General features: G+C 61.4%; 316 protein-coding genes, 2 tRNA genes, 1 other RNA gene and 2 pseudogenes. 158 read left to right on the plus strand and 163 right to left on the minus strand.

Features of this window, described 5'->3' with window-relative positions; all coding sequences use genetic code 11:
• Positions 1 to 156, plus strand: a 156-nt coding sequence (locus AC1DZE_RS16185) for an ATP-binding protein (RefSeq protein ID WP_477700376.1), incomplete at its 5' end; no start/stop codon positions are given.
• A 588-nt stretch (positions 157 to 744) separates the two neighbouring features.
• Here AC1DZE_RS16185 and ffs read toward each other — a convergent pair.
• An RNA gene (ffs, locus tag AC1DZE_RS16190) (signal recognition particle sRNA small type) lies at positions 745 to 841 on the minus strand.
• A gap of 189 nt (positions 842 to 1,030) precedes the next feature.
• Between ffs and dnaX the strand changes: the two genes are divergently transcribed.
• From dnaX to AC1DZE_RS16230, 8 genes are all read left to right on the plus strand, one after another.
• Positions 1,031 to 2,890: a DNA polymerase III subunit gamma/tau gene (gene dnaX, locus AC1DZE_RS16195; RefSeq protein ID WP_477673556.1), complete on the plus strand. Its 1,860-nt coding sequence runs from the start codon at positions 1,031 to 1,033 to the stop codon at positions 2,888 to 2,890.
• 94 nt (positions 2,891 to 2,984) lie between these two features.
• Positions 2,985 to 3,317: a YbaB/EbfC family nucleoid-associated protein gene (locus AC1DZE_RS16200; RefSeq protein WP_457278639.1), complete on the plus strand. Its 333-nt coding sequence runs from the start codon at positions 2,985 to 2,987 to the stop codon at positions 3,315 to 3,317.
• 137 nt (positions 3,318 to 3,454) lie between these two features.
• The gene (gene recR / locus AC1DZE_RS16205; protein ID WP_457278638.1) at positions 3,455 to 4,081 is read left to right on the plus strand and encodes a recombination mediator RecR; all 627 of its coding nucleotides are present in this window, start codon (positions 3,455 to 3,457) and stop codon (positions 4,079 to 4,081) included.
• 71 nt (positions 4,082 to 4,152) lie between these two features.
• On the plus strand, positions 4,153 to 4,566 hold the full coding sequence (locus AC1DZE_RS16210; protein WP_457278637.1) for an MAPEG family protein: 414 nt from the start codon (positions 4,153 to 4,155) through the stop codon (positions 4,564 to 4,566).
• Between the two features lie 134 nt (positions 4,567 to 4,700).
• The gene (locus tag AC1DZE_RS16215) at positions 4,701 to 5,750 is read left to right on the plus strand and encodes an ABC transporter substrate-binding protein (protein WP_477670872.1); all 1,050 of its coding nucleotides are present in this window, start codon (positions 4,701 to 4,703) and stop codon (positions 5,748 to 5,750) included.
• A 140-nt stretch (positions 5,751 to 5,890) separates the two neighbouring features.
• Complete coding sequence (locus AC1DZE_RS16220) at positions 5,891 to 6,718, plus strand: ABC transporter ATP-binding protein (protein WP_477670871.1); 828 nt, start codon at positions 5,891 to 5,893, stop codon at positions 6,716 to 6,718.
• A gap of 2 nt (positions 6,719 to 6,720) precedes the next feature.
• Positions 6,721 to 7,560 (plus strand): ABC transporter permease, encoded by an 840-nt coding sequence (locus tag AC1DZE_RS16225; RefSeq protein ID WP_477674190.1) that lies wholly within the window; start codon positions 6,721 to 6,723, stop codon positions 7,558 to 7,560.
• A gap of 132 nt (positions 7,561 to 7,692) precedes the next feature.
• Positions 7,693 to 7,845, plus strand: coding sequence for a DUF3096 domain-containing protein (locus AC1DZE_RS16230; protein WP_348050368.1), 153 nt, complete (start codon positions 7,693 to 7,695; stop codon positions 7,843 to 7,845).
• Positions 7,846 to 7,891: 46 nt separating this feature from the next.
• On the opposite strand, the gene AC1DZE_RS16235 is transcribed toward AC1DZE_RS16230, so the two are convergent.
• Together AC1DZE_RS16235 and gloB are read right to left on the minus strand one after the other, a co-directional pair.
• Positions 7,892 to 9,451 carry a transglycosylase SLT domain-containing protein gene (locus tag AC1DZE_RS16235; protein WP_477700300.1) on the minus strand — a complete coding sequence of 520 codons (1,560 nt, stop codon included), beginning with the start codon at positions 9,449 to 9,451 and terminating at the stop codon, positions 7,892 to 7,894.
• Positions 9,448 to 10,299, minus strand: a complete 852-nt coding sequence (gene gloB / locus AC1DZE_RS16240; RefSeq protein WP_477674098.1) for a hydroxyacylglutathione hydrolase — start codon at positions 10,297 to 10,299, stop codon at positions 9,448 to 9,450. Before gloB ends, AC1DZE_RS16235 begins: the two co-directional genes overlap by 4 nt.
• A 12-nt stretch (positions 10,300 to 10,311) precedes the next feature.
• Between gloB and AC1DZE_RS16245 the strand changes: the two genes are divergently transcribed.
• The 5 genes from AC1DZE_RS16245 (at position 10,312) to AC1DZE_RS16265 (ending at position 17,864) form a co-directional block, all read left to right on the plus strand.
• Positions 10,312 to 11,151 (plus strand): class I SAM-dependent methyltransferase, encoded by an 840-nt coding sequence (locus AC1DZE_RS16245; protein ID WP_477674097.1) that lies wholly within the window; start codon positions 10,312 to 10,314, stop codon positions 11,149 to 11,151.
• 54 nt (positions 11,152 to 11,205) lie between these two features.
• On the plus strand, positions 11,206 to 11,688 hold the full coding sequence (gene rnhA / locus AC1DZE_RS16250) for a ribonuclease HI (protein WP_457278630.1): 483 nt from the start codon (positions 11,206 to 11,208) through the stop codon (positions 11,686 to 11,688).
• A gap of 269 nt (positions 11,689 to 11,957) precedes the next feature.
• Positions 11,958 to 13,352 (plus strand): efflux RND transporter periplasmic adaptor subunit, encoded by a 1,395-nt coding sequence (locus AC1DZE_RS16255; protein WP_477700301.1) that lies wholly within the window; start codon positions 11,958 to 11,960, stop codon positions 13,350 to 13,352.
• A gap of 33 nt (positions 13,353 to 13,385) precedes the next feature.
• Positions 13,386 to 16,565 (plus strand): efflux RND transporter permease subunit, encoded by a 3,180-nt coding sequence (locus tag AC1DZE_RS16260; RefSeq protein ID WP_477670866.1) that lies wholly within the window; start codon positions 13,386 to 13,388, stop codon positions 16,563 to 16,565.
• Positions 16,566 to 16,622: 57 nt separating this feature from the next.
• Complete coding sequence (locus tag AC1DZE_RS16265; protein ID WP_477700302.1) at positions 16,623 to 17,864, plus strand: hypothetical protein; 1,242 nt, start codon at positions 16,623 to 16,625, stop codon at positions 17,862 to 17,864.
• 192 nt (positions 17,865 to 18,056) lie between these two features.
• On the opposite strand, the gene moeA is transcribed toward AC1DZE_RS16265, so the two are convergent.
• From moeA to AC1DZE_RS16285, 4 genes are all read right to left on the minus strand, one after another.
• A complete protein-coding gene (gene moeA, locus AC1DZE_RS16270; protein WP_477700303.1) occupies positions 18,057 to 19,424 on the minus strand; it encodes a molybdopterin molybdotransferase MoeA in 1,368 nt (455 codons plus the stop codon).
• Complete coding sequence (mobA, locus tag AC1DZE_RS16275) at positions 19,421 to 20,053, minus strand: molybdenum cofactor guanylyltransferase MobA (RefSeq protein WP_477674307.1); 633 nt, start codon at positions 20,051 to 20,053, stop codon at positions 19,421 to 19,423. Before mobA ends, moeA begins: the two co-directional genes overlap by 4 nt.
• 171 nt (positions 20,054 to 20,224) lie before the next feature.
• Positions 20,225 to 21,352: a GTP 3',8-cyclase MoaA gene (gene moaA, locus AC1DZE_RS16280; RefSeq protein ID WP_477674306.1), complete on the minus strand. Its 1,128-nt coding sequence runs from the start codon at positions 21,350 to 21,352 to the stop codon at positions 20,225 to 20,227.
• Positions 21,353 to 21,749: 397 nt separating this feature from the next.
• Entirely contained in the window at positions 21,750 to 22,511 is a 762-nt protein-coding gene (locus AC1DZE_RS16285) for an SDR family oxidoreductase (RefSeq protein ID WP_477674746.1), read from the minus strand.
• A 181-nt stretch (positions 22,512 to 22,692) separates the two neighbouring features.
• Here AC1DZE_RS16285 and AC1DZE_RS16290 point away from each other — a divergent pair, with 181 nt between their 5' ends.
• The 3 genes from AC1DZE_RS16290 (at position 22,693) to AC1DZE_RS16300 (ending at position 25,195) form a co-directional block, all read left to right on the plus strand.
• Positions 22,693 to 23,409: a hypothetical protein gene (locus AC1DZE_RS16290; RefSeq protein ID WP_457278623.1), complete on the plus strand. Its 717-nt coding sequence runs from the start codon at positions 22,693 to 22,695 to the stop codon at positions 23,407 to 23,409.
• Positions 23,410 to 23,600: 191 nt separating this feature from the next.
• Entirely contained in the window at positions 23,601 to 24,608 is a 1,008-nt protein-coding gene (locus AC1DZE_RS16295) for a M48 family metalloprotease (RefSeq protein WP_477672694.1), read from the plus strand.
• Positions 24,605 to 25,195: a hypothetical protein gene (locus tag AC1DZE_RS16300; protein ID WP_477670860.1), complete on the plus strand. Its 591-nt coding sequence runs from the start codon at positions 24,605 to 24,607 to the stop codon at positions 25,193 to 25,195. Before AC1DZE_RS16295 ends, AC1DZE_RS16300 begins: the two co-directional genes overlap by 4 nt.
• Positions 25,196 to 25,251: 56 nt before the next feature.
• Here AC1DZE_RS16300 and AC1DZE_RS16305 read toward each other — a convergent pair whose 3' ends face one another.
• Entirely contained in the window at positions 25,252 to 26,685 is a 1,434-nt protein-coding gene (locus AC1DZE_RS16305) for an aldehyde dehydrogenase family protein (protein WP_477672695.1), read from the minus strand.
• Positions 26,686 to 27,006: 321 nt separating this feature from the next.
• On the opposite strand from AC1DZE_RS16305, the gene AC1DZE_RS16310 reads away from it, so the two are divergent.
• Positions 27,007 to 29,151: an AAA family ATPase gene (locus tag AC1DZE_RS16310; protein WP_477700304.1), complete on the plus strand. Its 2,145-nt coding sequence runs from the start codon at positions 27,007 to 27,009 to the stop codon at positions 29,149 to 29,151.
• Between the two features lie 91 nt (positions 29,152 to 29,242).
• On the opposite strand, the gene AC1DZE_RS16315 is transcribed toward AC1DZE_RS16310, so the two are convergent.
• On the minus strand, positions 29,243 to 31,465 hold the full coding sequence (locus AC1DZE_RS16315) for a sodium-translocating pyrophosphatase (RefSeq protein ID WP_477670857.1): 2,223 nt from the start codon (positions 31,463 to 31,465) through the stop codon (positions 29,243 to 29,245).
• 308 nt (positions 31,466 to 31,773) lie between these two features.
• Here AC1DZE_RS16315 and ppa point away from each other — a divergent pair, with 308 nt between their 5' ends.
• Positions 31,774 to 32,313, plus strand: coding sequence for an inorganic diphosphatase (gene ppa, locus AC1DZE_RS16320; protein WP_457278617.1), 540 nt, complete (start codon positions 31,774 to 31,776; stop codon positions 32,311 to 32,313).
• Between the two features lie 192 nt (positions 32,314 to 32,505).
• On the opposite strand, the gene AC1DZE_RS16325 is transcribed toward ppa, so the two are convergent.
• The 5 genes from AC1DZE_RS16325 to AC1DZE_RS16345 all read right to left on the minus strand — a co-directional run bounded on the left by AC1DZE_RS16325 (position 32,506) and on the right by AC1DZE_RS16345 (position 37,994).
• Positions 32,506 to 33,345 carry an alpha/beta hydrolase gene (locus tag AC1DZE_RS16325; RefSeq protein WP_477670856.1) on the minus strand — a complete coding sequence of 280 codons (840 nt, stop codon included), beginning with the start codon at positions 33,343 to 33,345 and terminating at the stop codon, positions 32,506 to 32,508.
• Positions 33,346 to 33,428: 83 nt separating this feature from the next.
• Positions 33,429 to 35,060: a wax ester/triacylglycerol synthase family O-acyltransferase gene (locus AC1DZE_RS16330; RefSeq protein ID WP_477700305.1), complete on the minus strand. Its 1,632-nt coding sequence runs from the start codon at positions 35,058 to 35,060 to the stop codon at positions 33,429 to 33,431.
• Positions 35,061 to 35,198: 138 nt separating this feature from the next.
• The gene (locus tag AC1DZE_RS16335; RefSeq protein WP_477700306.1) at positions 35,199 to 35,978 is read right to left on the minus strand and encodes a hypothetical protein; all 780 of its coding nucleotides are present in this window, start codon (positions 35,976 to 35,978) and stop codon (positions 35,199 to 35,201) included.
• A 240-nt stretch (positions 35,979 to 36,218) separates the two neighbouring features.
• Positions 36,219 to 36,551: a hypothetical protein gene (locus tag AC1DZE_RS16340; RefSeq protein WP_477673881.1), complete on the minus strand. Its 333-nt coding sequence runs from the start codon at positions 36,549 to 36,551 to the stop codon at positions 36,219 to 36,221.
• 201 nt (positions 36,552 to 36,752) lie between these two features.
• Positions 36,753 to 37,994, minus strand: coding sequence for a GNAT family N-acetyltransferase (locus tag AC1DZE_RS16345; protein WP_477673882.1), 1,242 nt, complete (start codon positions 37,992 to 37,994; stop codon positions 36,753 to 36,755).
• A 24-nt stretch (positions 37,995 to 38,018) separates the two neighbouring features.
• On the opposite strand from AC1DZE_RS16345, the gene AC1DZE_RS16350 reads away from it, so the two are divergent.
• On the plus strand, positions 38,019 to 39,707 hold the full coding sequence (locus AC1DZE_RS16350) for an NAD+ synthase (RefSeq protein WP_477700307.1): 1,689 nt from the start codon (positions 38,019 to 38,021) through the stop codon (positions 39,705 to 39,707).
• Between the two features lie 165 nt (positions 39,708 to 39,872).
• Positions 39,873 to 40,211 (plus strand): P-II family nitrogen regulator, encoded by a 339-nt coding sequence (locus tag AC1DZE_RS16355; RefSeq protein ID WP_007869659.1) that lies wholly within the window; start codon positions 39,873 to 39,875, stop codon positions 40,209 to 40,211.
• A gap of 154 nt (positions 40,212 to 40,365) precedes the next feature.
• Here the strand turns inward: AC1DZE_RS16355 and AC1DZE_RS16360 are convergent, their stop codons facing one another.
• The 6 genes from AC1DZE_RS16360 to AC1DZE_RS16385 all read right to left on the minus strand — a co-directional run bounded on the left by AC1DZE_RS16360 (position 40,366) and on the right by AC1DZE_RS16385 (position 43,865).
• Positions 40,366 to 40,998 carry an LOG family protein gene (locus tag AC1DZE_RS16360; RefSeq protein WP_477670850.1) on the minus strand — a complete coding sequence of 211 codons (633 nt, stop codon included), beginning with the start codon at positions 40,996 to 40,998 and terminating at the stop codon, positions 40,366 to 40,368.
• Positions 40,995 to 41,471: a diacylglycerol kinase gene (locus AC1DZE_RS16365; RefSeq protein WP_477670849.1), complete on the minus strand. Its 477-nt coding sequence runs from the start codon at positions 41,469 to 41,471 to the stop codon at positions 40,995 to 40,997. The genes AC1DZE_RS16360 and AC1DZE_RS16365 overlap by 4 nt, the downstream gene beginning before the upstream one ends.
• Before the next feature lie 36 nt (positions 41,472 to 41,507).
• Entirely contained in the window at positions 41,508 to 42,041 is a 534-nt protein-coding gene (locus AC1DZE_RS16370; RefSeq protein WP_477673866.1) for an RDD family protein, read from the minus strand.
• Between the two features lie 95 nt (positions 42,042 to 42,136).
• Positions 42,137 to 42,814, minus strand: coding sequence for a DUF3106 domain-containing protein (locus tag AC1DZE_RS16375; protein WP_477670847.1), 678 nt, complete (start codon positions 42,812 to 42,814; stop codon positions 42,137 to 42,139).
• A gap of 47 nt (positions 42,815 to 42,861) precedes the next feature.
• Positions 42,862 to 43,308, minus strand: a complete 447-nt coding sequence (locus AC1DZE_RS16380; protein WP_477670846.1) for a DUF3619 family protein — start codon at positions 43,306 to 43,308, stop codon at positions 42,862 to 42,864.
• Positions 43,305 to 43,865 carry an RNA polymerase sigma factor gene (locus AC1DZE_RS16385; protein ID WP_477672839.1) on the minus strand — a complete coding sequence of 187 codons (561 nt, stop codon included), beginning with the start codon at positions 43,863 to 43,865 and terminating at the stop codon, positions 43,305 to 43,307. Before AC1DZE_RS16385 ends, AC1DZE_RS16380 begins: the two co-directional genes overlap by 4 nt.
• 323 nt (positions 43,866 to 44,188) lie before the next feature.
• Between AC1DZE_RS16385 and AC1DZE_RS16390 the strand changes: the two genes are divergently transcribed.
• From AC1DZE_RS16390 to pbpG, 7 genes are all read left to right on the plus strand, one after another.
• Positions 44,189 to 45,967 carry an acetolactate synthase 3 catalytic subunit gene (locus AC1DZE_RS16390; RefSeq protein WP_457278606.1) on the plus strand — a complete coding sequence of 593 codons (1,779 nt, stop codon included), beginning with the start codon at positions 44,189 to 44,191 and terminating at the stop codon, positions 45,965 to 45,967.
• Between the two features lie 109 nt (positions 45,968 to 46,076).
• Positions 46,077 to 46,568, plus strand: a complete 492-nt coding sequence (ilvN, locus tag AC1DZE_RS16395) for an acetolactate synthase small subunit (RefSeq protein WP_011483239.1) — start codon at positions 46,077 to 46,079, stop codon at positions 46,566 to 46,568.
• 127 nt (positions 46,569 to 46,695) lie between these two features.
• Entirely contained in the window at positions 46,696 to 47,712 is a 1,017-nt protein-coding gene (ilvC, locus tag AC1DZE_RS16400; protein ID WP_477670845.1) for a ketol-acid reductoisomerase, read from the plus strand.
• A gap of 243 nt (positions 47,713 to 47,955) precedes the next feature.
• Positions 47,956 to 48,768: a CDP-diacylglycerol--serine O-phosphatidyltransferase gene (gene pssA, locus AC1DZE_RS16405; protein WP_457278605.1), complete on the plus strand. Its 813-nt coding sequence runs from the start codon at positions 47,956 to 47,958 to the stop codon at positions 48,766 to 48,768.
• 174 nt (positions 48,769 to 48,942) lie between these two features.
• A complete protein-coding gene (leuA, locus tag AC1DZE_RS16410; protein ID WP_477700377.1) occupies positions 48,943 to 50,637 on the plus strand; it encodes a 2-isopropylmalate synthase in 1,695 nt (564 codons plus the stop codon).
• A 52-nt stretch (positions 50,638 to 50,689) separates the two neighbouring features.
• Entirely contained in the window at positions 50,690 to 52,228 is a 1,539-nt protein-coding gene (locus tag AC1DZE_RS16415) for a 2-isopropylmalate synthase (RefSeq protein ID WP_457278603.1), read from the plus strand.
• Positions 52,229 to 52,432: 204 nt separating this feature from the next.
• A complete protein-coding gene (pbpG, locus tag AC1DZE_RS16420; protein WP_477670843.1) occupies positions 52,433 to 53,497 on the plus strand; it encodes a D-alanyl-D-alanine endopeptidase in 1,065 nt (354 codons plus the stop codon).
• 74 nt (positions 53,498 to 53,571) lie between these two features.
• Here pbpG and AC1DZE_RS16425 read toward each other — a convergent pair whose 3' ends face one another.
• The 3 genes from AC1DZE_RS16425 to aat all read right to left on the minus strand — a co-directional run bounded on the left by AC1DZE_RS16425 (position 53,572) and on the right by aat (position 55,979).
• Positions 53,572 to 54,351, minus strand: coding sequence for an IclR family transcriptional regulator (locus AC1DZE_RS16425; protein WP_477670842.1), 780 nt, complete (start codon positions 54,349 to 54,351; stop codon positions 53,572 to 53,574).
• A 75-nt stretch (positions 54,352 to 54,426) separates the two neighbouring features.
• A complete protein-coding gene (locus AC1DZE_RS16430; protein ID WP_477670841.1) occupies positions 54,427 to 55,206 on the minus strand; it encodes an arginyltransferase in 780 nt (259 codons plus the stop codon).
• Positions 55,203 to 55,979: a leucyl/phenylalanyl-tRNA--protein transferase gene (gene aat / locus AC1DZE_RS16435; RefSeq protein WP_477673923.1), complete on the minus strand. Its 777-nt coding sequence runs from the start codon at positions 55,977 to 55,979 to the stop codon at positions 55,203 to 55,205. Before aat ends, AC1DZE_RS16430 begins: the two co-directional genes overlap by 4 nt.
• A gap of 298 nt (positions 55,980 to 56,277) precedes the next feature.
• On the opposite strand from aat, the gene AC1DZE_RS16440 reads away from it, so the two are divergent.
• The 3 genes from AC1DZE_RS16440 (at position 56,278) to thiD (ending at position 57,953) form a co-directional block, all read left to right on the plus strand.
• Positions 56,278 to 56,353 (plus strand) — tRNA-Asn (locus AC1DZE_RS16440).
• 232 nt (positions 56,354 to 56,585) lie between these two features.
• Positions 56,586 to 57,044 (plus strand): DUF4124 domain-containing protein, encoded by a 459-nt coding sequence (locus tag AC1DZE_RS16445; protein WP_477670839.1) that lies wholly within the window; start codon positions 56,586 to 56,588, stop codon positions 57,042 to 57,044.
• A 63-nt stretch (positions 57,045 to 57,107) separates the two neighbouring features.
• Positions 57,108 to 57,953, plus strand: a complete 846-nt coding sequence (thiD, locus tag AC1DZE_RS16450) for a bifunctional hydroxymethylpyrimidine kinase/phosphomethylpyrimidine kinase (RefSeq protein WP_477673925.1) — start codon at positions 57,108 to 57,110, stop codon at positions 57,951 to 57,953.
• Here thiD and AC1DZE_RS16455 read toward each other — a convergent pair.
• From AC1DZE_RS16455 to AC1DZE_RS16495, 9 genes are all read right to left on the minus strand, one after another.
• Positions 57,937 to 59,235, minus strand: coding sequence for a purine-cytosine permease family protein (locus AC1DZE_RS16455; RefSeq protein WP_477670837.1), 1,299 nt, complete (start codon positions 59,233 to 59,235; stop codon positions 57,937 to 57,939). The two genes, thiD and AC1DZE_RS16455, sit on opposite strands and share 17 nt — an antisense overlap.
• A gap of 287 nt (positions 59,236 to 59,522) precedes the next feature.
• On the minus strand, positions 59,523 to 60,626 hold the full coding sequence (locus AC1DZE_RS16460; RefSeq protein WP_477670836.1) for an NAD(P)/FAD-dependent oxidoreductase: 1,104 nt from the start codon (positions 60,624 to 60,626) through the stop codon (positions 59,523 to 59,525).
• Between the two features lie 98 nt (positions 60,627 to 60,724).
• Positions 60,725 to 61,054: a ferredoxin FdxA gene (fdxA, locus tag AC1DZE_RS16465; RefSeq protein ID WP_457278594.1), complete on the minus strand. Its 330-nt coding sequence runs from the start codon at positions 61,052 to 61,054 to the stop codon at positions 60,725 to 60,727.
• A 90-nt stretch (positions 61,055 to 61,144) separates the two neighbouring features.
• Positions 61,145 to 62,470, minus strand: coding sequence for a sulfate adenylyltransferase subunit 1 (locus AC1DZE_RS16470; RefSeq protein WP_477700308.1), 1,326 nt, complete (start codon positions 62,468 to 62,470; stop codon positions 61,145 to 61,147).
• A 114-nt stretch (positions 62,471 to 62,584) separates the two neighbouring features.
• Positions 62,585 to 63,541, minus strand: a complete 957-nt coding sequence (gene cysD, locus AC1DZE_RS16475) for a sulfate adenylyltransferase subunit CysD (protein WP_477651623.1) — start codon at positions 63,539 to 63,541, stop codon at positions 62,585 to 62,587.
• A gap of 7 nt (positions 63,542 to 63,548) precedes the next feature.
• On the minus strand, positions 63,549 to 64,169 hold the full coding sequence (locus AC1DZE_RS16480) for a phosphoadenosine phosphosulfate reductase domain-containing protein (RefSeq protein ID WP_477670834.1): 621 nt from the start codon (positions 64,167 to 64,169) through the stop codon (positions 63,549 to 63,551).
• Positions 64,170 to 64,174: 5 nt separating this feature from the next.
• Positions 64,175 to 64,570 carry a DUF934 domain-containing protein gene (locus AC1DZE_RS16485; RefSeq protein ID WP_477670833.1) on the minus strand — a complete coding sequence of 132 codons (396 nt, stop codon included), beginning with the start codon at positions 64,568 to 64,570 and terminating at the stop codon, positions 64,175 to 64,177.
• 11 nt (positions 64,571 to 64,581) lie between these two features.
• Positions 64,582 to 66,393 carry a nitrite/sulfite reductase gene (locus AC1DZE_RS16490; protein ID WP_477700309.1) on the minus strand — a complete coding sequence of 604 codons (1,812 nt, stop codon included), beginning with the start codon at positions 66,391 to 66,393 and terminating at the stop codon, positions 64,582 to 64,584.
• A 44-nt stretch (positions 66,394 to 66,437) separates the two neighbouring features.
• Positions 66,438 to 67,229 (minus strand): sulfite exporter TauE/SafE family protein, encoded by a 792-nt coding sequence (locus AC1DZE_RS16495; protein WP_477667269.1) that lies wholly within the window; start codon positions 67,227 to 67,229, stop codon positions 66,438 to 66,440.
• Positions 67,230 to 67,495: 266 nt separating this feature from the next.
• On the opposite strand from AC1DZE_RS16495, the gene AC1DZE_RS16500 reads away from it, so the two are divergent.
• Both AC1DZE_RS16500 and AC1DZE_RS16505 read left to right on the plus strand, forming a co-directional pair.
• Positions 67,496 to 68,707 (plus strand): ABC transporter substrate-binding protein, encoded by a 1,212-nt coding sequence (locus tag AC1DZE_RS16500; protein WP_477671216.1) that lies wholly within the window; start codon positions 67,496 to 67,498, stop codon positions 68,705 to 68,707.
• 66 nt (positions 68,708 to 68,773) lie between these two features.
• Positions 68,774 to 69,634 carry a response regulator transcription factor gene (locus AC1DZE_RS16505; RefSeq protein WP_477700310.1) on the plus strand — a complete coding sequence of 287 codons (861 nt, stop codon included), beginning with the start codon at positions 68,774 to 68,776 and terminating at the stop codon, positions 69,632 to 69,634.
• 88 nt (positions 69,635 to 69,722) lie between these two features.
• On the opposite strand, the gene mnmC is transcribed toward AC1DZE_RS16505, so the two are convergent.
• Both mnmC and AC1DZE_RS16515 read right to left on the minus strand, forming a co-directional pair.
• Positions 69,723 to 71,636 carry a bifunctional tRNA (5-methylaminomethyl-2-thiouridine)(34)-methyltransferase MnmC2/FAD-dependent 5-carboxymethylaminomethyl-2-thiouridine(34) oxidoreductase MnmC1 gene (gene mnmC / locus AC1DZE_RS16510; protein WP_477700311.1) on the minus strand — a complete coding sequence of 638 codons (1,914 nt, stop codon included), beginning with the start codon at positions 71,634 to 71,636 and terminating at the stop codon, positions 69,723 to 69,725.
• Positions 71,637 to 71,645: 9 nt separating this feature from the next.
• Positions 71,646 to 71,927 carry an oxidative damage protection protein gene (locus tag AC1DZE_RS16515; protein ID WP_477670829.1) on the minus strand — a complete coding sequence of 94 codons (282 nt, stop codon included), beginning with the start codon at positions 71,925 to 71,927 and terminating at the stop codon, positions 71,646 to 71,648.
• A 156-nt stretch (positions 71,928 to 72,083) separates the two neighbouring features.
• Between AC1DZE_RS16515 and AC1DZE_RS16520 the strand changes: the two genes are divergently transcribed.
• From AC1DZE_RS16520 to AC1DZE_RS16530, 3 genes are all read left to right on the plus strand, one after another.
• On the plus strand, positions 72,084 to 73,124 hold the full coding sequence (locus tag AC1DZE_RS16520; RefSeq protein WP_477670828.1) for a sulfate ABC transporter substrate-binding protein: 1,041 nt from the start codon (positions 72,084 to 72,086) through the stop codon (positions 73,122 to 73,124).
• A gap of 144 nt (positions 73,125 to 73,268) precedes the next feature.
• The gene (gene ssuE / locus AC1DZE_RS16525) at positions 73,269 to 73,868 is read left to right on the plus strand and encodes an NADPH-dependent FMN reductase (protein WP_477672663.1); all 600 of its coding nucleotides are present in this window, start codon (positions 73,269 to 73,271) and stop codon (positions 73,866 to 73,868) included.
• Positions 73,869 to 73,956: 88 nt separating this feature from the next.
• Complete coding sequence (locus AC1DZE_RS16530; protein ID WP_477670826.1) at positions 73,957 to 74,172, plus strand: TOBE domain-containing protein; 216 nt, start codon at positions 73,957 to 73,959, stop codon at positions 74,170 to 74,172.
• Between the two features lie 52 nt (positions 74,173 to 74,224).
• Here AC1DZE_RS16530 and AC1DZE_RS16535 read toward each other — a convergent pair whose 3' ends face one another.
• Together AC1DZE_RS16535 and AC1DZE_RS16540 are read right to left on the minus strand one after the other, a co-directional pair.
• Positions 74,225 to 75,301, minus strand: a complete 1,077-nt coding sequence (locus AC1DZE_RS16535) for an alkene reductase (protein WP_477672662.1) — start codon at positions 75,299 to 75,301, stop codon at positions 74,225 to 74,227.
• Between the two features lie 96 nt (positions 75,302 to 75,397).
• Positions 75,398 to 76,198, minus strand: coding sequence for an SDR family NAD(P)-dependent oxidoreductase (locus AC1DZE_RS16540; protein ID WP_477672661.1), 801 nt, complete (start codon positions 76,196 to 76,198; stop codon positions 75,398 to 75,400).
• 68 nt (positions 76,199 to 76,266) lie between these two features.
• Here AC1DZE_RS16540 and AC1DZE_RS16545 point away from each other — a divergent pair, with 68 nt between their 5' ends.
• Positions 76,267 to 76,887 carry a MarR family winged helix-turn-helix transcriptional regulator gene (locus tag AC1DZE_RS16545; protein ID WP_477672660.1) on the plus strand — a complete coding sequence of 207 codons (621 nt, stop codon included), beginning with the start codon at positions 76,267 to 76,269 and terminating at the stop codon, positions 76,885 to 76,887.
• A gap of 142 nt (positions 76,888 to 77,029) precedes the next feature.
• Here AC1DZE_RS16545 and AC1DZE_RS16550 read toward each other — a convergent pair whose 3' ends face one another.
• From AC1DZE_RS16550 to AC1DZE_RS16560, 3 genes are read right to left on the minus strand one after another with little or no spacing between them, the layout of a single operon-like run.
• Positions 77,030 to 78,073: a Bug family tripartite tricarboxylate transporter substrate binding protein gene (locus tag AC1DZE_RS16550; RefSeq protein ID WP_477672659.1), complete on the minus strand. Its 1,044-nt coding sequence runs from the start codon at positions 78,071 to 78,073 to the stop codon at positions 77,030 to 77,032.
• A gap of 58 nt (positions 78,074 to 78,131) precedes the next feature.
• Positions 78,132 to 79,340: a CaiB/BaiF CoA transferase family protein gene (locus AC1DZE_RS16555; protein ID WP_477700312.1), complete on the minus strand. Its 1,209-nt coding sequence runs from the start codon at positions 79,338 to 79,340 to the stop codon at positions 78,132 to 78,134.
• Between the two features lie 25 nt (positions 79,341 to 79,365).
• Positions 79,366 to 80,349 carry a hydroxymethylglutaryl-CoA lyase gene (locus AC1DZE_RS16560; RefSeq protein ID WP_477700313.1) on the minus strand — a complete coding sequence of 328 codons (984 nt, stop codon included), beginning with the start codon at positions 80,347 to 80,349 and terminating at the stop codon, positions 79,366 to 79,368.
• Between the two features lie 125 nt (positions 80,350 to 80,474).
• Between AC1DZE_RS16560 and AC1DZE_RS16565 the strand changes: the two genes are divergently transcribed.
• The 4 genes from AC1DZE_RS16565 to AC1DZE_RS16580 all read left to right on the plus strand — a co-directional run bounded on the left by AC1DZE_RS16565 (position 80,475) and on the right by AC1DZE_RS16580 (position 83,061).
• A complete protein-coding gene (locus tag AC1DZE_RS16565) occupies positions 80,475 to 81,386 on the plus strand; it encodes a LysR family transcriptional regulator (protein WP_477673973.1) in 912 nt (303 codons plus the stop codon).
• 355 nt (positions 81,387 to 81,741) lie between these two features.
• Positions 81,742 to 82,107: a hypothetical protein gene (locus AC1DZE_RS16570; RefSeq protein ID WP_457278577.1), complete on the plus strand. Its 366-nt coding sequence runs from the start codon at positions 81,742 to 81,744 to the stop codon at positions 82,105 to 82,107.
• Positions 82,094 to 82,342, plus strand: coding sequence for a hypothetical protein (locus AC1DZE_RS16575; RefSeq protein WP_436154840.1), 249 nt, complete (start codon positions 82,094 to 82,096; stop codon positions 82,340 to 82,342). The genes AC1DZE_RS16570 and AC1DZE_RS16575 overlap by 14 nt, the downstream gene beginning before the upstream one ends.
• Before the next feature lie 173 nt (positions 82,343 to 82,515).
• Positions 82,516 to 83,061: a DsbA family protein gene (locus AC1DZE_RS16580; protein WP_477674174.1), complete on the plus strand. Its 546-nt coding sequence runs from the start codon at positions 82,516 to 82,518 to the stop codon at positions 83,059 to 83,061.
• 5 nt (positions 83,062 to 83,066) lie between these two features.
• Here the strand turns inward: AC1DZE_RS16580 and AC1DZE_RS16585 are convergent, their stop codons facing one another.
• Positions 83,067 to 83,588 (minus strand): N-acetyltransferase family protein, encoded by a 522-nt coding sequence (locus tag AC1DZE_RS16585; RefSeq protein WP_477674173.1) that lies wholly within the window; start codon positions 83,586 to 83,588, stop codon positions 83,067 to 83,069.
• A gap of 92 nt (positions 83,589 to 83,680) precedes the next feature.
• On the opposite strand from AC1DZE_RS16585, the gene AC1DZE_RS16590 reads away from it, so the two are divergent.
• Positions 83,681 to 84,241, plus strand: a complete 561-nt coding sequence (locus AC1DZE_RS16590) for a helix-turn-helix domain-containing protein (RefSeq protein ID WP_477670822.1) — start codon at positions 83,681 to 83,683, stop codon at positions 84,239 to 84,241.
• A gap of 19 nt (positions 84,242 to 84,260) precedes the next feature.
• Here AC1DZE_RS16590 and AC1DZE_RS16595 read toward each other — a convergent pair whose 3' ends face one another.
• A complete protein-coding gene (locus tag AC1DZE_RS16595) occupies positions 84,261 to 84,791 on the minus strand; it encodes a hypothetical protein (protein ID WP_477671214.1) in 531 nt (176 codons plus the stop codon).
• Between the two features lie 200 nt (positions 84,792 to 84,991).
• Between AC1DZE_RS16595 and AC1DZE_RS16600 the strand changes: the two genes are divergently transcribed.
• From AC1DZE_RS16600 to AC1DZE_RS16620, 5 genes and pseudogenes are all read left to right on the plus strand, one after another.
• Positions 84,992 to 85,315: a DUF6172 family protein gene (locus AC1DZE_RS16600; protein ID WP_477670821.1), complete on the plus strand. Its 324-nt coding sequence runs from the start codon at positions 84,992 to 84,994 to the stop codon at positions 85,313 to 85,315.
• A gap of 104 nt (positions 85,316 to 85,419) precedes the next feature.
• Positions 85,420 to 85,821, plus strand: a complete 402-nt coding sequence (locus AC1DZE_RS16605; RefSeq protein ID WP_477700314.1) for a hypothetical protein — start codon at positions 85,420 to 85,422, stop codon at positions 85,819 to 85,821.
• A gap of 27 nt (positions 85,822 to 85,848) precedes the next feature.
• Positions 85,849 to 86,319, plus strand: a complete 471-nt coding sequence (locus tag AC1DZE_RS16610) for a hypothetical protein (protein ID WP_477700315.1) — start codon at positions 85,849 to 85,851, stop codon at positions 86,317 to 86,319.
• A 38-nt stretch (positions 86,320 to 86,357) separates the two neighbouring features.
• A pseudogene (locus AC1DZE_RS16615) lies at positions 86,358 to 86,751 on the plus strand (type II toxin-antitoxin system PemK/MazF family toxin).
• 36 nt (positions 86,752 to 86,787) lie between these two features.
• Positions 86,788 to 87,366 (plus strand): CcdC protein domain-containing protein, encoded by a 579-nt coding sequence (locus tag AC1DZE_RS16620; RefSeq protein ID WP_477700316.1) that lies wholly within the window; start codon positions 86,788 to 86,790, stop codon positions 87,364 to 87,366.
• Between the two features lie 133 nt (positions 87,367 to 87,499).
• On the opposite strand, the gene AC1DZE_RS16625 is transcribed toward AC1DZE_RS16620, so the two are convergent.
• The 4 genes from AC1DZE_RS16625 to AC1DZE_RS16640 form a co-directional block, all read right to left on the minus strand.
• Positions 87,500 to 88,435, minus strand: coding sequence for a restriction endonuclease (locus tag AC1DZE_RS16625; protein WP_477700317.1), 936 nt, complete (start codon positions 88,433 to 88,435; stop codon positions 87,500 to 87,502).
• Between the two features lie 129 nt (positions 88,436 to 88,564).
• Positions 88,565 to 89,437, minus strand: a complete 873-nt coding sequence (locus AC1DZE_RS16630) for a hypothetical protein (protein WP_477674047.1) — start codon at positions 89,435 to 89,437, stop codon at positions 88,565 to 88,567.
• 96 nt (positions 89,438 to 89,533) lie between these two features.
• Positions 89,534 to 90,796 carry a DEAD/DEAH box helicase gene (locus AC1DZE_RS16635; protein ID WP_477700318.1) on the minus strand — a complete coding sequence of 421 codons (1,263 nt, stop codon included), beginning with the start codon at positions 90,794 to 90,796 and terminating at the stop codon, positions 89,534 to 89,536.
• Positions 90,797 to 91,025: 229 nt separating this feature from the next.
• Positions 91,026 to 92,501: an MFS transporter gene (locus AC1DZE_RS16640; RefSeq protein WP_477700319.1), complete on the minus strand. Its 1,476-nt coding sequence runs from the start codon at positions 92,499 to 92,501 to the stop codon at positions 91,026 to 91,028.
• Positions 92,502 to 92,604: 103 nt separating this feature from the next.
• Between AC1DZE_RS16640 and AC1DZE_RS16645 the strand changes: the two genes are divergently transcribed.
• Together AC1DZE_RS16645 and AC1DZE_RS16650 are read left to right on the plus strand one after the other, a co-directional pair.
• The gene (locus AC1DZE_RS16645; protein WP_477673895.1) at positions 92,605 to 93,612 is read left to right on the plus strand and encodes an ornithine cyclodeaminase family protein; all 1,008 of its coding nucleotides are present in this window, start codon (positions 92,605 to 92,607) and stop codon (positions 93,610 to 93,612) included.
• Between the two features lie 34 nt (positions 93,613 to 93,646).
• A complete protein-coding gene (locus AC1DZE_RS16650) occupies positions 93,647 to 94,795 on the plus strand; it encodes a DSD1 family PLP-dependent enzyme (protein ID WP_477700320.1) in 1,149 nt (382 codons plus the stop codon).
• 102 nt (positions 94,796 to 94,897) lie between these two features.
• Here the strand turns inward: AC1DZE_RS16650 and AC1DZE_RS16655 are convergent, their stop codons facing one another.
• Positions 94,898 to 95,692: an extensin-like domain-containing protein gene (locus AC1DZE_RS16655; RefSeq protein WP_477672986.1), complete on the minus strand. Its 795-nt coding sequence runs from the start codon at positions 95,690 to 95,692 to the stop codon at positions 94,898 to 94,900.
• A gap of 200 nt (positions 95,693 to 95,892) precedes the next feature.
• Here AC1DZE_RS16655 and AC1DZE_RS16660 point away from each other — a divergent pair, with 200 nt between their 5' ends.
• The 4 genes from AC1DZE_RS16660 (at position 95,893) to AC1DZE_RS16675 (ending at position 99,027) form a co-directional block, all read left to right on the plus strand.
• Positions 95,893 to 97,629: an FAD-dependent oxidoreductase gene (locus tag AC1DZE_RS16660; RefSeq protein WP_477689078.1), complete on the plus strand. Its 1,737-nt coding sequence runs from the start codon at positions 95,893 to 95,895 to the stop codon at positions 97,627 to 97,629.
• 12 nt (positions 97,630 to 97,641) lie between these two features.
• Positions 97,642 to 97,902, plus strand: a complete 261-nt coding sequence (locus AC1DZE_RS16665; protein ID WP_477672984.1) for a UBP-type zinc finger domain-containing protein — start codon at positions 97,642 to 97,644, stop codon at positions 97,900 to 97,902.
• 69 nt (positions 97,903 to 97,971) lie between these two features.
• Entirely contained in the window at positions 97,972 to 98,508 is a 537-nt protein-coding gene (locus AC1DZE_RS16670) for a hypothetical protein (protein WP_477672983.1), read from the plus strand.
• 105 nt (positions 98,509 to 98,613) lie between these two features.
• Positions 98,614 to 99,027 (plus strand): DUF4279 domain-containing protein, encoded by a 414-nt coding sequence (locus tag AC1DZE_RS16675; RefSeq protein WP_477700321.1) that lies wholly within the window; start codon positions 98,614 to 98,616, stop codon positions 99,025 to 99,027.
• A gap of 217 nt (positions 99,028 to 99,244) precedes the next feature.
• Here the strand turns inward: AC1DZE_RS16675 and AC1DZE_RS16680 are convergent, their stop codons facing one another.
• From AC1DZE_RS16680 to AC1DZE_RS16715, 8 genes are all read right to left on the minus strand, one after another.
• Positions 99,245 to 99,511 carry a hypothetical protein gene (locus tag AC1DZE_RS16680; RefSeq protein ID WP_477670805.1) on the minus strand — a complete coding sequence of 89 codons (267 nt, stop codon included), beginning with the start codon at positions 99,509 to 99,511 and terminating at the stop codon, positions 99,245 to 99,247.
• Between the two features lie 78 nt (positions 99,512 to 99,589).
• A complete protein-coding gene (locus tag AC1DZE_RS16685) occupies positions 99,590 to 100,210 on the minus strand; it encodes an HAD-IA family hydrolase (protein WP_477670804.1) in 621 nt (206 codons plus the stop codon).
• 11 nt (positions 100,211 to 100,221) lie between these two features.
• Positions 100,222 to 100,866 carry a glutathione S-transferase gene (locus tag AC1DZE_RS16690; protein WP_477670803.1) on the minus strand — a complete coding sequence of 215 codons (645 nt, stop codon included), beginning with the start codon at positions 100,864 to 100,866 and terminating at the stop codon, positions 100,222 to 100,224.
• 12 nt (positions 100,867 to 100,878) lie between these two features.
• The gene (locus AC1DZE_RS16695) at positions 100,879 to 101,547 is read right to left on the minus strand and encodes a LysE family transporter (RefSeq protein ID WP_477700322.1); all 669 of its coding nucleotides are present in this window, start codon (positions 101,545 to 101,547) and stop codon (positions 100,879 to 100,881) included.
• Between the two features lie 102 nt (positions 101,548 to 101,649).
• On the minus strand, positions 101,650 to 102,108 hold the full coding sequence (locus AC1DZE_RS16700) for a putative immunity protein (RefSeq protein WP_477674076.1): 459 nt from the start codon (positions 102,106 to 102,108) through the stop codon (positions 101,650 to 101,652).
• On the minus strand, positions 102,105 to 103,205 hold the full coding sequence (locus tag AC1DZE_RS16705; protein ID WP_477674075.1) for an acyltransferase family protein: 1,101 nt from the start codon (positions 103,203 to 103,205) through the stop codon (positions 102,105 to 102,107). Before AC1DZE_RS16705 ends, AC1DZE_RS16700 begins: the two co-directional genes overlap by 4 nt.
• A gap of 28 nt (positions 103,206 to 103,233) precedes the next feature.
• The gene (locus AC1DZE_RS16710) at positions 103,234 to 104,565 is read right to left on the minus strand and encodes an MATE family efflux transporter (RefSeq protein WP_477700378.1); all 1,332 of its coding nucleotides are present in this window, start codon (positions 104,563 to 104,565) and stop codon (positions 103,234 to 103,236) included.
• 188 nt (positions 104,566 to 104,753) lie between these two features.
• Entirely contained in the window at positions 104,754 to 105,353 is a 600-nt protein-coding gene (locus AC1DZE_RS16715) for a DUF2239 family protein (protein ID WP_477674636.1), read from the minus strand.
• Between the two features lie 252 nt (positions 105,354 to 105,605).
• Between AC1DZE_RS16715 and AC1DZE_RS16720 the strand changes: the two genes are divergently transcribed.
• The 5 genes from AC1DZE_RS16720 (at position 105,606) to AC1DZE_RS16740 (ending at position 110,598) form a co-directional block, all read left to right on the plus strand.
• Positions 105,606 to 106,667 carry a methionine ABC transporter ATP-binding protein gene (locus tag AC1DZE_RS16720; RefSeq protein WP_477700323.1) on the plus strand — a complete coding sequence of 354 codons (1,062 nt, stop codon included), beginning with the start codon at positions 105,606 to 105,608 and terminating at the stop codon, positions 106,665 to 106,667.
• Between the two features lie 3 nt (positions 106,668 to 106,670).
• Complete coding sequence (locus AC1DZE_RS16725) at positions 106,671 to 107,336, plus strand: methionine ABC transporter permease (protein ID WP_457278549.1); 666 nt, start codon at positions 106,671 to 106,673, stop codon at positions 107,334 to 107,336.
• Positions 107,337 to 107,506: 170 nt separating this feature from the next.
• Positions 107,507 to 108,301, plus strand: coding sequence for a MetQ/NlpA family ABC transporter substrate-binding protein (locus AC1DZE_RS16730; RefSeq protein WP_477700324.1), 795 nt, complete (start codon positions 107,507 to 107,509; stop codon positions 108,299 to 108,301).
• A 24-nt stretch (positions 108,302 to 108,325) separates the two neighbouring features.
• The gene (locus AC1DZE_RS16735; RefSeq protein ID WP_477672451.1) at positions 108,326 to 109,462 is read left to right on the plus strand and encodes a sigma-54 interaction domain-containing protein; all 1,137 of its coding nucleotides are present in this window, start codon (positions 108,326 to 108,328) and stop codon (positions 109,460 to 109,462) included.
• A gap of 197 nt (positions 109,463 to 109,659) precedes the next feature.
• Entirely contained in the window at positions 109,660 to 110,598 is a 939-nt protein-coding gene (locus AC1DZE_RS16740; RefSeq protein ID WP_477672452.1) for a TauD/TfdA dioxygenase family protein, read from the plus strand.
• Positions 110,599 to 110,799: 201 nt separating this feature from the next.
• Here AC1DZE_RS16740 and AC1DZE_RS16745 read toward each other — a convergent pair whose 3' ends face one another.
• The 6 genes from AC1DZE_RS16745 to AC1DZE_RS16770 are packed head-to-tail and all read right to left on the minus strand — an operon-like array spanning position 110,800 to position 116,807.
• Complete coding sequence (locus AC1DZE_RS16745) at positions 110,800 to 111,126, minus strand: 4Fe-4S binding protein (protein WP_477670794.1); 327 nt, start codon at positions 111,124 to 111,126, stop codon at positions 110,800 to 110,802.
• Positions 111,123 to 112,724: an FAD-binding protein gene (locus tag AC1DZE_RS16750; RefSeq protein WP_477672459.1), complete on the minus strand. Its 1,602-nt coding sequence runs from the start codon at positions 112,722 to 112,724 to the stop codon at positions 111,123 to 111,125. The genes AC1DZE_RS16745 and AC1DZE_RS16750 overlap by 4 nt, the downstream gene beginning before the upstream one ends.
• Positions 112,724 to 114,076: an LLM class flavin-dependent oxidoreductase gene (locus tag AC1DZE_RS16755; protein WP_477672453.1), complete on the minus strand. Its 1,353-nt coding sequence runs from the start codon at positions 114,074 to 114,076 to the stop codon at positions 112,724 to 112,726. The genes AC1DZE_RS16750 and AC1DZE_RS16755 overlap by 1 nt, the downstream gene beginning before the upstream one ends.
• Before the next feature lie 28 nt (positions 114,077 to 114,104).
• Positions 114,105 to 114,944: an ABC transporter permease gene (locus tag AC1DZE_RS16760; protein ID WP_477672454.1), complete on the minus strand. Its 840-nt coding sequence runs from the start codon at positions 114,942 to 114,944 to the stop codon at positions 114,105 to 114,107.
• Positions 114,937 to 115,791 carry an ABC transporter ATP-binding protein gene (locus AC1DZE_RS16765; protein WP_477700325.1) on the minus strand — a complete coding sequence of 285 codons (855 nt, stop codon included), beginning with the start codon at positions 115,789 to 115,791 and terminating at the stop codon, positions 114,937 to 114,939. Before AC1DZE_RS16765 ends, AC1DZE_RS16760 begins: the two co-directional genes overlap by 8 nt.
• A complete protein-coding gene (locus AC1DZE_RS16770) occupies positions 115,788 to 116,807 on the minus strand; it encodes an ABC transporter substrate-binding protein (protein ID WP_477672456.1) in 1,020 nt (339 codons plus the stop codon). Before AC1DZE_RS16770 ends, AC1DZE_RS16765 begins: the two co-directional genes overlap by 4 nt.
• A gap of 332 nt (positions 116,808 to 117,139) precedes the next feature.
• On the opposite strand from AC1DZE_RS16770, the gene AC1DZE_RS16775 reads away from it, so the two are divergent.
• Entirely contained in the window at positions 117,140 to 117,688 is a 549-nt protein-coding gene (locus AC1DZE_RS16775; protein ID WP_477672457.1) for an NADPH-dependent FMN reductase, read from the plus strand.
• Positions 117,689 to 118,035: 347 nt separating this feature from the next.
• Here AC1DZE_RS16775 and AC1DZE_RS16780 read toward each other — a convergent pair whose 3' ends face one another.
• Entirely contained in the window at positions 118,036 to 118,947 is a 912-nt protein-coding gene (locus tag AC1DZE_RS16780) for a TauD/TfdA dioxygenase family protein (RefSeq protein WP_477700326.1), read from the minus strand.
• Positions 118,948 to 119,089: 142 nt separating this feature from the next.
• Positions 119,090 to 119,992 carry a LysR family transcriptional regulator gene (locus AC1DZE_RS16785; protein WP_477674518.1) on the minus strand — a complete coding sequence of 301 codons (903 nt, stop codon included), beginning with the start codon at positions 119,990 to 119,992 and terminating at the stop codon, positions 119,090 to 119,092.
• Between the two features lie 186 nt (positions 119,993 to 120,178).
• On the opposite strand from AC1DZE_RS16785, the gene AC1DZE_RS16790 reads away from it, so the two are divergent.
• Positions 120,179 to 121,324, plus strand: coding sequence for an alpha/beta hydrolase (locus AC1DZE_RS16790; RefSeq protein WP_477700327.1), 1,146 nt, complete (start codon positions 120,179 to 120,181; stop codon positions 121,322 to 121,324).
• Positions 121,325 to 121,530: 206 nt separating this feature from the next.
• Positions 121,531 to 121,887 (plus strand): cyclophilin-like fold protein, encoded by a 357-nt coding sequence (locus AC1DZE_RS16795; RefSeq protein ID WP_477674253.1) that lies wholly within the window; start codon positions 121,531 to 121,533, stop codon positions 121,885 to 121,887.
• A gap of 125 nt (positions 121,888 to 122,012) precedes the next feature.
• On the opposite strand, the gene AC1DZE_RS16800 is transcribed toward AC1DZE_RS16795, so the two are convergent.
• A complete protein-coding gene (locus AC1DZE_RS16800; protein ID WP_477674251.1) occupies positions 122,013 to 122,663 on the minus strand; it encodes an FMN-dependent NADH-azoreductase in 651 nt (216 codons plus the stop codon).
• Between the two features lie 243 nt (positions 122,664 to 122,906).
• On the opposite strand from AC1DZE_RS16800, the gene AC1DZE_RS16805 reads away from it, so the two are divergent.
• The gene (locus tag AC1DZE_RS16805; RefSeq protein WP_477670782.1) at positions 122,907 to 123,812 is read left to right on the plus strand and encodes a LysR substrate-binding domain-containing protein; all 906 of its coding nucleotides are present in this window, start codon (positions 122,907 to 122,909) and stop codon (positions 123,810 to 123,812) included.
• Between the two features lie 242 nt (positions 123,813 to 124,054).
• Here the strand turns inward: AC1DZE_RS16805 and AC1DZE_RS16810 are convergent, their stop codons facing one another.
• The 3 genes from AC1DZE_RS16810 to AC1DZE_RS16820 all read right to left on the minus strand — a co-directional run bounded on the left by AC1DZE_RS16810 (position 124,055) and on the right by AC1DZE_RS16820 (position 125,341).
• Entirely contained in the window at positions 124,055 to 124,438 is a 384-nt protein-coding gene (locus AC1DZE_RS16810) for a hypothetical protein (protein WP_477674233.1), read from the minus strand.
• 67 nt (positions 124,439 to 124,505) lie between these two features.
• On the minus strand, positions 124,506 to 124,739 hold the full coding sequence (locus AC1DZE_RS16815; protein ID WP_477670780.1) for a hypothetical protein: 234 nt from the start codon (positions 124,737 to 124,739) through the stop codon (positions 124,506 to 124,508).
• A gap of 407 nt (positions 124,740 to 125,146) precedes the next feature.
• Positions 125,147 to 125,341: a hypothetical protein gene (locus tag AC1DZE_RS16820; protein WP_477670779.1), complete on the minus strand. Its 195-nt coding sequence runs from the start codon at positions 125,339 to 125,341 to the stop codon at positions 125,147 to 125,149.
• 719 nt (positions 125,342 to 126,060) lie between these two features.
• On the opposite strand from AC1DZE_RS16820, the gene AC1DZE_RS16825 reads away from it, so the two are divergent.
• The 6 genes from AC1DZE_RS16825 to AC1DZE_RS16850 are packed head-to-tail and all read left to right on the plus strand — an operon-like array spanning position 126,061 to position 136,281.
• The gene (locus AC1DZE_RS16825; protein ID WP_477700328.1) at positions 126,061 to 128,079 is read left to right on the plus strand and encodes a DUF6531 domain-containing protein; all 2,019 of its coding nucleotides are present in this window, start codon (positions 126,061 to 126,063) and stop codon (positions 128,077 to 128,079) included.
• The gene (locus AC1DZE_RS16830) at positions 128,076 to 131,327 is read left to right on the plus strand and encodes a LamG-like jellyroll fold domain-containing protein (RefSeq protein ID WP_477700329.1); all 3,252 of its coding nucleotides are present in this window, start codon (positions 128,076 to 128,078) and stop codon (positions 131,325 to 131,327) included. The genes AC1DZE_RS16825 and AC1DZE_RS16830 overlap by 4 nt, the downstream gene beginning before the upstream one ends.
• 35 nt (positions 131,328 to 131,362) lie before the next feature.
• Entirely contained in the window at positions 131,363 to 134,023 is a 2,661-nt protein-coding gene (locus tag AC1DZE_RS16835; RefSeq protein ID WP_477700330.1) for an Ig-like domain repeat protein, read from the plus strand.
• Complete coding sequence (locus AC1DZE_RS16840) at positions 133,977 to 134,954, plus strand: hypothetical protein (RefSeq protein ID WP_477670773.1); 978 nt, start codon at positions 133,977 to 133,979, stop codon at positions 134,952 to 134,954. The genes AC1DZE_RS16835 and AC1DZE_RS16840 overlap by 47 nt, the downstream gene beginning before the upstream one ends.
• Positions 134,891 to 135,601, plus strand: a complete 711-nt coding sequence (locus AC1DZE_RS16845; protein ID WP_477671211.1) for an RHS repeat-associated core domain-containing protein — start codon at positions 134,891 to 134,893, stop codon at positions 135,599 to 135,601. The genes AC1DZE_RS16840 and AC1DZE_RS16845 overlap by 64 nt, the downstream gene beginning before the upstream one ends.
• Positions 135,602 to 135,606: 5 nt before the next feature.
• On the plus strand, positions 135,607 to 136,281 hold the full coding sequence (locus AC1DZE_RS16850; protein ID WP_477670772.1) for a hypothetical protein: 675 nt from the start codon (positions 135,607 to 135,609) through the stop codon (positions 136,279 to 136,281).
• A 179-nt stretch (positions 136,282 to 136,460) separates the two neighbouring features.
• Here AC1DZE_RS16850 and AC1DZE_RS16855 read toward each other — a convergent pair whose 3' ends face one another.
• The 13 genes from AC1DZE_RS16855 to AC1DZE_RS16915 form a co-directional block, all read right to left on the minus strand.
• Positions 136,461 to 136,835, minus strand: a complete 375-nt coding sequence (locus tag AC1DZE_RS16855) for a hypothetical protein (protein WP_477670771.1) — start codon at positions 136,833 to 136,835, stop codon at positions 136,461 to 136,463.
• A 13-nt stretch (positions 136,836 to 136,848) separates the two neighbouring features.
• Positions 136,849 to 137,334 carry a type II secretion system protein gene (locus AC1DZE_RS16860; protein WP_477670770.1) on the minus strand — a complete coding sequence of 162 codons (486 nt, stop codon included), beginning with the start codon at positions 137,332 to 137,334 and terminating at the stop codon, positions 136,849 to 136,851.
• 16 nt (positions 137,335 to 137,350) lie between these two features.
• Positions 137,351 to 137,836, minus strand: coding sequence for a type II secretion system protein (locus AC1DZE_RS16865; protein WP_477670769.1), 486 nt, complete (start codon positions 137,834 to 137,836; stop codon positions 137,351 to 137,353).
• Positions 137,833 to 138,315: a type II secretion system protein gene (locus tag AC1DZE_RS16870; RefSeq protein ID WP_477700331.1), complete on the minus strand. Its 483-nt coding sequence runs from the start codon at positions 138,313 to 138,315 to the stop codon at positions 137,833 to 137,835. Before AC1DZE_RS16870 ends, AC1DZE_RS16865 begins: the two co-directional genes overlap by 4 nt.
• A gap of 11 nt (positions 138,316 to 138,326) precedes the next feature.
• On the minus strand, positions 138,327 to 140,393 hold the full coding sequence (locus tag AC1DZE_RS16875) for a secretin N-terminal domain-containing protein (protein ID WP_477700332.1): 2,067 nt from the start codon (positions 140,391 to 140,393) through the stop codon (positions 138,327 to 138,329).
• Entirely contained in the window at positions 140,390 to 141,052 is a 663-nt protein-coding gene (locus tag AC1DZE_RS16880; protein WP_477674297.1) for a hypothetical protein, read from the minus strand. The genes AC1DZE_RS16875 and AC1DZE_RS16880 overlap by 4 nt, the downstream gene beginning before the upstream one ends.
• A complete protein-coding gene (locus AC1DZE_RS16885; RefSeq protein WP_477674296.1) occupies positions 141,049 to 141,681 on the minus strand; it encodes a hypothetical protein in 633 nt (210 codons plus the stop codon). The genes AC1DZE_RS16880 and AC1DZE_RS16885 overlap by 4 nt, the downstream gene beginning before the upstream one ends.
• A complete protein-coding gene (locus AC1DZE_RS16890; protein ID WP_477700333.1) occupies positions 141,678 to 142,352 on the minus strand; it encodes a hypothetical protein in 675 nt (224 codons plus the stop codon). The genes AC1DZE_RS16885 and AC1DZE_RS16890 overlap by 4 nt, the downstream gene beginning before the upstream one ends.
• The gene (locus tag AC1DZE_RS16895; RefSeq protein WP_477700334.1) at positions 142,349 to 143,227 is read right to left on the minus strand and encodes a hypothetical protein; all 879 of its coding nucleotides are present in this window, start codon (positions 143,225 to 143,227) and stop codon (positions 142,349 to 142,351) included. The genes AC1DZE_RS16890 and AC1DZE_RS16895 overlap by 4 nt, the downstream gene beginning before the upstream one ends.
• Positions 143,228 to 143,236: 9 nt before the next feature.
• Entirely contained in the window at positions 143,237 to 145,042 is a 1,806-nt protein-coding gene (locus AC1DZE_RS16900; RefSeq protein WP_477700335.1) for a GspE/PulE family protein, read from the minus strand.
• 20 nt (positions 145,043 to 145,062) lie between these two features.
• Positions 145,063 to 146,292: a type II secretion system F family protein gene (locus AC1DZE_RS16905; protein ID WP_477673840.1), complete on the minus strand. Its 1,230-nt coding sequence runs from the start codon at positions 146,290 to 146,292 to the stop codon at positions 145,063 to 145,065.
• Positions 146,293 to 146,323: 31 nt separating this feature from the next.
• Complete coding sequence (gene gspG / locus AC1DZE_RS16910) at positions 146,324 to 146,788, minus strand: type II secretion system major pseudopilin GspG (protein ID WP_477673841.1); 465 nt, start codon at positions 146,786 to 146,788, stop codon at positions 146,324 to 146,326.
• A 177-nt stretch (positions 146,789 to 146,965) separates the two neighbouring features.
• Positions 146,966 to 147,685: a DsbC family protein gene (locus tag AC1DZE_RS16915; RefSeq protein WP_477700379.1), complete on the minus strand. Its 720-nt coding sequence runs from the start codon at positions 147,683 to 147,685 to the stop codon at positions 146,966 to 146,968.
• 955 nt (positions 147,686 to 148,640) lie between these two features.
• On the opposite strand from AC1DZE_RS16915, the gene AC1DZE_RS16920 reads away from it, so the two are divergent.
• The 7 genes from AC1DZE_RS16920 (at position 148,641) to AC1DZE_RS16950 (ending at position 159,123) form a co-directional block, all read left to right on the plus strand.
• Entirely contained in the window at positions 148,641 to 151,307 is a 2,667-nt protein-coding gene (locus tag AC1DZE_RS16920) for a LamG-like jellyroll fold domain-containing protein (RefSeq protein ID WP_477700336.1), read from the plus strand.
• A 614-nt stretch (positions 151,308 to 151,921) separates the two neighbouring features.
• Positions 151,922 to 154,522, plus strand: coding sequence for a LamG-like jellyroll fold domain-containing protein (locus AC1DZE_RS16925; protein ID WP_477670757.1), 2,601 nt, complete (start codon positions 151,922 to 151,924; stop codon positions 154,520 to 154,522).
• A gap of 35 nt (positions 154,523 to 154,557) precedes the next feature.
• Positions 154,558 to 157,188 (plus strand): Ig-like domain repeat protein, encoded by a 2,631-nt coding sequence (locus AC1DZE_RS16930; RefSeq protein WP_477700337.1) that lies wholly within the window; start codon positions 154,558 to 154,560, stop codon positions 157,186 to 157,188.
• Positions 157,185 to 157,721, plus strand: a complete 537-nt coding sequence (locus AC1DZE_RS16935; protein WP_477671728.1) for a hypothetical protein — start codon at positions 157,185 to 157,187, stop codon at positions 157,719 to 157,721. The genes AC1DZE_RS16930 and AC1DZE_RS16935 overlap by 4 nt, the downstream gene beginning before the upstream one ends.
• Before the next feature lie 285 nt (positions 157,722 to 158,006).
• Positions 158,007 to 158,363, plus strand: a complete 357-nt coding sequence (locus tag AC1DZE_RS16940; protein ID WP_477700338.1) for a hypothetical protein — start codon at positions 158,007 to 158,009, stop codon at positions 158,361 to 158,363.
• Between the two features lie 139 nt (positions 158,364 to 158,502).
• The gene (locus AC1DZE_RS16945; RefSeq protein ID WP_477671730.1) at positions 158,503 to 158,832 is read left to right on the plus strand and encodes a glutathione S-transferase family protein; all 330 of its coding nucleotides are present in this window, start codon (positions 158,503 to 158,505) and stop codon (positions 158,830 to 158,832) included.
• 213 nt (positions 158,833 to 159,045) lie between these two features.
• The gene (locus tag AC1DZE_RS16950) at positions 159,046 to 159,123 is read left to right on the plus strand and encodes a hypothetical protein (RefSeq protein WP_477671731.1); all 78 of its coding nucleotides are present in this window, start codon (positions 159,046 to 159,048) and stop codon (positions 159,121 to 159,123) included.
• 171 nt (positions 159,124 to 159,294) lie between these two features.
• Here the strand turns inward: AC1DZE_RS16950 and AC1DZE_RS16955 are convergent.
• From AC1DZE_RS16955 to AC1DZE_RS16985, 7 genes and pseudogenes are all read right to left on the minus strand, one after another.
• Positions 159,295 to 160,350 (minus strand): annotated as a pseudogene (locus AC1DZE_RS16955) (M20/M25/M40 family metallo-hydrolase); the annotation flags it as partial.
• On the minus strand, positions 160,341 to 161,744 hold the full coding sequence (locus tag AC1DZE_RS16960; RefSeq protein ID WP_477673227.1) for a M20 family metallopeptidase: 1,404 nt from the start codon (positions 161,742 to 161,744) through the stop codon (positions 160,341 to 160,343). The gene AC1DZE_RS16960 and the pseudogene AC1DZE_RS16955, both read right to left, overlap by 10 nt.
• Positions 161,745 to 161,799: 55 nt before the next feature.
• On the minus strand, positions 161,800 to 162,660 hold the full coding sequence (locus tag AC1DZE_RS16965) for an ATP-binding cassette domain-containing protein (RefSeq protein WP_477671706.1): 861 nt from the start codon (positions 162,658 to 162,660) through the stop codon (positions 161,800 to 161,802).
• Complete coding sequence (locus AC1DZE_RS16970; RefSeq protein ID WP_477673225.1) at positions 162,657 to 163,643, minus strand: ABC transporter ATP-binding protein; 987 nt, start codon at positions 163,641 to 163,643, stop codon at positions 162,657 to 162,659. The genes AC1DZE_RS16965 and AC1DZE_RS16970 overlap by 4 nt, the downstream gene beginning before the upstream one ends.
• A 12-nt stretch (positions 163,644 to 163,655) precedes the next feature.
• Positions 163,656 to 164,567 carry an ABC transporter permease gene (locus AC1DZE_RS16975; RefSeq protein WP_477673224.1) on the minus strand — a complete coding sequence of 304 codons (912 nt, stop codon included), beginning with the start codon at positions 164,565 to 164,567 and terminating at the stop codon, positions 163,656 to 163,658.
• 9 nt (positions 164,568 to 164,576) lie between these two features.
• Positions 164,577 to 165,494 carry an ABC transporter permease gene (locus AC1DZE_RS16980; protein ID WP_477671703.1) on the minus strand — a complete coding sequence of 306 codons (918 nt, stop codon included), beginning with the start codon at positions 165,492 to 165,494 and terminating at the stop codon, positions 164,577 to 164,579.
• Between the two features lie 76 nt (positions 165,495 to 165,570).
• Positions 165,571 to 167,082, minus strand: coding sequence for an ABC transporter substrate-binding protein (locus tag AC1DZE_RS16985; RefSeq protein ID WP_477700380.1), 1,512 nt, complete (start codon positions 167,080 to 167,082; stop codon positions 165,571 to 165,573).
• 183 nt (positions 167,083 to 167,265) lie between these two features.
• Between AC1DZE_RS16985 and AC1DZE_RS16990 the strand changes: the two genes are divergently transcribed.
• From AC1DZE_RS16990 to AC1DZE_RS17020, 7 genes are all read left to right on the plus strand, one after another.
• Entirely contained in the window at positions 167,266 to 168,198 is a 933-nt protein-coding gene (locus tag AC1DZE_RS16990; protein ID WP_477700339.1) for a LysR family transcriptional regulator, read from the plus strand.
• Between the two features lie 357 nt (positions 168,199 to 168,555).
• On the plus strand, positions 168,556 to 169,206 hold the full coding sequence (locus tag AC1DZE_RS16995; RefSeq protein WP_477674339.1) for a peroxiredoxin: 651 nt from the start codon (positions 168,556 to 168,558) through the stop codon (positions 169,204 to 169,206).
• 19 nt (positions 169,207 to 169,225) lie between these two features.
• Positions 169,226 to 169,825: an RBBP9/YdeN family alpha/beta hydrolase gene (locus AC1DZE_RS17000; RefSeq protein ID WP_477671700.1), complete on the plus strand. Its 600-nt coding sequence runs from the start codon at positions 169,226 to 169,228 to the stop codon at positions 169,823 to 169,825.
• Positions 169,822 to 170,829, plus strand: a complete 1,008-nt coding sequence (locus AC1DZE_RS17005; protein ID WP_477700340.1) for a sulfate ABC transporter substrate-binding protein — start codon at positions 169,822 to 169,824, stop codon at positions 170,827 to 170,829. The genes AC1DZE_RS17000 and AC1DZE_RS17005 overlap by 4 nt, the downstream gene beginning before the upstream one ends.
• Positions 170,830 to 170,840: 11 nt before the next feature.
• The gene (gene cysT, locus AC1DZE_RS17010; RefSeq protein WP_477674738.1) at positions 170,841 to 171,734 is read left to right on the plus strand and encodes a sulfate ABC transporter permease subunit CysT; all 894 of its coding nucleotides are present in this window, start codon (positions 170,841 to 170,843) and stop codon (positions 171,732 to 171,734) included.
• The gene (gene cysW, locus AC1DZE_RS17015) at positions 171,731 to 172,657 is read left to right on the plus strand and encodes a sulfate ABC transporter permease subunit CysW (protein WP_477700341.1); all 927 of its coding nucleotides are present in this window, start codon (positions 171,731 to 171,733) and stop codon (positions 172,655 to 172,657) included. Before cysT ends, cysW begins: the two co-directional genes overlap by 4 nt.
• Before the next feature lie 11 nt (positions 172,658 to 172,668).
• Positions 172,669 to 173,757, plus strand: coding sequence for a sulfate/molybdate ABC transporter ATP-binding protein (locus tag AC1DZE_RS17020; protein WP_477648612.1), 1,089 nt, complete (start codon positions 172,669 to 172,671; stop codon positions 173,755 to 173,757).
• 66 nt (positions 173,758 to 173,823) lie between these two features.
• Here AC1DZE_RS17020 and AC1DZE_RS17025 read toward each other — a convergent pair whose 3' ends face one another.
• The 4 genes from AC1DZE_RS17025 to AC1DZE_RS17040 all read right to left on the minus strand — a co-directional run bounded on the left by AC1DZE_RS17025 (position 173,824) and on the right by AC1DZE_RS17040 (position 176,318).
• Positions 173,824 to 174,312 (minus strand): hypothetical protein, encoded by a 489-nt coding sequence (locus tag AC1DZE_RS17025; RefSeq protein ID WP_477674199.1) that lies wholly within the window; start codon positions 174,310 to 174,312, stop codon positions 173,824 to 173,826.
• Positions 174,313 to 174,458: 146 nt separating this feature from the next.
• The gene (locus AC1DZE_RS17030) at positions 174,459 to 174,896 is read right to left on the minus strand and encodes a T6SS immunity protein Tdi1 domain-containing protein (protein WP_477671693.1); all 438 of its coding nucleotides are present in this window, start codon (positions 174,894 to 174,896) and stop codon (positions 174,459 to 174,461) included.
• Between the two features lie 6 nt (positions 174,897 to 174,902).
• Positions 174,903 to 175,388 carry a low molecular weight protein tyrosine phosphatase family protein gene (locus AC1DZE_RS17035; protein WP_477671692.1) on the minus strand — a complete coding sequence of 162 codons (486 nt, stop codon included), beginning with the start codon at positions 175,386 to 175,388 and terminating at the stop codon, positions 174,903 to 174,905.
• 42 nt (positions 175,389 to 175,430) lie between these two features.
• Positions 175,431 to 176,318 (minus strand): LysR family transcriptional regulator, encoded by an 888-nt coding sequence (locus tag AC1DZE_RS17040; protein ID WP_477700342.1) that lies wholly within the window; start codon positions 176,316 to 176,318, stop codon positions 175,431 to 175,433.
• A gap of 93 nt (positions 176,319 to 176,411) precedes the next feature.
• Between AC1DZE_RS17040 and AC1DZE_RS17045 the strand changes: the two genes are divergently transcribed.
• Positions 176,412 to 177,446 (plus strand): SDR family oxidoreductase, encoded by a 1,035-nt coding sequence (locus AC1DZE_RS17045; RefSeq protein WP_477700343.1) that lies wholly within the window; start codon positions 176,412 to 176,414, stop codon positions 177,444 to 177,446.
• A 72-nt stretch (positions 177,447 to 177,518) separates the two neighbouring features.
• On the opposite strand, the gene AC1DZE_RS17050 is transcribed toward AC1DZE_RS17045, so the two are convergent.
• The 4 genes from AC1DZE_RS17050 to AC1DZE_RS17065 form a co-directional block, all read right to left on the minus strand.
• Positions 177,519 to 177,794, minus strand: coding sequence for a DUF2277 domain-containing protein (locus AC1DZE_RS17050; RefSeq protein ID WP_477674314.1), 276 nt, complete (start codon positions 177,792 to 177,794; stop codon positions 177,519 to 177,521).
• 15 nt (positions 177,795 to 177,809) lie between these two features.
• Positions 177,810 to 178,289, minus strand: a complete 480-nt coding sequence (locus AC1DZE_RS17055; RefSeq protein WP_477671688.1) for a hypothetical protein — start codon at positions 178,287 to 178,289, stop codon at positions 177,810 to 177,812.
• Between the two features lie 72 nt (positions 178,290 to 178,361).
• The gene (locus AC1DZE_RS17060; protein WP_477671687.1) at positions 178,362 to 178,778 is read right to left on the minus strand and encodes a VOC family protein; all 417 of its coding nucleotides are present in this window, start codon (positions 178,776 to 178,778) and stop codon (positions 178,362 to 178,364) included.
• 34 nt (positions 178,779 to 178,812) lie between these two features.
• Positions 178,813 to 179,166: a VOC family protein gene (locus AC1DZE_RS17065; protein WP_477700344.1), complete on the minus strand. Its 354-nt coding sequence runs from the start codon at positions 179,164 to 179,166 to the stop codon at positions 178,813 to 178,815.
• 221 nt (positions 179,167 to 179,387) lie between these two features.
• On the opposite strand from AC1DZE_RS17065, the gene AC1DZE_RS17070 reads away from it, so the two are divergent.
• The 6 genes from AC1DZE_RS17070 to AC1DZE_RS17095 all read left to right on the plus strand — a co-directional run bounded on the left by AC1DZE_RS17070 (position 179,388) and on the right by AC1DZE_RS17095 (position 188,244).
• Entirely contained in the window at positions 179,388 to 179,894 is a 507-nt protein-coding gene (locus AC1DZE_RS17070) for a disulfide bond formation protein B (RefSeq protein ID WP_477671685.1), read from the plus strand.
• 127 nt (positions 179,895 to 180,021) lie between these two features.
• Positions 180,022 to 181,566, plus strand: coding sequence for an alkaline phosphatase D family protein (locus AC1DZE_RS17075; RefSeq protein ID WP_477700345.1), 1,545 nt, complete (start codon positions 180,022 to 180,024; stop codon positions 181,564 to 181,566).
• 212 nt (positions 181,567 to 181,778) lie between these two features.
• Positions 181,779 to 182,579, plus strand: a complete 801-nt coding sequence (locus tag AC1DZE_RS17080) for a hypothetical protein (RefSeq protein WP_477671683.1) — start codon at positions 181,779 to 181,781, stop codon at positions 182,577 to 182,579.
• A 194-nt stretch (positions 182,580 to 182,773) separates the two neighbouring features.
• Entirely contained in the window at positions 182,774 to 183,634 is an 861-nt protein-coding gene (gene imuA / locus AC1DZE_RS17085) for a translesion DNA synthesis-associated protein ImuA (RefSeq protein ID WP_477673981.1), read from the plus strand.
• On the plus strand, positions 183,594 to 185,048 hold the full coding sequence (locus AC1DZE_RS17090) for a Y-family DNA polymerase (RefSeq protein WP_477673980.1): 1,455 nt from the start codon (positions 183,594 to 183,596) through the stop codon (positions 185,046 to 185,048). The genes imuA and AC1DZE_RS17090 overlap by 41 nt, the downstream gene beginning before the upstream one ends.
• A gap of 7 nt (positions 185,049 to 185,055) precedes the next feature.
• Positions 185,056 to 188,244 (plus strand): error-prone DNA polymerase, encoded by a 3,189-nt coding sequence (locus AC1DZE_RS17095; RefSeq protein ID WP_477700346.1) that lies wholly within the window; start codon positions 185,056 to 185,058, stop codon positions 188,242 to 188,244.
• A gap of 76 nt (positions 188,245 to 188,320) precedes the next feature.
• Here the strand turns inward: AC1DZE_RS17095 and AC1DZE_RS17100 are convergent, their stop codons facing one another.
• Both AC1DZE_RS17100 and gstA read right to left on the minus strand, forming a co-directional pair.
• Complete coding sequence (locus AC1DZE_RS17100) at positions 188,321 to 189,418, minus strand: NAD(P)H-dependent flavin oxidoreductase (protein ID WP_477673105.1); 1,098 nt, start codon at positions 189,416 to 189,418, stop codon at positions 188,321 to 188,323.
• Positions 189,415 to 190,023 carry a glutathione transferase GstA gene (gstA, locus tag AC1DZE_RS17105; RefSeq protein ID WP_477671678.1) on the minus strand — a complete coding sequence of 203 codons (609 nt, stop codon included), beginning with the start codon at positions 190,021 to 190,023 and terminating at the stop codon, positions 189,415 to 189,417. Before gstA ends, AC1DZE_RS17100 begins: the two co-directional genes overlap by 4 nt.
• 125 nt (positions 190,024 to 190,148) lie before the next feature.
• Here gstA and AC1DZE_RS17110 point away from each other — a divergent pair, with 125 nt between their 5' ends.
• Positions 190,149 to 191,060 carry a LysR family transcriptional regulator gene (locus tag AC1DZE_RS17110; RefSeq protein WP_477673104.1) on the plus strand — a complete coding sequence of 304 codons (912 nt, stop codon included), beginning with the start codon at positions 190,149 to 190,151 and terminating at the stop codon, positions 191,058 to 191,060.
• A gap of 55 nt (positions 191,061 to 191,115) precedes the next feature.
• Here AC1DZE_RS17110 and AC1DZE_RS17115 read toward each other — a convergent pair whose 3' ends face one another.
• From AC1DZE_RS17115 to argA, 5 genes are all read right to left on the minus strand, one after another.
• Positions 191,116 to 191,595, minus strand: a complete 480-nt coding sequence (locus AC1DZE_RS17115) for a response regulator (protein WP_457282734.1) — start codon at positions 191,593 to 191,595, stop codon at positions 191,116 to 191,118.
• Positions 191,592 to 193,298, minus strand: a complete 1,707-nt coding sequence (locus AC1DZE_RS17120) for a PAS domain-containing hybrid sensor histidine kinase/response regulator (protein ID WP_477700347.1) — start codon at positions 193,296 to 193,298, stop codon at positions 191,592 to 191,594. The genes AC1DZE_RS17115 and AC1DZE_RS17120 overlap by 4 nt, the downstream gene beginning before the upstream one ends.
• A 177-nt stretch (positions 193,299 to 193,475) precedes the next feature.
• Positions 193,476 to 194,108: a LysE family translocator gene (locus AC1DZE_RS17125; protein ID WP_477674017.1), complete on the minus strand. Its 633-nt coding sequence runs from the start codon at positions 194,106 to 194,108 to the stop codon at positions 193,476 to 193,478.
• A complete protein-coding gene (locus AC1DZE_RS17130) occupies positions 194,105 to 194,353 on the minus strand; it encodes a DUF1272 domain-containing protein (protein ID WP_477674016.1) in 249 nt (82 codons plus the stop codon). The genes AC1DZE_RS17125 and AC1DZE_RS17130 overlap by 4 nt, the downstream gene beginning before the upstream one ends.
• 71 nt (positions 194,354 to 194,424) lie before the next feature.
• A complete protein-coding gene (argA, locus tag AC1DZE_RS17135) occupies positions 194,425 to 195,774 on the minus strand; it encodes an amino-acid N-acetyltransferase (RefSeq protein WP_457282738.1) in 1,350 nt (449 codons plus the stop codon).
• Positions 195,775 to 196,010: 236 nt separating this feature from the next.
• Here argA and AC1DZE_RS17140 point away from each other — a divergent pair, with 236 nt between their 5' ends.
• Together AC1DZE_RS17140 and hrpA are read left to right on the plus strand one after the other, a co-directional pair.
• Entirely contained in the window at positions 196,011 to 197,231 is a 1,221-nt protein-coding gene (locus tag AC1DZE_RS17140; protein ID WP_477689118.1) for a sensor domain-containing diguanylate cyclase, read from the plus strand.
• Between the two features lie 119 nt (positions 197,232 to 197,350).
• The gene (hrpA, locus tag AC1DZE_RS17145) at positions 197,351 to 201,250 is read left to right on the plus strand and encodes an ATP-dependent RNA helicase HrpA (protein WP_477700348.1); all 3,900 of its coding nucleotides are present in this window, start codon (positions 197,351 to 197,353) and stop codon (positions 201,248 to 201,250) included.
• Positions 201,251 to 201,420: 170 nt separating this feature from the next.
• Here hrpA and AC1DZE_RS17150 read toward each other — a convergent pair whose 3' ends face one another.
• The 6 genes from AC1DZE_RS17150 to lptF form a co-directional block, all read right to left on the minus strand.
• Positions 201,421 to 201,579: a DUF3309 family protein gene (locus AC1DZE_RS17150; protein WP_457282741.1), complete on the minus strand. Its 159-nt coding sequence runs from the start codon at positions 201,577 to 201,579 to the stop codon at positions 201,421 to 201,423.
• Between the two features lie 388 nt (positions 201,580 to 201,967).
• Positions 201,968 to 203,143 carry a pyridoxal phosphate-dependent aminotransferase gene (locus AC1DZE_RS17155; RefSeq protein ID WP_477674130.1) on the minus strand — a complete coding sequence of 392 codons (1,176 nt, stop codon included), beginning with the start codon at positions 203,141 to 203,143 and terminating at the stop codon, positions 201,968 to 201,970.
• 116 nt (positions 203,144 to 203,259) lie between these two features.
• Positions 203,260 to 204,204 carry a CysB family HTH-type transcriptional regulator gene (locus AC1DZE_RS17160; RefSeq protein ID WP_457282743.1) on the minus strand — a complete coding sequence of 315 codons (945 nt, stop codon included), beginning with the start codon at positions 204,202 to 204,204 and terminating at the stop codon, positions 203,260 to 203,262.
• 90 nt (positions 204,205 to 204,294) lie between these two features.
• On the minus strand, positions 204,295 to 204,672 hold the full coding sequence (locus AC1DZE_RS17165; protein WP_477674624.1) for a sirohydrochlorin chelatase: 378 nt from the start codon (positions 204,670 to 204,672) through the stop codon (positions 204,295 to 204,297).
• 15 nt (positions 204,673 to 204,687) lie between these two features.
• A complete protein-coding gene (gene lptG / locus AC1DZE_RS17170; protein WP_477671668.1) occupies positions 204,688 to 205,830 on the minus strand; it encodes an LPS export ABC transporter permease LptG in 1,143 nt (380 codons plus the stop codon).
• Entirely contained in the window at positions 205,827 to 206,951 is a 1,125-nt protein-coding gene (gene lptF, locus AC1DZE_RS17175) for an LPS export ABC transporter permease LptF (protein ID WP_477671667.1), read from the minus strand. Before lptF ends, lptG begins: the two co-directional genes overlap by 4 nt.
• A gap of 69 nt (positions 206,952 to 207,020) precedes the next feature.
• Between lptF and AC1DZE_RS17180 the strand changes: the two genes are divergently transcribed.
• The 4 genes from AC1DZE_RS17180 to AC1DZE_RS17195 all read left to right on the plus strand — a co-directional run bounded on the left by AC1DZE_RS17180 (position 207,021) and on the right by AC1DZE_RS17195 (position 210,707).
• On the plus strand, positions 207,021 to 208,580 hold the full coding sequence (locus tag AC1DZE_RS17180) for a leucyl aminopeptidase (RefSeq protein WP_477700349.1): 1,560 nt from the start codon (positions 207,021 to 207,023) through the stop codon (positions 208,578 to 208,580).
• On the plus strand, positions 208,577 to 209,014 hold the full coding sequence (locus AC1DZE_RS17185; RefSeq protein WP_477671665.1) for a DNA polymerase III subunit chi: 438 nt from the start codon (positions 208,577 to 208,579) through the stop codon (positions 209,012 to 209,014). Before AC1DZE_RS17180 ends, AC1DZE_RS17185 begins: the two co-directional genes overlap by 4 nt.
• Positions 209,011 to 209,355, plus strand: a complete 345-nt coding sequence (locus tag AC1DZE_RS17190; RefSeq protein ID WP_457282749.1) for a hypothetical protein — start codon at positions 209,011 to 209,013, stop codon at positions 209,353 to 209,355. Before AC1DZE_RS17185 ends, AC1DZE_RS17190 begins: the two co-directional genes overlap by 4 nt.
• Positions 209,356 to 209,576: 221 nt before the next feature.
• Positions 209,577 to 210,707: a branched-chain amino acid ABC transporter substrate-binding protein gene (locus tag AC1DZE_RS17195; protein WP_457282750.1), complete on the plus strand. Its 1,131-nt coding sequence runs from the start codon at positions 209,577 to 209,579 to the stop codon at positions 210,705 to 210,707.
• A 170-nt stretch (positions 210,708 to 210,877) separates the two neighbouring features.
• Here AC1DZE_RS17195 and AC1DZE_RS17200 read toward each other — a convergent pair.
• From AC1DZE_RS17200 to AC1DZE_RS17215, 4 genes are all read right to left on the minus strand, one after another.
• A tRNA-Ser gene (locus AC1DZE_RS17200) sits at positions 210,878 to 210,967 on the minus strand.
• A gap of 69 nt (positions 210,968 to 211,036) precedes the next feature.
• A complete protein-coding gene (locus AC1DZE_RS17205; protein WP_477671664.1) occupies positions 211,037 to 211,411 on the minus strand; it encodes a DUF2237 family protein in 375 nt (124 codons plus the stop codon).
• Between the two features lie 37 nt (positions 211,412 to 211,448).
• Complete coding sequence (locus tag AC1DZE_RS17210; RefSeq protein WP_477649893.1) at positions 211,449 to 212,366, minus strand: SPFH domain-containing protein; 918 nt, start codon at positions 212,364 to 212,366, stop codon at positions 211,449 to 211,451.
• Positions 212,367 to 212,376: 10 nt separating this feature from the next.
• Positions 212,377 to 212,802, minus strand: a complete 426-nt coding sequence (locus AC1DZE_RS17215) for an NfeD family protein (protein ID WP_477671663.1) — start codon at positions 212,800 to 212,802, stop codon at positions 212,377 to 212,379.
• Between the two features lie 199 nt (positions 212,803 to 213,001).
• Here AC1DZE_RS17215 and AC1DZE_RS17220 point away from each other — a divergent pair, with 199 nt between their 5' ends.
• Positions 213,002 to 215,290 carry an Orn/Lys/Arg family decarboxylase gene (locus tag AC1DZE_RS17220; RefSeq protein ID WP_477671662.1) on the plus strand — a complete coding sequence of 763 codons (2,289 nt, stop codon included), beginning with the start codon at positions 213,002 to 213,004 and terminating at the stop codon, positions 215,288 to 215,290.
• Between the two features lie 60 nt (positions 215,291 to 215,350).
• Positions 215,351 to 215,776, plus strand: a complete 426-nt coding sequence (locus tag AC1DZE_RS17225; RefSeq protein WP_477671661.1) for a DUF3592 domain-containing protein — start codon at positions 215,351 to 215,353, stop codon at positions 215,774 to 215,776.
• 148 nt (positions 215,777 to 215,924) lie between these two features.
• Here the strand turns inward: AC1DZE_RS17225 and AC1DZE_RS17230 are convergent, their stop codons facing one another.
• The gene (locus AC1DZE_RS17230; protein WP_477672060.1) at positions 215,925 to 216,854 is read right to left on the minus strand and encodes a DNA ligase; all 930 of its coding nucleotides are present in this window, start codon (positions 216,852 to 216,854) and stop codon (positions 215,925 to 215,927) included.
• Between the two features lie 162 nt (positions 216,855 to 217,016).
• Between AC1DZE_RS17230 and AC1DZE_RS17235 the strand changes: the two genes are divergently transcribed.
• Together AC1DZE_RS17235 and AC1DZE_RS17240 are read left to right on the plus strand one after the other, a co-directional pair.
• Positions 217,017 to 217,364, plus strand: a complete 348-nt coding sequence (locus tag AC1DZE_RS17235; protein WP_477672062.1) for a GFA family protein — start codon at positions 217,017 to 217,019, stop codon at positions 217,362 to 217,364.
• Between the two features lie 167 nt (positions 217,365 to 217,531).
• Positions 217,532 to 218,272 (plus strand): GNAT family N-acetyltransferase, encoded by a 741-nt coding sequence (locus tag AC1DZE_RS17240; RefSeq protein ID WP_477672059.1) that lies wholly within the window; start codon positions 217,532 to 217,534, stop codon positions 218,270 to 218,272.
• Between the two features lie 344 nt (positions 218,273 to 218,616).
• Here the strand turns inward: AC1DZE_RS17240 and fabI are convergent, their stop codons facing one another.
• Complete coding sequence (gene fabI / locus AC1DZE_RS17245; protein ID WP_477671657.1) at positions 218,617 to 219,426, minus strand: enoyl-ACP reductase FabI; 810 nt, start codon at positions 219,424 to 219,426, stop codon at positions 218,617 to 218,619.
• Positions 219,427 to 219,533: 107 nt separating this feature from the next.
• On the opposite strand from fabI, the gene AC1DZE_RS17250 reads away from it, so the two are divergent.
• The 12 genes from AC1DZE_RS17250 to AC1DZE_RS17305 all read left to right on the plus strand — a co-directional run bounded on the left by AC1DZE_RS17250 (position 219,534) and on the right by AC1DZE_RS17305 (position 236,440).
• Positions 219,534 to 221,333 carry an extracellular solute-binding protein gene (locus tag AC1DZE_RS17250; protein WP_477671656.1) on the plus strand — a complete coding sequence of 600 codons (1,800 nt, stop codon included), beginning with the start codon at positions 219,534 to 219,536 and terminating at the stop codon, positions 221,331 to 221,333.
• A gap of 119 nt (positions 221,334 to 221,452) precedes the next feature.
• Complete coding sequence (locus AC1DZE_RS17255) at positions 221,453 to 222,487, plus strand: microcin C ABC transporter permease YejB (protein ID WP_477649404.1); 1,035 nt, start codon at positions 221,453 to 221,455, stop codon at positions 222,485 to 222,487.
• Positions 222,453 to 223,607, plus strand: coding sequence for an ABC transporter permease (locus AC1DZE_RS17260; protein ID WP_477671655.1), 1,155 nt, complete (start codon positions 222,453 to 222,455; stop codon positions 223,605 to 223,607). Before AC1DZE_RS17255 ends, AC1DZE_RS17260 begins: the two co-directional genes overlap by 35 nt.
• Positions 223,607 to 225,250, plus strand: coding sequence for an ABC transporter ATP-binding protein (locus AC1DZE_RS17265; protein ID WP_477700350.1), 1,644 nt, complete (start codon positions 223,607 to 223,609; stop codon positions 225,248 to 225,250). Before AC1DZE_RS17260 ends, AC1DZE_RS17265 begins: the two co-directional genes overlap by 1 nt.
• Before the next feature lie 459 nt (positions 225,251 to 225,709).
• Positions 225,710 to 226,312: a ribosome maturation factor RimP gene (gene rimP, locus AC1DZE_RS17270; protein ID WP_477673327.1), complete on the plus strand. Its 603-nt coding sequence runs from the start codon at positions 225,710 to 225,712 to the stop codon at positions 226,310 to 226,312.
• A gap of 32 nt (positions 226,313 to 226,344) precedes the next feature.
• Positions 226,345 to 227,871 (plus strand): transcription termination factor NusA, encoded by a 1,527-nt coding sequence (gene nusA / locus AC1DZE_RS17275; protein ID WP_477671652.1) that lies wholly within the window; start codon positions 226,345 to 226,347, stop codon positions 227,869 to 227,871.
• Between the two features lie 27 nt (positions 227,872 to 227,898).
• The gene (gene infB / locus AC1DZE_RS17280; protein ID WP_477671651.1) at positions 227,899 to 230,796 is read left to right on the plus strand and encodes a translation initiation factor IF-2; all 2,898 of its coding nucleotides are present in this window, start codon (positions 227,899 to 227,901) and stop codon (positions 230,794 to 230,796) included.
• 60 nt (positions 230,797 to 230,856) lie between these two features.
• The gene (rbfA, locus tag AC1DZE_RS17285) at positions 230,857 to 231,225 is read left to right on the plus strand and encodes a 30S ribosome-binding factor RbfA (protein ID WP_457282766.1); all 369 of its coding nucleotides are present in this window, start codon (positions 230,857 to 230,859) and stop codon (positions 231,223 to 231,225) included.
• 90 nt (positions 231,226 to 231,315) lie between these two features.
• Positions 231,316 to 232,371 carry a tRNA pseudouridine(55) synthase TruB gene (truB, locus tag AC1DZE_RS17290; RefSeq protein ID WP_477671650.1) on the plus strand — a complete coding sequence of 352 codons (1,056 nt, stop codon included), beginning with the start codon at positions 231,316 to 231,318 and terminating at the stop codon, positions 232,369 to 232,371.
• Positions 232,372 to 232,405: 34 nt separating this feature from the next.
• Positions 232,406 to 234,232, plus strand: a complete 1,827-nt coding sequence (gene typA, locus AC1DZE_RS17295; RefSeq protein WP_477671649.1) for a translational GTPase TypA — start codon at positions 232,406 to 232,408, stop codon at positions 234,230 to 234,232.
• Between the two features lie 220 nt (positions 234,233 to 234,452).
• Entirely contained in the window at positions 234,453 to 235,328 is an 876-nt protein-coding gene (locus AC1DZE_RS17300; RefSeq protein WP_477671648.1) for a DMT family transporter, read from the plus strand.
• Positions 235,325 to 236,440: an enoyl-CoA hydratase/isomerase family protein gene (locus AC1DZE_RS17305; protein ID WP_477674348.1), complete on the plus strand. Its 1,116-nt coding sequence runs from the start codon at positions 235,325 to 235,327 to the stop codon at positions 236,438 to 236,440. The genes AC1DZE_RS17300 and AC1DZE_RS17305 overlap by 4 nt, the downstream gene beginning before the upstream one ends.
• Positions 236,441 to 236,449: 9 nt before the next feature.
• Here AC1DZE_RS17305 and AC1DZE_RS17310 read toward each other — a convergent pair whose 3' ends face one another.
• Positions 236,450 to 236,824 (minus strand): COG4315 family predicted lipoprotein, encoded by a 375-nt coding sequence (locus AC1DZE_RS17310; protein ID WP_477671646.1) that lies wholly within the window; start codon positions 236,822 to 236,824, stop codon positions 236,450 to 236,452.
• Between the two features lie 131 nt (positions 236,825 to 236,955).
• Complete coding sequence (smpB, locus tag AC1DZE_RS17315) at positions 236,956 to 237,489, minus strand: SsrA-binding protein SmpB (protein ID WP_457282772.1); 534 nt, start codon at positions 237,487 to 237,489, stop codon at positions 236,956 to 236,958.
• A gap of 79 nt (positions 237,490 to 237,568) precedes the next feature.
• Here smpB and AC1DZE_RS17320 point away from each other — a divergent pair, with 79 nt between their 5' ends.
• Both AC1DZE_RS17320 and AC1DZE_RS17325 read left to right on the plus strand, forming a co-directional pair.
• Complete coding sequence (locus tag AC1DZE_RS17320) at positions 237,569 to 238,015, plus strand: type II toxin-antitoxin system RatA family toxin (RefSeq protein WP_457282773.1); 447 nt, start codon at positions 237,569 to 237,571, stop codon at positions 238,013 to 238,015.
• On the plus strand, positions 238,002 to 238,361 hold the full coding sequence (locus tag AC1DZE_RS17325; RefSeq protein ID WP_477671645.1) for an RnfH family protein: 360 nt from the start codon (positions 238,002 to 238,004) through the stop codon (positions 238,359 to 238,361). Before AC1DZE_RS17320 ends, AC1DZE_RS17325 begins: the two co-directional genes overlap by 14 nt.
• 45 nt (positions 238,362 to 238,406) lie before the next feature.
• Here the strand turns inward: AC1DZE_RS17325 and AC1DZE_RS17330 are convergent, their stop codons facing one another.
• Positions 238,407 to 238,946, minus strand: a complete 540-nt coding sequence (locus AC1DZE_RS17330) for a DUF4124 domain-containing protein (RefSeq protein ID WP_477671644.1) — start codon at positions 238,944 to 238,946, stop codon at positions 238,407 to 238,409.
• A gap of 166 nt (positions 238,947 to 239,112) precedes the next feature.
• Here AC1DZE_RS17330 and guaB point away from each other — a divergent pair, with 166 nt between their 5' ends.
• From guaB to tadA, 6 genes are all read left to right on the plus strand, one after another.
• Positions 239,113 to 240,582 (plus strand): IMP dehydrogenase, encoded by a 1,470-nt coding sequence (gene guaB / locus AC1DZE_RS17335; protein ID WP_477649390.1) that lies wholly within the window; start codon positions 239,113 to 239,115, stop codon positions 240,580 to 240,582.
• A gap of 71 nt (positions 240,583 to 240,653) precedes the next feature.
• Positions 240,654 to 242,273 carry a glutamine-hydrolyzing GMP synthase gene (gene guaA / locus AC1DZE_RS17340; protein ID WP_477671643.1) on the plus strand — a complete coding sequence of 540 codons (1,620 nt, stop codon included), beginning with the start codon at positions 240,654 to 240,656 and terminating at the stop codon, positions 242,271 to 242,273.
• A gap of 20 nt (positions 242,274 to 242,293) precedes the next feature.
• Positions 242,294 to 242,878, plus strand: coding sequence for a 2'-5' RNA ligase family protein (locus AC1DZE_RS17345; protein WP_477673407.1), 585 nt, complete (start codon positions 242,294 to 242,296; stop codon positions 242,876 to 242,878).
• Positions 242,879 to 242,958: 80 nt separating this feature from the next.
• Positions 242,959 to 243,597: an FMN-binding negative transcriptional regulator gene (locus tag AC1DZE_RS17350; RefSeq protein ID WP_477673413.1), complete on the plus strand. Its 639-nt coding sequence runs from the start codon at positions 242,959 to 242,961 to the stop codon at positions 243,595 to 243,597.
• Position 243,598: 1 nt separating this feature from the next.
• Positions 243,599 to 243,826 carry a hypothetical protein gene (locus AC1DZE_RS17355; protein WP_477673408.1) on the plus strand — a complete coding sequence of 76 codons (228 nt, stop codon included), beginning with the start codon at positions 243,599 to 243,601 and terminating at the stop codon, positions 243,824 to 243,826.
• 64 nt (positions 243,827 to 243,890) lie between these two features.
• The gene (tadA, locus tag AC1DZE_RS17360) at positions 243,891 to 245,294 is read left to right on the plus strand and encodes a tRNA adenosine(34) deaminase TadA (protein WP_477673409.1); all 1,404 of its coding nucleotides are present in this window, start codon (positions 243,891 to 243,893) and stop codon (positions 245,292 to 245,294) included.
• Here the strand turns inward: tadA and AC1DZE_RS17365 are convergent.
• Entirely contained in the window at positions 245,278 to 245,886 is a 609-nt protein-coding gene (locus AC1DZE_RS17365) for a trimeric intracellular cation channel family protein (RefSeq protein WP_477673410.1), read from the minus strand. The two genes, tadA and AC1DZE_RS17365, sit on opposite strands and share 17 nt — an antisense overlap.
• Positions 245,887 to 245,963: 77 nt before the next feature.
• Between AC1DZE_RS17365 and AC1DZE_RS17370 the strand changes: the two genes are divergently transcribed.
• A complete protein-coding gene (locus tag AC1DZE_RS17370; protein WP_477673411.1) occupies positions 245,964 to 246,908 on the plus strand; it encodes an LD-carboxypeptidase in 945 nt (314 codons plus the stop codon).
• A 158-nt stretch (positions 246,909 to 247,066) separates the two neighbouring features.
• On the opposite strand, the gene AC1DZE_RS17375 is transcribed toward AC1DZE_RS17370, so the two are convergent.
• Complete coding sequence (locus AC1DZE_RS17375) at positions 247,067 to 247,408, minus strand: hypothetical protein (RefSeq protein ID WP_457282784.1); 342 nt, start codon at positions 247,406 to 247,408, stop codon at positions 247,067 to 247,069.
• A 282-nt stretch (positions 247,409 to 247,690) separates the two neighbouring features.
• Between AC1DZE_RS17375 and AC1DZE_RS17380 the strand changes: the two genes are divergently transcribed.
• The 3 genes from AC1DZE_RS17380 to AC1DZE_RS17390 all read left to right on the plus strand — a co-directional run bounded on the left by AC1DZE_RS17380 (position 247,691) and on the right by AC1DZE_RS17390 (position 252,875).
• A complete protein-coding gene (locus AC1DZE_RS17380) occupies positions 247,691 to 249,130 on the plus strand; it encodes an aldehyde dehydrogenase family protein (protein WP_477700351.1) in 1,440 nt (479 codons plus the stop codon).
• Between the two features lie 142 nt (positions 249,131 to 249,272).
• Positions 249,273 to 250,205: an FHA domain-containing protein gene (locus tag AC1DZE_RS17385; protein ID WP_457282786.1), complete on the plus strand. Its 933-nt coding sequence runs from the start codon at positions 249,273 to 249,275 to the stop codon at positions 250,203 to 250,205.
• A 99-nt stretch (positions 250,206 to 250,304) separates the two neighbouring features.
• The gene (locus tag AC1DZE_RS17390; protein WP_477700381.1) at positions 250,305 to 252,875 is read left to right on the plus strand and encodes a penicillin acylase family protein; all 2,571 of its coding nucleotides are present in this window, start codon (positions 250,305 to 250,307) and stop codon (positions 252,873 to 252,875) included.
• Positions 252,876 to 252,889: 14 nt separating this feature from the next.
• Here AC1DZE_RS17390 and katE read toward each other — a convergent pair whose 3' ends face one another.
• A complete protein-coding gene (gene katE, locus AC1DZE_RS17395; protein ID WP_477673323.1) occupies positions 252,890 to 255,064 on the minus strand; it encodes a catalase HPII in 2,175 nt (724 codons plus the stop codon).
• A gap of 108 nt (positions 255,065 to 255,172) precedes the next feature.
• Entirely contained in the window at positions 255,173 to 255,442 is a 270-nt protein-coding gene (locus tag AC1DZE_RS17400) for a hypothetical protein (protein WP_477671635.1), read from the minus strand.
• 328 nt (positions 255,443 to 255,770) lie between these two features.
• Between AC1DZE_RS17400 and AC1DZE_RS17405 the strand changes: the two genes are divergently transcribed.
• The 3 genes from AC1DZE_RS17405 to AC1DZE_RS17415 are packed head-to-tail and all read left to right on the plus strand — an operon-like array spanning position 255,771 to position 256,769.
• Positions 255,771 to 256,196, plus strand: coding sequence for a response regulator (locus AC1DZE_RS17405; RefSeq protein ID WP_477671634.1), 426 nt, complete (start codon positions 255,771 to 255,773; stop codon positions 256,194 to 256,196).
• 11 nt (positions 256,197 to 256,207) lie between these two features.
• On the plus strand, positions 256,208 to 256,561 hold the full coding sequence (locus AC1DZE_RS17410) for a hypothetical protein (protein WP_477673324.1): 354 nt from the start codon (positions 256,208 to 256,210) through the stop codon (positions 256,559 to 256,561).
• Between the two features lie 22 nt (positions 256,562 to 256,583).
• The gene (locus AC1DZE_RS17415; RefSeq protein ID WP_477671632.1) at positions 256,584 to 256,769 is read left to right on the plus strand and encodes a hypothetical protein; all 186 of its coding nucleotides are present in this window, start codon (positions 256,584 to 256,586) and stop codon (positions 256,767 to 256,769) included.
• Between the two features lie 37 nt (positions 256,770 to 256,806).
• Here AC1DZE_RS17415 and AC1DZE_RS17420 read toward each other — a convergent pair whose 3' ends face one another.
• On the minus strand, positions 256,807 to 257,712 hold the full coding sequence (locus tag AC1DZE_RS17420) for a hypothetical protein (protein ID WP_477671631.1): 906 nt from the start codon (positions 257,710 to 257,712) through the stop codon (positions 256,807 to 256,809).
• Positions 257,713 to 257,822: 110 nt separating this feature from the next.
• On the minus strand, positions 257,823 to 258,641 hold the full coding sequence (locus AC1DZE_RS17425; RefSeq protein WP_477671630.1) for a hypothetical protein: 819 nt from the start codon (positions 258,639 to 258,641) through the stop codon (positions 257,823 to 257,825).
• 200 nt (positions 258,642 to 258,841) lie between these two features.
• Here AC1DZE_RS17425 and AC1DZE_RS17430 point away from each other — a divergent pair, with 200 nt between their 5' ends.
• Complete coding sequence (locus AC1DZE_RS17430; protein ID WP_477700352.1) at positions 258,842 to 263,494, plus strand: response regulator; 4,653 nt, start codon at positions 258,842 to 258,844, stop codon at positions 263,492 to 263,494.
• Positions 263,495 to 263,526: 32 nt separating this feature from the next.
• Entirely contained in the window at positions 263,527 to 265,674 is a 2,148-nt protein-coding gene (locus AC1DZE_RS17435) for a response regulator (protein WP_477672645.1), read from the plus strand.
• Between the two features lie 251 nt (positions 265,675 to 265,925).
• Here AC1DZE_RS17435 and AC1DZE_RS17440 read toward each other — a convergent pair whose 3' ends face one another.
• The 7 genes from AC1DZE_RS17440 to mltG all read right to left on the minus strand — a co-directional run bounded on the left by AC1DZE_RS17440 (position 265,926) and on the right by mltG (position 271,483).
• Positions 265,926 to 266,264: a hypothetical protein gene (locus tag AC1DZE_RS17440; RefSeq protein WP_457280898.1), complete on the minus strand. Its 339-nt coding sequence runs from the start codon at positions 266,262 to 266,264 to the stop codon at positions 265,926 to 265,928.
• 146 nt (positions 266,265 to 266,410) lie between these two features.
• On the minus strand, positions 266,411 to 267,082 hold the full coding sequence (locus AC1DZE_RS17445; RefSeq protein WP_477672644.1) for an ankyrin repeat domain-containing protein: 672 nt from the start codon (positions 267,080 to 267,082) through the stop codon (positions 266,411 to 266,413).
• On the minus strand, positions 267,079 to 267,876 hold the full coding sequence (locus AC1DZE_RS17450) for a TatD family hydrolase (protein WP_457280896.1): 798 nt from the start codon (positions 267,874 to 267,876) through the stop codon (positions 267,079 to 267,081). Before AC1DZE_RS17450 ends, AC1DZE_RS17445 begins: the two co-directional genes overlap by 4 nt.
• Positions 267,877 to 267,994: 118 nt before the next feature.
• On the minus strand, positions 267,995 to 268,369 hold the full coding sequence (locus AC1DZE_RS17455) for a PilZ domain-containing protein (protein ID WP_457280895.1): 375 nt from the start codon (positions 268,367 to 268,369) through the stop codon (positions 267,995 to 267,997).
• A gap of 66 nt (positions 268,370 to 268,435) precedes the next feature.
• Entirely contained in the window at positions 268,436 to 269,554 is a 1,119-nt protein-coding gene (locus AC1DZE_RS17460; RefSeq protein WP_477700353.1) for a DNA polymerase III subunit delta', read from the minus strand.
• Positions 269,551 to 270,243 (minus strand): dTMP kinase, encoded by a 693-nt coding sequence (gene tmk, locus AC1DZE_RS17465; RefSeq protein WP_477672642.1) that lies wholly within the window; start codon positions 270,241 to 270,243, stop codon positions 269,551 to 269,553. The genes AC1DZE_RS17460 and tmk overlap by 4 nt, the downstream gene beginning before the upstream one ends.
• Positions 270,244 to 270,475: 232 nt before the next feature.
• Positions 270,476 to 271,483, minus strand: coding sequence for an endolytic transglycosylase MltG (gene mltG, locus AC1DZE_RS17470; RefSeq protein ID WP_477669553.1), 1,008 nt, complete (start codon positions 271,481 to 271,483; stop codon positions 270,476 to 270,478).
• Between the two features lie 84 nt (positions 271,484 to 271,567).
• Between mltG and ygfZ the strand changes: the two genes are divergently transcribed.
• Positions 271,568 to 272,521, plus strand: coding sequence for a CAF17-like 4Fe-4S cluster assembly/insertion protein YgfZ (ygfZ, locus tag AC1DZE_RS17475; RefSeq protein WP_477700354.1), 954 nt, complete (start codon positions 271,568 to 271,570; stop codon positions 272,519 to 272,521).
• A gap of 30 nt (positions 272,522 to 272,551) precedes the next feature.
• The gene (locus tag AC1DZE_RS17480) at positions 272,552 to 273,454 is read left to right on the plus strand and encodes an NRDE family protein (RefSeq protein WP_477673641.1); all 903 of its coding nucleotides are present in this window, start codon (positions 272,552 to 272,554) and stop codon (positions 273,452 to 273,454) included.
• Here AC1DZE_RS17480 and AC1DZE_RS17485 read toward each other — a convergent pair.
• From AC1DZE_RS17485 to AC1DZE_RS17500, 4 genes are all read right to left on the minus strand, one after another.
• Positions 273,436 to 275,673 (minus strand): O-antigen ligase family protein, encoded by a 2,238-nt coding sequence (locus tag AC1DZE_RS17485; RefSeq protein ID WP_477700355.1) that lies wholly within the window; start codon positions 275,671 to 275,673, stop codon positions 273,436 to 273,438. The genes AC1DZE_RS17480 and AC1DZE_RS17485 overlap by 19 nt on opposite strands.
• A gap of 71 nt (positions 275,674 to 275,744) precedes the next feature.
• Entirely contained in the window at positions 275,745 to 276,602 is an 858-nt protein-coding gene (locus tag AC1DZE_RS17490) for a YbgC/FadM family acyl-CoA thioesterase (protein ID WP_477669549.1), read from the minus strand.
• Positions 276,599 to 277,567, minus strand: coding sequence for an alpha/beta hydrolase (locus tag AC1DZE_RS17495; RefSeq protein WP_477700356.1), 969 nt, complete (start codon positions 277,565 to 277,567; stop codon positions 276,599 to 276,601). The genes AC1DZE_RS17490 and AC1DZE_RS17495 overlap by 4 nt, the downstream gene beginning before the upstream one ends.
• On the minus strand, positions 277,568 to 278,434 hold the full coding sequence (locus tag AC1DZE_RS17500; protein WP_477673571.1) for a 2-keto-4-pentenoate hydratase: 867 nt from the start codon (positions 278,432 to 278,434) through the stop codon (positions 277,568 to 277,570).
• Positions 278,435 to 278,547: 113 nt separating this feature from the next.
• Here AC1DZE_RS17500 and AC1DZE_RS17505 point away from each other — a divergent pair, with 113 nt between their 5' ends.
• The 4 genes from AC1DZE_RS17505 to AC1DZE_RS17520 all read left to right on the plus strand — a co-directional run bounded on the left by AC1DZE_RS17505 (position 278,548) and on the right by AC1DZE_RS17520 (position 282,817).
• Positions 278,548 to 279,684 carry an iron-containing alcohol dehydrogenase gene (locus AC1DZE_RS17505; protein WP_477669546.1) on the plus strand — a complete coding sequence of 379 codons (1,137 nt, stop codon included), beginning with the start codon at positions 278,548 to 278,550 and terminating at the stop codon, positions 279,682 to 279,684.
• Positions 279,685 to 279,725: 41 nt separating this feature from the next.
• The gene (locus tag AC1DZE_RS17510) at positions 279,726 to 280,100 is read left to right on the plus strand and encodes a GtrA family protein (protein WP_477669545.1); all 375 of its coding nucleotides are present in this window, start codon (positions 279,726 to 279,728) and stop codon (positions 280,098 to 280,100) included.
• Entirely contained in the window at positions 280,097 to 281,032 is a 936-nt protein-coding gene (locus AC1DZE_RS17515) for a glycosyltransferase family 2 protein (RefSeq protein ID WP_477700357.1), read from the plus strand. The genes AC1DZE_RS17510 and AC1DZE_RS17515 overlap by 4 nt, the downstream gene beginning before the upstream one ends.
• A 678-nt stretch (positions 281,033 to 281,710) precedes the next feature.
• Complete coding sequence (locus AC1DZE_RS17520; RefSeq protein WP_477700358.1) at positions 281,711 to 282,817, plus strand: porin; 1,107 nt, start codon at positions 281,711 to 281,713, stop codon at positions 282,815 to 282,817.
• A 143-nt stretch (positions 282,818 to 282,960) separates the two neighbouring features.
• Here AC1DZE_RS17520 and AC1DZE_RS17525 read toward each other — a convergent pair whose 3' ends face one another.
• The gene (locus AC1DZE_RS17525) at positions 282,961 to 284,058 is read right to left on the minus strand and encodes a patatin-like phospholipase family protein (RefSeq protein WP_477700359.1); all 1,098 of its coding nucleotides are present in this window, start codon (positions 284,056 to 284,058) and stop codon (positions 282,961 to 282,963) included.
• Between the two features lie 124 nt (positions 284,059 to 284,182).
• Positions 284,183 to 286,546: a Tex family protein gene (locus tag AC1DZE_RS17530; RefSeq protein ID WP_477700360.1), complete on the minus strand. Its 2,364-nt coding sequence runs from the start codon at positions 286,544 to 286,546 to the stop codon at positions 284,183 to 284,185.
• A 227-nt stretch (positions 286,547 to 286,773) separates the two neighbouring features.
• Between AC1DZE_RS17530 and AC1DZE_RS17535 the strand changes: the two genes are divergently transcribed.
• The 8 genes from AC1DZE_RS17535 (at position 286,774) to serA (ending at position 292,218) form a co-directional block, all read left to right on the plus strand.
• A complete protein-coding gene (locus tag AC1DZE_RS17535; protein ID WP_457280877.1) occupies positions 286,774 to 287,292 on the plus strand; it encodes a hypothetical protein in 519 nt (172 codons plus the stop codon).
• A 116-nt stretch (positions 287,293 to 287,408) separates the two neighbouring features.
• Positions 287,409 to 288,182 carry a DUF1223 domain-containing protein gene (locus tag AC1DZE_RS17540; RefSeq protein WP_477673670.1) on the plus strand — a complete coding sequence of 258 codons (774 nt, stop codon included), beginning with the start codon at positions 287,409 to 287,411 and terminating at the stop codon, positions 288,180 to 288,182.
• Positions 288,183 to 288,265: 83 nt separating this feature from the next.
• The gene (locus AC1DZE_RS17545) at positions 288,266 to 288,796 is read left to right on the plus strand and encodes a GNAT family N-acetyltransferase (protein WP_477669539.1); all 531 of its coding nucleotides are present in this window, start codon (positions 288,266 to 288,268) and stop codon (positions 288,794 to 288,796) included.
• A 69-nt stretch (positions 288,797 to 288,865) separates the two neighbouring features.
• Positions 288,866 to 289,216: a GlpM family protein gene (locus AC1DZE_RS17550; RefSeq protein ID WP_477700361.1), complete on the plus strand. Its 351-nt coding sequence runs from the start codon at positions 288,866 to 288,868 to the stop codon at positions 289,214 to 289,216.
• 11 nt (positions 289,217 to 289,227) lie between these two features.
• Positions 289,228 to 289,740 (plus strand): hypothetical protein, encoded by a 513-nt coding sequence (locus tag AC1DZE_RS17555; RefSeq protein WP_477669537.1) that lies wholly within the window; start codon positions 289,228 to 289,230, stop codon positions 289,738 to 289,740.
• Between the two features lie 37 nt (positions 289,741 to 289,777).
• Positions 289,778 to 290,263, plus strand: a complete 486-nt coding sequence (locus AC1DZE_RS17560; protein WP_477669536.1) for a rod shape-determining protein — start codon at positions 289,778 to 289,780, stop codon at positions 290,261 to 290,263.
• A complete protein-coding gene (locus AC1DZE_RS17565; RefSeq protein WP_477673672.1) occupies positions 290,260 to 290,841 on the plus strand; it encodes an MOSC domain-containing protein in 582 nt (193 codons plus the stop codon). The genes AC1DZE_RS17560 and AC1DZE_RS17565 overlap by 4 nt, the downstream gene beginning before the upstream one ends.
• A gap of 147 nt (positions 290,842 to 290,988) precedes the next feature.
• Positions 290,989 to 292,218 (plus strand): phosphoglycerate dehydrogenase, encoded by a 1,230-nt coding sequence (serA, locus tag AC1DZE_RS17570; protein WP_477669534.1) that lies wholly within the window; start codon positions 290,989 to 290,991, stop codon positions 292,216 to 292,218.
• A gap of 98 nt (positions 292,219 to 292,316) precedes the next feature.
• On the opposite strand, the gene AC1DZE_RS17575 is transcribed toward serA, so the two are convergent.
• The 19 genes from AC1DZE_RS17575 to AC1DZE_RS17665 form a co-directional block, all read right to left on the minus strand.
• Complete coding sequence (locus tag AC1DZE_RS17575) at positions 292,317 to 292,925, minus strand: thioredoxin domain-containing protein (protein ID WP_477700362.1); 609 nt, start codon at positions 292,923 to 292,925, stop codon at positions 292,317 to 292,319.
• 43 nt (positions 292,926 to 292,968) lie between these two features.
• Positions 292,969 to 293,808 (minus strand): alpha/beta hydrolase family protein, encoded by an 840-nt coding sequence (locus tag AC1DZE_RS17580; protein WP_477700363.1) that lies wholly within the window; start codon positions 293,806 to 293,808, stop codon positions 292,969 to 292,971.
• Entirely contained in the window at positions 293,808 to 294,713 is a 906-nt protein-coding gene (locus tag AC1DZE_RS17585) for an SDR family oxidoreductase (RefSeq protein ID WP_477669531.1), read from the minus strand. The genes AC1DZE_RS17580 and AC1DZE_RS17585 overlap by 1 nt, the downstream gene beginning before the upstream one ends.
• 92 nt (positions 294,714 to 294,805) lie before the next feature.
• Positions 294,806 to 295,273, minus strand: coding sequence for a GNAT family N-acetyltransferase (locus AC1DZE_RS17590; RefSeq protein WP_477669530.1), 468 nt, complete (start codon positions 295,271 to 295,273; stop codon positions 294,806 to 294,808).
• Complete coding sequence (locus AC1DZE_RS17595) at positions 295,270 to 296,208, minus strand: glutathione S-transferase family protein (protein WP_477700364.1); 939 nt, start codon at positions 296,206 to 296,208, stop codon at positions 295,270 to 295,272. Before AC1DZE_RS17595 ends, AC1DZE_RS17590 begins: the two co-directional genes overlap by 4 nt.
• A 33-nt stretch (positions 296,209 to 296,241) precedes the next feature.
• Positions 296,242 to 297,882, minus strand: a complete 1,641-nt coding sequence (locus AC1DZE_RS17600; protein ID WP_477700365.1) for an isovaleryl-CoA dehydrogenase — start codon at positions 297,880 to 297,882, stop codon at positions 296,242 to 296,244.
• Between the two features lie 26 nt (positions 297,883 to 297,908).
• Positions 297,909 to 298,925, minus strand: a complete 1,017-nt coding sequence (locus AC1DZE_RS17605; RefSeq protein ID WP_477700366.1) for an NADP-dependent oxidoreductase — start codon at positions 298,923 to 298,925, stop codon at positions 297,909 to 297,911.
• 109 nt (positions 298,926 to 299,034) lie between these two features.
• The gene (locus AC1DZE_RS17610) at positions 299,035 to 299,484 is read right to left on the minus strand and encodes a PaaI family thioesterase (protein WP_477700367.1); all 450 of its coding nucleotides are present in this window, start codon (positions 299,482 to 299,484) and stop codon (positions 299,035 to 299,037) included.
• A gap of 25 nt (positions 299,485 to 299,509) precedes the next feature.
• Positions 299,510 to 300,301, minus strand: coding sequence for an SDR family oxidoreductase (locus AC1DZE_RS17615; protein ID WP_477672349.1), 792 nt, complete (start codon positions 300,299 to 300,301; stop codon positions 299,510 to 299,512).
• A 193-nt stretch (positions 300,302 to 300,494) separates the two neighbouring features.
• Positions 300,495 to 300,725 carry a hypothetical protein gene (locus AC1DZE_RS17620; RefSeq protein ID WP_477669524.1) on the minus strand — a complete coding sequence of 77 codons (231 nt, stop codon included), beginning with the start codon at positions 300,723 to 300,725 and terminating at the stop codon, positions 300,495 to 300,497.
• Positions 300,725 to 302,587: an acyl-CoA dehydrogenase gene (locus AC1DZE_RS17625; RefSeq protein ID WP_477669523.1), complete on the minus strand. Its 1,863-nt coding sequence runs from the start codon at positions 302,585 to 302,587 to the stop codon at positions 300,725 to 300,727. The genes AC1DZE_RS17620 and AC1DZE_RS17625 overlap by 1 nt, the downstream gene beginning before the upstream one ends.
• An 87-nt stretch (positions 302,588 to 302,674) precedes the next feature.
• Positions 302,675 to 303,850 carry an acetyl-CoA C-acyltransferase gene (locus AC1DZE_RS17630; protein WP_477669522.1) on the minus strand — a complete coding sequence of 392 codons (1,176 nt, stop codon included), beginning with the start codon at positions 303,848 to 303,850 and terminating at the stop codon, positions 302,675 to 302,677.
• Between the two features lie 46 nt (positions 303,851 to 303,896).
• Positions 303,897 to 306,005 carry a 3-hydroxyacyl-CoA dehydrogenase NAD-binding domain-containing protein gene (locus tag AC1DZE_RS17635; protein WP_477700368.1) on the minus strand — a complete coding sequence of 703 codons (2,109 nt, stop codon included), beginning with the start codon at positions 306,003 to 306,005 and terminating at the stop codon, positions 303,897 to 303,899.
• 206 nt (positions 306,006 to 306,211) lie between these two features.
• Entirely contained in the window at positions 306,212 to 306,907 is a 696-nt protein-coding gene (locus AC1DZE_RS17640) for an ABC transporter ATP-binding protein (protein WP_074574254.1), read from the minus strand.
• Positions 306,907 to 307,683, minus strand: coding sequence for an ABC transporter ATP-binding protein (locus AC1DZE_RS17645; protein ID WP_477700369.1), 777 nt, complete (start codon positions 307,681 to 307,683; stop codon positions 306,907 to 306,909). The genes AC1DZE_RS17640 and AC1DZE_RS17645 overlap by 1 nt, the downstream gene beginning before the upstream one ends.
• A 105-nt stretch (positions 307,684 to 307,788) precedes the next feature.
• Entirely contained in the window at positions 307,789 to 309,081 is a 1,293-nt protein-coding gene (locus tag AC1DZE_RS17650; RefSeq protein ID WP_477700370.1) for a branched-chain amino acid ABC transporter permease, read from the minus strand.
• Between the two features lie 10 nt (positions 309,082 to 309,091).
• Positions 309,092 to 310,045, minus strand: a complete 954-nt coding sequence (locus AC1DZE_RS17655; protein WP_477700371.1) for a branched-chain amino acid ABC transporter permease — start codon at positions 310,043 to 310,045, stop codon at positions 309,092 to 309,094.
• A gap of 112 nt (positions 310,046 to 310,157) precedes the next feature.
• Positions 310,158 to 311,405, minus strand: coding sequence for a branched-chain amino acid ABC transporter substrate-binding protein (locus AC1DZE_RS17660; protein ID WP_477672657.1), 1,248 nt, complete (start codon positions 311,403 to 311,405; stop codon positions 310,158 to 310,160).
• Positions 311,406 to 311,671: 266 nt separating this feature from the next.
• Positions 311,672 to 313,300 (minus strand): 3-(methylthio)propionyl-CoA ligase, encoded by a 1,629-nt coding sequence (locus AC1DZE_RS17665; RefSeq protein ID WP_477700372.1) that lies wholly within the window; start codon positions 313,298 to 313,300, stop codon positions 311,672 to 311,674.
• A 123-nt stretch (positions 313,301 to 313,423) separates the two neighbouring features.
• Here AC1DZE_RS17665 and AC1DZE_RS17670 point away from each other — a divergent pair, with 123 nt between their 5' ends.
• From AC1DZE_RS17670 to AC1DZE_RS17695, 6 genes are all read left to right on the plus strand, one after another.
• Entirely contained in the window at positions 313,424 to 314,917 is a 1,494-nt protein-coding gene (locus tag AC1DZE_RS17670) for a protein adenylyltransferase SelO (RefSeq protein WP_477672653.1), read from the plus strand.
• A 31-nt stretch (positions 314,918 to 314,948) separates the two neighbouring features.
• The gene (msrB, locus tag AC1DZE_RS17675; RefSeq protein WP_477648405.1) at positions 314,949 to 315,359 is read left to right on the plus strand and encodes a peptide-methionine (R)-S-oxide reductase MsrB; all 411 of its coding nucleotides are present in this window, start codon (positions 314,949 to 314,951) and stop codon (positions 315,357 to 315,359) included.
• 156 nt (positions 315,360 to 315,515) lie between these two features.
• Positions 315,516 to 316,142 carry a septation protein A gene (locus tag AC1DZE_RS17680; protein ID WP_457280850.1) on the plus strand — a complete coding sequence of 209 codons (627 nt, stop codon included), beginning with the start codon at positions 315,516 to 315,518 and terminating at the stop codon, positions 316,140 to 316,142.
• Positions 316,139 to 316,432 carry a BolA family protein gene (locus AC1DZE_RS17685; protein ID WP_477669514.1) on the plus strand — a complete coding sequence of 98 codons (294 nt, stop codon included), beginning with the start codon at positions 316,139 to 316,141 and terminating at the stop codon, positions 316,430 to 316,432. The genes AC1DZE_RS17680 and AC1DZE_RS17685 overlap by 4 nt, the downstream gene beginning before the upstream one ends.
• 103 nt (positions 316,433 to 316,535) lie before the next feature.
• Entirely contained in the window at positions 316,536 to 317,321 is a 786-nt protein-coding gene (locus AC1DZE_RS17690) for a peptidylprolyl isomerase (RefSeq protein ID WP_477669513.1), read from the plus strand.
• Between the two features lie 677 nt (positions 317,322 to 317,998).
• Entirely contained in the window at positions 317,999 to 318,745 is a 747-nt protein-coding gene (locus AC1DZE_RS17695) for an ABC transporter substrate-binding protein (RefSeq protein ID WP_477674132.1), read from the plus strand.
• A 10-nt stretch (positions 318,746 to 318,755) separates the two neighbouring features.
• Here the strand turns inward: AC1DZE_RS17695 and purL are convergent, their stop codons facing one another.
• On the minus strand, positions 318,756 to 322,805 hold the full coding sequence (purL, locus tag AC1DZE_RS17700) for a phosphoribosylformylglycinamidine synthase (RefSeq protein WP_477700373.1): 4,050 nt from the start codon (positions 322,803 to 322,805) through the stop codon (positions 318,756 to 318,758).
• 225 nt (positions 322,806 to 323,030) lie between these two features.
• Here purL and map point away from each other — a divergent pair, with 225 nt between their 5' ends.
• Positions 323,031 to 323,873: a type I methionyl aminopeptidase gene (gene map / locus AC1DZE_RS17705; protein WP_457280845.1), complete on the plus strand. Its 843-nt coding sequence runs from the start codon at positions 323,031 to 323,033 to the stop codon at positions 323,871 to 323,873.
• A 51-nt stretch (positions 323,874 to 323,924) separates the two neighbouring features.
• Positions 323,925 to 326,516: a [protein-PII] uridylyltransferase gene (locus AC1DZE_RS17710; protein WP_477669511.1), complete on the plus strand. Its 2,592-nt coding sequence runs from the start codon at positions 323,925 to 323,927 to the stop codon at positions 326,514 to 326,516.
• 4 nt (positions 326,517 to 326,520) lie between these two features.
• On the opposite strand, the gene AC1DZE_RS17715 is transcribed toward AC1DZE_RS17710, so the two are convergent.
• From AC1DZE_RS17715 to smc, 7 genes are all read right to left on the minus strand, one after another.
• Entirely contained in the window at positions 326,521 to 327,231 is a 711-nt protein-coding gene (locus AC1DZE_RS17715; protein ID WP_477700374.1) for a class I SAM-dependent methyltransferase, read from the minus strand.
• Between the two features lie 86 nt (positions 327,232 to 327,317).
• Positions 327,318 to 327,857, minus strand: a complete 540-nt coding sequence (def, locus tag AC1DZE_RS17720) for a peptide deformylase (protein ID WP_457280842.1) — start codon at positions 327,855 to 327,857, stop codon at positions 327,318 to 327,320.
• A gap of 39 nt (positions 327,858 to 327,896) precedes the next feature.
• A complete protein-coding gene (locus AC1DZE_RS17725) occupies positions 327,897 to 328,094 on the minus strand; it encodes a hypothetical protein (RefSeq protein WP_477669509.1) in 198 nt (65 codons plus the stop codon).
• Between the two features lie 107 nt (positions 328,095 to 328,201).
• On the minus strand, positions 328,202 to 328,918 hold the full coding sequence (locus tag AC1DZE_RS17730; RefSeq protein ID WP_477674274.1) for an MgtC/SapB family protein: 717 nt from the start codon (positions 328,916 to 328,918) through the stop codon (positions 328,202 to 328,204).
• 28 nt (positions 328,919 to 328,946) lie between these two features.
• Positions 328,947 to 331,052 (minus strand): NAD-dependent DNA ligase LigA, encoded by a 2,106-nt coding sequence (ligA, locus tag AC1DZE_RS17735; protein ID WP_477700375.1) that lies wholly within the window; start codon positions 331,050 to 331,052, stop codon positions 328,947 to 328,949.
• 36 nt (positions 331,053 to 331,088) lie between these two features.
• Positions 331,089 to 332,162 carry a cell division protein ZipA C-terminal FtsZ-binding domain-containing protein gene (locus AC1DZE_RS17740; protein WP_477669506.1) on the minus strand — a complete coding sequence of 358 codons (1,074 nt, stop codon included), beginning with the start codon at positions 332,160 to 332,162 and terminating at the stop codon, positions 331,089 to 331,091.
• Between the two features lie 7 nt (positions 332,163 to 332,169).
• Positions 332,170 to 335,706, minus strand: coding sequence for a chromosome segregation protein SMC (gene smc / locus AC1DZE_RS17745; RefSeq protein WP_477672622.1), 3,537 nt, complete (start codon positions 335,704 to 335,706; stop codon positions 332,170 to 332,172).
• Positions 335,707 to 336,109: 403 nt separating this feature from the next.
• Here smc and dapC point away from each other — a divergent pair, with 403 nt between their 5' ends.
• The 7 genes from dapC to AC1DZE_RS17780 all read left to right on the plus strand — a co-directional run bounded on the left by dapC (position 336,110) and on the right by AC1DZE_RS17780 (position 344,347).
• Positions 336,110 to 337,315, plus strand: a complete 1,206-nt coding sequence (gene dapC / locus AC1DZE_RS17750; RefSeq protein WP_477672621.1) for a succinyldiaminopimelate transaminase — start codon at positions 336,110 to 336,112, stop codon at positions 337,313 to 337,315.
• 12 nt (positions 337,316 to 337,327) lie between these two features.
• Positions 337,328 to 338,164 (plus strand): 2,3,4,5-tetrahydropyridine-2,6-dicarboxylate N-succinyltransferase, encoded by an 837-nt coding sequence (dapD, locus tag AC1DZE_RS17755; protein WP_457280835.1) that lies wholly within the window; start codon positions 337,328 to 337,330, stop codon positions 338,162 to 338,164.
• A 157-nt stretch (positions 338,165 to 338,321) separates the two neighbouring features.
• Complete coding sequence (locus tag AC1DZE_RS17760) at positions 338,322 to 339,467, plus strand: PilT/PilU family type 4a pilus ATPase (protein ID WP_477669503.1); 1,146 nt, start codon at positions 338,322 to 338,324, stop codon at positions 339,465 to 339,467.
• Positions 339,468 to 339,516: 49 nt separating this feature from the next.
• Positions 339,517 to 340,743: a succinyl-diaminopimelate desuccinylase gene (gene dapE, locus AC1DZE_RS17765; RefSeq protein ID WP_477669502.1), complete on the plus strand. Its 1,227-nt coding sequence runs from the start codon at positions 339,517 to 339,519 to the stop codon at positions 340,741 to 340,743.
• Positions 340,740 to 341,654, plus strand: a complete 915-nt coding sequence (prmB, locus tag AC1DZE_RS17770) for a 50S ribosomal protein L3 N(5)-glutamine methyltransferase (protein ID WP_477669501.1) — start codon at positions 340,740 to 340,742, stop codon at positions 341,652 to 341,654. The genes dapE and prmB overlap by 4 nt, the downstream gene beginning before the upstream one ends.
• A gap of 109 nt (positions 341,655 to 341,763) precedes the next feature.
• Positions 341,764 to 343,776 (plus strand): ABC-F family ATP-binding cassette domain-containing protein, encoded by a 2,013-nt coding sequence (locus AC1DZE_RS17775; RefSeq protein WP_477669500.1) that lies wholly within the window; start codon positions 341,764 to 341,766, stop codon positions 343,774 to 343,776.
• A 67-nt stretch (positions 343,777 to 343,843) separates the two neighbouring features.
• Positions 343,844 to 344,347 carry a hypothetical protein gene (locus AC1DZE_RS17780; RefSeq protein WP_457280831.1) on the plus strand — a complete coding sequence of 168 codons (504 nt, stop codon included), beginning with the start codon at positions 343,844 to 343,846 and terminating at the stop codon, positions 344,345 to 344,347.
• A 252-nt stretch (positions 344,348 to 344,599) separates the two neighbouring features.
• Here AC1DZE_RS17780 and AC1DZE_RS17785 read toward each other — a convergent pair whose 3' ends face one another.
• The gene (locus AC1DZE_RS17785) at positions 344,600 to 345,427 is read right to left on the minus strand and encodes a hypothetical protein (protein ID WP_477673674.1); all 828 of its coding nucleotides are present in this window, start codon (positions 345,425 to 345,427) and stop codon (positions 344,600 to 344,602) included.
• Positions 345,428 to 345,791: the final 364 nt, after the last annotated feature.

A 345,791-nucleotide genomic window follows, 5' to 3' on the forward strand; every position in this document is an offset into this window, starting at 1 on the left:
GTCTTTGGTGATGCAAAAATGACGACCGCTCTTCTAGATCGACTCACCCACAGATGTCATATCCTTGAGACTGGAAACGACAGCTATCGATTCAAAAACAGCTCTGCAAAGACTCAGCCCAAAAAGGAGAAAACCAAGAACTTATCCACATCGTGAGCACCTTCTGCTCACAAAGAGTGTGGGTCAAAATTCGATGGAAAACTCGGGTCAGACTTCGGTGCAATTCAACATCGAGGGCACTATTTGTGTTCTTGGGATGGAATGCAGTATTTGGATTATTTTTCCAACTGTGTAGCTACGACTCTCTCAAAGTAAAGGCCAACGGCTCTATTGAGCGGTTTCCTGGCATCGCCTTAGCGTTGCAAAACGCATTTAACCCCTTAGCGCTGTTCTCCGAAAAAGGAATAGTGGAGCTGCACTCATTGCTGTTGTATGTTGCTTCCTTGGCGCAGGCGTTGGGGTCGCTTGGGATACTCGCGCTAATTTTTCTGACGATCCGAGGAAAGTTCAGAAAAGGCTCCTCGTCCGAGTCCAAGGATGACGAAGGTTATATGCATGGAAAAGTGTGCCTTGGTGCAGGCATGTTGCCGCGCCAACGGAGAGGCAGGTCTAAACACCCGACTTGAGCTAGCCACTCACCTGCTTCATCTGGGAATGAAGTGACACACTCAAGTGATACAAGACCGTAGCGGGAAGCCGCTCTAGGGATAAAACCCGCAAGAAACACGGATTTGAGATGAATAAGGTGACGAGCCTTGACCCCGGCACTGACTCCACAGTTAGGGCTGCTTGGTTCCCCACCTGACCCGGTTGGCCGCTTTACCATGCGGGAAGGCCCGTCACCCTCGATTGTAAGGGACTTGGGAATGACCCCTCTGCAATAGTCCCCATTCGGGCGGCGGACTCTTTAACCCAGCATGAGCCGCGGAACCGGCTTTGCCGGGCCGCAGGCGGGCGGCCCCCTCGGGGGGCAGGGAGTTACGCGAAGCGAACGACCGTGGGGGCCACATGCTTCTTCTAGAATGGGCGGATGTCCTATCTCGTTCTCGCCCGCAAATACCGCCCCAAAAATTTCTCGGAAATGGTGGGGCAGTCGCATGTGGTGCAGGCGCTGGGCAATGCGCTGGCCACCCAGCGTTTGCACCATGCTTACCTGTTCACCGGCACGCGGGGCGTGGGCAAGACAACCATTTCGCGCATTCTGGCCAAATCGCTCAATTGCCTGGGGCCGGACGGGCAGGGCGGCATCACGGCCACGCCGTGTGGCGTGTGCCAGGCCTGTACCGACATCGACAGCGGCCGTTTTGTGGATTACACGGAGCTGGACGCAGCGTCCAACCGGGGTGTCGATGAAATTGCCCAGCTGCTGGAGCAAGCCGTTTACAAACCTGTCGTCGGCCGTTTCAAGGTCTTCATGATCGACGAGGTGCACATGCTCACGAACACGGCGTTCAACGCCATGCTCAAGACGCTGGAAGAACCTCCCGAGTATTTGAAGTTCGTGCTGGCCACGACCGACCCGCAAAAAGTGCCGGCCACCGTGCTGTCGCGCTGCCTGCAGTTCAACCTGCGGCCCATGGCGCCCGAGACGGTGCTGGAGCATTTGACGCAGGTGCTGGGCGTTGAAAACGTTCCGGCCGAGCAGCAGGCGCTGCGCCTCTTGGCACGCGCGGCGCGCGGCTCTATGCGTGATGCGCTGTCGCTGACGGACCAGGCCATTGCCTTTGGCTCCGGCAAGCTTGAAGAAGCCAGTGTGCGCACCATGCTGGGCAGCGTGGACCGCAGCTATGTCTACCGCCTGCTGGACGCCCTGGCGCGCGGCGACGGCAAAACCGTGGTCGAAACCTCCGAAGCGTTGCGGCTGAACGGCTTGAGCGCGGCTTCCACCCTGGAGGAAATGACGACGGTGCTGCAACGCATGGCGGTGTTGCAGGCCGTACCCGAGATGGGGGCGGGCGACGACGGAGCCGACCCGGATATCGCGGAGACGGCGCGGCTGGCCCAGGCGCTGCCCGCCGATGAAACGCAGCTGCTTTACAGCCTGTGCCTGCATGGCCGCGGTGAATTGGGCCTGGCGCCCGATGAATATGCGGGCCTGACCATGGTGCTGCTGCGCTTGCTGGCCTTCAAACCCTCGGCTTCGGCTACCACCCATGCGGGGGGTGCCGCCGAGCCCGGAAAAAAGCCCCAGCCTGAGGTGGCGCGGGCCCATGCGCCCGTGGCTTTGCCTGAGCGGCGTTTGGCGCCGGCGCCTGCCGCCGCACCTGAACCCGCACATGATCAGCCTGCCCCTGCTGCAGCGCGCGTGTCACAAGAACCACCCGCGCCTCAAAATCTTGAACAAAAACAGCCTGTAGTCCAGGCGGAACGGGCGCAAGCAGCTATCAATTCAGTAGCGGCTCCCGTGGCGATGCCGGAGCGCCCATTGCCGCAGCAGCGCCCGCAGCAGGGCGCGCCAGCCGCTGCCGTTGCGCCTCTGGTGCCTGTTCCGCACGGCGAAGTCTGGAGCCAGACTGTCAACCAGCTGGTGGCCGCCGAGGCTGTGGCGGCACTGACGCGTGAGCTGGGCCTGCAGTCGGAGCTGCGCAGCCAGGCCGATGGGCTGTGGACGCTAAGGGTGGAGCGCGAGTCGCTGAACCAGGCGGCAGCGCGTGAAAAGCTGCAAGCCGCACTGCAGGCGCATCTTGGCGATGCGGCCCTGCGGCTCGCGGTGGAAGTGGGGCCCGTCACCGACACCCCGGCCCGCCGCAATGCGGCAGCACAGGCCGAGCGGCAGCGCGCTGCCGAAGAAATGATCCAGAACGACCCGTTTGTGCAGGACATGATTCGCGACTGGGGCGCCAAAATTGTCCCCGGCAGCATCCGGCCGCTGGCCGCGAAGTCGATATGATCAAAGGCAGGTTTTAAAACCAATTTCTGCCCCCAATTTCGACGAAATTTCAGACGCAAAGCACACCTCGATTTCAAGTTTTAAAGGAACTACCATGTTTAACAAAGGACAACTCGCGGGCCTCATGAAGCAGGCGCAGGCGATGCAGGACAACCTCAAGAAAGCCCAGGAAGAACTGGCATTTGTGGAAGTCACCGCTGAGGCCGGCGCCGGTCTGGTGAAGGTCACCATGACCTGCAAGCACGATGTCAAACGCGTTGAAATTGACCCCAGCCTGCTGACCGACGACAAGGACATGCTGGAAGACCTGGTAGCCGCTGCGTTCAACGCGGCCGTGCGCAAGGCCGAAGAAGTGAGCAACGAGAAAATGGGCAAGCTCACGGCCGGTATGCCCGGTCTGCCTGGCGGCATGAAGCTGCCCTTCTAAAGTTGTGAGCCCCCACGGTCGCTCACTGCGTGTAGCTCCCTGCCCCCCGAGGGGGCCGCTGCGCCTGCGGCCCGGCAAAGCCGGTTCCGCGGCCCCTGCTTGCGAAAGCGGGTACAACGCTCGGTCGCTGCTGCCACATGGCTGACTCCAACGCTCTCGAAGGCCTTACCCAGGCCTTGCGCAAGCTGCCGGGCGTGGGCGCCAAGTCGGCCGCGCGCATGGCTTTTCATTTGCTGCAGCACGACAAGCCCGGCGCGCTGCAGATTGCCCGTGCGCTGGAGCACGCCGTCAATAGCGTGCGGCATTGCACCTTGTGCAACACGCTGACGGAGCAGGAGGTTTGCACCACCTGCGCCAACCCGCAGCGTGACCGCAGCAAACTGTGCGTGGTCGAAACACCGGCCGACCAGGCTGCCCTTGAGCGCACGCTGGCCTACAAGGGCCTTTATTTTGTGCTCATGGGCAAGCTGAGTCCGCTTGACGGCATAGGCCCCAACGACATCGGCTTGCAAAAACTGTTTGACCGCGTGGTGCCCAAGAACGAGCGCGGCGAGGCATTGCCGCCTGCATCGCGCGAAGTGCAGGAAGTCATCCTGGCGACCAATTTCACGGCCGAAGGTGAAGCCACTGCACACGTGATTGCACAGGCGCTGAAAAGCCGCGGCGTCCAGGTGACGCGCCTGGCGCGCGGAGTGCCGGTGGGCAGCGAACTTGAATACGTAGACCTGGGCACCATTGCCCACGCGTTGGTGGACCGCAGGTGAGGGCGGTGTTTTTAGTTTTATCTTGACAGCTTCATGCCCGCAGCGGGCGACCATAACGAAAGGAACCCACCATGACATTCGCACGCTTCACCATTGCCTACTGGTGTGTTCTGATTGCGGCCCTGTTGCCCATTGTGTGTGCCGCCATTGCCAAATACGGCACGATGAGCACCCCGCGGCGTGATGGTGGATATGACAACCACAACCCGCGAGGCTGGCTGGCGCAGCAAACCGATTGGCGTGCCCGGGCCAACGCCGCGCAAGCCAACACATTCGAGGCGCTGCCCTTTTTCTTTGCAGCAGTCATCATTGCGCACGTCCTGCAGGCAGGGCAGACACGGCTGGACATCCTGGCATTGCTCTTTGTCGTGCTGCGCATTGCCTACATCATGATGTACATCGCTGACCTGGCCAAAGCCCGCTCTGCCATCTGGGCGTGTGCACTTTTTATCAATATCGTCATTCTTTTTTCCGGCTTTCGTTGACACATGCGTCGGGCGTGTGAAAGTTACCTCTGGTAACGCGATCACCTTCGGTAAAAACCCGCACGGGATGACCCCGATGCGGGTTTTTTTATGCCTCGATAAGCTTGTGACATCAAAAAAAGAGAGAGGCTTGCATGAATCGCCAACCCCTGATTTCCCGCCGGGCTTTTGCCGGTGGCACCGCACTGGCAGCAGCAACGCTGGCATTGCCGGCGCTTCGCGCGCAACCCAGGCTCGAGAAAACAAAAATTGCGTTGGCGGTCGGCGGCAAGGCGGCGTTCTATTACCTGCCTCTTACCATTTCAGAGCAACTGGGGTATTTCAAGGCCGAAGGCCTGGACATTGAAATCAGCGACTTTGCCGGTGGTGCACGCGCGCTGCAGGCCGTGGTGGGCGGTTCTGCCGACGTCTGTTCGGGTGCTTTCGAGCACACCATCAATCTTCAGTCCAAAAACCAGATGTTCCAGGCTTTTGTGCTGCAGGGCAGGGCGCCGCAAATTGCTTTTGGCGTGTCAACAAAAAACATGCCCAACTACAAAACGGTCGCAGACCTGAAGGGCAAGAGAATCGGTGTGTCTGCGCCGGGCTCGTCCACCAACATGATGGCCAACCTGGTACTTTCGCGCGCGGGGCTCAAGGCCGGCGACGTGAGCTTTATCGGAGTCGGCACTGCGGCGGGCGCGCTCACTGCGCTGCGTTCGGGGCAGATCGATGCCATGAGCAATACCGACCCGGTCATGACCATGCTCGAGCAAAAGGGCGAGGTGAAGATCATCAGCGATACGCGCACGCTCAAGGGCACGATCGAAGTTTTTGGCGGTTCCATGCCGGCGGCCTGCCTGTACGCCCCGATAGAGTTCGTCCAGAAAAATCCCAACACTTGCCAGGCACTGGCCAATGCGATCGTGCATGGGCTCAAATGGCTGCAGACTGCAGGCCCCGGTGACATCATCAAGACCGTGCCCGAGAGCTACCTGCTGGGTGACCGGGCGCTGTACCTTGCGTCATTCAACAAGGTGCGTGAGTCGATTTCGCTTGACGGCATCATTCCTGATGACGGCGCGCGCACGGCGCTCAAGGCACTGGCAAGCTTTGACCCCAGCATCAAGGCCGACAAGATCGACATCGCCAAGACCTATACCAACGAGTTTGCGCGCAAGGCCAAGGACCGATTCAAAGCTTGAGCCCCCACGCTTTTCACTTCGTGTAATGCGCTGCCCCCCCCGAGGGGGCCGCTGCGCCTGCGGTCTGGCAAAGCCAGTCCCGCGGCCCCGGCTGGTGAAGATAGAGGCCCTGCGCAAGCACCTTGCTGTAAGCTCCCGCCATGCCAGAACCCGACGACGCCTGTGCCCTGGAGCTGATCAACATCAGCTGCACCTTTCGCTCGCGCGACGATGCGGGCCAGCGTTATGCGGCGGTAAGCGACACCACCTTGCGCATACGGGCCGGTGAATTCGTTTCGGTTGTCGGGCCTACAGGTTGCGGTAAATCCACGTTACTCAATATTGGTGCCGGTTTGCTGGAGCCGTCTTCCGGTGAGGTTCGGGTGTTTGGCCAACCGCTGGGCGGCATCAACACCCGCGCCGGCTACATGTTCCAGACTGAAGCCTTAATGCCGTGGCGCAGCGCCATCGCCAATGTGATGATGGGCTTGCAATACCGTGGTGTTCCGGATACCGAGGCCCGCCGCCAGGCGCAGGACTGGCTTGAACGCGTGGGGCTGGGCGAGTTCGGCGACCGCTATCCGCACCAGCTTTCGGGCGGCATGCGCAAGCGCACCGCACTGGCCCAGGTGCTGGCGCTGGATCCCGACATCATCCTGATGGACGAACCTTTCAGTGCGCTTGACATTCAGACGCGCCAGCTCATGGAAAACGAGGTGCTGGACCTGTGGGCCGCAAAAAAGAAGGCCGTGCTGTTCATCACCCACGATCTTGACGAGGCCATTGCCATGAGCGACAGGGTGGTGGTGCTGTCGGCTGGACCCGGCACGCATCCCATCGGCGAATTTGCCATCGATCTGCCTCGTCCGCGCGATGTTGCCGAGGTACGCAGTCAGCCGCGGTTTGTCGAGCTGCATACGCAGATATGGAATGTGTTGCGCGATGAGGTCCTTAAAGGTTACGCGCAGCAACTGAAGAAAGCGGCTTGAGCATGTGGCGCCGCCTCAAACCTTCAGAAAACAACCTGCGCGCCTGGCAGCTGGGCTTGTTGGTACTCGTGCTGTTGGGCTGGCATCTGGCTTCGCGCGACCAGAAAATTGCTTTTTTCCTGGGCGAGCCCATCAAGGTCGCCGGCAGGGTGTGGAGCTGGTTCATGCCTTTCGGTTTTGGTGAAAGCCGCATGTTTCCCGATGGCTTGCCGGGCAACGCCGACATCTACCTTCACCTGGGCACCACCTTGCTGGAAACCGTGCTGGCCTTCGGCATAGGCACCGTGCTGGGCCTGGCGTGCGGCCTGTGGCTTGCCCTGGCCCCTACAGCCAGCGCCATCCTGGACCCCTACATCAAGGCGGCCAATTCCATGCCCCGTGTGATCCTGGCACCCATTTTTGCGCTGTGGTTCGGCCTTGGCATCTGGAGCAAGGTGGCGCTGGCGGTCACGCTGGTATTTTTCATCGTGTTCTTCAATGTTTACCAGGGCGTAAAAGAGGTCAGCCCGGTGGTGCTGGCCAATGCCCGTATGCTGGGTGCCAACCAGCGCCAGCTGCTGCGCACGGTGTACCTGCCAAGCGCGACCAGCTGGGTGTTTTCCAGCCTGCATACCTCTGTGGGCCTGGCGTTTGTCGGGGCCGTCGTGGGTGAATACCTGGGCTCTGCGCGCGGAGTGGGCTACCTGATTTTGCAGGCCGAGGGCACGTTTGACGTGAACACGGTGTTTGCCGGCATCGTGGTGCTGACGGCATTTGCCCTGGTGCTGGACGGCATTGTTGGCAAGCTGGAGAAGCGGCTCATGAAATGGCAGCCGCGCACCGGCGAGACGGAAAAACTTTGACGCTTTCTCTGCACTGCAATTCTTCCTGTCGTCCTACAGCCTGCGGCCGGGCTGCTCCTTAAAGTCGTGGCTGCCTTCACCGCTTCTGCCATGCGCAGCAGCGGCGAGCCGGCTTCACTCCAAGGACACACCATGAATCTTTCACTCAGCATCGGCCCCATCGTGTCGCTCATCGCGGGGATTCTTATCCTGCTGATACCGCGGCTGCTCAATTACATCGTGGCGATTTACCTGATCGTTATCGGCTTGATCGGTTTGTTCGGCAGCGGTTCGTTCAAGCTGTAGCAGCAGCCCCGCAGCTGGTGACTGCTGGAGCGCGTGCTCCGGAACGTCAACGTTTTTTGGACTTGACGACCGTCTTGGTATTGCTGCGTTTGGTCACTTTGGCGGAGCTGCCGCGACTGCGGCTGGAGGCTGAGGCCTGGCTTTTGGAGGCGTGGCTTTTGACCGGAAGAAAAACCACCACCTGATGGCCCAGCTTGAACGCGCTGGAAGTGCTGACATTGTTCCATTCGGCAACGCTGGCAACGCTCAGGCCGTAGCGCTTGGCAATGGTTGCAACCGACTCACCCTTGCGGGCCTTGACGGTGGTGCGGCGTGTCACGACTTCGGGAGAGAACGAGACCTGGGCGGTATCTGCAACGTGGCTGGTAACGTCGTTTTCCACCTTGGCGGAACGCGGCACCAGCAAGGTCGAGCCTGCCTTGATGAGCATGCGCGGCGGTATGTTGTTGACGCTGCGCAGATCGGCCTCACTCATGCCGGTGCGGCGTGCTGCTTCGGCCGGGTTCATGGTGCTGGGCGCCGACCAGGCGGTCCAGCTGGCATATTGCCCCTGGGTGTAGGCCTCGAAGTTGCGCTGAAACACCGTGGCGTTGTCCCAGGGAAGCAGTATCTGGGGCGTTCCTGCCGCAATGATGACGGGGCGATGTGCTGAAGGGTTCAGTGCCTTGAAGTCTTCAATCTTGACGTCCGCAAGGCGTGCGGCCAGGGCCACATCAATGTCGCGTGTGATCAGCACCTGCTGAAAATAAGGGTGGTTTTCGATCAGCGGCAATTCCGTGCGGAATGCCTGGGGATTGGCCACAATGTTTTTGACGGCCTGCAGCTTGGGCACGTAGAGCCTCGTTTCTGCCGGCATGTTCAGGTCGGTGTAGCTGGTGCCCAGCCCTGCTCTCTGGTTTTTGGCGATGGCGCGGCCCACGCTGCCCTCCCCCCAGTTGTAGGCCGCCAGCGCCAGATGCCAGTCGCCAAACATGCCATGCAGCTTTTGCAGGTAGTCCAGTGCCGCACGGGTGGAAGCCAGTACGTCGCGCCGGTCGTCGCGGAAAGCGTTTTGTTTCAGGTCGAAATATTTGCCGGTGGCCGGCATGAACTGCCACATGCCGGCGGCTTTGGCGCTGGAAACGGCCTGCGGGTTAAAAGCGCTTTCGATGAACGGCAGCAATGCCAGTTCCGTCGGCATCTGGCGGCGCTCGAGTTCTTCAACGATATGAAAAAGGTATTTGCTGGAGCGCTCGGTCATGCGCTGGATATAGTCCGGCCGGCTGGCATACCACTGCTCGCGATCCGTCACCAGTTCGTTTTGCAGGTCAGGCATGGCGAAGCCGCGGCGAATACGGTCCCATAGTTCCTTGGGAGGTTCCGTGGAGGCGATCTGGTAAGAGCCGATCTGACCTGGTGTGATGGCTTGAAGCGGGCCGCCCGGCACTTGCGGTTTGGCGGTGGGGCTTGTTCCTGTTGTGAGGACCGGGTCACCCGGCATGCCGGGTGGCTGTGTGGCGCAGCCCGCCAACAGTGTCGCCACAAGCAGAAACGCCAATGAAACAATACGGAAATTGATGAGTTTGGGAAGAGGAGCGGCTGCAGTGGTTCGGTCGTGTGGCGTCATTTGAATTGGTTTTTCCACTGCCGGATGGCGGCAAATACGGTGTTGTCGTCTCGGGCCGACGCATCAAAGTGCCGGGCAGCAGCCATGATAGTGGGTTGGCGGGTCCGCAAGAAGGGGTTGATCAGCAATTCCTGGGCCACAGAGGTCGGCAAGGTTGGCTTTCCCTGGGCGCGAAGTGCAACGCATTGCGCCTGATATGCCGCCAGGTCGGCATTTTCTGGCTCGACTGCCACGGCAAAGCGGAGATTGTTGAGTGTGTATTCATGGGTACAACAGACGACGGTGTTGCCAGGCAACGCAGCCAGCTTGTCGAGCGAGGCCAGCATTTGCGCCGGTGTACCCTCGAACAAACGTCCGCAGCCTCCCGAGAACAGTGTGTCGCCGCAAAACAGCAGCGGCCTGCCGTTCACGGCAAGGCCATCCGGCGCCGGGCCGCCCCAAGCCGGATGAGCCCCCTCGGGGGGCAGCGCATCACGCGAAGCGGAAAGCGTGGGGGCAAGGTAATAAGCAATGTGACCTGCGGTATGCCCGGGCACGTCGATCACCTGGAAATCCAGGCCGAGGGCCGTGAGGCTGTCACCTCCATTGAGATGTGTGTAAGGCTGCGGAATGCGTTCGGTGGCAGGGCCCCAGACTTGGGCGCCCGTCGCTTCGCGCAGGGCATCGACACCGCCCGTGTGGTCGGGATGGTGATGCGTGACTAGAATCGACTCCAGTTGCAATGCGTGCTGCTCCAGGGTGCGCTGCACCGGCCCGGCATCTCCCGGGTCCACGACCAGGGCACGCCTGCCGTCATGCAACAACCAGAGGTAGTTGTCGTCGAAGGCAGGAATGGGAATCAAATACATACAGTGGTCTCAATGAGCTCTGAAATTATAGGTTTGACGGACTGGCTGAAGACCCCTCCCGGCGGCTATCTTCTGGACTGGGAACGCACGCATTTTGACCAGGCCGTCAGCGACGTTTTTGGTTACCACGCACTGCAATTGGGCCTGCCGGAGCTCGACGCCCTGCAAGCCAATCGCATGCCGCACAAATGGCTGGCACTGGATTCCCTGCCGCCGTCGTCTGAACCCGGAAAGTCCCCGGCTACAGATACGAGCGGCCGCACGGCCGCAAGTTCCCGGCGCGCGGCGCTCCTGACCGATGCAGGAGCACTTCCCTTCCCGGAGAACAGCCTGGACCTGGTGGTATTGCCGCATACGCTCGAACTCAGCAGCGACCCGCATGCCAGCCTGCGCGAGGTGAGCCGGGTGCTTGTTCCGGAAGGTCGGGTGGTCATCAGCGGCTTCAACCCGACCAGCTTGTGGGGGCTGCGCCAGCGCCGCGGCCACATTTACCAGCGTTGGGGGTATGACAACCTGTTTCTTCCCAAAACAGGCGAGTTCATCGGCTACTGGCGCCTTCGCGACTGGCTGAGGCTGCTGGACTTTGAGGTAGAGTCGGGGCGCTTTGGCTGCTACCGGCCGGCGCTCACAAGTCAGGCCTGGCTGGACCGGTTCGAGTGGATGGATACGGCGGGCGAACGTTGGTGGCCTATTTTTGGCGCTGTGTATTTCCTCGCAGCGGTCAAGCGTGTACGTGGCGTCCGGTTGCTTGAGCCCGCCTGGAAGGCGCGAAGGGCGCCGGCAACGGCACCCGCCGCGATAGCCAACAAGGAGCCGCTCACCCGTTCATCCCGCTCACAGCCGCCTGCCTGATTTTTCTTTAACCACCGGCTGCTCTTTGGAGCTTCCCGGGAGCATTTGTAACGCATGACCGACACACCAACAGGCACAACGCCACAACCACAACACGTCGTGATCTATACCGACGGCGCATGCAAGGGAAACCCCGGCCCCGGAGGTTGGGGGGCGCTGCTGGCAATGGGCGGCACCGAAAAAGAGCTATTTGGCGGCGAACTTGGCACTACCAACAACCGCATGGAGATGACTGCCGTCATCGAGGCGCTGGCGGCGCTGAAGCGGCCCTGCAGCGTGACGCTTTACCTGGACAGCGAATACGTGCGCAAGGGCATTACCGAGTGGATTCACGGCTGGAAAGCCCGGGGCTGGCGTACAGCGGCCAAGGCGCCGGTCAAGAATGTGGATCTCTGGCAGCGCCTGGACGCCCTGGTCGTCTCCAGCGGCCACAAGATCGACTGGCGTTGGGTCAAGGGGCATGCCGGCGACCCGGGCAACGAGCGTGCCGACGCACTGGCCAACAAAGGTGTGGAACGCGCGCTCGGCCGCTTGTAACAAAGACCTGGCTGGGAGTCTGAAGCCGGGGCGGGAACATGCGCAAAAACACACACCAAGCAGCCAAGGCCCACGTAAAAATTGCAAGCCCCGGGCGCACCATAAGCGTACATAGCATCCGTGCCGTTTTGGTCGCCCAGGGCGTTTGGTAAAGCCGTTGTAAAGCTACCGCGCTTACCCTGTGCAAAGGCCAGAAAAAGGCTGCGCGCGCCATGGTGTCCTGCTACATTGGAAGTTTGTATCTCTTTGTATAACAAGTTTTCCTCCCCATGGCATCAAAAGCAATTTACACAGCGGTCGCGATAGCGGGCATTGCGGTCGCCTCGGGTGCTGCCTGGTGGGTGCAAAAACCCAAGGCGCAGGGCGGTGCGGCCGAGTCTTCGCCGGTTGCCTCGACGGGCCAGGGCGCCGGCAATGGCACCAACGGCGCCGCCGCCGGAAAACCGGTGACCGTGGAAGCCGCGAAGGTGGAACTCGCCAGATTGTCGGATGACACCTCGGCCGTGGGCAGCCTGCGTTCGCGCCGTGGCGTGGTCTTGCGGCCCGAGGTCAGCGGGCGCATCACCCAGCTCAATTTCACCGATGGCCAGCGTGTGCGCAAAGGCCAGGTGCTGGTGCAGTTCGACGACCAGTTGCCGTTGGCTCAGGTACAGCAAAGCCAGGCCGAACTGTCGATCGCGCGGGCCAACCAGAAGCGCAACCAGGAACTGGTGGCGCAAAACTTCATCAGCCAGCGCTCGCTCGATGAAAGCGCCGCCAACCTGCAGGTGGCCGAGGCCAAGCTGTCGCTGGCCAAGGCCACCGCCGCGCGGCTGAAGATTGTTGCGCCATTTGACGGTATCGCCGGCATCCGGCTCGTCAACGTGGGCGACTATTTGAAAGACGGTGCGGACATCGTCAACATCGAGGACATCGAGGCCATCTTTGTCGATTTCCGGCTGCCAGAGCGCTTCCAGAACAAGGTCAAGCGTGGCCAGACAGCCGTGCTCGACATCGATGCCTTGCCCGGACGCAAATACAGCGCGCAAATCCAGGCCATAGACCCGTTGATCGACGCCAATGGCCGCTCCATTGGGATCCGCGGTTGCATAGACAACCGCCAGCTGCAGCTGCGGCCCGGCATGTTCGCGCGGGTCAACACGTTGTTCGGCGTGCGCGAGAACGCGCGCGTGGTGCCCGAGGAAGCGATTGTTCCGCAGGGCGGCCGGCAGTTCGTCATCAAGCTGCTGGAAGGCCCGAACGAACAGACCCGCACGACCAAGCGCGTGGAAGTCAAGGTCGGCCTGCGCAGCCCCGGCAAGGTCGAGATCCTCGAAGGCCTGGAGTCCGGCGACGTGGTGGTTGCGACCGGCCAGCAGCGCGTACAGCGTGACGGCACTGTGGTGGCAGTGGTGGACCTGGCCGCAAATGCTTCTGCCCGCGCGGGCAACGCAAAAGCGCCTGCCGCTGCCGGTACTGCGCCCGCGGCAGCTGCCGCAACGGCCCCTGCGGCTGAGGCCGCGCCGGCCAAAGCTGTGGCCGCCGCCGCGCCGCAAGCACCACCGGCCGGCCCCAACCCCTGTGGCGTCGTGGTATCGGAGGTCCCGGGGGGCCTGGTGCCGGTGCGTAGCGTCGCCCCAGCCGAGCGCCGCCCGGCCGGCCCGCCAGCCCGCGATCCCACTTGAGCGGCAGCCGCGCCATAGCCCCCACAGGCCCTTATGCAACTCGCTGAAGTTTCCATACGCCGCCCGGTCTTTGCCACCGTGCTGTCCCTCCTCATCGTGCTGGTCGGTGCGGTGAGCTTCAACCGCCTTTCGGTGCGTGAATATCCCAAGATCGATGAACCCGTTGTGACCGTGAGCGTGCGCTATGCAGGCGCATCAGCGGAGGTCATTGAAACGCAGGTGACCAAGCCGCTGGAAGATTCCATCGCGGGCATTGATGCTGTCGACGTCATCACCTCCATCAGCCGTGCCGACCAGGCGCAGATCAGCGTGCGTTTCCGACTCGAAAAAGACGCCGACTCTGCCGCCGCCGAGGTGCGGGACCGCACGTCGCGGGTGCGCAACCGTTTGCCTCAGGCGATTGAAGAGCCGGTGATCGCCAAGGTTGAGGCCGATGCCTTTCCGGTCATCCAGGTGGCTTTTTCCAGCGATTCACTGACGCCGCTGCAGATCAACGACCTGGTCAACCGCATCGTCAAGCCGCGCCTGCAGACCGTGACCGGCGTGGCCGACGTGCGCGTCTTTGGCGAGCGCAAGTACGCCATGCGCGTCTGGCTGGACACCGACAAGCTCGCCTCCTACAAGCTGACCACGCAGGACGTGGAAGACGCCATCAGCCGCAGCAACCTCGAGCTGCCGGCCGGCCGCATTGAGTCGCAGCAGCGAGAATTCAGCGTGACCTCGCAGACTGACCTCGTCAGACCCGCGCAGTTTCGCGAGATCGTCATCAAGAATGTGAACGGCTTTTCCGTCAAGGTGCGCGACGTCGCGCGCGTGGAGGAGGGCGCGGCCGACGAGCGCACGGCGGTCAGGCTCAACGGCCGCTCCGCTGTGGCAGTCGGCGTCATCCGCCAGGCAACGGCCAACCCGCTGGACCTGTCCAGGGGTGTGCGGGAGGCCTTCCCCAAGCTGAAGGCTGACCTGCCGTCCGACATGCTGATTGACGTCGCCAACGACAACTCGGTGTTCATCGACCGTTCCGTGAACAACGTGTACCACACCATCGCCGAGGCGATCGTGCTGGTGGCCCTGGTGATCTTTGTGTTCCTTCGCACCCTGCGCGCCTCCATCATCCCCATCGTCACCATCCCGGTGAGCCTGATCGGCACCTTCGGCATGATGGCGCTGGCGGGCTTCACCATCAACACGCTGACCCTGCTGGCGCTGGTGCTGGCTATCGGCCTGGTGGTGGACGATGCCATCGTGATGCTGGAAAACATCTTCCGGCACATTGAGGAAGGCATGGACCCGTTCTCGGCCGGCATCAAGGGCGCGCGTGAGATCGGCTTTGCCGTGGTCACCATGACGGCCACGCTGGTAGCCGTGTATGCGCCGCTGGCGTTTACGCCGGGCCGCACCGGGCGGCTCTTCGTGGAGTTTGCCCTGGCGCTGGCCGGTGCGGTGGTGGTGTCGGGCTTTGTGGCGCTGACGCTCACGCCCATGATGTGCACCCAGCTGCTCAAGCACAATCCCAAGCCCAATCGTTTTGACCGGTTCATGGAGCGGGCGTTGACGTCGATTTCCGACCGTTACGGCTCGGTGCTGCGTTGGGTCGTCACCACACGTTACGTACCCGCGGCGGAGGAAGGCGCTGCCGGCCGGCCCTCGCTTGCCCAGCGACTCAAAGGCATGGCCTTGCAGGCCCGCTGGATTGTCATCGGCGTGATGGTGCTCAGTGCCCTGGCCATTGCGCTGGTGTTCCCGAGCATGAAGCAGGAGCTTTCGCCCATTGAAGACCGCGGGGTGATTCTGGCCAACGTCAATGCCCCTGACGGCGCCACGCTGGACTACACCAACCGCTATGCCAGGGCGCTGGAAAAAATGGGTGAGCCCTTTCCCGAGTTCGACCGCATTTTTGCCAACGTGGGCAACCCGACGGTGGCGCAGGCCAGCGTGGTGTACCGCACTGTTGACTGGGACAAGCGTACGCGCTCCACCATCGACATGGCACGCGAGCTGCAGCCCAAATTCAATGCGCTGCCCGGCGTTACCGCCTTTCCGATCACGCCGCCGTCCCTTGGGCAGGGCTTTCGCGAACGGCCGCTAAATTTTGTGATCCAGACCTCCGACAGCTACCAGAACCTGAACACCGTGGTGCGCCAGATGCTGGAGGAGATCGCCAAAAACCCTGGCATCGTCTCGCCCGACGTAGACCTGCGGCTGAACAAGCCAGAACTGCGCATTGAGGTGGAGCGGGACAAGGCGGCCGACCTCGGCGTCAGCATCCAGGTTGTCGCAAAGGCCATCGAGACTCTGCTGGGCGGGCGCAACGTGACGCGCTACAAGCGCGATGCCGAGCAGTACGACGTGATCGTGCAGACCGAAGCCAGCGGCCGCACAACGCCTGAAGACATCGACCGCATTTATGTGCGGGGCCGCAACGACGCAATGATTCCGCTGTCGGCATTGGTCAAGGTGCGTGAAAGTGTTTCCCCGCGCGAGTTGAACCATTTCGGCCAGCGCCGCTCGGTGTCGATCACGGCCAGCCTGGCGGGCGACTATTCGCTGGGCGAAGCGCTCAAGTTCATGGACCAGACCGCCGCCAAGGTGCTCAAGACCGGCTACAGCACCGACTTGAACGGCACCTCGCGTGAGTTCAGAAACTCGCAGGGCGCATTGGCCATTGTGTTTGTATTGGCACTGGTGTTTATTTTCCTGGTGCTGGCCGCGCAGTTTGAAAGTTTTATCGATCCGCTGGTCATCATGCTGTCGGTGCCTCTGTCCATGATCGGGGCCTTGCTGGCACTCAAATGGTCGGGCGGCTCTCTCAATGTGTATTCCCAAATTGGTCTGATCACGCTGGTTGGCCTGATCACCAAGCACGGCATCCTGATTGTGGAGTTCACCAACCAGTTGCGCGGGCAGGGCATGGAAATGATCGACGCGCTGGTCAAGGCGTCGTCGCAGCGCCTTCGCCCCATCATGATGACGACTGGTGCCATGGTGCTGGGAGCCTTGCCGCTGGCCCTGGCCAAGGGCGCGGGTGCCGAAAGCCGCACGCAGATCGGCTGGGTTATCGTGGGGGGCATGTCGCTGGGCACTTTGCTCACTGTGTTTGTGGTGCCCACGATGTACACGCTGTTTGCCCGCAAGGCGGTCCCAGGGGCCAACAAGGCCATTGCCAGGGAGCAACCCGATGAACACCTTGAACACCCGGAGTACGTGGCGAAATGATCGTGAGGAACCGCTTGCCCCAGGCCGGGTCCCTGGCATGCTGATGAGAAAACCGGTTTGACCGCAAACCCAGCGGGCCGAATCCGTACAGTTGCTTCTTTCTTCCTGATTCCGTTCCTGCTTGCGCTGGCCCATACGGCTTCTGCGCAAGCCCAGGAAGCGCCTGGAACGGGCGCATATGGCGTGCAGTTCTTCTGTTCACCGTCCCAGCTGGAGCGGCTCGGCCCCCACATGTTTCGATATCTCCAGCAGCTCGGCATTCCAGCCCGCCTGGTTCAGGAAACTGTCGACAAGCCGCGGGGCACCATGACGTATTCCCTGCTGGGCTCAGGCGCGGCCGTGAGCACCCTGTTTTTGGCGCAACGCCCGGAGCTGGCGATCAAGGACGAGGTAGTGCTGGTGCCGGTGAGAAACAACAAGACACGCAAGCTCAAGACGGTTTCCAAAAAAGAAATCCTGTTGGCCCTGTTGCACCCGGGCCGATTGACCGAATTCAGAGGAAAAGCCTGCGATGTGCAGGCTCTGGTCGACCATGTCGGTATTCGCCAGAACACCGTGATATGGGCAGAGGTGCTGGAATGGGGGTGGCCCGAGGGCGGCCCTGCCAGATGGAATGCCCGCTACTGGATCAATGGAACGCCCCGGCTGCGCATGCCCTTGCACAAGGCTCTCAACGACATGTTTTTTGAGCAGGGGAAATACGACATAGGCTGCTACGCCGCGACCAAGGTGGTGTTTGCCCAGGGTGCGCTGGATTACTTCCGCCGCGTCAAGAAGGACGTGGGCAGGGCGCAAGGCGTGGAGCGGCGATTACTGGCCGACGGTGAGCCACTGGTTGACCTGGAACCCGGCCGCATGTGGAGTTTTGAAACGGATTTTGATCCGCTGGAGCTTGAACGGCCAGGCAAGGTCCTGCGCATGGTGGGTGGTGTTGCCGCCGGCAACTTTATCCCGGGCGATTGGGCTTATTTTCTGAACACCGACCAGCGCACCAGCCAGAAAACGGGGTATGAAGGCTCCAATGCCATCTACCTAGGCGGCAACCGGTTTGACGACTATTACAACGACAACGACCACCACTACACCTACGAGGAGAAACTCAGTGAGGTCTATCAGTGGCGTCATGATGTTTTCAGCCGGCAACGCGATGCCGAAAAAATACAGCACCTGGCCGCGCAAGACTACGAACGCCTGAACGCAACGCCGGAAAACGGCGGCTTGCTGATGAGCTTTCGGGTTGTGCCCTATTTTTTCGGCTATGAGGACCTGCCCCCGCTACCGGCTCCCCGAAGCGACTAGTACTGCAACCCGCAAGTAGCGAAACAAAATGAAAGCGATGGATTCGCGCCCAGGGCAAGGCGCAAGCCGTAACGAAGGCTGAACGCCTTCGCAAGGATTGCAACGCAGCCATGGGTGCGAAGACGCGCTTTCATGTTTCGATATTTTCGGGTTGCAGTACCAGGGCCTGGCGGCGCCGAGGATTCAAGGGATTTACAGGGCACCCTCAAACATGAGGACGTCAACCATGTCCCCTGCAGCGACATTGCCTTGCGCATGGTGAAGCACCATCAGGCCGTTGGCCTCGGCCATGGAGCGCAGCACGCCCGAACCCTGGCTGCCGGTGGTCCGGACCTCCAGGGAGCCGTCGGACGCGGTGGATACCCAGCCGCGCTGGTATTCGGTGCGCCCCGGTTTCTTGCGAATGGGCTCCAGGCTGCGTGCCTTGAGCAACGGCGCCGGCGCGGCGCTGGCGCCCATCATCTGGAGCAGGGCGGGGCGCACAAAGGCCAGGAACGTCACCATCACCGCCACCGGATTGCCGGGCAATCCAAACAAAATGGCGCCCTCGGGGTTTGGGAACGTTTTTTGAGTGCTACTATTTTCATAGCTGCTTGCGCTTGTCCCTATTGGGATAGAGCCTGATTTCTCTATTGAAATCCGTCCCACGGCCATGGGCCGGCCGGGCCGCATCGCAATGCGCCAGAAGGCCACGTCGCCCAGCTTTTTCATCATGGCCTTGGTGAAATCCGCTTCACCCACGCTGACACCGCCAGACGTGATGACCGCGTCGGCCTCGGCTGCCGCTCGTTTGAATGCAGCCTCCAGAAGTGCCGGCTCATCGCGCACGACGCCCATGTCGAGCACCTGGATGCCCAGCCGGCTGAGCATGCCGAAGACGGTGTAGCGGTTGCTGTCGTACACAGCGCCTTCGCGCGGTGTTTCGCCCAGCGACAAAATCTCATCACCGGTGGAGAAGTAAGCCACCCGCAGCGGCCGCCAGGTTGACAAGGTTTTAAGACCCAAAGAGGCTGCCAGGCCAAGGCGGGCGGGCGTAATACGCTCACCTTTTAATAGCGCCGGCCGGCCCTGCATGAGGTCCTCGCCGCGCAGCCGGCGGTTGTCGCCGGGCTGGAGCAAACCCGACGGGATACTGATGCGTGTGCCCTGGCCATCCTGGTGCAGGGTGACAAACTCCTGTGGCACCACGGTGTCCAGGCCGGAGGGCATGATGGCGCCGGTCATGATCTTGACGCACTGGCCTGGCCCGGCGCTGCCTTGCCAGGCCTTGCCTGCCAGCGCTGTTCCGTCGGCCACCTGCAGCTCAAGCGCCTTGCCTGCAGCCAACTGCCCACCATCGAAGGCATATCCGTCCATGGCCGAGTTGTCGTGCGGCGGCACGTCAAACGGCGAGACCACATCCTGGGCCAGCACCCGCCCGAAAGCCTCCATCAAGGGCAGCTCGAGCTGCTCCTGCACCGGCATGACCAGCCGCGACAGGAAGTCCAGTACCTGGTCGGCAGACAGTGACTGTGGGTCGTAGCCTTGCAGCTCCGCGGCAATCTGGTCGAGTGTTTTCACGGCTGGCGGGATTCCAGCTGGTGCAGCTCGGCCAGCGTATTGGCATTGAAGAAACTGCGGCTGTCGTCACCGGGTTTGTCGAACGGCACGATCGCTGTTTTGTGCTGCGCCGTCCATGCGTCTATCTTGCGGCCGCCACTGTGGGTGAAGCGCACCAGGCTTTCCAGCATGTGGGTACCCATGAGGCAAAACACCGGTTGGGGCCTGAGCTGCCCATCTTCTTCGGGCGCCGCCGCCACGGCAAAGTCGGCGCCGTCCTGCGCAAGTGCTTCGGCAAGCCGTGCCACCAGGTCGTCGGGAAATAGCGGGGTGTCGCAGGGCACAGTCAACAGGTAAGGGGTTTCACAACGCTCCAGGCCCGTCAGGAATCCCGCCAGTGGCCCGGCAAACTCGCCCAGACCTGTGCTGTCGGGCCAGACCGGAACGCCGAATGATTCATAAGCGGACAGGTTGCGGTTGGCATTGATCATCACGTCACCGACCTGGGGCGACAGCCGCATCAGGGTGTGCAACGCCAGGGGAACGCCGTTGAAGTTCTGCAAGCCCTTGTCGACACCGCCCATGCGCGAGCCACGGCCACCGGCCAGGATCACGCCTGTAATGGCTTCGGCGTGGATTGGGGAGGGCATTGGGGCATCCTTCAAAACAAGCTCCAGCACTCGTCCTTGGATTGCACAGGGCGATTCCCAGGCCAGTCAGGGCCGCGGAACCGGCTTCGCCGGGCCGCAGGCGCAACGGCCCCATATGTAAGGAAAGGGGCAGCGCGCCGCAGGCTCGAAGTGAAAAGCGTGGGGGTCATGTCAGCCGCCTATGTAACTCATTTCGACGCGTTTGGCGCCATTGTCCGGAGCGCTTGTGTCGGCGGGCATCGCGGCGCGCAGCTCCGAATAGCGGTCATTGCGCCCCTGCCAGATATGGGCTACCGCAGCCGCAATCTGTTCATCGGCGTAGCCGCCGCGCAGCAAGGCGCGCAAGTCCTGGCCCTGGCTGGCGAACAGGCATAAAAACAGCTTGCCTTCAGTCGACAGCCGGGCGCGGTTGCAGTCGCTGCAAAAAGCCTGGGTCACGCTGCTGATCACGCCGATCTCGCCCGCGCCATCGACGTAGCGCCAGCGTTCGGCGGTCTCGCCAGCGTAGTTGGGGTCTATGACCGCCAGGGGAAATTCGGAGTTCAGGCGTTCCACCACCTGGGCAGAAGGCAGCACCTCGTCCATGCGCCAGCCGTTGGTGGCGCCCACGTCCATATATTCAATAAAGCGCAGCACGGCACCCGAATGGCGGAAATGCCGGGCCATGGGCACGATCTCCGCGTCATTGGTGCCGCGTTTGACCACCATGTTGACCTTGAGCGGCGCCAGGCCGACCTTCTGCGCCACTTCAATACCCTTGAGCACATCGGCTACCGGAAAATCCACATCGTTCATGCGGCGAAAGATGGTGTCGTCCAGTGCGTCCAGGCTCACCGTGACGCGCTGCAGGCCCGCGTCCTTGAGCGACTGGGCCTTTTTGGCGAGCAGGGATGCATTGGTGGTCAGCGTGATGTCCAGCGGCTTGCCCTGCGGCGTTTGCAGCTTGGCCAGCATTTCGACCAGCACTTCCAGGTGTTTGCGCAGCAGCGGTTCGCCTCCGGTCAGCCGGATTTTTTCGACGCCATGCGCCACAAAAATCTTCGCCAGGCGCGTGATTTCTTCAAAACTCAGCAGCGAGGTCTGCGGCAGGAAGGCGTAATCCTTGTCGAACACCTCGCGCGGCATGCAGTAGCTGCAGCGGAAATTGCAGCGGTCCGTCACGCTGATGCGCAAATCCCGCAGTGGCCGGCCCAGCGTGTCACTCAGCAGGCCTGTCGGCGCAGACAACCGGGCAGGAATATGCGGCACGCGGCTTGCGTAGCGGATATCTGCCAGCGGAATGATTTTGTCGGTCGTCATGGTGAGTTGCTCAAAGGGAGAATTTACCCCATTGGCCCGGCTGGGGCACTAAAACCAGGCCTTATCCCCAAAGAGAGATTGGCTCACCCCCGTCCAGGCTCACTTCGTGTAGCCCGTTCCCCCCTCGAGGGGGCGGCGCCTGGGGCCGGCGAAGCCGAAAAATTGGCACACCCCTATCGAGCTCACTTCGTGTAGCCCTTTTCCCCTTGCAGGGGACGGTGCCTGCGGCCCGGCAAAGCCGGTTCCGCGGCACCCATTGGTGAAATACCTCGCACTGGTTACGCACAGAACTCTTAAACCCAGCGTGAGCCGCGGGACTGGCTTTGCCAGACCGCAGGCGGGCGGCCCCCTCGGGGGGCAGGGAGCTACACGCAGTGAGCGACCGTGGGGGCTCTATTTAGACACACCGGGCGCCGTCTACTTCCAGGCATACACCGCTGATGAAGTCCGCTTCGTCGCTGGCCAGGTAAAGCACGGCATTGGCCACATCCAGCGCGGTGGAAAAACGTCCCAGCGGAATGCTCGCGCGAAACTTCGCCTTGCGTTCTTCATCCAGCGGACCACCCGCGAATTCGGCCGAGAGGCCTGTGTCCGGGTTGAATACCGGGTTGATGCAGTTGACCCGGATGTTGTCCGGGCCGAGCTCGGCGGCCAGCGACTTGGAGGTCGTGATGACCGCCCCCTTGGAGCCGTTGTACCAGGTCAGGCCCGGACGCGGGCGCACGCCGGCGGTCGATGCGATATTGATGAAGCTGCCCCCGCCTTGCTCGCGAAATACCGGTGTGGCATGAATGGTGGCGAGGTAAATGCTTTTGACGTTGATGGCGTAGCACTTGTCAAAATCGTCTTCGCTGACGTCAAGTGCAGGCTGGTTGCGGTGCGTCCAGCCAGCGTTGCTGACCATCACGTCGAGCCGGCCGTTGCGCTGCACGGCGGCGTCAACCAGCGCCTTGACCTCGGCAGACTTTGTGACGTCGGCGGCAAAGAACGAAGCTGTGCCGCCGGCCTTGACGATGGCAGCCACGACTTTCTCGCCCAGCGCCACATTGATGTCGTTGACGATGATCCTGGCGCCCTCGGCTGCCAGCCGCCGCGCGATGCCTTCACCGATACCGCCTCCGGAGCCGGTCACGATGATGGATTTGTCCTTGACCCGCATGATTTTGTCTTTCTCGTAAAGGTTGCTGCCGGCGCACGCTGCCGTACGGTGGCGTGCGGCTTCCATTGCTTATTGTTGCTGATCACGGTGGTGCGGGTTTTCCCTCTGTCTCTTTCGCTTGACGGGATTCGTGAAACATGAAGTTACATCTACAATGCGCTTTATAAAAGGGAGGGATTTCATGAGTTATCAATTTGCCCGCACCGGTGCGGGTGCAGCCTTGTGTGCGCTGGTGCTTTTCGCGGGGACAGCGCACGCGCAACAATCCAGCAAGAACCTGGCACCCGGATTCTCGGAACGCGCGGCGGCCTCGAAGCTGGTTGTCGTGCCCGCAGACCTCGAGCTCTTTTCCATCGGTGCCGGCGGCGTGCAGGAGCCCAGGGCCGACTGGACCATGGCTGCCCAGAAAAACGTCAAGTCCGGTCTGGCTTCGAGCAAGCTCAAGTTGGGTTCTGACGTGATCGGGCTTGAAGAAAAAGACATGGACGAACTCGCGGACATCAACTCCCTGCACGGAGCTGTCGCGCAATCTGTTTTTCTGCACCACATGATTGGTGGTGTACTCAAGCTGCCCACCAAGAACGATGCCCTGAACTGGTCACTCGGAGATGCCGTCAAGCCTCTCAAGGATAAAACGGGGGCTGATTACGCCCTGTTCATCTGGATGCGCGACAGCTATGCCAGCAGCGAGCGCAAGGCCGCGATGATCGCCATGGCTGTGCTGGGCGTGGGGATTGCCGGGGGCGCGCAGATTGGTTATGCCTCGCTGGTCGATTTGAATAACGGGCGGATTGTCTGGTTCAATGATTTGCGCCGGGCCTCAGGTGACCTGAGGGAACCCGAGCCAGCCAAAGAAACCATCGAAGCCCTTCTCAAGGGTTTTCCGGTCGCCAGATGATAGGCATACCGGCTGGCGGGCGCCGTGCTTTTTTGCGGACGGCCTGCAAGCACTGCCTGGGTATGGGCGCCCTGTTGCCAGGCTTGTCAGCCTTTGGCCAGGAGAACCCTGCAGCTGCCTCCATCTCGCCTTTGCCCGCAGAGCGCTTTGCCCGCCCTGCGCTGGAAACAGATGAAGGCGGCTTGTGGGGAATGATGGACCGTGAAGAAACGCGTCTGCGGCGCAGTCCATTTACCGTACGCGACCCGCAACTGAGCCAATATCTGCAAGACTTGGTATGCCGTCTCGCGGGAGACCACTGCCCTGACATTCGTGTACATGTGGTGCGCACGCCGCTCTTCAACGCCAGCATGGCGCCGAACGGCATGATGCAGGTCTGGACCGGATTGCTGCTGCGCGCGGAGAATGAAGCGCAACTCGCTGCGGTACTGGGCCATGAAATCGGTCACTACCTCGAACGGCACACGCTTGAGCGCCTGCGGGATCTGAGAAGCCGGGCCGCCTTTGCGCAGTTCATCGGCATGTTCGGCCTTGTCGGCGCCATTGGCCAGCTTGGTGCTCTGGCCGGTGCTTTCGCTTTTTCCCGGGACCATGAGACGCGGGCCGATCGTCTGGGCATGCGCCTTATGACCCGGGCGGGTTATGACGGCAGGCAGGCTGCACAAGTGTGGGACAACCTGCTGGGCGAACTCAAGATCACCGGCGGTGAAGACGTTGGCAAACGCAGTCCCATGATGGCGACGCATCCCCCGCTGGAGACGCGCCGTGATGATCTGCTCCGCCTGGCGGGCGACGGCGGCGGTAAAACGGGTGCAGTGGAATACCAGCAGGTGATGTCACGGCACCGCTTCGGGTGGCTGCAGGATGAAATCCGGCGTGGCCAGTTTGAAGAAAGTCTGGTGCTGTTCAATCGCCTGCTGTCGCGCAATCCGGAGGACGGCCAGGCGCTGTACGCGCGCGGTGAGGTGTATCGGTTGCGGGCAGGCAAGGAAGATCTTCAGGAGTCCCTGAACGACCTGACGCGCGTGACCGCTCTTGAACAGGCTCCGGCCGAGGCTTTCAGGGCGCTCGGCCTGGTGCAAAAGCAGCGGACCGACACCGCCTCGGCCGTACAGGCCTTCGAAAAATACCTCACCGCCGCGCCTGAGGCAGCGGATGCGGGTCTTATTAAAAATTACATTGCGGAACTTAAACCATGAAAAAACTCCTGATCCTTCTTGCCTTCGCTTTCCTGTCGGGCTGCATGTCCATCACCAAGGTTGAGGGTGAGCAACTGGTCAATAACCGGCTGGCCGTCAAGGTGACTGATGCCTGGAACAAGGTGGCCCCACCCGGCACCCAGCAGCCTTTTGACATGTGGACCCAGGAGGGATTGACGCTGGATCACCTGCGCCTCTGGGCGGCCGTCAAGCCAGGCCAGGCGCTGCTGGTCAGGCCTGCAGGCAGCGTGCCGTCCGGGCAGAAGGCAGCCCGTGTTCCAACTTACCAGGCAGGCATGCCGCTTGACCAATTGGTCAACCTTTTCGAGATCATGTATTCGGCAGACGGTTCCATCGTCAACATGACAAAGGTTGAACCTTCGGTATTTGCGGGTGAGAAAGGTGCGCGGTTCGAATTTACCGTGACGAGAAAGGGCGATGACGTCCAGCTCAACGGCGTAGGCTGGCTTAGCCAGCGAAATGGCGAATTGTTCGCTGCCACCTTCCTTGCTCCCAGGCTTTCATTTTTCCCGCGGCTTCTGCCAAAAGCTGAAAGCGTTGTGAAGACGGCGCAAATCAAGGGCTGACTGCAGGGCGGCCGTGGCGAGGGGCACGAACCCGAGACCTTGCGGCCGGGGTCGGCTTAACCGTGTCGTATGGCCACTGTTTTCAGCGTGGTGAAGCCATGCAAGGCCTCAAAGCCTTTTTCACGGCCGTAGCCCGATGACTTCACGCCGCCGAAAGGTAATTCCACACCACCGCCGGCGCCGTAGTTGTTGATGAACACCTGGCCGCTTTTCACTCGCCTGGCCATGCGGAACTGGCGTGCCCCATCGCGCGTCCAGATGCCGGCGACCAGGCCGAACTGCGTGGCATTGGCAAGTTCTACTGCGTGATCCTCGTTTTTGAAGCTCATGGCGCACAGCACCGGGCCGAACACTTCATCCTGCGCCAGCCTGTGCGTTACCGGCACGTCGCGCAGCAGGGTGGGGGCCTGGTAAAACCCGGTGTCGGGCGCCTCGTCGACGATCTGGCCCTGGGCCACCATGGGAATGTTGGCAACCTGCGCATCGCTTAAAAAGTCCCAGACGCGCTGCTGCTGGCTTTGCCGGATCAGCGGGCCCACGTCCAGGTCCATGGCGGCGGGGCCGACGCGCAGGTTTTCAAAGGCTTCGCCCAAGCGCAGCAGCAGGGGCTCGTAAATCGCCTGTTCTACCAGCAGGCGCGAGCCGGCCGAGCAGGTTTGCCCGGCGTTCTGCACGATGGCGTTGATGATGGCCGGTATGGCGACATCCAGGTCGGCATCGGCAAACACGATTTGCGGACTTTTCCCGCCCAGCTCCAGCGTGACGGGGCAGTGGCGCTCGGCGGCGACCTGCTGGATCAGCGTGCCCACGGCGGGGCTGCCGGTAAAGCTGATGTGGTCGATTTCTTTGTGGCGGGCCAGCGCGTCGCCGACCTCATGGCCGTAACCGGTCACGATGTTGATGGCGCCGGCCGGAAAACCCACTTCGGCCGCGAGTTGCGCCACGCGAATCAATGACAGGCAGGCATCCTCTGCCGGCTTGACCACGCAGACGTTGCCCGCGGCCAGCGCGCCGCCGACGCTGCGGCCGAAGATCTGCATCGGGTAGTTCCACGGAATCACGTGGCCCGTCACGCCGTGCGGCTCGCGCCAGGTCATCACACTGTAGCCGTCCAGATAGGGAATGGTGTCGCCGTGCAGCTTGTCGCAGGCGCCGGCATAAAACTCGAAGTAGCGCACCAGGGCCGCCGCGTCGGCGCGTGCCTGTTTGGTGGGCTTGCCGCAGTCGCGCTGCTCGATCATGGCCAGCTCTTCGGCATGCTCGGCCACCTTGGCGGAAAGCCGCATCAGCAGTCGCCCGCGCTCGGCGGCGCTGAAGCGGCTCCATACCAGTTCCAGACATTCGTGGGCACTTTTCACCGCGGTATCCATGTCGTGCGCGTTGCTGCGCTGAATCTCGTCAAACACCTGCCCGTCGGACGGATCGATCATTGGGATGGTTTTGCCTGAAGAAGATGCGACAGAGGTATTGGCGATGTAGTTGAGTTGCATGGCGCTATTGTGCTGAATTTGCCCCCGGCCGGAGGTTACCGCCTCCCACGGGCAGAAATGAGCCATGGGGGCAGGGCCTCCCGCGAGGTAACGCTCCCCAAAAGCGTGCGTTTGTCACAGCCACAGCGTTGTGTCTCGGCCAATTTACAAATCCTTTGCTGCGCCACGATTGGCATATATGTAGGATTGAACCTACACATGCACCTCGCCAATTCCTACAGGGAATGGTGCTCATGTTACGCAACGGCCCGGCCGTATTGGCGTGACGACAGCGGCAGGCAGCCGGCAACTGCGGGTCCGCATTTTTGACGCATTACCGCGATGACTGATCCCACCAAAAGCCCAGCCGATATTCCGCCCGGCGACGACGCGCCCACCACCAGCCTGCTGGCCTGGTTTAAAGCCTTTATGGCCCGTTTGCGCGACTGGTTGTCGATTCAGACCTTTGGCATGAAGTTCGCCGTACTGGCCGTGGCATTGATGATTCCGGCAAGCGCCTATTACGCCTGGTCGACCCTGGAGCGGCAGGAAAAAATGGCGCTGGAAGTCAAGGCCATGGCAGCGTCGGGGCCGGGTGTTGAAGCGGCCTGGACGTACAACACCGCATTGCCGGTCGTCTTCGGAAGCGGGTCGGTCCTGAGCTTTCTCGAAGCCCATCCGGTCACGCGCATCACCATCATTTACCGGCCCATTTTGTGGACCGTTTCCGAGCGCTTTGTGCTGATTGAATCGGAGGGCAGGCAGTACGCCTATTACCCCTCGGACATGGAAACCAAGATATTGGCCGACAAGGCCGTCACGGCACCGTGGGGTGGCAAGCTCACCTTCGTGCCCCGGGGCGCGCTTGATGACGCGAGCAAGGACATGCTGGCGCGCCTTGAACAGCGTTTCGGTGACGCCCGCCCGCAATCCGAACAGGACGCCTGGAAAGGCGGCGCCAGCGCGCTGGTATCAGCGACCTTGACGCTGGGGCTCATTGCCTTCCTCTGGTACCAGACGGGCGGGCAGCGCAAATCCCTCAAGTTCATTTCGCCGGCGCAAATCAGCGGTGATATGGAGGACCTGGTCGGCATGGACGATATCAAGGCCGAGGTTGCGCAAATCCGCGACCAGTACGAACGCCGCCTCGAATACGCCGCTTATGGCGTGAACAAGCCTTTCAACGTGATGTTCAGCGGCCCCGCGGGTACAGGCAAGACCAAGCTGGCCAGCTACCTCGCCAAAGAGCTGAACCTGCCAATTCTTTTCCATTCAGCCGCCAACCTCGAGACCGGCTATGTGGCCGGCGGCTCGAACACCTTGTCGCGCATTCTTGCGCTGGCCAAGCGGCGTAAACGCTGCATCGTCTTTCTTGATGAAGCGCAGGACCTTTTCATGCGGCGCGGTGGCAACCGCAAATATGACGATGACACGCAGAACATGTTGCTGGCCATCCTGGACGGTGTGCGGACCAAATCGGATACTGAAATCATCTGGATCGTGGCGTCCAACTTCAATTCGGCCAACCTGCAGATGGATGAGGCCATGCTGCGCCGCTTCCAGATGAAGGTCGACTTCCGCATGCCCAACCAGCAGGAGCGCCTGGCCATCACCGGCCACTACCTGCGCCAGCGTGCCGACAAGGTGTTGCCCGATATGGACCTGCGCCATTTTGTTGAACTGACGGAAGGCTGCAGCCCGGCAGACCTCGAAACCATGGTCAACCAGGCCGGCATCATCGCAGTGCAGGCGGGCCAGATGATAGGCGCGCACACCCTGATGCAGGCCGCCGAGCGTGTGCTGGTGGGCAATGTCAACGACAACACCACCAAAGAGCGCGAGCGCGACCGGCGCATCATCGCCGTACATGAGTGGGGCCACTTCCTGATGGATTTCCAGCACCGGCGCAAGCTGGCCGGCGACAACTGGAACGCGCTGCTGGCCGACATGACCACCATCAAAATTTCATTGAAGGCCAACCCCCGCAACAATGCCCTCGGCTTTGTACTGCACAAGCAGGACAGCAACCTGCTGCAGACCAAGGGTGACATGGAGCATGAGGTGCGGGTGCTGTTGGGTGGCATGGCGAACGAGGAAATCTTCTTCGGCGAAGACGGAACCACGGGCGGCGCCCACAATGACATCACCCGTGTCACGCGGCTGCTGCACCATGCGGTGGCTGAAATGGGCATGTACCGCAAGACCCGGCTGAATTACGCCGCGCTCCTCAAGGACGGCGGCACGGCACCGCCGGACGAGGAAACCCGCAGCATCATGGAAGCCCAGAGCGAGCGGCTTTACAGTGAGACGAAGGCCACGCTGGCCCAGTACACCGCCCTGACGGAGTATCTGACCGGCTGCCTGATGAATGCAGGCGAGATGACATTGAGCGAAGCACTCCGCGAAATCAGGTACTTTGAAAGCCTGACTGCCGCACCGGATCTGGCGCTGCCTGGGCCGGGTTCCAGCCGGTGGATGCCAGCCTGAGTCAACGAACCTTTTTTTGCAGCTTCGTCCTCACAGGACGCCCAAAGAAAAAGCCCTGCAACGCAGAGCTTTTTGCATGGGCCGGAGCGGTCTAGCGTGAGGCCGGTGCGGCTGGCGTTGGCGTTGCTGCGGCATTGGGCGCCTGCGTGGGCGCGGGCGCCGGCATGGCGGGTGCAGTCGGTGTGGCGGCCGGTGCACTCATGGCAGCAGGCGCGGCCATGGGTGCCACCGGGGCCGCTGCGGCTTCACCGCCGTGGAACTTCATCACCAGGGGCACGATCAGCAGCGCCACGATGTTGATGATCTTGATCAGCGGGTTCACGGCCGGGCCGGCTGTGTCCTTGTAGGGGTCGCCCACGGTGTCGCCGGTCACGGCGGCCTTGTGTGCCTCGGAACCCTTGCCGCCGTGGTGGCCGTCTTCAATGTACTTCTTGGCGTTGTCCCAAGCGCCGCCGCCGGTGCACATCGAGATGGCAACGAAGAGGCCGGTGACGATGGTGCCCATCAGCAGGCCGCCCAGTGCCTGGGGGCCGAGCGCCAGGCCGACCACGATGGGCACGACCACGGGCAGCAGCGAGGGGATCATCATTTCCTTGATGGCAGCTGTGGTCAGCATGTCGACAGCGGTGTCGTACTCGGGCTTGCCCGTGCCGTCCATGATGCCCTTGATGTCGCGGAACTGGCGGCGCACTTCAACCACCACGGCGCCGGCAGCGCGGCCCACGGCTTCCATCGCCATCGCGCCGAACAGGTAGGGAATCAGGCCGCCGATGAAGAGGCCGACGATGACCTTGGGATTGCTCAAGTCGAAGCTGATCACGTTGCCGTAGGCTTCGAGCTTGTGGGTGTAGTCGGCAAACAGCACCAGCGCGGCCAGGCCGGCGGAGCCGATGGCGTAGCCCTTGGTCACGGCCTTGGTGGTGTTGCCCACCGCGTCCAGCGGGTCGGTGATGTCACGCACGCTGCTGGGCAGTTCGGCCATTTCGGCAATGCCGCCGGCGTTGTCGGTGATGGGGCCGTAGGCGTCCAGCGCAACCACGATGCCCGCCATGCTCAGCATGGAAGTGGCGGCGATCGCGATGCCGTACAGGCCCGCCAGCGAGTAGGCCGTCAGGATGGCGATACAGACAAAAATCACCGGCCATGCGGTGGAGCGCATGGAGACACCCAGGCCGGCAATGATGTTGGTGCCGTGGCCGGTAGTCGATGCCTGTGCAATGTGCTGCACCGGCTTGTACTGCGTGCCGGTGTAGTACTCGGTGACCCAGCACAGCGCGCCGGTCAGGATCAGGCCGACCGCGCAGGCGCCGAAGAGGCGTATCTGCGTGCCGCTTGCCGTGACGGCGTTGTCGGGCATCAGCCACATCGTGACGAAATAAAACGCGATAAGCGACAGTACGCCGGCAATTGCCAGGCCCTTGTAGAGGGCCGGCATCACGTTCTTCATGCCGGGCGAGGCCTTGACGAAAAAGCAGCCGATGATGGAGGCGATGATGGACACGCCGCCCAGTGCCAGCGGGTAAACCGCAGCGGTGGCGCCTGCGCCCGAGAGCAGCAGGGCGCCCAGCACCATGGTGGCGATCAGCGTGACCGCGTAGGTTTCAAACAGGTCGGCGGCCATGCCGGCACAATCGCCCACGTTGTCGCCGACGTTGTCGGCAATCACGGCCGGGTTGCGCGGGTCGTCTTCGGGAATACCTGCTTCGACCTTGCCCACCAGGTCGGCACCGACGTCGGCGCCCTTGGTGAAAATGCCGCCGCCCAGCCGGGCGAAGATGGAAATCAGCGACGAGCCGAAGGCAAAACCAATCAGCGGGTTGAGCAGGTTGGCCAGCTTGAGGTCGGGTGTGTAGTTGCCATTGCCCACCAGAAACCAGTAAAAGCCGGTCACGCCCAGGAGGCCCAGGCCCACGACCAGCATGCCGGTGATGGCGCCGCCGCGAAAGGCAACGTCAAGCGCGGGGCCAATGCCTTTGGTGGCGGCTTGGGCGGTGCGCACATTGGCGCGAACCGACACGTTCATGCCGATAAAGCCGCAAGCGCCTGACAGCACGGCGCCAACGACGAAGCCGATGGCGGTTTTTCCGTCAAGGAAAAAGCCGATCAGTACCGTGAGGACGACGCCCACCATGGCGATGGTTTTGTATTGCCGTGCCAGGTAGGCGGCGGCGCCGGTCTGGATGGCGGCTGCAATTTCCTGCATGCGCGCATTGCCTGCATCCTGGGAAAGAATCCAGCTGCGAGCCCAGATGCCGTAACCCACGGCGACCAGCCCGCAGACGAGCGCAAGAATAAGCGCTGAGTTGCCTGTCATAGAAATCTCCTACGTTGTTTTTCGCTTGGAGGGGGTTTCAACGCTAGCAAATGGTGTCTTGACCCCCGCTGCGTTGCTTCCTCGTTGCTTGGTCTACGTAGAGACAAGACGATTGGCCAACTCGCGCAATTTACAGTGAAAACATGACAACTTTAAGAACCGTAAGGTGTGAATCAGTAAAATGAGGGTAAATACCGAGCAGTTGGCCTGTGCCACGGCTGCGCAGGTAGCCCATGTGTTTTAAGAATCTTCTTTTCGCCCTTCCTTCCCTTTCTTTCTTCTTCCTTCCATAAAGAACTCAAGCGACCATGTCCCTCGATAAAGTTTCCCCCGGCAAAAACGTTCCCGAATCCTTCAACGTCATCATCGAGATCCCGATGAATGCCGACCCGGTGAAATACGAGGTGGACAAGGAGTCCGGCGCGATTTTTGTGGACCGCTTCATGAGCACTTCCATGCACTACCCGACCAACTACGGTTATGTGCCCAAGACCATCAGCGGCGACGGCGACCCGGTCGACGTGCTGGTGATCACCCCGGTGCCCCTGATTCCCGGCGTGGTGGTGACCTGCCGCGCCATCGGCATCCTGAAAATGACGGACGAAGCCGGTGAAGACGGCAAGGTGCTGGCGGTGCCCATCGACAAGAAATGCTCGCTTTACACCCAGTGGCAAAAACCTGAAGACATGAATCCGCTGCGCCTGAAGACCATTGCGCATTTCTTTGAGCACTACAAGGACCTGGAAGAAGGCAAATGGGTCAAGGTGCTGGGCTGGGAAGGCCCGGATGCGGCCAAAAAAGAAATCACGGACGGCATTGCCAACTATGCAAAGGCCGGCAAGGCCTGAAACCTGGCCTCTGGCACGAAAACGTAAGCGTTTTTGTGCTGAAGGTGGCTCAGGCCGTGCGCAAGCAGCTATAAAAAATATAGCAAAGGCATTGAGGGAAACTTAAAAAAGCGCCTGCAGCGTGGTCTGCAGGCGCTTTTTTTATGCCTGGGTGGAATGGTGTGCACCGCCGCCCGGCGCTACATTGAAGCGTTACGCTTTTCGCGCAGGGTCCGGGAACACCAGGCCGTGCAGCTTGCCTTTATCTCCGCGCGAAAACGGCTTCCACTGGCCTTCGGCCTGCGCCAGCCGGTCGGCCACGGCCCACCAGGCGCTGGGGTTCACGCCCATGCCGATATGGCTGGCCAGCACTTCGATGTTTTCGGTTTGCGGATGGGCGGCGCTGGGCGCCTGGATGCTGGCTTGCCAGGCCACCACGCCATCGCTGCGCGAATAAATGCTGGTGGTCGGCACAGGCGGGGCGGCCGGCAGATCGTAGCTTTCGGATTCGCGCTCGACGTTGCGGCCGCTGGTGAGTTCATAGATGCGCCAGGCGTTGGTGGCCTTGTGCGAGCCCGCGAAGGGTGTGCCCAGCGTGATCACGCCGCGCACCATGTGCGGCAGCTCCTTGGCCAGCTCGCGCGCGTAGACGCCGCCCAGGCTCCAGCCGATCAGGCTGACCTTGCGGCCCGTGGTTTCGAAGGTGCGGGCGAGGCTGTCGCGGGCTTCTTCCAGCACGCCGGCGCGCGGGCCAAAGTTAAACCCCTGTTCCCAGCCCCAGGGCCTGTAATTGAGCGACTGCAGGTATTGGCGCAGCGGCACCGTGGTGGCGTCATTGGCCGACAGGCCTGGAAACACCATCACGGCATGGCCGTCGCCGCGTGGCGCGCGGGCCAGCAAGGGCCAGGCGGGAAGCAGGGCACCGAATTCCCAGAACGCACGCAGCTCAAGCGCCAGCAGCCAGGCGCTGGGCGGAACATCGTGTGGGGACGGTTTTGCTTGATCTTGGGGGGAGGATGAAGACGGATTTCGCCTGGATGACGGGCTTGCCATGGCTTGAAGCATTGATTGTCTTGTTGGAGTTCCGACTCAAAGAGTATGGAGGCGCTTACGGTTTTTTACAGAGAGAGGTCTCTCTAAGGTGAGCGCCTGGCGGCGGTTTTCGTCGCGTTCGTGACAGCGGTTTTGCGGGTTTTTACCGGGGTGGCCTTGACTGCGGCTTTGAGTGCGGTTTTTTTGGTAGCGACTTTAGCCGTCTTTTTCGACGCGGGCGGCGTGGCGGCGGGTGTAACAGGCGCCGTCACGGACATCAGTGCCTGCGCTTGCTGAAAGGCGTCTTCGATGGCCTTGGCCAGGTCCTTCGCATGCGGCAGCGCCTTTTTGTCGGCAACGATGCCGAAATCCACATGGCCGGCATAGGTCTGTATGGTGATATTGAGCGCCAGCCCGTGCATGACGATGGACAGCGGGTGGAAGGTCAGGAACTTCGCGCCGGCCAGGTACAGCGGCACCGGCGGGCCCGGCACGTTGGAGATGGCCAGGTTGGCCACCATGGGCAGGCGGCTGGCGATGCCGCTTTTGCCGTAGGCGTTCAGCGCCATCTTGGCTGCGCCGCCCACCAGCCACGGTGCCAGCAGCGAAGGGTAGTCGGTCGGCAGCAGGCCCTTCAGGCTTTGCATCGACGTTTTCACCTTGGCGGTCGATGCCATGATGGCGTTCATGCGCTTGAGCGGGTGGGCCAGCTGCGTGCCCAGTTCCACCAGGCTCATGCTCACCTGGTTGCCCAGGTTGCTGGCGTCGGTGGCGCCGGCTTCGCGCAGCGACACCGGCATGGCCGCCACCAGCGATTTTTTCGGCAGACTGTGGTGCTGCGTGAGGTAGCTGCGCAGTGCGGTCGAGCAGATCCACAAGACCACGTCGTTGAATGAGCCGCCCACCGCCTTGCCCATGGCCTTGCATTCGGCCAGCGGCAGGGTGGCCGTCACAAAGACGCGATCCGTGGTGATGCCGGTATTAAAGGGCGTTTGTGGCGCCAGCTTCATCGGCATCTTGGGCTTGATGCCGGTGGCCGAACTGGTGGTGGATTGTTTTGCCAGCGTGCTGCCAAAGGTGCTGGCCGCAGACGGCAGCGCCTTGGCCAGTTTGGCCAGCTGGCCCAGCGAACTCGAAAACACCGAGCCGATCATCTTGCCCAGCTTCAGGTCGGCCTCGGTTTTGCGGCGGCGGGCCGGGTCGGGCGGCGGCACCTCGCGCGGTACCGGGCTGAAATCGAGCAGGGCATTGGCCAGCATCACACCGCCTTTGCCGTCCAGCGCTGCATGGTGAATCTTCGAGAAAAACCCGGCCACCACCTTGCCGCCCTGCGATGCGGGCAGCTGGATGCGGTCAAAAATATAAAACTCCCAGAGCGGGAAATTGCGGTCGATGACCTCGCTGTGCAGTTGCGCGCAAAGCTTGTGCACCTCGGTCAGCGTCATAGGCGCGGCGCCTTTTTTGGCGGAGTCCGCGCGGCGGATGTGGAAGTCGATGTCGACCGAATCAGCCTCGACCCAGAGCGGGTGGCCCAGATCCAGCGGCATGAACACCAGCTTGCGGCTGAACACCGGCGCCAGGTGCATGCGTTTGGCGATGTGCGTTTTTACCGCCTTGTGAAAGCTGCCCTTGAAGCCCTCCGGCAGTTCGCACAGGTTGAGCGAGCCCACATGCATGGGCATCTCGGGGGTTTCAAGGTAAAGAAAGGTCGCGTCGAGTCCGGTCAGGGATTTCATTGTTGTTGTCTCCGTGAGAGAGACATTAACCGAGCAGGACGGGTTGCGGCACTAGGGTTTGCCGTAGCGGCCTGTCCCGTAAAGCGCAGCCCGGAACGCGTCAACACGGCAGGCCTGCGCGTGCTGGTGTCCACGCGCTCAGCATTCGCCGAGCATTCCCTGTTCGTCGTCGATGAGCCCGGCTACCGGCGTCGCCTTGGCCAATGCCATCCATACGCCCAGCGGCAGTTGCTGGCGCGTACGCCGCGGTGCGGCCCTCGCAACGGCCAGGCGCGTGTTCTCCAGCACCATCACACCGCACTCCAGCGGCACCTCGCTGGCATCGCCGATCGGCCGGCCCTTGGCGTCGAAACCGAGCACATACCAGCACTCACCGCCCAGGTCGAGGTAGGCGGCGCGTTTTTCGGGGCGGCGCAGGTCGCCCAGCAGGTCGGAGCGGTGCACCTTGATCTCGTGCACGATCGGCTCGACGTATTCCTGCACCGTGGTGTTGCGGATGGAAAACACATCGGGCCGGGCGATGCACCAGCGGGCCTTGCCGCCTTCTTCTTCGGGCGGCAGCTGGGCGCGCAGGCCCAGGCCGCGCCAGGTGATGCGGCCGGCACGCACCATTTCGCAGGCCACCTGCTCGACCAGTGCCTCATGCTTTGAAAGCGCCGAGCGGTTGCGCACGAGCACGGTCGCCAGGTAGGCCACGCCGGCATCGGTCACGCGCAGGGTTTCGTGGCCTGCAGGGCCGGCCACGCGCTGCAGCATGCCGGTGGCCAGCAGTTCGATTTCCAGCAGGTCCTGGCAGGGCCAGCCGGCGGAGCGGTAGACCTCACGCAGACGCCGGGCGTGGGGGCGGCCCAGCGGGGGCGCAGGGTCGGCAGTCTGCGTTGCGGGGTTTTCAGGTGTAGCAGTCACGAGAGCATTCATGGGGAAATAGCGGTTTGAGCCGGCTGCAGGGTGGCTGCCGGCGCCTTGAAAACCGTTCGGAAACAGGCGTGAAAGACAGAGCTTAAATCAAGCCGGGCCTTAAGGGAAATGAGCCGTTGGCGCAATACTGACGGGCGCAAGCAGCTATCAATACGATAGCGTTACAGCGTTTCCGCGTCCACCGCAGGCGGCGGTGGTTGTCCTGCGAAGCGGGTCGCCGGCCAAGCGGTCCAGGGGGAGTCAAAGCGGGAGGATCTCGAAGCGTGCGTTGTCCAGGTTGTCGCCCAGCGGCCGCATCGCCGCCAGAATCGCGTCGGTCTCGGCGTGTTGCCAGAGCGCGATGACCTGTTCCTCCGCTTCCGAGGCGTTCTCCAGCGGCAGGCCTTCGTGCAGCGTTTGCGTCAGCATGTAGGCCTGCAGCGAGGGAAGCACATATTCAGGGCCGCCCAATGCGAATTCAAGCGCCATGCGAAAACGCAGTTCGGCCGCTGCGCGCTCGTCGGCGGTCAGGGTTGGGCATTCGACGAGGTTGACGGTGTACGGGCGTTCGTTGGCGCGGTTTTGGTTGCTCATGGAAATTCCTTTGAACGGGCTTTATAGCAAATAACGTTTGCCCGTGTGATGACAGGTGCTACGTGGCTGCGGGTAAAAGCGGAAGCGCGGCCAGTGCATGCTTTGCACAAAATATTTATGAAAAAAGTCGATGAAACCCAATATGGACGAGCGCGAGCAGCTATGAAAAACGTAGCGCCTGCGGCCGCTGAAAGCAAGCACTCAAGCCGAAGTGCCCGGCGCAGCTTGCCTGAAAGGGCTGCGGCGTTCCAGGTCGTCCATGTAGTTGTCGATGCCGGCGCCTTCTCGCGCCAGGAAACGCTCGACCGCATCGGCAAACGAGGGGTGCGCCAGCCAGTGGGCGCTGGTGGTTTTGACGGGCAGCAGGGCGCGGGCCATTTTGTGCTCGCCCTGCGCGCCGCCTTCAAAGCGCTGGTAGCCGTGCTCAATGCACCACTGCAGCGGTTGGTAGTAGCAGGCTTCAAAGTGCAGGCAGTCGACACGGGCAAGAGCGCCCCAGTAGCGGCCGTAAGCAACCAGAGACTGGCTCTCAGCGTCTCCTGGGCCAGGATCTCTTTCTGGACGGGCACTGACGGCGATCAGGCTTGTCGCGATGGGCCGCCGCTTGCCGTCGGTGTTGTGCTCCGCCACAAACAGCAGCCAGTTCTCCGGCATGGTGTCCTGCATACGATGGAAGAAGTCGCGGCTGAGGTAGGGCGCGTTGCCGTGCTCGTAATAGGTGCGCTCGTAGCAGCGGTAGAAAAAGTCCCAGTCGGCGTTGCTGATGTCCTTGCCCAGCGACCAGCGGAAAGTGATGCCCGCGTCGGCGACCTTGCGGCGCTCCTGGCGGATCTTTTTGCGCTTTTCCTGGCTGAGCGACATCAGGAAGTCATCGAAGTCGCGGTAGCCTGCTGGCGGTCCTGTCCAGTGGAACTGCACCGTATGACGCAGCATGAGGCCCGCATCTTCACAGGCCGTGACATCTTCGTCGGCGGTAAATAGCAGGTGCAGGGACGAAAGGTCTTCCTCGGTGCACCAGGCCACCAGGGCCTTGATCAGCAGGCTGCGTTCTTCGGCCGTGCGGGCCAGCAGGCGGGCGCCGGGTACGGGGGTGAAGGGCACGGCGACCAGTGCCTTGGGATAGTACTCAAGCCCATGCTGCTGGTAGGCATTGGCCCAGGCGTGGTCGAACACGTATTCGCCGTAGGAATGCTCCTTGAGGTAAAGCGGAGAGGCGCCTGCCAGCACCTTGCCCTGCCAAAGGGTGACAAAACGCGGCGTCCATCCGGTTTCGGGCGTGGCGCTGCCGCTTTCGTGCAGCGCGGCCAGGTATTCGTGGCGCATGAAGGGGTTCGCGGGCTCGCCCGGGCTTTGTGCCGCCAGCAGGGCGTTCCACTCGGCCGCATTCACCTCCAGCGGTGAATTCAGCACGCGAATGACATAATCGTTTGAGTTCTTTTTCACGTGTTTTCGGGGTTCTACTTCAACATGCCACTCAAAATCTGCGTTGCCCAATTGAACTATTGCGTCGGCGATATGCCGGGTAATGCGCAAAAGATCATCGACGCTGCCCGCACGGCCTATGAGGGCGGCGCCCGGCTGCTGCTGACGCCTGAGCTGGCCATTTGCGGCTATGCGGCAGAAGACCTGTTCTTGCGCCCATCGTTCATCCAGGCCTGTGATGATGCCGTGAATCTGGTGGCCCGCGAGCTGGCCGGGTTAAAAGGCCTGACAGTGGTGGTGGGCACGCCCACCCACGGCGACAACGGCAAGGGGCTGCGCACCAAAAGCGTGGAAGTGCAGCAGCGCCACAACGCGGCCAGGGTGCTGCGCGAGGGCCGCGTCGTCGACACCCATGCCAAGCGCGAACTGCCGAATTACCAGGTGTTTGACGAACGCCGCTATTTCACGCCGGGGCAGGGCACTTGCGTCTTCCAGGCCGGGGAGGGCGATGACGCCGTCAGCGTCGGGCTGCTGATCTGCGAAGACGCCTGGTTTGAAGAGCCGGCACGCCTGGCCAGGGAAGCGGGGGCCGAACTGCTGGCGGTCATCAACGCGTCGCCGTTTCATGTCGGCAAAGGCGGCGAACGCGAGCAGATGATGCAGGTCCGGGCGCAGGCTACCGGGTTGCCGCTGATTTATGCGCACCTGGTAGGTGGGCAGGACGAAATCGTGTTTGAAGGGGCGTCTTTTGCGCTGCAGGCCGATGGCACGCTGGCCGGAAGGGCTGAAAGTTTCAAGGAAAATCTGTTTGTAATCGAGGCGGGACGTGCGCAAGCAGCTATTAAATTAATAGCAGGCACGGCGCCGGAACGCAGCCACGAGGCGGACTTGTGGGACGCGCTGGTGCTGGGCGTGCGCGACTACCTCGGTAAAAACGGTTTTCCGGGTGCCATTCTGGGGCTTTCGGGCGGCATTGACTCGGCCCTGGTGCTGGCGGTGGCGGTGGATGCGCTGGGCGCTGACAAGGTGCGCGCAGTGATGATGCCTTCGCCCTACACGGCAGACATCTCCTGGATCGATGCACGCGAAATGGCCGAGCGCGTGAAGGTGCGTTACGACGAGATTTCCATCGTGCCGGAGTTCGAAGCCTTCAAGGCGTCGCTGGCCGGTGAGTTCAAAGGCCTGAAGGAAGATACGACCGAGGAAAACATCCAGGCGCGTATCCGTGGCGTGTTTTTGATGGCGTTGTCGAACAAGTTCGGCTCCATCGTGCTGACCACCGGCAACAAGAGTGAAATGGCTACCGGCTATTGCACGCTCTACGGCGACATGGCCGGCGGCTTTGCGGTCATCAAGGACCTGCTGAAGACCACGGTGTTTCGCCTGGCGCGCTGGCGCAACGAAAACGACCCGTACGGCACGGGCAGCAACCCGATTCCCGAGCGCATCATCACGCGGCCGCCCAGCGCCGAGTTGCGGCCCGACCAGACCGACCAGGACAGCCTGCCGCCCTACGAGGTGCTGGATGCCATCCTGGAGCGCTACATGGAGAACGACCAGGGCGTGGATGCCATCGCCGCTGCCGGGTTTGACCGCGCGCTGGTCGTGCGCGTGGCCCAGCTGATCCGCATCAACGAGTACAAACGCCGCCAGGCGCCCGTGGGTATCAGGGTCACCCACAGGAGCTTTGGCAAGGATTGGCGCTATCCTATTACCAGCAGATTCCGGCAATGAGGCCCCCACGGTCGCTCGCTTCGCGTAGCTCCCTGCCCCCCGAGGGGGCCGCTGCGCCTGCGGCCCGGCAAAGCCGGTTCCGCGGCCCCTGCTGGTGAAGTCACTTGCACGTTGTACGCCGCTAAATGCCTTTTTGACGATATTTAGAATTAATGGAGATATTCAGTGAAACAAATTACCGCCGTCCTCAAGCCCTTCAAACTCGAAGAAGTCCGTGAGGCCTTGGCCGAATGCGGCGTGACTGGTCTGACCGTCACTGAAGTCAAGGGCTTTGGCCGCCAGAAGGGCCACACCGAGTTGTACCGTGGCGCCGAATACGTCGTCGATTTCCTGCCGAAGGTCAAGGTTGAGGTTGTGGTGAAGACCGAAGACGTGGAGCGTTGCGTGGATGCCATCGTTCGCGCTGCACGCACCGGCAAGATCGGTGACGGCAAGATTTTCATCACCAGCGTCGAGCGGGTGGTGCGTATCCGTACGGGTGAGGAAGACGAAGCGGCGGTCTAGATAGGCCCCCACGCTTAAATAGGCCCCCACGCTTTTCACTTCGAGCCTGCGGCGCGCTGCCCCTTTCCTCACGTAGTGGGGCCGCTGCGCCTGCGGTCTGGCAAAGCCAGTCCCGCGGCCCCTGCTGGTATGGGTGGAAATCCCCAGGGGCGTTTTAGATCTGGTCTAGGCGGGTGTTGCCTGGCGTCATGCCGGCTGCCTGTACCAGCGTTTCCAGCAGTGATTCGGCATCGCTGCTGGTTCGGATCAGGTCCATCAGCCAGTCATTCATGAAGCCGGTTTTTACCGAAGATGCCAGGAACGCGAGCAGGGCGTCGTAGTAGCCGTTCATGTTGAGCAGGCCGACCGGTTTGTCGTGGTAGCCGAGCTGGCGCCAGGTCCATACCTCAAAAAATTCCTCCAGCGTACCGATGCCGCCGGGCAATGCCAGGAACGCATCGGCATGCTCGGCCATCAGGTATTTGCGCTCATGCATGTTTTCCACGATGTGCAGCTCGGTGCATCCGGTGTGGGCCCATTCCTTCTCCACCAGTGCCTTGGGGATGATTCCCACGACACGCCCGCCGGCCGCCAGCGCAGCGTCGGCCATGATGCCCATCAGGCCATTGCGGCCACCGCCATAGACCAGCTGCCCGCCGCGCTTGCCAATCCAGGTGCCCACGAGGGCGGCAATGGCGGCGAATTCGGGCTGGTTGCCGGGACGGGATCCGCAGTAAACGCAGAGGGAAAAAGCAGGTTTGGAGGCAGGTTTGGAGATATCGGTCACTTTGTTGATGCTTGCGTTCATGCGGCAAATCGCTGGAACAGCGCCAGGGCCCAGGTACCTGCGCACAGCAGCAGGCTGAGCAGTACGGCGGCACTTCCCATGTCCTTGGCGCGCTTGGAAAGGTCATGCCATTCGGGGCCGATGCGGTCGATGGCGGTTTCAATGCCCGTGTTGAGCAGCTCCACGATCATGATGAGGATGACGGTGCCGGCCAGGAGCACCGTTTCGACCCAGCTACGGCCCAGCCAGAAAGCGGCGGGGATCAGCACAATCGACGCGATCGCCTCCTGACGGAAAGCGGTTTCATGCCAGCCGGCGCGCAGGCCGGCAACGGAATAGCCGGTGGCGTGCCAGACGCGGCTCAGGCCCTTGCGGTGTTTTTGGGGGTTGACGGGCTCATTGGAGCCCAGTCGGGAGGTGGCGCCAGCAGCAGCGACATCAACATCAGATGGCGGCGCTGGCACAGACATGGGAAACGGAACTTGTTCGGGCATGGTGCCATTGTCGCGCAGCTTTATGGCACATTGATGTTAGGGCTGATGGGTCGCAGTACCGGCGATACCGGCCTTGTTTTTCCCCTTGCGCCCGGGTTTTTCGGGTGCGACCCAGGTGATGAGCCGCGTGCCCGCCCAGGCGTCATGCCAAAACTGTTTTTGCGGATGAAAGCGCGCCAGGATGGCCCAGATGGCGACCCATCCCAGCGTCAGTACGGCGCCTTCTCGTCCTGGCAGCGCCATTGCCCAGCTCACGGCCAAGGGTGGCAGGAACCAGAGCCAGCTCAGCGCATAGCGCAGCAGCGCACGTTTCTGGGTGACGGGTGCACCGTTGAGGTCGACCACGCGGATGTTCCAGGTCTTCATGGCCAGGGTCTGGCCTTTGGCCCAGAACCAGACGAAGTAAATACCGAAAATCACAAACACGAACGCCTGCAGGGCATGGCGATTGTCCAGGGCATTTCGGGTCTGGCTCAATGTGCTGAAGAGGTAACCGGCCAGAAAAACCACGCCGAACATCAGCATGCCTTCGTACATCCAGCAGGCCATGCGGCGGGGAATAGACGGAATAGGGAGGGTGTCTGTGACTGTCAAAGATGTCGCGATAAAGGTTGGCCACAGTGACGGCAGCAGGCATGGGCCAAGCCCAGCCGCTGCGGTAGCGTTTAGCGTTGGGGCGTGGCGCTTGTTGCGGCACCGCTTGCGGACGGCGCGGCGGGCGTAGCAGCTGAGGCAGGTTGCAAAGCAGTGATTTTAGGGCCAGGTTTGCTGGCTGCCTTGACCGGGTGCGGTGTCACGGGCGCCAGCTTTTGCGGTGCCACCGGTCTCACCGCTGTTGCCGCTCCGGTAGGCTTTGGACTGGCCTTGGCGGCCAGCTTCTGCTTTTCTTCGGGGCTGAGAGCCTGGTAGGTTTCCCATTTGGCTTTTTTCTCTTCAGGCGTGAGCTGCTTGGAGAGTTCCTTGGTCTTGCCGAAGTTCAGCCGGGCTTGCGCGCGCTGCTGGGGGCTCAAGGTGACCCATTCATTCATGCGGCTGTGCAGGTTGGCCTGCCCTTCCGGTGCGAGTGAGGGGTAATTTTTGGAGATTTCCAGCCATTTGCGCTTTTGCGCCTCGCTGACGGTATCCCAGCTTGACGCCAGCGGTTTGAGCGCCTGCTGTTGCATGGGCGTGAGTTCAGCCCAGGTCGGCTTGGCCACGACGGGCTTGGCAGGGACGGCCGGGGGCTTCACAGCTGCACTGGCAGGGCCTACGGGTTTAGGCGCCTGTGCAAGGCCCAGCATGGGCCAGGCCAGCAGGGTAGCCGTCACAAGCCCGAACGACAGCCATTGCAGTCTCAACCGCATGGAGCGGCCATCGACAGATGGGGCGCGTCGGGAGATTGCGCGCGGGATCATTGGGCCGTGGGGGCTTGGCGTGTGGCTTTGAGGTACTGGACAAAACCCGGGTCGGCAAAAGCAGCGGGCGGGAGTTCGTCAGTAAGCAACGCCACATCGACTTCTGCCAGTTCCTGGGCGCGGTTGTCGTTCTGGATCGAATTGATGGCCAGCAGGCCTACAACCAGTGCAACAAGTGGAAGGACCGAACCAATCCGTGCCCACCAGCTCAGGCCGTCATCAGATCCCCATGAAAGGGCGGCACTTGTGCCAACGCCGACGACGCTGGTGGCGGTTTGTGTTTTGGCGACTTTACGTTTTGAAACAGCTTGAGCGCGTGCGGCGCGCAGGCGCTCGGAAATGTCGTAAGGCAGGTCGGCAGCTCCCGCGGACAGGTAGGACGCGGTCTTCAGGCCAAAGCGGTCCTGCAGGATTTCGGCTCTTTTTTGTAGTGAGTTAGTCATAGTTTTATACCTTTGGCACTCAGGGCTTTGCTGAGGGCGTGAACTGCGCGGGAACAATGTGTTTTGACACTGCCCTCCGAACAGCCCATGGCGGCTGCTGTTTCAGCGACATCCATTTCCTCCCAGTAACGCATCAGAAAGGCTTCCCGTTGACGGCCCGGCAATTCCTTTACCTGCAGTTCGATCTCATGCAATATTTGCGCCCGCTCAGTAGCATCCTGGGCGCTCTCTGTACCCTCTGAGTTGGTAAGGCTCTCTAAAGTTTCCAGAAGATCGAAATCTTCTCCCTGCGATTCAAAGTCGCTCATGTTGGAGAAAAGCGCGTTCCGGGTCTTGCGGCGCCGGAACCAGTCCAGCGTGGTGTTGGCCAGGATGCGCTGGAACAGCATGGGCAGCTCGGCCGCAGGCTTGTCGCCATAGTGCTGGGCCAGCTTCATCATGCTGTCCTGAACGATATCAAGGGCAGCTTCTTCATCTCGCACGTGGTAGATGCTGCGCTTGAAAGCCCGTTTTTCAACGCTTTTCAGGAAATCCGAGAGTTCTTGTTCAGTTGCCAACGGTGTGGGGTTCCGGTTCGTCCAGCGCTGCACAGGGTGGTCTGCGGGTACTCGCAGGGCCGATGCCGATAAGGCATGCATCCAAGGATACAGCTGGAAAATTATCGCATCCCGGCCGGTACCGGATGCGATTTTTCGCCGCTTGCAGCCATTGCGCAACGCGAAATGCCATAATACTGCCTGCAATTCAAAGGCAAACGGGTCACGACTCGGCGGTTTATGTTTCCGCTTATGGTTTTGGCCTCAAGTCTCGATGCCGCTTCACAAGAGTGGGCAAAGAGGCACCCAAGGTATTTCGTTAGAGAAATTCACAAAGGTTCATCATGGAAATCTCCAAAGCGGAAATCGCTTCCGCGGCAGCTGCGTCTGCACAAACAAATTCTCAAGAACTCCGCGGCGCGGAAATCCTCATGAAGTCCCTTCAGGCTGAAGGCGTCAAATACATGTGGGGTTATCCGGGCGGTGCAGTCCTGCATATTTACGACGCCGTCTACAAACAGGACTCGATCCAGCACATCCTGGTGCGTCATGAGCAGGCAGCTGTGCACGCAGCCGACGGTTATGCTCGCGCCACAGGCGAGGTGGGCGTGGCGCTGGTCACTTCCGGCCCAGGCGTGACCAACGCCGTGACCGGTATCGCGACAGCGTACATGGACAGTATCCCGATGGTCATCATCACGGGACAGGTCCCCACCCACGCCATCGGCCTGGACGCCTTCCAGGAGTGTGACACCGTCGGCATCACCCGGCCCATCGTGAAGCACAACTTCCTGGTCAAGGATGCGCGGCACATGGCCGAAACCCTGAAAAAGGCGTTTCATATCGCCCGCAGCGGCCGGCCCGGCCCCGTGGTCGTCGATATCCCCAAGGACGTGTCCTTCAACAAGGTGCCCTACAACGGCTATCCGCAAACCGTTGAGATGCGCTCCTACAACCCGGTGCGCAAAGGCCATGGCGGGCAGATCCGCAAGGCCCTGCAATTGCTGCTGGCGGCCAAACGGCCCTATATCTACACTGGCGGCGGCGTATTGCTCAGTAATGCCTCGCAAGAACTGCGCACTCTGGTCGACATGCTGGGCTACCCCTGCACCAATACCTTGATGGGCCTGGGCGCCTACCCGGCCAGCGACAAAAAATTCCTCGGCATGCTGGGTATGCACGGCACCATCGAAGCCAACAATGCGATGCAGCATTGCGACGTGTTGCTGGCTGTCGGTGCGCGTTTTGATGACCGCGTGATCGGTAACCCCAAGCATTTCGCGCAGAACGAACGCAAGATCATCCACATCGACATCGACCCTTCCAGTATTTCGAAGCGCGTGAAGGTTGATATTCCGATCGTGGGCGACGTGAAGGACGTGCTGACCGAACTGATTGCCATGATCAAGGAATCCGGCCTCAAGCCTGACGCGAACGCCCTGGGCGGCTGGTGGGACACGATTGAAGGCTGGCGCAAACGCGACTGCATGAAGTACAGCATGGGCAAAGGCGATGTCATCAAGCCCCAGCATGTGGTCGAAACGCTCTGGAAGCTGACCAAGGACGCGGACACCTACATCACGTCGGACGTGGGTCAACACCAGATGTGGGCTGCGCAGTACTACAAGTTCGACGAGCCGCGCCGCTGGATCAATTCAGGCGGCCTGGGCACCATGGGCGTCGGTATTCCCTATGCCATGGGCATCAAGCTGGCCAAGCCCGACTCGGAAGTGTTCTGCATCACCGGTGAAGGTTCGGTGCAGATGTGCATCCAGGAGCTTTCCACCTGCCTGCAATACAACACGCCGATCAAGATCGTGTCGCTGAACAACCGTTACCTGGGCATGGTGCGCCAGTGGCAGGAAATTGACTATGAAGGCCGCTACAGCAGCAGCTACATGGACGCACTGCCCAATTTCGTGAAGCTGGCCGAAGCCTACGGGCACGTTGGCATGTTGATCGAAAAGCCGCAGGACGTGGAGCCGGCGCTTCGCGAAGCCCGCAAGCTCAAGGACCGCACGGTGTTCATGGACTTCCGCACGGACCCGACCGAAAACGTGTTCCCGATGGTGCAGGCCGGCAAGGGCATTACCGAAATGCTGCTGGGGTCGGAAGACCTCTAGGCCTCACGCCACCACACCCATTCATTCACCGTCACCTGACGAATCTATTGTCTGCCGAGCCTGCGCATTACCGTGCGCAGGGGAGGGCAGCGAAAAGAGGAATCTTCTTATGAAACACATCATTGCAGTTTTGCTGGAAAACGAGCCGGGCGCTCTTTCCCGCGTGGTCGGCCTGTTCTCGGCACGCGGCTACAACATCGAAAGCCTGACCGTCGCCCCGACGGAGGACCCGAGCCTGTCGCGCATGACGATACAGACCACCGGTTCTGACGACGTCATTGAACAAATCACCAAGCACCTGAACCGACTGATTGAAGTCGTCAAGGTTGTCGATCTGACCGAAGGCTCCTACACCGAGCGTGAACTCATGATGGTCAAGGTGCGCGCAGTCGGCAAGGAGCGCGAAGAGATGAAGCGCATGGCTGATATATTCCGCGGGCGAATCATCGACGTGACGGAGAAAAGCTACACCATCGAGCTGACTGGGGACCAGTCCAAGAACGATGCATTTCTGGAAGCCATAGACCGCAGTGCGATCCTGGAGACGGTGCGAACCGGCTCCAGCGGCATCGGCCGTGGAGAGCGGATTTTGCGGGTTTGATTTAAGTCGTCCGTGCGCGCGTTTCGACAGGCTCAACGCGAACGGATTTTGAGTGGCGATATGCGTTTACCGTTCGCCCTGAGCCTGTCGAAGGGCATTTTCGCCAATACCTATTCTGGAGAGAAAAATGAAAGTTTTTTACGACAAAGATTGTGATTTGAGCCTGATCAAGGGCAAAACAGTCGCCATCATCGGCTACGGCAGCCAGGGCCACGCACACGCGCAAAACCTGAACGACAGCGGCGTGAAAGTGATCGTCGGCCTGCGCAAGGGCGGCGCTTCGTGGCCCAAGGTCGAAAAGGCCGGCCTGAAGGTCGCTGAAGTCGCGGACGCGGTCAAAGCCGCTGACGTGGTCATGATCCTGCTGCCCGACGAGCAAATCGGCGCGGTCTACAAAAACGACGTGGCTCCCCACATCAAGCAGGGCGCTTCCCTGGTTTTCGCCCACGGCTTCAACGTGCACTACGGCGCCGTGATTCCGCGCGCCGACCTCGACGTCTGGATGGTCGCCCCCAAGGCACCCGGTCACACGGTGCGCAATACCTACGCCCAGGGCGGCGGCGTACCTCACCTGGTTGCTGTGCACCAGGACAAGTCCGGCAAGGCCCGCGACCTGGCTCTCTCCTATGCCATGGCCAATGGCGGCGGCAAAGCCGGCATCATTGAAACCAACTTCCGCGAAGAAACCGAAACCGACCTGTTCGGCGAGCAGGCTGTTTTGTGCGGCGGTACCGTCGAGCTGATCAAGGCCGGCTTCGAAACGCTGGTGGAAGCTGGCTACGCCCCCGAAATGGCGTACTTTGAATGCCTGCACGAACTCAAGCTGATCGTTGACCTGATCTATGAAGGCGGCATCGCCAACATGAACTACTCGATCTCGAACAACGCTGAGTACGGCGAATACGTGACAGGCCCGAACATCGTGACCTCGGCCACGAAAGACGCGATGCGCAAGTGCCTGAAAGACATCCAGACGGGTGAATACGCCAAGAGCTTCCTGTTGGAAAACCAGGCTGGCGCGCCAACCCTGCTGAGCCGCCGCCGCCTGAATTCCGAGCACCAGATCGAGATCGTGGGCGAAAAGCTGCGCGCCATGATGCCCTGGATCGCAAAAAACAAGTTGGTCGACCAGACCCGCAACTGATCGAAGCCCGTCAGGGCTTTGTCCTGCAAAAAGCCGCGCAAAGGTCCTGCGCGGCTTTTTTTCTGACCAAGGCAGACTGGGCGGGGTGAGGTGAAAGTTTCTGCCGGGGCCGATCTTGGTATCCTTGGCGGCTTGAGTCGACGGCTTATTCCTTCAAGGAGGCCCGGCTTCTGGATGGCATCTACAGGTGCTATGAATTTGATAGCTGTTTGCGCGCACCAGTTGTGCCTCAGGAGTGTTTTTATGCATGATGGTGAAGATTCGGCGTTTCCTACCGAAGCGGTGGTGATACGCAAGCGACGCAAGGGCATTTACATATTGCCCAATTTATTCACGCTGGCCGCCCTGTTTGGCGGCTTTTACGCCATCGTCATGGCCATGAACGGGCGCTTCGACCAAGCCGCCATTGGTGTGTTTTGCGCCATGATTCTCGACAGCCTGGACGGCCGCGTCGCCCGGATGACCAACACGCAAAGCGCTTTCGGCGAGCAGATGGATTCGCTCTCGGACATGGTGTCTTTCGGCGCCGCACCGGCGTTGATCGCCTACGTCTGGGCCTTGACCAGCCTGGGGCGGTGGGGTTGGATAGGCGCTTTTGTGTATTGCGCCTGCGCTGCGCTGCGCCTGGCTCGCTTCAATGTGAACACGGCCGTGGTCGACAAGCGCTTCTTCCAGGGTCTGCCGTCGCCCGCCGCGGCGGCATTGGTGGCCGGCTTTATCTGGCTGATGACCGATGCGGGAGTCAGTGGGCTGGAAGTGCGCTGGGTGACCTTCGGCCTCACGCTCTATGCGGGCCTCACGATGGTCACAAATGTGCCGTTCTACAGCTTCAAGGACGTGCAGATGAAGCGCAGCGTGCCTTTCGCCGCCATTGTGTTGATTGCACTTGGGATCGCCGTTATCAATATTCATCCACCGACCGTGATGTTCGGCCTGTTTGTGCTGTACGGTTTTTCGGGCTATGTGCTATACGGCTGGCGCAAGGCCAAGGGCCAGCAGACCAGCGTGATCTCGACGTCCACCGACGAACCCGACGAGCGCGGCCTTCACAAATAATTGTGGTACATTGAGCAGATGAAACAAATTTCGCTAGCACTACTGCTATCTGCCAACGGGCGGAGACGGTAGCGCACGCGTACACCTGATTCAACGGCCCGTTTGCACCAGCAACGGGCCGTTTTTCTTTGGGTTGCTGGTTTTTTTGTAATCTTTGGGGTTGACGAAATGACCATGTTGAAAACACCTTCCAGCAAATACCAATCCTTCGCGCCAGTCCGACTGGCCGACCGCACATGGCCCGATGCCGTGCTGACGCAAGCGCCCATCTGGTGCAGCGTGGACCTGCGGGATGGCAACCAGGCGTTGATCGAGCCCATGGATATTCCTCGCAAACTGAGGATGTTCCACACCCTGGTGAAAATCGGCTTCAAGGAAATCGAGGTGGGCTTTCCGTCCGCGTCCCAGGTTGAATTCGACTTTCTCCGCCAGCTCATCGACGGCAATCTGATTCCCGACGACGTCACCATCCAGGTGTTGACGCAGGCGCGCGAGCCGCTGATCCGTCGCACTTTCGAATCGCTCAAGGGCGCCAAAAAAGCCATCGTCCACCTCTACAACGCCACCGCCCCGGTTATGCGCCGCGTGGTGCTGGGCATGAATGAGGACGAGATTGTCCAGCTCGCGACCGACAATGCGCGGCTCTTCCAGCAACTGGCAGCGGCACAGCCTGAAACGCAATGGACGTTCCAGTACTCACCCGAGATGTGGTCGGGCACTGAGCTCGCGTTTTCCAAGCGCGTGGTTGATGCCGTGACCGAGGTCTGGCAGCCGACGCCCAAGCGAAAATGCATCATCAACCTGCCGTCCACTGTGGAGCATTCCACGCCGAATATTTTTGCCGACATGATGGAGTGGATGCACCGCCACCTGGCCAGGCGCGACGCCATCGTGATCTCGGTTCATCCCCACAATGACCGCGGTACGGGCACTGCGGCCGGCGAGTTGGCCTTGATGGCTGGCGCCGACCGCATTGAAGGCTGCCTCTTCGGCAACGGCGAGCGCACCGGCAATGTGGACCTGGTGAACATCGCGCTCAATCTCTACACGCAAGGCGTGTCGCCTGGGCTGGACTTCTCGGAAATCGACGAAATTCGCCGCACGGTGGAGCATTGCAACCAGCTGCCCGTGCATCCCCGCCATCCTTATGCAGGCGACCTGGTCTACACCTCGTTCTCCGGCTCGCACCAGGACGCCATCAAGAAGGCTTTCGCTGCGCGCAAAGAAGGCGACGTGTGGGACATGCCTTATTTGCCCATCGATCCTAAGGACCTGGGCCGCAGCTATGAAGCCGTGATCCGCGTCAACAGCCAGTCCGGCAAGGGTGGCATCGCCTACTTGCTGGAAAGCGAGTTCGGCCTCGAGCTCCCGCGCCGATTGCAGATCGAGTTCAGCCAGGTGGTGCAATCGGTGATGGATGCGACCGGCAAGGAGTTGACCGGCAAAGACATCTTTGCGCTGTTTGAAAAGGAATATGGCGTGCAGACCATCGCCGCACCCCAGCGCCTGGTGATTGAAGAAACCGGAAAGACCGGTGGCGAGTCCTTCCACATTAAAGCCGAGGTCGAGTTTGCGGGCCGCCATCACGCCGTTGAAGGCACCGGGACGGGCCCCATCGATGCTTTCGTGGGTGGCCTGGCCGCAGCGACAGGCCACTCCGTTCGCGTGCTGGACTATCACGAGCATGCCATCGGAGCCGGGGCGAGCGCGCAGGCCGTGGCCTACTTGGAACTGCGGATCAACGACCAGACGCTGTTCGGCGTCGGTATGGATGGCAACATCATCTCCGCATCGCTCAAGGCCATAGTCTCGGGCCTGCAGCGCAGCAAGGCCAGCCAGCCTGCAGGCGTTGCTACCATTACGGGTTAACCGCTTCAGATACCTCAAAACACAGAGCGCCCAACGCATCAGGAATCCCACCATGACCGACAAACTCATTATTTTTGACACTACCTTGCGCGACGGCGAGCAATCGCCCGGCGCCTCCATGACCAAGGACGAAAAGCTGCGGATTGCCCGCCAGCTGGAGCGCCTGAAGGTCGATGTGATCGAAGCCGGGTTTGCTGCCAGCTCCAATGGCGATTTCGAATGCGTGAAGGCTATTGCGGAGGTGGTGAGGGACTCCACCATCTGCTCGCTGGCGCGTGCCAACGACAGGGATATCTCCCGCGCTGCAGAAGCCTTGAAACCTGCGGCATCGGGGCGTCTGCATCTGTTCCTTGCAACCAGCGCCCTGCACATGGAAAAGAAACTGCGCATGACACCCGATCAGGTGTTCGAGCAGGCCAAGCTCTCCGTGCGTTTTGCCAAAAATCTGATGGGCGATATCGAGTTCAGCCCTGAAGACGGTTATCGCTCCGACCCGGATTTCCTGTGCCGTGTGCTGGAGGCCGTGATCAAGGAAGGCGCGACCACCATCAACGTGCCCGACACGGTAGGCTACGCCATCCCCGAGCTCTACGGCAACTTCATCAAGAACCTGCGCGAGCGTATCCCCAACAGCGACAAGGCTGTCTGGTCCGTGCACTGCCACAACGACCTGGGGATGGCCGTGGCCAACTCTCTGGCCGGTGTGAAGATTGGCGGCGCGCGGCAGGTGGAATGCACCATCAACGGGCTGGGCGAGCGTGCCGGCAACTGCTCGCTTGAAGAGGTGGTGATGGCGGTCAAAACCCGCAAGGACTACTTCGGCCTCGAACTTGGAATCGACACGCAGCACATTCTGGCGGCCAGCCGCATGGTGAGCCAGACCACCGGTTTTGTGGTGCAACCGAATAAGGCCGTGGTCGGCGCCAATGCGTTTGCGCATGCCTCCGGCATTCACCAGGACGGTGTGCTCAAGGCGCGCGACACCTATGAAATCATGCGCGCCGAAGACGTGGGGTGGAGCGCCAACAAGATCGTGCTGGGCAAGCTGAGCGGGCGCAATGCGTTCAAGCAGCGTCTGCTGGAGCTCGGTGTCGCCATGGAAAGCGAAGCGGACATCAACAACGCCTTCGCCAAGTTCAAGGAACTCGCGGACCGCAAGAGCGAGATCTTTGACGAGGACATCCTGGCGTTGGCGAGCGATGAAAGCGCTTCGCATGACAACGAACAGTACGGCTTTGTGTCCCTGTCGCAACACAGCGAAACCGGCGAACGCCCTCAGGCCAGCGTCGTGTTCACTGTGGCCGGCAAGGAAGTCAAAGGCGAATCCGACGGCAACGGCCCTGTTGATGCCTCCCTCAAAGCCATCGAGTCACACGTCAAAAGCGGTGCGGAGATGGTGCTTTACTCTGTGAACGCCATCAGCGGATCAACAGAAAGCCAGGGAGAAGTCACGGTGCGTTTGCAAAACAGCGGGCGGGTGGTCAATGGCGTGGGCGCCGACCCCGACATCGTGGTGGCGTCGGCAAAAGCCTATTTGAGCGCGTTGAACAAACTCCAAAGTAAAGCTGACCGCGTGGCGGCACAGGGATGATGTAACAATTCGGAAAATAAAATCCTTTGTATTCAATGACTTAGCGTTGAATCTGGGTGCGAATGGGGCTTTGACCGTTAAAAACGTCACAAAGTGAGTGTGTTTTTAGGAAAGTCGCGCAAGTTTTTGATATTGCGTGACTTTTTCTATTTGTATACACTCCAGCCATCCCATTCATTGCAATCCCACGCAGGCAAGACCACCATGTCTCATCAGATTTTCAATCGCGCATTAAAAATCGTTGGATTCATGGCCCTGATCGCCGCCTTTGCAGTGCCAGCCGCGAATGCGGCAACCGCCAAAAAAACCATTGTCAAAAAGCAGCACGCCTCGTCCAAGGCGTCGGTTTCCCAAAAAGTTATTTCCACACGCAAGAGCGTACGTTTTGTTGCAGGTACAAAACGCAGAAGCATCATCCGCGTGTCCATTCCGGCCAAACCATCCTTCGGTCAGATTGCCGGTTTGCACGGTTCGCAAGATCCCCTTGAACTGAAGTCCAGCGTCGCGCTGGTGATCGACCAGGACACACGTGAAGTGCTGTTCAGCAAAAACGATCACGCTGTGTTGCCGATCGCATCCCTCACCAAATTGATGACCGGCGTCATCGTCAGCGGCGCCAAGCTGCCCATGGATGAGCTCATCACCATCACGCAAGACGACGTGGACACCGAAAAGGGCAGCAGTTCACGCCTGAAGGTCGGCACCACGCTCACGCGTGGTGAGCTGCTCCACCTGGCCCTGATGTCCAGCGAGAACCGCGCAGCGCACGCCCTGGGCCGTACCTATCCCGGTGGCATGGGCACGTTTGTCAACCTGATGAACGCCAAGGCAAAAATGCTGGGCATGACGGACACCAGCTATGTGGAGCCCACCGGCCTTTCAAGCCGCAACCAGTCCAGTGCGCAGGATCTGGCGACGCTGGTCAACGCAGCACATGGCGACCCCATGTTGCGTGAGCTCTCCACATCGACGGGTTATCAAGTTGCAGTCGGCACCCGCACGCTGCAGTACAACAATACAAATCGCCTGGTGAAAAACCCCGACTGGGATATCGGCCTGCAAAAAACCGGCTACATCTCTGAAGCTGGCCAGTGCCTGGTCATGCAGACCAAAATCGCGGGCCGCAAACTGATCATGGTGTTTCTGGATTCCGCCGGCAAGCTGAGCCGTCTGGGTGATGCCGAGCGCGTACGCCGCTGGGTGGAGTCGAATCCGGTGGCCGAACCCAAGGTGAATGTCAGCACCTCTATCAAGCAGGTGAACGGCTAAGCCTTCCCGAGGTGCGCAACCTGCTATCTTATTTATAGCTGCTCGCGTCCAATCTGATTGGGCTGTAGCCTCTTTTACCTGGGTTTGTAACCCAGCGCGGCTGAAATCTCATTCGCAGTCGCCTGCAACTTGGGCAGCCAGTGTTCGTCCAGCCGGTCAGCCGGGGCCGAAATCGACAAGCCCGCTACCAGCTGGTTCTGGTCATCGTAAATACCTGCAGCCATGCAGCGCACTCCCAACTCCAGTTCTTCGTTGTCGCGCGCGATGCCGTATTGGCGTGCTTTGGAAAGCTCGCGCTCCAGAATTGGCAGCTGCGTGATGCTGTTGCGTGTCTGCCCCGGCAGGCCGGTGCGTGTCGCGTAGGTGCGCAGGCGCTGCGGGTCGTCAAACGCGAGGAACAGTTTGCCCACAGACGTTAGATGCAGCGGCGCACGGCCCCCGATGGCCCGCACCACCTGCATGCCGGAGCGTTCACTGTAGGCGCGCTCCACGTACACGATTTCGTCGCCCTGGCGCATGCTCAGGTTGACCGGCTGCTGCGTGAGCTTGTGCAGTTCGCGCATGGGCAGCAGCGCAGCGTCACGGACGTCCAGGCGGGCCTTGACGAGGTTGCCCAGCTCCAGCAGTCGCATGCCCAGCCGGTAGCTGCCCGCTGCGGGGCGATCCACAAAACGGCCCGTGGCCAGATCGTTCAGGATGCGATGTGCGGTAGAGGGATGGAGCCCCGACTTCTCGCTGATTTCCTTGAGCGAAAGCGCTTCTTCGCGGTTCGCCAGGATTTCGAGCAGCGTGAACATCCTTTCAATGACCTGAACGGTCGGTGTCGCGGGAAGGGCTGAATCGGGCTTTTTCATGTGCAGGCTTTCTGCTGCAAATTTTACCCTGTGAAATCCTGATGCGCTGGATGATGCGCCTGGTGGGGCCGATGCCTATGCCTTGTCGGATGGCCTGCCTGTATTTTCTGCCGCAGGCTCTGCGGAAAGCACCCACTGCCCGTCGACCAGCACTTCGTTGGGCCTGAATCCGGCCTTGTAGTTCATTTTTGGGCTTTCCGCGATCCAGTAGCCCAGGTACACATAGGGCAAATCGAGGCGCCGGGCCTGCTCGATCTGCCACAGCACGCTGTAGTTGCCGTAGCTTGCGCGGCCATCCGGCTCGTAAAACGTATAGACCGCGGAAATGCCGTCCTCCAGCACATCAAGGATGGACACCATCTTCAGAGCGCCTGGCTCGCCGTCAGGCAGGCTTTCGCGAAACTCCACCAGGCGTGAATTCACGCGGCTTTGCAGCAGGAACTGGGTGTATTGGTCAATGCTGTCATGGTCCATGCCGCCGCCTGCGTGACGGCCGTTCTGGTAACGCAGGTAGAGCTGGTAATGCTCCGGCATGAAGCAAAGCTTGAGGATGCGGGCCTGTAGCGTCTGGTGCCGCTTCCAGGCGCGGCGCTGGCTGTTGTTGGGGCTGAAGCTGCCAACAGGCACCCGTAGCGGGACGCAGGCCTGGCACCCATCACAGTAGGGGCGGTAGGTAAACATGCCGCTGCGCCGGAAGCCGTTGGTCACAAGGTCCGAATAGGCGTCGTTGTGGATGAGGTGGCTGGGTGTGGCAACCTGCGAGCGGGCCTGCTTGCCCGGCAGATAACTGCACGGGTAGGGCGCCGTTGCGTAGAACTGCAAGGTTTGCAGGGGCAGGTCTTTGAGATGTGTCACGGTAGGTCCAGGGTTCCCTTCGTTCCCGTCGTCAATATCTGATTCCAGTATACGGGTTCAAAGTGCCAGTCGGGCCCCGTTTTACCCACGCTTTGTCCGAGGTGGGCAACAAATTCCGCCCGGCTGATTTCTCCCGCGCCCAGGGACGCCAGGTGATGGGTATTTTGCTGGCAATCAATCATGGTGATGTGCTGTTCACGGCAAAAAGCCACCAGTGCCGCCAGTGCGATTTTGGATGCATCGGTCTGGTGTGCAAACATCGATTCGCCAAACACCATGCGGCCCAGATTCACACAATACAAGCCGCCTGCCAGCGCGCCGTCGATCCAGGTCTCCACGCTGTGCGCATGGCCTGCCTTGTGAAGGGCGCTATAGGCCTGCACCATGTCAGGGACTATCCAGGTACCGGGTTGGCCGGAACGGGGCTTGCTGGCGCAGGCGTCGATGACGCGCTCAAAGGCGCTGTCGAATCTGATTTCGCAGCGATGCTGTTCCTGAAAACGAACTACCGTTTTGCGCAGCGACCGGTGCAGCTTGAAGTGCCGGGTCTGCAGCACCATGCGAGGGTCAGGGCTCCACCAGAGCACGGGCTGGCCTAGGCTGTACCAGGGGAAAATTCCCTGCGAATACGCATGAACCAAGGTCGGCACATCCAGGGCGGCACCAGCCGCGAGCAAACCGGGTGCCGGGTCATGGGGCCCCCATGCGGTATCCAGCGAGGGAAAGTTTTCGCCGGCGGCAAGCCAGGGCACGGGGCGCGGGAGTTTACCCATGTCTTAAAAATGGACAGTCATAAAGCCATTAAAACAGCGGGCCGTGAAGGACATGCGCAAATGGTAGCCGAGCAGGCTGCTGCGGCGTGGCCAAAGCGTTGTCGAGACCAGTTATCCATCGAGATGCTATTGATTTGATAGCTGCTTGCGCACATCAAACAAGGGCCGAGGGCCAATACGCCGCTGTGCTTTTTGCCCACGCAGAGCCGGCCGCTTGCCATTCAGCGGGAACAAGGCATTGACAGAATTCCGCAGGCTTAAAAAGCCAGAAAATTGACGCTATAATCTAAGGCTGTATTCCTCAATAGCTCAGTTGGTAGAGCGCCGGACTGTTAATCCGTAGGTCCCTGGTTCGAGCCCAGGTTGAGGAGCCAATAAATTCAAGGCCTGCACGCAAGTGCGGGCCTTTTGTCTTTCTTGGCGCCGCGAAACATGATGAGGCGCCACGTCTCATACCATTTCCCCGCGTCAGCTCGATCCTGGTGGTCTGCCGTTAAGTGCCCTATCGTCAGGCGGGGTACCTAGTACCATCGTCAGGAAAATCTTCGAATACCTTCGAATACACAAGGCGACGAGTAGTTGATGGCGCCCTCACAGACCGTAAACATGCAAAACCTAGAAATCAAGCTGCGGATATTCGGCACCCTCCTGGTGCTCTTGCTATTCGTGCCAGCCAGCCATGCGCAAGTCTATAAGTGGGTAGATGCGAAGGGGCAAACGCATTATTCTTCGCGAAAGGACGATGCCGGTGCGGCCAGGGCAGATGAAGTGAAACTGCCGCCTCAGCCAGCACCGTCTCCAATCGCCAAACCTTCAGCCGAATACTTGCGTGGACAAACCAGGCAACCGCAACCACGACTGGTGCCGGAGAAGGTGGCTGACAGTCCACCCACACCAAAACCGCCCAAATCGCTCTCGGGGGGAAAAGAAGATGGCACCGATGCGTCACGATGTGCTCTGGCCCGGGACGTTCTTAGCGGCGCTGTAAGGCACCGCAATGGGCAACCCACGGACAAATATGATCGTGACGTTGCCCAAAATGATGTCCGGGCATTTTGCCGCTAGTGGCACCTCTGCTTGAATTTGCAGGGTGTACCTGAGGGCTACGGAAAACGAATGACTGCACTCATGACTGCAACTGCTTTTGACCACGAATACCCCCGAGTGCTGAGCATTGCAGGGTCCGACAGCGGCGGCGGCGCCGGCATCCAGGCCGATCTCAAGACTTTCGCCGCGCTGGGCTGCTACGGCATGACCGCCATCACAGCGCTGACGGCCCAGAACACGCGCGGCGTTCGCGCCATCCACGGCGTGCCGCCGCAGATGCTGCGCGACCAGATCGATGCCGTGATCGAAGACATAGGCACGCATGCGGTGAAGATAGGCATGCTGCACGCGCCCGACATCGTGCGGACCGTGGCGGAGGCAATTGACCGGCATGCGCTGCAGAACGTGGTGCTGGATCCGGTCATGGTCGCCACCAGCGGCGCGGTGCTGATCGACAACCCGGCCATTGCGGTGCTGGTGCGGGAGCTCTTCCCACGTGCCATGGTGGTCACCCCAAATCTCGACGAAGCTTCGCTGTTGGTCGGCCGCCCTCTGGGCGATGAGCAGGCCATGCAGGCCGCCGCACAGGAGTTGCTGACGCAGGGCGCCCGCGCCGTGCTGCTCAAGGGCGGGCATTTGCCCGGCGACGTGGTCAGCGATTTACTGGTCACGCAAAATGGCGAACTGCACTGGATGCGCGGGCCGCGCATTCCCAGCCCCAACACCCACGGCACCGGTTGCACGTTGTCGTCTGCGATTGCCGCGCACCTGGCGTTGGGGCACCCTCTGCTGGAGGCCGTGCAGCTCGCACGTGCCTATGTGCGCGCAGCGCTGGAGGCCGGTGCGCGGGTGCGTACAGGTGCCGGTGGCGGGCCGCTGAACCACGGCCACGCGCCCATCGCGATGCGGCTCAAGCCGCTGCGGTAATACCGGAGCGGCCGCTGCGGGTGAGGCGTGCCAATGCAAAAGTCAGCACCAGCGTTGGTAGCGCTGCACCCCACTCGGGCGCAAATTTCGCGCACAGGTGATAACACGCAATGCCCAGCACCCAGATCGCGACGGCGCTGGGATTCACCTTGCGTTCGGCCACCAGCGAAGCGATATCGGACGTGCCGGCCAGCCGCGCCAGAATCACGCCGTACAAGGGCACAAAGACCGAACTGAGCATCAACAAAAAAGGCTCCAGGCTGTGCATGGGCAGCACCAGCGCCAGCGCAGTGCACAGCAGGGCCAGCCCCACGCCCCAGCGCCGCACGCTCCAGGCCGGTTTCAGGCTGTGGCCGGCCACCGAGCCCGAATAGAGATCGCCATACGCGTTGTCGACCTCATCGATCAGGATCAGCCCCAGCGCGATCAGGCCGCCTTGCGCCAGCAGCAGCGCGGCGACCAGGTCGGTACTGGGCGCCGTGATAGCGACGAGCACGCCCAGCGCATAGCACCAGATATTGGCGACGGCATAGCCCATCCAGGTGCCGCGCAGCGCGGCTTTGCCATCGCGTCCATGGCGCGCGAAATCGGCCACGAGGGGTAACCACGACACCGGCATTGCGATCACCAGGTCGAGTGCGGACAGCGTGCTCATGCCGCCTTCGCCGGGCCGCATCCACAGCGCGCTCAGTCCTTGGGCATTGGCCTTGGCCAGGAATTGCCAGCTCAACCACAGCAGCGAGGCGATGACCAGCGGCAGGCCATAACGGCCTATGAATTTGCGCACCAGTTTCACCATGGAGCCTGAGAGCAGCGTCAGCAGCACCGCACCCCACAGCAGGGTAGCGAGAAGGGGCCACAAGGCTCCGGTAAAGCCGCCCGACTGGCGCGCAATGGCCATGGTGCCGTCGCGCATCACCACAAGCTCAAACGTGGTCCAGCCGATGAGCTGCACGATGTTGAGCAGCACCGGCAGGCGCGCAAAGCTGCTGCCATAGGTGGCATGCATCAGCCCGGCGCTGGAAAGCCCGCTGTCGCAGCCGATCCTGGCCGTCCAGGCCAGCAAGCCGGCGCCAAGTACCGAGCCGCAAACGATCACCAGCAAGGCTGTCTGGGTGCCAACGGCCGGCACCAGGTAGGCGCCGATCTGCATGACCAGCAGGCCCACCCCGAGGCTGAGCCAGAGCGCAGCATGGTCGCTCCAGCCGAACAGGCGGTCACTGGAGGGCAATGGCGCAAGCGCGGTGTTGCCGGCGGCGGCAGAAGTAGAAGTCGTGGTCATCAGCAGTTCCGATCATCGATGCCAGGTCGGCCTGCTTGAAGCCCGAAAGAACAGCGGGCATCCGGAACATGCTTCCCTGCGCGAGGATTACCTCAAATCAGGTTCAAAGGGACTTTCTCAGCCACCGCAATTCGCGCGACGAATTGCAGCAACACCCCCAGCGAAAGCGCCTATGCAGACGCCAGCCAAATTGTAGGGTGATTCCGGGGCGGGCCTATTGCGTAAGCCGTACAGGCAACAAAAAGCCCGCACGCGGCGGGCTTTCAGGTGGAGCGAGCCAGTTCGGCTCAGTCGTCAAACACCGGCGATTCAACGCCCAGCACCTTGTGCAGTTTCGGGCTGGTCGTGGTGTATTGCAGGTGGATCTTCTTGTCCGGGAAGATCAAGGGAGCCGCGCCAAAAGCTGCCAGCGCGCACTCATGGAAGCCGCTGAGGATCAGCTTCTTCTTGCCGGGGTAGGTGTTGATGTCGCCGACTGCAAAAATGCCCGGAACATTGGTGGAAAACTTCTCGGTGTCTACCTTGAGCTGCTTGCGCTCGATGTCCAGGCCCCAGTTGGCGATCGGTCCGAGCTTGGGTGACAGGCCGAAGAACACCAGCAGCACGTCCAGCGGGACGACACGCGTCACGCCGTCGGAGCCGGTGACCTTGGCGCCGGTCAGCTTGCCGTCTTTTTCTTCGTAGCCGGTGATCTGGCCCACGATGAACTGCATCTCGTAGGCGTCGCAAAGCTCGCGCATTTTGGCCACGCTGGCAGGCGCCGCCTGGAAGCCGTCGCGGCGGTGGATCAGGATCACGCTCTCGGCCTTGTTCGGGCCCTCGGCGACAAAGTTCAGCGTCCAGTCAAGCGCGGAATCGCCGCCGCCCACAATCACCAGGTTCTTGCCGGCAAAGTCGGCGGGGCTCTTCACGCGGTAAAACAGCTGGCTTTCGTCAAATTTCTCCAGGCCGTCCACGCGCAGCAGCTTGGGCTGGAAGGCACCCACACCGGCTGCGATGAAAATGGTTTTGGTCAGGAAGCGCGTGCCTTTTGACGTTTCGACAAAGAAGCGGCCGTCCTGCTGCTTTTCAACCACGCTGACTTCCTGGCCGAAATGAAAGGTCGCGCCAAAGGGTTCGATCTGCTTGAGCAGGTTGTCGGTCAGCTCCTTGCCGGTGCACACGGGCACGGCCGGAATGTCGTAAATCGGCTTGTCGGGGTAAAGCTCAATGCACTGGCCGCCCGGGTAGGCCAGCGAGTCGATCACATGGGCCTTGATCTCAAGCAGGCCGAGCTCAAACACCTGAAACAGGCCTACGGGCCCGGCGCCCACAATCACCGCATCGGTTTCGATGGGGCCGTCGTGCTGCGCTGCGGTATTGATCACTTCTTGGTTCAGTTGAGGTTCCATGGTTCCTGGGGCGCTTTGCAACGCGCGTGGCGGCTCGGGGAGGGCGAGGTGCCGGTGGCTTCAGGCCGGATAAGCCGAATGAACCGGCTTAGTAGGGCTTAGCGGACCAATTCGGACAGTTTGCCCGTCTTGTCTTTCCATTCCTCGGCGTCGGGCAGGGCATCCTTGCGCTTGGTGATGCTTTTCCAGCCTGCAGCGCGGCTCAATTCCACATTGAGCTGAATGAATGCAACCTGGTCGGCCGGCACGTCTTCCTCGGCGTAGATGGCATTGACCGGGCACTCGGGGATGCAGACGGCGCAGTCGATGCATTCGTCCGGATCGATCACCAGCATGTTGGGGCCTTCCCGGAAGCAATCCACGGGGCAGACATCCACACAGTCGGTGTATTTGCAGCGGATGCACGATTCGGAGACGATGTGAGTCATGTTATTTGGGGCTAATCGGTGGAAACCCTCAATTTTAAGAGGATTCCGTGAGCAGGGTTAAGTCGTTGAGGGCGCGGGGCTTGATCCTGGTCAAAGGATCAGCACGGCACCTGAAGTCTTGTTCGAGGCGGTGTCCACCAGGACCAGCGAGCCCAGCATGCGCGACCGGGCATAGGGCAGGGTGGCCAGCGGCTCCTGCAGGCTCAGCTCGATGTGGCCGATGGCATTGGGCGGAAGCTCGCTGGCGTCTTCCTCGGCGAGGGTGTTGACGTCGAGCTTGTGAACGATGCGTTTGACCTTGGCCTTGACCCAGCGGTGGCCATGCAGCGCCCAGTAGACGCGTCCGGCGACCAGCGGCTCATCGTCCATCCAGGCCACGGTGGCCGAGATCTCCCGCGAGGGCTCAAAGGTATCAGTGGCCAGCAGCCAGTCGCCGCGCGACACATCGACTTCCCGGTCCAGCACGATGCCTGCACTGTGGCCGGCCAGGATGGCCTTGGGCTGGCGGGCATGGTCCAGCACCTGCGCCACCACGGCCGTCTTGCCGCTGGGGAGTATGGTCACGCTCTGGCCCGGCTGTACGCCGCCCGAGGCAACGCGGCCCCAGAAGACGCGCCGTCCTTGAGAGGTATCGGATGAAGATGAAAACTTTTCAACCCATTGCACCGGGAAGGCAAAGGCTTCGGTGGTCTCGGCGGGCGTAACGGGCAGGTGTTCCAGCAACTGCAGCAGCGACAAGCCTTCATAACCGCACCAGCCGGGTTGGGCATCCACCACGTTAAAGCCTTTGAGGGCGGACACGGGCACAGTCGCTTTCACCGGGATTTTCCCGGCCCGGGCGAATGCTGCCAGCGCTGCTTCAATGTTCCTGAAAGCCAGCGTCGGGTCTTTCACGGCGTCGAGCTTGTTCACGGCGAACACGATGGACGGCACACGCAGCAGGTTGACCAGCAGCGAATGGCGGCGGGTTTGCTGCAGCAGCTCCAGCGCAGGGTTTTTCCAGTCGAGCTTGGTCGCATCCACCAGCACGACGGCGGCGTCGGCACTGGAGGCGGCCGTCACCATGTTGCGGGTGTATTGCTCATGCCCTGGGGCATCGCCAATGATGAATTTGCGGCTTTCAGTGGCGAAATAGCGGTAGGCCACGTCAATGGTGATGCCCTGTTCGCGCTCGGCTGAAAGGCCGTCCGTCAGCAATGCCAGGTCGGTTTCACCCTGGCGCTGCACGCCGGCCAGATGGTCCTGCAGCACGGCCTTGCTGTCCACCAGCAGGCGGCCGATCAGGGTGCTTTTGCCGTCGTCGACCGAACCGCAGGTGATGAACTTCAACGCAGGTTTCAGGTCGTTTTGGCCTGCAACCATTTCTGGCTGTGCGCCACCAGCTATCAAATCAGTAGTGTGGGTACTTGTAGTCATCTCAGTCTCAAAAATGGTGGCAAGGTCTTTATCAGTGGGGGCTGCGGGTCCGGCTGTGCCGGTCCGCAGGCGCCGCCCCCTGGGGGGAGCAGGCGAAGCCTGCCCGGGGGAGAACTAAAAATACCCGTCTTTCTTGCGCTTTTCCATGGAGGCGTCGGAGGTCTTGTCGTCCATGCGCGTGGCGCCGCGCTCGCTCACGTCGGCGGCCAGCGTTTCAATCACGATCTCGGCGGCCGTGGCCGCGGGGCTGTCCACCGGGCAGGTGCAGGTGATGTCGCCGACGGTGCGAAAACGCACGGTCTTTTCCACCACCTGTTCGCCGTCGCGCGCGGGCGTGAGCTCCGTCACCGGCACCAGCAGGCCCTTGCGCTCAACCACCTTGCGCTGGTGCGCGTAGTAGAGCGATGGCAGGGCAATCTTTTCGCGCTCGATGTACTGCCACACGTCGAGTTCGGTCCAGTTGGAGATCGGGAAAACGCGAAAGTGCTCGCCAGGCTGCAGACGCGTGTTGAACAGCGTCCAGAGTTCGGGGCGCTGGGCTTTGGGCTGCCACTGGCCGAAGCTGTCGCGGTGCGAAAAGATGCGCTCTTTGGCGCGCGCTTTTTCCTCGTCGCGGCGCGCGCCGCCAATCAGCGCGTCAAAGCGGAATTCGTCAATCGCCTCCAGCAGCGTGACCGACTGGTGCACATTGCGCGATTCGCCCGGGTGTGCCAGCCGCACGGTGCCGCGTTTCATCGAGTCTTCGACATTGCGCACGATCAGTTCGGCGCCCAGCTCTTTTGCGCGCAGGTCGCGAAAGTCGGTCACTTCATGGAAGTTGTGACCGGTGTCGATCATCAGAAGCGGGTAGGGAATGCGACCCACGCCGAACGCTTTCTCGGCGCACTTGAGCATCACCAACGAATCCTTGCCGCCCGAAAACAGCAGGGCCGGGCGCTCAAAGGCGGCGGCGACTTCACGCAGGATGAAGATGGTTTCTTCTTCCAGCGCGTCGAGGTGGGAGTTGGACAGCCGCGCGATGGAGGTCGCCGGGTCGGCTGGCAGCAGGTGGGATGGGGTGCGGGCGTTCATAGGTCAGTCAGTGCGCAAGGTGCAGGCCGCATTCGCGGTTGTCTTCGCCCTTGGTGGGGTCCACATAGTCAAAGTTGTTGGGCAGGCCGTTGATCTCACAGTACTGGTAAAGGTCCTTGGACGACCAGTGCAGGAGCGGCGCGACCTTGATCAGGCCGTCGGGGTTGACGCTGACCGGATCCATCTGGGCGCGTACCGCGGTGTCGGTGGCGCGCAAGGCCGTGAACCAGACCTGGGGCGCGGTTTCACGCAGGGCGCGGGCAAAGGGCTCGAGTTTCACCTCCTCAGTGAAGGCCGCATGGCGTGGATCGTCCAGCGCCGGGGTCGGACCCTCCACCGCCTCGCGGTGTGCACGGGAGCGGCGCGGCAGGTAAATATGCAGGTCCAGCTTGAGCAGCCTGGTCACTTCGTCGGCAAAGCGGTAGGTGGCCTCGGTGTTGTAGCCGTTGTCCATCCAGACCACGGGAACGCGGGAATTGGCGCGCGTCACCATGTGCAGTATCACCGCCTCGAAGGGACGGAAATTGGTGGTGACGATGGCGGGCCGGCCCAGTCCCACGGCCCAGCCCACCAGGCCCTGTGCGTTGTGGCCGAGTTCTGCGTTGATCTTTGCAAGGTCGAGGCTCATGGTGTTCAGGCGCAAGCCGCCTCCTTGAAGTGGGGTTGCACGTCCACCGCGTCGCCCTGGTATTTGCCTGCGCTGTAACCGGGGTAGGACGCCAGCACGCGCTGGGCCACGGCCATGTCCTGGTCGGCGCGCAGCACGGCGGTGTCAAAACCGCTGCGCTCCATCTGCGCCAGCTGGTCCACCAGTACGTCGCCGGTGGCGCGGATTTCACCCTTGAATTCGCGGCGGCGGCGCAGCAGGAAGGCCTGGCTGTAGGCGCGGCCGTCGGTGAACTTCGGGAAGTTCAGGTCAATGCGAGAGATGCCGTCGAGTGAGACCTCGAAGGGATCGGCGTCGTTCGCAAGGACCAGGGTACCAGGCTGTTCCGCGCCGCTTTGTTCGCTGAAAGGCAGTAATTTCATGGTCAGTCCTTTCAGTGCGCGACGGTGTTGGGGGCAAAGCGCGCAGCCTTGGCGGCGGCCTTGTACGGTTCAATGCCGACGCGACGGAAAGTCGCAATGAACGTTTCGCCGTCCTCGCGCAGCTGGCGATAGGTGTCCAGCACCGCTTCAATGACTTCGGGCACTTCGGCGCCGGTAAACGAAGGGCCGACCACCTTGCCGGACACCGAGGCACCGCTCAGCGTGGAACCATCGGAGCCGCCCAGCGAGACCTGGTACCACTCCAGGCCATCCTTGTCCACACCCAGGATGCCGATGTGGCCGCTGTGATGATGGCCGCAGGAGTTGATGCAGCCGCTGATGTGCAGGTCAATCTCGCCCAGGTCGTGCAGCTCGTCCATGTCCTGGTAGCGCTCGGTGATGGCTTCGGCGATCGGGATGGAGCGCGCATTGGCCAGCGAGCAGAAGTCGCCACCGGGGCAGGCGATCATGTCGGTCAGCAGGTGGATGTTGGGCTTGGCAAAACCGGCCTTGCGGGCGGCACGCCAGAGCTCGGGCAGCTCGTCGCAGCGAACCCAGGGCAGCAGCAGGTTCTGGTCGTGCGTCACACGCACTTCACCGGCGCTGAACTGGTCGGCCAGGTCAGCCGCGATGTCCAACTGGTCGGCCGTCGCGTCGCCGGGCGCCTGGCCCAGGCGCTTGAACGACAGCGTCACGGCGCGCAGGTCGGGGTTCTGGTGCGGGGCCACATTGCGCTGCAGCCAGCGGCCGAACTCCACGTCGTCTTCGGCGGCGGCGCGCAGGATGTTGGCAATTTTTGTATCGGCGCTCTTGCGGTCGCAATTGAGCGCGGGCGGCACAAAGCAGGCTGTCACCCGGTCGAGTTCTTCCTGCGTGATGGTGTGCGGCGCGCCGTCGTGTTCCAGAATCTGCTTGTATTCGGCCTCGACGTCGTCGATGTAGCGCTGGCCTTCGGCCTTCACCAGAATCTTGATACGGGCCTTGTAGATGTTGTCGCGGCGGCCATAGCGGTTGTACACACGTACCACGGCTTCCAGGTAATTCATGATCTGGTTCCAGGGCAGGAACTCGCGGATCACGGTGCCGATCACCGGCGTGCGGCCCATACCGCCACCCACCAGCACCTTGAAGCCCAGTTCGCCTTCGGCATTGCGGATCAAATGGAGGCCGACATCGTGCCAGGCCGTGGCGGCGCGGTCTTCGCGGGCGCCGCTGATCGCGATCTTGAACTTGCGCGGCAGGAAGGCGAACTCGGGGTGCAGCGTGCTCCACTGGCGCAGGATTTCGCCGAAGGGACGCGGGTCGGCGATCTCGTCAACGGCGATGCCGGCGCGTTCGTCGCTGGTGATGTTGCGGATGCAATTACCGCTGGTCTGGATGCCGTGCATGGCGACGCTGGCCAGCAGGTCCATCACCTCGGCCGACTTGTCGAGCGGAATCCAGTTGTATTGCACGTTCTGGCGCGTCGTGAAGTGGGCGTAGCCGGTGGTCAGCTTGGAGCTGACCGACAGGCCGTTTTTCAGATTGACGGGGCCGAGCTTGTCCTGCTTGGCTTGGGCTTCATTGAACAGCGCGGCGTTGGGCTGGTCGTATTCGCGGGCGATTTTGGCCAGCACGCGCATCTGCGCGCTCGACAGCTCGCCATAAGGCACGGCCACGCGCAGCATGGGCGCATAGCGCTGTACATACCAGCCGTTTTGCAGGCGCAGCGGGCGAAATTCGTCTTCAGGCAACTGGCCTGCCTGCCAGCGGGTCAGCTGGTCACGGTACTGGTTGGCGCGGGCCTTGACAAACTCGCGGTCAAATTCTGTGTATTGGTACATGGCTGTCGGGATCCAAACGTCGTGGGATTTTTATAAGGAGAGGGTCAGATCGAAATCAGCTTCACGCCGGCATAGGCCAGCAGCACGGACAAAAGCGAACGGATCACGCGGTCAGGCGTTTTGTGCACCAGGTGCGAACCCAGCCAGATGCCGGGCAGCGAGCCGGCGAGCAGCTTGATGAGCAGCGGCCAGTCGACCGAACCGATGGAGGCATGACCCAGGCCCGCCACCAGCGTCAGGGGCACGGCGTGGGCAATGTCGGCCGCCACGATGCGCGGCAGCGGCAGGGTGGGGTAGAGCAGCATCAGCACGATCACGCCGATGGCACCCGCGCCGACTGACGTCAAAGTGACCAGCGTGCCGATGACCGCGCCAAACAGCAGCGGCAGCGACCAGTGGCGCGCACGCGTGGCCTGGCCTATGAGTTCGGGCGCGATGGTGGTAGGGGCGGCCTTGCCGCGCAGCACCTTGTAGGCCGTGGCGCCAGCCGTCAGCAGTAACGCCAGGCCGAGGGTGGTGGTCATGATGGCTTGCGTAGCCGGGTTGGCCGGGCCCATGCGCTGCAACATATAAAGGGTGGCCAGGGCCGCCGGAATGCTGCCGGCTGCTGTTTGCCCGACGATTTTCCAGTCCACCACCCGGGCGCGGGCCAGGCTGACGGTCCCGCCCATCTTGGTAAAGGCCGCAAACAGCAGGTCGGTGCCGATGGCAAGGTGCGGTTTGATGCCGAAAAAGAAGATCAGCAGCGGCGTCATCAGCGAGCCGCCGCCCACCCCTGTCAAACCCACAACCAGGCCGACGGCAAAACCAGCAAATACAAAGGCAAATTCATGCATAGCGGGAAAATGTAAGTGCCCGACTTATAAAAACAAACTACACATTTGTTCTGCCGTTATGCAGATAAGCTTATTCGCCAATAAATATGCGGGTTTCGGGCGGTTTTTTCGTGCCAGCGGCATAAGGCTTGCGTTGAGGCTGACCATTCACCAACCGACCCGTCACAAAGCGCTGGTACAGTCCCTGCTCTTTCGGATGAGCCGCCCTGTTTTGGGCTTGCCAAATTAACCGAATTGCCCATTTTTGGAGAAAACCCGTGAAATTGATGAAGTCCGTCCTGATGGGTGGTTTGTTTCTGGCCTGCGCCACGGCGGTGACGCTCGCCCAGGGCAGCCCGAAACCTCCCATCAAGATCGGCGAAATCAACAGCTACTCCGCCATTCCCCAGTTCGCCCAGCCTTACCGGCAAGGCTGGCAGCTTGCGGTCGAGGAAATCAATGTGGCCGGCGGCCTGCTGGGCCGCAAGATCGAAGTCATCTCGCGCGATGACGCCGGCAAACCCGAGGAAGCCCTGCGACAGGCCGTCGAGCTGACCTCAAAAGAAAGGGTGGATGTGCTGGCGGGCGGGTTTTACTCCAGCGTCGGGCTGGCGCTGGCCGGCCATGCCCAGGCCAGCCGGCGGGTGTTCATCGCCAGCGAATCGCTGGCCGACGCCATCGTCTGGGAACAGGGCAACCGCTACACCTTCCGCCTGCGGCCCAGTACTTATATGCAGGCAGCCATGCTGGTCGAAGAGGCATCCAGGTTGCCGGCCAAACGCTGGGCCACGATTGCCCCCAATTACGAATACGGCCAGAGCGCGGTCACTGTGTTCAAGGAGCTGCTGAAAGCCAGGCGACCGGACGTCGAGTTTGTGAGTTACCAGTGGCCGGCGCTGGGCAAGATAGAAGCCGGCCCGACGCTGCAGACGGCCATGCAGGCAAAACCTGAGGCGATTTTCAACGCGACTTTCGGGGCCGACCTGACCCGGCTGGTTCGCGAGGGCAACCAGCGTGGCATTTTTCCCCGCATACCAGTGGTGTCCATGCTTTCGGGGGAGCCCGAGTACCTGGAGACGCTGAAAGACGACACGCCGAAAGGCTGGATCGTCACCGGCTACCCCTGGGACCAGATCGACTCCCGGGAACACGCCAGCTTCGCCGCCAACTATTACCGCCGCTTCAATGAATATCCCAAGGTCGGTTCGGCGGTGGGTTACGCCACCATGCAGGCGATTTTTGCCGCCATCCGCAGGGCCAACTCCACCGACAACGAAAAGCTGGTGGTGGCGCTGCGCGGACTGAAGTTCTCCACGCCTTTCGGCCCCGCCGAGTTCCGCGCCATCGACCACCAGTCCACCATGGGCGCCTATGTGGGCAGGCTGGACCTGCGCGGCCACAAGGGCACCATGGTGCAATGGCGCTACGCCGACGGCAAGGCCTATTTGCCAAGCGATGCGTATGTCAAGGCCCGCCGGCCTGCCGCGGCCATGAAGTGACGTTTTGACAACGCAGGTGCTGAATTCCTTGAAGCCTCCCCGGCGATCCCCCCATAATCGGGCGCAATGACGAATACGGGTGGTGAGGCTGTCAAGCGGGTTTTTGTAAAAGTGTTCGGGTTTGATGACGTTGAGCGTCACGCCCTGAACGCGGTGTTTCGCATTTCCGAAACACGATCTATCGCTTACACCCCCTGGACGCCCGACGCGCCCGAAGAAGCCTTGATGGCGCTGATTGACGGCGACAGCTGGGAAGCTGCGCTGGAGCTGGCCAACCCCGCGAATGACGACTTCACCCTGATCTGGATCGGCGACAACCCGCCGGCCAGGGCGCGCCTGGTGATTCCACGCCCGCTGCAGTGGACCGCGGTGATTGACGGCATGGACGAATTGCTGGCCGCTGAACAGCGGCAGGCCGCGCAGGCTCTGCGCCCGGGCAATGCACCGGAGAAAGCCCTTGGCCTCGACCTTCAGCCCGAATCTTCCGCGCTGGATCTCGATCTCGACTTTGATTCGCAGGCGCCTACCGCGCCGGCGCCGCTGGAAACCCCGGAACCCCTGCCGGAGCGCCCCCAGGTGCTGGTGGTGGATGCTGACCGCGACGCGCGTCTTTACCTGCGTGCCAGGCTGGCCATGGCCGGTTTCGTGAAGATAGACGAGGCGACCACCGGCACCGAAGCGCTCAAGCTGATTGACACGCATCTTTACAAGCTGGTGATTCTCGACATGGAGCTCCCTGACATCGAGCCCTGGGAAATGGTCAAGCGGGTGGAGGCCTCGCGCCCTGCCATCGCCTATCTGATCCTGACCGGCAACCGTCTCTCCCCGCTGGACACCGTGCGCGGATGGTTCGGCGGCGCGCGCGGCAGCCTGCGCAAACCGCTGCACCCCGGAAAGCTCAAACGCCTGCTGCGCAGCGTGGAGTGAAGGTGCTTATTACGCCTTGAATGCTATCTATTTGATAGCTGCTTGCGCTTTTCCCTTATGGGTTTCAGCCTTGTTTGGCATGAGAATCTCAGGTATTGACGATCGGTGCGGGCGCCGCATGCTGCGGCATCAGCGCTTCAGCCAGCCGCTGCTCAATCGGCAAAGGCTCGGCGTGCAGTTTCGCCGCCAGCAATTCCCCGCAAAGCGCGGCAAACGTCAGCCCGCGCGAGCCCATGCCGCTGCACACCCACAGGCCGGGGCTTCCTTCCAACGGGCCCAAAGCGGGTAAACGGGTGGGTGTAGCGCAGCGCACGCCGGCCCAGGACTGAACCTTCCCTGGCTCAAACTGCGCGGCCAGTGCACGGGCGGTTTGCGGCAGTAGGGTTTGCAGCCGGCTGAAATTGTGCTGGTCGTCCTCGGGCCGTGTTTCGGCCTGGGTGTTGTCGCGTTCAAAGCTGGAGCCCATGACCCAGGCCAGGCCGCCGGCCTTGCCTGGCAGGGGCACGGCAGGCACCAGGCTGCCATGGCCGTTCACGGGAAAGGGTGGCAGCGCATCGGCTGTGCCGGACTCGTGCAAGCCCCAGCTCACCTGGCCCCGGATGGCCTGCAATGCCAGTTCGCCAGCCTTGTTCGTACCGGCGCCGGCTGCCAGTTCCAGGCTGGCATAACCGGCAGCTAGCACCACGAGTTCGGCGCGAGCCAACTCCCGGCCCTGCGCATCCAAAACCTGCCATTGGCCCGAGGCCTGGTTCAGGCGGTTCACTATTGATCGGCCGTGCGACAGCACACCCGGCCCCGCCAGCCAGGCGTCGACCAGGGCGGCCGGCCGGATCCAGCCGGCCCGCGCATGCCACAGCGCGGGCGTATCCGGCGGCAGGCCGCATTGCCTGAGCTTGTCGGCGTCGGCTGGCCCTGTCCAGTCGCTAGCGGCGTCGACCCAGTCTGTTTGCCACGCCTCGGGCCGTTTGCGCGGGTGCTCCACCGCGTGCTCCAGCACGCCGGTGCGGCCCCAGTCACCGGCCTGCAGCAAGGCCTCAGCTTGCTGTAGCGTGGCACGAATGCCATGGCGCGACAGGCGCGAGAGCGGGTTGTCGTCGGGCGAGACATGCGGCGCCAGCAAGCCGGCGGGCAGGCCGGACGCCCCGGTGGCGGGCTCTTCGGCCGCGTCCAGCACCACGACCTGCCAGCCGCGACGCGCCAGGCTGGCCGCCACAGCCGCGCCGGCCAGGCCGGCGCCAATCACCACGCAGCGCCCGGGCAGCCGGCGAGCGGGCGAGGGCTGCGCTTTTTTAGGTTCCCACGCCGGGTTGAACTCGCCCTGCAGGTTGTCGCGTTTGGGCGGTATGCCCGGCACCTTGCCCACCACAAATCCGCATTGCGCCAGCGCATCGCGCACGCTGCGCGCAATCGTCCAGGTGGCAACACGCGTGCCGCGCCGGCAGCAGCGCGCTACCGCCTTGAAAGTATGGATGTCCCAGATGTCCGGATTGCGCTGCGGGCTGAAACCGTCCAGGTAGACCGAATCGGCTTCAAACAACTGCTCGCGCAGCATGGCCTTGGCGTCACCGATGCACAGCGTCAGCAAGACCTGGCCGCCTTCAAACACCAGCCGGTGAAAGCCCGGCAGCAGCCCCCATAGCTGGCGCTGCAACTGTTCGGCGAAAGGCAGCAATTCAGGATGGGTCCTGGCGCTGCGCAGCACATCTTCGGCGCTCGCCGGAAAGGCTTCAGTCGAGACGAAATGCAGCAGGCCAGGGCGCTTCGGGTCGGCCTTCCAGGCGGCCCAGGTCACCAGGAAATTCAGGCCCAGGCCGAAGCCGGTTTCAAGAACAGTCCATTGCGGCTGACCGGCCCAGGCCCCAGGCAGGCCGCAGCCCTTGAGGAAGACTTCTTTAGCCTGATCCAGCCCGCCCAGCTCGCTACGGTAGCGGTCGCCAAAGCGCGGGCTGTAGGGGCTGCCGCCGGCGGTGCCGTCGTCCAGCCACTCAATGCGCTCGGGCATGCGGTCAGGTCAGGGCGTGGGTGTCGTGGGTGGGACGTAGCCTTGCACTGCGTCGGCGCCGTCGCCGAAGAAATGTTTTTCCATCTGCCGTGCCAGGTACTGGCGGGCGCGGGCGTCGGCCAGGTTCAGGCGGTTTTCATTGACCAGCATGGTTTGCTGCTTCATCCACTCCGCCCAGGCTTCCTTGCTGACTTCTTCCCAAAGGCGCTTTCCTAGCGGGCCGGGGTAGGGCGGGAAGTCCAGGCCTTCGGCTTCTTTGCCGAGTTTGATGCATTTGACGAGGCGTGCCATGGGGTAGTTCTTTCGTAGGGCTAAGTTGTAGCTGAGATGTCTAAGGATGTTTGTGGAATAAAGAACTGATTTTTTATTCGTTCCAGTTTCTAAGGTCTGCTTCCAGAATCCATTTTGTTCGCATTTACACGCAATTTTTTGGAAAAGAGAGCAACCATGACTTCACGCCGCAACTTTATCAATGTTTCCGCCCGCACTGCCGTGGCGGCCGGTTTGGGTTTGACGCTGGCAGGGTCACTGCTGACCGCCCAGGCCCAGCAAGCGCCCGTCACGCTGCTCAACGTCTCGTATGACCCAACCCGTGAGCTTTATGTCGAATACAACGCGGCCTTCAGCAAATACTGGAAAGCCAAGACCGGCCAGGATGTGACGATCAAGCAGTCGCACGGCGGCTCCGGCAAGCAGGCCCGCTCCATCATTGACGGCCTGGACGCCGACGTGGCCACGCTGGCCCTGGCCGGCGACACCGACGCGTTGGTCAAAAACGGCGGCTGGTTGTCGGCCGACTGGCAAAAGAAGCTGCCGCACAACTCGTCGCCCTACACCTCCACCATCGTGCTGGCCGTGCGCCAGGGCAATCCCAAAGGCATCAAGGACTGGGATGACCTGATCAAGCCCGGCATCAACGTGATCACGCCCAACCCTAAAACCTCGGGCGGCGCCCGCTGGAACTACCTGGCCGCCTGGGAATTCGCCAAGCGCAAATACGGCAGCGACGCCAAGGCCAAGGAGTTTGTCGCCAAGCTCTATGGCAACGTTTCGGTGCTGGACACCGGCGCCCGCGGCTCCACCATCACCTTCGCCCAGCGTGCCCAGGGCGACGTGCTGATCGCCTGGGAAAACGAAGCGTATTTGCTCGAAAAAGAATTCGGCGCCAAGTTTGACGTGGTCGCGCCTTCCCTGAGCATCCTGGCCGAGCCCGCCGTTGCCGTGGTCGACAAGAACGTCGACAAGAAGGGCACCCGTGCTGTGGCCGAGGAATACCTGAAGTACCTCTACTCTGAAGAAGGCCAGGACATTGCCGGCAAGAACTTCTACCGCCCGGCCGTTTCGCAAAGAGCCATTGCCAAGTACGCCAAGCAGTTTCCCAAGCTGAACCTGTTCACCATCGACCAGGCCTTCGGCGGCTGGGCCAAGGCTGATAAAGAGCATTTCGCCGACGGCGGCTCGTTCGACCAGATCTATACCAGGAAATAGGCCCCCCCGAAGCGGCCTCTGGCCGCCTCCCCCCAAGGGGGCGCCCGCTGCGGCCCGGCTGAGCCGGTTCCGCGCCGGCACTGGAATGGGAGAGCTGGCACACGCCGCTTGGTAATCAATGCAACTCAGAGAGCTCCACAAATAATGTCCTCGCAACAATCCGTATTGCTGATTGCCGGCAGTCCTTCCGAACAGTCCCGCTCGGCGGCGCTGCTTGACTCCGTCAGCGACAGGCTGGCCCTGCGGGGCGGCGTGGTGGTCGACCGGTTGAACATCCGCGAGCTGCCGGCCCAGGCCTTGCTGCTGGCTGAGTGGGGGCATCCGGCGATCGTGAAAGCCATTGACCAGATTGCCCGCGCGCGTGCGATCGTGGTGGCCACGCCGGTCTACAAGGCGGCTTACAGCGGCCTGCTCAAGGTGCTGCTTGATTTGCTGCCGCAAACGGCGCTGAAGGAAAAAACCGTGCTGCCACTGGCCACCGGCGGTAGCCCCCACCACATGCTGGCGCTGGACTACGCCCTGCGCCCGGTGCTGCAGGCGCTGGCGGCCCGCCACATCCTGCCGGGCGTATATGCCACCGATTCGCAGGTGCCGAAGTCGGCCGACAAGCGCTATGAAGTGGGGCCCGAGATCACCGTGCGTCTGGACGATGCGGTGCTGACGCTGTTGGCGGAAAGCTTCCGGATGCCGGCCACCACGGGCTTTGAGCCTGTGCATTTTTCGCGGGTGCGATGTAGCGTCTGAGCTGAGCCGCCCGCCGGTGCTGAATTCAGGCCACTGAATTCATCGATTTTCAGTTCAACGTTTTTACCCAAGTTCCAGGAGAACCTTTATGTCCATCCAAGCCATCAACGTCCGCAACCAGTTCCGCGGCCGCGTGAAAGAAATCATCCGCGGTGACGTGGTGTCTGAACTCGACGTCGAAACGCCCTGGGGCATCGTCACCTCCGTCATCACCACGCGGTCGGTCGACCAGCTCGAGCTGGCCGTCGGCAGTGAGGTGGTGGCACTGGTCAAGTCGACCGAAGTGTCCATCGCCAAGCTGTAGATTCGAGGCCCCAGCGTGTCCCGGTTGGGTACCCATCTGGGACGTTTGATGCTCACCCTGCCAGCGTCGGATAGTCCGTGTAGCCCTTGGCGCCGGGTGTGTAGAACGTGTCCGGGGCAGGAGCGTTCAAGGGCGCGTCCTGGCGCAAGCGCTCGACCAGGTCAGGGTTGGCGATGAAAGGCCTGCCTATGGCAATCAGGTCCGCGCGGCCTTCGCTCAGCGCCTGTTGTGCGCTGGCTTTGTCCTGTCCGCCGGCGAGAATGAAGGGGCCGTTGAACGCAGCCCTCAAATCTGTCTTCAACTTCGCCGGGACGGGAGGGGCGCCCATGGCCGAATGGTCCAGGACGTGAACGTACATGAGGGCGAGCGCAGAGAGTTGCTTCACCAGCGCCAGGTACTGTTCGTCCACGCCTTCGAACGCGCCGGTGCTATTGACCACGCCGTGGGGCGACAGGCGGATGCCGACTCGCTCAGCGCCGATCTCTTTTACGGCAGCACGGGCGACCTCCAGTACCAGCCGGTTGCGCCCTTCGGCCGTGCCGCCGTAGCCATCGGTGCGGCGATTGACGTTGGCGTTCAGGAATTGCTCAAGCAAGTAACCGTTGGCCGCGTGCAGCTCGATGCCGTCAAAGCCGGCCTGGATGGCAAGACGCGCGGCGGTGGTGTATTCGCCGATCACGGCCTGGATGTCGGCCTCGGTCATGGCGCGCGGCGGTGAGTGCGGCTGGCTGCCTTGCGTATCGGTCCACATCTCGCCGGGGCAGGTCTCGGGTGAAGGCCCAAGCACTTCGGCGCCGGCCGGCAGGTTGGCCTGGTGGGTCACGCGGCCGGTATGCATCAGCTGCACGACGATCTTGCCGCCTTTGGCATGGACGGCGTCGGTCACCAGCTTCCAGCCTTGCACCTGGGCGTCATTGAAGAGGCCCGGGATGCGGGCGTAACCCAGGCCGTTGGGCGACGGCGAGGTTCCTTCCGTGATGATGAGGCCGGCGCTCGCGCGTTGGGCGTAGTAGGTGGCCATCAGGCTGTTGGGCGTGTTGTTGTCGACTGCGCGACTGCGCGTAAGCGGTGACATCACGGCACGGTTTTTGAGTGAGATCGCGCGCAGGGGGAATGCATCGAAAAGCATGGGCTGTCCTTGGGGAAATAGAGAAGGGGAGAGAACGGAGAAAGAAGAGAGAGAGAAGAGAGAAAAGGAAAAGCAGTAACGTTCAGTTCGCTGGACTCAGCGAATCTTGTAACGAGGGGCCGGCGTTCCAACCTGGGTGCCCGCGAACAGTTCGGTGCGGGCCGCATCGTACTTTTCCCACAGACTCGCATCAGCGACTGACGGCCAGGTGATCGTTTCGCCCTGGTCCAGGCCCGCGAGCGCTGCATCGACCATGTTTTCGGTCGTCATCAAGGCCTCCTTGTTGAGGGCTGCCAGCGGAACGCCTGACAGATCCCAGATCTCGGTGGCCGTCGATGCGGGCAGTACCAGCTGAACCTTCACCCCGGTTTCGGCGAGTTCTTGCTGCAGACTGCGGCTGTATTGCAGTACGAAGGCCTTGGTGCCGCTGTAGATGGCGCTGATTGGCAGCGAGTGAACGGCCAGGGCGGATGCGATATTGATGATCAGGCCCTGCTTCCTCGCCACGAAGGCTGGCACCGCAGCTTGCGTCAGGCGCGTCAGTGCTGTGATGTTGAGGGCAATCTGGGACAGCACGTCATTTGCCGCCATCTGGGCAGCCGGTGCCAGGCGCGCAATACCGGCGTTGTTCACCAGAACGTGCACATCCCCATCGGTGGCCAGAATCGTTTCGATCCGCGCCACATCCTCGTCTTTTGTCAGGTCGGCCGAGATCGGCTCAGCTTTGATACCGTGCGCCTTTGAGACCGATGCGCAGAGCGCTTCCAGGCGGTCAGCGCGCCGGGCGACAAGGATAAGATCGTATCCACGTGCGGCGAAGCGGTCCGCATAGACGGCTCCGATGCCGGAGGAAGCCCCTGTGACAAGAGCGACTTTCCTGGAACTGTTGTTTGTCATTGCTGTTTTTCCAATAAAATTGAGGGCTCAACTAAATAAGTTGAGGGCTCAAATGTATGATTGATTGCATGAAATCAATCGATGGTGCAGTACTCAACCATTTTGATAGTATGGGAATTACCACAAACCTTGTCGATGCGAAAAGCAGCCTGGATATGCCCGCCGCAGATGAGCAGGACATCCTGGGCGGACGGGCTTGCACGATCACACCACTGCGCCTTGCGACTCGCAGACTTGAGCAGCTTTATGACGAAGCGCTGGCACCGTTGGGCCTCAAAGCCACGCAGCTCGCGCTTATCGCAGGAATACACAGGCTCACGGGCGCCGATCAACAAGGACCGGCGCTACAGAACCTGGCGACCCTGCTTGCCATTCAACTTTCTGCGCTTACCCATGCGCTAAGGCCTCTGGTGCGTGACGGAATTGTTGAGTTGCGTCAGGACGCCCAGGACCGCCGGACCAAGCACAGCGTTCTCACTTCGCTTGGCAAGACCCGGCTTTCAGAAGGCATAGTGCACTGGGCAGCAGTCAACGACCAAGTGGAGGTCGTTCTGGGTTCTGCCTCGGCTGCGAACTTGAGGGCCCTGGCCGATCAGGTGGCATCCGACGAGTTTCTGGTTGCCTACAAGACGGAGAACCCAGCCCCGTTGGCTACCCTCGGCTCCAGGCAAGCTGAAAAGAACGCCTGATTACAACGGTTTTCGGGGTCTCGCCGTCGGTTTACTTAACAGTGACGTGCGCAAGCAGCTACTAAAAAGATAGCAACCATAAGGTTGCTCTGCCACGTTGGCGTTGCAAAAAGAGGTGCGAAGGCGCGCCTGCGCGCAGGCCTTACTGCAGTTCGACGCCCGCCTTTTTCACCAGCTGCGCGTACTTCACCAATTCACTGCGAAAGTACTGCGCGGCGGCTTCCGGGCTGCCGGGGTTGATGGTGTTGCCCTGCTTGAGCATGGCTTCCTTCACCTCGGGCGTGGCGTAGGCGGCAGCCACCGCGGCGTGGATGCGCTTGACGTCGGCTGCCGGCAGCTTCGCGGGGCCTATCACCGCGAACCAGCCTTCCATGTTGTAGTTGGGCAGGCCTTGTTCCGCAATGGTCGGGATGTCGGGCGCCGCGGGTGAACGGGCGCTGCCGCCCACACCGATGGCGCGCAGGGCGCCGCTTTTCAGGTGCGCCTGCACCGCGGGGAGCGCCAGCACGCCCATGTCCACCTGCCCGCCGATCATGTCGGCAACCATGGGGCCTACGCCCTTGTAGGGAATGTGTTTGGCCTTGACCTGTGCTTCGTCCAGAAACATCTGCGCGGCCAGGTGCAGGATGGTGCCGTTGCCCGACGACGCATAGTTGTAGGCATCGGGTTTAGCCTTGAGCAGGGCGACCAGTTCTTTCACATTGATGGCTGGCAGTTTGGCGGGGTTCACCACCAGCACCATCGGCGTGGTGCCGATGACAGTGATGGGCGTGATGTCCGCCACCGGGTCGAACGGCAGCGACTTGTACACGCTGGGGTAGATCACGTGGTTGTTGGACACCACGCTCAGCGTCATGCCGTCGGGGGCAGCCTTCACAAGCGCGGACGTGCCGACAATGCCGCCTGCGCCGGGCTGGTTTTCAATCACCACCGGGTTGCCCAGCGCCTTGCCCAGCGCAACACTGGCCGCTCGCACGATGGTGTCCACGCCCGAGCCGGCGCCCACCGGCAGGATGAAGCGCACCACCTTGTCGGTAGTCTGGGCCAGCAATCTGCGTGGCGATGCCAGGAAGGCGCCGCCGGCAAAAAGGGCGCCGAGTCCCCAGAGGGCCTGGCGCCGGGTTGCGGGTTTGTTGCTCAAGGCTGAGGTATCGGTACTGCGGATCATCTTCATCTTGGGGGTCATTTTGTCTCCTTCGTTGTCGTGAGTCGCGCAAATCGGCCGGCAGGTTCAACTCACTGCCTCAACTGACTGCCGCTTGCCGGTGCAGGTCATCCATTTCACCCGCGCTGTAGCCCAGGCCTGCCAGCAGCTCGCGGGTGTGCTCGCCCAGCGTGGGCGGGTGCAGGCGAACCCCCAGCCGCTCCCCTTGCATGGTGATGGGGAACAGCGTGGTTTTTACCATCTGGCCGGCCTTGGGGCCATCGGGCAGGCGCACATCGGCCAGGCCGCCGGTGGCCAGCAGGTGCTCGTCGTCGAACAGGTCTTCGGGCCTGCGGATGGGGGCAAACGGCAGGCCGGCTTTTTCCATCATGGCTGAAAGCTCGCCGGCGCTGCGCGGGGCCAGCCGCGCCGCAAGGTCCTTGAGCAGGGCGGGGCGCACCGCCACGCGCTGGTTGTTGGTGGCCAGCGCCGGGTCGGCCTTGAGGTCGGGAAAGCCCAGCACGGTGCAAAAGGTTTGCCACTGCGCGTCGCTCACGGCCGCCAGGAAGATTTGTTCACCGTCCCGTACCGTGAACACGTCGTACACCGCCCAGGGGTTGTCGCGCGCGGGCATGGGGGCCGGGTGTTTGCCCGTCATGGCGTACTGCAGCATGTGCTGGCCCATCAGGAAGACATTGTTTTCATACAGCGCCGACTGTACTTCCATGCCCTTGCCGCTAATACCGCGCTGGATCAGCGCGCCCAGCGCGCCGATGGCGCCGAAGAGGCCGCCCATGATGTCGTTCACGCTGGTGCCGGCGCGCAGCGGGTCGCCGGGCCGGCCCGTCATGTAGGCCAGGCCCCCCATCATCTGCACCACTTCGTCAAGCGCTGTACGGTGGTCATACGGGCCGGGCAAAAAGCCTTTGTGGCTGATGTAAATGATGCGCGGGTTGACGGCGCTGAGCGCGGCGTAGTCCAGGCCGTACTTGGCCATGGTGCCGGGCTTGAAGTTTTCGGCCACCACGTCGGCGCTGGCGCAGAGCTTGCGCGCCACTTCGGCGCCCACCGGGTCGTGCAGGTCAATGCCGATGCTTTTCTTGTTGCGGTTGAAGAGCGGGAAGAAGCCCGAGCCGGCGCCCAGCAGGCGGCGGGTCCGGTCGCCGTCGATGGGTTCGACCTTGATGACTTCGGCGCCCATGTCGGCCAGCACCATGCCGCAGGTGGGGCCCATGACCATGTGGGTGAACTCCACCACGCGCAAGCCGGCCAGCGGCTGTGGGGTGGTGGATTCGGGGATGGGTTGCATGCAGTGTTCCGGAAGAAAAAATAGTTCAGGCCGCAGCGGCAGCGGAGGCAGCAGATAGGCGCATGGTTTTGGGCAGGCCCGCACGCCACAGTGTGCCGTGCAGGGTTTCGCCTTCAAGCCAGCCCGCCACGCGGGTGCGCAGCGCCATCAGCTTGTCAAAGTCAATGCCGGTTTCAATGCCCATGCTGGCCAGCATATAGGCCAGGTCTTCAGTGGCCACATTGCCGCTGGCGCCGGGCGCATGCGGGCAGCCGCCTATGCCGGCAAGGCAGGCGTCAAAGCGCGTTACGCCGGTCTGCAGCGCGGCATACACATTGGCCATGCCGAGTCCGCGGGTGTCATGAAAGTGGCCGCAGTTGAGCCGTTCACCGGCCACCTCAAAAGCCCGCTCAAACAGCAGGCGAACCATTTCCGGGTCGGCATAACCCACGGTGTCTGCCAGGCCTACGCGGTCGGCGCCGGCGTCCAGCACGGCGCGCAGCAGCCGCAGCACCTCGGACGGCTCGACCCGGCCCTGCAGCGTGCAGCCAAAGGCCGTGCTCATGCCGACTTCGATCACGATGGGTGAGCCCGACGCATCACGCAGTTCGCGGATGCGGGCGATTTCTTCGACCACCTCGTCGGGCGTCTTGCGCAGGTTGGCCAGGCTGTGGGCGTGGCTGGCTGAAATCGGCAGCAGCATCAGGTCGGCGCCGGATTCGATGGCGCGTTCGGCACCCTTGAGGTTGGGCACCAGCACCGATGTGACCAGGCCAGGCAGTGTTTTGGAAAAGGCCACCAGTTCGGCGGTGTCGGCCAGCTGCGGCAGCAGGCGCGCTGGCACAAAAGAGCCGACCTCGATCTCGCGCTGGCCGGCGTCGTAGGCCGCCTGGATCCATTGCAGCTTGTGTGCGGTCGGCATCACGGCGGCAATGCTTTGCAGGCCGTCACGCAGGCCGACTTCACGAATCGTTGCCTGCCGGGGGAGGGCAGGCCTTGAAGGCAGGTTCACTGTGGTCTCCGTTGTCATTCTGTCCATTCTCAGGGCGTGGCTGCAGTTTAGAATTTCCCAAAAGGTTTGGTTGATCAATTCTGGAAGCGCTAACGTTCCTGATGGGAATATCAAATCTAGCCATTGACCGCCAGGAGTCGCCCATGAGAGACCTCGACATGACCACGCTGCGGCTGTTCGCGGCGGTATGTGATGCACGCAGCATTGCCCGCGCGGCCGAGCAGGCCAACATCGTCGGCTCGGCCATCAGCAAGCGGCTGGCCCAGCTCGAAGACACCGTCGGCACGCCGCTGCTGGTGCGGCGGCGCCGCGGCGTCGAACCAACGCCCGCCGGCGAAAGCCTGTTGGAACACGCGCGCACCATGCTGGCCAGCGCCGAGCGCATCGAGCGCGACATGGCCGCTTATGCCCAGGGCGTGCGCGGCCAGGTGCGCATCCTGGCCACGGCTTCTGTCATGGCCGAGTCCCTGGCCGACGATGTGGCGGCTTTTTTGCAGGAGCCGGCGCACCACGACATCCAGGTCGACATGGAAGAGCGCGTCAGCCCCGATGTGATTCGCGGCATCAAGGAGGGCGTGGCCTCGGTCGGCATCTGCTGGGACGCCGCCGACCTGAGCGGCCTGCAGTCGCGCAGCTACCGCACCGATCACCTGGCCATCGTGACCCACCCGTCGCACCCGCTGACAGGCGAGAAAACCCTGCACTTTGAGCAGACGCTGGATTTCGAGCATGTCAGCCTTCCCGCGCACAGTGCTGTGCAGGTGCTGCTCCTGCGGGCTGCGGCGCTCAAGGGCAAGGTCGTGGTTCACCGCGTCATCGTGTCCAACTTCGAGGCCGCCTTGCGTGTGGTCCGCGCCAACCTGGCCATCAGCGTGGTGCCGCGCGAGGTGGCCGAGCCTTATGCCGCCACCTATGGGCTGCGTGTGATGCCGCTCGCCGACCCCTGGGCCCGCCGGCGCTTTGCCATCTGCTTTCGGGATGAGTCGGGTTTGTCGGCGGCGGCCAGGTTGCTGGTGGCCCATCTGGCGGCAAAAGGGTTGCCCGATGGAGGGTAAAAAGTACCGTAGACGCTCTGCGCGGTATTTCGGGTGCTATCAAATCAGGAGCTACTTGCGCTTACCAGCATTGGTCTGTAGCTACTTTTCATCCATTAAACGGCGTTCAAAAGACGTTTGGTAACACCTGCAGGCACGCCAAATGGCCTCTGGAAGCCGGGGGAAAGCTTCCGGGCCTGCCGTTTAGAGGTAAAATAGGCCTCCAACCCACAGCAGACAAGCGCGAGCAGCTATAAAAAATATAGCGCGCAGGGCTGATCCAGGCTAGCCCAAAAGGGGGCCAGCAACCGCCGAAGGGCGGTTACCTGGTCCGCAAAGTGCTTGATTTAGGGGAAGGAAGCCCCAAATTCACTGCATGAACGCCACCCAACCCCATCCCCACAAAACCGACCTCACGGTCACCCACGTACTGGCCGAGCTGCTGGAACGGCTTGAGCACAGCGCGGTGCCGGTGGGTGCCGAGCAGTACCGCTCCGTGGTGCTGCACCTGGTCAACGAACTGGGCGATGTGGAACCCGGCATGGCGCTGGGCGCGCTGCTCGACACGCACCCGGCTGCGGCCGAGCTGTATGAAAACGTCAATTACCAGTATGCGGGCCTGTGCCGGTCTGCGCTGGACGCCTCGCTCGCTGCCGAGCTGAAGGCCAAAGAGGCCATTGAAAAGGCCATGAAACCCATCAACCCCCAACTGAAGGAAGACCCCAACCATGGCAAGAGCTGACGCCAAAACCGCCGTACTCGCTGACGGCCTGCGCTACAAGTCCAAGGTGTCGGGCTCACCGTTTGCTGCCACCACGTCATTTGGCGCTGCCACGATGTCGTGTTTCATGTGCGGCAAGCACCGCGCCCGCTCCCTGATGGGCACCCGTAAAGTGCTGGGCAAGTCCCAGGCCGTGTGCTCGCCCTCGTGCAAGGCACTCGACGAAGCCCTCGAAAACGCCGCCAACCAGGCCTGAAGCTGAACCACGAGGCCGGCGTCGCCGGCCTCTACCTGGCTATTCACGGCCATCCACGGCTACCCATCGACGCCGATGGGGCCGTACGGCTCCTTGATCACCGCGCACACCCGGGCGCATACTGTGCTGAAGACGTTTTTAACGTCTGAACACACAGCTAAAAGGTGATTCTCATGGCCGATTCGTCCCAACCCGACCCGTTTCTTGAACCCGACGACGCCATCGACCATATCCATGGCCCGGCGTCGGCCCCGGTCACTGTCGTGGAATACGGCGACTTCGAATGCCCGTCCTGCTTTCAGGCCTACGGCGCCCTGAAGGTGATGCTTCCGCACTTCGGGCGCCAGCTGCGTTTTGTCTTCCGGCACTTTCCGTTGCGCGAAGTGCACCCCCATGCCGAACTGGCCGCCGAAGCGGCGGAAGCCGCCGGCGCACAACACAAGTTCTGGCCCATGTACGAGTTGCTGTTTACCAACCAGCATCACCTCAAGGACAAGCACCTGCTCGACTATGCCGCCCAGGCCGGCCTGGACATGGCCCGCTACCAGAACGAAATGAACGACCATGTCTACCTGCAGCGCGTGCAGGAGCACATGCAAAGCGGCCGCCACCTGGGCGTGCGCTCAACGCCGGCGTTTTATGTCAACGGCGTGTTTTGTGATGTGTCGTTTGGCCTGCAGCATTTGCATGAGGCCATCGACAAAGTGTTGACCAGCTAACAGACCTAACCGTCCACCGGTTGCAGCGGCGTCGCCAGCGTCTTCTGCAAAAACGCCAGGTCCAGCCAGCGGCCAAACTTGAAAGCCGCCTGTTTGATCGTGCCGCTGTGCTCAAAGCCCAGGCGCTTGTGAAGTGCAATGCTCACAGCGTTGTCCAGGTCAATCGCGCCGACCAGAACGTGCATGCCTTGCACTTCAGCCCTGGCCACAATCGCCTCCAGCAGCTTGCGCCCCAGGCCCAGGCCGCGGCTGTCTTTCTCCACATAGACCGAATGCTCGACCGTGTACTTGTACGCCGGAAATGCGCGGAAGGTGCCGTAGCTCGCAAAACCCAGCAGCTTGCCGCTGTCGTCTTCCATCCCGACTACCGGAAAACCGTTGGCACGTTTGGTGGCAAACCAGGTCACCATGCTTTCGGGTGCGCGTGGTTTGTAGTCGTACAGCGCCGTCGAGTTGACGATCGCCTCGTTAAAAATGGCCAGGATCTGGCCGGCATGGCGCTCTTCGGTGCATTCGACGAGGTGCATGGGGATTCCTTTTGAAAGGGAGAATGATTTGTCTACTATAAGAGATTATTTGTCCCTTATGATAGACGAATGCTTTTTCTGAAGGACACCCCATGACGATTGATGCCCTGATCGCGTCGCGGCTGCTGGCATTGCGCCAGGCCCAGGGCCTGAGCCTGGCGCAACTGGCCGAGGTGTCGGGCGTCAGCAAAGCCATGATCTCCAGGGTGGAGCGCGTCGAAAGCAGCCCGACCGCCATGATCCTCGGCCGGCTCGCAGCCGGCCTGGGTGTGCCGCTGGCGCAGCTGCTCACCGAAGACAAGGAAGAAGAGGCAGGCCGCAGGCTGCGGAAGAAGGCAGGGCAGGCGGTGTGGCGCGACCCGGAAGCCGGCTACCTGCGGCGCCAGGTGGCAGAGCGCGGGCCCGACCAGGGCGTCGAGATGGTGGAAGTCGAGCTGCCGCGGTCGGCCAGGGTGGCTTACCCGCGATGGAGCGGCCAGCCGTATCGGCAGCGCCTCTGGCTGGTCGAAGGCGGCTTGCGCGTGGAATATGGCGACGAAGTTTTCAAGCTTGAGCCCGGCGACTGCCTGGACTTCGGCGTTGACCGCCCCGTGGCCTTTAAAACCCTGGGGCGCAGCGCCTGCCGCTATTTGCTGGTCGTCTGGCCCGGCTGAATTTGTCGCCCCTTACCCATTAACTGGCAGCAGCAGACCCCGGCACAGCCGCGACGTCAAGCGCCGCATGGCGCGCGCGTATGCGCCGCACCTGCAGCGCCGCCCCAATGATGTACAGCAGCAAAAGCACACCCGTGGCGGCCTTGAGTTCGGGCGCATCGGCGTTGGGCAGCAGTGGCGCACCCAATGGCAGGCGCGTCGAAGTCTCGGTGATGGCCGGAATCATGTGGAATAAAAAGGTCATCGAATAGCCCAGCGTCTCCACATACGGCGAGGCACGGCCCAGCACCTTGGTGGTGCCCGCCACCCAGGCAATGCCCAGCACCAGCAAGGTGATGATGCCCAGCGCATGCGGTTTGCCGAAACCGCCATGCTGGAAGATGCCAAAGCCCGTGAGGCAGGTGAGCACCGTGGTCCAGATATAGACCTTGCCCAGTGTGGACGCGGCAATGATTTCCTTGTCGCGAAAGAAGGCGATCACGGCAGCCGCAACGGCCACCAGGCTGATGGCGGTGTGGATCACACCGAGGTAGGTCAAACCATAGATCATCGGAATCTCCTTGTGCCCCTGCCAGGTGAGGGACGTGGGGTTGAACAAGCTGACATGGGTACCCATGCAAACGCCGTGCCGCGCAGATTGTTGCTGGTGACGCCGCTTTTGCCCATGACTTTTCGGCTTGCGCGGCCACGGCCCGATAATCGGTAGTACACCGTGGCCGCAATGCGCCGCTCCTTAGACCAGAAGTACTCATGAAAAAAACCTACCAACTCAATATCGAAGGCAAAAACCGCGACCGCCTGCTCGATGCCGCCAAACACGACATTCGCAAATACCTCAAACGCGAACGCGCCAAAGCCTTGCCCAAGGGCGTGGACTACTGGGACTTTGACTGCAAGTCTGGCGCGAGTGATGCCGCTGCTTCGGAGGTGCCGGTGGCAGACCTCATCAAGTCGATTGACGAGATCGTGAAAGACGGCGCGCCGCAGTTCTATGTGGAAGTGGTGGCCAAGGGCGGTGTCAAGGTGCCCCGTGCGCGCAATGAGGGTGACGACGATTTCGCCGACGTCGAATAAGCATGCGCAGACTCTTTGTGCTCCTGCTGATGGCCGCAGTTGCCGCGTCAGCGTATGCGGACCCGAATCTTGTCGGCCAGTGGAGGTCTGACTCCGAAATCAGCATGCGCTTCAATAACGAGCGCGCAAAGCTTGACAGCAAGACGGCCCTGTTTCTTTCGCAGCTGATGGGTCATATGACCCTGACCTTTACGGCAGATGCCATGACTTCCGAACTGCCGGATCTGGAGACGAAAACGCAGGAGGGCCGAAAGAGGCCACTGACAGGTTTTCGCGAAACCCATCCCTACCGTGTCCTGGGCGTTGCTTCGGATTCGGTTGCCGTCAAAACCGTTGCGCCAGTGACTGGCAGGGACGCCATCGTTGTCTATAACTTCATAAGCCCAGACATGCTGTGGATTTATGCAGGCGGCGAAGACAACTCGGAGAGTCTTCATCTTCGTGAATACTATGTGCGGGTGAAGGATGTGCCCAAGCCCGATGTGCCTAAAAGCGCTCAACCCTAGGGACGTCAACCCGTAGGGCAATAGTGCATGCACAAACTCTTAGCATTAATTCTGATGTCGCTCTCCATGAACCTTCACGCCGGAAATTTCTTTCCACCCGACTACAAGACCTTTCCCTTTGAAGAAGGTGATCTTCTGGCAAGCCAGCGGGGCGATGGAAAATTTTCAGTAAACAAGGTTTTGAAGATTGATCGCGTTGCATTGAAGAAGGGTGAATCCATCAACATACAGGGAAAGTCTTTTGCGGCCACCGAAGATGACTTCCTCCTTGTTATCGGTTGCTCTTATGGGGCGGCGGAATTCAAGACGATCGAAGAGGCCCGAGCGGCAGCGGTAAACGGGAAATGGACCGTTCAGCTCGGACATGCGCCAAATCGCTCGCCAGGAGCGGCAGCAGGTCAAACCCGCATCGGACATGCAGCAGTGACAGAAAGCGAACTGGCGGGTTACAGGGAGTGGCGAGCCGCGTTTGACAAAGGTCAGGCAGGTGTTTTCTAAAGCCCTTTCGCCGGGCTGCCTATTGCTATAGACAACTCATGGACAGAGACCCAGAAGCCCCACAAGGCCCTTTCCCCGACACCATCAAGCAGGGCGATGTGTTCTGGATTGAAGCGGACCCCTCACGCGGCTCCATCCCGGGCTCCCCGCATCCCCATGTCGTTGTGCAAGACGACCTGTTCAACCGCTCCCGCATCAGCACCGTTGTTGTCTGTGTTGACCTCCAATCTGAACCGCGCTGCGGAGCCCGGCAATGTCCTGCTGGAGCCTGGTGAGGGGAATCTCGAGAAGCAAAGCGTGGTGGTTGTGTCGCAGGTGTCTTCCGTGTACAAAACACGCTTGGGTGCGCACATCGGGACGCTGTCAGGTGAGCGGGTTCAGCAGATACTGGCGGGAATGCGGTTTCTGCAGGCATCGTTTCTCCATCGATAGTCCCGGGAGCACCGTGTCAGGCAATTTCTGTCGTCTGTGCCCATTGTTCGCTACCTGAAGGCCAACACCATGCAAGCGCCGAGTTCTTCCACCATCACACTGCTTGTGCTTCTTCCGTTGGTCGCGTGGCGTGTTTACGCGCGCTTTCGCCGCATGGTCGGGCGTCAGCGCCTGTCGAGGATCCGCCCTTGGGTAACTTTGGCCATCTTTCCCGTCCTGCTTGTTTTGCTTGGCTTCGCCGCCCGTGAGCATCCCGAACGGCTTTGGTGGCTCGCCGGTGGCCTGGGCCTCGGCGCGTTGCTCGGTGTCTTCGGGTTGAGCAAGACGCGCTTTGAACCCACACCCCAAGGCCTGTTCTATACGCCCAATGCCCATCTGGGCATTGCGCTTTCACTGCTGTTCGTCGGGCGTATCGCCTATCGTCTGTTCGAGATCTACACCGCAGAGCCGACGGTGCAGCACGGAATGGGCGACTTCGCCCGCAGTCCGCTTACGCTCGCTGTCTTTGGGCTGCTTGCGGGGTATTACATCAGCTACGCGATCGGTCTTGTGCGTTGGCGATTTCGTGTTCTGCGGGCCAAGAGGGAGCGTGAGGCGTTGGGGCGAGAGGCTTAAGACTTCGCTAACTTGGTAGATTGACCCGGACATCACTTTTAAGAGTCGTCGCAATTCGTCCCTTGAAATCCCAGACCACCGTGCTATCGAAAGCGTGTTCGTGATCGACTTGAGGAGGGTGAGGTTTGCCGCCTCAACTTCTCTCCGAGACATTCCAGTTCACGTGGATTTCGTCCTTTTCATTCAATTTTTTAAATTCAAAGGTCACAATTTCTCCCGTGGGAAGAGGAACGTGAGAGTGTGCTGTCTGTGCTATTGCATCAGGCTTTCCTACTTCACGATATTCTGAATGGCCCTCGATCGGGTGTCTAGTGAGCGCCGCTTCAATGTGCCCCGAATACTTGATGCGTTTGATTCGAATATTCCCGGCCGGAGTCTGAAGCAATAGCTTGTCAGTAGGACTCTCGTAAGAAACCTCCATTTCAACGGGTATCGATGGGCCATTCGGCTCCAGAGCATTGAAGGCACCTGCCACTTCAAGCGCTTCCCGAAAGGCCTTAATCACGCTACCGCGCTCTCCCGTCACGGAGTTGACGAGAACTGTGTTTTTTCGCGCTTTCGAGGTCGCGAATATTTCATCCACTGCCGTACGTATCTCGGGGTTGATTTCGCTATTGTCGAGGACAATTGCAATGTCACCAAGCCTGACGTTGTTCTGAACAAGTTCGACCTCGCTGGTGCGCAGCCAAGAGAGGAGATCGGTGGCCGTTGTAGCGGTAACCTCGCGTAGTTCAACGTCGAGTTTCTTAGCCGCCTCGATCGCAGCGGGTGAGAAACCTGTGGTCGAGACAGCTGTGATTTTATTGAAATTGAAGAGCGCCTGCCGACCCGCCAGTTGCTGCACCCACTCACTTGGCGCTGCACCTGCGCTAGGTCGATTTCGGCACTCGATTAGCCAGGAAATATTGGTGCTGCCGAATTTCCCTTTGACGACAACATCGAACTCGGCAAGTTGTGCACCGCGTTCATCGAACAATTTCTTGTTCACCTGTACATCAAATCCGTCTTGAGCAAGGGATTGTTCGACGAATTCGACTAGTTTCTCCAGAGATCTCCCATCGTTGCGCATGTCCGCCCTCCTGAGTAAGGAGACTCAGTGTACTTTCCGTCGCGTAACGCAGGATGACGTTTGCTTCGATCTCAAGCAGACATTCGCTAGTGACCTAATCTGAGCGTACGGCAATCGTCAATGTGAACGTCAATGTCGATCGAGGATTGTTTTGATCTGGTTGACCTCGAGCAACGATTCAGCAGCGAGGTCCATAGCGGTGCAATTTCTAACGATTCGGGGAGTGAAATCAAGCGCTGGACAGTAAATGACGCCGAAGGATCCTGTGTGGCAGTAGGCTGTGAGAACACCGAATCTATCTCCCGGTGACGAGCCGATGGCCCATTCGTTCGCGCCTGCTGGCGCACCACCGAAAGTCACAGGCGCCATGGGACCGGGTTGGACGGGTGTTGGTCGTCCTTCGATCGTGAGTCGTTGAACATAAATAAAACCATCGTTCTCGCTGTGCCGCAGTGCGACCGTGAATCCATCCACGATTTGGAGTGCTGAGTCTGGGCTGCGGATCACTGCATCAAGTGCCTGCATCGCAACAACGAGGGGTGGGAACGTTGGCACCGTGATGGCAAGTTGATGCTCGTGATGCAGAAAGTTGTTGTATGCGACGTTGCTTCCAACGTACCCGGCATCCACGCACATGATTTCTCCATGCTTGACCGTGAAAAGCTCCGAGTCCCGGGTGTCCAGTTCAAATGCGGCGATGAACTCTACCATCGTATCGTCGTCCCGTTGCAGTGAGCGCCGGTGGTGATCCAGGAGGTAGTTAAGGACGGCGGTTTTGTTAAAAAGGTCAACTCCGCGCGTGTGGATACCCTCAATTGCCTTCTTGGCACTCCCGATGTCGTGGGCGAATGCGATGGTGACACCAGGATGAAGCAAAACAATTTTCAGTCCGCCGATGAAATTTTTTTGCCCAACCCGACCGTCTGCGATGTCCGGCGTGAATTTCGTGTCGCCGACCATGTAGATGCGACCCTCACTTCGTCGCGCTACTACCAGCGTCATACAAGGCCGATATGTTGGTTCATGAGCTATTTTGGCTACAAGTTCGGAAGTGAAAGATTCAAATGTGTCCTCTTTCAAAAAGAGGCACTCTGAATGTTATTTTTCGGCCGCCGCAGCCCGCAACTTATCCTTCTTGCTAGGCCGCTTCCCCTTGACCCCGCCGGTCCCCGCAGGGTCTGCCGGATTCACCGCCGCCACCTCCACCGGCTCAAACCCCACGACCTGCTCACGCGCCACCTTAATGCCCAGGCGCTTTTCGATCAGCTTAAAGTGAGCCTCGGTCGCCGCGCTCACAAAACTCACGGCAATACCCGATTCGCCGGCGCGGCCGGTACGGCCTATGCGGTGGGTGTAGTCCGTCACTGAGCGCGGCAAGTCGTAGTTCACCACCACGGGCATCTGCGCAATGTCGATGCCGCGTGCGGCGACATCTGTGGCCACCACCACCTGCACGGCCTTGATCTTGAAGTCCTGCAGCACCTGGGTGCGTTTGCCCTGGCTGAGTTCGCCGTGGAAGGGTTCGGCTTCTATGTCTACTTTTCGCAGTTTGTCGGCCACGATCTCGGCGGCGTGTTTGGTGGCGACGAAGACCAGCACGCGTTCCCATTTTTCGGTCTGCACCAGGTGGCGCAGCAGCTGGGTGCGGCGGGGGGCGTCGACTTCAATCGCGCGTTGGGTGATGTCGGGCACGGCTTGCACCACAGCCTCTACCTCGATGCGCTGCGGGTTGTGCAGCAGGCTGGCCGCCAGCGCTTCAATTGCGGGCGGGAAGGTGGCTGAAAAAAACAATGTCTGGCGTTTGGCCGGCAGCAGGGCGAGGATGCGGTTCAGCTCTTCGCCAAAGCCCAGGTCCAGCAGCCGGTCGGCTTCGTCGAGCACCAGGGTGCCGGTGTTGCCCAGCGTCAAGGCATTGTGGTCAATCAGATCGAGCAGGCGGCCGGGTGTTGCGACGACGATGTCGGCGCCGCCGCGCAAATTCATCATCTGTGGGTTGATCGACACGCCACCAAACACGATGGCCACTTTGATCCGTTTGGGCAGGTATTTGGCAAAGCTGACGATGGCCTCACCGACCTGCGCGGCCAGCTCGCGTGTGGGCACGAGGATGAGGGCGCGCACGGGCCGATGCTGACCGGTAGCTGAGGTTTGTGAGTTGGCTAGCTGCTGCAGCAGCGGCAGCGAAAAAGCCGCCGTCTTGCCCGAACCCGTCTGGGCCGAGCCGAGCACGTCGCGCCCTTCAAGAATGGCCGGAATGGCGGCGGACTGGATGGGGGTGGGCGCGGTGTAGCCTTTTTCCTCCAGGGCGCGCAGCAGCAGCGGCAAAAGCGAGGGCGTAAAACCGAGTGAGCTAAAGGGCATGGGGAAAGTGTGAAGGAGAGAAGAAGGGGAGGGCCGCGCGCAGGGTGCGTGCGGTGAGGCGGTGCGCTGCCGTCTGAAGCCCCAAGTTTAAGCCTCGGGCCTTCTTCAAGGCTGTATTTGGCGGGTGGGTGGTGGCTGCATTGCCTTGTGCATCTACCTGCCCCACGAGGCTGCTATGAAAAATATAGCTGCTCGCGCACGTTCTTATTGGGCTGCAGCCACTATTTGCTTAAGAACTTGGCCTTGATTGCTGCGCAGGCGCCAGAAACAGCAGCGCACAGGCCGATGCCCCCAGCGCGCACAGCACGCAGCCCAGCACCACCCAGCGAAACGCGGCCACCAGCACCTCGGGTGAAGCCGCCTGCAGCGGCCCGCCCAGGCTGGCGGCAAACACCACGCCCAGCACCGCCACAGCCAGCAGGCCGGCCACGCGCGCCACGGCGTTGTTGATGCCGGAGGCAATGCCCGCGTGGGTAGAAGGCACGGCGTTCATCACCGTGGTGGTGAGCGGAGCCACGGCAATCGTCATGCCCAGGCCCAGCACCACCATGGCCGGAAAGAAACCGGCCCAGTAAGACCAGCCCACGCCGGGCAAGGCCAGCAGTGCAAAGCCCGCAGCGGCCACCGCTGGCCCGGCCATCAGCATGCGCCGCGCGCCGAAGCGTTCTGTGAATTTGGCGGTAGCGGGCGACAGGAAACCCAGCAGCAGCGATAGCGGCAGCAGCGTGGCGCCTGCAGCCGTGGCGGAGTATTTAAAGGCACCAATCAGCACAAAAGGCAAAAAGAACAGCGCACCACTGAGCGCAAAGTACAAGAGCAGCGTCAGCAAATTGGTGCCCACAAAGTCGCGCGACTTGAAAAGGCCCAGCGGCATCATGGGCGCACGCGTGCGCGCCTGCGCGTAGACAAACGCCACCAACAGGGCTACGCCCGCTGCAAACGGGCCCAGCACGCTGATGGCCTGCCAGCCGCGCTCGGGCGCCAGCGTGAGGCCGTACGTCAGCGCGCCCAGGCCGCCGGCCACCAGCAGCACGCCCAGCCAGTCGAGCTGCTGCGGCGCCTCGGGGTCGCGGCTGTCAGGCACGGCATACAGCGCCAGCCACACGGTGGCCACTGCCATGGGCACGTTCAAAAAGAAGATGGACCGCCACGACACGGCATCGACCAGCCAGCCGCCCAGCACCGGCCCTGCCGCGCCGGTGATGGCCGCCCACGCGGCCCAGGTGCCAATCGCCTTGCCGCGCGCTTCGCCCTCAAACACATTCCCGATGATGGCCAGGCTGGCCGGCACCAGCAGCGCCGCGCCTACACCCTGCACGGCGCGTACCGCAATCAACGCGAGCGGGCCGGGCGCCAGGCCGCAGGCCACCGAGGCGGCCGTGAAAATGGCGATGCCAAGAATGAAAATCTTGCGACGGCCAAACCTGTCGCCCAGCGAGCCGCCCACCAGCACCAGCGAGCCCAGCGCCAGCAGGTAGGCGTTGATGACCCACTGCATGGCGGCCAGCCCGCTGGCCGAGTCACCAGCCAGGTCACGCTGGATGGCGGGCAGGGCGATGTTGACGACCGAGCCGTCGATAAACGCCATGGAAGAGCCCAGCACCGTGGCCGCCAGCGCCAGCTTGGGGTGCGCCGTTTTGCCGCAGTCGCCACCCTGGGCGCGGATGATGCCTTCGTCACAAGGGGCGTGCGGGTTGGCGGGCATGGGGTCTCCTGCAATAACTGATGGGGAGGTGAATCGTTGATTTGACAAATTGTCTGACAATAGATAATATTTCCAGATGACGACACACCTCGCGCAGCCACCCATGCCCCATCCTGCCAGTTCCCTGCCGTCAAAGGCAAGCAGGCCGGCTGATGCCCAACTCCTGCTGCTGGACAAACATGCGGTCGAGTCCCTGCTGCTGCCCGCCGATGTCCTTGCGGCCACGCGCGAAGCCTTTGTGCTCCACAGCCAGGGGGAGGGCCGCGTGTTCTCCCTGGTGCGTGAAAGGCTGGCCACCGGTGGCGTGTTCGGCATCAAGTCGGGTGACGTGGGCGCGCAGTCGCTGCTGGGCTTCAAGGCGGCCGGTTTCTGGCCCGGCAACCTCGCGCGGGGCGCCGATGCCCACCAGGCCACCATCATGCTGCTTGACCCCGCCACCGGCCGGCCGACCTGCCTGATTGACGGCAACGCCGTTACCACCGAGCGCACCGGTGCCGCTGGCGGCCTGGGCCTGCAACTGGCGCGGCAGGACAGCCGCACGGCGTGTGTCTTCGGCACCGGCGTGCAGGCGCAGGCGCAACTGCGCTTTGCCCTTCGCCAGCTGACCGGGTTGCGCCAGGTGTTTTACGCCACGGCCAGTGGTGGCCCGAAGCCCGCGTTTGAAGCGATGTTTGCCGGCCAGTGCGCCATCTCGCATGCGGCAGACGTGAATGCCGCCGTGGCCCAAAGCGATGTGGTGATCACGGCCACCACCGGCAAGGGCCCGCTGTTCGAGCTGGCTGCTCTTCAGCCCGGCACCCACATCAATGCGGTGGGCAGCGACACCAAAGGCAAACGCGAGCTGCCTGAAGGCTTGCTCGCCAGGGCGCGCGTGTTTGTGGACGATGCCGCCCAGTCGCGCAGCATCGGCGAGCTGCAATGGGCGCCCGAAACCGCCTGCACTGAAATCGGCGATGTGCTGTCGGGCAAGGCTTCCTTTGTGCGCGGCGCCGGCGACATCACCTTGTTCGACATGACCGGCATCGCCCTGCAGGACCTCACGGTCGCCCGCCTGCTGGAGCAGCGCGCGCGCCTTGCCGGCAAGGGTCAAAGCATTGCCTGGCCCTGGTGAATTGTTTGATGCCCTTACCGTTTTGGAGACTCCCTTGACTGCCAACCAGCCCAATCCCCTGGCCACCCTCGACACGCCCGCCGCGCTGATTGACCTGCCGCGCATGCAGCGCAACATCGCGCGCATGCAGCAGCGCATGAATGTGCTCGGCGTGCGTTTCCGGCCGCACGTCAAAACCAGCAAATGCACACCAGTGGCGCGTGCGCAGGTGGCCGCGGGTGCGCAGGGCATTACCGTCTCCACACTCAAGGAGGCCGCGCAATTCCACGCCGACGGCTTCACCGACATCCTCTACGCAGTGGGCATGGTCGCTACCAAGCTGCCGCAGGCGCTGGCCCTGCGGCGCCAGGGCTGCGATTTGAAAATCATCACCGACAGTGTGGCGTCGGCGGCCGCCATTGCCGCATTCGGCCATGAGCACGGTGAAAAGTTTGAAGTCTGGATAGAAATCGACAGCGACGGCCATCGCTCCGGCATCAAACCCGGCGAGGCCGCCTTGCTGGACGTTGCCCGCACGTTGCACGAAGGCGGTATGCAGCTGGGCGGCGTGATGACGCATGCCGGTTCGAGCTATGACCTCAACACCCCCGAAACGCTGGTGGCGATGGCCGAGCAGGAGCGCGCCGCCTGTGTGGAAGCTGCCGAACGTGTGCGCGCCGCGGGCTTTCCGTGCGCTGTTGTCAGCGTGGGCTCCACACCGACGGCGCTGTCAGCCGCGCAGCTCAAGGGCGTCACGGAAGTGCGCGCCGGTGTGTATGTGTTTTTTGACCTGGTGATGCACAACATCGGCGTGTGCGGGGCAGACGACATCGCCCTCAGCGTGCTGACCACCGTGATAGGCCACCAGCCCGAAAAAGGCTGGGCAATTGTGGACGCTGGCTGGATGGCCATGAGCCGAGACCGCGGCACGCAAAAGCAGCAGCATGACTTCGGCTACGGCCAGGTGTGCCGTACGGATGGCACGGTATTGCCGGGCTATGTCCTCAGCGGCGCCAACCAGGAGCACGGCATCCTGTCGCGCGAGGGCGCACCCGACACCGACATTGCCGCGCGCTTTCCCATCGGCACACAGCTGCGCATCTTGCCCAACCACGCCTGCGCTACCGGCGCGCAGTATCCGGAATATCACGCGCTGGCTGAAAACGGTGAACTGGCAACCTGGAGCCGCCTGCACGGCTGGTGACCTCTGGCTTCCATGCGGCCGGATGCTATTAAAAGCATAGCTGCTCGCGCAATCGTCTATTGGGCTTCAGGACTTTTTTTCTTGAGAATTCCTTGAGCTGACTCACTTGCACATGCTGTAGCCGCCGGTCTCCAGGTGGAAATGGTCCTTGTGCGCGGTGTTGTAGTCAGGGCCCAGCACGCCCTTGAAGTACTTGCAGGCCCCTTTGTGGGCGTCGCGCAGCAGCAGCGCCTCGGGGCCGGGCGGTGTGGTGTCGTCTTCGTCGGGCCAGTGTTTCAGCACCGTGACGCGCTTGCCGCTGGCCAGTGTGAAGGCGGAAATGTCCAGCGCATTGGCAGTGGCATGGCGGCTGCGGGAACGGGCCGGTGCATTGGGCGGCGCGCCTTCGCCGCTGTTGATGTTGCGGCAGGCATAACTGCCCAGGTGGTCAATGCCCGCCACGCGCTGGCCAAAATGCAGCTGCGCCGCCGGCTGCAGCGCATTTCTTTCCCACATGAAGAACGACAGCGCCATGGGGCAACTGAGCGGCAGGGCCGTGCCTATGCGTACGGGCGCCGTGCGCAGCCGCACCGCATTGCTGAACCCGCAGCCGTCGCCTGTGCTGCGGTCGGGCAATTCGTCGTACTGCATGCCGCTGCTTGCCAGCGCGGCCAGGCAGCGCGCCGGGTCGTTGCGGGCGCGTGACAGTTTGTAAAAGGTCAGCATGTTGGGCGGTGCCGTTACTTCCAGCGGTGCCCACGGGTTGATGTGCGTGGGAATCTGCAGGGCGCCGCTGTAAACCCCGTACGCCACCGTGACCAGGCCGCTCCATGCGGCCAGCCATAACCAGCGGCCCCAGCGCAGCCGCCTGTCAGGCGGCTCATCGGGCGGAAGGCCGGAGTCTGGGGGAAGGGGCATGGTGTTCGTTGATAAGCGAGGGGTGCAGCCATGAGCGTACAGGCCTGCTAGCCCAAGATGGCCGGATTTGTTCTCTTGCGCCGAAATCCCGACTGCTGCAGGAGGATTCGACATCCAATTCGTCGTTTAATGGCATCGTCTGACTGATGCCAAAACCCGCGCGCACAAGCCGCTGGCAACAGGCTTAACGGAGTATTTTGATGGCCGACAACGCAACCCACACCCCAGCCCAATCCCCGCTGGCCGCTGACACCAGCCGGCACCACCAGATGTTTCCGGTGCTCAGCGCCGCTGAAATTGCACGCATCCAGCGCTTCGGCAAGGTGTTGCAGTTCAAGAAGGGAGAGAGGCTGTTTGCCGCCGGTGAGCCCGGTCCCGGCATGTTTGTGATGCTCAAGGGGTCGGTCACCATCACCCAGCGCGACGGCCTCGGCCATGTCGTGCCCATCGTCAACCAGGGGCCGGGCCAGTTTCTGGCTGAGGTCGGCCAGCTGTCGGGCCAGAACGCGCTGGTCGACGGCCATGCCGAAGAAGATGTCGAAGCCCTGCTGGTGCCGCCAGGCCAGTTGCGCGCGCTCATCATTGCCGAAGCCGACCTGGGCGAGCGGCTGGTGCGCGCGCTGATTTTGCGGCGCGTGGCATTGATCGAGGCCGGCGCCAGCGGCCCGGTGCTGATCGGCCAGCCCAACTCGGCCGGTGTGGTGCGTCTGCAAAGCTTTTTGAACCGCAACGGCGAGCCCAACCATGTGGTGGACATCGCCCAGGACGCGGGCGCCGCCGCGTTGATGGAGCAATACGGCGTGGCCGCCGGTGACGTGCTGGCGGTGTGCCCGGATGGCTCGGTGCTGGTGAACCCCGACGAAAACCAGCTGGCGCGCTGCATCGGCATGGTCGACACGGAAGAACACGACGAGCTGTTTGACGTGATCGTGGTGGGCGCCGGGCCCGCCGGGCTCGCCACGGCGGTGTACGCCGCATCGGAAGGCCTGCATGTGCTGGTGCTGGACTGCCGTGCTTACGGCGGGCAGGCCGGCGCCAGTGCGCGCATTGAGAACTACCTGGGTTTCCCTACCGGCATATCCGGCCAGGCGCTGGCCGGCCGCGCATACGTGCAAGCGCAAAAGTTTGGTGTGGAAATGCTGATCCCCGCGCAGGCCCAGTCGCTGGACTGCGCCCACAAGGCCATCAAGGGCGAGCTGCAGGTGAAGCTGACTGACGGCCGCAAGCTGCGCGCCAAGACCGTGGTGGTGGCCAGCGGCGCCCGCTACCGCCGCCCCGAAGTCCCGCGCCTTGAAGAATTTGAAGGCCGCGGCGTCTGGTATTGGGCCTCTGCGCTGGAAGCCAAAATGTGCAGCCAGACCGACGTGGTGCTGGTGGGCGGCGGCAATTCGGCGGGCCAGGCGGCCGTGTTTTTGTCGCAGCATGCGGCCAAGGTCAACATGCTGGTGCGCGGCCCCAGCCTGGCCGCCAGCATGTCGCGCTACCTCATAGACCGCATTGAAGCCGCACCCAACATCGAGCTGCTGCCGCACACCGAGGTGGTGAAGCTGCACGGCGATGATGATGGCGACGGCAATGGCGGAACAGGCCTTTCCGGTGTGACCTGGCGCAACCGCAAGAGCGGCACCGAACACGCGGCGGATGTGCGCAACGTGTTCCTGTTTGTCGGCGCCGACCCGGAAACCAGCTGGCTGACCAGCTGCGGCGCAGCCATTGATGCACACGGTTTTGTCCGTACGGGGGAGGCCGTCACCTGCAAGCATTCCGACTACAAACCCGCTCCGCTGGAAACAAACATTCCGGGCCTTTTTGCCATTGGCGATGTGCGCAGCGGCTCTGTCAAGCGCGTGGGCGGTGCAATAGGCGAGGGCGCCGCGGTGGTGGCCATGATCCACCAGCACCTGGCGGCGATGGAACGTACGGCTGTTGCTGCCTGACTGGAGTTTTGTATGCGTATCAAACCTTGCACCCATGTTCCTGCCGAGATTCACTCACCCAATGCAAGGGGCTGCGAAGAATGCCTGAAGATGGGCGACACCTGGATGCATTTACGGCTGTGCGTGCACTGCGGTCATATCGGCTGTTGCGACGATTCAAAAAACCAGCATGCCAGTAAACACCATGCAGCGACGGGGCACGCGGTGATCCAGTCGTTTGAGCCGGGGGAAAGCTGGATGTGGTGTTATGAGCACGAGCTGCAGGTGGGCTAGGGTGCAGCTATTTCGCGTAGCTAAAGTCGTAAACAAGAGTTCTAATGAGCGCTGCGACAGGTATATTTAATGGAGCAGGAAGGTCATATGGAGCGGGCAATGGAAGCTGGTTTTGTGGGTGGATTTGCCACCTTATATTGCACCCATATGCGGTATAAATTACGTTATACAGTGCGCGACGTCGTGCTCATTTCCGCGATCGTCCTCTCGAGCTCATTTCTGCTGTCGCATGCTTGGGCGAACAGCACACCGCCCCCTGCGGGAACTGCGGGAGCGCGACTGGTGTTCGAAAAATCGACTGTTTCGATCTCAAACGAACAAAGGTCGGCGCTCGACCATGCAGCCGAGGAAATGGTGGCGAAGTGCGGGCCGGACTGGGCCGCAAAGTCTTGGGTACGCATCGAATACTCGGTTGCCCCTATGTCGCTTCCTCGGCGAGATTATCAACTCATTGGAACGCGGGCAGAGCGCGTTCGCGAGTACATGAAGCGGTTCAATCCCAAGCTCACGCGGGTGTTGATTGATATATCGGAGAGTCCATTTGACGACACTGCTGGTAGTAAGTTTGATCACTCGATCGTTGTGTCCATGATGTGCAGCCTGTGAATGCCCTGCATAACATGTCAATCGACGCGGACCCACAACAGCAGGAGGCGGCTCCGCCGCAAAGGGTGATGGTCCGGTCATTTTTACGTTAGGCAGCAGAAAAAAATGCGCGCACCTGGTCCTTCGAGCAACATTACTCAGTTGGTTTTTTGTCGCGAGAACGTTGATCCCGACGTCGTGACAAATCGGCTCGGGTTGGATCCATCGGAAGCTGTGAGGCTTGGTGAGTGCACAACGACGGGCGTTAGAGCGGGATCCGCGTCGCCGGTTGGTCTGTGGAAACTGGATCTACCAGAGGCTGGCGAAGATCTCACGGTGGAGCAGCAGTTGGCCAAGTGGATTGGACTCCTTCAGCCGAGGTCTGCGGCGCTAAGCAGCCTGCGGCGTGAGGGTTACTCGCCTTATCTGGACTGCCGGGCAGAGCAAGGCTCGTTGTCGCTTTGTATCGCGCCTGATGTACTCGCGTCACTTGGCGAACTGAATGTCTCACTTAGCATCTGGCTTTATGAGCAATCGTGATCGCCAACTGACTAACATGACAATCGACACGTACCCACAACATCAGAAGGCGGCTTCGCCGCAAGTTGTTGTGGTCCGGTCATCTTCACGTGAGGCCGTAAAAAAATACTCTCTGTCTGCCAATTTCCGTCAGCCGCAGCGTGACCAGTCCTAACCGGTTGCTGGTGTCTTTGCTTCGCGTTCACCAAGCCGCATGCAGATCGGTATGTTTACGACTTTAATTGCTCGGAATAGCAGCGGGCGGGGGCGCCGCCTTGGTGGTCTTGGTGAACTCCGTCGAGGCCACCATCACCGGGCTTGATTTCGGGCTGCGCTGCCAATGCTCGTCGGCTGCTTTTTCAATCGCGTCCTTGTCGTAAACGCCTTTTGAGAGGTCAGCCCATACATGCACATAGGCCCGGCACCAGGCGTTCCTGGCCTCATTGACCTTTTCTTCGGAAAGTTCCGGAGTGGCGCCAGGGTTGGGATCGGATTCGGTGGCCATGCAGCCATCGTAGCTGCCGATGGCTGGCGAGTCTACTGCTGTGAGGGCGCAAAGAGCCGGCCCGTGGCAGACGTTACCTTACCTCACGCAACCTATCCCCTCAAGCGCAACCCTGACATCCGCCGGCCCCCGCACCTGAACCGCCTGAAGCCCGGCGGCCCTGGCGCCTTCGACGTTGTCGGGGTGGTCGTCAAAGAACAGGATGGCGTTGAGCGGAACGCCCATCGCGTCAGCGACGTATTCAAAAGAGCGGCGCTCAGGCTTGCGGTAACCGATCTCGGACGACACAAAAATTCGCTCGAATGACTGCGCCAGGCGGGGGTAAAGCGCGGTCCATACCGCCTGATGTGTGGCGTTGGTGTTGGAAAAAACATAGCACGGGAGATGGTTACGCGCTTCCTGCACCAGGTCGAGCGTCTCGGTGATCTCGTCGCCGAAAATGGCGTTCCAGCCTGCGGTGATGTGTGCCGGATTGTCTTGAAGCTGCAAGGCCTCGGCCAGATGGGCGAAGTAATGCGCCGCCGTGATTTCGCCGCGCTCATGCTGCTGGTAGGGCAGATCGGCGCTGAAGGTGGCTTTCAGCTCTTCGAGCGATAGCCGGGAGATTGGCTGCCAGTGCTCAAGCACGCGGTTGAAATCAACATCGATCAACACGCCGCCTAGATCGAACAGCAGTGCCTGGACTTTGGTGGTTTGCATGTTGCTGGGTTTTATGGGTTTTTGTAGGTCTTGTCGCTGTGCGGCGCAGCCAGGAATTCAGGCAACTGTTCAGCCCGGGCAGAGAACTCACACAGGGCTGGGTAGTCAGCCGCGTTCACTACCTCTGGAATCATGGCCTGCGTGAAGTGCCATGTGATGCCCGTGGTCACGCCGTCCTGGCCCATGGTGCCGCTGGTCGCCGCCAGCGGTTTGCGCCGAAGTTCTGATTCCAGTTCACCATAGGCCGCCAGCAACTGGCCCGTCACACGAGACACCCAGGGCTGGTGCAGCTTTTCAGCGGGGCGCAGGTTGCGCTCATAGATGATCTGCACGCTTTTTTCACAGGCGGCCATGGCCAGGCCAATCACGCGCAGTGCCTGCTGGCGTTCGGCAATGGCCGCCGGCATCAGGCTTCTGGGCGGCGCCTGCTGCACGGCCAGCGCCTCGGCGTAGTCGATGATCAGGGTGGAGTCCATGAGCACCGTGCCGTCGTCACACACAAGTGAGGGCGCTTTGACAACCGGGTTGATCTGCCGGAATTTCTCAAAGGTGCTGAAGACCGAGACCGATTGGTGTTCAAAGCGCAGGCCGAGGAGTTGCAGGGAAATGGCTACGCGGCGAACGTAGGGCGAGTCGAGCATTCCTATGAGTTGCATGGCAGTTCCTGTTCAGGGTTTACCGGTCACGACGGATTTGTCTTGATGGGGAAGAGGCGGCGACTGGACCATGAGGTCGCGCACCGAGCCAATGGCCAGCGCCAGAAAAGCGGCGGCGCAAAGCTTGTAGGTCACCTTGGCCCACCGCGTGCCGGCCCGGCGAAAGATCCGGTCAACCACTGCCGCGCAGAAGAATGCCCATACCACCGACGACACCATGAAGCCCACAAAAAAGATGCCGTAGTCGGCAGCCGTTGGTTCATGGATTCCAACGCCGCCCAAGGCGCTGCCGAGCGCGGCCCAGTAGGCAATGTTTTGCGGGTTGGTGATGGACAGGAGAACCCCCGCGCGCATGGCCTTTTGGGGTTCGGCCGTTGCCGGGTCCGTTAAAGTGAATTCCTGGCTGGCACAAAGCCATGAGTCGCGCGCAAGCCAGAAGAGATACAGCGCCCCGGCGATGCCGACGGGCCAGCGAATCCACTCCAGTTGAAGCAGCAGCCCGATGCCGACCAGCCCGAGCAGGGCCCACAGCGCGTCGCCGGCCAGTGAGCCGATTTGTACCGCCAGGGCAGGCCGGAAACCACCGCGCACGCCTTGGCGCACCGTTTCGGCAAAAACGGCACCGGGGGCGGCGTTGAACAATAGCCCGAGCAGGAAAGCGGAGATGAAAAGCGTGGTCATGGACGCGAAGGGAATAGAGACGACCTGACGTTTATACCGCGCATGCGGCACACGCGCAGGCCTTGTGCGGGCGCCGGACTTGGTGCCGCCATGCCGGCCGCCTCAGCGCACCGGGAAGGTCGGGGCCAGTTCCCGGAGTTTTTCGACCTGCCACGCGAACTCTCCCTCGAAAGCCGACGGGTCGTTGACCGCGTAGCCGCCGTAGCCATAGACGGCGGCATAAGCCGCGTAGCCGGCCGCATCCAGGGCCCGGCCAGCCAGCGCATTGGCCACGGCGTAGGTGGCAGAGACGGCTGCGTGGGCCGCACCGTCAATGGAATTGGATCCCCTGTGGCTGTTGGCCACCGCGGCGACTTCCTGCGCCGCCTGCGCCAGGGCGGACCTTTCCAGTTTGCCGTCGACGAAAGCCTGAAGCTGTGCCAGGCAATCAACGGCCCTGGGGTCTTCCAGCAAATGCTGTACGCGGCCGGCGCACGCCAGGCCAAAGGCCAGCCGGAGGGCTTCCTGACCCGGTTCATCAAGATGGATGCTGGCCGCCAGGCGCGAGAGCTCGTGGTTCATGGCAATTGTTTCGAGGTACGGGTATTTTGCGCGACTGCCGGACTGAATTTTCGGGGCAAGAGCAGGGCCGCCAGGTATTGCTGGCGTTTCGCAATTTCCAGCAGGAGCAGCGGCAATGCGACACCCGCAGCCAGGCTTGCCGCTCCAACGAGGTAGTCGTTGTGGCTGAAGCGGGAAAGCAGCAGGAAGGCCCGCCCCTGCGCGACGGGATGAAACACCAGGATGAGCAGGCTGCCGGAGCCGATGTAGGTCAATGGGCGCTGCAGCCGCGGATACCGCGCCAGCAGTGCAGAGATGCAAAGCACCATATAAATGCCCAGCGCGGCCTGCAGTGTCGCAATGAGCGGCTCGCCGTAGATGCGCAGGTTCAGGTCCATGGTCTCGTTGAAGTGGTAGTGCAGCGCCGCAAAGGCAATGGCCGCGGCAAGCAGCCTGATGGCGTTGAATTTCACGGCCATGACCTGTTCGCGCAGCAGAAACCCGAACAGCAGGCAGGCTGAGCTGATGAGGGTCAAATCGAGGCTCCAGGGCAGCCCTGGCAAGCGGGCGAGGCCCATGAAATGCAGGCTGGCCGTGTCGATTTGCCAGAAGCTCCCAATCCAGCGGATGCCCGCGGCCAGCAGCATCGAGGCGGCCAGAAAAACCCAGCGTGCGCGGTGTTCAACGGCCCTGGTGGCGCGCAGGATGGCCATGGCCACCACCGACGCCACAAAGAGGTGCGGCAAAAACCAGAGCGGTGCCCACGCAATGGTGGGTGCGGTGGCATACAACACGCCGAAAAAATACTCAGAGGCGCTTGTGTCGGCGGTGGGAACCATGTCGGAATCAAGCGCCATCAGGATGCCGACCAGCGCCAGCACGACAAAGTAGGGCTTGAGAAGCGCGTCGGCCCGCGACAGCGCAAACTTGCGCAGGGAATCGGAATCTTTCAGGAACAGGCCGGAGAGGAAAAAGAACAGCGGCAGGTGAAACGCGTAAATCACCCGGAAAAGCTCGCCCTTGTTTTCCAGTACCAGGCTGTTGTGCCCGAGCACCACCAGGATGATTCCGATGCCCCTGGCGATGTCGACGGTGGCGTTGCGGTGCGTGTGTGCCATGGTGTGGATCAATCAGGAAATGACGGACTCAGACCAGGCGCCTGATCGACTTCTTCTTCCAGACCAGCCGGTAGTAAGCCGTCTGCAGACCCAGCATGGCGATGAAGGTGACCGGATAGGCCACCCAGATGCCGTTGATGCCGATGCGGTGGCTCATGAGCCAGGCGACGGGCACCTCCACCAGCGCGATGCAGAAGATGGCGATGCCGGTGGGCACCAGCACCGACCCGCTGGCGCGCATGATGCCCGAGAGAACCGAGGCCATGCCGAAGATGACGCTGCTCCACAGCATGATGTGCAGCAGCGTCTGCGCCACCTCAATCACCGGTTCGCTGGTGATGAAAAAGCCCATCAGGTGGCGCGAGAACAAATAGCCCAGCAGCACGAGTGAGCCGGTCAGCGCCAGGTTCATCAGCAAACCGGTGCGCACGATGGTGCCCAGTTTGTCGGTGCGGCCCGCGCCGATCGCCTGCGCACCCAGGATGGAAGCGGTGATGGCAATCGAAATCGCCGGGAACTGTACATACGCCACCACCTGGTTGACGGCGCCGTAGGCCGCCGTGGCGTTGGATCCATAGCTGTTGACCAGCGAGAGCAGGGCGACTTCAGCCAGCGCGATGACGATCATCTGCACGCCGGTGGGTACGCCGATCTTGAGCACGGTCTTGAGGATGCTGCCGTTGATGCGCATGTGGCGTACAAATTCCGCATCAGGTGCCAGCGGGCTGTGGATGCGGCGTAGCCTGAAGGCCAGCCAGGCCGTGGCCGTCACCATTGACAGCACCGAAGCCACCGCACCGCTGGCCACACCGAGCTGCGGCAGGCCGAACCAGCCGCGGATCAGCGCCGGTGTGACGGCGAGGCCCACCAGGGTCGAAATGCCCAGCGTGTAGAGCGGGTTGACCGTATCGCCCACGCCGCGCAGCATGGCGGTGGCCAGCAGGTAGACGAAGAGGCCTGGCCCCGCAATCATCATGATGCGGGCATAGAGCGTGGCGTCGGGCAGGATGTCGGCCGGTGTGCCCAGCGCCCTGAGCAAGGGCCCGGTAAAGATGCCGCCGAACAGCGCGACGAGCAGGCCAAAAATCAGGCCGACGCTGAGGGTGGTTCTCGCAATTGCCTTGACCTTTCCGGTGTCGCGCGCTCCCCAGGCCTGGCCAATCAGCACGGAGGCGCCAGCGCCCAGGCCGATGGTGAAGGCAATGAAGAAAAACAGGATGGGGAAGAAACTGGACACCGCCGCCAGTGCGCCGACGCCGATCATCTGGCCGACATACACGTTGTTCAGCGTGCCCGACAGCGACTGCAGGATGTTGCTGAGCAGCATGGGGCCGAGGAAGGCGGCAAAGGTCTTCCACATCGGCACACCGTCGTTCAATGCGGGCCGGGTGTGCGAAGCGGGTTTCGCCGCCGCGGGCTGTGTTGCCAGGGGCGGGACCGGATCTGCCACGGAAATCGGTGGCGCCGCGATTTCGCCCGCTGCACGCACGTCGCCCTCATGCATTTCGGTTTCAAGCCGGTGATCGAGGGCGGAAAGATCCGGCGGCTTCATGCGGCGCTCCAGCTGGCTGCGGCCAGTGCCGCCAGGTAGGTTCGCACATCTTCAGGCCAGGGCTCGACCAGGGTGTCAAAACGCAGCCGGTCGCCGGCAAACAGGGCGCGGGTGGCTTCTTCGAAGCCGGGCAGGTCGCCCGCGATTTCCGCCATGAAGCGGTAAGCGGCTTCGCGGGAGGCCCGTACCACGTCGCGTGCCTCGTTGGCCCTGCTCGCTTCTTCCACCAGCTTGCGCAGCGCAACCGAAGCACCGCCTGATTGGCGGCTGAGCCATTCCCAGTGCCGCGGCAGCAAGGTGACTTCACGCGCAACCACCCCCAGCCTGGGGCGCCCGACAGAACGCGTCACCGGTGCTTCGGGTTCGGCGGCGGGAAGGTCGGGCGGCGTGTCGTCGGGCGCATCCACGGCGTCGGGCCGCAGGTCAAGGTCCAGGCGTTCCCCGTTGGCATCGTTGAATATGCGAAGCAGTATGTCGGCCTGCTGGGGCGTGGCGCGCAACTGCGCGAGCAGCTCACGGCGCGGCCCGGAGGCAATGCGCTGGAACCCGGCGAAGGCGGTCAGGGTGCGGGGCGTGGCGATCAAAGTAGAGGTCATAAAGTCATTACGGTTAATTTTGTCCGGGTCAAATTAGGAGTTTATATCATCCGGGTATAAATGATCAAGTTTTGGCTGAAAAATGCGTAAAAGGCTGTAAATCGGGTTCTATAGCTGATTAATCATCTAACTAGTCTATTTAATATTCTTTTGAGTTTGGGAGAAGCTAGGCTAAATTCGCGTCCTGTTCAAAAAAGAGCCTCACACGTTTTCACAAGAACCGTGAGGGGTGACAAGGTTTAGCGAATTTTCATGATCGAGCTCAAAGGCATTTTTCAAACCTACAAGGGCTCCACGGGCCCGGTCGAAGCGCTGCGGGGCGTCGACCTTCACATCAACCCGGGCGAGGTCTACGGCATCATCGGCCGCAGCGGTGCGGGCAAAAGCTCGCTGGTGCGCGTGGTCAACCTGCTGAACCGGCCGACGGCTGGCCAGGTTTTGGTGGGCGGCCGGGAACTGACTTCGCTGAACGGCGAAGCACTGCGCGTAGCCCGGCGCGATATCGGCATCATCTTTCAGCACTTCAACCTGCTGTCGTCGCGCACCGTGTACGGCAACGTGGCCTTGCCGCTGGAGATTGCGGGTCTATCGGCAGCGGACATCAAGGCGCGTGTTGAGCCCTTGCTGGACCTCGTCGGCCTGAGCGTCCTGGCGGATCGCTACCCGGCACAGATCAGCGGCGGGCAAAAGCAGCGTGTGGGCATTGCGCGCGCGCTGGCCAACCGGCCCAAGGTGTTGCTGTCGGATGAAGCTACTTCGGCGCTGGACCCGGAAACCACGCGCTCCATCCTCGGCCTGCTGCGCCAGATCAACAAGGAATTCGGCCTCACCATCGTGTTGATCACGCACCAGATGCAGGTGATCAAGCAGGTGGCCGATCGCGTGGCGGTGATCGACGCCGGCCGCATTGTTGAAAGCGGCCCGGTGATCGATGTCTTCACGCGTCCGCAACACGAAACCACACGCAGCCTGATCGCCGAGATCGTGCCGCAGGATTTGCCCGACAGCGTGCTGGCGCGCATACGCACCCTGATGAGTGCCGAGCACCCGGAAGAAGGGCAGCTGCTCAGACTGGCCTTTGCGGGGGATGAGTCGGATCGGCCCTTGCTGTCAGACGTGATCCGCCGCTTTGGCATTGACTTGTCCATCGTGCACGGGCAGGTCGATGAAATCCAGGGCAAGCCCTTCGGTTCGCTGGCAGTGTTTGCGCGCGGCGCACGCGAACAGCTCAACGCAGCGGTGGCGCATTTGCGCGGCGCCGGTGTGCATGTAGACCAGGTCGGCGGTGAGCTGGCCGTGGGCGGGAGGGTTTAAGCCGTGTTCAGTAATTTCTCACAAGCCCTGCTCGAGCTCTTTGTCAGCTCGCTATGGGAAACCATCGTCATGGTGGGCATTTCGGGCGCGGTCGGTGCGCTCATCGGTATTCCACTCGGGGTGTTTTTGCGCCTGACAGACGAGGGCGGTGTGCTGCAAAACGCTGGCGTGAACCGCGTCGTCGGCGGCCTTGTCAATGCGGTGCGTTCCACGCCGTTCATCATTTTGCTGGTGGCCATCATTCCGCTGACGCGCTTCATCACCGGGTCTTCCATCGGCACGGCGGCGGCGGTGGTGCCGCTCACCATCGCGGCCGCGCCGTTCATTGCGCGGCTGGTGGAAACCTCGCTGCGCGAAGTCGACCACGGGCTGATCGAAGCCGCGCTGGCCATGGGTGCGACCACACGGCAGATCGTCTTCAAGGTGCTGCTGCCCGAGGCTCTTCCCGGCATCGTCGCGGGCCTGACCATCACCTTCGTGAGCCTTACGGGTTATTCGGCCATGGCCGGCGCCATTGGCGGCGGCGGGTTGGGCGACCTGGGCATCCGCTACGGCTACCAGCGTTTTTTGCCTGAAGTCATGCTGGCCGTGGTGCTGGTGCTCATTTTGTTTGTGCAGGCGGTGCAAAGCCTGGGCGACTGGGCTGTGCGCAGGTTGAGCCACAGATGACCCCGTCCATCCATGACAGCCATGCGCGGCGATGTTGATTGCTACGCTTTTGATAGCTGCTCGCGCACGTTCCCATTGGGTTAGAGCCCGATTTGCCTCTTAAAAATGGCCTTGAAATTGACCTTCAGGGCAAAAAAACAGATTCATTCATCTTCAAAAAAGGAAACACCATGAAAAAACGCACCCTCATCCAGTCCGCCGTCGCACTCGCGCTGGCCACCTCGTTCAGCGGCGCTGTGCTGGCACAAGACAAGCCGCTGAAGATCGGCGTCACCGCCGGCCCGCACGCGCAGATTTTTGAGCAGGTCAAAAAGATCGCCGAAAAAGACGGCCTGAAGATCCAGATCGTCGAGTTCAGTGACTACATCCAGCCCAACGCCGCACTGGCCGCCGGCGACCTGGACGGCAACAGCTACCAGCACAAGCCCTTCCTCGACCAGCAGGTCAAGGACCGCGGCTACAAGATCGTCAACGTGGGCTACACCGTCAACTTCCCGATCGGCCTCTATTCCAAAAAAGTCAAAAGCCTGGCCGAGCTGAAAGAAGGCGCGCGCTTTGGCATCCCGAACGACCCGACCAACGGCGGCCGTGTGCTGCTGGTGCTGCAAGACAAGGGCCTGATCAAGCTCAAGCCCGAAGCAGGCCTGAAGGCCACGCCGCTCGACGTGATCGAGAACCCGAAGAAGCTGAAGTTTGTGGAGCTCGACGCCGCACAGCTGCCACGCTCGCTGGACGACCTGGACGCCTCGGCCGTCAACACCAACTACGCGCTCTCCGCCGGGCTGAACCCCAAGGACGCGATTGCCCAGGAAGCCGCCAAGTCACCGTATGTGAATCTGCTCGCCGTGCGTGAGCAAGACAAGGACAAGCCCTGGGTGGCCAAGCTGGTCAAGGCCTACCACTCGGAAGAAATCCGCAAGTACGTGCAGGCCGAGTTCAAGGGCGCTGTGCTGCCCGGGTTCTGAGCGTAGCCAGGCGGAGCGCAAGGCATGAGCCGGTTGCTGACCCTTCCCAATGCCGGCGCCTTGTCGATTCGCGCCAAGGCGCTGGTGTTCGAAGACCCCGGCTCGCTGGCCCTGCTGGAGCGCGTCGACCAGGTAGCGCCCACCGAAGCCACGGTCCTGATCATTGGTGAAACCGGCACCGGCAAGGAGTTGCTGGCGCGCCGCATCCACCAGGGCAGCGGACGCAGCGGGCCTTTTGTGGCGGTGAACTGCGGCGCTTTCAGCGAGTCGCTGATCGATGCCGAACTGTTTGGCCATGAAACCGGCGCTTTCACCGGCGCTGCGCACGCCCGCGCGGGCTGGTTTGAGGCGGCCGACGGCGGCACGCTGTTCCTTGACGAAATTGGTGACTTGTCGCTGAGCCTGCAAGTCAAACTGCTGCGCGTGCTGCAGGAGCGCCAGGTGGTGCGCATCGGTTCGCGCAAGCCGATTGCGTTGGACGTGCGCCTGATTGCGGCAACCAACGTCGACCTGCGTGATGCGGTGAACGCCAGCCACTTTCGCGCCGACCTTTACTACCGCCTGAGCGTTGCCACGCTGGAGCTTCGCCCGCTGTTTGAGCGGCCCGGCGACATCCTGCCGCTGGCGCGACATTTCCTGGCGAGCTATGCCGCGCGCCTGGGCATCAAGGATGCAAGCCTTTCGCCCGAGGCAGAGCAGGCCCTGCTGGCCCATGACTGGCCCGGCAATATCCGCGAGCTGGAAAACGTCATCCACTACGCGCTCATCGTGGCGCCGGCGGCAACGCTGCATGTGGCGGACCTGCAGGGCATTCACCGCTCTGCACGCATGGCGTCCCGCGCGGCCCCTGCCGCATTGCCGGCACCTGCTTCCGTAGAACAGGTTTCAACCCACGCGGTGCAGGGCGCTGCACCAGTCAGTTTGCGCGAGGTGCTGCTGCAGCGCATGAACGAGGCCGAACCTGAACTGTTTGACACCGTCGAGGCCACGCTGGTGAAGACGGCCTTTGAGTTCTGCCATGGCAACCAGGTGCAGACAGCGCATCTGCTGGGCCTTTCGCGCAACGTGCTGCGAACCTTGCTCAAGCGCCATGGTTTGCTCGACCGACCTGCGCAGGCTGATGACGTGGCAGAAGATCAAACCGCTTCGTTGTCACAGTAACTGCAGGTGGGTGCTGTATTCACAGCAGCCGTTGAACACTTTCCCTCACCCAGTCCTGCCCGGCTGCTTCGATTGCAGCAAGAGATTGAAAAAAAGCCGTACGGTGCCCGGTTTTCACTGGCACAGGTCATGCGTAGAAGCTTGTCAGCAGCGTCATTTCTGCCGCCTGTTTTATCAACGACACAAGGAGCTTCTTCATGACAACATTGCCCGTGGATATTCACCCGGTCGCAGGCCGCATCGGCGCCGAAGTGCGCGGCCTGCGCCTGTCTGCCGACCTGCCAGGCGCCACCATCACCGCGCTGAACCAGGCGCTGCTCAAGCACAAGGTGCTGTTCTTTCGCGGCCAGCAGCATCTGGACGACGCATCGCAGGAGGCCTTTGCCAAGCGCCTGGGCGAGCCGGTGCCGCACCCCACGGTACCGGTGCGCCAGGGCACGGGCTTTATCCTTGAGCTGGATTCGGAACACGGCGGGCGTGCCAACTCCTGGCACACCGACGTGACCTTCGCCGTGGCCCCGCCCAAGATCTCGGTGCTGCGCGGCGTGGTGATCCCGCCCGCCGGCGGCGATACGGTGTGGGCCAACACGGCATTGGCTTACCAGGGCCTGCCGCCCGCGCTGCGCGAGCTGGCTGAAAAGCTCTGGGTGATTCACGGCAACGATTACGACTACGCCGCTTCACGCAGCGAAGACGAAGTGTCGAGCGAAGGCCTGCGGCATTACCGCGAGGTTTTCACCCGCACCTTGCATGAAGCCGAGCACCCGGTGGTGCGCGTGCACCCCGAAACCCGCGAGCGCACGCTGGTGCTCGGGCACTTCGCGAAAAAGCTGGTCGGTTATTCCAGCACCGATTCACAGCACCTGCTGTCGGTGCTGCAAAGCCACGTAACGCGCCTTGAAAACACCGTACGCTGGCGCTGGATCCAGGGTGACGTGGTGATCTGGGACAACCGCGCTACGCAGCACTACGCCATCAATGACTACGGCGACCAGAAGCGCATCGTGCGCCGCGTCACACTGGCCGGCGACGTGCCGATCAGCGTGGACGGCCGCCGCTCACGCGTGCATGGCGGCCAGGCGCAGCCACCGAAGGTCGCCCAACCGGTAGTGCCTGCCGAGGCCGTGGCTGCCTGATGGATTGATCTTTCGTGTGGCATGGCCGTGCTGCCAGTGCGGCCGGCCATTTTTGCCGGCTTCGCGCCGGCTTTTTTGTGCTTTTGAGCAAAAAAATGGCCGTCTTGATGCATTTTGAGCAATCAAAACGGCCGCTAGGCCAATGAAAATGGGCGCCACCAGCTATCAAATAGATAGCATATGGTGGCGATGGGTTGAGGCTCAGGCTCTCTGCAGCAGGTGGTAGCTGTGGTCGTCCGAAGCGGTCGACTTGCGGCCACCGCCCCAGCCGACGGCTTTGCGGTAGCTGCCGAGCAGGGCGCCGTGGCGCAAGGCTTCTTCATTCACCTGCACGGACTCATCGGCGCTGGGAGCGACAAACAGCGCGTCTTCCGGGCAGTACAGCTCGCACATGAAACAGGTCTGGCAGTCACCCTGGCGCGCGATGACCGGTGGGCCGCCGGGCACGGCGTCGAACACGTTGGTGGGGCAGGCCGTCACGCAGATGTTGCAGCCGGTGCATTGCGAAGCGCTGATGAGCTCGATCATGCGACCACTTCCTGGCTGACCCGGATTTCGTCGAGCCCGTTGCTGATGAGGCGGTGCCGCTGCGTGGGGTCGGGTGCGGCGTGCTCCTGGCGCCGGTGCATGCCCCGCGTTTCGTTGCGGGCCAGGGCGCTGCGGTACATCCATCGTGAATGGGCCAGCAGCGCGGCGGCTTCGCGTGTGCGAACCGCCTGTTGCCTGTCGGCCGGTGCGGCCTGGCGCAGGCGCAGCCACAACGCGTCGAGCCGCGACAGAGAATCTTCCAGCACGCCGCCGCTGCGGAACCAGTTGCGCTCATAAGGAAACACTTCGGCCTGCACGGCCCGGATCAGGACTTCGCTGTCGGTGTGTTCGCTGCCCGTGCCCTGCAGGCCCACGCCGCCGGCGCGCAGCACCGCGCGTGCGGCGCTGTGCCCGTTGGAGCGTGCGAAGCCCGCTGCGCCCGCACCGGCCCAGAACCCGGACGACAGGGCCCAGGCCGCGTTGTGGCTGCCGCCGCCGGTAAAGGCGCCGCAGATCAGCTCACGCGTGGCGGCGTCACCCGCGGCATACAGGCCGGGCACTGAAGTCGCGCAGTCGCGGCCCGTAATGCGCAGGCCGCCGGTTCCGCGCACGGTGCCTTCCAGCCGCAAGGTCACGGGAAAGCGCTGGGTGAAAGGGTCTATGCCTGCGCGGTCGAAGGGCAAAAAGAAGTTGGGCTGGGCGGTGCGCATCCAGGCTTTCACCTGGTCGTCGGCTTTATCCAAACGGCCGAACACACGCTGGGTCTGCAATGTTTTGGCAATCAGGCTGCGGCCAAAAGCCGAGCCGGCGCCTTCAATCACGCTGCCGTCTTCGTAGTAGAAGGTGGCCCACTGGTAGAACAGCGACTTGGTGACCGAGGCAAATGCTGCACCCAGGCCGTAGGCGTTGGAAAACTCCATGCCTGAAAAATCAGCGCCCACCTCGGCGGCCATCAGGTGGCCGTCGCCGGTCAGCACGTTGCAGCCCAGCGCGCGGCTTAAGAAAGCGCAGCCGCCGGTGGCGATCACGGCAGCACCAGCGCGCACCACCCAGGGCTCGAGCGTCTGGCGTTGCTGGCCGGTGGCGCCGCACACGGTGCCTTGTTCGTCCACCAGCAGTTCCAGTGCCGGGCTATGGTCGAGGATGCGCACACCTGCCTCCTTGGCGCGCTTGCGTATCAGGCGCATGTACTCGGGGCCTTGCAGCGAGGCACGGCGCTGCTCGCCGTCTTCGCCTATCGGGAAAGGGTAGCCCCATTCGGCCAGCTGCTGCATGTTGGCGTAGGTCTGCTCAAGCACGCGGTCCATCCACGCGTGTTCGGCCAGTTGCCCGCCCTTGTCGTAACGGCTGGCTTTGGCGTCTTCGCGCTGCGTGCCTTGCGGCTCCACGTACCAGACGCCTGTGCCCGAAGGCGCCGTGGCGCCCGAGGTGCCGCAGTAGCCCTTGTCGGCCAGCACCACCTTGGCGCCCTGTGCTGCGGCGCTGATGGCGGCCCAGGTTCCGGCGGGGCCGCCGCCTATGACCAGCACGTCGGCATCGTGCTGCCGGGCGCCTGCCGCGTTCGAGAGGGCGGTGAAGTTGAAGTCGCGGCTTCCCATCACGCCACCTTTTGGGCCTTGACGGCGAACTGGTTGACGGGCCGGTCCAGCCCGAGGTTTTCGCGCAGCGTGCTGCCTTCGTATTCGGTGCGGAAAATGCCGCGGCGCTGCAACTCGGGGATCACCAGGTCCACAAAGTCGTTGAGCGACTCGGGCAGCACTGGCGGCATGACATTGAAGCCGTCGGCGGCGCCGTTTTCAAACCACTCCTGGATCTTGTCCGCGATGGTCTGCGGCGTGCCTACCACCACCCAGTGGCCGCGCGCACCGGCCAGGTATTCATAAAGTTGGCGCACCGTGAGCTTGTCGCGCCGCGCCAGCTCCAGCACCACGTGAGCGCGGCTGTTCTGGCCCTTGGGCGGTTCGGGAATGTAGGGTGGCGGGGCGTCCAGGTCCCACTTCGTGAGGTCTTCGCCGGGCCAGAATTGGGCAATGGTGTTCAGGCCCACCGAAGGGTGAATCAGCTTTTGCAGCTCGGCCCACTTGGCCTCAGCCTCGGCCTGTGTGCGGCCGATGACAGGCGAGATGCCGGGCAGGATCAGCAGCTGTTCAGGCCGGCGGCCGTATTTGGCCAGGCGGCCTTTCACGTCGCGGTAGAAGGCCTGCGCTTCGGCCAGGCTGGTCCAGGCGGTGAAGATCGCTTCGGCGGTGGCCGCCGCCAGTTCGCGCCCGGGCTCGGACGAGCCGGCCTGCACAATGACCGGGTAGCCTTGCGGCGGCCGCTCCAGGTTGAGTGGGCCCTGCACCTTGAAGTATTTGCCGCTGTGGTTGATCTCGTGCAGCTTGGCCGGGTCAAAGTAGCGGCCTGTTTCGGGGTTGCGGATGAAGGCATCGTCTTCGAAGCTGTCCCACAGGCCTTTCACCACGTCGATGAACTCATGGGCCTGCTCATAGCGCACCTCGGGGTCGGGGTGTTTGTCGAGTCCGAAATTTCCGTACACATTGTCGGCGCCGGTGGTCACGACATTCCAGGCCGCGCGACCTTTGCTGATGTGGTCCAGCGAGGCGAACTTGCGTGCCAGCAGGAAGGGGTCTTCGTAAGTGGTGGAAGCCGTCGCCACAAAGCCGATGTGTTTCGTCACGGCCGACAGGGCCGCCCACAAAGTGACCGGTTCGAAATAGGACACGCGGCCCTGCCGGCTGAAGGCCTCGTCGGTGCCGTGGAACGCCACGCCCGGGCTGTCGGCCACAAACACCTGGTCGAACAGGCCGCGCTCGGCCGTCTTGGCCACCTCGATGTAGTGGTCGATGTTGACGCCTGAATCGACCTGCGAGCCAGGATGCCGCCAGGCCGCGATATGGTGGCCTGTGGCCATGATGAATGCGCCCAGGCGAAGTTTGCGTTGAGTCATGAGGGATGTCTTTCTGTGGGTAATGGGGTCAGCTGTGCGAGGAAGCAGGCTTCCACGCCGTGAAGTGGCGCTCCAGCGCCTGCAGTGCAAAGTTCAGCGTGACCCCGATGGCTGTGATGGCGATGATCCCGAAGTACATGTCGGCAATCAGGAAACTGAACTGGGCGTAGATGATCAGGTAGCCCAGCCCGGCTTTGGCACCCACCATCTCGGCGGCAATCAGCACCAGCATGGCCGAAGCCGCAGCCAGGCGTATGCCCACGAAGATGGTCGGCACGGAAGCGGGCAGGATGACCTTCAGGAACAACTGGCGCGGTGTCACTCCCATGGTGCGGGCCGACTTCACGAGCAGCGGATCCACCTGCCGCACGGCCGAGATGGTGTTGAGCAACAGGGGCCAGGCGCACGAATACACCACGATGGAGACCTTGGACACCTCGCCAATACCCAGCAGCAGCAAGAACACTGGCAGCAATGCCAGCGGTGCCGTGTTGCGCAGCAGCTCAATCAGCGGGTTGAGCGTGTTGCCCAGGCGCCGGTACCAGCCGATGGCCAGCCCCAGCGGGATCGCGAACACGATGGCCAGCAGCAGGCCGCCGAGCGAACGGGCCAGGCTGATGGAGGTGTGTTCCCACAGCTGGCCGTTCAGTGCCAATGCCCAGCCGGCGGCAAGCACCTCGCTGAGCGGCGGCAGGAAGGTCGGGTCGGTGAGGCCCAGGCGCGGCGCCAGTTCCCACAGCAGGGCCAGCGCCACGATCAGGCCGGAGCGCCAGGTGGCATTGGCAACTTGCGCCTGCAGGCGCTTCCAGAGCGGCGGCGTGTGAAGGGCTAGCGGTGCGGCGCCCGCGTTCAGGGCAATGTCAGACATGGGCAATTTCCTTGAGGATGGGTTGTGAGGAAATACGGGCGCGGCGTTCGCGGCGGGCAGATGCCACCTCGTCATGCAGCTGCGACCAGATCTCGTGGCGCAGCTCGCCGAACAGCGGCAGCGAGCGCACGTCGTCGGTGCCGCTGCGCAAGGATTCGGGGATGTCCACGATCTGCTTGATGCGGCCCGGCCGGGTCGTCATGATGGCCACGCGCTGGCCCAGCACCACGGCTTCGTCGATGCCGTGCGTGATGAACACAATCGTCTTGCCGGTGCGTTGCCAGATTTCGATCAGCTCTTCCTGCAGCGTTTCGCGTGTCTGCGCATCGAGCGCGGCAAAGGGCTCGTCCATCAGCAGCACCTGCGGCTCGTAAGCCAGGCTGCGCGCAATGGCCACGCGCTGCTTCATGCCGCCGGAAAGTTCATGCGGAAAGCGGTTGGAAAAATCGGTCAGGCCCACCAGCTCCAGGTAGTGCGCGGCCTTCTCGCGCCGGGCGCGCTTGCTCACGCCCGCCACCTCCAGGCCAAAGGCCACGTTGTCGAGCGCGCTGAGCCAGGGGAAGAGGGCGTATTGCTGGAACACCACGCCGCGGTCGCGCGCCGGCCCAGAGACAGGCAGGCCGTCAATCAGCACGCGGCCGCTGGTGGGCAGCGCCAGACCGGCCAGCAAATCGAGCAGGGTGGACTTGCCGCAGCCGCTGGGCCCGACCAGCACCAGGAACTCGCCGGGGCGCACGTCAAGCGTCACGTCATGGACAGCGATAAAACGTTTGGCGGCGCCGCCGTCGTCCGCGCGAACGGTGAACTCCTTGCTGACGTTTTCAAAGCGGATTTTTGCGGCGCTCATTTGGCCACCGCCAGCTTGTCGCCGCTGTTGGCGTAGGGATTGAAGGCGTTGGTGTACAGGTCAGTGGGCTTTACCTGGCCGGGTTTGAGCAAACCGTCCTTGACCAGCCAGTCAATCCAGATCTGCAGCTCCTTGTCCTTGATCACGCCTCCGGTTCCCGCCACGCCGGTACTTTTCCAGTACTGGATGGTGTCTGTGCTTTCGGCGCGCTTGCGGCCGTCAATGATCTTGACGAAGCGCGCCCGCACCTCGGCTGGCGGTGTGTTGCGCGCCCATTCGATGGAACGCGCCAGCGCCGACACCAGGTGGCGGCTGGTGTTGGGGTTTTGCTCGATGAACTTGTTGTGCAGAACGATGGAACCGGCCGTGAAGTTGCCATACAGGTCGCGGTCTGTGAACAGCGGGCGTATGCCGCCGCGCTCCCGCGCCTTGTCGCGCAGCACACCGCCCAGGGTGGTGACTTCGACCTGGCCCTGGCGCAGTACCTGTTCACCGGTGACCGGCGGCGTTACGACCAGCGTCACCTGCTTGGCTTCCGCTTCGCTGAGCCTGGCGCGTTCCAGGTATTCGCGGACCATGAACTCGTGGTGTGCGCCCAGCGTGTTCACCGCAACTTTTTTGCCGATCAGGTCGCGTGCGGATTTGATCGGGCTGTCTTCCTTGACGTAGTAGCCGCTCCAGGTGTTTTCGTCCACCCCGTAGTAGCCCAGCACCGCCTTGATCGGCGCTTTCTTGGCCAGCAACTTCACGACCGCGCCGTTGAAGGCGCCGCCCAGGTCGACATCGCCAGTGACCACGCTCTGGATGTCCTGCGGGCCGCTGATGGTGTTGCCTACCCATTTGGCCTTGAGCGGCGCAAGGTAGCCCAGGTCTTCAGCCAGCTCAATCCAGGTGACCTGGCCGGCCCAGCCCTGGTAGCGGATTTCGGTTCTTTCAGGTGGGGGCGCGGCATGGCCTTGAGCGGACAGGAGGCCAAACGACAAAGCTGTGAGACCGAGGAAGCGAGTGATGTTCATGGCGTGAGGAGTGAGTGGTTGACGGGTTCAACATCGCAGCATCCATGCCAGTGATTTCGGGCTGATTCAGGGGGGATTTCTGGGTTTTCAGGTCGTCCGGGTGGCTTTGTTGCTGCATCCCGGGCAGCCGGCTGTTGAGGTGCTGTCTGGTTTTGCGCAGAGGCGGCCTGGCGTGTTGACGGGAAGCGGGCAGCGTTGTGGAACCTTGGGGTATTTCTGTCCTGAAGTCCTACAGCGCGCGGCGGTGAATTGATTTAAAACCGGAAATGCCTTTTGCGCATTCGCGCATTCGCTGATCAAACCCTTTCATTCCCACCCTCCTGGAGAACCCCATGGCTCAATACAACATCGCTGTCATCGTCGGCAGCATCCGCAAGGATTCGTTCAACAAAAAACTCGCCAGTGCGCTTGAGAAGCTGTTCCCCGCGGACTTCAGCTTCACGCATGTGCGCATTGACGACCTGCCGCCCTACAACCAGGATGACGACGGGAATCCGTCGGCAGAGGTGAAGCGGCTCAAGGGCGAGATCAAGGCGGCGCAGGGCCTGCTGTTTGTCACGCCTGAATACAACCGCTCAATTCCCGGTGTGCTGAAAAACGCCATTGACCATGCCTCACGGCCTTATGGCCAAAGTGCCTGGGACGGCAAGCCTGCCGGCGTGATTGGGGCATCGGTTGGCGCGATTGGTACCGCGCTTGCCCAGCAGCACCTGCGCAATATCCTGGCCTATCTGAATGTGCCTACGCTGGGGCAGCCTGAGGCTTTTGTCTACAACAAGGACGGTTTGTACGACGCTGATGGCGGCATCAGTGAAGGCAGCCGCAAGTTTTTGCAGGGGTGGGTGGATGCTTATGTGGGGTGGGTTAAGAAGCACGCCTGAGCGTCATGCTTTTTGCTCAGGGCGGCTGGCCGGGGGTTGCCCGGCGGCAACTCACTTTCTTTTGCTTCGCCAAAAGAAAGTAAGCAAAGGTCACGTAGTGGGGATTCGCTCACTTCGCGAAGCGAAGTTACGCGAATACCAAAAGGCGACCCTGCTGTCTGCGTCCCTTCGCTGCGCTGCGGGCAGCCTGCGGTGCTCGGTCCAGCCGGGGTCTCGCTCGAACTCGCCTTCGGCTCAGACAATCGCGATCCCTGATCCGCCTGGCCCTGCGCTCCTCGGCGCATCCACAAGGGTTTGGGGAAGGAATACCTAAAACCGAAACCCGAATAGCGGACGCAGGCTTCTGCTTAAAACGGCGCGTCGCCTTCGATGGTGGTGCGGTAGAGCTTGCGGCGCAGGTGGTCGGGGGTGCCTGCGGCCAGGTGGGTGACTGAGCGGTTGTCCCAGAACACCATGTCGTGCGGCTGCCATTGGTGGCGGTAGATGAGTTCGGGGCGTGAGGTGTGTTCGAACAGTTCGCTGAGCAGGGCGGTGCTTTCGTCCTCTGGTATGCCCAGGATGCGAGTGGTGAAATGCTCGCTGACAAAAAGCGCCTTGCGTCCGTTTTCGGGGTGGGTGCGCACCACCGGGTGAACCACCGGCTTGACCTCTTCAACCTGCTCTTGTGTGAGCTTGGGCCGCCACGGGTTGCGGTTGCGCAGTTCTTCGTATTTGGCGAGGTAGGTGTGTTCGGCGCGCAGGCCCTGCACGGCTGTTTTTAACGCGTCGGGCAGGGTGTCCCAGGCGGTGTGCTGGTTGGCAAAAAGCGTGTCGCCGCCTTCGGAGGGCAGCTCCTGGGCATGCAGCAATGAGCCCAGGCTGGGTTTGTCTTTGTAGGACAGGTCAGAGTGCCAGAAATGGCCGGCGTCGCCCAGGCCGATGGGTTCGCCGTTTTCCTTGATGTTGGAAACGATCAGGATTTCAGGGTGGTTTTTCAGCTGGAAGTTTTTCAGCACATGAATTTGCAGCGGCCCAAAGCGGCGGCTGAAATCAACATGCTGCTGCGGCGTGATGCGCTGATCGCGAAAGACCAGCACGTGGTGGTCCAGGTGGGCGCGGTGGATGCGGCTGAAGTCCGCTGTGGTGAGCGGCGTGGACAGATCCATGCCCAGCACCTCGGCGCCCAGAGGGGCGTCAAAAGGCCGGATCTCGATGGAGGAGGGGCCATGCGTTGTTGCCGACACATCGGCACGGTCGTTCGGAGTCAAAGTCGCTGTCATCTTCATCTTTCTCATCTGCGCCCTGGGACGCCGGTCAGCCCATAAATGTAGGAGTGCCGCCGTGCCAAGCGAACTACCTATTCGTCGTTTGTTAATTACTTTTAAGTCTGTTCGGCTTCGCCACACGAGGACGCCAACCATCTTATCTACCGGATCCACTCACCCGCAACGCTTTCACCACCAGCGAAAAGGCCGGTGAAGGCTGGCGCCTGCTGGGATAGTACAGGTGGTAGCCGGAAAATTTTGGGCACCAGTCCTGCAGCACGCGCACGAGCCGCCCGGCTTCGATGTGCGCCATCAGTTCGTCTTCCGGCAGCAAGGCGATGCCCAGCCCCGCCAGTGCCGCGTCGACCTGCGGCGGTGTCGTGTTGAAGATCAGCGGGCCATCCACCCGGACATTGACCTGCCGACCGCGGCGCTCAAAGTCCCAGACGTAAAGCCCGCCGGAAGTAGGCATGCGCTGGTTGATGCAGTGATGTGCGGTGAGGTCGTGCGGTGTTTTGGGGATGGAATGGACCGCAAAATAACCGGGTGAAGCCGCTACCGCCATGCGCAGCGGCGGGCCGATGGGCACGGCGATCATGTCTTTGTCGATCGTGTTTCCCAGGCGTACGCCGGCATCAAAACGGTCGGCCACGATGTCGCGAAAACCATAGTTCACGTCGAACTCCAGCTTGATGTCCGGGTACTCGCGAAGCAGTGGCGCGAGCTTGGGCAGCAGCACGCTTTGCAGCACATGGTCGCCACAGGTGATGCGCACGGTGCCTGCAGGTTTGTCGCGCAGATCGGTCAAGGCGTCGAGTTCCGACTCAATCTCGTCGAAGCGGTGGCCGATCGCCTTCATCAGCCGCTCGCCCGCAGACGTCGTCGCGACGCTGCGTGTGGTGCGTGTGAGCAGCCGGATCTTCAAGCCTTCTTCCAGCCCCCGGATTGCCTGGCTCAGCGCTGACGGGGTCACGCCCAGCGTGGCGGCGGCCCGGGTGAAGCTGCCCTGGCGCGCCACGGTGACGAAGGCCAGAAGGTCGTTGAGATTGCGTCGAGGCATTTGCAGGTCTCCGTTTTGCAGGCTACTGATTAGCCATGCTAACAAATTCATTAAGGATTCATTACATAGTCAATGTTAAAGGTACTTGGCAAACTTCAGGAACTGCGAACGGAACCCGGACCACGTCGAACAAGGGCAACCGTCACGCGTAGTGCCTTCAGACCCAACCAAAGAGGAACATCGACCATGAAAACACCATCAGAGAACGACGGCCGCGCAGCGGTCGAACTGTCCAGCGACGCCTCCGGCCGCCGTGAGTTTTTGAGAATGACTGGAACAGGCGTGGCTGCGGCCGGCATGCTTTCGACCGTTGGAGGCGCTGCCTTTGCGGCGGATACGCCGGCCATACCAGGCAGGCCCGGTGGTGCCGATAACTTTTACAAGAGCGACAAGGTGACCGTGCAGAAGGTGACCTTCAGGAATCAGTACCGGATGAACGTCGCGGCGAATCTTTTCGTTCCCAAGACGCTTGATCGTAAAAAACGCAACCCGGCCATCGTTGTGGGCCACCCCATGGGTGCGGTGAAAGAGCAAAGCGCGAACCTGTACGCTACCAAGATGGCGGAGCAGGGCTTTGTGGCCATGTCTCTGGATACCGCCTTCTGGGGCGGCAGCGACGGCCAGCCGCGCAATGCCGTTGCGCCGGACCTGTACGCCGAGAATTTCAGCGCTGCAGTGGATTACCTCGGCAGCCAGGCGTTTGTAGACAGGCTGCAGATCGGCGCCATCGGAATCTGCGGCAGCGGCAGTTTTGTCATCAGTGCGGCGAAGATCGACCCACGCATGAAAGCCATCGCCACGGTGAGCATGTATGACATGGGTGCGGCCAATCGCGACGCCCTCAATCATTCGCAGACCCTTGAGCAGCGCAAGCAGATCATCGCCGCCGCCGCGGCGCAGCGCGATGTGGAATTCAAAGGTGGCGCAATCCAGTACACCAGCGGTACCGTTCATGAGCTCACGGCAGACACGCATCCCATCCAGCGCGAGTTCTATGACTTCTACCGCACGCCGCGAGGCGAATACACGCCCACGGGCGGATCGGCGCGAACCACCACGCACCCGACCCTGACCAGCAACGTCAAGTTCATGAACTTTTACCCGTTCAATGACATCGAGACGATCTCGCCTCGCCCCATGCTGTTCATCACGGGCGACCAGGCGCATTCGAAAGAATTCAGCGAAGACGCCTACAAGCGGGCCGCCGAACCGAAAGAGCTGTTCATTGTTCCGGGCGCCGGCCACGTGGATTTGTATGACCGGGTGACGCTGATTCCCTGGAGCAAGCTGACCGCGTTCTTTGGCAAGCACCTGGTGCAGACCGGCGCCTGATGGCGGTTCGGGCAATCATCAACGCGGCGGGCGGCGTCCGCGTCGAACGCGAGACCGCCTTTCACTTCGCCGCGCGCAGACGGAGGTTTTGCGCCTCGCTGATGCTGCCACTGCTTTGCGCGAGTAGTCTCGCTGCTGCGGGCGGYGACACTCGGGCAGTTTCCCAACAACCATCTGACCCGACACCCCGCAGGAAGGTCCCCGTGATGAAAATTCAGATGAGCGTGGATGGCATCGTCATTGCGACGGCAACACTTGACAGCAATGACAGCGCCAGAGATTTTGCGGCACTGCTTCCGCTGAACCTTGTGTTGAAAGACTACGCGGCCACCGAAAAAGTCGCTGACTTGCCGCGTGCTCTGTCAACGAAGGGCGCGCCGGTAGGGCACAAGCCCTCCACAGGCGATATCGGTTACTACGCTCCCTGGGGCAATCTGGCCATTTATCACAAGGACTTCGCTTTTTCAGACGGCCTGGTCCGCCTCGGGCGGCTTGACTCAGGGCTGGACGCCATGCGGCGCCCCGGTCCTGTTGCGGTGAGGGTCGAACAGGCTCCTCCATGACGCTGCACGGCACAACGTGTCTGGCCGTGTGCATCGGGCAGATGATGTTGGCGAAACAAAAAAAGCCCGCAACTGCGGGCTTTCTTCTGTGCGGCGTTGCGGCGTCATGGCCGGACGCCGGCAACTCAAGCAGCCAGCGCGGCTTTTTCCTGGTTGGCGGATTTTTGCGTGTGGGTCACGATTTCAATTTGCGCGGCGGCCAGCGCGGCTTCCTTGGCGGCTTCGCCCATGGCCAGGCCTTCGGCGCGCACAAAACGCACGTCGGTGATACCGAAGAAGCCGAACACCACTTTCAGGTAGCTCTCCTGGTGTTCCAGGGCTGTCATCGCGTCGCTGGTTGAATACACACCGCCACGCGCAGAAGCCACGATCACCGTCTTGCCGCCGGCCAGGCCCACGGGGCCTTTGTCGGTGTACTTGAAGGTGCGGCCGACTTGCGCAACGCGGTCGATCCAGGCCTTGAGCTGGGTGGGAATCGCGAAGTTGTAGAGCGGTGCGCCCACGACGATCACGTCAGCGGCCAGGAATTGCGACACCAGCGCTTCAGACACGGCGTTTTCGCGCTTTTGCACGTCGCTCAGGGCCGTGCCGGCAGGCATGCGGAAACCCAGCGATTCGGCGGAGAGGTGGGAAGGTGTGTCGGCGGCCAGGTCGAGGTAGCTGACTTCGGTGGCGGGGTTGGCGGTGCGCCATGAGGCCACGATCTGGGCCGTGAGCTGGCGGGAAACCGAGTTGCCGCCAAGGATGCTGGAGTCGATGTGAAGAAGTTTGGTCATGGTGAATTCCTTGAATGAAGTGATTGATCGGGTGGGATAAACCGGTTTTCAGGCCGTGTTCACCTTGAACCGCAGCCATGGGATAGATTGTGCGGATGAGTCGAGTGTTTGATAAGTTGGCAAAAATGTGACTTATCGTTCTACTGGTGAGACAATAAACGCCGCAAAATCACAAAATTCCTTCAAACCGGCGCCATCGCGCGCGGTGCAAGGCGAGCAAAAGGCGGCGAAAGGACTTTTCCCATGCAAGACCTCAATGACATGCTGTATTTCGCCGAAGTGGTGGAGCGGGGCGGCTTTGCCGCCGCCGGGCGGGCGCTGGGGCTGCCCAAGTCGCGCCTGTCGCGCCGCGTGGCTGAGCTGGAGGCGCGGCTGGGCGCGCGGCTGCTGCAGCGCACCACCCGCAAGCTTTCATTGACTGAGGTCGGCGAGATTTACCTGCGCCACTGCATCGCCATGCGCGACGAGGCCATGGCGGCGTCTGAAGCCGTGGCGCAAATGCAGGTCGAGCCACGCGGCACGCTGCGCATCACCTGCCCGGTCACGCTGGCGCAAAGCACGGTGGGCTACCTGGTGCCGCGCTACATGGCGCTTCACCCTCATGTGAAAGTCGACATGCGCGTGACCAACCGGGTGATTGACCTGGTGGAAGAAGGCATCGACATTGCCCTGCGCGTGCGGCCCACGCTGGAAGACAGCGGCAGCCTGGTCGTGAAAAACCTGGGCGCCGGCTCCGGGCGCCTGCTGGCCAGCCCGGATTTGCTGAGGCGGCAGGGCACGCCTGAAAAACCGGAAGACCTGCACAAGCTGGACACCGTCGCCATGTCCTGGGTGGACGGCCGGGCGTCGTGGACGCTGATGGGCCCCGAGGGAAAGGAGTTTGTGCTGCAGCACCAGCCGCGTTATGTGGCCGACGACCTGCAAACCCTGAAGCTGGCCGTGCTGGCCGGCACCGGCATGAGCTTTTTGCCAGAATCCCTGAGCGCGGTGGAGCAGCAGGCGCAGTTGCTGGTGCCTGTGCTGCCCGGCTGGGCGCTTCGCCCCGGCGTGGCGCATGCGGTGTTCACTTCGCGGCGCGGACAGATTCCGGCGGTGCGCAGCTTTCTGGACTTCCTGGGGGAGCGGATGCGGGGTGAAGAGCTGGTTTGACGGCCTCGCCTGGCGGATTCGCCGGCTGCGAGTGCAGGTAAGGTGCTATGAATTTAGTAGCTGCTTGCGCTCGTCCTTATTGGGCTGGAGGCGATTTCATACTCAAAAAGACTGCCTGAACAGCGAGAGCAGGCTGTTTAGGACCTGCTCCGGGGTGTTCAGGCCGGCGCCATCGCATTGGCGACGTTGATGAATACATTGCCGAATTCATAGACTCTTGGGAAACCCATTTCCCCACTCCATTACTTCAAAAGGACAACACCGATCACAGGACAAATTGCTATGTAGCCTGCGCCGACCATCGTGATAGGCTGAAGGTAGCGATAGCACGCCACAAGCCAGAAACGATCGGGGCGTTGCGCGGCCTCTAACAAACGTTCATCGTTTGTCAGCGAGCCAGGCGAGTCTCTTTTTGGCGAGCTTCCGGTTGCAAACCAAAATGCCAGATTTGCGATCGCAGCCATACCAATGGTGACGAGCATTGGAAAAAATATCAAAGGAAATGCGATCATTTCGTCATGAACTCCATTTAACGAAATGACATATCCCAATACGCATAGCCCAACAATCACCCCGGCTGGTACGCCCAATATTTTTGACTTTTTCTTTTTAATTTCAATTGTCATTGGGGAATTCTTCGCAATTTTTAGATGTGAATGGTCGAGATGATCTATTGCGATTTCTAATTAGTCTTCAATATTTAGAGATCATTGCAATCAGACCACCAATCGCTTCAACGGCAAAGAAAAAAACAAGACCCCACTTCATTACGAAGGCATCTTGGGGGAAGTGTTCCCTTAAACGAGAGAATGCTTTCCGATATTCAGTCTCCCCGGAGAAATAAGCTTTGTGCTTACTAAATAAGTAGACCAAGTACACGAAAAGAAAAAACCCAGCGGTTCCAAATAGAAGGGCAATTATTTTCATGTAGTTTTTTTAATTAGCTGAAAGTTGTTGAATTGCGCTGAGGTTTGACCCCCAACTGTCGCCTTCAGCCAAGAAAGGGCTGTGACGTCTGTCTCCACGAGAAGGATGTTCACGATCCTCGCGAATGTATGCGATTTCCAGGAGGATTGGCCGATAGTTGGATTCGCCTGCTGTCGCGCCGACCAGGATTTGCATGTTCTGAGAAACTTCCCAATGAGCGCTCCCGGCTTACCAGGCAGCCAGCCGTTGACAACCAATTCCTCATGAGAAATATGGTCACAAGCCAATAGGGACGAGCGCAAGCAGCTACAAAAATAATAGCGCCAGGACTCGCTGGATATCACGGCCGACGGCAACCGGGCGGAAGCCGTCGGGCGATTTCAGCGAGCAATATGCTTCAACGCTATTTACTGCCAGTTGGCAGCAATCACCGGCGCCAGACTGCTCTGGTAGCTGGCAGGCAGGGTGGTCTCACCCGCTGCTGGCGGGCTGAACGATGCCATGGCCTGCACCAGATTGTTGACCTGGGTGTTGAGCAGGGCATGCCCATCGCTCACCTGAAAGACTTCGATCTGGTTGAACATGCTGGCGTACCAGTCCAAGTTTTTGTCCGCACCCCCTCGGGTCAAGCTTCAGCGAAATTCAGGACTCGTGTTTCGCATCATGTGCGTCAAAACGACACCGCCTCCTCTATTTGAAGAGGTGCTAATTATTCCAAACGCACACATGCCGGTTAACTCCTTCGGTGCACATGCATAGTCATTCACACATCAGCATCGGTTTCAAATGAGAATGTTTGGGTTAATGATGCTGCTCGAAGTTGCTGAACCTCATCTGGATTGAATGAGCATCGCGATTTATTGAACAAGGTAGTTTTGCGAAACGCGATTGACAGGGTTCACACCACCGGCTGACACTTGCTCTCAAATAGCAAAAGAGGGAGTGGGCAGTGGTCAATCAATATTGTCGGCCGGCGCGCCGATGTGTGGGCGCGGCTAATACCAAACAGCCTTTATTGCATATCGCCGCTCATCTTGTGATGAGCGCCGCCCGGCTAGGCGAGCACATTTTCCACCAGGTATCAGCGTGGTTTCCTTGGCTCATTTTGCTCGTGCTGATTGGCATTTCATTTAGTGCTTCTGCCGTTGTCCCCAAGACACTTCAGTTTTTTTATGCCTCGGCATGGGCCTGTCAAGGAACATTGAATACGCCCCAACCTACCGCATTGGCGGCCTGCGAAAACTTTGCCATCACGGCAAATGATTGCACGGGCATTCAACCTCCTTGGTATGGCTCGACTCTGGTTGGAGACCAGTGCTATGTGTACAGGTCCCGTCCGGCGACGCCCGATTGGAACTACACCTATGGCTCGGGTACCTTGCAGTGCCCCGAACGTACCGATTTGGTCAACGGCTCTTGCGTTTGCAAGAAGGGCTTCAAAGAGGATGGCAACAGCACGTCGTGTGTGGTGGCCCCGCCGCCGCCTGTGCTGACATGTCCTGCGCCGAAAAAACGCTTTGTCGATGGCATTGAGGTCGGAAGCCCGATCATTCCCGCGACCGGGGAAAAGGTGTTTGACGACTATGACTACCAGGACGTAGGCCCGCATGCGCTCAGCCTGCTGCGTAGTTTTCGCAGCAGCCGGTCGGCGGGTACTGTGGCGGCAGGGGGCAGCGCCGCTTTCGGCCAAACCTGGTCGCACAACCATGCAGCGTCTGTCCAGCTGGAAGGCATTGTCGGTACGGCAGACAGCACCGCCAAGGTCATGTTCGGCGACGGCAGCGTACGCGAGTTTGGCTGGCAGGTGGGAACCAGCAGCTGGCTGGCCACCAACAGTGCCGATACCCTGGCCTCCAACGGCACGGGCCTGCTCTACAAACAGCTGGACAACGACAGCCAGTGGCAGTTCGATGCGGTTGGCAAGCTGCTCACCGTGACCCAGAGAAACGGCTGGGTCGCTACCTATACCTACAGTACCACCAGTACGCCCGGTAGCATCGCCCCCGTTCCAGGCCTGCTGATCACGGTGACCAACAAATTTGGGCGCAGCCTGGGCTTTATTTACAACGCCTCTAGCCAACTGGTCAGCGTGACGGCGCCTGATGGCCAGGTCATCAGCTACGGCTATGACGGCACTGCAGCCACGGACCGCCTGACAACCGTGACCTACGCAGGCAGTGTGAGCGGTGCCGTCAGCAAGACTTACCACTACGAGAACGCAACTTTTCCGCAATTGGTGACCGGCATCACCGATGAGGTGTCGCATCGCTATGAAACCGTCAGCTACGACACTCAGGGCAGGGGCCTGAGCACCGAATTGGCCGGCGGCGTGTACCGGTACAGTGTGAGTTACGGGGCCGCAGGCGCAACAACCGTCACAGACCCGCTGGACACACAACGTACTTACAACTACAGCACAAACAAGGGCCAGCTCGCCGTGACCGGGGCAACCCTGCCGAGCGCAAGCGGCTCCGGCGACGCGGCCAGCCGGGTGCAAGACGCCAGTGGACTGGTCACGCAAGAGACCGACTTCCTGGGTGTCAACACCATGTACACCTGGGATATCAACCGGCGCCTGCCATTGACCACCACCAAGGCAACAGGCCTTCCTGAGGTGCAGACCACGACCACCCAGTGGCACCCAACCTTCAGGTTGCCGGTGTTGGTGACAGAAGCGGGAAGAACGACCGCTTATACCTACGACACACAGGGAAACCAACTGAGTCAGACCGTCACCGACACGGCCACTAATGTGGCTCGAACCAGCAGTTGGACCTACAACCCTGAAGGCTTAATCGCCACTAAGAGCTTCAATAACATCGTCCAGCAGACCTACGCCTATTACAGCAGCACCAGCTTCAGCGGCACGATACCCAACGTGGTAGGTCACACGGTTGGCGACCTCCAGTCAGTCACCAACGCAGCAGGCCACATCACGCAGTTCACCCTGTACGACAGGGCAGGGCGCGTGCGTCAGATGATTGACCCCAAAGGCATCGTCACAGACACGACCTACACCTCCAGAGGCTGGGTCAGCAGCGTAACGGTGACCCCACCAGGTGGGGTAGCCCGGATCACAACGTACAGCTACGACAACGCCGGCCAGCTGACGGGTGTGGTTATGCCCGACAGCAGCACCATGAGCTACAGCTACGACGCCGCGCACAGGCTGACGGGTGTGACCGATGCCAAAGGCAACACCATCACCTACACCCTGGACGCCATGGGCAACAAGGTCAGCGAGCAGGTCAAAGACCCGCAAGGCAACCTGCAAAGAAACATCACCCGCGTGTACGACGCCCTTAACCGGGTCCAGCAAGTCACGGGAGCGAGTAATTGAACCCCAATGCAAATCAAGCGTATCAGCGAGGTAATAACGTGAATGAAAAGTGCACGAATACTCTAAAGCCTAAGCTCATCGTGGGAAATACGGCAAATCTGAAGAAACAGCTTTTGGCGTGGATTGCTGTGCTGGCTGCGTTGATGTCAGGCACAGCTTTCGCCAATGTGGATCCGCTTACTCCGAGCTGGCTCGGTGTTTCTGCGGGCAATGGAGCGTGCATGTCTTCTGCAATTGCTTCCTGTCAGGCTCAGGAGCCGTTCCAGGGAGTAAGTTGGGTCGCTATGAGCGCGGAGCCGAATCCCAAGCTGCTTTTGGATCAGCAAATCTGGTTCCATTGCACTGTGCCAAATAAGGGCCTTAGCACGTACTCAGCCGTCGGTTGTACGGTTCCCCCCGTTTGTCCAGCGGGGTCGGATCCAAACGGCGCGACGTGCGTTTGCAAGCCAGGCTATCTGGAGAACCCTCTCAAGAACGGTTGCTACAACAGCAGCACTACCAACATTGCCAACCTCCTTTTGAGCTCGCAGCCACAATCTTGTAAGGATGCTGGTTTTGTTCAGAAGGGCAAACCTATCACGCCCTTGGTCGGCGCCGAGACGCACACGGTAGCAACGGGGTTTTCGGTTGGTGGCCAGGAGTGGCGTGTGACTTACGACAACCGCAAGGTTTTCACCGCTGCGTCTATGGGCGTTGCACCCAAAGTGCTCGGCAATAYCCCCGCGCTCGGTGCGCTATGGGAGAGTTCGCTGCACAAGAACATCGTTATCGGTGCAGGGGGGTTCGACGCGCAGGTCATGCGTGGAAACGGCACCGTCGTCAGCTTCAGGTACAACCCGACGAACGCCTCCTATGCTCCGATGGGTTTGAACAAAGATTCGCTGGTCGTTGTCTCCGGTGGCTATCGCTATCTGGAGGCTTCCTCACAGACCCTGGAAACTTACAACGCCGCGGGGCGGATCACCTCTGAAGCCGATGGCCGCGGGAACAGGATAACGTACGCGTATAGCTCGGCGGCGAGTACCGCTGCCCCGGCCGCTGGGTACTTGGTGTCGGCAACCGACAACACGGGCCGTAGCATCAACTTCAGCTATACACTGCCCTCCGGCGGCAATGCCGCCACTGACGGGCTGCTGAGCTTCATCAGCAATGCCATGGGCCAAACCATCAGCGCCCTTTACGACGCCAACCGCAACCTGGTCGAACTCCGCTGGCCCGACAACTCGGCTCAAACCTTTGTTTACGAAAACTCCAGCCTGCCGTGGGCGCTCACGGGGTCGGTGGACGAACTGGGGAACCGCTATTCCACCTATGGTTACGATGCCGCCGGCCGTGCCATCTCCACCGAACTTGCCGGGGGCGTTAACCGCTACAGCGTGGCTTACGGCACTCCACCTTCCGTGGCTGTCACGCAAACCTACGATGCCGCAACGACCATTACCACCCGCGCCCACAGCATGGTGTCGCCCAGCAACGTGGTTCTAGCCCTGCCCAATGGGCAAAGCTCGGACATCGCGTCTACCACGGTGGGTGGACTGAACAAGGCTACGGGCCTGAGCCAGCCGGCAGGCTCAGGCTGTGCCGCAGCCAATAACGCCTCCGCCTTTGATGCAGCTGGGAATTTGCTCTCACAAGATGATTTCAACGGCGTGCGCAGTTGCTATGCGTATGACGGTTCGAATCGGGAGATCACGCGAGTGGAAGGCCTGTCCAACACCGCGGCCTGCAATGCCGTGCTACCTGGCGGCGCCACTTTGCCGGCAGGGGCTAGGAAATTCACGACCACTTGGCACCCGGATTGGCGGCTTCCTGTTGCGAGTGCCACGCCTGGGACATTGACAACGCTGGTTTACCAGGGCCGGCCAGACCCTTTGAACGCCGATGCAGCGGCCAATTGCACCAGTGCGCCAACGTTGCCGAATGGAAAGCCCTTGCCCGTGGTGTGCAAGAGGATTGTTCAACTCGCGAACCCGGCAGCAGCTGGAGGTGGTCCAACCGATCCGAGTGCAGCATTTAATTCGCTTTTGCTTCACATGAATGGGACGAACGGCTCGACAGCTTTTGTGGACGATGGTGCTGCTCTGAAAACGCTCTCTGTCACAGGAAGTGCCTCAATTTCAACTGCGTCGAAAGTATTTGGCACCGGCTCCGGCGCTTTCGCCAACAGTGGATACATCTCGGTACCCGCTGGAACCGACTTTAACTTCGGGTCGTTGCCATTCACCATCGAGTTTTTTCTGAAGCCTGGTTCCATTGGCGGTATTCAGAGCCTTATCTCCACACGACTAGGCCCTGTTTACTCCCCATTTGAGATAGACCTGGAAAACAGCTCTGTACGTATTCTCAAAAGCAACGCGGCCGTGAATAACTGGGAGATTGTTGGTGTATTCCCGAGCACGGCGATTACGGCCAACGTCTGGCAGCATGTTGCCATTGTGGGGAACGGGGCCACGATGTCGGTCTACGTCAATGGCGTCCCATCCACCAGTACCGCCGCCTACACGCCTTTCGCAGCGCTCACGGGCCCTTTGTATATCGGCAAGGGTGGGGAGGCCGTCGCTTTCACCGGGAATATGGATGAAGTCCGTATCACCAAAGGTGTTGCACGATATTCAGCGGCTTTCACACCGCCAGCGGCGCAGTTCCCCGGTATCGCAGCCTATCTTCCTGCGTCAGGCCCCGATGCGAGATTTACCTATGATGTTTCCGGCCGCATCCTGACTTCCATAGATGCGAACAATCGCAGCACCAGCTATGTGTACTACACCGATACCAACATCGCCGTTGATGTAGGCCATACGATCGGAGACCTGCAGAGCGTGACAAACGCAGCAGGGCACGTCACCCAATTCACCCTGTACGACAGGGCGGGGCGAGTACGGCAGATGATCGATCCCAAAGGCATCGTCACCGACATGAGCTACACCCCCCGAGGCTGGGTCAGCAGCACCAGTGTCACGCCGCCGGGCGGAGTTGCCCGCACCACCACTTACAGCTACGACAACGCCGGCCAGCTGACAGGGGTGGTTCTGCCCGACAGCACAACGATGAGCTACAGCTACGACGCCGCCCACCGGCTGACCGGTGTGACCGATGCCAAAGGCAACACCATCACCTACACCCTGGACGCCATGGGCAACAAGACAGGCGAACAGGTCAAGGACCCCTCGGGCAACCTGCAAAGAAACATCACCCGGGTGTATGACGCCTTGAACCGGGTCCAGCAAGTCACGGGAGCGAGCAATTGAACACCACAACAACCATCACCCAAACAGGAGGTCGCATGAGCAGCCCTAGCCAAGTCGGTCAAACCTTCAACGCCTGGCTAAGCCGCCTGGCGCTGCTCATTGCCCTGGCCCCGGGTCTGGCGCTTGCCGCCACCCCCACGACCACAGCGCTTTCAAGCAGCGCCGGCACCGCCCCCGTAGGCCAGAGCATCACGCTGACCGCCACCGTCACAGGTGCGAGTCCCACCGGCAACGTCACCTTCAAGGACGGCAGCGCCACCCTGGGCACCGGCGCCGTGACAGGCGGCGTGGCAACGCTTGCCACCAACGCCCTAGCCCTGGGCAGCCATGCCTTAAGCGCCGACTACGCAGGCGATACCAACAACGACCCTTCCACATCTGGCTCCATCACCGTCGCCATCAACAGCGGCACCCTGACCTGGCAATACGGCTACGACGCCATGGGCAGGCCCACCACCGTAGTCGATCCCAACGGCCTGGCCAGCTACACCTACTACGACAGCCTGGGTCGCCCCATCCAGACCCAGCAGCCCGCCAACACCGGTAGCAGCACCCCCACCACCACCGGCTTCGCCTACAACGCCAATGACAACCTGACCCAGGTCACCGATCCCCGCAACCTGGCGACGACTTACAGCCCCAACGGCCTGGGTGATGTCACCGCGCAGACCAGCCCGGATACCGGCACCAGCCAGTACACCTACGACCTCAACGGCAACGTCCTGACCAAGACCGACGCCAGAGGCAAGCTCACCCAGTACGCCTGGGACAACCTCAACCGCCTGACCAGCATCAGCTACCCCACCGGCACCGCCAGCGTGCTCGAGTACGACGGCGGATCCACTCCCACCCCAGCCGCAGTGGGCGAGCTCACCAAGATCACCGATGCTTCCGGCCAGGCCGTCTACAGCTACGACAGCCTGGGCCGCAAGACAGGCAAAACCCAGACCATAGGCAGCAAGACCTTTACGGTGGGCTACAGCTGGGGTGACACGGGAAGCGCACTGGACAAGCTCACGGCGATTACCTATCCGAGCGGAACAAAGGTCAACTACAGCTACGACCCCCAGGGGCAGGTCAATGCCGTCACGGTCAATCCGCCGAATGCCAACGGCGTGGGCACCAGCGGAACAACCCTGCCGCTGATAACGGGCATCACCACCAATGCCGAGAACAAGCTCACCGGCTGGACGTGGGCCAGCAGCAAGACCCAGGCGATCAGTTATGACGCCAACGGCCAGATCAGTGCGTACAACCTGGGCGACCCGACCAGCACAGGCGTTCGCCGCACTATTACCCGAGACAGTGCAGGGCGCATCACCGGCTACACCCACACAAGCAACGGAGCGCCTGTTCCCAGCCTGGACCAGAGCTTTGGCTATGACAACCTGAACCGCTTGACCAGCGCGGCCCTGGGCAGCAGTGCGATCCAGTACAGCTACGACGCTACCGGCAACCGTATGGCCAAGGTCATCAGTGGCACGAGCTACCCGAACACCATCGCCACGACCAGCAACCGGCTGAACCAGACGCAAGACACAACAGGTACGGCCACCGTGGTGCACGATGCGGCCGGCAACATCACGAGTGACGGGACCAACAGCTACACCTACAGCGACCGGGGAAGACTGGCGACGATGACGAATGCCGGCGGCACCGTGAGCTACAGCTACAGTGCCCTGGAGTCGAGGATGAGCAAGACGGGGCCGACGGCGCTGGTGCCTACCGGTGCGGCTTACTACGTTTATGACGAAGGGGGCAAGCTGCTAGGTGAGTACGATGCCAATGGCGCTCCTCAATATGAAACCATTTACATGGGCATGCCGGTCGGGGTGATCAAGCAGACGGGGACTGCTGCAACCAGCGACATTGCCATCAGCCTGTACAACGTCTCGACCGACCAGTTGGGTGCACCCAGAGTGATTACGCGGCAGAGTGATGAAGCGATTGCTTGGCGCTGGGATACGGCGGAGCCCTTTGGGGCGACGGCGCCTGATCAGAACCCGTCAAGCCTGGGCGTCTTCGCGTTCAACCAGCGCTTACCCGGGCAGGTGTTTGATGCCGAGAGTGGGCTGTTCCAGAACTGGCACCGGGAGTACAACCCGCGCATTGGGCGCTATATGCAGTCCGATCCTATTGGACTGGCTGGCGGGATCAATACCTTTGCATATGTCTCGGCAAATCCTTTGAGTAAAATCGATCCGCAGGGGTTGTGGTCAACTGCCGCGCACAACGCGATTTTGGATGCTATAGGTGCTCAACTGAGATTAACGAGCGCACAAATAGCTGCCATGAAACAGGGTTCGCGTGATGCTGACAGCATGAAGTATCAAGATGCGGCGAACGCATTTATGCATGCAATGAGTTCATCTGCGTTAACCAAGGCGCAATCATGTAAGTTGCTGAATACATTCGTTGAGAATGAGTTAGCAAAAGCCGACACTATTTCGAATTTTGACAAAACAGCGTCGTTCATAAAGCTTGGATTTGCACTACATCCGATAATGGACTCGACATCCCCTGCACATAGGGGCTTTCAGAAATGGAATCTATTCTCGCAAGGTCACAGACATGGGTCTGGCCAGCATTCAGAGGAAGATATTCAGAGCCTAACACCAGAGCTTTTGAAAGAAACTTTGGATCAAATTAATGCTGCCATTTCAGGGCAAAAAATCGATTGTTCTTGCTATGAATAACTTGCTTAGAAGATGGGTTGCACTATGTTTTTGGTGGCCTATGCTTATCGCCTTACCGGCAAACTCGGCTTCTAGAACATTTGACCAATACCAGATAGAAACGGCATGGTTTGACTCCTCGAACATATACATCGCTTTTCACAAAACACGAGTAAATGTATCGTCCTCCAGATCAGACCTTGAAGGCACACCGAAGTATTTAGCAAATGAGAGGCGTATTGCTAAGTTCGATAGAAAACTTTTTGTAAATGGAGCAAGAGTTAATTTGTCGGCTGATAGTAGGGTGTCCACAAGTATCTACAAAGATGACGACTTTCAAGTGGATGCAGATGGCGATCATGTATCGATAGTTTGGGGTAACAGGACAGGACGTTGGCCCCAAGCCCCTTCTACTATCGTTGCACCGGTTCGATACAGAGATCTCCTGTTTTTCCAAAATACTCTACTCAATGTTACTGAGCAGTCAGAAGTTTCAATTTCTCAAGATTTCTTTGCACAAATTAACGCAGACTGTTCAGCTTATAGAAGCACCAGTTTTTTAGCAATTCCTGCGGCTCCGGTCTACGCGATAGATAATGAGAGGCTTTACGCGACATGTTCCACTGCTTGGCAAGAAATTAAGAGCCTGAATTTGGTTAGTTGGTCTTTGGGGCCTATCGGAACCTTAAGTAAAAAAGTCATTTCATTGCCCCCTTCAAGGTCAGGGTACACGGTTTTAAATTCATCTCAAGTCTATAGCCCAGCGAGAATCACTTTGCGCGCTCGTTCCGGCAACGAGTTATTGAGTTGCTCAGAAACCGAGTGCACGAGATTCTTCATTTCCAATGCTTATACATACGCAATTCTTGATGACGCGGGCATAGCAATATTGCTCACTCAGCAGGACCTTACTTCACCGATGCTTGCGATTCGAGTAGCCAAAGCCCATTAGAGGATTTTCGACAAACCTTTGATGCCGAGAGTGGGCTGTTCCAGAATTGGCATCGGGAGTACAACCCGAGGATTGGGCGGTATATGCAGTCCGATCCCATTGGACTGGCGGGTGGCATCAATACCTTTAGCTATGTGGAGGGCGATCCGTTGAGACTAGTGGACCCGTCGGGTCTGGATACAACCGTGGTGTGCCGGCCTGTGAACGATCCGAAGGCTCGCCGGCTTGGCGCTAAACACTGCTTCGTCGTCGTGTGGCATTGGAAAGACGTGTGTGGCGTTCGGGTAAAGATTGTGGATGGTCAATACAGCCTGGCAGGCGGGCGAACTATGTTCAATCAAGGAAGCAATGCGCCCACGTACGTTGACGATCGGAATGCATGGAACGGTGGAGCCCCGGCTGAAGCATACGAAGTGCCTCCGCCAGCGGGGGTGTCTGGACCGGATTTTGATAGAGAGGTTATGCGACAAGCCGAAGGATATGACTCGATCCGACCGTACGACGCGAAATTTGGACCCAACTCGAACACCGCTACTCAGCAATCTGTTGAAAGAGCTGGTGGTACGGTTCCAAATATTTCGGGCGCCTATGGGCAGAACTGGACACCTGCGAAGCCGAGTCCGTTCGGCGCCGGACTGTGGCGGTGAAAATCATGGAACAACTTGCAGATAGTGATATGGACGGCAAACGACGAGGCCGAGTCATGCGCTGGTCGATACTGGGAGTGCTGACTGGAATCATTCTGCTCACTTTAGCGCAGCAGATATTTTTTCCTGTAATTTCCTTCAAGCGAACGGAGTTACTTGGCGCCAAACTCGGGGCGTCGAAGCAGCAAGTAATGAGAATACTTGGCGACAGCGGTGTAGATGATGTTCTACCCGAACTGGTGGGATATCCAGTTATTACCAGGAAGAACATTGCTCAGCTTCAGGACCTCGATGCCGCCCCGGGAATATGCGTAAGTGACTATAAAAACAGTAAAAGCGCGAAATTCAATTTCGATTCAAACAATGGTCCCGTGGGTTTGGTGCACGCATCAGTGAAGGAATTTGCAGCGCTATCCCCGATCAAGACTCGATCCGAGTTGCTGGAGAAGTTACGCGAGCTATTAAGCGATGAGGCAGGGGTTGAAGTATTTGCCTGCATTGCAAGCTCAAGATGGGTTCGACTGAAGAGCGGAATCACCGACAAAGACACAGCCTTGCTACTGAATTACGATGCCTGGACGATAAATGTTCCTGGAGGCTATTCGACCGCGCAACTCCAATTCGCTGATGGCCGGCTATCAGAAATAAATTACCGGTGGCGCCTCTTTGAGTCTTTATAGCTGCGACTATTTGAAACAGGGTTGTGGATCCGTGTGTTGATCCGCTTTTTTCATCGAGCACTGAGCCAATGGTGACTCCTTTGGCGTAGGACTGGCGATCCGCATTTCCGGATTTTGATGGGGTCAAGCGACTGCAAAAAAAGGCAGGTCACATCGACGCGAAACTTAACACCCTCACGTTAAATTCGCGTGAACTCTGTATACCGTCTAGCTATTTCCTCGTTCTCTTTCGTCAATATGTGCTTAATTGTTTCGTCATCAACGACGTTGGAATTGAACAGAGCATATGAAAACGCCCCTCGCAGGCCACCTGCGTCGGTTGCTCTGCATGACAACTCAATCTCGTTGAGACGCCCAGGCATTAGCAGTTTGAACAGCGCATCAAAATCCTCTTGCCGCGCCGCCTCCATGCCTAATGGAACCATGCTGCAACCCGCCTCGTGATCTTGCTCTGTGATGTAGCCGCGTGTGGAAAGTACTTCGACGAAGCGTTCAAAATTGAGGTCCCCTCTACGCACGAAAGCGATCAACGATAGACTTGGTGCGAAGCTCATGCGGTAGTCCCCCTTAATTCACCGAAGCCACAAACACCCACTCCGCATAAGTCTCCTTGTCCTGAAAATCCCGGTACTGAATCGGGAACTCTCTTTTCTTGAAGACGCTCTGCGTGGAGCGACTGTGCACCCCCAAGATGCCGTCCGCACCTTGAACAATCACCCAGTCGACTTCGCCCGTCATGGGGTCTGGATACAGGCGACGCAGGTGACGCACAGGCGCAGTAAAACGTTTGTCCTCCAGCAGATCGTCGAGTGAGCGCGGCAAAGACTGGCTTTTCCCCGCTGGCACACTGCTGTAGTAAGACTTGATTGCGCGGCGGTACTGGTCTCCCACGAACAGCAGCTCGGTCTCTTTGGCGCGCTGGGTGTGGGTGCGCTGCAGTTCCACCATGGCCGATGCACCCAAGGTAGTCAGCAGCAGAAAAATCAGCACCGCGAGCAACACCAGACCTGACTGCGAGGCCAAAGCCTTGCGCGGGCGGGTGGCTTTTGTCATGGCTGAACGAGTCCCGTCACCAAGCGCTGTAAGCCGACCCGTCCAGCGCGCGCTGGGACGACTTCGAGGAGACATCGAACACGTCCGCACCCGGTTGCGGTGCTTCAGCGCTGCTGCTGTAGGCGCGGGTGTTCCATGTCTGCACATCGCTAAGGGCCGGATCTTCGGCGAAAGGGTCACGCGGAATCCTGCGCAGCACCACAAAAGGCTGCGCGGAGAAACCAAAAGCCGCAGAGCGCGGAACGCCGTTGACCAGCACCTCCAGCGACGGAGGGTAGCCGGAGGCGCCTACCCCCTTGTCGATGACCCCGGCGTCGGATGCGGCCTTATAGCTATCCAGCGCCCGGCGTAGGGTGCGCAAGCCCTGCTTGAGTTCGGCCTCCTTGGCGCGTGTTTGCACCACCTGGGTCAGCGGCACGGCCACCATGGCCAGCAGGCCCACGATGGCCAGTGAGACCAGCAGCTCGATCAGCGTGAAGCCGCCTTGCCCCGACGGTTTCACGGCGCGATCTCCGTAGTGGGTGGCTCGACACCTTCCTTTGGCGGGATTGGGTTTGGCACAAGGGGCGCGCGTACGTCGTAGATGCCTGGCTCAGCGCCGGTTGGAAATGGCAAAACCTCCCAGGCTCGGGAGCCGGACACCGGATCCAGCGGGATCTCGCGCAGGTAGCGCTTGTCCACCACCTCCTGCAATTGCATCGGGTACTTGCCTTGGTCGGCGCGGAACTTGTCGATTGCATCGCGCAGTGTGGCGAGGTTTTGTGCCTGGACTTTTTCCTTGCCACCATCCACCGCTTTGAAGTAGCGCGGCGTGGCCAGCGTCAAAAGTAGGGCGAGGATGGAGAACACCACCAGCAGTTCGATCAGCGTGAAACCTGCCGCATGGGGGCGGCGAGGGCGCGGACGGTAGCGTGCCTTGCGCTTCCGGCCTGCGACCGTTCGCAAATCCATCTTGCGGAAACTGCTGGAGAAGGGAGTCACATCGCCTCTCGTTAACGCTTGATCATGGGTGGGGGTGGCGCCAGGCCACCACCACTCAGCGGCATGGCGGGAATGGGCTGCGGAAGAGGTTGTGAAATGGCTGGCGTAGGCGATGGCGTCCCCAGTGCTCCCGGCATCTGTGGTGCAGGCGTGATGCCGCCGGCTGGCGCGAGACGGCCTCCCAGTCCGTTGGGCAGACTCAAACCGCCCACTGGGTCACCCAGAATCTGCCGGTCGCGCAGTGTCAGCGCCGTTCCCGAGAACACGCTGGCCCGGTCCAGGCCGAGATTGGCGTAGTTGCGCACGATGCGTGGCGTGATGGCGAGCACGATTTCAGAGCGCGACTTGGTGGTGCTCGAGTTGCCGAACAAGCGTCCGACCATGGGCAAGTGCCCCAGGCCCGGAATCTTGTCGGCGGTGTTGCGCTCCTCGTCGGTGATCAGGCCGCCCAGGACCTGCGTCTCCCCATCGGCCAGACGCAGAAAGGTGCTGGCGTTGCGCGTACCGATCTGGTACGAGCGGCTGCCCTGCGGGTCGGTGAATTCACGCGCGATGTTGCTGACCTCGAGGTTGATCTTGATGCCCACGTCGTTGCTGGCGTAGACCTGCGGTTCGAACTCGAGCTTGAGGCCGACGTCCTGGTAGGTGATGGTGCCGGTGACAACGGAGGAGCCGCCGTTGACCGGCGTGACGTTGTTGATGATGGTGGGCACGCGGTCGCCGATCATAATCTTGGCTTTTTCGCGGTTGCGCGCCCGGATGCGCGGGCTGGCCAGGATGCGGGTTTCGGTGTCCTGTAGCTTGAAGTTGAGCGTGCCCGAAATCGGGGAGACCGTGAGGCCGCCCACGCCCAGTTGCCTGAGCTGGCCGATGGTGAGGCTGCTGACGGTCCCGCCCGGCGTGGTCGCGCCGCCGCTGGGTGTGCCGATGGTGATGGCGCTGGGTGGGGAGACGCCCAGGTTGCTGTTGCGGCCCTCCGAGATCTCCAGCACTTCCACTTCGAGCATGACCTCCGGGTCGGGCTCGTCGTGCAGGGCAATCAATTTTTCGGCGATGCGCAGGGTTTCAGGCGTGTCGCGTATGACCAGCAGGCCGCTGCGCTCGTCGGCTGAAACGTCTTTCAGCTTGAGCATGGTCTTGAGCATGCCGGCCAGGTATTTGAGGTCACTGTTGGTGACGCGGAAGGAACGCACGGTCAGTTCCTGGTACTCCGACTGCTTGCTTGCCGTCGCCGGATACACCATCATGGTGTTGCTGTTGACGATGCGCTTTTCGAGCTGGTTCTGCATCAGAATCAGGTCGATGGCGTCTTCAACTGCGACGTCCTTCACAAAGATCGTGACCCGGCCGTCGGCCTTCACTTCGCGGTCCAGCAGGATGTTCAGGCCCGTGGACCGGGACAGGGCTTCAAACACGGTGCGCATCGTGGCATCGCGGAACTGCAGCGTCACCGGGGAGCTCATCACCGACTTCGCTTCCCTGAAACGGTCACGTTCGACATCGGCTGCGGCCTTGGCGTCGAGGACGTTTTTCCGGAGCTGCGCCGCCTGCTTGTGACCGGGCTGGTCGGCCAGCACCCGCGCGGCGCGCTCGCTCGCCGCTTCCAGTTTGCCGTCTTTGAGGTAACGCTCGCCCTCGGCCAGCAGCTGGTCGTTGCGCATGTCCTGGTCTAGCGCCTTCAAGGCCGTCACCGCCCGGACATTGCTCGGGTTTAAGGCCAGCGCCCGGCCGTAGAGGTCGCGCGCGCCGGCAATATCTCCACTCGCCCGCACCTGGTCGGCCTGTTTCACGAAGCTGTCGGCATGCTTGTCGCGCTGCACCAGGTAGTCGATCTTGTAATACTGGTTGCGGCCTTCGAGCTCCGTCGCCTTCTTCAGCGAAGCGATGCCGGTATCGATTTTTCCTTCTTCAATCTGGCTCATGCCGTCGTTGTGATAGCGCGCACCGGCGCAGGCCGTGAGCAGCAGGCAGGTCAGTACGGCCGACGCGATAGGCGTCATATGGCTGCGTCCTTTGACCACGCGCTCTGCTTGATCGCCGCTTCCGGAAATTCCGGCAATCCGTTCAATTGTTTTCATCTTGGGTTGTCCAGAAGTAGAAGCGATTGTTTTTGGCCCAGAGGCAGATAGGTGAACACCACGCGGTCGCTGGTGATCTCGTCCACCCGGTAGTTGCCGGCGACGGTGTCGCCTTTTTGGATGACGGTGAGGTTGTCGCCCTGCTGGATGAAGGCCTGCTGCTGGCCATTGCCAATCCTCTTGCCCTGGATGGCACCCACCGCGATGAAGGGTAGCGGCGGCGCTGTGGGTGGTGGTGGCTCGACAGCGACTGGCGGTGGCGGCGGTTTGTGGGTCTTGGCGAAGGTGGGTGGTGGCGCGGGCGGGGCCACGACTTCCGGCGGCGGTACGAATTCAGGCGCCAGCGGGCCGAAGGGATCGCGTACCACCATCTTGTTCATGCGCTGACCGGCGCTGTTCATCGCGACGTCCAGGCTTGGGGATGCGACGTCGGCAGGGGGCGGCAGCGCCGTGCTGGACTGCGGAGAGACGGGCGGTGAGGCTGTGCGCTGACGCGGCGGTGCTGCCAGGTCAAGGTCTGCGTCGACCTGGCCAGACTGCCACTTGCCTTGCATGCCGGCCGCCAGCACAAAGCTGCCCAGGCCGGCCGCAACCAGGATGAGGGCCTTCTTCCAGCCCGCAGATGCGGCGGCAGTGCGATCTGGCGGTGACTGGTTCACGGCATGGCCTTTGCAGTGATGGGCCCAGAGACATTCGCTGGACTCTTCCCGACAGCGGGTGGCCCCTGGATGTCGCCCGCCCGCGGTGAATACACGAACGCGAGCTTGAGGAATATCTGATGCTTGACGGCTGTGCCGTCCTTGCGCTCTATGCGCAATTCCTGCACTGCCGCGTGTGGCATGGCATTGAGCACGCTGGCCAGGAATTCCTTGAGCTTGCCGTAGTTTTCGGTGATGCGCAGATCCACCAGGCGGGTGTCCAGGCCCAGGGCCGTCGGGTCCGCATCGCGGTAGTCGCCACTGGCCAACACGATGCCCAGGCTTTTTGCGATGTCAAAAATCTGTGCCAGATCGGCCGTGTAGTCGGCCGAAGGCGGGAAGATGACAGGCACGCCCCGCACAGGATTCACGGCGAGCTTGGGGCCAGGTTTCTGGGTCTGCTTCAGCTCCAGCTGCAGCGTGGTTTTCTGCAGTCGCAGCTGATGGGAAAGGCCCAGCAGCAGGGCGCCCACCAGCATCAGCCCGACGCCGCACAGCACGGGCCAGCCGAGGGCGCGCAATGACTCCAGGCCCGCGCCGCCTCGGAGCCGGTCAAGCGTCCTGGTTATGAAAGCGGGGCCGCGCATCATGGCGAGGGCGCCTTGCTGATGCCCGGCTTCAATACGGAGGGCGAGATGTCCGCCGGTATGAGCGGACTGAGCGTGTTGCTCGACGGTTCCTTTGCCAGGAAAACACCTTCATTGAGACGATTCCAGCTCGCCGTCAGCCGGAAGCGGAAGGCAGCTGGGCTGCTGCGCTCATCGAACTGGTGGCTCACGATGCGCACGTCCGAGAAACCACTCACCGTGCTCATGGCCTCGGTGTAGGCCAACATGGATGGATAGTTCGAGGCCATCAGGGTCAGCTCGATCTTGCGGCTTGCGGGGTTGGCGGTGTTGGGCACCATGGAGAGCAGGGTGACCCGGCCTTCGACGGTATCGGCGGCGGCTTCAAGGGCCTCAAACATCAGCGACCACGGTGTTTGCAGCAAGGCTTCGAGCTGCCGCCTGGCCTTGATCTTTTCGAACAGGGCGGGGTTGTTCTCGGCCTGCCGCATCTGTTCACTCAGCGCGCTTTGCTGTTTGAAAATCCTGGCCTGCTGGGCGCGGACGCCCTCAAGCTGCTCCCCAGCCCTTGAGGTCATGTACAGGCCCGAGAATGCGGCGCAAATGCCCGCGGCCAGGATGAGCCAGCTCAAGGGGCGGTAGCGCGGCGCGCCCGGCGCAAACTCGAACGGGCTCTCGATCAGATGCCGGCTCATGCTGCCAGCTCCATGGCAACTGTGGGTGATGCTTCTACCGCATGGGCCGGCCAGACGCAGGGAACCGCCTGTTCATCAACGCCCGCGCCCGAAGCGATCAGGAAACGGTCCAGCGCGGGCTGAAGCCAGGGGTCGCCTGTGGGCGTTGGGAGCGGCGTGACCGTGCGCCAGGCATTGACGGCGCTGCCGTTTACCAAGCGGATGAAGGTCACAGCCGCATGGCGGTGCCCCGAGGCCTCCCGTTCTGTCCAGACCAAGGTGCGCGCATCGCGCTGGTGCCGGCATTTTTGGAGCTCGCTGTCGAGCTGTTCCACGATGGCTGGCTGGCAGCTTGCAAGCGTCATGCGCTGAGCCTGGGCCAGTGTGTGCAGGCCGGCGACCAGGGCTGACTCGAGCGTGATCACGCACAGATGCGTCTGGTTGGCCTCGATGCGCCAGCGCACTTCATGCCCGGCCGCCTCCATGCCCAATGCCTCTTGCGAGAGCGCCCTTGCCACGGCTCGTAGCTGTTGTTCGGAGCGCGCCAAGGGCGAAGAAAAATCCATGGGTGCGATGCCGACATAGGAAGTGCCCATCCCCGTACGCACCACGAGGCGGCAGCCATCGAGAGATTCCGTCTGGCGCGCGCGCAACGCATGCAGAGCTTGCGCGGCGGCTTCGAGCAGGGCTGTGATGCTGTCGGCGCGCGTGGCACCTGAAACCCAGCTTGCCGTTTCGACGATTGGGGTGGCTGCGGCTTCTTCAGTGGGCTCGCTTTTTTCCGGCAACGTCCGGCCCAGATTGCGCACCAGGCGCAGGCCCCAGCCGGGCGCGGCCGGCTTAAGCGTCGCCCTTAGGTGAGAGGCGCCAATGTCCAGGTGAATCACGGCTTTCATGGCTGGCAATCAGGCATGAGCAGCCTCTACGTTCTGCGTGTTCTGCATGTTCTCCCGGGGCGTGACGCGGTTGATCTCTTCCACAGTGGTCTGGCCTCCCATGGCCAGGGACACGGCCGAGTCGCGCAGGCTCATGAAGCCTTTGCCGCGTGCGACCTGCTTGATCTGTGAGATCGGCGCCTGCCGCACGAGGAGATCTCGTATGTCATCGTCCATCTCCAGCGTCTCGGCAATCGCAAGGCGCCCCTTGTAGCCGGTGCCGCGGCAATGCGCGCAGCCCACGGCATGCATGAATTTCGCCTGGTCCAGATCCAGGCGTTCCGCGGGGATGCCCTGTTGTGTCAATTGTTCGGGGGTCAGGCCTGCGGGCATCGCGCAATGCACGCACACGGCGCGCAGCAGGCGCTGGGCGACGATGCCGGTCAGGGCCGACACCAGGCTGTAACTGTCGACGTTCATGTTTTTGAAGCGGCCTATGACGTCAAATACATTGTTGGCGTGCACGGTGGTGAACACCTGGTGGCCCGTGAGAGCGGCCTGTACCGCGATCTGCGCCGTCTCGGCATCGCGTATCTCGCCCACCATAATCTTGTCCGGGTCGTGGCGCAGCACGGAGCGCAACCCGCGCGCAAAGGTCAGGCCTTTTTTTTCGTTGACGGGAATCTGCAGCACGCCCTTGAGCTGGTACTCGATCGGGTCTTCAATCGTGATGATCTTGTCCAGGCCGGTGTTGATCTCGGAGATCGCCGCGTACAGCGTGGTTGTCTTGCCGCTGCCTGTGGGGCCGGTCACCAGCAGCAGGCCATACGGCAGGCTGGAGGCCTGGCGGATAAAGTCCTTGGCGCTTTGCGCGAAACTCAGCGTGTCCAGGCTCAGCGTCTGGAACTGCCCGGTCAGGTGCTTGCGGTCCAGTACCCGCAAGACGGCGTCTTCACCAAACAGGTTGGGCATGATGGAGACCCGGAAATCGATCTCGCGCCGCTCGACGCGGACTTTGAAGCGGCCGTCCTGCGGCGTTCGCCGCTCGGAGATGTCGAGCTCGGACAGCACTTTGATGCGTGAAATCGCCTGGTGCCCCATTTCGGCGCTGTCGATGCGCTTGACATTTTCCAGCACACCATCGATCCGGTACTTGACATGCAGGCCGGTCGGCTGGGTTTCGAAGTGGATGTCGGACGCGCCCATCTTGAGCGCGTCGTACAAGATCGAATCGACCAGTCGGACCAGCGGGTTCGCCGTGGTCTCTATGCTTGCGATGGACAGGGCCACGACGGAGGCATCGACGGATTCCGCCTGTGCAAGGCCACCGGCATCTTCCTCTTGGTCGCTGCCCATGGCCATCAGGTTGCGCTCGGCATGCGCAAGCCAGGCTTGTATGTCTTCGATCAGTGCCAGGCCGCGAATTACCTCACCCGCGTTTGCATCGCCCAGTTGCAGGTCTATCCACTCCTGGCCCTTGAGGTCCAGCGGGTCGCTGACCACGACCGTGCGCACCTTGTTGCCGGCAGCGTCGACGGACCAGCCGCCCAGGCAGCCGCGTGACTGGCAGTCGGCAAACGAGATCAGTTCGAAGTCCGGTGTGATGCCCTGCAGGTCTTGCGTGGCCATGGCGCGCAGGCCCAGCGCCGCCGCGACGTCCACAAGTACGCGCGTGCCCTCTAGTCCGCTTTGTCGCACCATCCACTGAAGACGCGACCCTACCGGCGCCGCCTGCACGGCTTGTTGCATCAGCGCGCGCCCGGCCTGGCCGCCGGCCGGTGAAGCCGGGGCGGTGTCCGCGTCGGCTGGCGGGGAAACGGGGAGGAGGGTGCTCATGGGCGAAAGCAATGCAAAGATCAGTTCAGGCTGGAGGCCAGGTCGAAGATGGGCAAATACATGAGGACCACGATGGCGCCGATAACGGTGCCGATCACGATCATCAGCGCGGGTTCGATGACACGCGTGGCCACGTCGATGGAGCGCTGCAGCCGGCGTTCGTAGAACTGTGCGATGCGCTCCAGCATCTCCGACATGGAGCCGGTGCGCTCCGCCACCTTAAGCATGCTGGTGGCCACAGGGTCGGACAGCCCCGCGCCGGACAGGGCCGCGCTCATGCTCAGGCCTTCGCGCATCAGCACGACGGCGCGCTCCAGGCGCTCGCGGTCCGCATCGCCCAGCAGCCTGGCGCCGTGCTCCATCGCGCGGTGGATCACAATGCCGCGCGAGACCAGAATGGACATGGTGCGGTAGAGCTGCAGGTGCTGGAACTCGCGGATCACGCCGGCTATGTAGGGAAGGCGTTGCAGCCAGCGCGAGCGCACGCCATGTGCGCGAAAATGCGCGACCACCCAGGTCCCCAGCGCCAGGACTCCGCCGAAGAACAGCATCAGTACCCAAGGCTTGGCGGCCACGAGCCGGCCCCAGGCCATCAGGCCAGCCGAGAGCATGGGCAGCTGCGTGCGCGTGCTGTCCAGCAAGCCGGCAAAGCGCGGGATCACCACGCCCATGAGGAACATCACGACCAGCCCACCGACCACGAGCAGCACCAGGGGATAGACTGAAGCGCCTATGAGCTTGTCCTTGAGTCCTTGCATCTCCCTTTGGTGGGCCGCATAGCGGGCCATTCCCTTGCCGAGGTCGCCGGTGCGTTCGCTGGCTTCCACCGTGGCGATCAACAGCTCGGGGAAGGCACCCGTCAGCCGCATGGCCGCCGAGAGATTGCGGCCTTCCGACACCGCGCGCGCCACCTGCTCGATGAGGTCGCGCCGTGCGTTGACCGTTTCCTTGATGCTCAGCGTCTGCAACGCTTCTGTGACGCTGAGGCCCGCGTCGATCAGTGCTGCAAAATCCTGTGAGAAGGACGCGGTGTCGAGACCCGAGCGGGAGGGCGCCGCGGATTTCCCTCGCATCAATCCGCCAAGGCCGGCGCTGGATTCCTTGGCTGCCTCGCAGCTTAGAACCGTGAAGCCACCGCGCGCTGTCTGTGCGAGCGCTTCAGCAGCCGTGGTCGCGCGCACCTGGCGCGACGCGATGCGTCCCGCACCGTCGCGGGTGACGACGTCAAACAAGGCGTGAGCCGCGAGCATGCGTGAAACTGTTCTGGCGCCAGCGCTGACGTCAATTGACCGAATGCAGCGAGACGTCCTGCGCCTCACCGGTGCCGCCGGGCTTGCCGTCGGCACCGTAGGAGATGATGTCGATGCTGCCCGCGCCCGGCTTCAGCACATAGCTGTAGTCATTGCCCCAGGGGTCGGTGGGTAGGGCCTTTTTCAGGTAGGGCCCCTGCCATTTTGTGATCCCCGGCGGCGGTGTGTTCAGGGCATTGAGGCCCTGTTCCGCGGTGGGGTAGCTGCCTACATCCAGGCGGTACTGGTCCAGTGCCTTGTCGAGCGATTCAATCTGCGCCTTGGCGATCTTGGATTTGGATTTGCTGACCGAGTCAAAGTAGCTCGGCGCGACCAGTCCGGCCAGCAGCCCGATGATGACCACCACGACCAGCAGTTCCAGCAGCGTGAAGCCGCGCGCAGACCTGCAGCGCCTGGCCCTGGGGGCAATCTCCAGCTCAAACGTAACGTGACTCAATGAAATTCCCCTCCCAGAGAAACGCTTATGGATGCGGTTCTAAATTGATCGTTCTGAACCTGCCGGCCTAGCTGTTTTGCGTGCGAAAAGATTCTGCCGGAGGCGCCTGAAATCGAACAACGCGTGTGTTGGTGAAACAACCCATCATCCGTTCCAAAAATAACCCTGCTGCACAGGTCATGGCGTTGTTCTCAGGCTGACCAATCTTTTTTCGACCTCCTGTGCGCTGATGGCGCCCGGCGCACGCGATCCGTCGGCAAAGATGACTGTCGGCGTTCCGGTAATGTTGTACTTCTGGCCGAATTCCCGGTTGCGCTTGAGCGAATTCACATCGCAGTCGGCTTGAGGCGGGGTCGTGCTGCGCGTCATCCAGTCTGACCATGTCTTGGCTTTGTCGGCGGCGCACCAGATGTTGCGGGACTTGATGGTCGAATCCTGGCCCAGCACAGGGTAGAGAAAAACGTAGACCGTGACATTGCTAACGTTGGCCATCTCTAGTTCAAAGCGTTTGCAGTAGCCACAGTTGGGATCTTCGAATATGGCCAGCTTGCGCGCGCCGTCCCCGCGAACGATCTTGAAGGCATCTTCCAAAGGCAGCTTGTCAAAATCAACGACGCTCAGTTTCTCGACCCGCTCCTCCGTCAGGTTCCTGCGGGTCTGCGTGTCCAGCAGGCTGCCGCGCAGGAGGTAGCGGCCTTGCTCGTCGGTATAGAAAATATCAAAACCGACCCGCACTTCATAGAGACCACGGATGGGTGTCCTGCTGACCTCATCGATTTTTGTTGAGGCCGGCATTTTTTCAGCAAGGTTTTTGCGAATGACCGCTTCCTGCGCAAATGCCGAAGCAAGGAAGAGCGCCCCAAAACCGAGTAGAGCAACTCTTTTCAAAATATGCATGTGGAACCTGATTCGTTGCTTGCGTTTTGTTGCAATGAGTTTAGCGTGCAAGACCTTATCTGGATGGCGTTTCTCCTCCTGCAAATAGGGGTTGTGTCGTTTTCCGAGCACGTGTCTTGTCTTTGACTTAGCTGTGATCACTTAAGTTGTCATTTTTCAGGCGAGCATTTAAAGAGATGAACACCATTTGCTAGTGCGCATTTTTTTATCTGTTGTCTTTAAGTGAACGACTCATTTATTTCGTTTATTGAGTATGCGGATCAAGTGGGGTTGGCATTACATTCGCTCTGAATGTAAGCGGCCTCGAGCCGAAAAAAAATGGGAGTGAGGGATGGGATTGCCATACAGCTGGTTTGCGTTTGCGCGTTTGCGCGACGCCCGTATAGCGCATCCGCTGTTGTTGGCGGCAGGTACGACAAGGCCTCATTGGACGTTGTCGCGGGTTCCGAGGCTCGGCATTTATCTGTTTGCCGTCTTGGCACCAGCTTCCGAAAGTCCTAAAACATCTAGAAGGTGGATTGAGACTGCGCTTTTTTCCTTACTGTTTTTCTTTACAACCTGCGCGCACGCCGTTTTTTGCCAAGAGCCTCCCCCGGAAGGAACAAGTGCTCGCACCATTTATTTGGGAGCTGATAAACCGTCACTAGGTTGCTATGGGCAATACGGCGGTGTCACTATCGTGCTCGATGGCATTTCGCTGCAGGGATCGACCTGTAGGTTGGGTTTTCATTGCAGCAATGACACGCATATCGGTGACCATTCAGATTATTCTGCCACCGCAGATTGTCCCGATGGCAGCAAATGGGTGGCCGCAGCGAACGCGTGCGTAGCAGTAGTTGATAAAAACAGGACAGCAAACCCACCCAAGAGCTGCGGCGTAGGCAACCCGATCTATCCCCTGACAGGCACCAAACGAGAAGTGGTGGATACGGGGATAAGCGCAGGTGGACTGCGCGTGAGCCTGGTATACGACAGCACCGCAGCCGCACCCATGGCCGCAGGCGGCGCCAGGCCCATGGTTGCCAAGCCAGAGGTCGTCGGTCCTTTGTGGTCCAGCAACCTGCACCGCAAAGTGCTGGTGCAGGCCACAGGCCAAGGCGCTTTGGTGGCCAGAGGCGACGGCCGCACTATCAGCTTCAGCGGAAACGGCGCAGGCGTGTTCACCGCCGAAGCCGACACCAGCGACCGCCTGCTCAGCGTGAATGGCGGCTACCGCTACATCGATGCCGCCGCACAGACCCAGGAAAGCTACGACAGCAGCGGCAAGCTCACCGCCATCCACTGGGTCAGCGGCGCCAGCCTGACTTTGACCTACAGCACCAGCGCGATCCCCGCCGCCCCCGCCGCCGGCTACCTCGTGCAGGCCCAAGGCAGCGACGGCCGCAGCATCGGCCTGACCTACCAGCTTCCCGCCGGCGCAGATCCCGCCACTGGTGGACGACTCAGCAGCATCACCGACAGCCAGGGCACCACCAACCTGGCCTACGACAGCGCCGGCAACCTCGCCAGCCTCACCTGGCCCGACGGCAAGAGCCGCAACTTTCATTACGAGAGCACCAGCTTCATCCAAGGCCTGACCGGCATTACCGACGAGCTCGGCGTGCGTTACGCCACCTTCGGCTACGACAGCGGGGGGCGCGCCATCTCCACCGAGCATGCCGGAGGGGCAGGCCGCTACAGCACCAGCTACAGCACCCCACCCCAGATTGCCGTCACGGAGGTCTACGACAGCACCGCACAAGTGCTGTACCGTTACCACGACTGGTCCCAGGCGCAAGGCACCGCCGTCACCGATCCCCAGAATGCCAGCCAGGCTATGGGCGCCACAACAATCAACGGCAAGAGCTACCTCACCAGCCAGAGCCAGCCCGCCGGCAGTGGCTGCGCTGCCAGCACCAGCACCCTGAGTTACGACGCCAATGGCAACATTGCCAGTCGCGACGACTTCAGCGGCAACCGAAGCTGCTATACCAGCGACCTGGCCAGGAACCTGCAGACGACCCAGGTCGAAGGCCTGGCCAGTACCGCCAGTTGTGGCGGCGTACTGCCAACGAATGCCACACTTCCCACCGGCAGCCGCAAGACCAGCACCCAGTGGCACCCGGACTGGGCCTTGCCCGCGGTCATTGCCGAGCCTGGCAAACGCACGACCTATGTGTACAACGGACAGCCCGACCCCAGCGCCTCCAATGCAGTGGCCGCCTGCGCGCCCGCTGCGGCACTGCTGCCCGACGGCAAGCCCATTGCAGTGCTGTGCAAGCAGATCGAGCAGGCCACGACGGATGCCGACGGCAGCCTGGGCTTTGCTGCAACACTGGACGCCAGCGCCACTGCGCGTGTCACCAGCTTCACCTATGACGTCCAAGGCCGAACACTCACCAGCACCGATGCCCTGAATCGCTCAAGTAGCTACGCCTACTACGGCACCACCAGCTTCAGCGGTACGGCACCCAATGAGAACAACATCGATCCGGAGTTGAGTCGCGTCAGCTTGCTACTCTATGGTTTCGGCTCAGCCGGTTCCCTCATCGTGGACAGCAGCCTTTCGCCCAAGCCCTTGACGGTGCTGGGTAATGCTCAGATCAGCACGGCCCAGAGCAAATTTGGCAGCAGTTCAATTTACTTTGGTGCGAACGGGGCGTCCGTGGGCACTCCATCGGCACCGGATTTCCAATTCGGCTCCGGGAATTTCACGATTGAAACCTGGGCGTACCAGACAAACCGCAATACCGGCACCTATTGGGCATACCAGCAGGTTGTAGGGCAATACGAAGTCACCGTGAATTCAAACGTTAGTTTCGTACTGCTCGCTGCGGACGGGTACCCTCGGGCCGCTTTCTGGTCGGGGAGCGCGGTGGCGGCGGACATCAATGCAGCAAATCAATTGCCCCTGAACACGTGGGTGCATCTGGCCGCGGTGCGCAATGGCAATTTAGTGACCCTTTACGTCAACGGCGTGAGCGCCGGTTCCGCGGCCTTGACTACCAGTCTGGACGTTTCTGCCAGAAACATCACGGTAGGCGCGGACAGTGCCCGCCAAATAGGCTGGAGCGGGTATCTCTCCGATCTGCGGATCACAAAGGGGGTGGCGCGGTACGCCGCGAACTTCACGCCACCGGTACGGGCATTTTCTGATACAGGGCCGGTTGTTGATTCCAACGCCGTAGGTCGCAGGACAGGGGATCTGCAGAGTGTGACGAACGCAGCAGGGCATGTCACCCAGTTCACCCAATATGACAGGGCAGGGCGGGTCCGGCAGATGGTTGACCCCAAGGGAATCGTCACCGACATGACCTATACCCCGCGCGGCTGGGTGAGCAGTGTGGCTGTCACCCCGCCAGGCGGAGCAGCCCGCACCACCACCTACGCCTACGACAACGCCGGCCAGCTGACAGGGGTCGTCATGCCCGACAGCACCAGCATGAGCTACAGCTACGACGCTGCGCACAGGCTGACCGGCGTGACCGATGCCAAAGGCAACACCATCACCTACACCCTGGACGCCATGGGCAACAAGGTCAGCGAACAGGTCAAGGACCCGCAAGGCAGCCTGCAAAGAAACATCACCCGGGTGTATGACGCCCTGAACCGGGTCCAACAAGTTACGGGAGCAGTCAATTGAATCGCATTGAAGAAAACCATGACTACAAATCGATGATAGGGCGAGCGAGGGCAATAGAGAATGCATGCAGGCAGTTTTTTCATGCGCTCTTGCAAGTGATCGATGAACGTCCTTTTACTCACTCGCCGCTCGCAGTCTTATTGCGGGTGACCGCAAGCCGGAAATTTCGTAGTCATGGTGATTTTGGAGGTGGCATTGCCCATCTTTATCGTCTAGGCGCTACTGCTGTGCTAGCGCTCATGCTGGCAATGATCTGGACACCTGCACACGCCTCGTTTTCCGCAACTCCTGGGGGGACTGAGTACATCTTCAATGATGCTAGGGGGTGGTTTCCGTCCCTCGAGGCCGCTGCTGGTGCTGAGGCTGCGGCCGGCGCGGCAATATTTGGTGGGTCATGGACCTACTCCAACTGTACCGCTGCTAATTCCTGCGACTTTTATAAGGATGGTGGATTGTGGGGGACATTTTCGGCAGGCACTCGCTCCACGCCTATTTCCTGTCCTTCAGGTGCCGCGCCCTCGGGCAACAGCTGCACATGCGTTCCCCCTAATGTAGAAAACGCCGCCCAAACTGGTTGCGATGTGCCATCCCCACCAGCGGTCTCAGACCCGCCAGTGACAAGTGCATCAGTAGCATCCGATCCAAGATCAGACCCAGACAAACCCAAGAAATGCCCTCTTTGCGATGGAGAGCAAACCGCCAAGCCGATCATTCCAGCGACAGGCGAGAAAATCCTGGCGCAAACCGACTACACAGGGCAAGGCGCAGATGCCCTGAGCTTGGTGCGGCACTTCCGAAGCAGCTGGGCCGGTGCGGCAGATAGAGGCCTGGCAGTCAATCCCGGGCTGACCCGCGCCTGGTCGCACAACCACGCCATCTCGATCAAGCAAGAAGGCACGGCTGGCGCTGCAGGCAACATCGCCCGCGTCATCTTTGGCGACGGCAGCGTACGCACCTTCAGTTGGAATGTCACTACCAGCAGCTGGGACGCCGGCAACAGCGCCGACAGCCTGATCCCCAACGCCACAGGCCTTCTGTATAAACGGCTGGACGACGATAGCCTGTGGCAGTTCGATACGGCAGGCAAGCTGCTCACCGTGACCCAGAGAAACGGTTGGATCCAAAGCTATACCTACAGCACGCCCAGCACCATATCCACGACCGCTCCGGTCGCAGGATTGCTCCTCAGTGTGAGCAACCAGTTCGGCCGCACCTTGAGCTTTGCGTACAACCCCAGCAGCCAGCTGACGAGCGTCATCGGCAGCGATGGCCGGATCATCAGCTACAGCTACGACGGCACCACCGCCACCTCACACCTGACCAGCGTCAGTTACCCTGGTACTTCGGGAGGCACCGTCACCCGCATCTACCACTACGAGAACGCTACTTACGCCCAACTGGTCACCGGCATCACCGATGAGCGGGGAATCCGGCTGTCCAACATCGCCTATGACAGCCTGGGCCGCGCCATCAGCAGCGGCTATGCGGGCGGTGCCGACCTGTACACGGTGAGTTACGCCACCCCTGGCTCAGCCACAGTGACCGACCCCTTGGGCACCCAGCGCACCTACAACTACAGCACCAACAAGGGGCAACTGGGTGTCACCGGCGCCGACAAGCCCAGCGGAACAGGCGCTCCATCCGCCGCCAGCCGAGTACAGGACGCCAACGGCTTCATCACCCAGGAGACCGACTTCCTGGGCGTGAACACCATGTACACCTGGGACATCAACCGGCGCCTTCCCTTGAGTACGACCAGGGCAGCAGGATTGCCCGAAGTGCAGACAACGACCACGCAATGGCACCCGACCTTCAGGCTGCCGGTGCTGGTAACGGAGGCGGGAAGGACGACCACGTATACCTACGACACCCAGGGCAACCAGCTGAGCCAGACCGTCACAGATACCGCTACCAATGTGGCACGGACCGCCAGCTGGACCTACGTCCCCAGTGGAAGTGCACAAGGCTTGGTGGCGACCCAGAGCGTCAACGGCGCCGTCCGCCAGACCTACGCCTACTATGGCAGTAACAGCTTCAGCGGAGCTGTGTCCAATGGAGACCCCGAGTGGAACCGCGTCAGCTTGCTGCTCAACGGCACTGGTGCGGCCGGCTCGCCCATCGTGGACAGCAGTCTGTCACCCAGACCCTTGACAGTGTCGGGTAATGCGCAGATCAGCACGGCCCAAAGCAAATTTGGCAGTAGTTCAATTTACTTTGACGGCGCAAGCTCCTATATCTCGACACCCGCCGCAGGATCCTTCCAGTTTGACGCGGGAAACTTCACCGTTGAAAGCTGGGTCTATCAAGCAAACAACACCACGGGCTATGCGTCGGGAATTCAAAGCATCGTGGGCCAGTACCAACTGGGTGTGAATGGAAACGCCAGCTTTGGATTGCTCACTATTGGAGGTTACCCCCAGGCAGCGTTCTTCGCTGGTAGCTCACTGGTTGCAGTTATCAATGCGCCCAATGCGCTACCCCTGAACACCTGGAACCATCTGGCCGCAGTGCGCAATGGCAACCTGGTGACCCTCTACGTCAACGGCGTGAGTGTTGGCTCTGCGGCTCTTTCCGTCAGCCTGAATACTTCTTCACGCAATGTTGCCATCGGTGCCGACTCGATCGGCGCTGGTGGCTGGAATGGGTACCTCTCTGATTTGCGGATCACCAAGGGATTTGCGCGGTACACCACCAACTTCACACCACCGGCACAGGCCTTCCCCAATAGCGGACCCATCACCATTGACCCAAATGCGGTAGGCCACACAGCAGGCGATCTCCAGTCGATCACCAATGCAGCAGGCCACGTGACCCAGTTCACGCTGTACGACAGGGCAGGGCGTGTGCGACAGATGGTCGACCCCAAAGGCATCGTCACAGACATGAGCTACACGCCTCGAGGCTGGGTCAGCAGCGTGACAGTCACCCCGCCGGGCGGAGCAGCCCGCACCACCAGCTACACCTACGACAACGCCGGCCAGCTGACAGGCGTCACGCTGCCCGACAACAGCACCATGAGCTACAGCTACGACGCCGCACAGCGCCTGACGGGTGTGACGGACGCCAAAGGCAACACCGTCAGCTACACCCTGGACGCTATGGGCAACAAGACCGGCGAGCAGGTCAAAGACCCACAGGGCAACCTGCAAAGAAACATTACCCGGGTGTATGACGCCTTGAACCGGGTCCAGCAACTCACGGGAGCGAGCAATTGAACACCACAACAACCATCACCCCAGCAGGAGGTCGCATGCGCAGCCCTAGTTCCACCAGAGCCGTCACCACCTGGCTCAGCCGCCTGGCACTGCTCATCGCCCTGGCTCCGGTCCTGGCGCTGGCCGCCACCCCCACGACCACAGCGCTTTCAAGCAGCGCAGGGACTGCGCCGGTCGGCCAGAACATCACCTTGACCGCCATCGTCACAGGCGCCAGTCCCACCGGCAACGTCACCTTCAAGGATGGTGGAACCACTCTGGGCAGCGGCGCCGTGACAGGCGGCGTGGCAACGCTTGCCACCAACGCCCTAGCCCTGGGCAGCCATGCCTTAAGCGCCGACTACGCAGGCGATACCAACAACGACCCTTCCACATCTGGCTCCATCACCGTCGCCATCAACAGCGGCACCCTGACCTGGCAATACGGCTACGACGCCATGGGCAGGCCCACCACCGTGGTCGATCCCAATGGTCTTGCCAGCTACACCTACTACGACAGCCTGGGCCGCCCCATCCAGACCCAGCAGCCCGCCAACACCGGAAGTGCGACGCCGACCACCACCGGCTTCGCCTACAACGCCAATGACAACCTGACCCAGGTCACCGACCCCCGCAACCTCGCCACCACTTACAGCCCCAACGGCCTGGGCGATGTCACAGCGCAGACCAGCCCGGACACCGGCACCAGCCAGTACACCTACGACCTCAACGGCAACGTCCTGACCAAGACCGACGCCAGAGGCAAGCTCACCCAGTACACCTATGACAACTTGGACCGCCTCAAAACCATCAGCTATGCCACCGGCACGGCCAGCGTGCTCGAGTACGACGGCGGATCCACTCCCACCCCGGCAGCCGTAGGCGAACTCACCAAAATCACCGACGCCTCCGGCCAGACCGTCTACAGCTACGACAGCCTGGGCCGCAAGACAGGCAAGACCCAGACCATAGGCGGCAAGACCTTCACCGTCGGCTACAGCTGGGGCGATAGCGGAAGTGCGTTGGACAAACTCACGGCAATCACCTACCCCAGCGGAACAAAGGTCAACTACAGCTACGATGCCCAGGGCGTGGTCAATGCCGTCACGGTCAATCCGCCCAACGCCAATGGCGTGGGCACCAACACTGGCACCACCCTGCCGCTGCTGAGTGGAATCACCACCAATGCTGAAAGCAAACTGACTGGCTGGAGCTGGGCCAGCAGCAAGACTCAGGCGATTGCCTATGATGCCAACGGCCAGATCAGCGCGTACAACCTGGGTGATCCAACCAGCACTGGCATCCGTCGCACCGTTAACCGGGACAGCGCCGGGCGCATCACCGGCTACACCCACACCAGCAACGGGACTCCGGTGCCCAGCCTGGACCAGAGCTTTGGCTATGACAACCTGAACCGGCTGATCAGCGCCACTCTGGGCAGCAGTGCGGTGCAGTACAGCTACGACGCCACCGGCAACCGTACGGCCAAAGTCATTGGCGGCACCAGCTACCCCAACACGATTGCCACCACGAGCAACCGGCTGAACCAGACCCAGGACAGCACGGGAACAGCCACCGTGCAACACGATGCGGCGGGCAATATCACGAGCGATGGGACCAACAGCTATACGTACAGCGACCGCGGGAGACTGGCGACGATGACGAACGCCGGTGGCACGGTGAGCTACAGCTACAGCGCGCTGGAGCTGAGGATGAGCAAGACGGGCCCGACGGCTCTGGTGCCCACCGGTGCGGCTTACTACGTCTATGACGAAGAGGGCAAGCTGCTAGGTGAATACGACGCCAATGGCGTGCCCCAATACGAAACCGTCTACTTGGGCAGCCCGGTCGGGGTAGTCAAGCAGACGGGCACGGCTGCGGGATCAAACATCGCCATCAGCTTGTACAACGTCTCAACTGATCAGCTGGGTGCGCCGAGAGTGATCACACGTCAGAGTGATGAAGCCTTCGTTTGGCGCTGGGATACGGCGGAACCCTTTGGCGCGACGGCGCCTGATCAGAACCCCGAAAGCCTGGGGACCTTCACATATAACCAGCGACTGCCTGGGCAAACCTTTGATGCCGAGAGTGGGCTGTTCCAGAACTGGAATCGGGAGTACAACCCGAGGATCGGGCGCTATATGCAGTCCGATCCCATTGGGCTTGGGGGTGGGATCAATACCTTTGCCTATGTGGGCGGGGATCCTCTGATGTTTGTTGATCCACGTGGGCTAAACCATGTACTTGGGGTGCTTGGGGTCGCATTTATAGCGTATGAGATTGCCAATAGTGATACGCCTCTGATCGGTGGCGGCGTTGCAAAAGCCGGGACGAAAGTGGCTGAAGCGTGTGTAGCAGAAGGGGTCAGAGTATCGAAAAAGGGCATGTCACTTGTTGAGGCGAACTTGGCAAGATTTGAACCAACCGCAGCTAACGTTGCAATGGTCGATAGGTTGAAGGAAAGCCTTCAAACGGGTGCGAGAGCGATAGGTGCAGATGCAAATTTTTACCTCCACGAGATCGCAGAAGGTACAGCGCGCAGAGCGGGATTGGCTTATGACGCGGCTCATGCGGCTGCGATTGAAAAGTACAGCATTTCACCTTTTTCTCTCTATCATCCAGAAGTGATAAAGAGTCTGCCTGGTGAGTTCAATAACGCGTGGAGAAATTTCTGGGGAATTCAATGAAGTCATTTAACCTGACTAAAGAGCGTAAGGCACGCGTTTGGCTGAGTGAACTACCTACATCATTTCAGACGGATGAGCTTTCATGTAAGAAGGTAGTGCAATGCGAAGGCAGCGTTCGCCCTTTGCGTACGACAATTGCCGTTGAGATTTTTGTACCTGCAGGCGGTCGATTCCTGTATGGGCTGCTGGGAATTCAGTCATTAGGTAAATCGGCGGATAAGACCAGAATAGAGATTCCGATCTTCTCTCGTCCACCGATAACCCACGTTAGCGATTCCTTGGCCGGCACGGTGGATAAGGTTGTGCCATGGATTGACGATGAATATCACGCTGCGATATTAGCGGGTATGAGCGCTGCGGTGGGAGAGTATGCGATAGTTCCTGAGCGCATCCGCATATGCTCCGGCCGGCAGGGGCTTGTTGGTTCTTCCCCAGAAATATTTCGCCGACTGGCATTTATCTGTATGACATTGCTGGCAATTCCAGAGGAAGATATTGGCTGGAAAACAGAAGAGCTTATTGATCGTGGCTAACCCGCGCGTGGGTGTAATAGCAATGCCAGCGCATACACCTGACCATAGGGGGATATAACGTCCTTCAAGAGTGACGGGACCAACAGCTACACCTACAGCGTGTGGATTTCGTGCTTGTTTGATCTGTTTTTTCATCGAGCGCTGAGCCACTGGTGACGCTCTTTTGCGCAGGGCTGGCGATCCACATTTCAGGGTTTTTATGTGGGTCAAGCGATGGCGAAAAAGGTGGGTCACATCGACGCGAAACTTAACAGGATTTCGGAGAATGCCACCAAGGAGTGTCGAATGAGTTTTCGTGATGAGGAGTGGAAACGCCTTTATGACGTGCTTCACAAGTCATTGGCGACGTTGGGACTAGAGAATGCCTTTGGTGATGCGGACTACTGGTTGGTTGACGATGACTACGGAGATACAACGCACAAGCTGTGCGTGCATCGCAAGTCGTTTTTGAAGCCTGCCTTGATCGTCGCTATTCAGAGGGCGTTGGAAGCATTTTCTCAATGGAGGGTAATGATTCAGCTTGAGTTCCACATTGATGGTGTTCCCGACAATTCCTGCGGATTGATCATCTATCCCAATGCGATCGAGGAACGTTGGGATAGAGCGCTGGTTGCAGATATCAACAAGCGGCTCGATCTGTAGCGACGTCAATCCGCTGTGGATTTTCGTGCTTGTTAGATCCGTTTTTTCATTGAGCGCTGAGCTACCGATGACGCCCTTTTTCGCAGGGCTGGCGATCCACATTTCAGGGTTTTAATGAGGGTCAGCGACTGCGAAAAAAATGGGTCACACCGACGCGAAACTTACCAAGATGGAAAATCAAAGCTGCCTCGATTTCATCAAATGGTTTGATGACACCCTAGACATCAGACCTGGAATGCTTGGCTCCGTGGCCGACATTTCTGCGATGTTCTTTGTTGTGGACAACATGAAAAATCTATTGTTGTTTAACGAAAGATTGCCTCATGAATTGTCTTGGAACGAGTTTTTAAGTGAAAAAAAATTATTCCGAAATTTGAAGTCGATACCAATTGAAGACAATTGGGAATTTGAAAGATTTATTGAATTAAGGCATCAATATTTGCAATGGCTAGATAGCCGCCGAGGTTGAACTGCGGCTCAGGGATGGGGCCAGTTCATATCGGTGAGACCATGAAACAAAACACTTTGTTAGACCTTTTAGGTAAGGACGACGGTTCAGTAGACGTAGTACTCAACGCTATTGAGCAACTTCGCAACGAACTATTGCAAGGGCAAGTTGAAGATTGGGAGAACCCCTACGCTAGAGCAATTCCTGGAGGCCATGCATGCATGGCTGGCGACGATGGGGCCTCGTGTCGATGACAAGCCGTCTTGGAAGTTTGTGGAGGCTATGATTCGGGCGGCAAAGATTTACGAGTGAATGCGGAGGACGCGTCGTTTCGCGTACCCACGCTGACAGCCACCTAACCAGCGGAGCCGAGTCAACTACAGCTACGACGCCCAAGGCGTGGTCAACGCTGTCACGGTCAATCCGCCGAATGCCAACGGCGTGGGCACCAGCGGAACAACCCTGCCGCTGATAGCGGGCATCACCACCAACGCTGAAAGCAAACTGACCGGCTGGAGCTGGGCCAGCAGCAAGACCCAGGCGATTGCTTACGACGCCAACGGCCAGATCAGCGCGTACAACCTGGGTGATCCAACAACAACTGGGATTCGCCGAACCATTCTTCGTGACACAGCGGGACGCATCACCGGCTACACCCACACCAGCAACGGAGTCCCGGTGCCCGCACTGGACCAGAGCTTTGGTTATGACAACCTGAACCGACTGATCAGCGCCACCTTGGGCAGCAGTGCGATCCAGTACAGCTATGACGCCACGGGCAACCGCACGGCCAAAGTCGTTGGCGGCACGAGCTACCCCAACACCATTGCCAGCACCAGCAACCGGCTGAACCAGACGCAGGACAGCACCGGCGTCGCCACCGTGGTGCATGATGCGGCCGGCAACATCACGAGTGATGGGACCAACAGCTACACCCTTGCGCTCGGTGACCAGGTTGCCACTGACGCGGCCGGGTTCTGAGTTGAAAACTGCCCGTGCACCGCGCGCATGGGTTTCGATGGCGATGCGGCCGTTTTGCGAGCCGATTTCTTCGTCGGCCGTGAAAAGGCCCAGCACCGGGAAGGGCAGCGGCGGCAGCTTTTGCAGCGCCATCATCACAAAGCATTGCAGCACCAGGCCGGACTTCATGTCGGACACGCCGGGGCCGTAGCCGCGCTCGCCGTCCACGCGCCAGGGCCGCTGGGCCACGGTGCCGGTGGGGAACACGGTGTCGCGGTGGCCCATCAACACCACCGGCGCTGCCGCGGCTTGCGCGCCAGGCAGGCGGGCCAGCAGCACGTCGCCCTCGGCGACATCACCGCGGTGTTCGGCGCTGATGCCCGCGGTTTGCAGCCAGCCCGCCATGGCCTGGGCCACGCGGTCGGTGCCCGGCTTGTCGTGGCTGCTGGAGTCGATGTCGACCAGCGTGGCCAGGGCCGCCTGCATGGCGGGGCGCTGGCCGGCCAGCCATTCGGTGGCGGCGCAGCCTGGCACTTGTACGTCGTTCGTCACGGCATTCATCGCGGTACTCATGCGCATTCCTGCATCACGCCGGCGCCTTCTTCGGCCAGGTCCCAGAACATGCCGGCCATGATCTGCAGCGACTCGCGGGTGGTGTCCACCAGGATGTGTTCGTTCGGCGCGTGCTGGGAGCAAGCGGGGTAGGAATGCGGCACCCACAGCGTGGGCAGGCCCAGCGTTTCAGAAAACACGTCGTTCGGCAGCGAGCCGCCGAGGTTGGGCAGCAGGGCTGGGCGGCGGCCGGTGCTGCGTTCGATGGAAGCCATGCCCCAGCGCACCCAGGCGTTGTCGGGGTCCAGGCGGGTGGCGGCCATGGTCATGTCGGTGCCGCGCACTTCCACATCGTCAAAGCCGTGGGCCAGCAGGTGCTCGCGGATGTGCGCCAGAAAATTCGCCGGGTCGCTGCCCACCACATAACGCATGTGGCAGTGCGCGCGCGCCTCGGCCGGAATGGCGTGCACCGGCATGGCCGGGTTGCCGGTGGTGAAGGCCAGCACCTCCAGGCTGTTCCAGCCGATCACGCGCTCTGCCGGCGAGAGGCCGGGCTCACCCCAGTCGGGATCGATCTCCGGGTCGTTCGGGCCGCCGCCGACCTCGATGTCCTGCAGCGCGGTACGCACGCTGGCCGGAATGGCGGTGGGCAGCAGGCCGGGCACCAGGATGCGGCCGCGGGCGTCCACCAGGCTGGCAATCGCATGGGCCAGGCGGATGCCGGGGTTGCGCAAAAGGCCGCCCCAGTTGCCCGAATGGTGGCCGCCGTCGCGCAGCTTGAGGTGCAGGTCGAAGTTGAAGACGCCGCGCGAGCCGAGAAACAGCGTGGCGCGCGAAGCCGACACGCGCGGGCCGTCGGAGGCGAGGAACAGGTCGGCCGCCAGCACATCGCGGTGCAGGGCACACACTTCGTTCAGGCCGGGCGAGCCGTCTTCTTCACCCATTTCCAGGATGATTTTCACGTTGTAGCCCAGGCGCCCGCTGCGCACGGCCAGCACCTGCTCGAGCGCGGTCAGGTTGATGGTGTGCTGCCCCTTGTTGTCGGCGGTGCCGCGGCCGTACCAGCGGTTGCCGTCCACCACGATCTTCCAGGGGCTCAGGCCTTCGCGCCACTGGGCGTCGTAGCCGCGCACCACGTCGCCGTGGCCGTAGGTCAGCACGGTGAAAGCGGCGCCGGGCTCGATGCGCTCGGCCAGCAGGAAAGGGCTTTTGCCCGGCACCGGGTTGTCGACGATGCGGCAGGCAAAGCCCAGCTCCGTGAGCTTGGGCGTGATTTCGTTCTGCAGGTAGGCGTGCAGGATGGGGCCGCTGGCGGCGTCCTGGCTTTCGGTTTTGTAGGCAACGCGGCGGTCCAGCGTTTGCTGGAAACGCCCGTCGTCGAAACAGGCGAGGGTCTGGGCCACGGCTTGGGTACGGCTCATGAGAGGTCCTTGAAATTGAAGGGAAATTGCGCGGTTGAAATGGAGAGGTAAAACGTCAGCCGATGGCTTCGGCGGCAATGTCCGGCACACCCAGCCCGGGCTCGGGCGTGAGGGCAGAGGCCAGCAGCATGCGGGTGTAGGGGTGCTCGGGCCGGGCAAAGACCTGCTCGCGCGTGCCCAGCTCGACGATGGCGCCGCGGTGCATCACGGCCACGCGGTCCACCAGGTGTTCGACCACGCCCAGGTCGTGGCTGATGAAGAAATAGGTCAGCCCGAACTCGGCCTTCAGGTCCATCAGCAGGTTGAGGATCTGCGCCTGCACCGACACGTCAAGCGCCGATGTCGGTTCGTCGCAGATCAGGATGTCGGGTCGCAGCACCAGCGCCCGCGCAATCGCCACGCGCTGGCGCTGCCCGCCCGAAAGCTGGTTGGGGTACTGGCTGTGCGTGCGCTCGGGCATGCCGACCAGGTCGAGCATCTCGCGCACCTTGCGCTGCTGTTCCTGCGCAGTGCCCACCTTGTGCAGGGCCAGCGGTACACGAACGATCTCTGCCACCGTGCGGCGCGGGTTCAGCGACGAATACGGGTCCTGGAAGATGGGCTGGATGTGGCGCGCCAGGGCGCGGCGCTGGCTGCTGTCGACTTCCTTGCCGTTGACCAGCACATTGCCCGAGGTGGGCGGCAGCAAGCCCAGCAGCATTTTGGCCAGGGTGCTTTTGCCGCAGCCGGACTCCCCGACCAGGCCCAGGGTTTCGCCCTTGCGGATGCGCAGCGAGACGTTATTTACCGCCCTGATTTCACCGGGCGCTGTGAACAGCCCGCGCTTGAGTTTGAAGACGCGGCTGAGCGCGCACAGCTCCAGCGCAATGTCTTCGCTGCCGCCCGGGGGCGTTGCCAAAGGGGTGGTGGGGTTCATGCGGCCTCCGCCAGCAAGGGTGAAGCCGCGACGCAGCGCACGGCATGCTCCGCGTCCAGCGCCACATAGGGCGGGGTGGCAGCGCAGCCTGCCTGTACCTGGCTGCAGCGGTTGGCAAAGGCACAGCCCTCCACCTTGCCCACGAGGCTGGGCACCACGCCCGGGATGGCCTGCAGGCGGCTGCCGGGCAGGGTTTTGCCGCGTACCGGAATGCAGTTGAGCAACCCGCGGGTGTAGGGATGGGCGGGGTGGGCGAACAGCTCGGCCACCGGCGCGGTTTCCACCACCTCGCCCGCATACATCACGGCCACGCGGTCGGCGATGCGCGCCACCACGCCCAGGTCGTGGGTGATGAAGACCACCGCGGTGCCGAACTCCTTTTGCAGCTCACGGATCAGCCTAAGGATCTGCGCCTGGATGGTGACGTCCAGCGCGGTGGTGGGCTCGTCGGCAATGATCAGGTCCGGCTCGCACATCAGGGCCATGGCAATCACCACGCGCTGGCGCAGGCCGCCCGAGAGCTGGTGCGGGTACTGCCGCAAACGGTCGGCGGCCTGCGGAACGCCCGCGCGTTCGAGCAGGTACAGCGCACGCTCACGCGCCTGGGCCATGCTGACCTTGCGGTGCGCGCGCAGCGCCTCGCACAGCTGGTCGCCCAGCGTGTACGACGGGTTCAGCGCCGTCATCGGCTCCTGGAAAATCATCGCCATGCGCGAGCCGCGCAGCGCGGACATTTCCCGCTCGGGCAGGCCCTGCAGGTCCACACCACCGAAGCGGATGTGGTCGGCGGTGCGCACCGCCTTGCGCGGCAGCAGGCCCATCAGTGCAAGCGACGTCATCGACTTGCCGCAGCCGGACTCGCCGACCAGGCACAGCATTTCACCGCGCCGCACCTGGAAGTCGATGCCACGCACGGCGTGCAGCATGCCGCCCGGTGTCGGCAGGTCGACGCGCAGGTTTTTCACGTCCAGCAAAATTTCCATGGAGGTTCCCTTTCAGTTGCGGCCGTCGGGCGCGGTCAGGTCACGCAGGCCGTCACCCACCAGGTTGATGGCCAGCACCAGCAGGGCCAGCACCACGCCGGGCACCAGGATCACCCAGGGCTGGAAGAACATGTAGGCCTTGCCTTCGGCCACCATCAGCCCCCATGAGGGCGTGGGCGGCTGCACGCCCAGGCCCAGGAAGGAGAGGGTGGACTCCAGCAGGATCGCGTGCGCCATCTCGAGCGTGGCCACCACGGTCAGCGGGCCCATCAGGTTGGGCAGCAGTTCGCGCACCAGGATGTAGGGCGTGGACGCGCCGAGCGCCTTGGCGGCGGAGATGAATTCGGCGTCGCGCAGCTGCTGCGTGGCCGAGCGCGTGACGATGGCAAAGCGGTCCCACAGCAACAGGCCCAGCAGGATGATGACCACCTGCAGTGAACCGCCGATGAGGGAAGCGGTTGCCAGTGCCACCAGCACCACCGGCATGGCCAGCCGGGTGGTGATGATGTAGCTGACCACGGCGTCGGTGCGGCCGCCGAAATAGCCCGCCAGCACGCCCATGGTGGTGCCGATCAGCCCGGACACCAGCGCCGCGACCAGCCCGATGCCCAGCGATACGCGGGCGCCGTACAAAAGGCGGCTCAGGTAATCGCGGCCGAGCTTGTCGGTGCCGAAGACGTGTTCCCAGCTGCCCTTGTCGTGCCAGAACGGCGGGATCAGGCGCTGGGTCACGTCCTGCGCATACGGGTCATGCGGGCTGAGCCAGGGCGCGAACAGGGCGGCCACCACGGCCAGGCCCAGCAGGATGCTGCCCAGCGTCATGCCGCGGTGGCCCAGCACACGCCGCAGGCTGCGCCGCCACGCGGGAATGGGTGGCAGCGGCAGCGCCGGCGCGGCGGAAACGGTCAGGGAAGGAGCGTTCATGGTGATGTCCTAGCGTGTGCGCATGCGGGGGTCGAGCGCGGCGTTGAAGACATCGGCCAGAAAGGTCAGCCCGATGTAGAACACGGCGATGATCAGCACCACGGCCTGCACCACGGGGTAGTCGTTGCGCGAAATGGAGTCCCAGGCGAGCTGGCCCAGGCCCTGCATGGAATAGACCGACTCAATGACCACCGAGCCGCCCAGCATGAAGCCGAGCTCCACAGCCGCCAGGGCGACAACCGGAATGATGGCGTTGCGCAAGGCGTGCTTGAACACCACACGCGCCGGGCTCAGGCCCTTGGCGCGCGCAGTGCGGATGTAGTCCGCGCCCAGCACGTCCAGCATGCCCGCGCGCGTCAGGCGCATCAGCGACGGCATGGCGTAGTAGCCCAGCGCGACGGCCGGCAACACAAAGTGCTGCCAGGTGGTGTTGCCCGCAACGGGCAGCCAGTGCAGCCCGACGGCGAAGAGCAGGATCAGCGTCAGCGCAAACCAGAAGTTGGGCATGGCCTGGCCGACCACCGCCACCATCAGGGCCAGCCGGTCTATCCAGGTGTCCCGGTAGACGGCAGCCAGCACGCCCAGCGGAATCGCCACCGACACCGCCAGCAACAGGGACACGGCGCCCAGCTTGAGCGTGATGGGCAGGCGCTCGCCGATGAGCTCCATCACGGTGTTCTGGAAGAAGAACGAACGCCCGAAGTCCAGGTGCAGCGCGCCCCACAGCCAGTCAAAAAACTGGGTGGTGATGGGGCGGTTCAGGCCGTACTGGACGCGCACTTCCTCGACGGCTGCGGCGTTTGCCTCGGCGCCGGCGATGGAAGCCGCCAGGTCGCCGGAAAGGTGCAGCAGCATGAAGCTGACGACGGCTACCGTGAGCATGACGCTCAGGGCCACCAGAAAGCGGCGGAATATGTATTGCAGCATGGGAATGCCCCGGTTGTTGCGTTAGCGGACTGCGCGGGTCAGCCCAGCCAGGCGGCGCACGGCTGGGCCGTCGTGGCTACTTCCAGCTGGACTGGACGAAGCGCGGCAGCTCGTCCGCATGCGCCGTGAATTTGAGGTCCGGCGTGAAGGCGTAGTTGGTGGAGTAGGAGAACATGGGCGCCATGTAGGCCTGCTCGCTGATGCGCTGCAGGGCCTGTGCATATTTCTTCTTGCGCTCGGTCTTGTCCACTGTGCTGTCGGCGGTTTTCAGCAGTGCAATCACCTGCGGGTCTTTGGCGGTGTCGTCCGGGCCGCCTTCAAAGTAGTTGCCGACAAACGCGGACGCGTCGTTGATGGAAAACGATCCCCAGGACTGGAAGGTCAGGGGCGCGCGGCCCGAGTAGATTTCGGTGCGCAGCACCGGGTACTGCACAAAATGCAGGCGCGCACGTATGCCCACCTTGCGCAGGTCGCCCACCATGGCTTCGGCATATTCACGCTCGCGGTAAGCCCACAGGTCGGTGTCGAAGCCGTTGGGGTAACCCGCGGCCGCCAGCAGTGCCTTGGCCTTGGCCGGGTCGTAGGTGTACTTCACCTCTTTTTCGGTTTCGCAGCCGAACTGGGTGCGAAAGCACGGCGAATACACCGGCTGGCTGCCGCCGCGCACCAGGCTGTCGGCCAGGCCCTTGCGGTTGATGGCGTGGTTGACGGCCTGGCGTACACGAATGTCCTTGAAGGGCAGGGCCTCCGGCGTGGTGCCGTTGCTGTTGATCGACATGAAACCCACGCGCATGGTTTCACCGCTCAGCACGGTGGTGTTGGGCCTGGACTTGAGCGATTCGGCCTGGTCGGACGGCACGCGCCAGATCCAGTCCACCGCGCCCGTCATCAGCTGGGCCACGCGCGCTTCCGGGTCGCGGATCACCACAAACTTCACCGTGCCGATATTCGGCTGGCCGGCCGGGCTGTCCTTGAAGTAGGCCGTGTTCTTCACCATGGTTACGCCCTGGCCTGGCACCACGGCGGTGATCTTGTAGGCGCCGGTGCCAATGGGCGCCTTGCTGTAGCCCTCCAGGCCCACCTTCTTCATGTAAGCGGCGGGGTAGATCGGCGTGGGCCCGGCCAGGTAGTCCATCGCGGCCGGAAACGGTGCCTTCAAATTAATGCGTACCTGGTAGTCGCCGAGCTTTTCGACGTTTTTGATCCAGCCCGTGTTCTGGCGCGTGGCGATCTTGGCCTCCGGCGCCGTGACCACATTGAAGGTGTAGGCCACATCGTCGGCGCTGAACTTGTCACCGTTGTGGAAGGTGACACCCTGGCGCAGGGTGACCAGCAATGCGGTGGCGGATTCCCATTTCCAGGCGGTGGCCAGCTGGGGTTTGAACTCACCGGTTTTGGGGTCCCGGTAGACCAGCGTGTCCCAGGCCAGGTTGGCCAGGATCACACCTTCACGCATGTTGTTGTGGTACGGGCTGACGTTTTCAACCTCGCTGTCCGAGGCGTAAACCAGGGTGTCGTTGGCTTTGCCTGCATGGGCTGCAGTCAGGCCGGCACCGAAGGCCGCAAGCACAAAACTTTGACGCACCATCGTGGTGAAAAATTGCTTCATAAAAGTCCTTCGTCATGGCGTGGGGAGTGGAGACGGCTCATTCTGCGCAAGAACCAGACCGAAAGACCATTCCATGCATTAGAGAATATGTATGATTGCGTTGCCAAATCGGCAATGCTCTGGCTGCCCATGCCCTGGCAGCTCCGCCATCACCCGACGCCCATGACCCTTTCTCCCCAGGTTGCCCGTCAATTGCAGGACACCGCGCTGCGCTACTTCCTGGAGGTCGTGCGCTGCGGCTCCATCAGCGAAGCCTCCCAGCGCCTGAATGTGGCGGGGTCTGCCATCAGCCGCCACATCGCGCACCTGGAAGACCTGCTGGGGGCAACGCTTTTTGACCGCCATCCAAGGGGCATGGTGCCCAGCGCCGCCGGGGAGATGCTGGCCGTGCACGCGCTCAAATCGGCACATGACTCGGAGCGGGTGGTGCATGAGATCCAGGCGCTGCAAGGCATGCAGCGCGGGCGGGTGCGCCTGGCCTGCACTGAAGGTTTTGCGATGGAGTTCCTGCCCAAGGCCATCGGCGACTTCATGAAGACGCATCCCGGCATCCAGTTTCACCTGGGTGCGCACCCCCCGGCGGAGTGCTCGCGCCGCGTCCTGCATGGCGATGCCGACATCGGCCTCACCATGAGCCGCACGCCCGAAAGCGGCATTCAGGTGGAGCACCTGCAGCCGTCGCCGGTGATGGCGGCCATGCGCTTTGACCATCCGCTGACCCAGTTCAAACAGATCAACCTGAAGCAGCTGCTGGCCTACCCGATCGTGCTGCCGGAAACAAACACCACCGTGCGCCAGCTGTTTGACATCGCCTGCAGCCTGCAGGGCCTGACCGTATCGCCGGTGCTGACCAGCAACTACATCACCAGCCTGAACGACTTTTTGCGCCATTACCCGGAAAGCGTCACCATCGCGGGCGAAATATCGGTCCGCTACAAGGTCCAGCGCGGCGAGTTTGCCTGCATACGCCTGCGTGACCGTGGCCTGGATTTGCGCAATGTGGAAGTGCAGACGGCGACGGGCCGCACGCTGTCGCGGGCGGCGCAGGCCTTTCTGGCGCATTTGAAAACAGAGCTGTCGGGTTCACCGGCCTGAGCTGCCGATTGCCGGGAAGCTTGTGCCGGATTGCTATCAATACGATAGCTGCTTGCGCCTGATGCTATTGGGCTGGAGGCAATTCTTGTGCTTGAAAACGCCCCTGAAGCTCCTTGAATCAGGGTGTTGTGGCGGTGTTTGGACGCTACCAGGGTGCTTGCGGCGCGACTATTGGATGAAAAAATGGCCGCTAACCCAATAGCACTGTGCGCAAGCAGCTATCAAAACAGTAGCGCCAGAAAATGCCAATTCCTTGAATCGTTATTCGTTTATTGAGATAAATTAAGAGCGATATATTCTTTTGAGTTTTAACGCTTGCTCCCCACAATGCTTTGATCAGCAATCAAGGAGCACAGCATGACCACTCTCAGACTCGGCGACACCGCCCCCGATTTCACCCAGGACTCCACCGCCGGCAAGATTTCTTTTCACGAATGGGCTGGCGATTCATGGGTGGTGCTGTTTTCGCACCCCGCAGACTTCACGCCCGTCTGCACCACCGAACTCGGCAAGACCGCAGCCCTGAGCAGCGAATTTGCCAGGCGCAACGTCAAGCCCATCGCCATCAGCGTGGATCCGCTGGAGTCGCACGGCAAGTGGGTCAACGACATCAACGAGACGCAAAACACCACGGTGAATTTCCCCATCCTGGCCGATGCCGACCGCAAGGTGGCCAACCTGTACGACATGATTCACCCGAACGCCCTGAGCACCGGCCCCACGGCCACCGTGCGCAGCGTATTCATCATTGACCCGAAAAAGGCCATCCGCACCACGTTTACCTACCCCGCCAGCACGGGCCGCAACTTCGACGAGATCCTGCGCGTGATTGACTCGCTGCAGCTAACTGACGGCTACAAGGTGGCCACGCCGGTGAACTGGAAAGACGGCGACGACGTGATCATCGTGCCCAGCCTGCAGGATCCGGCCGAACTTGCCCAGCGTTTCCCCAAAGGTTTCAAGGCGATCAAGCCGTACCTGCGCGTCACACCGCAACCCAATAAGTAATCAGACGGGTTCACGCGAAGTGCGCTTCATCATCGTCCCTGGCTGGCGCGACTCGGGCCCCGGCCACTGGCAAAGCCTGTGGGCCGAACGCCTGAGCAATGCGGTGCGCGTGCGCCAGGACGACTGGATCACGCCTTCACGCAAGGCCTGGGTGGCCTCGCTGGCCAACACCATCGTGCTGCAGGACGAGCCGGTCGTCATCGTGGCGCACAGCCTGGGCTGCATTGCCACGGCTCACTTGCCGCCTGAGGCGGCAGAGCGTATTCATGGCGCCCTGCTGGTGGCGCCGGCAGACCCGGAGCGGCGTGCCGTGCTGAGCGACTTTGCGCCCGTGCCCTACCAGAAGCTGCCTTACCGCAGCGTGCTGGTGGCCAGCAGCAACGACCCGTATTGCCCGGTGCGCCTGGCGGGTGCCTATGCCCGCGCCTGGGGCAGCGAATTTGTGCGCATGCAGGACGCCGGCCATATCAATGTGGAGTCGGGCCACGGCGAATGGCCGCTGGGCATTGCGCTGTTGCAGTCGCTGGCAGGTGATGCGTCGCTGACGGCGCCCCATCTTGATTTTTCTTCTTTGGCAAATTCTTCGTCTTCTTCTTTTGGGTCCCTGGAAACGGCATGACTTCTTCAAAAATAAAAATAGCCCTTGCAACGCTGGCACTGGCCGCGGGCGCTTCATTCTCCGGCACGGCCTCGGCACAAACGCTTCTGAATGGCTCGTATGACGTGGCGCGCGAGTTTTACAAGGAATACAACGCCGCCTTCATTGCCCACTACAAGAAGACCACGGGTAAAGACATCAAGATTGACCAGTCGCATGGCGGCTCCAGCGCCATCGCGCGTTCCGTGGCTGACGGCCTGGACGCCGACGTGGTGACCATGAACACCTCGACCGACGTGGACTTCCTGGCCGGCGCCGGCGTGGTCGCCAAAGACTGGGCGAAGAAGTTTCCCGACAACGCTTCGCCCACCACGTCGACCATGCTGTTCCTGGTGCGCAACGGCAACCCCAAGGGCATCAAGGACTGGGACGACCTCATCAAGCCCGGCATCCAGGTGATTCTGGTGAACCCCAAAACCGGCGGCAATGGCCGCTATGCCTACCTGGCCGCCTGGGGATACGCGAAGAAGAAGGGCGCCACCGATGCGCAGGCCGCCGAGTTCGTCGGCAAGCTCTACAAAAACGTCCCGGTGCTGGGCAAGGGCGGGCGCGACGCGACCACCGTGTTCCTGCAACGCAATATCGGCGACGTGCTGATCACTTTTGAATCCGAAGTGCTGTCGGTGAACAGGGAGTTTGGCGAAGGCAAGGTGGACGCGGTCTATCCGTCCATCAGCATCGTGGCGGAAAACCCGGTGGCGGTGGTGGAGCGCACCGTGGCCAAGAAGGGCACGGCCGAGCTGGCCAGGGCCTACCTGAACTACCTCTATTCAGACGAAGGCCAGGAGATTGCCGCCCGCCATGCATTGCGCCCCCGCTCGCAGGCCATCCTGAAAAAATACGCCAGCACCTTCAAGCCGCTGCAGCTCTTCACGGTGCAAGACGTCTTTGGCAGCCTCGGCGAAGCGCAAAAAGTGCACTTCAATGACGGCGGGCAGTTCGACAAGCTGTACACCGTCAAGTAAACCGCACCACCATGACTGCCTTGTCTTCTGTGGCGCCGCCTTCCGCGGTGGTGCCGGGAATCCCTGCGGGTAGCAAAAGAGCCGCCAGGCGGGTCTTGCCCGGCTTTCGTCTCACGCTGGGCTACACCGTGCTGTACCTTAGCCTGATCGTGCTGATCCCGATCTCGGCGCTGTTTTTCAAAACCTTCACGCTGAGCTGGGACCAGTTCGTCACCGCAGTGACGTCACCACGCGTGCTGGCGTCTTACCGCCTCACGTTTGGGGCATCGCTGATCGCCGCGCTCGTCAACCTGGTGTTTGGCCTGCTGCTGGCCTGGGTGCTGGTGCGCTACAAATTTCCGGGTAAAAAGATCGTCGATGCGCTGGTGGATTTGCCTTTTGCGCTGCCCACAGCCGTGGCCGGCATCTCGCTCACGGCTTTGCTGGCCGGTAACGGCTGGATAGGCCAGTACCTCGAGCCCATGGGCATCAAGCTGGCGTTCACGCCGGCCGGTGTAGTGATCGCGCTGATCTTCATCGGCCTGCCGTTTGTGGTGCGCACGGTGCAGCCGGTGCTGGAAGACGCCGAGAAAGAACTCGAAGAAGCCGCCACCTCGCTGGGCGCCACGCGCCTGCAGATTTTCACAAAAGTCATCCTGCCGCACATCACACCGGCGCTGCTCACCGGCTTTGCCATGGCCTTTGCGCGGGCGATCGGCGAATACGGTTCGGTCATCTTCATCGCCGGCAACATGCCCATGATTTCTGAAATCACGCCGCTCATCATCATCGGCAAGCTGGAGCAATATGACTACGCCGGCGCAACCGCCGTGGCGGTGGTGATGCTGCTGGTGTCATTCGTGCTGCTACTAGTGATTAACGGTCTGCAAGCCTGGCAGCGCCGCAATACGGGAGCGCCGGCATGAGTGGATCTTCTTCCCAATCTGCTCGCCGGGTTACGGCGGGTACGACCGAATCCCCGTGGGTACGCTACACGCTGATCACAGTGGCGTTGCTGTTTGTGGTGCTGTTCCTGATCCTGCCGCTGGCCGCCGTGTTCACCGAAGGCCTGCGCAAGGGTTTTGGTGCTTACATTGCCGCGTTGCAGGAGCCCGACGCCTGGTCGGCCATCAAGCTCACGCTGATTGCCGCCGCGATTGCCGTGCCGCTGAACCTGGTGTTTGGCGTGGCCGCGGCCTGGGCCATTGCCAAGTACGAATTCCGCGGCAAGTCGGTGCTGACGACGCTGGTTGACTTGCCGTTTTCCGTGTCGCCCGTGGTGGCTGGCCTGATCTACGTGCTGATCTTCGGCGCGCAGGGCTGGTTCGGGCCGTGGCTGCTGGCGCATGACATCAAGATCATTTTTGCCGTGCCCGGTATTGTGCTGGCCACCGTGTTTGTGACGTTTCCGTTCACTGCGCGTGAGCTGATTCCGCTGATGCAGGCGCAAGGCAACGACGAAGAGCAGGCCGCCATCGTGCTGGGCGCCACCGGCTGGCAAACCTTCTGGCATGTGACCCTGCCCAACATCAAGTGGGGCCTGGTGTATGGCGTCATCTTGTGCAACGCACGGGCCATGGGGGAGTTTGGTGCGGTGTCGGTGGTGTCGGGCCATATCCGCGGGCAGACCAACACGCTGCCATTGCACGTCGAGATTCTCTACAACGAATACCAGTCAGTCGCCGCATTCGCCGTGGCATCGCTGCTGGCCATCCTCGCGCTGGTCACCCTGGTCATCAAGTCGGTGGCCGAATGGCGCCACGAAGCAGAAATGAAAGCCGCGGCCGATTTGCCGCCTGAGCGCCCGCAGAGTCCCGTTGACGGGGCAGCCGTGGCAGCCGTTCGCTAAAGGAAAACATCATGAGCATCGAAATCCGCAACGTCAGCAAACATTTTGGCGACTTCCAGGCACTGGGCGATGTCAGCCTGGACATTCAATCGGGCGAACTGGTCGCCTTGCTCGGCCCTTCGGGCTGCGGCAAGACCACGCTGCTGCGCATCATTGCCGGGCTGGAAACCGCCGACCGCGGCAGCATCCTCTTCAGCGGCGAAGACACCACCGACGTGCATGTGCGCGAGCGCCAGGTCGGCTTCGTGTTCCAGCACTACGCGCTGTTCCGCCACATGACCGTCTTTGAGAACGTGGCCTTCGGCCTGCGCGTCAAGCCCCGCGGCCAGCGGCCCAGCGAAGCGCAGATCAAGGAAAAAGTGCATTCGCTGCTCAACCTCGTGCAGCTCGACTGGCTGGCCGAGCGCTTTCCGTCGCAGCTTTCGGGCGGGCAGCGCCAGCGCATTGCCCTGGCCCGCGCGCTGGCGGTGGAGCCCAAGGTGCTGCTGCTCGATGAACCCTTCGGCGCGCTCGACGCCAAGGTGCGCAAGGAGCTGCGCCGCTGGTTGCGCCGCCTGCACGACGACCTGCATGTCACCAGCATTTTTGTGACGCACGACCAGGAAGAAGCGCTGGAAGTCGCCGACCGTGTGGTGCTGATGAACCAGGGCAAGGTCGAGCAGATTGGCTCACCGCAAGAGGTGTGGGACCACCCGGCCAGCCCGTTTGTGTATGGCTTTCTCGGTGACGTGAATCTGTTCCACGGCCGCGCCCACGAAGGCGAAGTCCAGCTCGAAGGCCTGCGCCTCAATTCACCTGAACACGCCGGCGCCCAGGACGCCAAAGCCTTTGCCTATGTGCGCCCGCACGACCTGGACGTGCAGCGCTATGCGCCGGGCGCCGAAGGCATCGTCGCCCACCTGGAGCGCGCCATCGTGATCGGCCCCATTGCGCGGTTGGAGCTGATTCCCGCCGAAGGCTATGAACAAAAAGGCAATGTCTCGGGCGATTCGATCATTGAAGCCCAGATGACCTCGCAGCAGTTTGCCGAGATGGGTTTGCGCGAAGGCGACATGCTGGTGGTGACGCCGCGCAAGGCGAGGGTGTTTGTGGAGGGGTAAGGTGCCTAACGCCGGAGCTGGGTCGATTGCAAAGGCTTGCCGTCGCGAGTCGACTCGGACGACCGGCTAAGCCGCACTTTTTGCCGCCGTACGTCGAGCTTGAGCTTCGCTCACCAACTGTCCACGGGGCCATTGCAGATATGGACGGATGGTAATCCGGTCTTCATTGGTGAGCGGGCGTGCCAGAGCATCGGATAGGGCGCGGACCTGCGGCCAAGGGGCCTGCTTGGTTACTGCGGCATAGAACTGCATCAACTTTTCTATGTTCTCGATCGCGGGGCGGGTCTCAAGCGGGCTCAAATCGCACATAAAGTTGAACTCAAAAGTATTTCCTCGCTGGTGCCACTCATCTCGGTGCCAGGCATGCTCGGGGTTCTCGCGAAGCATGAGGTTGACGATATCAACGCCTTTGGCTTCTGGGCCGCGAAGGTGCTCACGAATTGGTTTTAGGCGGCGAGTGAACCATTCCGCAAATCCCCCATGCGATGCGGTCAACCTCAGTTCGCGCTGATGGGTCATTGGATAGAAGTAGATTCGGGTGCTTGCAATCGTCATGTGCGGGGACCCTATTTGGGGTTTGTGCCTTGTGATGTCCGAAAGGATATTGCAATGGCTTGCGTGAAGGCGACATGCTGGTGGTGACGCCGCGCAAGGCGAGGGTGTTTGTGGAGGGGTAACTGTGGACTGTTCCGAGGCGACCTCTAATCAACCACTTTTAACCGGATCTTGGCACCGTCCGGCAAATCCCGTATTTGCCTTGAAAGGTCGCCGGACCGTCTCACAATCTCGGACAGTGGGGCAGTTTTGATATTGGAAATGTCGTAAGCCCCGCCCAGGATTCCGGGCACCACCAGACAGTATTTACGCCCGACAGCGAGAGGGCCATGCTTTTCATTCGCAACCCTGACCAGCGCTGCCATCAACCAGTCCTTCTTGAACTCCGGATCATTGACGAGCGCGTCGTAAGAAGCTTCATCCCAAGCCACGATTTCGCAATAACAGTCCTCGGGGCATAGGCGCCAGTAGCGACCTGAATGATCCTTTATCAGTAGATTGCCAAAGTCATTTTCAGCGACTAGCTGTAGTGGATCGAGACCAACCCAGCACCAGGACTCCTTGATTTCTTCGAGCAGATCCATAGTCTGTCACTCGATGCCCAGGATGCTTGGAACGCTTTGCTCAAGCATCTCTATCAGTTCCTTGTCCATGAACTTGTAGTCGTCAGGGATATCAAGAACATGAACAGATTTGCCGTCAAGCAGCCGCGTGAACTCCGAGGTCAGTCTTGATTTGTGTTTTTCTTCCATGACGAGAACCACGTCGGCCCAACGGATGTCATCGACTGACACGGTATGGCGCGCATTGGGGCTGGTCCCACCCGAACGGGTTAGCAGCTGCGGGTGCTTGCGCCAAATCTGCTCTGCCGTCGGGCTTCGCCACTGATTACGGCTGCAAACGAACAGGACCTTTACGCGTTCAGTGCTGCGGGCAGTTTCTTCTTTCTGCACAAGTTGCTTTGCGGTCGTGCGAGGGTAATCGAGGCCCAGTTGCTCTGCACGCGCAACTTTCTTTGACCGGATATACAGGTCTTTCCAGCGTTTCTCCCTGGGCAAATCGTCTTTGGTCGTCATATGTACTTCATGCTTGTTTTTGTAGAGCTGATTTATCCGGCTTCAACCAATATGCTGCTGCAAACCTTCAACCAATGCGTCGAAGGTTACACGGCAGCGCGGGCTGTGGCGCAGGTCTYCGTGCATGGTCAGCCAGGTTTCGAGTTTGAAGGACAACTCGCCAGGCAGAACCCGCACCAGGGCGGGGTCACGCGTCGCGAGCGCTGACTGGCACACGCCAATGCCGGCGCCGGCACGTATCAGTGCCAGTTGCGCGAGGTCGCTGTCGGTACGCGTGGAAAACGCCGCCCGCTTCCATGCGGGCAAGGCTTTGCGCGCCGAACGCAGGAAGGGTGTCTCTTCGTCAAACCCGATCAGCGCATGCTGCGCCAGGTCCGCTGATGACTGCGGCGTGCCGCGCGCGTCCAGGTAATCGCGGCGTGCGTAGAGACCCAGTTCCACTTCGCCCACGCTGCGAGCGATCAACAGGTCCTGCTTGGGCTGTGTCATGCGCACGGCAATGTCGGCTTCGCGTTGCAGCAGGTCCTGCACGCGGTTGGTCAGCACCAGTTCGATGGTCAGGCCCGGGTGCGTGCGCTGCAGTTGCGCGACGATGGGCGGCAGCACTTCGACACCGATGACTTCGCTCACCGTGACCCGCACCGTGCCGCGCACACCGTCACCCTGGCTTTCGGCGGCACGGCGTAAGGCGGCTGCGGCGCTGGCCATTTCTTCGGCGAAGGGCCGCAGTCCCAGCGCGGCTTCGGTCGGCGCAAAACCGGTTTGTGAGCGCGTGAACAGCGCCAGGCCGAGCGACTTTTCGAGTGAGGCGACATGGCGTCCGACCGTAGGCTGTGCCACCCCCAAAGACCGTGCCGCACCTGAGAGCGAACCCTCGTGCAGCACCCCTAAAAACGAACGGTAAAGCTCCCAGCCAGCATCTTCTTCCATACAAAAATGTATAGCCGTTGCCCTGCTTTAGTCAATTCCATTTTGATGCCCAGGGGCCCAGAATTTCCCCATAGCAACTTTTTTGGGAATGACATGAGCAGCAAACAAGGCAAATCAAGCACAGCACTGGTGCTGGGCGCAACCGGTGGCATCGGCGGGGAAGTCGCGCGGCAACTGGAGGCGGCAGGCTGGCAGGTTCGCGCGCTTAGCCGTGGCGAGTCGCGGCCGGGCGAGCAACGTGGCGGCATCACCTGGCTGCGTGGCGATGCGATGAATCCCGGTGATGTCATGGCTGCAGCACAAGGCTGCGGCGTGATAGTGCACGCAGTCAATCCGCCCGGCTATCGTCGCTGGGGCGAGCTGGTGCTGCCCATGCTGGACAACACGATCGCGGCCGCCCGGGCGCAGGGGGCGACCATCGTGCTGCCTGGCACGGTCTACAACTACGGGCCAGACGCATTTCCCTGCCTCCGGGAGGATTCACCGCAACACCCGCAAACTGCCAAGGGTGCGATTCGTGCGCAGCTCGAGCAGCGGCTCAAGGACGCGACCGACGACAGCGGCCAGGGCTGCTGCCGGGTGATCATCGTGCGCGCGGGGGATTTTTTCGGGCCGGGTGCCGGGAACAGCTGGTTCTCGCAAGGCCTGGTTCGGCCGGGCGTTCCGGTGCGCAGTGTGAAGCTTCCTGGCAAGCCTGGCGTCGGTCACCAATGGGCCTATTTGCCGGATGTGGCGCGTACCATGGTCGCCTTGCTGGCGCGGCGTGACGTTCTGCCTGCATTTGCAACGTTCCATATGAACGGCCAGTGGGACGCCGACGGCCGCCAGCTGGCTGAAGCGATCTGCCGTGTCGTCGCACGGCGCGGTGGGCCTCCGCCGTCAATAAAATCCTTTCCCTGGTGGGCCGTGACGCTGGCCGGGCCCTTTGTTGAGACCCTGCGCGAGCTGCGCCGGATGCGCTACCTCTGGAACACGCCTATACGCATGGACAACGCCGCCCTGGTGGCGGCGCTCGGTGCGGAGCCGCACACGCCGCTGGACATTGCTATGGAGGAAACACTGCAAGGGCTGGGCTGCCTTGGTGCGCATGGCGGGGATTTCAACCATGGAAGTGTCCGCCGTGGCTGAAGCAAGTCCAGCTCAACCTTTTGATGTCGTCAGACGCTTCCAGTTGGGCGAGGTCGACTTGGGGGGAGCCGGCTACTGGCTCGTGCCAAACCTTAGCGCCGACCTGGCCAGTGCCCGTTCGGCTTCCATCTCACGGTTGCGCGGCTCGGCGTTGGTTACTAGTGTGCGAATGAGAACCCGTGCAGAAGCCGCTACCTCTTCCACGGCGCGGTCAAACGCGGCTTCATTGGCCTTGGAGGGGACATTGAACCCGCTGAGCTTCCTGACAAACTGCAGCGAAGCGTCACGGATTTCCAGCTCCGTGGCTGGCGGTTCGAAGTTGAAGAGAGTCTTGATGTTGCGGCACATGGGCACTCCTTCCGGTCATTTTTTCCCGGCGTTTGTCTTGACGGTTGGCTCAAGCCCCAACGCTCGCCTGGTTTCATCCGTCAATTTATCAAACCGTCGCCGAAGTACTTCTTTGTCACCAGACAGGACCTGGCGGGTCGGGTCATAGGTAAAAGTTCCCGCATGCACCGTTTTTCCGTTTTCTGTTGCCTGGTAAGCGATGACATTGGTTTTTGGGTCATACGTAAAAACAATTCTTGACCCGATCGGAGGCGGCCCTCCTACGATTGCGCCGATGCCATCGATTCCCAGATACACGGCCCCTCCTTCGAACAGCAGTGCGCCGCGCAAAACAGCCTTGTCTGTTGCCCATACGCCAACAAGATTTTCGGGTATGACGTCCGCAGAGAATGCTGGCAAGGCGGGAAGAAAAAAAGTCAATGCGAAGACGGTTCGTCTTGTGATTGCGAATCCTGCCGATGACAAATATGCGGGGAAAGATGGTGCTTGGTTCATCGGCAACTCCGTTCTTTATATCTGGGGATTTATATCACCCCTGGCTACGGAGTTAGAAGACTACGCTTCTGATCAGCTTGAGTTTGCCGGCCTGATCACCACCGACTCCGCCGAAGCAACAAATGGCCCGTGATACACCGCCTCGATGTTGTTGCCGTCCGGGTCCAGCACAAAGGCGGCGTAGTAGCCGGGGTGGTATTTGCGCTCGCCCGGCGCGCCGTTGTCGGTGCCGCCTGCGGCCAGGGCGGCTTCATAGAAGGCTTTGACCTCTGCGTGGTCTTTGGCCCGGAAAGCCAGATGGACGTGCGAGGTAGATCCGTCAGCCTGGTCCATCCACAACTCATCGGCCGAAAAATGATCGTCGGCTTCCTGGATGGCATTTTCCTTGTTCAGTGACTTGAGCACGGCGCGGTAAAAGCGCTTGCTGGCCGCGAGGTCATGGGCGCGCAGGTGGACATGGTCGATGAGTCGTCCGCGGTGTATTTCCATGGTGGGCTTCCTTGTTCGGGTGTGAAGGATCTGTTCAGCGGATCACGCCGGGCATCAGCGCTTCGGCAATGGCAATGTGGTTGCCGTCGGGGTCGGTGACCATCACCGTCCTGACTTTGTCGCTGGACGTTGTATGGCTGGTGTCTATGCCCAGCTTTTGCAGGTACTCGATTTCCGGTTCAAGGTCGTTGACGGCCAGGGTCAGCGAGCCTTCGCCGGCGCGTTCGGCCAGTTCATACACCTGCAGGCCGCCGCCGCGCTTGAATTGCCATTCGCCGACTTCAGGCATCGGCCGGTTGGCTTTGGCGTCCAGCAGTTTTTCGTACCAGGGTATGGATGTGTCCAGGTTGCGAACGGCGACACTGGCAAGGGCGTTTTGCACAATCATGACGGTCTCCAAAAAGATTCAGTCCTGAAAATCTACGCCCGCCGCGGTGTCCCACCTGTAGGACAAATGCTGGGAAATGAGGGTGAGCAAGGTGGCGATGAAGTGGTGAAAGGGCGGTGAAGAATTTTCCAAGAATGCATTGCTGGAGGGAACTTATCCCGCTCCATACGCCCGAACCCCTGACAATTCATAATCCATCCAGAAAAAAAGAGGGCTCCCTGATGTTTTTGACGTATTTCGACGCCATGCCGCGCCGCGTGCTGGTGCTGATTGCCGCGGCCTGCGTGGCCATGCTGGCCTTTGGCCTGTACCTGCAGCATGTGGTGGGCCTGGAGCCTTGCCCGATGTGCATCGTGCAGCGGTATGCGCTGGTGCTGGTGGCGGTGGTGGCGGGCGTGACGGCCATTGCCAAAAGCCGGGGCCTGTTGATCACCGGCTCGGGCCTGATGGTGTTGCTCTCGGGTTTTGGCGCTTTTGTGGCGGCGCGCCAGAGTTTCCTGCAGTGGTACCCGCCTGAAATTGCCTCTTGCGGCCGCGACTTTTACGGAATGATCGAAACCTTTCCGCTCAAGCGCGCCATTCCGATGATCTTCAAGGGCAGCGGCGACTGCACCAAGATCGACTGGACCTTTCTGGGTGGCTCGATTGCCAACTGGTCTTTCCTGTGTTTTGTGGGGATCGCGCTTGCGGGCTTGCTGCTGGTGACCCGCCTGGCGCGCAAAGCCTAGTTTTTCTCCTTCTGAAAAAACAATACGTTACCGGGCCTGAGCGCGTCAAGGAATATTGACGCCCGCAGAGTGGTAGGCTGCGGGCACTTGCAGCCTGGGCTGCCGTATTGATTCAGGGAGAATAAAAATGGCGATCCTGCTTGGCCCCATTGCGCAGTTTTTGGGCGTGCAACAAAGCCAGTGGGGTGTAAGCGTGCTCGCCGTGACCGACACTGCGGTTGCGCCCAGCCTGCAAAGCACCGCCACGGTACAGGTTTTCACGAAACTCGGCACGCTGCAAAGCGGCGCCACACTGTGGCGCGGTGGTTTGTCTGTCGCCTTTAAAGACGTGGCCCAACGAGCACGTTACAGCGTTGACGGGCAGGCCTTTGATTTTTACGTTCCGGCGGCGGGTGAGTCGCCGCGCATGGCGTATGTCTCGTGCAATGGGTTTTCAAGTCCGGGCCTGATGAAGCAGGTCAAGGACAAAAATGCGTTGTGGAAGCGGCTCTATGACCTGCACGCAGGGCGCGAACGTATCAACGGCCGCAGTTTCGGTCCCTACCACTTGCTGCTCCTGGGCGGCGACCAGGTGTATTCGGATGCCCTCTGGCAGGACACGCGTTGCCCCGACATCATGGCCTGGTCCGAACTGTCCCGGGACGCTCGCCGCAAAGCGCCCTGGACGGCTGCCCTGCAGACGCAGGTGACGGCTTTTTTTGAAGACCTGTACCTTACGCGCTGGGCCCAGCCCGAAGTGGCGCAGGCGCTGGCGGGTTTGCCCAGCGTCATGATGTGGGACGACCACGATATCTTCGACGGCTGGGGGTCCTACCCTGCAGAAGACCACGACTGCCCGGTGTACCAGGGGGTTTTTGCCGTCGCCAAAAAATACTTCGCGCTGTTTCAGCGGCACAGCGTCCCTGGCACGCCGCCGCCGTGCACGCTGCCCGGCCAGCCTGCGTTCAGCGCGGGTTACCGCGTGGGCAGCCTTGGCGTGCTGGCGCTGGACATGCGCAGTGAACGCACGCCGGAACGCAAGAACGGCCGCAACCTGCAAAGCGCGCAGGTCATGAGTGAAGACAGCTGGAGTGCTGCTTACAAGTGGCTTGATGCCCAAACCGGCATGAAGCACCTGGTGCTGATGAGCAGCATCCCGGTGGTGCACCCCAGCTTTGAGCTGCTGGAAAAAATGCTGGGCGTGCTGCCCGGCCAGCAGGAGCTTGAAGACGATTTGCGCGACCACTGGACCTGCGCTGCGCATCGCGCCGAGCGGCTTCGCCTGGTGCACCGGCTGTTTAAATTCAGCAAGGACGCCTCGTGCCGCGTCAGCCTTGTCAGCGGCGACGTGCATGTGGCTGCGGTGGGCGTGCTGGAGTCGACGCGTGACCCGGTGGACACCAACGCCCAGGTGATCAACCAGCTCACCAGCAGCGGCATCGTGCACCCGGCGCCGCCTGCCATGGCGCGCTATTTTCTGGAACAGGCCTGCCAGCAGGTGGAAACCGTGGACCGAGGCATCACCGCCGCCATGTACGAATTTCCCACCACTTCGCGCCGCCTGATCGGTGCGCGTAATTTCATGACGATTGAGCCTGACGATGCGGGTAATCCGGCGCAACGCCTGTGGATCAACTGGTGGGTGGAAAACGAATCCGAGCCCAGCAGCAAGGTGATTCACCCGGTGGGGTAAGCGGCCCCGCTTAACCGAGCCACTTGGCCAGCCGGAGCCTGCTGGTTGCCGGTTCGGGCGTGATGGTGCCGCTCTCGGGACATGTTATTTTTCACCTGAAAAAGGGGATGGCGCCAGCCGCGCGCCATGACTAGACTGAATATCCAGTCGCCGGTTTTTACCGGAAGGTCAGCTCATCAACATTGCCGCGCTGCGGCACAAGGATGGTCCCCATGGCAGCAGGAAGGGTGTTATCGCGCTTTGGCTTTCCGGTCCTGGCGAGTGCCGGCGCCGCTGCCAGCGCCTATTACCTGGCAAACCAGCCGGTGGTGCCGGTCAAGTTCTCGACGTGGAGAAACACGACGGATCCAAAACAGGCAGAACACATGACCGTCAAATACGGACGGGGTTCGTGGGGCCATTACGAAGATTTCCGGATGGGCAGCGGCCCACCCCGTACGGATTTGCCAAAGTTTGGCGCCGTGAACAAGCTGACGGGCATAGATGAGTCCAAGCCTTACTCGAACCTGGCCTATGGCAGCCATACACCGACGGAGCACAGGGACCGCTTCCTGGCGCGTCCGGCCCTGGCAAGCGATGTCAAGAAGGGGCGGGAATACCGCTATGACTCCAAGGAGGCGATGCGCGCAAAGGTGTCGGTGTTCGAGCTCTGGAAGCTCAAGCAGATGACAAGCGAACGCCAGCAGCACGGCGTGTTCCACCTGTACGGCGAGGCATCCGACCCGTACACGACGCGGTGCATGACGCACATTGAAACGCTGGCCAGTGTCCGTGGCCAGAAGCTGTCTCCCGACAACCCTTCCAAGGTGGCGCACGAGTTTCATGCGCTCAACCCCTCCAGTACCGAGAAACCCAAGCTGAAAACCTACTCGGTAGAGGGCGTTCAGCGCCCTGGCAATGTGCCGGTCGGCACCCCGGTCAAGAGCCACCCCGGCACGCTGGACAAGGCGTATTGGGAGGCGGCCAACACGGGCGCCCACAACGTGGGCCGGCCACCCCCGCCAAAACTCTAGACGCGCGAGAACAGCGGTACCGCCGGCAAGCGCGCTGCACCCTGATTTGCAGGGAAGTGCCGGTTTTCCCGGCGGCTCCGGGGTGAATAATTCTCGACTGGGGTACCCGGGTTTCAAGCGGGTTGGCGGGGCGTCAAATCAGCCATATACTGTACATAAATACAGTATATTCGACTTGATCCGGACCACCTTCCATGCCCACCCTCACTGCAATGCCCAGCGCTTTGCCGGACTTTGCCGACGCCCTGAATGCCCAGGTTTGGCGGGCCGGCGAGCTGGGCAGCGCGAGTGCGCAGACGGTGGCCACAGGTTATGCAGCGCTCGACCAGGCCTTGCCGGGAGGCGGCTGGCCGCAGGGCGCGCTGGTTGAAGTGCTGCTGCCGCAGGCGGGCCTGCAGGAATGGGGTTTGCTGGCGCCCGGCCTGGCCCGCGCCCTCAACCAGCCCGCCACACCGGATGAGCCCGGCGCGCAACTGACGGCGCTGGTCGGCGCGCCTTACCTGCCATTTGGCCCCGCACTGGGCGCGCGCCAGATCGACATGCGGCGGCTCATCAGCATCCACGGCAAGCCAGGTGACGCGCCTTCGCTGCTCTGGGCCACGCGAGAGGCGCTGCAGTGCGCTGACGTGACCGCCGTGCTGGCCTGGCTGCCCGATGCGCGCAGCGCCCACCTGCGCCGCCTGCAGATTGCCGCGCATGCGCACCACAAGCTGCTGTTTGTGTTCCGGCCGCTGCGGGCCCAACACGAATCGTCACCCGCGCCGCTGCGCCTGCTGCTGGAAGGCACTGTGCGGGAGGGCGGCAACCTGCTGGTCCATGTGCTCAAGCGCCGCGGCCCGCCGCTGGCCGCGCCGGTGCTGCTCGATACCCGGCCCGCCCGGCTGTCGGCCTTGCTGGCGGCCAGCCGCGACATGGCCCGGCAAAAGCGGGAAGAGCAAAAGCGGGAAGAGCTTGCCCCCATCCTGCTGCCATCGCTGGTTTCGCTTCCTGTCACCTCACCCCGGAGTCCCATCCATGCGTTGCTGGATCGCATTGCGCATCTCGATCACCACTGACGCGGCGCAACCGGCCTCGTCTGTGCTGGACGCCGCCGCTTTGCAGCGCGCGGTGGCCAGCCTGGCGCTGGGCTTCACGCCGCGCGTGGCGCTGGTCGATGAAGCGGTGCTGATGGACGTAACGGGCAGCCTGCGCCTCTTTGGCGGGCTGGCGCGGCTGATGCAGCTGCTGGCGCAGAAAATCGACCTATTTTTTGAATCAAACCAGGTTGCAGCCCTTATGGAACGTGCGCAAGGTGCTACATCTTTGATAGCAATCGGACGGCTTCGGCTGCAGCAGGATCAGGCCGGCGCGTTGAAAAAACGCGTGGCCGACCTGCCCATGCACACGTTGACGGCCGCGCGCCCGCACCTGGGTGTGCTGGAGCGCATTGGCTGCCGCAGCTGGGACGACCTGCTGCGCCTGCCGCGTGACGGCGTGGCGCGGCGTTTTGGCGCCGAGCTGCTGGAGGCGCTGGACCGCGCCCGCGGCACCGTAGCCGACGACTACGAGTGGCAAGTGCTGCCCGAGCACTTTGAAGAAAAACTGGAGCTCAACGCGCTTGTCACCCATGGGCCTGCGCTGATGGCGGGCGTTGAGCGCCTGCTGGTCCACCTGCATGCCTGGCTGCTGGGGCGCCAGAGCGGGCTCTGCGCCCTGAAAATCATCTGGCACCTGGACAAACGCCGCGATGTGGCGCCGACCGGCGAGCTCGAGATTCGCACGGCCCAGCCCGCCCAAGACCTGCGCCATGTGGCGCGCCTTATCTCAGAGCACCTGGCGCAGCAAAAGCTGCCGGCGCCGGTGCACAGCCTGACGCTGCAGTCGCTGGCCACCGAGCTGCTGGCCGACTCGGCCGCCGCCACCGGCAGCCTGCTGATGGAAGCGCGCCGGCAGGGCGACAGCGTGGTGGAGCTGGTCGAGCGACTCAGCGCCCGCCTGGGCGATGCCAATGTGCAAGCCTGGCAACCTTGCACCGACCACCGGCCCGAGCTGATGCAGCGCTGGGTGAGTGCCCGAAGTGCTATCAAATCAATAGCTGCTTGCGCACAGCCAATGCGCGCCAGGGCCATAAAAGGCTTAAAAAAAACCACTCCACATGCTTCTTCGGAAGCCCGGGCCGAAGCCTTGTACCCGGCCTGGTTGCTGCCCGAACCGCTGAAATTGCAAGCCGCAGGCAACAGCCCGGTTTATCAGGGCAAGCTGACGCGCCTGGCCGGGCCGCAGCGGCTGGAGGCTGCCGAATGGCTGCTGGCCGATCACGAGAACCGCAGCGCTGAGCCGGGCCTGTGTGAAAAGCCGTGGGCGTTCCGCGACTACTACATCTACCGCAGCCAGCAGGGCGGCCTGCTGTGGGTTTACAGCGAAAGGCTGGGCTCTGCCGCCCAGGCCGGCCGGCAACGCACCTGGTATTTGCACGGCTTTTTTGCCTGAGGCCCGTATGCCTGCCTACGCACTTCCTGATTACGCTGAGCTGCACGCGCTGAGCAACTTCAGCTTCCAGCGTGGCGCCTCGCACGCGCAGGAACTGGCCGAACGCGCTTCCGAGCTGGGTTACAAGGCGCTGGCCATCACCGACGAGTGTTCGGTGGCCGGGGTGGTCAGGGCGCATGAGGTGGCAAAGGAGCTGGGCCTCAAGCTGCTGCCGGGCGCGGAATTTTTGGTGCAGGCACCCGATGCCTTCAGGCTGGTGGTGCTGCCGCACAACGCGGCAGGCTGGGGCAACCTGTGCGAGTTCATCACCGAAGCGCGCAAGGCTGGCGACGTGGTCGAAAAAGGCAGCTACCGCGTCGCGCTGGGTGAAACGGATTTCTCCAGGCTGGGCGACTGTGAAATCCTGCTCACGCCCCTGCATGAAGCAGGTGCGAGTGCTATCAATACAGAAGCGCTTTGCGCACATTGCGACTGGGCTGCAGGCCTTTTTGGCATCAACGCCTGGCTGGCGGTGGAGCTGCTGCAGGGCCTGGACGATGCGCTGCGCCTGCAGCAGCTGCAAGAGGTGGCCCGGCGCACCGGCATACGGCTGGTGGCGGCCGGCCATGTGCTGATGCACAAGCGCTCGCGCAAGCCGCTGCACGACGTGATGACTGCCATCAAGCTGGGCAAGCCGGTGCACGAATGCGGCTTCGCGCTGCAGCCCAACGCCGAGGCACATTTGCGGCCGCGCATGCGTCTGGCCGAGATTTACCCCGCCAGCCTGTTGCGTGCCACGCTGGAAGTGGCGGCGCGGTGCAATTTCAATCTCGATGAGATTCGCAACCTGTACCGCTACCCGCAGGAAGACATGGTGCCGGCGGCCGAAACGCCTTCGCGGTGGCTGCGGCGGCTGACCTGGCAGGGCGCCCATACACGCTACCCGCATCACATACCGCACAAGATCAGGCGGCAGCTGGGTTTCGAACTGGGGTTGATCGAAGAACTTGAATACGAGATGTTCTTCATCACCGTGCACGACATCGTGCGGTTTGCGAGAGAAAAGGAAATCCTTTGCCAGGGACGTGGCTCGGCGGCCAATTCGGTGGTGTGTTTTTGCCTGGGCGTTACGGCCGTTAACCCCGCGGAAAGCAAGCTGCTGTTTGAGCGTTTTATCAGCCGCGAGCGCAGTGAACCGCCCGACATTGACGTGGACTTCGAGCACGAGCGGCGTGAAGAAGTCATCCAGTACATCTACGGCAAATACGGCCACGACCGCGCCGCCATTGCCGCCACCGTCATCAGCTACCGGCCGCGCAGCGCGATCCGCGATGTGGGCAAGGCGCTGGCGATGGCGCCTGAACTGATAGACCTGTTCGCCAAAGAGCATTTCTGGTTTGACGGCAGCGAGGTGCTGCAGGAAAAACTCAAGGAAGCCGGGCTGGAGGGCAGGGAAGGGCCGGTGCTGCAATGGTTTCACCTGTCGGCGCAGCTCATCGGCTTTCCGCGCCACCTGAGCCAGCACGTCGGCGGTTTTGTACTCACCCAGGGCAAGCTCACGCGGCTGGTGCCGGTGCAGCCGGCTTCGATGGAAGACCGCCGCATCATCCAGTGGGACAAGGACGACCTGGAGGCCATGGGCCTGCTGAAAGTGGATGTGCTGGCGCTGGGCATGCTGTCGGCCATCCGGCGCTGCCTGGCGCTGGTGAATGGGGCACGAGGAAGCCAGTTGGAGATGCATCAGATCGAGCCGGACGACACACCCACCTACGACATGATTTGCGAAGCCGATACGGTGGGCGTTTTCCAGATTGAAAGCCGGGCCCAGATGTCCATGCTGCCGCGCCTGCAGCCGCGCAATTACTACGACCTGGTGGTGGAAGTCGCCATCGTGCGGCCGGGGCCCATCCAGGGCGGCATGGTGCACCCGTACCTGAAGGCGCGCGACAAAAAACGGCGGGGTGAAGATGTCGTGCCGGAATACCCGGCGCTGAACCCGGCCCTGGAGCGCACGCTGGGCATTCCGATTTTCCAGGAGCAGGTCATGCAGATCGCGATGATCGCCGCTGACTTCACGCCCGGAGAGGCCGACGATTTGCGCCGCTCCATGGCAGCCTGGAAGCGTAAGGGCGGGGTAGACCGCTTTCATGGCCGCCTGGTCAATGCGATGGTCAACAACGGCTACAGCGCTGAATTTTCAGAGCGCATCTTCAGCCAGATATTGGGCTTCGGCGACTACGGCTTTCCGGAAAGCCATGCCGCCAGTTTTGCCAAGCTGGTCTACGTGAGCTGCTGGCTCAAGCGCCATGAGCCGGCTTGTTTTCTCGCGGCCATGGTCAATTCGCAGCCCATGGGTTTTTACACACCGTCCCAGCTGGTGCAAGACGCGGTCCGCCACCAGGTGGAGGTGCGCGCAGTGGACGTCATGCACAGTGAATGGGACTGCACGCTGGAGCCGCAGGGTGTGCTGACTGCAGGGACGCAGCCGGCAGTGCGCCTGGGCCTGCGCCTGGTGGCCAGCTTGCGCGAGGAGGCCGCCTTGCGCCTGGTGGATGCGCGGGCGCAAGCGCCTTTCACGTCGACGGAAGACTTGGTGTCGCGCGCCCGGCTCAATACGCTCGAAATCAATGCGCTGGCCGCCGCCGATGCCCTACTGCCCCTGTCGGGCCACAGGCGCCAGCAGGTGTGGGACGCTTCAGCCATCAAACTGGCGCCGCGCCTGCTCAAATCGGTACCCACGCACGAAACGCCGCTGGCCTTGCCCGACACACCCGAGGGCGAAAACATTTTGTTCGACTACCAGGCCACCGGCCTCACGCTGCGGCGCCACCCGGTGGCCCTGCTGCGGGAAAGGCTGGCACGCAAAGGCCTGCTGAGCGCCAGCGAGCTCAATGCCTTGCCCGACGGCGAAGAGGTGGCCGGCTGCGGCATCGTCACTGTGCGCCAGCAGCCGCAAACCGCCAAGGGCACCATCTTTGTCACACTGGAAGACGAGACCGGGCCAGTCAATGTGATCATCTGGAAATCGCTGCGGGAGGCGCAACGCGGCGAGGTGCTGCACGCCCGGCTGCTGGCGGTGTATGGCACGTGGCAGCGCAGTGAAGAACGCGGCAGCGCCAAAGGTTACGGCGCGGTGCGCAACCTGGTGGCGCATCGGCTCGAAGACCTCACGCCGATGCTGGGGCGGCTGGGCACATCGAGCCGCGATTTCCATTGAGGTGACTGCACCTCAATCAGGCACCTTCAGTCAATCCATCGTCATGCGCTGTCATCAGACAAATCCTGCTTGAGGGTCAGACTGACCCGGCAATCCGTTTTAGCGCGTCGTCGGTTTGCTGCTGCAGCGCCTGCATCAGCGAGCTCGCATCCCGGTGCCTGAGCAGTGGTGCGGCCTGACCGGACCAAAGCGACATCAAGTCTGTTCTGCCCTGGCCAATGGCCGCCGGTTTCATCTGGCCTGTCAGCCAGTTCTGGACCGGGTAGGGCGCAATGTGACCTTCATGCGCCTTCAGCTCGTTCATGAAGCGGTTTTCAATGCCTCGCGCCAGGCGCCCGCTGAAGGCGCGGGTGAGGGCGGTGTACCTGGCGTCGGCGCTGAATAGCTTTTCGCGGTGGATGTCACTGGCAGATGACTCGACGCAGGCCAGGAAAGCTGTGCCGATCTGCACGCCCTGGGCACCCAGCGCCAGGGCTGCTGCAATACCGCGCCCATCCGCAATGCCGCCTGCGGCAATGACCGGGGCCTTGATCGCGTCGACCACCTGGGGGATCAGCGCCAGTGTGCCGGTGAGCGAGTTTTCGGGCGGGCGGAGAAAGGACACGCGGTGCCCGCCAGCCTCAAAGCCGGTTGCCACCACCATGTCGACGCCGGCACTGTCTAGCGCTATCGCCTCTTCAGGCGTTGTGGCGGCGCCCACGGTCACGATATCAAGCGCCTTGCATTGGCGCAGGATGTCCAGCGACGGAATGCCGAATACAAAACTGAACACGGCGGGCCGGGCCGCCAGCAGGCCCTGCACCTGGTCTTCGTAGCGCGGGCTGAAACGTTCAGGGCGGGCCGGCAAGGGTTCACCGAGTTCCTTGAAGTAGGGCGCGAGCAGCGCCAGGTGCTGCTCGAACTGCGCATCTGTGAGCGGCGGGTCCTCGCTCTTTTCATGCGGCACCCACAGGTTCAAGGCGAAAGGCCGTTTTGTTTTCAGGCGTATGGCCTGGGCCGTCTCTTCAATTTGCGCGCCTGTCAGGTGATGCACCCCAAACGAGCCCAGCCCACCGCTTTCACAGACCGCCGCGGTCAGCGCCACCGAGGAAAGGCCCCCTCCGAAGGGTCCCTGCACAATCGGCGCCGTCAAGCCCAGCCTTTGGGTCAGGGCCGTGGTTTTCCAGCGGCTCATGCCAGCAGCCCTTCGGCCTTCAGGGCCTCGCGCACGGCGGGCCGGCCGGCGACACGTGCCAGGAAGTCCTGCAGATGCTTCAGGTCCGCCAGGTCCAGCGACACGTACTTGGCCCAGCCTGTGACGGCAAACAAGTAGGCATCGGCCACAGTGAAGGACTGGCCGAGCAAATAGTCTTTGGACTGCAGCTGGGTGTTGACCCATTCGTATTTTTTGCGCAGAACGCTGGCCAGGGTTTTTTTGGCGCTGCCGTCCAGCTCCGGGTTGAACAGCGGCGTGAAGGTCTTGTGGAGCTCCGAGGTGATGTAGTTCTGCCACTCCATCACGCGGTAGCGGTCCATGCTGCCGGCGGCTGGGAGCAGGTCGGCGCGGCCTGCCTTGTCGGCAAGGTATTGGGCAATGATGGGGCCTTCTGTCAGGCGCTCGCCGCTCTCGAGCTCCAGCAGCGGCACGGCACCCTTCGGGTTGATGGCGTAGTAGTCGGCTCCGTCTGCGGTGGTGTGGGTGCCTGTGTCAACTTTTTCAAGCTTGAAGGCCTGCTGCGTTTCTTTCAGAACGATGTGGGGTGCCAGTGAGCAGGCGCCAGGAGAGAAAAACAGTTTCATGGGATTCCTTGAGCAAGTTAGTTGGGAAGGCCTCATGCTATTGATGATGTTCATGGAGATAAATGGAGGTTGATTAACTTCATAAGTTACATGGCGTAATAGATAATCCATAGAAAATCAAAACCATGAGCCGTCAATTTGATGATCTTCAGCTGGGAAGCATTGAGCTTTTTTGCCTTGCGGCAGAGCTCAGCAGCTTCACGGCGGCGGCAACCAGTGCCGGCCTCACGCCCGCTGCCGTGAGCCGCTCGGTGTCGCGTCTGGAGGAAAGGCTGGGCGTGCGGCTCTTCACGCGCACGACGCGGCAGATACGGCTGACCGAGGCCGGCCGCGCTTATTTTGAGCAGGCGCGGCAGGCCCTGGGGCAGCTGGTGGAGGCCGAGCGCGAAGCCACGGGTCAGCAATTGGTGCCTGCCGGCGTGCTGCGCATCAGCCTGCCCACGCCTTACGGGCATTACCGCGTGCTGCCTCTGCTGCCGGCTTTTCGGGCTCTCTATCCAGCCGTGCAGGTTGAGGTCAACCTGAGCAACCGCAATGTCAACTTTGCCGAAGAGGGCTACGACCTGGCCATACGCGGGCGCGCACAGCCCGACTCAGGCCTGGTCGCGCGCAAGCTGGAAGATGCCGCGCTGGTGGTGGTGGCTGCGCCTTCGTACCTGCAGCAGGCGGGAACCCCAACCTCGCTGGAGGTCTTGCAGCAGCATGACTGCATCCAGTTTTTGTTGCCCAGCAGCGGGCAGAAAATTCCGTGGCTGTTCAGCGATGCAGGCAAGGCGCTGGAGGTGGCGACCAGCGGTGGATATTGCTGCTCGGAAGACCTGCTGGGTGGGGTGACGCTGGCCCGGCATGGCGCGGGCCTGCTGCAGACTTACCGTTTTATCGTCGAGGAAGACTTGCGCCAGGGCCGGCTGCAAGAGGTGTTGCAGCCTTTTGCGGGGCGGTCCCGGCCATTTTCACTGCTGTACCCGCATGGTCGGCACGTGCCCTTGCGGGTGCGCTTGTTCATCGACTTCCTGCTTGAAAAGCTCAAGCAGTAAATGCGGGCCGCAGACTAGAGGGATGAGCCTGGCCGCCTGGTCCAGCCAGACGCTATTAGCGGCTTCGCGCTTCGTCGGTTTCTGCGGTGCTCTGTTGCATGGCCAGCTCCAGCAGCTTGCTGTAGTTTTCCAGCTTTTTATACAGCAGGCGCACTTCCAGCGCATTGTGGATGCGCGTCTTGACTTCGACCAGGTCAAACGGTTTGCTGATGAAATCCTTGGCGCCGGCCTGCAAGGCGCGCAGCTTGTGGGCCGGCTCCGCGGTCAGCACGATGACAGAGAGGTATTTGTCGTGCTGGTCTTCCTTGAGTGCTTCCATCACCTGGAAGCCGTCCATGCCGGGCATTTTCAGGTCGAGCAGGATCAGGTCGTAGCGGTGCTCTGCGTGCAGCGCGGCTACCTCCAGCGAATTCATGGTGGATCTGACCTGGGTATAGCCGGCGCCTGCCAGCAACTGCTCGAGTAACTGCACATTGACGGGCTGGTCGTCCACCACCAGGATGCTGCCGTTCAGGATGTCGAATTCGGTGTTCATGCGGTTTTTTCCGGCACGGGGGCCTGCATGGACTTTGTTTTGGAAAATGCCAGCGCCAAATCCAGGGTGTCCATGAACTCATTGATCCTGATGGGCTTGGTGAGGTAGCGAAAGAAGCCGGCTTCCATGCCTTTTTCAATGTCACGAGGTATGGCATTGGCGCTGAGCGCCACCACCGGAATGTGTGCAGTCAACGGATCGGCACACAGAATCTGTACCGCCTTGATGCCGCTGATGCCCGGCAGGTTGATGTCCATCAGGATGATGTCCGGCTGCGAGGCCTTGGCCATCGCGATGCCGCTGATGCCGTCACGGGCCGACAGCAGCCGGATGTCGGAGCGGCGCGCGATGAGGTCTTCCACCAGCATCAGGTTGGCCGGGTTGTCTTCTACATACAAAAGGGTGTGGGCGCGGGGATCTGTAGGCACCTGGCGTTGCAAGGCCGGGGCCAGGGTTGCCAGTTCGGGGTGGAATTCCCGCTGTTCGGTGACGTCCATTTCAATCCAGAACACACTGCCTTTTCCGACAACGCTTTCCACGCCGATGACGCCACCCATCAGCTCAAYCAGCCGCTTGGTCATTACCAGGCCAATGCCCGTGCCCTGTTCGGTATTGGCCTCCTGGCCCAGGCGATTGAAAGGCTGGAAGAGCTGGTCGATCTTGGCCGGATTCAGGCCTTCGCCCGTGTCCTCAATGCAGATACGGATGCGCTTTTGCGGCAGATCCACGCAGTTGAGCACGACTGTTCCGCTGCTGGTGTTGTATTTGATGGCGTTCGACAGCAGGTTGATCAGTACCTGCTTGAGCCGGGTGCGGTCGGCATTCACGAAGCAGGGCACAGGGAATTTCGGAAACGTCACGGTAATGCCGCGTTTGCCGGCCTGTGACTCGACCATCGTTTCGCATTCAAGCATGACCTCGGCCAGCGACACAGGTTCCAGCGACAGCGACAGCTTGCCGGACTCGATCAATGCCAGGTCCAGGATTTCGTTGATCAGCTCCAGCAGGTACCAGCCGGCCTGGAGAATCTGGTCCACACTGCGTTTTTGCGAGGGCGTTGGCTGGGGCGTGCCGGATTCGATCAGCTGCGCAAATCCGAGAATGGCGCTGAGCGGTGTGCGCAGCTCGTGGCTCATGCTGGACAGGAAATCCGATTTGGCGAGGTTGGCCTTCTCGGCCACGGCCATCGCTTCCTTCAGGGCCACTTCGACCTGCTTGCGTACCGAGTTGTCGGTGCCGATCAGCAGGTAGCCGATGATGGTGCCGAAATCGTCGCGCAATGCGGTGATGGACACGATGGCCGGAAAGCGGCTGCCGTCTTTACAGATATAGGTCAGCTCGTAAATGTCTTCGATGCCTCGCGAGGCCTTGAATGCAAGTGCCTCGAAGCCGGGCGTGATGGTGGTGGCGAGCTCCAGGCTCAGTGCCTGTGCCCGGGCCATCACTTCCTGGGGGTCGTGGATGTCGCTGGGGTTGATCTTGTTGACGACCTCGGCCGCCATATAACCCAGCATGCGTTCGGCACCGACGTTGAAGAGCTGGATGATGCCTTTTTCGTCGGTTGCGATGATCGAGAAATTTTCGCTCGTCAGGATGGCCGTCTGCAATGCACCTGTCTTGAGCAGTGCTTCCTGGCGCTTGACCTCTATGCCATCGGCTTTGGCAATGGCGTCAAGAACGCTCAGGCTGGTAATAGGTGACATGGGCCATGTTTCTGTAAAAGTAACGACGACCCTGCGAAGCGCCGACTATGGGCGGCGCTTCCAGGATCCTGGCCGGGGAAGTGTGAAGTCTTTGGGAAGACTCCGGGAGTTTTGCAGGGAGGCTGTGAAAAGTCTGTTCGCCAGCGCACATAGCGGGGCCGTGCAGCCCGGGCGCGCCTAGCTGTTCGCGCGCCGGTAGAACGCCAGCGAGCCCGCCAGCGCCAGCAGCGCGCCGCCGCAGGCGCGGTCTATCCAGCGTGTGGCCGAGGCCTTGAGCAGGCGTATGGCGCGTGCGCCTATGAAGGCATAGCTGAACATGACGGAAAAATCGATGCCGGCGAATACCAGCGAAATGGCGAGGTATTGCGGTGCCTGGGCAGCAGCCGGGTCAATGAACTGCGGGAGCAGGGCCGAGCAAAAGAGGTAACCCTTGGGGTTGGTCACGGCCACCAGGAAGGACTTCATGAAAATTGCGCGGCTGCCGTGTTGCGTGCCGGCGTTGCCTTCGGCGGGAATCTCAAATCCGCCGCGCGAGCGCAGCAGGCGAATGCCCAGCCAGGCCAGGTAGACCGCGCCTGCCCACTTGAGCACCGAGAACCAGAACTCGGAGGCCGCCAGCAGCGCACCCAGACCCAATGCGACCGCGCCGACCAGTACAAAGTCGGACACCACGGCACCCAGCATGCCGGGCACGGAGCGGCGCACGCCGTAGCGCGAACCATTGGCCAGCGCCAGCAGGACGGTGGGGCCGGGCGTGGCAATAGCCACCAGTGCCACGATGGAAAAGAGCAGCAGGGTGGTGGTGTTCATGCTGCGGCTCCGCAACCCTGAGGTTTAAAAACGCGCTCTTTCGAAGGCGGGTACTTGGCCAGCATGTCGGCCGGGCGGCGCGGCCGCGTGGTGAATTCACCGCCGCAGTTGGGGCAGACGCCTTTGAGTTTTGTGTTGACACAGTCAACACAAAATGTGCATTCAAAGGTGCAGATGCGGGCATCGGGCGACTCGGCGGGCAGGTCGCGGTTGCAGCATTCGCAGTTGGGGCGGAGCTGGAGCATGCTGGGGTTTCCTGTGTAGATGGGACGGGCGTCACCGGATGCTAAAGAAAAACCGATCAAGGGGAAAGCCCCTAGGACAACTTCTTGACCAGCACCTGGCTCTTGCGGTCCCAGTTGTATTTGCGCTTGCGGCCTTCGGGCAGCCAGTCCGGGTCTACCTGCACAAAACCGCGCTTGATGAACCAGTGCATGGTGCGGGTGGTCAGCACAAAGATGCTTTGCAGGCCGGCCGCGCGGGCGCGTTGCTCGATGCGCTTTAGGATTTTCTCGCCGTCGCCCTGGCCCTGGCTTTGCGGCGACACGGTGAGCGCCGCCATTTCAGCCGTTTTGGCTTCGGGGTAGGGGTACAGCGCCGCGCAGGCAAAGATCACGCCGTCGTGCTCGATGATGCTGTAGTTGGCGGCGTCGCGCTCGATTTCGGTGCGACTGCGTTTGACCAGCGTGCCATCGTTTTCAAAAGGCTCGATCAGCTGCAGGATGCCACCCACGTCGTCTTCCGTGGCTTCGCGAAGCTCTTCGAGTTTTTCGTCGATCACCATGGTGCCGATGCCGTCGTGCACATAGATTTCCAGGAGCAGCGCGCCGTCTACCGCGAAGGGCAGGATGTGGCTGCGTTCCACGCCGGCCTTGCAGGCCTTGACGCAGTGCTGCAGGTAAAACGCGGTGTCGGTGGGACGTTCGCCGTTGGGCAGGGTGGCCAGCAGTTTTTCGGCAGCGGCCAGCGGCAGCTCGGTGTCGATGGGGTTGTCTTCGCTTTCAGGCTGGTCGTGGTGGATTCGTATGCCGGGAATTTCGCTCAGGAAAATCAGCTTGTCGGCCTGCATGGCGATGGCCACCGAAGTGGCGACTTCTTCCATGGTCAGGTTAAAGGCTTCGCCGGTGGGTGAGAAGCCGAAGGGCGAGAGCAGCACCATGGCGCCGAAATCCAGCACACGGCCGATGGCGGCGGTGTCCACCTTGCGCACCAGGCCCGAGTGCTTGAAGTCCACACCGTCGAGGATGCCGACCGGCCGCGCGGTGATGAAATTGCCCGAAATCACCCGTACCGTGGAGCCGGCCATGGGGGTGTTGGGCAGGCCCTGGCTGAAGGCGGCCTCAATCTCGTAGCGCAGCTGGCCGGCGGCTTCCTGGGCACAGTCGAGCGCGACTTCGTCCGTGATGCGCATGCCGTGCGAATATTTTGCGGCGTGCCCCTTGGCCTTGAGCTGCTCGTTGACCTGTGGGCGAAAGCCGTGCACCAGCACGATTTTCACGCCCATGCTCTGGATCAGTGCCAGGTCTTGGGCGATGTGCTGAAGCTTGCCGGCCGCAATCGCTTCGCCGGCAATGCCTACGACGAACGTCTTACCGCGGTGGGTGTGTATGTAGGGTGCGACCGAGCGGAACCAGGGCACAAAGGTGAAATTGAAGACGGCAGACATGGGCGCGCTTTCGGGATCGGTTGTGGCGGGTCAAGGGCAGCCGGGACGGCGCGAAAGAGGCAAGCGGTCCCCCTGGGCGCTGTTTCCCCGGTAAACGGAAAAAGTCCAGTGAGTGTAAGGGAGACACCGCCGGCCTGAGGGATGCAAATGCCGGCGTCGGCGAGGGTGTGCTTTTTGCCGGCGTACTTCATTTGAGGGTTTGCTTAATGAGGGGTGGCGGGGTATGGTTAGGGTTCATGGACAAATACGCGATCGGGTTTTGGGGCTGCTATTTCGGGTCAGCCAGCCTGATGCTGGCCGGTTCGGCATTTGCCTATATCCGGTCCCTGCGGCGCATTGCCGTCAATGCGGCTGTTTCGGCAATCGCCTCGACGTTTTTTGTGGTGGCCTTCCTGGGCGGATTGCCGATCGAGAACGCCGATCTTCTGGACCGTTTCCTGGCCCATGTGGCCAGCGTGGTCTCTGCGCTACTGGCTTACCTGCTGTTTTCCATTCTTGGCATCCTGCGCAATCCGGACTCGGCCCGGCGCGCCTTGACCTGGTTGGCGAGCCTGGCTCTTCTGAGTATCGCGGCTGGCTGGGCATTGAGCCCGCGCCACGCCCTGGCGCTGAGCCTGGCGGTGGCGTGTTTTCTGGGGCTGGTGGCAATGGCGCTCAGTCTTCGCAGCGCCGTGCGGGGGGATCGCCTGGCCTGGGTGGCCGTCTCGGGCGTCTCCTTCATGCTGGTGGCCATTGCGGGGTTGAGCTGGGTGGCACTTGACCGTGCCCATGTGCCGTGGCAGGTGCACGCGGTGACCGCTGTCGCCGGCACGTGTTATCTGGCCACCATGGCGGCTGTGCTCTGGACCCGTTATTCCTACCTGATCGAGCTGAACCGGGCCATGGCGCACGGCCCCAGCTACGACCCGGTCACGCGCATGCGCTCCCACAGCGAAACCGGCAACATGCTGGAGGCGGCCTTCAGACGTTACCGCGATGAGCCCGTGCCGCTGGGCGTGATTGTGGTGTCGGTGGCCAATCTTTATGTGCTGGAAAAGCTCTATGGCCATGCGGCCGCCAACCACGCACTGTTTGTATGTGCCGGCCGGTTGCGCCGCACCGTACCCGCGCATGTGGAAATGGGGCGCCTGGAAGAGAACGGTTTTTTGCTGCTGATGCGCAATTGCCATGACAGCGGCCAACTGATCCACCTGGCGCGCAGAGTCCAGGCCGCCCTGGCGCGGCCGGTGGTGCTTAACACCACACTGGAGGGTGATTTGGTAGGGAACCAGCAGACGCGCTGGGTTGCCGAGGTCGGCCTTGGCGTGCTGCGGGTCTCCAAATCCGATGCGCGCGCCTCTTCGGCAGTGAGCATAGGGCGAGGCATGTCGCGCACCGCGCTGAGCTACCCGAGCCGCATTGCATGGTTTGACGAGACCAGTGGGGAAGCCGTCGACCTGCCTGTGCTGGCGGCCTGATCGCGGCGCCATAACCATAGCCGGTCCGCTGCGGGCTGGAACACCCGATAATTGAGCGCTCTGGCAGCGCTGCTGCCGCTTTTATCCTGCACTGCTTGCCTTTTTCTTCGCCTCCATCCTTGTCTCCCCTCGCCATTACCTTTCCAGAGTCGCTGCCCGTTTCGGGCAAACGCGACGAAATCACCGCCGCCATGGCGGCCCACCAGGTCATCATTGTCTGTGGCGAAACTGGCTCGGGTAAAACCACCCAGTTGCCCAAGATCGCGCTGGCCATGGGGCGCGGCAAGCTCAATTACCCTGCCGGACAGGGCCGGCTGATAGGCCATACCCAGCCGCGCCGCATTGCCGCGTCCAGCGTGGCCAAGCGCATCGCGGAGGAGTTGAAGACGCCGCTGGGCGACGTGGTGGGCTACAAGGTCCGCTTCCAGGACCGGCTCTCGCGTGACGCCTCCGTCAAGCTGATGACCGACGGCATCCTGCTGGCCGAGACGCAGACCGACCCGCTGCTCAAAGCCTACGACACGATCATCATCGACGAAGCCCATGAGCGCAGCCTGAACATCGACTTTCTGTTGGGCTACCTGCGCCAGCTGCTGCCGCGCCGGCCCGACCTGAAAGTGGTCATTACCTCGGCGACGATTGATGCGCAGCGCTTTGCGGATTATTTCGCGTCCAGCAAAGGCCCTGCGCCGGTGATCATGGTGTCGGGCCGGATGTTTCCCGTCGAGCAACGCTACCGGCCGTTTGAGGAGTCGCGCGAGCACGACCTGAACGATGCAATTGCCGATGCCGTCGACGAACTCTGGCTGAGCCCGCACAGCGCTGGGGACATCCTGGTGTTTCTGCCCGGCGAGCGAGAAATTCGCGAGGCGGCCGATCATTTACGCAAGCACCTCGCGCACCAGCCGCTGACACGCAATGCCGAGGTGCTGCCGCTGTTCGCTCGCTTGAGCCAGGCCGAGCAGGACCGCATTTTTGACGGCCACAGCGGCCGTCGCATCGTGCTGGCCACCAACGTGGCCGAAACCTCGCTGACCGTGCCGGGCATCCGCTACGTGGTGGACGCGGGCACGGCGCGCGTCAAGCGCTACAGCTTTCGTAACAAGGTCGAGCAGCTCATGGTGGAGCCGGTGTCGCAGGCCGCGGCCAACCAGCGTGCCGGCCGTTGCGGCCGGGTGGCCGATGGTATCTGCATACGACTGTATGACGAGAAGGACTTCCAGGGCCGGCAGCCTTTTACCGACCCGGAAATCCTGCGCAGTTCGCTGGCTTCGGTGATTTTGCGCATGAAGGCGCTGCACCTGGGCAATGTGGAAGAGTTTGCCTTTATCGAGCCGCCGCAGCGCCGCGCCATTGCCGACGGCTACCAGCTGCTGGCCGAGCTGGGCGCGGTGGACGAGGACAACGAGCTCACCGGCGTCGGCCGCACGCTGGCCAAGCTGCCGCTGGACCCTCGCGTGGGCCGCATGATTCTGGAAGCCAAGGACCGCAACGCGCTCGACGAGGTACTGGTGATCGCCAGCGCGCTCAGTGTGCAGGACGTGCGCGACCGCCCCATGGACAAACAGGCCCAGGCCGACCAGCAGCACGCCAAGTTCGACGACGAGAAGAGCGAGTTCAGCGGCTACCTGAAGCTGTGGAAATGGCTGGGTGACGCGCGCGGCGGCCACGGCACCGACCACAAGCTGTCCAACCGTCAGTATGAAAACCTGCTGCGCGAGAACTACGTCAATATCCGCCGCGTGCGCGAGTGGCGCGACATTCACTCACAGCTCCATACGGTTGTGGGCGAGCAAAAATGGGTGCTGAACGACAAACCGGCCAGTTACGAACAACTGCATCTTTCCATGCTCTGCGGCCTGCTGGGCAACATCGGCTGCAAGAGCGACGAGGAAGACTGGTACCTGGGTGCACGCGGCATCAAGTTCTACCGCCATCCCGGCGCACGCCTGAGCAAAAAGCCGGGCCGCTGGATTGTGGTGGCCGAGCTGGTGGAAACTACACGACTTTTCGGCCGCGGCATTGCCAACATTGACCCGGCCTGGATAGAGCAGGTGGCTGGGCATCTTTTAGCCAAGCAGCTGCTGGACCCGCACTGGGAGAAAAAGGCTGCGCAGGTGACGGCGCTGGAGCGTGCCACGCTCTACGGCCTGGTGGTCTACAACGGGCGGCGCGTCAATTTCGGCCGTGTAGACCCGGTGACGGCGCGCGAGATATTCATCCGCGAAGCGTTGGTCGCTGGCAACTGGGACACCAAACTGCCTTTCCTCGCGGCGAACCTGAAGCTGATCCAGCAGGTGCAGGATCTGGAACACAAAGCCAGGCGCCAGGACGTGCTGGTGGACGAGGAACTGATCTACGCTTTTTATGACCAGCAACTCCCGGCTGGCGTACACAGTGGTGCAAGTTGCGAACATTGGTACAAGGAGGAAGTCAAAAAGCAGCCGCAGCTCCTGCTCTTGACGCGCGAAGAACTGATGCGGCATGAGGCTGCAGGCATTACCACCCAGTCGTTTCCCAAGACACTGCGAATGGGCGGCGTGGATTGCCTGGTGACTTACCTGCACGAACCCGGCGACGCGCGCGATGGCGTGACGGTGGACGTGCCATTGTTCGCGCTCAACCAGGTTAATGAAGAGCGCTGCGAGTGGCTGGTGCCCGGCATGCTCAAGGACAAGGTCCAGGCGCTGATCAAGACGCTGCACCAGCGCCCGCGCTCGCGCCTGGTGCCCTTGTCCGACACTGCCGCCCGCATGACGGAGCAGTTGCTGCAGCCCGAGGTGTTCGGCAGCGGCTCGCTGACTGACGCGGTGCTCAAGCTGGTGCGCGACGCGACTTCGCTGGACGTCAAGCGCAATGACATGAAGCTGGACATGCTGCCGCCGCACCTGTTCATGAACTTCCGCATAGTCGACGAGCATGGCCGTCAGCTGGGTGCAGGCCGTAACCTGGGCGCGCTCAAGGGCGAGCTGGGCTCGCAGGCACGGGGTGCCTTCCAGGCGCTGGCGGGACTCAAAAACCTGGCAAAAGCACCCGAATCTGGGTCCGAAAAGACGTTATCCCCCGAAAATTCAGTATCAAATCGGCCTCCAGCCCAATCAGGACGCGCGCAAGCAGCTCCTGAAAAGATAGCGCCCAGAGCGCCGGAGCGCTACACCAGCTGGAGCTTTGGCGAGTTGCCGGAGCTGATGGAAATCCGCAAGGGTTCGCAGACGCTGATCGGGTTTCCGGCGCTCATTGATCTGGGCGACGCGGTGACGATCGAGGTGTTTGACGAACCCGATGTGGCGGCCGCGAAGCACCGCGCCGGCTTGCGCCGGCTGTTCTCGCTGCAGATCAAGGATGCGCTGAAGTACCTGGAAAAGAACCTGCCTGAACTGCAGAAAATGGCCACCAGCTACATGCTGGTGGGCCGCGCCGCCGACAATTCCGGCGGCGGTACGCTGGAGGAATTGCGCGAGCAGATCATCGAAGTGGCGTTGGACCGCGCCTTTTTGCTCGACCCGTTGCCGACGCACGAAGCCGAGTTCAAAAAACGCATCGACGATGGGCGAGGGCGCCTGACCTTGATTGCCAGCGAGATGGCCCGGCTGGCTGCCGGCATCCTGACCGAGTTCGCTGTGGCCCAACGCAAGATCAAGGACACTAAAAATGCCGCCGAAGCCGCGGCAGATGCCGCCCAGCAACTGCAGCGCCTGGTACCCAAACGCTTTCTGACGGCCACACCTTATGGGCAACTGCAGCACTTCTCACGCTACCTCAAGGCCATCACGTTGCGGCTGGAAAAATGGCGCGCCGACCCGGCACGTGATGCTGCACGGATGGCCGAGTTGCGACCGCAGGAGCAGCGTTACTGGCGGCTGGTGGCTGAGCGAAAAGGCGCGGTGGATGCGCGCATGCAGGAATTCCGCTGGTTGCTGGAAGAGCTGCGTGTGAGCTTTTTTGCGCAGGAGCTGCGCACACCGCAGCCGGTCAGCATTAAGCGGTTAGAAAAGGTTTGGACTCAGCTCAATAGCTGAGTCCAGACCTTTCAGCGAAGGCTAACAACTGCCGAAGGCTTGTTATGCCGCAGCTAAAAAGCGTGGCAGCAACTGAATAGTTGAAACAGGCTTGTGAGATGGGAGCGCAAAAAAATGGCCTTGCTATGCAAGGCCATCTTCCCTGGTGAATCACCAACGGAAGGTGCGGACTAGATGCGTCCCATCAGCAGCAGGATGACCAGGATCAACACCACCAGGCCGACACCCCCGCTGGGCCCGTAACCCCAGCTCCGACTGTGGCCCCAGGTAGGCAATGCACCGACGAGGATAAGAATAAGAACGATCAGCAGAATGAGGGATAGGGACATTTGAAGCACTCCTTGTTATGTGAAGTGATTGTTTCCCGGTGCGGGGCGCAAACAAGCAGGATGAGCACCTGTCCAGCCGTCGGCAAATACTGACAGCCTTGGCTTAGAACCTGTTTACGGTCTAAACGAGGCCGCGTTGGGGTGCAATCGGCGATGAGTGGGCCGCCCGGGCACGCCGCATGGGCTCATGCCCATGCAAGGGCCTGGGTGGCTCAATCGCGCGATTTCACCCCCAACCCGGAGGGCAAGCGCCTTCTCGGGCGGCCTGCGGCGCTAGCCCATAGCCGAGCTATGGGCATCGCACCGCGCCTTGCATCCCATCCCGAGAAGGTGCTTGCGCGGCCCCGTTTAGACCGTAAACAGGTTCTTTCACGCCGGCTTGCCGCGCTTACAGTTTGGCCAGCCGCTGCAGGGCCGTGTTCAATGTTTCGTCTTTTTTGGCAAAACAGAACCGCACCACACGCTGGTCAAAGCCGTTGCCGTAAAACGCCGACAGGGGAATCGCCGCCACGCCGATTTCAGTGGTCAGCCATTTGCAAAACCCGGCTTCGTCCAGGTCACTCACGTCGGAGATGTCCACGCACTGGAAGTAGCTGCCTTCGCTGGGCAACAGTTTGAAGCGGGTTTTGGCAAGGCCTTCGCGAAAGAGGTCGCGCTTGCGCTGGTAGAAGGCCGGCAGGTCCAGGTAAGGCTGCGCATCGGCCATGTACGCGGCAAGCCCGTATTGCACAGGGGTATTCACGGTGAACACGTTGAACTGGTGCACCTTGCGGAACTCGGTGGTCAGCGCAGCGGGTGCGGCCACGTAGCCGACCTTCCAGCCGGTGACGTGGTAAGTCTTGCCGAAGCTGCTGACAATGAACGCACGCGCGGCAAGGCTTGAAAAACGGGCGGCGCTTTGATGGATGCGTCCCTGGGCCGCATCGAACACCATGTGCTCATAGACCTCGTCGCTGATCAGCAGCACGTCGGTGGGCGCCAGGATGTCCTGCAGCGTGAGCATGTCGGCCTCGGTCCATACCGTGGCGCTCGGGTTGTGCGGCGAGTTGACGATGATCGCCCGCGTCCTGGATGTGATCGCTGCGGAAATCTTGTCGAAGTCGGGCCGGAAGGTGCCTGGCGTGAGGGGAACGCGCACTACGACGCCACCGGCCAGTTCGATGTTGGGCACGTAGCTGTCGTAGCAGGGCTCCAGCACGATGACTTCGTCGCCGGGGTGAACGACGGCCAGGATTGCCGTGATGATGGCCTGGGTGGCGCCGGCAGTGATGGTGATCTCGCTGTTGGCGTCGTAGCGGTGGCCGTAAAGTTTGGCCACCTTGGCCGAGATGGCTTCGCGCAGCGCCGGAACGCCCGTCATGGGTGGGTACTGGTTCAGGCCTTTGGTCATTGCGTCCGTGACGGCGTTGACCAGCTGCGGGTCACACTCAAAATCAGGAAAGCCCTGGCCCAGGTTGACAGCGCCTTTTTCAGCGGCCAAGGTGGACATCACCGTGAAGATGGTGGTGCCGACAGCGGGCAGCTTGGTTTTGAGCGTGGGGGTGCGTTCGAGGATAGTGGTCATGGCAAGGACTAGCTGAGTTAATTCTTGTTCAAGCGGCCGCCGCGGAACCGGCTCTGCCGGGCCGCAGGTGGCGCCCCCTTGAGGGGGGAGCGGCCAAAGGCCGCTTCGGGGGGGAGCTAAACCTCATAGTCATTGACACGGCCGGCCATGGCCTTGGTGATCAGGGCGCGGTCCAGCTTGTCGCTGAGCAGTTCGGCGAATTTATACACAAAGTTGCGCAGGTAGGCGCTGCGCTTGAAGGCCACGCGGGCGACGTTGATGCCGAACAGCGGGCCGGCCGCGATGGCAATCAGGTCGCTGTTGGTGCCGTCTTCCTTGATGGCCATTTCCGCGACGATGCCCACGCCCAGCCCCAGGCGCACATAGGTCTTGATGACGTCGGAGTCAATCGCCTCAAGCGCAATGCGCGGCTGCAACCGCTTGGCGGCAAACGCCAGGTCGATCTTGGTACGGCCGGTGAAAGACGGGTGGTAAGTGATCAGGGGTTCTTGCGCCAGGTCTTCGAGTGTGATGTTGTCTTTTTTCGCCAGCGGATGGTCGACAGGAATGACCAGCATGTGCTGCCATTCGTAGCAGGGAAGGGTCACCAGGTCTTCGTACTGCGTCAATGATTCGGTCGCGATGCCGATTTCGGCCACCTCATCAAGCACCATGCGCGCCACCTGGTCGGGAGAGCCCTGGTGCAGGCTGACATTGACTTTGGGAAAGGCTTCACGCAGCTTGGCGACGGGCTGCGGGAGCACATAACGGGCTTGCGTATGGGTGGTGGCAATGGAGAGGGTGCCGCTGTCCTGGGCAGAAAACTGCTCGCCAATGCGGCGCAGGTTGCCCACCTCGCGCATGATGAGTTCAATGCTTTTGAGGACGTGTTCCCCGGGTTCCGTCACGCGCTTGAGGCGTTTCCCGTGCCGTGCAAAGATTTCGACGCCCAGTTCCTCCTCAAGCTCGATGATGGCTTTGGATACGCCGGGCTGCGAGGTGTGCAGGGCCTTGGCGGTCTCTGTCAGGTTCAGGTTGCGCCGGATGGCCTCCTGGACGAAGCGGAATTGGTGAAGGTTCATATCGAATTCAGGCTAATTATTGATTTTATTATGCCTGTTTTACGCTAAAGAGGAGCCCAACTGCCGTACCGATGCGCCATGCCTCCACGGTTATGACAAGGCAATGCTGGCCATAAGTGCGGTCAATTCGCGGTATTCCCCGGCTGCGGGCAGAAGCTCGACTTCTACGCCCGGATGCGCCAACCTGACGCGTTCGACCAGCAGCGGCAAGTCTTCCCGGGCGTGCTTGCCTATACCAAAGAAAAGCGGAAAAACCCTTATATGGCGTGCGCCGGCAGCTATTAAATTTGTAGCAGCTTCAGGCAATGAAGGAGGGCAAAGCTCCAGGTAGGCGCAACTGACGGGGGTACCGGGCTCGCGGAGACGGACTTGTGCGGCAACCGCCTCAATGGGGTCGCGCCACTGCGGGTCGCGCGAGCCATGGGCAAGCAGGATGATGCCGCGCGGCGTATGGGCCAGGGACGTCATGAACGGTCGCGTCCGTTAACGCCTGAGCACCAGCCAGCCAAACGCGCCCAGCGAGACGGCCATATAAAGCAGCCCTGGCGTGGCAGCCGCAAGCCAGGGCTGCCAGTTTCGCAGGTTGCCGATATAGCCGAACACGTTGTTGAGCAGGAAGAAGCTGATGCCGATCATCACACCGGCGAACACGTAGCCGGCGATGCCGCCGGAGCGAAAGTGAAGGTAGGCAAAAGGCAGCGCCAGAATCACCATCACCAGGCAGCTGAGCGGGTAAAAGACTTTTTTCCAGAACTCTATTTCATAGCGCTGCGCGGTCTGCCCATTGGCGTCCAGGTGACGGACGTAATTGAACAGGTCAATGGTGCCCATGCGCTCAGGCTTGAGCAGCGCCACCGAAACCATTTCAGCGCTGATTTCGGTAGGCCAGCGAAAGTTCTTTAGCACTGTGCGGTTGACCTTGGCGCTGCCTCCGGGTTTGGCGGCGCTGCTGGCGCCGGCAGGAACATCAAACTCTGCGCGTGTGGCCTGGTTCAATTCCCAGGCATCGCCAGCGGTGAACGCTGCCAGCGGCGCCTGTGTGGTGGAGACGATCAATCCCTTGTTGTTGAACTCGAAAATCTGCACACCCTGCATTTCGTTGTCGGGGGTAAGGGCCCTCACATTGACCACAAAGGTGTTGTAGGCCTGCTTTTCCTTCAACCAGGCACCGGTTTGGCCGATGGTGATCTTGTTCTGGTAGCGCGCCTTGAGCAGCTGTGCGGCCCGTTCGCTGGCAGGCGCCACATAGTCGCCCACGGCGAAACTGAACACCACGAACAGCGCCCCCAGGACCAGCAGCAACTTCAGCGCGCGCCAGGGGCCGAGTCCGCTGGTGCGCAGGATGGTGTATTCGGAGCTCTGCGCCAGCCGGGCCATCACAAAGATGGTGCCGATCAGTACGGAGATCGGCAGCAGCTCGTACAAATGATTGGGAATCAGCAGGCCTACGTACAGCAGTGCATGCCTGATCTGGTAGACATCGGCGGCGTTGATGCCGCTGCTCTTGCCGAGGTATTGCAGTTCATCGACCAGGTCAAAAAAGAAGAACAGGGCCAGGAAGCCCAGCGCCACCAGGGCGATGGCTGCCAGCACTTCACCGTAGATCAGGCGGCGTATGGTTTTCATGCGTGGCTTTCGCTGTCGCGTACAGCCAGCGGTGTACGGTTGATGCGCCGGGCGGGCCGCAGCGTCCAGTTGAACTGTCGCTTGGACAGCCAGGCCAGGGCCAGCAGCAGGACACCACCATGCAGCGCCAGCAGGAAGTTGCTGAAACTGATGAGGCCCACAAAAATCCAGCTTTGCCCGAGGTTGACCAGGTTGTTGTAGACCACAAAGGTCAGCAACACAAAGATCATGTTGCCGCTGCGGCCACCGCGCGGGTTCACGCTGGCCAGGGCCACCGCCAGTACGACAAAGTTGATGGATGCCAGCGCCAGTCCCAGCCGCCACGCCAGTTCGCTGAGGTTGCCGCGGGTCGGCGTCTTGATCAGGGAGCGGGTGGAAAGCAGTTTGGCTTCCGGTGCGTTTTCGGTCAGCGGATTGTTATCGCCAGTTTTGGTGCCGTACTCTTCGAAGTCGCTGATTTTGAGCGCCGATTGCCCGATCACGTTTTCCAGGCGCTGGCCGTTTTCGAGCATGAGGAACTGGGCGTCACCTTTGGTCTCGATGCGGCCCGAGCGGGCCGTGGTGATGGAACTCTTGCCTTTTTCGGTCGCAGCGATAAAGACGTTGTTACTGGAGCGCTCGCCCGCCAGGTCGCGGTCGATGAAGAAAACCCGGTTGCCGCTGGAGGACTCCTGGAACTGGCCAGGGGCAATGCGGTCGATGTCGCCGCGCTGCTCATACCGGCTTTGCATGTCTTTGGTTTGCTGGTTGGTCCAGGGCCAGACAAAAAGGGCCATCAGCGTGATGACCAGCAGCACAGGCCATGCAAAACGGAAAAGCGGCCGCAGAAAACCCGCCAGGCCCTGACCACTGGTGAACCACACCACCATTTCGCTGTCGCGGTACATGCGCGACAAGGTACTGACCATCGCAATAAACAGCGACAGCGTGAGGATGGTCGGCAGGCGTCCCAGGGCCGAGTAGGCCATGAACAGCATGACGTCCTGCGGATTGATGAAACCGCGCGATGCCTGGCCCAGGGTGCGGATCAGAACAATGGTCATCACGATGGTGACCAGGACCACCAGCGTGGCCCCAAAACTGCGTGCCAGCTCTTTGCGAATCGTGGATTGGAATAACATTGACTGAATATCTGCCTTGGCTTCGTTTTATTTTTGTTTTACTTTGGTTTATTTACCAGACCCTGAATTATGGACTTTGAACTCAAAACACTGACACCCACCCGTATTTGCAGCGAAAAAACCGATGCGCTGCTGGTTCTCGTACCCCAGGATCCGGGCTCCGGCAATGACCCCCTTTCGGTGCTCGCATCGCTGGCGATCAAGTCGGGGGACTTTGAGGCCAAGCCGGGCAAGCTCCTGAGCACGTACCGCGCTCCCGGCATCACTGCCAGGCGGGTCGTACTGGCGGGCGTCGGGGATGCCAGTGCCAAAAACGTTCGTACCGCCGTCAGTGCCGGCCTGGGCGCCCTGAAGGCTGCGAACGTGCAGCACCTGACCATTTGCTTCGGTGCCGTGGGCCATCTGCGAGCTGAAGCCGTACGCGCGGCCGTGGTCGCTTGCGGGGATGCCACCTATACCTACGCTACCACCAAGTCCAAAGCCGCCAGGAACGCAAAAGCCGGCCCTGGCAGGTTGCAACGGGTGGTGGTTGCCGTGAATGACGCCGCAAGTGCCCAGATCGCGCGACCCGGCATTGACAAGGGCGCAGCGCTGGTCAAGGGCATTGAATTTGCCAAGGAGTGGGCGAACCGCCCGGCCAACCACGCGACACCGACGCTTCTGGCCGGCGCTGCCAGAGAGCTGGGCAAGCTGCGCGGCATCAAGGTGGAGGTGCTGGGGCCCAAAGAGGTCGCCAAACTCGGCATGGGCTCCTTCATGGCCGTGGCGCAGGGTTCGGCCGAGCCCTTACGCTTTATAGTGCTGCGCTATGAGGGGGCGGCCAGGGCCGAGGCGCCCGTCGTGCTCGTTGGCAAAGGCATCACCTTTGACACGGGCGGTATCTCCATCAAGCCCGCCGCCGAAATGGACGAGATGAAGTTCGACATGTGCGGTGCCGCCAGCGTTCTGGGCACCTTCCGGGCGCTGGCAGAGCTGCGGCCGGCGCTCAATGTGGTAGGCCTGATTCCCGCCTGCGAAAACATGCCGGGCAGCCGCGCCATCAAGCCCGGCGATGTGGTGACCAGCATGAGCGGGCAGACCATCGAGATCCTGAACACCGACGCCGAAGGGCGGCTGGTGCTCTGCGACGCATTGACTTACGCCGAGCGCTTCAAGCCCCGGGCGGTGGTGGACATCGCGACGCTGACCGGCGCCTGCGTGATTGCCTTGGGCGGCGTGCGCAGCGGGCTTTTCTCCAGCGACGACACCATGGCCGAGGCGTTGTCGGCAGCAGGCGAATCGTCCCTGGACCTGTGCTGGAGGATGCCGCTGGATGACGATTATGCGGAAGGGCTCAAGACCAATTTTGCGGATGTCGCCAACGTGGCGGGGCGTGCCGCGGGTGCGGTGACCGCGGCCAAGTTCCTGCAGCGGTTTACGGCCAGTTTCCCATGGGCGCACCTGGACATTGCCGGTACGGCCTGGAAAGGCGGAGCCGCCAAAGGTGCGACCGGCAGGCCGGTGCCGCTGCTGCTGGACTACCTGCTGGACCAGGTGGTAACTGCCAGGGCAGGGACTTCGGCCCAAGCATCGCGCAAAAAAGCCAAAACAGCGTCCAGTCGCAAATCCGCATCCAAAACCCGGGCATGACCGAAATCGCCTTTCACTTCAATGTGCCTGACAAACTGGCCTACAGCTGCCGGTTACTTCGCAAGGCCTACCTGAGCGGCGCCAGCGTTGTGGTGACGGGGGACGCGGCGGTGCTGGCGGAACTGGACCAGTTGATCTGGAGTTTTTCGCCTGCGGAATTTGTGCCGCATTGCCGTGCGGGTGCCCCCGAAAGTACATGGGCGGCAACGCCGGTGGTGCTGGCCGAGTCGCTCAAGGCCTGCCCGCATTACGGCGTGTTGGTCAATCTGGGACATGGCATTCCCGCCGAATTTGAACGCTTCGAACGTTTTATCGAAGTCGTGGCGCAGGCCGACGATGACCGTCTTGCAGCGCGAAGCCGGTGGAAGCACTACACCGACAGGGGCTATGCCATGAAACGCCATGACCTTGCGACGGCCGGGGAGGGCGCATGAACCGTCCGCCCGCACCGCCGCGGTTTGTGCCGACGCTGACGGAAGTCGTGCGGCCCATGCCTGCGCCGATGCCGGCTGCACCGCCTGAACCAGCCAGGACTGGTTTGCCGGTGCCGCCGTCCACCGCTTCTGCAGAGCTTCAGGAGCAGATGGTGCAACGCGTGCTGCAGCGGGTGAACCTGGTCCTTGAGCGGCGTTTGCGGGAGGTCGTAGGGCAACTTATCCTGGAGCACACGCAAACCCTGGTTCCACGTCTGCGCGAAGAAATTGAGGACGTTGTCCGTCAATCTGTGAGCCAGGCTTTGAAGCACGAAGCGGCACCGCCAAACACGGACGCATAGGACGCGCGAGCGACTGTTTGCACAGATGCTTTTTCGCTGTGCCCAACCCTTGAAACACAAGTTCACATAAGGCAATCTGCTCCCCGGGTAAACCCCCTTATCGGAATTTAACCTAGGGACGTTGCTATGGTGCGGGCCCGGAAATTGCGTTATGTTCGGCCCCGTTGAGTAAAAAAATTGTTCTCAACCTTTAACGGTAATTTCCTAATCGGAGTGTTTTTATGCAAATGAAATTAAAACTGACAGTAGTGGCTGCTCTCGCTGCAGTAGCGGGTTTTGCCTCTGCCCAAGACGCAGTGATCAAGATCGGTCACGTGGCGCCGCTGTCCGGCTCGCAAGCCCATTACGGCAAAGACAATGAAAACGGCGTGCGCATGGCCATCGAAGACCTGAACGCACAAAACGTGGTCATCGGCGGCAAAAAGGTCAAGTTTGAAATTGTTGCTGAAGATGACGCCGCTGATCCAAAACAGGGCACCGCCGCTGCACAAAAGCTGTGCGACTCCAAAGTCGCCGGCGTGGTCGGCCACCTGAATTCCGGAACCACCATTCCTGCCTCCAAGGTCTACAACGATTGCGGCATCCCCCACGTTACGGGCGCTGCAACCAACCCCAACCTGACCAAGCCAGGCTACAAAACCACCTACCGCATCATTGCCAATGACAACGCCCTGGGCGCTGGCCTGGCTTTTTATGCCGCCGACACGCTGAAGCTGAAGAAAGTCGCCATCATTGACGACCGTACGGCTTACGGCCAGGGCGTTGCTGAAGTGTTCAAGAAAACGGCCCTGGCAAAAGGCATGACCGTGGTTGACGAGCAGTTCACCACCGACAAAGCCACCGACTTCATGGCCATCCTGACCGCCATCAAGGCCAAAGCACCTGACGCGATCTTCTTCGGCGGCATGGACCCACAAGGCGGCCCAATGCTGCGCCAGATGGAACAACTCGGCATGGGCAACGTCAAGTACTTCGGCGGCGACGGCATCTGCACCGCAGAACTTGCCAAGCTGACCGCAGGCGCCAAGACCATCGGCAACGTGGTTTGCGCTGAAGGCGGCGCATCGCTGGCCAAAATGCCAGGCGGCGAAGCCTGGATGAAGCGCTACGAAGCCAAGTATCCAAAGCAGTTCCAGGTTTACAGCCCGTACACCTACGACGCTACCTTCGTTCTGGTTGACGCCATGAAGCGTGCCGGTTCCTGGGATCCAAAGGTTTACACCCCTGAGCTGATTAAAACCAACTTCAAGGGCGTGACCACCACGATCGCTTTTGAACCCAATGGCGAACTGAAGAACCCCGCCATCACCCTGTACGTCTACAAAGACGGCAAGAAGTCTGCCCTGAACTAATCGTTCACCGCAAACAAAAAGCCACCGCAAGGTGGCTTTTTTTTGCCCGGAAAAACCCCGGGAAGACCGGAAGTGAGGCGCCGAAAGTGGAGCGGGCACAAAAAAGCCCAGCAAGCTGGGCTTTTAGGAGTTTTTGCCACCGTGTGGAAACTCACGGCGACGAGACTGTTTGGCGGAAGAGGCGGGATTCGAACCCGCGGTAGGTTTAACCCTACGCACGCTTTCCAGGCGTGTGACTTAAACCGCTCATCCACCCTTCCGCGAAGCCTTCGATTATAGCAGTGCTGCGAACAGACGGAGGCAGGAGTTGCACCCGACGCGCAACAGGCTCAGTGGAGTGCACCCTGGAACCGGTGCTTTTCCAGCAGGGCCAGGGAGACGAATTCCAGCGCCTTGCTGTGCGTCGACTCCAGCACGACAGGCGGCGCAAAGCCGGCCTCCAGCGCTTCGCGCCAGCGGTTGGCACACAGGCACCAGCGGTCATTCGGCTGAAGGCCCGCAAAGCGGTACGCAGGCTGCGGCGTGGAAAGATCGTTGCCGCGGCTGGCGGAAAAAGCCAGAAATTCACGCGTGACGCGAACGCATACCAGGTGGGACCCCGCATCCGACGCATCCGTGTTGCAGCAACCGTCACGAAAGTAGCCGGTCAGCGGATCATAGGAGCAGGGCACCAAATCCGTGCCCAGTACATTTTTTGCGCTCATGGGTGCGTTCACGTGCTGTCGGCAAAAAAGCCCGTCGTCACACCTTGTTGGCTTGCACCATCTTCATGGCCGAGCTGATGAGGGCGGTGACTTCCGTCATGTTGCTGGGTACCACCAACGTGGTTTTGGCGTCCCTGGCTACCTTGGAATAGGCGTCAACCGCCTGTTCGGCCACCTTGAGCTGAACGGCCTGTTCGCCGCCGGGCTGGCGGATTGCGGCCGCGACCATTTCGATGGCTTTTGCATTGGCGTCGGCAACGGCCATGATGGCGGCGGCTTCACCTTGGGCGTTGTTGATGGCAGCCAGTTTTTCGCCTTCCGAGCGGGCAATGAAGGCTTCACGTTCGCCGGTGGCGATATTGATCTGCTCCTGGCGGCGGCCTTCGGAAGCAGCGATCAGAGCCCGCTTCTCACGCTCTGCCGTAATTTGCGACTGCATGGCATGCAGAATCTCTTTGGGGGGCGTCAAGTCCTTGATTTCGTAGCGCAGGACTTTCACACCCCAGTTCAGGGCGGCCTCGTCAATGGCGGCAACAACCTGCGCATTGATGATGTCGCGTTCTTCAAAGGTCTTGTCGAGTTCGAGCTTGCCGATCACGGAACGCAGGGAGGTCTGCGCCAGTTGCGTGACAGCCACGATGTAGTTGGATGAGCCGTAGCTGGCCCGCATCGGGTCCGTGACCTGGAAATACAGGATGCCGTCGACCTGCAGCTGCGTGTTGTCGCGGGTAATGCAAACCTGGCTGGGAACGTCAAGCGGGATTTCCTTCAGGCTGTGCTTGTAGGCGACGCGGTCAATAAAGGGAACCAGGAAGTTGAGGCCCGGCGTCAGGCTTGCGTGATATTTACCCATACGTTCGATGACCCAGGCATTTTGCTGGGGAACGAATTTGACGGCGCGGATGACGAAGATGACCGCGACGATGAGAATAATGAGTGCTACATAAGATGACATGGTGATTCCCTCAGATTTTTTCTACGACCAATTTGCTGCCAATAACTTCCCGAATACGGTGGGCGCCCGCCGAAGGCGTGCCATCAACCGCCTGAACAACCGCCCATTGCGCGCCGCGGTAGCGTACGAGCGCCGTGCCGTCCGCTTGCCAGTCATCGACCTGTACCGTTTCACCAATATCCATGTTGACGTCTGGATTGGTTCCTGCCGATAACGCCTTGGGCCCCCGACCCCGAATGAAATGGGTAACGCCCACGGTGGCCGAGCCGACAACGGCCGCCGTAACGAGTTGCAGGGCCGTCGAGGCGCCCAAATGAGCGGCAATTGCAGCGGCCGCCAAGCCTACCGCGATCATCAGCAGGTAAAAAGTTCCGGTTACCAGCTCCACCGCGACTGCCGTACCTGCCAGCAGCCACCAGATAGTCGATTCACTCATGCATCCTCCTTTTGTCGGTCATCCGCTACATTTTGGGGCAATTAGACCCCAAGGCAAGCGTAGCGCAACAATATGTCCTTACACTTCGCTGCTTGGAAAAAGCTTCCTCTCACCGCCCGGGCTCAACCTGTCTATGCCCTTTGAGCGTTTCCCATGCCCTCCGACAGGTTCAGGGCGACCATGAACTCCAGCCCAAGCCATGAAATTCCGCTTTCCCATCGTCATCATCGACGAAGACTTCCGCTCCGAGAACACCTCCGGTCTGGGCATCCGTGCGCTGGCGCAAGCCATTGAAACCGAGGGCTTCGAAGTCCTGGGGGTGACCAGTTACGGCGACCTCTCGCAGTTCGCCCAGCAGCAAAGCCGGGCCAGCGCCTTCATTTTGTCGATTGACGACGAGGAGTTTTCGCCAGGCCCCGACCTCGACCCGGCCGTGCTCAACCTGCGCACCTTTATCGAGGAAGTACGCCGCAAGAACCTGGATGTGCCGATTTACGTCTATGGCGAGACCAAGACCTCGCGCCACATCCCCAACGACATCCTGCGTGAACTGCACGGCTTCATCCACATGTTTGAGGACACGCCCGAGTTCGTGGCGCGCCACATCCTGCGGGAGGCCAAGAGCTACCTGGAAGGCGTGCAGCCGCCGTTTTTCAAGGCACTGCTCGACTATGCCGAAGACGGTTCCTATTCCTGGCACTGCCCGGGCCATTCGGGCGGCGTTGCTTTCCTGAAAAGCCCGGTCGGCCAGATGTTCCACCAGTTTTTTGGCGAGAACATGCTGCGCGCCGACGTCTGCAACGCGGTGGAAGAGCTCGGCCAGTTGCTGGATCACGACGGCGCCATCGGCGCCAGCGAGCGCAACGCCGCACGCATCTTCAACGCCGACCACTGCTTCTTCGTGACCAACGGCACATCCACCAGCAACAAGATGGTGTGGCACCACACGGTGGCACCCGGTGACGTGGTGGTCGTTGACCGCAACTGCCACAAGTCCATCCTGCATTCCATCATCATGACGGGTGCGATTCCGGTGTTTTTGAAGCCGACGCGCAACCATTTCGGCATCATCGGCCCGATTCCGCAGAGCGAGTTCGAACCCGAAGCCATCCGCGCCAAGATCGATGCCAACCCATTGCTCAAGGGCGTGGACAGCAGCAAGGTCAAGCCGCGTGTGCTGACACTGACGCAGTCCACCTACGACGGCGTGCTCTACAACACCGAAACCATCAAGGGCATGCTGGACGGCTACATCGACAACCTGCACTTTGACGAGGCCTGGCTGCCGCACGCCGCCTTCCACCCGTTCTACGGCAGCTACCACGCCATGGGCAAGAGCCGCATCCGGCCGAAGAATGCGGTGGTGTACGCAACGCAGTCCATCCACAAGCTGCTGGCGGGTATCAGCCAGGCCAGTCACGTGCTGGTGCAGGATTCGCAGAACACCAAACTCGACAGGCACCTCTTCAACGAGGCCTACCTGATGCATACGTCAACCTCGCCGCAATACAGCATCATCGCCAGCTGCGACGTGGCCGCTGCCATGATGGAGCCTCCCGGCGGCACGGCGCTGGTTGAGGAAAGCATTGCCGAAGCGCTGGACTTCCGCCGCGCCATGCGCAAGATCGACGAGGAATACGGCACCGACTGGTGGTTCAAGGTCTGGGGGCCGGACAAGCTGGTCGAAGAGGGCATTGGCGAATCGCAGGACTGGATCATCAAGGGCGAGTCCCGCAGCGCCAAGACGGCCAGAAACGGCGCCAACAACTGGCATGGCTTTGGCCAGATGGCCACCGGTTTCAACATGCTGGACCCGATCAAGTCCACCATCGTCACGCCCGGCCTCGACCTGAACGGCAAGTTTGCCAAAACCGGCATCCCGGCCAGCATCGTGACCAAATTTCTGGCCGAGCACGGCGTGATCGTCGAGAAAACCGGCCTCTACAGCTTCTTCATCATGTTCACCATCGGCATCACCAAGGGCCGCTGGAACACGCTGCTGACGGCGCTGCAGCAGTTCAAGGACGACTACGACAAGAACCAGCCGATGTGGCGCATCCTGCCCGAGTTCTGCCAGAAGTACCCCAAGTACGAGCGCATGGGCCTGGCCGACCTGTGCCAGCACATCCATACGCTGTACGCCAAGTACGACATCGCGCGGTTGACAACCGAGGTCTACCTGAGCGATCTGGCGCCCGCCATGAAGCCCAGCGACGCCTACGCCCACATTGCCCACCGCACGACGGAACGGGTTGAAATCGACCACCTGGAAGGCCGTATCACCGTGGGCCTGGTCACGCCGTACCCGCCGGGCATCCCGCTGTTGATCCCGGGCGAGGTGTTCAACCGGAAAATTGTGGACTATCTGAAGTTCTCGCGCGAGTTCAACGCCCAGTGCCCGGGCTTTGAAACAGACATCCACGGCCTTGTGGAACAGGTGGATGCCAAGGGCAAGACGCGCTACTACGCGGACTGCGTCAAACGCTAGGCAGGAATAAACAGGTACTTTCGTTTGCTATAGTCCTTCCCATATTATTGGGAGGGGAGCATGTTCAAGACGATTCTCTTCGGAGTCCTCGGTGTCATCGTCGGTGCAGTATTCCTGCGCGCGCAGGCCAGCGGGGACAGCGAGTTGCGGCTGCTCATGGCCAGCGGCAAGACGGCGGTGGTCGAGCCGATCAAGGAATACAAAAGTTTTTCCCGCAGTGGCCAGACCATCTACACGGCGGAACTCAAATTCCGCACCGACACTGGGCAAGCCATGACGATCAAGCGCTCGTTCCCCGAGGCCGTGCTGAAGGACTTCGAGGCAGGGCGGCCGGTGAACATCTACTACATGCCGGGTAACCCGAGCCAGGTGGGATTCGCGCAGGAAGCCGGCGGATCATCCTTCCTCAAGTGGGTGGGCTGGTTCTTCGTCATCGCCAGCCTGGGCTACACGGGCCTCGGCCTGCTGGCGAGCCAGAAAAAATAAAGCCGCCTCCCCGGAGCGGTTGCTATATTTTTTGTAGCTGGGGGCGCATGACTAGTGGGCGCCACAGGCCATTTCCCCCGTCAGGTGCGGTGGGCGCAAGGCCAACTCACGTTGGTCTCCGGCGGTGCGCCGATTGGCGGGCCCACCTTTAAAGCAGCTGGTCTTCCCGTACCCGCATGAAGCTGGCAAACCGGGGCAGGCCACCGTCATTGAGTCCGCGAAAGCGGTAGGTGACGGTGCTGCCGACGGGCGGCGGATTCTGGCGCTGCTCATCGTTGAGCCCGGTGCCCAGCTTGAAGCGCCGCCCTGGTTTGCCGTCGGCACCGGGCATTTCCACCAGCAGCGCGCCCAGCATGCCGGCGTACTTCCCCCTGCCGGGAACATGCGCCACCACGCGGGCTTCGGTGTCTTCGTGGGTCTTGACCTTGAGCAGGTCGTCGTTGCGTGCGCCTTTGTAGAAAGACGCGCCGCGGTGCAGCATCAGGCCTTCGCCGCCGCGCTTCACGGTGGTGGCCAGTAACGCCTGCAAGGCGGTGTGGCTTGCGACCTTCGATTGCGCCACGGCCTGCACCCAGGGCTGGTCGATGCGGCTCACCGCGCCATTGAGGGCCGGGATCCGCTCGCTGAACGGGCCGCCTTGCGCGGGCAAATCAAACACCATGAAGCGCATGGCCCGCCAGGCAGCGTCGTCCGGGGTTTGCTGGCGCACGGTAGACACCGCCCTGGCAAACTGGCCACGGCCCGCCCACAGCTCGCCGTCCAGGGGTGTTTTGGGCCAGCCTGCGGTAAACCAGGCCGGCGCGGCGATGCGTTCCCCCCCGCGCGTGAGCAGCTGTTCTCCGTCCCAGTAGCCGCGCACGCCGTCGAATTTTTCACTGACCCAATAATCCTGAAGGGGGACGCCGGGTTGGTACACCTTGGCGAGCATCAGCGGCGGCGCTTGCGCAGCTGCGGATGCCGAAAGCACCGGAAGCGCTGGTGCCAGCAAGCCGGCGAGTGCCAGCAGCCAGTGAAACGTTTTGAGGCGAAAAAAGACCGTGTTGGCCCGCTCGCCGGAGTGGGTGATGTGTTGCCGCATGGGCCTCCCTGTTTTTTCTTGACTTATAACTGTATGAATGTACAGTTTATAGTTCAAATTTGCGCGGTGCAAGCGTTCTGTGGGCGCCTGTGTTGCCCGCGCAACCCCGTCAACCATGAAGGCTGCAATGGCCATGAAAGGAATCAACTTATGACAGAAAAAATGACTTCCAGAGGGAGTTGCCATTGTGGAAAGGTCGCGTTTGAGGTCGACGGCCAGCCGAACAGCGCCCTGGCCTGCAACTGCTCCATCTGCCAGCGCAAAGGGTCGCTGCTGTGGTTTGTGCCGCATGACCAGCTCCGTTTGCAGACCCCCGATGAAAATGCCAGCACCTATCAGTTCAACAAGCATGTGATCAGCCACCGTTTCTGCCCTACCTGTGGCATTCATCCTTATGGCGAAGGGACGGATCCTGCCGGCAATCGCATTGCAGCTGTCAACGTCCGCTGCCTCGAGGGAATCGATCTGGACACCATCAAGGTGACGCATTTTGACGGGCGTTCTTCCTAGCTCTTCCCGGAACCCCCGGATCCTGTATTCCCGGACTCTGGCGGACGCAATAATCTGCCACTTCGTCCGTACCCCTGGGGGCCGGTATTCCCGGCCATCACTCATATTGCTCATTGCTGTCTGACTTCCCTTGGGCCAGTCGGCCTCGACATTTTTTTACTGACACCATGACTTCCAGCGACATTGAAAATATCGAGCGCGCCACTGTGGCAGCTGTATCACCCGAGGAGCAGCTTGAAATCGAGGGCTGGCTGCTGCCCTTTGACAGCGGGACCGTCAGCCGGGCCAAAAGTGCGGTGCCCCTGCTGCATCAACCCCCCGCCGATGGCGTGATCGATCGCATTGAAGGGCTGTACCGTGCGCGCGGCAAGCGGGCCGTCTTCCGGCTGGCCAATGAGGCCTGCTTTGATGCCTTGCGCCGCGAACTGGGCGCGCGGGGTTACACGGCAGGCAAGCCGGTGCTGGTGGAAGTGGCGCAGGTCAAGTCCATGCGTGGTGTGTCGGCGCAGGCACTGGCTGAAACAGCCCACGCGCCGGACGAGGCCTGGGCAGCGTTGTTCCTGGCCGAGGGTTTTGATCCCGTGGACGGCGCCAGCCGTGTCAGGTCACTGAGCCGCGGGCGTGATTCCGTGTTTGCCAGCGTGCGCGAAGGCGGCAAGGCCATTGCGGCTGGCGCGGCGGCGTTCAGCCACGGATGGTCCAGTGTCCACGGCATGCGAACCGACCCGGCACATCGCGGCAAGGGATTGGCAGGCCGGGTACTGACCGCCATAGCCGAAGCGGCCATGCAGCGGGGCATTGAGCGTGTATTCCTGCAGGTGGAAGAAGGCAATGCCCCGGCGCGGGCGCTTTACCGGCGGGCGGGCTTTGAAACGGTCTGGAGTTATGACTACTGGACCCAGGGCTGAACCTTGATCCAGACGCGGTGCGGAATTGGGTGTGTGCGGGATACTGGATGCGGCAAGTTGCTATGATTTTTATAGCTGCTCGCTCTGGTGGCTATTAGGCTAGAGCCTGCTTTATTGTTATTTTCAGGCCTGATTTGATCGAATTTGGCTGTCTTGCCGCCCCGTCTTGCCTCAAAAAAACGGCTTTGCAGTACCTGGAAGCCGTTCTTCATGAACATATTTGGCCTCCAGCCCAATAGGGTCATGCGCGAGCCGCTATCTATTTCATAGCGCGCCATGCGAGACAAGGGTGCAACTTGCCGCATGTGCGCGCCGCCCGGCACGCCAGCCGGGCGCGAAAGCCTTCAGGCTTCGGCTGCCGGTTCGGCGATGCCGCCGACCACGTGGCTGAAGCCGCCATCCACATAGGTGATCTCGGCGCTCACGCCTGCGGCCAGGTCGCTCAGCAAAAAGGCGGCGACGTTGCCGACGTCTTCAATCGTCACATTGCGGCGGATTGGCGAGGCCTCGGCGACCACACTCAAAATCTTGCCGAAGCCCTTGATGCCGCTGGCGGCCAGGGTTTTGATCGGGCCGGCGCTGATGCCGTTGACGCGCATGCCCTTGGGGCCCAGCGATTCGGCCAGGTAGCGCACCGAGGCTTCCAGGCTGGCTTTGGCCAGGCCCATGGTGTTGTAGTTGGGCACGGTGCGCACGGCGCCGAGGTAGGTCAGCGTGAGCAGGGCCGATTTTTTGTTGAGGTAGGGCAGGGCCGCCTTGGCCATCGCCGGAAAGCTGTAAGCGCTGATGTCGTGGGCGATCTTGAAGCCCTCACGTGACAGGCCGTCCAAAAAGTCGCCGGCGATCGCCTCGCGCGGCGCAAAGCCGATGCTGTGCACAAAGCCGTCAAACGTTGGCCAGGTTTTGGAGAGGTCGGCAAACATCTTGTCGATCTGCGCGTCGTCGCCCACGTCGCAGTCAAAAATCAGTTTCGAGTCGAAGTCGGCAGCAAACTCGGTGATGCGGTCCTTGAAGCGCTCGCCGACATAGCCGAACGCCAGCTCGGCGCCCTGGGCATGGCAGGCCTTGGCGATGCCATAGGCGATGGACCGGTTCGAGAGGACCCCCGTGATCAACAGTTTTTTGCCAGTGAGGAATCCGGTGTTGGTGGCCATGCAGGTGCTCCAGAGTAGGTAGTTCGCGGGGGAAGGGAAGGCAAGGGACAGGGGCGCAGTGTCTGCGCGCCGCAATCTTGCCAGCTTAAGTAGTGCAGAATTGTCGCATGCGAAGTTTGCTGGTTTGGGTCCTGCTGGGTCTTTCATCACCGTCATGGGCCGCGCACGGCTATGCACTCTGGGGAGACCTCAAGTACCCCGCGGGGTTTGCCCACTTCGACTACGTCAACCCCGCAGCACCCAAGGGCGGGGACCTGCGCCTGGTCAGCAACCTGCGTTACTCGACTTTCGACAAATACAACCCTTTCACAATCAAAGGCTCGGCGCCGGCCTATTTGTCGAGCTTCATGTTCGACACGCTGCTGACGGGGGCGATGGACGAAACCGCCTCAGGCTACGGGCTGCTGGCCGAAGACGTCGAGGTGTCGGCTGACGGGCTCACGGCCACCTTCCGCCTGCGCAAGGAAGCGCGCTTTCACAACGGTGACCCGGTGCTGGCGGCCGACGTCAAATACAGCTTTGACACCCTGATGGGCCCGCATACCTCGCCGTCCTACAAGACCGTGTTCGAAGACGTCGCAGCCTGCGAGGTGGTGGGCGAGCGGACGGTGCGCTTTCGTTTCAGGAAGCCGAACCGCGAACTGCCGTTGAAAGTGGGCGGCATGGCGGTGTTCAGCCGCAAGTGGGGCATGGACGCCACCGGTAAGGCCAAGCCCTTCAATGAGGTCGTGACCGACATCCCCATTGGCAGCGGGCCCTATCGAATCGGCCTGGTGGTTTTCGGCAAAGACATCAGTTATGTGCGCGACAAGACCTACTGGGGTGAGAAACTCAATGTTCGGGTCGGTACAGGGAATTTCGACACCGTCACCGTCAAGATTTACAAGGACAACACTGCCAAGCTTGAGGCGCTCAAGGCCGGTGAGTTCGACATCATGCGTTTCTTCTCGGCCGGCGACTGGGCGCGGCGCCTGACGGGCAAACGTTTTGACAGCGGCGAACTCGTCAAGGGGGAATTCAAGCATAGCCTGCCCACGGGTTTCCAGAGCTATGTGCTAAATAGTCGGCGTGAAAAGCTCAAGGACCCGCGCGTGCGGGAAGCTCTGGGACTGGCGATCGACTACGAGTGGATGAACCGCCAGTTGTTTTACAACGCCTACCAGCGCGTGACCGGCCTGTTCGGAAACACCGATTGCCAGGCCACCGGACTGCCGAAGCCCGAAGAGCTGGCTTTGATGGAACCCTGGCGCCAGGACATCCCCGCAGCGGCATTCGGCGCCATGTACGTGCCGGCGCGCACTGACGGCGACTCTTCGCTGCGCGCTAATTTGCGCCGTGCCCAGGTGCTCCTGAAGGAAGCCGGCTGGGAGGTTCGGGACGGCAAGCTGCGCAACGCCAAAGGCGAGGCTATGGTGCTGGAATACCTGGATAGCAACGAGGGCGGTGTGCGCACGATTTCGCCCTGGATACGCGCCCTCGAAAAGCTCGGCATCCAGCTCAACTTCCGGCAGGTCGACTTCGCGCTCTACCAGCAGCGCCTCGATAAATTCGAGTTCGACATCATCTCCATCGCCTACGGTGGCACCAACAACCCGGGTCAGGAGTTCGCCGACATGTTCGGTAGCAAGGCCGCCGCCACTGAGGAGTCGGGTAACTTCAGCGGAGCCGCCAATCCCGCGATTGATGCCATGATCACCAAAATGACCAGCGCCAAAACCAAGGCCGAGTTGTTGCCCGCCTGCCGTGCATTGGAACGCATCGTGGCGCACAGCCACTACCTGCTGCCGGAATGGACGGCCGGCACCCATCGCGTGGTCTATAACGCACGCCGCCTTGCCATGCCGGGCCAGATGCCACCCTATGCGCCAGGCGAGACCTGGATCATCGATACCTGGTGGAAAAAATGAACACCCCCGTCGGACGTTCGCTTCGCGTAACGCCTTCCCCCCTTGCAGGGGGCGGCAGCTGCGGCCCGGCAAAGCCAGTTCCGCGCTGCCCACCGGGTTTGGCGGGAGTTTGATCGATCATGTTTGCCTACATTCTCAAACGCTGTCTTTTGATGATCCCGACTTTGTTCGGGGTGTTGCTGATCACCTTTGTGGTGACGCAGTTCGTGCCGGGCGGGCCGGTGGAGCAATACATGGCCGAGGCCAAGGCCGGCCCCAGCGGTGGAGGCGGTGCCGAGGGTGGCGGCCTGAGCTACCGGGGTGGGCAGGGCGTCGACCCGAAACGCGTCGAGCAGATCAAGGCGCTCTATGGTTTCGACAAGCCGGCGCCCGAGCGCTTTTACCTGATGCTCAAGCAGTTTTTGAGCTTTGACCTTGGCAGAAGCTTCTTCCACAACAAGGAGGTCTGGCAACTGGTCAAGGAAAAGCTCCCGGTTTCCATCAGCCTGGGTTTGTGGACCTTCTTCATCAGCTACCTGGTGGCTGTGCCACTGGGCGTCGCCAAGGCGGTGCGTGCCGGCTCGCGTTTCGATTTCGTCACAACCTTGCTGGTGCTGACCGGCTATGCCATTCCTGGCTTTGTGCTGGGTGTCGCGCTGCTGGTGATCTTCGGCGGCCAGTTGCAGTGGTTTCCGTTGCGCGGCCTGACCTCGCCCAATTGGGAGACTTTGAGCTGGGGTGCGCGCATCACCGATTACCTCTGGCATATCACCTTGCCGGTCACGGCCATGGTGCTGGGCAGCTTCGCAGTCACGGCCATGCTGACCAAGAACTCCTTCCTGGAGGAAATCCGCAAGCAATACGTGCTCACGGCCCGCGCCAAGGGCCTGGGTGAGCGCCAGGTGCTGTGGAAGCATGTGTTCCGCAATGCGCTGATTCCCCTCATCACCGGCTTCCCGGCCGCCTTTATCAGCTCGTTCTACACCGGTGCGCTGCTGATCGAAACCCTGTTCTCGCTGGATGGCATGGGGCTGCTCAGCTATGAAAGCATCATCCGGCGCGACTACCCGGTGGTGCTGGGCACGCTCTACCTGTTTACCTTGATCGGCCTGTTCACCAAGCTGATTTCCGATTTGTCTTATGTCTGGGTGGATCCGCGTGTACGGTTCGATTAACCCCCCTGAAGCCACCTCCGGCGGCCTTCCCCCCGAGGGGACGCCTCCTGCGGACGGGCAAAGCCCGGTCCGCGGCGACGCTGTACAAGAAAAGTACGTTTCGAACTCTCCCGCCAAGCGCGCCTGGAGGCGTTTTCGGCGCAACAAGCTGGGGTTTTACAGCCTGGTGGTGTTCTGTACGTTGGTGGTGCTCAGTCTTTGTGCCGAGCTCGTCTCCAACGACCGGCCGCTGCTGGTGCGCTATGAGGGAGGCTATTACTTTCCCATGGTTAAGGACTACAGCGAGAAGACCTTTGGGGGTGACTTCGACACGACCACCGATTACCTCGATCCCTATATCCAGGAACGGCTGGCGCGTGGCAGCAATTTCGCGTTGTACACCCTCAATCCCTACGGGCCCAACACCCTCAATTATTTTGCGAAAGAGCCCAACCCCTCGAAGCCGACGCGCGCCAACCTGCTGGGCACCGACGACCGGGGGCGCGACCTGCTGGCCCAGCTGATTTACGGCTTTCGGGTCAGTGTACTGTTTGCGCTGGCGCTGACGGTCACCGGTGTGCTGCTCGGCATGCTGACGGGGGCGCTACAGGGCTATTTCGGTGGCAAGACCGATTTGCTGTTCCAGCGTTTCATCGAAATCTGGGGCTCCGTACCGGAGCTCTATCTGCTGATCATCTTCAGCGCCGTTTTTGCGCCTAGCGTTGCGTTGTTGCTGATCCTGCTCAGCCTGTTCGGATGGATGGGGTTGTCAGACTATGTGCGCGCCGAATTCCTGCGCAACCGGCAGATGGACTACGTGCGTGCCGCGCGCGCGCTGGGCGTGGGTAACTTGCACATCATCTGGCGGCACATCCTGCCCAACAGCCTGACGCCTGTGGTGACTTTTTTGCCGTTTCGCATGAGTGGCGCGATTTTGGCGCTGACTTCGCTTGATTTCCTGGGTCTGGGCGTACCGCCGGGCACGCCTTCGCTCGGTGAGTTGCTGTCGCAAGGCAAGAACAGCATCGATGCGTGGTGGATATCGCTGTCTACCTTCGCGGTGCTGGTGATTACGCTGCTGCTCCTCACCTTCATGGGCGACGCCTTGCGCGATGCCCTGGATCCCAGGAAGGCCGACTGATGACGCCGCCGCTCCTTGATGTCAAAAACCTGCAGATCTCGTTCGCAGGAAAATCCGTCGTCCACGGCATCGATTTTTCCATCGCACCCGGCGAAAAGCTTGCGCTGGTGGGCGAATCGGGTTCGGGCAAGACCGTGACGGCGCTGAGCCTGCTACGGCTGGCGCAAAACGCCGTGGTCGGTGGCAAGGCTGTTTTTACCGGCATCGATGCGGCAGACCGGGCCGCCAGCGGTGCGCCGCCCAGGGCGCCCGTGGATTTGCTGTCCTTGCCGGAGCAGTCCTTGCGTGGGATTCGCGGCCGTGACATCGCCATGATCTTCCAGGAGCCCATGACAGCACTGAACCCCCTGTTCAGTGTGGGCAACCAGATCGCCGAAGTTCTTCAGCTAAAACAGGGCCTGACCCCCGCTGAATGTGCGCAAGCAGCTATCAAATTGCTAGCAGATACGGGTATCACCGAGCCTGAAAGGCGGGCCAACTCCTTTCCGCATCAACTTTCGGGTGGCCAGCGGCAGCGGGCCATGATTGCGATGGCGCTGGCTTGCCAGCCCCGGCTGCTGCTGGCCGATGAGCCGACCACCGCGCTGGATGTCACCCTGCGCGGCCAGATCCTGGACCTGCTGGGCGAGCTGCAGCAGCGCAACGGCATGGCGGTGCTGATGATCACACACGACCTGAACCTCGTGCGCAAGTTTGCCGACCGAGTCGCGGTGATGGAAAACGGCCACATCGTGGAGCAGGGTGCCGTGGCGGAGGTTTTTGCCCGGCCACAGCACCCTTACACGCGCAAGCTGATCGACAGCAAGCCGCAGCGGGACGGGCTGGCGGCCGACGCTGGTGCGGAAGCGGGCGTGGGGCCGGCCATGCGTGCGGAAAGCCTGCGCGTGGCGTATCCGGTCTCCATTCCAGGCATACGCGGGTGGTTTAAAAAAGCCGAATTTGTGGCGGTCAAAGACGCCAGTTTTCATATCCCCCCGGGCAGGACGCTGGGCGTGATCGGTGAATCAGGATCCGGAAAATCCACCCTGGCGTTGGCCAGCCTGGGCTTGCTGCCTTTTTCAGGGCAGCTGCAGGCGGCCGGCCAGACCTGGAGCCGGGATGCGGCACGCAACAAGGCCATCCGCCGCGCCGTTCAGGTCGTGTTCCAGGACCCGTTTTCTTCCCTGTCACCCCGCATGACCGTTGAAGCCATTGTGGAGGAGGGCCTGACGGTGCACGAGCCCAAACTGGCCCCAGCCGGGCGGCGGGAACGGGCGCTGCAGGCGCTGGCCGATGTCGGTATGACCGAGGCCCAGTTTCCGGGTTTGCTGCAGCGCTATCCGCACGAATTTTCAGGCGGGCAGCGCCAGCGGCTGGCCATTGCGCGCGCGCTGATCGTCAACCCCAGCCTGCTGGTGCTGGACGAACCCACCAGCGCGCTGGACGTCACTATCCAGAAACAGGTGCTGGGACTGCTGCAAAGATTGCAGCGCGAGCGTGGCCTGAGTTATTTGCTGATCACGCACGACGTCGACGTGATTCGTGCCATGGCCCATGAAGTCATGGTGATGAAGGACGGCGATGTGCTGGAGTCAGGCTCACTGAGCGAAGTGCTGGATACACCTCAGCATCCCTATACGCGGGTTCTGGTCACCGCGGCTTGAATATTGTGCGTCTCCACGGCCCCGCGGAGATCACAAAAAATCCTTATAAATTACTTTAACTAAATTAAAAATCCATATGATTTAATTGGTTTTATTGGATTTACAAATTTTTTTCAAGGAAGCGTGAAGAGGAGGCGTCATTTGGACTTTCACGCAGCGATGCATTCATTTTGACGCTGCTTCTTTCTAGTGGTGACGCCGGATTGGTTGGCCGAAAAGGACATGCCTTGGGTCGATTCATCAGGCCTGTTCCAATGAGCAGGTGGGCGTCGTAACCAGAAGGATTTACATCGACGGTTCAGGCAATCTCTAGCGTGTCAGGCACGGAAATTGTTTGCATCGAAGGGCGCAGCACGTTACAATAAGAGCTTCACGACCAAATGGGCGGGTTTTCACCGCCCATTTTTTTTGGGCGTTTGTTTTTGAACATACGGATTAAGAGCGGGTTTAAGAGACTGAATGGCATTGCAAGAGACGATTGAGCAAACTGTGACGGGGCTGGGCTACGAGCTGGTCGAGATCGAACGCACCGGCGGTGGTTTGCTGCGCGTCACGATCGACATGTCTTACGTCAAGGGTGCCGAACAGTTCATCAATGCCGAGGACTGCGAAAAAGTCACCCGCCAGCTCCAGTTTGTCCTGGAAGTCGAAGGCGCCGAATATGCGCGGCTGGAAGTCAGTTCCCCCGGCATCGACAGGCCCTTGCGCAACGAAAAAGATTTTGAGCGTTTTGCCGGTGAGTTGATCGACATCACGCTCAAGGCTCCTATTGGCGTGGCTGCCAGCGCCGGTTCAACCGTCGCGGCCAGCCGCAAGAAGTTTCGCGGCACGCTGGAGCGTGTCGTGGCCGCGGACGGCGTGGCCGGCTGGCAGATCGTGTGGAGCGATGAGCCGGCCGTCAAACCCGGCCGGAAGGTCAGTAAGAAGAAGGTTCCCGCACCGCTGCAGGCGTTGGGTTTTACCCTCGATGAAATTCAACAGGCGCGCCTCGCGCCCGTGGTTGATTTCAAGGGGCGTAAACCCAAAATAACGCCTGGTGCCGAACCCTTTGCAGAGAATTAATTTCAAGAAATGAAGAAAGGCAGGCTTGTGAAATGAATCGCGAACTGTTGATGTTGGTTGATGCCATCTCGCGTGAAAAAAATGTGGAACGTGACGTCGTTTTTGGCGCCGTCGAGCTTGCGCTCGCCTCGGCCACCAAGAAGGTGTACGAAGGCGAAGTGGACATCCGCGTGGCCGTCGACCGTGACAACGGCAATTACGAGACCTTCCGCCGCTGGCTGGTGGTGCCTGACGAAGCCGGCCTGCAGAACCCCGAAGCCGAAGAGCTGGTCAGCGACGCACGCGACGAGATTGCCGACATCGAAGAAGGCGACTACATCGAAAAGCCGGTGGAAAGCCTGCCCATCGGCCGTATTGGCGCGCAAGCCGCCAAGCAGGTCATTCTGCAGAAAATCCGTGACGCCGAGCGCGAAATGCTGCTCAACGACTTCATGTCGCGCGGCGACAAGATTTTTGTTGGCACCGTCAAGCGCATGGACAAGGGCGACATCATTGTCGAATCCGGCCGTGTGGAAGGCCGCCTGCGCCGTTCCGACATGATCCCGAAGGAAAACCTGCGCTCCGGCGACCGCGTGCGCGCCATGATCATGGAAGTTGACACGACCCTGCGCGGCGCGCCCATCATCCTCTCGCGCACGTCGCCCGAGTACATGATCGAGCTGTTCCGCCAGGAAGTCCCTGAAATCGAACAAGGCCTGCTGGAGATCAAATCCTGCGCCCGTGACCCCGGTTCCCGCGCCAAGATCGCCGTGCTGTCGCACGACAAGCGTGTCGACCCGATCGGCACCTGCGTCGGCGTGCGCGGCACCCGTGTCAACGGCGTGACCAACGAGCTCGCCGGCGAGCGCGTGGACATCGTGCTGTGGAGCGAAGACCCGGCCCAGTTCGTGATCGGCGCGCTGGCCCCGGCCAACGTGTCGTCCATTGTGGTCGACGAAGAGCGCCACGCCATGGACGTCGTCGTCGATGAAGAAAACCTGGCCATTTCGATCGGCCGCGGCGGCCAGAACGTGCGCCTTGCCGCCGAGCTGACCGGCTGGAAGATCAACATCATGACGGCCGATGAATCTGCGCAAAAGCAGGCGACCGAGACCGATTCCAGCCGCAAGCTGTTCATGGAAAAGCTCGACGTGGACGAGGAAATCGCCGACATCCTGATCTCCGAAGGCTTCACCAGTCTCGAAGAAGTGGCTTATGTGCCGCTGCAGGAAATGCTGGAGATCGAGTCCTTCGACGAAGACACCGTCAATGAGCTGCGCACGCGCGCCAAAGATGCGCTCTTGACGATGGAAATCGCCAAGGAAGAAAATGCCGAAGGCGTGTCGCAGAACCTGCGCGACGTCGAAGGCCTCACGCCAGAGCTGATCGCCAAACTGACAGAAGCGGGCATCCATACCCGCGACGACCTGGCCGATCTGGCCGTGGACGAACTTACCGATATCACCGGCCAGTCTTCGGACGAAGCCAAAGCCCTGATCATGACCGCACGCGCCCATTGGTTTACCGATGAACCCGCTGCCGCTGACACCCCTGCACCTGCAGCGGCCCAAGAGCAATGATCATGGAGGCCAGCAGGAAAAAAACATATGTCCAGTACCACTACCGTCGCTGAATTCGCAGCTGAACTCAATAAATCTCCCGCCACCCTGATCGAGCAATTGACCAGCGCGGGTGTCGCCAAGGCGCAAGCCAGCGACCCCTTGTCCGAAGCGGACAAGCAGAAGCTTCTCGGCTATCTGCAGGCCAGCCATGGCACCGTCACGGCCGAGCGCAAGAAGATCACCCTGGTGAAAAAATCCACCAGCGAGATCAAGCAGGCCGATGCCACCGGCAAGGCACGCACCATCCAGGTGGAAGTGCGTAAAAAGCGTACCTTTATCAAGCGTGACGACGGCTCCGACCAGCCTGCGGAAGAAGTGCAGCCTGAAGTGGCCGCTCCGCCGGCACCTCCCGTCATCGACGATGCCGAGCTGATTCGCCGCGAAGAAGAAGCCAGCCGCCACGCAGAACTGCTGCGCCGCCAGGAGCAGGAGCTTGCTGAAAAACGCCGTCTTCGCGAAGAGCAGGACGCCAAGGATGCTGCGCGCGAGCAGGAGCGCCTGGCCGCCGAGCAAACCGCCCAGGCGGCTGCTGCAGCCGCCGAGGCCGTGGTCAAGAAAGCCAAGCCAGCCGGAAAAGCCAAGGAAGCCGCGCCAGTAACAGCTGAAGCCACCAAGGCCGCTGAAACCGCTGCGGCCGTACAGGCCACGAAGGCTGCCGATGCCGCGGCTGCCGCTGCAACTGCCAAGGCCAAAGCCACCGCCGAATTCCAGGCTGACGCGGCCAAGGCGCAAGAGCTCCAGGACCGCCGCCGCAAGGCCGAAGCAGAAGCTGCCGGCATTCGCGCCATGATGTCCGCGCCCAAGCGCGTTCTGGTGCCCCACGTCGATCCCAAAGCCGCCATCAAGGGCACGCTGCACAAGCCGGCCGGCGCGCCGGGTGCCGCAGCCAAACCGGGTGCGCCGGCCGCTGCGGGTGCCCCTGGTGCCGCTGGCAAGAAGGAAGTCAAGTCGGAGAACCTGTCTTCGACATGGAAAGACGACGCCGCCAAGAAGAAGGGCATTCCAAGCCGTGGCGCACCCGTTGTGCCCGGCCGTGGCAATTTCCGTGGCGGCCCGCGTGGCCGCCGCAATGACCGTGAAGCACGTCCGGAATCCACCTTCGTGGCGCCGACCGAATTCAAGGTCATTGAAGTGCACGTGCCTGAGACGATCACCGTGGCCGAACTCGCGCACAAGATGAGCGTGAAGTCATCGGAAGTGATCAAGCACCTGATGAAGCTTGGCCAGATGGTCACCATCAACCAGCCGCTGGACCAGGACACTGCCATGATTGTGGTGGAAGAAATGGGCCACAAGGCCGTGACGGCTTCGCTGGACGACCCGGAAGCCTTTGCCGACGAAGACGTGCAAGGCCAGCAGGCCGAGTTGTTGCCGCGTGCGCCGGTTGTGACGGTCATGGGTCACGTTGACCACGGCAAGACCTCGCTGCTCGATTACATCCGCCGCGCCAAAGTGGCCTCCGGTGAAGCGGGCGGCATCACCCAGCACATCGGTGCCTACCACGTGGAAACCCCGCGCGGCATGGTGTCCTTCCTGGATACCCCGGGCCACGAGGCGTTTACCGCCATGCGTGCCCGTGGCGCCCAGGCGACCGACATCGTGATTCTGGTGGTGGCGGCTGACGACGGCGTGATGCCGCAGACCAAGGAAGCCATCAAGCATGCCAAGGCGGCCGGTGTTCCCATCGTGGTGGCGATCAACAAGATCGACAAGCCTGGTATCAACATGGAGCGCGTCAAGGGCGAGCTGGTCACCGAAGAAGTGATTCCCGAAGAGTTCGGCGGCGACGTTCCTTTTGTCGGTGTCTCGGCCCATACTGGCGCCGGTGTCGATGCCTTGCTCGAACAGGTGCTGCTGCAGGCAGAAGTGCTTGAACTCAAGGCGCCGGTGGATGCGCTGGCCAAGGGCCTGGTGATCGAAGCCCGCCTCGACAAGGGCCGTGGCCCCGTGGCGACTGTGCTGATTCAGGCGGGAACGCTGAAAGCCGGCGACGTGGTGCTGGCCGGTTCGACCTATGGCCGCGTGCGCGCCATGCTGGACGAAAACGGCAAGCCGATCAAAACGGCGGGTCCGTCGATTCCAGTGGAAATTCAGGGTCTGACGGAAGTACCGCAGGCTGGTGATGAATTCATGGTCATGCTCGACGAGCGCCGTGCCCGTGAAATCTCCACCTACCGTGCCGGCAAGTTCCGCAATACCAAGCTGGCCAAGCAACAGGCCGCCAAGCTGGAGAACATGTTCTCCGACATCGGCGCCGGTGAAGTGAAGATGCTGCCCATCATCATCAAGGCCGATGTGCAAGGCTCGCAGGAAGCGCTGGCCCAGTCGCTGCTGAAGCTCTCGACCGAAGAGGTCAAGGTCCAGCTCGTGTACTCCGGTGTCGGCGGCATTTCCGAGTCCGACGTCAATCTGGCGATTGCCTCCAAGGCCGTGGTGATCGGGTTCAACACCCGCGCCGATGCCCAGGCCCGCAAGCAGGCCGAAAACAACGGCGTGGACATTCGCTACTACAACATCATTTATGACGCTGTGGACGAACTGCGCGCCGCGATGTCGGGCATGCTAACGCCGGACAAGAAGGAAGAAGTCATCGGCAATGCCGAGATTCGCCAGGTGTTCAAGGTCAGCAAGATCGGCTCGATCGCCGGCTGTATGGTCACCGCCGGGGTGGTTCGCCGCACCGCGCGCCTGCGCCTTCTGCGCGAAAACGTGGTCGTCTTCACGGGCGAACTCGACTCGCTCAAGCGCTTCAAGGACGACGCCAAGGAAGTCAAGGAAGGCTTCGAGTGCGGCTTGAACATCAAGAACTACAACGACATCCAGGTTGGCGACATCCTGGAGTTCTTTGAAATCAGGGAAGTGGCGCGGACACTGGAAGTCTGATTCCGGCTGGCCGGCAGCCCCTGGCTGCCAGCCTTTCCGCAGACCCCACCATTTTTTGACATGCGTAAAAAATCATCCACCCCGAATCGCGGTTTTCGCGTCGCCGATCAGATCCAGCGCGATCTGACGGAGCTGATCGCGCGCGAACTCAAAGACCCGCGGGTCGGGATGGTGACCGTGCAGGCCGTCGAGGTGACGGCCGACTATGCGCATGCCAAGGTGTTTTTCAGTGTGCTTGTCGGCGACCCGAAAGAGTGCGAAGAAGCGCTCAACCAGGCCGCCGGTTTCCTGCGCAACGGCCTGTTCAAGCGGTTGATGACGCACACCGTGCCGACGCTGCATTTCCACTTCGACCGCACGACCGAACGTGCGGCCGACATGAACGCCTTGATTGCCAAGGCGGTTTCTTCCCGCGCCCAAGACGACTGAGTTCGCGCCGTTCCCCTTGATGACAGGTTCAGGGACAACGGTGCCAACGACGCGCCCGGGCCAGCCCGGGCGTTGAGCCTGTCGGAATTTATGACGCAAACCTCTTCTCATCGCCAGAAAATCCAGCGACGTCCCGTGCATGGCGTGCTGCTGCTCGACAAGCCGCTGGGCCTGTCGAGCAATCAGGCCTTGCAGAAGGCCAAATGGCTGCTGCGCGCCGACAAGGCCGGCCACACCGGAACGCTTGATCCGCTGGCCACCGGCGTATTGCCGTTGTGCTTTGGCGCGGCCACCAAGTTCAGCCAGATCCAGCTCGACGCCGACAAGACATATGAAGCGGTGCTGCTGCTGGGCCAGAAAACCACCACGGCCGATGCCGAAGGCGACGTGATTGAAACCCGGCCCGTGCCCGAGATCACACCAGCCTTGCTGGAGTCGCTGACGGACCGTTTCACCGGCCCGCAGGCACAGGTTCCGCCCATGTACTCGGCACTCAAAAAAGACGGTAAGGCGTTGTACGAATACGCCCGCAAGGGGCAAGAGGTGGAGCGGGAAGCCCGCCACATCACGATTTTCAAACTGACTATGGCTGTGGCCCAGGACAGCCGTGCGCAAGCCGCTATCAAAATCATAGTGACCTGCAGCAAGGGTACCTATATCCGCACGCTCGGTGAAGACATTGGCGAAGCCATTGGCTGCGGTGCGCATCTCGGATCGCTCAGGCGGCTGGAGACCGGCGGCTACACGGCGCAGCAGTGCGTGACCTTGCCGGCCCTGGAAGCCATGACCGAGCCCGAGCGCGAAGCCTGCCTGCTGCCGGCGCAGTCGCTGGTGTCGGCGTACCCGTCTGTCACATTGGACGCCGACAATGCAGGGCGGTTTTTAAGTGGTTTGCGCCGCCGGGGTGAACCCGGGCAGTGGGGCGCCGATGCGCCGCTGGTGCAGGTCTATGGCACCGAGCCGCCGGCGTTCCTGGGCTCGGCCCATGTCACGGCCGACGAATTGATTCCGCAGCGTTTGCTGAGCCCGATTGAAATACAGGACATTTTGCAAGCCGCCTCCAAGGCCACCGTGCCGGCCGAACGTTCCGCACCCGATTTCGCTGCCGCGCCCACAGGCGTTGCGGCTTCTTCTTTCCAACATTAACCCGTACCGTTTCGAGTCTTCCTGAAAGCCAACCATGAGCCATAACCAAATCCGCAATATCGCCATCATCGCCCACGTTGACCATGGCAAAACCACCATGGTTGACCAGCTGCTGCGTCAGTCCGGCACCTTTGCCGAGCACGAAAAAGTGGTCGACACCGTGATGGACAACAACGCCATCGAAAAAGAACGCGGCATCACCATCCTGGCCAAGAACTGCGCCGTGACCTGGGAAGGCACGCACATCAACATCGTCGACACCCCGGGCCACGCCGACTTCGGCGGTGAAGTGGAGCGCGCGCTGTCCATGGTCGACGGTGTGGTGCTGCTGATCGATGCGCAGGAAGGCCCCATGCCCCAGACGCGTTTTGTGACCAAGAAGGCCCTGGCCCTGGGCCTCAAGCCTATCGTGGTGGTCAACAAGGTCGACAAACCGGGCGCCAATCCCGACAAGGTCATCAACGCCGCTTTCGACCTGTTCGACAAGCTGGGCGCCACCGACGAGCAGCTCGATTTCCCGGTGGTGTACGCCTCCGGCATCAACGGATGGTCCTCGCTCGAAGAAGGCCCGCCGAACGAGCAGTGGGGCCCCGACATGTCGGCGCTCTTCAACACCATCCTGAAGCATGTGCCTGCGCAAAAGGGCGACCCTGCCGCGCCGCTGCAGCTGCAGATTTCCGCTCTCGACTTTTCGACCTTCGTCGGCCGCATCGGCGTCGGCCGCATCAGCCAGGGCACGATCAGGCCCATGATGGACGTGGTGGTCATGGAAGGCCCGGACGGCAAGGCCGTCAAAGGCCGCGTCAACCAGGTGCTGACCTTCCAGGGCCTCGAACGCGTGCAGGCCACAGAAGCCGGCCCGGGCGAAATCGTGCTGATCAACGGCATTACCGACATCGGTATCGGCGTGACGATCACGGACCCGACCAACCCCGCGCCGCTGCCCATGCTCAAGGTTGATGAACCGACCCTGACCATGAACTTCTGCGTCAACACCAGCCCGCTGGCCGGCCGCGAAGGCAAGTACGTCACCAGCCGCCAGATCTGGGACCGCCTGCAAAAGGAACTGCAGCACAACGTGGCCCTGCGCGTCAGCGAAACCGACGAAGAAGGTATCTTTGAAGTCATGGGCCGGGGCGAGTTGCACCTGACCATCCTGCTGGAAAACATGCGCCGCGAAGGTTTCGAAATGGCCGTGTCCAAGCCGCGTGTCGTGATGAAGGAAGTCAACGGTGAAAAGCACGAGCCTATCGAGCTGGTCACCGCCGACATCGAAGACCAGCACCAGGGCGGCGTGATGCAGGCGCTGGGCGAGCGCAAGGGCGAGCTGGTGAACATGGAGCCGGACGGCCGTGGCCGCGTGCGCCTTGAGTACCGCATCCCGGCGCGTGGCCTGATCGGCTTTACCAACGAGTTCCTGAACTTGACCCGTGGTTCCGGCCTGATTTCCAACATCTTCGACAGCTACGAAGCGCACAAGGGCGAAATCGGCGGCCGTAAAAACGGCGTGCTGATCTCCATGGACGACGGTGAAATCTTCACCTACGCCCTGGGCAAGCTGGACGACCGCGGCCGCATGTTTGTGCGCGCCAATGACCCGGTGTATGAAGGCATGATCGTCGGCATCCACAGCCGCGACAACGACCTCGTCGTTAACGCCACGCGTACCAAGCAGCTGACCAACTTCCGCGTCAGCGGCAAGGAAGACGCGATCAAGATCACGCCGCCTATCGAGCTCACGCTCGAATACGGGGTCGAGTTCATCGAGGACGACGAGCTGGTTGAAATCACGCCCAAGTCCGTCCGCCTGCGCAAGCGCCACCTCAAAGAGAGCGATCGCAAGCGCGCAGGCAGGTCTTGAAGAGCCCCCACGCTTTTCACTTCGTGTAATGCGCTGCCCCCCGAGGGGGCCGTTGCGCCTGCGGCCCGGCAAAGCCGGTTCCGCGGCCCCTGCTGGTATGAGACAGGGACTCGCCGGGCAGCGGGGTGAATCGCTTGAAATCAGGCCGCTGTGTGTGCAAGCTCCAGCGGCCTTTTTGACTTTTTATATTCGTATAACAGCCTGAATTGATTGCACGCCTATGAAACTCACGCATTCCAAAGCTGTCGTCCTGATGATTTTCGTGACCCTGATGTGGTCGATTGCGGGTGTGGTCACGCGTCACCTGGAGTCGGCACGCAGTTTTGAGGTCACGTTCTGGCGCAGCTTTTTCACGGTGGTCTCTTTGCTGGTGATCTTGCCGCTGTGGCAGGGCAGGGCGGTGTTCACCAAAATCCGCAACGGTGGCTCGGCGCTCTGGATTTCCGGTTTCTGCTGGAGCGTGATGTTCACGGCTTTCATGGTGGCGCTGACGCTCACCACGGTGGCCAATGTGCTGGTGACGATGGCGGTCAGCCCTTTCATCACGGCTTTGCTGGCGCGCGCGTTTATCGGCCACCGTATTCCGGGCCGCACCTGGCTGGCGATTGCCATGGCGGGTGCCGGTATTGCCTGGATGTACGGCGGGCAGATGGACCTTTCCAGTCACCTGGGCGGAACGCTGGTCGCCTTGATGGTGCCGCTGGCGAGCGCCAGCAACTGGACCGTGGTGCAGCACAGCCGTGCCCACGGCAAGAACATCGACCTGGTGCCTGCCGTGCTGGTGGGGGCGGTGATCTCAACGTTGGCCACCTTGCCCTTGTCGTTCCCGTTTTCCGCCACGCCACATGACGTCGGCCTGCTGGCCTTGCTGGGTCTGGTTCAGTTGGCCATCCCGTGCGTGCTGTCGGTGATGTGTGCCGGCGTTCTCAAGGCGCCGGAAGTCGCCCTGCTGGCGCTGTTGGAAGTGATTTTTGGTATTTTGCTGGCCTGGTTTGGCGCGGGTGAAGTACCTGGCCCGAGTGTGCTGACCGGCGGCGCGCTGGTGATAGGTGCGCTGGTGGTCAATGAACTGGTTGGATGGAGGCAGCGGGCATGAATACCGTCAGCAGAAACGATGTGCTGGTCGAGCGGCGCGGCAGCGCCGGGCTCATCACCCTGAACCGCCCCAAGGCGCTCAATGCGCTGTCGCTGGCCATGATCCGGGACCTGTCCGCCGCCTTGCTGGCCTGGCGTGACGACCCTGAGGTTCATGTGGTGGCGGTACGCGGCACCAACAAGAAGGGCCAGCCCGGCACGCCCGAAAGCCTCTTCGGCGGTTTTTGCGCGGGGGGCGACATCCGCTTCTTCCACCAGGCGGTTTTCGCGGGCGATTCTGCGCTGGAGGACTTCTTCACCGAGGAATATGCCCTCAACCACCTGATTCACAACTATCCAAAGCCCTACATCGCCTTTATGGACGGCGTGGTCATGGGCGGCGGTATGGGAATCAGCCAGGGCGCCAAGGTGCGCATCGTCACCGAGCACACCAAGATGGCCATGCCGGAAACAAACATTGGCCTGTTTCCGGACGTAGGCGGCGGCTACTTCCTGAGCCGCTGCCCGGGCCACGCCGGCGAGTACCTGGCACTCACGGGTGATGTGATTGGCGCGGACGACGCCATCGGCTACGGCCTGGCCGACGTGAAGCTGGATGCCGCCCGCCTGCCGGCGCTTTGGGACGCCCTGGGCAGCCGGACTTTCGCTTCAGCCGCTGAGGCCGAGCAGTGGATTGCTACTGAATTGATAGCTGGTTGCGCCCGTCCTCTGTTGGCTACCGGCCATTTTGATGCCTACTTTTCCTTGCCGAGGGTCAAGCACATCGTGGATGCGCTGGAAGCTTCAACCGACCCCTGGGCGCTGAAGACGGCCGCCACCTTGCGCAAGCGTTCGCCGCTGATGCTGCATGTGACACTGGAGCAGATCCGCCGTGCCCGCACCATGACACTGGCCGACGACCTGCGCATGGAGCGTGACATGGTGTACCAATGCTTTCACCTGCGCCCGGGCGCGGCCAGCGAAACCGTCGAAGGCATACGTGCGCTGGCCGTTGACAAGGACTACAAGCCGCAGTGGATGCCCGCGCGCATCGAAGACGTGAAGCCCGGCATGGCCGATGCTTTTTTTGTCAGCCCCTGGACAGCGGACGAACACCCGCTGCGCGAGCTCTGAGTCGTTTGCTCAGGGACGGGCGACGTGCCAGGCATTCATGACGTTGTCGCCGGTCTTGTCCCCGGGCTTGGCGTCCTTGACCCAGTAGTACAGCGGCTTGCCCTTTATCGCCCACTGCCGGCTGCCATCATCACGGGTGATGATGGTGTAGTCGCCCAGCGGCTGGGCTGTCGCAGTGGGCACCAGGGGCGGCCAGTTGGCCGCGCATTGGCTATTGCAGACCGACTTGCCGCTACCGGCGGTGTCGCGGTCGAAGGTGTAAAGCGTCATGCCGTTGGGCCCGACCAGCACGCCATCGGCGACGGTAGCGGGATGTTTTGATGTCGTGGAAGCGCAGCCGCCCAGCAGGGCGGCGGTCAACAAGGCGGTCGTCAGGAATTTCATGGAAAAGCTCCGGTGAATAACAGCGGATGGCTGCACAAGCATAAACACCGGCAAATCCGGGCTTACTCGAAACATACTTCCACGATTTCCGGAGAAGGGCAAGCGGCGGATGCCGCGTTTTGGAGCAAGCCCTAGCGATTGCGCGACTTCATCGCGCGCTCAACCTCGCGCTTGCCTTCGCGGTCCTTGATAGTGTCGCGCTTGTCATGTTCGCCCTTGCCCTTGGCCAGGCCGATCTCGCATTTCACCTTGCCGGCTTTCCAGTGCATGTTCAGCGGCACCAGGGTGAAACCCTTTTGCTCGACCTTGCCGATCAGGCGGCGGATTTCTTCCTTGTGCATCAACAGCTTCTTGGTGCGCACCGAGTCAGGGCGCACGTGGGTAGACGCCGTGCCCAGCGGGTTGATCTGGCAGCCGATGATGAAGAGTTCGCCATTGCGAATGACGACATAGCCGTCGGTGAGCTGGACCTTGCCTTCGCGCAGGGATTTCACTTCCCAGCCTTCGAGCACCATGCCCGCCTCAAAGCGCTCTTCAATCTGGTAATTGAAAAGCGCTTTTTTATTGTCGGCAATGCGCACGGCGGCCGCCGCTGCCTTGGGTGAGAGATTGGCAGAGGGCGTTGCGGCCGTTTTTTTGGAGGAGGATGCTTCTTTGGTGGCCATGGATAAAAGGTAAGGGCGAAATCTGAAAAGTACAGAGCCCGCGAAGTGGCTAATACAATTGCGCCCAGCCCTCGATTGTATGAAAACCGTTCACAAGTCCGTTTTAATCTGGTACAGCGCCGCCGAAATGTTTGGGCTGGTCACTGATGTCGCAAGGTATCCCGAGTTTCTCCCTTGGTGTGACCAGGCCGCTGTGCTGGAGGAAGATGCGCGCGGCATGACAGCGAAGGTCGGCATCTCGTTGGCCGGGCTGACGCAAAGCTTCACTACCCGCAATACACACGAAAAAAACCGGAAAGTCAGCCTGAAACTGGTCGATGGCCCGTTTTCAAAGCTCGACGGCCACTGGGATTTCACGCCTGTCGGCAAGGCCGATGAAAGAGCCTGCAAGGTGGACTTCACGCTGCGTTATGACTTTGACAACGCCGCGCTGGCGGCACTGGTCGGTCCCGTTTTCGAAAAAATAGCGGGAAGCCTGGTGGATGCCTTTGTCAAAAGGGCTGAAGACGTCTATGGCGAAGCCTGAGGGCGGCGCGCCGCTCAAAGTCACCTTGGTCTATTCAGCGGCGCCGCGGCAGGTTCGCGAGTGGGCGCTGGAGCTGGCAGCGGGCACAACGGTGGCGCAGGCGCTTGCTGCGGCCGGGGTTTTGGATGAATTCCCGGAGTTGCAGCAGGGCGGCCGCCCGGTCGTCGGTATCTGGGGCCGTAAAACCACCTTGGGGCATGCGCTGCATGACCATGACAGGGTTGAGGTCTACCGCGGTCTTCGGGTGGATCCAAAGGTTGCGCGCCGCGAACGTTTCAGCCGGCAGGGCGCCAAAAGCGCGGGGCTGTTCGCTAAAAAAAGAGCGGGGGCGAAAGCCGGATACTAGCCGTGGCCGCCAGCGATGTTTGGCGAACACCGCAGAAGCTGTTTGTTATTTGCAGCTGCTATCAATGGCTTCCTGGACGCGCTTGACTTCGGCTGCGCGCTTCGTATCGTCCATACCTTCCCGTTCACCTTTGCCATTGACGGCAGTGATGCGTACGCCCGATTGCAATGTCGCCATGTTGCGCTTTGCATTGTCACAATTTTCGGCCTTGGCTTTGGCTATTTTCTCTTCTTCGGCCTTCTTCTTGGCGGCTTCTTCTGTCTCAGCCTGCTTCTTCTTGGCCTCAAGGTCCTTGTCCTTGCCGGACAACAGTCTGGGCGCGCTGGCTTTACCTGCTGGCGCAGACGCTGCCGGGGCAGCCGGATCGGCTGCGCTGGGAGCGGGATCAGCGGCTGCTGCCGTTCGCGCCATGCCACCTGGTCGCTTCAGGATGTTTTTTTCCAGAATGTCGGCGGGCGGCGAACGGTCGCTATAGACCTTGCGCCCGTCTTTATCGATCCACTGCCATTGGGCGAACGCTGTCAGCGAAAATGACCCGCAGGCGAGCGCCAGCAGGAGGGGGCGAAAAACGGATTGGAAGTGCATTTCGTGAGTGTAGCGCTGTGCTGTCCGGTTTTCGTGTGGCCGGCGGGTAAAGCGGCTTTTTTACAACCACTTGGCAGACAGGGACGAAGGCTGTGAAGGGCTGCTAGGGGTAAGTACCGACGGCGTGTGACGACAAGGGTACAATCGTATTTTTGGAGCCATCCCTATGCGCCTACTCGGCAAAGCGCTCACCTTCGACGACGTATTGTTGGTGCCAGCGTTCTCCCAGGTCCTGCCCAAGGACACTTCACTTTCCACCCAGTTCTCCCGAAATATCCGCCTGAACCTGCCGCTTGTGTCGGCAGCCATGGACACGGTCACCGAAGCCCGGCTGGCCATTGCCATTGCGCAGGAAGGCGGCATCGGCATTGTTCACAAAAACCTGACGCCCCAGCAGCAGGCAGCCGAGGTTGCAAAGGTCAAGCGTTACGAAAGCGGCGTGCTGCGCGACCCGGTGGTCATCACCCCCACGCATACCGTGCGCCAGGTCATGGCGCTCAGCGAGCAACTCGGCATTTCCGGCTTTCCCGTGATTGATGGGGGCAAGGTCGTCGGCATCGTCACCGGGCGCGACATGCGCTTCGAATCCCGCATGGATGTGCCGGTCAGCACCATCATGACACCGCGCGAGCGCCTGATCACCATTTCTGAAACCGCTTCATTGGCCGACGCCAAGGCCTTGTTGAACAAACACCGCCTCGAACGTGTGCTGCTGATTAACGACGATTTCGAGCTCAAGGGCCTGATCACCGTCAAGGACATCACCAAACAGACCACCTTTCCGAATGCCGCGCGTGACTTGCACGGCAAGCTGCGCGTGGGTGCCGCTGTCGGGGTGGGTGAGGGCACCGAAGAACGCGTCGAGGCGCTGGTCAAAGCCGGCGTCGACGCCATTGTGGTGGACACCGCCCACGGCCACAGCAAAGGCGTGCTCGACCGGGTGCGCTGGGTCAAGCAGAACTATCCCCAAGTTGATGTGATTGGCGGCAACATCGCCACCGGCGCCGCGGCACTGGCGCTGGTGGAAGCCGGCGCTGACGGCGTCAAGGTCGGCATCGGCCCCGGCAGCATTTGCACCACCCGCATCGTTGCTGGTGTGGGCGTGCCGCAGATCATGGCCATCGACAACGTCGCCACGGCTTTGCGCGGCACCGGCGTTCCGCTGATCGGCGACGGCGGCATCCGCTACAGCGGCGACATCGCCAAGGCCATCGCGGCCGGCGCCAACACGGTGATGATGGGCGGCATGTTCGCCGGCACTGAAGAAGCCCCGGGTGAAGTGATCCTGTTCCAGGGCCGCAGCTACAAGAGCTACCGCGGCATGGGCAGCATAGGCGCCATGCAGCAAGGCAGCGCCGACCGCTACTTCCAGGAGTCAAGCACCGGCAACCCGAACGCCGACAAGCTGGTCCCCGAAGGCATTGAAGGCCGCGTCCCCTACAAAGGCTCCATGGTCGCCATCGTGTTCCAGATGGCCGGCGGCCTGCGGGCCAGCATGGGCTACTGCGGTTGTCCCACCATCGAGGACATGCGTGACAAGGCCGAGTTCGTGGAAATCACTTCTGCAGGCATCCGTGAAAGCCATGTCCACGACGTGCAGATTACCAAGGAAGCGCCGAACTACCGGGCTGATTGAGCCTGAAAGCGGCCTGAGGCGTCTGATGAACCAGACGCCTTTTTCTTTTTTTGCCTTGGAGTAACACCCTCATGCAGCACCAGAAAATACTCATTCTTGATTTCGGCTCCCAGGTCACCCAGCTGATTGCCCGCCGCGTGCGCGATGCTCACGTGTTCTGCGAAGTCCACCCCTGCGACGTCAGCGATGACTGGGTCCGCGAATACGCCAAAGATGGCACGCTCAAGGGCATCATCCTGTCAGGCAGCCATGCCAGCATTTACGAAGAAACCACCGATAAGGCACCGCAAGCGGTGTTTGAGTTGGGCTTGCCGGTGCTGGGCATCTGCTACGGCATGCAAGCCATGGCGCACCAGTTGGGCGGTAAGGTCGAAGGCGGCCACAAGCGCGAATTCGGCTCCGCCGACGTGCGCGCCCGCGGCCACACGGCGCTGCTCAAAGACATTGCCGACTACACCACGCCCGAAGGCCAGGGCATGCTCGATGTCTGGATGAGCCACGGCGACAAGGTCACTGAAATGCCGCCGGGCTTCAAGCTCATGGCCTCCACCGATTCCTGCCCCATTGCGGGCATGGCCGATGAAGACCGCCGTTTCTACGCGGTGCAGTTCCACCCCGAAGTCACCCACACCAAGCAGGGCAACGCCATCCTCAAGCGCTTCGTGCTCGATATTTGCGGCACCCGCCAGGACTGGGTCATGGGCGATTACATCAGCGAGGCGGTCGAGAAAATTCGCGCGCAAGTGGGCGACGAAGAGGTCATTCTGGGCCTCTCCGGTGGTGTTGACTCCTCAGTGGCTGCGGCGCTGATCCACCGCGCTATCGGCGACCAGCTGACCTGCGTGTTCGTCGACCATGGCCTGCTTCGCCTGAACGAGGGCGACATGGTCATGGAGATGTTTGTCGGCAAGCTGCACGCCAACGTGATCCGTGTCGATGCAAGCGACCAGTTCCTCGGCCACCTGGCAGGCGTCAGCGAACCCGAAGCCAAGCGCAAGATCATCGGCCGCGAGTTCGTTGAGGTGTTCAAGGCCGAAGCGGCCCGACTCAAGGCCGGCACCGGCGGCCACAAGGGCGCCAAATGGCTGGCCCAGGGCACGATTTACCCCGACGTGATCGAATCCGGCGGCGCCAAAAGCAAAAAAGCCGTCACCATCAAGAGCCATCACAACGTCGGCGGCCTGCCTGAGCAACTGGGTCTCAAGCTGCTCGAACCTTTGCGCGAGTTGTTCAAGGACGAAGTCCGCGAGCTGGGCGTCGCGCTTGGGTTGCCGCACGACATGGTGTACCGCCATCCGTTTCCCGGCCCCGGCTTGGGCGTGCGCATCCTGGGCGAAGTCAAGAAAGAATATGCAGACCTGCTGCGCCGTGCCGACGCAATCTTCATCGAAGAGCTGCGCAACTTCAAGGATGCCGCGACGGGTAAAACCTGGTACGACCTCACCAGCCAGGCCTTCACCGTCTTCCTGCCAGTCAAAAGCGTGGGCGTGATGGGCGACGGCCGGACTTACGACTACGTGGTGGCCCTGCGCGCGGTGCAAACCAGCGACTTCATGACGGCCGACTGGGCCGAGTTGCCCTACGCGTTGCTCAAAAAGGTCTCGGGCCGCATCATCAACGAAGTGCGGGGCATCAACCGCGTGACCTATGACGTCAGCAGCAAGCCGCCAGCGACGATTGAGTGGGAATGACTGGAGTAGAGGCCTGAGCCATGCCCGGGCAATCCGCTTTACCCGGCTTTGACGATGCGCCGGCACCGACGGACCGGCTGTTTTTCGCGCTCTTTCCTGATGCTGAGACCGCTGAGCGCATTGCGCAGTGTGCCCGGCAATTGCGCACAGAACACGGTCTGCATGGAACGCCGCTGAAAACCGAACGTTTTCACATCACGCTGCATCATCTGGGCGATTACGTCGGCCTGCCCCAGGGGGTCGTCGAGATGGCAAGCCGGGCCGCTGCAGCGGTCGAGGCGGCACCGTTTTCTGTCACCTTTAACCGGGCCACGAGTTTCGCCAGTTCTCCGCGCAACCGGCCTTTTGTCCTGCGCGGTGACGCCGGCCTTGCCGACCTGATGGCGTTCCAGCGGGCGCTGGGCATTGAGATGACCAAGGCTGGGCTGGGGCGCTGGGCGAAACCGGCCTACACGCCCCATGTCACCTTGCTCTATGACGACCGCGCGGTGGCCGAACAAGCGGTTGAGCCCATCACCTGGACGGCCGGCGAGTTTGTCCTTGTGCGCAGCCTGATCGGCCAGACGCTGCACGTTGCACTGGTCCGCTGGCCATTGCGCCCCTGAGCCCACGGGAACGGATTCCGGGGAAATTTCCGACGGGTCAAGCCGCCGCCAAATCCAGTTTTTGGCCTATGCTTCAGGCCATGTACATGCCGCCCCAATTCAAAGGCGACCGCGCAAAGGCTGCGGCGCTGATCCAGGAACACCCCTTTGCCAGCTTGATCAGTGTCGATGAGGCCGGTCTTCCGTATGTCACGCATTTGCCGCTGCATCTGGAAGATCGCGGCGATCAGCTGGTGCTGCTGGGCCATGTGGCCAAGCCCAATGCGCACTGGCGCTACCTGCAGACACGACCGCAGGCCGTGGCTACGTTTCTCGGGCCTCACGCCTACCTGTCGCCCAAGGTCTACCCGGACCTGGCGCGGGTGCCGACCTGGAACTATCTGGCCGTGCATTGCACCGTCCAGGCCACGCTGATCGAAGATCCCCTGGCAAAAGACCGCCTGCTTAAAAAGCTGATTGGCGACCATGAGCCACCTTACGCCGAGCAATGGCGTGGTCTGGGCGAAGAGTTTGCCCACAAGATGCTGGCCGGCATTGTGGCTTTTGAATTGCAGGTGACCGATCTTCAGTGCAAGGTCAAGATCAACCAGCACAGGCCCGAGTCCCACGCGGCGATGAAGGCCATGTACGCCGCCGGAAACGAAAACGAGCGCGGTCTGGCCAACTGGATGGCCCGCCTGGGCATTGCCGGCCCAAGCAACACATCAACGGAGGCTTGAAATGCGCGCCATGTTCAGCATCGTGAGCCTGTTGGTCGTGTTGGCCATCGTGGGGTTCCTGGTCAAGAAGCAGTTGGGCAGCCAGCTGGCCAGCCCACCGGCGGCTGGCGTGCCCGCAGTCTCTGGCGGCGCCACGCCGCAAGAACAAAGCCGGCAAGTGCAGCAGCAGGTCAAACAGTCCGTGGAAAGCCTGATGCAGCAGCCCCGGCCGTCGCAGGACGACAAGTAATTTAAGAGGAAAAAGGCTGTAGCCATTGCAGGACGAGCGCAAGCAGCTATTAAAATAATAGCAAATGAATGACATCTCCTTCATGCAGCAGGCGCTTGCGCAGGCCCGCCAGGCAGCCGCGTCGGGTGAAGTGCCTGTGGGCGCGGTGGTGGTGCGGCGTGGCGAGGTCATTGCCACAGGCCGTAACGCCCCGGTGGACGGGCACGACCCGACGGCCCACGCCGAGATCGTGGCGTTGCGTGCGGCGGCTCAGGCGCTGGGTAACTACAGGCTGGACGATTGCGAACTGTTTGTCACGCTGGAACCCTGCGCCATGTGCAGCGGCGCCATGCTGCATGCCCGGCTCAAACGCGTGGTGTTTGGCGCGACCGACCCGAAGACCGGCGCCGCCGGTTCGGTCATCGACCTGTTTGCCGAGTCCCGGCTGAACCACCAGACCCAACTGCAGGGCGGGGTGCTGGCTGCGGAATGCAGCGCACTGCTGCAGGAGTTCTTTCGCCGGCGCAGGGATGAGCAGCGCGAGGCATCGCGGCTGGCCCATCCGCTGCGCGAGGATGCATTGCGCACGCCCGACGCCGCGTTTGATGCCCTGCCGGGCTATCCCTGGCCGCCCCGTTATGTGAGCGACCTGCCGGCGCTGCAGGGGCTGCGCATGCATTACCTCGACGAAGGCGGCGGTGAGAACAAAGTGGGGGGAGGCGGCCTGACCTTTCTGTGCCTGCACGGCAACCCGGCCTGGAGCTACCTCTATCGCAAGATGATCCCGCCGCTGCTGCAGGCCGGGCACCGCGTTGTAGCTCCGGACATGGTCGGGTTTGGCAAAAGCGACAAGCCCAAGAAGGACAGCTTTCATAGCTTCACCGCCCATCGCCAGATACTGCTCGAGTTGGTAGAAAAACTGGATCTGCAGAACGTCGTGCTTGTGGTGCAGGACTGGGGCGGTTTGCTGGGCCTGACGCTGCCGATGGTCGTGCCGCATCGCTACAAAGGCCTGCTGGTCATGAGCACCATGCTGGGCACCGGGGATGCTCCCTTGCCTGCAGGCTTTGTGGCCTGGCGCGAGATGTGCGCCAGGAACCCCGGGTTTGATGTGGCGCGCCTTTTTGCGCGTGGCAATCCGCAGATGAGTCCCGCAGAGTGCGCGGCCTACAACGCGCCGTTTCCGGACAAAGGTCATCGCGCCGCGCTGCGCGCGTTCCCGCCCATGGTGCCGGATGCACCTGATGCCGACGGCGCCGCCATTTCACGCCTGGCGCGCGCCTTCTGGCACAACGACTGGACCGGCCGGACCTTGATGGTGGTGGGTGCGCAGGACCCGGTGCTGGGCCCGCCCGTCATGAAGGAGCTGCAAGCCCTGATCCGCGGTTGCGGCGAGCCCTTGATGCTGCCGCGGGCCGGCCACTTTGTGCAAGAGCACGGTGAGCCGATTGCGCAGCAAGCAGTGCGGTTTTTCAGTCCGCCAGCTTGAAGACCGGTAAATGCCAGCCCAGGAAGATGGCGCTCAGCCGCAGCGCCGCCACGGCCACCAGCCCAATGCCGAACGCCCAGGAGGGTCTCAGGCCCAAGGTCTTCAGAGCCAGGTACAGCACAATTCCGGCAATCGCCGCGCTGGCATAAATGTCCTGTCGCAGCAGCAGGGGGATCTGGTTGCTGCAGATGTCGCGCATCACGCCGCCGGCCACACCGGTCATGGTGCCCATCAACACCACGATGATGGGCGACAGCCGCGCTGCCTCGGCCAGCTGCGCACCTGAAAGGGCAAACAGGGCCAGGCCGAAGGCATCGGCCACCAGCAGGGCCTGCGCAGGAATCGGCAGGAGCTGTACATACAGCACTGTGCCCAGTGCCGCCGCGCAGATCACCAGCAGGTAGGTGGGGTTGGCCATCCAGAACACCGGGTGCCGGTTCATCAGCAAGTCCCGCAGGGTGCCTCCGCCGATGGCCGTCAGCGAGGCCAGGACCAGCACGCCCAGCAAATCAAGCTGCAGGCGTCCTGCCGCCAGTGCGCCACTCACTGAAAACACGGCAACGCCGAAGAGGTCAAGCAGGTAAAGGAACATGGTTGACCCGTTTATACCTGCTGCTATCCGCGGCAGGGAAGGGGCGAAGGTCTTCGCGGGATGGGATACTTGCATCCGTGAAAAAACATATCTACATCTATTCCCCTTCCAGCGCGGTGCGCGACAAAGCAGCTTTCAAGCGTGGCGTGAAGCGCCTCGAGTCCCAGGGGCATGAAGTTGAAATCGATACCGATGCACTGGCGCAGCATCAGCGTTTTGCCGGCGACGACGAAACCCGGCTTGCCTCTATTCACCGTGCGGCAGCCAGTGGGGCCGACATCGCCCTGATCTCCCGCGGCGGCTACGGCCTCACCCGCATCCTGCCGAAGATCAACTACAAGGCGGTCGCCAAAGCTGCTGCCGGAGGCACGCGTTTTGTGGGCCTGAGCGACTTCACGGCCTTTCAGATGGCCATGCTGGCCAAAACCGGCGCGATGACCTGGGCGGGCCCCTCGCTGGACGACTTTGGCGCGGAAGCACCTGACGACATCATGGAAGCCTGCTTTGACGACCTGATCACGGGGCAGGGTGAAGGCACCGGCTGGCAGCTGCCCAAGTTTGCTATGAATTTAATAGCTGCTTCCGCCCGTGGTGAAAAGGCTGGAGCCGGATTCACCATTAAAGACGCGGTATTCTGGGGTGGTAACCTCGCCATCCTGTCTGCGCTGGTGGGAACGCCTTATCTGCCGGCCGTCAAAGGCGGCATCCTGTTTGTTGAGGATGTCGGCGAACACCCTTATCGGGTGGAGCGCATGCTCACGCAGCTGTTGCAAGCCGGCATTCTGGCGCAGCAGAAGGCGATCGTTTTTGGCCAGTTCACCAACTACAAGCTGGCGCCGAACGACAAGGGCTTCAAGCTGGATACCGTCATTGCCTGGCTTCAGGGTCAGGTGAAGGCACGCGTCTTGACCGGCCTGCCGTTCGGCCACGTGCCAACCAAGGTCCTGCTGCCTGTGGGCTGCAAAACTACCCTGGTGGTAGAAGACCGGGATGCTTTCCTGCTCTGGGGCCATCAGCACTAGCCGACGTTAAAACGCCGGCCCCCGCTGAGCCTGTCTGCCGGTGGCGGTGTTCAGGGCAAAAAAAAACCAGCACGAAGCTGGTTTAAAAATAGCCTTGGAGGCCAGGAAGAAAACGGAAAAAACAGGCGGAAAAAGCGAAAAAACTGAAAGCTGGAAGGTCAGGTTGTCAGGGGGCTGGACCGGGAACTGAGGCCGCGTGGCAGCATGCCCTTGAATTTGTCGCTGATACGGCTGACTTTTTCGCGGGCAACTGTTTCGCCATGCATGGCAGCAAGCACCGCCATGATGTCGCCGCGGGTGTACCACAGGCCTTGAACATCCTGGGCGTAGCGCACGCGGCGCGTGATCTTGGGGTAGTGCTTTTCACCAAACTCGCCAAGCTCATCCAGGATGAATTGGCGGATTTCTTCGGTGCGGTCTTCCAGAACGGAAGCAGTGACTTCACCAGTGCCCAGCAAAGCCATGAAACTGCTTTTCAGATTCGGTTTTAACCAGCGCATGTGTCTCACAACTTTCTACCGGGCATCCGTAGGGTATTTGTTCACGTTCCCGAGGAACGGTTTGTTCTGTTAGATTAAGACTGCGGCGGTTCATTTGCAAGACGTTTTGTGTGAAATGGTTAACGCAAAACAACAAATGAATCAAGGAGTTAGTAACTAGATGTCAAGTCGATTCTGGTATTGAACAGTGTTTAAATCTTTAGACTTACACTAAGTTTCAGCTGTAGACAAAAGTCACCCTTCCACCATTCGCTCAATTTTTCAGCCCCAGCCAGACCCCACATGAACACCACAATGACCGCCTATCCCGCGCATTACATCAACGGCCAATGGGTTAAAGCCCAGTCTTCGGAGACCCTTCCTGTCCACGATTCCAGCACCGAAGAGGTGATGGCAACCGTGCCATCCGGTACCGTCGGGGAGGCAGAAGCTGCGGTATTGGCGGCCCGGGCTGCGTTTGACGGATGGTCTGCGTTGTCCGTCGAGACGCGCGCTGCTTACCTGGATAAAGTGGCCGCCGGCATCAAGGCCCGCACCGAAGACCTGGCCGTGGCCATTGCGCGCGAGGTGGGCATGCCCCTGAAGATGGCCCGGGCCGTCCAGGTAGGAGGGCCCGCATGGCACTGGGGAAACTTTGCCAAGGTGGCCCGCCAGTTCGAATGGGAAAAGCAGGTCGGCAACTCGCTCGTGGTACGCGAGCCGATCGGTGTCGTGGGGTGCATCACGCCCTGGAATTTCCCGCTCAGCCAGATCACACTCAAGATCGCCCCCGCCATGGCGGCAGGTTGCACCGTGGTGCTCAAGCCCAGCGAAATCGCCCCGGTCAACGCCATGATCCTGGCTGAAATCATTCATGAGGCCGGCCTGCCGCCCGGCGTGTTCAACCTGGTCAACGGTGTCGGCCCCGTGGTGGGCGAGGTGCTGGCAACGCATCCCGAAGTCGATATGCTGAGCTTTACCGGCTCTACCCGGGCAGGCAAACGTGTGAGCGAACTGGCCAGCCAGTCGGTCAAGCGGGTAGCGCTCGAGCTTGGCGGCAAGTCGGCCAGCGTCATCCTGGACGATGCCAATTTCGAAGCTGCGGTCAAAGGCACCGTGTCGGCCTGCATGCTCAACAGCGGCCAGACCTGTTCGGCCCATACCCGCATGCTGGTGCCGGCCGGGCGTTATGAGGAAGCCAAGGCGCTCGCACAGGCAGCTGTCGCGAAATTCAGTATTGGCCCCAGCCTGGAGGAAACCAGCAAGCTCGGACCGCTGGTCAGTGCAGCCCAGCGCGACCGTGTCCTGGGTTTCATCCGCACCGGCATTGAAGAAGGTGCGGACGTGATTGCCGGTGGCGCCGGCGCGCCTGACTTTGCCAAAGGCTACTTTGTTCAGCCCACCATCCTGGGGATCAAGGCAACTGACACGCTGGCACAGGAAGAAATTTTCGGCCCGGTCCTGGTCGTTATTTCCTACAACGATGAGGACGAGGCTGTGGCAATCGCCAATAGCACCATTTACGGTCTTGGCGGGGCGGTATGGGGCGGCACAGACGAACGGGCCATGAAAGTGGCGCGCCGCCTGCGCACCGGGCAGGTCGATATCAATGGCGGGCCTTTCAATGGTCAGGCGCCGTTTGGTGGCTACAAACAATCGGGTAATGGCCGTGAAAACGGCGTTTATGGTTTTGAAGAATTTCTGGAATTCAAGGCCATCCAGCTAAAAACCGCCGTGGCTTGAGCCGCTTGGTTCAACGCTGCCGATTGATGGAAGATTAAAACATTTAGTTACAGTTGCGGGTCTCGACGCGCAATTTCTTCTTGTCGTAATCATGCTTATGTTTTAATTACACAAGATAGCTACAAGCAGTTACATAGACCGTATGGCAGAAGTCACCGTCGTTTTTGCCGATCTCACCGGAAGCACCGGGGTTTTTGAATCGCTGGGCAATGCCAAGGCAACTCAGGCCATCACACGTTTGACGCAGTGGATAGGCAAGGTCAGCGTGGCCTATCGCGGCCACGTTGTGAAATACCTCGGCGACGGTGTGCTGGTGGTGTTTCCAGACAATGCGGACGCCGTTGACGCCGTAACCGAACTGCAGCGGGTTCACCGCGACCGTATCCGGAACTGGCCCGAGCACCTCAAGATGCGGTTGCAGCTGGGTGTTGCCCGCGGAGAAATTGTCGAGCAGGATGGTGACTGCTTCGGCGACGCTGTCAATGTGGCCTCCCGGTTGAGTGACCTGTCGGGCCCGGACCAGATACTCGCGACCGAAGCCGTCATCGAAAAGCTGCCAGCCGACACACTCGTACGCTCCCGAAATCTTGGCGCCATGGACATTCGTGGCCGCACCGAAGCCTGCCTGGTCCACCGCATCGAATGGCAGGCAGAGGTCATGACCGAATCATTTACCGTACCTTCCAGCCTGACGGCGCACTCGGCCCCGCAGCCCCTGGCTCTGGCGTCGATCGAGTTGTGCTGGCTGGACATCAATACCGAGTTCGCCTCGGGTGAGCTGCCGATTTTCCTGGGACGAGACCACGACGCGCAATTTGTGGTTCAAGATCCGCGCGTTTCCCGCAGGCACGCCAGAATTGAATGGCGTGCCGGCAAGTTTTACCTTGAAGATGTCAGCAGTTACGGCACTTGGGTGCGATTTTCCGACAGCGCAGCTGTCGTGGCATTGCGCCGGCAGGAATGTGTGTTGCTGCAAGAGGGTGAGATTGCTCTGGGCGCTCCCTTTGAAGACTTCACGGTGCCTACCGTCAGTTTCAAGTTTGCTGACGGCAAAGTCCATCTTCAAACAAAATAGCGTCTTGCTGGCAGGGGCCGACGCAGTTCTGCCTGGAATGCCAACTGCTCATCGCCATGGGCACCTGGCTGCACTATCCGTATCACCCGATGGAACATGATGGTCTGGTTCAAACGCATTTCTGCTGCGCTGCTGGTGTTGCTGCTGATCGCCGCCACCGTGGCGGGTTTCTATATTTACCGGACCTTCCCGGCACTCGACGGTGAACTCCAGGCCACGGGCTTGCGTGGCTCCGTATCGGTTGCCCGTGACACCGCGGATGTCACCCACATCAAGGCTCAGTCGCCCCACGACGCCTGGTTTGCCCTAGGTTATGTCCACGCACAGGAGCGTGGCTGGCAGCTTGAGTTCAACCGGCGGGTCATGCACGGTGAACTGTCCGAGGTGTTTGGCCCGGCCACACTTGAAACCGACAGGTTGCTGCGCACCCTGGGTGTTGTGCAGGCCGCCGAGCGCCAATGGCAGAACCTGCCGGCCGAGGGGCGCGATGCGATGCAGGCCTACAGCGATGGTATCAATGCTTTTTATCAGGGCTCTTCGCAGGCGCTGTCTCCCGAGTTCCATATCGTGGGCGTCAAACCCGGAGGCCTTTCCGGCAAAGCCTGGTCTCCCACTGACAGCGTCGCATGGTCGCTGATGATGGCGCTGGACCTGGGGGGCAACTGGGGCACCGAGTTCGCGCGCCTGTCGGCGGCCCGGCTGCTGAAGCCCGCAGAACTCCAGCAGTTGTTTCCGCCTTACCCAGGCGAACAGCCTGCCTCGAAAGTGGACTTTGCCAAGCTGTATGCGGGCTTGGGCGTGTACCGGTCTGATCTTCCGGATGCTACGAAAAAGATAGCTGCTGGCGCTGGTAAATCAAGGGCTGGAGGCCTGTTTGATCAGAAACCTTCGCCATTAAACGTCATTGCGCTGGCCTCTGACATCAACGACTGGGCTTTGGCGCTCGGCGACGTGGGAGGTAAAGGTTCCAATAACTGGGTTGTGGCGGGCTCTCACACCAGCACCGGCAAGCCGTTGCTCGCCAACGATCCGCATCTGGGACTTTCGGCGCCGGCGGTCTGGTATTTCGCGCGGCTGCAGGCACCTGAAGGCAAGACAGCCAACGGCGTGAGCGCGCCTGGGCTGGACGTGATTGGCGCGACATTGCCTGGCTTGCCCTTTGTGGTGATGGGGCATACCGGGAAGGTGGCCTGGGGCTTCACCAACACCGCCCCGGATGTGCAGGACTTGTACCTGGAGCAGATTAATCCTGCCAATGCGCAGCAGTACCGCGTACCCCATGCTGGCGGCGCAAACGCCGACACGGCCTGGGAGGACTTCAAGGTTCGTAGCGAGACGATCAAGGTGAAGGGTCAACCCGATGTGGTGCTCAATGTGCGAGAAAGCCGCCACGGCCCCGTTCTCAGCGATGTCCAGAAGTCGCACGCCGACCTGCTTGATATCCGCAAATATGTGATCGCGTTGCGCTGGAGTGCCCTGGATGCCGACAACCAGACCGTGCTGGCAGGCCTGCGCGCCAACCGGGCACAGTCTGCCCAGGAGTTGCTTGCGGCATTTTCGGCCTATCACTCGCCCATGCAAAACGTCGTGACCGCGGATGTCTTCGGCCAAACCGGTTTCAAGGCGGTCGGCAAGGTACCGCTGCGAAAACCCGATAACGACATCCTCGGGACCGCGCCGTCCCCCGGGTGGGAGGCGCGCTACGACTGGGCAGGCTGGGTGCCTTATGCGCAGACGCCCGAGGCCGCCAATCCGGCGATTGAGGCCAAGGGCTGGTGGTCTACGGCGAACCAGCGCATTACGCCACCTGCTTATCCCTTCTTCATCGGGCAGGACTGGACCGTGCCTTACCGCTACAACCGCATTGAACAGTTGCTGGCTGCCACACCCAGGCACACCATGGAGTCCATGCAAAAAATACAGGGTGACCAGTACTCGGCGGCCACGGTGCGGCTCTTGCCTTTCCTGCAGGAAACGCTGTCGCAGTCTTTCGCCCATCCGTTGGCAGAAGCAGTACGCCGCAAGATGGCGGGATTTGACGGGACCATGCGCGCCGACCAGGCGGAACCTCTGGTGTTTGCCGCCTGGGTAGACGAGCTGACACGGGGCACCATCGGTGCAAAACTGGGTGAGCCCACGTTCAAGGCCCTTTACGGCAAGCGCCATTTCAGGAGCACGCTGGAAGACATTCTCGAGCGTAACGACACCGGATGGTGCGGCACCGCTGGTTGTGCGGCGCAGTCTGCTGCTGCGCTGAACCGGGCGCTGGATCGCCTCCAGGCAGCCTATGGGAACGACGTAGAGGCCTGGAGCTGGGGCAGGGCGCACTTCGCGCTGTCTGCCCACAAGCCATTTGGCAACGTGCCCTGGCTCGCTCAGTTCTTTGATGTCCGCGTTCCCACCGGTGGCGATACCTTTACCGTCAACGTGGGGCAGTACTGGGCGACCGGGGACGCGACGCCTTTCGCCAACAGGCAGGCCGCTTCTTTGCGGGCCGTGTATGACCTCGCAGACCTGGAGAACTCACGCTTCATTTACCAAACGGGGCAAAGCGGCCTTGTGTTTTCCGGACGCTATCGCGACATGAAGGAGCGCTGGGCCGCAGTGCAATACCGGCCGTTGCAGATGAACCCGTCAACCTACGTGCACCGGCTCACGCTGAATCCCTGAAGGGCTTTGAAGTCTCACGCCGGGATGGCGTCGACATTCAGCCGGTCCCAGTGGCGATGCTGGGCGATGGCTGTCATGAAGTCTTGGGAAACCTGCCCCTCAGTCACTTTGCGTGCATCGGCTATCAGGACTCCCGGCGTCGGCACGTGGATCAGCTCCGGGTCTTTGCCCAGACTGAAACCCAGGGTGCTTAACAGCTGGGCGCCGTCGTTGATGGCGCAAATCGTTTTGCAATGCTTGTAGGCCTCCAGCACGAAATGCACAGCTTCGCCCATGGCGGCCAGGGTGCCTATGCTGTCGCCTCCCCCGGGGATCAGCACTGCGTCGAACATCACGGAGGGCATATTCGTGAAAGTATGGTCCACCGCAAGCTGCCGGCCGGACGAAGTGCTGACTGTGCCGAGGTGTGGCGCGACGAGTTTGCACAGCGCACCAGCGTCCAGGAGGTCTTGCTGGATGCGCTTGAGGGCTGCGGCTTCGACGCCGTCCGCTACCAGGATGGCCACTTTGCGTGTCTTGACGCTGCCGCCGGTGCGGCCCACCATGCGCAATGCCGGGTCTTCCTCGATCTTGCTGGTGATGCGGTAGTCCCGGAAACCCAGCCTGCCGGATGCGGCCTTGGGATCCGGCGGATTGATGCCCAGCGGGGTTGCCACACGGGTTGCCAGTTTCAGGTCCACATGGGCCAGGTTGTCCACCATGCGCTGGCGGATTTCAGGGACCTCCACCTTGGAGAGCTCAAACCGGAATGCCGCAACGATATGGTCTTTTTCCACCGCGCTCTGGCTGTTCCAGAACAGTGCCGCCTGGGAGAAATGGTCGTCGAATGAAGGGCTGCGGCGCCTGATTTTGGGTGGCTCTACCTGGTCTGGGTATGACTGGAAGCCATGCGCTCCGCCATCGATCCTGAACTCTGTCCCATTGCCCAGCGTATTGGGCTCATACGCTACCCGTCCTTTGCTGATCGCCTGGCGGTGCATGCCGTCCCGCTGGAAGTTGTGCATCGGGCAGACGGCGCGGTTGATCGGAATCTCGTGGAAATTGGCGCCGCCCAGGCGTGACAGCTGCGTGTCCGTGTAGGAAAAAAGGCGGCCCTGCAGCAGCGGGTCATTGGAAAAATCGATGCCCGGCACCAGGTGGCCAGGGTGGAATGCCACCTGCTCGGTTTCAGCAAAGAAATTGTCGGGATTACGGTTCAACACCATCTTCCCGATGATCTGCACGGGCACCTGTTCTTCCGGGATCAGTTTGGTCGGGTCCAGGATGTCGAACCCCAGCTCGTCCTCCTTGCCTTCGTCCACGATTTGAACGCCCAGCTCCCATTCGGGAAAATTGCCGCTTTCGATGGCCTCCCACAGGTCGCGCCGGTGAAAGTCAGCGTCTTTGCCGGCAATCTTCTGGGCTTCATCCCATGCCAGTCCGTGAACGCCGAGCTTGGGTTTCCAGTGAAACTTCACAAAGTGCGAATCGCCACGGGCATTGATAAAACGAAATGCATGGACACCGAAGCCCTCCATCATGCGGAGGCTGCGCGGTATGGCGCGGTCTGACATGGCCCACATCAGCATGTGTGTGGTTTCGGGCATCAGCGAAGCAAAATCCCAGAAGGTGTCGTGGGCACTGGCCGCCTGGGGCATTTCATGGTGCGGCTCCGGCTTGACTGCATGGATCAGGTCCGGAAACTTGATGGCATCCTGGATAAAGAAAACGGGAATGTTGTTGCCGACGAGGTCGTAATTTCCCTCGGAGGTGTAAAACTTCACGGCAAACCCGCGCACGTCACGCACAGTATCCGCCGAGCCCCTGGAGCCGGCCACGGTAGAAAACCGCACAAATACCGGCGTTTCCACGTCCGGGTCCTGGAGAAAGGCGGCGCTGGTGTATTGGACCATCGACTTGTAGGGTTTGAAGTACCCATGTGCAGCGGAGCCTCGTGCATGGACAGCGCGTTCCGGAATGCGTTCGTGGTCGAAATGGGTGATTTTTTCGCGAAGGATGAAATCCTCCAGCAGGGTAGGGCCACGCACGCCCGCCTTCAGCGAGTTATGGTTGTCCGGAATCTGCAGGCCCTGGTTGGTGGTCAGGGCCGCGGCCGGGCCGGTGGAGAACCCCTCAAGCTGCGACTTTTTGTCTTTTGCACCTTCCGCATTTCGGCCAGGGTTGATAGCGTTGCGCTTGGATGGCGGCATGAAAAGTCTTTCTTCTTAAAAGATGGCGTCAGGGGCGGGTGAAAGGAGGGTGCGCCTGGGGCTTTTGGTAGCAGGCGGGCCGGCGGTTTGGCCGGCGCAATATGGCCGTCACGTATCGAGCAAACCTTCCAGCCCCTTCACGCAGGCCAGCAGTGCCAGTGCGGCAACGGTGCCGGCCAGGCACCAGCCCATGAGTTCCTGAAATGCGTCAGCAAGGCCATCGGGCAACAGCATTGAACACAAAAACAGGCTTGCTGCGCAGACCAGTGCGGTGAGAAATGCATGGACGAGGTCGATATCCCGGGGGCTTGCATGAATTCGCCAGGCGGTGAGCAATCCTGCTGCCATGCCTGCCAAAAGTCCGCCCATCAGTTTCATGGTGATTCCCCGTGTGGTTTGCGCTCCACCGGTTGTGTCCCGGTGTCGTTGTCTGGTGCATAGACCATACGGGCCGGCAGATCCATATTCGGTAGCCGGATGCCGGTGCACCCTGTAAGGCCTTTCTTCTCCTTGCGTAAGACATGGCTTACCGTTTTAGCGTGTGCAAAGTGTTCATGTAGACGTCAGGTTTCAGGCGCCTTGGCGGCGCGCTGGCCTTTTCTCCTACACGGGCATGCTCGTCCCTCCGGCAGAAACCGGAAGACGCTTCGCTTAAATTTGCAGCCATGAAAGACATCCAGGCCCAGTTACAGACGGGGATACGCCGATGACGTTGCCAAAAATGAAAACCTATGTCGTAGAGGACAACCCGACCATCCGCGAAAACCTGATCAGTACGCTGGAAGAACTCGCTCCGGTAGAAGCGGTTGGCACGTCTGATACTGAAGAGCAGGGGGCAGAGTGGTTGACGCGCAATGACGCGCAATGGGATCTGGCCATCGTCGACCTCTTTCTCAAGAAAGGAAGCGGTCTCGGGGTGTTGCAGGCTTGCCGCGCCCGCAGGCCGCTTCAAAAAATAGTGGTATTCAGTAACTACGCAACACCCGAGATGCGCAGGCGCTGTGCGGAGTTGGGTGTCGATGCGGTATTTGATAAATCGACTGAAATTGACTGCCTGCTTGCTTACTGCGTGACTCAAAGCCAAAAACTGGACCAGGTTGCGAATGACGAATCCGCGCTCCAGCGAGCCTGAAGGAGGACAGCATGAACGAATCCGCAGTGTTAACGGGCCAGTCCACAGAGGACGCTGTTTACCGTTCCGGTGCAGGTCCACGCAAGCTGTCAGAAGATATTTTTCCGTCCGCCGAAGAGGCGGTATTGGCGGAGCAAGCCCATGGAACAGGCGGTTTTTCGTCCGACAACCAAGCGACCCGACCGCTGGTAGCTCGGGCCAACGACAAGCGAGCCCCCCTTATGGGTTCTATTCGGACCCAGGTCGCGGAATACCCGTGCCGTTCGGCATTGATGGCCGCCGCCGCCGGCGCCTTGGCCATGATCGTGCTGCGATCACAGTTGCGTCGCCGCGCCGGTTCGCACTTGCCACGCTGGATCAGATAACTCCCTGGCCCCGGAGCATCCAATGCGACTTCATGTTCCCGTTCCGGAACCCAGTCCCGGCACCCCGGGCATCCATATTCCCACCGAGGTGCCGCCGGTGATTATTCCTCCTGCGCCTGGCACGCCCCCGGAGGTCAATGATCCACCGCCGGAGCCGACGCTACCGATTCGCGAGCCGGCGACCAACGTGCCACCGCAGGCGGTTTAACCATAGCTCTGGCTGTGCGGGCACTCGTCGGCACAGCCTACAGGGCGGCCTGCTGCCGCTGGTATTCAGCCCTTTTCATGGTGAGATAAGTGTTCTTGTCTACCTCATGAAGCTGCCGCGCGTACTGCTCCGTGGCATCAAACCAATACAGCATGCGCGCTTCAAGTTGCTGCGCGGCTGGTTTGTCCACAGCGGCGAGGTAGGCTTCAATCGCCAGGTAGTAACGCATGGTGTTGCGCTCTACCGCTCCACGCATTCCGCCTACATGCGTCATGTTCTGGTCTTGCCGTATTGGAGTGAATCCCACTTTTCCACTGCCCACGGTGGCAAGGTAGCCCTGCATGGCCAGGCGGCTGGTGATGCCGTAGCCATAGGAATAACCCAAATGAATAAAGGTTTTTCCACCAGGCAGTGGAACCGCCTGCAGTTCGATTCGGTAATTGCTGGTTCCCAGCGGACCTTTGTCGGCGTTGAGTTGGGCACCCAGATAGTCGGAAGAGCTGGCAACCAGCCGATAGTTGAATTGCAACACGAATGCGTCTTCCAGCTGCTGGGCGGTTTTTTTGCCGATGTTCATTTTCAGAGTGCTGGGGCTGCTGTCCGAACTGGCGTGGCAGTATTTGGTGTTGATGTGGAGCATCAGCATTTCGCACCAGCGATTGGGACTTTTGAACGTGGCGCTAACCGTATTGAAAGGGGAATTCAGTACAGCGTATGCACTTCCACTGACCGTGTTGGTACCTTCTGAAGACTCCAGAAAAAGCGGCCTGTGGTAGGCGTTCTGCGCTAGCTGCCCTGCCAATGCCATGTGCTTTTCCAGCAGGGCTGCGGCGTGGGGTTCCGCCGAAACAGCGGGAGCTTGCTGTGCTTGCGCGGCAGCCGGCAGCAGGTATGTGCCCAATGCCAGGCAACAGGTGACCACGAGGGTTTGAATGTTGCTCATGGTCTCAGTGTGTCAGTGAAAAACAGGCAATTGGGCCATACGCTCCATCGTCCTACATTTATCGCCGAAAGAAGGAGGAAGGGAGGGAACGGGAGCCCAAAAGGATTTGGTCAGGCTTGTACCGCTTCGGCCAGCCTGTCCGGCGTTGTTGGGGATGTTTCAAATAGCAGCGCGATCCGATTTTCCGTACGGGTCAGGCGCACGGCTTCCCGCAGCGCCAATGCTTCCAGGTCATGCCATTCAAGTTGCCGATACGACGACTTCTCAGGCACCCGCGCAGGCGTGGACGCATTCGGCTCATTCAATGAAGCCTGAACGGAAAAGAAACCATCGGTGAATTCAGTTTCCATGAGCAGTGCCCTGGGTCCGGTGGCCGTGTCGGTCAGGGTAATGATCGCGGCCGTTAACACATTGCGCAGCGCCGACTGGGACAGCTCGACATCGGCTTGGCTGGTGTTGTCGACAATGGAAATGCCCTTGAACGAGAGCTGGGTTGCCACCATGCCCAGACACTCCGCAATGCCTTTTCCAGCTTTGACTGACTTGTTTTCCCGAGGGGCAAGCCAGCCCATCAACTCAACACAGGATGCACCCGCCTCTTTGGACAACGTCACGATGTCGCGTGCATTTCGCAGCAGCGTTTCCGGATCTGTGTCTGCTTTTTGGAGTCGCCTTTCCAGCATGGCCGCAACCATGGCAATCGGCTGCAGCGTTCCCGCCATATTGTGACGGATCACAGGCGCGAGCCGCCGCAAGAGTGCGTATTGCGCCGCCTCCGTCACGCATCTTTCCAATGCCGTTTCCTGGATTGATGTGCTGTGGAATTGAACATTCATGGTGATGGTGCCGTCGAAAATGCTCCAGAAAACTGCAGGGTTGGCTGCAGGGCCGCGCCGTTTTTTGAATACATCTTGCTGCGATATTTTCAAGGCGTAACTTCAAAATATACAGCGTTAGAAGGGAGTGGTATGTAAGCCAAAACCTACAGATGAAAGGTTGTGACAGGCATGCTGCAAATTGCCGCGCCCTTCGGTAAATAGTGAGGGCTTTGTGTTGTCATTCTGAATGTTCGCGAGTAATCTCGTCAGCCGTTTCTACAAAACGTTACCTTCAATACAGGATGAATGATATGGAGGCACTAGCCAAGCTGGCCGTGGTGGAGCGCGACACCGAACTCAAGTTCATTCTCAAATCCCTCAGCGCGCTACGGCGGGGCGAACTCGCAGTCACACTCCCGACGGAATGGGAGGGCGTCTACGGAAAGATCGCCGCTGAATTCAATCAGCTGTCGGCTATGACGGCGGCGACCACCAGCCGCTGCAAGGGACTTGCTACCAAATCCCGCTCTGCTGCGCGAGTGAGTCGCCGTCTGCCGGAAGAAAAACTATCCGGCTTCTGGCTGGAAAACGCTGTCGCGATTAACACCGTGCTTGATGACGCCGATACGGCAGCGGACCAGACAAAAATTATTCTCGCAGCGTTGACCGACCTTAAGAAGGGCGATGTGCATGCGTCGTTGCCGCAGGACTGGACGGGTGTACCGGGCAAGGTTGCAGATGCATTTAACGATGTCGTTTCCGAGAACGTCCGGATGGCGCGAGAACTGGAGCGATTGAGCCGGGTGGTCGGAAAGGAGGGCCGCTTGAAAGAGCGCGCATTCGTGCCCGATGCCTCCGGCTTCTGGCGCGACTCTGCCGAGTCCATCAATTCCCTGATAGCGGATCTGGTTCATCCGACCAGCGAAGTGGCGCGTGTGATTGGTGCCGTCGCCCAGGGCGATCTCTCCAAGAGCATGGCCCTCGAAGCAGAAGGCAAGGCGCTGGAAGGCGAGTTCCTGCGTACGGCCATGATCATCAACAAGATGGTGGAGCAGCTCGGAACCTTCTCGGCCGAGGTGACGCGTGTGGCGCGCGAGGTGGGTACCGAAGGCAAGCTGGGCGGGCAGGCCGATGTGCAAGGTGTAGCCGGTACGTGGAAAGATTTGACCGATTCGGTCAACTCCATGGGCTCCAACCTGACGGCGCAGGTGCGCAACATTGCCGAGGTGACAACGGCCGTGGCAGCCGGTGACTTGTCCAAGAAGATCACGGTGGACGTGAAGGGCGAGATCCTCGAGTTAAAGAACACCATCAACACCATGGTGGATCAGCTGCGGTCATTTGCCTCTGAAGTGACGCGGGTGGCGCGCGAGGTGGGTACCGAAGGCAAGCTGGGCGGGCAGGCCGATGTGCAAGGTGTGGCCGGTACCTGGAAGGATCTGACCGACAACGTGAACTTCATGGCCGGTAACCTGACATCACAGGTGCGCAACATCGCCGACGTGACCAAAGCTGTGGCTGCCGGTGACCTTTCCAAGAAGATCACGGTGGACGTGAAGGGTGAAATCCTCGAACTCAAGAACACCATCAACACCATGGTGGATCAGCTTCGCTCGTTTGCGTCCGAAGTGACGCGGGTGGCACGAGAAGTAGGCACCGAAGGCAAACTGGGCGGCCAGGCTGACGTGCAGGGCGTGGCCGGTACCTGGAAGGATTTGACTGACAACGTGAACTTCATGGCTGGCAATCTGACCAGCCAGGTGCGAGGCATTGCGCGCGTGGTGACGGCCGTGGCCAACGGCGACCTGGAGCGCAAGCTGACCGTGGAAGCCAAGGGCGAGATCGCCGCGCTGGCCGACACCATCAACGGCATGACTGACACCCTGGCCACCTTCGCCGATCAGGTAACCACGGTGGCGCGCGAGGTCGGCGTGGAAGGCAAGCTGGGCGGGCAGGCCAAGGTGCCCGGAGCCGCCGGCACCTGGAAAGGCCTGACGGAGAACGTGAACCAGCTGGCTGCCAACCTGACGACCCAGGTGCGCGCCATTGCCGAGGTGGCCACTGCCGTGACGCAAGGTGACTTGACGCGGTCCATCACGGTCGAGGCGCTCGGTGAGGTGGCGGCGCTGAAAGACACGATCAATGAAATGATCCGCAACCTCAAGGACACGACCCAGGTCAATACCGAGCAGGACTGGCTCAAAACCAATCTCGCCAAATTCAGCCGGATGCTGCAGGGCCAGAAAGACCTGGTGGCCGTGGGGCATCTGATTCTCTCGGAGCTGGCACCGGTGGTTGGCGCGCAGCAGGCGGAGTTTTATGTGCTGAGCTACACGCAAGAGAGGCCGCGCCTGCGTCTCATGGCCAGCTACGCCTCCGAAGGGCAGGGCGCTTACGGCAAGGAAATCGACTTGGGCCAGGGCCTGATAGGCCAGTGCGCTTTCGACAAACAAAAGATCTTGTTGACGTCCTCGCTACCGCAGGGCCTCAAGATATCGTCCGGCCTCACCGAAGTGGCGCCTATGGACATCCTGGTGCTGCCCATCATCTTCGAAGGCCAGGTCCGCGGTGTGGTGGAACTCGCCTCGGTCGAGCGATTCAACCCAACCCACCAGGCTTTCCTGGACCAGCTCACTGAGAGTATCGGCATCGTGATCAACACGATTGAAGCGAATATGCGCACCGAGGACTTGCTGACCCAGTCGCAGTCCCTGGCGCAGGAGCTGCAAAGCCGGCAGGAAGAACTGCAGCAGACCAACGAGGAACTGCAGGAAAAGGCCCATCTGCTGGTCCAGCAGAACGACGAGGTGGAGCGCAAGAACCAGGAGGTCGAACAAGCCCGGCAGGCACTGGAAGAAAAGGCCAAGCAGCTTTCGCTCACGTCCAAGTACAAGTCGGAGTTTCTGGCCAATATGTCGCATGAGTTGCGCACACCGCTGAACAGCCTGCTGATCCTGTCCGATCAGCTGTGCAAGAACTCGGAAGGCAACCTGACCAACAAGCAGGTGGAGTTTTCCAAGACCATTCATTCCTCCGGCAACGACCTGTTGATGCTGATCAACGATATCCTGGACTTGTCGAAAATCGAGTCGGGCACGGTGGTGGTGGACGTGAACGAGCTGCGGCTGTCCGATCTGCAGATGTACGTCGAGCGCACTTTCCGCCATGTGGCCGAAGCCAAGAATGTGGATTTCCTGATCACTACCGGGCTGCAGTTGCCGGTTTCCATGGTGACCGACGTCAAGCGCCTGCAGCAAATTCTCAAAAACCTGTTGTCGAACGCCTTCAAATTTACGCACCAGGGTCATGTGGCCCTGGCGATAGAAGAAGCCTTTACCGGCTGGAGTCCGGACAACGAGGAACTCAACCGCGCGCAGCAGGTGCTGGCGTTTTCCGTCACTGACACAGGTATCGGTATTTCCGCCGACAAGCAGCAGATCATCTTTGAAGCCTTCCAGCAGGCTGACGGCAGTACCAGCCGCAAGTACGGCGGTACCGGTCTGGGTTTGGCCATCAGTCGCGAACTCTCGCGCCTGCTGGGCGGCGAAATACGCCTGTCCAGCGCGCCGGGAGAAGGCAGCAGCTTTGTGCTCTACCTGCCGCTGGTCTACGCTTCGACGCGCGTAGCGCGCAAACAGGGCAGCAGCGCCGAGCAGCGCTTCGAGCCGGCCGCGCCGATCAGCCGCCTGGGTTTCGAGAAGATGGAAGTCGCCTTCGATGATTCCGTTCTGTCTCTGGACACGCACTCTGCGGCCAATGAGGCTGCGGATGACCGGCACACCATCCAGCCTGGCGACTTTGTGCTCCTGATTGTGGAGAACGACCTGGCCTTTGCCAGCTTTTTGCTTGATGCCGCAAGGGCCAAGGGGTTCAAGGGCCTGGTGACGTCGCTGGGGGCCCGCGCCCTCACGCTTGCCGCCGAGTTCAAGCCTTCGGCCATCACGCTGGACATGCATCTTCCCGACATGGAGGGCTGGCGCGTGCTCGAGCGCATCAAGCAGGACTTCAGCGTCAGGCACATTCCGGTTTGCGTGATATCCACCGACGATTCCAAGGAGCGCGCCTATCGATCCGGCGCCATGGCATTCATCGAGAAACCGATTCCAGCCAAGGAAGTTCTCGACGAAATGCTGGATCAGCTGCACCGTTATGTGTCGCGCCCGGTGCGGCACGTGGTTGTTGCCCTGATGGACGAAGCGTTGCGTGCCGAGGTCACCGGCCTGCTGGGCGGCAGCCATGTTCAGTGCCTCGCGGTGCCGTCACTGGCGGACGTCAAACCCGAGGACTTCGCTCGCTTCGAATGCGCCGTGATTGATGAGGCGTCACTGGCGAACGGGTTCGACCGCTTGCGAAATGCCTCGCCCGCAACCTCGGTGCTCGGGCCGCTGCAGATGGTGGTCTGGCGTGAAGGCATGATCGATGCGCAGCTTCAGCCTGCTTGGCAGTCACACGACGGCTATTTTTTCCGCGAAGCCAGGTCTGTCCCCCGGGTGATAGACCTGGCCCTGCATGCCCTGCATGTAAGCGAGGCGCGCATGACGGACAGGCAGCGCAGCACCTTGCGAAACTTCCACGATGCCAACAAGTCACTCGCGGGAAAAAGGGTACTGATCGTCGACGATGACATGCGCAATATCTTCGCTCTGGCCACCGTGCTGGAGGGGGAGGGCATGGACATCGTCTGGGCTGACAACGGCCACGACGCCATTGCCAAAGTTGCCTCCGATCCGCAGCTCAGCGTGGTACTGATGGACATCATGATGCCGGTGATGGACGGGCTGGTCACCATGCAGGAGATTCGCAAGCTGCCGGCCGGCAAGACCTTGCCCATGATCGCGGTCACGGCCAAAGCCATGAAGGGAGACCGCGAGAAATGCATAGAGGCCGGCGCCTGGGACTACCTCTCCAAGCCCGTCAATACGGAAAACCTGCTGGCCGTGCTGCGTGCCTGGTTGCCCCGGTGAGTGCCGTCCTCATGCCGCAGGAGCCGGCAAACATGCTGAATCCGGACCTGGTCAACATCCTGATCGTCGACGACCTGCCGGAGAAGCATGTTGTCATGAACAGCATCCTGGAAGAACTGGGGCAAAACATCGTCAGCGCCCGCTCGGGCCGGGAGGCTCTGCGCCTCATCCTGCAGATGGAGTTTGCGGTCATCCTGCTGGACGTCAACATGCCCGACCTCGACGGGCTGGAGACCGCCAGCATGATCCGGCAGTACAAGAAGACAGCGCAAACGCCCATTGTTTTCATCACGGCCTATGTGGACGAGGAACAGGCCGCCAAGGGTTACGCGCTGGGCGCGGTGGACTACATCTCGTCGCCCGTCGTGCCTGGGGTGTTGCGCTCCAAGGTCAAGGTTTTCGTCGACCTGCACCGCATGAACCGGCAGCTTCAGCAACAGGCCGTCGAGCGCGAGGCGCTGGCGCGGTCCGAGGCGGCACGCACCGCTGCAGAGGATGCCACGCGGCGCGCCGCCTTCCTGTCGGATGCCAGCCAACGCCTGTCCATGTCCCTTAATATCGATGCCACTGCCCAAGCGCTGGCGGATATCGCCGTACCGGACCTTGGCGCCATGGCGGCCGTCGCCTTGCTGGACAGCCATGGCGAACTGCACTGTCGCTGCCTCAAGATTGCGGGTGGCCCGGATCCCTCCGCGGGCCCTGTCGTACTCGAATGCCATCGCGAGTTGAGCGCCTCCATGGCGGCGACGGTCCGCAGCGCCATGCTCTCGCGGAAGATAGCGTTTCTGCCCGCAACGGAATTGTGCGCGGCGTCGACGGCCTCCGCGGCAGCCCCGCAGCCTGCCTGGCCGGAGCTGCCGGCGGACCATGAGGAGATGGCTATTTGTCCGCTGGTCGCGCGTGAGCAGATGCTGGGCGCACTCATCCTGTTCGGCAAGGCCGGCGGTTTTGCGCAGGCGGACGCCGCCCTGCTCAGCGAGGTGGTGGGCCGTGCCTCTATTGCAATGGAAAACGCCAGACTCTATACGCTGGTTCAGGAAGCGGATCGCCGCAAGAACGAGTTCCTTGCCATGCTGGCGCACGAGCTCAGGAATCCGCTGGCTCCGATCAGGAACGCAGTGCACATCATTCACAGTTCCCATGTGGTCAACCCGAAAGTTGCATGGGCGCGTGATGTCATTGCACGGCAGGTCGATCACATGTCACGAATGATCGATGATCTTCTGGACGTCTCGCGGATCGTCAGGGGCAAGGTGACGGTTCACATGGAGCCGGTCCTGCTCTCGACATTGTGCGAGCATGCAGTGGAGGCCAGCAGCCCGCTGCTGGCAGCCAGGAATCAGGAATTGACTGTCCGTCTTCCAGCTGAAGCCGTGGTGCTCCAGGGCGATTTGGTGCGCTTGTCGCAAGTACTTTCCAACCTGCTGAACAATGCCTCCAAGTTCACGGATCAGCATGGAAAGATCGAGCTGAACGCTTCGCTGCAGGAGGAGGGCGTCACCCTGTTCGTATCAGACAACGGCCAGGGCATTGAGCCCGAATTCCTGCCGCATGTATTCGACCTCTTTGCCCAGGGCGATCAGGCTCTGGACCGCGCGCAAGGCGGCCTGGGTATCGGCTTGACACTGGTCAAGCATTTGGTCGAGTTGCACAACGGCAAAGTAGAGGCTTATAGCGAAGGCAAAGGCATGGGAAGCCGGATATCCCTTTATTTTCCGGCGAGGATTTCAGACAACGATGTCGGTCTTCCTGTGGCGGCTGCGCCGGCGGCCGCCAAACCGGCGGCCACTGTTCCCCGGAAAATCCTTGTCGTCGACGATTTATCCGCTTCCGCAGAAACGCTGCAAGTGTTGCTGGAACTGGAAGGTTTTAACGTGAGGATCGCGAATGATGGCGCGTCAGCGCTCAATATCGCCCAGGAATTCGTGCCGGACGTGGTCATCCTCGACATCGGTTTGCCCGGCCTGGACGGTTTTGAAGTTGCTCGCCAGCTGCGCAGCCGCCCGGAATCGAAAACAACGCTGCTGATTGCCTTGACCGGCTACGGCGAAGCCGAAAGCCGGTTGCGCTCCCAACAAGCGGGTTTTGACCATCATGTGGTGAAACCCGCAGACATCGATTCACTCCTGGCGATGGTGAGTCAGTCGCGAGTGGAAACAAAGGCTATGGGCGAACAATAGCTAGATAGGCAAGTCGAAGAGGGATGGGGCGAAAAGCGTGCTTAGCCAAAGGCGGCTACCACTCTGATCGCTCATATTTATTACTTAACATAATACATATCGTAGAACATTACGGGTGCCGCAAAGGTATCTTTGCCTCGCCGATCACATGAGGCCTGCGAAGTGAAGCGCACCGCACGCCTCAATGGGTGATGTTTTTCAGCAGTTCGCTGCGTAGCCTGCTTCAAACTAAAGCGGCGTACTGCTCGTGCTCATTTCGTCTGGGAATCGAGCGCGCGTTCGCGCTGGGCGCGCGTCATCTGACGTGCTTGCCTGGGAGCGGGTGCGGCCGATACAAGCGCGACATTAGTGAGTTGCGGTACGGCACGGCGTACGTCTATCGATGGGCAATTGTTGCTCGTGTCAAAAATCAGATGGCCACTGGGAAAGACGGCGGGCAGCTTTTCGTGGATCTGGTAGCTCATGTCTATGGGCGGCGCCTCACCGGAATAAAGGATCTGGTTGCTGGGGTTATAAACGGTGTAGCACGCCATGGCTGGCGCGGCCAAGGCCGTTAAGGACAGCGCCATTGCGCATTTCAAAGAGGTCATGAGTTTCTCCTGCACGCTCCGGATCAGAGACGTGGCTTAAAGCATATGTCTTATGTGGGTTGCGTCAAGTCGGACGGCGCCGCCACATCGGACCACAACTTTCCCCTACCTCTCTTGAGATCAAATCTGGTGTCAGGCAGGTCGACTCACCAGGTTCCGGCAGGCCTTTTTGCGCGAATGGCTGCAACGATCGCTGCTGCGGCGTCAGGCCGGTTGCCTTGCTCGGCAAACTGCAAGGCTGTCAAACCCAGCTGGTTTTTGAGTTGCGGGTCGGCGCCCTCCTCCAGGAGAAGACGCACTGCTTCCGTGGTGCCATACATGGCGGCCATCATCAGCGGCGTGGTGCCGTTGGGAGACTCGGCATCAATATAGGCGCTATTTTCCAGCAGCAGGCTGATGATGCCCAGGTGCCCGCCGCTGGCGGCGTAATGCAGCGGCGTCCAGCCGGTCTTGTTGACGTCGGCGCCCTGTTTGACCAGCTTCTCAGCCAGAGCCTGATGGTTCTTGAGGGCAGCCAGCATGAGCGCGCTTTCGCCCTTGTCGTTGAGGGTGTTGACGTCGGTCTTGGGCCAGTCAACCAATACCTGCGCTACTCTGAGCGATGGCTCCTTCAGCGCGAGAAAGAGCCCACGCTCGCCTTTTGGGTCAGGTGTGTTGGGATCAAAACCCCGCTGCAGCAGTGCCTGAATAGTGCGGGGATCGTCACGCTTGACGGCGATGAAAAAATCATCGTACGACCCTGCATTTGCCGAAGAAATCCCATAAAAAACAACGGCAATAATTGCTTTCTTAAAGTAATTTATGAGGTTATTTTTCATGCTTTAACCCCGCTGAAAAGCTGCTCGAAATTGCGGCTTGTGGCCTCTGCAATGGCCTGGATGGGTTGTTGGGTGAGCTCCGCGATCTGCTTGGCCACCAGGGGAACATACGAAGGATTATTGGTTTTCCCGCGGTACGGCATGGGTGCGAGGTAGGGGCTGTCGGTCTCAATCAGCATGCGGTCCAGGGGGACAAATCGGGCCACCTCCCGCAAATCCGCCGCGTTCTTGAAGGTCAGGATGCCGGAAAAAGAGATGTAAAACCCGAGGTCAAGCGCAGCGCGAGCCACCGCCTGGGTTTCGGTAAAGCAGTGAAAAACTCCAGTGGCGCGGCCCGCTTCTCCAGCGCTACCGCCCTCCTCCTTCAACAAGGCGATGGTGTCGTCGGAAGCACTGCGGGTATGAATCACCAGGGGCTTGCCGGTCTGGCGAGCTGCCCGGATGTGCACGCGAAACCGCTCCCTCTGCCATTCCATGTCCGCTACGGTCCGGTCACCCAGCCGGTAATAGTCGAGCCCGGTCTCGCCAATGCCGACCACTTTGGGCAGGCTGGCGCGTGTCAGCAGGTCGTCCAGGCTGGGCTCCCGGACATCTTCGTTGTCGGGATGCACGCCGACGGTTGCCCAGAAATTGTCGTAGGCCGTGGCCAATCCATGAACAGTTTCGAACTCTTCCAGGGTAGTGCAGATGCACAGCGCCCGGTCAACCTGGGCGGCCTGCATGGCCTGGCGGATTTGCGGCAATTGGGCCTGAAGCTCCGGAAAGCTCAAATGGCAATGGGAGTCAGTGAACATCGCGGTACAAAGTTAGGTATCAAAAAAGGCTGCAAGCCTTATTGGTCTTGCGCAAGCAGCTATAAATACCATAGCAACCACGGCGCTTGCCGATGTGGCCGGCCGTGGCCAGCAGGGCCTAAATGGTCTGTGTGGGGCGGTCGGACGCCAAGTGGGCGCCGAGGATTTCTTCAATCTTGATCTTCAGGAGACGGGATTTATCGTCCGACGGGAACCGGACGCCGACGCCTTGCGTGCGGTTGCCGGCCGCCCTTGCGGGTGTGACCCAGGCCACTTTGCCGGCCACCGGATAGCGCTGCGTATCTTCGGGAAGCGTCAGCAGGACGTAGACGTCGTCGCCCAGCTTGTAGTCGCGTGCAGTCGGAATGAAAACGCCGCCTTCCGTGAACAAGGGAATGTAGGCGGCATAAAGCGCTGCTTTTTCCTTGATGGCCAGCTGGACAACGCTGGGGCGGGCGGTGGCGGCCGAACTGGCGGGCGGTGGTGTGCTCATGGCGCTAGTTTATCGGTTTGCCTGCGAAGGCGTCTGCAATTGCAGCATAAAAGAAACGGTTTGGGTTTATTTCGCATTCAGCGCTGTGCGGGCCCGGCTTACCAGCGATTCAAGCATCAGGCCCGGGTTGTAGGGGTGTTCCACCGTGCGGGCAATGGCCGCCAGCTCTTTGGACCAGCTTGCGAGGGCGTAAAGCCCGCCACCCGTCTTGCCGGCCGCAGCGGGAAGGGCCGCCGGAAGGTCGCCCGCGTGAAAAAACCGGGGCGCAGCGCCCATGCGCACCGCCAGTACGTCGTGGCAAAGCTTTTGCAGTGCATCCACAGCCTGCGCTGGCGCCCAGTCCGACAGCGCGCTCACGTCGCCGCGCGCCATGGCTTTGGGCAGGGCCTGCCAATGTTGGGCGGCTTCCGCGGGCGGATTGCTCTGTGCCCAGCTCAGCGCGTCGGCGGGTCGCCCGCCCGCGGCCACCAGCAAGGTTTGCAATTCGGCGGCTTTTGGCGCTGCCGCGGCTTTTTTGGTGTTACCGGCGCTGTCACCTGCCAGGGTGATTTCCTGCTGGAGCCAGCCCAGTGCCTGGCTGAAGTCCGGCCAGACCATGGTGTGGCCCAGGCACCGGCTCCGGATGGTGGGCAGCAACTGGTGCGCTGCCTCGGTGGCCAGGACGAACTTGACGGCTCCTGGAGGCTCTTCGAGTGTCTTGAGCAGGGTGTTGGCCGTGACGTTGTTCATGCGCTCGGCCGGGAACACCAGCACCACCTTGGTGGTGCCGCGTGACCGTGTGAACTGGGTGAAAGACACGGCTTCGCGCGCCGCATCGACCTTGATTTCCTTGCTGGGCTTGCGTTTCTTGCTGTCCAGGTCGTCCTGCGTCTTTTCGTCGAGCGGCCAGCCGAGCGCCAGCGACAGGGTTTCGGGCATCAGCATGCAAAGGTCCGCATGCGTGTGTACATCTACCGCGTGGCAACTGCCGCAGTGTCCGCAGGCACCCTGCGGCGTTGCTTCTTCGCAAAGCCAGGCCCGCGCCAGCGCCAGCGCCAGTTCAAACTGCCCCAGACCCGAGGGCCCGCTCAGGAGCCACGCATGGCCGCGCTGGGCCAGCAGGCTTTCAAGTTGCGCCTGGAGCCACGGCGCCAGGCGCGGATTGCTGGATTCGGCCGTCGCCGGCAAAGTATCCAGAACGCTCATGACAACCAGCCTTTGGCGATAAACACCTGCTGCACGGCCTGCCAGACTTCGTCGCGGCTTTTCGATGCGTCAATGCGGGCGAAACGTTCGGGGTGATTTTTCTGCCGGTCCGCGTAGCCTTGCGCCACGCGGCGGAAAAACGCCACCGGCTGAGCCTCGAATTTGTCGGGCAGGCGCGCGCCGGTCAGCCGCCGGGCCGCTTCTTCAGGCGCCAGGTCAAACCACACCGTCAAATGCGGCTCGATCACGGTTTCCACCTCGGGCTTCATGGGTGAATTGCCCGCGGGGTCGCCCAGCAGCCCTTCGTCGGATTGCACCCAACGCTCCAGGGTTGAGAGCAGCTTCAGGTCAAAACCGCGCCCTGCGCCCTGGTAGGCAAAGGTTGCGTCGGTAAAACGGTCGCACAGCACCACGTCACCGCGCAGCAGCGCCGGCGCAATCACATTGACGATGTGGTCACGCCGCGCGGCAAAGATCAGCAGCGCCTCTGTCAGCGGTTCCATGGCGTCGTTCAACACCATGGCACGCAGTTTTTCGGCCAGCGGCGTACCACCCGGTTCGCGTGTCAGCGTCACCGCCCTGCCCTCGGCCTTGAAGGCATCGGCCAGGCCGGCAATGTGCGTGGACTTGCCGGCGCCGTCTATGCCTTCGAAGCTGATGAAGAGGCCACTGAGAGGTCTGGTGCTCATGATCCCTTTCGGTCGAATGCGTGGCCGAAGTTGTGGTGCAAGCAGGGGCCGCGGAACCGGCTTTGCCGGGCCGCAGGCACAGCGGCCCCCGAGGGGCTGGAGCCCGCGGCTCCAAGCCTGCCTGCGCAGGCTTGGACGGGCGACAGAGGCGAAGCGTCTCGCGAGCCGCGGCCTGCAAGGCCTCGCGCATTACACGAAGTCGCAGACGCAGTGAAAAGCGTGGGGGTCATATTCACTGGCCTCTTATATATTTGTTCACCGCGCGGTTGTGCTCGTCCAGGCTGCTGCTGAAGTGGCTGGTACCGTCGCCGCGCGCCACAAAATAAATGGCCTTGGTCGGTGCCGGCTGCACGGCGGCCAGCAGGGCGGCCTTGCCCGGCATGGCGATCGGCGTGGGCGGCAACCCGGCGCGGGTGTAGGTGTTGTAGGGCGTATCGGCCAGCAGGTCGCGTTTTCGCAGATTGCCGTCGAACTTGTCGCCGAGCCCGTAAATCACGGTGGGGTCGGTCTGCAGCAGCATGCCCAGGCGCAGCCGGTTGGTGAAAACGCCGCCGATCTGGGCCCGGTCCGACGGCTTGCCGGTTTCCTTTTCGACGATGCTGGCCAGGATCAGGGCCTCGTCAGGGGTTTTCAGCGGTGTGTCCGGGCTTCGCAGTACCCAGGCAGCGTCCAGCCGCTTGTCCATGGCCCGTGCTGCGCGCTTGAGCACGGCCAGGTCGCTGGAACCCTTGGCGTAGGTGTAGGTGTCGGGGAAGAAACGGCCTTCGGGGTGCACACCCGGCCTGCCCAGCTTTTGCATGATGATTTCGGGCGCCAGGCCAAGCGTGTCGGGCGCAAGCTGCTCTGCTTTTTGTAGCGCTGCACGCACCTGGTTGAAGGTCCAGCCTTCTACCAGGGTGACGCTTTTGAGGGCTTGATCGCCGCGCACCAGCATGGCGAGCAGCTTTTGCGGCGTGGTGCCGGGTACCAATTCATAGCTGCCGGCCTTGATGAGCCGGGCCTGGCCCGAAAAGCGAAACCAGGCATGGAGCAACAGGGCCGGGACATCGGCGCCGCTGGCCACGATGACCTCGGCCACGCCGCTGGCGGGCGTGCCGGGCTCGATTTCAAGGTCTACGACCTGGCTGCCGGGGGCCAGCCGCAGGGGAATCGGCTCGTGCAGCCACCACAAACCCGCGCCAAACAACAGCAGGGTGCCGGCAAATACCAGTATCAACAGACTTGTAAAGACACGACGCACAACCCAGCTACCTTTTCTGTACAGAACGCAAAACCTCGAGCCTATGATAATTCAGCCCATCTCCTCATCGAATGTGAACGCCCCATGACCCTGCCTTCTGCCGCTCACCTGATTTCCGGCATCACCGAACTTGCGCAACTGGGTGTCATCCGTGCCTCCGGTGAAGATGCCGTCACGTTTTTGCAGGGCCAGCTGACCCAGGACGTGGCCCTGATGGGGGCTGGCGAAGCGCGCCTGGCGGCTTTCTGCAATGCCAAGGGCCGGATGCAGGCCAGTTTTGTGGTGTTCAAGCGCAGCAGCGATGCCGGCCAGCAGGACGTGCTGCTGCTGTGCAGCCGCGACATCCTGCCTGCCATACTCAAGCGCCTGTCGATGTTTGTGCTGCGTGCCAAGGCCAGACTGACCGACGCCAGTGCCGAATTCGCGCTCTATGGCGTCACCGGAGCCGCTATGGATTCGATAGCTGGTGGCGCCCGCCCTGTATGGTCAAAAGCCGATTTTGGTGATGCAAATATGGTGTTTTTGCAGCCCGGCGCGGGCCAGCCGCGTGCGATTTTGTGCGTACCTGCCGCTTCACCCGCTCCCGAAGGCCCGCGCATCGACAGCGCCTTGTGGCACTGGCTGGACGTGCAGTCCGGTATTGCGATGATCACGCAACCCATTTTTGAAGCCTTTGTGCCGCAAATGCTGAATTACGAATCCGTCGGAGGGGTGAACTTCAAAAAGGGTTGCTACCCGGGCCAGGAAATCGTTGCGCGCAGCCAGTTCCGCGGCACGCTCAAACGGCGCGCATACCTTGTTCATACCGCCGGAACACCGGCAACAGGCCAGGAGATATTTCACGCCTCCGATGCAGGGCAGCCTTGCGGGCTGGTCGCCGCGGCGGCGGCCAATCCCGCTGGCGGCTTTGACGCCATCGTGTCGATGCAGACCTCTGCCGCCGCCGATGCCGGCGACGGCCGGTTGACGCTGGGAAGCGCCACAGGCGAAGCCCTGAGCCTGCTTCCCCTGCCCTACCCGCTGCTGGAAGATATCTGATGCACGGCACAGGGGCGCGGGGCTCATGACATGTGCCTGATCGCGTTTGCCATTGGCGTATCGGAGCGCTGGCCGCTCCTGATTGCGGCCAACCGCGATGAATTCCTGGACCGGCCGACGCTGCCGCTGGCCCGCTGGCGAACCGCTTCGGGGCAAGAAGTCCTTTCAGGCCGTGACTTGCGTGCCGGCGGCACCTGGATGGGCATGACACCGGGCGGCAGGATTGCTTTTCTCACCAATGTGCGTGGAGCCCGCGCAGATGCCGGGGCCCGCTCGCGGGGGGAACTGGTGACGCGTTGGCTGGAAAGCCGCGATGATGCGGCAGGTTTTGCTTCAGCTCTCGAAGAAGAAGGCGCGGACTACGCAGGCTTTAACCTGGTGGTTGGCGATTTTCAGCGGAACGTCTGGGCCTGGGTGACAAACAAGCCGGCCGTGGTGTCTGGCGCTTCAAACCTGCATCTTCAGGTTCTGTCACCAGGTCTTTACGGGTTGTCCAATGCGGCACTGGATACGCCGTGGCCCAAAACCCTGGAACTCAAACGCTCCCTCCATGCCGCCCTGAAGACGAGCTCAGGCCTGGAAGCAACGGAGCTTCAGGCATCTCTGTGGTCGGCTCTGGGTAATCGCCAGCGCGCGCCGCGCGAAGACCTTCCGGTCACCGGCGTGCCGTTGGCGCTGGAAGAAGCTCTGTCCAGTGCCTTTGTGGATTTTCCGGACCATGCGTACGGCACACGGAGCAGCACCGTGCTGCTGGCAGCAGCAGATCCGGCCGATCTGTCAACGCGATGGGATGTCCAGGTCGAGGAGCATATGTACGTGAGCCCGTCAGTTGAAGAGCCCAGCCACCACCATCAGCCGGCATATCCCGTTTCGCACCGGTTCACTGTTCAATGGCAGAAAGCCGCACCCGCTTCTCAGAGCCTGGACCGGTAGTCGGGGGGAATGCGCTGACGCGTGGCTTCCTTGTCTTTTTCGGGTGATGCGGCCATGGCCGCCTTGTAGAACATCAACGCCTTCGCGTCATCTTTTTTCCGGATGGCATAGAGGTAGCCCAGTTTGACCAGCCCGTCGACCTGCTGGTCAGGAAAGCTTTTGTTACGCAGTTCCATGCTCTGGACGGCCAGATCCAAGTCGCCGTTTTTCACACCCAGTATCCACCCGGCATCCAGGAGGTCATAGTCATATATACCTTCTGCCAGGTATTGTTTGGTCAGCTTTTGGGCCTCTGCCGTTCTCCCCGACCGGCTCAGCAGGACGACTTCCAGCGATCGGACTGACGCCGCTTTCGGCTGGAGGTTCTTGCTGCGTTCCAGGTATTCGAAAGCCTTGTCCATGGCTCCCATCTGGGCATGCCCACGGGCAATATTCGTCAGCAAGGCCACCACGTACGGACGCGAAGACACCACAGACTCCCAGATCCAGACGGCGTTTGGCCAGTCGCCCCAGCGCGCCAGTTCGTCAGCCACCATGGGCGTCAGCTTGCGGTAGTGGGGATTGATGCGGGTGCCTTCTTTGACCAGCTCCAATATTTCCCGCTTGGTGGCGTTCCAGCGCGGGTTGTTGACATCCCCGGACTGCGTGATGGTTAGTGCCAGTCTGACGGACCTGACGATCCTGCTTTCCGCCACGGCGGCCTGTTGCGATATATAGATCGCCAGCGCGAGGCAAAACATTAAAGTGATGCCCAGCAACTTCGAGTACACAGGCTTCCAGGAAAGTTGTTGGGCGGCAAACTTGCCTTGAACGCCCAGGCGGGCGTCGGAAGCAGTCAGGAACCCCAGCGCCAGCGCAAAGATCGCGTCGGTAGTGGCCATGCGCCAGGGAAAACCGATATTGCTGACGATCAAAAGCGCCAGCAAGCTGGACAGGACAAGCGCACGTTCCGGGGCCTCCTGCAACCACCCGAATCCCCGGTTTCTGAGCGTTTTCCACGCGGCCATGCTGAGATAGCCAAGAAGGGCCAGCAGGAACATCCAGCCCACCAGGCCATATTCGGCCAGCAACTGAAGGATCTCGTTGTGGACGTAATAGTCGGTTTCAAGTTGCGTGCCATCGGCCTGGTACAGCGGAATATCCACTTCCCAGGCGCCAGCGCCAATGCCTCTTAGCGGATGGGCCTGGATGATCCGCGATGTCGCTTTCCACATCACAAAGCGCACGCCCAAGGAACTGTCATTGACGGAAATTGTTGCCGTACGCTTGAAGGCCCGTTCGAAAGCCGTGTTGCCCCGGGCCTCTGCTGTCAGTTTCGGATTGCCGGTCTGGATCAAACCCAAAGCGAGGACGGTGGCCGCCAGAAGCCCGCATGCCAACAATTTCTGGCCGAGGTGCCACGAAGAAATCGCCAGTTGCCGGCGGTAGCGCATGGCGATGAGCGGCAGCAGAAAGATCAGCAGCAGCCATAACGCCATCAATGCCCCACGTGTCCCTGTCATCATGAGCGCCACAACGACAAAGCCGTTGGTCAAGGACAGCAGCGATATTTGCAGCGAGTCCCGTGCCCGCATCAATAGATAAAAGGAGAAGGGAACGGTGCAGACCGCAAATTCGGCAAAAAAGTTGCGGTTGACAAAAGTGGACGCCGGATTCGGACCCTGCGGAAAATAAGTGAAATCAAACCAGAACTGAAGTGCGGTCCAGAGCGAAGCCACGAGGGCGCCCGCATGAATCCCCAGGGCCAAATGAGGCAACCGGTCCCTTGACAGGGTATTGAGCCCCAGCCATAGCAGCAGGCTGAAGACGAACCACCGGATGGCCTCCACGCCACCGAGATAGGCATGCGACCACAGCATGCTTGCCAGGGCGTAAAACATGAGCGACAGGGGTAACCACATGAGGGCATGCCAACGCAGGGGCTCCCGCCGGTGGCGCTGCTGCCAGCAGAAAATCAGGCCGGCACTGATCGCGGAAAACGACACCACCATGGATTTCAGCGTGTCCTGCAGCATTTCTTCATGAGGCACGCCAATTGCCGGCGTCACAAACATCATGAAAGCAAGAAGCACGGTGATCCAGCCGCCGCCCTGCGCCACCTCTGCAGGCAGGGCCGCCGTGGAGTCCACGCCAGGTGAGTCAGCAGGCTCCAGCTTGGCTACCGTACCTGCGACGGTGGAATGTCCCCGCGCATCGGGGCCGGTTTTTTGGGGGGTCATGAGATCGATCAGCTTTCTGAGTGTTTGAAACAGGCCGTACGCACAGGCGACCGCATGCACCAACAACGCCGTTACGGTGCTCTGACCATCTCAACGTGGGAGATGCCGGCTTCTTCGAAAGGCTCACCCCGGGCCTCAAAGCCAAGGCGCCGGTAAAAGCCCTCCGCACTGCGCTGCGCATGCAGCATGACCTCATGGTCTCCGCGATCCCGGGCGGCGTCCATCAACGCGTTCAAAAGATTTTGGCCAAGGTGAGCTCCGCGCAGCGCCTTGTGCACTGCCATGCGCCCGATCTTCGCCGTGCCATCTGCTTGCCGCACCAGCCGCCCGGTCGCAATGCCCTCTCCCAACCCGTTATAGGCCACGGCGTGTACGGCCGGGTGGTCCGCTTCGTCGCACGCCATCTCCATCGGAATGCCCTGCTCCTGCACAAACACGGCCGTGCGGACCCTGGCCGCGTCGGCGCCCAAGGCGGCCCAATCACCCGTCCTGATGTCCACCATGGCCTCACCGGCCTCAAAGCCCACGAGCAGATTGCGCAGCGCATCCGGCACGGGTCGGGACGTCTGGGTCAGGGGATCGGCAAACACGTAGATGAGTTCGCAGGCGATGAGCAGTTCATCGGCCCTGAACATCGCGCCTGTGAATGTCATCGATGAATTGCCGATGCGTGCGCACTTGAGCGCTACATCGATCCGGTCATCAAAGCGTGCCGAGCCATGGTATTCCAGTGTGGCCTTTTTCACGTACAAGTCACCGCCCATCTTGTGCATGGTTTCCTCGTACGGCAGCGCCAGCGCGCGCCAGTAGTCGGTAATGGCGGTGTCGAAGTACATCAGGTAATGCGCGTTGAACACGATTTTTTGCATGTCCACTTCGGCCCAGCGAACCCGCAGCGGGTGAAAAAATCGGAATTCCTGTCGTTTCATGGCGTGTTGTCCGGAAGATTGAATGCCTGGCGCAGTGCCCGAGCCGCGTCCGCATGGGCTTGCCGTGCTTCGGGAATGATGCGCCCCATCTTGATGAACTCGTGCGTGACGCCGCGGTAGATTTCCAGATCGACCGGCACGCCGGCCGCGCGCAGCTTGTCGGCATACATCACCCCCTCGTCGACCAGGGGATCGCACTCTGCCAGGCCCAGCCAGGCCGGGGCCACACCGTCCACATCCGGCGCATTGAGCGGCGCGAAGCGCCAGTCCTCGCGGTCGGCGGGGCTTCGCACATAGTGGTTGAAAAACCAGGTGATGTCAGCTTCCTCGAGCACAAAGCCATCAGCAAATAGCCGGTGCGACGGTGTGTCCTGGTGGGCGGCGCAACCGGGGTAAAACAGCAGCTGCAGCGCCAGCGGCAAACCGGCATCGCGGGCCAGGATGGCGCACATGGTTGCCAGCGTGCCGCCCGCGCTGTCGCCGCCGACCGCCACACGGGTTTCGTCAAGACCGAGGCTGGTTGACCGTGCCGTCAGCCACTGCAGGGCATCCCAGGCATCATGGGCAGCTACAGGAAATTTGTACTCCGGTGCCAACCGGTAATCCACGGAAATCACCGCGCAACCTGACAGATGGCTGAGCTGCCGGCACAGCACATCATGCGTTGCCACACTTCCGATGGTGAAGCCGCCGCCATGAAAGTAAATCAGCACCGGCAGGCGGTCATTTAAGGAGGCGTAGAGGCGCGCAGGCAGGCTGTAGCCATCCCTGGCGGGAATGAGCAGGTCTTCGACCCGCGCCAGGGCCGGCCGGGGAATTTCCAGCACGCCCGCACCCGCCTCGTAGGCCGCTTTGGCCCCTGCGGGGGGGAGCGTACGAAACGGTGGGCGCCTGGCCCGCGCCATGCGGCTGAGTACATTCCGCATCGCGGGAGTCAGCAAGTCTTCAGGGGAGGTGCGGCGCATTTATTTGAATGTTACCGACACAGGCTGCGCTCCGGCCAGTCCCTGGTAAGCCGCTGTGGCGGTCAACCCTGGCTTGGGGGGCAGCAGGGGTGAAAACGAGCCCAGGCTGATCAAATCGCCTGGCTTCATGGCAAGACCTTCTTTGGCCAGGGCGCCGGCCAGCCAGACGACTGCGTTGAGCGGATGACCGAGGATGTCGCTGCCCTTGCCTCTTCCCAGTTCTGCACCGCTGCCGTCTGCAAGCACCACGGTCATGTTTTCCAGCATGACCAGCATGGCGTGGCGCTCTGCCCTTGTCACGGGCACGGCCAGGGGCGTGCCGGCCACACCGAACCGGGCACCGACATTGATGGCACTGACCGCCGGGCCATTGAGTCGGGGTGGTGCCTGAACGACCAGATCGGGCAATTCGATAAAGGGAATGATCTGGTCAACGGCTTCAAGCACGTCCAGGGGTGTCCGGGCCTGGTTGATGGCTGCACTTTTGACACGCACCAGCATGTCGGCCTCAAAAAGCGGACGCGCGCCAAAAGCCGCATCGACCACGGACCCGCCGGGCAGCACCATGCCCTCATACAGCTTGCCCCACACGGGTTGGTCGTAGTTGAAGCGTTTTTGTACCGCCGGGTTGGTAAGGCCTGCCTTGTAGCCGACCACTTTGCCGTGGCGTTTTTCCAGCAGCGCATTGAGTTTGGCGCGGGTACAGGCGCCATCGGCTTCGTTGAGACCTTCCGGGTTTGCCGCAGGTTGTCTGGCAGCGATATTTTCGGCCAGGTCGCCGACTTGCGCATCGCTCAGACATTCGGCCCTGGCCTGAAGAGCCGCTATCGCCAAGGTGACCAGCATCAGGGTTTGCTTGCAATTCATGGGCATCTCCAGCTATTAAAGTAGGGCCAAGCCGATTGGGGCAACCGATTGGGGCAAGATGAGCGGCACGGGAAAACCGCCCAGCATCGTACAACGCGAAAGACAGCAAAACCATGGCCTTTATCTATTACGTCACCCAGATCCAGTTTGAATTCGGCGCGATCAAATTGCTCAAGCAGGAATGTGAGCGTGTCGGCATCACCCGTCCGCTCATCGTCACCGACCCCGGTGTCAAGGCTGCAGGTATTTTGCAAAAAGCGCTTGACGCGCTGCCCGGTGTGCAGGTGACGGTGTTTGACCAAACCCCTTCGAATCCCACCGAGGCAGCCGTTCGCGCAGCCGCCGCGCTGTACAAGTCCGCCGGCTGCGACGGCCTGATCGCGGTCGGTGGAGGCTCAGCCATTGATTGCGCCAAAGGCGTGGCGATTGCCGCAACCCATGAAGGCCCGCTCACGACCTACGCCACCATTGAAGGCGGTTCACTGAAAATCACGGACCGCGCGGCCCCGCTGATTGCCGTACCCACCACCAGCGGCACCGGCAGCGAAGTCGCCCGCGGGGCCATCATCATTGTGGATGACCACCGCAAGCTTGGGTTTCATTCCTGGCATCTGGTGCCGAAAACGGCGATTTGCGATCCGGAGCTCACATTGGGCCTGCCGGCCAAACTGACAGCGGCCACCGGCATGGACGCGATTGCGCATTGCATGGAGACCTTCATGTCAGCCGCCTTCAACCCGCCGGCCGACGGCATCGCGCTGGACGGCCTGGAACGCGGCTGGGCCCATATCGAACGGGCCACGCGCGATGGCAGTGACCGGGATGCCCGCTTCAACCTGATGAGCGCATCCATGCAAGGGGCCATGGCGTTCCAGAAAGGACTGGGCTGCGTGCATTCGCTGAGCCACAGCCTGGGCGGAGTGGACCCGCGCCTGCACCACGGCACGCTGAATGCCATGTTTCTGCCTGTGGTCGTCGACTTCAATGCGGCCGCCGAATCGGTGCAGAAGGACCGGCGCCTCGACCGCATGGCGCGTGCCATGGGCCTTGCTTCGGGCACCGACATTCCGGATGCCATTCGTGAGATGAACGCACGGCTGGGGTTGCCTGACGGCCTCGCAGCAATGGGCGTGCAGCCGCAGAGTTTCGGCAGGATCATCGACGGCGCGCTGGCTGACCATTGCCACAAGACCAATCCACGCATCGCCGACATGGATGATTACCGCCTCATGCTCGAAAAATCGATGTAGCGCAGGTGGGGGGAGAATACGTTCTGCCCAGCTTCCAAGGTTTGCTTGAATTGCCAATTTCAAAATTTCTGCGTTTTTTGATAGTCGGCTTGCTCAACACCGGTTTCGGTTACGGATTGTTCGCAATTCTGAGCCTGCTTGGCATGCCATATCCCGTAGCGATCGGACTGGCGACCGTTGCCGGGATCGCGTTTAACTTTCAGACCACCGGTCGACTCGTATTCGACGGCGCGCCGCGCAGCAGGCTCGTGCGTTTTGCCGCGGTTTATGTCCTGATTTACGGGCTTAATGTGGGTGGGGTTGCACTCTTGCTTGCGGCAGGTCTCAATCTTTATGCCGCCAACGCGATAGTCCTGCTCCCGCTTGCATTGATCGCCTATAAGATGCAACAGAAATTCGTCTTCGCCATGCCATGAAAAAAATCACAGTAGTCACCCCTTGCTATAACGAAGAGGACAACGTCGAAGAGGTCTATGCGCAGACTCGCGCGGTGTTTGGTGAAATCGAGGGCGTCAGTTACGAACACCTGTTTATCGATAACTGTTCGACTGATCGTACCGAAGCGCTGCTACGCAAACTGGCAGCCGCCGACCCGAAGGTCAAGGTCATCCTGAATGCGCGCAATTTCGGCCATATCCGCTCACCCTACTATGGACTGCTGCAGGCGACTGGCGACGCTGCGATCCTGCTGGTGGCAGACCTGCAAGATCCGCCGGCACTTATGAAAGATTTTGTCGCGCACTGGCTTGACGGTGAAAAAATTGTTGTCGGCGTGAAACCAAGCTCCGAAGAGTCCTCGCTGATGTTCTCGCTGCGCCGCCTTTATTACCGTACCGTCACAAAGATCGCCGACGTCAAGCTGATCCAGAATTTCACGGGCTTCGGCCTGTACGACCACAAGGTACTGGAGGTACTGCGACGCATCGACGATCCATATCCTTATTTGCGCGGCCTTGTTTCCGAGGTTGGTTACGAAGCGGTGCAAATCCCCTACAACCAGCCGCGACGCCTGCGGGGCATTACCAAAAACAACTTCTATACGCTCTACGATATTGCGATGCTCGGCATTACCTCTCACTCGCGCGTGCCGTTACGGCTCGCGACGATGATCGGTTTTGCGCTGTCGGGCTTGAGCTTGCTGGTCTCCCTCGTCTATCTGTTACTCAAACTGCTGTTCTGGAACCAGTTTTCGATGGGCACGGCACCGGTACTGATAGGCGTGTTCTTTCTCGCATCGGTACAGCTGTTTTTTATAGGCTTGCTCGGAGAATATGTCGGCGCGATCCTGACCCATGTCATGAAACGTCCGCTCGTCGTCGAACGTGAACGCATTAATTTCGATAACTGAGACGGCCGAGCCGACAACTCCATTCGGTAGTGTAATTTTCTGAGCCTTGTTCGAGCTGCTGCTCGGGACCTGCACCGATCTGGTTGTCGTCGATCGAAATGTGGGATGGTGTCATCGGTGTCCACGCGCTGGCCAATCACGACTGTGCCACGCTCAGAAGCTGGCTGCTCGACAGCAACTGGTACCTGACCTACGGCCGCTTTTACCTTGCCGATACGCTTCGGCCATTGCTGTCAATCTGGATATTTTCAAGCTCTGGATCACCGTGATGGTGCTCGGTATCGCCGGGGAAGTACGCCGCCTTGGGAGGACATCTTTAAAACATTGAACCAGCGGTTGCCGCATGGCTACCTGCCGCCGTATTGAGCTTCCCGCTCTGGCATGTTTTCTTCGGCTACATGCCAATGCTCGGCCATATCGCCAGATCAGTAGCGAGCAGCCAGGCTGCGTTCTGGCCGAAGAATCAGTCGCAAAATCATTTAATTACTTTTTATAACCATAAATGTCATTGTTGGCAAGAGACTATTTACTTATTTTTTATAACTAAAACCCCATTAACCTCATGCAGTGATTAGCGATTTCACGCGGTGTTTGCTGTCCGCAAACAACAGTGCATGGGACCTGTAGGGCGGCGTCGAATCGATAAGCACGCTTATATCAACAACATTAGGAGACCTGATGAAGACCAAACTATTTGCACTTTCCGTGCTGTCCGCTGCCAGTTGCGCCGCTCAGGCCCAAAGCTCCGTCACGCTGTATGGCGCGGTTGATACCTATTTGGAAGTCGCGTCTGCTGGCAACGGCAATGTGACACGCGTCTCCAGCGGGGGAGCCATGGGTTCGCGTTTCGGGTTTCGCGGTACGGAAGACCTCGGCGGCGGCCTGAAGGCGAATTTCGTGCTGGAGGCCGGCTTTTTAACAGACACGGGCGCCGGCACAGGTACTGCAACCATCCCCACCAGCACCGTGCCGACTGGGGCCAATTACATGTTTCAGCGCCTGGCGACCGTGGGCTTGAGTGGTGACTTCGGCGCCGTCAATATTGGCCGCCAGTACACGCCGCATTTTGGAACCATGGCGGCTTTTGACCCCGCCGGATTCACGATGTCCGGCGCCCTGAACTATTACGCGGGCCCGGGCGTAGGCATCAACGGTGGCTCGCTCTCCGACGCCACCACGCGCCGCGACAACTCCATCCAGTACACCACGCCGACCTGGAACGGCTTCAAGGCCAATGTGTTTTATGCCTTCGGCGAATCGACCGGCGCGGGCGGCCAGCCCAAGTCCACCGGCAATGTACTCAATATCGCGGCCGGCTACAGCAGCAGCACGCTGGCGGCGCAAGTCAGCTACCTGACGGAAAAAACCATCTACATAGTTGGCAATACCGATAAATACACCGACGTCGCCGTCTCCTACGATTTCGGGGTCATCAAGCCTTCGGCCATCTTTGTACGCCGCCGCGGCGACACGACCGGGGCGCCCGCGCTCGATGCCTACCAGATCGGCGCATCGGCCCCCATCGGCGTTGGCAAGTTGATCGCCACCTACGGCCAGCTCAAGAACAAGACCACGGCCAATGCGGATTCCAAGGCCATAGGCCTGCGCTACGACTACCCACTGTCCAAGCGGACCACGATCTACGGCGGCGCGACCAGGATCAGCAACCAGGCCAACGCCGGCTACACCATCAGCGGCGGCGGCGGCAGTTCGGCAGGCCTGGCGCTCTCAGCCGTCGGCCAAAGCCCGAAGTCGGTGTACGCGGGTATTGCACACGTGTTTTGAGGCTGCAGCTATAAATTAATTGAACCCGAAAACACTTCGGGAGCACCCCAAAAAGCCGCATGGCGTGTCAATCACGCCATGCGGCTTTTTTTATGGGCGCCTCGCCGGCGGAACACCGTATCCAGGCGCGCGTTCCGGCCGGTTCATAAATGATGGACCAGCTTCATGTCCGGGCGGTCCAGCCACCGGGCATATTCTTCGGCAAGCTGCCCGGCTTTCGATGTCGCCAGCGACCATGCGCGTATGCGTGCCTGGATGTCAGCGCCATAGCGCATGAAGTCCGCGCGGTCCGGAAGCTTGCCGCCGGGCAAGGTCTTGATCCACTCCGGGTTGGGGGCGAGCAGCACCATGTTGTCCAGAAAATGTGTGGCACCGTGCCGCCACTTCAGGCCCTTGTCGAGCCAGCCTGGCACCACGGCTCTCTGGAAATGCGGGTACAGCACCAATCCCGGCGATGACCCCGCCTCCCCTGCCGTGCCCCCGCGGTGATAGTTCAGGTGCAGGTGGTAGTCTGTGATGCCCCCATCCCAGTAGGCGCCGGGCGGCGCGCCGGGGATGTTGCGCACGGAGCGCAGCACAAAAGGGATGGAACAGCTGGCCTGAAGCGCCGGCTGAAAATTGGCTTCGTCCATCGGCACCTGGCGGGTCCGGTAGTCGGCAGTCGCAAACGGCAAGGGGGCGTTCCGGGTGGAAAACACGACGCGCTCCAGCCACGCGCCCATGGCCTTGCGGTGCAGGCTGTTGGTGAGGAAGGCACCGAAGTAGCCCAGCGGCGTGGCCACCTTGTGCTCACGGCCCAGCATGTGGCGGCCACGCGAGGTGACGATGTGCAGCCGATAGCGGGGATTTCCAATCACTTCCTGCACCCTGCCCCCGTAGAAAACCTTCAGGCTCTGGCCGAACTGCTCGCTGACGGCATCGGCGGTCGGGCGCTTCTGGCCGGGCTTGAGTTCGTAATGCTGGTGGATGTAATCGGTTTCGAGGCGCTGAAATGCGGCCGCCGGGTTGGCCAGGCAGGCCGTGGCCATGCGCCATGCGCCTATGGACGCACCGACCAGGTCCACCGGATGGCTGCTTTGCGCCAGCCAGTCCCCAAAGATAAAGCGGTCCAGTGCGCCAAGGATCAAGCCCTTGGGTCCGCCTGCCGCCCCGGGTACCACGGCAATGTCTGCCGGCTTGAGGCCGTTTTGCTCGATATGCCGGCGTGCCTTGGGGCCGGCGTAAATGCGGAGGGCTTGCATGGAGGTGGATGGTTGCTATTATTTTGATAGCTGGTTGCGCCCGTCAGTCAAGCGCCAGGGCCTGATTTAACCCTAAAAATGGGTCAATTCATGCCTTTCTGGCGACCTGACGTCATGCGCACAATTATTTCTTCAGTGCCGCCAGCTTGCTGAAGGCCGACTCCATGGCGGTCGCGGCGGCCGGTTGTGGTGCGCCTGGGCGGCTTCCATAGTTGCCGCCGCGGTTTTGCCCGCCCGGCGGCCGCGCGCTTTCAAAGCGGTTGTCACGCGGGCCGTCGCGGCGGGCCGGTGCGGCGTCGAGCTTCATGGTGAGTCCAATGCGCTTGCGCGCCACATCGACTTCGGTGACGCGCACTTTGACGATGTCGCCGGTTTTTACGACCTCACGCGCGTCGGTCACGAACTTGTTGGAAAGCTGGCTCACATGCACCAGGCCGTCCTGGTGCACGCCGATGTCGATAAAGGCGCCGAAGGCGGCCACGTTGCTGACCGTGCCTTCCAGCGTCATGCCTTCCTTCAAATCCTTGATGTCTTCCACACCGTCGTTAAAGCGCGCCACCTTGAAGTCGGGGCGCGGGTCGCGGCCGGGCTTTTCAAGTTCGGCAATGATGTCCTTGACGGTGATCACGCCGAACTGCTCATTGGCAAACAGCTCCGGCTTCAGGGTCTTGAGCATTTCGGCCCGGCCCATGAGCTCGGCCACCGGCTTGCCGGTGTGGGCCATGATCTTTTCAACCACCGGGTAGGTTTCGGGGTGCACGCCGGTCATGTCCAGGGGGTTGCTGCTGCTGCGCAGGCGCAGGAAGCCCGCGCTCTGCTCAAAAGTTTTGGCGCCCAGGCCGGTCACCTTGAGCAAATCGGCACGGCTGGCAAACGCGCCATTGGCATCACGCCAGCGCACCACCGACTTGGCCACCGTTTGCGACAGGCCCGACACGCGCGCCAGCAGCGGCACGCTGGCGGTGTTCAGGTCTACGCCGACGCTGTTCACGCAGTCTTCGACCACGGTGTCCAGGCTGCGCGCCAGGTCGCTCTGGTTCACGTCGTGCTGGTACTGGCCAACGCCGATCGATTTCGGGTCGATCTTGACGAGCTCGGCCAGGGGGTCTTGCAGGCGGCGCGCAATGCTGGCCGCGCCGCGCAGGCTCACGTCCACGTCGGGCATTTCCTGCGAAGCGAATTCACTGGCTGAATAAATGGAGGCACCGGCCTCGCTGACCACGACTTTTTCAATGGCCTGTTCCACTTTGGCCATTCCCTTGATCAGGTCCGCTGCCAGCTTGTCGGTTTCGCGGCTGGCTGTGCCATTGCCGATGGCGATCAGGTTGACGCCATGCTTTTCGCACAGCCTGGCCAGCGTGTGCAGGGAGCCATCCCAGTCCTTGCGTGGCTCGTGCGGGTAGACCGTGGAGGTCTCCACCAGCTTGCCGGTGGCGTCGACCACGGCCACCTTCACGCCGGTACGAATGCCCGGGTCCAGACCCATCACCACGCGCGGGCCGGCGGGCGCCGCCAGCAGCAGGTCGCGCAGGTTGTCGGCAAACACCTTGATGGCGACTTTCTCGGCCTCTTCGCGCAAACGGGTAAAGAGGTCGCGCTCGAGCGAAAGGCTGAGCTTGACGCGCCAGGTCCAGGCCACGGCCTTGCGGATCAAATCATCCGCCGGGCGTGCCTTGTGGCTCCAGCCCAGGTGCAGCGCGATCTTGCCTTCGGCGATGCTGGGCTTGCCGGGCTCGGCCTGCTCGGGCAACACCAGCTTGGCATCCAGAATCTCGAGCCCGCGGCCGCGAAAGACCGCCAGCGCACGGTGCGAAGGCACACGGCCAATCGGCTCGTCGTAGTCGAAGTAGTCACGGAATTTGCTGTTGTCGGCGTTGTTCTCGTCTTTGCCGGTCACCAGCTTGGAGCTGAACAGCCCTTCGCTCCAGAGCCAGTGGCGCAGCGACTGCACCAAACCGGCATCTTCGGCCCAGCGTTCACTGAGGATGTCGCGCACGCCGTCGAGCACGGCTTGCACAGTGGTGAAGTCGTCACCGCTTTCGTTCTTTTCGGCCTTCACAAAGGCCGCGGCTTCGTCGGCAGGTACCAGCGACGGGTCGGCAAACAGCTTGTCGGCCAGCGGCTCGATGCCGGCTTCACGCGCAATCTGGCCCTTGGTGCGCCGCCTGGGCTTGAAGGGCAGGTACAGATCTTCGAGGTCTTGCTTGGTGGCGGCAAACTCGATGGCTGCACGCAACTCGGGCGTGAGCTTGCCCTGCTCTTCAATGCTTTTGAGCACGGCTTCGCGTCGCTCTTCCAGCTCGCGCAGGTAGCCCAGCCGGTATTCCAGCTCGCGCAACTGGATGTCGTCCAGCCCGCCGGTGGCTTCCTTGCGGTAGCGCGCGATGAAGGGAACCGTGGCGCCGCCGTCAAGCAGCTCTACGGCCGCCTTGATCTGGTGTTCCTGGACTTTGATTTCTGCCGCGATCTGGCGGATGATTTTCTGCATATTGAAAGAGATGTTCGAAAAAGCTCGGAAAAAGAAGCAAAAGAAGGTCAATAAAGGGGCAAATGCCCGCCCGGCGATGCAGCCTGCCCTGGCGGAGAGCCGTTGTCTGTGCGCCGAGTACAAACTGACGCTAAGGGTCGGCATTGTCCCACAGCGCCAGCGCTGTTTTGCTTCTGATAATGGCCCTTGGCTTAAAGCAATTTCTTACATTTTCTGGGGAGAGACACATGCGGACTCGCACAATTTTTTTGGTGGTGGCCATGCTGCTGCTGGCGGGCTTTGTGGCCCTCAATGTCGATGAATTCAGCCGTGTGAGCATGCTCAGCCTGGGCTTTACCACCGTGGAGGTGTCGCTGGGCTTCGTGATGCTGCTCTTGCTGGTGGTTGCCACGGTGGTGTTTCTGGCCTCCACGCTCTACATGCAAAGCACCAACTTGCTGGAAACCCGGCGCTACGCACGCGAGCTGAACACGCAGCGTGAGCTGGCTGACAAGGCCGAGGCCTCTCGTTTTACCGAACTGCGGAGCTACCTGGAGGTGCAGGCCCTGGCCGCACAGCACCGGGAAGCCGCCGCCGCCACTGTGCTGGCCGAGCGCTTTTCGCAGCAGCAACAGGCATTGCTGGCGCGGCTGGAGCAGTCGGACAACACCATGGCCGCCCACATGGGCCAGCTCCAGGACCGGCTTGAGCGGCATGGCGGCATTCCTCATCTGGAAAAAGACTCGGAGACCATGCCGCTGGTTTGAGTGCCTGAATACCGGTTGCGCCGCGTCCTTCTTTTCTTTTATTAACCGGGCCCGGCAGGTGTAAGAACCGGCGAAGTCCATCGACCAATGGGGGTCTGCAATCCACGGAGACCCTCATGCTGCACACCGCGCCCCCACGGCCTTCCAGCCGCAATACCCCGCTGATCACCGCAATCGTCCTGATGGCATTGACGTCCAGGGCCTTGTCCGCACAAAACGCTTGCGCCATCAGCTCAGGGCCGACCATCACGCCGGTCGTTGAGCTGTATACCTCTGAGGGCTGCAGCTCCTGCCCGCCCGCTGACAAATGGGCTTCGTCGCTGAAAGGCAGTGGGGCCGTGGTGCAGGCCTTTCACGTCGGCTACTGGGACTACATCGGCTGGGTTGACCGTTTTGCCGCGCCCGCCTACACCAGCCGGCAACGCGAAATAGCGTCCAGGAATAATCTGCGCAGCATCTATACACCGCAGGCCGTACTCAACGGCAAAGACTGGCCCCGCTGGGGTGGCAGGCCTGCCGACAGCAAGGAACCCGCGCGCGCCAGCATCGTGCTCAGGCAACTCGGGCCGGACCAGTTTGAAGCCAGCGTCACCCCGATGCCCGCACCGCAGGTGTCACCGTCCTGGTCAGCCTACTGGACCGTCACTGAACATGGGCACAACTCCAAAGTGAAAGCCGGCGAAAACGCTGGAGAGGTTCTCCAACACGACTTCGTTGTGCGCCAGTACACCCAAGCCGGGGAATACAAAAGCAGTGGAACCGGGCCGCAAAAACTGGCCTTTCGCAGCATTGCCCCAACCCAGGGCCATGAGCGCCAGGTGAATCTCGTGGTGTTCGACCCTCAAACCGGCAAGACCCTGCAGGCCGTCAGCCTTCAATGTGCCGCGTAAAGCACGGCCGCTGAAGGACTACCGCCTGGCGCACCGTACAGGCGGGGCAACGCGAGGCCTCGGGCTTGCCGCACAATGGCGCAATGGATTCCCCGCAATCACCGCCCTGCGCTCCTTCGCTGGTTTTGCGGCCGCCCGGGGCCGCCGACTATGCGGCGCTGGCCACATGGGTCCAGGATGCCAGCACCTGTCTGCGCTGGGCCGGCCCCAAGCTGAAGTTTCCGTTTGAACCCGAGCGGCTCCCGGTACTGCTGGCTGAACCCGGCGCCTTCAGCTTTGTCATGAGCCGGGGTCCGGCAGAGGCGCTGGGCTTTGGGCAATTCTGGGTGCGTGAGGCAGGTGCTGCCCATCTGGCCCGCATCATCCTGGCGCCCGGCGCGCGCGGCCAGGGTCTGGGTTCGACGCTGTGCAGGCTGCTAATGGCCCAGGCGGCCCGTGACACCGGTGCCACAGCTTTCACACTGCGCGTGTACCGTGACAACCACCCTGCGCTGACCATCTACGAAGGCCTCGGCTTTGCAGTGATTCCCGAGTTTTCAGACGACAGCATCTTTTTCATGCGCAGGGAAGCGCAAAACGGCATGCAGGCGATACAGGCCGAAGGGTGTCCATAGTGCCCATCGATAAACTGTGGGGCCGTGCTGTTGCGGCCACGTCCCTGCACTCCTTTTTCTTTTCGATCGATGCTTTCACTTTTTCTTAAATGCCTGCTGGGTGCGCTTGCCGTGCTGGTTATTGCCCTTCTTTCCCGGTCGCGCAGCTTTTTCATCGCCGGCCTGGTGCCGCTGTTTCCCACCTTTGCCCTGATTGCGCACTACATCGTGGGCAGCGAACGCTCCGCGGCAGACCTTCGCACCACGGCACTGTTCGGCCTGTGGTCCCTCATCCCCTATGCGGTTTACCTGCTGGTGGTGTACTGGCTCAGCGTGCGCGCGGCACTGCCCGTCACGCTTGCCTGCGCCACACTGGCCTGRGCGCTTGCTGCGGGCGTGCTGCTGCTCGGCTGGAGCCGTGCCTACCCTTCGGCGCTTTAAGGAAAACAGATATGGGCAAATTCAAAAAAGTGTTGCGGGCCATTTTGCTTGCGCCTGTCGCGCTGTTTTTGCTATTTGAAGAATGGGGCTGGGAGCCGCTGGCCGCCGGCTTTGCAGCACTGGGGCGCCTGCCCTGGTGGGGGCGGCTGGAGCGCTGGATCACCCGCTTGCCGCCCTGGGCTGCGCTGCTCGCCTTCGGCGTGCCGGTGCTGGCGCTGATCCCGCTGAAGCTGCTGGCGCTTTACCTGTTCGGCCTGGGGCATGTCACTGTCGGCCTGGCGCTGATACTGGCGGCCAAACTCACCGGAACCGCGCTGGCGGCACGCCTCTTTCAGCTGACCCAGCCTGCACTCATGCAAATGCCGTGGTTCGCGCGGCTCTACACCCCCTGGAAAGCCTGGAAGGACAAAATCATGACCCAGGCCAGGGCGTCGTTGCCATGGCGCATGGCCCGCCGTTTCAAGACGCGGGTCAAGCTGGCAGCTGCGCGGCTCCTGGCCGCACTGAAAGCCGTATTGTCATGAGCGCCAGGCTCACTGAATTCAACCGCAGCCCTTGACCATGTTCGACTTCATCACGCCACCTTTGTACATCCGCCTGTCGCCTTACCGGCTGACGGTGCGCAATGTGAAAACGGGCGCTTTCATTTCCGAAGTGCCCGAAATTGCGATTTCCCGCAGCCTCAAGCCCAAAGTGCTGGGCGCGGGCGATGACGCCGCCCTGCATAAATCGAGCAAGTCGGCACAGGTCCTCAATCCTTTCAGCCACCCGCGCTCCATGGTGTCCGACTTCACCCACGGTGAGCAGGTACTGAAGGCATTCGTCCGTAAACTTCAGGCCAGCCACGTGCTGGCTCCCGCGCCCCGCATGGTGTTCCATCCTCTGGGCGAGCCCGCAGGTGGTTTCACCCAGGTGGAAATACGGGCCCTCCATGAGATGGCCCTGGGGGCCGGCGCTTCAGAAGTCACCATGTGGCAGGGCCCGGAATTGACAGACGAGCAGGTGCTGTCGCGCAGCTACCCTTCCACGGGACAGGTACTGGAATGACCGCAACCGCCGGCACGGGCATCAGTGACCTGCGCGCGCTCACCCGGCAATTCCCCCACCAAGGGCGGCTTGAGCAAATTTTGCTGAGGCCAGCCCGCCGCAGCCCGGTGCTCAGCGTTGCAACCGTGACAGCACTGGCCGGCCGCGGGCTGGAAGGCGACCGGAGCGCGGCGGCGCCTGCCATTCGCCCGGAAAGCAGCAAACGCCAGGTCACCCTGATCCAGGCCGAGCACCTGCCCGTGCTGGCCGCACTGGCCCGGCTTGGCGCGGTGGAAGCCGCGAGCTTGCGGCGCAACCTGGTGGTGTCGGGCCTGAACCTGCTGGCGGCGAAGTCCCTTTTCAGGGACCAGCCCATGGTGCTGCACATCGGCGATGTGGTGCTGGAAATCACCGGCCCGTGCGAACCCTGTTCGCGCATGGAGGAAGTGCTGGGCCCCGGCGGATACAACGCCATGCGCGGCCATGGCGGGTTGACGGCGCGTGTGTTGCAGGGTGGCTTGCTGCGCGTCGGTGATGCCCTTGTCTGTGAATCTGCCAAATCCGATCGGGAGTCTTCGGCTCAACCGCTATTGATTTGATAGCTGCTTGCGCATGACCAGTAAGGAATAGGGCGATTTTTTTCATTATTTAAGATCTCAAGCCCCGCCGCCCAACCGCGAACCAGCACGGGTATTTCGCTTCCCTCATACTTGTTCCTCATCCACTTTTTGGCGCAGCGGCTTTCCATGAACAAAACTTCGGTCGACAAGCAAAAAATCAAATTCCTGCTGCTCGAGGGCATTCACCCCTCCGCGGTGGAGGTTCTCAAGGCGGCAGGTTACTCGCAGATCGAAAGCCTGGCCGGCGCGCTGCCCGATGACGAACTCAAGGCCAAAATCGCCGACGCGCATTTTGTCGGCATCCGTTCCCGCACCCAGCTCACTGCCGATGTATTTGCCCAGGCCGGCAAGCTGGCGGCGGTCGGCTGCTTTTGCATCGGCACCAACCAGGTCGACCTGAACGCCGCCCGCGAACGCGGCATTGCGGTGTTCAACGCGCCTTTTTCCAATACCCGCTCCGTGGCTGAGCTGGTATTGGCCGAGGCCATTTTGCTGCTGCGCGGCGTGCCCGAGAAAAGCGCCGTGGCGCACCGCGGCGGCTGGCTCAAGTCGGCCGAGAACGCCTACGAAATCCGCGGTAAAACGCTGGGCATCGTGGGCTACGGCTCCATCGGAACGCAGCTGTCGGTGCTGGCCGAAGCGCTGGGCATGCAGGTCGTGTTTTTTGACGTGGTAACCAAGCTGCCGCTGGGCAACGCCCGGCAGGTAGCCCAGCTCAAGGACCTGCTGGCCCAGTCCGACGTGGTGAGCCTGCACGTGCCCGAAACCAAAGCCACCCAATGGATGATGGGCGCAGCAGAAATCGCCGCGATGAAACCCGGCAGCGTGCTGATCAATGCCTCACGCGGCACGGTGGTGGAAATTGAACCGCTGGCCGAGGCGCTGAAGCAAAAAAAGCTGCTGGGCGCGGCAATCGACGTGTTCCCTGTGGAGCCGCGCAGCAACAAGGACATTTTTGAATCGCCCCTGCGCGGCCTGGACAACGTGATCCTGACGCCGCACGTGGGCGGCTCGACCATGGAAGCGCAGGAAAACATCGGCATCGAAGTGGCCGAAAAGCTGGTGAAGTACAGCGACAACGGCACCTCGACGTCTTCCGTCAACTTCCCCGAAGTGGCACTGCCGGCCCACCCGGGCAAGCACCGCCTGCTGCACATTCACCGCAACGTGCCGGGTGTGCTGTCGGAAATCAACAAGGTGTTTGCGGCCAACGGCATCAACATCGCATCGCAGTACCTGCAGACCAACGAAGCTGTGGGTTATGTGGTGATCGACATCGACGCGGCGCACTCCGACATCGCGCTGGCCAAGCTGGCCGAGGTGCCCGGAACCATCCGCAGCCGGGTTTTGTTTTGAACCGGGCTTCAGCCACGGCGCGCAACCGCTATCAAATATATAGCTGGTTGCGCCCGTCTCTATTGGGTTTCAGCCACTTTCCCAAGGAAAAGACCAGATTACTGCGCTGCCGGCGGCTGTAAACCCAGCAAGGTGGCCAGAGCCGCCGTTGACAATGAACCTTCATGTGACACCGTGGCGCCGGTCTGCGCGTGGGTTCCGACGATGGTGGGGATCGAAGCGAAACCCAGCCTGGTCATCAGCTCGGTGTTTTTGGCGACGGCTTCTTTTTGCGCGTCGATATTGCTGGCCGCACTGATGCCGCCACGCCGGGCCTGCAGCGACGTTTCATGCGCGTCCATGGCAGCCACCGGGTCGCTGGCCGCCAACAGGGTTGCCCCCTGGGCCGTACTGGCGGCGTTGAGCATGCCAACCGGGATCCAGACAAACCTGGCCTGGGACTTCAGCGGTTTTGCCGCTTCCCACAGGGCGCCGCAGTGCGGGCATTGCGCATCAAAAAACACATACACCGTGCGCTTGCTCATTAAAGCGCCGGCCGAAAAGCCTTTGGCGCCGGCTTCGATGGCGGCCACGGATACCGGTTCGGTGACAGCCTTTGCCGACGGGCTGCCGGGCGCGGTGCCCGGCGCATCGTTACAGCCGGCAAGCAGCAAGCCGGCCGCGACAACGGCAGCCAGGAAAAGGTGGTTCAGGAATTTGGACATCATCAAAAAAGTTGAATGAAGGAGCGGCAAGGATAGCGCAGCGGCGCTATTTCGACAGCTTGTCCGCCAATTCACCCGCCAGCATGAAGAACTCCGGCGCGCGCTGCACCGACACGTGGGTGGCGTTCATTGCATACGTGACGCGGGTTTTGACGCCGCGCGCCTGCAGCGCCCTGACATAGGCCTCGCTGAACTGGGGCAATGTGTTTTCGTCCTTGTTGCCCACCACCACGCTGATCTGCGTATCCGGGTTGATTTTCTCCGCTTCAGCCAGGGGTGAAAGGCTGCGGCTCCAGGCGCCGGATTTGCCCGCAGAGCTGTTGCGCCATTGCCGCCATGCCGGCACATCGCAGGGGCATCCGGCCAGCAAATAGGCATCAGCGCTGCCCGGAAAACGGCTGGCCAACAAGGCCGCCATGGCCGCGCCGCCCGAGTGGCCAATCAGCAGGATCTTCCTGCCGGGGTTGAGGCTGCGCAGGCTGCCCAGTGCGGCGGCGATGATTTCGGCGTTGCGGGGTGTGTAGTCGTCGTCCCCGGGGCCGGACTCGCCGTCCGATACGCCCAGTTCGCTGCGGTAGCCGGGGCGCTGCATCGCCACTGTGACGGCCTGGAGCTTCTCGGCCAGCAAGGCTGCTGTGCCGCTGTCCGCGTTCAATTCCGTGCGCCCGCCGTTGTCGCCGTGCAGAAAGACGACCAGTACCTTGGGTGTGATGCGGGATGTTTGGCCAGGCGCCAGCTTGCGGATGACAAGGCATTGCCGGGCGTCCCCTGCCCGTTCAATGCCGTCGGCAAGTTTTCCGTCGGGGCACTTCACCGGTTGTGCCAACGCGCCTGCCCCCGCCAGCCCAAGCAGCAGGCCGGCCCAAGCAAGGTAGCCGCGGCCCATCAGGCCCCGCGAAGCGCGGCTTTCAGTTGCTGGCCAATTTCAGGCTTGTCGGCAAACGGATCCGTCGGGTTGCGCGCCTGCAGCACGTCTTCAAGCCGTGTCTGCACGGAGTTGATGGCTTTGGGGTGGCTGTAGATGTAGAACTGGTTCTTTGCGATGGCGTCAAACACCAGTTTCGCCACATCGGCGGCGCTCACCTTGCCGGAGCCGACTGCCTTGCCGGTCATGGCCTGCTGGATCATCTGGCTCCTGGTCGGCTTTTCCGCGCCGAGTTCGGCCGGGCGGTTGCGGTGGCTCATGCCGATGCCTGTGGCTACAAAAAATGGGCACAGCACCGAGGCACCAACCTGATCGGTCACCAGGCCCAGGTCCTGGTACAGGGTTTCGCTGAGCGCCACCACGGCGTGTTTGCTGACGTTGTAGACGCCCATATTCGGCGGGTTCAGCAGCCCGGCCATGCTGGCGGTGTTGACGATGTGGCCTTGCCAGAATGGGTCTTTGGCGGCTGCTTCCAGCATCATCGGCGTGAAGATGCGCACGCCGTGCACCACACCCATGACGTTGACGCCCAGCACCCATTCCCAGTCCTTGACGCTGTTTTCCCAGATCAGACCGCCCGAGCCAACGCCGGCGTTGTTAAAAACGAAATGCGGCGCGCCGAAGCGCTCGAACACGGCCTTGCCCATGGCTTCCATCTGCGTTGCGCTGGAGACGTCAAGCTTGAACGAAAGCACCTGGGCACCGGAAGCCTTCATCTCTTCGGTGGCTTTGTCCAGCGCATCCTGCTGCACGTCAACCAGCACGAGGTTCATGCCCAGTTGGGCCCCCAGGCGTGCGCATTCCAGGCCAAAGCCCGAGCCCGCGCCGGTCAGCACTGCCGTTTTACCTTTGAAATCCGTGATCATGGTTCGCTTTCCTTGATGAATATCTTGGTGTCTTGAAGAACAGGAAAATTGTCCGTGCACCCTGTCGCCACAGCTGTCGCTCAGGTAACTATTCAGGCAACCCGCAGCATCTCGATGTGCGGTATGCCGTCCTCGATGTAGGGCTGGCCGGTATTGGCAAAACCGTGCTGCAGGTAGAACTGCTCAAGCCGTGCCTGTGCACCTATGCGGATGGGTTGCGGGCCCCAGTGCTGCTGCAAACGGCCAACGGCCTCTTTCATCAGAACATGGCCAATGCCGCCGCCGCGTGCCGAAGCATGCGTGACCACGCGGCCTATGCTGGCCTCCGCAAACTTCACGCCCGCGGCAAAGCAGCGCGCGTAGGCTATCAGCCGCCCTTCCCTTATGCCCAGCAAATGCATGGCTTGCATGTCCGCGCCGTCCATGTCCTGGAAACTGCAGGCCTGTTCGACCACAAACACTTCGCTGCGAAGCTGCAAGATCTCATAAAGCTCAAGGGTGGTCAGCGCGTCAAAGGGAAGAAAACGCCAGGAAATAACGGAGGTGCCGGAGATGCTCATGCCGGGGCTGCAGCCTTCAGGGTGTAACCGATGCGCGGGAAATGCACATGCACGGTGCCGGCACGCGCATCGGTGCGGCGCAGCGTGTAATGCATGCGGGTGGCGGCGATCAGCTCGCCCTCGGTAGGCTCCGGTCCAAAACTCTCGCCGCTGACCAGCACCTGGCTGCCCAGCGCAATGCCGTGTTCGTCCTGGAACAGGTCACCCGGCAACGGCGCCGGCGTGGATGCGGCGGCCAGTGCCACAGCCTCGGTGGAGCTGAATTTTTCAATGCCGCCATGGCCAATGGCGGCCATGCGGTCCATCCATTCCAGCACGGCCGGCGTGAGGTTCAGGATGCCCGCGAGCACCGGTGTTTGCACCCGCGTGAACCACAGCGGGTGGTACATCGCGAAATCGGCGATGCAGGGCACATCACCCAGTAAAAAAGGCCGGTCGTCGAGCATGTCCGAGATTCGGCGCAAATAGGACTTGTAGGCTGCGGCGGCATCGCTGGAGCGCAGGCGCGGCATGCCGATGCTCATGGCCTTGCGGTCTTCGCCGAAGGCGCGGGCGGCTTCAGGTGGCGCCTTTTCGAAAATCTGGGCCACACCCTTGGGCTGCGTGTTGTAGGCCATGGAGGTCCAGAACAGCGTGTTGTCGGCCCAGTGCGCCAGCGTGCGCGCCAGGCCCTTGCTGGGCTCCGGGTACACCGAAGGCTCGGGCTGCAGGTGTTCCAGTACGTCGCTGATCAAGGCGGTGTCGCAATAAATGTCGGCACCGATTTGCAGGATAGGCGTCTTGCGGTAGCCGCCGGTCAGCGCCACCACGTCGGGCTTGGGCATGATCATCGGGATGACGACGGACTTCCAGGGCAGGTTTTTGTAGCCCAGCATCAGGCGGGTTTTTTCGGCAAATGGCGATGTGGGGTAATGGTGAAGGATCAGATCGCTCATGGTTGTCTCCGGGTGTTCTGGGTGTCTGGAAATTCAGCGGGGCATGGCCCGCGCGATGAGGGTGTCGAAATCGGTGCCGACGCCCAGCGTGCCGAAAGCATGGCCCCAGTTGCCTGCAATGCGCGAGTCGCAAAAAGCGCTGAAGACGGCAGCGGGCGCGGTCTGGTACAGCAAGGCGGCCTGCACCGCCAGCGCGACGTCCTGCGCGAGCCGCCGTGCCTCCACTTCAGTCGCCATTTCTTCCACACGTGTGGGCAAGACGGCGGCCAGCCGGTCCAGCGCCGGATGCGCGCCTTTTGCGGCGGCCAGTTCCTGGTCCAGGGCCGCCACGGCATCGGCTTTGCGCAGCGCGCGCAAAAGGTCCAGCGCCATGATGTTGCCCGCGCCTTCCCAGATCGAATTGAGCGGCATTTCACGGTAAACGCGGGCCATGACGCCCTCGCCGCCCTCTTCCACATAACCATTGCCGCCCAGGCATTCCATCGCCTCCTGGGCGAAATGGCTACCGCGCTTGCAGATCCAGAACTTGGCGACGGGTGTCAACAGGCGCGCCATGGCGGCCTCGTGGGCATCGCCTGTGTGGTCGAAAGCTCGGGCCAGGCGCATTGCCAGCGCAGTCGCGGCTTCGGATTCAAGCGCGAGGTCGGCCAGCACGTTGCGCATCAGCGGCTGGTCAATCAGCAGCTTGCCGAAGGCTTTTCGCTGCGAGGTGTGGTTCAGCGCCAGGGCCAGCGCCTGCCGCATCAACCCGCTGGTGCCCAGCGCGCAGTCCAGCCGGGTCATGGTGCCCATTTCGAGGATTTGCGGAATGCCGCGGCCTTCGCCCCCGACCAGCCAGGCCTGGGCGTTTTCAAATTCCACTTCAGAACTTGCGTTGGCCTTGTTGCCCAACTTCTCTTTGAGGCGCTGGATGCGGATGGCGTTGAGGCCGCCGTCAGGCAGCACGCGTGGCAGGAAAAAGCAGGAAAGGCCGCTTTGGGTTTGGGCCAGAACCAGGAAGGCGTCGCACATGGGCGCCGAGAAAAACCATTTATGGCCGGTGATGGCATAACGTTCGCCCCAGCCGTCGCGGCCTGCGGGCTCAGCGCGCGTGGTGTTGGCCCGCACGTCGGAGCCGCCCTGTTTTTCCGTCATGCCCATGCCCATGGTGAGGCCGGCCTTGGCCTGCCATAGCTTGAGTTCGGGGTCATAGGCGCGGCTCGCCAGCTTGGGGCCCCAGTCGGCGTAGATGACCGTGTTGCCGCGCAGCGCGGGCGTGGCCGCGTAGCTCATGGAGATGGGGCACAGGATGGAGGGCTCGAGCTCGGTGAAGAGCATGAAACCCGCCGCGCGCTGGACATGGGGTGACGGGTTTTCTTCAGACCACGGAGAGCCATGCAGGCCCGAACCCGTCGCGAGTTTCATGAGCTCGTGATAACTCGGGTGAAATTCCACCTGGTCCACACGACGGCCGAAACGATCATGGCTGTGCAGCGCCGGCCCATGCACATTGGCCAGGCGCGCGTGGGTCTGCATGGCCGTGCTGCCCAGCTTCGCACCGAGCTGCCTCAGCTCGTGCGTGTCCAGCGCTGGCGCATTAAATTTCAGCGCGTCGCGCAGCGGGCGATTGGTGTCAAACAGGTTGTAGTCCGACAGCGCTGCGGGCTGGTTGAAGACTTCATGCGTCATGTCCACCTCCTTTTGACCGCGCCGTGGTCGGGTCAGATCAGCTTGACCAACTGCTTGCCGAAGTTTTTGCCTTTGAGCAACCCGAGGAATGCTTCGGGCGCCGATTCAATCCCCTGCGCCACGCTTTCACGCGGGCGCAGCTTGCCGGTGCCCACCAGCGTGCCGAGTTCCTTGAGCGCTTCGGGCCAGACTTCCATGTGCTCGGCCACGATAAAGCCCTGCAGCTTGAGGCGGCTGGTCAAAATCAGCGCCGGATAGGCCAACGGCATGGGCCGGCCGTCGTAGCCGGCGATCATGCCGCACAGCGCGATGCGGCCGAAAGCGTTCATGCGCGGCAGCACGGCGTCCAGCACCATGCCGCCCACGTTTTCAAAGTAGCCATCAATGCCATCCGGGCAGGCGTCCTTGAGAGCCTTGGTCAGCGAAGCGGCATCGGCGTGCACTTTGTAGTCAATGCAGGCGTCAAACCCGAGTTCATCGACGGCATATTTGCATTTGTCGGGGCCGCCGGCAATGCCGACGGCGCGGCAGCCGCGTGCCTTGGCGAGTGCGCCGAACGCGCTCCCCACGGCGCCGGTAGCGGCGCTGACCACCATGGTCTGGCCGGCTTGGGGTTCAATAATTTTCACCAGGCCGTACCAGGCGGTGACGCCCGGCATACCGACCGCGCCCAGGTAGTGCGAGAGCGGTACGTGCGTGGTGTCGACCTTGCGCAGCGCGCCGGGCTGGTCGGCATTGACCACACTGTATTCCTGCCAGCCGCCCATGCCGACCACCTTGTCGCCGGGCTGGAATTTGGGCGAGCGGCTTTCCACGACCTCACCTGCCGTGCCGCCCAGCATGACCTGGCCCAGCGGATGCGGCGCAGCATAGCTCTTGGCATCGCTCATGCGGCCACGCATGTAAGGGTCCAGGCTCAGGTAATGGTGGCGCACCAGCACCTGGCCATCCTGCAGGGGCGGCGTGTCGCTGGAGACCAGCATGAAGTTGCTGGCGATGGCTTCGCCGGTGGGGCGGTTGTCGAGCAGGATTTGCTGGTTGATGGGCATGGAAGTCTCCTTTTTGTTGGTCAGGGAAGGCAGGCGATTTGCTATTTATTTGATAGCTGCTTGCGCCGGTTTTTATTGGGCTGGGCTGTGATTTAACCAATTATTCAGTTCAATCGGTTGATATGCCGCCGCCTGATAGATCCGGTGCGCCGGTGTTTTGGGCGGCGGTGGCAACCCGCCGCACGTACTTGAAGGTGCCCGTGGAGTGTGCACAGGCGCGGCCTTCCGCGTCATACAGCGTGGCCTCGGTAAACGCCATGGTGGTGCTGCGATGCATGAGCCGCCCCTTGGCTGTAAGCCGGCTGCCGTCACCAGGCGCCGGCCGCATGAAGCTGGTCTTCATCTCGATGGTGACCACGCCCATGTCTTTCTGTACGCTGCGCGCGGCAGTTGCCATGGTCACGTCCAGCAGCGTCATGATGGCGCCGCCGTGCGTCACGGCAAATGAGTTGAGGTGTTCGGGCTTGGGCGCATAGCCAATGGCCGAAGCACCGCCTTCAAACAGCTCCAGCTCAAAGCCGAGGTGGTTGACGAAAGGGATGTCGGCGCCGAAGTTCATTAACTGTTCCCAGCCCATTTCTTGCTCACCCCCCGGTTACGACCGAAACGCCACCATCGACGGCCAGCCACTGGCCCGTGATGTGTTTGCCGGCATCCGACGCGTACAGCACGCACAAGCCCTTCAAATCCTCGTCGTCGCCCAGGCGGCCGAGCGGTGCATGCGAGGCCAGCTTTTCCTCGCCCAACGCTTTCAGCGTGCCCACGGTCATCCGGCTCGGGAAAAAGCCCGGGCAAATTGCATTGACGGTGATGTTGTACTTGCCCCATTCGCAGCCCAGCGCGCGCGTGAAGTTGATGACGGCGCCCTTGGAGGTGTTGTAAGCCACGGTGGTCATCTCGCGCGGATTGCCGCCCAGGCCGGCGATGGAGGCTACGTTGATGATGCGGCCGGACTTGCGGGCGATCATGCTGTGTTTGGCGATGTGCTGGCTCAGGATGAAATAGCCGCGGATATTGAGGTTCATGACCTTGTCCCAGGCCTCAACCGGGTGGTCTTCGGCGGGCGCGCCCCAGGCGGCGCCGGCGTTGTTGACCAGGATGTCGACATGGCCCAGGCGCTTGATGGCCTCGTCGGCCAGCGCCCGGATGTCTTCTTCTTTGGAGCAGTCGGCGGCGATCCAGTCGACGTCGATGCCGGCGGCTTTGAGCTCTGCAGCGGACTCGACCAGGTCTTCGGCCTTGCGCGAACTCAAAATGACTTTGGCGCCGGCTTCGCCCAGCGCCTGGGCCAGTTGCAGTCCCAGGCCGCGTGAGCCGCCGGTCACGAGTGCGGTTTTGCCTTTGAGGTCGAACAGCTGCTGGATGGTACGGGTCATGAAAGTTGTCTCCTGTTGGGTGTCATCGGGCTTGCCGGGTGCCGCATCGGGACTCCGGCAAGGATGGGGTTGCAAATAATGTGTCGGGTTCAGCCGTGGTTGCGATCTCGATATCGGGATGCGGCGGTCTGCCATATTGGCACAACATCAGGCCTCCTGCAGGTTGCGCTGTCGTGGTGGCGACTTCCGGCCGCTACGAACTGACGTTGATGCGGGAGCGCACGTAAACCAGCGCCGCGCCAACCACCGCCACAATACCGCCCAGCACCACCATGGACCAGCCGATGGCATCGTCCAGGCGCTGAACCGACAGACCCAATACCAACGTCAGCAGCCCGCCGTAGATCAGGACCCAGATCAGGGTCTGCAAGCGAGCCACGGCCTTGTTGGAAACAGGGTCAGCGGACGGTTTGAAAAAAGCCATTAAAACGCCTCCTCGGGCAAATCGGCACAGGTCAGGTCGCGGGTTTCAACGACCTTGAGCCAGGCACCGATCTTCGGTAATTCGTAATGATAAAAATAGCGTGTAGCGCCCATCCGCCCTGCGTGAGCAGCTATCGAATTGGTAGCGGATTGCTGCAATGCCAGGCTGGCCAGCGCCACGTCCAGCCAGATCCACGCCAATACGGTGTGGCCGAAGGCCTGCATGTAGGGTACCGCATTGGCCAGCGCCTCGCCAGGCTCGCCCGCGGCCCACGCCGCCTTGGTGGCGCTGCCCACATGCTGCAATGCCTTGGCCAGTGCGTTGGCATGGGCTGCGAGTTCAGGCACCTGAATCGCCTTTTCAACCGTGGCGTTGATACGCGCTGCCAGCAATTGCAGGCCCCTGCCCCCTTCCATCAGCACCTTGCGGCCCAGCAAATCCATGGCCTGGATGCCATGCGTGCCTTCATGGATCATGTTCAGGCGGTTGTCGCGCCAATACTGCTCGACCGGGAAGTCGCGCGTGTAGCCGTAGCCGCCGTGTACCTGGATGGCCAGCGAATTGGCCTCCAGGCACCATTCGCTGGGCCAGCTCTTGGCAATCGGTGTCAGCACCTCGAGCAGCAGGCGCGCGTCGTCGGCGGCCTGCGCGTCGGCCGTGTGGTGTTCATCAACCAGGCGGGCGCAATACAGCTCCAGCGCCAGCGCGCCTTCGCAGTACGCTTTTTGCGCCAGCAGCATGCGCTTGACGTCGGCGTGCTCGATGATGCGGATCTGCGGCTGGGAGGCGTCTTTGCCCACGGCACCGGCGCCGTTCTTAGATCCTCCGCCGACGGGCCGGCCCTGGGGCCGGTTTTTGGCGTAATCGAGGCTGGCGTAGTAGCCCGCCATGCCCAGCATGGTGGCGGCCGTGCCCACGCCTATACGCGCCTCGTTCATCATGTGGAACATGCAGCGCAGGCCCTCATGCGGCTTGCCTACCAGGTAGCCGACCGCGCCGGCCTGGCCGTCCACCGGGTATTTGCCCTCGCCGAAGTTGAGCAGGGTGTTGGTGGTGCCGCGCCAGCCCAGCTTGTGGTTCAGGCCCGCCAGCGCCACGTCGTTGCGCACGCCGGTGAGTTCGCCTTGGGTATTGACCATTTTCTTGGGCACGATGAAGAGCGAAATGCCGCGTGTGCCGGCGATCAGCTTGCCGTCCGGCCCCGGTATCTTGGCCAGCACCAGGTGGATGATGTTGTCGGTCAGCTCGTGCTCGCCGGCCGAGATCCACATCTTGTTGCCCTTGAGGCGATAGCGTGGGCCCAGCGGGTCGGCCTCAAAGCCGTCGCCATCCGGGACGGCGCGCGTCGTCACGTCGCTGAGCGAGGAACCGGCCTGCGGTTCGGACAAACACATGGTGCCCGAGAAGCGGCCCGAGAACTCATTTTTTGCAAAGACTTCCTTCTGCATGTCGGTGCCGTGCACCATCAGCAGGTTGGCGTTACCAGTGGTCAGCAGGCCCGAGCCGATGCTGACCGAGGCCATGGCGAAGAAGGCATTGGCCGCCGCTTCCACCGTATAGGGCAGCTGCATGCCGCCGACTTCATAGTCCTGCGCGGCGCTGAGCATGCCCGAGGCCGCGTAGGCCTTTTGCGCGTCGTGCGTGGCCTGCGGCAGGATGACTTTTTCGCCGTCGAAGTGCGGCTCCTGCGTATCCACTATGCGGTTGAACGGTGCATACTTTTCACGCGCGATGCGTTCGCAGGTGTCGAACACCGCGTCGAAGGTTTCGCGTGAATGGTCGACGAAACGCTCGCGCTGATTGAGCGACTCGGCACCGAGCCATTGGTAGAGCAGAAAATCGAGGGTCGGCCTGAGGCTCATGACGACCTCCCCGAAACGGCGGGCGTCAAGGCAGGAAACGCCTGCCCTTTCTGAAGGAGCAGGGTTTCATTCATTATGATGCCCGGTTCAGAGGACTTCGTAAATGCCGGCTGCGCCCATGCCGCCGCCAATGCACATGGTCACGCAGACGCGCTTGGCGCCGCGGCGCTTGCCTTCGATCAGCGCGTGGCCCGTCAGGCGCTGGCCGGTCACGCCGTAAGGGTGGCCGACGGCAATCGCACCGCCGTTGACGTTGAGTTTGTCCATGGGAATGCCCAGCTTGTCGGCGCAGTACAGCACCTGTACGGCGAAGGCTTCGTTCAATTCCCACAGATCAATGTCGCTGATCTTCAGGCCCAGCTTGGCCAGTACCTTTGGAATGGCGAAGACCGGGCCAATGCCCATTTCATCGGGTTCGCAACCGGCGACGGCAAAGCCGAGGAAGCGGCCCAGGGGTTTAAGGCCCTTTTTCTCCGCCAGGGTTTCGTTCATGACAACCACGGCGCCGCCGCCGTCGGAGAACTGGCTGGCATTGCCGGCCGCGATCACGCCGCCAGGGATGGCCGGCTTGATGCCGCTGATGCCTTCCTTGGTCGTGCCTTCGCGGATACCTTCGTCCTTGCTGACGGTGACCTCTTTGGTGGTCAGGCCCATGATCTTGTCGGCCACGCCGGCTGTCACGGTGATGGGGGCGATCTCAGCTTCAAAGAGGCCCGCAGCCAGCGCGGCCGTGGCCTTTTGCTGGCTCAGCGCGCCGTATTCGTCCATGCGGTCGCGCGAGATGTTGTAGCGTTTGGCGACCTGCTCAGCGGTCTGGAGCATGTTCCAGTAGATCTCGGGCTTGTTCTTGGCGAGCCAGGTTTCCTGCAGCATGTGGGTGTTCATTTCCTGCTGCACGCAGGAAATGCTTTCGACGCCGCCGGCCACGTAGATGTCGGCTTCACCGGCGATCACGCGCTGGGCCGCCAGGGCGATGGTCTGCAGGCCGGACGAGCAGAAACGGTTGACCGTCATGCCCGATACCGTCACCGGGCAGCCGGCGCGCAGCGCAATCTGGCGTGCGATGTTGGCGCCGGTGGCACCTTCGGGCGTAGCGCAGCCGATGATCACGTCATCGACCTCTGCGGCCTCGATGCCGGCGCGCTTGAGCGCGTGCTCAACGGCGTGTCCGCCCAGGGTGGCGCCGTGCGTCATGTTGAAGGAGCCCTTCCAGCTTTTGGCCAGGGGGGTGCGTGCGGTGGAAACGATTACTGCTGAAGTCATGGAATTCTCCGGATTCTGGGACGTTGATCTGTGCGGTCTGCTGGACTTAGGTAGACAGGTTGAAGGTCTTGCCTTCGGCTGCAAGCTTGGCCAGCAGGGGTGCGGGCTTCCAGAATTTGGCGTCGTCCAGCGGGTTCTGCGCGAAGCGGTTCATGCTTTGCACCACATTGAAGAGGCCGACCTGGTCGGCGTACAGCATGGGGCCACCGCGGTAGACCGGGAAGCCATAGCCCATGATGTAGACCATGTCGATGTCGCTGGCCTTGGAGGCAATGCCTTCTTCCAGGATGTGCGCGGCTTCATTTACCAGCGAATACACCAGGCGCTGCACGATTTCCTCGTCGGAAATCTTGCGTGGCGTGATGCCCAGGCTCTTGCGGTGGTCTTCAATCATCTTGACGACTTCAGCGTTCGGGATCGCGTCGCGCTTGCCGGGTACATAGTCGTACCAGCCGGCGCCGGTCTTCTGGCCGAAGCGGCCTTTCTCGCACAGCAGGTCGGCCGTTTTGCTGTATTTCATGTCCGGCTTTTCGGTGTAGCGGCGCTTGCGGATCGCCCAGCCGATGTCGTTGCCGGCCAGGTCGCCCATGCGGAACGGGCCCATGGCAAAGCCGAATTTCTCGATGGCCTTGTCGACCTGCTCGGGGGTGCAGCCTTCGTCGAGCAGGAAACCGCCCTGGCGGCCGTATTGCTCGATCATGCGGTTGCCGATAAAGCCGTCGCAGACGCCCGACACCACGGCCGTCTTTTTAATCTTTTTACCCACGGCCATCACGGTGGCCAGCACGTCCTTGCCGGTCTTGGCGCCGCGCACGACTTCCAGCAGCTTCATCACATTGGCCGGGCTGAAGAAATGCAGGCCGACCACGTCTTGCGGACGCTTGGTGAAGTCGGCGATTTTGTTGACGTCCAACGTCGAAGTGTTGGACGCCAGGATGGCGCCCGGCTTCATCACGCGGTCCAGTTCCTTGAAGACCTTCTCCTTGACGCCCATTTCTTCAAACACGGCCTCGATCACGAGGTCGGCGTCTTTGAGGTCGTCGTAGCTCAACGTGGTGCTGAGCAGGCCCATGCGCTGGTCATATTTATCCTGCTTAAGCTTGCCCTTCTTGACCTGGGCCTCGTAGTTCTTGCTGATGATGCCGAGGCCTTTGTCCAGGGCCTCCTGCTTCATCTCGAGAATCTTGACCGGGATGCCGGCGTTCAGGAAGTTCATGGCGATACCGCCGCCCATGGTGCCGGCGCCGATCACGGCCACCGAATTGATCTCGCGCTTGGGCGTGTCTTCCGGCACGTCGGGGATCTTGGAGGCCGCACGCTCAGCCATGAAGATATGGCGCAGCGCGCGGCTTTCGGGTGTCCACATCAGGTTGATGAAGCACTCGCGCTCAAAAGTCATGCCGTCTTCGAATTTCTTCTTGGTCGCTGCTTCGACCGCGTCCACGCACTTGAGCGGCGCGGGGAAGTTCTTGGCCATGCCCTTGACCATGTTGCGGGCGAACTGGAAATAAGCGTCGCCATTGGGGTGCTTGGCGCGCAGGTCACGCACCAGCGGAAGCGGCCGGGTGTCGGAAATCGATTGGGCAAAGGCCAGGGCTTCCTGGGCCAGCGATTCGGGCGAGGCAGCAAGCTTGTCGAACAGTTTCTGGCCGGGGATTTGCGCGAGCAGTTCGCTCTTGACGGGTTCGCCGCTCACGATCATGTTCAGGGCCGGTTCCACGCCGAGCACGCGCGGCAGGCGCTGCGTGCCGCCGGCGCCAGGCAACAGGCCGAGCTTGACTTCAGGTAAGGCCACGTTGGTGCCAGGCGCGGCGATGCGGTAGTGGCAGCCCAGGGCCAATTCCAGGCCGCCGCCCATGCAGACGGAATGGATCGCGGCGACGATAGGCTTGCCGGAATTCTCGACCGCGCGGATCACGCTCAGCAGATTGGGTTCGATCAGCGCCTTGGGCGTGCCGAACTCCTTGATGTCGGCGCCACCCGAAAAGGCTTTGCCTGCGCCGGTGATCACGATGGACTTGATGGCGGCATCGGCATTGGCCTTCTGGATGTTGTCGGTCAGGCTCAGGCGCGTGGCGTGGCCCAGGCCGTTGACGGGTGGGTTGCTCAGTGTGATGAGCGCGACGGGGCCGTGAACTTCGTAAAGGGTGGTCATTGCGTTGCTTCTTTCCTTGATGGAGTTTCAGTTTTTGGTTGTCTCGGCTGGCGCTGCGGCCCGGCACGCGCTGGTCGGGTGCACAAAAAAGTACGACCGTTCTTTTTCCATTGTAGGGGGCGTTTGTGACGGCACAAGTCCCCGGATGGACTGTTCAGTCTATTTTTGTCCCTGCGGTGACAGCCGGGGACGATCCACACCGTTTTTTACACCTCGAGCCACTCTTTGCGGATGTAGGCATCAGCCCGCAGGCTGTCGGGGGTGCCGTCAAACACGATGCTGCCGTGGCCCATGACCAGCGCGCGATCGGAAATCGCCATGGCAATCGTCAGTTTCTGTTCGATCAGCAGCACCGAGATGCCCTTGGCCTTCAGCGTTTGCAAATACTGCCCCACCAGCTCAACGATTTTGGGCGCAAGGCCTTCAGTGGGCTCGTCGATGATGATGAGGTCGGGATCGCCCATCAGCGTGCGGCACAGCGTGAGCATCTGCTGCTCGCCGCCCGAGAGCACGCCGGCCTCGGTGTGCTGGCGTTCGCGCAAGCGCGGGAACATCTGGTACATGTCCTCAAACGACCAGCGCGAACCCTTGCCCGAGCCCTTTTGGCCCAACAAAAGGTTCTGGTGCACCGTGAGCTTGGGGAAGATGTCGCGGTTTTCCGGCACATAGCCTATGCCCAGGTGGGCAATCTGGTAGGCCTTCTTGCCGACGATTTCCTGCTTCTTCCAGAGGATGGAGCCCTGGCAGTCAACCAGGCCCATGATGGCCTTGGCCGTGGTGGAGCGGCCCGAACCGTTGCGACCCAGCAAGGCGACGATCTGGCCGGGCTGCACGTCGAAATGGACACCGTGCAGTACGTGGCTTTTGCCGTAGAAGGCGTGGAGGTTCTGGATATGGAGCATCAGTGACCTCCTCCGTGAGCTTGTGCGTCTGCTACTGAAGAGCCCAAATACGCCTCTTGCACGCGCTGGTCGGCGCGCACGGCCTCGGGCGTGTCGTAGGCAATGATCTCGCCATAAACCACCACCGCAATCTTGTCGGCCAGGCCGAACACCACGCCCATGTCGTGCTCCACCGTCAGCAGGGTCTTGCCCACGGTGACCTCCTTGATCAGGTTGATGAAGCGGCTGGTCTCGGACCGGCTCATGCCGGCCGTCGGTTCGTCCAGCAGGATGACGTTGGCGCCGCCTGCAATCGTGATGCCGATTTCCAGCGCGCGCTGCTCGGCGTAGGTCAGGTTGGTGGCCAGCACGTCACGCTTTTTGTCGAGCTTGATCATGGCCATCAACTCGTCGGCGCGCTCGTTGGCGTCATCCAGGTCGGCCAGGAAGTGGAAGAACGTGTACTTGTAGCCCAGGCTCCACAGCACGCCGCAGCGCAGGTTTTCAAACACGCTGAGTTTGGGGAAGATATTGGTGATCTGGAAGCTGCGCGACAAGCCCAGCCGGTTGATTTCAAACGGCTTTTTGCCGTCGATGCGCTGGCCGTTGAGCAACACTTCGCCGCTGGTGGGCTCAAAACGGCCGCTGATGAGATTGAACAGCGTGGACTTGCCCGCGCCGTTGGGCCCGATGATGGCGACGCGCTCGCCGGCCTGCACCTTCAGGTTGGCGCCGCGGATGATTTCGGTCTTGCCAAAGCTCTTGCGCAGGTCTTTGAGTTCAAGCGAATAGTTCATATCAACCTCCCCACCAGCCAGGGCCGCGGAACCGGCTTTGCCGGGCCGCAGGCGCAGCGCCCCCTCGGGGGGCAGCGACGTACACGAAGTGACGAGCGTGGGGGCTCACAGTAATTCCCTTCGCTTGATTTCTTTCTCGATGTCATTTTGTATCTGGCCCCATTGCGTGAGGAATTGCCGGCGTGTGAGCTCAAACAGGCCCAGGCCGGTGACAAGCACGAAGCCGGCGCCCAGCCAGCTGTTGAGGTTGGTGGCGTTGAGCCGCACGCCCATGAAGCCGAGTTCGGGGCCCAGTGCCGCGTTGAGCTGCAGGTGGTAAATCATTTCCACCATGGCGGCCGCGCCGGCCAGCGCGGTGAGCGCTGTCACGGCCAGTCCCAGGTAGCCCACCCACAATTCCCGCAGCTTGCCGAAAGAGGCCACGCGCAAGTTCATCATGATCAGGCTGGCGATACCACCGGGCGCATACATCACCATGAAGAGGAAGATCAGGCCTACATAGAGCAGCCAGGCCATGGAGAGCTCTGAAAGCAGGATCAGCGCCATCACCAGCAGGCCGGCGCCGATGATGGGGCCGAAGAAGAATGTCGCCCCGCCCAGGAAGGTGAACAGCAGCAGGCTGCCCGAGCGCACACCGCTCACCACTTCCGCCGTGACGATTTCCGAATTGATGGCCGCCAGACCGCCACCTATACCGGCGAAGAAACCGGCAATGATGAAGGCGTAGTAGCGCACGCGCTGCGTGTTGTATCCGATGAACTCCACGCGTTCGGGGTTGTCGCGCACCGCGTTCAGGATGCGGCCCAGTGGCGTGCGGGTAAACGCAAACATGGCCGCCGTGCAGATGAAGCAATAGAAGGCGATCAGGTAATAGACCTGGATCTGCGGGCCGAAGCTGATGCCGAAAACTGGCCTGCCATAAGCGCGGTTGGTGGTGATGCCGCCCTCACCGCCGAAAAACTCGGGGAACATCAGCGACATCGCAAACACCAGTTCACCCACGCCCAGGGTGATCATGGCAAAGGTGGTGCCGGCCTTCTTGGTCGTGACGTATCCCAGCAGCGCAGCAAAAACCAGACCCGAGAGGCCACCCACCAGCGGAATCAGCGTCAGCGGGATGTAGAAGCTGCCTTTGGTGGCCAGATTCATCGCGTGCACGGCGAGGAAAGAACCCAGCCCGGCATAGACCGCATGCCCGAAACTGAGCATGCCGCCCTGTCCCAGCAGGATGTTGTAGCTCAGGCAGATGATGACCAGGTAACCGGCCTGCGACAGCATGGTGAGCGCCAGGCTGCTTTTGAACATCAGCGGCGCGACGATGAGCAGCAGCGCGTACAGCGACCACAACAGCCAGCGGCCGACGTTATAGGGTTTGAATTCGTGAAAGGGTCGAGTCATATTGGTCTGCCTAGCCTTCGCGTGTGCCCAGTAGACCTTTGGGCCTGAAGATGAGGATCAGCACCAGGAACAGGAACGRCAGAATGGGGGCGACCTGCGAAATGGTGAGCTTGAGCAACGGATAGCCGAAGGAATCAGGCGTCACGGTGTAGCTGAATTTGGCCAGCAGCGTCATGAGCGACTGGTCCATGGCCACGGCAAAGGTCTGGATCAGGCCAATCAGCAGTGAAGCCAGAAAAGCGCCGCTGAGCGAACCCATCCCACCCACCACCACGACGACAAAGATGATGGCGCCGACCGAGCCGGCCATGGCGGGCTCCGTCACAAAGGTATTGCCACCAATGACGCCGGCCAGGCCCGCGAGCGCGGCACCGCCACCAAAGACCAGCATGAAGACCCGCGGCACGTTGTGGCCCAGCGCTTCCACCGCTTCCGGATGGGTGAGCGCGGCCTGTATGACCAGGCCGATGCGTGTGCGCGTGAGCAGCAGCCAGATGCCGGCCAGCATGGCCAGCGAAATGAACATGATGAAGGCGCGCGACTTGGGAAAGTTGGTGCCGAACACCGTGAACAGCGGGCCCTGCAAACCCTCCGGTAACACATAGTTGACGGCCGAGCGGCCCCATACCAGCTGCACCAGCTCCAGCAGCAGGTAGGACAGCCCGAAGGTAACCAGCAGCTCGGGCACATGGCCGAACTTGTGCACCTTGCGCAGGCAAAAGCGCTCGAAGGCCGCGCCCATCACAAACACCAAAAGCGGTGCCACCAGCAGCGACCACCAGAACCCGATGACCTGCGAGGTGCTGTAGGCAATGTAGGCGCCGACCATGTAGAAGGAGGCGTGCGCAAAATTGAGCACGCCCATCATGCTGAAGATCAGCGTCAGGCCGGAGCTCAGCATGAACAGCAGCAGCCCGTAGCTGAGGCCGTTAAGCAGGGAGATGGTGAAAAATTCCAAATTCATCAATGACCGCCTGAAGCTGGAAGGTAAAACAGATACGGGCAGGAAACCTGCCGGGATAAAGAAAAAGGCCCGAATGGGTCGGGCCTTCGCCGGTCAGGCGGCCGCCAGGGCCTTAGCCCGGACGCTTCATCTGGCAAGAGGTAGGCGTGCTGGCCACATAGGGCTCATAGTATTTGACCGGCACAAAGGTGTAGCCTGTATTCTCGGCATCGTAAGGGTATTTGCCGCCGGCTTTTTCCCATTTGTCGATGTAGAGGCCCTGCTGCAGTTGGTGGTCGGTCTTGCGCATCTCCACATCGCCGTTGAAGCTCTTGAAGCGCAGGCCTTCCATGGCCTTGGCCACGACGGCGGGTTCAGTCGATTTTGTCTGCGCCATGGCTTCGGTCAGGATGGTGAAGGCATGGAAGATCGCGCCGGTGTAGAAGTCGTCGTTGAACTTCTTCTTGTAGTCGGCCTGGACCTGCTGGATCTCGCCGCCCATGTTGAGGTGGTTGTAGGACACCATGTAGACCCGCCCGGCCGAGGCCGCGCCCAGCACGGTCGGCGTGCCGGTGACGCCGGCGTAATAAGTGTAGAACTTGACGTTGTTGAGGCCCGCTTCGTTGGCGGCTTTCACCAGCAGCGAGAGGTCGGAACCCCAGTTGCCAGTGATCACGGTGTCGGCACCCGACTGCTTGATTTTGGCGATGTAGGGCGCAAAGTCGCGCACCTGCGCCAGCGGGTGCAGGTCCTCGCCGACGATCTGGATGTCGGGGCGTTTGCTGGCCAGGTTGGCCTTGGCGAACTTGGCGACCTGCTGACCGTGCGAGTAGTTCTGGTTGATCAGGTAGACCTTCTTGATGTCGGGCTGGTCCTTCATGAAGGCCGTCAGCGCTTCCATCTTCATGGAGGTGTCGGCATCTAGGCGGAAGTGCCAGTAGTCGCACTTGCTGTTGGTGAGGTCCGGGTCCACCGCGGCGTAGTTGAGGTAGACGACTTCCTTGCCGGGATTGCGTTCGTTGTACTTGGACAGCGCGTCCATGATGGCCAGCGCCGGGCCGGAGCCGTTGCCCTGCACCACGTAGCGCGCGCCCTGGTCGATGGCCGACTTCAGCGCGTTGGTGGTTTCCTGTGGGCTGAGCTTGTTGTCGATGCCGATGATCTCGAACTTCACGCCGGCCTTGTTCTTCCTGCTGAACTGCTCGGCCAGGAACTGGAAGCCCTTGAGCTGGTTGGTGCCCACGGCCGCCATCAGGCCGGACAGTGGATCAAGCCAGGCGATCTTGACAGTCTGGTTCAGGTTGACGGCACCGGTGGCCGGTGCTGCCACTGCAGCTTTGGCCGGCGCTGCGGCCTTGGCGGGCGCCTGGGCCAGCGCCATGCCGCTGTAAAGCATGGAAGACACCGCCAGGGCGATGCCTGCATGCCGTGCGAAAAATCTGTTCTGGGTTGTCATCCCTTGTCTCCTGGAAATTGTATGAATGCGCGGTGAATCCGCAGAGGGAACCGGCAAAGGTTAGGTCAAATGATGTTGCACTGCGTCAGGGAATGCCCTAGCCGATGTCACCCACGTGACCCCCACGCTTCTCGCTGCGCGTAGTGCGCTGCCCCCCGAGGGGGCCGCTGCGAGGTCACCGCCCTTTTGTTTTATGGCTGTGGCAATTTGTAATCTTTCAGGATCTCGCGCAATTTGGTTTTGAGCATCTTGCCGGTGGCGCCCAGGGGAATCGCGTCGACGAAGACGACGTCGTCGGGGATTTGCCATTTGGCGGTCTTGCCTTCGTAGAAGCGCAGCAGCTCGTCGCGCGTGACTTCCATGCCGGGCTTTTTCACGACCGCGATGATGGGGCGCTCATCCCACTTGGGATGGGCCACGCCTATGCAGGCAGCCATGGCGACGGCCGGGTGCGCCACGGCGATGTTCTCGATCTCGATGGAGCTGATCCATTCGCCGCCGGACTTGATCACGTCCTTGCTGCGGTCTGTGATTTGCAGATAACCGTCGGCGTCTATGGTGCCGACGTCGCCCGTCGGGAACCAGCCGTCCACCAGCGGGTCGCCGCCCTCACCCTTGAAGTATTCGCGCACAATCCACGGCCCCTTCACGTAAAGGTCGCCAAAGACCTTGCCGTCCCAGGGCAGCTCTTCACCGTTGGCGTCGACGATCTTCATGTCGACGCCGTAGATGGCGCGCCCCTGCTTGAGGCGTATCTTCATTCTTTCTGCTTCCGGCAGCGTGTCGTGCTTGTTCTTGAGCGCGCACAGCGTACCCAGCGGGCTCATCTCGGTCATGCCCCAGGCGTGCAGCACTTCCACACCGTAGTCTTCACGGAAGGCATTGATCATGGCCGGTGGACAGGCTGAGCCGCCGATAACGGTGCGGCGCAAGGTGGAGAACTTCAACCCTGACGGCTTCATGTGTGTCAGCAGCATCTGCCAAACGGTGGGCACGCCGGCGGCGTAAGTGACCTTTTCGGCCTCAATCAGCTCATAGATCGATTTGCCGTCGAGCGCAGGCCCTGGAAACACCAGCTTGGCCCCGGTGAGCGCGGCCGAGTACGGAATGCCCCAGGCATTGACATGGAACATGGGCACGACGGGCAGGATGGCATCCCGTGCGGAGATGGACATTACGTCAGGCAGCGCGGCCGCGTAGGCGTGCAGCGTGCTGGAACGGTGGCTATAGAGTGCAGCCTTGGGGTTGCCCGTGGTGCCGCTGGTGTAGCACATACTGGAAGCGGTGTTTTCGTCAAAACTGGGCCAGGCGTAGTCGGCGCTTTGTGCGCCTATCCAGCTTTCGTAGCTTTGCAAATCCGGAATGCCCGAATCGGCCGGCAACTTGTCAGCGTCGCACAGCGCGATGTAGTGCTTGATGGTCGGGCACCTGGCATGCACGGCCTGCACCAGCGGCAGAAAACTCAGGTCAAAGCACAGCACCTGGTCTTCGGCGTGGTTGGCGATCCAGGCGATCTGGTCCGGATGCAGGCGCGGGTTGATGGTATGCAGCACCCGGCCCGAGCCGCTCACGCCGTAATAAAGCTCCAGGTGCCGGTAGCCGTTCCAGGCCAGCGTGGCAACGCGGTCGCTGAACGCGAGCTTCAGGCCGTCCAGCGCATTGGCAACCCGGCGCGCCCGATGGGCGACATCCTTGTAGGTGTAGCGGTGCAGGTCGCCCTCCACGCGGCGCGAGACGATTTCGGCGTCGCCATGATGGCGCTCCGCGAATTCGATCAGGCCGGAAATCAGCAGCGGCTGGCTTTGCATTAACCCAAGCATCGGGAAGTCTCCATTGGTTAAATAGTGTTCAGCAAGCGGTCATCATGCCGCAGCGCACCATGACGGTCATGCGGGATTGCCCGTGAAATCACGGGTTCATGTCAGGTAGGGGACAATTTGCCGATGACCTCTGCAAACCTTCCGGCGCCCGACGATGCAGGTTCCTCTGCCGGTACCTCGCTGACCTGGAGCAACAGCTTCGCCCAACTGGGTGGCGACTTCTACACCCGCTTGCGGCCGCAGTCCCTGCCTGACCCCTATTGGGTTGGCCGCAGCCGTAGCATGGCGCACGAGCTGGGACTGGGCGCAGAATGGCTTGAATCACAGGCAGCCCTGGAAGCCTTGAGCGGCAATGGCGTCCTGCCCGGCTCCGAGCCGTTGGCCAGCGTCTACAGCGGTCACCAGTTTGGCGTCTGGGCCGGGCAACTCGGTGACGGCCGCGCCTTGTTGCTGGGCGAAATCAGTACTCCGCGCGGGCCGCAGGAAATCCAGCTCAAGGGCGCCGGCAAAACACCCTACTCCCGCATGGGCGATGGCCGGGCTGTACTGCGCAGCTCGATTCGCGAATTTTTGTGCTCGGAAGCGATGCATGGACTGGGCATTCCGACCACGCGGGCGCTGTGCGTTACCGGCTCCGATGCGGCCGTGCGGCGCGAGGAGATCGAGACCGCCGCCGTGGTGAGCCGCACCGCGCCAAGCTTCATCCGCTTCGGCCACTTCGAGCATTTCAGCTACAACGACCAGCATGCGCAGCTCAAGGTGCTGGCCGACTACGTCATCGACCGGTTTTACCCCGCCTGCCGCGAGGCAAAGCAACCTTATGCGGCGCTGCTGGAGGCCGTCAGCGAAAAGACCGCACACCTTATGGCTGCGTGGCAGGCTGCAGGTTTTTGCCATGGCGTCATGAACACCGACAACATGAGCATCCTGGGGCTGACCATTGACTATGGCCCGTTCCAGTTTCTCGATGCGTTTGATCCTGGCCACATCTGCAACCATTCGGACACCCAGGGCCGATACGCCTATAACAAGCAGCCGAACATGGCCTACTGGAACCTGTTTTGCCTGGGGCAGGCTTTGCTGCCGCTGATTGAAGACCAGGAGCAGGCGCTTGCAGCCCTGGAACCCTACAAAACCGTGTTCCCTGAGGCATTGCAGGCCCGAATGCGCGGCAAACTTGGCCTGGCGGACGAGCAATCCGAGGACAAGACCCTGGTGGACAACACCTTCAAACTGTTGGCCGCCAACAAGGTGGACTACACCATCTTCTGGCGGCGCCTGAATGGTTTCACGGCACAAAGCGGCCATGAACCCCTGCGTGACCTGTTCTTTGACCGGGAATCCTTCAACGCCTGGGCGCTACAGTATTCAGAGCGCCTTGCGCAAGTGGATCAAGGGCTGCGGGCTGATTTGATGCTTAACAACAATCCCAAGTTCGTGCTGCGCAACCATTTGGGGGAAGAAGCCATACGCGCCGCGAAACTAAAAGACTTTTCCGGGGTCGACACCTTGCTTGCCTTGCTGCAGGCCCCATTTGAGGAGCACCCGGGGCACGAGAGCTTTGCGGATTTCCCCCCAGACTGGGCCTCATCCATTGAAATCAGTTGCAGTTCGTAACACCTCCGTCAACTCACGCCAGGAACAGAACATGAGCACCAAGATCCAGAAAACCGACGCCGAGTGGAAGGCCCTGCTGGCCGAAAAAGGCGCTGAGCCTGCGGCCTTTGAAGTCACGCGCCACGCCGCCACCGAGCGCCCCTACACCGGCAAATACGAAGCCGTCTGGGCCGACGGCAGCTACCATTGCATCTGCTGCGGTGCCAAACTGTTTGAGTCGGAAACCAAATTTGACGCCGGCTGCGGCTGGCCCAGCTTTTCGGAAGAAGCCGTGCCCGGCGCGATTGAGGAAATTGTGGACCGCAAGCACGGCATGGTGCGCACCGAAACCGTGTGCGCCAGCTGCGGCGCGCATCTGGGCCATGTGTTTCCCGATGGGCCGTCTCCCACAGGCCTGCGCTACTGCATGAACTCGGCAGCGCTTGATTTCAAGAAGAAGTGAAGCCCCCACGGTCGCTCGCTGCGCGTAGCTTCCTGCCCCCCCGAGGGGGCCGCCCGCCTGCGGCCCGGCAAAGCCGGTTCCGCGGCTCATGCTTGCTAATTCGGGACCCAACGCCAGTGAGCTCTTTCGCTTCTTTTACCCCGCGATAATCTGTTTATGAAAATTCTTTTCGACTTTTTGCCGATCGCCCTTTTTTTCGGCATGTTCAAGTACGCCGAAGGCAACAAGGACTGGGCCGCCGCTACAGCCACCGAGTGGCTGGGTTTTATGGTTTCCGGGGGAGTGGTGGGTGCGGCTGAAGCGCCTGTGCTGCTGGCTACCGTGGTTGTGATCGTTGCCACGCTGGCCCAGATCCTCTGGCTCAAGGTAAGCGGCAAGAAGGTCGACACCATGCTGTGGATCAGCCTGGGGCTAGTGACGGTGCTCGGCGGCGCCACCATCTATTTCCACAGCGAGAGCTTCATCAAATGGAAGCCCACGGTACTGTACTGGGTGATGGGCGGCGCGCTGCTGCTGGGGCAGCTGGTGTGGAAGAAAAACGGCATCAAGTCGCTGATGGGCGCGCAGATGAACTTGCCTGACCCGATCTGGCGCGTGGTCAATTTCAGCTGGGTTGGTTTTTTTGCCGTGATGGGCCTGCTCAATCTGTGGGTGGCTTTCACGTTTTCCACCAGCACCTGGGTCAACTTCAAGCTGTTTGGTGGCCTCGGTCTGATGGTGGTGTTTGTGCTTGCGCAGGCGGTGTACCTGAACAAGCACATCAAACCAGGCGCCACACCATGAACGCCGGCGTTTCCAGCGCCCTGCCCGTGCGCACCCACGAGATCGAGCAGCAGCTCAAGGCGCGGCTTCAGCCCACCCGACTGGAAGTGCTGGACGAGAGCGCTTCCCATGCCGGGCATTCGGGCGCTAACGCGGAAGGCTACGGTACCCATTTTCGCATCCGCATTGCCAGCCCGCTCTTTACCGGCAAGAGCCGGGTGGCGCGCCACCGGCTTGTGTATGATGCAATGCAAAATTTCATTGATCAGGGCCTCCATGCCCTGGCGATTGAAGTCATCGAGTCACCCTGAATCTGCGCTGATTTGCCCCGGGGATTTCGGCACAGAGCCGCAGCAACGTCAGAACGCATTGCCAAACGCTTTCAAGCATTACCAAAAGGACTACAAAAACATCATGAAGAAACATCTTTTACTCGGCACCGCCGTAGCGGCACTGCTGGCACTGGGCGCGCAAGGCGCCATGGCGCAGAACGTGGCCATCGTCAATGGCAAGGCCGTTCCAAAATCGCGCCTGGACTCGCTGGCGCAACAGGTCGCCAAGTCCGGCCGGCCAGTAACGCCTGAGATGGAAGGCCAGCTTCGTGAAGAAGTAATTGCGCGCGAAGTGTTCATGCAGGAAGCGGAAAAGCGGGGCCTGGCTTCCAGCGATGACATCAAGGTGCAAATGGAACTGGCACGCCAGACCATCCTGATCCGCGAACTGTTTTCTGACTTCCAGAAGAAGAATCCGGTGACCGATGTCGAGCTGAAGGCTGAATACGACAAATTTGCCGAAGCCAATGGCGGCAAGGAGTACAAGGCCCGCCACATCCTGGTCGAAAAGGAAGCCGAGGCCAAAGAGATCATTGCCAGCCTGAAAAAGGGCGGCAAGTTCGATGACATCGCCAAGAAGAAGTCCAAGGATCCCGGATCCGGTGCCAAGGGCGGCGACCTGGACTGGGCCAACCCTTCCAGCTATGTGCCTGAATTCACCGAGGCACTGGTCAAGCTCAACAAGGGCCAGACCACCGATACCCCGGTGAAAACCCAGTTCGGTTACCACGTCATTCGTGTGGACGACATCCGCACGGCCCAGCTCCCGTCCTTCGAGGAAGTGAAGCCGCAGATCGCTCAGCAAATGCAGCAGCAAAAGCTGGCGGCGTTCCAGGAAGAACTGCGCAAAAAAGCCAAGGTCGAGTAAGCGGCACATCGCTGCGAGCGCCCTGCCCGCCTTGTCTTCCTGAAAAAGCAGCCTTTTGGCTGCTTTTTTCTTGAGGCTCACCGATCAGGACGGATTACGTGAATTGCCGGTTGACGAAGGTACTGGCGGCCGTTCCAATGGCTCACATTCCTCCAGAGGCTCGATGCGCAAGCGCCTTGCTTTTCCTCATCGCTTTCCCCACAGTCGAGGCGCACATGACCGAGCCCAATCCTCTTTCCGGCCCCAGTCTTCCCCAACCCGTGCAGGATGCCTTGCAACGCGGCAACCTGGTCGAAGCCATCCAGCTGATGCGCGCCGGCACCGGCCTGGGCCTGAAGGAAACCAAGGACGCGCTGGAAGCCTATATGCGCGGCGAGCCGCCGGTCACCGGCTTCGCGCCCAAGGCCTTGCCCGCCGGCGCGCCCCTGCCCGCGCAGGTGCAAGAGGCGCTGGACCAGGGCAACAAAATAGAGGCGGTACGGCGCTTGCGAGGCCTGACGGGCATAGGGCTCAAGGAAGCCAAGGATGCGGTGGAAGCCGGGGGAATCGGACCGGGTACGGGCGCTGGCGAGGGATCTGGCCCGAGCGAAGGACAATCCCCGGGCCAGGTGAGCAACTCAAACGGCTTGTGGTGGTGGCTTGCCGCACTGGCCGTGCTGGCGCTGGCTGGTTTCGCGCTGCTGGGTTGTGTCTCTGCGCCGCCGGCTCCTGCCGCCGAACTGGCGCCGTCCGGCAAGCTCAGGGCCGCCATCAATTTCGGCAACCCCATACTGGCGGCTCGCATGCCGGACGGTTCACCGCGCGGCGTCTCGGTGGATCTGTCCAACGAACTCGGCAAGCGCCTGGGCGTACCGGTGCAGCTGGTGACCTTCACATCGGCCGGCAAGGTGGTCGAAGCGGTCAGGGATGCGCAGGTTGACATCGCCTTTGTCGCGATAGACCCGGTGCGCGGCGCAGACATGTTGCAGACGCCGCCCTACGTGATCATCGAGGGCGCGTACCTGGTGCGCATGGACTCGCCGATACAACGCAATGAAGAGGTGGACCAGGTGGCCAACCGCGTCGTGGTCGGCAACGGCAGTGCCTACGATCTCTATCTGACCCGTGAACTGAAAGCGGCCAGGCTGGTGAAGGCCCCCACCTCCCCGGCGGTGACCGATGTGATGGTCGCGCAGAACATCGAGGTGGCGGCCGGCGTCAAGCAGCAGTTGGAGGCTGACGCTAAACGCATAACGGGCGTGCGTTTGCTACCGGGGCGCTTCATGGTGATCAACCAGGCTATGGGCCTGCCCAAGGGGCGCGAGGCCGGTGCGCGCTACCTGGCGGCGTTTGTCGAAGAGATGAAGGCTTCGGGATTTGTGGCCACAGCGTTGGCGCGCCACGGCATTGAGGGCGCGGCAGTCGCCCCGCCCTCTACCCGCTAACGCCAAAGACTCACCCCACCCACTTGCGCGCGTTGTGCCAGAGGCTCATCCACGGGCTGCGTTCGCTGGCGCCGCCCGAAGTCCAGCTCTTCTGGATGTTGCGGAACACGCGCTCGGGATGCGGCATCATCGCCGTGAAGCGGCCGTCAGCTGTGGTCACGGCGGTGAGGCCGCCGGCGCTGCCGTTGGGGTTGGCCGGATAAGCTTCGGTCGGCTTGCCATCGTTGTCGGTAAAGCGCATAGCGGCAATCGCCTTGGAGGCATCGCCCCGGAAGGCGAAATTGGCATAGCCCTCGCCATGCGCGACGGCGATCGGCAGGCGGCTGCCGGCCATGCCCTGCAGGAAGATGCTGGGGGACTCCAGCACCTCGACCATGCTCAGGCGTGCTTCAAAGCGCTCGCTGCGGTTGGTGGTAAAGCGCGGCCAGGCCTCGGCGCCCGGGATGATGTCGGCCAGTTCGGCAAACATCTGGCAGCCGTTGCACACGCCCAAACCAAAGGTGTCCTGGCGCGCAAAGAACGCCTTGAACTCTTCGGACAGCACCGGGTTGAAGGTGACTGAGCGCGCCCAGCCGATGCCAGCCCCCAGCGTGTCGCCATAGCTGAAGCCGCCGCAGGCCACGATGCCCTTGAAGTCGGCCAGCCTGGCGCGACCGGTTTGAAGGTCAGTCATATGCACGTCGCAGGCTTCAAAGCCGGCTTCGGTGAAGACGTAAGCCATTTCCACATGCGAATTGACGCCCTGCTCGCGCAGCACCGCCACGCGTGGCCGCGCCGACAGGTTGAGCGCGGGCGCCGACAGCACTTTGACTGGATCAAACGTCAGTTGCACATGCAGGCCCGGGTCGGCGGGGTTGCCGGTGGTCGCGTGTTCAGTATTGGCGCAATCGGGGTTGTCGCGCTGCTGGCAGATCTTCCAGCTGATCGAATCCCAGACCTGATGCAAGTCTTGCAGCTTGGCCGAGAACACGGCCTTGGTGTCGCGCCAGACCTGGATCTCGCCCTTGCCGACTTCGAGCGAGGCGTGCTGTGGGCGCGTCTTGCCGATGAAGTGGCTGAATTTGGAGAGGCCGTGCTCGCGCAGGGTCTGCATCACTTCGTTGCGCGCAGACGTGGCCACCTGGATGACGGCACCCAGCTCTTCGTTGAACAGCGCCTTGAGCGTGAGCTCCTCGCGGCGCGCGCCGACCTGGCTTGCCCAGTTCTTGCTGTCGCCCGTGTCCATGCGGCTGTCGGAAATGCCGTCGCCCTCAACCAGCAGCATGTCGATGTTGAGTGATACGCCGACGTTGCCGGCAAAGCCCATTTCGCAGACCGCGGCAAACAGGCCGCCGTCGCTGCGGTCGTGGTAGGCCATGAGCTTGCCGTCTTTGCGCAGCGCATTGATGGCGTTGACGAGGTTGACCAGGTCTTTCGGATCGTCGAGATCGGGCACCTTGCCCTCTTCCTTGTCCAGCGTTTGCGCGAGGATGGAGCCGCCCATGCGGTTCTGGCCCTTACCCAGGTCAATCAGGATCAGCGTGCTGTCGGCCTCATCGCGGTTCAGCTGCGGCGTGAGGGTGCCACGCACATCGGGCAGTGTGGCGAAAGCGCTCACGATCAGCGACACCGGCGAGGTGACTTTCTTGCTGTCAGCGCCCTCGCTCCACACGGTGCGCATCGACAAGGAATCCTTGCCAACCGGAATCGACACGCCCAGCGCCGGGCACAGCTCCATGCCGACGGCCTTGACGGTCTCGTAGAGCGCCGCATCCTGGCCGGGCTCGCCGCAGGCGGCCATCCAGTTGGCTGACAGCTTGACACGCGGCAGCTCAATGGGCGCGGCCAGCAGGTTGGTGATGGCCTCGGCGACCGCCATACGCCCCGAAGCGGCCGCGTTGACGGTGGCCAGCGGCGTGCGTTCGCCCATGCTCATGGCTTCGCCCGCAAAACCGCTGTAGTCAGCCAGCGTGACAGCGCAGTCGGCTACCGGCACCTGCCAGGGGCCAACCATCTGATCACGGTGCGTGAGGCCGCTCACGGTGCGGTCGCCGATGGTGATCAGGAAGCGCTTGGACGCGACGGTCGGGTGGCTGAGCACCGCAATCGCACTTTTCTGCAGATCGACGCCGGTCAGGTCGATGGGTTTGATCGTGTGTTTGACCGACTTCACGTCGCGGTGCATTTTGGGCGGCTTGCCGAGCAACACATTCATCGGCATATCCACCGGCGGGGCCGCGTCTTTGTCGGACAGCACCAGTTGCTTTTCTTCCGTCGCAATGCCAATCACCGCAAACGGGCAGCGCTCACGCTCGCAGAAGGCCTGGAACTGCGGCAGTGACTCAGGCGCAACCGCCATCACATAACGCTCCTGGCTTTCATTGCTCCAGATTTCCTTGGGCGAAAGGCCGCTTTCTTCCAGCGGCACGGCACGCAAATCAAACTTCGCACCTCGCCCCGCGTCATTCACCAGCTCAGGAAACGCATTGGACAAACCGCCGGCGCCCACATCGTGGATCGCCAGGATGGGGTTGGCCGCACCCAGTTGGGCGCACTGGTTGATGACCTCTTGCGCGCGGCGCTCGATTTCAGGGTTGCCGCGCTGCACCGAATCAAAGTCAAGCTGGGCCGCATTCGCGCCCGAAGCCATGGAGCTGGCCGCGCTGCCGCCCATGCCGATGCGCATACCAGGGCCGCCCAGCTGGATCAGCAGCGTGCCGGCCGGGAAGAGAATCTTCTTGGTGAGTGCCGCATCAATCGTGCCGACACCACCCGCAATCATGATGGGCTTGTGATAACCCCAGCGCTGGCCGCCGACGGTCTGCTCATATTCGCGGAAGTAGCCGTTGAGGTTGGGCCGGCCGAACTCGTTGTTGAACGCTGCGCCGCCCAGCGGGCCTTCCGTCATGATCTGCAGCGGGCTGGCGATGTGTTCTGGCTTGCCATAGGACGTGGCGGCGTCGTCAAACAGCCTGGACACGGTGAAGCCCGTCAAGCCCGCCTTGGGCTTGGAGCCGCGGCCGGTTGCGCCTTCGTCACGAATCTCTCCGCCCGCACCGGTCGACGCGCCAGGGAAGGGAGAAATAGCCGTGGGATGGTTGTGCGTCTCGACTTTCATCAGCACATGCATCAACACGTCATCCGTAGCGCTATAAGTTTGATAGCTGCTCGCGCTTGTTCCTGTTGGGCGAGGGGCCGGTTTTGTACTAGTTTTGGCATAAAACCGCTGTGTTTTATAGCCTTCCATGACCGAAGCGTTGTCCGAATAAGCCACCACCGTGTGCTGGGGATGCAGCTTTTCGGTGTTGCGGATCATGCCGAACAGGCTTTTCTCCTGCGCAACGCCGTCAATCGTAAAGTCGGCGTTGAAGATCTTGTGGCGGCAGTGCTCGCTGTTGGCCTGGGCGAACATCATGAGCTCAACGTCGGTCGGGTTGCGTTTGAGCTGGGTGAAGGCGGTGACCAGGTAGTCGATTTCATCGGCTGCCAGCGCCAGGCCAAATTCGGCATTGGCGGCTTCCAGGGCCGCTTTGCCACCGGCCAGCACGTCGATGGTCTGTAGCGATGCACCTTGCAATTCGGTGAAGAGGCCGGCAGCCTGCGCGCGATCCAACATCACGCTTTCAGTCATGCGGTCGTGCAGCAGGCCGGCGACCTGCTCGCGCTGGGCATCCGTCAGGGCCGTTTTGCTGAAAAAGCCGCTTTTCAAGGTAATGCGGTATTCGGTGATGCGCTCAATGCGTTTGATGGCCAGGCCGCAGTTGTGGGCGATGTCCGTAGCCTTCGACGCCCAGGGCGAAACGGTGCCAAAGCGCGGCGAGACAATAAAGGTCAGTGCATCATCGGTTTTTCCAGCGCCTGCAATGCAAGGGTCGCCATAGGTAAGCAGTGCTGCGAGCTGGCCCTTGACGGTGTCTGAAGGCGGCGCCTCCGTGGCAACCAGATGCACAAACCGGGCGCTGATGCCCACGATCTTGTCGTGGACGGCTTGCAGGCGGGGAAGGAGTTGCTGGACGCGGAAATCGCTGAGGGCGCTGATCCCGTGGGGTTCGCCCTCAAAAGTCGTCAGGTGCAGGGTCACGGTAGCGGTGGCCTTGTAATGGGAGGTGGGCAGCGCATGGCTGTTGGGTTTAACGGGCTAGCGTTAACCCGTAATTTTATCAGCGACTGAAGGCCTTCCCCGGTTTGCTGCCGGTGCGCCCGGGCACTTTTGCGATCCGTTCGGGCCACATTCGGGCCAAAGCCAAAGCCCCTTGGTCCCATGCTGAAAATGCATGTGCCCGGGAGCGGTGGGATAATCGGGGCCATGAGTATTACTTACAAAGATGCCGCAGGAATTGAAGGCATGCGCCTGGCAGGGAGGCTTGCTTCCGAGGTGCTGGACTACCTCACCCCCTTCGTGAAGCCGGGTGTCACCACCAATGAAATAGACCGGCTGGCCCATGACTACATGACCCAGGTTCAAGGCACCATTCCGGCCACGCTGGGCTATGGCCCTCCCGGCTATGTGCCATATCCCAAGTCGCTGTGCACTTCCATCAACCACCAGGTCTGCCATGGCATTCCCAACGACAAACCGTTGAAAAAAGGCGACATTGTCAATATTGACGTGACCGTCATCACCAAGGACGGCTGGCACGGCGACAACAGCCGCATGTACCTGGTTGGCGAAGCTTCCATTGCGGCCAAGCGGCTCTGCCATGTGACCTATGAAGCCATGTGGCAGGGCATCATGCGCGTCAAGCCTGGGGTCAGGCTGGGCGACATCGGCTTTGCGATCCAGACTTTTGCCGAAAAACAGGGGTTTTCCGTAGTTCGCGAGTTTTGCGGCCATGGAATTGGCCAGAAATTCCACGAAGAACCGCAAGTGCTGCACTACGGCCGCCCCGGCACGCTCGAAGAGCTCACACCGGGCATGACCTTCACCATCGAACCCATGATCAATGCCGGCAAGCGTGACATCAAGGACGGCCCCGAGAAAGACGGCTGGAGCATCGTGACGCGCGACCATTCCTTGTCCGCCCAGTGGGAACACACCATTTTGGTGACTGAAACCGGCTATGAGGTACTTACCCTGTCCGCCGGCAGCCCGCCGATCCCGGCGTTTGTCCCGCAAAGCAGCCCTGCCCAAGCCGCTGTCAGTGCCTGAGCCAGGCGCACAGTGGCGCCCCGCGCACTCTCCGACCCTGCGAGCTCCGCGATGATCGAGCTGGCCCCGGTCCGCGAGCAATACAAAGCGGGGAAAGCCGCCCTCCTCGCCACGCTGGCCGCCAGTGGCGCCTCGTCCCGCGGCATCCACAGCCTGCTGCAAAAATTCGCCCGGCATGCCGATGCGACCCTGCAGCTGCTCTGGCAGCGTGCCGGCTTTCCGGTTTCCGCCTGCCTGGTGGCCGCAGGAGGCTTTGGCCGCGGCGAGCTGTTTCCCCATTCGGATGTAGACGTGCTGCTGCTGCTGTCGGACAACGCCAACATCGACGGCGACCCGGCCCTCAAGGCCAAGGTAGAGAGCTTCATCGGCGCCTGCTGGGATGTGGGCCTGGAAATTGGCTCCAGCGTGCGGACGATTTCCGGTTGTGTCGAAGAAGCGGCCAAAGACGTCACGGTGCAAACCTCGCTGCTCGAAGCCCGCCTGGTCGCCGGATCCAAAAAGAATTTTCTGCAGCTGCAAAACCGGCTGGCCGTCGTGTTGGACCCGCAGGCTTTTTACGTGGCCAAGACGCTGGAGCTGCGCCAGCGCCACAACAAGTTCGAAAATACCCCCTACTCGCTCGAGCCCAACTGCAAGGAATCCCCGGGTGGACTGCGAGACCTGCAGGTGATTTTGTGGGTGGCACGGGCCGCCGGCCTGGGCAAATCCTGGGACGACCTGGCCCGCAACGGCCTGGCTACGGCCTTTGAAGTGCGGCAGATCAAGGCCAATGAAGCCTTGCTGAGCTTGATACGCGCGCGCCTGCACCTGATTGCCGGCCGGCGTGAAGACCGCCTGGTGTTTGACCTGCAGACCGCCGTGGCCGAGTCCTTCGGCTATTCCGCCGAAGCCGACGACGGCAGCAAGGTGCCGCGCCGCGCCAGCGAGGCGGTGATGAAGCGCTACTACTGGGCCGCCAAGGCCGTGACCCAGCTCAACCAGATCCTGTTGCTCAATATCGAAGAACGGCTCAACCCCAACACCTACCCGCTGCGGCCCATCAACGAGCGCTTTTACGACAAGGCCGGCATGCTGGAGGTGGTCAGCGACGACCTGTATGCGCGTGAACCGCACGCCATCCTGGAAACCTTTTTGGTATTCGAGACAACCGTGGGCATCAAGGGCCTTTCGGCGCGCACCCTGCGCGCGCTCTACAACGCCCGCGGACTGATGAACAGCAAGTTCCGCAGCGACCCGGTCAACCGCGACACCTTCCGGCGCATCCTTCAGCAGCCCGAGGGCATCACCCACGCCATGCGGCTGATGAACCAGACATCGGTGCTGGGCCGCTACCTCTGGATCTTCCGCAAGATCGTCGGGCAGATGCAGCACGACCTGTTCCATGTTTACACGGTGGACCAGCACATCCTGATGGTTCTGCGCAACGTGCGGCGTTTTTTCATGGCCGAGCACTCGCACGAGTACCCGATGTGCTCGCAGCTCGCGGCCGGCTGGGACAAGCCCTGGATTCTTTATATCGCCGCGCTGTTCCACGACATCGCCAAGGGCCGCGGCGGCGACCACTCCGAGCTGGGTTGCAAGGACGTGCGCGTTTTTTGTCGCCAGCATGGTATTGGCGCCGAAGACTCCAAACTCATCGAATTCCTGGTCGGTGAGCACCTGAGCATGAGCCGCATCGCCCAGAAGGAAGACCTGAGCAACCCCGAAGTGATTGCCGCGTTTGCCAAACGCGTGGGCAACGAGCGTTACCTGACGGCTTTGTACCTGCTGACGGTGGCCGACATCCGCGGCACCAGCCCCAAGGTCTGGAACGCCTGGAAAGGCAAGCTGCTGGAAGACCTGTACCGCTACACGCTGCGCGTGCTGGGTGGCCGCGCGCCCGATGCGGATGCCGAAGTGGAGGCCCGCAAGCGCGAAGCCCTGACCACACTGGCCCTGCACGCCGAACCTTTCGAGGCACACAAGGCACTGTGGGACACGCTGGACGTCAGCTATTTCATGCGCCATGAGGCCTCCGACATCGCCTGGCATGCACGCCAGCTCTCGCGACACGTGGGCAAGGCCAAGGCGATCGTCCGCGCGCGTCGTTCGTCGGCAGGCGAAGGCATGCAGGTACTGGTTTACACGCCCGATGCGCCCGACCTGTTTGCACGCATCTGCGGCTACTTTGACGAAGCCGGCTTCAGCATCCTGGACGCCAAGATCCACACAGCGAAAAATGGTTATGCGCTGGACACCTTCCAGGTGGTCAGCCCCACGCTGGCCGACCACTACCGCGAACTGGCGGCCATGGTGGAGGCCGAACTGGATCGCACCATCGAGAACCCCGGACCTCTGCCGCCTCCGAGTAAAGGCCGTGTATCGCGCCGGGTCAAGAGTTTCCCGATCGCTCCGCGCGTGGACCTGCGGCCCGATGAAAAAGCCCAGCGCTGGCTGCTCAGCGTATCGGCCAGCGACCGGGTCGGACTGCTCTACCGCATCGCACGGGTGCTGGCCCGCCACCGCATCAACCTGCAACTGGCCAAGGTCAGCACGCTGGGCGAACGCGTGGAAGATACATTTTTGATCGATGGACCCGAGTTGCAGCACAACAAGGCGCAGATCGCGATCGAGACAGAGTTGCTCGAAGCACTCAATACCTGAAACTTCAACCTGCTGGTTTGCGCAGGTATTGCAACAGACGCCCCTTGTAACTGCCGCCGGCCGGCAATTTGGTCACGCGCGTCTCGGTGCGCGAATAGCCCAGTGCATCCATTTTGCGATTGAAGCTGGCCCGGTTACCGCGGTCCGGATCGACGATCAGCACTTCGGTGTGCGGCAGCGCATGCAGCTCGATGAACTGCGACAACACCTCCGGCTGGCCACGGTCATACAGCACATCGCTGCCGATGATCAGGTCAAAGCGTTCCAGCAGCGGGTTCGCGCGCGACCAGTTGCCCGTCTGATATTTCATTGCAGGCAAGTGGTTGAGTTTGAGGTTTTCCAGCAGGAACGCCGCTGCCAGCGGATGGCAGTCACTGGCGGTGATGTTTCCGCCGCGGCGATGCACAACAAGGCTGGCTAGCGCCAGGCCGCAGCCCAGCTCCAGAATGCGCTTGCCTTCCAGCTCGAAGGTCAGCATGGCATGGGCCAGCACGCGGCCCGAGGGCCAGAGCAAACCGAATATCGGCCAAGCCGACGAGGAAATGCCTTCGCGTTCCGCTTCGCCCAAGGGATCATGGAATTGCTGGCGGTCCAGCAACGAGCGCAGCTGCAGGTCGTCGCCACTACCGCTCACGGTTTCAAATTTCAGCTGGTAAGGAGGTGGCGAAGCAGCTCCGGTGATGGGAACTGCTCCCGAAACGGGAGCGTGCGACATCCGGAAGCTTTCCTTGCGTACAACACGCTCTGGCGGGGCGAAATAGCCCTCGATCAGCTTCAGTGTACCCCTCGAGGCGTCCTCGGTCAGTCGTCGTCCGACGCGTCCAGTCCGGGGAAAAGCACCTCGGTAAAGCCAAACTGGCTGAAGTCGCGGATGCGCATGGGATAAAGCTTGCCAATCAGGTGATCGCACTCATGCTGCACCACCCGCGCGTGAAAACCGTCCACCGAACGCTCAATCGCATCACCGTACTGGTCAAAGCCGCTGTAACGAATTCGCGAAAGGCGCGGGACCAGGCCGCGCAGACCGGGTACGGAAAGGCAGCCTTCCCAGCCGCCCTCTTCTTCAGGCCCCAGGGGCGTAATCAAAGGGTTCAGCAAGACGGTGCGGGGCACTACCGGTGCATCGGGATAGCGTGGGTTGACCGTGTCAGTCCCGAAAATTACCAGCTGCAGGTCGACCCCAATTTGTGGGGCTGCCAGGCCGGCACCGTTGACAGCGCGCATGGTATCGAACATGTCAGCAATGAGCAGGTGCAGCTCGTCGGTGTCGAAGGCGGTCACGGGCTGAGCCACGCGCAGCAGCCGCGGGTCGCCCATTTTGAGGATTTCGCGAATGGTCATGCGCCAATTATCGTGTCGCAGGGCCTCATCGGGGAAGTTTTAGCGCCAATGCCGGTAGCCCCAACCCCGGTAATAGCCGGGCGCGGGAACCACCACCACGGGGGCTGGCTCTACGTAGACAGGGCGGGCCGGGTAAACAGCCACCGGACGCGGGGCAATCGGCGCCACCACGCAGCCAGACAGCAAAACAGCCAGGCCGGCAGCCCCTGCCAGGACAGATAAACGTTTGTAATTCATGAAAAACTCCTGTGTGTACAGGTCTTTTCAACGTCCGGCGTAGTCGCCTGGCGTGACGTCCGGCGTGCAAACCCCGGTAACGCCATGTAAGGCGCTTCCTTGACGCACTATTCCGTGGTGCTGGCGCTCCAGTAAGCCTGGCTGACCGCAGGCAACTCACCGAGCTGACTGACAAGGCGGTCCATCGCGGGGCCATCCACCGCAATGGCGACCAGCGTCGCCTGGATTTTTACGCTTTCCTCGCCGAAGGCGGACACTTTGAGGTCGTTGGTCGGATAGTGCAGCTCCTCCAGCGATTTCTCCAGGGCACCCAGCACCTCTTTTTGATGCCCCCCGTTCGTGACCACATAGACCGAGTTGGTTACCTCGGCCGACTGCACGTCCAGTGGCAAGCGATTGATCTGGTTGACGATGGGCCTCAGCAAGGTATTGGCCGCCAGCACGAACAGCGTGGCAATGCCTGCCTGCACTACCAGATCAGCCCCCGCGCAGGCGCCCACAGCACCCGAGCACCACAAGGTAGCGGCCGTGTTGAGCCCGCGCACATTACCTTCCTCACGCATGATCACGCCGGCACCCAGAAAGCCGATGCCCGAAACCACATAGGCCACCACATGCACTGCGCCCTGCGCGCCGGTCAGCCGATTCGCCATGTCGACAAAAATCGCGGCGCCTACGGCCACCAATACGTTGGTGCGAAGTCCTGCGGTGCGTTGCCGGTACTGGCGCTCAAAACCGATCAAGGCGCCAAAGACGAACGCCGAAGACAGGCTCAGGAGCGAGTCCAGGAGGTCCGCAGAGTTGAGGTTTTCGAATGCCTGCATGGGTGTGTTGCCTCCCGTGAGCCTGAAACTATCCGGGTGGGCCAGCCAGCAGGGCCAGCAAGGCCGCTTCGTCGATGACCGGAACACCCAGTGTTTGGGCCTTGACCAGCTTGCTGCCAGCCTCTTCGCCGGCCACCACGTAGTCGGTTTTTTTACTGACAGAGCCAGCCACCTTGCCGCCTGCGGCCTCCACCCTGTCCTTGGCCTCGTCGCGGCTCAAGGTGGGTAATGTGCCGGTGATGACAAAAGTCTTGCCCGACAACGGCTGGGGCGCCCGGGCAGCTGGTTCGCCCTCCTCCCAGGCCACGCCACAGGCGCGCAGTTGCTCGACCACTTCGCGGTTGTGCGCCTGCTCAAAGAAGGTGCGAATACTCTGCGCCACGATCGGCCCCACATCGCTGACTTCCAGCAGTTGCTCTTCGGTGGCATCCATGATGGCGTCCAGCTTGCCGAAATGGCGCGCCAGCTCCTTGGCCGTCGCCTCGCCGACGTGGCGTATGCCCAGGCCGAACAAAAAGCGAGGCAAAGTTGTCTGCTTGGACTTTTCAAGCGCTTCCAGCAAGTTGTTGGCAGACTTCTCCGCCATGCGGTCCAGGCTGGCGAGCGCCGTCAGGCCCAGTTTGTAGAGATCGGGCAAGGTACGGATCACGTTGGCATCAACCAGCTGCTCGACCAGCTTGTCGCCCAGGCCTTCGACTTCGACGGCGCGCCGGTGTGCGTAATGCAGGATGGCTTCCTTGCGCTGGGCACCGCAGAAAAGTCCGCCAGTGCAGCGGTAATCGGCTTCATCTTCTTCTCGCACGGCGGCGGAGCCGCAGACGGGGCATTTGCGTGGCATCGTGAATTGCGGCGCATCCTGGACCCGTTTGTCGAGCAGCACGCTGACGACCTCGGGGATCACGTCACCCGCGCGGCGCACGATCACGGTGTCTCCCACCCGCACGTCCTTGCGGCGTGCTTCGTCTTCGTTGTGCAGCGTGGCGTTGGTCACGGTGACACCGCCCACAAACACCGGTGCCAGCTTGGCAACCGGCGTCAGCTTGCCGGTGCGTCCCACCTGCACTTCAATGGCCAGCACGGTGGTGAGCTGCTCCTGCGCCGGGTATTTGTGGGCCACGGCCCAGCGCGGCTCGCGCGTGACAAAGCCCATTTTTTTCTGCAGCGCCAGGCTGTTGACCTTGTAGACCACACCGTCAATGTCGTAAGGCAGGCTGTCGCGCTGCTTGCCCATGGTCTGGTGGAATGCTATTAATTCAGGAGCGCCTTGCGCAAGTTGCGTCTGGGCTGCGACCGGAAAACCCCATGATTTGAGTGTTAGCAGGAGCTGAAAATGGGTTTCGAACGCCGGACCGCCCTCTTCCGGCGGAGAGATATCCCCCAAACCGTAAGCAAAAAAACTCAAGCGCCGCCGCGCGGCCAACGCTGGATCCAGCTGGCGCACGCCGCCAGCCGCGGCGTTGCGCGGATTGACGAAGGTTTTTTCGCCCTTGGCGCCTTGCGCGATCTTCTCGCGCTGCTTCTCGTTGAGCGCTTCGAAGTCAGCGCGGCGCATATAAACCTCGCCACGCACTTCCATGACCGGCGGAGCGTCGGCAGGCAATCGAAGCGGAATCTGGTTGATGGTCCGGATGTTCTGCGTTACGTCCTCGCCGACTTCACCGTCACCGCGCGTGGCGGCCTGCACCAGGATACCGTTTTTATAACGCAGGCTCATCGCCAGGCCATCGAACTTGAGTTCCGCGACATATTCGACAGGCGGATCGGATTCCGCCAGACCCAACTCCTTGCGCACGCGGGTATCGAAATTCTGGGCGCCTGTGGCTTCCGTGTCGGTTTCAGTGCGAATGCTGAGCATGGGCACCTTGTGGCGCACACTGGCGAATTGGTCCAGCGGCTTGCCGCCCACGCGCTGGGTCGGTGAATCGGGTGTCAGCAGTTCCGGATGAGCCGCCTCAAGCGCCTGCAACTCTTTGAACAGCTTGTCGTACTCGGCATCGGGAATCGTGGGCTCATCGAGCACGTAGTAGCGGTGCGCGTGCAGATGCAGCTCTGCGCGCAACGCAGCGACGCGCTCCGCGGCGGAGGCCGGCTGCGGCGAGGGTTCGGGCTGCGCAAACAGGTCTTTGATGGCCATGAAGAAAGTCGGAAACGGGCGAAAAGCCCGGGAAATTCAGGAAAAAAGCCGGCGCCCCAACACCGAGCCCGCCGACAAATCGCGGCTGTCGAGCGTGTCATACAGCTGCTCCAGGTCTGCATGGATGACCTCCATCGCCTCAGGTCGGATCAGGTTGCCGTTGTCGTCGATGATCACGCCGTCCATATTGGCGGCCAGGGAGAGCGCGGCTTCGCACATGCGTGCAAAAGGCTGCTCAGAGCGGGAAACCTGTGGAACGTCGAGCGACAGCGTCAGTTCACGCAGCGCGGTCTGCTCCGGGTCTTCGGCCATTGCAGCCTGAGTATCAAAAGCCAGCCCCAGGATGGGAGCCTGCCCCTGCTGGCTTGCCGGCAACACCATGCGCCCGGGAATGGAACCTGGAACGAAACCCAGCCGGGCCGCACTTTGGTGGACATAACCCGGACTCCAGGCCGTGTTGACGGCGCGCAGGGTAAAGCTCAGCTGTGCGTCATGGCCGCTGGCAAACTGGTCGAGTTCGCGGGCTCGCGCCACCTCGTCCAGCATTTCCGGAAACTCCGGCTCGCCGCCCACCGCATCGGCAAACGCCTGCGCCTTCATCACGAATTCAGAGTATTCAATCTGGTTGAGCGCACCGGTACGGTTGGCCAGCTGCACGCCGCACTGAAAGGCGCTGTAACGATGCCCTGCTGTGGGAAATTCCCATTCGCCGGTAATGGCGCTCAGGCCTTCCACGCCGAAAGGCTTGCTGCCGGCCCGGCGCGTGCTGGGCATGGCGGCAAGCGCGGCTTCGCCCGACACCATGCCCTCAATCACCACGGGCGCAACGGCATCAATCAGCACGTCAAGGCCTGGTTTTCTTTCGGATGCATTCATCGTGGCGAGCGAGGCCAGCGATGCCAGGCCAGAATCCACGTCAAAGCTGGGTTCCTGCCGTTCAGCTGCGGCACCTTCGCCACTTTGTGCGGGTGCAAGCTCTTGCTCGGGAGCGGGGGCTTCCGGTGTGGCCTGCTTGGGCAGGTTCCTGCGCGACGACCAGGCGCTGTGTGCCACCACGCCGGCCAGCACCAGCCCGCCCACCACCGCCAGACTGATCTGCAAAGTGCTCATTTTGGGGTCAGGCTGCTTCTGCGAAACCGATGGCGGCTTCCATGTCCACCGCCACGATGCGCGACACGCCCTGCTCCTGCATGGTCACGCCAATCAACTGCTCGGCCATTTCCATGGCGATCTTGTTGTGGCTGATGAAGAGGAACTGCGTTTCCTTGCTCATGGAGCGCACCAGCTTGGCATAGCGCTCGGTGTTGGCGTCGTCCAGCGGCGCGTCAACCTCATCCAGCAAACAGAAAGGTGCGGGGTTAAGCTGGAAGATCGCAAACACCAGGGCGATGGCCGTGAGCGCCTTTTCGCCACCTGAAAGCAGGTGAATGGTCTGGTTCTTCTTGCCAGGCGGCTGGGCGATCACCTGCACGCCGGCGTCGAGGATTTCCTCGCCCGTCATCATGAGCTTGGCATTGCCGCCGCCGAAGAGTTCGGGGAACATCCGGCCGAAATGGCCGTTGACCGTGTCGAAGGTGCTTGAGAGCAGGTCGCGCGTTTCGATGTCGATCTTCTTGATCGCATCTTCCAGCGTGGTCATGGCTTCATTCAGGTCGGCGGACTGCGCGTCTAGGAACTGCTTGCGTTCGCGCGCGGTGCTCAGCTCGTCGAGCGCGGCCAGGTTGACGGCGCCCAGCGACTGGATTTCGCGGTTGATACGGTCGATTTCGCCTTGCAGGCCGGTCAGTCGCACGTTGCCGGACTGGATGGATTGCTCCACCGCAGCCAGGTCGGCCTGCGCGTCGGCCAGCAACTGCGCGTATTGCTCAAAGCCCAGGCGCGCTGCCTGCTCTTTCAGCTGGAACTCGGTGATGCGCTGGCGCAGCGGATCCAGCTCGCGCTCCAGTTGCAGGCGCCGCTCGTCGCTGGCGCGCAGCTTGTTGGTCAGGTCGTCGTACTGGCTGCGCTTGGCGCCCAGATCGGCCTCACGCTCGAGCTTCACGCTCAGCGCGCTTTGCAGGCCGGCCTGCGCTGCGGCGTCTGTCAGGCGCGTGAGCTCTTCACGGGCTTGCGCTTCTTCACTTGCAATGGAGCTGGCTTGCTGGGCGGCAATGTCGATGGAACGGGTTAGCTCTTCGCGGCGGGAGGCCAAGCTGCGCAACGCAAACGTGGCTTCCTGCGCCTGGCGTTCCAGCGTGCGCTGCTGCTCACGTGATTCGCCCAGCTTGCGCTCGGTTTCGATCACGCGGTCATCCAGCTGCGCGTGGCGTTCCTGGCTGTCGGCCAGTTGCATATCAAGCTCTTCAAAACGGCCTTCAGCCGTGACCTTGCGCTCCTGCAATTCGCCAAGCTGCGCTTCGATTTCGGCCATGTCGGCCTGAATCTGCTCGCTGCGGGCCCGGGTCTGCTCGGCCAGTTGCGTCAGGCGCAGCACTTCGACCTGCAGCTCATGGGTGCGGCTCTGGCCTTCGGCGGTTTCGCGGCGTGCCGTGGCAAGGCGCTGGGCGGCGTCGGCGTAAGCGGCTTCGGCGCGAATCAGCGCGGAACGGGCCTCTTCGCTGATCAGGGCCTGGGCCTTGAGCTGCTTGTCGAGGTTTTCGATTTCCTGGGCGCGGGCAAGCAGGCCGGCCTGTTCGGAATCCTGGGCGTAAAAACTCACGCTGTGGTGCGTCACGGCATGGCCGCTTTGCACATAAATCACTTCGCCGGCCTGCAGCTTGTCGCGTGCGGCCAGGGCGTCGTCCAGGCTTTGCGCCGTGTAGCAACCCTGCAACCAGTCACCCAGTAACGCAGACTGGCCAGCGTCGTTCAGGCGCAGCAATTCGGTCAGCGGTTTGAGTGTGATGGCCGCATTGGTGCGGGCGGGTGCGGCGGCGCTGGGCGGTGAGTAAAACGAGAGCTTGGCGGGCGGCGTATCGCGCCCGTCGGTACCGGCAAAGCCGCGCACCATGTCGAGCCGACTGACTTCGAGTGCGCCCAGGCGCTCGCGCAGCGCGGCTTCAAGCGCGTTTTCCCAACCTTGTTCGATGTGGATGCGGCTCCACAGGCCTTGCAGGCCATCGAGGCCGTGCTTGGCCAGCCAGGGCTTGAGCTTGCCGTCGGTTTTGACCTTTTCCTGCAGGGCCTTGAGCGCTTCCATGCGCGCCGACAGGTCGGCCCGCTTGGCGGATTCGGTGTTGACGGTGTGCTGCAGCGTGCGGCGCTCTTCGTCGAGCTGCGGCACGCTGTCGGTCAACTCGTGCAGGCGGGCTTCGGCTTCAGCCTGGGCTTCCTGTGCGGCGGTGAACTGCGTGGTCAGGTTGGCCAGACGGGCTTCGTCGGGCGCGTTGAGTGCGTTGCGGTCTGCCGTGAGCTTTTCCAGCCGCAATCCCAGGCTGCGCGACTGCTCTTCGATGTTGCGCTGGTCGGCGGCCAGCACCTGGATTTGCTGCTGCACCTGGCCGACGCTGGTACGCTGCTCGTTGGCTTTGGCCTGGGCTTGGCGCAGGGCGTCTTCCAGGGCGGGCAGTTGGGTCTGGTGCTCTTCGGTCTGCGCAGCCAGGAGCTCGGCTTTTTCTTCGGCTTCAATGGCCTGCGCGGCGAGGTTTTCCGTCTCGACGGCGGCGTCTTCCTTGCGTGTGGCCCACTGGGCGGTTTGTTCCTTGAGCTGGGCCAGGCGCTGCTCGACACGCTGACGGCCGTCGACCACAAAGCGGATCTCGGCCTCCAGGCGCCCGACTTCGGCGCTGGCCTCATAGAGCTTGCCCTGGGCCTGGTTGACCTGGTCGCCGGCCGAGTAGTGCGCCTGGCGAATGGTTTCGAGGTCGGCCTCGATGTGGCGCAGGTCGGCCACGCGGCTTTCCAGGTCGTTCACGGCTTTTTCGGCGTCAGCCTTGACCTTGGACTGGTCGGCTTCGCTTTCGGCGCGTTTGAGGAACCACAGTTGGTGCTGCTTCAGGCTCGCGTCGGCATGCAGCGTGTTGTAACGCATGGCCACCTCGGCCTGCTTTTCAAGCCGGTCAAGATTGGCGTTCAGCTCACGCAGGATGTCTTCGACACGTGTCAGGTTTTCGCGCGTGTCGGACAGGCGGTTGGCGGTCTCGCGGCGGCGCTCCTTGTATTTGGAAACACCGGCGGCCTCTTCGAGGAAGAGGCGCAGCTCTTCGGGTTTGGACTCGATGATGCGGCTGATGGTGCCCTGGCCGATGATGGCGTAGGCGCGCGGACCCAGGCCGGTGCCCAGGAATACATCCTGCACGTCGCGGCGGCGCACCGGCTGGTTGTTGATGTAGTAGCTGGAGGTGCCGTCGCGCGTCAGCACGCGCTTGACGGCGATCTCGACAAACTGGCCCCACTGGCCGCCGGCGCGGTGGTCGGCGTTGTCAAAGACCAGTTCCACGCTGGAGCGGCTGGCGGGCTTGCGTGTGGTGGTGCCGTTGAAGATGACGTCCTGCATGGACTCGCCGCGCAGCTCGGAGGCCTTGCTTTCGCCCAGCACCCAGCGCACCGCGTCCATGATGTTGGACTTGCCGCAACCGTTGGGGCCCACCACACCGACCAGTTGGCCCGGCAGTACGAAATTGGTGGGCTCTGCGAATGATTTGAAACCAGATAGCTTGATCGAATTGAGACGCACGGCTGTCCCTGTTTTTTTGAGCCTGAGGTAGGGAATTACAACCCTAACTCGTTGATTTTTATGGCGTTTTACGGAAAAACGCTGACACACGCCGTGTACCACTTTCAGTAGCGCACGGTCCGCCATGTTACCCGAGCGGGACGCAGATTTTGCCGGGAAAAAGGCCCTTGACGGGCCCGGCGTGAAACACTTTGCTTCGCACGGCGGCGGTCTGTCAGGGTGACGCCCGGCCCTGCGCTGCCTGAAAATGGCTGGCTACCAGGGAAATTTGGATGAAATCAGCCTGAAGCCCAACAAGGACAAGCGCGAGCAGCTATTAATTTAATAGCGATCAGACCAGGGCATGACAAACCGCAACCCAGACCGGCGGCGGGTGAGCAAGGCGAGGCTGGATAATCAAGGCATGAATCCCCTGCTTTCACGCCTCCAGCCCTACCCGTTTGAACGGCTGCGCCAGTTGCACGCCGGTGTCACCCCCAACCCGGCTTACAAACCCATCAGCCTTGGCATAGGCGAACCCCGCCATGCCACGCCCCAGCTCATCAAGGATGCGCTGACAGCCAGCCTGGACGGCCTGGCCAGTTACCCCGGCACGCTGGGGGAGCCGAAGCTGCGCCAGGCCATGACCGACTGGCTGGCCCGCCGCTACAACCTGAAACTGGACCCGGCCACGCAAATCCTGCCGGTCAACGGCTCGCGCGAGGCGCTGTTTTCACTGGCGCAAACCGTGCTGGACGCCAGCAAACCGGGCGCCACCGTGGTCTGCCCGAATCCGTTCTATCAAATTTATGAAGGCGCAGCCCTGCTGGCGGGCGCACAGACCTGGTTCGCCCCCAGCGACCCGGCGCGCAACTTCGGCATCGACTGGGCGGCAGTGCCGGCGGACGTCTGGGCCAAAACCCAGCTGGTGTTTGTCTGCTCGCCCGGCAACCCCACAGGCTCGGTGATGTCGCTGGCCGAATGGAAGCTGCTGTTTGAACTGAGCGACCGCTACGGCTTTGTGATTGCTTCGGACGAGTGCTACAGCGAAATTTACTTCCGTGATGAGGCGCCTCTGGGCGGCCTRCAAGCAGCCGCAGAGCTGGGCCGGCATGACTTCAAGAATCTGATTTCCCTCACCAGCCTTTCCAAGCGCAGCAATGTGCCCGGCCTGCGCAGCGGCTTTGTGGCTGGAGATGCGGCGCTGATCAAGCCGTTTTTGCTCTACCGCACCTACCACGGCAGCGCCATGAGCCCCATCGTGCAGGCGGCCAGCATTGCCGCCTGGAATGACGAGCAACATGTGGTGGACAACCGCGCCATGTACCGCGAAAAATTTTCCAAAGTCACGCCCATGCTGTCGGCGGTGATGGACGTCGCCCTGCCCGACGCAGGCTTTTACCTGTGGGCCGGAATCCCCCAAGCATTCAAGGGCTCGGACACCGCGTTTTCGCGCGAGCTGCTCGCTCTTTACAATGTCGTGGTGTTGCCGGGCAGTTACCTGGCACGCGATGCGCAGGGGCACAACCCCGGCGCCGGCAGAATTCGCATGGCGCTGGTGGCAGAAACCGCCGAATGCGTGGAGGCCGCAGAGCGCATCGTCCAGTTCATCCAATCCAAAGTTCACTGAAAAACCATTCTCATGACTCAAGCCAACCTGCAAGCGCTCCAGCAAACCATTGACGCCGCCTGGGAAGACCGCGCCAACCTGTCGCCCAAGTCGGCGCCCAAGGACATCCTGGAGGCAGTGGAGCAAACGATTTCCCAGCTGAACAATGGCTCGCTGCGCGTGGCCACCCGTGAAAGCGTGGGTGTGTGGACGACGCACCAGTGGATCAAGAAGGCGGTGCTGCTGAGCTTTCGCCTGAAAGACAACGAACTGATGCGCGCCGGTGACCTCGGCTTTTTCGACAAGGTCAAAACCAAATTTGCGCACCTGAGCGAAGCCGAAATGCGCGAAACCGGTGTGCGCGTGGTGCCCCCCGCCGTGGCCCGCCGCGGCAGCTTCATCGCCAAGGGCGCGATCCTGATGCCCAGCTACGTCAACATCGGCGCCTGGGTTGGCGAAGGGACCATGGTCGACACCTGGGCCACCGTGGGCAGCTGCGCGCAGGTCGGCAACAACGTGCACCTTTCAGGCGGCGTCGGCCTGGGCGGCGTGCTGGAGCCGCTGCAGGCCAACCCCACCATCATTGAAGACAACTGCTTTATCGGCGCACGCTCTGAAGTGGTCGAAGGCGTGATCGTCGAAGAAAATTCGGTGATCTCTATGGGTGTCTACATCGGCCAGAGCACGCCGATTTACGACCGCGAAGCCGACACCGTCACCTACGGCCGCATTCCTGCAGGCTCCGTCGTGGTGTCGGGTAACCTGCCAAAGGCCGGCGGCAAGTACAGCATGTACTGCGCGGTGATCGTCAAGCGCGTGGACGCAAAAACCCGTTCCACCACCAGCCTGAACGATTTACTCCGCGACTAGACATGGCCCCCACGCTTCTCGCTTCGCGTAGTGCGCTGCCCCCCGAGGGGGCCGCTGCGCCTGCGGCCCGGCAAAGCCGGTTCCGCGGCCCCTGCTGGCGAGGAACCGTAAGCCGGGTGGCCAACGTTGTATTTCATTTCAATCAAGAGGGTGGACTATGAGCACGATGGAAAGAATCCTGCGTTTGATGGTGGACAAGAAGGCGTCTGACGTCTACCTGTCGGCCCATTCGCCCGCCCTGATCAAGATCAATGGCCAGGCCATCCCGATCAATGCGCAGATCCTGCCGCCGGAGGCGCCGCGCAACCTGCTGGCTGAAGTGCTGCCGCCCGAGCGCATCGAAGAGATGGAGGAAATGGGTGAGCTCAACATGGCGCTGCCAATTGCCGGCCTGGGCAACTTCCGTATCAGCGGATTCAAGCAGCGCAGCACCTACGCCGCCGTGATTCGCTATATCCCCAGCGATATCCCGCCGCTGGACAGCCTGAACGTGCCGCCCATCCTGGCCGACCTGATCATGGAAAAGCGCGGCCTGCTGCTGATGGTGGGCTCCACCGGCGCCGGCAAAAGCACCACACTGGCCTCCATGATCGATCTGCGCAACGAGACAACGCTGGGCCACATCCTCACCATCGAGGACCCGGTCGAATTTTTGTTCACCAACAAGAAGTCTGTTGTGAACCAGCGCGAGGTCGGCAGCGATACACAATCGCTGCAGGTGGCGCTGAAAAATGCGTTGCGGCAGGCGCCTGACGTCATTCTGATCGGTGAAATCCGCGACCGCGAAACCATGTCGGCGGCCATTGCCTATGCGCAATCGGGCCATTTGTGCCTGGCGACCATGCACGCCAACAACAGCTACCAGGCGCTGAACCGGATCCTGAGCTTTTACCCGGTGGAAGTGCGCAGCACCATGCTGGGCGATCTGGGTGCCGCGCTCAAGGCCATCGTGTCGCAGCGGCTGCTGCGCACACAGGACGGCGGCCGAACGCCGGCGGTGGAAGTCATGCTCAATACCAAGCTGATCTCCGAGTTGATCGAAAAAGGCGATTTTTCAGGCGTCAAGGAAGCGATGGAAAAATCCATGGCCGAAGGCTCACAGACCTTCGAGCAGGACATCGCCAAGCTGATCGTGGCCGGCACCGTCACACGCAAGGAAGGTGTTCTCTACGCCGACTCGCCGACCAATCTGATGTGGCGGCTGGAGAATGACTTTGCCGTCAAGGCCAAGACACTGGAGCCAGAAGAGGACCCGGATGACGAACCGTCCTTTACGGAAATCACGCTGGACGTGAAGCACTAAAAACACGGCCGCGCTCGTTTCGGGCCGGTGTTAACAGGCCCTAAACGACATGTCCCGAACCCTGCATCTGGCTGAACAGCTGATTTCCCGCCCCTCCGTCACGCCTGACGACGCAGATTGCCAGGCCCTGCTGATCGCACGGCTGGCGCCGCTGGGCTTTCGATGCGAAACCATCGTCAGCGGCCCTGCCGACTTCCGCGTCACCAACCTGTGGGCTCGGCGTGAAGGGAAATCTCATGATTTAAGGGCTGCAGCCCAATCAGGACGGGCGCAAGCAGCTACTGAATTAATAGCAAAAAGCGATAGCGCCGCGCCGGCCAAAACCCTGGTGTTCGCCGGCCACACCGACGTGGTGCCCACCGGCCCGCTCGACCAGTGGCACAGCCACCCGTTCACCCCGAGCCATCGCGACGGAAAGATGTACGGGCGCGGTACCGCCGACATGAAAACATCGATCGCGGCGATGGTGGTCGCAGTCGAGGAATTCCTGGCCGCCCACCCGGATCCGGCCTTGTCGATCGCCTTCCTGATCACCAGCGACGAGGAAGGCCCGGCCGTGGACGGCACGGTCATGGTCTGCGAGCAGTTGAAAGCGCGCGGAGAAACGCTGGACTATTGCATCGTGGGTGAACCCACCTCGGTCGAGCGCCTGGGCGACATGATCAAGAACGGCCGCCGCGGCACCATGAGCGGCAAGCTCACCGTGAAGGGCGTGCAGGGCCATATTGCCTACCCGCACCTGGCCAAAAATCCGATCCACCTGTTTGCACCGGCTCTGGCCGAACTGGTGGCCACCGAATGGGACAAAGGCAATGCTTTCTTCCCGGCCACGAGCTGGCAGGTCTCCAACATCCACGGTGGCACCGGCGCGTCCAACGTCATTCCGGGCGAGCTGGTGGTGGACTTCAATTTCCGCTTCTGCACCGAATCCACCCCCGAAAGCCTGCAACAGCGCCTGCAAGCCGTGCTCAGCCAGCACCAGCTGGAGTACGACCTCAAATGGACCCTGGGCGGCCTCCCCTTTCTGACCACTCCGGGCACGCTGGTGGATGCGGTGCGTGGAGCGATCCAGGCTGAAACCGGCCTGAGAACCGAGCTTTCGACCACGGGCGGCACGAGTGACGGCCGCTTTATCGCCAAAATCTGCCCGCAGGTCATTGAATTCGGCCCCCTCAACGCTTCGATCCACAAGATCAACGAGCATGTTCTGGTGAGCTCACTCGATCCGCTCAAAAACATCTACAAAGGTGTTCTGGAACGACTGGCGGCAGCATGACGAGCCCGGCAACTCCTGCTTCATCGCTGACGGTGCTGGCGCTGGTCGAGGAAATGGCCGCCAGGCTGGAAGCGGCAGGCCTGCACTTTTCAGACGGATTCGGGCAAGGCACGACCAACGCCTTCGACGAGGCCGCGTGGCTGGTGCTGTGGAAGCTTGGGTTGCCGCTGGACGACCTGGATTCTGTAGAGAATCGGCCTGTAACCCAAGAGGAACGGGCGCAAGCAGCTATGCTTTTGGAAGCACGCATCAGCACCCGCAAGCCGGCGGCTTACCTGACGAACGAAGCCTGGCTGATGGGCGTGCCCTTTTATGTGGATGAGCGTGTGATCATTCCACGCTCCCTCATTGCCGAGCTGCTGGCCGACGCCAGCATAGACCCCTGGCTGGGCGAGCACACCCACCGCGTGCTTGACCTCTGCACCGGTAACGGCAGCCTCGCGGTGCTGGCGGCCATGACCTACCCTGACGTGGTGGTGGACGCCGCCGACATCAGCCTGGACGCTCTGGAGGTGGCCCGTATCAATGTGGACCGTCATCGTCTCGACGGCCGCATCACGCTGATCGAATCTGACGGCATGGCTGCCTGCGCGGGCCTGTATGACCTGGTTTTGTGCAACCCGCCCTATGTGAACGCTGCCAGCATGGCGGCCCTTCCGGCCGAATTCCGGGCTGAACCCGGCCTGGCACTGGACGGTAACCGGCACGGCGGCACCGACGGTATGGACTTCATTCGAGACCTTTTTCAAAGCGCCGCACGCCATATGAGCGAAAATGCCGTGCTGGTGCTGGAAATCGGCAATGAGCGCGAGAATTTTGAGCGCGCTTTCCCGACGCTTGAACCGCTGTGGTTCGAAACCAGCTCGGGCGCCGACCAGGTCTTGCTGCTGACGCGCGAACAACTGGCCTGAAGGCCAGGCCGGTGCTCAGCCCCGGCCTGGATGACTGGCGCAGCGCTTGCATGGCGAGCGTGTGCGACGCCCCACCGCTCCGAATACTTTTCCTGAAGCTTTTTATTAAATGATTACCCTTAAAAACGTCGTGCTGCGCCGCGGCGCCAAAGTGATTCTGGACGGTGCGTCCGTCACCCTCAACCCCGGCGAAAACGTTGGCTTGGTGGGGCGTAACGGCGCGGGCAAATCCTCGTTGTTTGCCATGCTCAACGGCACGCTGCATGAGGACGGCGGTGAGTTTTCGATTCCTACGCAATGGCGCATGGCCCAAGTAGCGCAGGACATGCCCGAAACCGAGCAAAGCGCCACCGAATACGTCATCGAAGGCGACGTAGTACTGATGGCCGCGCAGGCCGAAGTGGCGGCCGCCGAGGCCAGCGGTGACGGCGACCGCATGGCGCACGCGTATATGGAGCTGTACGACTCCGGCGCGCATGACTCGCAGGCCCGCGCGCAGGCATTGATCCTGGGGCTGGGCTTCAAGGTCAGCGAACTGGACAACCCCGTCAACAGCTTTTCCGGCGGCTGGCGCATGCGCCTGCAACTGGCGCGCGCGCTGATGTGCCCGTCTGACCTGTTGCTGCTGGACGAACCCACCAATCACCTGGATCTGGACGCACTGGTCTGGCTGGAAGCCTGGCTCAAGCGCTACCAGGGCACCATGCTGGTCATCAGCCATGACCGCGAATTTCTCGACGCCGTGACCGACGTGACGGTACATATCGAAAGCGCAAAACTCACTCGCTACGGCGGCAATTACAGCAAGTTCGAAGATTTGCGTTCCGAGCAGATGGCGCTGCAACAGACTGCGTTTTCCAAACAGCAGGACAAGATTGCCCACCTGCAGAAGTTCATCGCCCGCTTCAAAGCCAAAGCCAGCAAGGCCAAACAGGCGCAAAGCCGCGTCAAGGCACTGGACCGGATGGAGAAGATCGCCCCGCTGCTGGCTGAAGCCGACTTCACTTTCGAGTTCAAGGAGCCGGCCAACCTGCCCAATCCCATGCTGTCGATGCAGAACGCCTACTTCGGCTACCCACCGCTTGAAGACGCCCCGGAAGGTACGCCGCCCACAGTCATCGTGCAGAACGTCAGCAAGTCGGTGCTGGCCGGACAGCGCATCGGCATCCTGGGCGCCAACGGGCAGGGCAAGTCCACACTGGTGAAAACTGTGGCGCGCGCACTCGCGCCCATCAGCGGCGAGATGATTGAGGGCAAGGGCCTGAACATCGGCTACTTCGCCCAGCAGGAGCTGGACGTGCTGCGCCCGGCCGACAACCCGCTTGAGCACATGATCCGCCTTGTAAAGGAAGTCACCGCCGCCGGCAAGATGGGCAACCAGCCTACACGTGAGCAGGATTTGCGCAGCTTTCTGGGTAATTTCAATTTTGGCGGAGACATGGTCAAACAGGCCGTGGGCAGCATGAGTGGCGGTGAAAAAGCACGCCTGGTGTTGTGCATGATCGTCTGGCAGCGCCCCAACCTGCTGCTGCTTGATGAGCCGACCAACCACCTGGACCTGGCCACGCGCGAAGCCTTGTCGATGGCACTCAATGAGTTTGAAGGCACCGTCATGCTGGTGAGCCACGACCGCGCGTTGCTGCGCGCCGTCTGCGACGAGTTCTGGATGGTGTCCCAAGGCGGCGTCGCCCCCTTTGACGGCGACCTGGACGACTACCAGAAGTACCTGCTGGACCATGCCAAACGCCAGCGCGAGGAAGCCAAAAAGACCGGCAGCGCGACCCCGGTTGCCGCTGCCAAGTCAGTTACCCCCGCTGCGGCAGCTGAAGAAAAGAAAGCCGTGCCGCGCGAGACGCCCGAGCAACGCAAGCTCGATGCACAGCGCCGCCAGCAGCAGGCCGAAGCCACCAAGCCGCTGCGCAAGGAAATCGAGAAAATCGACCTTCGCATGAAGGCACTCACCAGCGAGCGCGACAGCCTTCAAGCGCTGTTGACCACCACCACCGCGCCGGCGGAGATCGCCCAGACCGGCAAGCGCCTCAAGGCCATCGAGGGCGAAATAGACATGCTGGAAGAACGGTGGCTTGAGCTGACCGAACAGATCGAGACGGCTGCAGTGTAAAGTGGCGAAAGGATCCTTGACGGCACCACGCCGCCGGGGTCACCCATTTTGTGAAAGGGCCCGATTGATGCCTTCAGCCTTGCACATGGCCGCGGACGACGCGGCACTTGAAGCCGCCGTCAAACGCAGCCGCAAACTGCTGAACAAGCGCGCCATGGTGGCGGCCGCAGCCAGTGCCGTGCCGGTGCCTGGGCTGGACTGGGCGGTGGACGCGGCGATGCTGTCCCGGCTCATCCCGGAAATCAACAGGGAGTTCGGTCTCACGCCCCAACAGCTTGACAGGCTGGAGCCCAGAAAGCGCGACCAGGTGCAAAAAGCCGTCACGCTGGTAGGTTCGGTGCTCATCGGAAAATTTATCAGCCGTGACCTTGTCATCAAGGCTGCCACCAAGATCGGCGTTCGCCTGACCACCAAACAGGTTGCCAAGTATGTGCCACTGGCCGGCCAGATCGTATCGGCCGCAGTCGGCTATGCGGCGATACGCTACCTGGGCGAAGAGCACATGAAAGACTGTATCCGGGTGGCGAAGCAGGCGGAGATGGAGCTGCCCTTGCTGGGCTACTCGGCTTGAGCCCGCAAAGCCCGCCTTCGGGAGTTTGTCAGCAGAACAACAAAAAAGGACCTAGCCTTGCGGCTAAGTCCTTGATGTACTTGGTGGGTTCTGACAGATTCGAACTGTCGACCTACGGATTAAGAGTGAGAGAAATCGTTATTTATCAATGACTTATGCTCGCCTTCGCTCGTCACGTTTCGCCGAAACTCGCCAGAATTGTCACGCGGCCTATTGCCAGGGGATTAAAGGTCATCACTAGTGGCTCCGCCGCTACTTCGCGACAACCCGGGTGATATGACCTTCACGCAGTTGCCCGTCCCAGAGTGGTACGAATGCGTTAAGGCCTTCCACGAACAGATATTTGCCTTCAAGAGTTGCGTTTGTCCCAATCGCCCCTGTATGGAAGGTAGAGCTGAGTTCATAAAACTTCCAGCTTGCCGCCGCTTTCCCTGAAAAAACCACGCTCCTGTACCCTGCCCGCACTTCGTTCAGAGTCATGGGGCCAGCCAAAACTTTCAGCGTCCAAGAGCGCTGACGAAGATCTAGGCTTTCGGGCCGGAAACCGATGCGTGAATGAGATTCGAGGGAAGAGCTGACAGAAAACTCTTTCCCCACAGTAAGGGGGAACAGAGGTTGCAAACACTTGACATCCTGTGCAACTGAATAGAAATCAGCGGATTCGCCTATCAGCGGCCCATCTACGTTAAGCACATGACTCACCGACCATATTGCTACTCCGGGGAAAAGAGAAATGTGTTTATAGGTGCGCCTGACGTTTGGATTCTCCTCTCCACGTGCCTCGACGATAACGGCGCCGTTGCCCAACGGCTTATATGAACTACTGCCAGTCGCGGATTGGCCTGCAATGGGCGGGTTGGCCCACACGCCGGTTAGCTCGATTTCGTATGCGGTCGTTGGCACACTTGTTTGACCAAGGCAGCGCCGCGCCGCGTCCGTTATCTGCTGTGTGTAGTCCTGAAGGTCAATGACTAATTCCCCGGCCTGAGAATCTCTCGCCGGGCCGCCAGTCTGCGCCATCGCAGGAGCTGTAATTGCAACAAGAAGCGTGACGACTGCGGTCGTGACGATAGCGCGCATCAAGGCTCCTTCGAATTTTTTTTGTTTAAAGCAAGGGTTCTGGCGCTCAAAGTAGTGATGTTCATTCTGCTGTTGCTCTAGGTTAATAGGCTTTCTTGACCTCACTGCGCCCTATGTGTTGAATTCCGTCGAAATCTGATCCATTTAGCGCAGTAATTTCCATCCAAAACTGACCCACGTAGGCACTACCCTGCTTGTTTTAAAAGCAGGGGGAAATTAGGAGTGATAGACGTGGCGACATTGAATGTCATCAGACGTTGGGCATTGCGGGATCAGATGTCCATTCGCGAGATCTCAAGGCGTACAGGCCTGGCTCGCAACACAATAAAGAAGCACCTGCGATCGGAAGAGAGCGAGCCCAAGT

The organism is Polaromonas sp. P1_F1 (assembly GCF_056405795.1).

Excerpts from the sequence above, each read along its gene's own strand:
- dnaX (WP_477673556.1), top strand. The coding sequence starts at position 1,031 with ATGTCCTATCTCGTTCTCGCCCGCAAATACCGCCCCAAAAATTTCTCG.
- AC1DZE_RS16200 (WP_457278639.1), top strand. The coding sequence starts at position 2,985 with ATGTTTAACAAAGGACAACTCGCGGGCCTCATGAAGCAGGCGCAGGCG.
- recR (WP_457278638.1), top strand. The coding sequence starts at position 3,455 with ATGGCTGACTCCAACGCTCTCGAAGGCCTTACCCAGGCCTTGCGCAAG.
- AC1DZE_RS16210 (WP_457278637.1), top strand. The coding sequence starts at position 4,153 with ATGACATTCGCACGCTTCACCATTGCCTACTGGTGTGTTCTGATTGCG.
- AC1DZE_RS16215 (WP_477670872.1), top strand. The coding sequence starts at position 4,701 with ATGAATCGCCAACCCCTGATTTCCCGCCGGGCTTTTGCCGGTGGCACC.
- AC1DZE_RS16220 (WP_477670871.1), top strand. The coding sequence starts at position 5,891 with ATGCCAGAACCCGACGACGCCTGTGCCCTGGAGCTGATCAACATCAGC.
- AC1DZE_RS16225 (WP_477674190.1), top strand. The coding sequence starts at position 6,721 with ATGTGGCGCCGCCTCAAACCTTCAGAAAACAACCTGCGCGCCTGGCAG.
- AC1DZE_RS16230 (WP_348050368.1), top strand. The coding sequence starts at position 7,693 with ATGAATCTTTCACTCAGCATCGGCCCCATCGTGTCGCTCATCGCGGGG.
- AC1DZE_RS16235 (WP_477700300.1), bottom strand. The coding sequence starts at position 9,451 with ATGACGCCACACGACCGAACCACTGCAGCCGCTCCTCTTCCCAAACTC.
- gloB (WP_477674098.1), bottom strand. The coding sequence starts at position 10,299 with ATGTATTTGATTCCCATTCCTGCCTTCGACGACAACTACCTCTGGTTG.
- AC1DZE_RS16245 (WP_477674097.1), top strand. The coding sequence starts at position 10,312 with ATGAGCTCTGAAATTATAGGTTTGACGGACTGGCTGAAGACCCCTCCC.
- rnhA (WP_457278630.1), top strand. The coding sequence starts at position 11,206 with ATGACCGACACACCAACAGGCACAACGCCACAACCACAACACGTCGTG.
- AC1DZE_RS16255 (WP_477700301.1), top strand. The coding sequence starts at position 11,958 with ATGGCATCAAAAGCAATTTACACAGCGGTCGCGATAGCGGGCATTGCG.
- AC1DZE_RS16260 (WP_477670866.1), top strand. The coding sequence starts at position 13,386 with ATGCAACTCGCTGAAGTTTCCATACGCCGCCCGGTCTTTGCCACCGTG.
- mobA (WP_477674307.1), bottom strand. The coding sequence starts at position 20,053 with ATGCCCTCCCCAATCCACGCCGAAGCCATTACAGGCGTGATCCTGGCC.
- moaA (WP_477674306.1), bottom strand. The coding sequence starts at position 21,352 with ATGACGACCGACAAAATCATTCCGCTGGCAGATATCCGCTACGCAAGC.
- AC1DZE_RS16285 (WP_477674746.1), bottom strand. The coding sequence starts at position 22,511 with ATGCGGGTCAAGGACAAATCCATCATCGTGACCGGCTCCGGAGGCGGT.
- AC1DZE_RS16290 (WP_457278623.1), top strand. The coding sequence starts at position 22,693 with ATGAGTTATCAATTTGCCCGCACCGGTGCGGGTGCAGCCTTGTGTGCG.
- AC1DZE_RS16295 (WP_477672694.1), top strand. The coding sequence starts at position 23,601 with ATGATGGACCGTGAAGAAACGCGTCTGCGGCGCAGTCCATTTACCGTA.
- AC1DZE_RS16300 (WP_477670860.1), top strand. The coding sequence starts at position 24,605 with ATGAAAAAACTCCTGATCCTTCTTGCCTTCGCTTTCCTGTCGGGCTGC.
- AC1DZE_RS16305 (WP_477672695.1), bottom strand. The coding sequence starts at position 26,685 with ATGCAACTCAACTACATCGCCAATACCTCTGTCGCATCTTCTTCAGGC.
- AC1DZE_RS16310 (WP_477700304.1), top strand. The coding sequence starts at position 27,007 with ATGACTGATCCCACCAAAAGCCCAGCCGATATTCCGCCCGGCGACGAC.
- AC1DZE_RS16315 (WP_477670857.1), bottom strand. The coding sequence starts at position 31,465 with ATGACAGGCAACTCAGCGCTTATTCTTGCGCTCGTCTGCGGGCTGGTC.
- ppa (WP_457278617.1), top strand. The coding sequence starts at position 31,774 with ATGTCCCTCGATAAAGTTTCCCCCGGCAAAAACGTTCCCGAATCCTTC.
- AC1DZE_RS16325 (WP_477670856.1), bottom strand. The coding sequence starts at position 33,345 with ATGGCAAGCCCGTCATCCAGGCGAAATCCGTCTTCATCCTCCCCCCAA.
- AC1DZE_RS16330 (WP_477700305.1), bottom strand. The coding sequence starts at position 35,060 with ATGAAATCCCTGACCGGACTCGACGCGACCTTTCTTTACCTTGAAACC.
- AC1DZE_RS16335 (WP_477700306.1), bottom strand. The coding sequence starts at position 35,978 with ATGAATGCTCTCGTGACTGCTACACCTGAAAACCCCGCAACGCAGACT.
- AC1DZE_RS16340 (WP_477673881.1), bottom strand. The coding sequence starts at position 36,551 with ATGAGCAACCAAAACCGCGCCAACGAACGCCCGTACACCGTCAACCTC.
- AC1DZE_RS16350 (WP_477700307.1), top strand. The coding sequence starts at position 38,019 with ATGCCACTCAAAATCTGCGTTGCCCAATTGAACTATTGCGTCGGCGAT.
- AC1DZE_RS16360 (WP_477670850.1), bottom strand. The coding sequence starts at position 40,998 with ATGAACGCAAGCATCAACAAAGTGACCGATATCTCCAAACCTGCCTCC.
- AC1DZE_RS16365 (WP_477670849.1), bottom strand. The coding sequence starts at position 41,471 with ATGCCCGAACAAGTTCCGTTTCCCATGTCTGTGCCAGCGCCGCCATCT.
- AC1DZE_RS16375 (WP_477670847.1), bottom strand. The coding sequence starts at position 42,814 with ATGCGGTTGAGACTGCAATGGCTGTCGTTCGGGCTTGTGACGGCTACC.
- AC1DZE_RS16380 (WP_477670846.1), bottom strand. The coding sequence starts at position 43,308 with ATGACTAACTCACTACAAAAAAGAGCCGAAATCCTGCAGGACCGCTTT.
- AC1DZE_RS16390 (WP_457278606.1), top strand. The coding sequence starts at position 44,189 with ATGGAAATCTCCAAAGCGGAAATCGCTTCCGCGGCAGCTGCGTCTGCA.
- ilvN (WP_011483239.1), top strand. The coding sequence starts at position 46,077 with ATGAAACACATCATTGCAGTTTTGCTGGAAAACGAGCCGGGCGCTCTT.
- ilvC (WP_477670845.1), top strand. The coding sequence starts at position 46,696 with ATGAAAGTTTTTTACGACAAAGATTGTGATTTGAGCCTGATCAAGGGC.
- pssA (WP_457278605.1), top strand. The coding sequence starts at position 47,956 with ATGCATGATGGTGAAGATTCGGCGTTTCCTACCGAAGCGGTGGTGATA.
- leuA (WP_477700377.1), top strand. The coding sequence starts at position 48,943 with ATGTTGAAAACACCTTCCAGCAAATACCAATCCTTCGCGCCAGTCCGA.
- AC1DZE_RS16415 (WP_457278603.1), top strand. The coding sequence starts at position 50,690 with ATGACCGACAAACTCATTATTTTTGACACTACCTTGCGCGACGGCGAG.
- pbpG (WP_477670843.1), top strand. The coding sequence starts at position 52,433 with ATGTCTCATCAGATTTTCAATCGCGCATTAAAAATCGTTGGATTCATG.
- AC1DZE_RS16425 (WP_477670842.1), bottom strand. The coding sequence starts at position 54,351 with ATGAAAAAGCCCGATTCAGCCCTTCCCGCGACACCGACCGTTCAGGTC.
- aat (WP_477673923.1), bottom strand. The coding sequence starts at position 55,979 with ATGGGTAAACTCCCGCGCCCCGTGCCCTGGCTTGCCGCCGGCGAAAAC.
- AC1DZE_RS16445 (WP_477670839.1), top strand. The coding sequence starts at position 56,586 with ATGCAAAACCTAGAAATCAAGCTGCGGATATTCGGCACCCTCCTGGTG.
- thiD (WP_477673925.1), top strand. The coding sequence starts at position 57,108 with ATGACTGCAACTGCTTTTGACCACGAATACCCCCGAGTGCTGAGCATT.
- AC1DZE_RS16455 (WP_477670837.1), bottom strand. The coding sequence starts at position 59,235 with ATGACCACGACTTCTACTTCTGCCGCCGCCGGCAACACCGCGCTTGCG.
- AC1DZE_RS16460 (WP_477670836.1), bottom strand. The coding sequence starts at position 60,626 with ATGGAACCTCAACTGAACCAAGAAGTGATCAATACCGCAGCGCAGCAC.
- fdxA (WP_457278594.1), bottom strand. The coding sequence starts at position 61,054 with ATGACTCACATCGTCTCCGAATCGTGCATCCGCTGCAAATACACCGAC.
- AC1DZE_RS16470 (WP_477700308.1), bottom strand. The coding sequence starts at position 62,470 with ATGACTACAAGTACCCACACTACTGATTTGATAGCTGGTGGCGCACAG.
- cysD (WP_477651623.1), bottom strand. The coding sequence starts at position 63,541 with ATGAACGCCCGCACCCCATCCCACCTGCTGCCAGCCGACCCGGCGACC.
- AC1DZE_RS16480 (WP_477670834.1), bottom strand. The coding sequence starts at position 64,169 with ATGAGCCTCGACCTTGCAAAGATCAACGCAGAACTCGGCCACAACGCA.
- AC1DZE_RS16485 (WP_477670833.1), bottom strand. The coding sequence starts at position 64,570 with ATGAAATTACTGCCTTTCAGCGAACAAAGCGGCGCGGAACAGCCTGGT.
- AC1DZE_RS16490 (WP_477700309.1), bottom strand. The coding sequence starts at position 66,393 with ATGTACCAATACACAGAATTTGACCGCGAGTTTGTCAAGGCCCGCGCC.
- AC1DZE_RS16495 (WP_477667269.1), bottom strand. The coding sequence starts at position 67,229 with ATGCATGAATTTGCCTTTGTATTTGCTGGTTTTGCCGTCGGCCTGGTT.
- AC1DZE_RS16500 (WP_477671216.1), top strand. The coding sequence starts at position 67,496 with ATGAAGTCCGTCCTGATGGGTGGTTTGTTTCTGGCCTGCGCCACGGCG.
- AC1DZE_RS16505 (WP_477700310.1), top strand. The coding sequence starts at position 68,774 with ATGACGAATACGGGTGGTGAGGCTGTCAAGCGGGTTTTTGTAAAAGTG.
- mnmC (WP_477700311.1), bottom strand. The coding sequence starts at position 71,636 with ATGCCCGAGCGCATTGAGTGGCTGGACGACGGCACCGCCGGCGGCAGC.
- AC1DZE_RS16515 (WP_477670829.1), bottom strand. The coding sequence starts at position 71,927 with ATGGCACGCCTCGTCAAATGCATCAAACTCGGCAAAGAAGCCGAAGGC.
- AC1DZE_RS16520 (WP_477670828.1), top strand. The coding sequence starts at position 72,084 with ATGACTTCACGCCGCAACTTTATCAATGTTTCCGCCCGCACTGCCGTG.
- ssuE (WP_477672663.1), top strand. The coding sequence starts at position 73,269 with ATGTCCTCGCAACAATCCGTATTGCTGATTGCCGGCAGTCCTTCCGAA.
- AC1DZE_RS16530 (WP_477670826.1), top strand. The coding sequence starts at position 73,957 with ATGTCCATCCAAGCCATCAACGTCCGCAACCAGTTCCGCGGCCGCGTG.
- AC1DZE_RS16535 (WP_477672662.1), bottom strand. The coding sequence starts at position 75,301 with ATGCTTTTCGATGCATTCCCCCTGCGCGCGATCTCACTCAAAAACCGT.
- AC1DZE_RS16540 (WP_477672661.1), bottom strand. The coding sequence starts at position 76,198 with ATGACAAACAACAGTTCCAGGAAAGTCGCTCTTGTCACAGGGGCTTCC.
- AC1DZE_RS16545 (WP_477672660.1), top strand. The coding sequence starts at position 76,267 with ATGAAATCAATCGATGGTGCAGTACTCAACCATTTTGATAGTATGGGA.
- AC1DZE_RS16550 (WP_477672659.1), bottom strand. The coding sequence starts at position 78,073 with ATGACCCCCAAGATGAAGATGATCCGCAGTACCGATACCTCAGCCTTG.
- AC1DZE_RS16555 (WP_477700312.1), bottom strand. The coding sequence starts at position 79,340 with ATGCAACCCATCCCCGAATCCACCACCCCACAGCCGCTGGCCGGCTTG.
- AC1DZE_RS16560 (WP_477700313.1), bottom strand. The coding sequence starts at position 80,349 with ATGACAACGGAGACCACAGTGAACCTGCCTTCAAGGCCTGCCCTCCCC.
- AC1DZE_RS16565 (WP_477673973.1), top strand. The coding sequence starts at position 80,475 with ATGAGAGACCTCGACATGACCACGCTGCGGCTGTTCGCGGCGGTATGT.
- AC1DZE_RS16570 (WP_457278577.1), top strand. The coding sequence starts at position 81,742 with ATGAACGCCACCCAACCCCATCCCCACAAAACCGACCTCACGGTCACC.
- AC1DZE_RS16575 (WP_436154840.1), top strand. The coding sequence starts at position 82,094 with ATGGCAAGAGCTGACGCCAAAACCGCCGTACTCGCTGACGGCCTGCGC.
- AC1DZE_RS16580 (WP_477674174.1), top strand. The coding sequence starts at position 82,516 with ATGGCCGATTCGTCCCAACCCGACCCGTTTCTTGAACCCGACGACGCC.
- AC1DZE_RS16585 (WP_477674173.1), bottom strand. The coding sequence starts at position 83,588 with ATGCACCTCGTCGAATGCACCGAAGAGCGCCATGCCGGCCAGATCCTG.
- AC1DZE_RS16590 (WP_477670822.1), top strand. The coding sequence starts at position 83,681 with ATGACGATTGATGCCCTGATCGCGTCGCGGCTGCTGGCATTGCGCCAG.
- AC1DZE_RS16595 (WP_477671214.1), bottom strand. The coding sequence starts at position 84,791 with ATGATCTATGGTTTGACCTACCTCGGTGTGATCCACACCGCCATCAGC.
- AC1DZE_RS16600 (WP_477670821.1), top strand. The coding sequence starts at position 84,992 with ATGAAAAAAACCTACCAACTCAATATCGAAGGCAAAAACCGCGACCGC.
- AC1DZE_RS16605 (WP_477700314.1), top strand. The coding sequence starts at position 85,420 with ATGCGCTTCAATAACGAGCGCGCAAAGCTTGACAGCAAGACGGCCCTG.
- AC1DZE_RS16610 (WP_477700315.1), top strand. The coding sequence starts at position 85,849 with ATGCACAAACTCTTAGCATTAATTCTGATGTCGCTCTCCATGAACCTT.
- AC1DZE_RS16625 (WP_477700317.1), bottom strand. The coding sequence starts at position 88,435 with ATGCGCAACGATGGGAGATCTCTGGAGAAACTAGTCGAATTCGTCGAA.
- AC1DZE_RS16630 (WP_477674047.1), bottom strand. The coding sequence starts at position 89,437 with ATGACGCTGGTAGTAGCGCGACGAAGTGAGGGTCGCATCTACATGGTC.
- AC1DZE_RS16635 (WP_477700318.1), bottom strand. The coding sequence starts at position 90,796 with ATGCCCTTTAGCTCACTCGGTTTTACGCCCTCGCTTTTGCCGCTGCTG.
- AC1DZE_RS16640 (WP_477700319.1), bottom strand. The coding sequence starts at position 92,501 with ATGCCCGCCAACCCGCACGCCCCTTGTGACGAAGGCATCATCCGCGCC.
- AC1DZE_RS16645 (WP_477673895.1), top strand. The coding sequence starts at position 92,605 with ATGCCCCATCCTGCCAGTTCCCTGCCGTCAAAGGCAAGCAGGCCGGCT.
- AC1DZE_RS16655 (WP_477672986.1), bottom strand. The coding sequence starts at position 95,692 with ATGCCCCTTCCCCCAGACTCCGGCCTTCCGCCCGATGAGCCGCCTGAC.
- AC1DZE_RS16660 (WP_477689078.1), top strand. The coding sequence starts at position 95,893 with ATGGCCGACAACGCAACCCACACCCCAGCCCAATCCCCGCTGGCCGCT.
- AC1DZE_RS16665 (WP_477672984.1), top strand. The coding sequence starts at position 97,642 with ATGCGTATCAAACCTTGCACCCATGTTCCTGCCGAGATTCACTCACCC.
- AC1DZE_RS16670 (WP_477672983.1), top strand. The coding sequence starts at position 97,972 with ATGGAGCAGGAAGGTCATATGGAGCGGGCAATGGAAGCTGGTTTTGTG.
- AC1DZE_RS16675 (WP_477700321.1), top strand. The coding sequence starts at position 98,614 with ATGCGCGCACCTGGTCCTTCGAGCAACATTACTCAGTTGGTTTTTTGT.
- AC1DZE_RS16680 (WP_477670805.1), bottom strand. The coding sequence starts at position 99,511 with ATGGCCACCGAATCCGATCCCAACCCTGGCGCCACTCCGGAACTTTCC.
- AC1DZE_RS16685 (WP_477670804.1), bottom strand. The coding sequence starts at position 100,210 with ATGCAAACCACCAAAGTCCAGGCACTGCTGTTCGATCTAGGCGGCGTG.
- AC1DZE_RS16690 (WP_477670803.1), bottom strand. The coding sequence starts at position 100,866 with ATGCAACTCATAGGAATGCTCGACTCGCCCTACGTTCGCCGCGTAGCC.
- AC1DZE_RS16695 (WP_477700322.1), bottom strand. The coding sequence starts at position 101,547 with ATGACCACGCTTTTCATCTCCGCTTTCCTGCTCGGGCTATTGTTCAAC.
- AC1DZE_RS16700 (WP_477674076.1), bottom strand. The coding sequence starts at position 102,108 with ATGAACCACGAGCTCTCGCGCCTGGCGGCCAGCATCCATCTTGATGAA.
- AC1DZE_RS16705 (WP_477674075.1), bottom strand. The coding sequence starts at position 103,205 with ATGGCACACACGCACCGCAACGCCACCGTCGACATCGCCAGGGGCATC.
- AC1DZE_RS16710 (WP_477700378.1), bottom strand. The coding sequence starts at position 104,565 with ATGTGGAAGACCTTTGCCGCCTTCCTCGGCCCCATGCTGCTCAGCAAC.
- AC1DZE_RS16715 (WP_477674636.1), bottom strand. The coding sequence starts at position 105,353 with ATGACCTCTACTTTGATCGCCACGCCCCGCACCCTGACCGCCTTCGCC.
- AC1DZE_RS16720 (WP_477700323.1), top strand. The coding sequence starts at position 105,606 with ATGATCGAGCTCAAAGGCATTTTTCAAACCTACAAGGGCTCCACGGGC.
- AC1DZE_RS16730 (WP_477700324.1), top strand. The coding sequence starts at position 107,507 with ATGAAAAAACGCACCCTCATCCAGTCCGCCGTCGCACTCGCGCTGGCC.
- AC1DZE_RS16735 (WP_477672451.1), top strand. The coding sequence starts at position 108,326 with ATGAGCCGGTTGCTGACCCTTCCCAATGCCGGCGCCTTGTCGATTCGC.
- AC1DZE_RS16740 (WP_477672452.1), top strand. The coding sequence starts at position 109,660 with ATGACAACATTGCCCGTGGATATTCACCCGGTCGCAGGCCGCATCGGC.
- AC1DZE_RS16745 (WP_477670794.1), bottom strand. The coding sequence starts at position 111,126 with ATGATCGAGCTCATCAGCGCTTCGCAATGCACCGGCTGCAACATCTGC.
- AC1DZE_RS16750 (WP_477672459.1), bottom strand. The coding sequence starts at position 112,724 with ATGGGAAGCCGCGACTTCAACTTCACCGCCCTCTCGAACGCGGCAGGC.
- AC1DZE_RS16755 (WP_477672453.1), bottom strand. The coding sequence starts at position 114,076 with ATGACTCAACGCAAACTTCGCCTGGGCGCATTCATCATGGCCACAGGC.
- AC1DZE_RS16760 (WP_477672454.1), bottom strand. The coding sequence starts at position 114,944 with ATGTCTGACATTGCCCTGAACGCGGGCGCCGCACCGCTAGCCCTTCAC.
- AC1DZE_RS16765 (WP_477700325.1), bottom strand. The coding sequence starts at position 115,791 with ATGAGCGCCGCAAAAATCCGCTTTGAAAACGTCAGCAAGGAGTTCACC.
- AC1DZE_RS16770 (WP_477672456.1), bottom strand. The coding sequence starts at position 116,807 with ATGAACATCACTCGCTTCCTCGGTCTCACAGCTTTGTCGTTTGGCCTC.
- AC1DZE_RS16775 (WP_477672457.1), top strand. The coding sequence starts at position 117,140 with ATGGCTCAATACAACATCGCTGTCATCGTCGGCAGCATCCGCAAGGAT.
- AC1DZE_RS16780 (WP_477700326.1), bottom strand. The coding sequence starts at position 118,947 with ATGACAGCGACTTTGACTCCGAACGACCGTGCCGATGTGTCGGCAACA.
- AC1DZE_RS16785 (WP_477674518.1), bottom strand. The coding sequence starts at position 119,992 with ATGCCTCGACGCAATCTCAACGACCTTCTGGCCTTCGTCACCGTGGCG.
- AC1DZE_RS16790 (WP_477700327.1), top strand. The coding sequence starts at position 120,179 with ATGAAAACACCATCAGAGAACGACGGCCGCGCAGCGGTCGAACTGTCC.
- AC1DZE_RS16795 (WP_477674253.1), top strand. The coding sequence starts at position 121,531 with ATGAAAATTCAGATGAGCGTGGATGGCATCGTCATTGCGACGGCAACA.
- AC1DZE_RS16800 (WP_477674251.1), bottom strand. The coding sequence starts at position 122,663 with ATGACCAAACTTCTTCACATCGACTCCAGCATCCTTGGCGGCAACTCG.
- AC1DZE_RS16805 (WP_477670782.1), top strand. The coding sequence starts at position 122,907 with ATGCAAGACCTCAATGACATGCTGTATTTCGCCGAAGTGGTGGAGCGG.
- AC1DZE_RS16810 (WP_477674233.1), bottom strand. The coding sequence starts at position 124,438 with ATGACAATTGAAATTAAAAAGAAAAAGTCAAAAATATTGGGCGTACCA.
- AC1DZE_RS16815 (WP_477670780.1), bottom strand. The coding sequence starts at position 124,739 with ATGAAAATAATTGCCCTTCTATTTGGAACCGCTGGGTTTTTTCTTTTC.
- AC1DZE_RS16835 (WP_477700330.1), top strand. The coding sequence starts at position 131,363 with ATGAGCAGCCCTAGCCAAGTCGGTCAAACCTTCAACGCCTGGCTAAGC.
- AC1DZE_RS16840 (WP_477670773.1), top strand. The coding sequence starts at position 133,977 with ATGCTGCCATTTCAGGGCAAAAAATCGATTGTTCTTGCTATGAATAAC.
- AC1DZE_RS16850 (WP_477670772.1), top strand. The coding sequence starts at position 135,607 with ATGGAACAACTTGCAGATAGTGATATGGACGGCAAACGACGAGGCCGA.
- AC1DZE_RS16855 (WP_477670771.1), bottom strand. The coding sequence starts at position 136,835 with ATGAGCTTCGCACCAAGTCTATCGTTGATCGCTTTCGTGCGTAGAGGG.
- AC1DZE_RS16860 (WP_477670770.1), bottom strand. The coding sequence starts at position 137,334 with ATGACAAAAGCCACCCGCCCGCGCAAGGCTTTGGCCTCGCAGTCAGGT.
- AC1DZE_RS16875 (WP_477700332.1), bottom strand. The coding sequence starts at position 140,393 with ATGAAAACAATTGAACGGATTGCCGGAATTTCCGGAAGCGGCGATCAA.
- AC1DZE_RS16885 (WP_477674296.1), bottom strand. The coding sequence starts at position 141,681 with ATGATGCGCGGCCCCGCTTTCATAACCAGGACGCTTGACCGGCTCCGA.
- AC1DZE_RS16890 (WP_477700333.1), bottom strand. The coding sequence starts at position 142,352 with ATGAGCCGGCATCTGATCGAGAGCCCGTTCGAGTTTGCGCCGGGCGCG.
- AC1DZE_RS16895 (WP_477700334.1), bottom strand. The coding sequence starts at position 143,227 with ATGAAAGCCGTGATTCACCTGGACATTGGCGCCTCTCACCTAAGGGCG.
- AC1DZE_RS16900 (WP_477700335.1), bottom strand. The coding sequence starts at position 145,042 with ATGAGCACCCTCCTCCCCGTTTCCCCGCCAGCCGACGCGGACACCGCC.
- AC1DZE_RS16905 (WP_477673840.1), bottom strand. The coding sequence starts at position 146,292 with ATGCTCGCGGCTCACGCCTTGTTTGACGTCGTCACCCGCGACGGTGCG.
- AC1DZE_RS16915 (WP_477700379.1), bottom strand. The coding sequence starts at position 147,685 with ATGCATATTTTGAAAAGAGTTGCTCTACTCGGTTTTGGGGCGCTCTTC.
- AC1DZE_RS16930 (WP_477700337.1), top strand. The coding sequence starts at position 154,558 with ATGCGCAGCCCTAGTTCCACCAGAGCCGTCACCACCTGGCTCAGCCGC.
- AC1DZE_RS16935 (WP_477671728.1), top strand. The coding sequence starts at position 157,185 with ATGAAGTCATTTAACCTGACTAAAGAGCGTAAGGCACGCGTTTGGCTG.
- AC1DZE_RS16940 (WP_477700338.1), top strand. The coding sequence starts at position 158,007 with ATGAGTTTTCGTGATGAGGAGTGGAAACGCCTTTATGACGTGCTTCAC.
- AC1DZE_RS16945 (WP_477671730.1), top strand. The coding sequence starts at position 158,503 with ATGGGTCACACCGACGCGAAACTTACCAAGATGGAAAATCAAAGCTGC.
- AC1DZE_RS16950 (WP_477671731.1), top strand. The coding sequence starts at position 159,046 with ATGGGGCCTCGTGTCGATGACAAGCCGTCTTGGAAGTTTGTGGAGGCT.
- AC1DZE_RS16960 (WP_477673227.1), bottom strand. The coding sequence starts at position 161,744 with ATGAGCCGTACCCAAGCCGTGGCCCAGACCCTCGCCTGTTTCGACGAC.
- AC1DZE_RS16965 (WP_477671706.1), bottom strand. The coding sequence starts at position 162,660 with ATGAACCCCACCACCCCTTTGGCAACGCCCCCGGGCGGCAGCGAAGAC.
- AC1DZE_RS16970 (WP_477673225.1), bottom strand. The coding sequence starts at position 163,643 with ATGGAAATTTTGCTGGACGTGAAAAACCTGCGCGTCGACCTGCCGACA.
- AC1DZE_RS16975 (WP_477673224.1), bottom strand. The coding sequence starts at position 164,567 with ATGAACGCTCCTTCCCTGACCGTTTCCGCCGCGCCGGCGCTGCCGCTG.
- AC1DZE_RS16980 (WP_477671703.1), bottom strand. The coding sequence starts at position 165,494 with ATGCTGCAATACATATTCCGCCGCTTTCTGGTGGCCCTGAGCGTCATG.
- AC1DZE_RS16985 (WP_477700380.1), bottom strand. The coding sequence starts at position 167,082 with ATGGTGCGTCAAAGTTTTGTGCTTGCGGCCTTCGGTGCCGGCCTGACT.
- AC1DZE_RS16990 (WP_477700339.1), top strand. The coding sequence starts at position 167,266 with ATGACCCTTTCTCCCCAGGTTGCCCGTCAATTGCAGGACACCGCGCTG.
- AC1DZE_RS16995 (WP_477674339.1), top strand. The coding sequence starts at position 168,556 with ATGACCACTCTCAGACTCGGCGACACCGCCCCCGATTTCACCCAGGAC.
- AC1DZE_RS17005 (WP_477700340.1), top strand. The coding sequence starts at position 169,822 with ATGACTTCTTCAAAAATAAAAATAGCCCTTGCAACGCTGGCACTGGCC.
- cysT (WP_477674738.1), top strand. The coding sequence starts at position 170,841 with ATGACTGCCTTGTCTTCTGTGGCGCCGCCTTCCGCGGTGGTGCCGGGA.
- cysW (WP_477700341.1), top strand. The coding sequence starts at position 171,731 with ATGAGTGGATCTTCTTCCCAATCTGCTCGCCGGGTTACGGCGGGTACG.
- AC1DZE_RS17020 (WP_477648612.1), top strand. The coding sequence starts at position 172,669 with ATGAGCATCGAAATCCGCAACGTCAGCAAACATTTTGGCGACTTCCAG.
- AC1DZE_RS17025 (WP_477674199.1), bottom strand. The coding sequence starts at position 174,312 with ATGACGATTGCAAGCACCCGAATCTACTTCTATCCAATGACCCATCAG.
- AC1DZE_RS17030 (WP_477671693.1), bottom strand. The coding sequence starts at position 174,896 with ATGGATCTGCTCGAAGAAATCAAGGAGTCCTGGTGCTGGGTTGGTCTC.
- AC1DZE_RS17035 (WP_477671692.1), bottom strand. The coding sequence starts at position 175,388 with ATGACGACCAAAGACGATTTGCCCAGGGAGAAACGCTGGAAAGACCTG.
- AC1DZE_RS17045 (WP_477700343.1), top strand. The coding sequence starts at position 176,412 with ATGAGCAGCAAACAAGGCAAATCAAGCACAGCACTGGTGCTGGGCGCA.
- AC1DZE_RS17050 (WP_477674314.1), bottom strand. The coding sequence starts at position 177,794 with ATGTGCCGCAACATCAAGACTCTCTTCAACTTCGAACCGCCAGCCACG.
- AC1DZE_RS17055 (WP_477671688.1), bottom strand. The coding sequence starts at position 178,289 with ATGAACCAAGCACCATCTTTCCCCGCATATTTGTCATCGGCAGGATTC.
- AC1DZE_RS17060 (WP_477671687.1), bottom strand. The coding sequence starts at position 178,778 with ATGGAAATACACCGCGGACGACTCATCGACCATGTCCACCTGCGCGCC.
- AC1DZE_RS17065 (WP_477700344.1), bottom strand. The coding sequence starts at position 179,166 with ATGATTGTGCAAAACGCCCTTGCCAGTGTCGCCGTTCGCAACCTGGAC.
- AC1DZE_RS17070 (WP_477671685.1), top strand. The coding sequence starts at position 179,388 with ATGTTTTTGACGTATTTCGACGCCATGCCGCGCCGCGTGCTGGTGCTG.
- AC1DZE_RS17075 (WP_477700345.1), top strand. The coding sequence starts at position 180,022 with ATGGCGATCCTGCTTGGCCCCATTGCGCAGTTTTTGGGCGTGCAACAA.
- AC1DZE_RS17080 (WP_477671683.1), top strand. The coding sequence starts at position 181,779 with ATGGCAGCAGGAAGGGTGTTATCGCGCTTTGGCTTTCCGGTCCTGGCG.
- imuA (WP_477673981.1), top strand. The coding sequence starts at position 182,774 with ATGCCCACCCTCACTGCAATGCCCAGCGCTTTGCCGGACTTTGCCGAC.
- AC1DZE_RS17090 (WP_477673980.1), top strand. The coding sequence starts at position 183,594 with ATGCGTTGCTGGATCGCATTGCGCATCTCGATCACCACTGACGCGGCG.
- AC1DZE_RS17095 (WP_477700346.1), top strand. The coding sequence starts at position 185,056 with ATGCCTGCCTACGCACTTCCTGATTACGCTGAGCTGCACGCGCTGAGC.
- AC1DZE_RS17100 (WP_477673105.1), bottom strand. The coding sequence starts at position 189,418 with ATGAGCCGCTGGAAAACCACGGCCCTGACCCAAAGGCTGGGCTTGACG.
- gstA (WP_477671678.1), bottom strand. The coding sequence starts at position 190,023 with ATGAAACTGTTTTTCTCTCCTGGCGCCTGCTCACTGGCACCCCACATC.
- AC1DZE_RS17110 (WP_477673104.1), top strand. The coding sequence starts at position 190,149 with ATGAGCCGTCAATTTGATGATCTTCAGCTGGGAAGCATTGAGCTTTTT.
- AC1DZE_RS17115 (WP_457282734.1), bottom strand. The coding sequence starts at position 191,595 with ATGAACACCGAATTCGACATCCTGAACGGCAGCATCCTGGTGGTGGAC.
- AC1DZE_RS17125 (WP_477674017.1), bottom strand. The coding sequence starts at position 194,108 with ATGAACACCACCACCCTGCTGCTCTTTTCCATCGTGGCACTGGTGGCT.
- AC1DZE_RS17130 (WP_477674016.1), bottom strand. The coding sequence starts at position 194,353 with ATGCTCCAGCTCCGCCCCAACTGCGAATGCTGCAACCGCGACCTGCCC.
- argA (WP_457282738.1), bottom strand. The coding sequence starts at position 195,774 with ATGTCTGCCGTCTTCAATTTCACCTTTGTGCCCTGGTTCCGCTCGGTC.
- AC1DZE_RS17140 (WP_477689118.1), top strand. The coding sequence starts at position 196,011 with ATGGACAAATACGCGATCGGGTTTTGGGGCTGCTATTTCGGGTCAGCC.
- AC1DZE_RS17150 (WP_457282741.1), bottom strand. The coding sequence starts at position 201,579 with ATGTCCCTATCCCTCATTCTGCTGATCGTTCTTATTCTTATCCTCGTC.
- AC1DZE_RS17155 (WP_477674130.1), bottom strand. The coding sequence starts at position 203,143 with ATGACCACTATCCTCGAACGCACCCCCACGCTCAAAACCAAGCTGCCC.
- AC1DZE_RS17160 (WP_457282743.1), bottom strand. The coding sequence starts at position 204,204 with ATGAACCTTCACCAATTCCGCTTCGTCCAGGAGGCCATCCGGCGCAAC.
- AC1DZE_RS17165 (WP_477674624.1), bottom strand. The coding sequence starts at position 204,672 with ATGACGTCCCTGGCCCATACGCCGCGCGGCATCATCCTGCTTGCCCAT.
- lptG (WP_477671668.1), bottom strand. The coding sequence starts at position 205,830 with ATGAAAACCATACGCCGCCTGATCTACGGTGAAGTGCTGGCAGCCATC.
- lptF (WP_477671667.1), bottom strand. The coding sequence starts at position 206,951 with ATGTTATTCCAATCCACGATTCGCAAAGAGCTGGCACGCAGTTTTGGG.
- AC1DZE_RS17180 (WP_477700349.1), top strand. The coding sequence starts at position 207,021 with ATGGACTTTGAACTCAAAACACTGACACCCACCCGTATTTGCAGCGAA.
- AC1DZE_RS17185 (WP_477671665.1), top strand. The coding sequence starts at position 208,577 with ATGACCGAAATCGCCTTTCACTTCAATGTGCCTGACAAACTGGCCTAC.
- AC1DZE_RS17190 (WP_457282749.1), top strand. The coding sequence starts at position 209,011 with ATGAACCGTCCGCCCGCACCGCCGCGGTTTGTGCCGACGCTGACGGAA.
- AC1DZE_RS17195 (WP_457282750.1), top strand. The coding sequence starts at position 209,577 with ATGCAAATGAAATTAAAACTGACAGTAGTGGCTGCTCTCGCTGCAGTA.
- AC1DZE_RS17205 (WP_477671664.1), bottom strand. The coding sequence starts at position 211,411 with ATGAGCGCAAAAAATGTACTGGGCACGGATTTGGTGCCCTGCTCCTAT.
- AC1DZE_RS17210 (WP_477649893.1), bottom strand. The coding sequence starts at position 212,366 with ATGTCATCTTATGTAGCACTCATTATTCTCATCGTCGCGGTCATCTTC.
- AC1DZE_RS17215 (WP_477671663.1), bottom strand. The coding sequence starts at position 212,802 with ATGAGTGAATCGACTATCTGGTGGCTGCTGGCAGGTACGGCAGTCGCG.
- AC1DZE_RS17220 (WP_477671662.1), top strand. The coding sequence starts at position 213,002 with ATGAAATTCCGCTTTCCCATCGTCATCATCGACGAAGACTTCCGCTCC.
- AC1DZE_RS17225 (WP_477671661.1), top strand. The coding sequence starts at position 215,351 with ATGTTCAAGACGATTCTCTTCGGAGTCCTCGGTGTCATCGTCGGTGCA.
- AC1DZE_RS17230 (WP_477672060.1), bottom strand. The coding sequence starts at position 216,854 with ATGCGGCAACACATCACCCACTCCGGCGAGCGGGCCAACACGGTCTTT.
- AC1DZE_RS17235 (WP_477672062.1), top strand. The coding sequence starts at position 217,017 with ATGACTTCCAGAGGGAGTTGCCATTGTGGAAAGGTCGCGTTTGAGGTC.
- AC1DZE_RS17240 (WP_477672059.1), top strand. The coding sequence starts at position 217,532 with ATGACTTCCAGCGACATTGAAAATATCGAGCGCGCCACTGTGGCAGCT.
- fabI (WP_477671657.1), bottom strand. The coding sequence starts at position 219,426 with ATGGCCACCAACACCGGATTCCTCACTGGCAAAAAACTGTTGATCACG.
- AC1DZE_RS17250 (WP_477671656.1), top strand. The coding sequence starts at position 219,534 with ATGCGAAGTTTGCTGGTTTGGGTCCTGCTGGGTCTTTCATCACCGTCA.
- AC1DZE_RS17255 (WP_477649404.1), top strand. The coding sequence starts at position 221,453 with ATGTTTGCCTACATTCTCAAACGCTGTCTTTTGATGATCCCGACTTTG.
- AC1DZE_RS17260 (WP_477671655.1), top strand. The coding sequence starts at position 222,453 with ATGTCTGGGTGGATCCGCGTGTACGGTTCGATTAACCCCCCTGAAGCC.
- AC1DZE_RS17265 (WP_477700350.1), top strand. The coding sequence starts at position 223,607 with ATGACGCCGCCGCTCCTTGATGTCAAAAACCTGCAGATCTCGTTCGCA.
- rimP (WP_477673327.1), top strand. The coding sequence starts at position 225,710 with ATGGCATTGCAAGAGACGATTGAGCAAACTGTGACGGGGCTGGGCTAC.
- nusA (WP_477671652.1), top strand. The coding sequence starts at position 226,345 with ATGAATCGCGAACTGTTGATGTTGGTTGATGCCATCTCGCGTGAAAAA.
- infB (WP_477671651.1), top strand. The coding sequence starts at position 227,899 with ATGTCCAGTACCACTACCGTCGCTGAATTCGCAGCTGAACTCAATAAA.
- rbfA (WP_457282766.1), top strand. The coding sequence starts at position 230,857 with ATGCGTAAAAAATCATCCACCCCGAATCGCGGTTTTCGCGTCGCCGAT.
- truB (WP_477671650.1), top strand. The coding sequence starts at position 231,316 with ATGACGCAAACCTCTTCTCATCGCCAGAAAATCCAGCGACGTCCCGTG.
- typA (WP_477671649.1), top strand. The coding sequence starts at position 232,406 with ATGAGCCATAACCAAATCCGCAATATCGCCATCATCGCCCACGTTGAC.
- AC1DZE_RS17300 (WP_477671648.1), top strand. The coding sequence starts at position 234,453 with ATGAAACTCACGCATTCCAAAGCTGTCGTCCTGATGATTTTCGTGACC.
- AC1DZE_RS17305 (WP_477674348.1), top strand. The coding sequence starts at position 235,325 with ATGAATACCGTCAGCAGAAACGATGTGCTGGTCGAGCGGCGCGGCAGC.
- AC1DZE_RS17310 (WP_477671646.1), bottom strand. The coding sequence starts at position 236,824 with ATGAAATTCCTGACGACCGCCTTGTTGACCGCCGCCCTGCTGGGCGGC.
- smpB (WP_457282772.1), bottom strand. The coding sequence starts at position 237,489 with ATGGCCACCAAAGAAGCATCCTCCTCCAAAAAAACGGCCGCAACGCCC.
- AC1DZE_RS17320 (WP_457282773.1), top strand. The coding sequence starts at position 237,569 with ATGAAAACCGTTCACAAGTCCGTTTTAATCTGGTACAGCGCCGCCGAA.
- AC1DZE_RS17325 (WP_477671645.1), top strand. The coding sequence starts at position 238,002 with ATGGCGAAGCCTGAGGGCGGCGCGCCGCTCAAAGTCACCTTGGTCTAT.
- AC1DZE_RS17330 (WP_477671644.1), bottom strand. The coding sequence starts at position 238,946 with ATGCACTTCCAATCCGTTTTTCGCCCCCTCCTGCTGGCGCTCGCCTGC.
- guaB (WP_477649390.1), top strand. The coding sequence starts at position 239,113 with ATGCGCCTACTCGGCAAAGCGCTCACCTTCGACGACGTATTGTTGGTG.
- guaA (WP_477671643.1), top strand. The coding sequence starts at position 240,654 with ATGCAGCACCAGAAAATACTCATTCTTGATTTCGGCTCCCAGGTCACC.
- AC1DZE_RS17345 (WP_477673407.1), top strand. The coding sequence starts at position 242,294 with ATGCCCGGGCAATCCGCTTTACCCGGCTTTGACGATGCGCCGGCACCG.
- AC1DZE_RS17350 (WP_477673413.1), top strand. The coding sequence starts at position 242,959 with ATGTACATGCCGCCCCAATTCAAAGGCGACCGCGCAAAGGCTGCGGCG.
- AC1DZE_RS17355 (WP_477673408.1), top strand. The coding sequence starts at position 243,599 with ATGCGCGCCATGTTCAGCATCGTGAGCCTGTTGGTCGTGTTGGCCATC.
- tadA (WP_477673409.1), top strand. The coding sequence starts at position 243,891 with ATGAATGACATCTCCTTCATGCAGCAGGCGCTTGCGCAGGCCCGCCAG.
- AC1DZE_RS17365 (WP_477673410.1), bottom strand. The coding sequence starts at position 245,886 with ATGTTCCTTTACCTGCTTGACCTCTTCGGCGTTGCCGTGTTTTCAGTG.
- AC1DZE_RS17375 (WP_457282784.1), bottom strand. The coding sequence starts at position 247,408 with ATGCGCTGGTTAAAACCGAATCTGAAAAGCAGTTTCATGGCTTTGCTG.
- AC1DZE_RS17380 (WP_477700351.1), top strand. The coding sequence starts at position 247,691 with ATGAACACCACAATGACCGCCTATCCCGCGCATTACATCAACGGCCAA.
- AC1DZE_RS17385 (WP_457282786.1), top strand. The coding sequence starts at position 249,273 with ATGGCAGAAGTCACCGTCGTTTTTGCCGATCTCACCGGAAGCACCGGG.
- AC1DZE_RS17390 (WP_477700381.1), top strand. The coding sequence starts at position 250,305 with ATGGTCTGGTTCAAACGCATTTCTGCTGCGCTGCTGGTGTTGCTGCTG.
- katE (WP_477673323.1), bottom strand. The coding sequence starts at position 255,064 with ATGCCGCCATCCAAGCGCAACGCTATCAACCCTGGCCGAAATGCGGAA.
- AC1DZE_RS17400 (WP_477671635.1), bottom strand. The coding sequence starts at position 255,442 with ATGAAACTGATGGGCGGACTTTTGGCAGGCATGGCAGCAGGATTGCTC.
- AC1DZE_RS17405 (WP_477671634.1), top strand. The coding sequence starts at position 255,771 with ATGACGTTGCCAAAAATGAAAACCTATGTCGTAGAGGACAACCCGACC.
- AC1DZE_RS17410 (WP_477673324.1), top strand. The coding sequence starts at position 256,208 with ATGAACGAATCCGCAGTGTTAACGGGCCAGTCCACAGAGGACGCTGTT.
- AC1DZE_RS17415 (WP_477671632.1), top strand. The coding sequence starts at position 256,584 with ATGCGACTTCATGTTCCCGTTCCGGAACCCAGTCCCGGCACCCCGGGC.
- AC1DZE_RS17420 (WP_477671631.1), bottom strand. The coding sequence starts at position 257,712 with ATGAGCAACATTCAAACCCTCGTGGTCACCTGTTGCCTGGCATTGGGC.
- AC1DZE_RS17430 (WP_477700352.1), top strand. The coding sequence starts at position 258,842 with ATGGAGGCACTAGCCAAGCTGGCCGTGGTGGAGCGCGACACCGAACTC.
- AC1DZE_RS17435 (WP_477672645.1), top strand. The coding sequence starts at position 263,527 with ATGCTGAATCCGGACCTGGTCAACATCCTGATCGTCGACGACCTGCCG.
- AC1DZE_RS17440 (WP_457280898.1), bottom strand. The coding sequence starts at position 266,264 with ATGACCTCTTTGAAATGCGCAATGGCGCTGTCCTTAACGGCCTTGGCC.
- AC1DZE_RS17445 (WP_477672644.1), bottom strand. The coding sequence starts at position 267,082 with ATGAAAAATAACCTCATAAATTACTTTAAGAAAGCAATTATTGCCGTT.
- AC1DZE_RS17450 (WP_457280896.1), bottom strand. The coding sequence starts at position 267,876 with ATGTTCACTGACTCCCATTGCCATTTGAGCTTTCCGGAGCTTCAGGCC.
- AC1DZE_RS17455 (WP_457280895.1), bottom strand. The coding sequence starts at position 268,369 with ATGAGCACACCACCGCCCGCCAGTTCGGCCGCCACCGCCCGCCCCAGC.
- AC1DZE_RS17460 (WP_477700353.1), bottom strand. The coding sequence starts at position 269,554 with ATGAGCGTTCTGGATACTTTGCCGGCGACGGCCGAATCCAGCAATCCG.
- tmk (WP_477672642.1), bottom strand. The coding sequence starts at position 270,243 with ATGAGCACCAGACCTCTCAGTGGCCTCTTCATCAGCTTCGAAGGCATA.
- ygfZ (WP_477700354.1), top strand. The coding sequence starts at position 271,568 with ATGACCCTGCCTTCTGCCGCTCACCTGATTTCCGGCATCACCGAACTT.
- AC1DZE_RS17480 (WP_477673641.1), top strand. The coding sequence starts at position 272,552 with ATGTGCCTGATCGCGTTTGCCATTGGCGTATCGGAGCGCTGGCCGCTC.
- AC1DZE_RS17485 (WP_477700355.1), bottom strand. The coding sequence starts at position 275,673 with ATGACCCCCCAAAAAACCGGCCCCGATGCGCGGGGACATTCCACCGTC.
- AC1DZE_RS17490 (WP_477669549.1), bottom strand. The coding sequence starts at position 276,602 with ATGAAACGACAGGAATTCCGATTTTTTCACCCGCTGCGGGTTCGCTGG.
- AC1DZE_RS17495 (WP_477700356.1), bottom strand. The coding sequence starts at position 277,567 with ATGCGCCGCACCTCCCCTGAAGACTTGCTGACTCCCGCGATGCGGAAT.
- AC1DZE_RS17500 (WP_477673571.1), bottom strand. The coding sequence starts at position 278,434 with ATGAATTGCAAGCAAACCCTGATGCTGGTCACCTTGGCGATAGCGGCT.
- AC1DZE_RS17505 (WP_477669546.1), top strand. The coding sequence starts at position 278,548 with ATGGCCTTTATCTATTACGTCACCCAGATCCAGTTTGAATTCGGCGCG.
- AC1DZE_RS17515 (WP_477700357.1), top strand. The coding sequence starts at position 280,097 with ATGAAAAAAATCACAGTAGTCACCCCTTGCTATAACGAAGAGGACAAC.
- AC1DZE_RS17520 (WP_477700358.1), top strand. The coding sequence starts at position 281,711 with ATGAAGACCAAACTATTTGCACTTTCCGTGCTGTCCGCTGCCAGTTGC.
- AC1DZE_RS17525 (WP_477700359.1), bottom strand. The coding sequence starts at position 284,058 with ATGCAAGCCCTCCGCATTTACGCCGGCCCCAAGGCACGCCGGCATATC.
- AC1DZE_RS17530 (WP_477700360.1), bottom strand. The coding sequence starts at position 286,546 with ATGCAGAAAATCATCCGCCAGATCGCGGCAGAAATCAAAGTCCAGGAA.
- AC1DZE_RS17535 (WP_457280877.1), top strand. The coding sequence starts at position 286,774 with ATGCGGACTCGCACAATTTTTTTGGTGGTGGCCATGCTGCTGCTGGCG.
- AC1DZE_RS17540 (WP_477673670.1), top strand. The coding sequence starts at position 287,409 with ATGCTGCACACCGCGCCCCCACGGCCTTCCAGCCGCAATACCCCGCTG.
- AC1DZE_RS17545 (WP_477669539.1), top strand. The coding sequence starts at position 288,266 with ATGGATTCCCCGCAATCACCGCCCTGCGCTCCTTCGCTGGTTTTGCGG.
- AC1DZE_RS17555 (WP_477669537.1), top strand. The coding sequence starts at position 289,228 with ATGGGCAAATTCAAAAAAGTGTTGCGGGCCATTTTGCTTGCGCCTGTC.
- AC1DZE_RS17560 (WP_477669536.1), top strand. The coding sequence starts at position 289,778 with ATGTTCGACTTCATCACGCCACCTTTGTACATCCGCCTGTCGCCTTAC.
- AC1DZE_RS17565 (WP_477673672.1), top strand. The coding sequence starts at position 290,260 with ATGACCGCAACCGCCGGCACGGGCATCAGTGACCTGCGCGCGCTCACC.
- serA (WP_477669534.1), top strand. The coding sequence starts at position 290,989 with ATGAACAAAACTTCGGTCGACAAGCAAAAAATCAAATTCCTGCTGCTC.
- AC1DZE_RS17575 (WP_477700362.1), bottom strand. The coding sequence starts at position 292,925 with ATGATGTCCAAATTCCTGAACCACCTTTTCCTGGCTGCCGTTGTCGCG.
- AC1DZE_RS17580 (WP_477700363.1), bottom strand. The coding sequence starts at position 293,808 with ATGGGCCGCGGCTACCTTGCTTGGGCCGGCCTGCTGCTTGGGCTGGCG.
- AC1DZE_RS17585 (WP_477669531.1), bottom strand. The coding sequence starts at position 294,713 with ATGATCACGGATTTCAAAGGTAAAACGGCAGTGCTGACCGGCGCGGGC.
- AC1DZE_RS17590 (WP_477669530.1), bottom strand. The coding sequence starts at position 295,273 with ATGAGCATCTCCGGCACCTCCGTTATTTCCTGGCGTTTTCTTCCCTTT.
- AC1DZE_RS17595 (WP_477700364.1), bottom strand. The coding sequence starts at position 296,208 with ATGAGCGATCTGATCCTTCACCATTACCCCACATCGCCATTTGCCGAA.
- AC1DZE_RS17605 (WP_477700366.1), bottom strand. The coding sequence starts at position 298,925 with ATGCCCATCAACCAGCAAATCCTGCTCGACAACCGCCCCACCGGCGAA.
- AC1DZE_RS17610 (WP_477700367.1), bottom strand. The coding sequence starts at position 299,484 with ATGAACTTCGGCGCCGACATCCCTTTCGTCAACCACCTCGGCTTTGAG.
- AC1DZE_RS17615 (WP_477672349.1), bottom strand. The coding sequence starts at position 300,301 with ATGACCCGTACCATCCAGCAGCTGTTCGACCTCAAAGGCAAAACCGCA.
- AC1DZE_RS17620 (WP_477669524.1), bottom strand. The coding sequence starts at position 300,725 with ATGGCTTTTTTCAAACCGTCCGCTGACCCTGTTTCCAACAAGGCCGTG.
- AC1DZE_RS17625 (WP_477669523.1), bottom strand. The coding sequence starts at position 302,587 with ATGAGCCTCAGGCCGACCCTCGATTTTCTGCTCTACCAATGGCTCGGT.
- AC1DZE_RS17630 (WP_477669522.1), bottom strand. The coding sequence starts at position 303,850 with ATGACTTCAGCAGTAATCGTTTCCACCGCACGCACCCCCCTGGCCAAA.
- AC1DZE_RS17635 (WP_477700368.1), bottom strand. The coding sequence starts at position 306,005 with ATGACCACCCTTTACGAAGTTCACGGCCCCGTCGCGCTCATCACACTG.
- AC1DZE_RS17640 (WP_074574254.1), bottom strand. The coding sequence starts at position 306,907 with ATGCTCCATATCCAGAACCTCCACGCCTTCTACGGCAAAAGCCACGTA.
- AC1DZE_RS17645 (WP_477700369.1), bottom strand. The coding sequence starts at position 307,683 with ATGAACTATTCGCTTGAACTCAAAGACCTGCGCAAGAGCTTTGGCAAG.
- AC1DZE_RS17650 (WP_477700370.1), bottom strand. The coding sequence starts at position 309,081 with ATGACTCGACCCTTTCACGAATTCAAACCCTATAACGTCGGCCGCTGG.
- AC1DZE_RS17660 (WP_477672657.1), bottom strand. The coding sequence starts at position 311,405 with ATGGCGCTGGCCCAGGCGCCCGCCAAGGCCGCAGCGCCGGCCAAAGCT.
- AC1DZE_RS17665 (WP_477700372.1), bottom strand. The coding sequence starts at position 313,300 with ATGCTTGGGTTAATGCAAAGCCAGCCGCTGCTGATTTCCGGCCTGATC.
- AC1DZE_RS17670 (WP_477672653.1), top strand. The coding sequence starts at position 313,424 with ATGACCTCTGCAAACCTTCCGGCGCCCGACGATGCAGGTTCCTCTGCC.
- msrB (WP_477648405.1), top strand. The coding sequence starts at position 314,949 with ATGAGCACCAAGATCCAGAAAACCGACGCCGAGTGGAAGGCCCTGCTG.
- AC1DZE_RS17680 (WP_457280850.1), top strand. The coding sequence starts at position 315,516 with ATGAAAATTCTTTTCGACTTTTTGCCGATCGCCCTTTTTTTCGGCATG.
- AC1DZE_RS17685 (WP_477669514.1), top strand. The coding sequence starts at position 316,139 with ATGAACGCCGGCGTTTCCAGCGCCCTGCCCGTGCGCACCCACGAGATC.
- AC1DZE_RS17690 (WP_477669513.1), top strand. The coding sequence starts at position 316,536 with ATGAAGAAACATCTTTTACTCGGCACCGCCGTAGCGGCACTGCTGGCA.
- map (WP_457280845.1), top strand. The coding sequence starts at position 323,031 with ATGAGTATTACTTACAAAGATGCCGCAGGAATTGAAGGCATGCGCCTG.
- AC1DZE_RS17710 (WP_477669511.1), top strand. The coding sequence starts at position 323,925 with ATGATCGAGCTGGCCCCGGTCCGCGAGCAATACAAAGCGGGGAAAGCC.
- AC1DZE_RS17715 (WP_477700374.1), bottom strand. The coding sequence starts at position 327,231 with ATGTCGCACGCTCCCGTTTCGGGAGCAGTTCCCATCACCGGAGCTGCT.
- def (WP_457280842.1), bottom strand. The coding sequence starts at position 327,857 with ATGACCATTCGCGAAATCCTCAAAATGGGCGACCCGCGGCTGCTGCGC.
- AC1DZE_RS17725 (WP_477669509.1), bottom strand. The coding sequence starts at position 328,094 with ATGAATTACAAACGTTTATCTGTCCTGGCAGGGGCTGCCGGCCTGGCT.
- AC1DZE_RS17730 (WP_477674274.1), bottom strand. The coding sequence starts at position 328,918 with ATGCAGGCATTCGAAAACCTCAACTCTGCGGACCTCCTGGACTCGCTC.
- ligA (WP_477700375.1), bottom strand. The coding sequence starts at position 331,052 with ATGGCCATCAAAGACCTGTTTGCGCAGCCCGAACCCTCGCCGCAGCCG.
- AC1DZE_RS17740 (WP_477669506.1), bottom strand. The coding sequence starts at position 332,162 with ATGAGCACTTTGCAGATCAGTCTGGCGGTGGTGGGCGGGCTGGTGCTG.
- dapD (WP_457280835.1), top strand. The coding sequence starts at position 337,328 with ATGACTCAAGCCAACCTGCAAGCGCTCCAGCAAACCATTGACGCCGCC.
- AC1DZE_RS17760 (WP_477669503.1), top strand. The coding sequence starts at position 338,322 with ATGAGCACGATGGAAAGAATCCTGCGTTTGATGGTGGACAAGAAGGCG.
- dapE (WP_477669502.1), top strand. The coding sequence starts at position 339,517 with ATGTCCCGAACCCTGCATCTGGCTGAACAGCTGATTTCCCGCCCCTCC.
- prmB (WP_477669501.1), top strand. The coding sequence starts at position 340,740 with ATGACGAGCCCGGCAACTCCTGCTTCATCGCTGACGGTGCTGGCGCTG.
- AC1DZE_RS17775 (WP_477669500.1), top strand. The coding sequence starts at position 341,764 with ATGATTACCCTTAAAAACGTCGTGCTGCGCCGCGGCGCCAAAGTGATT.
- AC1DZE_RS17780 (WP_457280831.1), top strand. The coding sequence starts at position 343,844 with ATGCCTTCAGCCTTGCACATGGCCGCGGACGACGCGGCACTTGAAGCC.
- AC1DZE_RS17785 (WP_477673674.1), bottom strand. The coding sequence starts at position 345,427 with ATGCGCGCTATCGTCACGACCGCAGTCGTCACGCTTCTTGTTGCAATT.